Source organism: Paenibacillus sp. FSL H8-0282, assembly GCF_037963825.1.
Classification (GTDB): domain Bacteria; phylum Bacillota; class Bacilli; order Paenibacillales; family Paenibacillaceae; genus Paenibacillus_AQ; species Paenibacillus_AQ odorifer.
In genome coordinates this window covers 5248099-5709471 of sequence record NZ_CP150146.1, presented here as the reverse complement: position 1 = coordinate 5709471, position 461373 = coordinate 5248099, and the positions used below count along the sequence as shown (strand labels likewise).

Genomic DNA, 461373 nt, shown 5'->3' with positions numbered 1-461373 from the left:
ATCTCTTAAATACATAAATGGATTGTATTATACAGAAGACAAAGCCATGCCTGTGTATGTGAATAGAGGGTTTGGAGAGACATACATGCCTTTTCGGTTATTGTGTAGGCCAGAATTAACGGTTCTGACGCTGCATCGGTCCATGAGCTGATTAGGCTGGAATTTTAGCTGCACGGAAGGGGAGAGAAGATGAGCACCTATGGAGCAGTGTTGTTAGAGACACAACATGGTTTAGCGGTAGATCTGAGGCTGATCATGCCTGAGGATGTTTTAGCTTTGCGGCAGCTGCTCTCCCATCCAGATGTGCAGCGCCATATTCTAGTACGCTCCGGCCCTGGATCAGTATCTGCCCAGGTGGAGAAGCTGGTAAACCGGATGTTATTTGCCTTCGATCCTTGTGCGCTGCATGCCGGGATCTATTTAAAGGGGCAGCAGCGGTTGATCGGTATAGTGGCTTTGCAGAATTGGAACCGCCGTGAGGGCACAGCTACCTTAGGATATATGCTGGACCCGGCATGGTGGGGATGCGGGCTGGCGACGGAGGCCGTGGGTTTGTTTTTGAACTATAGTGTTCATACCCTTGGGATAACAAGGATCGAAGGACGCTGCACAGGAGATAATATTAGATCGGAACGTGTGATGCTCAAGAACGGTATGAAGCTGGAGCGGGTGATGCCCAAAGTCGGCTCCTTGGACGATGTAATGAAAGTATTCACATTGTTACACAAATGAAATAATGCCGTTATCAAACTCTAACAGTGTGCGGTTAAACTAAGTACATGACCCCCTTTTAAAAATATACTGCTTTGGGACCCGATGATTCGGGTCCATTTTTTTGTTTGAAAAGAGTAGCGTAAGTGATTGGCAGTACCGAATCCGATCGTTTATGATTAACATACTATGGAGTGGAATGACCAAGGAGGCGTAACATTTTGAATGAAGTGGTACAAACATTAAAAAATCATCGTTCTTTCCGGCAATATTCAGACCAGCCTGTGGAGCCAGAGAAGCTACAATCAATGATTGAATCGGCTCAAGCCGCACCGTCATGGGTTCATGGACAGCAGGTATCGATAATCGCCATCAAAGATCCTGCGCGTAAGCAGCAGCTTTCAGTTTTGTGCGGAAATCAGAAGCATGTAGCGGCAGCACCGGTTTTTTTGGTGTTTTGCATGGATTTTTATAGAGCTAAAGTAGCTAGTGAGCTGGAAGGCAAGTCTTTTGAAGCCGTAAAAGATGTGGATGCGCTTTTGGTTGGAGCTACAGATGTGGGAATCTCATTGTCTAACGCGATTGCAGCGGCGGAATCCATGGGACTGGGCATCATTCCTATTGGGGGTGTGCGCCGCAACACAGCGGGTGTGATTGAACTGCTGAAGCTGCCGGAGTACGTATTCCCTGTCGTCGGTCTCTGCGTGGGATACCCAGCGGAGGAGGTTTCTCAGAAGCCGCGGCTGCCGCTGGAAGCTATATTTCATGAGGAGCAATACAATCCGGATGTACAAGGCCTCCTGGAGGCATATAATCAAACCCACCGTGAATACTTGCAGCAGCAGGGGATGACGGAGAGACACTGGACCAGTACGATTGCTCATTTTTATGAGATCAACCCGGAATATGGAGATGCGAAACGTACGCTGAAACAACAAGGTTTTAGCTGTGATAATCTGTAAATAAACAAAAAAATGCACCAAGCTGAGATTGGTTTAACGGAGGGTGAACCCTGCCCCTAAACCAATAACACTTGGTGCATTATTCAAATATAAGAGCATACAAGTTTCACACAATACTTTTATGTCTTATAGTCTCGCTTTAACGCTTACCGTCCTTATAGGGACGTTGAAGGCGTTTAGGCTTGATTACAGAGAAACTTTGACTTTTTGGCGCTGCTTGTAATAAACCCAGTGTGTAAAGCCTATTGCTTTGAGCTGTGCAGCTACCGCATCACGATCCTCAGCGACCCGGGACGGCTTATGTGCATCCGAACCGAAACTAACCTCTACGCCAAAATGTAGTGCCCGCTCCAGAATATCTTCAGAGGGATACCAGCCGCCGACCAGCTTAGTTCCGCCTGAGGTATTGATTTCGATGGCCACGTCACATTCACTAATTACACGCAGACAATCGTCAATCGGCTGAGGTGCAGGAATTTCGGAAAAAGCAGGATAATTCCCCTTCATCGCATCAATATGCCCGAGTATTTGGAACATACCACTGCGTGCGGAATCAGCAATCAACCGGTAATATTCAGACTTCACGCGGATCTTCTCATTTTTGCTAAGGTTTTTCCAGCGCCCTTTGTTAAAAATGCTGACTCCACCAACACTATGTACCGATCCAATCACATAATCAAAAGGGTAGGCGGATAATGTCTTGCGGTATATCTCAGCATGTTCGGGGAAGTAATCTGATTCGATGCCTAACAGGACGTCGATAACGCCTTCGTACTCTTTTTTGAGGGAGAGAACATCATCTACATAATTAGCAAATTCGGATTTAGCCATTGCGATTTTGGGAAAAGCCTGATCGGATGGATCTCCGAAATAGGGAGTATGATCGGAAATACCTATAACGCCCAATCCAGCGGCAATCCCAGCTTCGATATAATCTCTAATCGTTCCGTCAGCATGGCCACAGCGGAAATGATGGGTGTGTAAATCAAATTTCATCAAGAACATCTCCTTTAAACAAGGTTATGCAATCAGCTCAGAGGTAATCGGTTCCACTTTGTGGGTGGGATTTATTCAGACCCGATAAATTGGGTTTCTGGCATGCCTTTAAGATCGCTTAGGAACTGCCTCATAGCAGAGTTTACGTATTTTCCTGATTTCGTGATCACACCAACAGGATGCGTGACCTCCAACTCAATAATTGGCACAATTTTGAGAGTGCCGGCTCGAACCTCAGCGGTAACTGACTGCTTGGAAATAATGGCGGCGCCCAAATCGAGCTCGACCATCCGTTTCACTTCCTCGCTGCTGGTCAGCTCCATAATGACCTGAGGTTGAATGCCATGTTTGTTCAGAACCTCATCCGCAAATTTACGGCCCACTGTGTCTGGTGAGAGCAGAATCAGCGGGGTTTTGCTTAAGGCTTCTATCCCAGCGGTCTTCACTTGAGCGAGAGGGTGTCTGGGAGAGACCACCAGTTCGAAGGTATCATAATACAAAATGGAAGTAGACATGCCCGGGCTACGTCCAATTAAATAACCGATGCCGACATCAACAATGCCGTTTTCGACATGCTGATAAATTTGTGATGAGGACATAGAGGAAATTGATGTTTTGATATGGGGGAACTGGTCTTTAAAATAAGATAGAATACGCGGTAAAATTTGAATAGCGATTGAGGTAGTTGTGCCTAAAACTATATGACCTTGGGGATTTTCATCAAGATCTGCAAGCCGTTCCTTAAGTTCCTCGACAATCCTCACTATTTGTTCCGCATGCTCCAGAAAGACAGTCCCTCTATCCGTTAATGTAACAGGCTGGTTTCGGTCAACCAGCTGAGTCTTGAACTCTTCTTCAAGGCTCTTAATCTGTGCTGAAACCGCTGGTTGGGTCAGATTAAGCAGTTCTCCGGCCTTGCGAAAGCTCATCGTTTTGGAAATTGTTATTAGTGTCTCCAGCTGGCTGATGTTCATGGAATACCTCCTTTGGACCATCGAATTGGATGTGTAATTGCGTTAATATCTTACGTTCCACGTTGGCATTTGTTTAAATTATAGGAGATAATACCCGGCAGAGCAATGTTGCTGCGTAAACTATCTTGGGTTTGAATTCGACATATGCATTAATTTTTGCTGAATTGTGCCGATATATAAAGTATAATATATCCATATTGCTTGGGACTTTTGGTATATGACCAAAGCACGATAAAGGGGGAGACTAGACATTCATGAAAGCAGAAGTAATTAATCCGTTTCTAGAGTCTGCACGGACTGTTATAGAACAAGTAATTCAGGTCTCGCCTTCTACGGGGAGTTTAGGCATTAAAGAAATTGAACTGATCGATAATCATATATGGATTCAAGTAGGGATGACAGGCCAACTGAGCGGAAATATTATATTTGGTATTGCGGAGCAGGTAGCCTTGCGAATGGTATCGATTATGATGGGTGGCTTTGTGATCACCGAGATGGATGAGATGGGTCAAAGTGCAATTTCAGAGCTGAGCAATATGATCAGTGGGAATGCCAGTACCATTCTATATAATCAAGGTGTTTCGGTGGATATAAGTCCTCCTCAGATTATGAAGATGGAAAGCATGTCTTTTATGCCTCGTAAAGCGCTTAGTATTCCGTTGTTGATGGATGGGGTTGGAGAGATGGATATTCAGGTGATGATCTCTTAGGCAAGAGTTAGGAGCTGAAATACTTTTCATGGTACTCAAAGATAAGGTTGTTGTGATTACAGGAGCGTCCAGCGGCATTGGTGCATTAACGGCACAGATGCTTAGTAAAAAGGGGGCAATCCCTGTCCTGGTAGCACGTTCCGAAGCGAAGCTGAAAGAAACAGCGGCCGGTATCCCGGGCGTTTTTGGACTGTACACCTGTGACGTAACAGATGCTGAGGGTGTTCAGAAGACCTTCGCACAAATTTTGGAGGCATACGGCAGAATTGATATTTTGCTAAATAACGCAGGGTACGGCAAATTTGCTGCTTTTACAGAGATGGAGCCTCATGAATTTGACGATATGATGGATGTTAACTACATGGGGATTGTCCGGTGCACGAAGGCTGTTGTTCCACATATGCTGGAGCGGGGAAGCGGCCAGATTGTAAATGTGGCTTCCATGGCAGGGAAGATAGGCACAGCCAAGTCCGTAGCCTATACGGCTACCAAACATGCTGTACTCGGATTCACAAATGCGCTCCGTCAGGAGCTGCGGAAGAGTGGAATTATCGTCTCGGCTGTGAACCCGGGGCCGATCGCCACCGATTTTTTCAAAACGGCTGACCCCTCTGGCAATTATGAGAAGAGTGTAGCCCGGATGATGATGACCCCAGAGCACGTATCTTCTAAGATCGTTAAGGTTATGGAGACCGGCAAAGAAGAGCTCGATCTTCCGGGTCTGGCAGGGTTTGGCATACGGCTTTACGGGCTGTTTCCTCGCCTGGCGGACAAGCTTACTTATAATGCGATGAACAGAAAATAGACCCTGTTGTCAGCTTTATTGGCCTTCCATTTGGTGGAGAGGCCTTTTTGGCATATAATGAAGATATTATCTCAAGCGAAAAGGATGAATTACACTTATGAATAAAGCTTCTTTTGCGGCTATCGGCATTCAGGAAGACCTCATTGCCCGGTTGTCGGAATTCGGCATTAACGCTCCATCCCCGGTACAAGAGCAGACAATACCGCTTCTACTAGAGGGAAGAGATGTTATTGCAGCTTCCCAGACTGGAACGGGTAAGACGCTGGCCTATCTATTGCCGCTGCTTCAAGCGATTAATCCGGAGCAGAAGGTGGTCCAAAAGCTGGTGCTCGCCCCTACACAGGAGCTGGCGATGCAAATCTTACGCGAGGCGGAACGTTATGGTGAACAGCGCGGAATCCGAGTTATGGGTCTTATTGGCGGGGCCGCAATCAAACGCCAGATTGACAAGCTGCGTGAGCATCCACAGCTAGTTGTGGGAACACCTGGGCGGATCCGCGAGCTGATTGGACTTCGTAAATTGAAGATGCATGAAGTCAGTACTATTGTTCTGGATGAGGCGGACCAAATGTTCCAGCTTAGCGGAGCCGGCGAAGTCACAAAAATTGTCAGCAGTGCGCTGCGTTCACGCCAGCTTGTTATGCTGTCGGCAACGATCGGACCAGAGACGAAAGCGCTGGCTAATCGTGAAATGAAGAACCCGGCAGAGGTCGGGATTGCTCCAGGTGTAATGACTGCTGAAAGCTTGGAGCATCATTATGTTGTTGCTGAAGAGCGTAACAAAATGGACATGCTGCGCCGGGTGATTCGCCATTACAATCCCGATAAAGCGATTGTGTTCGTGAATGCTACAGATGATATTGCCGAGGTTGAGGCTAAGCTGAATCATCTTGGGCTTACTGCGGCAGCACTTTACGGAGATGCCGATAAGGTAACGCGCAGCAATGTATTAAAAGGTTTCCGGGAAGGCAAATTTCGTGTGCTTGTTGCCAGTGACGTAGCTGCCAGAGGACTGGATATTGAGAATCTTTCTTTGGTAGTTAGCTACGATCCGGCTTTTGATTCTGAACATTATGTACACCGTGCAGGCCGTACCGGACGGATGGGACGCCGCGGCTTATCTGTAACAATAGTTACAGAGCAACAGACCTTTATCATGCGGAAATTCGCCCGCGAATTGGATATTGCGCTTGAGGAGCGGGAGATGGTCGGTGGTAAGGTGCTTGCAGCAGATGAAGCACGCAGCGCTTTGCACAATGGACGGGGACGGAGTAATGAAGGCAGTGGGCAACGCCGTGATGGATCCGCTCCACGCAGCGGCAAGCCGCCTGTTAGCACATCTGGAGCCTCCAATGTTCAGTCGCCATCCGTTGGAGCAGGTACACCGCCTGCCAAAAGAATGGCTACGATTAACACAAGTGAAACAACAAGCGGAGAACAACAACGCGATTCACAGCGCAGCGCGAATCCTTCTGCGGGAGCACGCGGAGATGCGACTCCTGCACGGAGCAAACGCAGCAGCAATGCGGAACGTGAGAAGAACCGTAAAAATAAAGGAGCTCCAAAGTGGTTGAAAGACAAAACTCCGAGAGGTGACGGTCAATGAATAATGCTCCCGTATTGCAAATTACGGGTCTCAGTGGTGGGTACAGCCTGAATAAGCCAGTGCTGCATGATATTGCACTTCAGGTGCAGCCTGGCGAAATGGTTGGATTGATTGGTTTAAACGGAGCAGGAAAAAGTACGACGATGAAGCATATTCTAGGATTGATGTCGCCCCATAAGGGCGATATCACCGTACAGGGCAAGACGCGTGCTGAAGATCCCGTTGGATACAATAATGCGTTGTCTTTTGTACCGGAATCGCCGCTGCTGTATGACGAAATGACGGTTCGTGAGCATGTTGAATTTACTGCCAGAGCTTATGGGGTAGATCAAAAGGATTATGAATCCCGCACCTCGCATCTTGCCAAGCTGTTCCATATGGAGGATAAGATGGACACCCTGTCGACCCATCTATCCAAAGGGATGAAACAGAAGGTTATGATCATGTGCGCTTTCGTTGCACGACCTGCTTTATATGTCATCGACGAGCCCTTTTTAGGATTGGATCCGCTAGGGATCCGCTCCTTGCTTGATTTCATGATGGATCTGAAGAACTCTGGATCGTCGATTCTGTTAAGCTCTCATATTCTTTCCACAATAGAGAATTATTGCGACCGTTTTATTGTATTGCATAAAGGTAAGGTGATTGCACAGGGCACGTTGGCGGAAATAGCGGCAACTGCCGGGCATCAGGGGCTGACTTTGGAGCAGCTGTTCTACGAGCTGGTTCAGGGAGGGAAATAATATGGATTTGAAAGAGCTGCGGCGCACGCGGCGCGGTAGATTCATGGGAAGTATGCTTCCTTATGTGGGATATATCATTCAAAGCGGCGTAGCCATGGTCTTCCTGTTCGTGTTGATTGTCTTCTCTGCTTGGTATACATCGCTGCTACAAAATGTACCTGAAGGCATTCCCATTCGCTGGATTATGTTAGCATTACTGTTGCCTGCGACAGTGCATAGCGGCTTCCGAACCTATTTGCAGACCCCGGATACGATCTTTCTGCTGCCTCAGGGTCACCGCATGAAGGAATATTTTGCACCATCCTGGGTCAGTGGAAACGTGTGGAAGATCATTCGCTTGTTATTTGTACTGATCACCCTTTGGCCGTTGTACATACGTACAGATGATTCTCCCAAGCGACTTTTATTTACAGTGTTGATCCTGATTGCTGTGAAGCTGATCGCGAGTTATGGATTATGGAAAGAGATAGCTATGCTGTCACGTCCGATGGCAGGTGTGTATGCTTTCTTGCGCTGGGCAGTTGGAGGTTTGATTATTGCCGCTTGGTTGTGGCAGCCTGCCGGTCCGAGCCTGATATTTATGGTGTTATTGGCAGCAGCCTATCTTGCTGCACTGTCTGTGCCCGGACGTCACGCTGTGCCATGGGAAAGACTGATCGCCATGGAAAACAATCAAGGTGCACGTGCGCTGATGGTTCTGGGCTGGTTCGTGGATGTGCCGGGCCGTGAGCAACGGGTGTATTCCCGCCGTTATCTTTCCAAATGGGGCGCTAAGCTGCCTTGGCGCAAGGATACTGCTTATCGGTATCTGCTGACCAAAAGCTTTGCCCGGGGCGATATCTTTGGAATCATTATGCGGATATCGGTGCTGGCTCTGCTGCTGAATTGGTGGAACCGTGATAGTTACTTTGGCACCGGAATTTATTTGTTCTTCCTGTTTATCATTGGTGTTCAATTGTCGGCACTCCGCAAATTGCATAGCGAGTCTTTTTGGCTGACAGTATATCCTTTTCCTGAAGGCAGTAAGGCGGACAACACAACACAATTTGTATTCCGTGCGCATCTGGTTGTGGCATTGGTTCTTGGATTACCTTTCTTAGCTTCCATAGGTGACCGTCTGATGCCAGTGATCTTTACCTTAGCGGCAGGTATTGTGGTAGTCTTTCTGTTTAGAGGATACTTGTCCCGCAAAGCGGCACGATTGGATGACGACGATCTGTAAGGCAATTTCATATTCACAATAAAAAGGCTGTCTCACAGTAGAGAAATTCTACGAATGAGAGAGCCTTTTTTTGCTGGAAGCATAATTTGAGCGGGCAAGTCCTTAAATTTGCAAAAACGGAACAGAGTATTTAAAAAATGCTGTATGTCTTTTACCAGATGGCTCCAGCATAATAAGCCTGTATCTTACATCATGTATACGCTTCCATTCATAGGCGTAGTCATCCGTACCAACAAAACAGTATTGGGGGAGGATTCAGGCGTGAAAAGAAGATTATCAATATTCATGGTGGCGCTTTTACTATCATCCTTATTCTTGAATGTGCTTGAGGCGGGTATACCTCGGGCCGCAGCGGGTGCCTCAGGAGTTCCAGTATACTATGATCCCACAAAAAGTGTGGAGGAGCGCACTGCGGATCTATTATCCCGAATGACGCTGGAAGAGAAGATTGGGCAGATGGTTCAAGCAGAAAGAGCTGCCGTCACACCTGAGGAGGTACAGAAATATGCTCTTGGCTCTGTACTCAGCGGGGGAGGCTCATTCCCTAACGGAAAAGAAAGTGACAGCACTCGCGATAACTGGAGAAGTTTGATTGATAGTTATCAGGATGGTGCATTGTCTACCAGATTAGGCATTCCGCTGCTCTATGGGGTGGATGCGGTGCATGGACATAACAATGTCAAAGGCGCGACGCTTTTTCCGCATAATATTGGCCTAGGGGCTGCTAATGATCCCGCATTGACTGAGCTTATTGGTGCAGCTGCTGCTAAGGAAGTAGCCGCAACAGGAGCGAACTGGACGTTTGCCCCAACGATAGCCTCCCCTCATAATGCAAGATGGGGTAGAACCTATGAAGGTTTTAGTGATAATCAGGATATTTCAGCAGAACTAGGTGCGGCTTATGTGTTTGGTCTGCAAGGACGGACTGCTGCTGCATTGGCAGGGACAGATACAATCACGGCAACTGCAAAACATTATCTAGGTGAAGGTTATACGGATAATGGTGTAAATCAAGGCAACATCACTAAATATACCGAGCAAGAGATCATGGATAAGGATTTGAAAATTTATAAAGCAGCTGTAGACGCAGGGGTGCAGACGGTTATGGCCTCCTATCACAGCATCCAAGGTCTTAAAATGCATGCCCATAAACATTTGCTGACCGATGTTTTGAAGGGTGACAAGAAAAATGGCGGACTTGGCTTTACCGGTTTCGTTATTTCAGATTATAACGCTGTGCAGCAAATCACAGTGGATAGCGAGGGCAAAGCTGTTAGCGGGTTGAAGAACCAGCTGAATGTGTCCGTAAACGCCGGAGTCGATATGTTCATGATGCCGACCGTTTGGAAGGATACGATTAAGTACATCACAGAACTTGTAGGCGAAGGTAAAATCTCTACTGAGCGCATAGATGATGCGGCAGAACGTATCCTGCAGGTCAAAATCGCTTCAGGATTGTTCGAGCATCCCAAAAGCGAACCGGAGCTGTTGAGTGCTTTTGGCTCAGCAGAAAGCCGCAAATTAGCCCGCCAAGCTGTGGCGGAGTCGCTTGTTCTTTTGAAGAACGATGAGGTAAATGGAAGTCCAATTCTATCGCAATTAAGCGGGATGGATAAAATATTCGTAGCGGGTAAAAACGCTAATAATATCGGTAACCAAGCCGGCGGCTGGTCGATCACTTGGCAAGGGAAGTCGGGCAATATAACTGAAGGCACGACGATCCTCGAAGGGATAAAGGAGGCTGTTCCTGCTTCTACAACGGTCACATATAACCTTAATGGGCGCGGGGCTGCGGGTTATGATGCGGCGATCGCTGTTATCGGTGAGACACCTTACGCCGAGACCGATGGCGACCGGACCAGCTTGAATCTGGATGAGCAGGATCTGGCGACACTTGCGAATATACGTGCTGCTGATCCTAATATTCCGCTTATCGTTGTACTGGTGTCTGGACGTCCAATGACGATAGCCAGCCAATTGGAAGATTGGGATGGGCTTGTGGCAGCTTGGCTACCAGGCACAGAGGGTGCTGGAGTAGCTGATGTGTTATTTGGTACTAAGGATTTTGTAGGCAAAAATCCGATTCGTTGGCCATTCACTTTGAACAATTATCCGGCAGACAATAACAGTACAAATGTGTTGTTCAAAACGGGATATGGCTTGACCAAAAATGAGAAAACACCAAAGCTTCCAACCGCTCCTGTCGATCCGGAAGCTCCAGAGATTCCTTCTCTGCCGATTCCCGGCAAAAATGAAGCAGAGGATTTTTTGAACAAAAGCGCAGGACTGCAAACTGAAAATACGCAGGATATAGGTGGCGGTCTCAATGTCGGCTATACCTCGGCTGGCCAGTGGCTCGAATATAACGTGAATGTGGCGCAAGCAGGTACGTATCAAGCCGATTTCCGCTATTCCGTTAATAGTGGCACTACAGGCGTCAACATCAAATCAGCAGAGGGAACTAAGCTAGGAACATTAAGCGTGACCTCAACAGGTGGCTGGCAGAATTGGCAGACGAAAGCTGTAGAAAATGTTGTGTTTAAGAAGGCAGGGTTGCAAAAGATCCGTCTGGAATTTACCGGTGGGGATATCAACCTGAACTGGGTAAGTTTCACTCGAACAGGTGATGTGCCTGTAGATCCATCGAATCCCGGAGATGGCGGGGAAAGCACTAAACATGTTATTAAGTCAGATGTAGTTAGCTCTTGGGTATCGAGTGAGCGAGATCCTTCCGATCGGAAGTGGTATTATGCTGACCGTTATCAAGAGGGTGATTTGAAGCTGGAAGAGCAGGCGAAGCTGGATATTGTGGTTCCCGACGTGAAGGCAGGTACAGAGATCCATATTGATCCTGACCGGAAATATCAATCTATTCTAGGGATCGGTACCTCCATGGAGGAATCGACGGTCAATAATCTGGCGAAGATGTCTGCGGCGAAGCAGGAGGAATTGCTGCGGAAAATGATTGATCCTGTATCGGGGATCGGAATGAGTATGCTCCGGTTGACGATTGGGACGGCTGACTTTACAGATAAACAATTTTATACCTACGATGATATGCCTCCAGGACAAACCGACATTAATTTGGAGAATTTCTCCATCCAAAAGGACATTGACTACCATATCATCAGCACGGTTAAAAAAATTCAAAACATCAATCCGGATATTAAGTTTTTCGCCTCACCTTGGAGCCCGCCCGGTTGGATGAAGACTACAGACAGTATGATCAAAGGCCAAGTGAAGGATGAATATCTGCCTGTACTGGCCAAATATTATCTTAAATTCGTACAGGAGTACGAGAAGCTGGGAATTACCTTTGAAGGTCTGACCTTGCAGAATGAACCTTTGCTGGAAATTGAATATCCAAGCACCAAAATGCCGTGGGAGCAAGAAGCCCAGCTGGCTAAACTGCTGCGGAAGGAATTAGATGAAAATGGTTTCAAAGACGTGAAGCTGTGGACATTTGATCATAATCCTGGTGACACGATGGCCTATCCAGCACAAATCCTAGGCAATCCTGAATTAGGTGCCTACGATGCGGTGGACGGAACTGCTTTTCATGATTATGGCGGTGACCTTGGTCTGATGACCCAACTCCATAATCTCTATCCTGACAAAAATGTATATTTGACCGAACGCGCAGTCTGGGGTACCTCAGGCGCAGACCGCATTGCTCAATATTTCCGTAATTGGGCCCGCAGCTATAACTCCTGGGTAGCGATGCTGGACAGTGATATTGCCTCCCATCAGTGGACCGGAACGCCAGACCCAACCCCGATTGTGCAGGATTCGGGAGACCGTAACCATTACTGGCTGCTGCCAGAATATTATCTGATGGGCCAATATACAAAATTCGTTAAACCGGGGTACGTGCGGATTGATAGTGACTACGGCTCAAGCAGTACTGTAACGAACGTAGCTTTTGCTAGTCCAGATGGAAAAGAGATTGTGACGGTAGTAATCAACCAGACGTCGGATCCACAGCCGTTTAAATTGCTAGTGGACGGTGCGCAAATTAGTGCTGTGCTGCCGGCGAAATCAGTGGGCACTTATAGCTGGGAACGTCTGAATGGTATACAGGCGGTGCCGGGTGTAGTGAATGCTGTTGATTTTGAAGAAGCGCAAGGGGTTTACACTGTGAATGAGCAGGGTTATATTGGCGGGTTCTCGCCAGACGCATCGTCCACCTTCGACTATGTGATTGATGTTAAAGAGAGCGGTGAATATTCACTTCAATTTAAGCATGCCGCTCAATTCAGCGATGGCGCCGGAAAATCGGTGGAGATTAGTGAAGATGGTAAGGTCATTACTACGCTTCCAATTGTGCAGCAGACGGAGAGTCTGACCGATTTTGCAGATTATCAATCCTTGATCTCTCTGAACAAGGGCATTCACAAGCTCACCTTGAAGACGAACGGGAACGGTTATAATATCCGTTCATTAGCTTTACGCCAAGCGCCTTCCGGATCACATGAGCTTCCTGCTGTGCTTCAAGGGCAAGACTACACGACAGCTTCAGGTGTATTAGTAACGGGTGGTGCAGTGGGTTATACTGACCCCGGCGATTGGGTGAAGTACAAGATTAATGTACCTGCCAGCGGTACCTACCCACTCCTGATCTCCTATGCTACTAATCAGGATGATGCAGAGCTGGAACTGCTGACGGGAGAGGATGGAGTAACGGTAACGGCAGCTACTTATGCTTTGACGAAGACGGGGGGATGGTCCAATTGGCAAATAGCTAATGGAACGGTAACCTTGCCTGCCGGGGAGCAGACGCTGACCATGAAAGTAAATGGAGCAGGATTTCATCTGCAGTCGCTTACGATCGGCCCCGCGCTTCAATCGGAGACTGCTCTGGTAGAAGGAAATGAGGAGGGTGCAGAAGTTATCGTCAAGCTAGTAAATGACAAATATGCACCTGAACTGGACACCGCTTATTGGTCTATTGAAGGTTACGAAGGTACAGTTGTCGATAGCGTATACCGGGTGGATGATTATACAGCGAAGGTCGTATTAGCGGGTACGCGAATTATTGATTTCGACACGGATCGTATTCTTACGGTTACCGCTGATGTGTATCAGACAGAATCAAATCAGTCTTTTGGCAGCGTACGTGTTCTGAAATTGCCTCTTATAGTTACAGCAATCAACGACGAAGAGAGCATCAGTCTTTCTCCGAGTACTCTGCCTTATCAAGTGAACGGGAATGAATTGGTAGTCAGCCTTTCAGGAGGGACATTTAATCCTGATGCCATTCAGAGCATTTCTGTCTCGGGCCCAGGTAAGGATCAGGGGCATGTAAGTATTGGGGCAGCTGCCTTACTTGACCCTACCCATGTGAAGCTGACGCTGGCATGGAATGATCATACCCCGTATTATAGTGATTTGCAGCTTACTGTAAATGTGCCAGCAAATGCTTATGCCGATTCAAGTGGTGGCGGCGTGCTGCGTGCGGAGGTTAAGCTCTTAGGAACAACTAGTGCTACAGCACCTATAGAAGTCACAAGCTTGAACGCACTGGATCAATTCTACCAGCTGCAAGGGATCACAGTCAGCGGTCAAGGCAGCGGAGCGAAGCTGACCGGCATTGATGCTGGAGACAGCATCGATTACTGGGTAAATGTGCCGCAGGATGGAAACTATGCTTTTACGCTTACCGCGACTTCCGCGAATGGTGCTCCTAAGGGCATTATTTATAAAACGGAGGATGGGAAGACATTAAGAACCGTTGATGTGCCGAATCTTTACTCGCAAACCGTTGGCATACGCACCGTTCTTCAATTGAAGGCGGGTGAACAGAAGCTGCGCCTGCAAGCTGGATCAGCAGGATACGAGCTCAGTGGTATTCAAATAGAACCTTATACTGAAGAAATCATGGATGGCGCTGGTTCTTTAAAGGTGGAAGCCGAGAATTATTACGATGCTACACCCAATGGAATTCAGAGTACCATGACTGGCGGTGTGCTGGACTTTAGAAATGTAGGGTTTACCGTTGCAGGGGGTTCCATGGATTATGTCCTTGATATTACTGAAGCCGGATTTTATAAAATCGTATATCGGTATGCTACAGCACAAGGCGGGGTAAGCACTACGTTATCTGTAAAGGGTACAAAACTCTCAACAGTGCCTATGCCTACTACAGGTGGATGGTCGAATTACACGCTGGCGAGTGGTGTCGTACAACTTGCGCAAGGAAAACAGGTAGTACGGATGAGCTTCAATAATGACGGTGCCAATCTAGATTGGTTTACGCTGGAACGGACGGAAGAAGGAGAGCAGCCGATTCATTCAAAGGTTTCCTTACCCGTTTCTTCTTTGAAACCGGGAGCTTACAGCGGATTACAAACGATCAGCCTTACTACAGCGACATCAGGAGCAGAGATTCATTACACAACCGATGGGTCATTGCCTACAGCAGACAGTCCACTTTATACCGGAACTATTGACGCAGCAGGAGTCACAGTTCTTCGTACGATAGCGGTAAAAGAGGGCATGGAGAACAGTTTTGTAGCTCCATTCACGTATGTGATCAGCGGAGTGGTTGATATGAAAACGGTGTCTGCACCGCAGGCTGATCCTGCCGGGGGAACTTATACAGGGCAGGTTGCCGTGAAGTTAACTACAGCTACAGCTGGAGCGTCTATTCACTACACGTTGGATGGCACTGTACCTACAGCAGCCAGCGAACTGTATAGTGGAGTGATTTATGTAGGCAAGAGCAAGACGATTAAGGCGATTGCTGTAAAAGAGGGCTGGAAGCCAAGTGATATTTCCAGTTTTGAATATATTGTTTCTGCGGATAAACCTGATCCAACACCTACACCAACAGCAACGCCTGAACCAACCCCAAGTCCAACCATTGAACCGACTACTCGGCCAACGACAGCACCAACTTCCGGAAGCGGGGGTACCACAGGTGGTGGCAACAGCGGAACAACAGGGGGGAATTCAAGCGGAAATGCAGGCAGTGTAACCGGCAGCACCATCCTTACAGCAACACCAGTGCTGAACAGTAATACCGGTGCGGCGAGAGCAAGTGTAGACCTGGAGAGCTTGAAAAAGGCTGCTACAGCAGGCTTAAGTGGAGCAACTTCAGCGGTTACTGTTGATATACCAGCAGTAGCTACAGCTAAGGGTTATGAGCTGCAATTGCCAAACGGTATAATCTTTGCAGATGATAAGACTTCATTGGTCGTTCATACTGAATTTGGTGTGCTGGAGCTGCCAGGTAGTCTGCTGAAACAAGCGGCAAAAGAGGCAGGAACCCCTTGGGTAATTACGATAACCAAGGTGGATTCAGATTCTCGTCCAGAATTTAAACTGAGCGTAACTATCAATGGCAAGGAAGCCGTATGGAACAGTCCTGACATGCGGGTTAAGGTGTCCCTACCGTATATTCCACGATCAGAAGAACGTGGTAAAGAAGGACATATAACGATTCATAGTCTGAATCCGTTGGGGATTCTAACGGTTGTTCCAAGTGGCAGATATATCGCTGCTACAGCGATGGTTTCCTTTACAGGAATTCTCTCTGGTACGTACAGTATCACCTTTACGGAGAAGACATTCCGGGATATCGGTAAATTTGAGTGGGCCCGCAATGCGATTGAGGTGCTTGGCTCCAAAGGCATCATCAACGGAATGACAGAGGATCAATTTGTACCTCAAGCGGAAGTGAAGCGGGGAGATTTTGTGCTCCTGCTTATAAAAGCGCTTGGCTTGGAAGGCGTTAGTGCAGAAAGCTTCACAGATGTGCAGCCTGGCGATTACAGATATGAAGCGTTGGCTATAGCGAAGCAGTTGGGGATCGCCACTGGTCGTCCAGATGGAAGCTTTGATCCTAACGCTTCTGTTACGCGGCAGGAAATGATGACATTGGCTGCAAAAGCGATTGCAGCAGCCGGCAGACAGCTTCCAGCCGGCAACGGAGCTTCAATGACCCGTTTCACGGATAGCCAGCAAGTATCAGCGTTTGCACGTGACAGTGTGGCAGCACTAATACGTGCTGGCCTGATCAAGGGAGACGGCTTGCGGATTCATCCACAAGGTGTTACCACCCGTGCAGAGGCAGCGGTTTTGATCTACAACTTGTACAATCTGTAATACATCAGTTGTAAAGATACTTTAAGCTTTTGGGCTGTCGCAGCCGTAGATTTTCTACGTTTGCGACAGCCTTTTTTAGGTGTGGTTGTTGGATCTACATTAAGCCCGCACCTCCGCCGCCGATCATAATTATCCCCTGAGGCTTACGGACCCAGTTGACGTTATTTGCAAATATATAACCTTTATCGGGGAAGTTCAGACCCCAGTGGCGTTATTTCTGATGAAGAGGTTCATATTTGGGGTTTGGCATGCCAATAACGGCTTTGGTGAAGCTAGAATAAAAAGTGGACAGTAGTTAACAGACTGGCGATAATGAGTCCACGGAGGTGTGTTCACATGGGAGAACATCGACAACGGTATAACGAAGAATTTAAAAAACAGACAGTGCAGTTCATTCAAGAGCAAACAAAGACAGTGGGCGACTTGGCGGAAGAGCTCAACATCCCAAAAAGTACCCTGCATCAATGGATGAGCCAGTATCGAGAACTAAAGAATGAACCGGCGGCTAGCATGGATCGAGTACGGGAACTCGAGGCACAGTTGAAAGAAATGAGCCGTCAACTTCAAGAAAAAGATAACAAGATTGCCGATGTGGAAGAGGAATTAGCGATCGTAAAAAAAGCAGTGCACATCTTCAGCAAACCAAGGAACTGAGATTCCAGTTTATTGAAAAACATCGCTCCGAGTTTCTCTTGGAGAAGATGTGCATGACCCTACATGTGTCACGGAGCGGGTACTACAAGTGGCGGACAGAAAAAACCAGTACGCATATGCTTCGTAAGGCTGCGATAATGAAGCGAATTCAGTATCATTTTACAGACCATCAAAAGCGGTATGGGAGTCCGAAGATCACCCGCCTGTTACATCAAGAAGGTTATACCGTTACCGAACGCACGGTGAGTGTGTACATGCGACATATGAAACTTCGCTCCATTGTCTCCAAAACGTATCGGGTACAGACCACTGACTCCAATCATGACCATCCGATTGCCCCGAATACGCTGAACCAGCAATTTAAAATACGCAAACCCAATTCAGTATGGGTTACCGACATTACGTACATTCCTTGCCGGGGAGGGCGCTTGTACCTGGCTAGTGTGATGGACCTTTGCACGCGCGAAATCGTGGGGTGGCGTTTGGAGAACCATATGGAAACTAGCTTGATTTCGGGCGCTTTACAAGATGCCTACGAAGCTAAACAACCGGAAAAGGGTCTATTACATCACTCCGATAGAGGTTCTCAATATACTTCTCATGAATACACGAAGCAGTTGAAAGCGTATGGCATGGAGTCCAGCATGAGCCGCAGAGGTAACTGTTATGATAACGCCTGTATCGAGTCGTGGCACAGCATTTTGAAAAAGGAGCTCATTTATTGTAATCCGCGATTCAAAACTAAGGAGCAAGCCTACCAGACACTTTTTCAATATATTGAGTTTTACTATAACCGCAAGCGAATGCATGGCGCGCTGGGGTATCTTTCTCCAGTTCGTTTTGCTGAGCAATTGACTAGAATGTCTGTTGCGTGACTGTCCACTTTCTTGACAGAGGTCCATGGGGTCCGTAAGGAAACCAAATATGGGATTATACTGCCTTTAGGGTTTGCGGTGTCCGATAGCTGCTTTTGTGCGGGCAAATGTGATCTGAGGTAACGAAGGTTGGTGCGGTTGGTGCTAAGAACAAGGTGGAATTTTTAAAAAAAGACGCAGACGTCACAGCAGCCATTATCATGACCTACTGGACACCCACGTCTATTGTGAAAAAAAGGGATTGAAAATAGGAAAGAGCTTAGAGCTCTCTCCCGAGACTGTCATTAATGGTTAGACAAAAAGTGAACGGCTGATGATAACCAGCAAGATAAAGAGAACCAGGATGGCGCCAGTGCTAGTGAATGGGCCACCTCCACAACATCCATATCCGCCTCTAACTTCTTCGCTCATGTTCATTCCCCTTTCGGTGTGTGTGTTGTACTTGAGTACATCGTATTGTATGTGCGGAGAGAGGGGCGTGTATAGGCCAATGTCGGATTCGTGTACAAAAAAAATCAGCTCCATGAAAACGGAGCTGATTGTAAGCTATATAAAGTTCAGTTAGGCTTTTTCTAAATCGCGAACACCTGCGTATACAAGATCGAAAAGATCTTCGAGCTGTTCCTCTTCGATACATGAGAAAGCAATACGTAGGTCAGTTTCACCCAAAGCAATAGTGCCTAGTCCGTAATTATGAATCAGGTGAAGCCGGAGATCTTCAGCCGCAACTGTGTGCAGCTTCAGACACATAAAGTAACCGGAGTTAAAAGGATAATACGTCCACACATCCTCGCCGTATTTGCCGCTATCCAGCAGTGCTTTTACTTTATTCGCACGGCCTTTCATGATCTGGAACTTCTCTTCCTTCTGTGCTTCGAATTCCGGAGATTTCAAGGCGTCTAGTACGAAGGTCTGCGAAGGATGCGCACCGCTGGAAATGGTGGCACGGATGATGCCTAGTGTTTTTTGCTCCAATGCTGCCAGCAGGTCTTTGTCCTCCGAGGCATAAGTGATGAAACCCACACGGAAGCCCCAGACAAATTCTTCTTTGGTCGCACCGTCAATCTTGATTGGAAGCACACGAGGATGCAGATGAGCCAGTTTGCCAAACAGCGATTCTTTAAGTGAATCCTCAAAGAATAACCCGAAGTATGCATCATCACTTACAACAACAACGTTGATGCCTTCCTCAGCCGCACGAAGGATAGCTGCAACGATCTCATCGCCTTCCTTAATCCCTGGAGTATATCCGGTAGGATTGTTAGGGAAGTTCAGCAGCACAATCGCTTTGCCGCATTCTTTTTGAGCAAGCAGCGCGTCTTCCAGACCTGCACTGTTAAACGTCATTTCTTCTGTGAACAGCGGATAGTTAACGGTCTCCCCATGGCGGCGGATTCCGAAGGTTAATTCGTAGTTCTCCCAGTTCTTGTCCGGGTAGATAATCGCGTCACCTGGCTCTGCGAAGAGGTCAGCGACAATGCTAAGCCCGTGAGTCAGGGCATTGGTTACAACGGGATTGCTGATGGTTTTACCTTCTAGCGATGGATTTTCGCGCAGCATCTTTTCACGCCATACAGTACGCAGCTCTGGTTTACCTGCCGGAGGGGCGTAACTATAAAGATCCTTAGGACTGTAAGCGGAGAGTTTATCCTGAATGACGCCGAGGTGCATAGGTACGCCACCTTCAGTAGCAATACCGATGGTTGCGTTGTATTTCTTGGCGTGAGCTCCTGCTTCAGCGGATTGGCTCAGGATGCCCTCTTTTGGGAAGTAAATCTCTTTGCCAAGCGTAGAGAGCATATCATACACATGTTCATTTCCTGCTTTGATACTTTCGTTTAATTGTCCAGCTAGTGGATTCATCAGTTTCATCCTTCCAGGGTTCTTTGGGGATAACATACTGTTAACATTGCCTAACATTATATCACCGCCAATTGCAACCGTCACTTGGAAAGATACGATTTTTAAAAAATATCATTCGGCGTGGAAAGGGCAGTATTTTTTCATCATTTCTATCGTTTCTTCATCACGCGGATTATTTCTTTCAGACAGGCCGGAAATGATGCCGGAGCGCTCTTCTTCTTTTAGGTTTTGCCCAAACTTAAACTTCGCAGTGATCTCCTCGGGGGTAATGCGCACAACGGCAACACCCTTTAGACGGGGACGATATTTAGGGTCCTCTGCATCGATGGAATCATAACCCCCCTCGGGCTGGAGCTTTTTCATAAATAAGGAGAGTACACTGGCTTTTTCACTAATGTCTTCAACAGGTTCGGCTGTGCCGTAGGCGGTCACACTTTTAAAATAGGCGGTTGCTGGGCAGGCCAGCTCGGGATCGCTAAAATAAGACGGGATAAGGGCATACTCATCCGCTACCGTAAAGCAGACCTTCTGCTGATTGCGGATCGACTTCATTTTGCCACCAGCATGACTGCCATGGAAATAGAAACAACCATCTGTATATACAAAATTCAGCGGTGTCACCCGCGGTTGCCCCTGTTCATCGCTTGTACCGAGAAAACCAAAACTCATTCCGTTAAGAAAAGAGACCAATTCTTCCTCCCGATCTACTTTGAATTCTTTTCTGCGCATAGGGATCACGTCCTCTTTCTTTTTTAGTCTAGAGCGTCTGCTCCAATGTAAATGTTCTTTAAAGAATAGTAGAGTGGTTGACAATTAAAAAGGACCAATTAAGATAGTTTTTAATGGACCACTTGCTGGTCAAGGAGGATAACGATGAATATCACGCTGGCATACGATCAATATCTGGCGATACACCGTTACAAATATTTAGCGTTATATCACGCGCTCCGTGCAGGAATACTGGAAGGAACACTTCCGGGAGGCACTCCGCTGCCGTCTACACGAAGTCTTGCTAAGCACTATGAGCTGTCACGCGGATCGGTCTCGCAGGTATATGAAATGTTGCTCGCTGATGGTTATGTAAGGACTGAAACGGGGCGGGGGACATTCGTATCGGAAGATAGCTTTGCTTCAGCTGCCAGTCGCAGTGAGGGTGAGAATCGGGCTCTGAGTGAAGTCGCAGATGCTGCTGGAGGAGATTGTGCAAGCGAGACAACGATTCCAATCTCGGCATGGGGAAAGCGGCTGCTTGCGCGCCCGATACCCTTTTATGAAAAGAGTAACAAGAAAGTAGTGAGCTTCCAGAGTAGTGGTATGCGGATGGAACATTTTCCATACTCCGAATGGCGTAGTGCGCTCTCTTATGCCGGAGGGAAGGAAGGTGGATTGCTGCAAAGCACTTGTCCACCTCAAGGCGATGAAGGACTTCGGAAAGCTATCGCTGCACATCTGCGGATTACCCGCGGGATTCGCGCGGATGCAGAGCATATCGTATTGTTCAGCGGCTCGATGCAAGGCATCGTTATTTTGACGCAGCTGCTGCTGGATGCAGAAGGCTCAGCGGTCGTTGAGAACCCGGGCTTTCACGGGATTCGCCGAGCCGTAGAGATCACCGGAGGCCGATTGCTGGCAGGGGAGCTGGATGGCAACGGTCTTATTCCGGAGGATTGGGATGCCCGGCTGTTGTTTGTTACGCCGAGCCGTCAATTTCCTACGGGTGTGGTACTGCCTTTGGAACGACGCCGAACCTTGTTGGAATGGGCGCAGCGGCATCATGCAGTAATCATTGAAGATGATTATGACAGTGAGTTCCGTTGGGCTGGGCGTCCTATCGAGCCCTTAAAAGCACTGGATCGTGAAGAGCGGGTCGTATATGTGGGCTCCTTTTCAAACACGATGTTTTCAGGCCTGCGGCTCGGCTTTGCAGTGCTTCCGCCCCCTTTAGTAAAGCCGACTATCGCCGCCAAGGCACTATATGAGCCCTTGCCGGTAGGGCTGCTGGAGCAGCGAGCCTTGGCGCGGTTCATGAATACAGGCGGCTATGGCCGTCATCTGCGCCGGATGACACGCATCTATGGTGAACGCGGACGCATCCTCAGGACGCTGCTGTCGGAACGGCTTAAGGAGCTCTTCGAGCTGCTGCCTGGTGATGCGGGCTTGCATGTATATGCCCGCTGGCTGCGCAGCAGCGAAGAGTTTGTTGCTTTCCGAGCGGCAGCGCTTAGGCGCGGCACGGATTTTAGAGATGCCGCGTTATATCAGCTATCACCGGGAGCGCCGGCCGCTTGTTTTTCTTTTGCCCATCTGAATGCCGCGGAGCTGGAGGAAGGGATAACAAGCCTGCATCTGGCGTGGGAAGATGTACAAAATGCAACATGACAAGGTATGATAAAGAAGATGAAATGCAAAACTAAGCGAATGCTTACGAATTTTGACGAAGAAACTCGGAGTAGATTAAGCTAAACAAAACTATATAGACACTGCGAAGTCAGAAAGAGCAGATTTGCTGAGAATACTAAGCGGATGCTTACGAGGCGGGTTTTGCTAACAAAACAAAGCGGATGCTTACGAAGCAAGTTTTGCGAAGAGGTTTAAAGTAGGTTATGCTAACAAAACTTTTAGGAGGGAACGTTATGCTGCATGCATCGCCGTCCTCTTTTGTTATTTTGCCGGCTCTGGCTAAGATTGTATGCGAGCCGGGCTGGAAATGGCAAAAAAGAGAGAAGTCGCTGCAAAATTATGATTTATTTTATGTATGGAGCGGGGAAGGGACGGTTGTGCGTAACGATGAACCCTTTCAAGTAGGTAAGGGAAGCTGCTTCCTTTTTCGTCCGGGTGACCATACAAGTGCTACACATAATCCGCAAAAGCCACTTGTACTTACATATATTCATTTTGATGTCTCCGAAGAGGTGACGGATATTCCGCTGCCCTATCGTGAGCTTACAGAAACCGTTGAATTTGAACATCTGCTTGCTAGGTACGTTCGACTATTTCTGGTGGATACTTACGCCGCTGAGGAAGAAGGGCAGCTTGTACTGAAGCAGCTGATGATTCATCTGCTGAGGGAGGACCGTGTGAAGCCAGTAGAACGTTATGTTAGCAACCATTTGACAGAAATCATTCACGAAATAGCGAACTATGTGAGCCAGCATCCGGGGATTGCACATCGAGTAGAGGATCTTGCTGCTCGTGCGGGGCTTTCACCGCGGTATTTTTCAATTAAGTTCAAGGAGCTTACGGGTTCTTCTGTGCAGTCTTATGTCATCCGAGCCCGGATTGAGCGTGCTCAGCATTTACTGCTGTACGCGGGAATGAATGTTACTGAGGTAGCAGATGCGCTTGGATATCGTGACATTTTCTTTTTCAGCCGCCAGTTCAAGCAATATACCGGAAAAAGTCCATCTGAGATCCGCTGATTCACTTTTTTTGTTTCAGATTGATCAACCAAGGGTAAATACTTTGCAGTTTAGTTTACAGAGAATTTACATAACTTCTTGGAAGGAGACTCTTGGCATGATCATCAGACGCAGAATTTGCAACACGGATTGTAAGAGTGGAGGCGGAGGTATTTTTAGAAACCGCTTAAAACGGTTAAAGCAGGCGAATGCTTTTGTCGTGGATAGCTGGTTCTAATTGAACAAGCAAGCATAGAATCGCATGATATGACTAAAAATATAAATAGCCGGGGCCGTGAGGCATCCGGTTTTTTTGTGTTGTTAGAAAATGATATATATAATGAACTTAAGTCGAAGATTAGAGTAACTGATGGGCATTTCATCGTGCCTCACGTTGTATTTTGTACAATAGATTGACTCTAATAGCAGTCGAATTTGAATTCTGAAGCACATCTTACATTCAAATTCAGGAGAAACAGCCTTTCTAGAGATTATCACGATAATCTATTGCACGAAGTACAATGTAATGTATCTTCAAGTGAAAGTTAAGATTTTCTGTTGCACATTCTGCAATGAAGCATACGCTCATTTACCGCAATATCCACACACCATTCACGCTCCATGCACGCCTCATTCACGTACCTTTGAGGATGTTTAATTGGTCTAACTATGAGGTAGCGGTAGATATTTATTTCTACGATTGGGTTATTACTAAGGTGAGAGCTTTCTGCGATACGTTTCGCATAATGTTGTTCGTCGGTAGAATATATAAGGTTCATAGTTGGAAGGAGAGAGAGAAAATGTACGAAATCGTACTTATACGTCATGGTGAGAGCCAGTACAATGTACAGAATTTGTTCACAGGCTGGAGTGACCCGGATTTAACTGAGAAGGGTATCCAAGAGGCAAAGACTGCTGGTAAGCTGTTGAAGGACGCTGGGTATACATTTGATCTGGCTTTTGCTTCGGTACTCAAACGCTCGATTAAAACTCTTAACTATGTACTGGATGAGATGGATTTGCTGTGGATTCCCGTGCAAAAGTCTTGGAAATTGAATGAACGCCATTACGGGGCATTGCAGGGATTAAGTAAAAGCGAGACAGCGCTAAAATATGGAGATGAGCAGCTGCATATCTGGCGGCGGAGTTTATCGGTGAGACCCCCGTTGCTGGAGCTTGATGATCCTAGGTATGCCAGAAACGATATTCGCTACAGCAGTGTTCGTCCGGGAGATATCCCGCGTGGAGAGAGCCTGGAGGACACTGTACATCGTGTAGGCGATTTCTGGGGAAACCGGATCGTACCTCTTTTGCGTAAAAAAGAACGGGTGCTTATCTCAGCCCACGGCAATACGCTGCGTGCATTGATTAAATTTATGGAGGATATTGATGAAGCGGCATTACTGGAGCTCAATATCCCTACCGGAGTACCACTCGTGTACAAACTGGATGAGGACATGAATCCTATCAGTCGCTTTTATCTAGGCGATCCGGAACAGGTAGCGGCCAAGGCGCTTGATGTTGCTAAGCAGGGACATGTGTAATTGGCGTGTAATAAGCGTATAGGCGTACCAGGTGTATTGAGTATGACGGGTGTACAGTAATAAGCAAAACGGGGCGTAAAGGTTAAATAAGCGCAACAGGTGTAATAGGTTATATAAGCGTAACAGGCGTATTAGGTGTAATAAGCATATTAGGGCGTAGCAGGTTGAATAAGCATAACAGGTTTAATAGGTTAAATAGGCGCAAGAGGCGTAATAGGTGGGTTACATGAAAAGATAAAAGGACAGCCTTGGGGCTGTCCTTTTTGTTATTAGTGTGTTTGTGACCAATCAAATGTGCGAAAATGGCGCGTTTAAGGTCAGCTGGGTCCGATAGCGTTGAATGCTAACGTTCCACCAACTCTCCGTTGATTCTCGACCAATACTCTACCAGCTCTCCACTAATCCTCGACTAGTCCTTAACTAACGCTCGACTAGCCCTTAACTAACTTTCGACCAACCTCCACCAACGCTCTGCAAATGCTTACGGACTCAGCAGCCGCTATTTGCCCATTTATCGCCATTTGAGCGGAGTTTCGGACTCCAGCGTCGCTATTGCCCAAGAATCGACTCTAATAAGGCGTTTTTGATGCCAATAGTTGCGGTGGAGTCCGATAGAAGCGCAAATGTGTGAAAAAGCTGCGTATAAGGTCAGCTGGGTCCGATAGCTAACGATAGGTCCACGACGGCTAGACGATAGGTATACGATAGCTAACGATAGCTAACGATAGCTAACGATAGCTAACGATAGCTAGAGCGTTCGCGTCCGCAACTATGCTCCACACGAAGTCCCAAAAATTAGAGGGCACCCCAGCAGCCATTTCATGGCTTTTGAGGCACCCTCTAATTTTTTTTGAAATTCGCCTAAATCTCCCTACAAAGGTCGATGCAACATTCCCAGTAGTTCGCCCATTTTTACCTTTGAGTTGACCTCAAGCTTGGGTCTCGGGGTAAAGGTACCGCTTTCCGTGAGCAGTACTACGGTGGAGCCAAACTCAAAATAAGCCAGATCATCGCCTATTTGCCACTCGGCAGCCGTATCATCCGTATAACGGATACTGCTGACGTTCATTGCGCCTACCTTTACTACCGCGGTTTCCCCGTGACTCCCGGCAATATACGTAATGAGACGTTCGTTGCGGTTCAGGACACCCTTCATATGTCGCATTCCGAAATCGTTGACAGGATAGGCCCGTCCGCGAATATAATCGCTCTCCACCTTTTGTCCGGTAAGGGGAGAGTGAATCCGGTGATAATCGGTAGGACTCAAATAAAGAACGAAGAAAAAACCCTTCTTGTACAGCTCCAGATGCGGGGAGTGATTAAGGAGATCCTCGATCTTATAATCCTGCCCTTTTACATTCATAATCGTACCGGCGTTAATGTCACCCATAGCAGTAATCGTTGCGTCTACGGGACTAACCAAAGCGTCAGCGTCGGTTGCAATAGGCCGCATGCCCGGCTTCAGCCGGCGGCTGAAAAACTCATTAAGAGTGAGATATTCTCCAGGATTTTTCTCCGCTTGAGCGGAGGGGATTTGATAAGTCTTAATAAATGCCGGGATAAGAAAACGGCTGATTCTACTATGAGAAAAAGATCCCATTAACCGTGAAAGCCACCGGTGTGAGGATAGCTCGGTCATCAGCCGTAGCAATTGTTTTACCATGCCCATCTCCCTTCCATAATGCAGCAGTACGGTTGTATACGGGTCGTCTCTGCTCTGCATTATATTGACATAGAATAGGAGACAAATCAATAACTGTTATATACCGTACTGTTCGTTTCTATTAAAAAACGCGCGTATCCCATAGGTCTGCGATAGCTGTCTTTCCAAATTTCCGTAAGGCCGGCTTTATGAAATCCGTAGCGTTGGTCGCGACCGTTACATTCTATGAAGAAGAGTCGTCCGTCCTTAGTAATGCCTATATCCAGTCCGATATCGGCCAGTCCGGGAAGGTCTTGCTCCAGACACCGTGCGATTGCAAGGCTAAGTATTTCGACAGACATACGGATGTGGGCCGCTGTGGATCTTGAAAAGGCCTTTTCGAGCGCGAGGGAGGAGCTTAACGCTTCTCCTCCGCGGGCTATATTGGAGACAAAGCCCCCTGGGGCAGCCAGTTTGGCGAAGAGCCCAGTGACCTGCCAATCTCCTCCCCAGCCGCGCTGAACGGTGACGCGTAGATCAAAGGGACGTCCTCCAATCTCAGCAAGGGGAATACGTTCTTGTACAAGATAAGGCACGGAGGTTAGGCGTGCGCGGAGCGCTTGTGGCAACGCCGCCTGATTGACGGGAATACTTCTCCAGCGCTGCATCGAAGGGGAGAGGTAGCTCAAGGTCCAACGCTGAGCTCCCTTGCGGACCAGCCGCATGACCCCATTCCCTATACTTCCCCGGCAAGGTTTAAGAATGAGATCGGGATAAAGATTCATCATTTCTTTTAGGCCTGAGACTCTCGTTGTTACGGGTAAATATTCGCGAAGCTCCGTATTTTTTTCAAGCAGCTGATGGATCTCATCTTTGCCGTATCGATTACATGTATTGAAAATCAGGGGATAGTGCTTCAGCAGACGCTGCATCCCCGGGCTGTTTTTGCTGTATATTGCCCGGTTATGGATAACAGCAGGCGTAGGAACAACTACGCTTTTATATCCATTAACTCCCTTTATATAGGCGGCACTAAAGCCTGTGTCCGTATCGATGTCCGCGAGCTTCAGGAAGCAAGGGACTAAACCGTATGCCGCCGCGGCCTCTTCATAGTTGGATAGAGACTCCTGTCCTGTTTTTAGCCGGGGAACGCCCCGGTGCATATCGGCATTTAGTAATATTCCAACGAGCTTATGCCCCATGTTTGTTCCTCCTGTTTCATCGGTTACATGATCCCTGCTTTTTCTACTCTTGTCATAGTATGTTTGTACCCGCGTGTCAGGGTGGACGAATGCGCGAAGGCAGATGCCTTTTTTTATACATAATCTTATGAATGCCTCATCGCAAAAGGGTGTCATAAGCCCATACCGCTGCATATGATGCCTAGGAGAAACATTAGATGGAAGGAGGAGACTGCTTGTGAGGGGTTCCAAAAAAAAGCAGCCGCGCAGTCCACAGAAACGACTCTATTTTGTAGATAATCCCAATAAAGAGGAACTGAGTATGCTGGATACCAAAAGCAGCTCTAGAAGCTCGGGGAATAACAGTGACGGAGTCAGTGAAGCAGAGATCGCGGAAGTTCAGGTAAGTGGGGGAGCAATAGCTGAAGTCGTTCTAGAGGAGCCAACTTCTGCTCCAGTTCTACAATTGGAGCCGGAGCTTATAGAGGAAGCGCAGCTTCAGAAACAGGCGGATAATCTTCCTGAAACCGTATGGTTCGCTCCTCCAGAGAAAGAACGTTTTCAGCCCGTTTATACAGATGATCTTTCGGATGCAGCGGTGACCGGAGCCAAAATCGCTCCACGTACCATTGACGGTTCTAAGCTAAAGTTCGGCATTATTGGTACACCTTGGCTGCAAGATTACGCTGTACAGAGTATCAATATCGCGGACAAGGCAGTCACTTCTGCAAAAATCGCACCAGAATCGATAGTGGGCGAGCATTTAGCAGAAGGAAGCGTTAGTGGCGGTAAGCTGCTGGATCATTCGATCAGTGGAGAGAAGCTGAAAAATGGCAGTATTAGTCCAGAGAAGCTGGCTGATCGGATTATAGGCGGCGGTCAAATTGCAGATAAAGCTATTGAGAGCCGCCATTTAAGCGATTTGATTATTACTGCGGATTTACTGGAAGATGGAGCCGTTACTAGTGACAAAATAGGAAGCAGCAGCATCACAAGCCGCCACCTGGCAAACGGCAGTGTTGACCGTTCCAAGCTGGCCGATGCAGCGGTATCTGGCGATAAAATAGCTGATGGTGAAATCAGCAGCTCAAAGCTAGCGGATGCTGTCATTGAAGGCCGCCATCTTAGCGACGCTTTGATAACCGCCAGACATCTGGCCCCGGGAGCGATTGGTTCTGATCAGCTTGCCAGCAAATTGATCGGTAAGGAACAGCTGCAGTCGGGTATTATCGAAGGCGGGCATTTAGCTGATGGAGCTATAGGTTCTAAGCAACTTGGTGCAGATGTCGTAAGAAGCGTACATTTAAGCCCAGAAAGTGTGAATGGTAATCATATCGGTGATGGCGAAATATCAAGTCGGCATTTGGCTGACCGCAGCATCTCTTTTTTAAAGCTGGCTGAGGGTGCAGTAGGGACTGCGCAGCTAGTGGAGCAAGCGGTAACCTCGTCCAAAATTGCTGACCAAAGCATTCTCCCACATAAGCTGGCAGACGAAGCAGTGACCACAAGACATATTGCTAAATCCGCCATTCGCGGACCGCAAATTGCTATGCAAGCCATAACTTCTATTCATCTGGAACGCGAAGCAGTGAATCATTCGCATATAGCTGCGGAAGCGGTCGGCTCGGAGCAGCTCAAGGAAGAAGCTATTCAGACTCAACATTTATCTTCCGGTGCTGTGACTGGAGAACAGCTGGCTTCAGAATCTGTGGGTGGGGAGCATCTTCGTGCACAGAGCGTTACTTCAGCCAAGTTGGCAGATGGAAGTGTAAATGCAGCTAAGCTGGCAGCGGGTGCAGTGATTGGCAGCACGATTGCGCGTGAAGTAGTCAGTGGTGAACATATCGCTTTTTGTACAGTGGAGGAAAAACATCTGGCGGATGCCAGTGTGAGCGGCCGTGTATTGCAGGATGCTGTGGTAAATAAGGATCATTTGGCCACGGGAGCCGTGGAACGAAGACATCTTGGTGAAAATAGTGTGACTTCCGCTGCGATTCAATCGGGCTCAGTTTCAGGAGATAAGCTGGCTTCCGCTGCGGTGAGAGAAATTCACCTGGCAGCAGGAGCCGTGCAGCCTCATCATCTGGCCGATCATGCAGTAACCTCGTTGAAGCTTTCACCGGAAAGTGTCTCAACGGATAAAATCAGTGATTTAGCAGTCACTTCGGCTAAGCTTGCAGACGGCAGCATAGAATCCAGTAAACTGGCGGCGTCAGCAGTTCAAGCTGAGCATTTGTCGGTAAATGCTGTAAGTTCGAAAACCATAAGCGAAAGTGCTGTTCAAAGTAGACATTTGAATCCTGGCAGTGTCAGTGGGGCGCATATCCGGCCGTTGTCTATCGGGAATGGTCATATCCTTCCGAATTCTATTTCTGCGGTTCAAATCCAAGAGGGCAGTATTAATAGCTCTAAGCTGGTAAAAGGTGCCGTGGATTCTCAGCATCTTTCACCTGGCAGTGTAGACGGCAGTCATCTGTGTATCGATACGATTGAAGGCCGTCATATCCTACCGGGGGAGATCACGCTGGCTCATCTGGCGGAAGAGGTACGTAGCTCTGAGTTGCTGCCAGACGGTTGCATAACTGGGGAGAAGCTGGCAGAAGGATCGGTAGATTCCAATCATCTCCTGCCTGGAAGTGTGAACGGAAGCCATTTGAATTCGGGTTCTGTCGAAGGTCGACATATCCTACCGGGTGAGGTCACGCTGGCTCATCTGGCTGCAGATGCATATACCTCCGACTTGCTGCCTGAAGGTAGTATTACCGGGAAGAAGCTGGCGGGAGCATCCGTGGATTCTATTCATCTAGTGTTAGGAAGTGTGGAGGGTGGACATCTGAGTTCAGGTTCCGTCGAAGGACGTCATATTGGAAATGGTGAGATTACCCTGGCTCATCTCGCCGATGAAACCCGAAGCGCTGATCTGCTGCCAGATGGTAGTATTACTAGAGAGAAGTTGGCGGAAGAATCCGTAAGTTCTATACATCTAGTGCCTGGCAGTGTGGATGGCAGCCATTTAGGCCCAGACACAGTTGAAGGACGTCATATCCGATACGGTGAGATTACGCTGGCTCATTTGGCAAAAGAAACACGCAGCTCCAAATTGCTGCCAGACGGTAGTATTTCTGGAGTAAAGCTGGCACATGCTTCCGTAAATTCAAATCATCTAGTACCTGGAAGTGTGGAAGGCGTTCATCTAAGTTCAGGTTCTGTCGAAGGGCGCCATATTGGAAAAGGTGAGATTACGTTAGCTCATCTGGCCGAAGAAACACGTAGCGCTGACTTGCTGCCAGACGGTAGCATCACTCGGGAGAAGTTGGCGGAAGAATCCGTAAATTCTAATCATCTGGTGCCTGGAAGCGTAGATGGCAGTCATTTGAGTCCGGACACAATAGAAGGACGTCATATCCGATATGGTGAGATCACGCTGGCTCATTTGGCCGAAGAAACACGCAGCTCCAATTTGCTGCCAGACGGTAGCATTACTGGGGAGAAACTGGCGGAAGCATCCATAAATTCAAATCACCTTGTACCTGAAAGCGTGGAGGGAACTCATCTGAGTCCGTCTGCAATAGAAGGACGCCATATTGGAAAAGGTGAGATCAAGCTAGCGCATCTGGCGGATGAGGTACGCAGCTCCGAACTGCTGCCAGACGGAAGCATTACTGGGGAGAAGCTGGCGGAAGCCTCCGTAGAAGCAATTCATCTAGTGCCTGGAAGTGTGGATAGAACTCATCTGAGTCCGTCTGCAGTAGAAGGTCTCCATATTGGAAAAGGTGAGATCAAGCTAGCACATCTAGCGGATGAGGTACGCAGCACCGAGTTACTGCCGGATGGCAGCATTACCGGTAAAAAGTTGGAGGGTGGATCTATTACTGCCTACCACTTGGCTCCTGGCAGTGTCTATGGGGGACACTTAGGGGGGAATGCGGTAGATAGCCGCCATATCCGTGCTGGAAGCATTACTCTGAATCATTTGGCAGAAGAAGTGCGCAGCGCTGATTTATTACCGGAAGGCAGTATTACAGGCGAGAAGATTGAAGTCGCGACGATTCAGTCTTTCCATTTAGCCCAAGGCAGCGTCTCTGGAGGTCATTTGGCCGGGGATGCGGTGGATGGCCGCCATATTCGATCGGACAGCATCACGCTGAAGCATTTGGCAGAAGAGGTACGCAGTGCGGATTTGTTGCCGGATGGCAGCATTACGGAAGAAAAACTCGCTGAAGGCTCCGTGAGTTCTTCACATTTACAACCATGGAGTGTTTACGGAGAGCATCTTGCTGATAAGATCGTGGCAGATCGGCATTTGCAGCCTGGCATCATCAAATTAGAACATCTTGCGGATGAAACACGCAGCTCAGCCCTGCTCCCGGATGGCAGTATCAACGGAGCTAAGCTGAAGGAAGGCAGTATCGAGTCTGCTCATCTGACAGAAGGTGCAGTAGGGACAACAGAGCTTCAGGATGAAGCGGTAGTAGCATCCAAAATCTCTTCGTTTGCGATTCAAGCCCGCCATCTGGAAGAAGAGAGTGTTCAGGAATATCATATTTCCCCAGGTGCAGTAAACGGGACTCATCTGGCACCGAACTCTGTAAATACAGATCATCTGTCCTTCAGTCCGATTCAGACAGCTGGGAAGCGAGAAGCACTACAGCAGTTTGGAATGACAGCATTTATGTTCAATGGGGATGCTGAGAGTGTAGAGGTGACCGTATCGTTTGATGAGAGCTTTGGGCATACGGGTTATGTGCTTGTTGCCATGACCAATCAGCCTTACTTCTATGCTTCCTTAAAGAGCAGAGCCAATGGAGAAGCAGTGATTCAAGTGGTGCGGTTGCGCGAAACTCCGCATTTCTATGGGGTCATCTCTTGGATTGCTATAGGCGCTCCTTTAGCTAAACCGGCAGCGGATGATCGCGTATTTGATTGAACCTTAAGCAATTCCTCTTAAAAACAGCAGAGCAGCGAATCTCCTTATTGGAGATCGCTGCTCTGTTTTTTTGGTGGGGAACGGTACTTGTCAGCATCGCCGGGTTCTAATTATTCGCTGTGGCTGCGGATCTGTCCGATAGCCTGGTAGTCTAACATCCGCTGCCACTACGGACCCAGATGGCGTTATTTGCAGATTTATCGTTTTTTGAGGCTGGTTTCGGACTCTAGTGACGCTATTGTATAGAAAAAGAGCCTTATTGGGTTCTTTTCATGCCAATAGCTGCTATGGAGTCCGTTAATAACCTAAAAGTGTGATAATGCGGCGAATAGGAGCAACTGTGTCCGATAGCGCTGAAGTATAATCATCCGCTGTGGATTCGGTTGTGCCCGATAGTGCAAAAGTATAATCATCCGCTGCAGATTCGGTTGTGTCCGATAGTGCAAAAGTATAATCATCCGTTGTGGATTCGGTTGTGTCCGATAGCGCTAAAGTACAATTACCTGATGCGGATTCGGCTGTGTCCGATAGCGTCCTAACCTAATCCCCCTGCTGCGTTACTGCGTTCGTTACCGCCGCAGGTTGTGTCCGCGGCAGCTGGCTATGCGCAATGTATCTAAGCCGAAGTTTGGTGGGGAGTACATTTGTCCTGTTTTCAGAACGACAGGAGACAATTGCCGTTACCCTGTGCGTTGTAGTACATAAACTGTGATGTAACCCTCAGCCTGAAGAATTGGCTCTGTAAGGAAGGTGGATGAGCATGAAGCCCAAACGAACTTCTGCCCGCCGCACAGGGCGGCGGGTCTCTCGGATGAAGCGGCGGACTTCACGCCCAGTGCGGCAAGTCGCTGTAGTCCCTATAGTTAACCATCCTAATCCCTATGTTTCGGTTATTATTCCAGCCATGAATGAAGCTCAGACCATTGCGGGAGTGATATCTGGAGCCAGAGGGGTCCATCCGCGCTGCGAGGTAATTGTGGTCGTGAATGGATCCACTGATCAAACGGCAGGGATTGCACAATCGCTAGGTGCGCGTGTTATTTCCTATGAGTTGCCGCTTGGACACGACGCTGGCCGTAGTGTGGGAGCTGAGGCAGCCAAGGGAGAAATCCTATTGTTTACAGATGGAGATTTGGTGATACCTGCTTCGGGGCTGCGTCCTTACGTCACTGCTGTTAGTGGTGGAGTGGACATAGCGCTTAATGATTATTCCGGTCCGGTCCGGAAGCTGTCCCCCCATCCGGTGGTGCTGTCTAAACATGCACTGAATATTCTGCTTGGCCGTCCAGATCTGAAGGGATGTTCGATGACGGCAGTTCCGCACGCAATCAGCCGCAGAGCACTTGATATTTTAGGGAGCGATTCATTATCACGTCCTCCACTGGCGCATGCCCAGGCAATTCTTAGTGGACTGCAAGTGGTAGCCGCTCACAAAGTACCTGTAGGGAAGTTAAATGCGGTGAGACGCAAGGAAGACGGCATAGATCCATTGCAGCAGTTGATTACAGCGGATCATATGGAGGCTGTATCCCTCTTGCTGGAACATCGGGGGAACAGAGCGGGCTTTGGCGACGGAGCCCGGCGCAGAGAGATGGTGAGATGATGGTTGCAACTTTACGAGGCACAGCAGCTCGAACGGCAAAGAAACGCCCAATCCGTCACAGGTCAGCCAATCGCTCTGTAAAAGCCAACGCTGCTGCTCGCCCGCTTCTGTCTCGGCAATCGAAGGCAGGCAAGGAGACTCTGAAATTACCGAAGTTACGTGGGACTTTGTCAGTCATTATCTCCGCGCGTAATGAGGAGCAGACCTTGTCCCGTCTGCTGCATCAGGTTGCACGGCTTGAACCTGCAGAAATTATCGTCGTACTTAATGGCTGCAGTGATAACTCTTTTCCTATTTCTAGACAACATCGTCAAGCCATTGTAGTACACTGCCCAGAGTCTGTCGGACATGATGTGGGCCGGGCTATCGGTGCAAAGCTGAGTCGCGGGGATATATTGCTTTTTCTGGATGGAGATATGGTCATTCCGGCCTCTCAGCTCGTTTCATTCACGGCGGCTGTAGATCGCGGAATTGATGTAGCTCTTAATGATTTAGACTCACTGATGCCTTCCTTTGGATTATGTGATGATGTCACCCGCAGCAAACTGTTTCTGAATTATGCTCTGGATAGGTACGATCTCGGGGTTAGCTCTATGACAGCTGTTCCTCATGCGCTTTCGCGGCATGCGCTTGAGACCATAGGCTACCGTGAATTAATGGTTCCACCTAAAGCCCAAGCTCGCTCTGTATTAGAAAAGTTACGGGTGGAGAAGGTAGGAACGGTAAATGTTATTAAACATAATCGGCTGCGCAAGGCAAATACAGGGGTTGGAAATGCTGTGGAAAAACTGATCATAGGAGATCATGCTGAGGCTCTACATGAGGTTCTTTCCCGGCGAAAAGCTGGCGGTCTGCTAAGTAGTGAAACACAGCGTGAGTACCGCAGACAGGTAGCCGCTTGGAGGAATCGGATATGACGCTGACGAGTATTATTATTCCAACCTACAATGCGCTGCCCTTGCTGCGGGCCTGTGTGGAATCTATTCGTGCCTACACTCCGCCGCCTTATGAGATTATCGTAGTGGACAATGCTTCAACGGACGGAACAGACACCTATTGCCGTGCGAATCATATAACGTTTATTTCATTGCCAGACAATCGCGGCTTTCCAACTGCATGCAATTTGGGGCTACAGCTAGCGTCAGGTGATGAAGTCCTGCTGCTGAATAACGATGTAGTGGTGTCTCAAGGATGGTTAACTAATCTGAAGAGGGCTCTATATAGTGCTCCTGATGTAGGTATTGTTGGACCAGTCACAAACTATGCCAGTGGACGTCAACAGGTGAAGACCGATTATGAAGGTCTGATAGGTTTTCATCAGGCTGCTGAGAGGGCGAACCTTCCAAATCCCCAGAAATGGCTGGAGACGAGACGGCTGGTAGGATTATGTTTTTTATTCAAAAGAGAGCTGCTAACTTCCGTAGGTCTACTGGATGAGAGATTCTCACCTGGACATTACGAAGATGATGATTATTGTTATCGCGCCAGGATAAAGGGATATCGGCTGCTTATCGCCGGGGATTGCTTGGTGCACCATGAAGGAAGTGCAAGTTTCAAGCAAGTTTACAATACCGGACTGCAAGAACTGGTGGAACGAAATCGCAAGATCTTTATAGATAAATGGAATGTAGATCCTATTAATTTTATATGAAGTGCAGATCCGAAGGCAAAGGACGTAGATAAAGAGGAGGAAAGTAAGTGAAAGGAGTCATACTGGCGGGCGGAACAGGATCTAGACTTCAACCGCTGACCCGGCTTATGAACAAACATTTGCTTCCGGTCGGCAAATATCCTATGGTCTGTTACGGCATAGACCGGCTTCGCCGGGGAGGAATTACCGACATTCTTCTGGTCATAAGCAAGCAGTCTGCTGGCCTGTACACGGATTTTTTAGGCAGCGGTGCTGCATTTGGTGTATCTCTGACCTATAAAATTCAGGAAGCTGCCGGAGGCATTGCCGAGGCGCTTGATTTAGCAGAAGGGTTCATTTTCCCAGGGGAACGATTTGTTGTATTGCTCGGGGATAATCTTTTTATGGATGATCTGAAGCCTTATGTGGAGAGTTATCTTCGTCAGCCGGCGGGCACTGCAAAGGTGTTGCTGAAGCCGGTGGAGGACGCGCGCAGATACGGTGTACCTGTATTTGATAGTCAAGATGCGGCATGGATTGCTTATATCGAAGAAAAGCCTGAGCATCCGAAGACCAATTATTGTGTAACTGGTATTTATATGTACGATGAAGCTGTATTTGATATCATCCGGCGGGTATCGCCTTCCAAGAGGGGGGAGCTGGAGATTACCGATGTAAATAATATATACGCCGCTGATCGCAGACTTAGTTATGATGTGCTTAAGGATTGGTGGAGTGATGCGGGGACGTTCCAGTCTTTACACGAGGCGGGGGAAAAGTTAAAAGATGCACTGCCATAAGGCAGTGCTTTTTTTGTTGTAATCCTGCTATAGATAGCCGCAAGGGCTTTGAAATCACACGTTACTCAGAGAGCTCGGGGGTTAGAAATCCTCCACCAGATTAAATCCTCAGTTTCTTTGTATCTCTCAGAGCCTAGACGCTCCAATACTTTGTGGGAGGCTGTATTATCTTTTTCAGTGTCAGCGATTACATAGACAGCTTGGGGATGGGAGAAGATCCATGCATTAATTGTGTGTAGTGCCTCTGTTGCATACCCTTTTCTTCTATATTTCTCATCAATCCCATACCCTAGAATAACCTCGCCTTTCTCATTCGGGTAACCTTTAAGGATAATGAATCCTATAATACATTGATCTTCCCGATGGATGATGGCCCAGTTCGTTAACCATAGGTAATGGTCGGGGTCCTGCTGCACCTTTTTTAGCCTGATCTGCATAGCATATTGCATTTCATCATCAAGCGCCGCACTGATGGCAGCTAAGCCTAATTGTTGCTGTAGCTCCGAATAGTTATCTATTGCTAGCGAGAGCTCTGGGGCAGTTAAAGGTATTAGATCGATACGCTTGCTTTCAAGCTTCATATATTCCCCACCAACCTTTGGTAAACTCAGGATTGCGCATTTCACATTTTAATCCTTTTAAATGTACTTAGCAATAACGTAATTTTTATGTCATTCCAGTCACGAATAGAGCCTTAACTTGTCGAGGATCCCGGCACCGTCCCGGCTCCTGCCGCATATGCTGTAGCAGGGCGTTTGAGCAAAGGAGACATGAAGGTGCAGAGTAAAATAACTAAAGTCCTGCAGCACATGGCCCATACGCACGAACAGATGGCGCGGATATTAGACGCTGAGCGCCATGTGGCTGTCCGTATGTCGCAAATTGTCCACGATCTGCCAGATGCGGAGCCTGATTTTGATGGGATCAGCGGGATGATCGAAAGCTCAACTCAGGTAAACAAGAATATTATTGCTTACTTGAATGCACTTGCAGATCTGGAAGAAGCGATGGCTGATGGGGTAGGCAGAGTGATTAAGGAATTGAACGGTCAAGAAGAAGAGTAACGCTATAGGAGCAGGAGGCGGAAGATGAGCAGAGAAAAGGCTTATCTGCAAATGCTGGAGTCCACCGCCGCCATCCAGTGGAACGTTGCGTTGATTCTGGAAGCTAAGGCGGTTGAAGCTGAAAAGGTAAAGCAGTGGGCACAGCATCATATCCACGCTAGAGCCTTTGATTCCCACAGTGAGCAACTGAAGGAGTCCCTCTCTATACACGAGGTCATCGTGGAGATGGTCGAAGGGCTGACCAAACTGGAGAACGGACTCTACAGCAATTTAAAAGCAGTGCTGGGCAGTGGTGAAGACGATGGTGGCGGGGAAGGTTTTGGAGACATGTCAGGTGATGGCTTTAGTTTTGGAGAAGACAGCAAATGAGCGGGGACCGTCTCTCTGAACATGCCGTCAAGCTGGAGATGATTCGCTCCATTTCGCGCAGTCAGGCTGCTTTGGCGGCCATCTTGGAGAGCATCGCCGAATTGACGGAGCAATCTGAGTTGACGGCCCGCAAATTGAGCGACAATATCAGGATTTTAAGTGGGTATCAGAGTGCGATGTGCCGGATGATGTCCGGGATTTCACTACATCGTCCTAAACGGGGAATTCCTGCTGCGCCATGGCTGAGCAAGGCATACGCCGTAGGAACCTCCAGAGAACATGGAGCACAGGAGGAATAGAAGCATGAAGAAAAAAAGCCGCAGAACGCTAAGTTCAGGCAGAACCCGTAGACGCACATTGCTGCTCTCGCGGAAAGCAAAAGTTCGTAAAGGGCTAGCCCGTAAATCCCGCAGAGTTCTTGCCCGGAAAACTGCTCGTTATGGGAAGTCGAAAAAAGGCCTATTGCTACGCAAGAAAAGAAGACTTCGTCGTAAGCTTGTTCGTAAAGTAAGGGTTGCGCAGCCACCGGTGATTGTGGTACCCGTGAGCGAGGCTCCGCCTGCTCCACAGGTAATTCCGCTCCCCCCGGAGCTGGGCGTTTCGCCGGAAACGCCTCCGGCAGACGCCTTTCAACAGGGCTACACCGAAGCATACAACGTGGGGTTCGACGCCGGTTTCGCCAAGGGCTTCGAGGACGGGCATAAGCTGGAATTCAGCTAGGAGACACAGATGACAAGATCCGCTCCGTCCGTGAGCGGGTCTTGGGGTTTTCGTGCGGACTGGTTTGCTGCGCTGCCGATGTGATAAACTTCATAATGAAAGTGAAAATAATATGAGGTTAAGATGAAGGCAGGGATGATTCATGGGTACTGAGATTCGCAGAGCACGCAAAGATGAGATTGATGAAATTATGGAGCTGATTGCCAAATGCGTACAGGTGATGCAAGCAGGTGGCAGCGATCAGTGGGACGAGCATTATCCGAACCGGGAGATCATCTCCCTTGACATTGAACGTGGCAATCTATGGGTATGTGAGGAGAACAATGCGGTGGCCGGCATTCTAGTGTTGGACGAGCACCAATCCGAGCAGTATGGGAAGATTGACTGGACAGAAACGCAAGGGCCTCATTTAATTATGCATAGATTGGCTGTGCATCCCGAAGTTCAAGGGAAGGGAATTGCACGCCGTCTTAGCACTTATGCAGAAGAATATGCTCGCCAGAATGGTTATTCCAGTATCCGTCTGGACACATATGCTAAGAACACTGGGGCACTCGCCCTATATCCCAAGTTAGGTTATGATCGCAGGGGTGAAGTAACTTTTCCGGGGCGCACCGCTAATTTTCCGGTGTTCGAGAAGGTTCTAGAAAAGCACGGAAATTCGAAAGCTTAACAAAGCAAGAGAACCAGAGGATATCTCAGAGCCACCAAATGGCTGCTGGGATATCCTTTTTTTGTGGAAATAACACCTTTCTCTAAACAAAAAAATTGTTTGATTAGGTAGCATTTGCGCTTACGGAAACCCTGCTCAAAAGGTGATGAATTTGCAAAAAAGCGTCATTGGAGTCCGAAACCCTGCTCAATAAGCGAAAATGTGCAAATAGCGTCATTGGAGTCCGAAACCCTGCTCAAAAGGCGATAAGTGTGCAAATAGCGTCATTGGAGTCCGAAATACTGATCAATAAGCGAAAATGTGTAAATAGCGTCAGCTGGGTCCGAAAGCATCAGTGGCAGAGTATGACTCGACACTATCGGACCCAGATGACCTTAAACGTGGAATTTTCCCACATTTGGGATGCTATCGGACTCCAGCGCAGCTAATGGTATAAAACACATTGCATATGGACCTGTTTCGAGAGAATAGCGTCACTGGAGTCCGAAACCCTGATCAATAAGCGAAAATATGCAAATAGCGTCATCTGGGTCCATAAGCATCAGCAGTTGAGTATGACTCGATAGTAACGGACCCAGATGACCTTAAACGTGGAATTTTCCCACATTTGGGATGCTATCGGACTCCAGCGCAGCTATTGGTATAAAACACATTGCATATGGGACTGTAACGAGGAAATAGCGTCACTGGAGTCCGAGATCTTGCTCAAAAGGCGATAAATGTGCAATAACGTCATCTGGGTCCGAAAGCATCAGTGGCAGAGTATGACTCGACACTATCGGACCCAGATGACCTTAAACGCGGAATTTCCCCACATTTGGAATGCTATCGGACTCCAGCGCAGCTATTGGTACAAAACACACTGCATATGGACCTGTTTCGAGGGAATAGCGTCACTGTAGTCCGAAAACTTACTCAAAAGGCGATAAATGTGCAAATAGTGTCATCTGGGTCCGAAAGCATGGAGGATTATGACTCACCAGTGGTGTGGACGTAGCGAGAGCAGTAGAAGCAGAAGCAGAAGTAGATGTAGATGTAGACGTAGCAGTGCAGAAATAAGAGTAGTGTAGGGGCAGTAGTAGAAACAGAAGTAGACGTAGCAGTGTAATAGTCGCAAGGGGAACATAGATGTGCAGAAGTAGAAGTAGTGTAGGGACAGTAGTAGCAGAAGCAGTAGAAGTAGCAGTGGAGTAGGCGCAGGGAGAAAGTAAAAGTGCAGAAGTAGGAGTAGAGTAGGAGCTGTAGTTGTAGTTGTTGTAGCAGTAGACGTAGCAGAAGCAGTAGACGTAGCAGTGTAATAGGCGCAAGGGGAACGTAGAAGTGCAGAAATAAGAGTAGTGTAGGGGCAGTAGTAGAAGCAGTATCAGTAGACGTAGCAGTGGAGTGGGCGCAAGGAGAATGTAGGAGTGCAGAAGCAGTGGAGTAGGCGTAGGGGAGAAATACAAGAAGCCGAAGCAGTGCAGAAGTAGCAGTTGAGTAGCAGTAGGGTCGGCATAGGTCAGTTAGATGAATAGAGCTAGACGTGCACTAGCGGGCTCTGACCAGTTTACCATATTGCGCTATATGCACAGCGGTTTAGCACAACGCGTTAGAGTAAGCAGAGATACTGTCCGAAATGGCCGACCTAATCGAACGAAACGGCTGTCTCTTAAGCCATGAAATAGCTCTCGGATAGCTTATTTTCTATGTTTTCCTGACAGTAAATCTGACGCAAAGTACAGGGTGTCGTGATCGAAATTTTCTTCAAACAGAATAATCGTGATCATAAATCGAATTATGTTATTTAACATAACATAAAATACTAAATCACTTTTATGAAACAGTATTAATAAAACGAAATCAATTTTATATGTCATGTATATTGACATATAACCTGTCTTTAGATTATTATTGGACTATTCAAATTACAACTGAATAGTCTTTTTTTCGTATATCCTTAATAATTGGTTTAAGGGTCTCTACCGGGAACCGTAAATTTCTGGCTACGAAAATATGCTCAGGCATATTTTTGTGGCCTTTTTGTGTTACAAGCGTGAAGTTGTGCTGGAATTAACTCAATGAGGGGGAGAAGGGCTATGGGGAATATTTTGATCAAAAATGCCGAAATCATTACGATGAACAAGCAAGAGGAAATTATACACGGGGATGTCCGGATTAAGGATGATCTCATTGTTGAAATCGGCACTGGCCTGATCCCGCAGGGCGACGAGCAGATCATTGATGCTACGAACCGTACATTGATTCCGGGTTTTATCCAGACTCATATTCATTTATGCCAGACGTTATTCCGAGGTAAAGGGGACGATCTGGAGCTGATGGATTGGCTGCGCAAACGAATCTGGCCATTAGAGGCCGCGCATGATGAAGAATCCCTTTATTATTCGGCTATGCTTGGCATCGGCGAACTGATCACCAGCGGCACGACGACGATTGTGGATATGGAGACTGTCCATCATACGGATTTTGCGTTTCAGGCTATAGCTAAAAGTGGAATCCGGGCCTTGTCCGGCAAGGTGATGATGGATCAAAAAGGGGGAGATGTGCCTGAGGCGCTGCAGGAGGATACCGCATCTTCTTTGCAGGAAAGTGTCGATCTACTGGAAAAATGGAATGGTTATGGAAACGGCCGGATTCAGTATGCATTTTCTCCACGTTTTGTGATTTCCTGTACAGAGCCTTTATTAACCGAGGTGCGAGATCTGTCCGCAAGATACCATGTGAAGGTGCATACTCATGCGTCTGAGAATTTAGGGGAAATTGAGATTGTGCAGGCCATGACTGGCATGCGTAACATCGTCTATCTGGACCATCTAGGATTAGCCAATGAACGGCTTATACTGGCGCATTGCGTGTGGCTGGATGCTGAGGAGCGGCGGATTTTGCGGGATCGAGGAGTGCATGTAAGTCATTGCCCGGGTTCCAATCTGAAATTGGCCTCCGGAATTGCCGACACACCAGGGATGCTTCATGAGCATGTTTCTCTTAGTCTGGGAGCGGATGGCGCTCCATGCAATAACAATCTGGATATGTTTAATGAGATGCGATTGGCGGCGATTATTCAAAAGCCTCATCACGGACCCACAACCATGGATGCCCGCAGTGTATTCCGTATGGCTACTATCGGTGGGGCGAAGGCCGTAGGGATGGAGGATAAGATCGGGAGTATCGAGGTAGGCAAAAAAGCAGATCTAGTGCTCCTTAATCTCTACAATTTTCATACCTTCCCCTCTTACGACGTAGATCCCATCTCTAGAATTGTATATTCCGCTACGCGGGCAGATGTGGAGACAACGATAATCGACGGGGAGATCGTGATGGAAAGAGGTTTGCTAAAGACTGTGGATAAAGAAATTGTACTAAATGAAGCTAACCGTTCTATTAAAAGATTACTCACGCATACCTCGATCGTTTGAGGGGAGAGGTCGATTCGGATTCGGATATCTTATCATTCGCAGGGGATCATCACTGGACCCCCTGTTTTTTTATGAGAAAATATGAACATAAGGGAACTAAAGTGCCTTTTGTGAGGTCGTATTAAGTGAGGTGAAGCTAATTGGAACTGGAAGGTCTTCAGCATAGCGAGACGATGAATGAACAGCAACTAAGAGAAATCATGAGCCGTTACGGAGAGGATATATGGAATTATATCTATTATCTTACCAAAAATTCTGAACAAGCCGATGATCTGGCTCAAGAAGTATTCATTAAATGTTATTACCGGATTGGAACGTACCGGGGGAATTCTTCATTTAAAGCATGGTTGCTTACGATTGCCAGGAATACTGTTTTTTCGCACCGGAAATCGCGCTTTTTTCGTTCGGGCTTATGGGGTGGTGTACAGCCATTGTCCACGGTTGATGTGAAGCAGCGGGAAAAAACTGTCGAACCTCTTGGCGTAGCCCGATCTGCGGAGATGGAGTATTTGGGTAATCAGTCCATTGGTGAGATATGGGATCTAATTATGGCATTGTCTCCAAAGCTGCGCGAAATATTGGTCCTGGATTTGAAATATGAGCTCTCTATAAAAGAAATAGCTGAACTGATGAACTTGAGTCACGGAACGGTAAAATCAAGATTGCACCGAGCGCGGCAAAAAATTCAGAACAAATTAAAGGGGGTAGAATGATGGAGGATCATAAACCGGAATGGTATGCTCAGGCCCGAAAAGGACCTTTTGGAAATGAAAAGTTTACTATGAGGCATGCAGACAACGTCATTCGCCGAATTCAAGAAGATCAACAGGGAGCGAAATCTTACTCAGGAAAAAGACTGCCTGTGCAATTGTTGGCTGTGGCGAGTTTTATTGTATTGTTGGGCTTAGGTGTATTCTTTCTGAACGGAAGGTTCCTCGGTAATGAATCAAGCAACCCTGCGCAAACTGAGGTTTCGTCGCATTTCACGGAGGCTGAGCTACAGCGGAACGCAGATCAGGTGATGCAGAGTTTACTTGGAAAGACTTATCCGCTAGATCACCGGGAATGGCTTAAGGAGCAACAGCAGATATTTTACTCTTACCAGAAAGGTGAGGACTCCGCATATATCTGGATCAATTATGAGACAGGAGAACTGGTGCAAACGAAGATGAGTAGGATTCTGACAGCTGCGGAGATCGACGCTGAAATGAATACCCGTGCGGAAGAGATCAAGGGCAAACTGGGTTATGCGAATGATTCAGCTTATGAAGTGCTCAGATACGTTGAATATGATGTTACACAACATTCTGGCGTGAAAATTGAGAATAACTTTAGGGCGGAGAAATGGCGTATCGGATTTGTAAATGGTGAATTCGATTACGCATCAGCCACGCTTGAGGCCTCGGCGGTATCAGAAGAGATGCGTCAAGCTGGGGAACAGGCCTTGAAGGTGTTGAGAGGTAACGGAGGTGAAGAGCTTAGTTTAGTATTTCGGGCTATGGACAAGGATCAGGATACGCTTACGCTGCAATACGGATCAAAGGTTTCGGTTACGTTCGATACTGTTACTAGAAGGATTGAGCAGATTAGTGATACAAATCCTCGTGCTAGTGATAAAACAGATCCCAAACAACTAACGGTATTAGACCGGGAGCTGTCTCTAATTGATGGGGATCGCCTACGTGAGAAGGCAGCACCTCTGCTGACTAAGATATTTAGCGTTGCTGATGTGAGCGAATATAGCTTGCTTAAAAGAGATCAGGAGCCCGGGAATCTCACCTTTCATAAGCTTGGCAGTCCTGAGATCACTGTATATTATGATAGTGATTTAACGATCTGGAAGGTAAAAGAGGATTTGCCAGCAAGCCAGTCTTAGATTGAAAGGCATAACATAATAGGCTTAAATAGGGAGATTCCACAGCCGAAAAGGCGTGGGATTTCCCTATTTGTAGTGGGAGCGAAAGGTGCACATTTTTGATAAAAAAAGTAAGTATTGTTATACTAGAACAATCTGATATTTTACAGAAAAGATGAATAGAGTTCATAATCAGAACAAATGAAAAGGTAAGAGGGGATTAAAACGTGAAAAAGCACGGGCCGAATCGAGCTCAGTTCTATATTGTTGTCCTGCTGCTATGGTTGAAGCTGCTCCTGCTGAGAGTGCTGTTCTTTGATAGAATTGCTTGGGAGTGGATTGCAGCAGATGTTGCTCCAGTCCTCTTCATCATGGGGATACTGACAGTCATTACTCCTTCGCGGGTGAGAACAGCTGTCTATTGGACATTTAACGGGATATTATCGCTGCTGCTGTTCGCAGCCAGTGTATATTTCAATCACTTTGGTTCTGTTCCTACGTATCTGGCTTTATATGAACTGAATCAGGTGTTTCAAGTGAAGGCAAGCGTAGAATCAACGATACAGACTATTGATTATTTATTTTTCGCTGATTTTGTGATCATGGCAATCTATGTCTTGATCCGCAGATGGAAGCATGGAAAAGCCTATCCGCGTGAGCGTGAGCGATTCAGCTCCCGGAACACACGATTGGCACATATGATGGTGATTCTGGTGGCTATTCTTGGAGGTTTTGCTTTATCGGCCAATTCTGTCAATTCTGCGCGGGGAATTACAAATGAGCTTGTGCAGGCAGAAAGTGCCGGATTCCTGAATTATGAGGTCGTTGCCGCAATTAAGGTCAAGGAAGATAACAATCTCATTGGAACCGGAGATATTAAGGATACCATCGCGAAGATTGATGAACTGCAAGCTTCCTATCCTTATAGTAGTAAGGCCGCGGGCACAGCACCTGATTATTTTGGCTCGCAAAAGGGCAAAAATGTAATTGTCATCCAAATGGAAGCTTTCCAAAACTTCCCGCTGCATCAATCCCTGAAGGGTCAAGAGCTGACTCCAGTGTTGAACAAGTTGGCAGATGAGGGATTTTACTTCCCCCATGTCTACCAGCAGATTGGTCCGGGCAATACTTCTGACGCTGAATTTATGAGCAACACGTCGATTTATCCAATCGGGACCTTGGCAATGTCCACTGGATTCGGGGACAGAGAACTGCCGAGCCTACCACGTCTGCTGAGAGATAAAGGATATGAGGCGTACACCTTTCACGTGAATCAAGTGGGCTTTTGGAATCGGAATGAGCTATATCCTGCACTTGGATTTAACGGCTATTATGATAAAGATTATTTTACCAATGATCATTTTAATGCGTTTGGTGCTTCCGATGAACAGCTTTATATTACGGGTGTCGAGAAATTGGCAGAGCTGCAGAAGAAAGGAACTCCTTTCTACGCACAAATGGTGACGGCGTCCAGCCATCATCCCTTCCAAATTCCGGACTCTTTTAAGAAGATATCAGTGCCTGATGAGTTAAAAAACACGATGCTTGGCGATTATTTGACTGCTATTAACTATACTGATTATGCCATTGGAACTTTAATAGAGGGTTTGAAGAAAAATGGAATGTGGGATAACACTGTGCTGGTGATGTATGGCGATCATTTTGGCTTGCAGCCGCAGGATGTGCCACCGGAGCAAGTAGAAAGTGCGTTGGGGATTCCATACGATTCCCGGATCAGTCGCTTTAATATTCCATTGATTATACATGTACCAGGAATGGAGCAAGGGAAGGTAGTAGAGAGAACCGGTGGACAGTTGGATATTCTCCCAACAATAGCTAACCTATTGGGGGTTTCTTTAAAAGAAGAAGGTTATACAGCATTTGGTCATGATCTCTTGAACATTGATCGTAATGTGTTAGGGATGCGGTATTATTTGCCTTCTGGTTCTTTCTTTAATGATGATATTCTCTATGTGCCTGGTAAAGATTTTGCTGATGGTAAAGCTGTGTCGTTGGATACGCTTAAGCCAGTATCGGATTTCACAAAATATCAGACTGATTATGAGTATATTTTGAAGCTAATGAATTTGTCCGACGAATATGTGAAGCTGTTACCACAGAGATAGGGGGAATCATGAAAAAGTTCTGGAAACCGGAGTATCTCGTAGGCCTTGCCGGCTGCGGTATCATTATTTATTTGCTATTCGTAGGGCCATTTATTGGTGTTGCCGATAACGGAGATTTTCTGCGTATGATGAATACCATCGGTCTGAACTACTATGATACTGGAGCATCGTATGCCGACCAGTTTTTCAATTTTAGTCATTCCAGTTTTGCGTATGAAAATTTATTTAGAGGTTTTTATCCATCCTCACAGATTTTTATAGTACTTGTGCCGAGATTGATCGGCGGGCTCATCCATGGCAGCTTTTTTGATGTTCGTTTGCTGGGTGCAGTTTATGGGCTTCTTTTACTGGCGGCAACTTGGCTGCTGGTGAAGTATAATGCTCGTGGCTCTTATGTTACAGGGCTGCTGTTGGGAGCAGCTATCTTATTTGTATTTTACGATATCGGGTATGTGGCCTATTTCAACTCCTTGTTTGGAGAACCAGTGTCGATGGTGTTTATGCTGCTGACATTTGCATTAGGATTAAGATTAACCAGCCAAGAGAAGCCAACCACTAAAGGATTAACCTTATTTTTTATCGCGATTCTGTTTCTGGTCACCTCCAAAATCCAGAATGCACCGATTGGGATTGCCTTTGCACTGATTTTCTTGCGGTTTATGATGCTTGACGGAGAGGGCAAATGGAGGAAGCTGGCGTTACGTTTTTCGATTGCCATCTTTCTTGTATCCATCGTTTTGTATGTGGCAGCGCCAAAAGATCTGAAGCATATTAATCTGTATCAAACGGTGTTTTTTGGGATTCTAAACGAATCGCCGGATGTGAAGGGAGACTTGCAGGATCTCGGATTGCCGGAGCGGCTGGAGGTACTGGCGGGTACAAATTATTTTCAGACCGATACAGTGATTAAGCAGGATGATCCTTCGCTGGTTCCGGACTTCTATGACCGTGTATCTCATAAAGATGTATTGTTCTTCTATCTGAAGCATCCGGACCGGTTGATAGATAATATGAAATATGCTGCGAGTAACAGCATGGCGATTCGCCCGTATTATCTAGGAAACTATGAGAAAAGCGAGAATAAACCAGCAGGTGCATTATCCTATACTTACAGTGCATGGAGCCAATTCAAAAACAAACATATTCCGCACACGCTCGGATTTCTCTCCATATTCTATCTGGTGTATTTTGCGGGAGCCTTGTTCCAGTATTTCCGCAGCAGAGATATTCGTGGCAAAGTTGCCGGCGAGCTGCTGATGCTGCTAGGGCTAATAGGGATTTTCTCCTTCTTGGTTCCGATTCTTGGGGACGGAAGGGCTGACATCGGTAAGCATTTATTCTTGTTTAATGTGTGCTTCGATATGATGGTTGTAGTCATGTTTGGATGGATTGTTCACAAGCTGACGGGGATTGCGAGACGCTAATTTCAAGAACCTATCAAACACAAAATAACACAAAGCAAACAGCAAGTTTCCGATTTGGAGACCTGCTGTTTTTTTAAAAATATGGCTATGTTAAACTTTGTTGTTGATATTCCATAATTACGAACAAACGTTCTATAATAAGGGCGATATAACTGTTCGGAGATGATTTGCCCATGGATTTAAAGGAACTGAAAAAGCTTGCTGATACGTTGGACGATAATGGTAAGCGAGAACTTATCTACTTTTTGCAGTCCCGAACCAAGGGAGTGGCACTTCCAGTTCGAGCGATTGATGAAATTCAAGAGCAGAAGCATAAAGATGGACTTGTTTGCCCGCATTGCAAAAACCATTCTGTTGTTCGATTTGGAAAGTAGGCTGTAAGAACACGCACTGGAGAGGTTAAACGTCAACGTTACCGTTGTAAGTCCTGTCGCCAAACATTCAATGACCTTACGAACACCCCTCTGCAACGAATGAGGCGACCTCATATGTGGGTTCGTTTTATCGAATGCATGATTGAGGGCTTTTCTCTGAGAAAATGTGCAGAGCAGTTAAACGATGAAGTCACGCATGTCACCTTGTTTTACTGGCGGCATAAGATTCTTTCCGCTCTGAAGCAGATTCCAACCGAAGCATTTCAAGATATTGTTGAAATGGACGAGACCTACTTTCTTTACTCGGAAAAGGGCAAGCGGAATATTACCGAACGCAAGCCACGTAAACGTGGCGGCAAAGCGAAATATCGTGGTATAAGCCACGATCAAGTGTGCGTGCTGGTTGCCCGTGACCGTCAGAAAATGACTTACTCTGGCGTACTTGGGCGTGGACGTATTCGGATTACAAAATTAGACGAAGCGATTGGTGGTCATCTATCTGACTCAAACGTGTTATGCACTGATTCATGGAGGGCATTTAGCTCCTATGCGAATTCAAAAGGCATGACTCATTACCGATTCAAGACCGACGGAAAACAACGTGTGAAAGGCGTGTACCATATCCAAAACGTAAACAGCACCCACAGCCGCTTGAAGAAATGGATGGATCGCTTCAATGGTGTTGCAACAAAGTATTTGCAGAATTACTTGGCGTGGTTTCGTTACATAGACAGCAAGGAATATGAGAATACCGCATCGAATAAGAAAAATATGTTGGTCAAATCGTGCCTGTTTACTGTGACCGACACGAACACCAAACTTCGGCTTTCTGCTTATTCTTGTTAAGCTAACGGGCAGTTATGCGTAACTTTTAGGGAATGTAAACATCTAAATAACGTAAGGAACGAGGAGGCAGACAATTCATGGGAGGAACGAATGTATGGGATGCGGAGTGGGAGGTTAACGAAGAGCAGGCGCGGACGCTGATCGGCAGACAATTCCCTCAGCTGTCATCGAAGCAAGTGAAGCGATTGGGCTGGGGCTGGGACAATACGGTTTTTCTCATCGGTGACGAGTACGTGTTCCAGTTTCCAAGAAGAACGATTGCAGTTGGCTCGATTCGTATGGAAGGGAAGCTGCTGCCAAAGCTGGAGGCATATATAACCATCCCCTATCCGAAACCGTTGTTTTATGGCGAAGCAAGTGACGAATACCCGGCACCATTTCTTGGCTATGCCTACGTGCTAGGAGATTTCCCAATCGGTTTGACGGAAGAACGCCGGGCTTTATCGGCAGAGACGCTGGCGAAATTTTTGCGGAGATTGCATGAGTTTCCGGTGCAGGCGGCGCTGAAGTGCGGAGTTCAGCAAGATCATCGAAACTTGACGGACATAGCATCGCGCAAAGTGAAATTGGAGGGCTTTCTATCGAAGGTGGTTGAACACTTGTCGCCGGAGGAGTCCGGTGTGATCGAAGCGTATATTAGCGGGCTGCAAAAGGACCGTGTCGAGGCGGTGAATGCACTGCTACATGGCGATCTTCATTTCAAAAATATGCTTGTGAATGAGAACGGGATCGTTTCCGGCATCATTGATTGGGGCGATCTGAGCGTAGGCCATCCGGCTTGCGATTTGAGCGTTGCTTATAGCTTTTTACCACCTTACGCTCGCGGCGTGTTTTTCGAAACGTACGGAGGAGCGGACGAGGAAACGAAGCTGCTGGCGCGGCTAATCGCGGTATACATCCCCATACTGATCTTAATGCAAGCGGTCGATGACGGGAATGAAGCAATTGCGGCAGAGGCGAAATCCAACATCATGCGGGCACTGTCGGATTAGGCTTATTATTTCGTTGCGGCTATGGGGCTATGGCTATCGGCACCATTTTGTCGTTTAAAGGCCGCGATAAGGTACGATCCGCCTTCTCTGATGCCGCTTTATGTTGAGGAACACGAAATTCAACAGAGTAAGTCGTTGCGCTAACGGGACACGGCTAGCAATAAACCGCCTTTTCAACGAAGGCGGTTTTCTTATGGTCAAATATCAAACATAGACAAAAATATAAGAATTTATATGTTCCATGTTGTAAATATCCTTATATTTCTCGCTTAAACGCTTACCGTCCTTATAGGGACGTCGAAGGCGGTTATGCTTGTTCATCTTCAAATAACTCACGCAGCATCCCTTGACGATCGTTCATAAACGCTTTGGTCACGGTATAATGTTCAGTTTCCTCTAAGGCAACGGATCGTATTCCCTCTCCCTCCAAGAGAAAAATTTCAGCACCGGGATAGGACATCAGAATGGGGGAATGCGTTGCGATAATGAACTGTGAATCCTGCCCGACCAGCTCATGCATACGCACCAGCAGAGACATTTGACGTAAGGGGGAAAGCGCTGCTTCAGGCTCGTCGAGGATATAAAGACCGCGGCCGCCGAAACGGTGAACGAATGTAGCTAAAAAAGACTCTCCGTGGGATTGCTCATGCAGAGATTTGCCTCCGTAGGAGTCTTTGATCGGTGGGCCACCGGGTTGTTCATCCAACTCATCAATATAAGAAGCCACATTATAGTAACTCTCCGCACGTAGAAAAAAGCCGTCCTTCGGCCGTCTAACCCCTCTAGCAATTCTAAAATACTCATAAAGATTCGAATGCGAGGAACGAGTGTTAAAAGAAAAGTTTAGCGTTCCACCCTCAGGGTTAAAGCCCCAAGCAGCAGCAATTCCCTCTAACAAGGTTGATTTGCCTGTGCCGTTCTCTCCAACAAGAAAGGTCACTGGTTTTTGAAAAGTCAGGCGATCCAGCGTTCGAACAGCAGGCAGATGAAATGGATAGGTTTGAAAGGATGGCACCAGATCACGCAGCAGCTCCGCGTGTCGCAAATACAACGTGGTGTTATTCATAGTTCCCCCCTTGTGAATTTCAAAAAGTAATCATCTTCGGACAGATTGGACAGAGATGACAAGTTTAGTGCCTCTAGCTAGACCTTTATAGTATAACAGCATCCAGCGAGTGGATGAAATCTGACGGGGTTCGGGCAAGCCGGGCAAAAGACAGGGTACATCTGCCAATTTAGTTCTAGTAATGACAGATGTCCATGAGGCGAGTGCTGACTCCGCATATAGTTATACTGTCTTGAGAATACAACGGGGCAGGGTGAAGGCCGTGAAAGCGAAAAGGAGAAAACACAAGCGTCCGCGAGATTATCGCGACGGTTATCACGAAGGATATCGTCTTGGCATGTGTGAGGCTGTGCAGCGTCGGAGTACTGTAGAGGTCGAAGCCTGTCGGCCATTTAAGCTAATGTATGTTCCTCAAGGGTTCCATGCAATCGATACTGGGGTAATTGAGGCGCTTCAGCAGCTTGTAAGTGAGCTTGTGATAAGCACTCCAGAAACTATGCTGGAGACCGCAGCTCGGGAGATGCCCGGGGCAGTGCTGGTTATGAATGGACTGCATGTTTTTCCGGAAAATCATTTAGAACAGATTACAGAAATCAGAAAGCTGGGCATTCGGACTGCGATCTGGTTTGTGGATGATCCTTATTTTACAGAGGATACTTCAGTGATTTGCCGGCATTATGATCACGTCTTTACGCATGAGCTCGGTTGTGTGGAGTTTTATCAATCCTTTGGAGTTCCATCCGTTCATTATTTACCGCTTTGCGTCAATCCAAAGATGTTCTATCCGCGCCGTACGGCACCGCAGTATAAGTACGACATTGTGTTTATTGGCAATGCATTTCATAATCGGACAGCGCTGTTTGATGAACTTGCCCCCTATTTAAAGGATAAGAAGGTGCTGATCGCTGGCGGCTTCTGGGAACGGCTTGCGACTTATGACCAGCTTGCCCCTTTTATTAGCAATGGCTTTATCCCACCTGAGGAAACTGCGAACTATTACAGTGGTGCAAAGCTAGTCATTAATATTCACCGTCCGTGGGAGGAGGGGCAGGATAACCGGAATAGCTTCCGTTTACCATCACGCTCTATCAACCCACGTACTTATGAGATCAGTGCCTGCGGTACTATGCAGCTTACGGATGTTCGTGAGGATCTGGGCAATTATTATCGGCCAGGTTATGACTTGGATACTTTTGGCTCTGCTAAGGAATTGCAGGAGAAGATTGAGTACTATCTGAAGCATGAAAAAGAGCGCCGAATTTACGCTTTACGGGGACTACAGACAACCATGCGGAACCATACATTCACTGCGCGTTTGCCTCATTTGCTGAATGTGATTGCTTCAAGTGTATGAAATCTATAACGGGATAAAGGAGCGAGGATGATGATAAACAACAATGAATTTATTATGCCTGCACCACCGCTACCACTGACACCTCCAGAGGAAGAAAAGCTTCGTGGTCGTCTGAGTGGTTTTAAGGGCGGATATGATGAGGGATATTTACGGGGACGGCTTGCGATTTTAGATGGTCGGCCAGAAGAAGTATTTCCTGTACGGAATATTCATGTAATGTATGTGGCTTCTGGTAAAGGATATCCCTACTCTCCATTAGACGATGCAGTCCTCTACGCGCTGCAAAAATTAACCACACAAGTCACGATAACAGATGTGCGTCAAAACTTAGTGGAGTTAGCCGCCGCTCAAAGACCGGATCTGGTACTTGTGCTGGATGGTATGGATTTACCGCTTGAGCAGATCTCCGTTCTTCGGGCTAGCGGGATTAAGACAGCCATTTGGCTTACAGATGATCCTTATTACACTGATTTTACAGTTAAAATTGTGGCGCATTACGATTTTGTGTTCACGCTTGAGCGTAATTGTATTGATTTTTATAAGGGACTTGGCTGCCCTGAAGTTCATTATCTTCCTTTTGCCGCTCACCGCGAGCATTACCGTCCAACTACAACACGTTCACCATTGAATCGCGAAGTTAGTTTTATTGGCTCTGCCTATTGGAACCGGGTTAATTTCTTCCGTGAGATTCTTCCGGATTTGATGAACTATAACACGGTGATTAACGGCATCTGGTGGGACCGTCTGCCTGAGGCGGCACTCTATGGAGATCGAATTGAGATTGGTAAGTGGATGTCACCACAGGAAACAGCGGTAGCTTACAGCGGATCCAAAATCGTCATTAACCTCCACCGCTCGCACATTGATGAAGTAGTGAATAACAATACGCTTTCGATTCCGGCGGTATCTCCTAATCCGCGTACTTTTGAAATCGCGGCTACGGGTACGCTGCAATTAGTAGATGCCAGAGATGATATGGGATCTTTCTACAAACCTGGCGAAGAAATTGAGACTTTTGCAAGCCCTCAAGAAATGATGGATAAAATCCGTTTTTACCTGACTCATGAGGAAGAACGCCGTGCGATTGCCCTGCGCGCTTTTGAACGGACGCTTAAAGATCACACCTACACCAAACGTATACACCAGCTGTTAACAGTAATTTATGGCTAGGTCATATGCCCGGAAATGGAACGGAAATGTGCGCTTACCAGGGGACAGGTGTCGTGCCGGCATCTGTTTTTCCTCGATATACTGTAGAACCGAACCTCAGCTTATGCCTGTGGCCTGATGAAAAGAAGCAACGTCTGGAGCGGGCTTGTATAGCGGAGCGGAAGCAACTGGCTAGATTCGAGAGCAGAGTGGAAGTGAAGGGGCGAAGCTCGGGAGCGAAGTGAAATTGACTGACGAGATTCTAGAGCTAAGCGGAAGCGATGTTGCGAGTCACAGGAGCGACCATTTTCAAAGAGAGTTTTACTGCGAAGGATAGAACTTAGCGCAAAGTTTGTAAATTTTTTAAGGAGGTGAATGGCTGCTCCAGGCCCCTCGTTAGGGAGCGCCGAAACGCCATGGCTGACAAAGCTACAATCGTCCTCTTTTCACATGTATCCAATACACGCAGTATTACGGGAGCGGAGAAGCTATTGTTGTTTTTCGCTCAGGAGCTTTCTCCGTACTTTAATTGTATTCTCGTTGCGCCTCAGGACGGCAAGCTGACTTCTCAGGCTCGAAGCTGTGGAATAAGTGTACAGTTGCTTTCGATTCCTCTTTTATATGGAATGTACACTCCTTATGCAGGGTTGGAGGCAGATGCTCGGAAATTCCAGGAAAGCAGGGAGTATCACGAATTAACAGACTGGCTGAATTCCCTGCGCCCGGCGTTTGTTATTACAAGTACCTGTGTGCATGCTCTGCCAGCAATGGCTGCAAAGTCACTGGGCATTCCGGTGATATGGAAAATATCAGAGACGATAACAGACAATGAATATACAGCTATTAGTGTAGGGCTGATTCATCGGAATAGTGATGAGATACTAGCTATTTCACAAACAGCTGCAGCTTGCTTTCCAGAGGACGTGAGAGCGGAAAAAGTGATCCAGCTGCCTCCCTCTTGGAATGATAAAGAGATGATGATTGAGGCTTGGAGTAAGCTTCGGAGCGAACGGCGGCGGGAATTGCGGGTTAAACCGCATGAACAGCTGATCGGTTATATTTCTTCTTTTATCAACAAAGAAAAAGGTCTAGAACATTTTGTGAAAATGGCTGTGCTTGTGCACGCGGTTCATCCAAGCTCGAAATTTGTTGTCATTGGGTCAGCTGGCGATAAAAGCTATTATGAGCGTTGTGTCCGCAAGGTAAAGCTTGAGGGACTGTACACCCGGTTTAAATTTGTTGGTTATGCTGAATGTCTTCCATCTGCCTATTGTGCCATGGATGTGCTAGTGGTTCCTAGTCTGATCCGCGAAGGCTTCGGCATGACTGCTCTGGAAGGAATGGCTTTTGGAAAGCCCGTGGTCGCTTACGACTCTGGGGGCTTGCGGGAAATTCTGCACGCAGCGGGCTGTGGCGAAAATCTCGTGCCAGCATCGGACATTTCCGCGCTGGCAGAAAGAGTCAACGTCATGCTGGCGCAGCCGGGACTGGCGTTAACTCTAGGCAGTCAAGCGCGGGAGCGCGTCGACGCCGTCTATGGTCCGGCGGCTTATCGGAGCCGCCTGCAGGGTCTTGCGGAGATGTGGAACCTCCGCTATTGCAGCGCACCTGCGGTGCGCGAGGCTGACAGCGTGGTGGTGGTGGAACCACCTGCTGTCCAGCCTGATTTACCCGCAGCGTCGCCGGCTTTGCCGGCGCGAAGCAAGGGCCTGCCAAGCCGCGTCGCCCGCAAGCGGCGCGGCAAAGCCCGGGCGCGCCGGCGAAGCGGGCGCCCGTTGGTTTTGCGCCGCGTTGCTCGCAAGCGGCGTAAAGGTTCTGCCCGGCGGCGCAGCACTGCCGGGGGCAAGCGCCGCCGGGCCCGCCGCGGTGGGCGGCGGCGCGCGGCGTAAATGCCTCGATTGCAGCGAAGCGGCAAGCTGATTAAAAAGAGAGGCATATCTGCCCTCGACTGCGTGGAATTCGGCTAGCCGAGTGCAAAGAGAGGCATATTTGCCCTAGATTGCGGCGAAAGTGGCCAGCTGAGCAAAAAGAGAGGCATATTTGCCCTAGATTGCGGCGAAAGTGGTCAGCTGAGCAAAAAGAGAGGCATAAATGCCCTCGAATGGGTCGAATTCGGCTAACTGAGCACAAAGAGAGGCAAAAATGCCCTTCATTGAGCTCATTCCAGCAACCGGAGCCCAATGAGCGGTATAATTCCCGCTTATTGATCTCAATCCAGCAACCAGAGCCCAATGAACGGTACATTTCCCGCTCAATGAGCTCAATCCAGCAACCAGAGCACAGTCCGCTGACTGAGCCAAGTCAGACCATAATTAAACAGGCAGGGGAGTGAACTCATGAAGATCATGACGATTTTAGGCACGAGGCCTGAAATCATTCGCCTCAGTGTAATCATTCCGCTTCTCGACGAACATGCTGAGCGGCACATCCTGGTGCATACAGGCCAGAACTTCACCGCCAGTCTCAGCGGCATTTTCTTTGCTGAGCTGGGACTGCGCGCACCGGATTATGTGCTGCAGGATAAACAAGCAGGACTAGGCGGCCAGCTTGCCGCCATGTTCGGAGGGTTAGAAAGCATTTTACTAAAAGAACAGCCAGATCGCGTCTTGCTTCTGGGCGATACGAACAGCGCGTTATGTGCGATTTTGGCTGAACGTATGGGAATTCCGGTGGTGCATATGGAAGCGGGCAACCGCTGCTATGACCTCCAAGTACCAGAAGAGAAAAACCGCCGTGTCATCGACGCCGTTTCGACCATTAATATGCCTTATACGCAGCAGAGCAAAAGACATCTAATCAGCGAAGGTTTCCCCAGCAGGCGTATCGTGTTAACAGGAAATCCGATCCATGAGGTCATGACCCATTTTGAGCACAAAATCCAGACCAGCGACATTCTGGAGCAGCTGAAGCTTACCTCAGGACAGTATTTCCTAGTCACGGCCCACCGTGCTGAGAATGTAGATGATCCAGAGTCCCTTGTACAAATTATGTCGGGTCTTAACGCAGTGGCTGAGCATTTTGGAATTCGTTTAATATGCAGCATTCATCCTCGCACTCGCTCCAAACTTACCGAGCAATTTTCCCTTCCAATGAACCCACTAGTTGAATTTCATGAACCTTTCGGATTTTTTGATTTTGTCTATTTGGAACAGCACGCCTTATGTGCCATCACCGACAGCGGGACTGTACAGGAGGAATGCTGCTTGATGAAAGTGCCAACAGTTACGATTCGCAGAACGACGGAACGTCCAGAAACAGTGGATTGTGGCAGTAATGTAGTCTCAGGTGTAGATCAGAAAAGTATTCTGCGCAGCGTCAAGCTGATGACGGCGCTCAATCGGGATTGGGAGGCACCGGAAGGATACATGACTCCGGATGTTTCGGTCAAGGTAGTTAAATTCTTGCTTGGAGGGAACCTGCATGTTCAATAATAAAAGGATTGTGGTCACAGGCGGAACTGGTTCCTGGGGGCATGAGCTGATTAGGCAACTTCTGCCACAAAATCCTAAGGAAATCATCGTATTCTCCCGCAGTGAATCCGCTCAAGTGGCGATGAGCCGGGAGTTTGAAGATCAACGTCTCAGCTTTATCATTGGCGATATCCGTGACAAGGATGCGCTGATTGCAGCCTGCCGTGGCGTTGATTATATCTTTCATCTGGCGGCGCTCAAACATGTTCCAGTCTGTGAAGATCAGCCTTATGAAGCACTCAAAACCAATGTAGTGGGAACTCAAAATGTGATCGAAGCTGCCATTGTAAATGGCGTTGAGAAAGCAATTTACATCTCTACCGATAAGGCTGCGAACCCATCCAACTTCTATGGAATGACCAAAGCGATCGGGGAAAAATTGTTCGTTTATGCCAATCTGATTGGCTCAAACACCCGGTTCGTTACTGTACGCGGAGGTAATGTGCTCGGAACGAACGGCAGCGTAGTGCATTTGTTCATGAAGCAGATTAAGGATAAGGGTCAGGTACGCATTACGGATATGAAAATGACCCGCTTCTTTTTTACCCTACGCGATGCTATTACGTTATTATTTAAAGCTTCTGAGGTTAGCTTGGGTGGAGAAATCTTCGTCATGACTATGCCTACCTGCCGAATTATCGATCTTGCTGAGGTGCTGATTGAGGCTTCCGGAGAGTCCAATGTGAGTATTGTTGAGACCGGGATTCGTCCGGGGGAGAAAATCCACGAGATTCTGATGAGCGATTTCGAAAGCTTAACTACCGTTGTCTACGATGAACAGTATCTAGTAATTCTCCCTACGCTGAACATGCCGGAATTAAAGGCACATTATAGCGCTTATCCTCATGTCTCTTTCAATAGCTTCAGTTCAGAGACGAATCTGATGGATCGGGAAGAGATCAAAAGCATCTTGATCCGGGGAGGGTTCCTGCAATGAAGCTGCTTATCCTAGGTGGAAACGGTATGGCGGGGCATATGCTGGCGGATTATTTTCGCCGCCAGGGCAAGCATCACGTCTTCCATACAACCCGGGATAAGAGCGATCTTGGCGGGCTGTATGTAGATGCGAACGATATAGCCGGAGTTGAGAAGCTGGTCGATATCGTTTCCCCTCATTGCATTATCAATGCAATGGGGGTTCTCAATCAATTCGCGGAGCGTGACAAAATTGGGGCTTACCACGTGAATGGCTTTCTCCCTCATCACTTGTGGCGAAAGGCGGAGGATGTTCAGGCAAGGCTCATCCATATCAGTACCGACTGCGTGTTCGAAGGAACACGCGGAGGGTACACCGAAGAGGATGCTCCTGATGGAACCTCTGTATATGCAATTTCGAAAAGTCTCGGTGAGGTGCAAAAACCCGGGCATCTTACGATTCGCACTTCCATTATTGGTCCCGAAATCCGCTCAGGCGGTATTGGTCTGATGGATTGGTTCCTGGCGCAGAGTGGTAAAGTTTCAGGATACCGGCGGGTGATGTGGAACGGGGTCACAACGCTCCAATTAGCCAAAGCAGTGGATGTAATGCTGGATTCCCCTGTATCGGGGCTGATCCATTTAGCGCATCCAGAGCCGGTAAGTAAATATGAGCTGCTTCAGTATATTCAGGCGGCTTTTCATAAAGAAAATGTGGAGATCATCCCTGAGGATGAACATATTCAGGATCGTACACTAGTGAATACAAGAGCGGATGTCCTCTTGCCGCTGCCTTCATATCCTTTAATGCTGCAGGAACTGGCTGACTGGATGAAACAGTCAGAGATGTATTTATGACAGGTCAAAGACTTCTGATTACCGGAGCCGGTGGATTTACCGGGCAACATGCGGTTCGATTATTTTCGGCAGGAGGGGCTGAGGTTATCGCTGTATTGCGGCCGCAATCGACAGCTGCCTCCACTCTTTTTCCAGAAGGAGTAAAGATTTATGTTTGTGATTTAAGTGACCGGAAAGCAGTAGCTGAGATGATCAAGCAAACTGCACCGGACGCTGTCCTTCATTTGGCTGGGAAGAACTCCGTACCCGAGTCATGGCTTAATCCCTTGCTTTATATGGAGACCAATGTGATGGCCACCTTATATTTACTGGAGGCCATGCGAAGCCTGCCGAGCAGTCGGATTCTAGTGGCAGGCTCCAGACTTAAGTTCAAACCGGGTGTGGTGGCTGGGCCACCACACCCGTACAGTCTTAGCAAAACAATAGAAGAGCTGGTGTCCCTCGCTTGGGGCACCTTATTTAAACAGCCGGTTCTGCTGGCTGAGCCCTGTAATCTGATTGGTCCCGGTCCTTCCACCGGCTTCTGCTCTTTATTAGCACAGCACATTGTCCGAAGTGAAGGCCAGCCAGAAGAGGAAATACCTCCATTTAAGCTCTCTTCTCGTTATGCGCTGCGTGATTTTTTAGATGTAAGAGATGCCGTTAGAGCTTATGATTACATTTTGCGTAAAGGTACAAATGGAACCATCTATCGCATCGATTCGGGGAAGCAGCGGGAACTCGGGGAGATCGCGGAGCAGCTGCTCAGTCATTCTGTAGGTCCAGTGCCAATGGACTGGGGACCTGCAGATGCTGAACGGGCTATTTCAGAGATCGCAGCCACAGCGGATAAGCAGGTTCATTCAGAAGCATCAACCCCTGAGGCTGATGTGACTTCACTGGGCTGGCTTCCGGAAATTGGGCTTAACCAATCGTTAATGGATATTTTGAATTATTACCGAGTTAGCGGGGAGGGGAGGTTGTTATGAGACCGAAGGTTTCGGTAGTGATTCCTTTTTATAATTGTCCTTATATTGAGCACGCCCTGCAAAGTGCGTTCTCCCAGTCTTGGGAACCTTACGAAATCATTGTTGTTGATGACGGCTCGCATGCCCATAGCAATCTAATTACACCGTATCTTTCCCGAATTCATTATTTGGGCAAAGGCAATGGGGGAACCGCCTCCGCACTGAATCACGGCATATTGAATGCAACGGGGGACTATGTGGTCTGGCTTAGCTCGGATGATTTATTTTATCGGGATAAGATCAACAATCAGGTTCTGTTCATGGAGCAGAACCACTTGTTAATCTCCTATACCAACTTTAATTATATTAACGCTCAATCGCAGCTGGTTCAGCTGAATGCTGCGCCATTGTTTCCTAGTCACCTGGATTACTTACGTTGTTTTTTACACGGTAATCCCATTAATGGCTGTACGGTGATGTTTAAACGAGAGGTGTTTGGAGCCATCGGACTTTTTGATGAATCACTTCCTTACACCCATGATTATGACTTATGGTTCCGCGCCATTCTGAACGGATATCCACCGGTGATGTTGAATCAATCCCTCACAGCTTACCGGACGCATGAGGGCATGGGAACGATCAAATATTTTGATGTAATTATGGCAGAGGCAGCTGCGACCAATGCCCGCTACAAGAATTCGCTGCAGCACTTGATTTCTTCTATGGGGGGCTGAAGGTAATGTACCGGGAAATTGAAGTGAATGACTTTCTGCCAGTCTTACTGGAACAGTTGAAATTCTGCCAGAGTATTCTGGATATCGGCAGCGGCACCGGTACCCTGCTTGAACGATATGAAGCCGCAGTAGTGCTTGGATTAGAAATTCACAGGCCGTACCTGCTGCATCGTCAATATAAGTCACCTCATATTATTCCGGTACATGCAGATGCCAGTCATATGGATAAATTATTCCTCCCCAAAACATTTTCAGCGGTTACCTTTATTGATTCAATAGAGCACTTTAATAAAAATGAAGCGAAGACTCTGCTAGGGATGGCCGAAAGAATCGCCAATAACCGAGTAGTTGTATTTACCCCTCGGGGCTTTTTTCCACAGGAGGGTATGGATCATTATCATTTGCAGGGAGAGTATTTTCAAAAGCATCGGAGCGGATGGGAGCCGGAGGATTTTATTGCACTTGGGTATGAGGTAACGGTACTTAAAGGTTTCCATCATGCCCAAAACCCATCGTTTCGTGAAGCATTCGGGGAGGGCCATGCACCAGTAGATGCCCTGCTTGCTTGTAAAACAGTATAAAAGTTGAGCTCCGGGTGAAGGAGGTGAGCGCGTATGAGTGAAGAACCTAAAGTATCGGTGATCATCCCATTTTATAACTGTTCGTATGTGGATCTCGCCATCCAAAGTGTCTTGGATCAAAGCTATCCGAATATAGAACTTATTGTAGTCGATGACGGTTCTACCCTATGGCTGGAGAAGTTGGCCCCCTTCCGTGACAGAATCATTTATATACAAAAGAGTAATGGAGGGACGGCTTCTGCTTTGAACAAAGGGATAGAAGTGGCTACCGGAACGTATTTTGCCTGGCTCAGTGCAGATGATCAATTTCACCCGGATAAAATCAAAAACCAAATAGAAAAGCTCAAAAGTACGGGTACTTTGTTTAACTATACAGCCTATTATTATATAAATGAGCAGGGAGAACGGATCTCAGATACGGTAAGTATGCTTTTTAGCAGCAGAGCCCATTTTATTGAGACTATGATGTTGGGGTGTCCGGTGAATGGGAGTACAGTTCTTCTTCATATGGATATATTTCGTGCCGTAGGAACGTTTGATGAGATGTTGTTATATACTCAAGATTATGATTTATGGCTACGTATTTTACCGCATTTTAGCTGGTCTTATATTGAGCATCCGCAGCTTGATTATCGAGTGCATCAAGAGATGGGTTCAGTGATTCATAGTGAGGCGCAGAAAAGAGAGATAGAACTGGTACAAGCAAAACATCACGGGGTTCTATCGCATCTGCTGCTAAAGGAGAGAGGGGAATGAAGTTAATATTTCCTGTTCTAACTCTATCTAGGGGCGGAGCACAACGGATGCTGGCAGAACTGGCTAATCGTCTGTCAGAAATCGGTCATGAAATTACGATTCTCCTACCCAGCGATGGTGTCGTTGAATACGAGATGAATTGTGAATTGCGTTATGCGGCAGATGGTGAATTAACGGCCCATGATTTTCCAGTGGGGGACGTGATTGTCTCCAACTTTTATACCACAGTCGAGGTATCGCAGCAGGCAAGTAATGAGGGGAAAGGGATTCATATTCGCTTAGCACTTTGCTACGAGCCCACTTTTTTACCTGACAATAGCCGCTCTTTTGCATCTTATAGTTTAACTAGCAATCTGCTCGTACTTTCCCGCTGGCAGCAAGAAATCGTCCAGAAGAATCATGGCATTAAGGGGACAATCGTACCCATTGGTGTGAATCCTGTTTTTAGAAACCTGAACATTCGTGAACCTGAAAATAAGCTTGTAGTTTCCGCGGTTATGCGAAAGCCAGAGGGTGGATTCTCAGGCCATCGTGAACAAGACTATTTGCTTGAACAGTTAAATCGGGTCAGAAGAATGCATCCAGAAGTTGAACTTTATTTGATTATTCCACCTGGTGAATTTGCTGAATCGACTACACTGCAAACTTTACTAACGGATGAACGATATCATATAAGAACCCCAGCAAATGATACTGAGCTTTGTTACCATTATAGTGAGAGCGATATTTTTGTAAGCTCAAGTACGTATGATACGGGATCGCTACCAGGCATCGAGGCTATGCGTTGTGGAGCAGCACTCGTTACTGTTTACTCCGGTGGGAATATGGAATATGGCAGGCATGGCCACAACTGCTTAATGTCCTACCGGTTTGAGAATCGGCTTGCGGATGATATCATAACCTTGATTAAAGACCCTGATTTGCGCCAGCGGCTTGCTCGTAGGGGGGAACAGGATTCACAACGTTTCACTTGGGAAAAAAGCACACAATTGTTTCAGAATGCGTTGTTTGAGATCGTATCACGGAACTCTTTATAATATACCTCTAAAATATAAAAAACCTTCAATACCACGTGAGAAGTGGCTTGAAGGTTTTTTTGCATGATTTCGGTTAGAAGATGGCATAGGAATTCATCATTTCACGAAAAGACTGCGCATACTTCTCAGTTCCGAAGCGTGAGACCATATATCCTCTTCCTTGCTGGCGGAGACCCTCTCGCAGAGGAATATTGTTCATAAGCTCCAGTCCTTCGTTGACGGCAGTTGGAATATTGCCAAGCGGGTAAAATTTACCCGTGACATTATGAACAATAAAGGATCTGACACCATCGGAATCTGTACTAAGTACTGGACAAGTGCAGCAAATCGCTTCGGCAACAGCATATCCAAATCCTTCTGTAATGGAGGTGGCTAACAGGAATCCACCAGAATTAGCGATCGAGGAATAATAAATCGGCATTACATGATTAGGAATATTGGTAAAAGTACTTAGACGATCATTCAGCCCTAGGGCGTGTAGCTCCTCCTGAAAGGATTGTTTCTGATCCTCTGCGGCTAAATTAGGATCATGGAACATCCACAAATGAATATCTGGTTTATAAAGGCGAATATCATGGGCGATTCTCAAATATTCCCGCCAATTTTTATTGCTCTCTAGCCGGCCTACCCAAGCGATAACCGGATTAGCGGGAGGTTCAGCAGGGATATGCTGAAAGGACTGGACATCAACAATATTCGGAATTACATAACGATGCAGCCAGGGACAGATTTCAATAAACAGCTCCAATAAATGATCGGTTGGCGGGATTAGTACCGCATTACAATAAGAACGTAAATAAGGGACGGCATCTCTGATCAGAGTTTCCGCATGACTGCGTTTTCCAAGGCCTTGAGATTCGTATATCATAATACCGCGGTAACCGAGTTCACGCAGACGTTTCAGTAATAAATAATCAGATGTAACAATAATGGCATCGTAATTATGGGTCTCCAGCAAATTTTTAATTTCTTCATCTGAAGATGAGACAAATACCGGAAAATTCGTCGTATTCTGGCCTGAACCCGGCATTAGATATAAAACATGGCATTCGATCCCACTTCGCTGGAGACTTTCACATCGCAGCTTATTTAATGTCTCCACCCCGCCACTCGGTACATAAAACGTAAATAGAACTTTCATGCACAAGCCTCCTGACTTTTGCGGAGTAATACCGACTTGTTGAGATATGGCTTACTGTTTATAAGATACGCCGATCTGCACTCGCGGGTGACGGTCAAAGCGGCATAGTTCCAAATCCTTTCAGGATAGCTTGTTCTTCAGAAGGTCATCCTAACGATCGTACACTGCACACATACAACATTAGAGATGGAGGATGAATTCATGTTGCGATCCAAGATCAGTATGTCAGTCTCAGCTGCATTGCTTCTCGGCTTGGTGAGTATTACGGGGTGTGGAACCAATACGGCAGAAAAATCGAATGTGCAAACCAATAGTGTCCGGGGAGTAAATGATGGGCGTATTGGTGTGAATTCCGTACGCGGTGGCACACATAACATCACTAAGATGGAAGTTAGTCAGGAGCTTGCAGACCGGATTGCTGCAATGCCTGAAGTCCGCTCAGCGAATGTAATGCTTGCAGGAAAAAGCGCGTATGTAGCAGTAACTTTAAATGATGCAACTGCTGGCCTGCGTGCCAAAGGGACTCCATCGTATCGGGCAAAATCCTCAACCACTCCTCACAATTATGGACCGACTGGCGTAATGTCTGGTACAGGAAGAGTGAAAATTGGCCGTGATGGAATGAATGATACTGGAGCCGTAACCAATGGTATGAACGGAGCCTTAAAAGGTACTGTAAATACAATTCCTGGTACAACAAGTACTGGACCGGCAACCAGAAATGGAATCAATGGCATGGGTAATTTGGGAGCGGGTATGTTGGGAACAGGAACAGGAACAGGAACAGGTACAGGTACTATGGGAACAGGTACGACAAGAAACCATACTTATAATAATGGTCCTCTGCTGAACAGCAATGGCTCGAAACATGATGTAGATATGGGGATGGGAAAAGGTATGGGAACTGGAATGGGAATGGGCATGCGCAGTACCACTCCTAGTACCCATGATGCGAATTACAGAAGTAATTCGACGCATATGTACAACACCAATAGCACGAATAACACAAATAACACCATAAATACAAGAGAAACAGAAACAGTTACCAAAGCAATTAAAGATAAAATTGCTGCGGAAGTTAAAAAACATGATGCGAGAATTAAGGATGTATACGTATCAGCAAATCCTGACTTCGTGGAACGCGCCAATGTTTATGCTGAAGAGGCTCGTGCCGGTCATCCGATAAAAGGATTTGTGGATGAATTCCGTACCATGGTTGAACGAATTTTCCCAACACGTAATTATTAATGATTTTGTGATCTAAATAAAAAAGCAACAATCTCACCATCTGGAGAGAATTGTTGCTTTTTTGTTTGGAGCTAATTTTATTAAGTGGTGATTGGACGTCCGCCGATCCATACGCCGCGAATATTAAATTCAGCATCAAGGCGTAGGATATCGCCGCGTTTTCCAGCCTCCAAGGAGCCAATGCTTCGTTCCATTCCAATGGACGCCGCTGGCGTAAGGCTTGCAGCGCGGGAGGCTTCTTCCAAGGTGAGTCCTACCTCTTGGATCAGATAACGGAAGCCGCGAATCATCGTTAGTGTGCTTCCAGCTAGAGCAGCAGGATTATCTTTAAGGGTGGCGATGCCATCTTGAACGAGTACAGGTAAATCACCGATTGTATATTCACCATCACTAAGTCCAGTTGCAGACATGGCGTCAGTAATCAGTAATAAATTGTTCTCTTTCTTGAGACGGGTCAATATAGAAATGGCTGCGGGATGAACATGAATCCCGTCGGCTATAATCTCTGCGCGAATGCGTTTATCGAACAAAATAGCTCCAGCCGCTCCAGGTTTACGGTGATGTAGGGGTGTCATCGCATTGAACATATGCACAGCTTGGTTAAGTCCAGCATCTGCTGCGGCAATAACCTCTTCAAAGGAGGCATCCGTATGCCCGAGCGCTGCAGTTATACCGTGCTTGCGCAGCCAGAGAATAGCTTCGAGGGCACCTTCACGTTCCGGAGCAAGCGTGACTTGCCGGATCATTCCTGGATAATCGTTCTCCCATTGTGCTAGCCACTCAATATTGGCAGGAACAATATGCTCTGGATTTTGTGCGCCGGACCATTTCGGGCTGATGAAAGGTCCTTCCAAATGCATGCCTGCGATTTGTGTGTAAGGCATTTCAGCAGCGCGATAAGCGCTGACTTCGGAGAATACTTGGTCAATAGCAGACTTGGAAGCGGTCATGGTTGTAGCCAGCATTGTTGTTGTTCCTTGGGAACTATGGAACTTAGTGATGGCATTCAGCGATTCAGTATCACTGTACATAAAGTCGTGGCCAGCTCCACCATGAACATGTACATCTACAAATCCGGGGATCAGGAGATCCGTTGCTTGACCACTGGCAGGCCAATGCGTGTAACGCTCTGGAAGCCAAGCCGCATCGCCAGCATAGTGGATCTGCTCTCCAGATACGGCAATCACACCGTGCTCAATTATACCTTGGGGAGTCAGTACCTTACCGAACAGCAACTGTTCTAGTTCTTTATTTATTTCAGCCATTTGCCTGCTCCTTCATCTACGAGAACGATTACATTTGGATGACTCTGCAGCAAGGATGCAGGGCATTGGGTTGTAATCGGGCCTTCCACAGCATTGCGGATAGCTTCAGCTTTGCCGGCACCACGAACCAATAAGAGGATTTGGCGTGCTTTTAGGATGCCTCCAATGCCCATTGTGATCGCTTGCCGAGGGACCTCATCCAAACTGTCAAAGAATCTAGCATTTGCTTCCCGGGTATCTTCAAGCAGGTCGACGACATGGGTTTTGCTGCTGAGGTTAGCATCGGGTTCGTTGAATCCAATGTGGCCGTTGCTGCCAATACCGAGAATCTGCAAGTCAACGGGTCCGTTTTCTTCCAGCATTTTATCGTATGCAAGGCATTCTGCTTCCATATCCGCTGCGTTTCCGTTAGGGATATGTGTCTGTCCTGGATCAATATCTATATGGTTAAATAATTGCTCGTTCATGAAACTGCGATAGCTTTGTGGATGGTCGACAGGCAAGCCGATATACTCATCCAGATTAAAGGAAGTTGCTTTAGAGAAACTCACAAGTCCTTTTTGGTGCATTTCAACCAATTTGGCATAAACCCCAACTGGGGAGCTTCCGGTCGCAAGACCGAGCACGGCTTTAGGATTGCTTTGCAACAGGCTGGCAATAAGATTCGCACCCGTTTGTACGAAATCTTCATCACTATGGAACTTTAGAATATTCATTAGGATTGTCCTCCTCGTTTGTTTCGGTATTGTTGGACATTGAGATAAGATTGCTCCAGTCTAGGAATAAAATCCCCAAAACGGGTGCTGACCATTCCAGTGAACAAAATATCAATGATGTGAAGCTGAGCTATGCGTGAGGCCATGTCTCCCCGTCGCATGCCTTTCTCCAAAGATGAGGAGAATAGGGGGATATCCGCCAGAGTAGCCAAGGTGCTGCTGCCATAAGAGGTTAGTGCGATAGTGCTTGCTCCGCTAGCCTTCGCACACATCAAGGCATCAATGGTCTCGGGAGTCTCTCCCGAATAGGATACTGCGAACACGACATCACCTTCGGAGAGTGATGAAGCAGAGGTAATCTGCATATGGGAATCAGCAAAAGCAGTACAATTTACGCCTATGCGGATTAGCTTCTGATAGAAATCCTGAGCGACAATGGAAGAGGTCGCCATCCCGTACAGATCAACGCGGCGTGCTTGGCACAATAAATTAACTGCTGCCTGCAATCGCTCCAGATCTAACAGTGAGGTAGTATCCCGGATGGAGGTCAGATGGTTCGTCTGCATCGCTTCCACAATCACGGAGAGTGGGTTGCCGGCTACAATATCTTGATAAGAAGAGCCACCATCCTGCGGCGCGGCATCACTATGAGCAATTTCTGCTGCCAGCTTCACCTTGAAATCCGGAAAGCCTTTAAAATGAAGCACCTTACAGAAACGTGTGATCGTTGCCGGGCTTATTCCGCATTGTTCTGCTAATTCTGTAATGCCCATATGAACGATTTCGCCTGGTGAGGAGAGAATTCGTTCAGCCAGCTTTCGTTCCATTTGAGAGAGCTTGGCCTTCTCATGCTCGAGTGCATGCAGTATTGGGGACATCCATTCATCCACCTCGTTTCAATGGGGTATTGAAATTATTTTTATGATTATTAACTAAATGCAGAAAATTATTTTCATATTTAGGATAAAACAAATTCCATTCGGAAGCAAGGGATAAAAATGAATACTAAAGGGGAATATGCAAAAATAAAAAACGGTCTACTCGCAGAAGGCTGCAAAGTGGACCGTTAAAATGATGTAATTACTGAGATATAAGATGAAAAGGATACTATACTGTATTGCGTTCTATAATACGGTACTCAAGCTTGCGATGAACGGGTTGTCCATCATTTCGCTGGATCTGATCATAGATAATCCGAAAAGCGGATATGCCCATTTCAGTTAACTGATTATCTACAGTGGTCAGACCTAACGTTCGGCCGATAGGCTGATCATCAAATCCGATGACGGCCAGATTCTCAGGAATGCGGATACCCTTTTTCCAAGCTTCGATGATTAAACCAGCCGCTATATGATCGCCTGCTGAAATAATCAGGGCATCAGGACGATTCTTCATCTGCAGCAGTTGGTGAAGTACGCGGGCACCGTCCTCTTCGGTCAGACAGTTATAGATTATCCATTCATCATTGTAAGGCTGATCTGTAGCTTCTAGAAAGTCTCTAAAGGCAATTTGGCGGATAGAGCTGCTGCTGCCGTGTGGTCTTCCTTCACAGTAGCCAATATGGCGGTAACCTTTATCATTCAAATATTGAAGGCCACTGCGAAAAGCAGAATAATGCTCAATATATACAGAAGAAAATTGGCGTTCTCCCCTATCCTGACATACCACAATAGGACCATAAGCTGTATATTCTTCAATAGCTTCTGAGCTCATTGTTGAAGAGACCATAACTACACCGTCAATTTCTTTGTTCCGCAGCATCTCAAGCACCTTAATTTCTTCTTCCGTACGATAATCGGTTTGGCAGAGAACGAGCCGGTATTGAGCCAGCAGTGCTTCTTGAGCCAAGCCTGCAATAATGACTGAGAAATAAAATAAGTTGGTATACGGAATAATAACAGCTATAGCTTGAGTCCGCCCAGTGATCAGATGCACGGCGTTCATATTACGCGTGTAGTTTAATTTTTCAATAGTATTTAGGACTGCGGTTCGTTTGACTTCACTTACATAAGGGTGATTATTGAGCACCCGCGAGACTGTTGTCACAGAAACACCAGCCATACGGGCAATTTCTTTAATATTAGCCATTAGAGTACAACAGCCTCCCTTTTGTGCTTGTGTATAGTCATTTTATTTTATCATATTGTCCGCAAATTACCTCCCAAATAAAAAGCTTGCTATGGAATCCATTTCATAAATTAGACTGTAAATGCAAGAGATTACCGGACTAAACCGGCGTAACCACAAGGGCGTGACGGACCGGTATATCTATTGTATTAATAAAACTAAGCTGTTCGTGAAGCCTTTGGCGATCTGTTCCGAAACAGCTCCCACACAATAAACAGCAGGACAAGCAGCTGTGGAAGCAAGGTTTCCCAAGTGGGATACATGCCAAGCCAGTTAATTGAAGGCAAGCCCTCTTGTACATGTGCAGGAAGTTTGCCGGCGACCTGAAGCGAGTGAATGCTCTCCCCAAGAAAGCGGAATACTAGGTAATAAATCAGAATTGTAGCTGTACGGAAGAAGGCGGCAATCGGCAATTTTGCACTCAAGGCAATAATTGCATAACCTACAATACCAAGAATAATCAGAGCACATCCAATCCCAAGCAGTAATTGAGACAGCTTGATGGATGGAGCCATGCCCACATAAAAGATTGTAGTCTCTGCACCTTCACGTAAAATCGCAAGCGCTGCAACGGAGGACAGTGACCAAAGATTTCCTTTGGCCAGCGCGCCATCAACTTGCCTACCCACGTAGTTGTTCCAATTCGCAGTGTTTGATTTGCTATGCAACCAGCGTCCGATTGTGAGCATCATAACTACCGCGACAAGACCAGTAATCCCTTCAATCATCTCCCGTGCTCCCCCGGAAGCTGCCCGAGAAATGGTATAAGTGAGCACAACAGCCAATCCGATACTTGCGATGAGGCCGACAGCTGCACCGGACCAGATCCATTTTTGCGCTTTGGCGTTGCCATCACGTTTCAGGTAAGCAAGAAGAGCTGACAAGACGAGAATAGCCTCAAGTCCTTCGCGCAACAGAATCAAAGCGGCATCCCAAGCATTATAAGTGGTTTCACCAGCCAAAGGCGTTAGTTCGCTAAGCATATTGTCCATGATGGTTAAAGCTTGATCCAGTTTAGGCGGATTTGAGAGCAGGTAACCTGTGACAGCCGCACTCTCATTTTCGATATTGTTGTAGACTGTTGGTGAGGCGATCTGGACTTGCCCTTCGGCAGAAGGCCAGGCTACGATGAATTGCTCCATGATGTTAGCGGCCTCTGTGCTGTTATTGTCTTTGGCAGCGGAGGATGCTTTGTTCAGGTAGCTGATTAATCCCTCTATAGAAGCTGGTTCACTGGAAGTATCCCCAGCGTCAATGGTTTTGCCTTCACTGTAATCAGCCAGCAGTTGATACAGAGCTTCTGCTTCCGATTTCGCCGATGCCTCGCGAAGCGGTTCAGCCTGCAGCGCAATCCGCAGCAGGCTTATTCGCGTCTCCAGCAGGCTGTAAACGGCGGAATCGTCCGCCCGGATGTTGCGCTCCGCCGGCTTCCATCCGCTGACGATGTCGCGGTACGCTGCCGCTGCCGCGCTCCAGTCGGCGCTGCGCGCCGCATCCCGCGTGCGTTCCGCCGCGGGCAAAAGCTTCGCCGCCGTCTCGCGTCCGGCGGCTCCAGTGTCACCGCCGACCGTGCCGGAGGCGGCGGTGACGTACGCGTCCACGCTTCTCGCGAGCGTGGACAGTGCGGTTTTGGCGGGATCGCCGCCGCCCGCCGCAAGGGCTTTCGCCGCGTCTGCAAGCGCGGCGTCAACGGCAGCAGCCGGACCGGTGAGTGCCGGGTCCGGCGTGCCTGTGTTCGCGGTGCGCCACAGCGCAGCGAACACTTCTACATCGGCCGCGGCCGCGTCCCAGCGGCTCTGGCCGGCTTCGACGAGCGCGCTGCCGACCGGCGGCAGGAGCTCGTCGACCGTGCCATCGCCCTCCGCCCCCGCGGGGCTGGAGAGCAAAAGCATACACAAAAAGCCAAACAGAATCAGCAAGGCAACCTTTGGCATTTGCCGTTTAGGATGCGTAAGAGATAACATCGGGATAATCCCCCTTCAATAATGGACAGCCATAAATTTAGCTTAGTAGTGATTCCCCGATAAAGCCGCCACTGCGGACACCGGGGAAGCAGGCAAATACCGCGCTGCCGGTGTGAGTCATATATTCGTTCAGGAGATCAGTCTTAGAGAGGCGCTGCTGAATGGCAACGAATTGTTTCATTAAATCACGTTGAAAGCTAATGAATAACAAACCTGCATCAAGCTGTCCCGTGGTGACGTCCAAACCGCTGGAAAAAGAATAGGAGCGGCGCAGCATTTTGACTGTACCGTCACCATGCGCCAATGCGGAATGTGAATTCACCGGAATGACAGGTTTCCCGGAAGCGTCCGCAGCTGAAAGATCCAGATCATCGAATTCATCCTTAGCTCCGAGTGGAGCTCCGGTGTGACGATAACGCCCGAAGGTAGCCTCCTGATCACTTAGCGACGACCGATCCCAGACTTCAATACGCAGACGTACCCGGCGTACCGCCATATAAGTGCCACCGCTCATCCAAGAAGGACCGTCACTGCTGCTGTTCCAGACCACTTTGTTCATTTCAGAGTTATCAGTTGTAGCGGGATTGCCCGTGCCGTCTTTGAAACCCAAAAGATTGCGTGGCGTAGCCCCCTTGGGATCCGCTGCTCCAGTGCGTTGAAAACCTTCCTGTGTCCAGCGCAGTACAGCAGTCCCCCGGGCGATACGCGCCAGATTGCGGATCGCATGGAATGCGACCTGCAGATCATCCGCACAGGCTTGCACACAAATATCCCCGCCACACCATTTCGGATCAAGATTGTCACCCGCAAATGCCGGAAGATCGGTCAATAGGGCTGGGCGTTTCGAAGCTAAGCCGAATCTTTCATCAAAAAAGGAAGGACCAACACCAAAGGTCAGCGTACACCGTGCAGGGTTTAGCCCGTCCGCTTCCCCGGTGTCTGAGGGTGGAAGATTGGGGTTGTCATTTACGTCACCAATAAGCTCGCCAGTAGTAAGAGCGGCAGCGGCAGTGGTCCATGCTTGCATTATTTTTTTCACATCGGCCAGTTTGGTTGTGGTGAAATCAAAGGCAGCAAAATAAATAAAGTTCTGTGCAGGTGTCAAAATCCCCGCCTGATGGCTCCCATAAAAAGGAATGGAACTGGAATCACCTTCTGCGGATTTCGTTGGCTCAGCTACAGCATTACGCGCAGCCATAATTCCACCGACACCTCCGCCCCCTAACAAAAGACCAAGGCCAGTGGCGCCAGTAAGCCGCAGCATATCGCGGCGGCTTAATTTTTTACCAAATATAGGCTCATTCTTCGATTGATCATTAAGAGGGGGACTTTCAGGATTACCTGGTACTCCAGTGAACTTGTTATGTTTATTCATGAGGGTCACACTCCTAGAATAGTTCCCATATTGGACAATGGCTCAGCCAAGGCGTCCAAATTCTGACTCAGTTTACGTACTTCATCTTCTTTCAGCTCTTCATAGGAAACATATCCATCTCCAGATTTGAAAGGGGCAAGCTCAGCTTGCAAGGCAGCGAATCGTTCACCAATGTTTTTTTCAAGATCGGCATCTTTTTTTGCTAGTTCTGGTTTTAACAGCTCGTATATCTTTTGCGCACCCTCAACGTTTGCGACGAAATCATACAGGTCTGTGTGCGAGTAACGTTCTTCCTCTCCGGTTACTTTTGAGGAGGAGACCTCATTTAAAAGCTCAACAGCACCAGTTACGAGCAGATTCGCGTCGATCTCAACGGTCTCCACTTTCGCACGCAGCAGCTGTGCATCCTTCAGCAATTGGTCAGCAACTTCTGTCATGTCTTTAGTTGTATTATCCTGCCAGAGTGCTTTCTCAAGCTTGTGGAAACCGCGCCAATCTGCCGCATCTACATCATTTTCCCGGGCATCGATGTTTGGGTCCAAGTCACCAAGTGCTTCTGCAATAGGCTCAATCCGTTCGTAGTACATGCGGGCAGGAGCGTAGAGCGCCTTAGCCTCATCAATCTTGTCCTCTTTTATAGCGTTGGTGAAACTCTCTGTTTGCTTTACAAATTCATCACATTGCTGGATGACGTATGTGCGATATTGATCTATAGCTGACGTGAAGTCAGCGGTAGCAGTCTCCCGTGTGTTGGTAGCCGCAGCAGTCGTCGGTGCGTTGGTGGCTGTAGTGCTGTTGGCAACAGTATTTGTAGAATTGTTGTTATTGGCACATCCAGTGAACAGTATGGAGGCCGCAAGTAGACTTGCAGGCACAGCATAAGTAAATTTCATTAAAAAAACACCCCTTTTTTTATATCTAAATGATAATCGTTATCAATTATGCTGGACTTATCATAAGTCCGTATACAATTACTGTCAATATAAAAATGTGATGTATCTCATTGTAATAATTGCACGACAAAAAACTCCCAGGGTTGGGAGTATAGTTTGTAGCAATGTATCCGATTACAATTGAAAAAGCAGAATAATAACCGCCCTCGCGAACTTTTGCGCATAAGCAGTAACTAAAGGACCCAGAAGACACTACATGCAGCATTATTCGATATTTGAGTCGCTATCGGACCGCATAGTCGCTATTGGCTTAGAAAGTACCCTATATGAGCCTGTTTCTAAGGAATAGCGTCACTGGAGTCCGAAACTTCGCTCAAAAGGCGATAAATTTGTTAATAACGCCATCTGGGTCCGAAAGCCTCAGTAGGGGCGGTGAATACACTATTGAAGCGGGTAGCCGACCTGGCGAACCATTGCGTGCACGCAGTAGTAACCGCCCCAGCAAACTTTTGCGCATACGCAGTAACTAAAGGACTCAGATGACACTACATGCAGCATTATGCGATATTTGAGTCGCTATCGGACCGCATAGTCGCTATTGGTTTGAAAAGTACCCTATATGAGCCTGTTTCTAAGGAATAGCGTCACTGGAGTCCGAAACTTCGCTCAAAAGGCGATAAATTTGTTAATAACGCCATCTGGGTCCGAAAGCCTCAGTTGGGGCTGGTGAATACACTATTGGAGCGGGCAGCCAACAGCCTACAACATAAAGCAGCGATTCCCATTAATGGCGAATCGCTGTTCTAAGTCGTTTACGATGTTTAAATGAAGGGAACCGTCTCATTTATAGTTAATTAAGCTGTTAAAGTGACAGTTCCATTCTTTGAAGGTTTGATCTGCTTAAGAATAAGATCAAGGCGTCATCCGCTTTTTATCGTTCATTATGGGATTCATGATCTGCAGAGGGTTGGTTTTCGAACACTTCTGCAGCTTCCTCTGCAGAAAATTCAGGTTCGAATTTACCTACGAGTGGTAATTTGTTTAATTTCGTTGTTTGTACTTCTGCTTTGGTAGGTTGATTGTTTTTTGAATGGCTCATACATACACCTCCTTTAATAAGGAACAACAAACCGTAGTTTGCCCTGAAAAAAGATGTTCTTATTCATGAAAATTTCAGACTTTTGCATTTGAATGAACTAAGCCCATTTTATAATTGTGACAGCACCATTAACATCAACACTACATAATATGTTTTGACTGTATCCCTTTACCTTGTTATACCAAACAAACCCAGGGCAAGGAGGGGTGACACCATTGAAGGGGAACGAACACCACAGCAAATTTCTGTTGACTCATCGTGAGCGCGAAGTTTTTGAGCTTCTCGTGCAGGACAAAACGACTCGTGATATCGCTGGCTTATTATTTATCAGCGAAAAAACAGTTCGAAACCACATTTCCAATGTAATGCAAAAACTAAACGTTAAAGGCCGTTCACAAGCGGTTGTCGAGCTGATCAAGCTTGGGGAGCTGAAAATATAGCTGGCCATGTCTTCGGAAGTGACGCGTTTAAGCCTTCTTTTGCCCTTCGGGGCAAAGGGAGGTTTTTTGTTTACTCACCAAAACAACTGAAGAGTGAGTTAGATCACCGTATGATTTTTATGACATGATAAATTAGAGCTATTAAGGTAGTTCAGGAGGATCTGTTATGACCAGATATGAACAACAAAGAAATTTTCTGAAATCCAATTTTCATGAATTCAAACATATCAAAACAGATAAGATCAAGGGAATTGCACAACCGCCAATTGTTAAGCCATTTGATTCAGATTCACTAATTATTGATTTGCCCAAGGTCAGCAAAGACGTTGTGAGTAAAGAAAATATTTTTGATTGTATAGATCAAAGAAGAAGTACACGGTTCTATTCTGAGGATACTGTGAGTCTGGAGGAGTTATCCTATTTATTATGGGCTACCCAAGGGATTAGCGGTATGAATAAGAACGGACTTACGCTGCGGACTGTACCCTGCAGTGGGGCGACGCACACCTTTGAAACCTATTTAATGATTATGCGTGTAGAGGGCATTGGACAAGGGATCTACAGATACCTGCCTGTGGAACATAAGCTCTTTTTTATGTTTGAATTAGATCAACTTGAACAAAAGATTGATGCTATTACTTTGGATCAGCCCTTTGTCCCTAACTTTGCCAAAAAGGCTTCTGTATTGTTTGCCTGGAGTACCACACCCTACCGCTCCGAATGGAAGTATGATATTTCTGCTCACAAAAAAATCCTCATCGATGTTGGACATGTCTGCCAGAACCTTTATTTAGCCAGCGAATCCATCGGTGCAGGTGCTTGTGCAATTGGAATCTATGATCAAAAGTTGATAGATGAGATTTTAGAATTAGACGGTGATGAAGAGTTTGTTATCTATCTTGGGGCAGTTGGGAAGAAACGAGAGTAGCTATGAAGGCTAGATGCAGCTTCAGAAGTGAGACATATAAGCCTTTTTCACCCTTCTGGGTGGGGAAGGTTTTTTTGATTATAATCCAGTGTATTTGCCCAACTGCTCAGTCTGAACGAAGAGGAAATCGTAATGTTTAATTGATAATCATTCTCATTGCATATATAATTAACCCAAAGTAAGAGGAAGCAGGGATGTGCATGGAGCGAAGCAATGGACTGAAAGAAGCAGAAACGATTGATGCCCATAAGACGCTTACATGTGAAGGGGTAGATTATAATTATCGTTTTGATGGGGCTCATTTTGAGATTAAACCTCCAGTCGAAATAGGGGAAGGCAGTTGCCGCAGCCTGCTTAGCCATGGGTATATCCAGATGACAGATTTTAATCTCTGTTTTAATCGGGATATCGAAGCGAAGGGCAATTTTAGCACTCCGCGTACAGAGCTGGCATTCTGCATGGGGCATGGCATTGAGTGGGGGACCTCGCTGAAATCGGACTATTTTGTTATAGATACAGGAGAAATCGCGCTGTTTCATGGCGGAGTAAGAAGTGAAAACTGCACATACCTGAGTGGAGCGGGGTACCGATTCATCAGCATAGATATGAGCCCTGCACAATTTGAGCGGATGACCAGTGGTCTGACTGAGGATACACGGCTTCGCATCGGAGCTGGTGCGGGTTTGTTTTTTGGAAAAAATAACATCACACCATCCATCCGCTTCATTTTATCGCAGATTGCGGATTGTTCCTATAGCCATGGCATGCGTGAACTTTATCTGGAGGGCAAAATGCTGGAGCTTATGGCGGTCTATCTCAATGAATCTTTATATGAAGCAGACCGGATTCCACGCTCGGTCAAGCTGTCCAGAGAGGATATGGAGAGCCTGCGGCTCGCTAAGGAGATTTTACAGCGTGATTATTTGCACCCGCCGACGCTTGCAGGCCTTTCTCGCATTATATGCCTCAATGAGTTTAAGCTGAAAAAGGGCTTTAAGGAAATGTTTGGTTATACCGTGCATGCCTACGTTATCGAACAACGGATGCAGAGAGCGCAGCAGCTGCTGGAACAAGGGAGTATGACTGTAAGTGAAGCAGCTTCAAGGGTTGGATACGGTAATGTGAGTCATTTCTCGGCAGCCTTCCGCAAAAAGTTCGGTGTGCGTCCAGGAGAATATCTGATCAGCGGCAGGCAGCGTCTCTTCGGTATTAAGATGTAAGTCCGTATCCTGCACAGATGCTCCTGATTTGGTTAATTATAATCCCTTAAACGGTAGCAATCGTGAACAACGTTCCTATACACTAGTGCACAGAGAATCATTCTCAGTGCACTTTTTTTGCGTGTAATTACCAAGAGTGGGGGAACGGCTGTGAGTAAAACCAAAACCGGCATGCCAAGGCTGCTGGAGATCGCCGGAGAGAAGCGAGGTTTGCTGCTCTTGTCCGGAATATTGTCATCTGTCAGCGCTGTATTAATGCTGATTCCGTTTTTGTCTGTTTATTTCATTTTGGCAGAGCTGCTGCGCCATGCTTCATCGCCTGGACAGGTCGACGGTGCGTATATGATCCGCTGGGGGTGGATTGCACTTGGAGGGTTAATCGGAGGGCTGGTGACTTCGTATTGTGGTATTATGTGCTCGCATATTGCGGCTTTTCGTATTCAATATAATTTGCGTGTGCGAATGACCGAGCATTTGGGCAGATTGCCGCTTGGTTTCCTGAACGGGACTTCAACTGGCGTGGTCAAGAAGACGCTAGAGCAGAATGTCGACAAAGTGGAAAATTTCGTAGCGCATCAGCTTCCCGATTTAGTCAGCGTACTGGCTTCTACGGTGCTGATGATCGTGGCGATGTTTTGGCTTAGTCCGCCGTTGGCGGTAGCTTGCCTGCTACCGATAATTATAGGATTAGGTGTGCAGTCAGCACTTATGATGAGCAGCAGAGGCAAGGCCAGTGTGAAGCAGTATCATGATTCGTTGGAGCAGATCAATACTTCGGCGGTGCAGTATGTACGGGGGATGCCCGCGGTTAAGGTGTTCGGGCAGACAGTGCATTCTTTCAGAAAGTTCTACAGTGATATGACCAGCTACCGCGATTATTGTCTGGAGTATACGGACCGTTATCAAACAGGTTATATCTTATTCAAAACATTGCTGGCGTCACCATTTACCTTTATTTTGCCGGTGGGCGTCTTCATGCTAAGCGGTCGGCCGGATTCCATGTCCTTTGCGCTTGTGCTGTTGTTCTTTCTGATTATGGCACCCGGTGTTTCATCTCCGCTCTACAAGCTACTTCTGCTGGCTTCAAGCACTCGGGATATTGGCGAAGGCGTGGAGCGGATGGACCGTCTCTTGGCACAGCAGCCTGTACCGGAAATAGCAGAACCGCTATCCCCGCATACTTTTGACGTTGAATTTGTGGATGTAACCTTCTCCTACATTGAAGATGCAGGGACTGCAGCGGCGCTCAACGAAGTCTCATTCCGTGCGGAACAAGGGAAGGTTACAGCACTGGTAGGCCCGTCAGGTTCGGGAAAATCGACGGTGGCCAGCTTGGTGCCGCGGTTCTGGGACCCGCAAGTGGGTGCAATCCGCATCGGTGGAGTCGATATTCGCCATATGGCAATCCATGAATTAATGAATACAGTTGCTTTTGTATTTCAGGAAACCTTCCTGTTCTATGACACTTTGTATGAGAATATTGCTGTCGGCAAACCGGGAGCGACTTTGGAGGAAGTCCAGGCTGCAGCCAGAGCGGCACAATGCGACGAGTTCATTACTCGGCTCCCGCAGGGATACGATACGTTAATTGGTGAGGGCGGTGTCTATCTCTCGGGTGGTGAGGAGCAGCGCATTGCAGTAGCTCGGGCTATTCTCAAAAATGCACCAGTGCTCGTGCTCGACGAAGCGACTGCTTTTGCCGACCCAGAAAATGAGTTTCATATGCAGTTAGCACTTACGGAGCTTATGCGCGGCAAGACGGTTATTGTCATTGCTCACCGACTCTCCTCTATACGTGAAGCTGCACAAATTCTGGTGCTGCGGGATGGAGAAATCGTGGAACGTGGAGAGCACGCAGGTTTGATTGAGGCGAAGGGGCTTTACGCAAAAATGTGGTATGCCTACAGTGACGCCGGAGATTGGCATATGGAAAAAGGAGGGGATCAGCTATGAAGGTATTGCATAATATTACTGCCGGTAAACCGCAGCAGTTGCTGAAGCCTGTACTTTTTTCTTTGCTGGCTAATCTAGTTAGTGTGCTGCCGTTCGCGCTTGTAATTGAGGCGGTGCGGTTGATTTTTGCTCCTTATATTACTGTAGGCGCAGAACTTCAGACAGAACGCCTTTGGTGGATCTGCGCAGGGCTTGTCGCCGTCATGGTGCTGATGTTCCTGAGTGAGATTCCCGCCTATCGCACCGCTTACCGCGGGGCATACAATGTTGCTGCACAGGGACGTGCGGAATTAGCAGAACATCTGCGGAAGCTTCCGCTGGGTTACCTGACTCGCCGGGACCCAGGGGATTTAGCCAATATGATGATGGGCGATTTCACGCTCGTTGAGACGGGCATATCACATCTGCTGCCACAGCTTGCGGGAGCTTTTGTACTGCCGATATTTGCACTTGCTGGTTTACTGTTTCTGGACTGGCGGATGGCGCTTTCTATGTTCGTAGCGCTGCCGGTTGCTCTCCTGATCATGTATCTATCGGGCAAGCTGCGGCGGAGACTCGGAGCGGATCATATGAAGGCCAAGCTGAACGCTGCGAACCGCTTGCAAGAATACTTGAACGGTATACGGGTGATGAAGGCCTATAACCTGACGGGAGAACGATTTGTCCGTCTGGATAACTCTTTTAAAACTTTGATGAAGGAAAGTGTGAAGCTGGAAGGGATGTTCGGTCCGGTTATTCTAACCGCTATGGCTCTTCTTCGTGCGGGACTGACCTTAATGGTATACGTAGGTGTTCATCTATTATTAGGCGGGGAGCTCGGTATTTTGCAGTTGGCAGTATTCCTTATTGTCGGCACACGTATTTATGATCCATTGACTACAGCGCTAGCCAATTATGCCGAATTCCGCTACAACGAACAAGCGGGTGAACGTATAGTAGATCTGCTCCGTCAGCCGGTAATGACAGGTGCTACGAGTCCTCTTCCTAAAAGCAGCACCATTCGGTTTGACAATGTAACCTTCAGCTATGGAGGAGAGCCTGTTCTCAAAAATTTAAGTCTGGAAATGCCGCAAGGTTCACTGACTGCAATTGTGGGCCCTTCAGGCAGCGGCAAGAGTACAGTGCTGCGCCTGATCTCACGTTTCTATGATCCTGAAGAAGGGAGCGTTCTGCTAGGTGGGCGCAACATCAAGGATATTGATCCAGAACATCTGCTAGGATCCGTATCGGTGGTGTTTCAGGATGTGTACCTGTTCCAAGATACCATCGGGAACAACATTGCTTTTGGGCGGCCGGGGGCGTCGCGTCGGGATATTCAGCAGGCAGCGCAAATGGCTCACTGCCATGATTTCATCATGAAATTACCGCTTGGTTATGATACGCCGGTAGGCGAAGGCGGCAGTACGCTGTCCGGAGGGGAGAAGCAGCGAATTTCCATTGCCCGTGCGATTCTCAAGAACGCTCCAATTGTGCTGTTGGATGAAGCTACTGCATCGCTTGACCCGCAGAATGAGGCCGAAATCCAGAAAGGAATTGATGCGTTGATTACGGGCAGAACCGTCATTGTTATCGCCCACCGGTTGAAAACCATACGCGGTGCGGACAACATTATCGTACTGGAAGACGGTCGGCTGGTCGAGCAGGGACGACATGAAGCCTTACTGTTGCGCGGCGGACTGTACGACCGGCTCTGGAAGCTGCAACAGCAATCCGTTGGATTCCGCATCACATCTTAGGCAATGCTCGGCACATTTTAGGAGGGAAACGTATGGCTATAACAAAGGATGAATCCGCTTGGCCGATCATAAGCCTTAGTTTGGGGGAGGCGTTTGATCAGGAGACAGTAGAAGAATATATCGCTTATTGGGAAGAACTGCTCGCGCGCCAATCTGCCTTCGGCCTGCTGATGGTGCATTCTGCTGAGAAAAACACACGTCCAGAGCGTGCGGTCACACAGCTGTATATGAACTGGTGCAAGATGAACAAGCGGGAAATCGCCCAATATTGTTCAGGCATCGCGGTCGTAATGCAGAATGCAAAGTTGCTTGCTGTCTACAAGCCAGTTACAGCGTTGTCCACTAAAAGAACCTACGGCTGCCCCGGAGGCGCCTTCTCTGGAGAGGCTGAGGCGATAAGGTGGCTGGAGGAGCAATTGACTAAGACACCCTCAGGTACGAAAACCTAATATAGCTGCCCATATTTTGGGGATACACATTTAAGCTTTCTTCACCTTTTTGGGTGGGGAAGGCTTTTTTTATCTAGAAAGATAAGAATCCGCCAACCCCTCACAACCAACGTGTCAGAGTAAGCTTTTTGAAATATAAATGGGGTGTGTTGGATGAAGATAAATAATAATTATTTGAAAGAAGAATTAAACCAAGAAGTTTGTAGAGGAATTAGGTTTTCAAACATTAGAGGACGATCTCTAGCCAATGGTTATTTCAAGTGGTCGAAGAGATGATGGAATTCTTTATTATTGACTTGCTGAAGTTACCTGATGACCAACCAATCCTAATAGATTTAGGAATAATGCCTGAATTTATATTACCGTTTATCCCGGAAGAGAGAATGCACTAAGCTGGGCATCAAAACCATAGAAAGAACACCAAACATGAGCGTAGAAGAACAATTTAGGTTAGTTCGTGAACATTTTAAAAATGTAGGGATGACCGAAAGGTATACCTACTCAAAGAAACCATTTCTTTGTCAGGGATGGTTTCTTCATAACTAGAAAAGTACACAGGTATGCCCGTATAATAAATAGGAGCAAGTAATTGGAAGTAGATTGATGATGAGGGGAGAGAAGACATGTTTTTCTTTAAAAAAAATAAAGGCATCACAAAAGAGGAGCTACAGGCCTTGGTTGAAGGCTTGGAGCAGGCTTATATGGATAAGGATGAAGAAGGTTTGAGCAAAAGATTTCATCCAGATAAAAGGGGAATGTCCTTTTTAAATCACTTTCAATTAATGATGACATTTCAAATCTATAATATAAAATCTGAAATTCTCGAATTTGAATTGCTGTCAATGGATGCCACTAAAGCAGTCTTTACATACACTCGGAAGCACATTCATACCTGTATCAACCCCGCCGATGAACGTGAGGAAAAAAGAAATCAAATTATCAGTTATTACGTTGAGGCTGTGAAGGAGAATGGTTCAATTTGGATTACGAGGTACAGCTCTTATAGCACGATTTTTGTAGATAAGAAGGGTGATTTCCTTAGTGGTGTGGATGCGGTCATTCCTCCTGGAGAAGAGATCAATTCAGGCATTGCGCGATTCATCCCGTATTTTCAGCTTGATAGCTATGTACCTGCAACCTTCCATGTCTACAGTAACAGTCAATTTATCGGATATTATCCGTTAGGAGAATACCATCGGTACGAACCTTCGCATACGTTCACGATTAATTATTTTGATAAGATAGAGGCATCTTCTGTAGAGAAGCATACAGCGGATTATATCTCCCAAGAAACCTTGTTGACTGCTCAAGTACTGCATCAGACTGTTAATAGCTCTATAGTGGAGACGCAGTTGATGAACAATAATGTATTAGAACATGAACTTGTTACCAGCCTGCTTACGAAGGATGGGTTCTATATGATTAGATTTCTGTATGACAAAGGGGAGCCGATCCCGCCAGAGGAGCGAGAAAAGTGGAAGCGTGAGATGGTCACTTTAATAGAAAAAGAGCACAGCAGTTAACACAGAAACTTGCCGTTACAGACAATACGCGAACCGTATCCTAAGTAACGATAAGTTTTTTTGGTAATAATGAGAGAAAAGGAGAGATGAAAATGTCCTATATCGTTGATTTTAAAAATGTGTCTACGGTTGGGTTAGAATCTTCACCTGTAGTAGATGCACTTGCTGGTCTGCGTGCTAATGAGGCCCGTTACTTTATGAACAAATACAAACATGAGTTTACGGTTGTACGAGCCAGCGAAAGTCAGGAGACCCTTGATTATGTGAACCGAATTTTAAAAGAAGAACGCGATATTGAGTTTGCGGCCAAACCTTTAGAAACATCGCGTTTTCAAGTGGAAAATATTAAATTCGCTTATGTCTTTTATGAGGATGGTCTTGCGGTGAACGTTATGTATACGGTGGATGACCCTAAGAAGCGGGCTGTTGGTTTTAAGCTTTCTGAGGGGATGGAGATCCCAAAGGAGCTAGAAGAGAAGTTTAAGTTTGCTAGGCAGAAGTCCAAGCTAGCCGGAACAATTCGGGGTTCGTTTTTTGTAATTAAAGGAGAGTATTAAGGTTAGCAAAATTGCAACTTAATCAATGAGAGGGCCATCCTGTAAAAGGATGGCCCTAAATCTTGCCGATATAGATAATTTGCGTAGGTTATCTATGGGAATGGACTCTCATTCAAGAGGCCGAATTTATTATATAGGGCAACGAAAACTGGAGTTGCGAGCGTACTTCATAATTATTTTGCATGAATAGCTGAAACGGTAGAATGTACGGTATAAATCCCGTAGATAAGAGCTGGAGTAGCTGAAACGGTGGAATGTACGGTATAAATCCCGTAGAAAAGAGCTGAGGTGGCTGGAACGGTAGAATGTACGGTATAAATCCCGTAGAAAAGAGCTGAGGTGGCTGGAACGGTGAAATGTACGGGATAAATCCCGCAGATAAGAGCTGAGGTGGCTGGAACGGTAGAATGTACGGGATAAATCCCGTAGAAAAGAGCTGAGGTGGCTGGAACGGTGGAATGTGCGGTATAAATCCCGCAAATAAGAGCTGAAGTAGCTGAAACGGTGGAATGTACGGGATAAATCCCGTAGAAAAGAGCTGAGGTGGCTTGGCTATATCGACTTGGTTGGAGACTCTCCGGGGGCATCAGATTTGATCCATTCAAATGTGTTCGACAAGTCACCTATCATTTGACAATGATAATGGTTATCGTTTACGATTTTGGTTTGTATAGGGATTTGCAGCTGCAAAGGGTTAGCATGCTTTTGGACTTGGGAGGTTTAACAGTGAATTGGGAAGAATACATCCAGGTATGGGACGCTTCATGGATTCAACTGGTGGATATTCGCCAACATGTGATACGTAGACAGAGTAAACAGCAACATATACTCCCAGCTAGTTGTTTTATATTTGTCGTGTCGGGGCAAGGTGCGATCTGGTTGGATGGTAATAGGCATTCCTTAGAACGATTCTTTGTTTTACATGCGGGAAAAGGAAGTAACATCAAGTTCGAGGTTGGACATGAGGATGTCACATACTATTACATTTTATATAGAGGTAGTATTTCTACTAAAGCTAGTAAAACAATATTGAAATCCTATCATATAAATAACCCTTTTCATCTGCAATATGCATGTAAACCAAATTCTCCGGTTGTTTTATACCGTCATGCGGAATCGATGTATGAGGAATGGAATCGCAGACCGGCTATGGAACGGTTCCAGGCGAAAATCCAGTTTTATCAGTTTGTATATACACTTGTCCAGCAGTTACAGCTTCAAGGAGTTGCCCCCAAAGAAATAGATTTAGTGGAACAGATCATTCAATACATTCACAAACATTATTATGAACCTATTTCACTTGAATCTATGGCAGAAGTATGGAATTATAGCATTCAATACTTATCGAGGCAGTTCAAACGCCGTACAGGGAGAAGTCCCATTGAATATGTAATTCAGACCAGGATGGCTAAAGCGAAGGAGTTACTGATTCAAACCGATGCCACCGTACAGGAGATTGCTGTAAGCGTAGGTTATAGTGATGTCTTTTATTTTACCCGTCTGTTTAAGAAGCAGGTTGGGACAACGCCAGTTCAATACAAAAATAAGGTGAAGTCAGGTTTGATCGTTTCAGATAGTCCATGGCAAGAGTTCTTATCCTCCATGGGCAAATATTCTTCTGCTTGTTATATTGATGATGATAATCATTATCAATTAAAACTTGAAGGGGATAAACAGATGTTAAAGGGGATCGAAACGAAAAAAGGATTAATGCTAATGCTTGTGCTTACACTGTTACTTACAGCTTGCGGAAATGGGAACACTAGCCGTAATAGCAATGCGGGAGCAGAACCAACACAAAGTAAACCTTCCAATCAGGCCATTGAAAATACGGGTTTACGGAAAATAACAACGGTCATGGGGGATGTTAATGTTCCAGCCAATCCACAACGTGTTGTAGTTGATTGGGATTTGGGACCAGTCTTAGCAGTTGGGGTAGTACCGGTTGGAGCATCAAATACCCAACTGGAGTATTCTCAGTTTCTCAAACCTTTCTTAGATGAGACGGTACAAGATATAGGGGCGGAAGGAAGTATTTCTTTTGAAAAAGTATTAGAGCTAGCGCCAGACGTCATCATAACCTGGAATAAAGATGCTTATAGTAACTATTCTAAGATCGCACCGACCGTATTATTTGATACAAGTAAATACGCAACGATTCAAGAAGAGATTACAGCTATGGGAGAAATTCTGGATCGAGAAGAAGAGGCTAAACAGTTTGTGGCAGATTTCGAAAAACGTAAAATAGCTGCCCGCGAAAAAATTAATAATGTACTTGCAAAAGATGCAACTATTTCTATCGTAGATTATATCACCGTAGAGAAATTTTTAATGGTCATTGGTAATCAGGGTGAGAGAGGCGGCAGAGCTACTTACGATATTTTGGGTCTGAATCCCGCTCCAAAAGTTCAAAGTGAAATCATTGATAAGGAAATGAGCCGGGTTGAAGTTTCTTGGGAAACGGTAAATGATTATGTAGGTGACTACGTTATTGTCCTTACCGTAAAGGACAAAGAACCGCCTAAGTTGCCAGCAACATGGAAGATGTTGGATGCAGTCAAAAACAATCGAATGATTGAGATTGATATGGAAAAATATTTTGCAGCAGATTCATACTCCTCCTTATTACAAGCCGAAGATATTGCCGACAAATTATCGAAGCTGGCTTCATCAAAATAACCTTATTGGATTGAACCTACCTGAAGCCATCTAAATATAAAGACGAAGCCTATTATGGCTTCGTCTTTTGTAGTTTTGCATACCCTTTTACAAATGAACTATTGCACCGAAAGTACAGTCTCCAGCTCAGGGATATATTCCTTGACCATATTGTTGTCTTCCCACAGTCCTTTAGTCCCAGCTGGGGCTTGACCTTCGGAAACGACTAAGTACGGTTTGACGGTTACGGTATTCGGTATAGTCTTGAAGGGTTCAAAACGAACATTATAAGATTCGCTTAAGGGGTGAGCACCGATGGGCTTCAGTTGAACGCCACGTTCATCCACAATGTCAAATTGAAGAGCGATGACGCCCCCGTTAGCACCCTTATATTTCGAAGGGATAGAAGCGAGCATTTCTTCTACGCTCTGGCCCGGTTTGGTTTTGTACTCAATGGATACCTGCGTTGTGATTGGGGTGATTTCCACCTTACTGATCTGCAAGTTAATGTTATCGTGATGCTTGGTCTCCTCTGAAGTTAGTGCGGTAACAGGCGTTGATTTGGTAACAGGCAGAACGAATTCGAACGGGACATCGTAACCCTTTAACGTTACATTTACAGTCAAGTCAAACTGATCAGGGAACTGGACAGTCTGTGTTGTTGTGCTCGGATCATAATAAGTGTTCAAAACCTGAACCATTATGCTGGAAGCAGTCTCACCATCCATGTGTTCGTAACTCCAGAGCAGAGGTTGACCTTTATAGAGAACCTCAAACTTATCCACCGCGCCTTTATTGGCATCTGAAGGCGGCGAATTGGGCTCCGAAGCCAAACGGTTTCCAGGAGTGGTTAGGTTCATAAGAATTCGGGTTCCGTCAAATAACAACGTTGGGATATTCATGGTCACCTCGCTATGGGTCACGCTTTGGTTTACGTTTGTGATGAAATCCCCGGCTTGTTGAACACCGGGATCTAAGTTTTTTTCGCCCCATAATGAATAGATTTGTCCCAAAACCGGAATTTGCTTGAGTGCACCAGCCATTGCGGGCGATACAAAGCCGGAAGCAAGGACTGTAACTCCAAGAATTGCAGCGGCTGCAGTGGAAATCAACCACTTATTAAAAGTTCTAGATGCATCCATCTTTCTCTGAATGGGGGAAGTGGAATTATCGGTCTCCCTGATGATTTGGTAAGTCTCATTCACTTTGGAGCGGGCAATATCCGATAACTGAGCGGGAAGTAGGCTTTGGCAGTTCTTTAACTGTTCTTCTAACTTAGTGTTTACCATGTCGCAACTCCATTTCTTGATTGAATTGAGATGAATGCTTTAGCTTTTTGCGGGCGCGATGCAGCCGGGTCTTCACAGCAACCGTAGAAATTTCGAGAATGTCGGAAATTTGACGGATCGGCATGTCCTGTAGGTAATGAAGGTGAATGACAATCCGGAGGTTCTCCTCAAGATGTTGAACGGCATCCCATAATTCGATTTTCTCATAATCCTTGGAAGTGGAAGGAACTTCGGGAAGCTCTCCATAAGGGAGGGCTCTTGAGTTGTTTTTGAGCATTTTATTGCATTCATTAATCAGAATCCGGAAGATCCACGTTTTGAAAAAAGCGGGCTCTCTGAGTGTATGGATGTTCTTAAAGGCTTTAAGCATCGTCTCCTGCAGGGCATCTGCACAATCTTCTTCTTTGTTGACGATGGACCTTGCAGTTCTGTATAAAGGTAACTCTATCTCCTGCATCAACTGCACGAATGCTTCAGGGTCTCCAGCTTTGGCTTTGACGACAATAGGATCTATATGCAAAGATTTACCTGCTTTCTTGACTAGAAGTCTTAGGATGTTCGTAACGTTACTTAAATATTAGATCGGGTAGGTAGCTAGAAGGTTACCACAAACATGATTCCATTCTCCGCATCTCGCAATGCTAGCAAGGGGAGGAATTGGTTTTTTTTTCACAAAAAAATCGCCGTTCAAATTCCCTGTCAGGAATCGGACGACGATTTTCAAAAGCTAGTCAGTTAGTCAATCAATCAATCAATCAATCAATGATATAAATGACCCATTCCCCTTGATCGTTTGGCCGAATAGCGTATAGCATTTTTACATTTTCAACGGTCTCTTCTGCCATATCCAAGCGTTGTCCGATTACCGTTATATTCACCTGATGTTCGTTGGGTAACATGGAATCGATGTTTTCGATGTCTGTGAATTTGTACTGATATTGTTCGTCATAATAAGGTTCCATAGCATCTGCTAGTTTTTTGTTTACGAACCCGGATTGATAAAGTGTGTGGTCATGCTCAACCAAAGCAGTTAGGTTTTTTTCCAGCACTTCAAGTGCGGGGAGATCATACTCTGTCAATTGATCTGAATATGATTTCAGATTTATCGACAATTCTGCCTTAAAGCTGGTTTCATTTGGCTGCTTGGGTTCTGTGTTTTGCGGCTTCTGCGTATTCATCGCTGGACTATGAGTTGGCGTATTTGCTCCTGTGCTCGGCTCCTCGATGGGTTTAACGTCCCCTGCACATGCTGCCAGAAAGATTAAAGACATCAACATGAGCATTCTTGTAATAGTTTTTAACATCTAACCCCACCTTTTCAAGGATATGTTAGTTAGTCGCGTGAAAATATGGAGAAGTTTCAAGGGTTGAATGAAGCCCGAAAAAGCGGATTAAATCGCTAGTTTTTGTGGATCATCTACAGAGTAACGTCCGCTTACCGCAAGCATGATTGTAGAAATAATGACGAGTATGAAACAGAGCACAAATGAGTACCGGTACCCAACAACACTAGCTAATAACCCGCCAACAAGACTGCCAATCAGTCTGCCGATCGTGGATGAATTAGAGTAGAGCGTGGATGCATACCCAGGCATGTTTGGAAGCAGATCCTGAATGTAGCTAATGCCAATCGCTGAAATAACGGCAACAAAAAAGGCAAGCAAAATTTGGGCTGCAAGCATTTGCCACATCGCGCCTGAGGTAATGACAACAAGATAATAAGCTCCTCCTAGAATGGCCCCGCACATCATCAGGATGCGGTTACTGTATTTCGCACTAAGTAGTCCCAGCATGATCATAAAAGGAATTTCCAGCGCAGCACAAATACTGCTGACTAAACCGACATCGCTTGTTGTTCCCCCTAGATTGTTAGTAATAAAGAGGGCAGTATTGATGCTACTCGTCCAGTGGGCTACATACATGAGTATCATAATCAGAAAAGGAAGCAGAACATTACGGTTCTGACCCAACCGGAAACTTTTTACTTTTACTTCTGCAGTACTGCTTTTCACTTCTGTATTTGATTTCAGGAATAGCGAAATAAGTAAGGCAACCAGCAGGAATACTCCGATGGTGCCCGAGAAGATCCCCTTAAACCCAACAGCAGCAATTAGCAGAGTACCGATTAAAGGACCTGTAATAAAGCCGAGAGAGAAAGCAGAACGCAAGGTAGAATTTGCAAACGCAGTATCCGTAAAATCGCTCTTATTCACTGCTTCTCTAGCTATGGCGAACAATTGAGGCATCCCTGGTGCACCGAGGGCGGTGAACACAATCATGTAGATGAATAAGATCGTAAAATCCCCAATGAGCAAGTATCCGCTATAAGCCAGAGCATTACAGAGCGTGGAGACAAGGTAAATGTTTCTTCGATTTAAGCCGAGGTCAGAGCGTCTTCCGATTAGTGTACTGATCCATATCCCGGCAATTAACGTGGTGGCCAGAAAAACACCAAACAGCCCGACAGATACTCCAAGCTGTTCCGTAAAATAAATGGATAAAAAGGGTGCGCTGAGTGAAATCCCCATCCCCTGCAGTAACATACATAAAAAGAGTAAGCCATAAGAGGGAATCGAAAATAGTGCAGTTAGTCGTTTGAACATGTTGTGAAAGTACTCCTCTATATTTGTTTAGATATTTCATAAAAAAAAGCCGTTGAAATTGATTCCAACGGCTTTTTGTATGCTTGTTTTTTTCAAGACCTTATTCAACATCATAATTGATCAGAAAGAATAAGTCTATACTTTCGGCTGGATTTTATTTACTATTGTGAAGCCGGCAAAACCTAATAAATGGAGTGTTGTTAATGGACGCTGCTTGTCATCTCGATAAGGCTGACTTACAGGATTATATTAGTAGGGTTTTTGGCAGCAGTTATTTCGTTGCTCGTGTTTCGCGCATGCATGGCGGCGCACAAAAGGTGGTCTACAAGATTGAGTGCAGTAATGGATTTTCCTGCGTTTTGTATGTGTGGGATCTTTCTATGAATTATTTTAAAGAAGAAAAAGCGAATGAAGATATAAATGAACAATCCTATGGAAGTCATTTATTCGAATTAAATAACAGGTACTTAACACAACATGGAATTCAGACCCCTGCTCTTTATGATCTGAATAAGGCAAGAGATCGTTACTCTTTCGATTATGCTCTGGTTGAATATATAGATGGAAGAATGGCAGAAACCTATTTTCATCATCCCGAGTTACGTGTTCAAGATAAAGTTTTTCAGCGTGTGGGGGAAATGCTTACTGCTATGCATACCCACGAGAGGCATGTTTTTGGGAAAGCAAATGCTAACGAGAGCAGCATGGGGCAATGTCATTTATTACAAATGGAAAATGCGAAAGTGCAGCTAGCCTATGCCTCCCAACATATTGAGAAGATCAGGTCTAATCAAAGCAAACTGCTCGATAAGTTGTACGAGCTTGAATCAAAAATTCAACCCAGACAGCAATATGGGTTTATTCACGGGGAACTGGGTCCTGACCATGTTATGGTTAATGATAAACTGGAGCCCTTTTTGATCGATATCGAAGGGGCAATGTACTATGATATTGAGCATGAACATAGTTTTTTGCAGATGAGATTTGGGGATTTCTACCGGTACTTAAAGAACGATGCTCTGGATCATGATAGGTTGTTATTTTATCAATTCCACCATCATGTCTCCTTAACTTCAGGTGGATTAAAGCTGCTGCATAGAGGATTTCCTGATCAACAATTCGCCCAAGGCCTAGCTGATTATCAATCGGAACGCGCGCTGAGGTTTATCGAAGGATGAACTAAACAAGGTGTTTGGATTGATAACCTACTGCATGTCCTCGAAAGTAACCTATTAGCCTTCTTCACCCTTTAGGGTGGAGGAGGTTTTTTCGTTATACAACTACAAGGCATAATAAAAGACCGCATCCACTGAAATTACTTCCAGAACTGGCGGTCTGATATCTTCGTTATGAATCAATCTTTATCTGAAAGGGTTAATTAATGAAATTTAACGGTCTTGATGCGAGCCTCTTCTTCATAGCTAAGTGGTTTCGGAGATTGCGGAGTGTGCAGATGGCGCTCCACGGAGTACTCCATTTTCCGGTAGTCCTCATTACCTGTATTCAATGTTGGATTCCAGTTTTCTGTCACCCAATTTTTAAGTTCCTTAAGTCCTGCTAGCATTTCCTCCAGCCTCCTTTGGCGAAGAAACAAAATAGATTTTGTTGTTCTTTGTTTACGCTTTCATTATAATCCTAAACTCCATTTTTTAAAAGGTGTGTCCGTCTGAAAAACACAGATTATTCAGTGAACATTGTGTGTTATTTAGGTTTTGTGCTTCATCTGGAGAGAAGTGTCTCCCTGTAGGAGACATTTTTAACGAAGCTGAAAGGATACTCATTAGTACCACTTTTTTAAATTATTTTACATCCGTATATCCAACAAATACTGCCCTGAAGAAATAAATTTAGGGTGGAGAATTTACAGGATTATTTTCTAATGAATATGGAAAAATAAATGATTATTAGCTGCGAGTTGCACTGAAAACCATTATTTTGCTAATCATAAATAAGATTGGTGGAAATAAATTTTATTTTTCAAAAAATAGAGAAAATAATTTACAAAAGCAAAATATAATGATATTTTGTTTATGTAGAAAAGAAACCGCTCACAACTTAAGGGGGATTAACAATGACACTCACAAAGTTCCACGGAATTATACCTGCCTTTTATGCCTGCTATGACGATCAAGGAAATATTTCGGAATCCCGGACGCATGCTTTATGTGATTACTTATTTGAAAAAGGAGTTCAAGGTGTATATGTGGGAGGCAGCTCAGGAGAATGTATTTACCAGAGTCTCGACGAACGCAAAGCGGTACTAAGCTACGTAGCTAGTAACCTGAAAGGTAAAATGACACTGATTGCCCACGTGGGTGCCCCTTCCACTAGAGATAGTATTGAGTTAGCGAAACATGCTGCAACCTTAGGATACGATGCATTATCCGCAATCCCGCCTATATATTTCAAGTTACCTGATAGTGCAGTCTATAAATATTGGAGCGAGATTATGGAGGCAACCCCTCTAAGCTTCATCATCTACAACATTCCTCAGACTACTGGATATACACTGACTCCGTCCCTATTTGAGAAGCTGCTTGCGAACAAAAAGGTGATTGGTGTGAAGAACTCCTCCATGCCGACTATGGATATTGAAAGATTCAAAAGAGTGGGTGGAAAAGATGTAGTGGTATTTAATGGACCGGATGAACAATATGTTGCGGGAAGAATCATGGGAGCGGATGCGGGAATCGGTGGAACCTATGCGGTTATGCCTGAGCTGTTCCTGCAAGCTAATGAATTTGTTAAGGCTGGTAAGTTCGAAGAAGCTGGACAAATTCAAAGCGATATCAACGATATTATCATCGCCCTTTGTTCGCTGAAAGGTGCCATGTATGCCGGAATAAAAGAGATTCTAAAATTAAGAGGCGTAAACATTGGTAGCGTAAGAGCACCGCTTGAGGCAGTAGCCGCTGAAGATGCTGGTCCGATCGCAGACATTATGAAATTGATTGATCAAGCTATTGAAAGATATTGCGGTTAAGACAAATGAAGAAATCCATCGTATGCTTTGGCGATTCTAATACTTGGGGCTACGACGCAGAGACAGACCGCAGATTTAAGGATGATATTCGTTGGACGGGAATTCTTCATACAGAATTGGGTGACGCCTACCGTATGATCGAAGAAGGGCTTCCCGGCAGAACAAGTGTCAGTGAGGACCCTCTATTTGAAGGACTTTCTGGAATTTCCTATATCTATCCCTGCCTGATGTCACATTCGCCATTAGACTTGGTTGTGATCATGCTTGGGACCAATGATACAAAAGAAAGGTTCGGACTAACTTCTTATAACATCGCACAAGGTATTGTTAGGCTGGCTCTTAAAGCTAAAGGTAGCGGTGCAGGACCTGAGGGGAAGACTCCAGAGGTTCTAGTAATCGCGCCCCCTCCGATTGGAGCAGAGTATATTCATACCCCTATTGGCAAACCAATGGGTAGCGGATGTAGTGAGAAGTCTATGGAGCTCGCTGAGCATCTTGCAGCTTTGCTAACGGGAACTGGTATCCACTTTGTAGATTCCAGAGACCATGTATCGATGAATGAAATTGATTATATGCATCTTGATCCGCAAGGACATCGCAGCTTGGCCGATTTAGTGCAATACCATGCCAAACGGATTTTAAATTAAAAGTTCTATGCTTTCGAAGCGAGTTTTGTACGAAGAGATTCAGAGAAGATAATGCTCACAAAACTTTAAGCGTATGCTTTCGATGCGAGTTTTGTACGTAGCGATTCAGAGAAGGTAATGCTCACAAAACTTTTAGGGAGGTTTATAAATGAAGAAAAAACGTTTACTCTCGGCAATGCTTGCGCTAATGGTGATTATTTCTTTAATTTCAGGTTGCTCAGGTAACAATGCTGCGAGTTCTAATACATCCGATAATTCTTCTGCGTCTGGGAAGGAAAAAGTGGCGATCAGAGTATGGCTGACTCCACAGTGGAAGGGTGTTGTGGATGCCACGGAGGCAGGCGCGGACTATGATAGCTTCCTAAAGCACGCCGCTGAGAAATTCAAAGCACAATATGATAAATACGATGCAGATATTCAAATAGAGGTCATTGCTGGAGATCAGCGCGATCAATTGCTTAACGTTAACTTAAGCGGAGGAACACCTCCAGATGTGTTCTTTGAGAGTGTATTCCCGATGGGGGATTACGTTCACCGGGGAGCATTGGTTCCTTTGACCGACATCATTGATGAAGACGCGAAAAGCGATATTGCTCAAAACTACTGGGACGCTGTAACGTTCGGAGAAGATATTTATTTCTATCCATTCCAGCACAACCCAGGCACCTTGGTTTACAACGCGGACATGTTTAAAGCAGCAGGCTTAGAAAAGTTTGTAGGTGAAGAATCCGAAATCAAAACTTGGAACTTGGATGAATATCAACAAATTCTTGAGGGTCTCAAAAACAATCTGCCGAAGGATAAGTATTCCAATGCATATCCAATGGCATTATTCGCTGTAAATAATCAGGGCGATACATGGAACCTTGCCTATATGAGAATGTTCGGCAATAAGTTCTTTGATGATCAAGGCAACATTGTCCTGAATGATGAGAACGGAGTTAAAGCTGCAACTTGGCTGAAAAACCTATATGACGGCGGATATACAAATCCAGGCGCAGAATCTGTTTCTTCTAATGATGCCAATGCTATGTTCCAAAATCAGCAATTAGCGATCAGTTTCACTAACCCAATTCTGTTTAATGGTACGAAAGCAAATATGGCGGACGGTACGGCAGCGAAATTCGATATGAGACTTGCTAATATTCCGTCGGAAAGCGGAGATCCTCTATCCTTTACTTATGTAGTAGGCGCTAGTGTATTCAAGTCCAAAGATGCTAAGAAGACTGAAGTAGCTAAGGATTTCGTGAAGTTCTTCTCAAGCGATCCTGAGTTAGTTAAATCCTCTAAGAATGGTATTCCTGTAAGAAGTTCTGTAGCCGAAGCGCTTAAAGCGGAGAATCCACTGTTTGCAGCTTACGATGCCAACTCTAAATATTTGTTCAACTTCACAGGCAACGTTCCAGGATACAGCCAATTAAGAGAGGTCTTATATCCAGAGCTACAAGCACTTTACATGGGAGCTAAGACACCGGAACAGTTTGTGCAAGATTATCAGGCAAGTGGCAACAAGGTGATTGAGACCAATAAAGCTGGCTCTGTAATTTTCCAATAATCTAAGACCAGATAAACAATACACGATTGACAGCCTTTAGGGTCTGAAGAGACTCTAGGGCTGTTAATTAGAAAGGTAAACGATATGAAACTACGTAGTAATTACCTAAAAGAGAATATTACAGGTTATCTGTTTATTTTACCTCAGATGATAGTATTCTTAGCCTTTCTTGTCTATCCGATCTTAGAAGGGATGCGGCTGAGTCTATACCAGATTAATTATGACAGCGAGAAGTTTGTGGGTTTTGCCAATTACACCACATTGTTTAATGATCCGGTATTTTTTAAGGCTACCATCAACACCGTTGTGTTCGTAATATTTATCGTTCTACTTACAGTGGGGTTTGCATTGTTCGTAGCCTCTGCGGTATTTGATAAGAATGCTAAGTACGTTTCCTTTATTAGAGGAAGTTATTATATCCCGGTAATGGTGTCCATGGTGGTTATGAGTATGGTCTGGAGCTTTTTGCTGAATCCGGCTAACGGACTTATCTCTTATCTATATAAAGACATGGGACTAGGGACGATTAATCTGCTGGGAAATCCAAAGACGGTTCTGCCAGTCGTGATATTTGTAACCTTCGCAACTAACGTGGGCCAGGCAATTATTCTGTATATAGCTGCGATGATTGGTGTCTCGAAAGAGCTTTTTGAAGCAGCAGAAATCGATGGTGCTAGCAGATGGCAAGTGATTACAAAGATCCTGATTCCTTCGGTAGGACCTACAACAACTTATATTACGATTATCAATATTATTGCCGTATTAAAAATCTTTGTAGTTATTCAGTTATTGACCGGTGGCGGACCGAACAATTCCTCCGTAACGCTGATGTACTACCTTTATAATAGTGCCTTTAAATATAACCAACTCGGTGTAGCTTCTGCGGTAGGGGTTATCATGTTCGTGATTACATTGATATTGTCTGTGCCACAGCTACGAAGCATGATTAAGGTGAAGTGAGGGGGAATACAACATGTCGAAGATTAAAAACAAGAAAAAGAGAGAGAAGTTTGATGTGATATCGAATGTGATCATTATCCTCTTCGCACTCCTTAATCTTTTTCCACTATATTGGTTATTCACAAGTTCACTCAAGAACAGCTCGGATGTTGTGAAGATGCCTCCAGACTGGTGGCCCAAATCGATTACATTCTCCAACTATGTGGATGTATTTCAGAACCAGCCGGCTTTAAGATGGACGTTTAATAGTATTTATGTATCTGGTATTTCTACTATTTTGGTTATTGTTGTAGGCTCTATGGCCGCCTATGCGTTCTCAAAGATTAATTTTAAAGGTAAAAATATAATCTTCATTATCTTTATATCAAGTTTGATGATTCCTAAAGAAATTATGATAGTACCCTTATTCCGGATCACCCAACAATTTGGAATGGTAAATAGTTATAACGGTATGATTTGGCCGAACGTGGCGGGTGCATTTGGAGTGTTCCTATTAAAGGGATTCTTCGATTTAACCCCTAATGCCTTAAGAGAAGCCGGGAGAATAGATGGTGCAAATGAATGGAGAATCTTCACGCGCATCATGTTGCCTATTGTCAAACCTGGTATTGGAGCCTTATTTATTCTGAATTTCGTGCAAGTCTGGAATGATTATTTGTGGCAGCTGGTTATAGGCCAAGAGAACAAAATGAAAACATTAATGGTTGGTACTGCGACCTTAATGCAGGATTTGAATCCTAATTTCGCTTATAAAATGGCCGGAGCTACCATCGCTGCAATTCCGATGTTGCTAGTGTTCATGTTATTCCAACGGTTCTTCACCAATGGGATTACGGCAGGAGCAGTTAAAGAATAAATAAAAATGTGGAGTGGGTTACTGATGAATACTGAAAATAATGTACTTAAAAAAATAAAACATAAACTAGTCGTCTCCAGTCAAGCCTTACCAGAAGAACCGCTGCATAGCCCGTTTATTATGGGGAGAATGGCTTATGCTGCTTACTTAGGCGGGGCTTCTGGAATTCGGGCAAACAGCGTAGCGGATATTCAAGAAATCAAAAAGCAAGTGAATCTGCCGATCATTGGGATAATCAAAAAGGTGTATGAAGGCTCTGAAGTCTTTATTACACCCACTCAAAAGGAAGTCGATGAGCTGTACCGCGAAGGGGTAGATATCATTGCTATGGATGCTACAGACCGTATTCGCCCGGACGGATCTACTATTTCTGAACTTTTTCCACTTTTAAAAGAGACCTATAAAGATCAACTGTTTATGGCGGATTGTTCTACATTTGCGGAAGCTGCGAAGGCTGTTGAGCTGGGATTTGATCTGATAGGAACTACCTTGAGCGGTTATACAGAGGCTACTAAAGGCCGCAACTTGCCAGATTTTGAATTGGTTCAGCAAATCGTCAACAACTTCTCTGTTCCCGTTATAGCTGAAGGTGGGGTTTCCACTCCTGAAGAATTAAAGACCATGTTTGATTTAGGTGTGTATTCAGCAGTGGTTGGCTCTGCGATCACGAGACCGATGGAGATTACGAAACGGTTTGTGAACGCTATTCAGTAGAACGCCAGAGAGGGTAGATGGGAATGAGAATTGTAGCCGTAGATATTGGCGGTACCAATACCAAGATGTGTATATGCGATAAACAGGGGAATGTACATGACTTCAAGGAGTATGCAACAGAAAGCTACTTGGGGGGACCCCATGTAATCTCAAGAATGCTGGAAAAGATTGCAGAATACGATCATTTTGATGCCATTGCCATAAGCACCGCGGGCCAAGTTAATGCAGAAGAAGGATTTATTGTCTATGCTAACGAAAATATACCTAGATATACTGGAATGAAAATTAAGGATATTGTCACCCATCATTTTCATAAACCTGTTATGGTAGAGAACGATGTGAATTCAGCAGCATTAGGCGAAGCTTATTATGGAGCTGCTCAGAGCTTTAACAATTTCTTATGTCTAACCTTTGGCACAGGCATTGGCGGTGCGATCGTCATTAATCGCCAAATCTATAAAGGGGCTAATGGGGTAGCGGCTGAATTTGGCCATATCTTTACTCACCCATTGTCGGCCCCATCCGGAGTAGAAGGACTGCCGTATTATGAAAAATACGCTTCAACTACAGTTTTAGTGAAGATGGCTCAGCTGGCAGATCCCGAATGCACGGACGGAAAAGCTTTATTTGATAAAATACAGAGCGGAAATGAGCAGCTTGATCGTATTCTAGATCTATGGATTACTGAGGTGGCTGTGGGTTTAGCTTCTATCACACATATCTTCAATCCATCCGCGATTATTATTGGTGGCGGCGTAATGGAACAAGAAGATTTGGTTCGAAGGGTAGAAGAACGCACGAAGTCTTTGATTATGGAAAGCTTTGCGGGAGTGAGAATTGTTAAAGCCTCATTAGGGAATAAGGCAGGTCTGCTGGGAGCTTCCTCCTTATTCGTACATTAATTTATTGAAAAGGAGGGGCTTTTTTGCGGACAATCAGTATTTTTTCTTCAATTCATTCTAAATACAATAATTTGACAAATACGGAGAAGAAGGTAGCGGACTACGTACTGGAGAATACGAGAAGTGTAGTCTACATGTCGATTACTGATCTTGCAGATGCATGTGATGTTGGGGAATCAAGTATATTTCGATTTTGCAAATCTTTAAGTTATAAAGGGTATCAAGAGTTCAAGATCGCATTGGCACATAGCATCACTGTGGAGAATGAGATCCCGCAGCTTACCGATCAAATTCTGATGGATGATACGATTGAAGCTGTTGCTTCTAAAGTGCTGACCACGAATGTAAGTGCACTCAACGAGACCTATAATTTAATTGATATACAGAAGATCAGTGAGGCCATTGAGTATTTGATTAATGCAGAACGTGTATTGTTTTTCGGTGTGGGCTCTTCTCTAGTCACAGCTATGGAAGCCAAGATTAAATTTATGCGCATTACGAACAAAACGGAATGTTTAATGGATTCACATCTGCAGATGATGTCGGCAGCGTTGATGTCTAACCGGGATGTCGCTGTTGTGATTTCTTATTCCGGCTCGACCAAGGATAGCATTGAGGTTGCGAGAAAAGCAAAGGAACGAGGAGCCAAAGTAATATCCATTACCAGGTTTGAAAAGTCACCGTTAACCTCGTACTCCGATCTGACCCTGCTATGTGGTGCTAATGAAGGACCGCTGCAAGGGGGTTCATTATCTGCAAAGATATCGCAGCTCTATCTGCTTGATATTTTATATGTAGAATATTTCAAGAAGACTAGTGAGCAATCCATAATCAATAAAGAAACTACAGCTTCAGCAGTCAGTGAGAAACTGGTTTAGTACATTAAGATGTGAGGGGAATGGGAAGTTATGATCTTAGGTTCTTTGTCATCTTGGGAAGAGCATATCAAGTATGAGAATCCTGTCATTGTTGAGGCTATTGAGGAATTGAAAGTAATCTTACAACATGATCCTGATCTTGGGCGAATCGAAATCCGCGGGAACGAAATGTATGCTTCGATTATGGCTTTGGAGGCAAAATCGCTGGAGGAACAAGCCGCAGAGAAGCATGAGACTTATATTGATGTGCATTATCTGATCGAAGGTGAAGAAACGATTGGCTGGGCACCCCTGCAAGAAGGGATCGAGCCCATTAAGCCTTACGATGCCGAAGGAGAATATGCGCTTTATCCCCCATCAGCAGATGAAATATTGTTATCTTTGAAGCCTGGAATGTTCGCGGTCTTTTTCCCTCATGATGTTCACAGACCGGGTATGGGTCAACCGGGGCAGCAGATTAAAAAAGCTGTCATTAAAATCCACACAAATCTACTAACTCCATAACATAGAGATTGAGGCTGGTAGTGGAACCATTCCGCTGTCAGCTTTTTTTGCGTCGCTTCTATTTACTTATATCTAAATTTATAAATATACAAAATATAAAGATTGGTGGTAAACTTAACATGCCTAAAGCTTTTTTTGTAGAGCTTAAGGATTTTTTTGCATGCACATTTATGAGTGAGCAAAGAATATTACAGAGAATTACACTATAGAAAGAATAATGGAGGCAGGAGAGTTAAATGAAGAATAAAGGTCTAAAGAGAATGTTGTTGTTATCTATGATGGTTGTTGTCATCGCTGCACTTGCAGTCGGTTGTGGTTCGAAAAATAATACAAATACAGAATCGTCAGAGGGAGCTGCTCCAGAGGCTGCAAAAGAAGTTACCTCATTGTCGCTCGGTTTATTACCCTCGATTGATGCTATTCCTTTTATCATCGCACATGAACAAGGTTTCGATAAAAAACACGGTGTGGATCTGGACATCCAGACGTTTAAAAGCGCCAAAGATCGGGATGTAGCTTTTCAAGCAGGCAAGCTGGATGGTCTAAGTGCTGACCTGGTTGCGATCTCCATTTACAATGAGGCTGGACTGGATGTGAAGATCACCAGTACAACTTTTGGGGAATTTGATTTACTGACTGGAAATGAATCGATCCAGGATGTGAAGGATTTGAAGGGGAAAACCGTGATTTTGTCCAAAAATACCTCCACACAATATACAGTGGCCATGATGCTGAAACAAGCAGGTCTGACCGAAGCTGATATTACAGTGACAGAGGTTCCACAGATTCCGACCCGTTTAGAATTGCTTAAGAATAATAAGGCGGATGCGGCAATTTTGCCAGAACCTTTTGTAACGATGGGCAAAACCTCAGGCCTGCGTGTACTGAGCTCAACGCTAACTGCGGGAGTAAATCCGTTCGTATTAGCTTTCCCGCAAACTGCAATTGATGCCAAAGCAGAAGCTATCCGCAGTATGTATGCTGCTTATGATGAAGCAGTAGCTTATATGAAATCCCATGAACAATCTGAATATATCGATCTTGTAATCAAAGAAGTAGGATATCCAGAAACATTAAAAGATGAGATCAAGGTACCGGATTATGTACCAGCTTATCAAGTGGATGTGAAGGAAGTAGAGGCTGCATTTGCTTGGGCACGGGAAAAAGGTTTGCTTAGCAAAAATATCTCGGCTGAAGATGTGATTTCTGATGTCCAATTCAAGAAATAAAGGACTCGCCATAAAGGATCTGAAAGTAGAATATAAGAGCGGACAATTAGCCTTAGGTCAGGTGGATTTATCTTTGCCGGAACATGGGATCTACACCATTATCGGACCCTCTGGCAGCGGAAAATCAACCTTATTACGGGCGATTGCGGGCTTGCTGCCTAGCTATCAGGGACAAATTCTTTTTAATGAGAAATCTGTACATGAGAAAGAAACGTTAATCGGGCTGGTGCCGCAGAACTACGGGCTTCTTCCTTGGAAGACTGTACATGATAATATTCAGATAGCGATGAAGATTACGCATACGGCAAGTTCATCCAAGCAAGAACGGGAGACGCAGATTAAGCAGTGGCTTTCGTCGATGGGGATCTCTGATTTAGCAGAACGTTATCCCTTATCCCTCAGTGGAGGCCAACAGCAAAGAGTAGCGATTGCCAGAGCTTTTGCCATTTTGCCTACTATTCTGTTGCTGGACGAGCCATTCTCTGCACTCGATGCGATAACAAGGGAAACGCTGCAGGTCCTCTTTTTAGAGAACTGGATGGCTAACCCGACGACTACATTATTTGTCACTCATGATGTGGAAGAAGCGATTCTGCTGGGGCAAAAGATTATCGTCATGCCGTCCAACAAAGAAACTACACCTGAAATTATTGATAATCATTTGGTGTTTCATATGAAGCATGAGGATAAGCGGGACAGTGTGGATTTCTTTGAGCAGACTAAGCGGATTAGAAAGGTAATGCAGGAGATATGGTAAACAAACGTCGACTTCATCATCTAGTAAGGCTGCTATTTGTATTTGTCTGTATGAATGTAGTCTGGTATATCGCATTTTTACTTATGAACCATTCGATTTTGCCAAGTCCCTTTGCTGTATATAAGGCGATGTTTCAGTTAGGAGCGCAGGATATTGCTATAAATGTAGGGTATAGCTTGTTCAGAATTTTTGCAGGTGTGGTACTGGCGTTAATTATTGGACTGCTTGTAGGTCTTCTAATGGGACGTTCGTTGACCTGGAACAAACTGCTGGACCCTGTGGTTTACTTGACCTATCCTGTTCCCAAAATTGCCCTGCTTCCAGTAGTGATGCTGTTCTTCGGGCTTGGGGAGACGTCCAAAATCCTAATGATCATGCTGATTCTATTGTTTCAGATCATCATTTCGGTAAGGGATGGGGTTAAGGCTATTCCGGACAATACCTATGATGTCTTAACTAGTATAGGTGCCAGCGCTGTGAAGAAGTTCTGGCATGTGACACTGCCGGGGGCATTGTCAGTAATTCTGAGTACGATTCGTATTTCGCTTGGAACGGCGATATCTGTACTGTTTTTTACGGAGATCTATGGAACAGAGCACGGTATGGGCTTTTTCATCATGGATGCGTGGTTAAGATTAGATTATCCGGAGATGTATGCTGGAATTATGTTGTTCAGCTTGGTCGGTTTTATTCTCTTCTTGCTTGTTGATTTTCTTGATTACAAGTTTATGAAGTGGCGGAACTAAATTTAGTTGGAGATTGAACTATAGCTTTCCTTTGCCTGAGTTTAGGCAAGGGGGAGCTTTTTTTATATGATTTTTTGGGGGCAATACAATTAATTTTAGTTTCATTATTATATGAATGGAAAAATAAAACAGTAAAATAAATGAAGAAAAAAATGAAAATTAAACTTACTTAGGGCTGTAAACCCCCGTTTATTTTAGAAAAATATAAAGATGGTGAGATGAAAAGAGGGAATTTGTTTTAAAAAAACTAATAAATCTCTTAATTTCTTGCAAAACTATTGGAAATTATATTCATAAAAGTATAAAAAGGTTTAGTTTAATTTATTTACAACCCGATTTTAGTATGGTATTTTATCAATGGAAACGGATTCATTTAGGTTTTGTGAAATGATTTTAAGTTATTACGAATGGAAGGATCTGTTCACTTCATAAAAATGAAAACGCTAATAAAAAGTTGGAGGGAATTATCTTTGAATAAATATGGACGGAAGCTATGGCTTACGGTGCTGATTTTCGTGATTGTGATTGGCGGGCTGACGTATTATTGGGCTTCTAAGGACGAAAACCCAGCAACACTGTCTCAGGAGTCTGCCAAAGAAGCAACGGGTGAAGCGGGAAAGGAAACTCTTCCAACGGCGACAGCAGCTAACATAAGTAGTGGAACCGCATATACGTTGACTGTGGATACGGCGAATCCGGGAGCTAAGATCAGCCCGATGTTGTACGGAGCCTTTTTCGAAGAGATTAATCATGCGGGAGATGGAGGGCTATATGCAGAGCTGATTTCCAATCGTTCCTTTGAGGATAGTTCGGTCACACTGTTCAATTGGTGGATGGATGAAAAAGGAGGGAGTAAAGGGAAGCTTGCTCTGACCAGCAGTAAGCTTTTGAACGATGCTCAGACCCAGGCAATGGCTTTAACAGTATCATCAGCTGCCGAGGGTGGTTCGGTATCTGCTGTGAATAATGGTTACTGGGGGATTGCTTTGACGAAGGATGCCAGTTACAAGTTGTCTTTCTATGCGCGGCCAGAGCCAGGGGACAATATGCCACTGCGTATAACGTTAGAGAGCCCAGATGGCAAAGAGCTATATGCAGAACAGACCGTTGATAAGTTAAAAGAAGGATGGCATCCATATACATACACACTGACTTCTACAGGTACTGTAGCAAACGCACGAATTGTAATCTCTGCTGCCAATGTAGGGACTGTTTATCTCGATATGGTGTCTTTGTTTCCTGAGACTTGGAACAACAGGGAGAATGGGCTTCGCATCGATTTGGCTGAAAAGGTAGCTGCGATGAAACCCGCATTCGTTCGTTTTCCGGGGGGATGTTTTGTGGAAGGGAAAACGCCAACTGATGCTTATCAATGGAAGAACACCATTGGTCCGATTGAAACGCGTCCCGGTCATAAGGGATATTGGGATTACCGCTCCTCAGACGGGCTGGGCTTCCACGAATATCTGCAATGGGCCGAAGATCTGAAAGCGGAACCATTATATGTAGCTTATATCGGTATTTCACATAACGGAGATCCTATAGCCAAGCAGAATACCGTTCCAGTCAGTGAAATTCAGCCATGGATACAAGATGCGCTGGACGCCATTGAATATGCAAACGGATCGGTTACTAGCAAATGGGGGGCACAAAGAGCCGCCAATGGTCATCCGGAGCCTTTTAATATGAAATATGTAGAGATTGGTAACGAAAACAATTTCCAGATGAGTGAATATATTAAGCGTTATGGCTTGTTTTATAAAGCAATTAAAGAGAAGTATCCAGAGATTCATCTCATTGCCAATGCGGCAGTTGAAGGTGAGCCTATCGAGATGGTTGATGAGCATTACTATGAAACCTCTGAATGGTTCCTCAGCAACTCGAACAGATACGATACTTATGACCGGAGTGGTCCTGAGATTTATGTTGGTGAGTATGCGGTAACCAAGGGTGCCGGAGAAGGCAATCTGAACGCTGCAATCGGCGAGGCCGCTTTTATGATGGGCATGGAACGGAATTCTGATATCGTAAAAATGTCCTCTTATGCCCCGTTGTTTGTGAATACGAAGGATCGTACTTGGAACCCGGACGCTATTGTGTTTGATTCATCGACTAGCTACGGAACACCTTCTTATCATGTGCAGCAGATGTTCGGAAGCAATAAGGGGGATGTAGTTCTTCCAACCTCACTTGTGGCTCTAGGTCAAGAAGAAACCTCCGGTAAGCAATCCATTCAAGGTGGAATTGGTTTGGGGACTTGGGCCACCCAGGTAGAGTACAGCGATGTACGAGTAGCGAAAGGTGATGACGTTCTTTTTGAAGATCATTTCAAGAAGGATTCCGGAGCCTGGACTCTAAACAATGGGGACTGGGAACAATCCAAGGGTACTTTTAAGCAGACTTCTAATGATATTGATATTCGTGCAGTTGCCGGTGAGACTTCATGGAGTGATTATACACTTTCTCTTAAGGCGAAAAAGACTGGCGGAGCAGAAGGCATGCTCATTATGTTCGGCTCTAAAGATGAAGGTAACTTCTATTGGTGGAATCTTGGCGGCTGGGGAAATACGCAGAGCGCGATTGAAAAATCAGTAGGTGGAACAAGAGCAGTCATCGGAAGAACGGTTCCTGTAAGGATTGAGACTGGGAAATTGTACGATATTCGCATTGAATTATCAGGTGCTAATATCCGGCTCTATCTCGACGATGAGCTTATACAAGAGGTGAACGATGAAAGTCCAGCAGGGCCGCTGTTCCAAACTGCGAGCCGTGATCTTGCCACAGGTGAGCTGATCGTTAAAGTCGTTAATGCGGGTGACACTGCTCAGCGCACGGATGTTTCTTTTGCCGGACTTGCCACATCAAGCCTGGAAGGAACAGCTACCGTACTTCAGTCGGACGATTTAAATGCTGAGAATAGCTTCGCTGAACCTGACAAGGTGGCACCTGTAACTCAAAAGGTAAGTGTAGACAAAGGTAGTCTGGAGTTTGAATTCCCGAAATATTCCGTGACCGTGTTAAGACTAAAGGAAGGGGGGAAATAGCCGGTCACGGAGGGAGGTTCACTCCTTCACTATAAACAAGCATTTATTTGTTCAATTTAAGAGGGAGGTTAGGTTATGAGTTCGAAAAGAAAAACGAGCAGTTTAGTCGTATGTATGTTAATGGTTTTTGTGCTTATTCTGTCAGCCTGTAGCAGCGCTGGAAGCTCAACGACGAATAAAAATGCATCTAACAACGGTAAAACGAACACTGAAAAAACTAATAATGCTAGTGAACCAACCAATGCAACAGCTACTGAGGGCACGGAAGCAGTAGATCCTGCCAACGACCTGCCAAGCAAAGATATTCAAGGTGAGGTTACCGTTTGGGCCTTTAATGAAAAAGTGTTCGAGGAAGTCGGCGCTGCATTTATGGCTGAATATCCTGGAATCAAGTTGAAGACGGTAGTTATGCCCTTTGGCGACCTGCATGACAAGCTGCAAACGACAATCGCCGCAGGTAGCGGGGCACCGGACGTAGCAGAAGTAGAAATGTACCAGTTGAACCGTTATATGGCGGGCAATGTGCTGGAGAATCTTTTGGAAGAGCCTTATAACGCTGGAAAATATAAAGATCTGGTTGTTCCATATAACTGGGAGCGTTGGATGACACCAGACAGCTCACAGCTGCTTGGTATGCCTTGGGATATGACACCGGGGGTTTATTACTACCGTGCAGACATTTTTGAAGAGCTTGGATTGCCAAGTGATCCTGCTGAGCTTGGCGAATACATGCAAGATGAAGAGAATCTCTTGAACCTGGCTCAAATTTTGAAAGCTAACGGTAAATATTTCATGGAGTGGAGCGATGGCCCGATCGTATGGGCAGGAGATGAAGTCGGCTACTTTGATAAGGATATGAACTGGACACGTAATACGGACAAAATGGTGAAGGTTCTTGATATTACAAAACGTGGACAACAGCTGGGCTGGGCACCTCATATCGGTTATGGCTCAGACGAAGGTAAACAGCTAGTTCTAAAAGGTGATTTGGTTGGTGTCGTATCGGGTTCATTCGGAGCACGCGGACTTCAAGAAACATTCCCTGAGCTTGCCGGAAAATGGAAGGTAACCCGGTTGCCAATAGGAATTAACGTGGGAATGGGCGGATCAAGCTTTGTTATCCCTTCGCAAAGCAAAAATAAAGAAGCGGCATGGGCTTACATTCAGTGGAGCATGAGAAGTGAAAATGCTTGGAAAATTTGGACAAAACATTCCATTCAGCCGGGTTACAAGGATATTTCCAGTCTTGATTGGTACGCAAACACTAAAAATGAATATCTGGGTGGGCAAGAGGAATTTAAACTATATGAGCAATTAAGCAACGATATTCCAGTCAAACACCTTACACCAGTAGATAACAAGGGCTGGGAAATCTTTATAGCCGCGATCGGTGATGCACTGGCTAAGAACACAGATTCCAAGACGGCTATTCAAAAAATTGGTGATGATGTCTTGAAGCAAGCTTCCAAAGAAATTGCTGCCTTTAAAAAGGCAATGGGAATGCAGCCGTAAGGAAATCTAATAACAGGAGGGGCAGCCTGCAATTGCCAGAGCTGCCCTGCTTGTATTCACTTAAGTCCGAGAGGCCCGTAAAGATGGGAGGAGACCGATGCGTGTTACGCATACTGCGAAAATATAAGATTAGTTTGTTGTTACTGGTACTTTTAGGAGTCTCCCTAGTGTGGTGGAATCAATCACGAGGGTTTGATAATTCAGCGATGGATGGCATCCCCGTTTATGCGGATGTTGATGAAAGCTCTATTTTAGAAAGCGATAGTGTGAATTCAAAACTCGAAGCCTCTTACTTAAGCTATTACGAGGAAAAACAACAGGATGGAGCAAAGGACTCATCGGATTTTACGCTTGCTATTCCTTCGGCGGATTATAAGGCCATTAGTTCTGAAGGTACAGAGGTAATGACGGATCTTGGTGGAAAACCCGGCAAGGTACTAGCGCTTAAAGCAGAGGATAGCTGGGTGGAATATACATTTACGGTTCCGGCAGATGGGTTGTATCAGATGGGGATGGAGTATTATGCCCTTCCTGGTAAACGATCCTCGATCATTCGAAGCGTAAAGATTGATGGGGAGTATTTATTCTCTCAAGTAAAAAAAATGGAATTCCAGCGGATGTGGAAGGAAAGTGCAGAGCCATGGCTGGACAATCAAGGGAATGAATTTAATCCCAAGCGGGAAGAGGTAACAGGCTGGCAATATCGGGAGTTTCGAGATGCCGAGGCCAGAACTGCGGATCCCTTTCGCTTTTATCTGACCAAAGGGGAGCATACGGTGAAGCTGGAAGCCATCCGAGAGCCGGCCGCACTTAGTGAACTGAGAATATTTTCTCCAGAACCGCTCCCGACTTATGCGGAAGTGAAGCAGGAGTATGAGAATAAGGGTTACAAGCCTGTTCAGAATCAAGTGATCAAAATTCAGGCAGAAGAATCCTCCCTTCGTTCAGATCCAACGCTGAAGCGGATCGAGGACCGGGAGCCACTCACCGAACCTTTTAACAAAGATGCTATTGTGCTTAATAGTTTTGGGGGTGTCGGGTGGCGTACGGGTGGACAATGGGCGGAATGGGATTTCGAGATTCCTGAGTCAGGGCTCTACAATATCGCAATTCGTTACGGCCAGTGGTTCCTAAACGGGATACCGGTGGAACGCCGGATTATGATTGATGGCGAGGTACCGTTCCAAGAGCTGAATGCCTTGAAATTCCCTTACAAAGCGGAATGGCAAGTAAACAAGCTGGGAAATGAGGACGGAGAATACTTCTTTTATCTCGAACAAGGCAAGCATACGTTGCGGATGGAAGTTCAAGTATCGGGTGTAGGCGGAATGATTGAAGCTGTGCTGAACACTACACATAAAATGTCTCTTTTGGGACGTGAAATCACGCAGGTAACGGGAACGAACCCTGATCCAAACGGGGATTGGCAGCTGGAGCAGAACATTCCTAATCTTGTGCCACGTTTACATTTGATGGCGCGGACGTTGGATGATGCTGTGCAGGATATGTATGCTTTTGGCGTTGCTGATGGAAGCTCTGAGCTGAGTACGCTTTATGAAGCACGTGATCGGTTCCTGGAAATGGCGAAGGATACCTCAAGTATTCCAGGTCGTCTTCAGCAATTTACGGATCTGCAGTCATCGCTTGGCTTATGGGTCAACGGATTAATGAAGCAGAGTATTGTAATGGACTATATTGAAGTGAAGTCGGAAGATCAGCCATGGCCTAAAGACGCGGCTCCTTGGTATACCCGTGTAGGGACGATGACGTATGACTTCTTTAGTTCTTTTACAAAGGATTACAGCGGCATAGGAAATACGTACAAAAATGAAAAGGTGCTGGATGTCTGGATCTCTCGTGGACGTGATTGGGCGGAGATCATTAAGCAAATGGTGGATGAGGACTTTACACCAAACACGGGCATCAAGGTGAACGTCAATATTATTCCTACACTTGCAGCGGATCAGAAGCAGATTCTGTTATTAGCCAATACTGCCGGACTTGCTCCCGATGTGGCACTGGGGGTTGAGGGTGAAGTGCCGATTGACTTCGCGGTGCGGAATTCACTCGTGAATCTGAATGAATTCTCGGATTATCAAGAGGTTGCTGAACGTTTCAGAGCGGGCGCACTGATTCCTTATAAGTATGATAACGGAGACTTCGCATTGCCGGAGAATCAGAACTTCACGATGCTCTTTTACCGGAAAGATATTATGGCACAGCTGGGCATTAGCGAGAAGGATATTCCGAATACGTGGCAAGAGGTTATGGAACTGATTCCTGTGCTGCAACAAAACGGGATGGACTTCTATTATCCACATGCCCCGAACAATCCGAGTCTAGCCATTAATGAGTTTGCGCCGTTCTTATTCCAGTATGGTGGAGATTTCTATAAGAATAATGGGATGTTGTCTGATCTGGATTCACCAGAAGCTCTGACAGCTATGAAAATGTGGACGGGACTCTTTACGAACTACAAGCTGCAGAAACAAGCGGATTTCTATAACCGTTTCCGTTCTGGAGAGATGCCAATCGGCGTTGCTGATTATTCCACATACATCCTGTTATCTACTGCCGCACCTGAATTGACAGGCTGGTGGGGCATGAAACCAATGCCGGGTATTGAACAAGCCGATGGACAGATTAACCGTTCTACAGGCGGGCTTGCACAGACAGGAATTATTTTTAAGGATACGGATATGAAAGAAGAGTCTTGGGAGTTCTTGAAATGGTGGACCAGTGCGGATGCACAGGAGAACTTCGGCTCAGAGCTTGAGTCTTTGCTGGGTGTTGAAGCTCGTTGGAATACAGCCAATGTTGAAGCGCTCAAACGTCTGCCGTGGCAGCAAGATGATATCGACGCCATTATGGAACAGTGGGAGTGGTTTAAAGAGCGCGAAGTGGTGCTTGGAGGATATTACACGACCCGGCATATCGCCAACATCTGGAATGAAATTGTGCTCAACGGTAAATTCCCGCGGGAGGCGATGGAGCAAGGTGTGCGTGAAATCAATAAAGAGCTTAGTAAGAAACGCGAAGAGTTTGGAATTGAAACTTCCCAGACTTCAAGCGCTAAAGAGGAAGGAGGTCAGAAATGAGTAGTGAAATAATCACACCGGCACAGAACGAAGCCGTACAGATGCAGCCGACGAAAACTCCCGGGAAATGGGCGCAGCTTTGGTTGGATATCAAGAAAAATAAAGTTTCCTATTATTTCTTGGCCCCTTTCCTGATTCTATTCACCGTTTTTACTATTGTTCCTATTATCATGTCCGTCGTTTTAAGCTTCAGCTATTACAACATTATTGAGACACCGAGATTCATTGGCTTCTCTAACTATAAGCTGTTGTTTGTAGACGATGATATCTTTCTTAAAGCTGTTGGGATTACGCTAAAATTTGCCATTATTACAGGTCCGATAGGTTATATTATGGCCTTCTTGCTGGCCTGGCTGATTAGCCAGATTCCGCAGAAGTTCCGCTTTTTCTATACCCTATGCTACTATGTGCCATCGATTACAAGTGCAGTAGCAATGTCCGTGGTTTGGTTGTATTTGTTCGCCGGCGACCGCAAGGGGTTGCTCAATCACTGGCTCATTCAGCTGGGGATTATCAATGAACCTTATTTATTTCTACAAAATGTAGATTCGATCGTACCGGTGATCATCATAGTTTCCTTATGGATGAGTATGGGGGTAGGTTTCCTTGCTTTTCTGGCCGGACTTCAAAATGTACCGACAGATTTATATGAAGCTGGCTCAATTGATGGGGTCAAGTACCGCTGGCAGGAGCTTTGGTACATTACGATTCCATGCGTCAAACCGCAGCTATTATTCGGTGCGGTGATGCAGGTGGTCGGTTCGCTTACCGTATTTGACGTCAGTATGCGGCTTGTTGGATTTCCGAGTCCCCTTTATGCAGGCCATACGATTATGGCGCATCTGTTCGACTACGCATTTATCCGCTTTGAGATGGGATATGCGTCAGCGATTGCTGTATTACTGTTCGCTTTGATGCTTGGGCTCAACCGTCTCATCTTCAAAGTGCTGGGGAGGGATTAGGATGCACAAAATAAATTTACGGCGTATTGACTATGGCGGCATCTTTTTATATCTGTTCTTAACGGTGTTTGGCCTAATTATGCTGCTGCCACTTGTCTATATGGCAGTGACTGCTTTAAAACCAACAAGCGAACTATTCCTGTTCCCCCCGCGGTTTTTCGTAGTGAATCCGACGTTGGTGAACTTTCGTGATTTGCTGTTAATTACCGGAACTTCGGCGGTGCCGTTCTCACGGTTTATTTTCAATAGCGTGGTCGTTACATCGGGGATTGTGGTCGGGGGTGTCTTAATTTCAGCAATGGCGGCTTATCCGCTTGCCAAGCACAATATGCCATTTAAAAGCGCTATCTTTAGTATGATTGTGGCGGCGCTGATGTTTTCACCCTTAGTATTGCAAATACCGCAATATCTGCTGATTAGCCGCAGCGGATTAATGAATTCGTATTTTGCAATGATCTTACCTTATCTGGCTGCACCGATGGGAATGTTTCTTATGACCCAGTTCCTGCGGCAGCTTCCAGATGCTTTATTAGAGGCGGCCCGCATAGACGGGGCTTCAGAATGGAAGGTATTCTGGGTGGTTGTGATGCCAATGCTTAAGCCGGCGATTTCGACTTTTGCTTTATTTAGCTTTATTTCTGCTTGGAATGATCCGTATCCTTCAATGGTGTATACGACTGTTCAGGAAATGAAGACATTGCCGCTTGCCATCCAAACCATCAGTGGTGGAGCCGGAGTCGTTGCTAGGGTAGGTACTTTGGCAGCAGCAAGCTTCTTGATGATTCTCCCGACTATTCTTGTCTTTATATTAACGCAGCGGATGGTGCTTCAGACAATGGCCCATTCGGGGCTGAAGGAATAGGGGGAGTAATGATGATAGGACGCAATATGAAAAAAATGCTGCTAACAGGGCTACTGGTGACGCTGACACTGCCAGTGCTGCTGCTTCCAGGGCAGGCGCTAGCTGGCGAAGCCCCGTATGAGGGGTATACGTGGAATCAGTCCGGCAATGAGGTCCGCTCGATTAATGGTTATCTCTACGATTCTTCTATCGATCCAACAGGAACAGATACGGGGTCCTTCAAAAATCCGGAATCTCTCTTTATTAGTGATGACGATTCACTCTACGTAGTAGACACGGGCAATAGCCGGATTGTTCATATGGATAAGGACGGTCGTCTGCTAAATTTGATCGGTGATACGGAAGGCAGCGGCAAGCTGCAGGAGCCGAAGGGTGTATTCGTGAAAGAGGATGGAACGGTATATGTAGCAGATACAAAAAACGCGCGTATTGCTATTTTTGATAAAAATGGCAAGTTTGTAAAAGAGTTTCTAAAACCGGATAGCCCATTACTGGGTGCTAATTTCTCTTATTCTCCTTCTAAATTAGTTGTAGATAAGCGTGATTATATGTATGTGGTGAGCGATGGTAACACGCAGGGGTTGCTGCAAATTGACTCGGGCGGTAAGTTCAAGGGGTTCTATGGAGCGAACCATGTAGGCTTCTCCTGGACACGACTCTTAATTAAGCTGGTGGCCACCAAAGAGCAGCAGAACCAGCTGGCGACCGTTAAACCTTCTGAGTTCTCCAACGTGGATCTGGATGAAGAAGGATTTATCTACAGCACGACCCTGGGCGAAGAGTATAACCAGATCAAACGGTTATCTCCGGTAGGCGTAGATACGCTGAACATTGGTAAACACTGGTACGGTGATTATTACTCCGAGGGTCCATTCAGTATGGCTTCTTTTATGGGCATCAGTATTGATAAGAACGGGTTTATAACCGCGCTGGATTTGCAGTCCAGTAAAGTCTTCCAATATGACAAGCTGGGGAATTTGTTATTCAGCTTCGGCGGGATCGGGGATCAGAATGGACTATTCGTGACTCCTTCCGCCGTAGATCAAACCGCTGATGGTCTGATCTATGTAGTGGATAAAGGACGGGGCAGAATCGATCGCTTCCGGACCACGCCGTTTGCGGATTTGGTTCATCAGGCATCTTTGCTATATGTAGATGGCAGCTATGACGAAGCGCAATCCTTATGGCAAGAGGTGCTGCGATTAAACGCCAATTATGATATGGCTTATCAGGCTATCGGCAAAGCGCTTTATAAAGCAGAGCAATATAAGGAATCTATGAGCTATTTCAAGCTTTCAAATTCCAAAGCTGACTATTCATCCGCTTTCCGCGAATATCGTAAATTGTATATCCGGGAGCACTTTACTTATTTCTTCGCCGGCGGAATTGGACTGTTCTTAGTACTGTTCTGGAGTGCACCGAGATTATACCGGAGATTCCATGCCTGGCTGTATAGAGGAAACAAGGCAGTTTTGGAACCGGCAAAGGGGGAGATTGGATGAACACTTTGCGAATGATTCATCAGGTTGTAGTTCATCCTTATCAGTTCTATAACGATATTCAAGGAAAGCAGCGTATCCGCTGGATACAGGGGATTGCCATCGTTCTACTGACCTTTGTGGCACGAATGATCTCGATTCTGATTACAGGGTATGCTTTTCAAACTAGAGAGCCGCATGAAATCTCTATGTTTCATGAGTTTATTTGGCTTATCGTTCCTTGGTTGACCTGGTGTGTCTCGAACTGGGGTGTCAGTACGATTATGGATGGTGAGGGGAAATTTAAAGAGATTTTTGTGGGCAGTGCCTTTGCGCTTGTTCCATACATGCTCTTTATCATCCCAGTCACACTGCTAACGTTGGTCCTTTCGCTGGATGAGGCTTCAACCTTCAATCTGCTGCACAAGTTTGTGATTCTTTGGGTGGCTTGGTTGATTTTAATGAAGGTGAAGATCCTGCATGATTTTGAGATTCGCAAGGTTATTTTTATCACCATAATCAGTGTAATAGGGATCGCCATTATCTGGTTTGTAGGCATTTTGCTGTTTGGTATTTCCAATCAATTTGTTTCATTTATTGTCGATCTGCTCAAAGAGTTGAGATTGCGCGCGTAAGGAGGGAAAGGTAACACGATGAGAAAAAAAGTTAAAGTGCGGGGCATTCTCTGTATTGTTGTGATGATGCTGTTCGCAGTGATAAATGTTCAACCCCTACACAGTTCCGCCGATCCGTCTACCGCTGCGCAGTCTGTTCAGACTGAAGAAAGCAAAGAGGTTGGGCAAGAGGAAACATCGGTGGTGACTGAACCAGCTGAAGGGCAGGCCACTGCTGTGCAAGAAAAGGAGACCACGGCTCCGGCAGAAGAGCAGGCTCCAGCAGCTGTAGCAGCACTTGTTCAGAAGGTTGAGCTGCAGCCGGTCACGCTTGGAACAAAAGCACTGGAGAACGAACGCTATATTTTATATGTAGATGAGAAATCGGGAAATCTTCGCATCACAGACAAAATCACAAACAAGGAGTGGCTTGGATCTCCACAGCTGGAGCGAACAGCCATGCCAAATATTAAGAAATATACGACCGCGCCAATTTATGCCAGATACACACAGGGGGCTGACATTACACAGGTCTACCCACTTAAAGATGAAGACTCGACGGTTACCGTAACGATTGAGCAAGATGTCGTCCGCGCGGAGTTTGCTTTTATTAGCCTGAAGCTTTCTTTTGCTCTGGAGTACAGACTGACTGCTAATGGATTTGAGGCTTCCATTCCACAGGAGTATTTGAAGGAAGAGGGGAATGCGAAATTCACGAGTCTGGAGGTGCTGCCATTTTTTCATGCGGCTAGAGAAGATGCAGAGGGGGCAATGATGCTTCCAGATGGTTCAGGGGCATTGCTGGAGTTTCGGAAAGATCATCCCGCTTATTTGAAAGGTTATTCTGAATACATTTACGGCGGGGACGAAACCTTCGTGAAACAAAATCATGAAATTACGGATAACTCTTGGCAAAAGGCGGCACCTCTTAAAAAAGCTATCGCTTTGCCAGTGTTTGGGATCTATCAGGGAGACACAGGATATTTAGCAATTGTTACTAAGGGAGATACCGACGCTAAAATCAACGGTGTTCCATCAGGCATTCGCGCTATTTCGCTTTATAGAGCATCAAGTGAATTTACCCTGCGCAAGGATGATGTTATTTTTGTCGGCAATTCCGGCCAAATTCCTTATTATCAGGGTGAGATGATCAAAACCGATCGTAGCGTACGTTATGTTCTGCTCCAAGGCGAGGAAGCCAACTACGTTGGGATGGCGAAGGAATACCGTAATTACTTAATGGAAGAGAAAAAGGTCAAGGAAGTAGTTCTTGAGAACACGCCATTGTATCTTCAAGTGCTCGGTGGGATTTCACGTGATGAAGTCATCGGTTCAACTTTTATAGAAGCAGCTACGTTTAAACAAATCAAGGACATGATTGATCAATATCAGGCAGAGGGTGTTACTCAGCTAGAGATTACGATCGAGGGATGGTCCAAAAATGGTTTATACGGAAACCAGCCAGAACAATTCCCTGTTGAGAAGAAGCTGGGAGGCAATAAGGGACTAAAAGAGCTTCAGGAATATGCCGCAGGCAAGGGCGTAAATCTTTATTTGAAAGCTAACTACGTGAAACCTTACCAAGATAGCAACGGCGTGAAGGCAAGCAGAGATGCTGTGCGCGGTATTAATCGTGAAGTCTTGAAGCAGTACGTCTATTATCTCTCTACCCGGTGGAATACGGATGACTATTTTTATTTAATGAAACCTAGTGTTATCGCAAAACGCAGTAATGCTGAGTTAAGCAAGTTTCAGGATCTGGGTGTGAAGGGTGTGCAGTTTGAACACTTTGGAAGCTTGCTATACTCCGATGAGGATAATAAATCCAATACGGACCGCCAGCTTACAGAAGATACTTATGTTAATGCATTGGATAACTTCCGTAAGGGTGAGCTTAACACGGCAGTAGATTATGGTTTTGCCTATACATTAGGACATGTGAACCGGATTGATCAGGTGCCGCTCGACTCCAGTCAATTTGTCTATACAGATCGGGCGATTCCTTTTTATCAACTGGTGTTACACGGCTTAGTGCCTTATACAGCAAGCCCGGTTAATCTGTACGATGATTCCCGTAACCAAACCTTACGGGCGCTGGAATATGGAGCCCTTCCAAGTTATGAATTAACCTATGCTCCGACTAGCGATCTTCAGAGAACCATGGCAGACCGGCTGTTCAGCTCTAGTCTTGAGAACTGGCTGGCACCTTCTGTGCAGAATTATCTCACATTGAAAGAGGTCTATGACAGCATTAGCAACCAGCAAATGACGAATCATGAGCAGCTGCAAAGTAAGGTCTTTCGGACGACTTATGCAAACGGTGTGAGCATTATAGTCAACTATAATGAGCAGTCCGTTGACGTGTCTGGTCAGACCGTCGAGGCATTCAGCTATGCGGTAACAGGAGGATGATGAAGTGAAAAAATCAAAGCTATCGATGCGAGCGCGTTATTTCGTTGAAGGATATTCCTTCATCGGCCTGTGGCTGGTCGGATTTCTGGTGTTTATGGCTGTTCCGCTGGGCCGTTCCTTGTATTATTCCTTTCAGGATCTCCAAGTGAGCAAAGGCGGTTTACTGGCCACTTTTGTTGGGATGGAGCATTATCGCGCCGCTTTTACTACAGATGTTAATTTCTTGCCTCTGCTGAAATCGACGATGGTGTCGACGGTGACTCAGGTTCCGTTAATTCTTATCTTTTCGCTCTTTTGTGCGATTCTGCTAAATCGCGGACTCGTAGGAAAAACCTTTTTTCGTGGCGTGTTCTTTTTGCCGGTCATCATTGCTTCAGGGGCGATTCTGGGCAAATTGATGGATCAGGGTGCCGCAAATTTACCAATTTTTTATAATCAGGATTTATATGATAAGCTCCATAACTTTATCCCCGGCGACATTTTGAAGTCATTGCTGAAATATGCAGAATCTTTAACGCTGGTGATGTGGGATTCTGGCGTGCAAATTCTGATTTTTCTAGCGGGGTTACAGACGATTTCTGTTTCACTGTATGAAGCGGCCAAATGTGATGGAGCAACCGCGTGGGAGAGTTTTTGGAAAATCACCTTCCCGATGATTATGCCGATGATGCTCGTAAACACGTTGTTTAGTATCGTCAGCTCATTCACGAAGGCAGATAATCAAATCATGAGTCATATTTTGAATGTCGTCTTTAAGAATAATGATTTTGGATATGGCTCAGCGATGGGCTGGATTTATTTTGTGTTTATTTTCTTGGTTCTGGGTTTGGTCTTCCTGTTATTCAGCAAGTCGCTCGGTGCCACCGAAGGGAGGAAGTAGAAGATGTTGAAGGAATCCGTAAAGCAGGTTCGGACAACGAACATGGAACATCTGACAACTCGTCTAAAAGCAAGCGGCAAGCTGGACAGGGTCGTGAAACGTTCGCTTCAGGTGCTGAATATCGCTTTTTATTACTTGGTTATTCTCAGCTTAACGTTCGTATTCCTATATCCCTTGTTATACATGGTATCCAAATCCATGATGCAAGTAACAGACGTAGCTGATGCCACAGTGCAATGGCTTCCGAAAAAGATAAGTTTTGGCAACTATTTTCTGGCATGGGATTCGCTTAAATTCTGGGCCGGGTTCGCAAATAGTGCGATTATTTCCTTCGGGAGTGCGGTTCTGCAAATCTTAAGCTGTTCCTTAATCGGTTATGGTTTTGCCAGATACCGTTTTCCAGGCTACGCAGTGTGTTTCGTTCTGCTGCTGTTTACTTTTCTAGTTCCACCGCAGACGATTGTTGTGCCACTGTATTTGTTCTTTAGTGACTTGGGGTGGATTAATACACATTTGCCGTTTGTGGTTCCTTCTATGTTTGGGCACGGGTTGAAGGGGGCATTATTCGTACTGATCTTTATTCAGTTCTACCGCGGAATGCCTAAAGTGTTGGAGGAAGCAGCATGTATCGACGGTGCAGGCGCATTCAGAACGTACTGGAAAATCATGTTTCCTATCGCCAAGCCGGCAATGCTGATCGTATTCTTGTTCTCTGTGGTATGGCACTGGAATGACAGCTTTGAACCGAATACGTATTTAACAACACCGGATTTCTATAATCTGTCGCAGCGATTAGCGATGTTTTATGGTTCCAATAATCAGGCAGCGGAGACGATGTCGCAAATGACTTCGGGTTCTATTGGGATGGCCCCAACTGGACTGAATCAGGTTATGGCGGCGTGTATTCTAACCATTCTGCCAATTCTGATTCTGTATTTGTTCGTACAGCGTCATTTTGTAGAAAGTGTGGAACGCTCCGGTATTGCCGGGGAATAACTTTATTTACTAAAAACCAGCAAGCTCCCTGTGTGGAGACTTGCTGGTTTTATTTTTAGGTAAAGGGTCTTCAAATTAGTATATCAATTCGGTTAAGATGGATAAGTATTCGATAAACTGTATTAGAAATACACATCCAAACCAAGGGAGTCAGACGATGAATAAACGCACATCGGGATTTGAGCACAGTACAGTATCCATTGCTGAGAAGAAAGTTACTTGGCTGGAGCTATTTTATGATCTGCTTTTTGTAGCAGCAGTTTCAAAAGCGAGCCATGTCCTATTGCATGTAGAGGCGGGTACAATTCCACTTGAATACTTATCCAAATTTATCTTAATATTTATTCCGATCTGGTGGGCTTGGGTAGGGCAATCTCTTTTTGTGAATCGGTTTGGGCAAGATATCTTTTCACATCGGATATTCTTGATTCTACAATTATTTTTTGTATTAATAATGACGGCGAGTTTATCGGTTAATTTTGATCAATATTATATGCCATTCTTAATAGGTTATGTTGGTTTAAGAGCTATGACAGCCATTCAATATCTTACGATAAATAAGAATGAAGCGGCTGATAGAAAGGGCACTGCCCGGTATTTGGGAAGCAGATTTTGGATTGGATTAGTGATCTCTTCTTTATCACTTTTCTTTGACTCTTGGATGCGTTATGTAGTTTTGTATGCGGGAATTACTGTAGACATTCTGCTTCCATTAGTAGGCAGGAAATACTTGGTAAAAAGTCCGATCAATACTCATCATTTATTGGAACGCTTTTCGTTGTTTACGCTTATTCTGCTTGGGGAATCAGTGGTCAGTATCCTTGCGGTTTTACAGTCTAGCCACTGGACGTGGCATTCTATTGTATTTGCATTATTAACTTTTCTATTAATTATAGCTATGTGGTGGCAATATTTTGATAATGTTGAAAAGAAAGTGGATAAGACTATAGAGACTGCCGGGCAAACCATAATTTACGGGCATTTATTTATTTATGTATCCTTGAGTATGATTGCAGCGTCGATCCAACTGCTATTTTTAGATCAATTAAATTATACATTTATGGTGTGTTTTATTTTTGGATCGGTCCTGCTCTACTTCTTCTCTACCTCACTGGTCTTCCATAAATATAGACGTATACAGCAACGGTTAGGGATATTCCATTTGACGTTATTATTAGGTTTACTTGGTGTTTTTTTCGCAGTAGATTTGTTGTTCCTTATACCTAATTACCTGATCATTGGTGAAATGATGTTATTTTTTGTGGTATATGCAAAATTAACGACGTAAGCTTGTTGTGCTGAAGCTGAATAAGAAAACAAGAAGGAAGCTGATCCGTGTGATCGGCTTCCTTCTTGTTTTAGATCCCATGAAATATAATCTATCTAGTTACGATCGAACGGGGAGGCTTATTTCATAATATGTATAAGATTGTATTTTTTGATGTGGACGGTACTCTAGTGAGTGAAATTGATAGAAGTATCCCAAGATTTCCTGAATTATGGTTCGAACGTTTTCACGGATACGTTATGAATGTGCTTGAAGAAACAAAAGTTTCTAAATCAACGGCGATTAAACAAGTGCTGGATTATCTGAATATTTGCAAGTCAGAGGCTATCGCGTTTGGTGACGGTGGGAATGATATCGACATGTTGGAGTATGTGGGATTGGGCATTGCGATGGGAAACGGTGCGGAACAGTTAAAACAAAAAGCCGATTTTGTTACAAAAAAAGCAAGTGAAGGCGGGATAGCCTACGCATTAAAGAAATTTGGTGTCATTTAAGCTTGCAGCAAACGAGTTGAAGAAAAATTAATAGCGATCATTTGTACAAAACTAACAGCGACAGCCCAAGACTTTATCAGTCTATGGCTGCGGCTGCTTTATGGATTGTGTGGTATCCACACATAGAACTGCATGTGATTCCTGGTTCTTACTGCCCTAGAAGAGCCGGCACAATAAATCGGCCGAAAACATTTGCAGGAGAGCCTTTTTTGTACTTATCCGCGGTGATAACGGCAACCAGCTCGTATGCAGGAACTACAATGATATGCTGCCCTTTAAAGCCGAGTGCAAAATAATAAGGGATCTCGTTCGGCTGTTGCTCTGAACCTACATTGAATTGGGATACCCACCAATGCCAGCCGTAGAATCCTTTTTGCGGATGATTGGCTTCAACGTAAGGGCGAGTAGATTGCTGAATTGTATCTGGAAAAAGGATCTGCTGATCCTTCCAGCGTCCCTCTTGCAAATAAAGTAAGCCGAATTTCAGCATATCCTCCGGCTTCAGATGAAGTCCGAACCCACCGGTATGTATGCCTTGCGGATCGCTCTCCCAGTGATAGCTTTGAATGCCAAGTGGTTGAAACAGCTGGTCTTCGGCAAATTCTGCAACCGCCTGTCCAGCACAATCACGCAGGATTGCGGACAAGAGCTGAGAGGAGCCTGAGTTATAAGTCATCACGGTTCCTGGTGTATGAGCTAATGGCTGTGCAAGCACAAATTTTATCCAGTCTGCGGTTTTAGTCATGGCCGGAAAAGAATTCTGCCCACCAAACTCTGTCCAGTTAAAGCCTCCGGTCATCGTTAATAAATGTTCGATAGTGATCTCTCTTTTACGTGGGTCACGATCTTCTTTTAATGAAGGAAAAAATAAAGAAATAGGTGTGTCTGGAGGTGGAATCATTTGTTTATCTATGGCTATGCAAACTAAGGCGGAGAGTATGCTTTTGGTGCACGAGTTGATTTTGCCAAGCTCTTCAGCGATTTGTGGATCGCGGTAATGCTCCAGTATGGGTTCTCCATGTTGAATGATCAAACAACTGCGAATGTCTAGGTTAGTAATACCGTCAATAAGCGGCTGAAGGTTCCAGTCAGTAATGTCGGTGACCCCCTTTCTAGATGAATTATAGCTGCAACTGTTTACCATTATAGCTCACATCACAAAAATGTCGTAATTTCCTGTCGTTAAATAATTATGGAAAATACAAGAAAATATCTGTATAATAATATGAATCACGTGTTAGAGGAGGATGAATTCTTTTGAAAAGCAATAGTACTCTTTTTGTTCATCAAACAGCTAAAACGGTATTAATCACTTCCGTTGCACTCGCGTTACTCTTACCCCCTGGCTTAGCCGCAGCCGATTCTATATCTGTTAGCAGCAACACTTCCGTAACGCAGGTTAGTACGCAATCAGCGGCTCCAGCTACGACTACGAAATCTGAGGCTGATCCTGCAAAAGTGAAATTCACGCAGGAGCAAGCCATTGCAAAGTTAAAAGAACTATTCCCATCTCTAAAAGATGCAACTGTAAACAATGTTCAACTGGGATCTAACCAAAGCTACCCAGCTCCAGCAAATCAAATGATCTGGCATATTCAGTGGCAGGTTCAAGAAGGGAATATAGGATATGGTTTTAGCAGTGAGGTAGACGCCATTAATGGTGATATCATCAACACCTATCTCTCATTCTCCCAGGAGAAGAACGAATCCTATTATCCACCGAAAGTATCGCAGACTCAGGCATTGGAGATCGCCAAGACTTTTGTGGCTAAGGCAGCCTCATCGGTTAAGAGCAGTGAGCTGCAATTAAATGAGAATGTTGGTTATAGTTATTTTTCGGAATCATTATTCGGTCCTGTTCAATATGGATATAACTTCAGTATTCTGAAAAATGGTATTCCTTCTGGATCGGACAGCATTAACATAGTTGTGGATGGTAACGGAACTGTAACGCAATTCTCTAAGTCTTCTCAAGGGCTTGAGTACCCGTCTGCACAGCCCAAGATTACCTTGGAACAAGCACAGAAGCAATTTGCGGAACAGTTTGATGTGGGCCTATTTTACATTCCTATTTATAAGAACGGAAAACCTAACAACTGGATCCTAGGCTGGCGTCCAATAGATCAGTCTCTATATCCTATCGATGCATTAACGGGCAAGCGGATAGATTATGAAGGAAAAGAATCCGTATCCACCTCAGTCGTGTATTCAGAAGTAGCGAAGAGCAAGGATGTTTTTCAGGCAAGAAGTTCTAGTACAGAGCTTTCTGCAAAAGAAGCAGCACAGCTTGTAGAGAAGGTTGCTTATATCCCGGCAGATCGTAAATTGATCTCGCAAACCTTGAGAAATGACTATCAGGATTCAGATCGAAAAATCTGGCAGCTATACTGGGGCAGTAATGGAAATGATCGTTACATTGGTGCTGGCTTTCCAGAACAATCCTCTGCTGAGATCGATGCAAAGACCGGTGAAGTATTGCAGTACCAGGTTCAAGCTTATGGTGCTATTCAGGATAAGAAGAAGGAAGAGCCGGCACCTGCTGGAGGTAAGAAGCTTAGTGAGGCTGAAGCGAAGGTGAAAGCGCTTAGTATAATTAATAGTCTATATCCTCAGGCGAGCCAGAAGCTAAAGCTGGTAGAATACGGGGATAATTCGAGTTTGACTTCAGACGGATCAGGATATGGATACCAGTTTATTAGATATCATCAAGGAATTCCTGTGAGTGACAGCACCATTACGGTAAGTTTGGATCTTTACGGCAGACTGACTTCTTACATGGGGAATCGGATAAGCGGTATCGATGGAATCACATTATCGCCTGATGCAACAATTTCCAAGAAAGAAGCGCTCGAAAGTTATAAGCCTAAATATCAGACTAAGCTGAAATATACTCAGGTTGGTGGATACAATACTTATAGTAACTATGTCGCACCGAAGGTGAAGCTGGTATATGATACAACCTTTGATGAATCTAACGGATTGAATCAGGTTTTGGATGCAGCCACTGGAAAATGGGTTGCGGTGTATGATTACCTCGGTCAGCAGGATGCTCAACTATCTGCAACGGACATCAAAGGTCATACAGCAGAGCGGGAATTATCAGAATTGGTAAACCACCATGTGATTACACCGGATGCCGATGGCAAAGTGAACCCGGATCAAGAAATAACTGTCGGTGATTGGTTATCCTATCTTGCCAAAGCTTCTAGTCCGAATTTCACCAATTATTATAATAATAATGAACGAAAAACTGTGGCAGGCGTGAAGCCAGAGAATTCATATTATGATGCAGTTATTTTTGCAGCAGATCGTAAATGGATCAATAAGGATGAAAGCCTGCAAGTAGAGAGTAAGTTAACCCGGGAACAGCTTGCTGTTCATCTGGCTAATTTCTTGAAATACAATAAACTCACAGCTTATCTTGATAAAGATGTGACTGTAAGTCAGTTTAGTGATAGCTCAGCTATAAACAATAAGGGGGCCGTGGCTCTTGTTGTGAAATTGGGACTCTTAAAGGATGACAACGGCAAGTTTAATCCGCAGCAGAATGTAACAAAAGCGCTGGCGGCTTCGGTGATCATGAAGCTAGTTGAGCTGCAAGGAAAGACTGATCAGATCATTGGTCAATAAGTGTTAAAAAGACAGCCAGGCAGCGATTCTCCGACGATTGGAGAATCGCTGCCTGGTTTTTTAGTTTGCAGCGCGGCGGATTGACTAAAGCATCTCTATCTGGCAAATGCAGTTTCCAGTATTCTCTTAGCATTTTTTGTGCGCCGATTCTTGCTGGAATCCGCAAAATAACTGCATTCTATACAGCTATTTCTTATGCAAAAGGTGAATGTGTATCTTTAATTGCATTCTCTGCAACTAAAAACTAGAGAATTCACCTATTGGCGAGAAAAGCAAGAATATAAGTGTACGAAATACACTTATATCCTTTGGCCGAGTGATTTGATGCATTATAAGTGTACTAAATACAATTAAACGCGTAATGCCGCGTAATCCTCAGCGCAATCCTCCGCGCAATCCTCCGCGTAATCCTCCGCGTAATCCTCCGCGTAATCCTCCGCGTAATCCTCCGCGTAATCCTCAGCGCAATCCTCAACGCAATTCTCAGCGCAATTCTCAGCGTAATCCTCAACGCAATCCTCAGTCCATTCCGCCTACACTATGCACCGCCGGCTCACTATATAGGTAATCTTGATGGCTAAGATTCTTAAGGGATAGCATAAGGATCAGCCTCTTTTTTGTGTAATTAATTACCAATACATAGACACTTACAAACTCACAGTATTATGATAATCAGAGTGACCCTAAAGCGGAGCTTTGTTAGGCGAACATGAATAGGTAAAGAAAAGATACCGAATGTAAACGGTTCACACTCGCTGTGTTAACGCTTTCTTCTTACAATTAGGATATAGAAAATAAGGGAGGTTCAATAGATGAAAAGAAAGATTAAAGGCTTGCCTTTAATGGCATCGGCCATTGTTTTATCATTAGTTTTCGGTGGTTGCTCCAGCAATAATAGTGGAAACAGTAGTGGAAACAGTAGTAGTTCCGCAGAGGGAAACACTAGTGTGCAAACGGAAATGGAAGGCGGCCCTTTAACCAAATATGATCCGCCGATCAAACTTCGCTCCACGATGAACGAAACAGGCAAAGAGACGTTGGCGCAGGGCGATACACATTCCAATAACATCTGGACCAGAGGATACGAGGAAGAGCTTGGGATTAAAGTGTCCTATGACTGGATTGTGGCTGATGCCAACTATAACGATAAAATGAACGTTACCTTGGCGAGCGGGGATTTGCCTGATTTGTTAAAGGTGTCCACGGTGCAATTCGAGCAGCTTTATGAAGCTGGCATGTTGGAGGATTTGACCGGGGTATTTGATAAATATGCTTCGGATCTTGTCAAAGAATATTACGCAGAAGAGGACGGAGCAGGGCTAAAGCCGGTTACGAAAGATGGAAAACTGATGGCGATGGTAAGCTTCCCGGGTTCGCTGGATTCCTCTGATATGATATGGATTCGAAAAGACTGGATGGACAAGCTGAATCTGGCAGAGCCAACATCCATGCAGGATATTATTAAGATTGCAGAAGACTTTACATTTAAAGATCCAGACGGAAATGGCAAACAGGATACTTACGGCATTTCGTTGAACAAGGACTTGCCAATCAATGCGTTTCTACTCGGGTACCATGCTTACCTGGAAACTTGGATCAAAAACGCCGATGGCGAGGTTGTGAATGGTACGATTCAACCGGAGGTAAAGGCTGGACTTGCGGAGCTGCAAAGATTGTATAAGGAAGGAGTCATTGATCCAGAGTTTGGGGTAAAAGACTTTGCCAAAGCGATGGAGGATGTGAATGCTGGTAAATCCGGTATGTTATTTTTGCCGCAATGGGCCCCTTTCCAAGTAAAGGACATGATTAAAAAGGATCAAAATGTTAACTGGGTGCCTTATCCAGTACAATCTATTGATGACCAACCTGCCAAAACCCAAAACCATCTTACAATTGGTGGCGTATTCGCGGTCCGTAAGGGCTACGAACATCCGGAGGCATTGATCAAGCTGCTTAACTTCCAAGCAGAGAAAATGTTTGGGGAGTCCGCTAAAACAGAACGGGCAAAATATTTGAACGGGGACACAGGTCTGGGCTTCCAAAACGCGGTTGTATCCAACCTGCCACCGAACAAAAATGTAAAGGCACAGGATGAAGTGGAAAAAGCCCTTGAATCGGGAGATACCTCAAACATGGGCCTTGAAGCTAAATTATTCTATGATGATATTCAAAGCTACCGCGGTGGAGATCTTGATAAATGGCATATGGAACGGATCTTTGGGCCGCTTAGCTCACAATCGGTTATCAAACACTACCGCGACAATGACTTGGTGTTGATGAATGAGTTCATTTATGCCCCAACTAAAACGATGAACAGCAAAGCGGCTACCTTGGATAAACTGCGTGCAGAGACCTTTGTCAAAATCATTTACGGAAGTCTTCCTATCGATGAATTCGACAAATTCGTAGCCAACTGGAAAAAGCTCGGTGGAGATCAAATAACGAAAGAAGTAAATGATATCGTAAAAGCAAACTAGTAAAAACGACGCAGAAGAGGACTGCCCCTAGTCATGATAATGACAAACGGGCAGTTCTTTTTTTGGCTGAACAGCTATTCGGTTCGATAACCAGGTCAACAAAAGATACTTAAAGTCAATACGCTACACTATTAAGGCAATTTGGGGCTGCTCTATAATTGAGATACAAGGAGGAGAAAGCATATGCACTTTAATACTAAGCAATTTCTACGTAATATTCCGCTCCATTTAATGATTTTACCTGCCTTAATAGTGATCATTATTTTTAGTTATATTCCGATGGCTGGCCTTGTAATTGCCTTCCAGAATTTTTCCCCGATCTCAGGGTTTAAGAATATGAACTGGACAGGGCTCGAAAACTTTCGTTATTTGTTTGAGCTTCCCGGTTTTGGTCAGGTCGTATGGAATACTGTATTTATCTCCGTCATGAAAATTATTGCTGGCCTGACCGTGCCAGTTATAGCGGCTTTATTGCTTAATGAGGTTCGTGTAAACGGCTTCAAACGTTCGATTCAGACGATTATTTATATGCCGCACTTTTTCTCATGGGTTATCTTGGGCGGGATTATCGTAGATGTACTGTCTCCGAGCAGCGGGATTGTCAACATGCTTTTAAAAGCACTAGGCATGCAGCCTATTCAATTTCTAGCGGACAATAGCTGGTTCCCATACGTACTAGTGATCACAGATCAATGGAAGGAGTTTGGATTCGGGACGATCATTTATTTGGCGGCTTTAACCAGCATTGACTCCTCCCTTTATGAAGCTGCTGTAATCGATGGTGCCGGAAGATGGAAGCAGACCTGGCATATTACGCTTCCGGGCATTCGCCCGATTATGATCCTGATGCTTACACTCAGCCTTGGCAACGTCCTGAACGGGGGATTTGACCAAGTGTTCAACTTGTACAATCCGCTAGTGTATGAATCAGGTGATATTTTGGACACGATGATTTACCGAATTGGTCTACAGGATGCTCAGTACTCTGTATCGACCGCACTAGGATTGATAAAATCGGTAGTTTCCTTCGTATTTATCGGGCTGGGTTATTATCTGGCGTATCGTTTTGCTAAATATCGGATTTTTTAGAGAGAAAGGAGTGGACTAAATGCACCATACTTCAACTGCTTATCGTTGGTTTCTCCGCTGCAATTATGTATTTCTGACTTTGCTCGCGGTGCTTTGTCTTTTTCCAATCGTGAATATTCTGGCGATCTCTTTCAGCTCCAGCGCAGCTGTTAACGCGGGTAGCGTAACCTTCTGGCCTGTGGATTTCACACTTTCTTCCTATAAATATATCCTTCAGAACAACCAGTTCATTCACTCCTTCGGAACTAGTCTGCTCCGGGTAGTGCTTGGCGTATCCGTTAACTTGTTGTTTACGATTCTAGTAGCTTATCCGCTGTCTAAAGAGGCAAAGTCCTTCCGCTCACGGACCGTGTATGCCTGGATTTTTGTGTTCACGATGCTCTTCAGCGGGGGTCTGATTCCTGGCTATTTAATTGTAAAAGAAATGGGGCTGCTGGATAGCATCTGGTCGCTTGTTATACCGGGCGCGGTGCCGATCTTTAATGTTCTGCTTATGCTCAATTTCTTCAGAGGTTTGCCCAAAGAATTGGAGGAAGCCGCATGGATGGATGGCGCGGGACACTTACGCACGTTATGGAGTGTGTACCTGCCGGTATCTATGCCAAGTATTGCGACCATTACGTTGTTCGCTTTGGTAGGTCACTGGAATGCATGGTTCGATGGCATGATTTATATGAGAAGCCCGGAACATTATCCGCTGGCCACCTATTTACAATCCATACTTCAGCAGGTATCGATCCAGACCGAAAATATTACTTTTGAACAAGCTGCGTTATTAAACCAAATCTCAGACCGTACAACGCAAGCCTCCCAGATCTTCTTGTCTATCATTCCGATCCTGGCGATTTATCCGTTCCTGCAAAGATATTTTGTGCATGGACTAGTCGTGGGTAGTGTAAAGGGTTAAACTGGACTGGACCTAAAAATAAGAAGGAGCCTGAACATGGCTCCTTCTTTATTATTATTCGATAGAAGAGGGAGAACATTCCAATGAAATCATTCTCCATCGGGTGGAACCCCGATTCCATTGTGATCAAGCTGATCGGAGCTTTCCTATTGGTCATGCTTCCACTCTGCGCGCTGAGTATATCTATTACCTACTATAGCTCCAACCAAATGCAAGCTGAAGTGGAGAGGGCGAACGAATCGAAGGTTCATTTTTACTACAGCCATCTTGAATTTGAGCTGCAACGGATAACGGGCTTAGTCACGGAGTACTCTCAGGATGAAACGCTGGCTACTTTCAGTACCCGTATTCCAATTATGAGCCGGTACGAAGTGGATTCTAATCTGAACAATATATACACCAAGCTAAAACAAATCAAAGAAACCAGTCCTTATATTAGTGATGTTGTGTATTATGTACCGGAAATTAATAAGCGGGTTAGCGCTGCGGTGGGGGTTAGGGATGTAACCAACGAGGAATGGCAAAGTCTGCTGGCCACTATGGGCAATCTGAAGGGTGCTTTATCTAAATACGAAGATGACTTATATTTACTGCGTAGTAATCCTTATAACCTGGATCGCAATCTTTCACCTAATTTTTTGCTGGGAGTGAAGCTTTCCTCACCTGAGCTTGAGTTGCGTTTGAAAGAATTTGCGGTATCAGGGGGGAGCGATATTACGTTAGCCTTCGGCAATAACGATTATGTGATATCAACTTCTGACCAGAAGCCCAGGTTGTTTCCCATAGAGAAACCTCTAAATAGTGAAGAGACTGTAAGTGTGCAGCGGTATCGTTTTGATAATTCTTTTTACTATTCGCTCTACGATCACAGCAATAACTTTAGGCTGACCGCAAATATTCCCAACACGGTGCTCATGAAGCCGATTCAAGTCTACTCATTGCTGCTGTGGCTGTTGTTCGTTGTCTCGATAGTAATCATTATCTTGTTCTCTTTATGGACGTACAGGATGATTCATCGCCCGATGTCTATTCTTATCAGAGGGTTTAAGAAAGCGGAGCAGGGGCAGACGGGGATCTTTATTACTCACTCCCGCAGGGATGAGTTTGGGTATCTATATTCTCGTTTCAATGAGATGCTTAAGCATCTGAATACGTTAATCGATGAGAACTACGTGCAGCGTATCCGGACAGGGGAAGCGGAGCTTAAACATTTACAATCGCAGATCACCCCTCATTTTCTCTACAACAGTCTATTTAGCATAAAACAGATGGCTGAGGTGGAAAATGTAGAGCTGATCAAGGAATTCTCTGATTATTTAGGGCAATATTTTCGGTACATGACCCGGGATTCCGCCCAGGAGGTTACTTTGCAGCAAGAGCAGGAGCATGCTTTGGTCTATCTGGCTATACAGCGGATTCGTTTTGGAGCGAGAATTAGAGCTGAGGTAGATGAGATTGCAGCGGATTGCCGGGACATCAAAGTCCCACGGGTTCTCCTGCAGCCCATTATTGAAAATGTATTCGAGCATGGGCTTAAGCAAAAAAGCAGCAATGGCCTATTAAAAATGAGTTATGAAAAAGTTGAGCATACGCTGACTATTATAATAGAAGATAACGGTGACTCACTTAGTGAGGACAAGTTAAATCTCTTGCAGCGCCAGTTCTCCGAGCAGAATGCCATTCAGGGGGAGATCACGGGTTTATTAAATGTAAATCAGAGATTGAGGATCAAATTTGGTTCCCCTTATGGCTTGATGGCAGAGAGAAGCAGTTTGGGCGGACTTTGTGTAAGAGTCAATTTACCGCTTAAAGGGGACGTGCAGGATGCAACGAATGATGATAGTTGATGATGAGCCTAATATTTTGGATGGGCTGTACGAATTTTTTGTAAAGGCAGATTTTAAAGATTTGGAGATCATAAAGGTTCATTCAGCGGATCATGCCATAGACTGGCTTAATACCGTAAAAATAGATATTGTGCTTAGTGACATCTGTATGCCAGGTATGGATGGGATGGCGTTAATTCAGGAAATTGTCGACCGCTGGCCACGTTGTAAAGTAATTCTGCTGACAGGACATAATGAATTCGATTTTGCCCATCAGGCGATCCGAAATCCCTGTGTAGTTGACTATTTATTGAAGACAGAGGGGATGGATAAAATTCGTGCCGCTGTGGAGCTGACTTTGGAGAAAATATCTTCAGAAGAGGATTATTTCTATAAAAGCCAGTGGCTTCGCGACAAGCTCCCGCGCGCTCTGCCCCAGTTACAGCAGCAGTTATTACACGATATTCTAAGACGCACCGAACGGATAGACCGGCAGAGCTTGCAGGTTGAATTCGATGCCATTCAGCTCCCGTTCAACGCGGATGGATCCGTCCTGCCTATTATTCTGCGGATGGAGGCTTGGCGAAATTATGAAACGGCTTCAGACCGGAGTTTAATTCGTTATGCGGTAGCCAATATTGCGGAGGAGCTGCTCAGCGACAAGGTTGAAGTTAAGGCTGTGGATCTGGATCCGGGGACGATAGCTTGTTTTGTTCAGCCTAAAAGTGAAAGTGTATCCTCAATCAAGGAAGAAGAGCTCTGGTTAAAAACGCTGCGCTTCGTCCACGGAACAATGGAATCCGTTCAGCAAGCCTGTGGCAAATGTCTGCAACTATCTGTGTCTATCATCGCCAGTGATCAGGAAGTGCATTGGCATGAGCTGAACTATGCCTTGAACCGTTTACGATTAGCCATTTTTGATAGCCCCGGACTTGGGATGGAAAAGCTGCTGAGGATAAATACCAAGGAAGTGGGCCCAAGTCCAGGTTCTATGCATAATCGAAATGCAACAGCGGAACTACTGCTCGACTATTTAAAACAACGGCTGCTTGAAGGTGATCTCGATTGGGGCACATCTTTTCGCAAATGGGTGGAGCTCTCGGGGGAAGGTGGGCCGGAGGATCCTTTTTTGAGATTAAGATTAATGTCTGGGATCAGTAACACCCTGCTGCAGACTTTACAAGAGTTAGGTTTAACGGAAAAAGCACATAGCGGTATGAATTTATCACGCATGTTATATTTTAATATCAATACACACTGGTCGGATGTCATCTCTTTTTATCACACGTTTTTTGAATGGATTATCTCGAACAGAAGCGCTACCTATAAACATGATGAATCGAATATCCTGTCCATGATCCACCAATATATTAAATCCCATCTGGCTGATGATTTGTCCTTAACCCGGATTGCGCAGGAAGTCTCACTTAATCCGTCCTATCTGTCACGCTGGTATAAAAGAACGACAGGGAAGGGGATTTCTGATTATATTCTGGAGAAAAAAGTGGAGCTGAGTAAGGAGCTGCTGCTTGGAACTGCTCTAAAAATGCACGAGATCTCCGGCCAGCTCGGGTTTAGTGATCAGCACTATTTTTTTCGATTCTTCAAAAAAACCGTTGGCTGTACGCCGCAGGAATATCGAGAGCAAAAACGAGGATAAATAAAAATACCCCGAAAGACGGACACCTGTTCAGAAGGTGCATCTTTCGGGGTATGGTTTGTGGCTGTATTTTAACGATTATTTACCGAGTTGTTTGTCTACTTCTCGAACCGGATTCTCGCCAACATTCTCTTCAACCTTGTGGCTACTCATAAACCAGCCGATTACAGCGATGAGTACGAGCACAACGTAGAAGGTGGCTTTCCACCAGGTACTATGTGCGAAATCTTCGGACAGAACACCAAGTGAAGGGTGCGCCAATGTAATGACTGACAGCTTAACACCCACCCAACCTACGATAAAGAAGGCTGCAATTTCAAGTCCTGGACGGGAATGCAACAGCTTAACGAAGAAGGAAGCTGCGAAACGCATAATGACCAGACCGATAAATCCACCGGCAAAGATGACGAGGAATTGTCCGCCATCAAGGCCTCCGATTTTTGGAAGACCACTTGCAGGAAGAGCAACCGCGAGTGCAACTGCGGCTAGGATGGAATCGACCGCGAAGGCGATGTCAGCAACTTCTACCTTCAGAACAGTAAACCAAAAGCTGGATTTCTTTTTATTGACCGCACCGTCAGTGCCGCTTTCAGCAGCTTCATCTGTGACGGGCTTCTTAAACAACAGTTTTCGGAAAATATGATTACCCGCGATAAATAATAAATAAATCGCGCCGATGGCTTGTACTTGCCAGATATCGACCAGATAGGAGATGACAAATAGCGAACCGAATCGGAACACGAAGGCCCCCGCTAATCCGTAAAACAACGCTTTTTTTCTTTCCTCATCAGGAAGGTGCTTAACCATAATTGCCAATACCAATGCGTTATCTGCGGCGAGTAGTCCCTCTAGTGCTACCAGAACAAGCAATACCCAACCGTACTCTAATAATAATCCCCAATCCATTACTGTTGTCCTCCCTTTTTGAATGCAAATATCTACCAAAAGATATCTACCCTACCATTTTAACCAAATTTATATAAAAAAGACCTTTACCAAACAGATTAGCCTTTGGAATAAAGGTCTAACCTGATTGGTAAAGGTCTCGCTAACAATGTGAATTGCCAATAAAGCCGGAGAATATCCTCATATTCTCGTATTGACGACTTTATTTAACAGCTACTCCCCTTTACGGGATATATTAAATTTTTAAGATTATTCAATGTGTTCTTGCCTAAAGAGATCATATACGAGATGAAAGTCATTGTCAATAAAAGTTGCAGAAATAAATGGATTCTATCTTTTAAGATTCCTTAAAATGGCCAGAAACATGACATGATGACGGAGAATCAACAGAGATTGAATAAAATGGAAACGGAAACATGATAGATATAGGTTATATAAACTCACATTTAATATGACGAAACTGCAAACATAAGGAAAAACAGGACTTAAAAAGGGAAAACTCGATTGACGATGTAGGTTGATGAAAATATGATGAAACTAATCAAAGCAATCAAGCGAGAAAAGTGTTAACTAAAATTACATGAGTTGTTCTATCGGAGTGAGTTTTACTGCGAAGAAGTACTAGTAGTTCATGCTGCATAAAATTTTTAGGAGGTGGGGAAATGCCGCAGGCGTCATCGAGGTTATCCATTGAAGCAGAGGAGGAGCTCAGCCGCCATCCCTGCTACAGTGAGGAAGCTCATCGTTTTTTTGCTAGGATGCACATCCCGGTTGCTCCCGTCTGTAACATCCAATGTAATTACTGCAACCGAAAATTCGATTGTGTGAATGAAAGCAGGCCTGGTGTAGTTAGTGAAGTGCTAACTCCAGAGCAAGCTGAACGCAAAGTGAAAGGTGTAGCCGCACAGCTGATGCAACTGTCGGTAGTTGGGATTGCAGGTCCGGGTGATCCGCTGGCGAATCCAGAACGAACCTTTGACACGTTCGAACGAGTCAAGCGGCAGGTCCCTGATGTTACCCTTTGCCTGAGTACTAATGGATTGACCCTTTACAGGCATGTAGACGCCATACTAGCGCTAGGTATCCGTCATGTCACGATCACCATCAATGCCATTGATCCCAATGTGGGCCGTGAAATTTATCCATGGGTTGTTGACGAAGGGATCCGGTACGAAGGACAAGAAGCAGCGGAGCTGCTGATCAGCCGCCAGCTTCAAGGTTTGGAGCTACTGGCGCAGCAAGGTGTTCTTGTTAAAGTTAATTCCGTTATGATTCCAGGGGTCAATGATCATCATCTCCCTGAAGTATCGCGAACAGTTAAAGCGCTCGGGGCAACTCTGCATAATGTGACGCCTTTAATTATCGCACCGGGAAGTCAGTATGAACGGGATGGGCGCAAGGCGCCGCGTCCTAAAGAACTGCACAACCTGCAGGAAGTGCTTGGGCGCGAAGGGATGAAGGTCATGCGCCATTGTCGACAATGCCGTGCTGATGCCATTGGGCTGCTAGGTCAGGATCGTAATCAGGATTTTATATTAGAAAAGATGGATGAAAATCCAGTTATTAATGAGCAAGCTAGAGCGCTCTTTCAACGTGAACTCGATGCCAAAATCCGTCAGCGTGTCAAAGCCAAAGAGCTAAGGCAGAACTCTTTCCAGCAAGGGCAGCACACCACCAAAGTCGCTGTTGCTACACGTGGTGGGGATAAGGTCAATCAACATTTTGGCCACGCGACAGAGTTCATGGTTTATGAAACGGATGGAATAAACGTGAAACTGCTAGGTATCAGAAAGATTCAGGCCTATTGCCACGGTAAAGCGGATTGTAATGGGGATAAGAATGCCACGCTACAAGAAATTATTTCTATATTACAGGACTGTCAAATATTGCTCTGTTCTGGTATTGGCGATGTCCCTCGCGCCAGCTTAAATAAAGCCGGAGTATTGCCTCTGGTGCGTAAAGGTGAAATACAGGATGCGATTCTAGAAAGTGTGAAATTCAGCTCTTATTTTGAAAATATATCGATTTCGAAGGGATGATGAATGATGAGACAAATAGCTTTTTACGGTAAGGGCGGTATCGGTAAATCCACAACTTCGCAGAACACTTTGGCGCAGCTCGCCACTAAATTTGGTCAAAAAACAATGATCGTAGGCTGTGATCCTAAAGCGGACTCCACACGGCTGATTTTGAACACTAAAGCTCAGAATTCAGTGCTCCAATTGGCAGCAGAAAGAGGAACGGTTGAGGATTTGGAGCTTGAGGATGTAGTTCAGTTGGGATATGGCGACATTCTTAATGTGGAGTGTGGTGGACCTGAACCGGGTGTGGGTTGTGCCGGCCGCGGGATTATTACAGCTATTAATTTTTTGGAGCAGCAAGGGGCTTATGAAGGATTGGATTTTGTATCCTATGACGTACTTGGTGATGTGGTATGTGGTGGATTTGCAATGCCGATCCGTGAGAATAAAGCACAGGAAATTTATATCGTATGCTCCGGGGAAATGATGGCTATGTATGCGGCCAATAACATTGCGCGTGGAATTCTAAAGTATGCCAACAGCGGTGGCGTAAGATTGGGCGGTCTGATCTGCAACAGTCGTAATACGGACCGTGAGGATGAGCTCATTATGGAGCTGGCACGCCGTTTGAATACGCAAATGATCCATTTTGTCCCGCGGAATAATGTGGTTCAGCATGCAGAGCTGAGAAGAATGACCGTGGCCCAATATAATCCTCATCATCAGCAAGCGAGAGAATATGAGATTTTGGCAGAAAAGATCCTGAATAACAATATGATGACAATCCCGACCCCGATTTCTATGGAAGAGCTGGAGGATTTACTCATGGAATTTGGTGTGATTGAGGATGAAGAGACGGCGCTGAAAAAGCTGAAGGCATCTGGACAATAATTAGGTTCGTCCGGTGAACAGGAGTAGAGAGACGGCTGTTCACCGGATCACTCTAAGGGATGAGGAGGGTTCAGAATGGGGCTTAATATCGAAGATAACCAAAAGATGCTCGAAGAGATTCTTGAGGCTTACCCGGAAAAGGCACGGAAGGATCGTCAGAAGCATTTTGAAATCAATAATGAAGAGTTAATAAACTGTGGCAAATGCGCCATCAAATCGAATATGAAGTCCCGTCCGGGGGTTATGACCCAAAGAGGATGTGCTTATGCCGGTTCGAAAGGCGTGGTCTGGGGCCCGATCAAGGATATGGTGCATATCAGCCATGGTCCTGTAGGTTGTGGGCAATATAGCTGGGGAACAAGACGGAATTATGCCAACGGAACACTGGGCATTGATAATTTTACGGCTATGCAGGTGACGAGTGATTTTCAGGAGACAGATATTGTATTTGGCGGTGACAAGAAGCTTGAAGTCATTTGCCGTGAAATTAAAGAAATGTTCCCACTGGCTAAAGGAATTTCGATCCAATCAGAGTGTCCTGTGGGGCTAATCGGAGACGATATTGAAGCGGTGTCCAAAAAAATGTCTATCGAGCTAGGTATCCCGATCATTCCCGTTCGTTGTGAAGGGTTCCGTGGGGTTAGCCAATCCTTGGGTCATCATATTGCTAACGATGCGATCCGTGATTTTCTGATGGGGAAGAAGGAGCTTGCGGAATGTGGTCCTTACGATATTAATATTATCGGAGATTATAACATCGGTGGGGACGCTTGGGCTTCACGCATTTTACTGGAGGAAATGGGTCTGCGTGTTATTGCGCAGTGGTCTGGGGATGGAACCATCAATGAATTGGCGATCGCGCATAAGGCGAAGCTCAATTTGATTCACTGTCATCGCTCCATGAACTATATGGTAACGACGATGGAGAAAGCATATGGGATTCCTTGGCTGGAATACAACTTTTTCGGGCCGACCAAAACCGCTGAAAGCCTTCGAGCCATCGCCGCAAGGTTTGATGAGTATATTCAGGAAAACTGCGAGAAAGTCATCGCTAAATACACGCCACAAATGGAGGCGATTATCTCTAAATTCAAACCCCGGCTGGAAGGTAAAAAGGTCATGCTGCTGGTAGGCGGATTACGTGCCCGCCATACACTGGGGGCTTATGAGGATCTGGGGATGGAGGTGGTGGGCACAGGTTATGAGTTCGCTCACAAGGATGATTACGAGAAGACATTCCCTGAACTTCCGGAAGGCACTATTATCTACGATGATCCAACCGCTTACGAGCTGGAAGAGCTTGCGCAAAGACTTGATATTGATCTGATGGGCTCGGGTGTGAAGGAGAAATATGTGTATCACAAGATGGGTATTCCTTTCCGGCAAATGCACTCTTGGGATTATAGTGGTCCTTACCATGGCTATGATGGGTTTAAGATTTTTGCTAAGGACATGGACATGACCATTAACAGCCCAGTGTGGAGCTTGATTAATTCAGGGAAAACAGGATCACTCCCTAAAAAGGAGGCGGGCGTATGAAGGACAAACTGGAGATCCCAGATTACAATACATTATTTCAAACTGAACCCTATGTGAAGCAACGTGAAGGGAAAAAAGTATTCGAGGCACCCTGCAGTGAGCAAGAGACAGCAGAAGCATTAGCCTACTCGAAGTCGTCTGAATATAAGGATAAGAATTTTGCCCGCACCTCACTGGTAGTTAATCCTCATAAAGCATGCCAGCCCCTAGGAGCCTTGATGGCTGCGCTGGGATTCGAGAAAACTCTGCCGTTTATACATGGCTCTCAAGGCTGCACTGCGTATTTTCGTAGTCATTTAAGCCGTCATTTCAAGGAGCCGACCCCCGCAGTTTCTTCCTCTATGACAGAAGATGGTGCGGTGTTTGGAGGGATGAATAATCTTATTGATGGTCTTGAAAATAGTGTGGCGCTCTATAAGCCAGAGATGATAGCTGTATCCACTACATGTATGGCTGAGGTTATAGGGGATGATCTGCAGGCGTTTATATCCAATGCCCGCCAGAAGGGTGCAATTTCGAACGAAATTCCAGTGCCCTACGCCAACACTCCAAGCTTTTCCGGATCACATATTGCAGGTTACGACTCCATGTTAAAGTCTATCCTCAGTACCTTGTTCATCCGCTCTGGGATTGAAGCTACCCCTGGCAGTGGAGAGGGAACTGGAGAGAAGCTGAATGTCATTTTAGGGTTTGAGCCTTATACGGGGAATTTTGCGGAAATTCGAAAAATCCTTGCCGCGTTTGATACAGGCTACACCTTCCTTGGTGACCACAGCGGCAATTTTGATTCCCCGGCTACAGGTGAATATTCCTATTATTATGGGGGAACGAAGCTGGCGGATGTGCCGAAGGCAGCTAATGCGTTGGGAACTCTTTCACTTCAGAAATATTCTGTCAAAAAAACGTTGGAATACATCAGCGGCACATGGAAACAACAGACCGTTGCGATGTCGACTCCGCTGGGCATTCATGCCACAGATCGGCTAATAGAGTCTATCAGTGAATTAACGGGATTGCCCATTCCGCCTGAGCTTGTGGAAGAACGTGGCCGGGTAGTGGATGCTTTACTCGATAGCCACCCTTATCTGCATGGCAAACGAGTGGCTTTAGTTGGCGATCCGGATTTGCTGATCGGCCTGATTGAATTCTGTCTGGAAGTCGGTATAGAGCCTATTCATATTGTGTGCTCTAATGGGGAAAACGGATTTAAAGAAGAAGCGAAAGCTCTGCTTGCTGCCAGCCCCTACGGAGCAGAAACAACGGTTCATATCGGAAATGATTTGTGGCATATGCGCTCTCTGCTGATTGATGATCCTGTGGATCTGGCCATTGGAAGCTCTCATCTTAAATTTGCTGCCAAAGATGCCGACGTTCCTTTGATCCGTGTAGGCTTCCCTGTCTTTGACCGCCATCATCTGCATCGTTATCCGATTATCGGTTATCAAGGTGCCTTGAACTTGTTAACTACTATAGTAAATACAATCCTGCAGGGGTTGGATGAGGATTCATCTGGCTTCAACCACGATCTTGTTCGTTAGTAGGAGAACGTTAAGCCGAATCGTATACTTCCGATTCATTCCCTCGTCCTCATTTGGAGCCGAGCGTTGGGGAGCGGCCGGAAGTCCAATATTTATCGTAGTGACACTGAATAATTGAGCATTTTAAGCGTAAGGAGTATTCAGTTACGGGAGGTGGTACGATGGAGTCCATCAGAAACGATGTATTCGACGCGCAAGCTTGCGGGAGCTTAACTCCGAAATCGAAACCATGTCCACGCCCCAAGCCGGGCGAAGCGGCTGGGGGCTGCTCCTTTGACGGAGCCCAAATCACGCTGCTGCCGATCATGGATGCTGCGCATCTTGTCCATGGGCCGGCTGCTTGTGCCGGGAATAGCTGGGAAAGTAGAGGGGCTTTGTCAAGCGGGCCTTCGCTTTCACAATACGGATTCACTACAGATCTCAACGATAACGATATTATTTTTGGCGGAGAAAAGAAACTGAAAGATAGCATTGACTATATTGCCGGGCGCTTTATGCCTCCGGCAATATTTGTATATGCGACCTGTGTGACAGCATTGATTGGCGAGGATTTGGATGCGGTATGCAAGGAAGCGGCAGGCAGATTGGGGCTTCCTGTGATCCCCGTGAACAGCCCCGGATTCGTAGGCAGTAAGAATCTTGGAAATCGGCTGGCTGGTGAAGCGCTGCTACAATATGTAATTGGCACAGGTGAACCAGAGATTGAGATTCCTTTAGGTGTGAATTTGATTGGGGAGTACAATATCGCGGGTGAAATGTGGGATATCGAGAAATTAATGAAGAGTGTTGGAATTACGCTAATGTCCAGAATTACAGGGGATGCAAGATATAAGGAAATTACATGGGCACATCATGCAAAAGTGAATATGGTTGTGTGCAGCCGTGCATTGTTAGGTCTGGCAAAAGAAATGGAGGCAAGATACCACATTCCTTATTTCGAAGGCTCCTTCTATGGGGCCAAGGAGACAACTTATTCCTTACGTCAAATGGCTTATTTGCTGAATGACCGTGAGATGGAGCGGCGTGTGGATCGGTTGACGGAACGAGAGGAAAGCAGACTGATTCAGGAGCTGCGGCCCTACCGCAAGCTGCTTAAAGGAAAGAAAGCAGTTCTCTATACGGGTGGAGTAAAAAGCTGGTCGATTATTTCCGCACTGAAGGAGTTAGGCGTTCAGGTGGTAGGTGTAGGCACGAACAAAAGCACGGAAGATGATATACGGCGTATAGCGGATCGTGTTGGTGATGACACCGAATATATCCCGGAGGGCGGGGCAAGCCGAATTATCAAAACCGTCCGGGATCGTAAGGCAGATATTATGATTGCTGGCGGACGGAATATGTATGTGGCAATGAAAGAGCAAATTCCGTTTATCGATATTAATCAAGAAAGACACAAGGCCTATGCTGGTTACGAAGGTTTACTAAGGCTGGCTAAGGAGCTGACGTATTCTCTTGCTAATCCAATCTGGAAGCTGGCTGCCAGTGCCGCTCCCTGGGATAAGGAGGAACCTTCCTATGACCGTTAACAAAAGGAGTAAACCTACTTCAGTTAATCCAATCAAAATCGGTCAATCCCTTGGTTCCGTACTGGCATTTCAGGGTTGCTACAAGGCATTGCCTATTGTGCATGGCGCGCAAGGTTGTTCCGCATTTCCGAAGGCGCTGCTTACCCGGCATTTTCGCGAGCCTATAGCCGTACAGACCTCTGCTTTGCAGGAGATGGATGTAATCTTTGATGCGAATCGTAATTTAGAGGAAGCTCTAAATACCATACTCAGTAAACACCGACCAGACATTATAGGCATTATTGGGACTGAGCTGACGGATGTGGCTGGAGTGGATTATCAATCCATGCTCAAGACCTATAAAAGGGAGCGGAACATGCGGGGTGGGCTTGCTTTTTCCGTCACCTTACCTGACTTTCGTGGTTCATTGGAATCGGGGTTCAGTTCTACCGTGGAGGCGATGCTTGATGAGATGATTCAGCAGGTAGGCCATCGGGGTTCAAGGAGTGTGAATTCACGTCAGATTACCCTCTTGCCGGGATCGTTTCTGACGCCGGGTGATGTGATGGAGCTGAAAGAAATGATATCCTCCTTCGGTTTTGAGGTAATCGCTGTACCTGATATATCGACCTCTTTATCTGGGCATCTGCTGACAGGATTTTCACCGCTAACAAGAGGTGGGGTGCCTCTAGATTCGATGCTGCAAAGCTTGCATTCGGGTCTAACCCTTGCCATCGGCGGAAGTATGGAGCGTCCAGCTAGAAGACTGCATAATGCGCTGGGAACTCCCTACAAAGTATTCGAGAGTGCTATGGGGCTTAAAGCAACGGATGATATTTTGCAATTTCTGCATCAAATTAGCGGGCAGCCGGTACAGCTTCGTTATTGCTGGCAACGAGAGAATTTATTGGATAGCATGCTGGATGCTCATTTTCAATTTGCGGGAATGTCTGCACTTGTTGCGCTGGAGCCAGATCATTTGTATACCGTATCTTCTTGGCTCGAAGAGCTGGGGGTGGAGCAAAAGGCCCTGGTCACTTCCTATGAAACTCCTTTGGTGGTTGAGATGGAACGAGAGGTATGGGTCGGTGATCTGGATGATGTTGAGTTTTTGGGTAAAGGTGCAGATTTATGGATCGGTAACTCACATGGGATAAATGGAGCGGCGCGGTTAGATGCAGCATTTATGGCGGCTGGATTTCCCGTTTGGAATGAGCTTGGTGCTTATATGGCCACTTCTGTAGGGTATCGGGGAGCGATGGAGTGGACGAATAAAGCGGCGAATCTGTTAATGCGAAGGGAGGAGGAACATCGTGAAAGTAGCATTCGCTACAGAGGATGGAATTAGAGTGAATGCCCATTTTGGGCAGAGTCCGATGTTCGCAATTTATAAAGTTACCAAAGGTGGCGGGGAGCTTATAGGTCTTCGTAAACTGCCAACGATTCTCAATCAGGATGAAGCAGGCAAAATAGAGAGTCGTCTGGAGGTGGTAGAGGATTGCACGCTAATATTCATCATGCAGATTGGAGCCTCAGCAGCGGCAAGAGTCACACGTCATAAAATTATGCCGGTAAAGGTTCCACCAGGCAGTCCTATTGATGAGCAAGTGAAGCGGATTGTTGAAATGCTACAGGGCAAACCACCAATGTGGCTAGCCAAGGTATTACATGCTGAAAATGAAGCGGAAGGGGCGAGTGTAGATGGATCCCATAGCTAATGAGAGTGCTGCATTAATGGGCCGGGTTGCTCCGGAAGCATCAGCATTAAAACACCGTAGTCGAACCACGGAGAAAGAGCTGGATAAAGATATAGCAGAGATGTTCATACGGCGGTTGTGTCAATTGCTTGATACAGAAGACTTTTTTGGAAGACATGCTTCTCTTTCACCACAGAAGAAGATCGAACGATTGTTTCTCGCTTCCCCTGAAGATAAGAACAAATCTGATTTTAACTGCGCGGTTTCTCCAAAAGTCCGTTTGCAGGTTCCTCTCTTGTTTCAGGCGGTGGCGGGCGTGATCGAGGAGAAGAGTGGGGTTCTGGTTCAGAGTTCATCTGAAATAAACGGGGAAGGATTTGGGCGTGCTCTTTTATATAGTGATCGGATTATTCTTGTGTTAAAAAGCTTGAGAGCAGGTTTTCCGTTTCCTTTTACCTCTGAGGAGAAAGTAATTCGCTACGGCGTTGCTTGTGTAGAAGAAGGGTTAGCCTTTATGGATAAATTTAATGAAATGACAGCTCTTTATGGAACGGATGGTCTGGAGGGTTAGATTCCAATGATGCAGCTCAGCCACAGGGAGGGAGCAACATGGAGCAGCTTGTAGGCGGCACCGAACTGGAACGATACGCTCGCCAATTGAAGCTGCTTGGAGAAGGCGGGCAGAAAGCGCTAAAAGAAGCTACAGTGATGATTGCTGGAATTGGAGGGCTTGGAGGCACTGCCGCACTTTATTTAGCTGCTGCCGGAATCGGCAAGCTGATCTTGGCGCATGAAGGAAACATTGTGTCTCCAGATTTAAATCGACAGATTTTGATGGACAGTGATCAGTTGGGTATGGAAAGGATGAGCACAGCCATTCAGCAGCTAAAACGTCTGAATCCAAATGTTGAAATGGAAGGATTTAATTCGAAGATAGAATATAATATAGCAAAACCTTGGGTAGAACAAGCCGATATAGTGATTGATGCACGGTATGATTTTCCGGAAAGATATGCGTTGAACCGCCTATGTGTAGAAACCGGCACGCCAATGGTAGAGGCGGCGATGTATGGATTTGAGATTTCACTAACAACGGTTATACCTGGTGAAACCCCTTGCTTAGAGTGTCTTTATCCGGATGTGAATCCAGAATGGGAACCGTTTGGCTTTCCAGTATTGGGAGCAACCTCCGGAATTGCGGGTTGTCTGGCTGCGTTGGAAGCCGTAAAATGGGTTACAAGGGTAGGGACGACTTATGCGGGCGTAATGCATCGCTTCAATTCACTCGACTTCGCCTGTTACAGCGTCCATATTACCCGTAATCCGAATTGCACTTGCTGCGGAGAGGAAGGTAAACCGTGAAAAGTCTCAGGCTATGTGACACGACACTTAGGGATGGTGAACAGGCGGCTGGAGTTTCATTCACGAGGGAAGAAAAGCTGGAAATCGCAAGGTTGCTGTCGGAATGCGGAGTGGAGCAAGCAGAGGTAGGAATTCCTGCCATGGGCAAGCAAGAGCAAGAAGATATTGCGGCTATCGCTGATTTAGGTCTACCTATGAAGATGATGACTTGGAATCGGGCTTTGGAAAGTGATATCGACAAAGCTTGGGCGACGGGTGTGAACTGGAGTCATGTATCGATCCCTGTCTCGGAAATTCAATTACAAGGTAAGCTAGGTTTAACACCTGCCAAAGGTCTGACAAGATTACTGCATGCGACGGAATATGGTCAACGGCTAGGAATGACTGTGTCGGTGGGGATGGAGGACTCTTCAAGGGCAAGTATAGAGTACCTGGTTGAACTGGTAAATACATTATATAAAGAAGGCATTCGTTGGTTCCGTTATGCAGATACGGTATCTGCTCATCATCCGGGTCAAATGGCAGAGCGGGTAAGCACATTACTTAGTGCTGTTCCTGCAGATGTAGAGCTTGAGGTACACTGCCACAATGATTTTGGTCTTGCGGCTGCAAACACACTTAGCGGTATTGCCGCGGGTGCGGTCTGGGCAAGCACTACGGTAGCAGGGATTGGTGAACGTACCGGGAATGCAGCAATGGAAGAAGTAGTGATGGCTTGGCGTTATCTTTATGGCGGGGAGAGCAGCGTACGTCCGGAGTGTTTGAAGGGGCTGGCGGATAGGGTGATCACAGCCTCGGGCCGAAGTGTCGGCGATGCCAAACCAATCGTCGGATCACTCGCCTTCACACATGAATCTGGGATACATGTTGACGGTTTGTTGAAAGAAACAGCCACCTACCAGACCTTTGATCCCACAGAGGTGGGGAGAGCACATCGTTTTGTGTTAGGTAAACATTCCGGAAGTGGTGGAATCATACATGTACTGAACGCACATGGTTTAGAGGTTAGTGCTGGAACCGCGGGACGTTTGCTTGAACGGGTAAGAGACTATGCCGAAGTTAATAAAGTGAATGTGCCAGAGCTCCTCTTGGTTGAATGGCTGAGGGAGGATTGGCAACGACCGTAAGAGATATTAGTAAGAATGAATAAAGGCTGACAAGACGGGTACGAAACCTGTCTTGTCAGCCTTTTTATGTTGTTAGGATTAAGTTTATTGTGTTACCCCTTAACCGCTCCAGCGGTAATTCCCTTGGTCATCTGTTCTGTGAAGAGCAGGTAGATCAGGATGGTTGGGATAGCGATGATCGTCATAACCGCGAACTGTGCACCATAGTTGGATGAATACTCACCAGTGAATTTCATAATGGAGAAGGGAATCGTCTTAAGATCTTCCGAGGTGAGGAAGGTATTCGCCATAATGAATTCATTCCAAGTGCTGATGAAGTTGAGCACACAGATGGTTGCCAGCGCCGGTTTGGTGATGGGCAGGATGATACGGAAGATTAACCCGTAAATGCCACTGCCATCAATAACGGCGGACTCTTCAATGGCCCGTGGAATGGTCTCCAGGAACCCGGTCATAATCAGGACACTCATGGGGATGACAATGGCTGAGTAAGGCAAAATCAATGTGTACATATTGTTCAGCATCCCAAGCTTGTTAAACAGAATGAAGTTTGGCAGCAATGTGGCGTGAATCGGGATGATCATGCCTAACATGATTAGAGAGAGGACAATGCCACTTAGCTTCCATTTCATCCGGGTAAACGCATATCCCATCATCAGGGACACCAGCGCAGAGAGCATAACAGTTATCACTGTAATGATAAGACTGTTGGCGAAATAACGTGGCACACGCCCGTAGGTAAAAGCGTTTCGATAGTTCTCCCACTGGGGTGGAGAGGGCCATTTCAGAAATGAGCTTCCGAAGAACTCACCGCTCTTTAACAGGGAATAGTCGATCAACCAAATAAGCGGAAATAACTGAATCAACGCGATGATACATAGGAACACCATCATTAGGATTTTGCCGGTTGTAGGCTTTCTGCGTTCTTGTTTGTGAAGGTTTAGCTTAGGGGGTGAAGCGGCAGGCGATAAGGAATTATTCATAGGATATCCTCCGGTTACAGGGTTTCTTTAAAATTCTCCGATATCTTTCTTTAAAATCTTGTTGAGGATAACGGTTAGGATCAGGCAGAACACAATAAACAGAATCGAAATGGCATTACCATAGCCGTATAGCGATGATGAGAAGGCGGTTTTGTACAGATAGTTCCCTAGGAACTGTGTGCTATTTGCAGGGCCACCGTTGGTCATTAAGAATACGGTTTCCATTTGCTTAAGACAGGTGGTGACGGCAATGATGATGGCAACCCGCATCATCGGCGAAAGCAGCGGAATGATGATACGCGTGTAGAGGGTAAAGTTGTTGGCGCCATCGATTCTTGCGGCTTCGCTTAAATCTTCCGGAATGCCTTGCAGACCTGAATAATACAGCAGCAGTGCATACCCAAAGCCTTGCCACATAACAACAATGATGATGCACCAGATGGCTGTCTTCGGATCACCGAGCCAATCATGCGTAAGTGCGTCCAATCCAACTCCGCTTAGCAGCTTGTTGAGCAGTCCGTAGTTCGGATGGAAAATTCCGGTCCACAGCTTGGCTGTAACGACGACGGAAATTACAGCGGGGATAAAAAAGATCGTCCGGAATATTTTTTCGTATTTGCCGGAATTGGTTAGGAATATCCCCATGAGAATGGCAAAGGGATGTTGTAAAAATACAGTGGCGGCGGTCAGGAGCAGGGCATTGACCAGCGATCTCCAGAACACTTTGTCATGAAATAGAATTTCGCGGTAGTTATCAAAGCCGATGAAATTGTATTTGCCGATTCCGCCCCAATCCGTAGAACCGTAATAAGCGCTCATGAAGATAGGGATGCAGATCATAAAAGCAAATAGGAACAGTCCAGGTGCGATGAGTAAGAATATCGCTTTTTTGTCGCTTAACACTCTGTGCATGGAAATCTCCGTCCTTTTAAAGAGTAATCTATCTATTACCATCGTAACGGGAAGCCAGGCACCGGAACATGCCGTAAATTTCAGATCGGTGTATACATTTTTTCGAAAACAAAACCCCGGCCTCTGGGGGAAGCCGGGGTTTGCGCACTGCCATCTATAAGGTTACTTCAGGAGCGCTAAGGTTCATGTTTTTTGTAGTTCTCTGGTTTATTTACCAGCGAATTTATCGGATGCAGCATCCAGTGCTTTGGCGAATTCTTCAGGGGTAATCGCATCAGATAGCAGGCTTTGATGCGCCTCCATTACCTTTTGCTTGAACTCATCGTCACCCACATCCTGCAGTGGAGTACCGCTGGAAGAGGTCATGGAGCTGAACACTTCAATCAATTCTTTTTGCAGCTGGGTTTCGTTACCCGTTAGGAATTGATCGAATTGCTGCGCAGGTGTACCCGCGCCAGCTTGCCATAGCATTTTAGACCAATGCTCTGGAGCGAAGAAATATTTCAAGAAATCAACAGCGGCTTCAGCATGTTTGGAGTTTTTGCTGACTGCATATCCACCACCATACCAAGCGGCATCATCGGTTGCTTTACCTTTAGCTGAAGCTGGGAATGCGAAAGCACCTACGTTATTGCGGAATTCTTCAGAGAAGTTCTCGTCTGTTGCCAGACCCGACTCCCAAGCGCCCATAAAGAACATGGCAGCTTGCCCTTGTCCGAACAAGTTGCGTGCAGCACCGTAATCGGCAGTCAGCCAGCCATCGGCAAAACCTTTAGCATCGGCGAATTGCTGCATTTCAGTTGCAGCTGCAACCAGACTAGGATCTGTAAAGGATATTTTACGTGCAACAGCTTCATCCATTGTATTGAAATCGCCAGTCTGACGTTGGGCTACAAATTCATACCAGATAGGCAGTGTCCAAGCGTCCATACCATTCATAGCGATCGGGTTAATTTTCTTGGCACGAAGTGTTTTGACGGCGGCAAGCAAATCATCTGTTGTTTTTGGAACCTCGATGCCGTTGTCAGCAAATATTTTTTTGTTATAGTACATCACCATGTAGTCGGCACCACGCGGCAAGCCGTAAAGCTTACCGTCTTTACTGAAGCCGTCCATGGATCCGGACACAAACTGATTACCTTCGAAGTCAGCACTGTTCAGTTCAAGCAGTAGATCGTTATCCAGCAGCGGACTCAGGAAGGAGGGCTGACCCCAGGCTTGAATGATATCGGGAAGCTGATTGCTGGAGGCATACACTTTGATTTTTGATTTGTAAGGCTCATCTTGAAGCGCTTCCACTTCAATCTTGACGTTAGGGTTCTCTTTCATGTAAGCATCGATAATGTCTTGCTCTACCTTACCTGAACCATTGGCCCGATCCGCGAGCGCGGTGAAGAACTTCAGTGTGATTTTTTCGGCGGGTGTGTTTTCCCCTGCACTAGCTGTTGCTTCGGCAGTAGCTTCGGCCTTGTCATTTGTAGGTGCATTGGTAGCTTTCGCATTGTTATTTCCGCCACCGCAGCCTGCCAGCAGAGCTGGTAGCATTAGACTCATAAGTGCTAGCTTTATTCCTTTACCTTTCATCAAAAACCCACCTTTTTTATGAGATATATTTCCACGAGAACGGCTGTCATCAAACGAGGACGACAATGTCGTTTCTTCTTGCATCCCCATCTTAAGAGTTTATGACCGATAGAAACATGGTCCATATTTAAGAACTATGTAGGCATTTTTCAGTGATTGTAAAAAGCTGGTTCAGGGTTTAATGATTTCAGTTATACTTGGTTTACACATTTATTGATTATACATGAAGGTGGTTCTCATGAATCGAAACATCCGCTTATTAAGCCGTTATCGCCATCTTCCGCTCCAGTTTAAGCTGTTATTATGGTTTGTGCCGCTGCTTCTCGTGACTATATTTGCTATGGGGTGGAACTCCTATCAGATCTCTTCGCAGCAGGTGGTGGAGAAAATGAAACAGTCACAGGATCACCTGACCCGGAAAACAGCAGAGCAGATTGATGAGATGGTGAGGGGAATGATTTCTTTTTCCAATACACTCTTTCTGGATGAAAGTGTGCAGCGGCTCTTAGTGTCGTCAGAAGCACAAAAAGAACGTAATTCCGTATTTAAAACGGTCACCAACCTGATGGTCGCTGGCAATTCGATTCAATCCCTGATTCTATACTCTTTGGAAGACCAGAATAATGGGGCGGAGCCTTTTGCTGCGAACCAAGCCGGATTGACGACTGGCATGAAGTTCTCTAACTTTATCCAAACCTCGTACTACAAGGAAGCCGTTGAAGCCGCAGGCAGTCCAACCTTTGGATTGTCCAGACCCACGGATGGCATATTTGTTGGTGATCATTATCATAAGATTGTACTTTCCAGAATTATCAAGAATGTATATACTTTAAAACCCGCAGGGCTAGCGGTGATCGGGGTCGATGCTGGAAAGATCGGAAGCCAATATCTAGACAACTCTGAAGATGATGTAGATATGTTTGTGGTAGATCGAGACGGACTCATCATTACGGCTTCTAACCGGAGCTGGATCGGCAAAAGAGATCTTGATCTTCCGTATTTTGCGGACAGCGACCCTAAGTTGAACCTAGAGGAGAGACTGGAGTCTACAGCGGATCACAAACAGTGGATTGTCTCGCATCTGCAGTCAGAAACGACGGGTTGGTATGTAGTGGTGGTGCATTCCAAACGGCAGCTTGTCAAAGAGCTGGGGCAGATTTCACAGGTCACGGTGACGATCGCTTTTCTGTGCTTAGCAGTTAGCTTAATGGTTACCTGGCTCGCCGCCGCCTCAATAACGAAACCGCTGAAAAAACTTTCCCGCTCCATGCGCAGATTCCAGACAGGGGATTTCACGCAGCGCGTATTTTTTGAAGGGAATGATGAGATTGGTCTCTTGGGCCATGGTTATAATCTAATGGTGCAGCGGATCAAATCGCTCATCAATGATGTATATGCCTCCAAACTGAAGCAGCAGGAAGCAGAATTGAAAACGCTTCAGGCGCAGATCAGGCCGCACTTTTTATATAACACGCTGAATACGATTTGTTGGGAAGCTGAGAAGAAGGGCGACAAAGAAATAGCGGATATGGTCTATTCGCTTTCTCAAGTATTCCGGCTGAGCTTAAATGATGGGCGGGATACGTTTACATTGGAACAGGAAGTAGAGCTTGTGACGAATTATTTGTTCCTGCAAAAAAATCGGTTTAGAGAACGTTTTGAGTTCGAAATTGCCTTGGATGAGAGTATCAAGGATTTCACAGTTCCGAAGCTGCTGCTCCAGCCACTGGCGGAAAATGCAGTGATTCATGGGATCGAGCCACTGGCTGGAAGTGGACTCATCTCGATTCGCGCCTTTCGCAAAGATAGAACTATTGTACTCGAGGTTCAAGATAACGGGGTGGGAATCACGCCGGAAAGACTTCAGGAGCTACATCAGCGTTTAGCGAGAGGAAGCTCTATTTCGGAGGAAGAGGAGAATGCTGGACGTTCGGGGTTTGCACTCTCGAATGTACAGGAACGTTTAGCTTTGTTTTTTGCCGGAGCCTCATTGCAAGTAGAGAGTGTAGAAGGAGCAGGCACACGTATTATCATTCATATCACTGTGGAGGGTCCCTAAATGATGAAGCTGAAGCTGCTGATTGCTGAAGACGAAGACACCATCCGTGAGGGTATCGTCAATATGATTGACTGGAATTCGCATCAGATTGAGGTAATGGGCGAGGCGGGGAACGGAAGTGAAGCGCTGGCTCTGATGGAGTCTGAACAGCCGGATTTATTGTTAACGGATATCCGCATGCCGCAGATGAATGGTCTGGAGCTAATCGAAGCTGGACGGCGTCGCGGTTACGACTTTCGCTCGATTATTTTATCTGGCTACAATGAGTTCTCTTATGCGAAACAAGCGATTGCGCTGGGGGTTGTCGATTATGTGCTGAAGCCGTGCCGGCCGGAGGAAATTCTGAAGACGGTACTCAAGGCTAAGGAGCTAATTGAAAGGCAGCGTTGTCAGGAGAATGAGCAGCTAAAAAGAGATCGTTCCTGGCATAAAAATGCACCGCTTGTCAAAAGCCAAGTGCTGTCCCAATGGATTCATCATCCTCCGGTTCCGCTGGAGCGGCGGCAGGAGCTGATCGGTGAGTTAGCTATGGCTATTAGTCACGAAGGTCCGCAGATTGGGCTGGTCAGCTTTGATTTTGATCCTCCCTCTGCTGGTGGGTCTGGACAGGATTTTGTACTTTTACGTTACGCGGCCCTAAATATTATTAGTGAGACCTTGTCTCCTATCTATAAAGGAAAAATCGAGACCTTTCATGATGGCAATCTCCTGCTCTGGATCGGCAGTGGTTTAGCTGGAACGGATTCTCGCAAGTCTTACCGAACCCCCATCTATTTAAAAGAGCAGATCGGGATGCTGCAAAGCAATCTGGAGAAATACCTCAAGCTGTCAATCAGTATTGCTGTAGGCTCCTGTCGTGCGGATATTTCGGAAGCTCACCTGTCTTATAAAGAAGCGCTTCAGGCTATGGAATCCCGCTTTCTGAACGGGAAAGGCGGCGTTTATTTTTTTACAGAAGGTTCGGGAGTTATTGGGGGTGGCGCACAGGAGATCGGGATTTTAGATGATCCTGAATTAAATGTGCTGGAGGATGAGATGCTTGTGGCAGTCGGTGCAGGAAGTAATGAGCTTGCCCTCGATCTGCTGGAGCAGTGGCTGGAACGTTTTCGCGGAAACCCCGGATGCCTCAAGCAGGAGGTGAATATTCGGGCAACAGCTTTTGTCGTTCGCCTTAAGAGGCTTGCGCAGGAAAAACAAGTAGCTGGATTCGAATGGAAGCAGCATTTGGTCAATTGGATGGAGCAGGCACCACAGATCGAGACGCTGGAAGAATTATCTACGATCCTGAATAAGATCATGCAGAATGTGGTGGAGGCTTTTTCTAAACATCGCCCTCTGCATCGAACAGTAGTTACAGCGCTTGAGATCATCCGTAACAAATATAATACCAATCTATCTCTGGAGTATGTTGCGAAGGAAGCTTATGTATCTAATACTTATTTAAGTTCACTGTTCCGCCAGGAGCTGGGTGTGAATTTTCTCGATTACTTGCATCAATACCGGGTAGAAGAGGCAAAAAAGCTGCTCCGCCAAAACTTAAAAATGTACGCCGTTGCAAAGTTAGTGGGCTATGGGGAAGAACGCCACTTCAGTGCTACTTTTAAGAAATGGACCGGACTTACGCCCTCACAATATCAAAAGGGACTAGGGAAGTAGGAGTAAATTGTTATCTACTAGGCTTTGTGTGGTTAAACTCTACATATAGCTAAATAGGAGGTAACCGAGAAATGAACCCGAAATGGTGGAAAGAGAGTGTCGTGTACCAAATTTATCCGATTAGCTTCATGGATAGTAACGGAGATGGGATTGGAGACTTGCAAGGAATCATATCCAGACTGGATTATCTGCAGGATTTAGGTGTAGACGTGATTTGGGTCTGCCCTATTTATAAATCACCAAACCATGATAACGGTTATGATATCAGTGATTACTGTGACATTATGAAGGAATTTGGCACGATGGATGATTTTGACCATTTGCTGAGGGAGATGCACGCACGTGGGATGAAGCTGATGATGGATTTGGTTCTGAACCATACGTCACATGAGCACCCATGGTTTGTTGAATCTAGATCGTCGAAAGATAATCCGAAACGGGATTACTATATTTGGCGAAAAGGAAAAAATGGGGGACCCCCGAATAACTGGGAGTCTTATTTCAGTGGCTCGGTGTGGGAGCTTGATCCGCGGACGGATGAATATTACCTTCACCTTTACTCCAAATATCAGCCTGATCTGAACTGGGAGAATCCGGTGGTCATTGATAAGCTGCATGAGATGGTGGAATGGTGGCTGAAGAAGGGTGTGGACGGATTCCGCTTTGATGCCATTGCACATATCGTGAAGACGAAAGGGTACCCGGATGCGGATAATCCAGGTGGAACACCTACCGTAAGGGCTTATGGAATGTTCTCCAATCTGGCAGATGTGCATACCCTGCTACAGAATTTATATGATAAAGTGCTTTATTTCTACGATATTATGACGGTAGGAGAGACCTCAGGACTTGGACCGGAGCAGGCGCTAGATTATGTAGGGGACGGGCGTAGAGAGCTGAATATGACTTTTCAGTTTGAGCATATGTTTCTGGATGCCGCTTCGGCAGGTAGTGGAAAATGGGATGTCGTCCCATGGAGTCTACTGGAGCTGAAAAAGATTATGAGTAATTGGCAGACGGTTCTGCATGACAAAGGCTGGAATGCGAATTATCTCTGCAACCATGACCAGCCGCGCGCAGTGTCCCGGTTTGGGAACGACCTTTTTTACCGGATTCCTTCGGCTAAAATGCTGGCGACCTTCATTCACATGCTGGAAGGCACACCTTATATTTATCAAGGCGAAGAAATTGGTATGACGAATGTCTGTTTCGAATCCATTGATGAGTACCGGGATGTAGAGACGCTTAATTATTATGAAGAAAAGCGAAAAAACGGCGTTCCAGAAGAGCAGATTATGTCTGCCATTCATCATAAAAGCCGGGATAATGCCCGCACCCCGATGCAGTGGGACGATGGTCACGCAGGTGGTTTTACGACGGGGACTCCTTGGATTGAAGTAAATTCCAACTATATGGAGATCAACGCTGGCAATGCGATTAAAGATCCCGATTCCATCTACAACTACTATAAACAGCTGATCGCCCTGAGAAAAAAACACAAAGTCATCGTTTATGGAGCCTACGGGCTGCTGCTCGCAGAGCATACAGAGATATATGCGTATACTCGGACATTAGAAGATCAGCGGCTGCTGGTTATTCTGAATTTTTATGATGGAGAGCCTGTATTCGAATGGCCAGCGGAGTTCCAACCAGACAATATTGAGCTGTTAATTTCTAATTATTCCGTAGAAAAAGATGAGCAGATCCAACCGCTTAAACTTCGTCCTTATGAAGCGCGAGTATATTTGCAGCAGCTTGTGTAAGGGAAGCTACAGGAATGAGTTGTCATGAAGGGGCTGAGCGCTCCACTGTGACAACTCTTCTTTGAGTTTGTGAGTAAAAGACTGTACAATGGCGATACATTAACATACATAGAGTGGAGTTACAGGAAGACGCCTGTGGGAGGAGAGACAACATGACTGAATGGTATGAAAAGAGCTTCGGAGAGGATTATCTGGTCGTATACAAACATCGAGACTTTGGTGGAGCTCGTAAAGAAGTTGAACGAATGATCTCGTGGCTGGGACTACCGCCAGGCTCCAAAGTGCTGGATTTATGTTGTGGGATGGGACGTCATTCACTGGCGCTTGCGGAAGCAGGGTACGAGGTAACTGGAGTAGATTTATCAGAGGTACTGCTGCGTGAGGCAAGATCTCAAAAAGGAGCGGAGCAGGTAACTTGGCTGCGTTCTGACATGCGGGACCTACCGTTAACTGGAGGTTTCGATGCTGTGGTTAATCTGTTCACTTCCTTTGGTTATTTTGAAGAGGATGAGGAGCAGGTAAAGGTTTTGCGTGAAATCTATCGGATGTTGAAGCCGGGTGGCAAGTTTGTTATTGATTATCTGAACCCTGCGTATGTGATTCGTCATCTGGTGCCGCATTCTACCCGTGAGGATGGAAAGAATCTGATTGATGAGTCGCGGCGGATCGAGGATGGGTATGTGAAGAAGGACATCATTTTAACCTCTAAGAATGATTCTACATCTCGTCAATATCATGAACGTGTGAAGCTGTATTCCTTGGAGAAATTCAGCGGAATGATCGAGGAAGCAGGTTTACAGCTCGAAGCTGTGCATGGCAGCTATGAAGATGAGGTTTATAATGCAGAAAGCTCCACGCGGATGATTTTTAGTGGAATTCGATCGTAATGGTATCAGGAAAAAGATTCAAAGGCGGTGATCGCACCATGTCTAAGGCGGATATCACTTCATGGGACAAGAACATTCTTCAGGTCTCGGTGCCCATGGACTCGCCGCTTCGTCAAGTGAACAGCTATATTCTGCCTGATGAGGATGGCAGAATTACTATTATCGATCCCGGTCCGCGTAGCCCGGAGACAGAAAAATGCTGGCAGGCGATCCTGCAGGAGCTGGGATTGTCGTGGAAGGACGTGCGGGATATCGTCGTAACGCATCATCATCCCGATCATTATGGATTGGCGGGATGGTTGCAGTCGCAGACCGGATGTAAAGTATGGATGACTGAACGTGCTCATGCCGAAGCGATGTTGATGTGGGGCGGTAACACGGATATCAATGAAGTTTTGCCGTTATATTTCATCAGACACGGAATGTCGGAAGAATGGTCGAGTGGAATTAAAGCGCATTTGGAGAGCTTTGACGCTCAAGTAGAGCCACAGCCGGTTGTAACTTATCTGAATGAGGTAGAGCCTTTCGGGATGGGTGGCCGTGAATGGAAATTGATTGTAACTGGCGGACATGCACCGGGACATGTGAGTTTCTATCATGCGGGCAGCGGGCAAATGATCTGCGGCGATGCTGTGCTGCCGCAGATTTCGCCCAATGTCAGCCTGCTTCCAGGCAGCGATCCACAGCCGCTGCAGACGTTTGTTCAGGGGCTGTGGGAGCTGGGGAGCTACCCGGTCAGCATGGCGTTCCCGGGTCATCGGGAACCGTTCACGGGCTTCGCGCACCGGGTCAGCAGCCTGCTCGCTCATCATGAGGAGCGGCTGGATGCCGCGGCAGCCTTGCTCGCAAACGGCCCGCTGAGCGGCTTCGCCGTCTGCGAAATTCTGTTTCGCAGCCGGGTAACCACCGTTCACCAGATGCGCTTTGCAATGAGTGAGACACTGGCGCATCTGGCGGAGCTGATGCGCCGGGAGCGGGCAGTGATGATAGAGGCGGACGGTGCTATATTGTTTGCAGCATCTGAAAGTGCTGGTGACCATGTTAGTTAGAGTTTCTAGCGCGATCGAAGAGTGATGAATGATGAAATGAATTGAGATATGAATGTTATGATCGAGTAGAGGTACAGAGCAGTCTTGTGTTATTGGGACTGCTCTTTTTTGGGTTTTGGTTTTAGTGACTAGGTAGAGAGTATATTTCGGTGCTATTTATATGAATATTGAGCTCCTTAGTCCGACCACATACCAAACTAACATTTGATACATACTCATGCGTCACGCTGATCATTTGGACTAACATTTGATTACTTTACTCATGCGTCATGCTGATCATTCGGGCTCAGATTTGATTACTTACTGATGCGTTACACAGATCATTCGGACTAACATTTGATTACTTTACTCATGCGTCACGCTGATCATTCTTGCTCAGATTTGATTACTTACTCATGCACACAGATCATTCGGACTCAGATGCCGCTATTCGTGGATTTTGGGACTTTTGAGGTGAGTATCGGACCGGAGAGGCGTTATTGCTAGAGTAATGGGTTGTTATTGGTCATTTTTGAGTGAATAGTGACTCTGGAGTCCGAAAGTGACTAAATCAAGGGTGATTTATGGAAATAGGGTCACCTGAGTCCGACCGCATTACCAAACTACCATTTGATTACTTAACGCATGCGTCATGCTGATCATTCGGATTTAGATTTGATTACTTTACTCATGCGTTACACAGGTTATTCGGACTCAGACGCCGCTATTCGTGGGTTTTGGGACTTTTGAGGTGAGTATCGGACCGGAGAGGCGTTATTGCTAGTGCAGAGGGTTGTTATTGGTCATTTTTGAGTGAATAGCGACTCTGGAGTCCGAAAGTGTCCAAATCAAAGAGGATATGTGAGTATAGTGTCACCTGAGTCCGATCGCATTACCCAACTAACATTTGATTACTTTTCTCATGCGTCATGCTGATCATTCGGGCTCAGATTTGATTACTTACTCATGTGTCACACAGATCATTCGGACTCAGATGCCGCTATTCGTGGGTAGAAACACATCTTGCCGAGTAACTAAGTGTTGGTATTGACTAATTGGGGAATTTCTCCCTGTTTTTTGAGGTTTGTTAGGGTGTAGAGCGGATATTAGGGAATATCTCCCTAATAATCTACGAATGTAGCTATAAATTAAGGTTTTCGTAGAGTTATTAGGGAAGAATTCCCTAATAACTTAGGTTTTGAACGATTTTCGGTATTTTTTAGGGAGTTTTTCCCTAAAACTGTCCCAACCCAACCTTAAAAAAAGCGATTGTCTCATAACCCGCAAGGGTTACGAAACAATCGCTTTTTAATTCTCAGAGTGTACCCAAAACACCGGTTACTCCGGTTGTTTTTCATGTTCTGCAAGTTTCCTTGCAGCTTCTTCGCGATCCTCAGGCGAATGCGGAAGTTCGAGGTCTATCTCACGCTCCGCTTGCTTACGGTGTGCGATTCGGCTACTAGCTGCAGCGGCTACCGCGCCGACGATATCGTCGAGGAAGGTGTGGATCTGCCCGGTGTTTTTGTCGTTCAACCGTTCAAGAACGCCTGGCTTAAGCTTGTCCACATAACCATAGTTGGTGAAGCCAATGCTGCCATATACATTTACGATGGAGAAAGCCAGAATCTCATCCACTCCGTATAATCCCTCATCATTTTCGATCATATCCTGAAGCGGTGGAAACAACTTCCCCTCCTCCGCGAGCATGTCCAATTGAATGCCCGTAAGTACCGCATTTTGCACTTCTCGTTTGCTGAGTACCATCTCAACGTTATGGACACATTCTTCCATCGTTAAGTTTGGATAATATTTTTTTTGCAGAAACATAACGAGCTCTGCGATTTCCTGCAGGTTTACTCCACGCTTATTCAACCACATTTTGGTCGCATCTGCGACTGCCTTGCTGTTCAGACTGTAAGGTATTTTTGCGATTGGTTCATCAGCCATGATTAGTCACCTCGTAAGTTAAGTCTTTGCATTACAACGTTCGTTAGCATGATGTTAAGCGCTGGTGTTATCTCAGATTGTACGTTTAGAAAAAGTATTTGTCCAGAAAACGGAGTCTATGTGAATTAATATCTAGATCCAACCTAACCTGAAAATAAAGCGCACAGGCTTTTCCAACAATTTAGGATAAGCAGTTGTTATTTTTTGGACAAAGGTCTCGTATACATAGCAGTACAAATGCTATCTAACCTTGAAAGGGGTAATAAATGATGAAAACAATGCAACAAATCCGCGGGATTTCCGCAGTCTGCCTACTCGCAGTTCCACTGGCACTGTCCGGTTGCGGCTTGTTCGGTTCGGAATCAGCATCGATTGATGCTCCGCCACCTGAGGTTGAAGCGCAGATGTTACAGACAGAGGGAAATAATACTTTGGATTCAGGTGTATTTGGTCCAGTGGCTCAGGATGATGCACAAGCAGTTGTGAAGGACAGCACCAAAACCGCTAAAGCAACGGATAAAGCAACGGCTTCCGGTGACCGGACGACCGTATATTTGGAAGATGGAAATGGCTTACTCGCTCCAGTGTCGCTAAATCTGCCAAAAAGCAAAGATTCCAGCACGCTCAAGAACTCTTTAATGGCATTAGTGAATAAGGGAGAATATGCGTCCTCATTGCCAGAAGGCTTCCAAGGTATTCTACCAGCTGGAACTGAGGTGCAAAGCATTACGGTAGACAAGTCGAATCTGGCAGTTGTTGAGTTCAATTCGGAATTTAACAACTACGATGCTGCGGATGAACGCAAAATCCTTGAAGCGATCACTTGGACACTTACCGGTCAAGATGACATTAAAGGTGTACAGTTCTGGGTAGATGGTAAAAAGCTTACGGAAATGCCGCTTCAAGGTACTCCGCTGGATCGCCCGCTGTCCCGTACAATGGGCATTAACCTGCCTAAACAAGGTCCATCTTTGATGAACTCTAGTGCGGTTACTGTTTATTTTTCCACAACATCTCCTGACGGTATCCAATATTATGTTCCGGTTACGCGCTTTGTACCCGCAGGGCAAGAGCAGCTGACTGCTGCTATCAATGAACTGATTGCGGGACCTGAATCCGGAGACGGTCTGGAAATGGTTATGACACAGGGCACATCACTTGATTCGGTTGAAGCCGGACAAAACGGTGTTGTTACTGTATCCTTGACTGACGATATGTTCGCAGATGGGAAGGAAGTTCCTGCCGAATTACTGGAATCGGTTGTTCTGACTGTTGCGCAAAATACGGAAGATGCTCTGGTTCAAATTCGTTTGAACGGCAAACAATCGATTACTGACACTGACAATGTGGACTATAGCAAACCTGTTTCTGCACCTGAATTTTTGAACGAGCTCCCGTTATAGAATGACCTTCTAAGGTTTAAAAGATGCTTTTGTGCCTCCTCTTTGGTAGAATAAAAGTTGCTCAAAAAGACGTAACGTCCCGAACGGTGAACTGCTGCAATGAACAACAGGGAAACGGGACTCACACTAAACTATTAGCTATACGATGTAGGAGGCAGAAAAGATGAGATCAAACGGGCGAACTGACGACCAATTACGGCCGCTGACAATAACGACCCAAACGAATAAATATGCTGAGGGCTCCGTGATCATTGAGATGGGAGACACCAAAGTTATTTGTACGGCTACTGTAGAGGAAAAAGTGCCTCCGTTTCTTAAAGGACAAGGAAAAGGCTGGGTAACTGCCGAATATTCGATGCTTCCTCGGGCCACCCAGTCCCGTAATCAACGTGAAGCTGCACGCGGTAAACTTACCGGACGTACAATGGAAATCCAGCGGCTGATCGGCCGTGCGCTTCGCTCCGTGGTGAATTTACAAGCGTTAGGTGAACGCAGTATTACGCTGGATTGTGATGTGATTCAGGCGGATGGGGGAACTCGGACGGCTTCGATAACAGGCGCTTTTGTTGCCATGGCATTTGCTATTAATAAAATTGCACTACAGCACAAGCTGGCTGTTTTTCCTATAACAGACTTTTTGGGAGCAATTAGTGTAGGTGTTGTAGGGGATAAAACATTGCTCGATCTGAATTATGAAGAGGATTCCAAAGCCAAAGTGGATATGAATGTAGTCATGACCGGCGGCGGTGCTTTTGTTGAGGTACAAGGGACTGGCGAAGAAAGACCATTCTCGCGTCAAGAGCTGGACCTATTATTAGGTCTAGGTGAGAAGGGAATTTATGAACTGATTGCGGCGCAAAAAGAAGCGCTCGGAGCGATTGCTCTGAAAATCCCTTCCTGCCAACCGGGCCAAGAGGTGTAACATGAATTCCACGGGCAATATTCTCATTGTCGCAACGAAGAATAAGGGGAAGGTGCGCGAGTTCGAGCACGCTTTTGCCCCGCTGGGCCTGACAGTTAAGAGTATGTATGACTATCCGCATCTGCCCGATGTGGTGGAAGACGGGGCTACTTTTGCAGAGAATGCGTTTAAAAAATCCAAAGCCGTAGGTGATGCACTTGGAATTCCGGTACTCGCTGATGATTCGGGTCTTTGTGTAGATGCTTTGGATGGCAGACCGGGTGTGTACTCTGCACGTTTTGCCGGTGAAGACGCTACGGATGGGGAAAATAACCTGAAGCTGCTTAGCGAGCTAGAGAGATTGAAACAGGGGGAAGACACAGATCAGCCTTTGCTGAGCACAGCTAGGTTCGTCTGTACTTTATCGCTGTACGATCCAGTTTCCAAGCAGGAGCTAACCGCAGAAGGTGCGGTCGAAGGTTGGATTACTTCAGAACCATCAGGTGCTGGCGGTTTCGGTTACGACCCGCTATTTTATCTGTCGGAACATGAAAAAACTATGGCCGAGCTTACGCTGGAAGAGAAGCAGCAGATTAGCCATCGAGGAACTGCACTGCGACTGCTGACGGCGAAGCTGGAGAAAAAACTGGCAGCCGAAGGCGGCCTATCGCAGGAATAGATTTTTATATAAAAGTGGGGGTGTCCAAAAGCCGCGAAATGGCTGCTGGGCACCCCCGTTTTTTATTCCTTCCCCTTAAACAAAGCATCAAACTTCGTTCGATTCTAGCACATTCACCCGTATGAAGCGGCTACCCGGACACAGCTGACCTTAAACGCAGCTATATCCGATAATTGAGATTCTACTGGACCCCAAAGTCGCTATGGGCACGAAAAACACCCCAATAGAAGCATTTCATAAGGAATAGCAGCACTGGAGTCCGAAACACAGCTCCAAAGGCTTGAAATTTGTAAATAACGTCAACTGGGTCCTTAACGTAAGCCCCAGAGAATGAGTATGACTCTGCACTAATAATGGGATGTTCTCCTTGTTGGAATCAAGGAGAGCACCGGATTATATCAGCTTCCAAAGAGCAGGTGTGGAAGCTGGCTCCCACCCCTGAAGTGAAGTGTGAGGCTGCAAGCAGGTATACGTTTTTCCACTGTAGGCAACAACATCACCTACTTTATAAGCAACTCCTGTTACCCAGCTAGACCCTCCCGAAGTAGGTGTAGCAGTCGGTAATGGAGTTTGCGTGGGTGTTACGGTTGCGGTGGGCGTTGGTGCCACCGTAGGCGCTGGAGTAACGGTTGCAGTAGGCGTCGGTGCCACCGTAGGTGTCAAAGTCGGTGTTACTGTTGGAGCTACAGTTGCCGTTGGTGTAGAAGTTGCTGTTCCACACACGCTGATGTATTTCCAGACACCGTCCGGTCCGCTAAGATCGGGACGATCGCCTTGTGTCCACCACTTGGCTTCATAGAGTGAGCCGTTGTAGGAAACGCGTTGTCCGCCAGTATATGCGGTTGCCGCATTCCAGGTCGCTGCCGAACATTGTCCCGGCGTAGGAGTAGGTGTTGGCGCTACAGTTGGCGTTGGCGTCACGGTTGCCGTCGGAGTCGGTGTTGTTGTAGGTGTTGGTGTTGGTGTAGTCGTCGGAGTCGGTGTCGGTGATGCAGACGGTGTTGGCGTAGGTGTAATGCCTCCGTACAGTTTATCGTATTCCTGTTGGGACGAGTTTCCGTTCAGGGTGATTCGCTGTGGACCGCCTGAAAAGTTCAGCTTCATCATACCCGGAATTTCAAGTGAAGCTCCATTCGCAATAGTTTGAGTAGCTGTACCTGTAATACGGTAGCGGTTGAAATCCCAGGCCGTGGAGATTTGCTCAACGCTACCGGCTCCCCATGCCGAGGTTAGGGTTGTAGTTGTTGGCAGGTCGAACTCCAGCTTCCAGCCACCGGAAATATCTGTGCCGGTATTGTTCGTTATTTTTAATGAATAGGTATAGTTCGGATGATCATAGGCGCCGCTGAAGCTGAGGTTGAAGTTTTTAGGTTCAGGCAACTGCGGCTTAGGAGCTCCGCCCGGCGGCGAGGCTGTCTTCAGCTGATCATAGGCAAAATCGGTCAGAGAATTGCCATACGTATAAGTGCCATCGCTCTGCTCAGAGTAATCGCCCGTTAGTTCCCAGAACATCATACCTCCCAAGCCTTTTTGCTTGATGTAATCCAGCTTGTAGCCAAGAGATTCCTTATCTTCATACGTAAGAAAAATCTTCTTGTCTGCATTGAATAAGTACGGTGTTTTGGTAACAGGATCGAAGTAACGCTTATTCGCTGGATCTTTGAGCAGATTTAGCACATGCCAGATCGGATTTGCACCAGCAGGCTGCTCTGGTGCGGGATCATTCCAGATCCCGTATTGGCCATCTGCTCCCCCACCGGTTGTCGGAGCTGTGCCGTAAAGGCCGGTATTGTTGATGCCTCCATTCACATTTTTCCAGCCTCGTGAATAATAAGGAACTCCGATCACGATTTTTTCCGGAGGAAGCGTTCCAAGATAGTATCGGACCGCCCAGTCGGTATTCAGAACCGGAGTGCCCAGCGCAGCAGTTTCAGTATCGCGGGAATCCGGGTACAATGCAGAATGCGGCCCTACATATCCATTCCAAGCCCCATGGAAATCATAGGTCATAAGGTTCGCCCAGTCTAAATACTGATTGGCTTCCCCAAGCTTCATGCCCCCAAGAATCCAGGAAGAGGCGGTGGCCGCAATGGTCAGGTCATATTTCTGATTGTCTTGAGCACCTGCCAGATCGAGCTTTTCGCGGAGTTTTTTCATAAGAAGAACGTAGTTGTTGTAATTAACTGTACGCAGCGGTTCTGCCACGGCAAAATCGTTAGGATTACCGGACTGCCCAGTGCCAGAAGGGTACTCCCAATCGATGTCTACTCCGTTGAACTGATAGGTACGCAGAAAATCCACAACACTATTGGCAAAAGCTTCTCGCCCGGCTTCTGAATTCGCCATGTTGAAGAACCCTCCGGAACCCGACCAGCCGCCAACAGAAATCAGGGTGCGGACATCAGGATAGAGCTGTTTGTACTTAACCAGTTGGTTAAAATGCCCCTTAAAAGGCAGGGTGGTCAGCTGACCGGGATAGTCTTTTTCGATTGCAGCTGTACGGTCCATGAGATCAATCTTGTTCGTTTGAGGATTTACCTTGGCGAAGGCGTAGTTAATATGGGTAATTTTATCCCACGGAATCTTGTCTACGGTGTAAAATCCTTTGTTCTCCTGATCGCCCCACTCTGGGAAGTAAGCAACGATTTTACGAGGGTGATCAGCTGCTGGAGCGGGAGCGGAAGGTGTTGTTTCCGCGGCATGGGCCACTGGTAAGGATGCACCTGTCCCGGTGTAAAGTGGAACCAGAACGATTAGGCTCATTAGCGCAGCAAGGTAACTTATGGATATTTTGCGCTTAGCACGTGCTTTTGCAATCATATTTAATATACCTCCAAAGGGGGATAATGTTATTTCAGGAACGATGCTTCCAGCAAGTCTTTAATTGAGCTTCCATAGCGCAGGTGTGGTGGCTGGCTCCCAGCCCTGAAGTGAAGTGTGGGGCTGCAAGCAGGTATATGTTTTTCCGTTATAAGCGACGACATCACCTGTTTTGTACGCAACGCCTGTTCCCCAGCTAGACCCTTCCGAAGTAGGCGTAGCGGTAGGTAAAGGAGTTTGTGTAGGTGCAACGGTTGCAGTTGGTGTTGGCGCTAAAGTAGGCGTAGGTGCAACGGTTGCGGTAGGCGTTGGTGCTACCGTAGGTGTTAAAGTTGGGGCCACAGTTGCAGTTGGTGTTGGTGTCGCTGTTCCGCATACGCTGATGAATTTCCAGACCCCATCAGTTCCGCTAAGATCAGGACGATCCCCTTGCGTCCACCACTTGGCTTCATAGACTGAGCCATTGTAGGAGACACGCTGTCCGCCAGTGTATACGGTTGTTGCACCCCAGGTCGCTGCTGAACATTGTCCCGGTGTAGGCGTTGGGGTTGGCGTTGGTGTTGGTGTTGCAGTTGGAGTTGCAGTAGGTGTAGCGGTTGCAGTTGGTGTAGGTGTTGGTGATGTGGATGGTGTCGGTGTCGGCTGCACCACTCCGCCACCAAGATCGGCGTTTAGTTTATTGGTTAGTGTTTTGTTCCGGTCACCACTTGTTTCCCAGAACATAGCACCTGCAAGACCTTTGGACTTCAGGTAGCTGATCTTGTGGCCAAAGGATTCTACGTCGTCATAGCTGATAAAGGTTTGATTTGTTGGATTATAGAGATAAGGCGCTTTGGATGTATCATTCCAATAGCGGGTATAACCGTTTTTGTTGATATAATTGGCTTCGAGATCATAGAAATCATAGCTGCCTTTTTCCCATGTACCCGTTGGTGAGATGCCAGCGGACACCTGATATTGGCCGTTTCCTGAAGCAGGAGCTCCGCCCCAACCACGACCGTAAAAAGCCATGCCAAGTACAAGCTTGTTCGCAGGTACACCATTCGCAAGATAGGAGGTTACCGCTTTATCGATGTTAAAATTGTGCGGTTCGGTTAAGCCCGAAGCGGAAGCTGCGGGATCATAGTACAACGGAGCATTATGTCCGGTGGTGGTGTTCCAGCTCCCATTAAAGTCATAGGTCATAATATTGATCCAGTCGACAACGGAAGCAATGCCGGCCAGATTATTATTGTTGATATACGTTGGGCCTGCCCCGGAAGCAATGGTCAGCAGATAGGTTTTTCCATCCGCCGCGCCGGCTGTATTCAGCTTTTCGCGAACTTTTTGCAGCAGCAGTACATAGTTTTCTTTATCTTCAGGACGGTAGCTATTGCCTGCGAGTCCACCACTTACTGGATATTCCCAGTCGAGATCCACGCCGTCCATCTTGTATTTTCGAATAAAATCAACCGCGGAATTGGCAAAAACCTCACGGGTCGCAGCTGTCGCAGCTACATCCGAGAAACGGTTCGACCAGGTCCAGCCTCCAACGGAGATTAGGGTCTTCAGGTTCGGGTTCTTTTCCTTCAGCTTCCATAGCTGCTTCAGGTTACCTTTGATGGGATCATCCCATTTGTCATCCCCGAAGCTTTTTCCAGTGTCAATCCACGGGTCACCAAGAACAATCGTACCGTTCGGAACGCTGATGGCTTGGCCTTGCTCATTCTGGCAAGACCAGGTCACCGGATTAGGGCCGGTGGGGTCGGGATTGCCATGGATTCCATTCCAACAAATATCCGCAAAAGCGTAGTTAATGACATTCATTTTGGTAGGATCGATATCAGTTACATTGTAAGAACGCCCGTAAGCGGCCCATGAAGCGTAATAACCAACCAGTTTGTAATCCTGTGCGGCGTTGGCTATTTTGGGACTGCCGCCCAGGGTGGAAAAGAGTGTCAGAACAAGCGCGGCGATCATCGCAATTGCAAAGGTTTTGCGTGAAGCTTTTTTCGTGAAGATCATTGAATTTCTACCTCCTAGATTCAAAGTGTAGTTCGAAATTCTTTTCGGCAAGATGTCCTGACCTTCACCTCCCGTCGGTTGTAGTGCACCATCACCCTTGGCGTTTCTATCATTCTATTGAAGATCAATTCGTAGATTCAGCAGCAAAAAAGCAGCGGTCCAAATCAAGCCTTACCCAATCAGTAAGCGCTTTCTTTTATGCTTTTTGTGTGCTGCTGTTTCATGGATTTTTAAAGATGTAACATGCTGTGTATGGTTTGAATGAATAGAGGAGGATGTTTGGAAGTTGGATAATTAGGATGAATTAGATATAAATGGGTGATGGTAACTCTTATTCTCAAGCATAGCTTGCAATTGCGCTAGGGATAAAATCAGGTGATATAGGGGGACAATTTTCTAATTTATAGTGACTCTTCAAAAAGTGAACCCTTTTGGATTTGTATACTCGCCTTTTATCAAGAAACTCATGAAGAAACACATAACCACCGATGTAATGAATATAAATCATATACATGCCTGAAATATTTATTTATGGAACTATGCAACGCATCGATGTTTCTTTTCGTTATAGTAGTATCATACGGAAGGTGGTGGGCTCACCGATGGTTGTGTGGGTGTTTTGGCTGATCGCAGCCGGTGTCCTGTTTGTTGTTGAGATGATGACGCTTACTTTTTATTTATTGTGGCTTAGTATTGGTGCTTTGGCCGCAGGTTTGGTGTCGCTGATTGTTCCCGAAGCCATTTTGTTTCAGGTGGTCCTTGGATCACTGGTCGCACTTGGTCTGACTATATTCTCGAAACCACTGGTTTCTAGATTTCGCCATTCACGTGGGTTCAAGGATACAGGTACAGAAATCATCGGTAGGCAAGGAGTAGTTGTTGAGCCGATAGAGCAGGGACGTTACGGGCAAGTGAAGGTAGGCGGAGATACGTGGAGCGCGAGCTCTGATCAGAATCTGGGCAAGGATGAGGTTGTAAGAGTAGTGAAAAGAGGCACGACGATTATCGAAGTAGAACGATGGGGGGAAATGAACTAATGCAATGGGCAATTATCGCAATTATTATTGTAGTGGTCGTAGTTTTTGTGGCATTAACAGTCAAAATCGTACCACAGCAACGGGTAGGCGTAGTGGAAAGGCTCGGTAAATTTAATCGTCTGCTGACACCGGGGTTGAACATTCTGATTCCTGTAATTGATCAGGTGCGCACGTACCATGATTTACGGATTCAACAAGCGAATGTACCTCCGCAAACGGTAATTACAAAGGATAACGTGCAGGTGCAGATTGATACGATTATTTTCTACCAGGTGGTTGGACCAGAGGAAGCTACTTATGGTATTTCTGATTATGTGTATGGGGTAAGAAACATTTCGACGGCAACAATGCGGCAAATCATCGGTAAGCTGGAATTGGATGAGACCTTGTCTGGACGGGAAAAGATTTCGACGGATATCCGTCTTGCTCTCGATGAAGCTACTGAGAAGTGGGGCGTGCGGATCGAGCGTGTGGAAGTTATCGATATCAAACCGCCGTTGGATATTCAGGAAGCGATGGATAAGCAGATGAAAGCAGAGCGGAGCAAACGTGCCATTGTTTTGGAGGCGGAAGCTGCCAAGCAGGATATGATCCTACGCGCTGAAGGGGATAAACAGAGCAAGATTCTAAAAGCAGAAGGCGATAAAGAAGCGCGTATCCGTCAAGCAGAGGGTTCACGCCAGGCGCAGGAGCTGGAAGCACACGGTGAGGCTAAAGCGATTCAAGCCGTGGCAGAAGCAGAAAAATCACGCATTGAGCTGATTCGTTCGGCAGGTCTGGATGAGCATGTTCTGGCTTATCGTTCCTTCGAGGCTCTGGCTGAGATTGCCAAAGGTCCTGCTAATAAAGTGTTCTTGCCAACTAGCGCTGTTGAAACACTGGGAAGTCTTGGAGCGATTGCGGAAGTCTTCAAAGCGAGCAAGGACAGTAAATAGATTTTACAATTCGAGCTTATTCCGTTAAAGTAAAAAGCAAAAACAACCTTATGCATATGAAGCTATTGTTGTTCATGCTAACTTTGAAGGAGAGAAGCTACTGTGACGCAAAAAGAAATTTCACCGCTAGTTGAACTGCTTGGATTACAGCCTCACGTTGAGGGTGGTTGGTACAAAAGACTTTGGAATTCGGAATTTGAAATTTCGCAGGAAGTGTTAGGCGATAGCTATTCTGGATCACGTCATTCGGCATCTTCAATTTATTTTTTACTTCACGAAGGCGAACAATCTGATTGGCATACTGTATTGTCCGATGAAGTTTGGTTGTGGCATTCCGGTAGTCCAATCGTGCTAAGTCTCGGAGGTAATGGAGATAAGCCTGAGGATGTGCAGGAAGTTATTCTGGGTCTCGATATTGCTGCAGGCCAGCAGCCACAAGTGGTTGTTCCAGCGGGAGTATGGCAGGCCGCGCGCTCGTTAGGCAAAGAACCGACGCTGGTATCCTGTATTGTTTCTCCTGAATTCCATTTTGATGATTTCAAACTAATTGAGAAATAAAGAAGAGCGGGGGCGCTTACGCCTCCGTTTTTTTATAAGGATTTGGGGAATGATGAAGCCATCTGCTATACTTTTTATGGTAGCGTTTGCTTCTTAAGTGGATAAATAGGTTAAGTATGTTTAACGAAATAACAATAAGCTTGGAGGGTTAAGCGATGAGTGAATTAAATGCACCGTTCTCGGGTGGTCCTACTTTAAATGACGGGGTGACCATGCCGTGGCTGGGTCTTGGCGTGTATAAGACTAAAGATGGCGAAGAGGTTATTCATGCGGTCAAAACCGCAGTGGAATTAGGATATCGCAGTATTGATACGGCAGCCGGATACAATAACGAAGAAGGCGTAGGACAAGCTATTCGTGATTGTGGAGTGGCCCGTGATGAGTTGTTTATTACGACTAAAGTACGAAATCCTGATCAAGGTTATGAGTCTACGCTAAAAGCGTTCGAGGATAGCCGGCGCAAGCTAGGTCTGGACTATCTAGATCTGTATCTCATACACTGGCCGGTGGCAGGAAAATATCGTGAGACATGGAAGGCCTTAATTCATCTGCAAAAAGAAGGCCTCATCAAATCTATCGGCGTGAGCAATTTTCAGGTTCATCATCTGAAAGATATCATCGAGGATACCGGAGTGGTGCCTGTGGTGAATCAGGTGGAATTCCATCCGCTGTTGACTCAGCGCGAGCTGCTGAAATATGCCAATGAACAGGGCATTCAGCTTGAAGCATGGAGTCCATTAATGCAGGGGAATCTTGATCTACCGCTCTTAAAAGAGTTGGCTGAGAAGTATGGCAAGACCCCTGCTCAAATTGTACTTCGCTGGGATTTGCAGCAAGGTGTCATTACGATACCTAAATCCGTACATGCGGATCGAATCAAGGAGAATGCGGGATTCTTTGACTTTACGCTTAGTGATGAGGATGTCAAAGCTATCGAGGGCTTGAACAAAGACCATCGATTTGGCCCGGACCCGGACAACTTTAACTTTTAAAGATCGTAGAGTAATTATTGCAAATACAAGCCAAACAGCAAGCCACCGGATACGGGGACTTGCTGTTTGGCTTGTCGGTTACCTCAGTTCTCTACGCGCTTATTGGATGGAGACGTTATATTTACGCAGCCAGAGATCCACTTGGGCGAGGTAAGCAAACAGCTGAGGACCGGACATGAGCTGGCCGAACCAAGGCAGATTGGTTGAGGATTCCGGGGAAGCGGCGATCTCACGGATTTTGGCAGCATCAATTAGCGGAAGTAGGGGTGAAGTGGAGTCATCCAGAATGTTTAATACCTGAGTTCGTACCGCATTTAAATAGGCAGGATTATGAGTTTTGGGGTAAGGGCTTTTTTTGCGGTAGAGCACATCGTCTGGAAGAATGCCTTCAAGAGATTTACGTAAAATCCCTTTTTCACGGCCCCCCAGATTCTTGATTTCCCACGGAATATTAAATACATATTGAACGAGTCGGTGATCACAATAAGGAACACGTACCTCTAGCCCTGCGCCCATGCTCATTCGGTCTTTACGGTCTAGCAGAGTAGGCATGAAGCGGGTGATATTCAGATAGGACATGACGCGCATTTGTGCTTGTTTTCCTGTTTCTCCATCCAACTTCGGAACTTCAGCCACCGCATCACTATATCTGTCACCCAAATATTCCAGTGGACGAATCCACTCGTTAATTTCTGGGGAAAGTAGACTTGCACGCATTTTCGGAGCAACTGACCAAGGAAAAGTGCCTGAGGAGAGCATTTCCTCACGGTGGAACCAAGGGTATCCCCCAAAAATCTCATCCGCCGCTTCACCGGAAATAGCTACTGTCGCGTTCTTTTTAATCTCCCGGCAAAATAAGTACAAAGAAGAGTCCACATCGGTCATCCCTGGTAAATCCCTAGTGTACAATGCATTATCCAGCGCTTCTACAAGCTCCGGGGTATCGAACGAGATGTAGTGGTGGTTTGTATTCAATTCATCGACCATTCGTTTAATCCACGGCCCATCTGCTCCCGGCTGGAAAGTATGACTTTTGAAATGTTTGTCGTTATCTACATAGTCTACGGAATAAGTATCCACTTGTCCCTGACCATTCCGGTTGTAGTAATCCACTGCAAGTGCCGTCAGCGCACTGGAATCCAGCCCTCCCGACAAAAGAGAGCAAACAGGGACGTCCGAGACCAGTTGGCGTTCGAGTGTATCTTGGAGCAGTTCACGCACCTTAGCGGCTGTCTCTGCTTCATTGTCAGTATGCTTTGCGCTCTCCAGCTTCCAATAGGCATAACTGCGCAGACCTTCACGGCTATAGATCATAGCATGACCTGGACGAAGCTCTTGCATATCCTTATAAACACCATGACCCGGTGTACGCGCTGGACCGATGATGAAGATTTCTGCGAGACCTTCAGGACCCACGATTGGTTGTACCTTGGGATGCTGCAGCAACGCCTTAGGCTCTGAGCCAAAAACCAGGACATCATCAACCTTGCTGTAGAACAGGGGTTTCACACCTAAACGGTCACGTGCAAAAAAGACTTGGTCCCGAAGACCGTCCCATACTGCAAAAGCAAAGATTCCATTGAGCTTCTCTGCGCAATCCGGCCCCCATTCGATATAGGAATGCAGCAGCACTTCTGTATCGCACTGGGTGCGGAATTGATGCCCTCGCTGCTTAAGTTCCTGTTTGAGTTCGAGGGCGTTATATAATTCGCCGTTGTAAACAATCGCGTATACCTGTTCCTCATGGCGGGTGATCATGGGCTGGGCACCGTTCTCCGGATCGATAACGCTAAGTCTGCGGTGACCGAAAGCACAGGGGCCTGAGATCCAGGTTCCGGCTGCATCGGGGCCGCGGTTTGCTAAAGTTTCAGTCATTTTGACCAGCAGCTGCGAGTGCTGAGTGAGATCTCCGCGCCACTGGATAAATCCGGTTATTCCGCACATGATGGTTCATCCTCTCTTTTGTGCGATTGTTGTCCTTACTTTTTTGCCAAGTAATACAGATATATGCCGAAGGAAGGCATAAAATGTATGTCCTTATCCGAACACTAGGGGAGAGGGGAATTTGCCAGGAGGGAAGGATGACAGGTGTATTATATTAAAGACGCCAAAATTCGCAGAATGATGGAGTACGATGGTGCGCCTTGTGCAGAAGTGGGTGTTTTGCCGGGTGCTGTTAGTGATCCTGCGCTTTTGGTGTATATCGTTGAGGATCGGCGTGAAGAAGGATATGAGATTGTCCGTATTCTGACTAATGATGCTGATACCTCTACCGATTGGTTTGATAACAATATGCATGACGCTTTTCAAGATGTGACCTCGAGTGCATTTACAGGCAGCAACTTTATGTCGCCAGAAGATGAGCATTCCAAATTTCAACGAGAATTACTCACTTTTGGGGATTTAAAAAAGCAGCTGGAGAAGCGTTTTCGTAAGCTGGAGTAAATAGCGAAGGTTTGTAAAATGCACACTGGAATGGATGAAAAGGACGGCAGAAATGCCGTTTTTTTCATTTCCTGTGGTTACGCTGATGTGTGAAAAAGCTGCACCGGAAACACTTTTATTATTTTTCTAAGTTGTTTTGACTTGAAAAATCCGCTGAATAAGGTATAATAAATATCGTTGCGTCAATACATAGTATTTATTTCTTATATGTCCCGGTAGCTCAGCTGGATAGAGCATGCGCCTTCTAAGCGCACGGTCAGGGGTTCGAATCCCTTCCGGGACGTCAATTAACAGCCTTCCTTCGGGAAGGCTGTTTTTGCGTGCGCGAGTTTTAGTTCGAGGTCACACACGGGGTGCTTTGTCTTCCTTCTTGATCTAAACGTCGAAATTCGATTCACCGTTGAACATCAAACTTCGAGCCTCTAGACCACATTTACACCTACGCAGCAGCTATCGGACCCAGAGGACCTTAAATGCTGAAAAGTGCGGATTTGCGATGTTATCGGACTCCATCGTCACTATTGATGCCAAACGTGCCCCAAAAGAGCTACTTTCTCAGCAATAGCTGCACTGGAGTCCGAAACGTTGCTCAAAAGGCGATAAAAGAGTAAATAACGTCATCTGAGTCCGCGAGCCTCCTCGGTCTGAGTAATGCTGGTTACTTGGTGTGTTGAGCTGCTAACCATCATTGAACATCAAACTTCCAGCCTCTAGCCCACATTTGTACATACGCAGCAACTATCGGACCCAGATGTCCTTAAATGCTGAAAAGTGCCACATTTGCGATGTCATCGGACTCCATCGTCACTATTGATGCCAAACGTGCCCCAAATGAGCTACTTTCTCAGCAATAGCTGCACTGGAGTCCGAAACGTTGTTCAAAAGGCGATAAAAGAGTAAATAACGTCATCTGAGTCCGCGAGCTTCCTCGGCCTCAGAAAGTGCTGGTTACTTGGTGTGATGAGTTACTTATTGTGCACATACGCAGCAACTATCGGACCCAGATGACCTTAAAAGCTGAAAAGTGCCACATTTGCGATGTCATCGGACTCTATCGTCGCTATTTGTGCCAAACGTGCCCCAAATGAGCTACTTTCTCAAGAATAGCTGCACTGGAGTCCGAAACGTTGCTCAAAAGGCGATAAAGAGTAAATAACGTCATCTGAGTCCGCAAGCCTCCTCAGTCTAAGTATTGCTGGTTACTTGGTGTGATGAGCTACTTCTTTTGCACATACGCAGCAGCTATCGGACCCAGAGGACCTTAAATGCTGAAAAGTGCGGGATTTGCGATGTCATCGGAGTCCATCGTCGCTATTGGTGCCAAACGTGCCCCAAATGAGCTACTTTCTCAGGAATAGCTGCGCTGGAGTCCGAAACGTTGCTCAAAAGGCGATAAAAGAGTAAATAACATCATCTGAGTCCGCAAGCATCCTCGGTCTGAGTAATGCTGGTTACTTGGTGTGATGAGTTACTTATATTGTACATACGCAGCAGCTATCGGACCCAGAGGACCTTAAATGCTGAAAAGTGCGGGATTTGCGATGTCATCGGAATCGTCGCTATTGGTGCCAAACGTGCCCCAAATGAGCTACTTTCTCAGGAATAGCTGCGCTGGAGTCCGAAACGTTGCTCAAAAGGCGATAAAAGAGTAAATAACGTCATCTGAGTCCGCAAGCCTCCTCAGCCTCAAACAGCGCTGGTTACTTGGCGGTGTTAAGTACTAATCGCGGAAGAATGTAAATTACCCATTATGCGCACGCTAACCTCAAGCCATAAAAAAAGACCGCTCCTAAAGAAGCGGCCAGATTTCCTCCCAGACGGTATCCAGGATTCCCTGCATGTTATCTTCCATGCTGTTAATTGCAATGACTGCTTGAGCGTCCGGCACCACAAGACAGAATTGTCCATGAGCGCCATCGGCACGGTAAGCGTCGTGGGAGCAGAGCCAGAATTGACAGCCGTATCCTTCTCCCCAGTCGCCGTTTCCATCATTGTCGATCTGTTTTTGTGTAACAAAATCGATCCATGCTGCGGGGATCAGTTGCTGGCCCTGCCACTTTCCTTGCTGTAAAAGCAGCTGTCCAAACCGGCTTAACTCTTCCGTGTTAATCTGAAGTCCGGCACAGCCAAGGGTTACCCCTTGAGGTGTTGTTTCCCAATCGACATTGTTTATGCCCAGAGGTGCAAACAAACGAGGTACCAGATAATCCTTTACGGTTTGCCCGACGCGGGCTTGCACCATTGCAGAGATCATAATGGTATCTCCGCTGCTGTATGTAAATTTCTCTCCTGGAGCTCTGTCTAAAGTCAGAGCCAAATAATGCTGCACCCAATTTTTATCCTTCAAGGCTAATCTCTCTTCAGCCCAAAATGGAGGGGAGTCGTGCCCTGTACTCATTCGCAGCAAATCGAACAAAGTTATATCTCCGGGCTGCATGGATGGAGGTGTTGGTTTAAGAGGAGAGGCATACTCCGGAAAAACATCTTTAAGCGTTGTTTCCAGTGTCAGCTTCCCTTCATCAATGGCAAGACCTACTGCCATACAAGTAAAAGACTTGCTGACGGAATGCTGCAAGCGCCGAATATCCTCCGTGAGATCCAGTTTTCCCACAAGGTTTCCGTTTTGAAGCACACGAACATTGAAAATATTCAGGTTTCGTTCACGAGCCTTAGCTGCGAATGGAGCCATGTTCAACATAAAAAGAGTCCTTCTTTCTCTTGATATTCTTAGCTAGGATAGCGAAGTGACAAAAAGAAAAACTAGAAAAATGAGTGGAAACGTTTTCTGTTATTGCGATGAAAATCACTAAATTGATGGTATTCCATTCTTATTTTAAAGTCAATAAAACAAAGAAAACTATTGTTTGATATATAAATACCAATTATTTCTAATTTATAGATTGAATAACTATAGACTTGTTGTAATTTTAACCAAATAAAAAGTGATGAATCACAATTTTTTTTGTGTTTTTAGTTGACTTATAAAAATTACCTGTTCATAATGGACGAAGTAAGCGGAAAAAACGCGCTAAGGACTCAAAATGATGTCGTGGGAAACGTTTCCCATCATTTCATGCGTTTCCACAACCTGATTTTCATCGGGTGAAGGGGGGACTCATCATAGGAGTGGAGCAAGGTAAATATGAATATCAAAGATATTGCAAGGCTATCAGGCGTGGGTATCGCCACAGTCTCCAGAGTAATCAATAATAGCGGTGTTGTAAGCGATACAACTAGAGCTAAAGTGATGGCGGTTGTTAGAGAACATAACTATATTCCAAACGGTAATGCGAGCAACTTGAAAAAAACGCGATCTAATACCATAGCGCTAATGGTAAAAGGGATCTCAAACCCGTTTTTTGCCGACATGATCAAAGAAGTTGAACGCCAGGTGAACCTGCGGGGATGTCCGCTAATGATCCAGCATGTAGAAGATGGAGTAGACGAGATCGATATCGCTCTACAGCTTGTAAAAGAAAAAAATCTATATGGCGTAATTTTTATGGGCGGAACGTATGATCATTCCGAAGATAAATTCAAACAATTAAAAATTCCATTTGTTCTGACTACCATCACGACTACAAAAGAAGTCGATCCTGCTGTTTTTTCAAGCGTGATCATTGATGATCTTCAGGAATCTTATAAGGCTGTCAGCTATTTAATCTCATTAGGACATCGCAATATCTGCTTTTTGGCCAGATTTCCTCTGGTGCAAAATACAACAGGTAACCGGCGGCTTATGGGTTATATCAAGGCGCTTGAGGAGCATGGAATTGAGTACGACCCTTCAATGGTAGAGGACTGTGAATATAGTCCAAGCTCAGGCTTTACAGCTACCAAACGTCTGCTCAATAAGAAAAAAGATATCACTGCTGTTTTTGCTGCATCAGATACGATTGCCATTGGGGCGGCTAAGGCGTTATTGTCCTTGGGCTTATCAATTCCAAATGATGTTTCGATCATCGGATTCGACGGGATTGAAATGGCAGAATATTATCATCCATCTCTGGATACGATCAGCCAACCCGGAGTGGATATGGCGAAGGCCAGTGTTGAAATTTTGTTTGACCTGATCACAGGTGATTCGCAAAACAAACATATGGTATTCGAATCCGTACTGGTTAAGCGGGGATCTTGCAAGAAAATAAACAAATGAATAAGAACGAAAAGGAGATAACTCATGGCATTATTAACAGTTGAGACAGGCTCTCCTACCTTGAGAATGACAACGACCATCAGTATTATCTCCCCCGTCGATTCAGGCAACATGTCTGGAGGAACGCTCTACCTGCTGCATGGTGCTGGTGATAACGCCAGTACTTGGCACAGGATGACTACTATTGAGCAGTATGCAAGTCAATATGGTTGTACAGTCATAATGCCCCAAGTAAACAGGAGCTATTATACAGACATGGAGTACGGACTGGATTACTTCCACTATGTGACCCATGAGCTTCCCGAGCTTTGTGGCCGAATGATGAGGTTGGATGATAATCCGCAGATGACGTATATCGCTGGTTTATCGATGGGCGGGTATGGCGCTCTGAAATGTGGACTTACCTATCCCGAGCGTTACAGCAAAGTGGTTTCGTTATCAGGAGTTACCGATCTCCAGAAACGATTAAACGATCCGCAAATGTCCAAGGACATGGCGAGGGAGATGGCGGGTACTTTTGGAAAACGCTTACAAATTAAGCCGGATCAGGATCTGTACGCTTTAGCCGCTAAATTGGTCGACGATAAACGTAACCTGCCTTCGATTCTGACTTGCTGTGGTTCGGAAGATCCGTTTGTGGAGATGAATCGGGAATTCGCTGCTTATCTGGAGACGACCCCTTATGAATTTCAGTATGTTGAGACCCCTGGAACTCATGAATGGCGATTCTGGGAGGAACATCTGAAGACAACCTTTGATTTCTTGTACAACTAAAAGACATAAGCAGAGTGAGGAGATGCAAATTGAAATCCGAAGTTGCAATACCGGCTAAAAAAATGAACGACAGCAGATTCCAACTGTTCCTAAGAGAAGTCTGGAAGAACAGAATGGTCTATACTCTGGTGCTTCCTGGACTAGTGTGGCTTTTCCTATTCGCTTATCTGCCGATGGGTGGTCTATCTCTGGCTTTTAAAGATTTTAAAGCGAATTTAGGAATTTGGGGCAGCCCATGGAGCGGATTCGAGAATTTCACCTATGTGTTCCGTGACCCGGCTTTTATTGACGCCGTATGGAGAACGTTAACCATTAACATCGGTAAGCTGATTATTCAGTTCCCTTTTCCAATCATATTGGCATTGCTGCTGAATGAACTGCGCATGAATCGTTACAAAAAAGCTTTACAGACGGTGTTTACATTTCCGAACTTCCTGTCATGGATCGTAGTATCCGGGGTTGTTATCAATGTGCTTTCCTATGATGGTCTGGTCAACAGCCTCATTCAAATGTTTGGCGGGACAGGCATTAACTTCCTGGGTTCTGAAAAAATGTTCGTTCCGATGTTGTATCTTACGGATATCTGGAAATCAGCAGGTTGGGGAGCCATTATCTTTATGGCCGCTATCTCTGGTATTGATACAGACCAATATGAATCCGCACAGATTGATGGTGCTACACGCTTGCAGCAAATGTTCCGCATTACTCTGCCTAACATTCTTCCGACGATTACGATTATGTTTATCCTTTCTGTCGGTGGCCTGATGTCATCTGGATTTGACCAAATCTTTAACTTGAGCAACGCTGCAACGAAAAACGTCTCGGAAGTACTAGATGTGTATATCTACCGAATCACGTTCCAGTCCTCAACAGACTTTTCATTCTCCACTGCAGTCAGTTTGTTCCGTTCACTTGTTAATATGATTCTGCTGATTCTGGCAGACAGAGCTGCCAAACTTATGGGCGGAGACGGTTTATTCCGGTAAGAAAGGAGTGCAAATATATGAGTAAAAAAAAGCTGACCATTATGCAAGACCATAAAAAAATGACCGCTATGGATTATGTGATTTTCGTAATTCTGAGTGTAGGCGCTTTGGCCATTCTTATTCCATTCTGGAATGTCATTATGATTTCTTTTTCTACGCAAAAAGAATACGCTGATAACCCTATGATGTTATTTCCGAAGAACCCAACACTGGAATCCTATCGGGCACTCTTTGCTGATGGGCGGATCGGGACAGGGTATTGGAATACCTTTAAGATCTTAATCTTAGGACTCCCGCTTAGCTTGTTCTTGACGACAAGTATGGCTTACGGCCTTAGCCGCAATAAATTCCCGGGTAAAAAGCTGATTTTTATGCTTGTCCTGTTCACAATGATTTTTAATGGCGGGATTGTACCTTTGTACCTGGTGATGAAGGATCTGCATCTGACAGGCAACCTTTGGTCAGTTATTCTGGCTGGAAGCTTCAGTGCGTTTAACCTGATTCTGATGTCGAACTATTTTAGCAGTCTGCCTGAGTCCCTGATGGAATCTGCGCGACTTGATGGTGCTGGGGAATGGAGAATCCTGTTCTCTGTAGTCCTGCCATTATCTGCTCCAATCGTAGCTACCATCACATTGTTCTACGGAGTAGCCTTCTGGAATGGATGGTATGACGCCATGATCTTCCTGCGGAAAGCGGATCAGATGCCACTGCAGAACGTGTTGCGATCTATCATTATGGAAGCCCAAGTGAATGCATCGAATGCCACAAGTGTTGACGCAGTGGGTAAGCAATCATTCTCTATGGGTATGAAAATGGCGGCAGTATTCGTTACCATGGTTCCTATTATGTGTTTCTTCCCAATGCTCCAAAAGCACTTTGCCAAAGGGGTACTTACAGGGGCTATCAAGACCTAGTGGTTTATGATTTATCCATATAAAAGAGGGTCAGTCACACAATTTAAGGAGGACAAAATGAATATTTTAAAAAGAAAATCTGTAAAGTCAATCCTTGCCGGTGTTTTATGTCTTACTCCAATCATGTTGGCAGCATGCTCAAGCTCAGACAACAATGCTAATAGCGGAAATTCAGGCAATCCAACAGATGGATATAAAGATGAGTTGAAGATTTCGTTAGCCAGTACCATTAAGACAACAGAATCTGATTTTGATAACGTGTATCATAAATATTTTACGGATAAGTTCAATATTAAATGGGATTACAACTATATTGAATGGGATTCATGGGCTGAGAAGCTTCGCCTATGGATTAACTCTGGTGATCTTCCTGACGTAGCAAGCTGGAACTATGTTCACGGTGATGCGCTTAATTACATTGATCAAGGGCTGCTGTACAAGCTGCCAGATGACTGGAAAGAACGCTGGCCGAATGTGGCAGCCGCTTATAAGCTGACAGGACTTGGCGATGAATTGGAGAAAGCGGTAGGTGGCACTTATGTTCTGCCAAGACCGGTATACTTTGAGAACAAGCCGGCAGATCCGCTCATTAACCAAATCGGAGTAATTGCTCTGCGTTCTGACTGGGCTAAAGCCGTTGGTTTTGAATTGAAGGATGCCTACACTACTACAGAACTGATGGAATTTGCTAGATTGCTTAAAGAGAAAGACCCTGGCAAGGTAGGAGATAAACTCATTCCTATTTCTTATGACATCAACGATGCTTTGACTAATATTGTAATGGCTAATAGCGTGCATTCCAGAGTAGAGTCAGCATTCTATAAAGATGCAGATGGCAAATACCAATGGGGTCCAGCCAACGATGAAACGTTAGCGGCACTGAAAGAACTTCAAACTACTTATAAAGAAGGATTACTGCACCCTGAGTTTTATACTTGGAAAAATGGTGAATCTGGCCAAAAGTTCACAGTTAACGGTGTTTCCGGTATTACGAGTCTAGGTGGTTTGGCTTCTTACAGAAAAGACATGGACGTTAAAATGAAAGATAACCTAGGTGTAAATAGTGATGACCTAGTACACACAGCTATTGTACTTGGCGATGACGGTAAATATCGTAACCTCGATCAAGTTAACTTCTGGTCTGCTGTAATCTTCTCGCCAGATATTAGCAAAGAGAAATTTGAACGGATTATGGACTTCATGGAATATACAACAAGTAAAGAAGGTCAATTGACCGTTAACTTGGGCTTTGAAGGAACAGACTGGAAAAAAGGCGAAAATGGCGAATTAATCAGCCTACTCCCTGAAGGAACAACATTGGATAAGAAATATCCGAACCGTTTTGAAGGACTGTATGTCTTGGCGGATGACTTTAGTGTCGTGAACCCTGCGATCAAAAAAGAATATCGCGATCGTTCTGTAGAACTGTTCAAGGAAAAAGCTGAGCTTGCGTTAAAAGACAAAGCAACGGCTGAATATGACTGGGACTACCAGTTGTATGATTCCAAGGCTAAAAATCAGGCTTCCTTTGACTATGCTACAGAATACACTAACCTGATTTTGAAACCAGGCGATCTAGAGGCGAACTGGAAAGAATGGGTTAAGAGCAAACAATCCCTCGTTCAGCCGGTTCTAGATGAACTAAACAATCTAAAAAAATAGCTTTCGCCCTATGCATGTAGGAATGAACCTACAGGACCCGCGTGCAATTCTTGCACACGGGTTTTTCCATTCATAGGCATCGGCAGAATTGAACAATGGAGGATTTGAAATGAATGAGCAGCAACTGACTACCTTGTTGAACCAGATGACGCTTGAAGAAAAGATTGCACAATTGCAGCAGCTAGCCGCTAATTTCTATGAAGGGGCAGAGGATGGAGGACAAATCACTGGCCCTATGGCATCCATGGGAATTACGGACCACATGATCGAGAGCAGCGGCTCTGTACTTGGTCTATCAGGTGCAGCGCAAGTCATTGCGGTTCAGGAAGCCCATTTACGCAAAAATAGATTGGGCATTCCCTTGCTGATGATGGCGGATATTGTGCATGGCTTCAAGACGATTTTTCCGGTCCCGCTGGCAATTGGCTGCTCTTGGGATATGGATCGCGCAGAGCTGAGCGCCGAGATTGCGGCTAAAGAAGCGGCAGTCTCCGGTGTGCACGTTACTTATGCGCCAATGGCGGATCTTGTACGGGACCCACGTTGGGGAAGAGTAATGGAATCTACAGGAGAAGATCCATATTTGAATGGTAGGTTTGCCCGTGCGTTTGTGCGCGGATTTCAAGGAAGCGACTTGACTGGTGATGTAGATCGTCTGGCGGCTTGTATTAAGCACTTTGCTGCCTATGGTCTATCCGAAGGCGGTCGTGATTATAATACGGTGGATTTATCGGAACGGCAGCTGCGTGAATATTATCTGCCGGCCTATCGTGCAGCACTGGATGAAGGTGCAGAGATGGTCATGACTTCATTTAATACGATTGATGGGATTCCGATAAGCGGCAACGTCAAGCTGCTTCGCCAGCTGCTTCGTGAAGAATGGGGATTTGATGGCGTATTGATTTCGGATTGGGGTGCAGTGAAGGAACTGATCCCACATGGTGTCGCTGAGGATGAGGCTGAGGCAGCACTTAAAGCCATCAAAGCTGGTGTAGACATCGAGATGATGACGGCTTGTTACGTTCATCAGCTTCCGGCACTTGTTGCAGATGGACAAGTAGATGAGAAGATTATTGATGAAGCTGTGCTTCGTATTTTGAAATTGAAGCAAAGATTGGGCTTGTTCGAGCATCCGTTCCGCGGAGCTGACGTCGAGAAAGAGCGTGAGGTAATCTTCTGTGAAGATCATCGAAATGCGGCGCGTGAGTTGGCGGCTAAATCCTGCGTACTGCTCAAGAATGATCAGGTTCTACCGCTTGCTGCAGAGCAACGGATTGCGCTAATTGGACCGTTTGCTACTAGCGGAGATATTCTTGGACCGTGGTCGTGGTTGGGTTCAACGGAAGAGGCAAGCCGTCTTGCACCAGCACTTCAAGCTCGTGCAGGTGCGGGTAAGATTACTGTTGCAGAAGGTTCTGGAGTCGATAGCTTTACAGAGGAACAGTGGCTGGAGGCGGAAGCGGCTGCTAAGCAAGCTGATGTGATTGTACTGGCGCTTGGTGAACATTCAGAGATGAGTGGAGAAGCGGGCAGCCGTTCAGATATCCGTTTGCCGGAAGCGCAGCTTGAGCTTTTACAACGTCTGAAACAGCTGAATAAGCCTATCGTGGTGGTGTTGTTTAATGGACGTCCACTAGACTTGGCCGGTGTGTACGAGCATGCAGATGCTATTCTGGAAGCTTGGTTCCCGGGCAGTGAAGGCGGAGCGGCAATTGCCAGTCTACTTTATGGAGATGAGAATCCTTCAGGAAGATTAACGATGTCTTTCCCGGTATCCGTTGGGCAGATTCCAGTCTATTACAATCATTTCAACACTGGACGCCCACTTCATGCTCCGGGTGCCGACAAACGTTATGTCTCGCAATATCTGGACATTCCTAATGAACCGCTTTTGCCATTTGGTTTTGGACTGAGCTATACGACATTTAGCTATAGTGAACCAATTCTGTCCGGTGATATCATGACGGAAAATCAGCCTATTGAAATAAAAGTTACGGTGACCAATACTGGAGAAGTGGATGGGGAAGAGGTAGTGCAGCTGTATATCCGAGACATTTCCGGAGAGGTCGTCAGACCAATGAAGGAACTGAAGGATTTTGCCAAAATCAACCTCTCACCAGGGGAAAGTCGTGAAGTGACCTTTACACTTACCGAACAGCAGCTTCGTTACTATCATAGCGATCTAAGCTTTAGCAGCGATCCGGGACGATTTAAATTATTCGTCGGTTCGAACAGCAATGAGGTTAAAGAACGGGATTTTTGCTTAACATTAGCATAAGTAGAATATATACGGCAGTAACGCCGTAATGGAGGAAGTGTATAATATGACTACTAATTTGAATACTAACATCCGTTTAAACGCCGGGGATCTATCCTTCACTTTTACAAACAGCGGGGACTTGTTCCAAGTCCTCTACGAACGGACAATGATCAATCAATTGCTGCCAAGCATTGTGGATGGTTCATTATCCAATCTATATTTGCGAGTGCACAATGATGGAAACATTCAAGCCATTCCTTTGCTGGGCATTCATTCTTCAAGCACTGTACGTAAGGCTGGAAACCGTTTGGTTTGGGAAGGTACTGCGGAAAATATTGAATATCAAGTTATTTTCACCCCTACTGCAGGAGGAGCTTGGTTCTGGGATGTGAAGCTTACTGGACAAAATGCAGAGGTAGATCTTGTGTACGGACAGGATGTAGGGATTGCTGATATCGCCGCTGTCCGCAGTAATGAAGCTTACCTGTCACAGTATATCGATCATGCGGTATTTGAGGATCAATCCAACGGGTACGTTGTTTGCTCTAGACAGAATCAGCCGCAGGGCGGGAAATTCCCATATCTGCAACAGGGTTCACTTACCAAGGCAACAAGCTTCTCAACAGACGGTTTTCAATTCTTTGGACTGTCCTATAAAGAAACCAACCAACCAGAGAGCTTGGGTCGTGAGCAATTAAGTAATGAGATCTATCAATATGAATTTGCATATACTGCGCTGCAATCGGAACGGGTGAAGCTGAGCGGGGAAACACGGTTTGTGTTCTACGGATTGTTTAAGCAAGATCATCCAGAAGCGATCACTGCGCTAGAATTTGCTAATGATATTGCTGCGGCTTGGGATGCTGTTAAAGATTTACCTTTAGAAGCTGAAGCAGCACTTGAACGTTCTTTCTTCTCGAAGGAGCTGGGAGCACCGCTGGCTGCAGATTCGCTGACAGAGAAAGAGATCGGGGTCTTGTTTCCGGTTCGTTATCAGGAGGAGAGAGAAGGAGACACACTACTTTCCTTTTTCACGGAGAATTATGAGCACGTAGTATTAAAAGAGAAAGAAATGCGCGTAGAACGGCCACACGGCCATATCCTGATGAGTGGGGATAACGCTCGACTTAATGATAAGGTCATCACAACAACTTCTTATATGTACGGGATCTTTAACTCCCAAGTGGTAATTGGAAATACCAATTTCAACAAGCTAATGTCCAATCCAAGAAATGCGCTTAACATTCCAAAAGCTTCAGGACAACGCATTTATGTAGAGTGGAACGGTGAATATCGTTTGCTGACCATGCCTTCTCTATTTGAGGTTGGTTTCAACTATGCTCGTTGGTATTACAGAACAGATGGTGAATGCTTCATTATTACGAACTACACCACCGAAGATTCGCCGGAGATATTCCTGAATGTGCGTTCGGAAAGCGGACGAGCTTATCGTTATTTAGTCACTAATCAAATCACCATGAACGTTAATGAATACGAGCTTCCATATCAATCTAAGCAAGAAGGTGGAGCAGTAATCTTCTCGGCTGACAGAAGCGCACTAAGTGCTGGTGAATATCCCGACTTACAGTATAAATTACAGGTACAGGGTGCGGAGTTAACTCTGCAGGATGAAGGTAGACTTGTCTCTCCTGTTCAACCAACTGAAGCACCGTTAGCAGTACTGGAGCTGTCTGCCAGCAGTGAATGGACCTTGAATATTCAAGGCCTTCTGGATGGTAAGTCACTTGCTCCAAGAAATCGTTCAGCTGAGGAAGAGATTTCTGCTTATCGCGCGTTTTATGCTGGTGTGATGAATGGCTTCCGCCTGACGCTTGGGGACGGAACAGAAGGTGAACTGTTTAAGGTTAACGCTCTGACTTGGTGGTACACACATAACATGCTGGTTCACTATTCGGTTCCACATGGTTTAGAGCAATATGGTGGCGCTGCTTGGGGAACCCGGGATGTATGTCAGGGACCTGTGGAATATTTCATGGCTACGCAAAAATACGAACAGGTTCGTGAAATTTTGCTGACGCTGTATAGTCATCAATATGAAGAGGATGGCAACTGGCCACAGTGGTTCATGTTTGATAAATACACGAAGATACAACAAGAAGAAAGTCATGGAGATATTATTGTATGGCCGCTTAAGGTGCTTGGAGACTACTTGGCAGTAACTCAGGATTACAGCATCTTGGGAGCAACAGTACCGTATACCCGTAAGCACAGCTTTGACTTTACAGAAGAAAAAGCGACGTTGCTGGATCACGCACGGAAGGAAATTGCTTATATTAAGGATCATTTCCTGCATGACACACATCTGTCTTCTTACGGTGATGGAGACTGGGATGATACGCTCCAGCCTGCAAATCCACAGCTGAAGCAGTATATGGTTAGCAGCTGGACAGTGGCGCTTACCTATCAGACACTTAATCAGTTCTCAGAGGTACTTCGTTCAGTTGATCAAGCTGAGGCAGAGGAACTGAAGGCGATGGTGGAAGGAATCCGTAAGGATTTCCATACTCATATGCTTCAATCCGAAGTGATTCCTGGCTTCCTGTATATGGAGGACCCTGAGCAAATTAAACTTATGGTGCACCCAAGTGACACAGAAACAGGTATTCAGTACCGTCTGCTGCCTATGACGCGCAGTATGATCAGTGAGCTGCTTACTCCGGAACAGGCCGAAGCACACTATGATGTCATTCAGGATAAACTATTCTGCCCTGACGGTGTGCGTCTGATGAATCGTCCAGCTCAATATGTTGGCGGGGTCAGCACTCATTTCAAACGTGCGGAGCAAGCGGCTAACTTTGGCCGGGAAATTGGACTTCAGTATGTGCATGCACATATCCGTTATGTAGAGGCTATGGCCAAGCTCGGTAAAACCGATCAGGTCTGGAAGGGTCTGGCAGCGATTAATCCGATCGGAATCCGCGATGTGGTGCCAAACGCTGAACTACGTCAAGCTAACTCCTATTTCAGTAGCTCGGATGGTAAATTTAACACCCGTTATGAGGCACAGGAGAATTTCGATAAACTGCGCAATGGTGACGTAGCTGTTAAAGGTGGCTGGAGAATCTATTCCAGCGGTCCTGGGATCTATATGAACCAGTTAATCTCGAATGCACTGGGGATCCGTACGGAAGGTGGAGACTTAATTGTTGACCCTATTCTGCCGGAATCGCTGGATGGAATGCACTTTAGCTTTGAATATGCAGGCACTAAGGTAGACTTTATCTATCACCTTACAGGTCGTGAGATTAGTCAAATTACTATCAACGGTACGGAAGTGCAAACAGAAGGTACACCTAACCGCTATCGTAGTGGTGGTGTTCGCATCAAACGTGCGGACTTTGATCGTCTCAGCACGGAAGCTGGAAATGTGATAGAGATTTATAAGTAACATTATATATAGAAGGGCAATCTCCGCGTTAAGCGCGGAAATTGCCCTTTTTTTGTGTTTTTTACATTCGGCTCGGTGTCGGTAACCCAAGCACTTCGAGCACATCTCCCAAGATGTCCTTGAATCTTGAAGTGAGCCAGAGGCGGAATTCGATCGTAGCTGGATCTCCTTTTAGAATCGGACATCCAGAATAGAAGTTGTTGAACAGTGTAGCTAAGGTATGTGCGTAAGTGCAGAGCGTATTTGGCGTTAACTCTATACTTGCTGAATGTAATATCTCCGGCCAGAGGCTTAGCTGTCTTAGCAGGGCAAGCTCTGCTTTTTCCAATTCGGAAGGGAACTGAAGCTGTGCGGCAGCTGTAAGGATTGGGATCGTAGCTTTACTCAAAACGCTTGTCGCACGCGCAAAAGTATACATCAGATAAACTCCGGTATTGCCGGATATTTCGGTAGCCTGTTTGAAATCAAACACGATTTCCGTTCCTAAATTAAACCGCAGCAGATAGTAGCGAATCGCAGCAGTGGCAATCAATCGGCTGGAGAGGCCGTCTTTATCGGAACGTGAGTGCTCAATGTTCTGTTCCATAAGCTCCACCAGATCGCTTACCTTAATCCCGATTCCCTGGCGTCCGGACATAGCATAAGAAGATTTACCTTCTGAAATATCTATACCCAGCTCGGCCGCCGAAGCGGGACTAAGAGATACAACACCATAGCTCACATGATGGAGTTTGTCTGCTTGCTCGTTATAACCTAGTGCCCCTAAGGCTTGCTTAACCATCTGTTGTGGATATTCCTGTCTGTAATCGATCACATTGATGACTCTGTCCGCCTGCCCATAAGATTCTTGGGTTCCAGTTAATCCAGTTGTCCATAAACCGGACGAGAATTCGCTATAGGAGAAATCTTTGGTCAAAAGACCAAATTTCCAGAGATGATAGGCAATATCTTTGGCTGTATACGTTAAAATCCCATTCGAACGCACCAGCACCTTATCGAGCTGATGCTCCTCTGAATCCGCTCCAATGTTAGCCTCTGTTCCTTGCTTCAGCACCCAGCAGCCTGCGAGTTTACCTTCAGTCTCTTGTACAAAAACGGCTGTCTGCTTCAGTAGCTCAGCTGCGGCTGCCCAAAATCCCTCTTTTAAAATACTGCTCTCCCATACCAGCAAATCATAATAAATCCCAAAATGTTTCATTTCCTCTACATGCTCTCTAACGATGCGTTCAGCTACAAGGTTGCCTAGCCAGGCTTCGTTACCGCCCCCTTGTTCAAGGGAGTGCAGTATATCTGTGCGCTTGTGTGTCATCTCCGGGTTCAGCGCATATTCTTTGTTCACTTTGGCATAAAGATCCCAGCAAAAATCACCGAAACGTTGGTGTTCCCCTTCTAAAGATATATTTAATAATCCAACAACTGTATCCGCCAGCTGATTGCCGAGATCATCAATGTAGTTATGGACCTCTACGTTATACCCAGTTCTTTTCATAATTCTGACTAGAGTATCGCCGATACAGGCGTTTCTTAGATGACCTACGTGAGCGGCTTTGTTGGGGTTGATAGAAGTGTGCTCGATGATGACTTTTTCGCCAGTGCTGGCAGGCAGTTCAAAGGAATGTTCAGCCCAGCTTTGCCAATTCATATACAAATTGATAAATCCGGGAGCAGCGACTTCAACTTTTTGTAAAAGACCGGCGAAGCGCCCTTGGAATTGAAGCTCTGCTTTCACTAATTCTGCTATGACCATTGGGGATTTACGTAGAGTTTTGGCTAGCTGCATAGCGATATTGCATGAATAATCACCATGTTCTAGATTTGCTGGCTGTTCGATCAGAATGGCAATGTCCTCTGGATAGTCAGCTCCTAAGGTATTGAATACACGTTGTACACTGTGCTCGATTCCGTCTTTGATGATTTGATTTAACATGGTATACCCTCCTTTGAAAATACAAAAAAGCCCTCGTCTCAAAAGAGACGAGGGCTTTAGCGCTCGCGGTACCACTCTCGTTGCTGAACAAGTTGTTCAGCCACCTTACGGGATAACGGCCTTCAGCCGGGACTTCCTACTAAGGTTCAGAAGTCCATCTCACGGGTGCGCTTCATTAAAGGGATCTGTACCGGCTTACACTCTCCCGGCTCGCTGAGGACTAGATCTCGTTAATTACTCTCCCGCTCATCGATGCTTAATTAATTTTTACCAGTATACCTAATATTTCATAAAAAGCAATAGTGGTTAGCTTCTTAACAATCTTGGTTGCTCTTTGTTGTTAGATTATCAGTTTAGTAGATTATAAATTTGAAAAAAGAAGGCTGTCTTGTTATAGGACCAGCTGTTCCTTTACACAACAGTCCACACGCTAACTCAAGCCAAGGAATATTACTATACGGAGCCACTAATCTTTCAAATTGTAGTGGAAGGGAGGAGTGAATAAAACATGGCTATTTTTTCTACTGGACCTATAGATAACAGCCCGATCCTAGGGGTCAGACCGTCGCAACTGGTAACCGTAAAAGTAGTTAATCGGGATTCTCTTAATCCTTATAATCTAGTTATTCAAGGTTTCCTTCTTAACGGATCAAGAACGATGTATGTGAATGAAACAGTAAATCTAGCACCTAATCAAGTTTTAACTAAGAACTATTTTGCCGATTTGGACGCATTTGAATTTGTGTTTACAACAGTAGAAGCAGTTGAAGCAGAGGTTGGGATTTCAGTCTGGGGAAAACAGAACTCGGGGGCATTGGTAGATCCTCATCGCATAGTTGCGTGGGAGAAGCAGGCAGTATTAATTTAATAATTATTTTTGTGACACAGTTAACGTTAAAGGAGTGATGAGAAATTGAGTTATTTATCTACCGGACCGATAGACAATAGTATGGTAGGGGGTGTAAGACCTACTCAGCATGTTACTGTCAAAATTGATAACCGAAGTGACATTGATTCATCAATGGCTCTTGTTCAAGGATACTATATGGATGGGACAAGAACTTTATATGTAAGCGAGCTGATAAATGTAGCACCTAATGAAGTTATAACACGTGATTATTATGGCGATTTTGATGCGTTCGAATTTATTTTTACAACTACAAGTCTGGTAGATGATCCGATTCAAATCTCAGTATGGGGAAAAAATAGCGTTGGCCAGATTGTGACTGCCCATCGACTTGTACATGCAGAATTGCTTGGTGTAACGCAAGGAATAACTGGCGCGACCGGGGCGACTGGTGCAACGGGAGCGGATGGAGCAACAGGAGCAACGGGAGCGACCGGCGCAGGAGAGACTGGTGCGACAGGTGCAACAGGGGCAGATGGAGTGACTGGTGCAACCGGGGTGACTGGAGCGGATGGAGCCACTGGAGTGACTGGGGCAGGAGAGACAGGGGCAACAGGTGCCGATGGAGCTACAGGTGCAACTGGTGCAACCGGAGCGGATGGAGTAACTGGAGCGACCGGAGCAGGAGAGACTGGAGCTACAGGAGCAGACGGAGTAACTGGTGCGACTGGAGCAACGGGGGCCGATGGAGCAACGGGTGCCACAGGAGCGACCGGAGCAGGAGAGACTGGGGCAACAGGAGCAGATGGAGTGACTGGTGCGACTGGTGCAACGGGAGCAACTGGAGCGGATGGAGCAACGGGAGCAACGGGAGCAGACGGAGCAACTGGAGCGACCGGAGCAGGAGAGACTGGGGCAACAGGAGCAGATGGAGCTACAGGTGCAACAGGAGCAACGGGAGCAGACGGAGCAACGGGAGCGACTGGAGCAGGAGAGACTGGGGCAACAGGAGCAGATGGAGCTACAGGTGCAACAGGAGCAACGGGAGCCGATGGAGCAACGGGTGCCACAGGAGCGACCGGAGCAGGAGAGACAGGGGCGACAGGAGCAGACGGAGTAACTGGGGCGACTGGAGCAACGGGGGCCGATGGAGCAACGGGTGCCACAGGAGCGACCGGGGCAGGAGAGACTGGGGCAACAGGAGCCGATGGAGTGACTGGTGCGACTGGTGCAACGGGAGCAGACGGAGCAACCGGGGCGACCGGAGCAGGAGAGACTGGGGCAACAGGAGCAGATGGAGCTACAGGTGCAACAGGAGCAACGGGAGCAGACGGAGCAACGGGAGCGACTGGAGCAGGAGAGACTGGGGCAACAGGAGCAGATGGAGCTACAGGTGAAACAGGAGCAACGGGTGCTACCGGAGCGACCGGAGCGACCGGAGCAGGAGAGACTGGGGCGACTGGAGTCGATGGAGCAACTGGGGCGACTGGTGCAACGGGAGCTGACGGAGCAACGGGAGCGACCGGAGCAGGAGAGACTGGAGCTACAGGAGCAAACGGAGTAACTGGTGCAACGGGGGCGACTGGTGCAACGGGAGCGGATGGAGCAACAGGAGCAACGGGAGCGACCGGAGCAGGAGAGACAGGGGCAACAGGAGCAGACGGAGTAACTGGGGCGACTGGTGCAACGGGAGCGGATGGAGCAACGGGTGCTACCGGCGCGACCGGAGCAGGAGAGACTGGGGCAACAGGAGCAGATGGAGCTACAGGTGCAACAGGAGCAACCGGAGCAGATGGAGCAACGGGAGCAGGAGAGACTGGTGCTACGGGTGCAACGGGAGCAACGGGAGCAACGGGAGCAGACGGAGTAACTGGAGCGACCGGAGCGGATGGAGCAACAGGAGTAACTGGAGCGACTGGCGTAGCAGGAGCAACGGGAGCAACGGGAGCAACCGGAGTAGCTGGTGTAACCGGAGCAACGGGTGAAACAGGAGTGACCGGAGCGACTGGAGTAGCAGGAGCAACGGGAGCAACCGGAGTAGCTGGTGTAACCGGAGCAACGGGTGAAACAGGAGTGACCGGAGCGACTGGAGTAGCAGGAGCAACGGGAGCAACCGGAGTAGCTGGTGTAACCGGAGCAACGGGTGAAACAGGAGTGACCGGAGCGACTGGAGTAGCAGGAGCAACGGGGGCAACAGGAGTAGCTGGTGTAACCGGAGCAACGGGTGAAACAGGAGTGACCGGAGCAACAGGAGTAGCTGGAGCAACGGGAGCAACAGGAGTAGCTGGTGTAACCGGAGCAACGGGTGAAACAGGGGTGACCGGAGCAACGGGAGTAGCTGGAGCAACGGGAGCAACAGGAGTAGCTGGTGTAACCGGAGCAACGGGTGAAACAGGGGTGACCGGAGCAACGGGAGTAGCTGGAGCAACGGGAGCGACTGGAGTAGCTGGTGTAACCGGAGCAACGGGAGCAACAGGAGTGACCGGAGTGACTGGAGTAGCTGGTGTAACCGGAGCAACGGGTGAAGCTGGAGTGACCGGAGCGACTGGAGTAGCAGGAGCAACGGGGGCAACAGGAGTAGCTGGAGTAACGGGAACAACGGGAGTAACAGGAGCGACTGGAATAGCTGGTGTAACCGGAGCAACAGGAGTAGCTGGTGTAACTGGAGCAACAGGAGTTGGAGTGGCCGGAGCTACCGGAGCAACTGGGCTCACTGGTGCAACAGGTGCAACCGGAGTAACTGGAGCTACAGGTCCGAACATTCAACAAGAAGGGTTTTCTGCTTTCAAGCCCTCATTGGCAATTTCCACATCTACACAATTAACTGGCTGGACTGTGACAACACCTTTTTATGATAGCCCGTCTTTCGACGAAGTTGGCGGAAATTATACCATTCCGACAACTGGTAGATATTCGATTGAAGCGACTATCAATTATTCTACAACTGCCTCACTTTCTATCAGTCTTGGTGCTGGAGTTAATCCGGCTTTCGTAGTTCAGAGAACTTCTCCTACTGCAACAAATCTGGTAAGTGGGTTGTTCCCAGTACTTGATGTGAATGTTGCACTTATATTAGATTTGAGAGCAATTTTGGGAAGTGGTACTGTGACGCTGGCTGGAGAATTTGCATTAACCGCAGGTGATGTGATTGGCTTGTTCTATGTGGCAAATGGTTTGACGGTTCCTTTGAATTTGGGTGGAGCGAACTCAGCAGGTATCGTCTGGTCTGTTCATGAATTAACTTAAGCTTATTTATCTTCAAGTTCAGTGTTTATAACAGGGGTAATTCGGTAGCCGTTAGTGTGGCTCTCGGGTTACCCCCTGTTTTGTTGGCATATGTTATAAGTCGACTGGAATGTTGCTTATTAGATTCTTATTCTATTAAACCAGTACGGATTTTCAGCTTATTTTAATAAATCAAATATGTGTAATAGTAGTTTTTAAATGGATGTCCACACCTTAATTCAAAACAAGAATAGTACTATAAAGAGCCAAAAAATATGAACTAATTTTCTAGGCTCATAGATTATCAACTTAGAGTAGGTGGGAGGAATGATTATAGATAAAAACACATTTTATACAAAGCTATTGAGGAGAATCTTGTTCGATTGATTTGATTTTTGAAATTCAAATAATACGAGTATTTTAAAATCTATACAAAATGAGGTGTTGAAAATTGAGTCAACTATCTACTGGTCCCATAGAAAATAATCTGGTAGGGGGTGTAAGACCTACTCAGCTTGTTACTCTTAAAATTGTCAATCAGAGCGATGACACTCCGTCAACAGTTCAAGTCGAAGGTTATTATATGAATGGGACAAGAACTTTATATGTAAGTGAGCTGGTTAATGTAGCTCCTAATCAAGTAATTACTAATGATTATTATGCAAACTTTGATTCATTTGAATTTTTATTCACAACACCAATTATGATTGATGATCCCATTCAAATTTCAGTTTGGGGGAAAAGCAGCACAGGTCAATTAGTGACTGCTCACCGCCTTGTCTACTCTGAATTATATGGAGAAAATATAGGAATTACAGGTGCTACTGGAGCTACTGGAGCTACAGGAAGCGTTGGTGCAACGGGAGCGACAGGTGCTGGCGTAACCGGAGCCACAGGTGCTGGAGTAACGGGAGCGACAGGAAGTGCAGGGGCAACGGGAGCGACAGGAACTGCTGGAGCAACGGGAGCCACAGGTGCTGGAGCTACTGGAGCTACAGGAAGCGTCGGAGCAACGGGAGCAACAGGAAGCACTGGAGCAACGGGAGCGACAGGTGCTGGCGTAACCGGAGCAACAGGAACTGCTGGAGCAACGGGAGCAACAGGAAGCACTGGAGCAACGGGAGCGACAGGTGCTGGCGTAACCGGAGCAACAGGAACTGCTGGAGCCACGGGAGCGACAGGAACTGCTGGTGTAACGGGAGCGACAGGAAGTGCTGGTGTAACGGGAGCAACGGGAACTGCTGGAGCAACGGGAGCGACAGGTGCTGGCGTAACCGGAGCAACAGGAACTGCTGGAGCCACGGGAGCGACAGGAACTGCTGGTGTAACGGGAGCGACAGGAACTGCTGGAGCCACGGGAGCGACAGGAACTGCTGGAGCAACGGGAGCGACAGGAACTGCTGGAGCAACGGGAGCGACAGGAACTGCTGGAGCCACGGGAGCGACAGGAACTGCTGGCGTAACGGGAGCGACAGGAACTGCTGGCGTAACGGGAGCGACAGGAAGTGCTGGAGCCACGGGAGCGACAGGAACTGCTGGCGTAACGGGAGCGACAGGAACTGCTGGTGTAACTGGAGCGACAGGAACTGCAGGAGCAACGGGAGCAACAGGAACTGCAGGAGCAACGGGAGCGACAGGAACTGCTGGTGTAACTGGAGCGACAGGTGCTGGCGTAACTGGAGCAACAGGAACTGCTGGTGTAACTGGAGCAACAGGTGCTACTGGTTCAGGTGCAATTATTCCATATTCTTCTGGTCTTCCAGTAGCAATGACCACTGTATTAGGGGGGCTTTTGAATACTTCAAGTGCAGTTGGTTTTGGTAGCAGTGCAACCAATATCAGTATTACAGGCGGTACTATAGATCTCACCGGAGCGGCTGGAACCTTGCTGAACTTTGCGTTCTCGGTTCCTAGAACTGGAACGCTTACGTCTATGGCAGCCTATTTTAGTGCGACAGCTTCCGTTAGTTTAGTGGGGTCTACGGTAACAATCACGGCTCAATTATACAGATCTACTACACCTAACAATACCTTCACAGCAGTACCTGGGGCTTTAGTTACGTTAAGTCCTCCGCTTACAGGATTAATTGCTCTTGGAACTATTAGCAGTGGTAATACCACAGGTTTGAGCATCCCTGTAACTGTGGGAGAACGCTTGTTGTTGGTCTTCACTTCGACGGTCACGGCTGGCATTGACGTTGCAACAACTGTTGCTGGCTATGCTAGTGCAGGAGTTACAATCGCATAATCTGAAGAAAAAGGGATATCCCGATAGCCCTATGGGCTGCAGGATATCCTGATTTTTTCTCCAATATTGTTATTTAGATCATCAGAATCTCCCGGATATCTTGCTCTGTAAGGGTAGACAGGCTTTCTTGACCTGGCTGGATGACCTCATCAATCAAGTTCTTTTTCTTCTGCTGCAGCTCATACATCTTGTCCTCTACGGTGCCTTGGGTGACGAGACGAATTACTTGCACTACATTTTTCTGCCCAATCCGGTGAGCCCGATCCGCAGCTTGCTGCTCGACGGCAGGGTTCCACCAAAGATCGTAAAGGATTACAGTGTCTGCCCCAGTTAGGTTGAGCCCAGTCCCGCCGGCCTTTAAGGAGATTAAGAAAATATCACGCTCTCCTTCATTAAATTTATTACATAAATCTACTCGTTGAGAAACAGGCGTTTGACCATCTAAATAAAAGTATGGAATGCCCTGATATCCTAGTTCACGTCCAATCAGGCCGAGCATCTCTGTGAATTGTGAGAATACTAACATACGTTTACCCGAACTGCGACATTCTTCTATAATTTCGAGCAGCTGCTCGAATTTAGCAGAGCTTCCTTCATATCCATCGACAAAAAGAGCAGGGTGGCAGCACAACTGGCGCAGACGAGTTAGTCCCGCCAGAACTTTGATCCGATTATTATTGCCGAAGCTATCTTGGGTCAAATGCTTAAGCGCCTCTTTTTTCAAACGGGCGAGATAAGCTACATATAACTTTTTTTGCTCCGGCAGCAGTTCACATGCTTGTACGGATTCGATTTTGTCCGGAAGTTCCTTTAACACATCACTCTTTAAGCGCCGCAGCAAAAAGGGACGCGCCCGCTTCGCAACCGTTTCTCTTGGTAAATCATGAAAAGCTTTTTTGCCTGGAAACAACCCAGGGAACACGGTGCCGAAAATGGACCATAAATCTTCCAACGCATTCTCCACGGGAGTACCCGTAAGTGCAAAACGGTGCCGGGCTTGAAGCGCCATTACAGCTTGGGATGTCTGTGTAGTATGGTTTTTTATAGTTTGTGCTTCATCGAGAATCAGGGTATGAAAAGACTTTTTAGCATACAGCTGAACATCTCTGCGAAGCAACGGATAAGAAGTGATGATTACATCAGCTTTTGCTGTATTTTTTAAAATCCGCCCGCGCTCAATTAGATTACCGTCTGCAATGACAGCTTTGATCTCTGGCGTGAATTTTTTAAGCTCATTAAGCCAGTTATAAGTGAGAGACGCAGGAGCGACAATTAGGGCAGGCAGTCCATTCTGGCGGATCTCTGGAAGTTCTGACAGGAGAAAAGCGATACTTTGCAGCGTTTTGCCTAACCCCATATCATCCGCCAAAATACCACCAAAACGGTAATGGGCCAACGTCTTCAACCACTGAAATCCATATTGTTGATAATCCCTTAGCACAGGAACCAGACTGTCAGGTATAGGAAAATCAAGATTCTCAGGATTCCGCATGTTCGCAAGTAACCTTTTAAAGGATCTGCCCAGCTTAATGGAGTCACTCTTAGCATCCGTGGAGGTCAAATGTAGCCCGCGAACAACGGGCAGAGAAAATTCCACCCCTTTGATCTCACCTTCCCGGATGCCTATATCATTCATAAAGGTAATGATTTCTTGAAGCTCCTCGCTCTCCAGTGGTAGCAGGGCCCCATCAGGCAAGCGGTAGTATCTGCGTTTTTCCTGCAGGGATTTCAGAACCATAACAATCTCAGCTTCTGGAATCCCCCCCATATCGAATTTAAAATCAAGCCAGTCCGTCTTTTCATTCCAACTAATGCTCACCTTAGGGGGTGTAGTGCTCGTAAACAGTCTTGCTTTGACTGCGGAGGTCGCATAGACCGAAAGCAGCGGTTCCAGCAGCGGAATGGTATGGTACAAAAAATCGTACTCGCCCTCTTCGTCTGTCATAATATATCCGCCCTCAGTTTTAGCGAAGGATTCGTGTTCCATCAGCTCCAGAATGCGAGCTTCTCCCTCCCCGTCTCGCAAAAGAATCAAATTCGTCCCGCGAACATGGGCTTTTTCATCTAAAGGGTTGATCACAATGTCACCATATTGGAACTCTAGTCCGGCGAGCAGCCGATCTCTCACACGGTCCAGATAAAGCCTCGCGATAAGCCTATGTTGAACAATTCGATCCGCAATGGAGTCGGCGATATGGACGTTGCCCAGCTTTTTCAGACCAGGAATAACCTTGTCCATAAAAGACTCCATTTGCTCGGGGGCAATATCGATACCATTTCGGCGGGAGGAATCCAGCATTTTTTTCATTTCAGCAAGGCGTATGCATTCTTGAGGGGATAGCTTCAGCAACTTACCTTCCGACAGTACTATCCCGTAATCTTCTAAGACCGAAATCTGCTCAAGTCCTTGAATATCCAGATGATATCCATCCTCTTCTGCCTGTTCAAATTCAAAGCTGAGTGGAGGCGCCTCATTGGACACGTGGATGCCTTCGTATAGCACCTCTTCTTGTTGCAAAAATACCGACGAGACCTCTGAAAGCGCAGGTTGAAGCGACTCCCAGAAAAAAGGAGGGACGGCCAGCAACCGATCTCCCCCAATACTCCCCCCATAAGGTGAGTAAGGAGTGACGTTATCGCGGTACATTTTTTCATTTAATACAATATCAATCAGCTTCTGTAGAACAACATTATCTTCCTTCCGGAAGCTGTAAATGGCAGGATCATAAATAAAATGTTTCGTGAACTCAAAGGATTCTCCGCGGTGTACACTTTCTAGAAATCCCCTTATTTTCTGAACAATATATAGACGTTTTGGACCGACTTTCATTTCTATACCCAGCATGGTGTGGCTGTAACTATAAGTGAACGGCTTGCATGTAAACTCTATATTTAGAGGAAGTCTGTTATCTACAAAAGCCCCCGTACCGCTAGGACGCGGTGTATGGTTGCTGAACATCCCCAGTAGGCTGCTCACGAGCTGTTGATCTTTGGACTTTCCCCCCTTGTCTTGCGCAGTATCTGTAAAAATACGTGGGGTTAGAATCTCAGTATCTTCTATAGAAGACAGGTGCGAAGTATCGGTAAGCTCTGAACGATCTCGGCCAGTTTTAAGGGCGTCAACGTTGATCATTACAGCCGCGATATGTTTACAGAATGGCCCCCCATGGGAGTAGGCTGGACAATTACACTCTGCCTGGACATCCCCATCAATATCAATGACCACCATAACTTCATAGTCGATCGCCCCCTGAACAATGGCTTCATATCGAGAGCGGGGTAAATCTGGAATGGAGTCATTGTATTCTTCAACTTCAATTATATCGACACTTTCAGTTTGGTAATAAGCTAATCCTTTTTCAAAAATAGACTTGCCGCACAGCAGTTTGATTACCCGTTCTGATACACTAAAGCCCATAACATAATTCCTTCCTCATAACTTGATCTCGAAAAGTCCGAATTTAATATAGTACTTATGATAACAGAACGGGCGTGCGCATCAAATAGGGGGTGTTGCTTTACTTATTCCATGCATGATAAAAGCGATCGTCAGGTTGATTTCTTCCTCGTCGTTCCAGTCCTTATCTGGCTGCAGCAGCAAGCGATTCATCAAATAACCTACGACAGATGAGAGTGTGAAGCGTATAAGTGTGGGTGTAGGCACCTCTATGATTTCACCCTTTTCCTTAAAATGTTCAACAATATCAATCACGCGCTCCAGTATTTTGCTAAGAATATTCTCTACAAACTGCGCTCTAACTGTTGGCTGAAAAGGAATCTCCTGAATAAGAATCTTAAGAATTTTAAAATTCTTGCGGGCGAAATCCAGCCGATTGATCATAAATGCCCGCAGGAACTCCTCGAAGCTGTCGTAGGGCATATCGAGCACGCCGTTGAAATTCCGCAGCACAAAAGGCGCAAGCATGCGACTCATGGTAGGACCTACTATGGCAAGCAGCAGATCATTTTTAGTCTTGTAATAGCGAAAAATCGTTCCCTCGGCCACGCCCGCCTTCTGAGAAATTTCACTCGTTGAAGTCGCAGAGTATCCTTTTTCGGAGAATACCTCAATCGCCGCTTGTAGAATAGAAATCTGCTTCGGTGTCAGTTTCTCGTCTTTGCTAAGGGTCAGCAGCTCTTCTATCCACTGCTCTTCTATATTTTGTTCCGTAGAAACTTCCTCTTTCATTACAATAATCCTCCATGCTTAATTCATTTTGTTTCAATGATAATAGCTTTTGTGAAGTTACATTTTGCGATGTTTGCGCAGTGCCAATACATTCAGCAGCATAAATAGCAGCGAAAATCCTATAAGTACATAGACATCCAGTGCAATTGCGCTCCATCCTTTGCCACGGACCATAATGTCCATCAGAGCTTCTGATCCGTAATAGATCGGTGTAGCGAGGCCAACGCGCTGGAGCCACAGTGGGAGGGTATCGAGCGGGAATAATCCACTGAGGAAGATTTGTGGCACTATAATGAGCGGAATGAACTGAATCATCTGCAACTCATTGGCTGCAAAAGCCGACAGCAGTGTGCCCAACGTCAGCGCTGTCATCGATAGGAGTAATGTGATCAGCAACACGTAACCAAAGCTGCCTGTCATCATAATGCCAAGAATCTGTATGGAATACCATGAGATCAATAGCGCCTGAAAAACGGTAAATATGCCGAAACCACATACATACCCGAGCACAATCTCCCATCTTTTTAATGGAGTCGAAAGTAGGCGTTCAAGCGTGCCTGTGGTTCGTTCCCTTAAGAAGGATACACCTGCAATCAAGAATACGAAAAAGAAAACAAATACGCCAATCATAATGGGACCGAAACGGTCGATCGTCTTCATATTCTCAGAACCGTAAAGATAGCTGATCTGCGGCTGTAATTGTTCCTTTGTACTTGGAAGAAGTTTTTGGGAGATTTGTTGCAGCGTCATGATTACTGCCTTATTGGCTGTAGGGTTGCTACCTTCTAACAGCACTTGAGGCGTAACTTGCGAATCTCCGGCGGTTCCGTTCAAAGTGATCAAAGCGTCAATTTTTCCTTCTACTAAAGCGCCTTTTCCCAGCTCTGCGCTGGCATATTCTTTGATGGTGGCATTTTGTTCTTTTAACGCAGCTGACATATTTAGAGGTACACCGGACACACCGATTTTGGGTTCATAGGCGTCACCGTTGAAGACCAAGCTCATTAAGCTTAGAACGAGGAGTGGTGCAATGAACATTAATGCCATTGTTCTTTTATCATGAATGAATTGTCGCAAAATCCTTAAGGTGATCGCTCGGATTCTCATGAACGCACACCTCCATAATATAAAAAGGCTTCTTCAATAGAAGCTGAACCGGTGGCTTGCAGCAGTCCGGCAGGCGTGTCGGCAGCAAGCAGCTTGCCATCACGGATCATTCCGAGCCGGTCACATTTTTCAGCTTCATCCATGACATGCGTGGTCAGCACAATAGTGGTGCCTTTCTGGTTCAGCGCTTTTAGTTCCTTCCAGATGGATAGCCGCAATACCGGATCTATGCCAACTGTAGGCTCATCAAGAATAAGCAACGGCGGTTCATGCAGCAGCGCGATCGCCAATGATAAGCGGCGTTTCATCCCGCCGGAGTATTGGTCTACTCTTTTTCTTAAATGATCTTGTAAATTAACGATCTCCATTACGGCTGTGATGCGTTTGGAGCGTTGCTCCCCCTTTAGTCCATATAGCGCTGCAAAAAACTCCAGATTCTCCTTCGCGCTAAGCTCCGTGTACAAGGCATCAGACTGGGCCATATACCCAATCTGTTGCAGCATAGTCAGCTTCGGCATCGTCACGCCAAGTATTTTCACCTCGCCGGAGGTTACCTCATCGATACCTGTAAGCAGCTTCACTAATGTTGTTTTTCCTGAGCCCGATGGCCCTAGTATGCCAAAGGTTTCCGCACGTTCCACTTGAAGCGAAATATCCTCGAGCACCTGTTTCTCTCCAAACGCTTTCCCGACATGGCTCACTGAAATAACTGGAACCTCTGAACCCATGTTTATCTCCTCGATTCTGAATGTTCTGGGATACTTGCTTGAGTTGAAGATGAAGATGGTGTAGATGGTGTAGATGGTGTAGATGGTGGTGATGGTGATGGTGATGGTGATGGTGATGGTGATGGTGATGGTGATGGTGATGGTGATGGTGATGGTGTTGAACTGCATTGCGTTAAACACTCTAAGTACATAATGAGTGAGTACTCACTCATTACTCTGCATCAAAAGTTAGGAATTGTAAACCATATATTTTATACAAATGTATCCCACAGTATAAGCTTAATCCCGATTGAGGTTTGTTAATTCAACTTGTCCTTTTACTATGTATATAGAGATGATTTGAATGAAAGGCAAAAGTGCCACTAAATAGTGTCAGTCCGCCTAAACTAGGTAATAGAAAGACATAAATGCCCTTAAATGGCGTCGATCCACTTAAATCAGCTAAAAGAAAGGCATAATTGCCTCAAAATAGCACGGGTTTACCTAAACCAGACAAAAGAAGGGCATAAATGCCACTAAATAGGCATGATTTAGATAAATCAAGCTAAAGAACGGTATAAATCCCGCACAATGAGCTCAATCCGACTGAAGTCAGTAAAAGAACGGTATAAATCCCGCACAATGAGCCCGATCCTACTAAAGTTAGCAAAAGAACGGTATAAATCCCGCACAATGAGCCCAATCCCGCTAAAGTTAGCAAAAGAACGGTATAAATCCCTCACAAAGAGCTCAATCCGACTGAAGTCAGTAAAAGAACGGTATAAATCCCGCACAATGAGCCCAATCCTACTAAATTCAGTAAAAGAACGGTATAAATCCCGTACAATCAGCCGAATCTCCTACGATGACCCTTACGCAGAACGCACCTCAACAGACCAGTTAGTTTTTAAATCGTAAGCAGCAGTCACATAATTGATAGCAGACTCTCGCCAGTAACAAGCTTCCCCACGCGCCAAGCGATCTCCGTAATACGCTCCCCACCCGCCCAAGCGACCTCCGCAATATACTCCAAGTGCCCATCGACCTTAGCAACAAGCTTCTCCACGCACCCAAGCGAACTCCACATATACTCCACCCGCCCACCTCGGCAACAAGCTTCCCCCACCCGCCTGCAATCTCAAATTAGTCCCTACGTCTCACCAAATCCCAAACAATTCTCCAACTAAATAAGCTAGCCACACCAAGCACCTTTTTACGAAAAGAGGCTGTTTTTGCTCTTTAGTTCATTTGGTTTAGAGCAAGAAAATTGTTAAATGAGCTAATATACCTGATTTTTTAAAAAAAAGAATACTAGTTAATATTTCCATTACATTCCTCTGCAACAGAATTGACAATTGTAGACGAAAATGACATTAGCAGTTACCTATACGAAAAGGGTGAATCTAATTGAAAAACAGTAAATGGATTAGCGCAACGTTGGCTTCAGCACTTCTTGCAACAGTAGGCGTTGGAAGTGTATCTGCAGCTAGCACCGGCAGTAATGTAAAATCTGTAGCTACCAATCAAGTCGCTGCTGTTACAGCAGTTAAAGAAGGTACAACTACTTGGAATGTAAACGGAACGCCGATTGTGTTTAACACCATTAACAGCAGTGGTTACAAGCTTTACTCGCTGACTCAGGTAGCTGGTGAAATTGGGGCTAAGGTAGTACTGGGAACAAGCGGGTTTGAACTTAACGACAGCAAAGGACTACATAATGTGCAACTCAAAACAGGCTCAAAGAGCTATCAAGTAGATGGTAATTCCGAATCGTTCACAGTGGCTCCAGTGTTTTATAACGGTAAAACTTATGTAGAGCTGACTAAGTTAGTTATTGCATTAGGTGGAGAGCTGGACGCTGATGCTAGCACGATTTTGAGCTTTGCACGTCCGGAAGGATTGTTTGATACTTTGCACTGGACGGCAGCTGGTAACCTGATTGCGAACAAAAGTGATGCTGAAACTACTCAGCTTATCAAATTCAGTACAGAACCAGGTAACTATGAAGTGTTTTCGTCAAATGACAGTGCGGTGGACTTTGCAGTATCGCCGGATCAACAGTGGGGAGCTTTTAATGATGAGAAAGGTTTGCTGAATCTGATTAACTTGTCTAGCGGAGCTGTTAAAACACTAGGCACCGACAATAGCGTGAAGACAGATCTGGTTTGGTCCAAAGATGGGAAAAGCATTTATTTCATCCAAGGAGACAAGCAAGAAAAAATCGCTAAAATCTCAGTAGAGACTGGTGATGTTAAATCCGTTTTGGCTGACAAGGTTGAGAATAAATCCGAACTGCGCATTTCTGCTGACGAAAAAAGCGCCGTTTATATCGTTAATTTGACGGGTGTTGCTAAAAATGATGCAGACAGCACAGAAGATTCTCTTACGGTAGACTTCAGCTCGGCAGGAGAGCAGCTTTACAAGCTTGATCTGGCTACAAAAGATGCTAAACCAGCTGCATTAACAACTACAGCGGATAACAAGCTTTACCCAGAGATTTTGGCTGATGGAAATGTGGCATACCTGAGCGCAGATGCAGACGGCAATGCGAAGAATACCCTGAAGCTTGTAAAAGCGGACGCAACCAGCACTAATATTGCACTTGATATCGAAGTGAATTGGTCCACTGGCGTTAGCAATGGTTTGGTAGTGGCAGGTACTACGGCAGACGGAAGCACAGTGATCTATTCTATCGATGGTAGTGGTGCAAAGACCGAACTGTTCCGTACGGCTGAAGATGTATCTGAAGTATCTGTATCTAAAGACGGAAGCAAGCTTGCGATTGTGAGCGGCGACAGCGTATGGGTTATCCAAGGCGGTAAAGGGCTGCAACTGACTAAATAATGATTATCCCAAACATATTTTAACGGCCTAGAGCCGAGAGGAGAAAATAGTACAATGAAAATCTTCAAGAAATTAACAGTAACGGCTTTAACAGCCGTAATCGCGGTAACCGCATCTTTTGCAGGGATTGCAGCAGCAGCAGATTCACTTAGTGGCAAAATCACCGTTAACGGTTCAACCGCACTTCTTCCATTGACCTTGCAAGCGGCAAAAGAATTCCAAAAGCTGCACCCTAAAGTAAAAATCGCAGCATCTGGTAAAGGTTCTGTAACTGGACCACAAGCTGTGAAAAAAGGCATCGCTGATATCGGCGCTTGCGACTGGGATGCTAGCATCGACGTACCAGGCTTCAAAGCTTTTGACGGACAGGTAGCGAACAAAGTGGCTGTCATTCCTTTTGCAACGATTGTAAACAAAAATGTGGGTGTAGATAACCTCACAACAGAACAACTTAAAGGCATTTTCGCTGGCAAAATCACCAACTGGAAAGAAGTAGGCGGCGCAGATGCAGATATCGTTGTCATCACTCGCTCTTTCGGTTCTGGTACCCGCGTTAACTATCAAGCTAAAGCCTTGGATGGCGGAGATATCGTTAAAAAAGCTAAGAACTACAAAGAAACAGGTTCATCCGGCGACATGAAAACAGCAGTAGGAACTACTCCTAACTCCATCGGTTATATCGACCTTGTTTATGTAAGTGGCGACGTAAAAGCAGTGAAACACAACGGTATCGCAGCTACTACAGACAACGTAATTAACGGTTCTTATAAGATTTGGGCTTATGGTTACTACATGACTAAAGGCCAACCTACTGGCGCAACTAAAGAATTTATCGAATACGTACAAAGCAAAAAGTTCCAACAAGGTTCTCTGAAAAAGCTTAAATTCATTCCGATCGCAGCAATGAAGGGTTAATAACATCTGAAGATCATATTGAACGGTAACAGCGGCCAGCCCCGATTTTGATACGGGGTTGGCCGCTTACAGGAGGGAAAGTATGGGGGCACCAGTCCACAACCTGGCAACTAAGGTTAAGGAGGGCGTTACAGAAGTTAGCGCCAACTCCAAACGTCACAGTAGACATATGTTTAGCAACCGATTATTCCGCTTTTATTTCTTATTCAGCATTCTTGCACTTTGCTTCGTGCTTGGACTTGTAATTCTATTTATCGGCAAAACGGCGCTGCTTCTGTTTGGTCATCTCTCGCCTGCGGACTTTTTCTTTTCTTTTAACTGGACGCCTGAAGAGGACTCCTTTGGGGCTGCTGCCTTCATTGTAAATACACTTTCACTGACGGCTTTGACCCTGCTGATCGCAGTACCTATTTCTGTGGGTATGGCCGTGCTCTGTGCGGAGATTGCTCCAAAGTGGATGAAGACCTTCATTCGCCCGGTGCTCGATTTGCTCGTTGGTATTCCTTCTATAGTATATGGTTATTTAGGCTTAACGGTATTACTTCCTTTTCTGCGTAGAGTTAGTGGGGAGAGCTTGGGCGATGGATTACTGGCTGCGGCCCTCGTGCTCGCATTAATGGTCCTGCCAACAATTTGCCGAATCAGTGATGATGCTATTGTCGCTGTTCCACGCAAATATCGGGATGCTGCGTACGCTCTTGGATCTACCCGTTTGCAAGTTATTATGCGTGTTGTTTTGCCTGCTGCTAGCAGAGGAATTATCTCCGCGGTCATTCTCGGGATGACTCGTGCTGTGGGGGAGACAATGGCTGTAGTTATGGTTATCGGAAACACACCACAGTTGGCGAAAACCTTATTTACACCTGCCTCGGTCTTGACTAGTAACATCGTTATGCAAATCTCGAATGTAGAGTTTGAGTCAACCTGGAATTATGCCCTACATATGATGGCCTTTCTTCTGCTGGTGATTTCATTTGTACTGATTCTGATCATCCGCGTGCTGGGTAGAAAAAGGAGGGATGCAGCGTGAACGGATTCGCAAGTACAAAGCATACAGCGCGTGCTCAGAGACGCAATAAGCTCGCGACTATTGGGTTTTATACGCTTGGGGCTTTAGTCATGCTGCTAATCTTCTGGCTGCTCTTCACGATTCTTAGTAAAGGTCTGCCAGCGCTGCGGCCTGACTTCCTGATTAAACAGCCTGAAGAGATTGACGTAGGTGGCGGGATCGGTCCTGTACTTTTCAACTCTTTTTATATTTTGTTCATCTCGCTGCTTATTTCCGTCCCTATCGGTTTAGGTGCGGGGATTTATATGGCGGAGTATGCTCCGGATAATGCTTTTACAGGCGGCCTGCGTATATGTGTAGAAGCTCTCTCTTCGGTTCCTTCAATTGTATTTGGTATGCTTGGACTTGCGATATTTGCTGAATATTTTGGGATCGGCCTGACGATTCTTGGCGGTGGGGTAAGCTTGGCCCTTTTGAATCTGCCTATGCTTGCACGTGTGACGGAGGAAGCGGTTCGTGCTGTTCCTGGGGAGATGCGTGAAGCTGGATATGCACTGGGCATGACTAAATTCCACGTGATCCGCACAGTAGTTCTACCCGTTGCAATGTCAGCCATTGTTACTGGGATTTGTCTCGTTGCTGGGCGCGCCTTCGGGGAGTCTGCGGTTATTATCCTTACCGCTGGCCTCAGTACCTCGGGCCAAATGTGGGACTTTAATCTGTTCTCGCCGGGAGAAACCCTGGCAGTGCATCTATGGTATGTACAATCTGAAGCAATTGTAGAAGATGCGCGGCAAATCGCTGACAAATCAGCGGCAGTACTCGTATTTGTAGTTCTGTTTATTAACTTTGCCTTCCGTTTTCCGCTCTGGCTCGGAAATCGTCGCAAAGGGCGCTGATTCCGCTAATATAGGAAGACATGCATAAAAAAACTGTCTCTCGGCGAGAAATCGCCGTGAACAGTTTTTTTATTCCCGATTAAATAAGCAAAGGTACTCCATCCATCGATAAAATTGCTAATACGCGTGTCCTATGAGTAATTGGATTGGCCACGCTTAGCTTATAAAAAACTGAAAAAATTCCCATATTTAAAAATCAGAAATGGGAATGTGAAAAGTAATAGTCGATGAGTAGTGAGCGATGAGTGATGAGTGTGAGTGGTGAGTGGTGAGTGGTGAGTGGTGAGTACTGGTGATTAGAGTGGTTTTTAATTGCACTTTATACACTTATTTTTGATGGGGATAGGTTTGTTTGGGTTTAATTGTACTTTGTGCAGTTAAAAATGGTGAAAAGGACATTCTAGGAGTAAATCTGAGAATATAAGTGTATGAAATGCAATTAAAGCGAGTTTTGGAGGTAAAAGGGTACTTTTAGTTGCAGAAAATGCAATTAGATAGCATGTAGCGGCGTTTCTCCGGAAAAGCAGCCGTGATGTTCTAATGCGGCGGGGTATGATGTGGTATTGACTCATAGAAACTGATCATCGATTGCTAAGCTTCACAGAACCCTGAGCCCCAATGAGTTCTAAGTGTGACCAAGTCCGAGCGAGCATCAAAGGTTAAGCTCCATCGACTCATAGCCCGACGAGGCATGGGTTTTCACTGAATTCTAAGTTTCGAATGCTAAGCTCTATCGGATCCTGAGCTCCGACAAGGCTAAAGTTTTCATCAAGTTCTGAGCTTCGAATCCAAGCTCCATTAATCTCTGAAACTCAACTAATCCAGAGCGGCGAATTTTAAGCTCAGTCGTTCAGTCGTCTATTCGTCCCAGTGACTCCCTGAGCTCCGCCTATTCCTTCTCCTGAGCTCCGCCCAACCTCTCCCCTGAACACAGAAACAGCCTTCCCGAAGGAAGGCTGTTTCTATATGACGTCCCGGAAGGGATTCGAACCCCCGACCGTGCGCTTAGAAGGCGCATGCTCTATCCAGCTGAGCTACCGGGACATGGTTGCTGGCAGAAAAGCAAGCAGGAATTATCATATCATATGGGGTGTTTTTTTTCAAGCTGTTTTTTAAAAAGAGTACGGGGTATGCTATAATCTACAATTATTAAGTTTCGGAAGAAGCTTAAGGTATTAATAACTTTTATAATGGTTAGGATTCCATTCACATAAGTAGACATAAGGAGGTGCCCTCATTAAACATTCGGATTCCCCCGCCACCAAAGAGAATATCGTCCTGTTCCCCAAGACACTGGACTATTATCAAATCCAGCTGACGGTGATGCTGGAAAGTGAACGCTACGGGGAAGCGATGGAGCTGCTTCGTTTTTTGCTGCAGTGTCAAGGACAGGAAGAGCGAAATTACGAGGAATGGCGGTCCCTGCTGGAATGGCTCGAAACGGCATTTCCTTACGCGTCCCAGAATGGAGATGCGGAGGGAGCTGTTCACCCCGAAGACGAAGATTTAAGGGAAGAGGATATGGCCCGCTTTTTGGCCAAATCTAAAATGAACGAGGATACGGGGTATCCCAAAAAGCTGCTGCAGCGGGTGATGAACGAGCCTCTGTCTGAGGCGACAATACTTGCACTTGAGCAGCTATCCTATCTGGAAGGTGGCGGCGTTGACGAGGAGCTGACCACTTGGCTACAGGGGGATAATGTTCATCCACTGCTGCAATTTCGGACCTTGCAGACGCTTAAGCGGCGTGGGATGCAGGGAACAGTGAAGCTGATTCGCGGACATGAAAAGGTACTTGTAGAGATCGAGAGCGTGCCACTGCAGACGGAGGATTTTCCTCCGCAGGTGAGTCATGTGCTGGAGCGGGTAGCCGGGCAGGCTGAGGTGCATGAGCCTACGCTGTATTATTTTGCACAAGAGCTCTGGGGCCAGTTCATCATGTCGATTTATGGGTCGGATGAATATCGGAAATTGCTGGAAGGCGAAGACGTTTTGCTGGATATTTGGGCAGGAGCGTTGCACCAATTTGTTTCTGAGAGTTTAAACGGCTCCCGACAAGAGGAAGAGACACGTGGAATGTATGGCATCACAGACGGCATGCGCTTTCAATTTGAGGGAGCTTATCGGGCTCTCAAGGGTTTTGTAAAGACTTCTCTACTTGATAAATAAAGTAATGTTGTATATAATATAATGGTTATTCTGTGCGTGGATTGTATCATTATTTGAAGTAAACTTGTGAACCTATATTTTGGAGGGAAAAGTATAATATGAAAGCAACATGGGAAAAAATAGAGAAGAACCTTGGAGTTCTTGAAGTAGAAGTAGACGCAGAACGCGTAACAGCAGCACTTGATAAAGCTTTTAACAAAGTCGTTAAAAAAGCTAACGTACCAGGCTTCCGTAAAGGTAAAGTACCTCGGCCGATCTTTGAATCCCGTTTTGGTGTAGAAAGCTTGTACCAAGATGCAATCGACATTCTTCTTCCTGAAGCTTACGGTGAAGCAGTTGAACAAACTGACATCTTCCCTGTAGACCGTCCTGAAGTTGATATTGAGCAATTTGCTAAAGGCCAATCCTTTATCTTCAAAGCGAAGATCACGGTTAAACCTGAAGTGAAGCTCGGCGATTACAAAGGTCTGGAAGTTCCAGTACAAAAAGCTGAAGTGACTGAAGAAGAGTTGAGTGCTGAACTTGCTCGTCTGCAAGAACGTCATGCTGAGCTTGTAGTAGTTGAAGAAGAAGCAGCAGCTAACGGCGACATCGCTGTAATCGATTTTGACGGATATGTTGATGATGTACCGTTTGAAGGCGGAAAAGCTGAACGTCACTCTCTTGAGCTTGGCAGCAACTCCTTCATTCCAGGATTCGAAGAGCAAGTGGTAGGAATGGCTACTGGAGATTTCAAAGATGTTGAAGTTACTTTCCCTGATGAATACCATGCAGAGAACCTTGCGGGTAAAAAAGCAGTATTCAAAGTGAAGCTGCACGAAATCAAACGCAAACAACTTCCTGCATTGGATGATGAGTTCGCTAAAGATGTAAGTGAATTCGAAACTTTGGATGAGTACAAAGCAGATTTGAAGGCTCAACTCGAATCCCGTAAAGAGGAAGAACTGAAAGGCCTTCGTGAGAATGCAGTTGTTGATAAAGCAGCAGCTAACGCTGAAGTTGAAATCCCTGAAGCTATGATCAACAGTGAAGTTGAGAATATGGTTCGTGACTTCGACACTCGTCTTCGTCAACAAGGTATGAACATGGATATGTTCCTTAGCTTCTCCGGCCAAACTCGTGAAGACTTGCAGAACCAAATGAAAGGCGATGCTGAAAAACGCGTTCGCAACAACCTGGTATTGGAAGTTATCGCAAAACAAGAGAACATTGAAGTTTCCGAAGAAGAAGTTAACGAAGAGTTGGCTACTATGGCTGAAGCTTACAAACGTACTCCAGAAGAAATCCGCAGCATCTTGGCAGCTAACGGTTCACTGGGCAGCTTGAGCGAAGAGCTTTCGTTGCGTAAAACCATTGATTTCCTTGTTAGCAATAGTGTAGAAGTTGAAGCAGCAGAAGAAGCACCAGCTGCTGAAGACACTAAAGCTGAGTAGGATATTTTAAAATTATAAGAAGGTATAAGTTTCACTTTATACTTTATTCTTATAATTCTCGCATAAACGCTTACCGTCCTTAAAAGGACGCCGAAGGCGTTTTAGCTTGACACTACCTAGAACGGCCAAGTTACACGGCCTCCATACAGATATGATAAGGCACGTAAGTTTCGTTACGTGCCTTATTTTTATCCTCGGCCGCAAATATATGTGACTACATAGGTATCCGTATGAACGTATGGCAATAAGGTAATAGGGGCGGTAACGTCACAATTCACAAGCAGCGGACTGTCCACTGTAGTGAAAAAATGACATCGCGCCGTGAACGTGTTAAAATATTTCTGAAACGATAAGACTAATCTGTACAGAGAAAAGAGGTTGGTGGCATGAGTCTGGTACCAATGGTTGTGGAATCAACAAGTCGTGGAGAACGTTCGTACGATATCTATTCCAGATTGCTCAAGGATCGCATCATTTTCTTAAGCAGTGCGATTGACGATGATGTCGCCAATCTGGTTATTGCTCAATTGCTGTTTTTGGCAGCAGATGATCCCGAGAAGGACATTCACTTGTACCTCAACTCACCCGGTGGTTCAGTAACAGCCGGCATGGGTATATACGATACGATGCAATATATCAAACCGGATGTTTCAACCATTTGTGTAGGGATGGCAGCAAGCATGGGATCGCTCCTTCTAACAGCTGGGGCGCCGGGCAAAAGATATGCGCTGACCAACAGCGAAGTTATGATTCATCAACCGCTCGGCGGTGTTCAAGGTCAAGCGTCTGATATTTGGATTCACACTGACTGGATCCTCAAGACGAGACAGAAGCTGAATCAAATTTATGTAGATCGCACAGGTCAGCCCCTTGAAAAAATCGAACGGGACACAGACCGCGATAACTTCATGAGCGCGGAAGAAGCCAAGGAATATGGGCTTATTGACCAGGTTCTTTCTTCACCGATGAAATCTTAAAGGGGTGGTTAGATGTTTAAATTTAATGATGAAAAAGGGCAATTGAAATGTTCTTTTTGCGGTAAATCACAAGAGCAGGTTCGTAAGCTTGTAGCAGGACCGGGCGTTTATATATGTGACGAATGTATCGAGCTTTGCACGGAAATTGTGGAAGAAGAGCTCGGTCATGAGGAAGAGCTTGATCTGAAGGATATTCCAAAACCAAAGGAAATTCGTGATATTTTGGATCAATATGTAATCGGTCAAGAGCAAGCGAAGAAATCTCTTTCTGTAGCGGTTTATAACCACTACAAGCGCGTGAACAGCCAAAGCAAGATCGAAGATGTTGAGCTGACGAAGAGTAATATCCTTTTGCTCGGTCCAACAGGTTCTGGTAAAACCTTGTTAGCACAAACGATGGCGAAGATTATCAACGTTCCTTTTGCTATTGCAGACGCTACTTCCTTAACGGAAGCTGGTTATGTTGGCGAGGATGTTGAGAACATTCTGCTCAAACTCATTCAAGCTGCAGATTACGATGTGGAGAAAGCCGAACGCGGCATTATCTATATTGATGAAATTGATAAAGTAGCACGTAAATCCGAGAATCCGTCCATTACTCGTGACGTTTCCGGCGAAGGTGTACAGCAAGCGCTTCTGAAGATTCTGGAAGGAACTGTTGCTTCTGTGCCTCCGCAGGGCGGACGTAAGCATCCTCACCAGGAGTTTATTCAGATCGACACGACGAACATCCTGTTCATCGTTGGCGGTGCCTTTGACGGTCTGGAGCAAATGATTAAACGCCGTATCGGTAAAAAAATCATTGGCTTCAACGCAGCAGTTGAAGGACAAAAGGATCTTAAGCCTGGCGAATATTTGTCGATGGTATTGCCTGAAGATTTGCTCAAATTCGGTCTTATTCCTGAATTTGTAGGCCGTCTGCCAGTCATCTCGACTTTGGAGCCGCTTGATGAGAATACGCTTGTACGTATCCTTTCCGAGCCTAAAAATGCACTCACTAAACAATATATCAAGCTGCTGGAAATGGACAACGTAGCGTTGAAGTTCGAACCATTGGCACTCGAAGCAATTGCCAAGGAAGCGATCAAACGTAATACGGGAGCCCGTGGACTGCGCGCGATTATTGAGAGCATCATGCTCGATGTGATGTATGAAGTTCCTTCACGCGATGATATTAAGGATTGTGTGATCACGGAACAGGTCGTTCAGGAGAAAGCTTTGCCTGAGCTCAACCTTAAGAAAGACAAGAAGAAAGAGGAAAGCGCGTAAGCCGCTTTTCCTTAACAATACATGTCACAGTCTCCACCTTTCTTCCGCTTATCCCGCTTCACATTAGCGGGAGCGAAGGGGTGGAGCTTTGGCGTTATGGGGGAGAAAAATCATGTTCTTGAGACACCAAACCCGTCCTGTCAATGTTGGCGGGCTCATTATTGGGGGAAACAACGAGGTTGCGATTCAAAGCATGTGTACAACCAAAACCGCTGATGTGGAGGCTACTGTAGCTGAAATATTGCGGCTTGAGGAAGCAGGCTGCCAGCTAGTACGCGTAACTGTCAACAATGAAGAGGCGGCTGCCGCAATCAAGGAGATCAAGAAACAGATTCATATCCCACTCGTAGCGGATATTCATTTCAACTATAAGCTAGCGTTGATGGCTATCGAGAACGGCATCGATAAGGTACGGATTAATCCGGGGAACATTGGTCGTCGCGAAAAGGTAGAAGCGGTAGTTAAAGCATGTAAAGAAAAAGGAATTCCGATTCGGATTGGTGTAAACGCCGGTTCTTTGGAGAATCACCTTTTGGAAAAATACGGATACCCAACCCCAGAAGCTATGGTAGAAAGTGCGTTATACCATATTGGGATTCTGGAGGAACTGGATTTCCACGACATTATCGTTTCTCTAAAAGCATCCGATGTGCCAATGGCCATCGAAGCTTACCGTCAGGCTGCGGAAGTCATCCCTTATCCACTGCACTTGGGGATTACAGAATCTGGCACATTGTTTGCTGGTACAGTGAAGAGCTCCGCAGGTATTGGTGCACTGCTCTCTATGGGCATCGGCAGCACACTGCGTATCTCGCTTAGTGCCGATCCAGTTGAAGAGGTTAAGGTGGCGCGTGAGCTGCTGAAGACGTTTGGTCTGATCTCTAACGCGGCGACGCTGATCTCATGTCCAACTTGCGGCCGACTGGATATCGATCTTTTCTCCATCGCTAATGAGGTGGAAGAATACATTTCGAAGCTTAAGGTGCCTATTAAAGTTTCTGTCCTTGGCTGTGCTGTTAACGGTCCTGGTGAAGCACGTGAAGCAGATATCGGTATTGCTGGCGCTCGTGGGGAAGGTTTGCTTTTCCGCTACGGACAAATGATCCGTAAAGTGCCTGAAGCTGAACTCGTGAACGAGCTGAAGAAGGAAATTGATGCGATCGTGGTGGCTTACGAGGCAACGGGCGAAATCCCAGGCCGCGCCCACGCTAACCTTGCACCTCGGGTGCAATCGAAGTAACTTGGTTTGAATGGTATTTATAAAGAAATTTTCAATCTCATAATATTATAAACACTTCTTAGCATCGTATAGTAATTTTGGGCGACGTTAGGTAAGTAGTGATCTAAGTGGCGAAGAACGTCCTGTGCAGTTCCGGTGTATCCGGGGCTCATGGGGCGTTTTTTTTTTGCGTTTATTTCCTATTTTGGAGGAAGGAATGAGTAAACATGAACTATGAACAAGCCCATGAAAAATTTATTGCGCATCATCTTGCAAGCAGAACGGGCGAACGGCGGGGAAGGCTGGAGAGAGGTCATGGCCACGCCGAGAAATTATTTTTGCAGAATGTCTGGTGGCCGCTTCGTGGTGATTTCAATAATCTTCATCCGGAGTATGAGGTGCTGGATTTACAAAGACGAGCTTATTTTGCTGATTTTGATTTTTTGCCGGGGCCGATCAAGCTCTTGTTTGAGATCAAAGGGTATGCAGCTCATGTAAGAGACATGGATAGGCTGAAGTATTGTAATGAGCTAAATCGTGAAACTTTTCTGTACGGAATGGGTTATCAAGTACTTTCATTTGCCTATGATGATGTTGAACAGCGCCTTGAGTTATGTGTTACACTGCTGCGTTTGGCGCTAAGCCGCTACCAAATTGTAGATGCACCGCGTGGCAGACTGCTAATCGCTGAGAAGGAAATCATGCGTTTAGTGGTGCGTCAAGCTGGGGTGATACGCCCTAAAGAAGTCGCTGATTATTTCACGCTAGATCCCAAAACAGTACGCATGATGCTAAAGAATCTCTGTGAAAAAGGCTGGCTTACTCCTGTGAAGAGGGGAATCGGCGTCAAAAATGTTGAGTATAACTCCGCACTCCTCCGCATTCCTTCCTCTCCAACCTCCCCTCTAACCTCCTCAACAATCTCCTTTTTTAAAAAAATTACCTAAGCCACATTCGCAATTTCCCACACTCATTAATAACCTTAAAGTTAATTATCGGAGTCTATCCTACTGCAACAATTCAACAAATCCTTAAATTCGCGTTTACTAATTACCGAAACGGCTATACTACCTAATAGTAGCCAAGGGTGGAAAGGTAGACTGAACGAAACAGGAGGATGACCTATGGAATTAAGTATAGTTGTGATGATCGTGCAGCTCTTTTTCGCGCTGGTTATCGGCGTATACTTTTGGAATCTGCTGCGGGGTCAGAAGACAAATAAGACAGCGGTAGAACGAGAGTCGCGCAAGGAACTGGACAAGTTACGGAAAATGCGGATGATTACATTAACTAAACCATTGTCGGAGAAAACACGTCCGGCTTCTATTGGAGATATTGTCGGGCAAAAAGATGGGCTGCGCGCCCTGAAAGCCGCACTTTGCAGCGCTAATCCGCAGCATGTGATTATTTATGGTCCGCCGGGAGTGGGCAAGACTGCGGCAGCGCGTGTTGTCATGGAAGAGGCGAAAAAGAATGTGCTTTCTCCTTTTAAAAGTGACGCCAAATTCACAGAGATTGACGCCACTACCGCTCGTTTTGATGAGCGTGGTATTGCTGACCCGTTGATCGGCTCTGTGCATGATCCTATTTACCAGGGTGCAGGGGCCATGGGTGTGGCGGGTGTGCCACAGCCGAAACCGGGCGCGGTCACTAAGGCGCATGGCGGGATTCTTTTTCTGGATGAGATAGGAGAGCTTCACCCTATTCAGATGAATAAGCTGCTTAAAGTGCTTGAAGACCGGAAGGTCCTGCTAGAGAGCGCTTATTATAATTCGGAGGATAATAATACTCCGGCTTATATTCATGATATTTTTCAAAATGGATTGCCTGCTGATTTCCGGCTAGTTGGCGCTACTACGCGCTCTCCGGATGAGATTTCACCTGCGCTGCGTTCGCGCTGCATGGAGATTTATTTCCGCCCGCTGCTGCCGGATGAGATTGCCGTCATCGCGCGTGACGCGATACAGAAAATCGGGCTTAAACCAAGTCCGGAAGCAGTCACTGTGGTGCAACAGTATGCAACCAACGGCCGGGAGGCAGTTAATATGATTCAGTTGGCTGCCGGATTAGCTTTAACTGAGCAGAGAGATACACTAAATGCTGCTGATGTGGAATGGGTAGCAGGCAGCAGCCAGCTTCCGCTGCGTACGGAACGCAAGATTCCTTCGGCACCGCAGATTGGATTAGTCAATGGTCTTGCCGTGTATGGGCCAGGGATGGGTACTCTGCTCGAAATCGAAGTTTCCGCAGCGCCTGCTGTGAACGGCCAAGGCAGATTGAACGTGACAGGTGTGGTGGATGAAGAAGAGATCGGTGGAGGCTCCCGCACAATTCGGCGAAAAAGTATGGCAAAGGGCTCAGTTGAGAATGTATTGACCGTACTGCGTACGATGAATCTGGAGCCCGATCGTTATGATCTACATGTGAATTTCCCAGGGGGTACACCGATTGACGGACCTTCTGCTGGAGTAGCGATGGCAGTAGCAATTGTCTCTGCTATTCGTGGACTTCCCGTGGATAACACGGTAGCGATCACAGGCGAGATAGGCATTCATGGTCGAGTTAAGCCAGTGGGTGGAGTAATTGCCAAAGTAGAAGCTGCTTTTCAAGCTGGAGCCACTACAGTGCTTATTCCAAAAGAAAACTGGCAGTCGCTCTTCGCTGACCTCGCACCATTACGCGTAATTCCAATGGAAACAGTAGAAGAGGTGTTCCGTCATCTGTTCGGTGCCGATACAGCTGATGTAAGGCTGCCTGCAGTTGCTGGAGAGCTGTTCTCCGCTGCACCTTCACTCCTAAAGGCCGATGCGGCTGGTGAATCTGCAAAGGGTTAAACTAAATTGATCCCTAATTCGAAGAATAAGGTGAGATTTGTCGCTGTAAAATAAAGGAGGCTGCAGGCAATTCTGCTGCTTCCTTTTTAAATGCTACAAGAAACGTTGTATCTATTTATGGAAAAGCAAGTCGGTTCTTCTTGAAATCTAAGGACTCTGTTGGTGTTTTGGGGCTGCTTTTGTTAGAATGAATGCATATGAGATTAATTGAGAGCCATGGGAGGTGCGAAAGCGATGATGACAAATAAAACAAAAGGTCGTCGTTTTCCTTTATTGCCGCTAAGAGGGCTTCTTGTGTACCCAAGCATGGTTCTTCACTTGGATGTGGGCCGTGAGAAGTCAGTTCGGGCGCTAGAGAAAGCTATGGTTGAAGATAATTTGATTCTTCTTTGTTCCCAGTCGGAAGTGAATATTGAAGAGCCAGGTCAGGACGATATTTTTCGGGTCGGTACTGTCGCCAATGTGCGGCAAATGCTGAAGCTTCCAAACGGTACGATACGTGTACTGGTTGAAGGTGTAGAACGGGCCGAAATTATTAATTATATCGATAATGATGAGTACTATGAGGTTATGGCGCGTGAGCTGCCGGAAGATGAAGATAGCGATCAAGAATGTGACGCGCTGATGCGTACAGTACTCAATCAGTTCGAACACTATATTACGTTATCCAAAAAAGTGACCCCAGAGACCCTCGCTGCTGTATCCGATATAGAAGAGCCTGGTCGACTTGCGGATGTCATTACGAGTCATTTATCGCTAAAAATTAAGGATAAGCAAGAAATTCTCGAGACGATTGATGTTAGTAAACGGCTGGAGAAGCTTCTTGATATTCTTAATAATGAGCGTGAAGTGCTGGAGCTTGAACGTAAGATCAATCAACGTGTCAAAAAGCAGATGGAAAAGACGCAGAAGGAATATTATTTGCGTGAGCAAATGAAAGCGATCCAGAAAGAACTCGGCGAGAAGGAAGGCCGGGTAGGAGAAGCGGAAGAGCTGCGGACGCTAATGGAAGAGAAAAATGTTCCAGAACGTGTGAAAGAAAAGATGGAGAAAGAAATCGATCGGCTGGAAAAAATGCCAGTCAGCTCTGCGGAAGGCGGCGTCATTCGCAACTATGTAGATTGGCTGCTTAGTCTCCCTTGGAGTGAACAGACAGAGGATGATCTTGACATCAAAAAGGCCGAGCAGGTACTTGATGAGGATCACTACGGTTTGGAAAAACCAAAGGAACGGGTATTGGAATATTTGGCTGTTCAGCAGCTGGTTAAGAAGCTTAAGGGTCCGATTTTATGTCTTGTAGGTCCTCCGGGGGTGGGGAAAACCTCACTGGCTCGTTCCATCGCCCGTTCGCTCAACCGCAAGTTCGTCCGTATCTCGTTAGGCGGTGTACGTGATGAGGCGGAGATTCGAGGTCATCGCCGGACTTATGTAGGTGCGATGCCGGGCCGGATTATCCAAGGCATGAAGACGGCGGGTACGATTAATCCGGTTATCCTATTGGATGAAATCGATAAGATGGCTGCGGATTTCCGTGGAGATCCATCTTCAGCGCTGCTTGAGGTGTTGGATCCAGAACAAAACAACACGTTTAGTGATCATTTTGTAGAGTTGCCGTTCGACTTGTCGAACGTAATGTTTGTAACAACAGCGAACGTAGTGCATAATATTCCGCGTCCTTTGCTGGATCGGATGGAAATGCTGTTCATTCCAGGTTATACGGAACTGGAGAAACTGCAAATCGGCAGCCGTTATCTATTGCCTAAGCAGAAGAAAAACCACGGTCTTGCAGAAGATCAACTGATTATCGAAGACGATAGCTTATTACGCATTGTCCGCGAATATACCCGTGAATCCGGTGTTCGTAATTTGGAACAGCAGATTGCAGCATTATGCCGCAAAGCTGCGAAACAAATCGTGTCTGAGGAAAAAGAGAAAGTGGTCATTCTTCCTGACGACATCAAGGATTATCTTGGGGCTTCTAAATATCGTTACGGTATGGCTGAGCTTGAAGATCAGATCGGTACGGTCACTGGGCTAGCTTGGACTGAGGTCGGTGGAGATACACTGCTGATCGAAGTTACGGTTGTGCAGGGAACAGGTAAACTAACCCTTACCGGACAGCTTGGCGATGTAATGAAGGAGTCGGCACAGGCAGCATTCAGCTATACTCGTTCGAAGGCGGAGGAGCTGGGGCTCCAGCCCGATTTTTATGAGAAGATTGATATTCATATCCATATCCCGGAAGGTGCAATTCCGAAGGATGGCCCGTCTGCAGGGATTACGATTGCAACCGCATTGATCTCCGCGCTCACGAAACGTTATGTTTCGAAGGATGTGGCGATGACAGGTGAAATCACCTTGCGGGGACGTGTACTGCCAATTGGTGGATTGAAAGAGAAATCTCTTGCGGCTCACCGAGCTGGATATAAAAAGATCCTTCTTCCCAAAGACAATGAACGGGATTTGAAAGATATTCCTGAGAGCGTACGTAATGATGTTGAGTTCGTACCTGTATCTAATATGGATCAGGTCTTGCATCATGCGTTAGTTGAGCATCATAATGAAATTAGCAGTGAGCCACCGAGTAGTGTGCATTAGAAAGGAAGTCCTATGAAAGTTAATATTGCCGAATTTATTATCAGTGCCGTTGGCCCTGATCAGTACCCTGATGATTCCTTGCCAGAGGTTGCTCTGGCAGGGCGTTCCAATGTGGGGAAGTCTTCCCTCATTAACCGAATGATTAACCGTAAGAATCTGGCTCGGACAAGCTCCACGCCTGGTAAGACACAACACATGAACTATTACCGTATCAATGAAGACAGCATGTATTTTGTTGACTTTCCAGGTTACGGGTATGCCAAAGTCTCCAAGACACAACGCGCGGTGTGGGGTAAAATGGTTGAGAAATACCTCTCTGAGCGCGATACGTTGAAGCTTGTTCTGCTTATTGTGGACCTGCGGCATTCGCCTACCAGCAATGATAAGATGATGTTCGACTGGTTGAAGCATTATGATCTTCCTATGTGTGTTGTAGCGACCAAAGCGGATAAAATTCCTAAGACACGCTGGCAAAAGCATATCAAGACCATGAAGCAGGAGCTGGGCGTGCTGCCAGGGGATAATTTTATTCCATTCTCCTCGGAAATTGGTCTCGGCAAAGACGAGCTTTGGGGCTTAATCGATGGGTATATTCGCCCTTCTGAGAATGAATCTCCGGATTCAGAGGATGCTGAAATGATAGCAAATGAATCTCAGCAAGAGGAGTCAACCGAAGCGTAAGATATGAACTCATTTACAATCAAGCAACCATTCCTGGAGGGAATGGTTGTATTTTTTTGTTGATAAAACTAAAATTTCTATGGAAAAGGACCGATAGATAACATATGATAGATATTCACTGCCACATCTTACCCTTTTTGGATGACGGAGCCTCTGATTGGGAAGCTGCTCTTGCCATGGCGCAAGACGCCCACAGAGAAGGGATTACTTCAGTCATCGCCACGCCACATCATGCCAACGGTCAATATATGAATAACGCCCCCAAGATTAAAGAAGCTGTGGAGCTGATGAATGAAAGACTTCGTCAGGCTGGTAATCCACTGCTTGTTCTTTCAGGTCAAGAGATCCGTATCTACGGTGATCTGCTGAATGATCTGGAGCGGGGGGAACTGCTGAGTCTTGCAGATTCGCGGTATATTTTACTGGAAATGCCTTCTTCACGAGTACCACGTAACATGGAAGAAATCTGCCACGAGCTGATCATTCAAGGGTTCGTTCCGGTCATCGCCCATCCGGAGCGCAATGCTGAAATAGCTGCTGATCCTTCTAAACTAGAGAGATTGATAGAGCTAGGATCACTTGGACAGGTAACCGCACAGAGTCTTGCAGGCGTTTTCGGGAATAAGCTACAGAGATTGTCGCTGGAGCTATGCCGTAGAAATGCAGTACATGTGTTGGCCTCTGATGCACATGACAGTGTTCATCGTCCTTTTGGATTAAACGCTGCTTATGTGGTTATGGAGAAAGAATTAGGCCCTGAGATGCGTGACTATGTTCGCGGCAATGCTCAGCAAATTATGACCAATGGCGAGGTTATTCATGGAAAACACGTACAAACAAGGGGAAACCGACAAAAATTGTTTGGATTTTTTTTCCGAAAGGGCTGACTAATCTACCTAATAGTGGTAGAATGGGTTTTATTGGGTGATTTAATGCTATACGTAATAGCGTAGCATTTGGGCGAATTGTTCTAGGTCTATGGTAGTACAGTATTTTAATACATAAGAAGAGGTGGATATTTAGTGACTTTGAAAAAGAAACTAGTAGTATCAACATTAGCAGCAAGTATGGTAGCAGCATCCGTAGCGGGTCTTCCGTTGGGAAGCCTTGGAGCAGTAGGCACAGCATCTGCGGCTACAGTTAGTAGCAGTGCAGCAGTTAAGGATAAGGTTCTTGCTGTTTACAAACAATTGACCGCAACAGATGCAGTTTATCTCTACAATTTGAAGACTGAGGTTGCAGCACTGAGTGAGAAAGAATTTACAGAAATTTTTGCTCCAGTACTGAACAAGCTTTCACTGGATGGAGAAGAAACAAAAACATCACTTAAATTGTTCCAAAGCGTTACTAGTGTAGTCTACGATGTCTATGGAAATGACTTCTCCGGAATCCAAGTGATCCGTAACGATGACAAAAACATTGCTTTGGTAAGCAAAATTGCAGCTAAAGCGGGTGTGTCTGGACTTACTGTTGATAGTGTTGCTGAATTTTTGAGCAGTATTGAAACAGAACTTCGTGATCTGGTAAGCAGCAAGTCAACTGCAGATTTGTTGGCAATCCTTACTTCTGAATCTGGTTACGATACTTTGCTGAATGAAGCTATTGCGAAAGTATTGAGCCATACAACAGGAACAGGAGCACTCACAGTAAGTCAAGCGTTGGACAAGCTTGGAGTTACTGCTAGTGATGTGAAAGAAACACTGAAAAACCTGAACAATAATATTAAATCCGCGAAACCTGCGGCGAAATCACTTGCATTTGCTTATATTAAAGCCTACGGATTAGGCGATAATGGCAACGGTAATGGCAACGGCAACGGTAATGGTAGTAGTGGAAGCGGAAATGGAAGTGTTACAACGCCTGTAGCTCCTGTGCAAACTCCAGGAATCTATGACGTATCTAAGCTCGTAAGCATTGTTGACGGTAAAGCAACCTTGAAATTGGTTGATGCTGATGTAATTAAAGAATTTGATAAACTGGTTGCAGCGAACCCTGGTAAAACTGGTCTTACTTTGACCCTGAATCTGGGAACAGTAAACGCTACTACAGTTGAAGTTCCACTTTCCCAAGCCATTATTGAAGCTGCAAAAGCTAAAGGTATTGCGAATATCGCCGTTACTTTCAACGGTGTAACTGTAACGATTCCTGTAAGCCAATTCAGCACAGCGATTTCATTGACAGTAACTACAGCTAAACCAGAAGTTGTAACTTCCGTTACCAAGCTGAAATTGGCTTCGGATGTGTACGAATTCACACTTAGTGTGAACGGTGTAGTACAAAGCACATTTAAACAACCAATTACTATCAAACTGCCACTTAAGAATACTGATGGTCTTGATAAAGAATTGCTTTCCGTTGGTAAGCTTGTATACGGCGACCTGCAATTCCAAGGTGGAGTTCTTGATGGAGATTTCATCGTAGAACCACGTGATACATTCTCTTCTTACGCAGTACTTGAGAATAAAGTCTCCTTTAATGATATTGCTGCTGTACAAGCATGGGCTGGCAGACAAATTCAAGTCGTAGCTGCTAAAGGTGCAATTGAAGGAGTCGGAGCAGGTAAATTTGCACCGAAGAGCAACGTAACTCGTGCTGAGTTCTCCAAAATGTTGATTCGTGCGCTTAACCTGGAAAACAACTCTGCTGTACAAAGCTTTAGCGATGTAAGTTCAACTGCTTGGTATGCACCATATGTAGCAGTTGCAGCAGAAAAAGGGATTATTACTGGACGCAGTGCGGCCAAATTTGATCCTAATGCAACTATTACACGTGCAGAAATGGCAACAATGATCTCCCGTGCGTTGAAATCTATCAATCCTGATGCAAAAACAGATTCTACTGCAATCAGTAAATTCTCTGATGCTGCTAAGATCAGCGCATCCCTAAGAGATGGCGTAGCATTTGCAGCAAGCCACAACCTGGTTATCGGAAATGCTGGTAAGTTCAACCCGAACGATACAGCTACCCGTGCTGAAGCAGCAGTAATTATCTACCGTACTATTAACTTCAAGTAAATAAAACTTATAGTATACAGCCTCCTCTCATGTAGGTGAGAGGAGGCGATTTTTTTGCAAATAGGGAAGATTTGAACAGGCATCGAAATATTTCAGAAATAGCTTGGGGGTAATTTCACTTGTCATCACAAGAATTGGATCTTCGCGATTATTTTCAGATCGTCAGGAAGAGACTATGGCTCATTTTCAGCATAGTTGTATTGGTGTGCGGTATTGCTGGTGTATATAGTCTGTATATTAAAAACCCGGTATATGAGGCATCCACGAAGATTATCGTTAACCAAACACCGACGCAGTCAGCGGTGGGGCAGCTTGATTTAAACCAGATTAATACCAATATTCAATTAATTAATACGTATAAGGAAATTATTAAGACTCCGGCCATCCTTGATATTGTTACAAAGGATTATCCGCAATTCAATATTACTGCGGAAGAGCTATTAAAAAAGGTTAATGTGAGTTCCGTAAATAATACGCAGGTGATGACACTTGTCGTTCGAGATAATTCTTATCAGCGGGCTGCTGAAATCGTGAATGCCATTTCACTTGTGTTCAAGGAAGAAATTCCAAGTCTATTTAATGTGGAAAATGTATCGATTCTGAATGAAGCTAAAGTGAATCCAACTGTTGAGCCACGGCCGGTAGAACCAAATGTTTTACTGAACATGGCTATTGCTTTTATCGTCTCTTTGATGATTGGATTAGGGATTGCCTTCCTGCTGGAATATATGGATGACACCCTGAAGACAGAAGCTGATATTGAGAAGTATCTTGGTTTGCCTACCATAGCTATGATTACAAGATTGGGTCAAGATGAAAGCAAGCAAGGTGCCGCACAAACTCAGAAACAATCATCCAGAAAGGCGGGGGACCTCGAACATGTCACAGCTTCCAAATAAACAACGCCATCTGATCACCGTTACGAACCCACGCTCTCCTGTCTCTGAAGCGTTTCGCGCATTGCGCACGAATATTGATTTTTCTTCTGTAGATCAGACTATTCAAGTGATTATGGTCACTTCATCCGGACCGGAAGAAGGTAAATCTACGGTATCTGCTAACCTGGCGGCAGCTTACGCACAAGCAGATAAAAGAGTATTGTTGATTGACGCCGATTTGCGGAAGCCGACGGCACATAAGACTTTTACACTAAGCAACCGTTTTGGTTTATCCTCCCTACTGTCTCAACAGGCAGTTCTTGAGGACACTGTCCAAGACTCCGGTGTTAATAATCTTTCAATTATGACCTCTGGACCAATCCCGCCCAACCCGGCGGAAATGATGGCATCTAATCGGATGAGCACTCTTTTACAGGATTTGCGTCAGCGGTATGATGTCATTCTTATTGATACTCCACCATTATTAGCGGTTACGGATGCACAAATTGTGGCCTCGAAGAGTGATGGCGTTATTATGGTTGTCAGTTATGGTAAGGTGAAACGCGATATCGCAGTAAAAGCTAAAGCTAATCTAGATCGTGTAGGTGCAAAAATGCTCGGCGTTGTTCTCAATAATGTAAAACGTAAAGCTAGTGAAGGGTACTATTACTACTACTATGGAAATTGATTTATTCATAATTAAAAATGTTATTTTTGGAGGCACTGAAAATGACAGCGAAATCTAGAGTGATTCTTTTATTCTTCATTGATCTTGCGATCATTTGGTTCAGTATTGTGACATCTTATTTGTTTCGGTACCCTAACCATGCTCTTCAGGAATACGTTGTACAGATGCTGCAATTTGGTTTGATTGCAACATTTGCATTTGGTGGAAGCCTGATATACTTCGGTCTTTACCGAAGAATGTGGCAATATGCCAGCATCGGTGAAATTATATCGGTTTCTAAAGCTATTGTAGTAGGGTCTTTATTTTCATTTGCACTGGCATATCTAATTTTGCCGGATAGAGTACCTCTTGCCATAGAAGTTCGGTCGATGGAGACTATTCTTTTATTAGTAGGTGGAGTCCGATTTTTGTGGAGAGTACTTCATAATGACCGAATCAATTACAAAGACACTAAGACCCATACACTAATTGTAGGTGCTGGTGATTGTGGGATATTAATTGCTCGGGAAATGATGGGATCCTCTTTTGCGCATACCAAATTAGTCGGTTTCATTGATGATAATGCGAATAAATACCATATGTACATTATGGGTGTTCCTGTAATTGGAAATCGTTACGCAATCCCAGCTATTGTGAAAGAAAGAGAAATTCATGAGATAATTATCGCCATGCCCTCTGTTTCACGTACTGAGATTTCTGAAATTATTAATCTTGCCAAAAAGACTGGAGCAAAGCTGAAGATTATACCGGCTCTTAATGATCTGATCGCTGGAAAAATATCAGTTAAGAAACTTCGGGATGTTAGCGTAGAGGATTTATTAGGTCGTGAACCGATCGTAGCTGATTTGAACAGTATTTTAGGTTATGTACATCATAAGACGGTGTTAGTTACGGGGGCTGGCGGCTCTATTGGTTCAGAGTTATGCCGGCAGATTGCTCCTTTTGGTCCGGACAAGCTGATGTTACTTGGACACGGTGAGAACAGTATTTACACGATTGAAATGGAGCTTCGTAAGAGTTTTCCGGAGTTGAACATTGTAACCGTGATAGCAGATGTGCAGGATCGTAGTCGGATGATGGATGTATTCAGTGGCCATAGACCGCATGTAGTCTTTCACGCAGCAGCACATAAACACGTTCCTTTAATGGAGCGTAATCCTTCGGAAGCCATTAAAAATAATGTTTTTGGCACCAAAAATGTTGCGGATTGTGCAGATAAATATGGTGCCGAGAGATTCGTAATGATCTCTTCGGATAAGGCGGTTAACCCAACCAGTGTAATGGGTGCTACTAAACGGATTGCAGAAATGTATGTGCAGAGCCTGCACACTACAAGTCAAACGAAGTTTTCTGCTGTGCGTTTTGGGAATGTTCTTGGCAGTCGTGGTAGTGTAATTCCAGCCTTTAAGCAGCAGATCGCTGCCGGAGGTCCAGTCACTGTCACTCATCCAGAAATGGTGCGTTATTTCATGACGATTCCGGAAGCTGTTCAGCTTGTCATCCAATCTGGTTCTTTCGCCAAAGGCGGAGAAGTGTTCATTCTGGATATGGGAGAGCCGGTTAAGATTCTAACGTTGGCGGAAGACTTAATTACGCTCTCTGGATATGAACCTTATAAGGACATTGATATTCATTTCTCCGGTATTCGTGAGGGTGAGAAGTTATATGAAGAGTTGCTTACAGATGAAGAAAATCTAGGTTCTACAGATCATGGAAGAATTTTCATTGGTAGACCTAATGTAATAAGTCTGAATCAGTTAGAGTTGGAGTTTAAACGATTGGAACGTGTTCTCGCTGAGGAACCAGAAGTTATCCGCGAAATAATCAATCAGATTGTACCGATGCAGCCCGTTGCCCAAGTCGCTATTAGCTAAGTAATTCATAAAGGAGGATATAAAGTGTTCAACAAACGATGGAAAAAGATCCTTTTATGGACGCTGTCAGTAATTGTAGTACTGGGTGTTGGCGGCTTGTTCGCCGCGAATTATGCTGTCGATAAGCTGATGAATTCAATGGCAGATGGTTTTGATCTGGAGTCTGAGGATAATGTTGGTGGTCAAGATCAAGGAACAGCACCAACTGATACAGTTGATGATAGCAATGTCGAACCTGTAGAGTCTGCGGTACCTTCTACCCCACCAGTAAATGATGAGGGAAGTAGTAATCAAGGAAACAATGATAAATCTGTTGAACCGTCAAAAGCTCCATCATCAGGACAAAAAGATGCTCCTTCAGATGGTTATACAGCACAGGTCTCCACGGATAAGGCTAAGCAAATTCAAGAAAATGTAACGATTAAAGATAAAGCAGATGTGGCTTCTATTGTACTTGGTCAACTTAGCGTATCAGATATTAACCGCCTAAAAGAATTAGCCAAAGGTGGCTTAACCGTAGAAGAAAAGCGAGAAGCACGCAGTATCATTCTCGGTAAAGTATCTGATGAGCAATACAATGAGTTATCTCAAATTGCTAAAAAGTACGGAGTTAGTCAAGGAAAAACACGTGACCAAATTATTGCTGAAGAAGAACGACTAAAAGCGAAAGAAAAGGGAAGTGAATAAATATGTCTAAAGCAACACTATCAGTCGTGGCTTTATCATTAATTGCTTCAATTGGTTTAGCACCATTAACAGCATCCGCACCTATATCTGTATCGGCAGCAGCGGCAGTACCAAGTGCAACGACTAAGGCTGCAAATAATACGATTAAAGTGCAAAGTATGAACGTGAATTTGATTTTTGACGGCGTGAATATTCAGCCACCCGCAGGTCAGTACGTATTCATGTACAACAATACAACTTATGTTCCATTGCGCTTTATGTCATATGCCTTGCAGAAGAGTGTAGCTTGGGATGCTAAAAACATTAAAGTTACAGTTGCAGAGCCAAGCAGCTCAGAGTTAGTTGTGATTAAAGAATACCTAATGAATGCAACGAACGGGAATAGTTCTTCAGCAGCAGCGAAGAATATTGTCCTCAATCAAGTTAAGGCAAGTTATGTATTTAACAGTGCAACCAAGGCTTTGCCTACAGGCCAATCTAGCTTCATCCTGAATGGTTCATTATATGTGCCTCTACGTTTTTTATCGGAATCTGTAGGTCATAACATTAGCTGGGATCAGAAGACGAAGACCATTACTGCAGCTTCCAAGGCTTATCAGGAACAAACCACTAATGGATCGACAAACAATGACAATGTTAAGGACCCATCTCCAGTAGCGACACCAGCGCCAACGGATACAACAGGTGCACCAGGTGGTAGTTCTGCAGGAACTGGAAAGGTTTCTTATGAAACTATCACTAGTGACACAGAAGCTAAGCTTACGGCGCTTAAAAATCAGAGTCAATCTACATTAATGAGTATTGCGTTTGAGTATGTTGGAGCAACAGATGAGGCGAGTAAGAAAAGTATTAAAGCTAAAGGTGTACAACAACTAGCCTCATTTACTGCTAGCTTCAATAGTATAGTTGCTGATGCTGAACAAAAACTGAACAGCAATGGCTACAGTACTGAAATTATTAGTCAATATAAAAGTGAATTTGAATCACAGCTTCAGTTGGGAAAAGATCTGGCTGCGAAAATGGCGGATTAAGAGAGTAGTAAAATATCATCTCTATGCTCATTTGGCATAGAGATGATCTACATATATGAAGAAATAGTAACTTAAAGGATCAGGTGAATTTATGAGACCTTATGTTTACGTGAAACAAACCATTGATTTTCTATTAGCTTTAATTGGGATGCTAGTGTTATGGCCAGTCTTTTTAATCATTGCGATCGCAATTAAGACAACTTCCAAGGGCCCTATATTATTTAAACAAAAACGTTTAGGTAAAAATAAATCGGAATTCTACATACTAAAATTTAGAACAATGCGTACAGACACACCACAAGACATGCCGACGCATCTACTGGAAGATCCTGATTTCTTCATTACTAAAGTAGGTAAGTTCCTAAGAAAAACAAGCTTGGATGAATTACCTCAGATTATCAATATCCTAAAAGGTGAAATGAGTATCGTGGGACCTCGCCCTGCATTATGGAATCAATATGATTTGATTGCTGAACGTGATAAATATGGAGCTAATGATATCAAACCTGGGTTGACTGGATGGGCTCAGATTAATGGTAGAGATGAGTTACCTATTGAGAAGAAGGCGAGTCTTGATGGGGAGTATGTTGCAAGTCTTTCTTTTAAGTTTGATATAAAGGTATTTTTTATGACGATACTAAGTGTTTTGAAGTCTGATGGTGTAAAAGAAGGAACAACAAAACAGGAAGTGTCTTCTACTAAAGGAGTAACTTTATAAGATGAGTAAACGAAAGATATTAATAACTGGTAAAGGTAGTTATGTGGGTACAAATTTTATGAAGTGGCTGGAACAATGGCCAGATCAACACGAAGTTGTGGAGCTATCGGTTAGAGGTACGGAATGGAAGGAACATGATTTTTCAATTTATGATGTAGTACTCCATGTTGCTGGAATTGCTCATGTATCTACGGATCCAAGTATGGAGCAACAATATTATAAAGTTAATCGTGATTTGGCGATTGAAGTTCCAACGAAAGCTAGCGAAGAGAAGGTAAAAACAGGCTATTTTTATGAGTAGCATTATTGTGTATGGGAAAGACGGAAAGATTGCTGAAGAGAAATTCATCACTTTAGATACTCTACCTGAACCTTCTGTTTTTTATGGAAAAGAGCAAGCATGAAGCAAACAATGCTAAGCAAATGTTAAGGGACGAGTTATTTAAGACAGTAATTATTAGAAGGCCAATGGTTTACGGATCTAATTGCAAAGGGAATTTCTCGAGATTAAAGAAGTTGGTATAAAAAGCACCGCTGCTGACTTATATTCATAATAAGAGAAGCATGATTTATGTAGATAATTTATCACAATTCATAAATCTTATTATTGACCATTAAGAATCTGGGGGATTCTACCCGCAAAATGACATATACGCAAGTACTCTAGATATCATTATGATCATGGCCCGTTCATTTAATAGAGAAATAAGCTTAACAAGCTTTTTCAAACCAACGCTAAGACTGTTGCCAAATAATGTAGATATCGTCAACAAAACATTCGGAATAAAGCTTATGGTGATACGATAAGGCCGTCATTTGAATATATCGCTGTAGAATATGATGAATCAATAATAAAAAGTAACAGATAAGGTGACATCCATGAAAAAGAAAAAAGTTATTTTGTTAGGTAATCATGGCTTTGCGATTTATAACTTCCGAAAGGAACTTATACAAGATCTACTTCAACAAAATTATGAAGTATACATCTCTCTGCCCAAAGATGAAAAAGTAGATATAATGATTGAGTGGGGATGTAAGTTTATTGAAACTAAAGTGGATCGTAGAGGTACCAATCCAATAACGGATCTGAAACTAATTGGACATTATTTAAAGATACTTAAATCTATTAAACCCGATGTGGTTCTTTCTTACACCATCAAACCTAACCTTTATGGAGGACTGGCTTGCCGATTGCTTGGCATTCCTTGCATTAACAATATCACCGGGCTAGGCAGTGGATTTGGTCATAACCCTATACTCAAGAGCTTTCTAACCATGCTATATAAAGTGAGCTTAAAGAAATCTCATTGTGTATTCTTCCAAAACACAGAAGATCAAGCGACTCTGTTAAAGAAGGGAATAATTAACGGCAATCATGAACTCATTCCAGGTTCGGGTGTGAATCTGCAAGAATTCTCGTTAAAATCTTTTCCTGAAGAAGATCAACCCATATCATTTCTATTTATCGGAAGAATCATGCAGGATAAGGGAATTGATCAGTTCTTAGAAGCAGCCAAGATCATTAAGGAGAAATATCCGGAAACTGTGTTTAATGTAATAGGTTTTATAGAATCGACTCATCAACAATATGCGGATTTAATCAGTGATTATGAAGAGAGAGGATACATAAAGTATTTGGGTTATCAAACTGATGTTAAGCCCTTTATTCAGCAATCTCATTGTCTTATTCAAGCCTCACATGGTGGTGAAGGGCTGTCTAATGTGCTGTTAGAGACAGCTGCTACTGGACGAGTGTTGATAGCCTCGGACATTGCTGGTTGTCGTGAGACAATAGATATAGGGGAGAATGGGCACGTCTTTGTTCCTGGAAATACAGGTTCATTGGTGAATATAATAGAGGATTTCCTAGGACTTTCCTATGTAAATAAAAAGATTATGGGTGAGAAATCAAGGTTGAAAGTGGAAAGAGAGTTTGATCGATATATTGTAATAGAAGCTTATAAAAGAAAAATAGAAGATGCGATGTAAGATAGTGTTTATTTCAAAAAAATAGGTTTGGTGAATATGAAAAAATACTTTAGGGCAATAATTTGTGTTGTGTATTCATTTATCAAATTTAATATTATTCGGATAATTCATCTGAGAGAGTTTAAATTTCCCCCTCTTAATATCATATCTCCATTCACAGAGATAGAGATAGGAAAGAGAGGTTTATTATCAATAGGTAAAAGAGTTCGAATTAGAAGTGGCGTGAAATTAAGAGTACGAAAATATGCGCAACTCACTATTGGAAACAATACATTTATCAATCATCGGTGCATGATTACCGCTCATCAAAGTATTAAGATTGGATCTAATGTGCAGATTGGTCCGAATGTATTAATTTATGACCATGATCATGATTATAAAAGTAAAAACTCTAAACTGTATAAATCATCGGAAGTAGATATAGGTGATAATGTTTGGATTGCAGCAAACGTCGTGATTTTAAGAGGGACTAAGATTGGTAATGATTGCGTGGTCGGTGCTGGAGCAATTCTAAGAGGCAACTATCCCGATAATACTACAATTGTTCAAAAGAGAGAGCTCACCACATACCTTCATGAATAGGTGATAAATATGATAAGGATTTTACAGGTGATTGGAAGTTTAAATAATGGTGGTTCTCAAGCCATGATAATGAATCTATATCGCAATATTGATAGGACAAAGATACAGTTTGATTTTATCATCGATAGAGAAGATGAGATCTTTTTCGCAGATGAAATTAAAAGTATGGGAGGGAGAATCTATATCCTTCCAATTTTCAAAGGAATAAATTTTTTTGAATTTACCACATCTTGGAGGGAATTCTTCGAGAATCATACGGAGTATAAAATAATCCATGGTCATGTAAGGAGCACGGCTTCAATTTATCTATCTATAGCTAAGAAATTTGGATTGAAAACAATAGCTCATAGTCATAATATATCATCTGGTAAAGGTTTTAGTGCTTTGGTTAAAAATGTTTTACAATTCCCAATAAGATTCAAAGTAGATCAATTGTTTGCGTGCTCTTTAGAAGCCGGGGAATGGTTATTTGGGAAAAAGGCTGTAAAAAGTAGTAAGTTTAAAATTATCAAAAATGCTATCGATTCAAAAAAATATAAATTTGATCTAGAAAAAAGAAAAATCGTAAGAGATTATTATCAGTTAAGTGATAAATATATAATTGGACATGTAGGTAGATTTCATAATCAGAAAAACCATGAGTTTTTAATTGATATGTTTAATATAGTATCAAAAGTGAGACAAGATGCAGTTCTTATGTTGGTTGGTGACGGTGAACTTCGAGATAGTATAACTACTAAAATTAATAAGTTGAACTTAGAAGATAAGGTCCTTTTTACAGGTGCAAGGAATGATGTGCATGATCTTATGCAAGCGATGGATATTTTTGTTTTTCCGTCTCTCTTTGAAGGACTTGGTATGGTAGTTATTGAAGCTCAAGCGTCTGGACTAAGATGTATTGTCTCAGATAATGTTCCTAATGAAGCCAGTATTACAAAATTAGTGGAAAGAATACCTTTAAAGCAAGATATTTGGAGTCAGGTAATTATAGGATGTTCAGAGGAAGATAGAACCATTGATTATTCAGAACAAGTAAGGGCAAAAGGTTATGATATTGATAGTAATGCTAAAGAAATAGAAGATTACTACTTTAAGCTGTATTCATAAAACTTGAATGATTTTGTTGTGAAAAATTGATAATGTGAAGGGTTTGGAGATCATGATCAAAGTATTGCATTATGGAATTGATTCAAAGTTAGGTGGCATAGAGACCTACTTATATAAATTATATAACAACATTGATTCAGATGAATTTCATTTTGATTTTTTGTATGCAGGTAGTGGGGAACCATATTATTACAAGGAGTTTTCTGAAAGAGGAAGTGAGTTTTACCGCATTACTCCAAGAAGTAAGAACCCTGTCAAAAACAGAAGAGAATTAATGCAATTGTTTAAAGAAAAAAAATTTGATGTTATCCATTGTCACATGAACACATTAAGTTATGTGACTCCAATTTTTTGTGCAGTGAAAAATAACATTCCGGTAGTAGTTCACAGTAGGAATGCTGGAGCTTCCAAATCAAAAATCACTAATATGTTACATAAAATCAATTCGTTATTCTTGCCTAGTAACAAAATTAGAATGATTTCAGTGTCAGGATTAGCAGGAAATTGGCTCTTTGGTAAAAATTCTGATTTTACGGTAATAAACAATGGACTTGATATTGATAAGTATATGTATAATGAGCACTCAAGACTAAATATTAGACAAGAATTTCATCTTTATAATGAAGAATTAATTATACATTTAGGGGCGATGCGAGAGCAAAAAAATCATTTATTCTTGCTGGATATTTTTAGTGAATATTTAAAGCTTGAACCAACTTCGAAATTATTGTTAGTTGGTGATGGGGAACTAAAGAGAGAAATTCTAGAAAAAATTAATTATTTGAACATAGAAAAGAATGTTATCGTTGCTGGGTTAAGGCGAGATGTTTCTAACATGTTATCAGCAGCTGATTTATTTCTATTTCCTTCATTTTTCGAAGGATTTCCAAATGCAGTCTTAGAAGCACAAACAAGTGGATTACCCTGTTTAATATCAAATGAGATAACAAATGAGGTAATAATAACAGAAGACTGCTATTCAATGTCCTTAAGTGCGGATTCAAAAGCTTGGGCCAATAAATTGTACACTATGAAAAAAAATAGTGATTTTGATCGCAAGAGGAATGCAAAAGTTATTATAGATCACGGTTTTTCAGTACAAGAGGAAATGAAGAAAATTTCAGATTTATATCGGGATATTGTAAGAAATAAAGTTTCTTCGCTACTGTGAAAGTTCAATATATGATAAGAAAGTACATCAGCTTACTATTTGATATACAAAGCAACGCTTTATTTTAGAATATTAATAAACTTTTTTACAAACATTTGGAAAAAATTACAGTTGTCTAAGATCTGAACATTTTTAAATCAAGTTGCAAACTAAAAAATAATGAAATATCGAAAATCTCACTATTTATCTAGATGAGATTATTAAGGGGTGGTCCAGCACAAGTGGTTTATCAATAATTGAGTTTTAAAAAAGCTGCTTTTCGAAAGGAATTGAATCTGTGAGTATAGCAACAAAGATCACTAATAGAGGATTAAGAAAGCTAAGATTATTGTGGTACAAAAAAAAATTAAACGCACGTGATAAAAATTTAATGATTTTTGGAAAAGTAATCATTAAGGACACAGCTAATATACGCATTGGAAATAACTGCAGATTTAATGATTATGTTTTTTTACATGGTGGAGGAGGTCTAGTTATAGACGATGATGTAACTATATCTGCATTCTCGAAAATATTAACATTAAGTTATAATACTGATGATTGGGAATCAAATTATAAAAGTAAGGAACATATTGGAAAGAAAGTATACATTGGTCCAGGAGCATGGATCGGTGCGGATTGTACTATTCTTCCTGGTGTTGAATTAAATGGCAAAGGAATAATAGTGGCCGCAGGCTCTGTAGTTAATAAAAGTTTTAACGAAGATTTTATATTAATTGGTGGAAATCCCGCAAAAATATTGAAACGATACTCGCAAGAGAGGTAAGAATGACTAATAATAGTGAAAGATTGATAAAAAAAACTGGAATTTATTTCATTGGAAATCTCTCCTCGAAAATTCTGTCGACTGTCCTGGTACCAATTTATGCGTTCTATATCAGCACCAATGATTTAGGGTATTTCGATTTCTCTCAAACAATAATGGGTATAATATCGCCTATCATTATGCTCGCAATTTGGGAAGCGATATTAAAGTATTTAATAGTAGAGAATAATGAAGAAGAGCAGAATAAAATTGTATCAACATCAGCAATTTTTAGTTTCTTTAGTATCTTTGTACTATTGGTATTGGCAGTTATTTATAAATTATTTTTTGGAAATTCTATTATGCATTTAGGGCATATATTATTCATGATATCAATACAAACTGTCGTAATTGTATGGCAGTATTATGCTCGTTCCTTTAAACACACAAAAGAATATGTATTAGCTGGGATTTTTTCTACTGTTGTGAATTTTTTGTTTGTTATTATTCTCGTGGTAACTTTTAAATTGGGCTTGTTGGGTTTGCTATTAGCGTATAATTTTGGTCAGATCGTAGCGTTCTTAATATTAGAACGGAAAATGCACATTTTAAAAAGGTTGAAATTAAATGAATTCAAAATAAAAACCTTGAAAAAAATGATAAAATATTCCTCACCGTTAGTGCTTAATCTAGTCTCACTGTGGGGCATAACGGGTTTCTCTAGGATGATTGTAACCCTCAAACTAGGGGCTGATTTCAATGGATTGTATTCATTTGCAAGTAAATTTTCCTCTATATTAGCTATGCTGGGATCAGTTCTAACAATGGCAATAATAGAGGAATCAATATTATTAATTAATAATAAAGACTTTTCTAGTCAATTTGAAAAAACGATAAATAAAACATTACATATATTCTTTGCGCTAGCAATCATGGTTATTCCAGTTCTTACTATATTTTATAATACAATTCAAGGTACTGATTACTTTACATCGAGAGATCTCACTCCATGGCTGTTAATGTATGCAATATTTACCATATTGTCCACTAGTGTAGGTTCAATATTTCAGGCACTTGATAAAACTAGACAATTATTTTATACCACGTTATTAGGTTGCGGATTATCTGTGTTATTAATTACTTTATTAATAAATGCCATGGGCTTACGGGGAGTAGTTATTGCTCAAACTTTAGGTGCTTTTATTATGTTACTTGCACGTTGTGTACTTGCTAATAAATTAATAGATCTGAAAGTTCATTGGTTTCAAATGCTTGGATTAATTTGTTTTTTTGTAATAACGACAATTATTTGTTTTATGAATGGAATAGCTATTAGCATAGTTATGTTTTCTATTATCTTGGGTCTATTTATATTTTTAAATAGAAGGCAAGCGGTGAGAATGTATACAATGCTAAAGAAAACTTTCAAATAAGATTATGAAAAGGTGGTAATTATGTACAAAATCGCCGTAGCCGGAACAGGTTATGTCGGCCTTGTTGCTGGCGTATGCTTTGCTGAAGTAGGTCATCAAGTCACTTGTGTGGATATTGACGAGAACAAAGTCCAGTTGATGAAGTCGGGTGTGTCTCCGATCTATGAAGCGGATTTGGAAGAGTTGATGCAGAAGAATTACGCTGCTGGAAGAATTGATTATACTACCAATTATTCTAAGGCTTATCGCGAAGCAGATGCCATCTTTATAGGTGTGGGTACGCCGGAGCAATCGGACGGATCAGCGAACCTTTCATACATAGCTACTGTAGCTAGACAGATCGCCGAAACGATTGAGCGAGATTGTCTGGTAGTTGTGAAATCCACAGTTCCTGTCGGAACGAATGATAAAGTGGAACAGTTCATCCATGATTTCTTGCCTCGTAATTCCGCAGGAGTTACAGGTAATGGTAACGGAAGTGGTCGAAAGATCAGGGTTGAGGTTGCGTCGAATCCAGAATTTCTGGCTCAGGGGACTGCAGTTAAGGACACTTTATACGCTGCGAGAATTATTATTGGCACAGAAAGCCAGTGGGCCGAAGATATTCTCAAGCAAATTTATGAGCCATTCAATATTCCAATTGTCTCCGTACGTAGAAGATCGGCAGAGATGATTAAGTATGCTTCCAATGATTTTTTGGCTCTCAAAATCTCTTATATGAATGATATTGCAAACCTCTGCGAGCTTGTAGGAGCGGATATTCAGGATGTTGCTCAAGGGATGTCGTTTGATGAACGGATTGGTGGCAAGTTCTTGAATGCGGGTATTGGTTATGGTGGCAGCTGTTTCCCTAAAGATACTAAGGCGCTGGATTATTTAGCCCGGCAGCATGGCTATGAATTGAAAACTGTTAAAGCCGCAATTGATGTAAATACCAGTCAGAAAAAGGTTCTTTACAAGAAGGCTTCTAAACGATTGATTACTTTCAACGGTCTAAAGGTGGCTGTACTTGGATTGACCTTTAAACCAGGTACAGATGATTTACGGGAAGCTGCGTCTTTGGAGAATATACCATTACTTTTGGAGCAAGGTGCTGATATCTATGCGTTTGATCCAGTCGGGCATAAGAATTTTTCCCGCCAATTTCCGGAAGGTAGCCATGGAAATGGTAGCATTCGGTATGTAGAAAATATCGAGGCTGCACTTGATGGAGCCAATGTGTGCTTTGTGTTTACAGAATGGGGAGAGATCAAAGCCATTGCACCTGAGCAATATAAGAAGTTAATGCGTACACCGCTGGTTTATGATGGACGGAATATTTATGATGTAGAAGAAATGCAGGCAGCAGGTATTGAATATTACTCGATCGGTAGATAACAGGGATAATCTATGATTGCTAGAAGGGGGACAACGTAGTGAATTATAACGCATTAGATATTGAGCACAAGATTCTAATTACAGGAGCAGCCGGATTTATCGGTGCGAATCTATCGAAACGGTTACTAGAGAAGGGCTATCAGGTCATTGGTATCGATAATATTAATGATTATTATGAAACGGACCTAAAGGAAGAACGACTTAAGCTGCTACGGCCATATGAGCGATTTACGTTTATCAAGGGCGATATTTCTGACAAAGAACTAATAATGGAACTTTTTCAGAAGCATAAGCCTTCAATAGTAGTAAACTTGGCTGCTCAAGCGGGAGTTCGCTATTCGATTGAAAATCCAGATGTGTATATCCAGAGCAATATCATCGGATTCTTTAACATCCTGGAAGCATGTCGTAACTATCCAATCGAGCATCTATTGTATGCTTCGTCTAGCTCGGTGTACGGATCGAATCAGAAGGTTCCATTTGAGGAAAGCGATCGTGTTGACCATCCGGAATCTTTATATGCTGCGACCAAGAAATCCAATGAATTGATGGCTCAAACCTATAGTCATCTTTATCAGATCCCAGCGACTGGCTTGCGTTTTTTTACGGTATACGGTCCAATGGGGCGGCCGGATATGGCATATTTCGGGTTTACTAAAAAGTATTTTAACGATGAGCCAATTCATATTTTTAATAATGGTGATTTCGAACATGATCTGTACCGTGATTTTACATACATTGATGATATAGTAGAGGGCATTGAGCGAATATTATGCAGTCCGCCGCAAATTCAGGTTCCACATAAAGTATATAACATCGGAAATAATAGTCCTGAGAAGCTAATGGTATTTATTGAAACTCTGGAAAAATGCTTAAGCAAGAGTACCGGAAACAAGGTTGTATTCAAGAAGGTATTTGAACCTATTAAGCCAGGGGATGTACCTGCAACATATGCTTCTACGGATTTATTGCAGGAAGCGGTGGGCTTTAAACCAAGCACTTCAATAGAAGAAGGGTTACAGCGTTTTACCGATTGGTATGTAAATTACTATAATGTGATCTAAAGTTATATTTTTACAGAAGAGTTATGTTATGAAGATAACTGTTTACGAACCTTGACTAAGCGATAGTAAAAGGAAATTATTGACTGTTTGTTCAGTGATAATTACTAATTTCTGTTTTATTTGTAATCTTTAGAGTTTCTATGAAAAGTTTTTGGCCATAGACTGTAGTCTTTATAATTCAGTTGTAGAGTGCCTTATACAACTTAAGCATGTTTAAAGTTTAAGCTATGAAAATTTATGAGGGAATATTCAACTATTCTAGTGAGATTCAAATCATCAATATATTACTATTCTGTTTACTCAAAAGTATCAAAGGATGGATTACTGTGCGCATCTTACTATTTTACTTGTCAGTCATATGTTTATGCAGTTCGTTGTTATTAACCAAACAATTCAATTTATACGGTAATTATCTAATAGCTGCTTCCATTATTGTCATTTTTCCTCTTATTCTTATTAGAAAAAATTCAATTTATAAGGTGAATGTACTAACAATCTCAATAATGTATGGGTTTGTAATTGTAAGTTGTATTTCAGCCTTGGTCAATCATGACATGATGTTAATGTTCACTTCAATCGTAATGTTTTTGCTTTGTATCTCTTCTCTTGTTATAGTGCCATCATTTGAATATATAAATATTAACAAATTGATAACAAAAGCGATTTTATTCACCCATGTACCTCTAGTAGTAATACCATTGTTGTTATATGGGCTCAATACTCTCCCTTACCGTGGTATATTTTACAACCCTAATTCTTTTGGTACGATATTGGCTACTCTGTTTGCCTTGTTCTTAGCTATATTCATTTACAGATTTGAAATATTATTGACGAAAAAAAAACAAGGTCTATTGGAGAGCATTGGATGGTTGGTTTTATTGATGGTATCCTTTTTTTTAATCGTTATTTCGGGAAGTCGTACAAGTGTTCTATCAGCATTGATTTCTGTGGTTGTTGGAGTGATTTTTCTGGTAGTCAGCTTAATAAAAGCAAAAAAAATCTTCTCCACTCTTATGAGATTATTCAGCTATTCTGTACTAGGCGCAATTATTATAGGAATAGTGTTTAAATTCACATCTTTTTACGATTACTTGTACAATAGAATTATATATAAATTTGAGATTAAATCAGGACGTGGGGATCTATTTGATCACCGTAGTGAAGTTTGGAAGCAAGCTTTACACGAAGCCGGTTTCTTTGGAAGAGGTAGCCACTATTTTGTGAATGAAACTACTGTAGCAGCCCATAATACATTCATTAGTATTTTAGGTGAGAATGGATGGATTTCAGTAATCCTTTTTCTCCTCTTGATTATCACATTTTTCTGGTCAACGGCAAGGTATGCAATAAGTCAAGTTGAAGATACGTATAAATATGTACCTTTATTGATGTTGATCTGTTTTTGTTCATTATCCATGGCAGAAATAATGAATTTCAAATTAAGTATGATCGCAATGTTTTTTACCACGGGCTCAATTATTAATTTGAGTGATAAAATTGAAAAGGTTAGTAAATGAAAACGGGCATGAAAGTGATTATGTTAGTGCCATTGTTTTTTACTATACTGAGCGTTTATTTTAATTTGTGATATTTTTGAGATTTCGAAAAATGTTCGAGCTTAAGTACCGAAAATAAAGTTAATTTAAAAAGGTATTTGAACCAATTAAGTCAAAGGATATACCTGAGACTTATGCATATACCAATCTATTGCAGAAAGCGGTGGGTTTTAAACCAAACACTTCAATAGAAGAAGGATTACAGCGTTTTACTGATTGGATGTGGAGTACTATAATGTGAGTTAATGACGATCAACCAAGGAGATTTATGAGAGGTTCAAATACGAAATACAAATCGGGCAAGAACAGGAAGCGACCGCTAATTCTATCCTTGCTTATCTTTTTGCTACTATTATTAATCCTATTCTCAGGAAGATTCCTCACTTACACTCAATCCCCAAATGCATCAGATACTATCATCATCCTCAGCGGTGGCGCGGGGCGGGTAGAGGAAGGGGCAGCACTGTACAACGAGGGTTATGCTTCCAGTATCCTCCTATCCAATGCTAAAGAGTCTAACAGCCGTTTCGGTGATATGCTCCAAACCGCTCTTACGCAAGGCATCCCAGCATCCATTATCCTTACTGAAAACGATGCTCTCAGCACTTACCAGAATGCACTCTACACCCTCTCAATCATGCAACTGCATGGCTTCAATTCTGCGATCGTTGTGTCTTCTGACTTTCACATGCGGCGGGTAAAACTTATTTTTGATCGTGTGTACAAAAAATCAGGAATTGAGCTTACTTATGTTGGATCTCCCTCAGGGTATAACGCTAAACGCTGGTGGAGTGACCGAAAAAGTAGGGAAACAACGTTCAACGAGTATGTTAAAATGATCGGCAACACCTTTGGATACAATGGTCCGGAGGCAAAAAGTACTCTTGATCAGATTAAGAACTGGTTTCGCTAATATTTTTGTCCAACTTCCGAGGTGATCTCATGAGTCAAGACAATTTAGTTTGTAAATCATGTGGGAATACTACATTCGCTAAAGGCGAAATGAGCAATGGATATGCTAACGTCATGCCTATTGGGAAAACCTTCTCTTTTGGCTCACCAGTTATCTTTACATTTTGTAAAAGGTGTGGAGAAGTAGCGTCGATAAAAGTTAAGAAAACTGAGAAGTTTTAAGTCACTGAGCAGTGACTTATTTTTTTGGAGAACGGAATTTTTGACGATTTTAAGAACTAGTAGGCCCTAATGTTTCCTTTTTGCTATCACAACCTTATAAATTAGCTAAAAATAACTCATCCTAACCGTAGCGAACCTACGGTTTTTTATTTATAATAATTATTATCTGGATTTCATAAAGCGTTCAAAAAATCTGTAAAAAGTCTTATTTTCGTGTGATATACTTAACACAGTGTTTTGAGATGTTGTGAAAGTGAACGGTATGTAAGATATTAATTTATATAATTGGATTTCAGCAACTTATAGAGACTAGGATGGTGAACTATCGATGCACATCGTCGTCGTTGGCCTGAATTATCGTACGGCTCCCGTGGAGGTTCGGGAACAGTTTGCTTTTGCGGAAAGTGATCTTCCGGCAGCGCTCCATCAACTGATGAAGACGAAGGGTGTGCTAGAAGGGGTCTTAGTAGCTACCTGCAACCGTACGGAAATTTATGTGGTGATGGACCGCCTTCATATGGCTGGTTATTTCATCCGCGGCTTTATGGAGCAATGGTTTGGTGTGAAAAGCGAGCAATTTGCTCAGCATATGTATATTTATGAAGACGAACAGGCGATTGCGCATTTGTTCCGCGTGACTTGCGGCCTGGATTCCATGGTGATTGGGGAGACGCAGATCCTGGGACAGGTGCGGAGTTCTTTTCTCACAGCTCAGGCTGAGGGTGTAACTGGAACTTGGTTCAATCGGTTGTTCAAGCAAGCGGTGACGCTGGGCAAAAGAGCACATAGTGAAACGTCAATCGGCGAGAGCGCAGTATCGGTCAGTTATGCGGCTGTGGAGCTGGGCAAGCGGATTTTTGGCATGTTCACTGGGAAAAAAGTGCTGATTCTCGGCGCCGGCAAAATGAGCGAGCTTACCGTGAAGCATCTATACAGTAGTGGTGCTGCAGAAGTGATTGTCGCTAACCGTACGCTGTCGCGTGCGATTGAATTGGCGGAGAAGTTCTCGGGTAAGCCAAGCACGATTGAAGATGCGTTAACAACTCTAAATGAAGTAGATATCGTGATCAGCTCAACAGGAGCAGACGGGTATGTGCTTACGGCTGATAAGGTAGCGCATGCTATGAAACGCCGCCCTTCGCGGCCGCTTTTTATGATTGATATTGCTGTACCACGTGATATTGATCCTGCGGCGGCAAGTGTGCCGGATGTTTTTTTGTATGATATTGACGATCTGGAGGGCATTGTGGAGAATAATCTGGAAATGCGCCGAAGTGAAGCTGCGAAGATTGAAGTGATGATCAGCGAAGAAATGGATGAGTTCCAACTGTGGCTCAAGACGCTTGGGGTAAGACCGGTGATCCGGGCGCTCCAGGATAAATCGAATACGATTCATGAAGAAACGATGGAGAGTCTGTTCAACAAGCTGCCCGAGCTGGACGAGCATCAGCGGAAAGTGATCCGCCGTCTGACTAAAAGTATCGTGAACCAGATGATGCATGATCCGATCAATGTAATTAAAGAGCTGTCCGGCGGTAAGCAAGGGAATGAAGCTCTTGATTATTTTTCCAAAATCTTTGCGTTGCAGGAACAGCTCAAATCCGATTCAGATGATGGAGACATTGCCCCGGTGAAGCAGTCTAATTCTGGAGAACGTACGGCTGGCAGCGCTGATTTCTCTGTGCCTAAAACGGCGCTTGCTCCGGCAGGCTTGCTGGGTGGGTGAATAATATGCAACTGCTGAACGGAATATATGATGCCGCTCTGCTGGTCTATGCCCTGAGCCTGCTGTTTGTTTTCTCGGATTGCCTTAAAAGGAGTCCGGGTGGGAAGCGGTTAGGCACGGGGCTTCTTGTTGTTGTGGGTCTTTTGCAAGTTGCAGGACTTGGAATTCGTTTCTCTCAGGAGAAAGGCCTGCCTATTTTTACTCCTTATGATTTCTTGTTTTGGTTTGCGTTTAGTATTGTGCTGACTTCGCTTGCGGTGGCTTTTACACGTGGAGGCGAGTTTACGATTTTGCTGCTCAGTATGGCTGGTTTTAGTGTTTTTCTGCTTAATCGGGTCTGGCTGACGGCGGGTGGGCATACGCTTGAGACTTGGAGTGCGGTGTATGGCTGGCTGACGATGCATGTGATTTTGGCAAATTTGAGTTTTGCAGCACTGACGTTAGGGACGGTTTTTGCAATATTGTACTTGTTCCTGCACACCAGACTCAAAAGCAAGAAATGGAGCGACCGGATCCGTCGTTTGCCGAACCTGGAGACTACAGATAAATACTCTTATACCGCTATTTTGGTGGGCACTCCTTTGCTGGGAATATCGCTGGTGGTGGCGGGTTTATCTATAGTTTCTGAGGGACGGACGCTTTTATTGAAGGATTTAAAAGTATTAACGACTCTTATCGGTCTTGGGATTTACATATTTTATATTATCTTTAAGAAGTCCGGGCGGAAAAGTGGAGTAAGTATGGCTCGCTGGGCGATTTTAGGATATGCTTTTATTATCTTAAATTTTCTGTTGAATTCTTGGTCTGATTTTCACGGTTGGAGCGGGGAGTGAAGGGCATGACGCGTTATTTACCCATAATGCTGGATTGTGAAGGGCAGCACTGTGTGGTTATTGGCGGTGGTGTCGTGGCTGAACGTAAGGTGAGCGGGCTGTTGGAAGCTGGAGCGGCGGTTAAGGTGATTAGTCCTTCTTTGACAGATCCGCTTGATTCTCTAGCTGAAAAAGGTCTTCTGATCTGGATGGACCGTACTTATGCTCCCGGAGATCTCCGTGGGGCCTTTCTCGTATATGCAGCCACTAACGATAGGGCGGTTAATGAAGAGGTTGCGCGGGAGTCTAGACGGCTTGGAATTCATGTGAATGTGGCCAGCCATGCGGAAGCGGGAAACTTTATCACGCCCGGAGTGGTTCGGAGGGGACGTTTGACGGTAGCTGTATCTACTTCAGGTGCTGGCCCGCTTGCGGCAACGAAGATCAAAAATGTGCTTGAAAAAGCGCTGGATGCGGCGTATGAGCCATATTTAGATTTTGTGCATGCCATGCGAACCCGGATTAAGGAAAAAGAACCTTCTGCTGAAGTTCGTGGAAGGCTTTTGCGGAAGCTAGGCGCGCTGGATGTGTTGAACGAGATGAGTAAGGGTACCTTCATAGCGTGGAGCCCGGAGGATATGGACGCTTGGATTGCTGAGCAACGGGTGGAGTAAAAGTGCGCGTGGACACTGTAAAGATTAGAAAATTGGGTTAGATTAAGATATGAAGTGATGAGCGGTTTTGAGTAATTATAATGAATGGCTGAGTTGGCTCGTAGTGGCTGGGATGGCGGAATGTACGGTATAAATACTGTTGAATTGAGCTTAAGTAGCTGAGATGGTGGAATGTACGGTATAAATCCCGTTGAATTGAGCTTAAGTATCTGAGATGGTGAAATGTACGGTATAAATCCCGTTGAATTGAGCTTAAGTAGCTTGGATGGCGGAATGTACGGTATAAATCCCGTTGAATGGAGCTTAAGTAGCTGAGATGGTGGAATGTATGGTAACAATGCCCTTAAAATAAGCAACAGTCGCCGAAGGAGCTAAAAGAAAGGCAAAAATGCCTTTAAATTGAGCAACAACAGCCAAATTAGCAAAAAGAGAGGCAAAAATGCCCTATAAATGAGCAACAATCGCCGAAGGAGCTAAATAAAAGGCAATAATGCCTCAAATTTGGTGGGCATCATCCGAAGTAGCGAATTCAAAGGCAATAATGCCTTTTTTAGAGTGAGAGTAGTTAATTGGTTAGTTTGGGTTTGGATTTCTAGTGCAAGGTTTTGCGGTGAAGAGTAAGAGGCGAACGTTACCAGGAGGAATGGACAAATGCGTAAGGTTATAGTGGGGAGTAGACAGAGCGCGCTTGCGTTGACGCAAACGGGACATGTGATTGCTGATCTGGAGCGACTTAGCGAGGAGCATGGTTTTGGATTTACTTTTGAAGTGAAAAAGATCGTCACCAAAGGTGACCGCATTCTTGACGTTACTTTATCCAAGGTAGGCGGCAAAGGGTTGTTCGTGAAAGAAATCGAGCAAGCGATGCTGGAAAAAGAAATCGACATGGCGGTGCACAGCATGAAGGATATGCCATCCGAGCTACCGGATGGGTTGATCAATGGTGCTGTGCCGAAGCGTGTCGATCCGCGTGATGTTTTGATCTCTAACGGAGGCGTCTCGCTAGACGAGCTGCCTCAGGGTGCACGCGTAGGCACAAGCAGCCTACGCCGATCCAGCCAGCTCGCTGCGCTGCGGCCTGATCTGGTCATTGAGCCCGTGCGCGGCAACATTGACTCGCGGCTGCGCAAGCTGGAGAGCGGCGAATACGACGCAATCCTGCTGGCAGCGGCGGGGCTGTCGCGCATGGGCTGGCAGGATCGCGTGAGCGCCTACCTGCCGCCGGAGGTTTGCCTGCCCGCTGTAGGGCAGGGCGCACTCGGCATCGAGTGCCGCGCAGATGACGCTGACCTGCGGAAGCTGCTGGCATTATACAACGACGCCGATACGGCATTAACGGTAGCGGCGGAGCGCACGTTCCTTGGCGTGCTGAATGGCGGCTGCCAAGTGCCGATTGGTGCTCATGCGGTGCTTGACACAGCCGCCAAAGCTGCTACCGCTGAGCACAAAGTAATCTCGTTAACGGGGATGGTGGGAACACCGGACGGTTCAACGATTTTGAAAGAAACTTGCACGGGGATTGACCCGGTACAGCTCGGCGAAGAAGTCGCTAAAAAGCTGATTGCAAGAGGAGCGGAGAAGATACTGTCAGACGTTAGGGGATGAGTGGATTGACGGGGAAGGTTTATTTGGTAGGTGCAGGTCCCGGGGACGCAAAGCTGATTACTGTGAAAGGCCTCGAGTGTATCCAAAAAAGCGACGTGCTGGTGTATGATCGCTTGGCAAGTCCTAGATTGCTGAAATGCATGAAACCCGGCGGGGAGAAGATTTATGTAGGTAAGCTGCCGGATCGCCACACGATGAAGCAGGAAGAGATTAATCAATTGTTAGTTGATTTGGCTTTACAGGGGAAAACAGTGGTGCGGCTTAAGGGTGGGGACCCTACGATTTTTGGCCGGGTGGGTGAAGAAGCGGAGCTGCTGCGCAAAAATGGGATCTATTACGAAATCGTACCGGGCATTACGTCAGCGATCAGTGTACCTGCCTATGCGGGTATACCTGTTACGCACCGCGATCATGCCTCTTCCCTGTCGATTATCACCGGGCATGAAAGTCCGGATAAACTGGATCATTCCATTCATTGGGATAAAGTAACGAACGCCACGGGAACGTTAGTGTTTCTAATGGGCGTAGCTAAAATAGGTTACATCAGCGCTCAGCTGATCAAGCACGGGCGGCCGCCAGAAACACCAGTGGCACTTGTGCGCTGGGGCACACGCGCGGATCAGGAGACGCTGACGGGAACCCTCGCCGATATTGAGGCGAAGGTGAAGGCGGCGGATTTTCAGCCGCCGGCAGTCATCGTCGTCGGTGACGTGGTGCTGCAGCGTGAGCAGCTGAAGTGGGTCGAGGCGATGCCGTTATTCGGCAAACGCATCGTGGTGACACGGGCTCGCAGCCAAGCAAGCGAGCTGGTGGATAGAATTGAAGAACTCGGCGGGGAACCCTACGAGTTCCCGGTGATCGAGACGATCATGCCGGAAGGGGCAGAGAAGAAGGAGAAGATTGCAGCGGCGTTTGGCGCGCTGGAATCGTACGACTGGGTATTCTTCACTAGCCCGAACGGCGTGGAGTTTTTTTGGCGCCACTTGGCGGAGCTGGGGGCGGACATTCGCGGGCTACACCGCGCGCGTATTGCAGCGGTGGGGCCAGGCACAGCCGCCGCGCTGGCGCAGCGCGGGGTGATTGCTGAGGAACTTCCGGCGAAGTTTCAGGCGGAAGGTCTGATTGAGACGTTCGGTCCCCAGCTGCTGCCGGGGCAGAACGTGCTATTGCCGCGCGGCGATCTGGCGCGGGACTGGCTGCCGGACAAGCTGAGAGAGCTTGGCCTTCAGGTGACGGACGTGGATACCTATGAGACGGTTGTCACGGGTGAGGATGACGACGAGCTGCTGAAGCTGCTAGAGGAAGGTCGCGTTCACGCGGTAACCTTCACCAGCTCGTCAACCGTGCGTAATTTCATACACATCCTGAAACGGTTGGGGCTTGAAGATCCGCTCCCGCTGCTTGCAAATGTGAAAATCGCCTGCATCGGTCCGTTAACGGAGCAGACTGCGGTAGACGCGGGACTGACACCGGGTCTCTTGTCTGAAGAGGCAACCATAGATGGTTTGGTGCAGGAGCTCTGCCGCTGGAATGCGGAGACTCAGCTGCAGTAGCGCTCGGATCGAGGATAGAACGAAGCAATAGTTTACAGGTGTGCTTAGCTTACGCAGCTTACTTTCTGGTGGGAAGGTAGAAGCTGATTACTCTGCGGGGAGAGTAGTAGCTGTTCAACGGAGAAAGGCAGTGCCTGCTTAGAAATATAGCGCTCAGCTTATAATTAGTTACATTACAGGCTAGAGTTTGTTCTTTGTTATTAAATAGTTCGTGGTTACTAAATAGTTCGTAGTTACATGTGAGTTCGTGGTTACTAAATAGTTCGTGGTTACATGTGAGTTGGTAGTTATTAATGAGTTCGCGGTTACTTTTACTAACTAACATTTGTTGGTTTACTCGCCGTTATATCTACGCTCAAAAGTGCCACATCGCTACCTTCAAGTAACATATAAATTGAACTCCGAACGTAGTGACTTATGGAGTCCGGAGGATAATATTTGGTTGTAAACTAACTGGTATGTAGAGAATATGCAGTAGGTTAATGTGAGCAGATCTGCTTGAGGTTTAGGTTTAGTTGTACTTTATACAATTAAATTTCCTATATATCAGCTAAAGCCGAGTTTAGTTGTAGTATGTGCAATTAAATATCCGCTAAATGAGGAATCTTCGCACTTTTGTAATAAATAACTGTAGAGAATGCAACTAAAGCTTACAATTAGGACAAAACATCGAGATAGTTGCACAAACTACAACTATACGTAGTTAGCCAGTGGTCGGCGGTTTGGTTGTAGCTAATTTAGACTTGGCTGCGGCTAGTTGTAGTTTGCTGCCAGACACATAATTTGGTTTTATATTTTATTTTTCAGGAGGATGAACAAATGAGCTTTCCAATTACACGTCACCGCCGTTTGCGCGGTTCTGCTGGAATTCGTGGCATGGTGCGGGAGACGATACTGAATGTGCTGGATATGGTACAGCCTATTTTTGTGACATATGGAACAGGTGTGAAGAATGAGATTAGCTCGATGCCGGGCGTGTATCATTTTTCGCTGGATACGTTAAAAGCAGAAGTGGACGAGATTGCCGCACTAGGCATCCCGGCTGTATTATTGTTCGGGATTCCTGAGACGAAGGATGCTATCGGTTCTTCCGGTTTTGCAGAGGATGGAATTGTGCAAGAGGCTACTCGCTTGATCAAGCAGTGGTACCCAGAGCTGTTGGTCGTTGCAGATACCTGCCTTTGTGAATTTACGGATCACGGACATTGTGGAATGGTGCATACGCATACGGTGAATGGTGTGGTCCATGGCGATGTTATCAACGATGCCTCGCTGGAGCTTTTGACTCGTACGGCGGTATCCCAAGCAAAAGCTGGAGCAGATATTATCGCCCCTTCCAACATGATGGATGGATTTGTTCACGCAATTCGTGCGGGACTTGATGAGAACGGCTTTGAGCATGTGCCGATTATGTCGTATTCGGTCAAATATGCTTCGGCATTTTATGGCCCTTTCCGCGAAGCAGCGGATTCAGCACCACAGTTCGGGAATCGCAAAACATATCAAATGGACCCTGCCAATCTGCGTGAAGCACTCCGTGAAGCAGAATCTGATGTGCTGGAAGGCGCGGATATGTTAATGGTGAAGCCAGCTCTGGCTTACCTAGATGTGATTCGTACGATTCGTGATCAGTTTGATCTTCCTTTGGTGGCTTACAATGTGAGTGGAGAATATTCCATGGTAAAAGCAGCGGCATTGCAAGGCTGGATCGACGAGCAAGCCGTTGTGCTGGAAATGCTGACGGGCATGAAACGTGCTGGTGCGGACATTATTATTACTTATTTTGCAAAAGATGCAGCCCGCTGGCTGCGCGGCTAATCTTCATCACACCGACATCGCGGCAGCTAATATATGTTTGTACAAGCTTGTGTAACCAAGAAGAGAATAGGAGTGAAGATACATGAGTAATGTGCCAATGGCGCGTAAAGAGGAAGCGTCCCGGAAGGCTTTTGATGAAGCAAAACAATATATTCCCGGCGGGGTGAACAGCCCTGTACGGGCGTTTAAATCCGTAGGTCTGACTCCGATTTATGTGGATCATGGGATAGGTTCGCGTATTTTTGATATCGACGGCAACAGCTTTATCGACTATGTGCTCTCATGGGGTCCGCTGATTATGGGTCATGCGCATCCCGAGGTTGTGAAGGCATTGCAGGAGACGGCGGTAAAAGGGACAAGCTTTGGCGCTCCAACGCTACTCGAAACGGAAATGGCAAAAACTGTTGTTGAACGAGTGGCATCTGTAGATATCGTACGCATGGTTAACTCTGGAACGGAAGCTACGATGAGCGCGATTCGTTTGGCACGTGGTTACACTGGACGCAGCAAAATCTTGAAATTTGAAGGCTCCTACCACGGTCACGCGGATAGTCTGCTTATTAAGGCTGGCTCTGGTGTAGCTACATTGGGCTTGCCGGATAGCCCGGGTGTCCCAGAAGGCGTTGCAATGAATACCATTACGGTTCCTTACAACGATTTGGAGTCCACTCAGATTGCTTTCGAACGATTTGGCAATGAGATTGCCGCAGTGATCGTAGAGCCGATTGCCGGCAACATGGGCGTGGTTCCACCGCTTCCAGGCTTCCTGGAAGGGCTTCGTAAATTAACTTCTGACAATGGTTCGCTGCTTATTTTTGATGAGGTTATGACAGGCTTCCGTGTTAATCGTGGCTGTGCTCAAGGCTTGTTCGGGATTACTCCGGATATTACTTGTTTTGGCAAAGTTATCGGCGGCGGACTTCCAGTGGGTGCTTATGGCGGCAAAAGAGAGATCATGGAGCAAATCGCTCCTACTGGACCGATTTATCAGGCGGGCACACTTAGTGGTAATCCATTGGCGATGGCAGCCGGATATACTACGCTCAAGCTGTTGACCCCGGAAGTATATGATCGTCTGGAACAATTGGGTGCACGTCTGGAAGCGGGTTTGAAAAAGAATTCAATTGAGACTGGCATTCCGCTCACTATCAACCGGGTGGGATCGATGGTTTGTCCGTTCTTTACTGAAGGACCTGTAATCAATTTTGAAACGGCTAAGTCCTGTGACACGGATCTTTTCCGTCGTTATTTTGGTCATATGGTAAACCAAGGCATCAGTGTGCCACCTTCACAGTTTGAGGGGATGTTTGTATCGGCTGCACATAGTGAGCAAGATATTGATGATACCATTGAGGGCCATTATAATGCCCTGAAGGCCCTTTGAGCATCGGAGCCGGAGAAAGAACCGGTGGTGGCGCTTGGACCCGGCGTGGAGAGTGGCTGGAGGTAACACCCGGCAAAATCATTACTGGAGCCGAGGATACGCAGGCAATGATTGACAAGTGGCTGCTAGAAACTGTAGGTATGCCGGAGAAACTTTATCTGCGGTTACGCCGCGAGGGAGGCATTCAGTGGAAGGGTGACCGGCTTCGGCTGGCGCTTTTTCCCGATCGTGAAGCGGGGCTTGAACCGATATGGGAAGAGCTTGAGGTGTTGTACGAGGATGATTTTTGCCTGGTAGCTCATAAACCAGCTGGGCTGGCGGTACATCCAGATGGCAGTGGAACAGGTGTAACTCTGGATCACCTCGTAGCTGCGCATTATATCACTTCCGGCGAAAATGTGGCTGTGCGCCATATTCACCGCTTGGACAAAGATACAACGGGTCCGGTAATGTATGCGAAAAATGAGTTCGCACAGTTAGTTCTGGACGAGAATATGCGTGAAAAAAGCATCTCGCGGCACTACGCCGCGATCGTTGAAGGTATCGTGCCGCCTGCGCTTAAGGTGATCGATGCCCCGATTGGGCGCGACCGGCATCACGCTGCGCGCAGACGGGTCTCGCCCGGCGGACAATCTGCCGTGACGCGAATCATCGAGCGCGAGGCACTGCATGGCGGAAGCCTAGTGCATGTGCAGCTGGAGACTGGACGGACGCATCAGATTCGCGTTCATCTCAGCCATATGGGTCATCCCTTGTATGGGGATGAACTATATGGAGGTCCGATCTGGGCTTCCAGCGCTGCCGGCCGCCATGCCCTGCATGGCGAGGCATTGTCCTTCCGCCATCCTTGGAGCGGAGAACAGCTGGAAGTTAGCGATCCGTGGCCGGAGGATATGCTGCAGCTGCGAGAGCTGCTGTCTGAAGCACCCTGACAGATACGTAAGTGGCTAAGGAACAGTAGAATCAGCAAAAGCTGGTTCTGCTGTTCTTTTTCTATTTTTTCAGAAAAAAAACATCTATCCATGTCTTATTAATAAAAGCAGCATATAATACTTTGTTCTTACGAAGTAGTGCATCTATCAGCAGGCTGAAGGTTTGGTGAGCTCTTAAATTCATGAAATTTATTAGCATCCTGTCCGGTTAGTACTACCAAAGTTGTCATGCCTCTCTGTTTGAAGCATATACATGTGGGGAGTAACATTTTGGGCTTATGCTCTGGGCCTGTCTCAGGGTTAGATTATGCCAAGAAGGAGGACATATCCCGTGTTTGATCAGTCCCACGGCTTGCGGTTTGATATTTACGAACGCATTCACCTTTCGGAAGAGCTTCCGGGAATAGCTGAGCTGGAGGAGGTTGAACTACTTCCGGAAATTCAGGTGATTCAGCGGGAGGATCGTGCCGAGTTATATGGTCAGCTGTTGCTTACCGGGCTTTACCGGAGTGAAGATGACCGAACACAACGTCTGGAGCATGCCATTCCCGTGGAAATCACTGTTCCGCTTACACGCGTCAGCTCGATTGAAGATATTGGGGTAGAGATTGAGAATTTTGATATCGATCTGCTCACGATGCGCACTGTGAATATAACAGGTGTGTTATCGCTGCGGGGGATCGGTGGTGCGGACCCTCAACCTCAACCAGCCTGGCAGCAAGAGGAGTATACAGTCGCCTATTCTCCTGTGAATGATGACAGGGTAGAAGCTATTGCGGAGCTACAAGAACAGGAAAATGATGCACTTTATGAAAATTCTCAGTGGACCTTCGGTGAGGATGCCTCACAGGTTGCTGTAGAAGAACATGAGCATGCCGAAGCGAATGAACAGGAAGCAGAAGAATCATTAGTCTCAAGTGGAGCCGCTCATACGTCCCCTGTAGTCAATTTCTCATCCGGTCAGGAGAAGGACAAGGGAGCTAAAGCACGGACACATAGTCTGGAGTCCCAAGTTGAGGATGCTAAAGCGGGTTTATCCGATTACTGGTTTAAAGCCGAGGCCCAGAACAAAGAGGTTGAGGTGTCTCAGCTGAATCAAGCAAGCTATGTGAGCGAAGAGAACCAACAGTCGGCAGAGGAATATTTTACTCCTAGAGAGACCGCTGTTCTAGCCGTTAGTGCAGATGCAATTCAGGATATCCCTGTGTTCGCTTCTGAAAATGAGGCTAATAATGAGCTTCCTAAGCAAGAAGAGAATACTGCGCCGATTAATGAGAATGCGAACGAAGTTTTTGTTTCACAAGAGAGTGTGGCTTCTCATGAGGAGAAACAAGATCTTAAGATCGCCTTGGGCAGTAAAAAAGAAGCAGAAATTCCGGAAAAAGAACATCTCACCTTCTCCTCTTTACTAAGCTCCAGTCGTGTCCGTAAAGAGCAGGAAGCTCTGCAGTCGGAAGGAAATACATCTGCAGCAGTGGACGTTCCAGAGGTTGGCAATAATACGGAATGGAAGAGCAGATTCATTGCCAGCGCGGATGGAGCTAACATGTTCCGCAAAGTTCGGCTGTGTATTGTGCAGCGTGAAGAAACACTGGATACCATAGCAGAGAAGTATCAGCTAAGTGCGCGGGAGCTGGTAATGTATAATCGCTTATCCGGGCAGAGTGTAGAGGAAGGCCAAGTGTTGTACATCCCGTAATCGAATCGTGATGCGTACACACATGAATAGGTGAATCCCGATCAGGTATTAGGATCGGGATTTTTGCTGTTTCATTGTTGGAAGGGATGCTTCAGAAGAAATAAGTCGAAATTCAGCCTAAAGTCCCGCTGCAAAGGCGTATCCAGGTTGACTAGGGGGGGCTCAAAATGTATTATGGAGTAAGCAATATCTAAGTAAAGACTGGGAACGGGAAGAGTAGGCGGTCAGCCCTTCAGAGAGCGGAATTGCAAGTGCTGTGACATTCCGTAGGAAACAGCCCCCGAAGTCGCCCCGGAGTCGCCCTTCTGAGCTTATCTTCATACCTGTGAAGGATAAGTTAGGTTGTGGCCGGTAGCAGCCGTTATCTGTACGAGTGTCGCGCTAAGCTTCTGAATCCGTAGGGTAAGAAGTGTAGTTTTATTTTTCATTGGCGCGAAACAAAGGTGGTACCGCGAAAGAATGACCTTTCGTCCTTTGAGACGAGGGGTCTTTTTGTTTTTTTCAGAGACCTGTGCGCTCTATACAGCAACTTTACTAACAACTATAAGCAACTACAAGTAAACTAGTGGAGGTATCAGAGAATGGCTGACCAAAACCATCTAACAGCGGCAGATGCTGCCGCTACGAATGAATCTAAAAACGAGATGCCAACAACGTATGATCCGAAGGCAGCAGAACAGAAATGGTATTCCTACTGGACAGAGGGCGGATATTTCCGTGCAGGCCAGCGTCCGGATGCTAAAGCCTATAGTATTGTGATCCCGCCGCCAAACGTAACAGGAATGCTGCACATCGGGCATGCGCTCGATTTCACATTACAGGATATCCTGATTCGTACTAAACGGATGCAGGGCTTCGATACGCTTTGGTTACCAGGTACGGACCACGCAGGTATTGCAACACAAACGAAGGTAGAGCAGAAGCTGCGCGAGCAGGGGATTTCCAGACATGACCTCGGACGTGAGAAGTTCCTGGAGCAGGTGTGGGATTGGAAAGATAAATACGCGAACACCATTCATGAGCAGTGGGCAAAAATGGGACTTTCCCTTGACTACTCCCGCGAGCGTTTTACCCTCGATGAGGGTTTGTCGAAGGGAGTTCGCGAGGTATTTGTTAAGCTTTATAATAAAGGCTTGATCTATCGCGGTAAACGTATCATCAACTGGGACCCGGCGGCTCGTACGGCGTTGTCGGATATCGAGGTTGAATATAAGGAAGTTAACGGTCATCTGTACCACCTGCGTTACCCCCTTAAAGATGGCAGCGGACATATCACTGTAGCGACCACACGTCCGGAGACGATGTTGGGTGATACGGCAGTTGCTGTTCATCCTGAGGATGATCGTTATAAAGATCTGATTGGTAAAACGCTGATCCTGCCGATTATCGGCCGGGAGATTCCAATTATCGCTGACGAGTATGTAGATAAAGAGTTTGGCAGCGGTGCGGTTAAGATCACGCCAGCTCATGATCCAAATGACTTCGAGGTAGGTCAACGGCACAATTTGCCGCAGATCAACGTAATGGATGAGAGCGGTACGATGAACGAAGAAGCAGGACCTTACCAAGGTCAAGACCGGAGTGAATGCCGTAAGGCCATCACGGCGGATCTGAAGGAGCAAGGCGTTCTGATCTCTATTGAAGATCATGTGCATCAAGTTGGACATAGTGAACGCTCAGGAGCGGTTGTTGAGCCGTACCTGTCCACACAATGGTTCGTGAAGATGCAGCCGCTCGCCGAAGCTGCCATCAATGCACAGAAGGATGGTAATGGGGTTAACTTTGTACCTGAACGGTTCGAGAGAACCTACCTGAACTGGATTGAAAACGTACGCGACTGGTGTATTTCCCGTCAGCTTTGGTGGGGACATCGTATTCCGGCTTGGTATTCTGAATCTACCGGTGAGCTGGTTGTGGCGAATGACGAGGAAGAAGCGCGCCGGATCAGCGGCTTAACCGACCTGAAACAGGACGAGGATGTGCTGGATACTTGGTTTAGCTCCAACCTCTGGCCGTTTGCAACCCTAGGCTGGCCGAATGAAGACAGTGCAGATTTCAAACGTTACTATCCGAACGATGTGCTCGTAACGGGCTACGATATTATTTATTTCTGGGTAGCGCGGATGATCTTCTCGGCACTGGAATTCACCGGAGAGAAACCATTCTCGGACGTATTGATGCATGGTTTGGTACGGGATGCTGAAGGACAAAAAATGTCCAAATCACTCGGAAACGGTGTAGATCCGCTTGAGGTTATCGAGAAGTATGGCGCAGATGCTATGCGTTATATGATTTCTACCGGCAGCACAGCGGGTCAGGATTTACGCTTCCGCTGGGAAAAGGTAGAGCAGGCGCGTAATTTCGCTAATAAGATCTGGAATGCGTCACGCTTCGCCCTCATGAATCTTGAAGGAGTTAGCTTCGAGAATATTGACATTACTGGTGAGCTAACTACGGCTGACCGTTGGATTTTACACCGCCTGAACGAAACTTCTCGTGAAATTACGCGTCTAATTGACTCGTACGAGTTCGGCGAGACCGGCCGCCAGCTGTACAACTTCATTTGGGACGATTTGTGTGACTGGTATATTGAGTTCGCGAAGCTGTCGCTTTACGGAACGGATGCCGCAGCCAAAGCGAAGACACAGTCCGTACTTGCTTATGTACTCGACCGCACGATGCGCTTGATCCATCCGTTTATGCCGTTTATTTCGGAGGAAATCTGGCAGCATCTGCCGCATGAAGGAGAGACAATCACTTTGGCTGCTTGGCCTGAGTATGATGCTGCTCTGGAGAACCCGCAAGCGGTAGCGGAAATGAACCTGCTGATGGATGTAATCCGGGCAGTTCGTAATATCCGTGCTGAAGTAAATGTACCGATGAGCAAAAAGGTTGATTTGATTATTAAAGCGAGCAATGAGGAAACACTGAGCATCATTACTCGTAACGACAACTACATCGGACGTTTCTGCAATACCTCTTCTTTCGAAGCTGGTCTGAATCCGGAAACGCCAGACAAGGTAATGTCCGCTGTAGTAACGGGAGCGGAACTGCTTCTGCCTTTGTCGGGGCTGATTGATATTGAACAAGAAATCGCTCGTCTGGAAAAAGAAGTGCAGACGCTGAACAGCGAAGTAGAACGCGTAGAGAAAAAATTGAGCAATCAGGGCTTCGTGGCCAAAGCTCCCGCAAAAGTTATCGAAGAGGAGCAGGCGAAGCAGGCGGATTATTCCGCCAAACGTGAGAAAGTACTTGCCCGCATAGCAGAGCTGAGAGGATAAGAGACATGGATGACCTAAATCGGGGCGGGAGCACCGCCCCTCTTGCGACATATACCGAAGCGGTTAACTGGATCAAGGGCCTGATTCCTTTTGGAATCCGGCCAGGTTTAGACAGAATTGAGATGTTGATGGACAAGCTGGGAAACCCGCACCGTCGGCTGAAATTTATTCATGTGGCGGGTACGAACGGCAAAGGCTCCACCTGTGCTTTTTTGACAAGCGCACTGTTGCAAAGCGGCTATTCCGTCGGCACCTTCACGTCTCCGTATATTACGAAGTTCACGAACAGGTTCCAATATAATAATACGGACATTCCTGAAGAAACTCTTCTTGAGCTAGTGAATACCCTTCGTCCTTTGGTAGATGAGATTGCAGAAACGGAATTTGGCTCACCAACGATGTTTGAGGTAACTACAGCTGTGGCCATTCTATTTTTTGCGGGTGTTTCTTGTCCGGATGTTGTCGTATGGGAGACTGGGCTTGGGGGAAGGCTGGATGTAACGAACATCGTTACTCCGATCGTGTCGGTGATTACAAATGTCGGCCATGACCATATGGATATTCTGGGAGATACGCTTGAGAAGGTTGCAATGGAGAAAGCCGGGATTATCAAACCCGGTGTACCTGTTGTTAGCTGCGTAAATCAACCGGAAGTCGTGGCTGTACTCAAGGAGAAAGCGGCGGCTTGCCGCTCTACTCTTTATCTTGCCGGAGAAGATTTTAGCTATGAAGCTACTGGAATCCATGGGGATGTGCAGACCTTTAACTTTAAGGGTCCCTTCCGTTCGCTTGAACTTGGGATTGTGATGAAAGGCGAACACCAGATTAGCAATGCGGCGGGAGCCATGATGGTTCTTGAAGTTTTGCGCCAGTATATGGCGTTCATGCTAGAGGATGAAGATGTTCTGGAAGGATTGCGTCATGCATTTTGGGCTGGAAGGCTGGAAGAGGTAAGTAAATCTCCGAGGATCGTACTGGATGGAGCACATAATCCGGAAGGCGCGGAGAGCCTTGCCAAAAGCCTGCCACAGCTCTATAAATACGGTAAATTAAATTTACTTATGGGAATGATGGCAAATAAGCATCATGAATCCTACTTTAAGCATATACTGCCTATAGTGGATACGCTCATCCTGACCGAACCGGATTTCCAGAACAAAATGGACGCGGAGCATCTGCAGGTTATCGCAGAAAGTCTGCGGGATAAATATGCCAAGGAAAACTTGGTAATCATAGTAGAACATAATTGGGGAAAAGCGCTGCAACAACTGAAGTCGATTACAGCGGAGGATGACCTTGCCGTCGTATCTGGTACGCTGTATTTGATTTCTGACGTGCGCGGTACACTTTTGCAGCAACCCGATACTGAAAAAGGCTGGTGACGACTGTTGGATACTACTGAACGTGTGCATTTTATAGGGATCGGCGGCTACGGTATGAGCGCGATTGCCCGAGTAATGCTAGAAATGGGATATACGGTTACGGGCTCCGATGTGGCTGCCCAAGAATTGACGGATAAATTGATTGCTAAAGGTGCCAAGATTTATATTGGGCATACAGCAGAACAAGTAAAAGGTGCGGATCTGGTCGTGTACTCTACGGCTTTGTCCAGCGATAATGTGGAATGGGTGGAAGCAGAGCGTCTTAAGATTCCAATTCTGCACCGCTCACAAATGTTAGCCCGTTTATTGAACGAACGTAAAGGGGTAGCTGTTGCCGGAGCGCATGGTAAAACAACTACATCCTCTATGATCGCACTTGTAATGGAAGAGTGTGAAGTTGATCCTACGTATATTATTGGCGGAGAGATTATGAACGTCGGTACGAATGCAAAGGCAGGACAAGGCGATTATGTAGTGGCGGAAGCGGATGAGAGCGATGGCTCTTTCTTGCACTATCACCCTTGGCTTGGAATTGTCACGAATGTGGAAGCAGATCACTTGGAGAATTATGGCGGAGATTTTAACCGTCTCAAGGCTGCTTATGTACAGTTTATGAACCAGACCCGTGAAGACGGCACTGCGATTGTGTGTGCAGATGACGAGAACGTGATTTCTTTATTGCCTGAAGTGTCAGGTAAGGTGATTACTTACGGCATCAAGTCGAAGACTGCAGATTATATTGCCACAGACATCGTTCTTGGCGACCGTCAGGTTTCGTATACGATGAACCATAATGGCGTAGTATTGGGACAAATTGAACTATCCGTGCCAGGCCAGTACAATCTGTATAATTCAATGGCTGCGGTTATCGCTTGTTTGAAGTCAGGAATCTCTTTTGAAAAAATCGCTGAAGCGATCGTGAAATTCCATGGTGCGAAGCGCCGGTTTCAAGTGCTCGGAGAAGTCGATGACATTCTGGTCATCGATGATTATGCGCATCACCCAACTGAAATTCAGGCGACAATCAGTGCTGCTAAGGCAACGGGGAAACGGATTATTGCCGTATTCCAGCCTCAGCGGTATACACGTACGTTCTTCCTGCTAGATGCTTTCAGCCGCGCCTTTAGCGAAGCAGATGAGGTGATCATCACCGACATCTACTCTCCGGCAGGTGAGAAGCAGATTGAGGGGGTTACATCTGCGAAGCTGGTTGAGCTTATTGTGCAGAACAGTAACGCTGGTGCAAGACATCTGCCAACCAAAGAAGATGTGCTTGCTGATCTGAAACCTCGTATTGCCCCAGGTGACCTAGTGATTACGATGGGCGCAGGCGATATCTGGAAGGTTGGATACGCATTGGCGGACGGCTTGAAGAAGCGTTAATACAAACACAGGCCTACACGAGAATATTCATATTCTCTTGACCATAGCACTTCCCCCCGAGCTCCGTGCAGGGGGAAGTGCTTTTTTGTATACTTAAGCGGTGTATGTACATTCTAAAAAATGAAATAAATAGGGTATTTGCTGAACCAGCCATTGAGTGCTATAGTGCTGTCAGTAGAGGATCAATTTTTCCGTGTAGGTGGTGACTCATGGACTCCCAGCTTGATATCAAAACGTTAGTGTATTTATTTATTTTTGGAAATCTATTTATATTGCTGCTGATAACCAATTACCGGAGGAGCGCTCCTAAAGACAGGGCATCCACCTTATTCATACGCTCAAAGGCGGTGCAGCTGCTCTTCTGGTGTTCATTATTATTATGGGGTCATATCCCCCGCGCTTTATCCATTCCACTTAGCAACGCTTTGATTCTTTTAGGCTGCTGTCTGGAGATTATTGCTTTATTGCTGATGATGGGAATCCTTGGTCAGCGGATAAAGTTGTATTACATAACGCTTTCCATACTTAGTTCGATTACTTTTAGTATTGTAGCGATCTTCTTTCATCATTCCAGCTGGCGCATAGCCTGTACCTCATTATGGTCGATACTGTTTATTGTCTATCCAGCTTACCACCTCACGGTGAACCCCAAAGGCACCCCTCTTCAGAAGATACTCGGAATATTGTTTTACGCTTTTGCAGGGATTATGCTGCTCCGCGCGATTGTTGCATTGATCTGGGAGCCAGAGATGAACGTGTTCACAACTAATCTTTCGCAGTATTTATATTACCTGGGGATGTATTTATTGTTGATTGTGGGAGCCGCAGGCTTTATTCTACTTTCTAACGAGCATTCCTTTGTAAAACTGAAACGAATCGCTAGCTACGATGATTTGACTGGAATCCTTAACCGTGGAGCATTTCTTGAGGAAGCTGAGGTACGGCTTGAGAAGGCAGTTGCTGAGCAAGAGTACTTCTCGTTTATGCTGCTGGATTTGGATCATTTCAAAGAAATCAATGATACATACGGCCATGATACCGGCGATGTTGTTCTGGAAGAATTCGCATTGACGATTAAGGACAACCTCGAAAACAGCGATTTATTTGGCAGGCTTGGCGGCGAGGAATTTGCAGTTATCCTTTGCGGGCTGGATGAAGCTAGCTGTGACCGGAAAGCTGAAGTGTTACGAAAGGCAGTAATGAAGACGCCTACACAAAAACTTTTACAAGGCTATACAGTTAGTATAGGTGTAATTACAATCATACCGGATCAGGAGATCTGGATAAATAAGCTGTACAAGCTGAGCGATAAAGCGTTATACCAAGCCAAACAAGAAGGAAGAAACCGAGTGGTCAGATACAATTATATTTATTGAGCATGGAGAATACAGGGGGTGAAATTCACTAACATGCATCTGGATCTCAAGACACTGCTGGTCTGCCTCTTTATGTGGCAATCCTTTACGGTATTGCTTATTGTCGTCTATCGTTTGCGTTACGCGCAGGAACGGACTTCTACCTTGTTTGTCACGGCAAAATATTTGCAGCTGGCAGCTTTAATTCTCCTTTTGCTGAATGATTTCACAGACTCACGACTTCCCATTCCAATCAGTATGCTGCTTGCTTTAGCTGGAGGTACGCTGGAAAGCTTAGCGCTTCTGATGCTTCTCAGAGTTTTTGGGAGTAGGATTGAACGATATTATACGATCCTGTTCGGAGTATCCATTGTCATCGTAGTGCTACTGCATATAATTATGCCAGATGAGCGGTTGGTTATGGCTGCAACTTGTCTATTTGGGATTATGATCATAGCGTTGCCAGCTTATATATTAGCTGTGAAGATTAGAGAGACCTCTCTCCAGCGAACCATAGGATTGTTGTACTTTGTTGTAATTTTAGCGCTGGTTAGCAAGGGACTTGAACCGTTTTATTCGATGTTAGGATGGAATGCACAGACCTCTCACTGGCTGCAGATATTTTTTTATCTGGGGATTTATTTGCTTATGTTCTTAGGAACTGCAGGAATCATGCTGCTTTATAGGGAGGATTCCTTTACAGAATTGGAACGGGTGGCCACTTATGATGTGTTGACAGGTATTTTGAATCGCAGATCCTTTGTACAGCGCGCCCGGCCTTTAATAGCTGCCTCAGCGATGAAGAAGCTGCCGTATTCTTTTTTACTGCTGGATGTGGATCACTTTAAACGCATAAACGATACCTACGGCCACAATACCGGCGACCACGTTCTAAAAGATCTGGCTCATAAAATAAAACAGCAGCTTGGCAATGGTGATCTGTTCGGAAGATTCGGTGGTGAGGAGTTCACTGTGCTGCTGCATAGAGCTGATGAACAAAACAGTGATATGATTGCAGAGCGGATGCGCACAGCCGTTACAGGGGCGGTCATTCATGGTGTACCCTTGCATTACACGATAAGTGTTGGCATCATCACGGTGGATTCAGGTGAACGATACGCATTGAACACTCTTTATAAACTTAGTGACACTGCATTGTATCAGGCTAAGAAAAAGGGCCGGAACTGTGTAGTTAGAAGCTACGACAACTAAAGTGTCTTCCTTTCGACATTAAGCGAGGGAGATGTTTTTTTGTATGCAAAGAGTCGTAGTACATATTACCTAACGATTACGAATTCTATCCATAGAGCAATTCATGATTATGTATGGCGTCAAAAAAGGGGTTTTAGTCTATATTTTAGAAAATGTGGCGTTTTATAAGGGTAAATCGTGATGAATTTCTGGAAACTCAGAAAAAAACTTAAAAAATTTTAGACTTCTCCTATAAATCGACAAAACTTTTAAGTGAAATGAGTTACTATTGAACTGCATCTAAAGTTTCAGTTAGTAGATGGGGGTTTTTATTACAAAATACAAGGAGCCAGAGTCATGCGAGAAAGAATGCTGTTCCTATCAGCCCAGAATCAAAGCGCAGAGGATCTAGAAGGAGAAATGAGAACAGGGAGTATTCTCGAGATTTTGCTTGGGAAATTTGATATAGATTTGCTGACGTACGGCAGTGCCAACCAAACCGTATCTATAAATGAGCGGACGGCACTTACGGTTCATAACATTAATGAAGATTATACGACCTGGAGGCCAATGCTGCGCCCCTTACATAAACTGCGGAATTTCTCGAACTTAAGTCATATAGATAAAGATATGAAGAACACTATTTTGGAGCTTTGCCGTTCCAATAATTATAAGCATGTATTTATATCGCATGTCCTACTGGGAAAATGCATTGATATGGTGCGGAACTTGCTTCCAGAAGCCAGTGTGATCACAGATACCTATAGTTTTGCAAACGGAAGCGGAGGATCTGCCGGAGAGACAGGAAAGTTAAGCAGGAAGAATCCATATAATAAACTCAATGCCGCTTGGGATCGTAGGAATAAACGGCGATTAATGAATAAAACGGGTCTACTTTTAGCAACCTCGGAATGGGATGCACTAGCGTTCAAATCTCTATCATTTGCGGATGCCCGTAAGGTTCATGTTGTCCCCCATTTCATTAAGATGAATGAGTATGAGACTTTTGCAGAGCCTGTAACTAAAGAAAATTCAATTGTGCTGCACTGGAATATGAATATGAGACTGGGAATAGATGCAGCCCGAGTATTCTTTAAAAAAACCTATCCCATGATTAAGGAGCAAGTGCCCGATATCAAAAGTTATATTATCAGCTCAGAGGTTCACCCGGAGGTCATGACTTTGATTAAGGAAGATGAATCGGTCATAGTCACTGGATCAGTAAATTCCTCTACTGAATACATACGACGGTCTAAAGCTGTTCTCGTGCCTATCCTTGAAGGCTGCGAAGTTTCTAGAAATATACTGGAATCCTGGGCGCTAAAAACCCCGGTGGTTACTAGCTCAATCATGTGTGAGAAGCTGAATTGTGAGCATAACCGAAATATTTTGCTGGCTAATACCTCAGTTGAGGTTGTTGGAAGTGTACTGAATTTACTGAAAAATCCTGAGCTTGGCGCCATTATTGCGGATCGTGCGCATGAGACTTTGTTGAAGAATTACGAAATGAATCATGTTAAGAGTAAGATTCTTAGTCTTGTATAGAGGGTTGTCAGACATGCTGCTTGCCGCTCTGGACAACAAATAACCCGCGAGGACCCTTAAAAGTCCTACGCGGGTTATTTGTTGACAGGATTTTAGAGTAAGTTGCGGCGCAGTTCTTCTGGTGATTTCGGAGACAACATCCCAAGTGGAATATCGAAAACAGTACGCGCTCCGCTTTGACCTTCTTGACTCATACGCTGAGCAGCTCTGGCATAAGCCACAAGCACACTAGCTGTAAATTCAGGATTGCTCTCCAGCTTCAGGCCGAATTCAACAATTTGTTTCGTGCCTTCTCCTGTTACCCCACTGCGAATAACAAACCCGCCGTGCGGAATACCGCTATGCTGAGCTGCCAGTTCTTCTTCAGTGATGAAAGTAACCGTAGTATCATAATCTGCAAAATAGTTCGGCATATTCACGATTTCTTCGCGAATGCGCTCTTGATCTGCACCAGCCTCAGCTACTACAAAACACTCTCTAAGATGTTTTTCACGAGTAGTGAGTTCTGGTGTTTCACCCGCACGGATGGCCTCGATAACCTCTTGTACTGGAACAGTATACTGTACGCCACCTTTAACGCCTTCTACTCTGCGAATGGCATCGGAGTGACCTTGGCTGACGCCTTTACCCCAGAAAGTATATTCTTTACCTTGTGGAAGAATAGCTTCAGCTAGCAGACGGTTCATGGAGAACAGGCCTGGATCCCAGCCCGTAGAAATTACGCTGAGTGTTCCGCCTTGTTTAGCTGCGGCATCAACGGTCGCAAAGAACTCAGGGATTTTGGCATGAGTGTCAAAGCTGTCCACGGTATTAAACATCCGGGCAATAGCTGGTGTCTGTTCTGGCAGATCGGTAGCCGATCCTCCGCACAGAATCATAACATCTACTTTTCCCTTATATTGTTCGACGGCAGAGATATGCTCGAATTTCACACCGGTTTCACCGGCTTCCAGTTGTCCAGGCTCTCTGCGCGTAAAGATCGCAACCAGCTCGATATCTTCACTTTGGTTAATAGCCTTACGTACACCTTTTCCTAAATTACCGTAGCCCACAATTGCTGCTTGAATTTTTTGTTTCAGAAAAAGCCCTCCTAAACTGTAATGAACTAAAATCCTATTTCTAGCTTAACTAGTATAGTGCACACTTTTAGCTCTTTTTATATAGTATATAAAAGTTACATGTAATGTAAACTGAATCCGTATAACTTTCATTATTCATTTGGCTATAAAAATAGCATATCTCTCTATTGTCTATCATATATTTCCATATAGATTAGATGAGGTGAGGTGTTACTGTTGAATAACGGAAGAATGACATTCCGATTTGACGTGAATAAGGACGAGCCTAAGCCAAAACCGCAGGTAGTGGAGCGCTGGTCCAGTGGCGGACTGGGTACAGCTGAAGAATATGCAGAGGAGTTGCGCAAGGAGGTCGGTCCAGCACAGCAGCATACTTGGGTGCAAGAACCTGATCTACGCTCTATGCGTGAGGCACCACCGGAGGATGCTTACGACTATTACTCAGGAACTGTAGATCCACGCCAGCAAGAATGGGACGAACAGGATAGAGATTTCAGAAATACGCAGCAATCGTATCTGCTCTCAGATTTGGTACTGGATGATAGAGATAAATCAGCAGAGGTTTATACGGGAGGTTATGGGGGCTCATATCATACTCGTCGCCCATCGTATTGGTGGAAATTATCCCTGTCTGTGGTGGGAGCCATCGGCACAGGTCTACTGCTTGGGTATGCGGCGCTTTCCTTTTTTTATGGAGGAAACATGGATAGTAGTTCAGGAACCGGGATAACAGATACATTGACTACTTCAGGGCAGACTTCCGGAGCTAATGATCCAGCAGGTGTAGGAACCTCGGGATTGCCGGTTACGGGCACAGATGATGCCGGCAAAAACAGTATTTCTGTTCAAGTGGCTGCGCAAAGCTACTACCTGCTGCAGTATGGCGTATTCAGTACGCCGGCAGGCGCGGAACAAGCTAGACAAGAGCTGTTGGACGCTGGCTTGGCTGCGGGCTTGGACCCTGCTGACGGAAATCGTGTATATGCCGGAATGTCCTCTGACCGTGAACAAGCTAAGCTGCTCAGCAGTGGACTGAAGAATCAAGGGATTGAGCTTTATGTAAGAGAGGTGGATCTTCCCGGAGTGGAACGATTAGGATTTGCCGGAAATGCGGAGGCTGTGAATAGTTATTTTGCGGTGAGCGGACAGTTGCTCAGTGAACTAAGCAGTCAATCCGCTTCTTTGCTTAGTGGCGGACAAACGGATGCGGCAGCTAATACCTCAGCTGTGAGTGATCTTCATCTCCAATGGAGTGAAGCTGTTAAAGCTCTGGAGCAAGGCATAACGCCTGAAGCCAAAAGCATTTGCGCAGCGCTAGAGAAATCTATGAGCCAAGGAATTTCAGCACTGAGTGAATATAACAAGAACAAGGCGCAAGCCCTGCTTTGGGAAGTGCAGGAATCCATGCTGAGCTTCTTGACCAGCCAAAAACAGCTGCTGTCTGCTATGAATTGAATGCTTGGATTGCGGATTCACAAAAACAACAAGTCTCCGGGGAATTGGGGGCTTGTTGTTTTTTTCGGAGAGGGGTATCGTTCCGCAACTTTTAGGGCAAAAGGTGGTAAACATTACCGTAGGGGATTTTACGTTTGTATTGATCACCGTTTCACCGTATAATAATTAGGGTGTCAAAAAATGGCGAGGGAAGACTGAGATGAAGAAGAAAAATGTAGGAACACTGCTGTTATTTCTAATTCTAGGCTGGCTGGCTGGAGCCTGGATCGCCAAGCTGCTGCAGCCCGTAAAGGCTCTGTCTTTTCTAACAACATCGACTGTGCTCAAATGGTCTCCGCGAGCCGATTTAGACATCATAACCTATGACATCACTATTCATTTGAAATTGTGCATGCTTAGTCTCGCCGGTATTATTACAGCTGTATGGCTGTACCGCAGACTGTAACTCTCGTTACTGAGCAAGAAGGGACGTTTACAACGTGGACAACTCACCACTCATTATTCTAGCCTCAGGTTCACCGCGTCGACGTGAGCTGTTATCCTTACTGGGTCTACCCTTTGAGGTCATTACCAGCGAAGCTGATGAGAGCACACCGCCGGATTGGACGCCGGAGAGAATCGTGCGCAGTCTAGCTTTGCGAAAAGCAGAAGCCGTAGTAGCTACAGCCGGAGAGCGTAACGCAGTCATTATAGGAAGCGACACAATTGTTGTACTAGATAATACTGTGCTAGGCAAACCGGTGGACAAGCTGGACAGCAAAGCGATGCTTACCAGACTTCAGGGCCGAACTCATAAGGTATACACGGGTGTAGCCTGCCTCGGACTCCCGAATGGGAAGACTATAGTGGAGCACCGTGTTACTTCCGTAACGATGAGGGCAATGACTGAAGAGGAAATTGCTGCTTATATAGCTACGGGAGAGCCCGCTGATAAGGCTGGCTCTTATGCGATACAAGGGCTTGGGTCCATTTTGGTGGAACGAATTGAAGGCTGTTATTTCAATGTAGTCGGATTGCCTTTGTCGCTTCTTGGCGAAATGCTATCCGAGTTCGGTATAACTGTATTGAGCCGGTAGGAAGCTTGGGGAAAGAGGGATAGGGATGGAGTCGCAACCAATTATGCTGCGGGACCTCCCCCATGAAGAACGACCTAGAGAGCGCATGATGCATTATGGGGCGGAATCATTAAGTCAAGCGGAGTTGTTAGCCATTCTGCTGCGTACGGGAACACGCCGCGAGTCGGCTATTCATATTGCACAGCAGATGCTGGGGAAGATCGGTGGCCTGCGTGGGCTAGTTGACCTTAGCATCGAAGAACTGACCAAAATCAACGGTATCGGTCCTGCCAAGGCCGTACAACTAAAAGCAGGCATCGAACTGGGAAGGCGCCTTGCGAATTCCAGGTTCAATATGCCGGTCATTATCCGCTGTCCTGGGGACGCTGCTGAGATTCTGACTGAGCAATTGCGTTATTTGCAAAAGGAGCATTTTGTCTGTCTGTTTCTGAACACGAAGAATCATGTGATTGGACAAGAAACATTGTCCATGGGCAGCCTGAATGCTTCGATCGTTCATCCTCGTGAGGTATTCAGAGCAGCTATAAAATGCAGTAGCGCCTCTATTATATGCGCGCACAATCATCCTAGTGGTGATCCAACACCTAGTCCAGAAGATATTTCCCTAACTGCTAGATTGCTTCAGGCAGGTGAGATTATCGGAATAGATGTGCTGGACCATCTAATTATCGGAGATAGCAGTTTCGTAAGCTTGAAAGAAAAAGGACATATGTAATATAAATGTAGATTTACTTAGGAAAAGGAGAAATTAGCATGTTGGGTGGTTTCACAAAAGATTTAGGAATTGACTTGGGGACAGCGAATACGCTTGTCTACGTACGCGGTAAGGGTGTTGTTGTAAGAGAGCCTTCCGTTGTAGCCATTAACACTGATACTAAGACGATTGAAGCTGTGGGTGAATCCGCCAAAAAAATGATCGGTCGTACACCTGGAAATATCCGTGCGATCCGTCCGATGAAAGATGGCGTTATCGCTGATTTTGATACAACGGCTACGATGATTAAATATTTTATTCGTCAAGCACAAAAACAGCGTTCTATGTTCCAGCGTCACCCTAATGTAATGGTCTGCGTGCCATCTGGCATTACTGCTGTAGAGCAACGTGCGGTAGAAGATGCTACCAAACAAGCTGGCGCTCGTGAAGCTTACATTATCGAAGAGCCTTTTGCTGCTGCTATCGGCGCGGATCTGCCAGTATGGGAGCCTACAGGTAGTATGGTTGTAGATATCGGTGGAGGTACAACTGAAGTTGCCGTAATCTCACTCGGCGGTATTGTTACTAGCCGTTCAGTGCGTGTTGCAGGTGATGAAGCGGATGAGTCCATCATTCAATACATCAAACGTCAATACAATCTGATGATCGGTGAACGTACTTCGGAGCAGCTCAAAATGGATGTTGGCTCTGCCCTTCCTCTTGAAAAGGCTGAAACCATGGAAATTCGCGGCCGTGATCTCGTAACAGGTCTGCCAAAAACACTTACAATTACTTCTGATGAAATCTGTGAAGCTTTGTCTGACACAGTGAATGCTATTATTGAAGCTGTTAAAGTAACGTTGGAAAAATGTCCGCCAGAGCTTGCAGCAGATATTATGGATCGTGGAATTGTTTTGACAGGTGGGGGAGCTTTGCTTCGCAACTTGGATAAGCTGCTTGCACGTGAGACGGGAATGCCGGTTATTGTTGCTGAGAATCCACTGGACTGTGTAGCTATTGGAACTGGTAAGGCACTTGAGAACATTCATTTGTTCAAGAGCCGCAGCGGATCCAGTCTTCGTTCGAAGAGATAAGATGATGTTCTACCACTTGTGTAAGTCAACCCCTGTTATGGGAGAAATACTGTTGTTAGAGGGTGTTGAAACTGTTTAAACTCTTAAGCAATAAACGTCTGTTTATTCTGTTGATTACACTGGTGCTGTTCATTGTGGTAATGGGCTTCAGCTTGGCAACAAGGAAAGGCTTGTCCTGGCCGGAGAACTTTCTCAGAGATTCGACTGGTTTCGTGCAAAAAATGTTCTACAAGCCCGCTGGATATGTAGCGGGCTTGTTTGAAGATATTGGAAATCTGAGTGATCTTGCTAAAGAAAATGAACAGCTTAAAATTATGGCTGCCCAGTATGCACGTGATAAAGCCCAGTATAATTTTATTAAAGCACAGAATGAAGACTTGGAAAAAAAATGGCAATTCACTAAAGAACAGAAGAATTTGTATAAGTATGAATATCGTATTGCGCAAGTAATTAGCCAGACTACAGAACCAAGCAACAGCACCATTGTAATTGATTTAGGCTCCAAAGATGGTGTCAGACCTAATATGTCTGTTATTTCAACCGATGGTCTGGTAGGTGTTATCAGTCAAGTTAGCAATTTCACTTCTACTGTGAAACTGATGACCATGATGGACACTAATGATCCTAATTCCCAGCCGCCTATTGCGGCAACTGCCTTTAATAAAGAGGGTAAGTCCTTTGGGATGATTGAGAGTTATAATCCAGAGACGAACAGACTGCTGATGACCAAGATTCCACCTGGTGATCCTATTGCAGCGGAGGATACTATTCTGTCTTCCGGTATTGGAGGCTTGTATCCAAGGGGGTTGACAATAGGTACAGTTGAAAGCGTCGATGTTGGTGAATTTGGATTAACCTCCACAGCAGTGATAAAGCCTTCAGCAGAATTTCAGGACTGGAAGCATTTGATTGTTGTGTTTACGGAGGAGCGTGCTGAATAGTGAATATGCGCAGATCAGTTCTTATTCTGATACTGTTCCTCTTATTTATTGTGGAGGGAACCATCTTACCTTGGCTGATTCCAGATGTGTGGCAGATGCGAATCATTCCGAATTTGGTTTTTGTAGTGTTATTGTTCGTGACTATATATCATCATCGGCATACAGCACTTATATTGGGATTATGTTTTGGAATGCTGCATGATGTCGTTTTTTACGGCAGAATTCTTGGAGCACACTCTTTTGCGATGGGATTGTCGGCTTATTTAATCGGCCTTTTATTTCAGATTCCACGTGCTCCGCTGCCCCTTATGATGACTGTGGTTCTGCTTGGAAGTCTACTTGGGGATAGTATACTATTTGGTATCTATAGTGTATTTAATCTTAATCAAGAACCTTATAGCTGGGCGATTTTGAATCACATGCTGCCGACGATGCTTTTTCATTTTGCCATCGGGCTACTCTTCTACATACCGGTTCGGCGCCAGCTTGAGCTAATCAAGAAAGAAACGAATAAGGAAGAAGCGGCTTAAAGAGCTTCTATTTTCTTTCTATACAAAGCAGGAATTTAAGGGGCCCGGCACGAATGAATGAGGATAGGGGGCCAGGCATATGACAGTAAAATCCAAGCATGTAAGGATTAAGGGCATCAAGGATGGCCTGATATTCCTGCTAGACGACAAATGTCCCTTTGAAGATCTTCTGAGCGAGCTTCGCTATAAGCTGGAGCACAGCCATCAAAATATTTTAACTGGACCGATTGTACATGTGGACATAAAGCTGGGCAATCGTACCGTAACTGAGGAAGACAAGGAAGCTGTGCTGGAGATTCTTAAGGGACAGGGAAATCTGTTGATTCGATCTATAGAGGCGCTTCCAGCGCCCGGCAGTGAGGATAATGACGCATTGTTTCTGATGAGCGGAATTCTACGTTCCGGTCAGGTGCTGCACCATAACGGAAATCTTCTATATCTGGGGGATGTGAACCCTGGGGGGACCATAACCTGTTCAGGCGATATTTATATACTAGGTTCGCTAAGAGGGATGGCGCATGCTGGAGTAGACGGGAATGAGGAAGCAATTATTGCTGCTTCTTTAATGTCTCCAACGCAGCTGCGAATTGCCGATATTATTAGTCGTCCGCCCGATGAATGGGAAACCCGAGAAAGCAGTATGGAATTTGCATATTTAACAAACGGAGCTATGCAGATCGATAAGATTCATAATTTGGTCAAATTACGTCAGGATTTAAATGTGTTTAAAGGGGTGTAGCCTCCATGGGAGAAGCGATAGTCGTAACCTCGGGCAAAGGCGGAGTTGGCAAAACAACCACAACAGCCAACATTGGAACCGCACTTGCACTGCAGGGCAAAAAAGTATGTCTCGTCGATACCGACATTGGACTGCGTAATCTGGATGTAGTTATGGGGCTTGAGAATCGTATTATTTATGATCTTGTGGATGTAGCGGAAGGACGTTGCCGCCTTAATCAAGCGCTCGTTAAAGACAAGCGCTTTGATGAATTGTATATGCTGCCTGCAGCTCAAACAAAGGATAAAACGGCTGTCTCTCCTGAACAAGTAAGAGATATCATTCTTGAACTAAAAAAGGAATATGAGTATGTTCTGATCGATTGTCCGGCAGGAATCGAGCACGGCTTCCGCAATGCGATTGCCGGTGCGGATAAAGCGATTGTGGTTACCACACCAGAGCATGCCGCTGTGCGGGATGCCGATCGTATTATCGGACTATTAGAACAGTCGAGTGTGGAATCGCCGAAATTGGTGGTAAACCGTATTCGCCCAGGTCTTGTGAAGTCTGGGGATATGCTTGATATTGAGGATATATTACAGGTGCTGAACATTGATCTTATCGGAATTGTTCCGGATGATGAATTAGTCATTAAAGCCGCAAATAACGGAGAACCTACAGTTATGAATCCCGATTCTTCAGCTGCTATTGCCTATCGCAATATTGCACGCCGAATTCTAGGTGATGCTGTACCCCTGATGCAGCTTGACCGGAAACCGGGAGCATTTAAGAAACTTAAGAAATTTTTCGGCATGGCTTAATTTTTACTAAGCAATCCTATGATAAGAAGCATACACGGGTCCCACCAGTAGAGAAATCTATGGTGGGGCTTATTTTTTTGAATAAATATGAATGTATGGCATTTCCGGGATTTAAATGGTCTGTCTTGGAGGGGCTTGTTCTAAAGAGACTTCCGTGCTTCATAAAATGGAAGTAAAACAAGCCCGTCCGGAGGGATAAATATGGATCAGAAATCAGATATCAAGAATCGCCGCAAGGAGCGTATTCGTAGTTTATTGGAGGAACTCCCGGAAGTCTCAGCAGTCTCAGGAGTTTCGGAAGTCCCGGAACTAGAAATAGCGGAGGCTCCCCCTTTATTTATTATGCCGGATAAGAGTACGAGCTTTAAGGAATGGGGAACAGGATTTAAGAATGCCGATCAATCCTCTGTAGAGCCCGATCCAGAGGTGATGTGGAAAAAGAGTCGTGGAGGCTGGGAGGATAACGGCGGTGGAGGCTCAAATTTTACTGCCGGTTTTATTCGGCGCTTTGTTGCTAGTGTTCTTGTGTTTGGAGCAGTGTGGGGGATTTTTGCGGTACATCAGCCATGGTCCTATAAGATGCAAGCTTTTATTAGTGATGCGTTAAGCAATGACATGGATTTCACGGCTGTGAGAGTCTGGTATGAGGAGAACTTTAACGGAGCTCCAGCGTTCATTCCGATATTTGGGGATAAAGATGAGCCTGCTCAAAAAGTGGCCGCTCATCATCAACTCACTGCCCCGATAGCTGGGAGCATTGTCCAGCCTTTTGCTTCTACGCTAAAAGGGGTGGAAATTATGCCTCAAATCGATTCAACCTTAAATGTGACGGTGAAAAGTATAGACATGGGACGTATTCTCTCCATCTCTAAAGAGCTGGAAGGGGGCATTCGAATTGCTGTTCAGCATTCAGGCGGTGTCACTGCAGAATACGGACATTTGAGCGGCACCAAGCTGGAGGTTGATGACTGGGTGCAGAGCGGGGATTCACTCGGTTGGATGATGGAGAAGGACGTATCCTCAGCTTCAACACTATTTTTCGCAGTGATGAAAGACAAGACTTATATTGATCCTACAGAAGTGGTATCGTTTGATTAGGATCTTTGGTATCGAACTGTCACTACATCCACTGTTCGTGATCATTATGTTATTCTCCGTGGTCACGGGACAATTTCTAGAGCTGCTCACCTTATTTACGATTGTCTTCATTCATGAAATGGGACATGTCGTTGCGGCTCTTTTGGCTGGTGTTACAGTTAAGTCGGTTCAGCTTCTTCCGTTTGGCGGAGTGGCTGTTATTGAAGATCATGGGCGGCTTACAGCCAGTCGTGAGATCGGAATTGCCCTTGCCGGTCCACTGCAAAATGGAATTATGATCGTAATTGCTTTGGGACTTCAACAAGCCGGTTATGGCAATCAGGAATTTCTGACCTATTTTATTCATGCCAATGCCATGATTGGACTTTTTAATCTAGTGCCAGTGCTGCCGCTTGACGGAGGTAAAGTGCTTCAGGCCACTATTAGTTTAGTGCTTCCTTATTACTACACTTTGTTATGGACTGGACGGGTGAGTGTAGTCGCAAGTGTCCTTGTGATTATATATGCGCTGCTGCCTCTTGGAGCGGGTGGAGGCCTTAGGCTGAATATGGTCATGATCGGAGCTTTTTTGCTGTATTCGAATTTTACCGACCATCGTAATTTACCGTACCGGTTTGTTGCTTTTTTGATGAATCGGGAGGCTGTTTATGAGTATCATTTGCGAACAGGAAGCGTAGCTCGTCCAATAGTTGCATTATCTGCGAAACCTTTAGATGATATATTGCGTCTATTTAAACGTAATCAATATCATTTTATCTATGTGTTAAACGGTAAAGGAAATGTTGTTGCTGTTGTGCCGGAACAGCGCTTAATATCAACCTACTTCGGAATATAGTGTATTTATGCAGAGAATGTGAAGGAATGAACGAACGAAACCAGAGGTGAAGCCATGAAACAGATGATCGTTCACTGCACGCAGCACATTACCCGAATGGCTCTTCTGGAAAACGGAAGGCTGGTGGAGTACGCGGCTGAACGCGATCAGCAGCAAGGGTTGGTCGGCAGTTATTACAAAGGCCGTGTGATTAACGTACTTCCAGGTATGCAGGCTGCTTTTGTTGATATCGGACAGAAGAAGAATGCTTTTTTATATGTTGATGATGTATTGCATCCTAATTTGGATAAACAGCCTGATGTGAAGCCCTCTATCGAGACGCTTTTGCAGCCGGGACAGGATATTGTTGTTCAAGTGCGGAAAGAGCCAAGCGGCGGAAAAGGCGCGCGTGTAACGACTCATTATACGTTGCCCGGGCGCTGGATGGTGTACATGCCCTTTGCAGAATACGTCGGTGTCTCCAAAAAAATAAGCCGGGAAGCAGAGCGCAGTCGTCTCAAAGGAATCGGAGAACGTCTGCGAATGAAAGAAGAAGGGCTTATCATGCGGACAGTTTCTCAGGACGAGCCACATGAAGCTGTGGAGGGCGATCTTTCTTTTCTGCGTGCCCAATGGGAGAATATTACACGTAAAGCTCAGACGGTAGAGGCTCCCGCTTTACTACATCGTGATCTTAGTATTGTCCAACGCTTTATAAGAGATGCCTTTAATCCGCAACGGGATCAGTTGATTATTGATTCATCTGCCGCAGCTAGAGAAGCAACAGCCTTTCTGGACGACATGGCTCCTGAAGGGTACAAGCCAGTCTGTCTTTATAATGGAGCGGAGTCTATTTTCGCTGCTTATGGTATTCAGGATCAATTGCTCAAGAGCTTCAGCCGCAAAATCACGCTGGAGGGCGGAGCAACAATGATCTGGGATGAGACAGAGGCGTTAACCGTAATTGATGTCAACACCGCTCAATACATTGGCGGAGCATCGCTTGAAGAAACGGTTACCAATACGAATTTGCTCGCAGCTGAGGAGATCGGTCGTTTGATCCGGTTACGCGATACTGGTGGAATCATTATTGTCGATTTTATTGATATGGAACAAGAGCTTCACCGCAAGATGGTCACAGAGCGATTAGAGAAAGTGATCTGCAAGGATCGCACCAAAACACATATTTTGGGGTGGACAAGACTCGGGCTGCTCGAGATGACTAGAAAGAAGGCAAGGCATGATTCAGCCAGCTTTGCGCCTGTGATTTGCCAGTGTTGCGGGGGAACCGGAAAAGTTGGAGAATGGCTGGAATGAGTTGACGATAAGTCATAAGTATGATACTATCTTCAAGTATGTGTTTGATGCAGTTGATCCTGCACATGCTGTAACCGCTCCGATCGGGTACATAAGCGCAGTTCCTACGGGAATTCTGCCACCTAGACTAGGCGAGTCTGAGACATGAGGAGGTGCAAGTAAAATGTATGCAATTATCGAAACTGGTGGTAAACAATACAAAGTCCAAGAGGGCGACGTTTTGTTCATTGAAAAGTTGGAAGCTGAAGACGGCGCAAGTGTAACTTTTGACCGTGTATTGGCTGTTTCTAATGATGGTGGTCTGACTGCAGGAACTCCGCTAGTAAGCGGCGCGTCTGTAACAGCTAAAGTCGAGAAACATGGTAAAGGCGCTAAGGTTGTAGTTTACAAATACAAACCTAAGAAGAACTACCACAAGAAACAAGGTCATCGTCAACCGTACACGAAAGTAACTATCGAGAAGATTCAAGCGTAAGAAGGTGCGTTAATGATTAGCGTGCGGATTACACGATTATCGGATCTAGGAACTATCGTTGGCTTTGAGGTTAAAGGGCATGCGGGTTATGCGAAGCGTGGCGAAGATATCGTATGTGCCGGGGTATCCGCTGTAACAGTTGGAACCGTCAATTCGATTGAGACCTTGACCGGAATCTCCATGGATACATCCATGAAGAACGGATTCTTAAGTGGAACATTAAGTTCTGTTGAAGATTTCGATACTTCCGCGAAGGTACAATTGCTGCTTGAATCCATGGTCGTAATGCTGAATGATATCGCAGAATCATACGGGAAGTATATTCAAATACAGCAAGTAAATATTTAAAGAAGGAGGTTGACAACATGTTGAAATTGAATCTTCAATTGTTCGCATCGAAAAAAGGTGTAGGTTCCACAAAAAACGGACGGGATTCCCATTCCAAACGTCTTGGCGTGAAACGTGCTGACGGTCAAGCAGTAACCGGCGGTAACATCTTGGTTCGTCAACGCGGAACAAAAATTCACCCAGGAACTAACGTAGGCATCGGTAAAGATGATACTTTGTTCGCAATGGTGGATGGCGTAGTGAAGTTCGAACGTTGGGGCCGCGATCGCAAAAAAGTGAGCGTGTACCCAGTTGATGTCGCTCCGGTAGCAGCGGCACTGGAAGCGTAAGCTTACGGACCATATGAGCAAGTAGAAGCCTCCGGCATGAGTGCCGGAGGCTTTTTTGTAGAATATTCATAATTATTTGTGTTGCAAAGTTGGAATGGTTAGATAGATGTGAAAATCTCGTTATTATCTCTGGTGAACTACAGTGAACGCGTGTGTTATACTAGGAAATGGTAAATGATACTAACAAAACAAATTATCTAAACGAAGTCATGAATTTTGCGAACTGAGGGACGGGGAGAAAGAATGAAATCCTGGAAAAGTGCAATCTGGGCAGTCATGTTATCCGTAATGCTTCCTTTAGGTCTTTTGTATTGGCATACTTCTCTTCTGACGTGTCTATTACTCGGAGTCTGGGTAGTGGCAATCGTTGCTTTCAGTTTTATCTGGAGCCAGCGTCATTATGAACGGGAGCTGCGTATACAAGAGAACACTCTGCAACAGGCGGCGATTCGGACACTGAATCATCATCGACATGATTGGATGAACGATTTGCAGATTCTATACGGATATATTCAGCTTGGAAAGCCTAATAAATCCGTGGAGTGTGTGGAAAGAATAAAGGAACGCATAGCACTTGATAGTCGTATCGCTAAGTTGGGCATTCCTTCATTGGTTTTCTATATCCAATCCTTCCGAACTAACAGGTCTAGTCTGGAATTGGAAGTTCAGGTGGAGGAAGGGTTGCAGCTAGAGGACAAGCTAAATCCAGAAGCAGGAGATGAGCTGACTTCAGTGATTATGCAGACCATACGGGCTTATCAGTACAACGGGCTGGCTCCTCAGGGGGAGACGCGCAAGCTGCGCCTTGGCTTTTTTCAGGATGGAGGAGACATTCTTATCTCCTTCGAAGGCGAGGGGGAGCATGGCAATCCCGAGCTGCTCAAAGGGCAAATTTATAATATAGTACAAGGAAAAATCATGAAAGCAGAGCAGTTTAAGCCTAGCAGGGCTTATGTAGAGCTGCGATTACCGCTTGAAATGTGAGGAAGGTGAACATTTATGTTCGTAGATAAAGCTAAGATTTATGTTAAAGGCGGTGACGGCGGGGATGGTCTCGTTGCGTTTCGCCGGGAGAAATATGTACCGGAGGGTGGTCCTGCCGGTGGTGACGGAGGCCGTGGAGGCGACGTTATTTTCCGTGTAGATGAGGGACTGCGCACGTTGATGGACTTCCGTTATCAGCGCCACTTCAAAGCTGACAAAGGGATTAAAGGACGGAACAAAAGCCAACATGGAGCGAATGCGGATCATATGATCGTTCGTATTCCGCCAGGAACCATTCTGATTGACGATGATACGCAAGAGATCATTGCCGATATGACGCGTCATGGACAACAGGTTGTAGTTGCACGTGGAGGCCGTGGAGGCCGGGGTAACACCCGTTTTGCCACAGCTAATAATACTGCACCAGAGCTTGCGGAGAACGGTGAAGAAGGCCAAGAGCGTTATGTTGTTATGGAACTTAAGGTAATGGCTGATGTAGGGCTTGTAGGCTTCCCGAGTGTGGGTAAATCTACGTTGCTGTCGGTTGTGTCCGCTGCTCAGCCCAAAATTGGAGCTTACCATTTCACAACAATTACACCGAATTTAGGGGTAGTGGATGTTGGGGATGGCCGAAGCTTTGTGATGGCGGATCTGCCTGGATTAATCGAGGGAGCTAGTGAAGGCATAGGTCTGGGTCACGAATTCCTGCGTCACGTTGAACGTACGCGTATCATCATTCATGTAGTTGATATGTCTGGCTCTGAGGGCCGTGATCCCTTCGAGGATTGGGTTCTAATTAATGATGAGCTGAAGCAGTACAATGCTAGTCTAATCGATCGTCCGCAGATTGTGGCGGCGAATAAGATGGATATGCCTGAATCAGAAGAGAATCTTATTTCTTTCCGCGAACGCGTAGCTGAGGTGCGGCCGGATTTAGAAATCATGCCAATTTCATCCCTTACCCGTCAGGGTGTTCAGGAGCTCCTATATCGTGCAACGGATATTCTCGACAGCATTCCGGTTGCGCCGGTGGTTGAGGAAGTTGCTGAAACTACTGAACGTAAGGTGTATAAGCTGGAAGCAGAAGAGGATAATTCGTTTACTATTACACGTGATAACGAGGCGTTTGTGGTCACAAGCCCACGTATCGAACGTATGCTGAAGCGCATGCAGCTTAGCACACATGATGCGATTCTCAAGCTGGCACGGACTTTGCGTCATATGGGTGTAGATGCAGAGCTTCGTAAACGTGGTGCTGTAGAAGGAACGATTGTCCGTATCGCTGATTTCGAATTCGAATTCGTTGAGAACAGCAGCTACTATTAATATTTAGCTGACTATGAAGCGCCAACTATGGTTTTCCTGTAAAGGGATAGCATAGTTGGCGCTTTTTTTGTGAGGAGATCAGTAATTTTTTTCAATAAAAGAACCCAAAACACGATATATATCGTATACAATAAATATCGAAATACACTAATTCCCATTTGGGAGCGTACACGTTATTTATATATAAGATAATGAAAGAAGGAATAGCAGATGGCAATTATAGAAGTGGTGAAGTATGACGGTCCTCCAGGTATATTTGCATGGAAATATCCTAACCAGGAGCTGGGGACATGGACACAACTAATCGTTAATGAATCCCAGGAAGCGATTCTATTCAAGGGCGGACAAGCGCTTGATTCTTTTACAGCTGGGCGGCACACGCTAAGCACCGCTAATATACCTATTTTATCCAATATCGTTAATCTTCCTTTTGGTGGAAAATCACCATTTACGGCTGAAGTATGGTATGTGAATAAGACGAATTCGATGAATGTCAAATGGGGAACGAGCTCACCTTTACAGCTTCAGGATCCCAAATACAAAATTATGATTTCTGTTCGTTCTTTTGGGCAGTTTGGTGTAAAAATCGATGATCCGCGAAAATTCTTGCTGAAGCTCGTAGGGACGCTCCCGCAGTTTGATCATGAAACGCTTATCAGTTATTTCCGCGGACTGCTGATGTCGAATATAAATGAACTTATTTCTTCTTACCTTGTGCACAAGCAAATCAGCATACTGGAGATTAATGCTTATGTTGCAGAGATCTCCAAACATATTCAGGGCCGACTAGCCTCGGCTTTCTTGGATAATGGCATTGAGCTGAATAATTTCTATATTGATTCGATCAATATTCCAGAGGATGATCCGGCAACGATTCGTTTGAAGGAAGCTTTGGCTAAAAAAGCGGAAATGGATATCATGGGCTTCACCTATCAGCAGGAACGTGGTTTTGACACGATGGAAGAAGCGGCAGGTAATCCTGGCAATCTTGGAGTGGGCATGATGAACACCGGGATGGGGCTTGGACTTGGAATGGGATTTGCTGGACCCGCTATGGATATGGTGAACCGTATGACTAGAGGGATGAACTTGGATTCAGGGACTACAGTTATACGTCAAGAGCAGCGTTCCTGCTCTAAGTGTGGAGTTATGAATCCAGTAGAGGGACGGTTCTGCAGCGGTTGTGGGCAGGCGCTTGGAGGCAACCCGCAAGGTTCTCCCTCTGCGAACAAGATCAAATGTTTTGAATGCGGGCATGAACTAAATGCGGGAGCAAAGTTCTGTCCAGGTTGCGGGAATCCTTATCGTGCTTGCCCATCCTGTAAAGCAGATAATCCTGAGGGAGCGGCTTCTTGTGTCTCCTGTGGAAAAGAAATGCCTAAAGCTTGCGGTAAATGTGGGACTATGGTAGCGCCAGGGGTGAAATTCTGTCCTCACTGTGGAGACAGCATGGTGATTAAATGCAGCGGCTGTGGACATGAGCTGAAAGCTGGACAAAAATTCTGTGCAGAGTGCGGAACAAAAGCAGGCTAAGGAGGACCTAATGAACAAAAGCAGGAGATATATATACATTATTACCATCATTTATGCGGTAGCTATAGTACTGACAGTGTTCTCGTTTATTGGATTAGGTTTCTCTGACTCACTGTTTCGGTTCATAATTTCTTTATCCGCGGTTCTGCTAGCAGAAAGTGTAATCTATGGCTATTGTATTTTTTGGCTCCGAACGGCAAGTAGCATTCAGCAGACTCCGCCTGTTCTTATCAGCGGCGCAATCATTACGGGAATCTATGCAGCCATCGTATTTGTATCGGCCTTACTCTTCGATTGGCTGCTGGAGTTACCCGCCTTGTGGTACGCAGCCGAACAATTGCTGATTCTTGTGTTAGGAGCGATCACTTTGGCCGCGATAGGGCTTTACGGGTGGAATGCTGGGGCAGGGGAACAGCAAGCCAAAAGGTCTTTACAAAAGTTTCGGCGGTATCAGAACGAATTAACTGAAATGAGTGAGCTGGCTAGTAGCTGGAAGAATTCCGGATCCGAGCAGCTAGTGAACGTGTTAGATATGTTGGAGGAAAAATTTAAGTACAGTGATCCGATATCAGAACCGTCTTTATATGCTACAGAGGATATTCTGCAGCAGCAGATTTCTCTGTTACATGATCACGTGAAGCTACTGCTGGCGACCCAAGAGCCACATGAGGGCTGGCAGGTAGAAGTAAATGAGATGTCAGAGAGTATAAAGTCTACACTTCAGCGGCGTAACCGTGAATTAGCGGCACTTAAATAGGAGGAGTTTACTACATGAACAGTTTGAACCTACAAGAGCCGTCACCGCTCCCGGGAGGAAATGCAGCCGTTCCCCGGCTTAAATACGAACGTACCGGGTTTGATTATGTTATTCTCGCGGCTGCTTATCTGCTGATGCCAGTTGGACTTGTGCTTGCCTTGTTACGTTTGATGACAACGCATTACAAAAATTACCGTAGACCGACTAACCTCAATCTGCTGATGCATGTATTTATTGGTGGGTTTGTTGAACTTTCTATTGCTATGTTTTCTAGTGCGCTCAATGGGGAATTTGGAACTTCTGAATTAGTATCAACGCTTATTTTAATTGCAATCATGTTTTTGACTCCAGCTTTTATACTGGCCAGTGTGACAGCGAAAGCTAAATATACCCTTTCTAAGCTTAACACTTCTTATATAGAGCTGATTCGAAATAAGAATATCCGGCATATTGGCAGTATATCTGAACGAATAGGCCAAAGTGAAAGTGATGTACGGAGAGATGTCCAGTATCTGAAGGATAAAGGGCTGCTTGATATTGATGTCGCATTATCCGAAGGGCGCCAGACGCCAGAACCATCAGCAGCTAATCAAGGTTACCCTGAAAGTACTTCGGGCTTTGGAGGAACGGGGAGAACCCAAGCATCGGGGCAGCAGATACCTGCGCAGCCTCAGTCTCCGCCGCAACTGCCTAAGTCTATCCGTTGTCCGGGGTGCGGAGCCCAGAATACTGTGTTCCCAAGCCAATCTAAAAGCTGTGATTACTGTGGAACGAAGATCCCGTACAATTAATGCCGTCAACCAACAGATTAGCTGCATCGCATATAGGATTACATAAATAAGGGGATTAAAGACAAAATGAGTGGATTGGATATACGCAGACAGCCGCCGACATCGGGAAAACCTGTGTACAAGCATGAATATGAGCGGACGGCGTTTGATTATACGACTATTGTGTTTGCGTATGTATTTGCTCCGGTTGGCTTTATATTGGCTGCCATTCGGTTATTATCTACACATTCCAAGAGACAGCGCAAAGCAAGCAATATTAACCTGTTTTATCATGCGTGTATGGGTGCCTTTGTAGAATTGGCGATCTATTTCATTATTAGCAAGCTACTCGGTCAAATCGATTATGTCGCACTCTTGATCAGGCTGGTGATTATCTACGCATTGTTTAGGATTCCCGCCATCAAATTGTCGGTTAGGGCCGTAGGATGGAGAGAGGGATTCACCTATCTTTGCAATGACTATATCGCATTGGTTCTTGTGGACGGCATAAGGCATATCGGCAGCCTATCCGATATTCGCGGATTCAGTGAAGAGAATGTCCGCGAGGTTTTGGAATATTTAAAAGATCAGGGAGTGCTTTCTCCAGATATTGTTTATTATGAAGGACGTGTAGACAATCCATTTGTAAAATTGCCGCCGAAGCTTATTTATTCCAAACGGGCACAAGCACTGGTGCGTGCGCCTGAGAATAACCTTCGCTACCGTAACAAGCGAGACCGGACAGTGTTTGATCGAATCATCATGGCGATTGCCTATTTGTTTGCTCCGCTTGGGTTTGTACTTGCGATGCTTCGTTTTGTAAGCACTCATTATAAGAATGAGCGGAAATCATTTAACTACAAATTGCTCTATCATGTATGTATGGGAGCTTTTATGGAACTTGCTGTCCTCTTCGCCGTGGGGACCTACAAAGGGGATTTTAAGTGGTACACTTTATTGATCATTCTGGTGGTCCTCTACGTGATCTTTATAATTCCGGCGGACAGCTTTGCAGGGAGGGCTACCTTTGCAACAGAAAACTTTGATTTTCTGTGCAAGAAGTATCTCATGCTGATCGTAGTGGATGATGTTAGGCATATTGGTAATTTAGCTGATATCACGAGACAAAGTGAAGATGATGTACGTAGAGACCTACGGTATTTGGTGAGATGGGGGTTACTTGCTTCTGATCTTGTCTATTATGAAGGACGTGTTAAGCTCTTAGATAAACAACCGCCCAATCTTGTACATCCTGACCGGGCACAGCCCTCCGCGGCATCAGAGAACCAGCCATCATCTGGGCGGCAGTCATTGCCGGAGAATAGGCCTAAGCCACCTGTCCAACTGCCGAAATCCATCGTTTGTCCGAGTTGCGGTGCTAAGAGTAGAGTACTTCCAGGGCAGGATAAAATCTGTGACTATTGCGGGACGACGATTCCATACAGTTAGTGTACATACGATTGCCTTCTGCCCCCGGGAATCCGGGGGTTTTACTACACCTAACTACCCGGCCTTGGAGCATCCAGATAAAGTTATTGCATTTTACAAGCCTTTTCCGATATAATGTCCACTAAGAAAACACAAAAGTCTTTGAGGTGAGGACGTTCGTGAGAGAACGCTATTATTTGGTCCGGGAGGACATATTGCCTGATGCTGTACTTAAGACTATGCAGGTTAAACAATTGCTTGAGGCCGGGGATGCGAAGACCGTAAATGAAGGTGTAGAGCAGGTGGGATTAAGCCGAAGCGCTTTTTATAAATACAAGGATGGAATTCACTTGATCCATCAGCTCGAACGAGAGCGGATCGTTACGATTTCCATGGATTTGGAGCACGAATCTGGAATGCTTTCCAAGGTACTAGGCTCTGTAGCGGGACATGGGGCTAATGTGTTGACGATTCACCAGAGTATTCCGCTGCAAGGGCGGGCAAATGTGGTGATCTCCGTAGAAATTTCACACTTAAATGAGGAACTCGGAGAGATGCTGGATAGTCTGAAAGAGATTCCAGGAGTGAAGCGTGCTTTAATCGTTGGACAGGGATAGGAACTATATTCGTAAACTTTTAGGAGGAGACAGATGAAGCCGGTTAAAGTGGGGTTGCTGGGCCTGGGAACAGTAGGCACAGGTGTAGTTCGTATCGTGGAAGGGAATCAAGAGGATTTAAGCAGCCAGGTAGGCTCTTCAATTGTCATTGAACGTATAGCTGTGAATAATTCTAATAAACCACGCGAAATCGAGGTTGATCCTGCTAAAATAACGACAGATCCATGGGATGTGATTCGTGATTCTGAAATTGATGTCATCGTTGAAGTTATGGGGGGAATCGCGGGAACCAAAGAATATATTCTTGAAGCTTTGGAACGCGGTAAACATGTCGTAACTGCGAACAAGGATTTGATGGCGCTGCACGGCTCGGAGATTCTTGCTAAGGCGCAGGAGAAGCAATGTGATGTCTTTTATGAGGCTAGCGTAGCAGGAGGCATTCCGATTATCCGCACACTTATCGAGGGCTTTTCCTCAGATAAGATTATGAAGATTATAGGTATCGTGAATGGAACGACTAATTACATACTAACCAAAATGAGCCAAGAAGGCGCATCCTATAATGATGTGTTAAAAGAAGCGCAGGATCTGGGATACGCAGAGTCTGATCCAACCTCGGATGTGGAAGGCCTGGACGCTGCCCGCAAAATGGCGATTCTCGGAACCTTAGGTTTCCGTACTAACGTGGAGCTGCATGATGTAAGTGTGAGTGGGATTTCTCAGGTGAGTAAGGCGGATATCGCCTTTGCGAAACGTCTCGGATATGAAATTAAGCTGTTAGGCATCGCTGAACGTCAGGATGAAGAATTCAGCATCAGTGTTCAGCCAACCTTGATTCGGGCTAGTCATCCCTTGGCTTCCGTCAATGGCGTGTTCAACGCAGTTTACGTATACGGGGAAGCAGTGGGAGAGACCATGTTCTACGGTGCGGGTGCGGGCGCAATGCCAACTGCAACCTCAGTGGTAGCTGATTTGGTAGCTGTCATTAAGAACCTTAAACTAGGTGTGAATGGATTGAAGCAAAAAGTACCTTACAAGCAGAAAAAGCTTAAGAGTGATGAAGCTATTTTTTATAAAAACTTTTTGCTTCTGCATGTTGATGATAAAGCAGGGGTATTGGCTAAGATTACTCAAGTGTTTGCCGAATATGATGTAAGTTTGGATTCAGTAGTTCAGCAAGCCAATCCCAATAATCCTGATGCGGAGATCATTATTGTCACTCATAACGCTAGTAAAGCAAGCATGAACAAAGTGCTGCGCCATTTCGAGGAGCTGAAAGTCATCCGCCGGATTAAGAGCCATTATCGTGTGGAAGGTTAACCAAGCCACTGAACTAATACTTTCATATTTCAAAACATAGTAAGGAGATTGTACCTGTTATGAGTATTTACGGAAGAGCTAGGATTAAAGTGCCTGCTAGTACTGCCAATCTTGGTCCGGGCTTCGATACTCTGGGTATGGCTTTGCCGCTATATGCCTGGATTGAGATGGAGGAAGCAGAGGAGACTGTTTTTCATCTATATGGTGATGAGATGAATGGAGTGGCTCAGGATAAGAGCAATTTACTCTATAAGGTCGCTCAAATGGTATTTGCAGAGGCAGGCGTTACGGTGCCTGAATTATCGATATCCATGTACTCGGAAATTCCGCTTACGCGTGGACTCGGCAGCAGTGCCTCAGCTATTATTGGCGGAATGGCCGCAGCGAACACAATGATTGGCTCTCCGCTGGATAATGCTAAGCTGTTTGATATGGCTACCCAGCTTGAGAAACATCCCGATAATGTGGGTGCCTCCTTGTTTGGCGGCATTATTACTGCGGTGTGGGATGGTGAACATGCGGATTATGTTCGGCTAGAACCACCACAAAATCTTGAGGTGCTGGTGGTTATTCCTGAATTCGAACTGGAAACCACAAAAGCGCGGGGATTGCTTCCAACAGAAATCTCAGTTAGTGATGCTGTGTACAACATCAGCAGAACCTCTCTATTGACGGCTTCGCTGGCATCAGGCCGGCTTGACCTGCTTAGCAGAGCGATGCAGGATCGCCTGCATCAGCCGTATCGTGCACCGCTTATACCGGGCATGGAGAAGCTGCTCGCAGAAGCTCCTGAACACGGTGCTTTAGGGATCGCACTTAGCGGTGCTGGACCGACTCTGCTATGTTTAGTGGATCGCCAAGAGACCCGTAAGAGTGAGCTTGAGGCCTTCTTGAAGAATACGATGCAGGAACATGGCATTTCCGCTCGGACATGTTGGTTAACACCTTGTGCTTCTGGAGTTACTACAGAGCTGCTCGAAATAAACGAGATGCAAAACGTATCATTTTTGGATATGATAAAAGGAGTACGGTCATGAAATCAATAGCGGTATTGCCGCAGGGCTCGGTATCCCACGAAGCGCTGCTGCATTTGTTTAACGGTGAACCTGTAAAGCTTGTGCATCACAAGTTAATTTCCGATGTATTTCTCTCTACGGCGAATGGTACCACCGATTACAGCGTGATTCCGATTGAAAATACCATTGAAGGCTCAGTTAGTCTTCACATCGATTGGCTCATCAATGAAGTGGATTTGCCAATGCAGACGGAATGGATTTTTCCGTCGATACAGAATCTTATCGGTAACCCAAGGGAATTCACAGATACAGACGGCAACAAGGATTTCACCAAGATGGTAAAAATCCTTTCGCATCCAGTAGCAATGGCACAATGCATGCAATTTGTTCGTAAGCATGCCCCTTGGGCTGAACTGGAGTCGGTCGGAAGTACCTCTGAAGCTGTGGAAATCGTCAAAAACAATCCCGGTAAGGGCTGGGCTGCTATCGGTACCGCTCTTGGCGCCGCTACTCATGGGCTGGAGATTGTAGATCGGCAAATTACAGATCACAACAACAACTACACACGGTTTGTCCTGGTTGGTCCACAGAAGATAGATCTTCCGCGGAGCAGCACAGGAGTAAAGACGAGTGTTCTTGTAACGCTGCCAGAGGATTTTCCAGGTGCCTTGCATCAGGTGCTTGCTGCTTTTTCCTGGCGGAAACTGAATTTATCGCGTATTGAATCACGACCAACGAAGAAGAAGCTGGGTACTTATTATTTTTATATTGATGTGCTGGAACCGATAGAATCTGTTCTGCTGCCAGGGGCTATTGAAGAAATTAGTGCTTTAGGCTGTCAGGTAAGGATTCTGGGCTCGTATCCCACATACACCTATGAGGAAGAGAAAGCGGAGGTGCAGTAAATTCATGGCTGAGCAATGGATCTATTTGGATGGACAACACGTAACGAAGGAAAATGCAAAGGTATCCGTTTTTGATCACGGTTTTTTGTATGGAGACGGCATTTTTGAAGGTATCCGTATCTATAACGGCAATATTTTTAAATGTAAAGAGCATTTGGACAGACTGTATGATTCGGCAAAATCGATCATGCTGGACATTCCGCTAACGTATGATGAGATGCTGGAGGCTATGGCTGAAACGATTCGTCTTAATGACATGCGGAACGGTTATATTCGACTGATCGTCTCCCGGGGACCAGGGAACTTAGGTCTTGATCCACGCCGTTGTCCAAAAGCTAGTGTAATTATTATCGTTGAGCAACTGGCTATTTACCCAGAACAAGCGTATTTGAACGGACTTCGTGCAGTTTCTGTGTCCCAACGCCGTAATATTCCGGATGCACTCAATCCAAAGATCAAATCGCTTAATTACCTAAACAATATCCTAGTAAAAATCCAATCCAACTTGGCAGAAGCCGACGAAGCCATCATGATGAACGCTCAAGGTTATGTTACTGAGGGATCGGGCGATAACATTTTCATCATCAAAAATGGTGTAGTTTTCACTCCTCCATGTTACTTGGGAGCCCTTGAAGGAATTACCCGTCTGGCGATCATTGAGCTCTGCGAGAAATTAGGTATTAAACTGAAAGAAGAACCGTTCACAATGCATGATGTTTATATAGCGGACGAGGTGTTCTTCACTGGCACAGCTGCTGAGGTTATTGCTGCACGTGAAATTGACGGCCGGATCATTGGTGAAGGACAAGCGGGTCCAATCACTTTGAAGCTGCTCGAAGAGTTCCGTAATGTGGTTGATAAAGATGGCTATAAGGTTTGGGAATAAAGACTAATCATACAACGTAAATAGCATTGAATACGCATCAGAAGTCCTTTTATGCATACATGCAGAAGAAAACGGGAGTCTCCGGTTAATCTTTTCATGGATCATGAAAGGATTTTTTTTATTTCGGGGATGTCATTCGCCCATGGGCTGCATAAGATGTAGTAACGAAGGAGGCGGCTGTACCGCATATAACTTTGTAAGAGAGCAATGTTCCATGAAAAGGGTGTTTGCTTTCGAAGTCAGTTTTGCTGTGTAGCTGTAAAGAAAGCAATACTCCACAAAACTTTTAGGAGGTTAATGCTACGTGAAAATACACATTGTCAAACAAGGCGATAGTTTGTATGCATTATCGCAAAAGTACGGAGTGCCGTTACAAAAAATTATTGAAGCAAACCCGCAGATCAGTAATCCGAATGTGTTAGCGGTTGGAGACAAAGTAAAAATACCTACGGCCCCTGTATCCGTACCGGAGAACAGTGAAGTTTACTACAAGCACACCGTTAAACAAGGAGATACCTTGTGGAAATTATCTAAAGCCTGGGGAATTCCTTTGAAGGATATGGTTGAGGCCAATCCCCAACTAAAGAATCCAAATGTACTTATGTTAGGGGAAGTAGTAAATATTCCAAAAAAAGTATCCAATACCTCACCGACACAGCCTGGGTATACACCGTCTAACGCGTCAGAGAAAACGCAGGTGGGTGGCAAGGAATATACAGGTCCCAAAGAACAGCCTGCTGCTGAGGTAGTGCCTACACCTAAACCGGAAACTAAACCAGAGACCAAACCAGAAATAAAGCCAGAAGCTAAACCAGCACCTAAACCAGTGACAAATATCTCACCTAAATCTAATTCTGCACCACACCCATCGCTAAACATCGCCCCTATTAATACACAAAACATTGCACCCAATCCTGCGCCTAATATGCAAATGGAAGTTGCTCCAGTGCAAGAAATTGAAATGCAGAGTTTATTTGTTCAGATTACGGTTCCAAATCAAGAACCGATTGCTCAACAAGAAGCACCTAAAGCTGAGAAGAAAGCAGACAATGATTGCTCATGGGACAATTCCAACGGATACCCGGGCCTGGGAGGAAATCCTTATCTCTATGATTCATATCAAAATAGCCCTAATATGAACATGAACTGGGCACCAAGTTATGTTCAGCCAATGGCTTATGCACCAGAATGTATTTCACCATGTTATTTTTCGGGCAATATGTATTCTAATATGAGTCCAGAACAATGGAATCCAAATGCCGCGCCAAACATAAGCCCAGAACAATGGAATCCAAATGCCGCGCCAAACATAAGCCCAGAACAATGGAATCCAATTGCCGCACCAAACATAAGCCCAGAGCAATGGAATCCCAATGCTGCCCCTAATATGAGTCCAGGACAGTGGAATCCGATGGAGGCTAATGTTGCTGGCATGAATGTTGGCGGGGATTTCTCCCCGTATGCTGTTCCTCAATATGGAGGACAGACGCCGAACCTTCCTTGGCCAACTTGTGGGTGCGGAGGCGTGCATATTCAACCAGTGCAAACTTATTCATATGACATGCCTGTATATAACACCTATCCTGAATATGGGAATCCAAACGCTTTTTCCGCATATGGAGCAGGAATGCCTAATCAGGGAATGGTACCTACTTCTACGCTTGGAGCATTTGGTGGACCGGATAACTCTAATATTCCATCCAATCCGCAGTATCCAGGGATAGGTAATTATTCGCAGCATAATCGGGTGCCGGAAATTCAAGAACCTGAAGCGTTCGTGCAGGAATCTCCCGAAACGGCTAGAACAGAGACTGATGAGTCAACTTCTAACGCTGCTCTCAAGAATAAGGGGAGTGTAGCAAAGGAAACAGCAACAGGCAAAAAAGCAAAGACTTCAGGTCAACCTAGCAGCAAGAAAAGCAAAGCTGCTACGAAATCTCAAGGTTCAGCAGCGAGTACTAAAAAACGTAGAAATCCTTGGATTTCAAACTAATAAATTTATATATTAAGCCGTTGTTTGACTTACGTGTAGATTCTGTATCCTAAGAATCTACACGTTTTTTTATAGGTAAATAGGGATAAAAGATGTTAAATAAAGTGGGGCAAAAGCACTTATTTATAAAATATAAATTTTTAAGTATTGTTTTTATATAGGGATATATGGTACATTATAAATCCAGTCGCAAAGAGGAACTATAAAGCTTTCGGTTGGTGAGTGTTAATCTGAATTAGATTGCAAAGAACTTTAAAAAAAAGAGTTGCAATAAATCAGAAAGCATGATATATTATAAGAGTTGCTGCTGAGACATTAAACGGCGCCAACGAGAACTTGATCTTTGAAAACTGAACAACGAGTGAGTAGGAAATCACGCAAGTGAAATCCAAAATTAGAGAATTAATTTTCTCGTCAGATGTTTCAAAATGAGCATATCGCTCTTTTCAATACTAATTGGAGAGTTTGATCCTGGCTCAGGACGAACGCTGGCGGCGTGCCTAATACATGCAAGTCGAGCGGAGTTATTTTGAAAGCTTGCTTTCAAAATAACTTAGCGGCGGACGGGTGAGTAACACGTAGGCAACCTGCCCTTCAGACTGGGATAACTACCGGAAACGGTAGCTAATACCGGATAATTTCTTTTTTCTCCTGAGAGAAGAATGAAAGACGGAGCAATCTGTCACTGAGGGATGGGCCTGCGGCGCATTAGCTAGTTGGTGGGGTAACGGCCCACCAAGGCGACGATGCGTAGCCGACCTGAGAGGGTGAACGGCCACACTGGGACTGAGACACGGCCCAGACTCCTACGGGAGGCAGCAGTAGGGAATCTTCCGCAATGGGCGAAAGCCTGACGGAGCAACGCCGCGTGAGTGATGAAGGTTTTCGGATCGTAAAGCTCTGTTGCCAGGGAAGAACGTCCGGTAGAGTAACTGCTACCGGAGTGACGGTACCTGAGAAGAAAGCCCCGGCTAACTACGTGCCAGCAGCCGCGGTAATACGTAGGGGGCAAGCGTTGTCCGGAATTATTGGGCGTAAAGCGCGCGCAGGCGGCTATTTAAGTCTGGTGTTTAAACCTTGGGCTCAACCTGAGGTCGCACTGGAAACTGGGTGGCTTGAGTACAGAAGAGGAAAGTGGAATTCCACGTGTAGCGGTGAAATGCGTAGATATGTGGAGGAACACCAGTGGCGAAGGCGACTTTCTGGGCTGTAACTGACGCTGAGGCGCGAAAGCGTGGGGAGCAAACAGGATTAGATACCCTGGTAGTCCACGCCGTAAACGATGAGTGCTAGGTGTTAGGGGTTTCGATACCCTTGGTGCCGAAGTTAACACAGTAAGCACTCCGCCTGGGGAGTACGGTCGCAAGACTGAAACTCAAAGGAATTGACGGGGACCCGCACAAGCAGTGGAGTATGTGGTTTAATTCGAAGCAACGCGAAGAACCTTACCAGGTCTTGACATCCCTCTGAATCTGCTAGAGATAGCAGCGGCCTTCGGGACAGAGGAGACAGGTGGTGCATGGTTGTCGTCAGCTCGTGTCGTGAGATGTTGGGTTAAGTCCCGCAACGAGCGCAACCCTTAACTTTAGTTGCCAGCAAGTAATGTTGGGCACTCTAGAGTGACTGCCGGTGACAAACCGGAGGAAGGTGGGGATGACGTCAAATCATCATGCCCCTTATGACCTGGGCTACACACGTACTACAATGGCCGGTACAACGGGAAGCGAAGCCGCGAGGTGGAGCCAATCCCATCAAAGCCGGTCTCAGTTCGGATTGCAGGCTGCAACTCGCCTGCATGAAGTCGGAATTGCTAGTAATCGCGGATCAGCATGCCGCGGTGAATACGTTCCCGGGTCTTGTACACACCGCCCGTCACACCACGAGAGTTTACAACACCCGAAGTCGGTGGGGTAACCCGCAAGGGAGCCAGCCGCCGAAGGTGGGGTAGATGATTGGGGTGAAGTCGTAACAAGGTAGCCGTATCGGAAGGTGCGGCTGGATCACCTCCTTTCTATGGAGAATCGTTCTCTGCAATGAGAACATTCAAATCGGAAGCTAAGCTTCCAAACTCAGGTTTAGGCCTGTTACTCACTCGTTGCTCAGTTTTGAGAGTTTAAGCTCTCAAGTAAGACTTGATCCTTGAAAACTGGATACCGAAACGAATTTGCGTTTTAGAACATCTTTTAGCAACTTGTGCAAACAAGTAAATGTTATTAGTGGGATGATTCCAAAGAGAATGTCATCGTATGATATTTTTCTGCGGAAAAATCAAGGTTAAGCTAATAAGAGCACACGGAGGATGCCTAGGCGCCAGGAGCCGACGAAGGACGTGGCGAACAACGAAACTGCCTCGGGGAGCTGTAAGCAAGCTTTGATCCGGGGGTGTCCGAATGGGGAAACCCAGCTGTGGTAATTCGCAGTTACTCATTTCTGAATACATAGGAAATGTAGAGGCAGACCAGGGGAACTGAAACATCTAAGTACCCTGAGGAAGAGAAAACAATAGTGATTCCGTCAGTAGCGGCGAGCGAACGCGGAACAGCCTAAACCTAAGAGCTTGCTCTTAGGGGTTGTGGGACGTCTCACATGGAGTTACAAAGGAATATGGTAGGCGAAGAGGTCTGGAAAGGCCCGCGATAGAGGTAAAAGCCCTGTAGCCTAAACTGTGTTCTCTCCGAGACGGATCCCGAGTAGTGCGGGGCACGTGAAACCCCGTATGAATCCAGCAGGACCATCTGCTAAGGCTAAATACTACCTGGCGACCGATAGTGAAACAGTACCGTGAGGGAAAGGTGAAAAGCACCCCGGAAGGGGAGTGAAATAGAACCTGAAACCGTGTGCTTACAAAAAGTCAGAGCCCTATTAATGGGTGATGGCGTGCCTTTTGTAGAATGAACCGGCGAGTTACGTTTAACATGCAAGGTTAAGCCGAGAAGGTGGAGCCGCAGCGAAAGCGAGTCTGAATAGGGCGAATTAGTATGTGGACGTAGACCCGAAACCGTGTGATCTACCCCTGTCCAGGGTGAAGGTGCGGTAACACGCACTGGAGGCCCGAACCCACGTACGTTGAAAAGTGCGGGGATGAGGTGGGGGTAGCGGAGAAATTCCAATCGAACTCGGAGATAGCTGGTTCTCCCCGAAATAGCTTTAGGGCTAGCCTCGGTATAAGAGTAGTGGAGGTAGAGCACTGATTGGGTGCGGGGTCCGCAAGGATTACCAAGCTCAGTCAAACTCCGAATGCCATATACTTATTGCCGGGAGTCAGACAGTGAGTGCTAAGATCCATTGTCAAAAGGGAAACAGCCCAGACCATCAGCTAAGGTCCCCAAGTGTGTGTTAAGTGGGAAAGGATGTGGAGTTGCACAGACAACCAGGATGTTGGCTTAGAAGCAGCCACCATTGAAAGAGTGCGTAATAGCTCACTGGTCGAGTGACTCTGCGCCGAAAATGTAACGGGGCTAAACACACCACCGAAGCTATGGCTAGATACTATGTATCTGGGGTAGGGGAGCGTTGTGTAGGGGTTGAAGGTGTACTGAAAAGAGCGCTGGACACTACACAAGTGAGAATGCCGGTATGAGTAACGAAAAGATCAGTGAGAATCTGATCCGCCGAAAGCCCAAGGTTTCCTGAGGAAGGCTCGTCCGCTCAGGGTAAGTCGGGACCTAAGGCGAGGCCGAAAGGCGTAGTCGAAGGACAACAGTTTGAAATTACTGTACCACCGTAATCCGCTATGAGCGATGGGGTGACGCAGGAGGGTAGTGACGCGGACTGATGGATGTCCGTCTAAGCAGTGAGGCTGATGTGTAGGCAAATCCGCACATCATTAAGGCTGGGCTGTGATGGGGAGCGAAAATTATAGTAGCGAAGGTCATGATCTCACACTGCCAAGAAAAGCCTCTAGCCAGGAGAAGGTGCCCGTACCGCAAACCGACACAGGTAGGCGAGAAGAGAATTCTAAGGCGCGCGGAAGAACTCTCGTTAAGGAACTCGGCAAAATGACCCCGTAACTTCGGGAGAAGGGGTGCCCCGGTAGTGTGAATAGCACGAGGGGGCCGCAGTGAAAAGGCCCAAGCGACTGTTTAGCAAAAACACAGGTCTGTGCGAAGCCGCAAGGCGAAGTATACGGGCTGACGCCTGCCCGGTGCTGGAAGGTTAAGGGGAGTGGTTAGGGGTAACCCGAAGCTATGAACCGAAGCCCCAGTAAACGGCGGCCGTAACTATAACGGTCCTAAGGTAGCGAAATTCCTTGTCAGGTAAATTCTGACCCGCACGAATGGCGTAACGACTTGGGCGCTGTCTCAACGAGAGATCCGGTGAAATTTTAATACCTGTGAAGATGCAGGTTACCCGCGACAAGACGGAAAGACCCCATGGAGCTTTACTGCAGCTTGATATTGAATTTGGGTACGATCTGTACAGGATAGGTGGGAGCCGTAGAAATCGGAGCGCAAGCTTCGGTGGAGGCGCCGTTGGGATACCACCCTGATCGTATCTAGGTTCTAACCTAGTACCCTTACCGGGTACGGGGACCGTGTCAGGCGGGCAGTTTGACTGGGGCGGTCGCCTCCTAAAGAGTAACGGAGGCGTTCCAAGGTTCCCTCAGAATGGTTGGAAATCATTCGCAGAGTGCAAAGGCATAAGGGAGCTTGACTGCGAGACCTACAAGTCGAGCAGGGACGAAAGTCGGACTTAGTGATCCGGTGGTACCGCATGGAAGGGCCATCGCTCAACGGATAAAAGCTACCCTGGGGATAACAGGCTTATCTCCCCCAAGAGTCCACATCGACGGGGAGGTTTGGCACCTCGATGTCGGCTCATCGCATCCTGGGGCTGAAGTAGGTCCCAAGGGTTGGGCTGTTCGCCCATTAAAGCGGTACGCGAGCTGGGTTCAGAACGTCGTGAGACAGTTCGGTCCCTATCTGTCGTGGGCGCAGGAAATTTGAGAGGAGCTGTCCTTAGTACGAGAGGACCGGGATGGACGTACCGCTGGTGCACCAGTTGTTCCGCCAGGAGCATGGCTGGGTAGCTACGTACGGACGGGATAAGCGCTGAAAGCATCTAAGCGTGAAGCCCCCCTCAAGATGAGATTTCCCAATTAGTAAGACCCCTTGAAGACGACGAGGTAGATAGGTTGGAGGTGGAAGTGCAGTAATGCATGGAGCTGACCAATACTAATCGGTCGAGGGCTTATCCTATACTTAGAATGCAGATTCGTTTCGGATTCAGTTTTCAGGAATCAAGCTCAGATTTATATAGTCCAAGTGACTGTATGATGATGAATTTGTTTTCAGCATTTGGCGATGCTGAGACCTGAATAATGCATTTGTACCGCAAATGCCCGTTTGGTGGCGATAGCGGAGGGGTTCCACGCGTACCCATCCCGAACACGACCGTTAAGCCCTCCAGCGCCGATGGTACTTGGACCGAAGGGTCCTGGGAGAGTAGGACGTTGCCAAGCACGCAAGACCACTGTTGAGTAATCGACAGTGGTCTTTTTGTTGTGCGATATTTAGCAGCTTATTATAAGGATAGGCAATCACTGTGAAGTGGTTTTTGAATGAAAATTAGTTCATGGAGGCAAATGATCATGATTATATGGATAAATGGTGCTTTTGGTTCAGGGAAGACACAAACCGCATATGAAATGTATCGAAGAAAAACATAGCTAGCGAATATGATGGAATAATTATCGTGCCTATGACCCTAATGAATCCGGATTATTGCAGGGAAATCATAGGCAAGTTAATTGATGGAGGTATAGAGCTTTATCATTTTAGTTTGTGTGCCTCCCGAGAGACCTTGCTTAAGAGATTAAGCGTTAGAGGTGAAGGAAAAGACTCTTGGGCTGCTCAGCAGATCGACAGGTGCATCACAGGGCTTGATCACGAGGTGTTTAAGCAGCATCTAGACACGAATGATAGAACTACGGGTGAAATCATTGAGATAATAGCTCAAAAGCTTCATATCAATCTATTACCTAGTGAAGAGTAAAAAGAAAAATAATCAATTTAGGTATTGCTATACTTAATAATACATGATATAATCTTTTTTGTTGTCAAAACAATTTGTTTTTAAAACGGCCCGTTGGTCAAGGGGTTAAGACACCTCCCTTTCACGGAGGTAACATGGGTTCGAATCCCATACGGGTCACCACTTCTTCTTGAAACAGCATCAGACTTCTAGAAAAAATGGTTGCATTACAGATTTGATTATGTTATGATAATTAAGTTGCTTCTTTACATGGAGGCTTAGCTCAGCTGGGAGAGCATCTGCCTTACAAGCAGAGGGTCGGGGGTTCGATCCCCTCAGCCTCCACCATAACACATCCCCAAAAGTGAAGTTAATGCTTCACTAAGGATTCCGGATACTTTCCGAGGAATCCAAGGGAATTAATACTTTTTTACTAACGCGGGGTGGAGCAGCCCGGTAGCTCGTCGGGCTCATAACCCGAAGGTCGCAGGTTCAAATCCTGCCCCCGCAACCAATTTTCATTAAGCAATTATTCTTCTGGAACCGTGGTGTAGTTGGCCTAACATGCCTGCCTGTCACGCAGGAGACCGCGGGTTCGAATCCCGTCGGTTCCGCCATTTTCTTGCTTTATGAGCCATTAGCTCAGTTGGTAGAGCACCTGACTTTTAATCAGGGTGTCGAAGGTTCGAGTCCTTCATGGCTCACTTCTTTAGTGAGTCGGACATCAATACATACCGTGTGCGGACGTGGCTCAGCGGTAGAGCATCGCCTTGCCAAGGCGAGGGTCGCGGGTTCGATTCCCGTCGTCCGCTCCATATAAATTTTGCGCCCTTAGCTCAGCTGGATAGAGCGTTTGACTACGAATCAAAAGGCCGGGAGTTCGAATCTCTCAGGGCGCGCCATATTTTAACTTAATACTTTGCCGGTGTGGCGGAATGGCAGACGCGCTCGACTCAAAATCGAGAGGGAAACCGTGGAGGTTCGAGTCCTCTCACCGGTACCAACTAAATCAACTCAAAGTTCATTAGATACTATATCTGATGAACTTTTTTGTTTGTTTTTTTACAATTCCGTTCATGCCTGTGCCGGAAAACTTTTGATACATCCTTCAAGTATGAATAAGAAATTGGACTTAGTTGTACCCAGAAAGATTAATGTAAGAGGATATGTGAATGAGATAGAGGCATTCCTGAGGAAGCTCCACTTCGAAAGCTATAAGCAATCATGATACTAAACAGCGATTGACAAAATAGAGGAACTACCTAATACTAATTGATAATCATTATCATTTATTGTGAAATATAATTAATTCAAATAGATTGTGGAGCAGATCGGAGTGTATTGCAAAGATGAGGCTGGAAGATCATATTTTCGCATGGAATTATGCCGCTGTTAAAGTACTTGATATTCGACATGCTGTGATGAAGCCTGGGGACAAGCTGCAAGGCTATGTATTACCAGCATGTGGATTTATCTACTGTGTGCGGGGTACGGCCAGCTTGAATCTCAACGGTATAGATTACGACGCAGACCGTCACTTTATTGTGCATGGTGGCAAGGGTATGAGACTAAGTATAGAGACAGGGAGGTTGTTTGAATACTATTTATTATTCTATAGAGCCTCCTTGCCAGGAAGAAAGGATTTAGCAAGACTTTTAGAACGCAGCAATCCATTTCGGATGCAGTATAGCTTCGAGTCTTTGGAGCCTTTACCACTGCACTATCAACTAATGGCAATGGAACAACTTTGGGCACAAGGAAGCCAATTGGAAAGAATTCAAGTTAAAGGCTTGTTCTATCAGTTTATACATGAGTTATTAAAGCAGTTCACAAAGGATGGAATTAACCTCAGGCAACCGGATGTCATTGGGCAGGTTGTCCGTTATATTGAGGAGCATTATCGTCATAATTTATCACTAGAATCTATAGCGGAGCAATTTAATTACAGCCCTCGTCATTTATCAACGCGTTTTAAAGGGGAGACGGGGTTCAGCTTGATTGAATACTTGATACGATTCCGGCTTAAACATGCAGAAGAGCTATTACGATGTACCGATGCTCCACTTCGCGAAATTGCAGAAGAAGTTGGATATAGCGATGTATATTACTTCAGTCGTGTGTTCAGTAAATACAATGGTCAATCTCCCATCCGGTTCCGCAAGGAAAGCAGGCAGGTGAGCTCATCGGACAATCGTCCATTTACCACCGCCAAATTCTCCATTGGCGAGCACATATCCTCCCGATATAATGTTATTGAGTATGATAATCATTATCATTACTATTATCAAAATGAAATAACCGGAGGGTCTTCACCTATGAGATTAACAAAGACGTCAAGTTTTATTGTAGCGATGTTGCTTAGCTTTACCTTGCTATTAAGTGCATGTGGATCTGCAAGTGTTGGTTCTAATGCCACAAATTCTAATGGATCCAAAGCTTCTGAAGTTACATCATCACCAGCAAATAATTCAACTGCAATTGACAATGCCAATAAGGAGGCTCAGACAAGAACTATCTCTACAATAAAGGGAGACATTGTTGTTCCAGCTAATCCAAAGAGGGTTGTCGTGTTATACCTTCAAGGGGATCTTGTGGCCCTCGGCATTAAGCCAGTAGGGACTTCGAGTGTCTTTGAAGGAGCGGCCTTTGCAGAAGAGCTGGGGGGGATTGAAGATCTAGGTTCATGGTATGAGCCTAATCCAGAGGCTATTATGGCAGTAAAGCCGGACTTGATCATAGCTGCTTCTGAAGAAACTTACGAAATCCTTAAGGATATTGCACCGACCGTTCCAATTCCTTATGAAAAAATGGCGACGGATGAACGTGTAATGAAGATTGGCGAGGTATTTGGCAAGGAGCAGGAGGCACAAGCTCTATTAGATAATTTCCACGAGAAGTTGGAGAAGAGCAAGCAGCAGCTTGATGAACTTGGAATTTTGGATAAGACAGTAACCATTATCGAAGGCGGCAAAAAAGAGATGGCGGTGATCGATAGCAAGCTTTATGGAAGGGGCTCTCAGATCATTTATGAATATTTAGGGCTAAAAGCACCAGAGATTCTTCAGAAAAAGATTGATGGCAGAGAGAAGGCTACTGGAGGGTTTGTTTCCTTAGAGGTGTTACCTGAGTATATAGGAGACTTCGTGTTCCGCTCTGTATGGGATGGGGCTGATGATTTGTCGGACAATCCAATTTGGAACAGCATTCCAGCAATCAAAGAAGGTAGATTGATCGAAATTGGGTTTGATTTTTCATATTATTCCGATATCTTCTCTCTTGATAAGCAGCTAGATTTTGTAGTTGAGAAGCTAGTGTCAGCGTATGAAAAAAAATAGAAAGCTAGATGATAGAACAACCGTTATCCCTGATTTAAGAGGGAAATCGTATTTCGGTCTGTTTCTACTCCTAGGGATACTGCTGCTGCTGCTTTCAGTAGCAGCTTCTATCTCATTTGGCTCTGCTTCTATGAGCCTGAAGATGGCATGGACAGCGATTTTTAATTTTGATCCTGAACTGACCGAGCATCAGATTATTCATGCCCTTCGTATTCCGCGTACAGCAGCTGATATTATTGCAGGTATGTGTCTCGCGGTAGCAGGAGCGGTTATGCAGGGCTATACGCGAAATCCCTTAGCAGATTCCGGATTAATGGGAGTAAATGCAGGAGCAGCACTTGCAATGGCCGTTACACTGGTTTTTCTTCCAGGACAACTGCAGACAACAACCTTGCTGGTTAGCTTTATTGGCGCAGGACTTGGAGCAGGATTAACGTATCTTGCCGCTTCATTGAATCGTTCAGGAATGACACCTCAACGACTGGTGCTAGCTGGAATATCAATTACAATGCTATTTGGAGCTGTGGGGTCATTTATCTCATTAAACTATGGAATTGGTCGTGCCCTTGCTTATTGGACTTCGGGTAGTGTGGCTGGAGCAACATGGGTGGAAATTAGGCTAGTTATACCTTGGTTCTTAGGTGGACTGGCTTTGTCACTATTCATTGCACGCTCTATCACTGTTTTAAACTTGGGGGAAGAGATTGCGAAAGGCTTCGGGCAACGGATCGTTCTCGTTAAGATGATAGCTACGCTTGCGGTCCTTTTACTAGCGGGTGTAGCTGTTGCACTTGTAGGGCCAATCGGCTTTGTAGGGTTGATTATTCCGCATATTATGCGTTTTTTTGTAGGTGTAGATTATCGTTATATTATTCCGGCATCAGCCATTTACGGCGGCGCACTTATGGTTGTAGCGGATATCGCAGGAAGGCTGATTAATCGTCCGGCAGAGACAGCACTGGGCATTATTTTTGCAATGATTGGTGTTCCTTTCTTCTTGCTAATTGCGAGCAAAGAGAGGAGAGCCTTCAAATGAATGTTGTTAAATCGCATAAGGCTACAATATGGATTCTATCTCTTTTAATACTGCTTATTGCAGGAGCTATTCTTAGTCTTAATATGGGAAAGGTGTCCCTCAATCCACTTGAAGTATTTCAAGTATTGCTTGGACAAGGTCCAGAGGAGCATAATCTCGTTGTTTATAAGTTTCGTCTTCCTCGGATCGTATTAGCGATACTTGTTGGATTTGGGATGGCACTGGCAGGTGCAGTTATGCAGGCTTTGCTGCGCAATGATCTGGCTGATCCCGGCATGCTTGGTATTAGCTCAGGTTCAGGTCTTATGGTGTTGCTGATTATCTCAACGGTAAGCATTCAAGGCGCCGCTATAACATTATTACTGCCGTCTATGGCATTCTTAGGTGGTCTGCTGGCAGCAGCTCTGATCTATGTTCTAGCCTATAGAAAACGTCGTATGATTTCTTCTACACGACTTATCTTGACTGGTGTTGCGATCAATATGGGGTTTAGTGCGCTGTCGCTATTCCTGACTTTAAAGCTTGATGACCAGAAGTATGAGTTTGCGCAGCGTTGGCAAGCAGGATATTTATGGGGGGACAAGTGGTCTTATATCAGCTTGTTGGCACCTTGGGTATTGCTGCTATTCGTATATATTCTTTCTAATTTCAGGACATTGAACGTCTTGGTGCTAGGCAACGAAATTTCGATAGGATTAGGAGTCGCTGTAAAGAAGAAATTTTTGCGCTTGGCAATTGCGGCTGTAGGCATAGCTTCTGGCTGTGTAGCGCTCGGGGGCTCGATCTTCTTTATTGGATTGATTAGTCCGCATGTGGCTCGCAAGCTGGTAGGTCACGACTACAAAGTGCTTCTACCTACTTCAGCGCTTATTGGTGCACTATTGCTGCTTGTAGCGGATACGATTGCTCGAACGGTCAGCTTTAAGTCAGATATTCCCGCAGGAATTATTGTAACAATGCTGAGTGTGCCTTACTTCCTATATCTATTGATGCGTTCAAAATAAATATCGATAGGTTCGAGCCTCTCACCGTATACTAAAAAGGTCTATAAGATTGCTTAATAAGCGATTTTATAGACCTTTTTCATTTTCAGAGCTTATTAAATTCCAGAAAAGTTTGATAAATATAAAAAAAATCCCCTTTCTCCTATCTTTAATAGAAAGGAAGGACTGTTCCCTATCTCGTTAATTGATCAAGATACCGGTGTGGCAGGAACTATATATCTTACCAGTAAAGATGAAGGAAACACTTGGGTTTATGATGAAGCTTATGATAAGCTTCTAAATCCTTTTTTTACAGGGGACCATAAAAAGAACAATTTCGACTTGAAATAGATTATTGTTATATGAAATATCTACTAAGCCATTACTATCCTCAACGACCTTCTGGATACTTTTTAAGCCTATACCATGACCGGATTTATTAGTTTTTGTGGAGCAGATGTCGCCAAAACGATTCGTATGAATTTCATTCACATAAGGATTCTGAATCCGGATGAACAAGCTTTCATTAAGATAATGCATATGTATGGTTATATAGCACTCTTCATTTCTTTTATCGCAACAAGCTTCAATGGCATTGTCCAGTGCATTTCCTAAAATCACACTGATAACTGTGGTGTCGAGCGTCAGTTGTGCAGGGATGTTCAAGTCTAACTTGAAGGGGATCTGATGCTTTTCAGCGACCTGCTGCTTGTAGTTGATAATGGAATCAATAATCGTATTCCCGCTATTGCTAACGCCTATTGGGTTGTCTATTTGCCCCAGTAAGTTGTCCAACTCATTCAGATTGGCATCTTCACCGGATTGTACCTTTGCGCGTAAACCTATGAGAATATTTTTAATATCATGCTGGAACTTAAAAGATTCTTCCTGTATTTCTTTTGTCAAAAGATATTGATTTACATAGTAAGCATTTTGTTGCTCAAGTAAATAACTTTGGTTCTGCGCAGATTGGATAACTAACATACGGTCACATAAGATAAATATCAATAAATTTATGATGAGTAGTCCTGTGGACAGGATTGGAACAAGGGTAGGGAAGGACTGCATATAAAGGCTGGATGCGAAGCTGTAGATCCCTAGTGTGCTTATAGAAGGGCAAATAAATAATAGAACCCAATACCATTTAGATAACCCGCCATTTCCAAAGGCTTTAGCTACGCGCACGGATACAAAAGCTAATATAAACATCAGCAGCTTGGAAAGAAACTGGTTCAGAATATATCCCTTTGTCGAGTAAAATAGGGGCAGTGATAACTCACTAAGCGTAATAAGCGCAACCAGAAAAAGAGCGGCAACGATCCGCCATTTGATATTTCCATTGTAAAAAAAAGATAAGAGAGCAATCAGGCCAATATTGAGTGTGAGTAGGATTGAGCCTGGCAGTGAGCTATAGTGCAGAAAGACAATACAGAGGAAATATAGAGAGTACAAGATAACAAGATTGGCTTTGGTGGTAAGTCGGCTAACGAAACAATGGCTGTAGAAGTAATGAATGATGATAGGTAAAAGTGGAAGCGTTACTAGATAGAATAACTCCTCCAGAAAGATATTATCCAACAAGACTCCCCCTGAATTTCAGATATTTTTTCTTAAAATCGGCACTGTATTTTGCACTAATGGGTAAGGCTTCACCATTTAGGAGAATTACTCCCTGGTTACTGATTTCTTTAATAAAGTAAAAGTTAACGATGTAGGATTGATGGATTCGGACAAAATCGCTCACAGGAAGCTTCTGCTCTTCCTCGTTTAGTGTACTGTAGTAGTCGAGTTGATCGTTGCAGGAATAAAGAATAATTCTCCGCCGGTTGCTTTCCAGATAGATGATATTTCGATAGGGGATTAGAATTTCTTTTCCTTTTTGCTGTAGTGATAAGAAGTTTTTTTTGCCTTGCTGCAGCTTGCGAATTACTTTTTCAATCGTAGAAATCAGTTTTTGCTTAAATATCTCTGAATCGATAGGTTTCTTGATAAATCCCGAGGGCTGAACATCGAAGAGTTGCAGATGATATTCATCATGACTAGAGACATAGATAAGCTGCACTAGATCATTTTCATCATTTCCCCGCAGTACATACCCAGCTTTTATTCCATCCATATCCGCCATTTCAATGTCCATAAAAATAATATCAAACGCGCAGGCCTCTTGAATGGCCTTAGTGAAGCTTTCTCCGGAATAAAAGATCGACACCTCTATTTTCCTTGTGAAATTCCTTTGAGTCTCCAGAATAAGTCTCTCTATTAATTCAGTAGTGGGAAAGTCATCATCACAGACAGCAATACGTATCACTTTATCATTCCTTTCGACAAGAATTGTCCAAAATATCCGGGAATTTGTCGACCATATAAGTCACATTATACAAATCCTTCTTAATAATTACATTAACTAACTTGATTGTTACAGTTTGAATGTAGAGTTCATGGCAACATGTTAGGATGTGGAAAAGTGAAAAGAGGAGTGTTTGATTTGACTCAAACGATCTTTGAGGCCAAAGGTTTAAGCAAACAATACGGAGAGTCTTTTGCTCTTCAGGATGTCTATATGACGATTGGGGTAGGAGATATTTATGGGTTTGTTGGCGAAAATGGGGCAGGTAAAACTACATTAATGAAAATAATAGGCGGATTGGTACATCCGACACATGGCGAAATCTCTCTTTTTGAAAAAAAGGACACAAAAGCTGTTCACGAGGCGAGGCGAAAGGTTGGATTTCTAATTGAAAGGCCAGCGCTTTATCCTAATCTAAATGCGAAGCAAAATCTTACGTTTTATTGCCGTGCGTTTGGGATTAAGGATAAGAGCAGAATTGCGGAAGTATTGCAGGCAGTTTCTCTGGCAGATGCCGGTTCTAAGCTAACCTCAGAATACTCCCTTGGGATGAAACAACGTTTAGGTCTGGCTATTGCTCTACTTAACGATCCCAAATTTCTGGTATTGGACGAGCCTATTAATGGTCTTGATCCGTCAGGCATTGTTGAAGTGCGAAAGATCCTGGAGAAGCTATCCAAAGAACAAGGAGTGACTATATTAATCTCCAGTCATATTTTAAGTGAGTTGCAGCTACTTGCGACCCAATACGGTTTTATTCATAAAGGAAGGTTAATCAAAGAAGCTTCTGCGGAGGAACTCTTACATACGGCGGAAACAAAAATCTGTATTCGAACGGCTGATCCCGCAGCGACACTTCAGATTTTGAAAAGTGAACTCCAACTAGAAACCATTACGATCAGCGAAGCTGGAGAAATTCAAATTCCTAAAGAGAGTACAAATCTGGAAGAGCTGATGTCTTTTTTTCTAAAGCGGGGCATCCATATTGAAGGGATTAACCTGTCGGCTCCAAATCTTGAGAACTATTATATGGATCTAATTGCTGGAGGTAACGAATGAGGAATTTTCTTAAGGCTGAAGCTTATTATGTAACCAAGGATCCCATGTTCAAGGGGATAAGTCTTCTTTTGCTGTTTGGAAGTGCCTTATTACTGGTTTGGATGGGGGTACAAGTAGGATTTGATATAGATGGTCCTTTAGAGCCTTTAATCACTAGCATTCAGTTATCTTTTTTTCTGTATTTTATCATCCCGATTTACGTTTGTTTTTTTGCTACCGAGGGATTTGAGTATGGGTCGGTTCAAACCATTATCGCTTCGGGTCAGAGCAGGTCATTATATTTACTGGGAAAATATCTGACCGAATTAAAAGTTGTATTATGGTGGGTAATTCAATTTTTTGGTCTTTTTTATGTATTGTATATGCTGGCAGCGCTTGTTACGGGTTCCCATATCGGAAATGAAAGCTTAGAGGGGAAGTTTATCGTTGCTATGGGGGCTATTGGATTCAATATTTTGTATCTCGCAGCTTATTCCGCTGTCGTGCTGTTGTTAGGAGTATTGATGAAAAAATCGGCTACCGCTGTTATTGCCACGTTTGTTTTTGTATTTGGCGATTTTCTGCTCAGTGGTTATCTGAAAGACTCTTCGTATGTATATCTGAGAGTGATTTCTGAAAATACGCTAACGACGCAAATTTTTAAATTCTCTGCTGTAAATTCACATGAAATATATACCCTAAACGAGGGTGTTCGTATGATCCTAATCCCTGTTGTAATCATAGGAGTTTGCTTGAGCGTTGCTTTAATTTCTTTTGAAAAGAGAGATGTGCATCTATAGAGAGGAAGGATGGATTATGAAAAAGGATAACAAAAGAATCACTATGATCTTAAGTATTTCGGTAGTAGTTATAATTTTTTGTGTTCTTTTTGTGAGTATACGAATATCTTGACGCTGTCTATCTAGTTTTACTAGAACGTGAGGATTGAATCGCTCTCTGGTAAAAAAGCCACGGCGTACGTTAATAACGTACCTCGTGGCTTTAGGTGTTTATGGAAGGACATTGCCGGCAGCACGGTAGATTTCATACCATTCTTGCCGAGTGAGAGTAATATTGGAAGCTTTGGCAATATCACGCAAGCGCTGCGTATTAGTTGTGCCAACGACAGGCTGCATATTTGCCGGATGTCTGAGAATCCATGCGATGGCAATCGCTGTATTGGTTACGTCTTTTTCAGCTGCTAAGCGGTTAATGACCTCGTTCAATTCAGGGAACTTATCGTTATCTAAGAATACGCCTTCAAAGAAGCCATATTGGAAAGGCGACCAAGGCTGAATGGTCATGTCATGCAGGCGACTGTACTCCAAAATCCCGCCATCATGAACAACTGAACCGGAGTTAGTCATATTCACATTGAAACCTGTATCAATCATGCCAGTGACCATAATGCTCAATTGCAGCTGGTTGAACAGCAGCGGTTGCTTTACATTTTTCTTAAGCAGCTCGATTTGCAACGGGTTCTGATTGCTGACACCAAAGTGTTTGACCATACCTTTGCTTTCCAGAATATCAAAAGCCTCAGCGACTTCTTCTGGCTCGAATAGCGTATCAGGACGGTGAAGCAGTAGGACGTCGATATAGTCTGTTTTCAAGCGCTTAAGGCTGCCTTCCACGGATTGCAGGATATGTTCCTTGGAGAAATCAAAAAAACCGTTGCGGATTCCGCATTTGGTTTGGATCATCATTTTATCACGCATACCCGGATTGTTCTCCAGTACACCTGCGAATACTTCCTCGGCTTTGCCAGCTGCGTAGATGTCGGCGTGGTCAAAAAAGTCTATTCCGAGCTCGAGGGCACTATGTACATGTGTATCTGCTTCTTTTGCAGATAAATCAGCAATCCGCATACAGCCAAGCGAAATTTGTGACACCTCAAGTGCGCCGTTTGCTACACTAATTTTTTTAACCAAAAGTGACTCACTCCTTCGAATGTTAGTAGAACATGCAGTATTCAATCAAACCATATCATAAAGAGGGGAGGTAAGCCAATGTCTATCTAAAAGAGAAAGAGGTTATCTCATCAGTAGAATTCACTACTTCAGAGATAACCTCATTTGTCTATAAATCAGTTATTAATACATATTTGGAATGTCGACATTAGGATCAATATCAGCTTCGTAGTCTACACCCTCTGTTCTAAAACCAAACAGGTTAAAGAAATCTTGGCGGTAGCCTTCAAGATCAGCAAGCTCACCTGCATTGTCGGTTGTCAGCTCGTCCCAACGTTTCATAACCTCAGTCTGAACATCCTCACGCATTTCCCAGTCATCAATTCGGATCAAGCAGCCTCCGTCAGCAGTAGCTTCGTCCCCACTGTAAAGATGCTCAGAGAATAAACGGTACATTTGTTCAATACAGTTCTCGTGCAGCCCTTTTTCCTTCATTACTTCATACAATGCAGAGATATAAAGAGGGACTACAGGAATCGCGGAGCTGGATTGGGTTACCAGAGCTTTGTTCACGGAAACAAAAGCACGTCCACCTTGAGTGGACAGGCGATCATTCAGTTGGATCGCTGTTTGTTCCAGATCATGTTTGGCTTGACCAATCGTTCCGTCGCGATAGATAGGGTGAGTGATTTCAGGCCCGATATAGGAGTAAGCAACGGTTGTAGCTCCATCGGCAAGCACGCCAGCTGCTTGAAGCTGATCGATCCACATTCTCCAGTCTTCGCCGCCCATAACTGCGATGGTCTGACGTACTTCCTCTTCTGAAGCAGGCTCAATAGTGGTCATGGAAACTTCACCTGTGTGGAAGTTCAAGGTTTTGTTCGAATAAGCGGTTCCCACCGGTTTAATGACGGAGGAGAAGGTTTCTCCTGTTACCGGATGAGTGCGGCGTGGTGAAGCGACACTATAGACAACTAAATCAACTGTGCCATATTCAGCTTTAATCAATTCAATGGTCTTCTCTTTGATAGCATCGGAGAAGGCATCGCCAACTATGCTGTGAGATTTAAGTCCAAGCTGCGCTGCTTGTTGTTCAAAAGCTGCGGAGTTGTACCAGCCAGCAGAAGCTGTACGTTGACCTTCAGCAGCTTTATCAAAGAAAACACCAATAGTGTTGGCGCCAGCACCGAAAGCGGCTGAAATTCTGGAAGCTAGTCCGTATCCGGTAGAAGCGCCAATGACTAGTACATTAGCAGGTCCCTCAATATTCTTTTGTGCTTTTACATATTCAATTTGTTGTTGTATTTGTTTGGCGCATCCCTCTGGATGGGCTGTTGTACATATAAATCCGCGAGTTTTAGGTTGAATAATCATCAAGGAATTCCCCTTTTTATAAAAATTAAAGTCCAATGTTACTTCAGAGAAAGTATAGCAAACAATATTTACTAATACAAAGAATTTAGGATATTGGAGAAGAATGACTGCTCTCCACTACGATCGACTGCCATCCGCTGCCGCTTACGGACCCAGATGACGTTATATGCAAATTTATCGCCTTTTCAGCAGGGTTTCGGACCCCAGAGACGTTATTGCTTAGAAAAAGGTTCATATTAGGTGTATTTTGTGCCAATAGAGGCTATGAGGTCCGTTGGAATTCCAAATGTGCAATAATGCTGCGTTACGGGTCAACTGTGTCCGATGGGGGCATTGTGCGGGGAGCTGTGATAGGTCGACCGAACGTACGAAGGAAATAAAACGAACGAATGACGAATCTTACGAATCGTGGCAATCGAACTATCTAACCCGAATCATCCGATGAACCCAAGCACAAAAGGGACTGCCCCAGCAGCCATTTCGTGGCCATGGGACAACCCCTTAATCTAATGAGGCTAGATTACGCCTTAAATATGGAATCTATAGTTTTGATCTCTTCTGGTGTCAGCTGCACCTTCAGCGTCTCTAAGTTGGAAACGATCTGCTCAGGACGTTTGGCGCCCGGAATAAGCGCATCTATGGAAGGTACGGTCAAATACCAGGCAAGTACGACATGTGCGACTTCGACACCTTTGGCATTGGCAATCTGACGAACCTTGTCCACCTTCTCCAGATTCTTGGCAAAGGTCTCCCCTTGAAATAGCGGGTCATTTTTTCTAATGTCGCTGAATGTATCGCCTTGCTTATATTTGCCGCCCAGCAGACCCGACGCAAGTGGGAAATAGGGCACGAAAGAAATGCCATGCTCCTGCGTATAAGGCAGCAAATCTTGTTCCGCATCACGATGCAGCAGATTGTAGTGGGATTGAAGAACATCCACATGACCGTCTTTGTTGGCTTCTTTCAGCTGATCAATGGAGAAGTTAGACACCCCGATGGCTCTAATCTTCCCTTCATCCTTCAGCTTCTTAAGTTCACCTACAGCTTCGTCCTTAGGTGTGCTTTCATCAGGGAAATGAATATAGTAAAGATCAATATAATCGGTCTGGAGGCGTTTCAAGCTGTCTTCTACAGACTGTCTTAGAAAGGCTGGAGAGTTGTCGAGTGTAATCTTGTCACCGGTAATCACGTGAGCGCCTTTAGTAGCAATGACCACATTGTCGCGGCCGCCTCTTTCCTTCAGCACTTCGCCAATCAGTTCCTCGGATCTTCCTGGTCCATAAATAAAGGCGGAATCAATAAAATTAATCCCATGATCCAGAGCGCTGCGCACAATATTTCTGCCGGTTTCATCATTTAAACCCGGAAATAAATTATGCCCGCCAACAGCATTGGCACCCAGACCCAGCGGGAGAACCTGCAGATTGGTTTTTCCTAAAGTTATTTTATTAGCCATAATCAATAGTCAGCTCCTTAAAATATAATACGTACTATATTAAGTATAGAGAATAACTCGGGTCAGGACAAATTTTGCCTTCCAGCTTTATACATGAATATTTAAACCGGATAAGTTATGATAGTAAGAAAAATTTTATATTCGCGTTCGTGCAATCATGATGAGGAGAAGGAGGTCCGTCTTATGCTAGTCATTAATCAAAATGAAGTGGCCGAACTGTTAGCTATGGAATCTTGCATCTCCGTTATGGAATCTGTTTTGAAGGCTCTTTCCGCTGGACAAGCGGTACAAAGCTTAAGACAAGTGCTTCCTTTACAAAAGAGCAATCTGCTCGGCTTAATGCCGGGTTATTTGCAGCATGAAGAGGTAGCTGGTGCCAAAATCATCAGTGTATTTCCCAGCAATCATGGTTCAGGCCTGCCTTCTCATCAAGGTCTTGTTACCCTATTCGATTCATCTACGGGTGTTCTGAAAGCTATAGTGGATGGACAAAAGATTACAGCCATTCGTACGGCGGCAGTCAGTGCAGCAGCAACCCGATATCTGGCCAGAGAGGATGCCGAAATCCTTGCTCTTCTTGGAACTGGGGAACAAGCAAAAAGTCATCTGGAAGCGATGTTGCGGGTTCGACCCATCCGTGAGGTAAAAGTATGGAGCAGGACACTCGCAAAGGCACAGGATTTTCAAATGGAGATGAGCCAAAAATATGATGTGCAGATCATTGTTGCCGAGACAGTTCAAGCGGCAGTCAGCGCAGCGGATATCATTTGTACCGTGACAGCATCCACCGAACCTGTGCTCAAGGGAGAATGGCTGAAACCGGGTGTACATATCAATGCTGTCGGCGCATGCAGACCAAATGACCGTGAGCTGGATTCGGAGACCGTCCAATTAGCTAAGTTATATGTAGATCGGCTGGAATCCGCTCAGAATGAATCTGGTGATTATTTAATCCCGCTGAACGAAGGCAAAATTACAGCAGATCATATTGTCGGGGAGATTGGTGAGCTGATCAGTGGCACTATCGAGGGCAGAAGGTCCGCAGCTGACATTACTCTTTTTAAAGGATTAGGGCTGGCCATTGAGGATTTAGCAGCAGCTAATTTTATATATAATGAAGCTGTTAGATTACATAAAGGCACTGAAATTGCATTCTAAGGAGCGACTACACGATGAGCACTTATGAAGGTCTGTATGATTTCAAGTTGACGGAGCAAGAGGAGGAGCGGGCTAAACGCTTGCATGAACAGAACATTATTATCGATCTGCTGTTTCAAGGCCCCTTATCTCCAAGCGCGATTCCAGACTCTATCTCTGACAGAATCAAAGAATTATGTGAGCCTTATAAAGATGAGCCAATGGTATACAGCAGTATGCCTGCAAAAATCATCACAAAGCTATCTGCGAGCGGAGAGATCCCTGAGTATAAGGAAGAGTGGTACAAGTCCGGAATTACAGCAGGGAACCGCGAACTTCATTTGGAATCCTTAGACAGCATCATTACAAGCATGGCAGAGGTACAGCTGCAATTCGATTCTGCAGATTGGTTAATCAAAGCCTTAACTGCCGAAGACATACGTGCTGCCAAGCGTAATGGTTATAAAGCGGGCATTATCACAGCACAAGAAACGGATGGTCTGGGCACGAATCTCGATCAATTAGATGTACTTTATAACTTCGGATTAAGAATTATACAATTGACCTACAACAATCAGAACCAGATTGGGGCGGGCTGCGCAGAACAATCGAACGCCGGGGTCACTAATTTTGGGAAAAGATTCATTGCACGCTTGAACAAGCTGGGGATCATTGTAGATACGGGGCATTGCGGGAAACAGACTACGTTAGATGCCTGCGCTTATTCCACAACTCCGGTGATTGCTTCACATACGGGTGTAGAGGCGATCTATCCGCATATGCGCTGTAAAAGTGATGAGGAGATTATCGCGATAGCCAAGACGGGTGGAGTTATTGGTATTTTTGCTATGCCTTGGTTTGTTCATGAAGATCCTAAACATACAACTATTGACCATGTGCTGGATCATATCGAATATGTAATCCGGCTTGTAGGCGTGGATCATGTCGGAATTGGAACGGATTGGCCGATGAGCGATGTGCTCTGGTCATTGGTTTATTTTAAAGAACATATCGCACCCAAGCTTGGATTCGCCAAAGGAGACGGACCTTCTACAGAAACCGTTGCTGGACTTGAGAAATATAGTTATTTTATTAACTTTACTAGAGGTTTGGTTGCCCGCGGTTATGCGGATGCAGATATTGCTAAGATCATGGGCGGCAACTGGCTGCGCGTATTTGAAGAAATTTGCGGATAGGGGATAAACAGATGACAACCTACTTACACACATCTACATTTAACGTCTACTTTTCTGGTGTTTATACAGGCAAAATTCATTTTACAGAGCAACAGATCATGCTAGCTAAGGTCGATCCGCGCAGAAGAACGCAAATGCAGGACAATGTGCTGGATGGACAGTTCAAGACCGTACTCCCGCTTCAAAAAATCCATAAACATTTGGATGCTTATGCTAATGCAGAATGGGCAGAAGACGAGGTAGTGCTGAGTAATGGCGATATCTATCAAAAGCATATCCAGTATCAGGCGCAGATTGAAGGCCGCGAACTGACCTCACAAGTATGGGCGCTGCGCAAAGAGACGGCTCTGGACATTGTGACTTTGGACGGGGAAATTATCGCTTTTTTAACGCCGAATCGGTATGGTATTGAGCTTATGGTTAAAGCAGGTTATGAGAAGCTGACTCCGTTAGTGGTCTACGACGATCCTCTTCTATCCAAGGCAGAATATGGTGTGAACGATTTGGGTACTGATCTGATTCCGATGCGCGATGGGGTGAAGTTGGCGACAGATGTTTTTTTACCAGAGGGCATTAAGCCGGGAACTAAGCTGCCGACAATTCTCGTAAGAACATGTTATGACCGCAACGGAAAAAAAGAGATTTTTATGAGATGGGCCAATAAAGGTTATGCAGTAGTATCGCAGGATGTTAGAGGTCGGGCAGATTCGGAAGGCGAACTGATTCCTTTTTATAATGAACGGGATGACGGTTATGATACGATTGACTGGATTATTGCTCAGGAATGGTCGGATGGCAACGTCGGCATGTGGGGCGCATCCTATCTAGGTTTTGTTGTTGTGGCGGCGGCCACCAGTGGGCACCCGAATCTGAAGGCGGTTGTGGATGAAGTGAACGTGGGCTCTCCATTTGTTGATACCGTTCGCAAAGGGGGAACCCTTTGTTCTTGGCCATTGCTCTCTTGGACTCTTGCTCAATCTGTGGGTACTCGGACGGATTTTGATATCTTTGGAGGCATTACGGTGAATCCGGAAGCAGCCGTTGATGCAAGACCGATTAAAGAGATCCCTCAGCAAATGATTGGCAAAACATCAGGTCCATGGGATCTGTGGAGCCAGCATCCGGAGTATGATGATTTCTGGAAAAACTGTACTTTTACCGAGCGCGGTGATCAGGTGCAGGTGCCTATGTATGTTATCTCAGGCTGGTATGACGGCGACAGCGCCGGCGTATCGGAAACATGGAGAATGCTAACAGAACATGATGTGCCAAATCGAAAAATCCGTCTGGGCGCTTGGGAGCACGGGCCGAACAGAGCTAGAGACTACGAAGGCGTGAGCTTCGGCAATGATGCCGTAGTCTATGATTACGATGTTTCTGTGCTGCGCTGGTTCGACCGCTTCCTCAAAGGCATTCCAAATGGAATAGATCAGGAGCCTAGAGCCTCTTATTATGTTGTTGGTGAAAATCAGTGGAGAACGTCCGCGGATTGGACACCTGCTGAAGCCACCACTTCTTCCTTCTACCTTTCCAGCGGCGGGCGAGCGAATTCAGGACAAGGGGATGGGCAACTGCTTGCAGCGCCTGAGGAACATTCTCCTGAAGATACTTATATCTATAATCCTCATGATCCTATGAATGATAGCGGTGAACGGGAGCCTGAGAATTTGCGAAAATACGAGCTGCGCAATGATATCCTTGTCTACACTAGTGATATTCTGACGGATGAGCTGACTGTGGCCGGAGAATTGTCTGCGGTTATCTATGCTGCCAGCACTGGCAAAGATACGGATTGGGTTGTTACGCTTAGTGACGTGAATGAACAAGGGGACTCTATCCGGTTATCCAATTATATTGTCAGAGCTAAATACCGTCATGGATTGGAAGCGCCTGAGCTGCTGATTCCCGGGCAGGTGGAGAAATATGATATTTTCATGCCGAATATTGCCCATAGATTTGCTGTGGGGCACCGAATTCGGTTCTCGATTACTTCGTCCAGTAAATTCGTTGCTTTCCCTAATACAAATACAGGCAGTAATCCGTATGAAGATTCAGAAGCGATTACTGTGCTGCAGACTGTTTACCATAATCGTGAGTATCCGAGCCATGTGAAGCTGCCGGTGGTTCCTAACGCTTAAATGTGACTTTAATACGAAGAAAGGGCTGAACAAAGGTAAAGGGAATTAACACTTGAAGCTGAAGCTGCATTTGATGACAAATGATGCTTCAAGTGACGTACCGAGAGAGTACTGAGTGAACACCGAGTGAACACCGAGTGAACACCGAGTGAGGCCTAGGTGAAACAAAAAGTGAAGAATGAGCTTATGCTTCAATTGAAGCGAAAAGTAAAACTCTTATAGAGCGATTAGGGAATTTCTCCCTGAAATTCTTAGGATTCTGGTCGTCAGGCATATAATTGAGGAAAAACTCCCTAATTTTATGTCTGATTCCCCGGAAATAAGGAAAACAGCCTATTTATTAGGGAGGAATTCCCTGGTTTCGTTCATTTAGAGCAAATTTCTCCTACTTTCAGGGAGTTTTTCCCTAATTAGTTTTAGATCCACTCCGCACAACGCGCAAACGCAGAACACATACTCCCAGCACCAGAACGCATTCCCCAGCACGCAAACGCAGAACGCCTACATCGCCACCATCCCAAACGCCATCGCCCAATCCAATGGCATAGCGCACTAAGAACTAATAGTCTATTGGCGAAGCAAAAGCTTTGGTGCAAGAAATGGTCGATCGTCATGAAATAGGTATCACCTAAGGCCGGTATGTGAAACCTCTCCCCAGAATCCCCCTTCCAGACTTATACCATAAATCTTGAACTATACTGCAAGGTCAACCTTGTATTTTTGGAGAAATGTCGATTATTCACAGAAAAGCGCATAAATGCTCCCTTCTTAGGTCACAATAGGGAAAAACCAGAATGAAGGGATTAACGTGAACGCGTTTCGCTTAAAAAAACAACTTTGGCGGCGATGGAGACGTTGGAAAAAGGCGCTTTGGGTAGGAGCTGCTTGTATAGCTTTTACTGTACTGGCTTGGCGCAGTATGCAGGTACCTGAGGAAATCAGTGGACTGCTGACGAATTCTAGCTGGGCGGATAGTGCCGATAGTGAGCTGGCCGCAGCTGTCTTTAAAGTAGGCGAGGACAGTGATGAGGCAAAAGAGAAGGGCACTTTAAATAATGAACAACTGCTGCAAACCATCACCCAAAGTGGGCTCAGCAGAACCGTTCATTTAAAAACAACCTATGTGTCCGGAGAAGAGATTCAGACGTTGCCGGGCGTAAAGAACCCGCTTCAGCTGAAGACTATAATCAATGAACACCCTGAATGGAGCGGTTGGATTAGTTCAGAAGGGGATTTGTGGCTGGAACAAAAAGTGAATGATTTATCGACAATGATAAAAAATGAAGCTTACATTGGTGTAGATGCGTTTGGGAATTTGACCTTGTTTAAAGGTCCGCCAGTTCAGGAGAAGGTACTGAAGACTTTTTTTCAAATGGATATGGGTTCCCTGAAATCCTCATTGCCGGAAAATATTTGGAAAGAGCTTCATGAGGGGATTCGTGTTCAGGATATTGAAGAGTACAACAGTGTGCTGTCTACCTTCAGTGATTATGCCCGCGAAGCTGCTGAGCATGTCATGCAGAACAAGCAATAGCTTTGATAAAGCTGTCCTAAAGTCATTATTAATGGCTGAGGGCAGCTTTTTTGTGTGAAATGAAACGGGGAAGAGTCTTAGCTGTAGGCCTAAAGTTGCCATTTCGCTGCAAACAGTAAACTTTTTTTCTCCCGCAAGGGCGATTTTTGCTATAATGGTTAGAAGGAATACATATGTTCGCTTCATGGCGGAGGAATGGATGAAAACGGTGGAATAATCTGCCTGTTATAGAGGAGAGATCGTGTTTGCGTATTTTGGGAATTGATCCGGGGCTGGCGATCGTCGGCTTTGGCTTTGTGGATAAGGAAGGACATAAACTGACCCCCGTCCAATATGGTTGTATTCAGACTGAGGCTCATACGCCTGAAGAAGAACGACTGCTGCATGTCTATGAAGGCATGGGTCAGCTCATTGATAAATATAAACCCGATGCTGTGGCGATAGAAAAGCTGTTTTTCGCTCGCAACGTTACTACAGCATTGCCAGTGGCGCAGGCCCGCGGTGTGACTATATTAGCTGCAGTACAGCGGGGTCTCCCCGTCTCGGAATATACACCTATGATGGTAAAGCAGGCTGTTGTGGGTTATGGTAAGGCTGAGAAACGGCAGGTCCAGGAAATGGTGAAGCTGCTGCTGAAGCTATCGGCGATTCCGAAACCCGATGATGTGGCGGATGCGCTGGCGGTAGCGGTATGCCATGCCCATTCGAGCAGTCTTAATTCTAAATTAAATGAGGTATTGCGAAAATGATAGATTTCTTAAGAGGACCCGTCGTTCATTTGGAGTCGGAATATGTGGTGCTGGATGTGCAGGGAGTAGGATACCGGGTATTCTGCCCGAATCCTTATGCTTTTGCTAAAGTAGAAGGACCTGTAACGATCTATATTCATTACCAAACACGTGAGGACGCTACGCTATTATTTGGGTTCCCGACTCGTGAGGAACAAAAATTGTTCCGCAAGCTGATAGAGGTATCTGGCATCGGTCCTAGGGTTGCGCTTGGAATCCTGACAGGTGGAACACCGGATCAGTTGATTTCAGCGATTTATCAAGAGAATATAACGTTCTTAACGAAATTACCGGGCATTGGCAAAAAGACGGCACAGCGTATGATCCTTGATTTGAAGGACAAGCTGGACGGACTCAGTATGGCTTCAATGCAAACGGGATTGTTTGCAGTGCCAACGGAAGAAGCAACGGATGGATTGGCCTGGCAAGAGGCGCGGGATGCGCTTAAGGGGCTGGGTTATACCGAAAGCGAATTGGACCGCGTGTGGCTCGCGTTGAAGAAAGAGGGAGCAGAGACAGGCACTGTAGATGTGCTGATGAAGAAAGCACTAGGGCTGCTATATATAGCTAAGTAAAGCCGTACACATCCTAAAGAAAGGGAGCGATAGGAAATGGATGACCGGATTATATCCGCGAATTTGATGATGGATGAGCAGGCGGTAGAACTAAGCTTGCGTCCTCGTTATCTGGGAGAATATATCGGCCAGACTCAGGTGAAAGAAAACCTGAAGGTATATATAGAAGCGGCCAAAATGAGAAGCGAAGCGCTGGATCATGTACTGCTGTACGGACCTCCGGGTCTGGGCAAAACAACGCTCGCTAATATTATCGCCAATGAGCTGGGTGTGAACCTGCGAACAACTTCCGGCCCTGCGATAGAGCGTCCAGGCGATCTTGCCGCTCTGCTGACGAATCTGCAGGAAGGCGATGTGCTTTTCATCGATGAGATTCACCGTTTGCACCGCACGGTCGAGGAGGTTATGTATCCTGCGATGGAGGATTTCGCGCTGGATATCATGATCGGCAAAGGGCCAAGTGCCCGTTCGGTACGATTGGATTTGCCGCCGTTCACACTGATAGGTGCCACAACCCGGGCAGGACTACTGTCTGCGCCACTGCGTGATCGTTTCGGAGTGGTCAGTCGCCTGGAATTCTATAACATAGATGAGCTGAGTTACATTGTTTCTCGAAATGCGGATCTTTTAGGCATTGAGATTGTTGGCGATGCAGCAGAAGAGATCGCGCTTCGTTCGCGGGGCACGCCGCGGATTGCTAACCGCTTATTGAAGCGGGTCCGTGATTTTGCTCAAGTGCGCGGAGATGGAATTATAACTCCTGAAATTTCTGGGGAAGCATTGAAGATGCTTCAGGTGGACCCACGTGGGCTGGACAGTATTGACCACAAGATGTTAAGTGCTATGATTTCAAGCTTTCGCGGCGGTCCTGTAGGACTGGATACGATTGCAGCTACGATTGGTGAGGAAAGTCAGACGATTGAGGACGTATATGAGCCGTACCTGCTGCAGATAGGTTTCTTGCAGCGGAGTCCGCGTGGAAGAATTGTAACCCCGGCCGCTTATCATCATTTAGGGCTTCCGCTCCCTCCGGAGCAGCACTAGTTCGTCACTACAATTATAAAGGAGGATGCTGGATGAAGCATACGAAGAGGAAATGGAGAGGGGTCGCCCCGCTAAGCAAAGGATTGCTTGCGGCTGCGCTTGCTGTAGGAAGTTTCCTGATCCCTGCGGGTGCCAGTCATGCCGATTCTAATAGCACGATACGAGTTGCTCTTTATGCTGATATTGGAAGTAAATATAAATCCACTGTGCCAGCAGTAACACTGCTATCAACGCAAAGCTTTACTTTGCTGTCGGATCAAGCAGGAAGTGCTCCTTTGGTGTCTGTCCCAGCACAGAAGCAAATTCGTGTAAGTCTGGACGGATATAGAGTTAAGGTGATGGAGGTTTCAAGCTGGCAGACAGCAGCGGATGCAGCTAAAAAGCTCCAATCCACCTCCGATAAACCGCAGATTTTTGCAATCTCCAGAAATGGAGCGACTGTGTATCAGTTGTACACGGGCGTCTATGCTAGTGAAGCAGCTGCCAAGGATGGGCTTACCCGTGTAGTCAAAGCAGGGTTGAGCATTCCTGCTGACCAAACCCCAGCAGTGAAAGGTAATAAACATTTATCAGCTGGCCGCTATTCTTCGGAGCAGGAAGCAGATGTGGCGCTTAATAGCCTCACCGCAGCTGGTTTGGATGCTTGGAAGGTGTTTCTGGCAGGAAACGATGGCAGTGCACAAGTAGAGGTATGGGTAGGCGAAGCTGCCAACGATAGTGATTTAACAGCTGTTCAGGCCGCTGTGTCTACGGCGGCACCACAATTTACGGTTTCGGTGGCGACCTCGCCCGGATTAATACTGCGTAAGGATGCCGGACTGGATTTTAGCAGTGAAACTCAAGCCGATCATTATCTGGTTTCTGGAAGCAATGCTAAATTTCTTGCTGCAGGCAGCGAGGCTGGGATTCAGTTAGTGGAAAGATCCAAGCGTACATATCGCGGAAATTTGGAACTGAGCAATTTGAGCGGATCGCTGGCTGTAATTAATGTAGTGCCGCTGGAGCAATATTTGTATGCCGTAGTTGGAGGAGAGGTTTCCTCCAGCTGGCCAGAAGAAGCGCTAAAAGCTCAGGCTGTCGCCGCCCGCAGCTATGCGCTGTCCCAAGGCAACCGTTTTGATGTAGCGAATGTAGTAGATACCACTCTTAGTCAGGTATATAACGGAATCGGGTCTGAAGCTCCCTCCATTATCAAAGCTGTAGATACTACTGCTGGTGAAGTGCTGATGAGTGGTGGTAAAGTTGTTGAGGCTGTATTTTCTTCCAATAGTGGAGGTATGACAGCTGACCCTTCAGAGGTTTGGGCGAATGGTGGCGATGTATTTGCTAGTGTTCCAAGCGTTGAAGATGTTTCGGCAGCTGCTGCTAAGAAGTGGTATTATGTTCTGCTTGCGAATGGTACCTCTGGTTATGCACGTGAAGATAATATTAAATTGACGGGCAGCAAAACCGCTGCCGGACTCGATATAGTTACCGCTACAACCAAAGATGTGAATATACGTCCTCTGCCAGTTATTGAGAGCAGTGTTAGTGCAGTCGGAAAGCTGAATCCGGGTGAGAACGCTGTGGCTCTGGATAAAGTATATGAGTCTGGCAGCTATAGCTGGATCAAAGGGCCGTATACCTCTGCTGAACTTCTAAAAAGCCTGCAGGGTAAAACAACAAGCACGCTCCCTTCCAGCATCTCTAACCTGCAGGTCACCCAGCGCGGTCCTTCTGGAAGAGCGATTCAGGTGAAAGCTAATGGTCAGGCTCTGAATGTGAAATATCCTGATATGTTCCGCTCCGCGTTTAATGGATTACCTAGTACATTGTTTGATATTGTGGCACCCGGAAGTTATACTGTATTAGGCGCTGACGGCGCTACCGCCACAATTAGCAGCTCGCAGAGTGCTGGCGTGCTTTCCGCATCGGGGAAGGTTAATGTGAATGGCAGTGGAACTGTAGTGATGGGCGGAGATTCTGCGGCCAGAGTGATCACTAACAGCTCGGGCTTTCTGTTCATTGGACAAGGCAACGGCCATGGTCTAGGCATGTCGCAGTGGGGCGTGAAAGGCATGGCGGACAGCGGGTATGATTACAAGCAAATATTGCAACACTATTATAAGAACGTTACTATAGTTAAGGAATGAAGACAGACCATGAATGTAGATGCTTATGATTTTCATTTGCCGGAAGAATTGATTGCCCAGACACCTCTCGCTGATCGCAGTGCTTCTAGACTGCTTCTAGTGAATAAGGAGGATGGAGAGCTGGCTCACCGGCATTTTACCAATATTATTGATTATTTTAATCCCGGAGACACGCTTGTTCTAAATGATACGAGAGTCATTCCAGCGAGATTGTTTGGAGTGAAAGAAGATACTGGTGCTAAGGCGGAAGTGCTTCTCCTGAAGAATCTTGGGGATGATCGCTGGGAAGCTCTTGTAAAGCCAGGGAAAAAGCTCAAGACAGGCGCGGTGATCATCTTTAGTGATGAGCTTCGTGCCGTTATCGAGGACGAAGCTGATATGGGCGGCCGTACGCTTCGTTTCATATATCAGGGTATTTTTCAGGAGATTCTGGACAGGCTGGGAACGATGCCGTTGCCACCTTATATTAAGGAAACACTGGATAATCGTGAACGATATCAGACTGTGTATGCTCGGCATGAGGGATCGGCCGCTGCGCCTACCGCAGGGCTTCATTTTACCCAAGAATTGCTGAAACAGATTGAGGCTAAGGGTGTAAATATCGCTTATATCACCCTTCATGTAGGTCTCGGTACTTTTCGTCCGATGTCTGTAGAGAAGGTTGAAGAGCATGTTATGCATTCTGAGTATTTCGTACTGTCTCAAGAAACGGCAGATACCATAAATGCTACTAAGGCACGAGGCGGCCGTATTATTGCAGTTGGCACAACGTCTTGTCGGACACTTGAAACGGTCGGAAGACAATGTGAAGGTGGTCCGCTTGTGGAATGCAGCGGCTGGACGGATATTTTTATCTATCCAGGGTATAAGTTCAGTGTAGTAAATGCGCTAATTACTAATTTCCACCTGCCAAAGTCTACTTTGGTTATGTTGGTTAGCGCTTTGGCAGGTCGGGAACATATTCTAGCTGCTTATGAAGAAGCGATAGAGCAGAAGTACCGATTCTTTAGCTTTGGAGATGCAATGTTTATTTATTAAGGTAAGAGGATGGGTTAACTTATGGCAGCAATTACTTATGAGCACATCAAAACGTGCAAACAATCCGGAGCCAGACTTGGAAGAGTCCACACTCCACATGGTGTGATTGAGACACCAGCATTTATGCCAGTCGGCACACAAGCTACAGTTAAGACCATGAGTCCTGAAGAGCTGAAAGAGATGGATGCCCATATTATTTTGAGCAATACTTACCATCTGTTTCTAAGACCAGGCCATGATATTGTTCGTGAAGCTGGTGGACTGCACAAGTTCATGAACTGGGATCGTCCGATTCTGACAGACAGCGGCGGGTTTCAAGTATTCTCGTTAAGCGACATGCGCAAGATTACGGAAGAAGGAGTTCATTTCCGTTCCCATTTAAATGGGGATAAGAAATTCCTGTCTCCGGAAGTAGCGATGGAGGTTCAGAACTCTCTGGGTTCAGATATAATGATGGCATTTGATGAATGTCCTCCATTCCCGGCTGAATATGATTATGTGAAAAAATCCCTAGAGCGCACCACGCGCTGGGCAGAACGTTGCCTGAAAAGTCATGCTCGTCCTAACGATCAGGGTCTTTTTGCTATCGTGCAAGGGGGCATGTATGAAGATCTGCGCCGTCAGAGCGCGGCTGATTTGACTTCCATGGATTTCCCGGGGTATGCTATTGGGGGGCTCAGCGTCGGAGAGTCCAAGCAGCTAATGTATGAAGTGCTGGATTATACAGTTCCCCTGCTGCCACAAGGCAAACCTCGCTATTTGATGGGCGTGGGTTCACCGGATGCGCTGCTGGAAGGATCAATCCGAGGAGTAGACATGTTCGATTGTGTCTTGCCTACTCGTATTGCCCGTAATGGAACAACGATGACCAGTCAGGGAAGACTCGTTGTACGCAACGCTAAGTATGCCCGTGATTTTGGGCCGCTTGATCCGGAGTGTAATTGCTATACATGCCGGAATTATTCCCGCGCTTATTTGCGCCATCTAATCAAAGCCGATGAAACCTTCGGACTTCGATTGACGACATACCACAATTTGCACTTCTTGTTGGATTTAATGCGTAAAGTGCGTGAAGCCATCAAAGAAGATCGGCTGCTTGATTTTCGCGATGAGTTTTTTGCCAAATACGGATTATATGATAATCTTAAAGGCTTTTAGGGTTTGATTTAAGAGTCATGCTTTAATGTACTTTGAAAGGGGGGAGAAATATGATTCAATCGTTTCAATATGCAGCTGGCGCAGGTGGTGGAGGTAGTATACTAGGCCTGGTAGGTCCCTTTGTCCTTATGTTTGTAGTATTCTACTTCTTGCTGATTCGTCCGCAACAAAAGAAGACCAAAACTCGTAACGCAATGTTGAAAGCTCTGAAAAAGGGCGATAAAATCGTTACTATTGGAGGACTTCACGGTACGATCATGGAGATTTCCGATGATATCGTGGTTCTGCGGGTCAACGATGTAACTAAGCTGACTTTTGATCGCGGTTCCATCAGCCACGCTGTGGCGACGGATGTCGAAGAGAAAGTATAGACTTGTTATTTAAGTACATAAAAAGCGGTGTCTTCTCATTGGAGAGGACACCGCTTTTTTGATCTTTAAGGTTATTAAGATTTAGCAGTTTAACTTTAACGTACATTTGTTACGCGGCTCGGAACGGTAAGCGACTCTTCACGTCCCCGCAAAGTTAATTTGGCGAGTTGAACGCCAACTGTAGAGGCTAGTACAGCTAGCAAGGTTCCACCAATCATATCTGTAAGCCAATGAATGCCCAGATAGAAAATTCCAAAGACGATTACAACTGCGGAAATACTAGTGATGGCCATCCAGCGGCGGTTCCCTGAACGGAAGGCCAGAAGTGCCATTGTAACAGATATGGACGTATGTAGACTCGGGAAGCAGTTATTGAGACCGGATAGCGGTCTATATTCCTGTTCGAATTTCGGAAATACATCCAGCATAGTAAATTTGACGCCCGCTGGCAGATAGGACCAAACCTCGTTTACCGGGAAGTAAAGATAGAATGGAATCGCCAAGGCATAGTTGATAATAATAGCATAGCAGGTGGCATATAACATCACCCGGTTTTTATCTAACAGATAGACCCCTAATGATGCTGCTAGAACAGACTGAAGCATGAAAATGTAGAAAAAGACGATGATCGGTGTTAACCATGGACTGTAGAATATATCCTGAACGGCTTGGACAAAATGACCCTCTAGACCAAATATAAACGGCGTATAATCAGAGGTAAGATGCATTTTTTGTTCAATTTGCAGTTCATATTTATTTATGGCTAATACGCCAAACATTCCTGCAATCAGCAACAAAAACTTATAGGATCGCAGCATCTCTTTCCCAATTTCAACCAATGCCATGAGTGGATTACGTTTAGCGCCAATCCATACTAATATCACTACTAATGCAACTGTGTACAAAACAATATGGTTCATTGATTGGTAAAACAAAGCAATCGAAGCCTCCTTGATCTCTTAATGAAGTCAGATGATCACAGTTTAACATATTTTCAAGGAATGTTTCGAATTTAATGGAATTATAATTTTAGCTTTTTTGTAAATTAACGCCAAACATTCCGCCGAGAGCGCCAATTGCAGCAGCTGCCAGAACCCATAGCAGATCCACACCAGAGGGTGCGCTGTCCAGTGCCAAAAAACCGATCAACAGAACGATAATTCCATAAAATGCGCCTGTAAGACTTCCTTGATACCAGCCTTTGCTCGTGGCTCTGCGACCGGCGGTTAGTCCTCCGAATGCTGCAGCTATGCCGTGTACAATGTATGTGTACATTGAGAGATCCTGCTCCTTCAGACTGCTGCCCCATAACAAAAGTGAGAGGACAAACGCACCCATCAGCATCCAAAGGAATGATCGACATAGGCCAGATAACACAGGATTGGCTATTCTCCACGAGAACATGCGCCGGATTAAATACATGGTACAACCTCCTAAAGTTTTTTTGAGGAAAAAGAATCAACATAGTTATTATTCATTGTATGGGATGGCTTGCCCCAATAGTACAAGAAAGGGCATTGCAGCCTTTTTACCATTAATTAATATGCCGGCTTCCGAATGTTCCCTGCACAGAGCGGTCAGAATAGGGTTACATTAATCCACCCGGGAAAACAAGTCTGCGGGTGAGAATGGAGGGGAGCGAAGCTATATGTTCCAGCATATCTCTACCCATATTTTCTTGACCGTGCTGATGTATTTCTTCATATTCCTGTGTATGCGCATCATGGGGAAGAGGGAAATAGGTAAGCTGTCTGTATTTGATTTAACGATCTCCATCATGATTGCCGAGATTGCTGTTTTTGTGCTTGAGGATATTAATCGGCCGATCTATGAAGGAGTCGTTCCGATGGCAACATTGGTGTTGATACAGGTAATTGTGGCTCAGCTCAGTCTTAAGAGCAGAAAGCTCAGACTTTTAATGGACGGCAAACCGAGCATACTCATTTCTGGCGGCAAGCTGCACCGGGGTGAAATGCGTAGGCAGAGATATAATATCGATGATCTGCTGCAGCAATTGCGTGGACAGAACATCGCCAGTCCTGCTGACGTGGAATTTGCAATCCTGGAGCCTAGTGGACAGCTAACGGTATTCGAGAAAGAGAAGGGGAGTTCATCCTCTAACCCATCAGGCAATAGCAGTGCAGCTGCTGAGCATAAAAAGAGTGACGATAATAAAGGAAATAAGAACCGTAAGATAGAGCTGCCGAAGAATAAGATCAGATATGAAGGACTTCCAATCCCTCTGATTATGGATGGCAAGGTGCAGGATCAGAATTTAGAGATGATTGGAAAAACCAGATTTTGGTTAAGAACTCAAATTCGTCAAAAAGGAGTATCTGATTTCAAAAATGTATTTCTATGCTCCATAGATCATAAGGGCAGAATTTATGTCGACCGTTTGGACAACAGATAGCTTTTTAGAGCCTGCGTTTGATAAACGGCAGACGGTCCAAATCACGAATTGAGATAAGGCCAGCTAACAGACTGATTCCGAAATACAGGACCATTCCTATCGCAGAGGCAAATATAAATTGAATCCATTGTACATCTGCAATGGGAATGGAAGTGTATACATAATGCACGCCCGCTCCCATAATGACCATTGCACATAAGGTTTTTATGGTTTCGGTTACTCTTAAAGATAATGAAATAAGACTGACCACACTGTATCCGTGAAGCATCGTAACCAGAATGCTGTTCACAATAATGGCTATGATGGCGCCGTAAATTCCATATTCAGGTTGCGATGCCAGTATTACGATCAGAATGATTTTGACTACTGCTCCAATTAAGGTATTGATGAGTGCCCTGCCCGGTCGATCCATAGCTTGCAGCGCAGCTTGTAAAGGAGCTTGAACATAAATGAACAAGGCGAATGGAGCCATGAGCTTCAGCATAGGAGCTGTATCCGCGTTACCATATAACAAATTGCATAGCGGAACCGCCAGGATATACATAAGAACAGCAAAAGGAGCCCCTGTTACCAGCGCAAGCCGCAACGCTTGATGCATACGCTTGTGAATGGTGGGCAAGTCCTTTCTTGCCGCAGCTTCTGATATGGAAGGAACCAGAGACACGGCAAGTGAAGAGGTTAATGCCCCGGGCAGCAGCAATAAAGGAACAACCATCCCTTGTAAAGACCCGTACTGAGCTGTAGCGGCAGCAGCGGCTATACCTGCCAAGGCGAGACTGCGCACAGTAATAATAGATTCCAGCAGATAAGAAAAAGAGCCTACAAGCCGACTTGCCGTAACGGGAATGGATATGCCTAGTAACCGCCGTAATATGGGGGAGTTGGCTTTCACACCTTGTGTATCAGATGGGATAACCTCCGGCTCGAGAGCGGGTTGCTCTGGAGTCGGATTTGTCTGCTTTTTATCTTTTTTAGTAATGACATAATATTGCCACAGAATCGCTAACATTCCGCCAATTTCTCCAACCGTCACACCTAACATCGCTCCAGCCGCCGCCATAGCAATACCCTTAGGAAGCAACAACCAGGAGAACCAGAGCATAAAGAATATTCGAACTAAAGATTCGAAGATGGAGGAGAGCGCCGATGGAATCATGTTCTGCTTGCCTTGGAAATAACCGCGGTAAATTGCAGATACGGCGACAATCCCAATCATTGGGATCATGGCAATAAACGTATAATAAACCCGATGGTCTGTTAAGATAACATTGGAGACCCATGAGGCACTTACCAAAGCAACCAATGTAAAGAAGATTGCAAGTCCAATACTAAGAGCAAGTCCAGTACGTAAAATCAGCCGTGATTTTTCAGGCCGATTCTCTCCTTCTGCTTCCGCTACCATCTTGGCTATCGCCAGTGGAATCCCGCCTGTAATGACAGTAACCAGCACAAGAAAAAAAGGATACGCGAGCTGATACAGACCCACACCTTCTGCTCCGATAATACGGGGTAAAGCAATCCGGGGAATAAATCCAAGCATCCGATTAATGATGCCGGCGGCTAGCAAGATTAAAGTTCCTTGTATAAAGCTCTGTTTCTTCAAAGGTCACGCCTTCTTCCCAAAATGAAATAAAACGCTGGCGAACTTGTCTATTCTTATGGATATGCTGTACCCCTATCTCGGCATGCCTTGTTTTAGTGGCATTAACTTTTTGTGACGGAAGAAGGAAAGCGAAGAACAAGAGTCGAATATCTATGGTGAGCATACGAACATGAGCGATCTTTGGAGGTGTCAACACGTGGAATCGGAACAGTGGAATCATGATCAACATAGTGAAGAAATCGAAGCCATGTGCCGCAGCAAAGCTGAAGAATTCCGGCTCCTCGGCTATGAGTATGTAACCAGCAAGGATATTTGGGATTGCATCAGCCGTAATTATGATAAGGAAGGCTTGCCTCCCCTACATAAGCTGGTAAACGACATTTATTCCTTGAAAGCCAATAGTTACATGAATTATTTGACTATTGCGGCCTATCGGGGGTTGAACTGAACAATAAACCACATATTTCTTTTTGCGAACTGCCTGATAAAGCAGTAAAGTAAGAGAATAATAACTCCACATCTCCTATTAAAACGGATGTCTTGCTGATTTAGGCAGGGGCGGCCGTTTCTTTGTGTGAGTATAGCTCTATCAATGCTGTGAATTGACGGTCATTTCGCGTGTAGCTATAATAGGAATATTGAGTTAATGAAAGGGGAACTAGCTAGAGCATGAAGAGACTAATGGGCTTTTTTATTACCGTGCTCGTTTTGACAGGCGTTATGGCATTTACTACTCCTGGACTGCTGGACAAGGTTAGACTTGGTCTTGACCTGAAAGGCGGATTTGAGATTTTGTATCATGCTGAGCCTATGGAAGCGGGAGCAGCATTGTCCCGAGCTTCTCTGCTGAAGACAGCGGAAAGCTTAGAAAAACGGGCGAATGCGCTCGGAACAAGTGAACCAGAGGTAACTACTGAAGGTACGGACCGTATCCGTTTGAAAATTGCGGGCGTAACGGATGAAGCCGAGGTTCGTAAAAAAATGAAGGAACCTGCAGTTCTGACTTTCCGTAGTGCTGCTGAAGGTGACGCTGAGGGAACTTACAGCAAAATCGAACTGGTAGGTAGTGATTTTGTTGAAGGTGCTGCAGAAGTTGGACGGGATAACCTGAATCAGCCAATCATCAGCATCAAGATTAAGGACAAGGACAAATTTGCAGAGATTACTAAACGTCTCTTGGGAAAGAATCTCGCAATTTACTTGGATGAGAACAAACTATCTGACCCTACGGTACAAGCAGTACTTACCGATGGCAGTGCTTCTATTTCTGGTAACTATACAATTAAGGAAGCGCGCGAACTTGCAGACACGATTAACCTAGGTGCATTGCCACTGAAGCTGACGGAGAAATATTCCCAAAGTGTGGGTGCTACCCTGGGTAAGCAATCGCTTGATCAAACGATTCGAGCAGGTCTGCTGGCTTCTGTGATTATCCTTATTTTCATGATCGGAATGTATCGTTTGCCAGGTCTTTTGGCTAGTTTTGCCTTGCTCTTGCATACATGGGCGCTAATTGCGGTCTTCGTCTTCGCGGACTTCACCTTGACGCTGCCTGGTATAGCCGCATTTATTCTGGGTATAGGTATGGCGGTCGATGCCAATATCATTACCAACGAACGGATAAGGGAAGAAATGCGCAGTGGAAAAAGTATACTGTCCTCCGTTAAGGCAGGGAATAAATCCTCTTTCCGGACAGTAATGGACTCCAATGTGACTACTATTATTGTGGCAGCAGTTATGTTTGCCTTCGGTACAGGTGCGGTCAAAGGCTTTGCATTGGTGCTGATTGTAGAAATCGTGCTGAGTATCGCCACGAATCTTTATTTCTCCCACTGGTTGCTTAGCCAGCTTGTCAAAGCGGGTAAGCTGAACAAACCGAAGAGCTTCGGTGTTAAGGAGAGTGAAATCCGTGCGCTTTAAGAAAGAGCTTGATTTCGTACATTTGAGTAAATATTTCTATATTTTCTCTATCGCATTGACAGTAGCAGGATTGATTTTCCTGGCGACATTTGGCCTGAATTACAGCGTTGACTTTAAAGCTGGATCTAATGTGGACATCTCCCTATCCAAGAATTTGAACTTGGATCAGGTTAAGACTGCAACTAGTGCAATCGATGTCGATCATGAACCGACGATTTCGTTTGGTGATCAGCGTGTGAATATTCGTTATGACGAAGTTCTTGATGAGGCTCAAGATGAAGCCCTAAAAGCTGAAATCCTTAAGCTGGATGACAAAGCATCATTTGAAATTAACACCGTGGACACTGAAATGGCTAAAGAATTGGCACGTAATGCTATTTATGCAGTTCTGATTTCTTGTCTGGGGATTATTATTTATGTAAGTATTCGTTTTGAATGGCGTTTCGCCGTGGCATCGATTGTGGCCTTGCTCCATGATGCCTTTATCGTAGTCGCGCTCTTCTCTATCTTCCGCTTGGAAGTGGATTTGACGTTCATTGTAGCGGTGCTTACGATCATCGGTTATTCCATCAATGATACGATCGTTATCTTTGACCGTATCCGTGAGAATTTACGTTTTGGTAAACAGAAAACTTATGAAGACTTGAAACACCTTGTGAACAAAAGTGTGGCTCAAACGCTCATGCGTTCTCTCTATACTGCATTTACCGTATTTATTGCGGCGTTCTTCCTGTTATTGTTCGGAGGCGAGTCGATTAAGATGTTCTCGCTTGCGATGGTAATCGGTTTGCTCTTCGGAGCTTACTCTTCCATCTTTATTGCAAGTCCACTCTGGTTAGTGCTTAAAAAGCGTGAGAAGGTTAAAGTGAAGAGCAGCCCGAATAAAGGTTAGAAGAAATTAGCATCGAAGTTCTACTTTTCTTATACGTTTAAGAAAGCCGCGTCAAATGCGACGCGGCTTTCGAAATCTTTAGGGTCATGTCATGTGTATTGAATCATCATGAGATTACTTGCTATTGGTAAGGAGGGCCTCGTATGAATAAAGAACGATCACCGCAAAGCGAGACGGTTGCTTGGACAGGGATCATTAGCGATGTTACTTTGGCAGTAGCTAAGGGGAGTTTTGGCTATATTTCAGGGAGCAAGGCATTAATGGGGGATGCTTTGTATTCCGGAGCAGATGCAGCAGCTAAACTGGCGGATATTCTTCCGTGGCGCTCTGAGCAAGGGAGAAAGAGTAAGCAACGGATCGAAGAACGGCGGGGCACTAAGGAGCCGCTGCTGGCTATACTTTTTTCGGTATTTATTCTTATGGGGGGACTGCAGATCGCATTCTCTGCAATCCGCGACTTAACAGATGGAAAATCATCTACACACGGACAGCTGGCGTTTGTAACCGTCTTAGTATCTATTGTGTTTAAAGAAGCTGTTTTTCAATATCAATATCGCTACTTTAAAAAAATAGGTGATGGCAGTCATGCTGCATATGTTAATAGTCATCGTTTCAGCTTATATACATCTATCACAGTATTAGTCGGAATTTCGTTATCCATGGGTGGTACCTATTGGCATCCTCTATCTTATATGGATCCTATTGCCGCACTCTTAACCGGAGTTTTAATTCTTCGTAAAGGCTATTCACTCATTGCTAGCTCTATTAACACTAAAAATGCGCAGGAGCTTCCTTCGGAGGAAGCCGCTAATTTTATTGAAACAGTGCAACGTGTTCATGGCGTCATTCGCGTAGAACATTTGAAGGCACTTGAGCAAGGGAATTATGTGAATCTTCAAGTGAAAATCAGTGTAAATCCGCGGATTACGGTGATGGAAGCACAGGATATTTCGGAATGCGCTAGGAAGCTGCTGCAGCACCGGTTTGTTCATGTCGGTGAGGTGCATATGGACGTTGTTCCTTATGATCCCGGCTATCCGTACAAAAGCAATTATGAATTGCCGGATAATGATATTCCTACGTTGCTTCAGTAGTTTGCAAGGTGAGAGAAAGGTGAGTTCTATTGCTTTATTCAAAAACAAGATGGCAATCTCCGGCAGCCAATCCCGACACAGTTAGGGATATGGCCCGGAGCCTTTCTATTTCTCCACTCTTATCCTCACTATTAGTAAATAGAGGAATGAACACGCCTCATGAAGCTCTAAGCTTCATGGATGGCAGTGAGGAAGAACAGCATGATCCGTTCCTACTCAAAGGAATGGCTGAAGCGGTTCCTAGAATTAGAAAGGCTTTAAAAGATGAAGAACATATTCTTATTTATGGCGATTATGATGCCGACGGGGTGTCCAGCACAGCACTTATGATTCATCTGCTGCGCTATTTAGGCGCTTCCTTTGATATTTATATCCCACACCGCTCTAATGAGGGTTATGGGCTGCATAATCATGCCCTGGATTGGGCTTTACAGCAAGGTGTCTCCTTAATCATTACAGTAGATACTGGCATTAGCGCTTATCATCAGGTTGCTTACGCTAATGAACTGGGGATCGATGTGATCGTTACGGATCACCATGAACCTCCTGAGCTTTTGCCAGAAGCCTATACGCTTATTAATCCCAAGCTGCCAGACTGCCCTTATCCGTTCAAAGGATTAGCGGGTGTAGGTGTGGCTTATAAGCTTGCTCAGGCTATTCTAGGGGAAGAGACTCCCACAGAATGGGCAGAGATTGCAGCGATAGGAACGGTTGCGGATTTAATGCCGCTACTTGGCGAGAACCGTGAGATTGTTAGAAATGGCTTGGAAAGTATGCGGCATTCAAGTTTCCCGGGGGTTCGTGCCTTACTCGCTGTCAGCGGTGTGAACATGAGCACTGTGAGTGCGGTCAATATCGCTTTTGGCATGGCGCCGCGCATCAATGCCAGTGGTCGCTTGGATCATGCTGGACGGGCTGTGTCACTCCTCACTACCGAGCATGCGGCTGAGGCAGAGCAGCTAGCTGGAGAGCTTGACCTGCTTAACAAAGAACGCCAATTGGTGGTAGAAAGAATTGTTGTTGAGGCCACTGCCAAGCTGGAGCAGATGACACAGGGTGGCGAAATCCCAGACATCATTGTTCTTGCTGATCATGGCTGGAATGTAGGTGTGGTAGGTATAGTGGCTTCCAAACTACTGGAGCGTTATTATCGGCCTGTGATCATTCTGGATATACATCCAGAGACCGGAATGTGCAAAGGTTCTGCTCGCTCCATACCTGGACTTGATATCTACGCTGCACTTTCTTCTTGTTCTGATTTAATGGATCATTTTGGAGGTCATCCAGCCGCTGCGGGAATGAGCCTGCATCGGGATGGATTAGAAGTCTTTGCTGCAGCATTAAATGAATATGCGTCCGGGGTGTTAACGTCAGAGCATTTCGTTCCTGTTGCTTCCGCTGATGCAGAGGTGTCAATCTCGGATTTATCACTGCAGACCGCGCTAGAATTGGAAAGGCTTGCACCTTTCGGAATGTCTAATCCGTTGCCGAAGTTTATTATTCGTGGGGCTACCGTGAAAGAGACACGTACAATGGGTCAAGATGGAAAACACCTGAAGATTGTATTGCAGCAGGGGAAAAACAGCATTGAAGCCTTGGCGTTTGGTAAAGGCGCTTTATCCAGGCTGCTACCGGCGGGTACTACGATCAACGTGTTAGCTGAGCTGTCGATCAATGAATGGAATGGCTCACGCAAATCACAGCTGATGCTGCAGGATTTATCTGTGCAGGATGCCCAGTTATTCGATCTTCGTGGTGCTGCTGACGCCGTACGGCAAGCCGCACATATTAGAGAACTACTTCTTCCTTATAGTGGTGCGGGTCCGTATCGAGCTGCTGCAGTGTTTCAGAACGGACGTAGTACGCCTGCAAGTGAATTGATAGGAATGTCTTTATGGGTATATGATAAAGAAGCTGGCATTAGCGCTGCTGTTAAGGATGAGCCCCTTCAGGAGTCAGGGCATGTCTCTCTGTTATGCATACTGGATATGCCGGAGACTCCTGAACAACTGGATGCGCTGCTCCAAACCTTCCCTAATGCTGATAATATTGCGTTATTGCATTCTATCAAGGATGGCCGAGAACGACTTATTACTCCGACACGGGATCATTTCAAAATACTATATAAACTGTTGGCTTCGATCACCTCAGTTGCAACGCCTGAGAACGAAGTTTTGCTGCGGTTAAGCCGCCAGTCCTCGTTAAGTATCCGCATGCTTAACAACATGCTTGATGTGTTTGAGGAGCTTGATTTTATTAAAAGAAGTCAGGGAAGTGTGGCGTTTATTACTCAGCCAGTAGCTAAAAGTCTGACAGCTTCGAGTCATTTTGTCCGACTGGGACAGATGGCGGAGATGGAGCAATACTTCATGGAGGGCAGCCTGTCAGAGTTACAGGACTGGATGTTATCGCGTCGTTTAGGCGTATCATAATCCATGTGAATATGAGATGCTGAGCGTACCCAATGGTGTATAAAAATGCAACGCTCATATAACAAAGCGAATGCTTACGAAGCAAGTTTTGCCGATCTGAAATCAAAGCAGCTATGCTAACAAAACAAAGCGAATGCTTACGAAGCAAGTTTTGCCGATCTGAAATCAATGCAGCTATGCTAACAAAACTTATAGGAGATGATAAATTTGGATTTTAAAGATAGTATTCGTGTGATTCCTGATTTCCCTAAAGAAGGTATTAGTTTTAAAGATATCACCACATTGCTTAAAGACGGTGAGGCTTACCGCCAAGCGATTGACGCGTTGAAAGCTCTCGTAGCGCACTTGGAAATCGACGTTATCGCTGGACCAGAAGCACGTGGCTTCGTAGTTGGAGCACCTCTTGCTTATGCGATGGGAGTAGGTTTTGTGCCGATTCGTAAAAGCGGCAAGCTTCCATATGAGACTATAGAGGTAGGTTATGATCTTGAGTATGGCAAGGACACCCTTGCTGTTCATACAGATGCCATCAAGCCTGGTCAAAAAGTATTGATCGCTGATGATTTATTGGCTACTGGTGGAACCATTGCTACTTCGGTTAACCTTGTAGAACAGCTTGGCGGTAAAGTGGTAGGTGCTGCTTTTCTGATTGAACTGGTTGAGCTTGCTGGGCGTAATAAGCTTTCTGGAGTTGAAGTTCTTTCCTTGGTGAATTACGAGGATTAATCTTGTAAAGTTTGTCTTTTCCCGGGAAATAAACGGGGATTCGGCTCTCGAATTATGCTGAAAAGTGCAAAGATTAGCGCGTGACGCAAAGTGTGGAAGTTAAACATTAATTGGAAAATGCAAGATAATAACAGCAGCTGTCTGCCTTGTGGCGGAGAGTTGCTGTTTTGTATCTGAGTCAATAAAAAAAGCTGCCCAAGTCCATAAATGGATGTTGGAGCAGCTTTTTTAAAATTCTATTTTTTATAACCGATTAATGGGCAGTTTTATCACTTTCTCCGCCATCATTAGACAGTCCAAGCACTTCAATGAGTTTGAAGAACAATGCCAATACGATACCAACAATTGTAGCCAGCGCCATACCACTTAGTTTAACGTTGCCCATAGTAAGGGTTGTACCACTGATTCCGACAACGAGTACCAACGTAGCCATGATCATGTTCGTAGCCTTGGAAAAATCAACTTTTTGCTCAACGAAAATACGTAATCCGGAAGCCGCAATTACACCAAACAGCAACAGGGATACACCACCCATTACAGGGGTTGGAATATTAGCGATGACGGAGGAGAAAGTACCAGAGAATGAAAGCAGAATAGCAATCACCGCTGCGCCGCCGATTACATATACCGAATATACTTTAGTCAACGCCATAACCCCGATATTTTCACCGTAGGTTGTATTTGGAGTAGAACCGATAAAACCGGAGATAATTGTAGATATCCCGTTCCCCATCAGAGAGCGGTCAAGTCCAGGATCTTTTGCCAAGTCTCTGCCGACAATATTGCTTGTAACAAGTAAATGTCCAATATGCTCAACAATAACAACTAATGATACCGGGATAATAGTGAATATTACATTCCAATCAAATGAAGGAGTAACAATGGAAGGATGCGCTAAAAATTTTGCATTAGAGATAGCAGCGGTATCCACCATTTTCAAAATATATGCTAAACCATAACCAGTGACGATACCAATAAGGATGTGAATGATTTTTGGAAAACCGCGGAAGAGTACAGCTCCAATTACAGTTACACCAAGTGTCACCATAGAAAGTGCGATTGTTTTGCCATCTGGAGTCCAGTCTGCAACTGCAACGCCTTCAGGAGCAATAAGTCCTGCCATTCGTGCGGCAACAGGTACAAGTTCAAGTCCGATCGTAGCTACGATCGCTCCCATTACTGCTGGAGGGAAAACAACATCAATCCATTTGGTTCCTGCATAACGAATGATCAATGCCACGAGCACGAATATTATACCAGTGACGATAAAAGCACCCAAAGCAAGCGAGTATCCTTTCATGTGATCATTTGGGTAACGACTGAGTACTGACAATACCGGTGCAATAAAGGCAAAGCTGGAACCAAGGTACGCAGGGATTTTACCGCGACAGATCCAAATGTACAGCAATGTACCGATACCATTCATAAGCAAAATCATTCCAGGGTCGACCCCGAACAAGTTAGGCACTAGCACTGTACTGCCAAACATGGCAAACAAATGCTGGAGACTTAATAGAAAGCCTGGGCCCCATGGAAGTTTTTCGTTAACTTGAATTTCGCGTTGCAATGGAGTTCACTCCTCTTTCTTATCTGATATTAGGTTGTCCGGCGAAAATCCGCCTTTACTAGATTAAATAGAACTTGGCTTTTTTACAACAACATTTTCACAAGTGTTATTAATTTGTCCGAATTTAATTACTTTTACTTCTGGAATACCATGAGATGGCAAGTGTTGACGTAATCCTCCTTAAGCCTCATAATTATAGACAACTTTGAATAAGGGCGTAAGTAAGCTTGGACAAATGAAATGATTGGAACCTGCAGATTTTTGAACAGTTGCGGGTTCATTTTATTATAGAAAGGAATCGGATACGACGAGAATGGGCATTGAGCGATTAATTGATAAGGCTGGCGCCTATATAAAAGATAAAGATCTTCTCCGCATCCGGGAAGCTTATGAATTTGCCGATCAGGCTCATCACGGGCAGATCCGCAAGTCGGGGGAGCCATACATTCTGCATCCGCTGGCGGTGGCAGATATTGTCGTCAATATGCAAATGGATGTTATATCTATTGTTGCAGCGCTTTTGCATGATGTGGTGGAAGATACGACGGTCTCACTGGAACAAATCCGCGCTAAATTTGGCGATACCTGCGCAATGCTTGTTGACGGCTTAACGAAGCTGGAACGCATTCGCTTTCGCTCAAAGGAAGAGCAGCAGAACGAGAATTACCGCAAAATGTTTATTGCTATGGCCCAGGATATCCGGGTCATTGTCATTAAACTGGCGGACCGTCTGCATAATATGCGAACGTTAAAATACCAATCTGAAGAGAGCCAGCGCCGTATTTCTTATGAGACGTTGGAGATCTTCTGTCCTGTAGCTGACCGGCTGGGGATTTCCGCGATTAAGTGGGAGATGGAGGATATTGCGCTTCGTTACTTGAACCCGCAGCAGTATTACCGTATTGCTAATCTGGTGCATAAGAAGCGGGCTGAACGTGAGCAATTTATCGACAGCGTAATTGGCCGTATTCGTGCCAAGCTGGATGAAATGGGCATTGAAGGTGATCTTTCCGGCCGCCCGAAGCATATTTACAGTGTTTATAACAAAATGAGCACAAAAAACAAGCAGTTTAATGAAATTTATGACCTCCTGGCCATTCGTATCATTGTGGATAATATTAAGGACTGTTATGCAACCCTTGGAATTATTCATACCTTATGGAAGCCAATGCCGGGGCGTTTTAAAGATTATATAGCTATGCCAAAAGCCAATATGTATCAATCTCTGCATACTACTGTGGTAGGACCAGGCGGAGAGCCTACTGAGGTGCAAATTCGCACCTGGGAAATGCACCGCACGGCAGAATACGGGATAGCCGCACACTGGGCATACAAAGAAGGCAGCAGTAATAATGCTAATCCGGAGAATCGGATGCCTTTCTTTCGCGAAATATTGGAGCTGCAGCATGAAGCTAAGGATGCCGAAGAGTTCGTAAAATCACTAAAAATGGATTTTTTCTCAGACCTCGTGTTTGTATTTACTCCTAAAGGTGAGGTTATCGAGCTTCCTGTCGGTTCTGTGCCTCTTGACTTCGCGTTCCGCATTCATACAGAAGTGGGCAATCGTACGATTGGTTCCAAGGTGAACGGGCGGATCGTGCCGCTTGATCACAAGCTGAAGACGGGCGATATTGTTGAGATTTTGACGTCTAAGCATTCTTACGGACCTAGCCGTGACTGGCTCAAAATTGCACAATCCTCTCACGCAAGAAGCAAAATTAAACAATGGTTCAAAAAAGAAAAACGTGAGGAAAATGTCGAAAAAGGTCGCGAAGCGATTGAACGTGAGCTGAAGCGCCTGAATGTCGAAGTTTCCGAGTGGATTTCTGATGAAAAACTGTTGGAAGCTGCGAAAAAATTTGCTTTTAATGATGTAGAGGATATGTTGTCTGCCGTTGGTTTTGGTGGGATTACCGCTTCGCAGATTGCCTCCCGTTTGACGGAGAAGCTGCGCAAGGAGCAGGAAGAAGCTGCTAACCACTTGGAGCTTACTTCAGAGATGAAGGAGATCAAGTCTTCCGGCGAAAGAAGAAATCAACCCACCAATGGCGTTAGTGTAAAAGGAATTGAAAACTTACTTGTTCGTTTTGCACGATGTTGCAACCCGGTTCCGGGTGACGACATTGTAGGTTATGTTACACGGGGCCGGGGCGTATCTGTACACCGCCAGGATTGTCCTAATATTCCGGGTGAAGGTGACGGAGAAGAAGCAGCTAGAGTGATTGAAGTGGAATGGGAAGGCACGATGGAAGCAAACTATAGTGTGGATATTGAGATTACAGGCCATGACCGCAATGGACTGCTCAATGAAGTACTGCAGGCTGTGTCCGAGAGCAAAACGAACATTTCAGCGGTCACTGGGCGCTCTGACAAGAATAAGATGGCAATGATTCATATGACCATCCTTATTCGTAATACGGAGCATCTACAATCCGTTGTAGATAAAGTGAAACGAGTCAAGGATGTATATACAGTGAATCGGATCATGCAATAAGGCAAGGAGCGAAGTAGTGCGATGAGAGTTGTAGTACAGCGTTGTAAGGACGCCAAAGTAACCGTGGATGAGACAGTGACCGGAGCGATTGGCAATGGCCTGATGCTGCTTGTCGGCGTTACCCATGAAGATACAGAGAAGGATGCCAAATATTTAGCGGATAAAATAGCTGGACTGCGTATTTTTGAAGATGATGCTGGCAAAATGAACTATAGTGTCACGGATACTAACGGAGCTATTCTTTCAGTGTCCCAGTTTACTTTATACGGAGATTGCCGTAAGGGAAGACGGCCGAATTTCATGGGAGCTGCAGCTCCTGCGGAGGCCGAGCGTCTTTATGATTACTTTAATCAAGAGCTTAGAGCTGGAGGTCTTCAGGTGGAGACGGGCATATTTGGAGCGATGATGGATGTGTCGCTGACCAATTGGGGCCCAGTTACTCTCATTCTGGATAGCCGCAGCTAACGAAATAGAGGATGTCGAAGATTGCTTCTGGCCGGAGCTAACTTTCGACATCTTTTTTTTATGCGGATAGAGCTTCTTTGGGCTGGATAAACTAAATGCAGGCAGATATCACGCATAAGGCAGGGAGTTTAAGAATGAGACAATCACAGAAGGCATGGGTATGGAGAAGTATCCCGGCACTACCGACTGGGAGTCCTATGGAAGCCTGTGCATTAGCCAAAAAGCTAGACGGCGAGACCGAACCACTAGTGATGAAAGGAAGAAGCCGCAATCTCTTGCCGCGTACCTGAAGCGGGTGGAAAATGCGGCTTTTTCGGTGTTGTGAAGGAAGCCTTTTTTCCGATTAAAGGTTAGAAAGCATCCTCATAAGGGTAATAGACCACAAGAAAGAATAATTAGAACATCATTAATTGCTAAAGACAGAGAGGAGAAACTATTACATGAGTAACGTTGCTTTCTTACTGGCTAATGATTTTGAAGATTCTGAAATGAAGGTTCCTTATGATGAAATTATAAAGGCAGGACATCAAGCTGACATTATTGGTTTGAAAAAAGGGGAGACCTTGCTAGGTAAAAAGAAAGAAGTCTCCTACGCAGCAGACAAGGCGATCGCCGATGTTCAAGCAAGTGATTATGACGCGATTGTAATCCCGGGTGGTTCTTCCCCCGAGAATTTACGGCAAAATGCCGATGTTTTGAAGTTTGTAAAAGAAGCAAATGAAGCAGGCAAGCCTATCGCCTCTATTTGCCACGGACCGCAAATTCTGATCAGTGCAGACTTGCTTAAGGGACGCACCATTACCTCTTATCCTCCGCTGAAGGATGATGTTGTGAATGCCGGCGCGGAGTTTAAGGATGAGGAAGTAGTGGTTGATCGCAATTACATTACTTCGCGTACACCAAAAGATGAGCCTGCATTTGTTCGTGAAATATTGAAGGTCCTGAAATAAATAAGCAATATTTAAATTAGAGTCTTATAATCCAAGGAGGTAATGGCAATGAGCAGAAAAATCCAAGCGTATTTCAGAACTGAAAATGAAGCAGAAGGCGCAAAAACAGCATTGATTAGCTATAAGGTGGATGGCTTGGAGGTTTGGCCACTCACAGACCCTATCGGCAATGATCGTAATATTCTGTTTCCAATCATTCCACTGGATAGTGCATCTGTAGTCGCAGGCACAACTGGAACGCTTGGAACGGCTAGTACACCTGCAGCTGGAGCTATGCTGGTTCCTGGCATTGCCGCTTCCGACACTCGGGCTGACCCTGAAACACATTATAGTGTGAATGAAGATCAGGTTAGTGCGAACGTGGCAGAAGGAGATCTCGAAGATGGGGATTTAAGTGAACTTCGTTATGTGATGGAGCTAAGTATAGCAGAAGAGAATTATAATGAAGTTGTGGAAATCCTCCGGGGTAAAGGGGCTTATGTTGAACAATTCGAATAGTATTCTATTAAAAATAAACCGCTTTCATGGAATGTAATATAATCGTAATATTACGTACATGATTCCTTAATATAGCGTGTTTATAATAAAGGCATGACCCCCTTTTTAATAATATATGATGATGGACCTGCAGCATTCGGCTGCAGGTCATTTTTTTATTACAATATAATTGCTGAATAAAAAACTCGGAAGCTGTCAAAATTTATACTAGGCATCCTTTTTACTACCTTGACTTTAATGCAGTAGTTCAGTAGAATGTTAACAATATACGATTTTATCATATGGTTTTGATGACGGGACCAAGTAATTCGAGAACCCACAACTCCAGAGAAGAATCCCTTGTCGATTCGGATGACATCTACTTAAGTGGATGATGAACCGGTATCGCTTGGCTGCAAGGATTCTGTTGATGAGCGAATGAATGACCTCCCCGAGAACGTACGGCGAAAGTGGGCAATGTTGATTGCCGCGATCAGTAGCCGTTTACGCGTAGGCGGGCGTTAACCGCTTTGAGCGGCTTCAGTATATTTTTACTGATCCGGAATGTGGGTGGTACCACGTGGTGTATTATTGGTTATGATAATCCCTCGTCCCTGTTTTTTTATAAAACAGGGCGAGGGATTTTTTGCTTTTTCTGCAATAGAAACAGATGAAGAGAACAGCTTTAGAGGGGTTATTTTTTAGGAGGGATAGACTGTGGCTAAAGAAAGATTCGAGAAACCAACAGGAACGCAGGACGTGCTTCCGGGTGCTGTGGAGAAATGGCAGTATATTGAGGGGAAGGCCAGAGATTTATGCCGCCGTTTTAACTACCGGGAAATTCGCACACCTATGTTTGAGCACACAGGGTTATTCGAACGTGGAGTAGGCGAAACAACGGATATCGTGGAAGGTGAAATGTATACGTTCAAGGACAAAGGCGACCGTGATTTGGCTCTTCGTCCAGAAGGAACGGCTGGTGTCGTGCGGGCTTACGTTCAGAACAAGCTATACGGTGAACCTGATGTAAGCAAGCTGTATTATATCGGACCTATGTTCCGTTATGAGCGTCCGCAGGCCGGAAGATATCGCCAGTTCCATCAGTTTGGGATTGAGGCGTTTGGGGCCGTGGATCCGGCTATTGATGCAGAAGTAATCTCTATGGGCTATCAATTCTATAAGGATCTAGGTCTTAAGGATGTAAGAGTGGAGCTTAATTCCGTGGGTAATGCACCAAGCCGTGCGGCTTACCGGGAGAAGCTGCTGGGATTCCTTAGACCGATGAAGGATAACCTCTGCAGTGACTGTCAGCGTCGAATCGAGCGTAATCCGCTTCGTGTGCTGGATTGCAAGGTGGATCAGGATAAATTTACAGATGCGCCTTCCATTTTGGACAGTTTGGATGATGAATGCATAACTCATTTTGAGAAGGTTAAGATGCATCTCGACATCATGGGTGTGGAGTTCACGATTAATCCTCGTCTTGTACGTGGTTTGGATTATTACACGCATACTGCGTTTGAATATAAAGCAGCTGGCATTGGCTCTATTGATACCGTAGGCGGCGGAGGCCGTTACAACGGTTTGGTTGAAGAAATCGGTGGACCGGATCAACCGGGTATTGGTTTTGGGATCGGGCTGGAGCGTATTCTTCTTATTCTGGAAGATCAGAAGGTAGAGCTGGAGACTGCGAAGCCACTGGATGTGTATTTTGTAGCTCTTGGCGAAGAGGCTGACATTGAAATCTCCAAGCAGCTATACTTTCTGCGTAGCCAAGGGTTCTCGGCAGAACGCGACTACCTCGGCCGGAAGATGAAGGCGCAGATGAAGTCAGCTGACCGTATGTCGGCACGTTATACTGCGATTCTTGGCGAAGACGAGCTGAAGAATGGTGTAATTGCGCTGAAGTCGATGAGCACAGGGGAACAGCAGACTGTGAAGCTCGAAGAGCTGGCTCAGGCGTTGGTATAGAAGAAGACTTTTTAAGTAGAAATGTATTTTTAAATAAAAAGGGGAATGGTGAATTATGCAAAGAAGTCATAACTGTGGGCAATTAACACCAGAACATATTGGACAAACGGTAACCTTGAACGGATGGGTCCAGACCCGCCGCGACCTTGGGGGCGTACTTTTTATTGACCTGCGTGACAGAAGCGGTATTGTGCAAGTTGTATTCAACCCGGACTACTCCGGCGAAGCACTGCAAATTGCGGATAAGGTTCGCAGTGAGTATGTTTTGGCTGTCAAAGGAAAAGTGGTTAAACGTGATGAAGAAACCATTAACCGCAATCTGCCAACAGGTGAGATTGAAGTTCAAATTACAGACATCGAAGTGCTGAACGCTGCTAAGACTCCTCCATTCTTCATCGAAGATGGAGTGGAAGTAGACGAATCTCTTCGCCTAAAATATCGTTACCTGGATCTGCGTCGTCCAGAAATGCAAAAAACGCTGTTGCTACGCTCGAAAGCTTCTAAGATTTTCCGCGATTTCCTTGACAGTGAAGGATTTATTGACGTAGAGACGCCAATCCTAACTAAGAGCTCACCGGAAGGTGCTCGTGATTATTTGGTGCCAAGCCGTGTGCATGAAGGCGAATTTTTCGCATTGCCACAATCTCCACAAATCTACAAGCAGCTATTGATGGTGGGTGGCGTTGAACGCTATTATCAAATTGCTCGTTGTTTCCGTGATGAAGATTTGCGTGCTGACCGTCAGCCGGAATTTACACAAGTGGACATCGAGACTTCATTCCTGTCTCAGGATGAGCTGCTTGGCATGATGGAGAACCTGATGCAACGTCTGTTTAAAGAAACTGTAGGAGCGGATATTCAGCTTCCATTCCAACGTTTGACTTATGCTGAGGCTATGGGCAAATACGGTTCAGACAAACCTGACCTGCGTTTTGGATTAGAGCTTGTAGAAATGAACGATATTGTTGCCACAAGTGGCGTAAAGGTATTCGCTTCCGTGATCGAAAAAGGCGGAGAAGTGAAATGTCTAAATGCTAAAGGCTGTGGGACTTGGACTCGTAAAGAAATCGATGATCTCGGACCTTATGCTGCGCGTTATGGAGCGAAAGGTTTGGCTTGGATTCAAGTGAAAGACGGCGAGTTCAAAGGGCCGATTGTCAAATTCTTCACTGAAGAAGAAATTGCCGCTGTGAAGGAGCGTACAGGCGCTGAAGAAGGCGACCTACTGTTGTTCTCCGCTGATACCAAAAAGGTTGTAGCGGACGTTCTAGGTGCCCTTCGTGTCAAAATCGGACGTCAGCTGGGTCTGATCGACGATAACGTGTTCAAGTTCGCTTGGGTGACTGACTTCCCATTGCTTGGTTATGATGAAGATCAGAAACGTTATGTAGCAGAACACCATCCGTTCACTCGTCCACGTGAAGAGGATCTTCATCTGTTCGACACAGATCCAGGTGCAATTCGTGCACAAGCCTACGATATCGTTCTGAACGGTTATGAAGTAGGCGGCGGCTCCATGCGGATTTACAAACGTGAAGTACAGGAAAAAATGTTCCAAGCTCTCGGCTTCTCAGATGAGGTTGCTTACGAGAAATTTGGTTACCTGATGGATGCGTTCGAATATGGTACACCTCCACATGGTGGTATTGCCTTCGGTTTAGATCGTCTAATTATGCTGCTGGCGGGTCGTACAAATCTACGCGAAACCATCGCATTCCCGAAAACGGCAAGTGCAACGGACCTGCTTATGGATGCACCTGCACCAGTAGACGGTTCACAATTGGAGCAACTGCATATTAAGCTGGCTCTTAAACCAAAGAAAGAAAAAGAAAAAGAATAATTAAATAAAGCGGGCGAGGCAGATTTCTGCTTCGCCATAGCTTTTGAAGGAGGCTGACCTCATGCTGCATCAGTTCTCACGTACGGAACTGGCGATCGGACCGGAAGGTCTGGAGATTATGAAGAACAGCACAGTAGCGGTACTTGGTATCGGCGGTGTTGGCGGTATGGCTGTTGAGGCATTGGCTCGTAGCGGGATCGGCAGACTGATTCTGATTGATAAGGATTCCGTCGACATTACCAATGTGAATCGGCAGATCCACGCACTTACTACAACGGTTGGGCAAAAGAAGGCCGAACTGATGGTAGACCGTGTGAAGCTGATTAATCCGGAATGTGAAGCGATTGCGCTGAACATGTTCTATACGGAAGAAACCTATGAGGAACTGTTCAAGCTGAAACCGGATTATGTGATTGATGCCTCGGATACGATTATCTACAAGGTCCATCTGATTAAAGAATGTCTGGCACGTGGAATTCCTATGATCTCAAGCATGGGCGCTGCCAACAAAATGGATCCTACAAGATTCCAGGTAGCGGACATTTCCAAAACAACGTATGATCCGATTGCCCGGGTCATTCGCCAGAAGCTGCGTAAGGATGGGATTAAGAAAGGCGTGAAGGTGGTTTTCTCTACGGAGCCGCCAATGAAGCCACGTCAGGATGTTACGGACAAGATTGTTCCGGAGAATGCGCCGGATCGACGTAAAGCGAAACAACCGCCAGCCAGCAATTCATTTGTTCCACCGGTAGCCGGCCTAATTATGGTCAGCGTTGCCGTGCGTGACTTGCTTGAGGCTGGAGGCGTCAGCTTGTAAGTGAATCGCTGAGCTGAGGCTGTTTCAATTATAGTTATAGGATTAGAGTAATGGACAAAAGGGCGAGTAGCTGGAATCCGGCTGCGTACGCCCTTTTGTTGTCGTTAAACAGGCGGGTTCTGCAAGAAGCAGGCCACAAATAGGCATAATAGCTGAACCGGGATGAACGGCTGATTATTAGATTTATAATCCGGGTAATATCCGCCTGCGGAACTTAATATCAGTGGAGGTTTTTGTACATGAAATCGAATTTTTGGCGAAATAGTGTGGGGCTTGCGCCTGAGAATGACTGGAAACGGGAATGGGCTGCAGGGATTCTCTCCTATTTTGCTTCAGTTTATATTGTTATGGTGAATGCGACGATTCTCCATGACGCGGGGATGCCGCTTAGACCGGCAATGGTGGCTACACTGTTGACCGCAATTACCGGCTGTCTGCTGATGGCTTTTGGCGGGAAGACGCCTATCATCGTGGTTCCCGGGATGGGGATTAACGCATTTTTCACTTATACGCTTGTTCATTCCATGAAACTGGACTGGAGAGAGGCGCTTACTGTAGTCGTTATAACAGGTGTGTTATTCGCTATCGTGGCCTTTACATCACTTTATCGTATTCTTAGTGAGGCAATTCCCCAAAACCTGCAGCATGCCATTACAGTCGGTATAGGGCTGTTTCTGACCTTTATAGGGCTGCAAAAGAGTGGGATAGTGATTGCCCATCAGACTACTTTTGTTGCCATAGGACATTTTAGTGATCCTGCAGTTATTACATCCTGTGTGACTTTATTGCTGGCTTTAGTGTTATTTATCCGGGGAACTAACGGAGGCCTGCTGATAAGTATGCTGGTTGGTACAGGACTAGCCTATCTGCTGGGAGCTGCACATGCACCGGAAAAACAGGCCTCAGGGCATGTATTCTCAGGTTATGGCGGCCTATTTTTCGGAATGGACTGGAGCGGCATTGTGAGCCTGGTGTTCTGGATTGCTGTATTCCTGTTATTGTTAATCGTTGTATTTGAAAATATCGGTCTTGTAGCCTCGCAGACGATGATGGCAGGCCGTCCAGAACGCTTCAAAAGCAGCCTGCGTGCGCTCTCGCTTGCTAATATCGCCGCGGGTCTTTTCGGAAGCAGTCCGGTCGTGGCCGCTGCAGAATCTAATGCAGGAATAGCTGCGGGCGGGCGTTCGGGTCTCACCTCGCTGGTAACAGGGCTTCTATTCGGGGCGACCTTCTTATTCCTACCGCTGTTATCCTATATTCCCGATAGTGCGATCGCACCGATCCTGATTGTGATTGGCGGGCTAATGGTACAGAATGTGCGTGAGATGGACTTAAGTGATTTGACCGAGCTGTTCCCGTCTTTTCTAATCATGGTTATGATTCCATTCACCTATAGCATCGTGGACGGTATGGCTTTTGGTTTTATTACCTACCCAATTGTGAAGCTGGCGCTGGGCAAAGGGAAGGAAGTGCCACCTGCGTTGTATGGAATTGCTGGTTTGTTTGTGGCTAACTTTATTTTGCAGGCTGTGCTATAGAGCGGCATCCAGTTTCTTTGATTGCGAGGGACCTGTTGCACACTAATCAGCTCTATTAGCCAGCGTTGAAATTAAAGAGGTAAATGCCGTTGTGCCGCTGATTGGAGCCAAATGTGCGTAGACGTCGAAAAGAAAGGGATAAATACCGTTGACTGGAGCTAAATGCGTGTAGACGACGAAATCTAAGGGATAAATACCGATGAATGGGGCTAAATGTGCGTAGACGTAGAAAACAAAGGTATAAATACCGTTGATTGGGGCTAAATGCGCGTAGACGACGAAAACAAAGGTATAAATACCGTTGATTGGGGCTAAATGCGTGGAAGCGCCGAAAACAGAGAGATAAATACCGTTGATTGGAGCTAAATGCGCGTAGACGACGAAAACAAAGGTATAAAAACCGTAGATGGAAGCTAAATGTGCCTGGACGTCGAAACCAAAGGCAAAAATGCCTCTGATTGGAGCCAAAAGTGTGCGAACGCCGAAACCAAAGGCAAAAATGCCTCTGATCGGAGCTAAATGCGTGTGAACGCCGAAACCAAAAGCAAAAAAGCCTCTGATCGGAGCTAAATGCGTGCGAACGCCGAAACCAAAGGCAAAATGACGTTGATTCGAGCCGAACGTGTGCGAACGCCGAAATCAAAGGCAAAAATGCCTCTGATCGGAGCTAAATGTGTGCGAACGCTGAAACCAAAGGCAAAAAAGCCTTTGGTTTGTCCCGAACATTCGGCGCTTGTGCATGCTAAGGTGCACCAAAGTGCTTTAGGTTGGAGAACAACTTATAAGTTTAGTCAAATCATTTGAAAGATTTGGTATTTAAGTGCTGATTGTGCTACAATGGGTATCCTTTTGCGTGAGAAATGGGCGTAGGAGCATGAAAATTTAAGCTCGATAAACTTTTAGGAGGTAACTGAAATTGGAAGACAACTTTCAAAGTGCCTATCAAGAGGAAGAAGACAGGCTGAATCAAGCGCTTACTGAAATTGACACTTTGCTGGAGAAGCTCCAGCAGACACCAGTGTACACGGGACATGACTATACGGAACAGGTGCTGGAAGCGAACCGTGATCAGGAGCGCAAAGATCTTGCTAAGCTTAGGCAGGAGCCTTATTTCGGACGGCTTGATTTTCAAGGCAATGATGAGAATGAACGGAAGGCACTCTATATAGGCAAAATCGGCGTAGACCGCGAGCAGGTAAGCGACCGTCCGCTAGTCATCGACTGGCGCGCACCGGTAGCAAGCCTGTTTTATTCGTTTACCGGCGGTACGGAGCCAGCCTCCTATGAAGCTCCTGAGGGATTAATAGAGGGGCTGGTATACCTCAAACGCAACGTGGTGATTCGGAAGCAAATTCTGGAGCGGGTCGCGGATACGTACAATCGGGAAAGCGATGCACCGATTGTATCAGATGAGTTTCTCGTCTATCGACTTGGGGAGAACAAGGATAATCGTCTACGGGATATCGTATCGACCATTCAAGAGGAGCAGGACAAGATTATCCGTGCTGCCAAAAATACAGCGCTAATCATTCAGGGCGTGGCAGGAAGCGGTAAAACAACCGTTGCACTGCACAGGCTTGCTTTTCTGCTGTATCAATACAAGGATCAGGTTTCTGCGGAAAAAATGATCATTTTTGCACCAAACCGGATGTTTTTGGATTACATCTCGGATGTATTGCCTGAGCTCGGGGTAGGTAATATTGCTCAAAGTACATTTCCGGATTGGGCGGCTAATGTACTAGGACTGGAATTGCCGGAACAGGATGCGACAGAGACGATGAACCGCTGGTTCGAAACCCCTGGCGGCATGCCGGTAATTACAGAAGAGACGCCGGGGCGCTTCAAGGGTTCCACGGTGCTGATGGGAATCATAGAGTCCAGCATCAAGCTATTGGAAAGCAGCTCTGTACCTGAGGGTGATTTTAGCCCGTGGGAGGGTGCGGTGCTACGCCGTTCTATGATTTTGCGCTGGCATAATGAGGAGTATGCTCCCTATCCTCCAGCCAAGCGCAAGGAACGGGTAATGGCGCGGATTCATCGCTGGATTGAGATGGAACTGAAGAAGAGTCCTTCAGCTGCTGCTATGAAGGATCGCAAGAAAAAAGGCGCGCAGCGAGAGAAGGCTTATAGTGCCAAATGGCCTAAATATGATCCATTAACGATCTATAAGCAAATTTTCCGAGCAGCTAAACTTCCTGAGGATTGGCCGGTTGAACCGCCAGAGGAAATTCCGGCAGCTGTGTTGAAGGAAACGGCAAAAGAGCTGAAAAAAGGCATCATACGTGAAGAGGATTTACCTCCGCTGCTGTATATCCATTATCTTTTGAATGGTGATGAGGGCGTTACTCGCTTTGACCATGTAGTAATCGATGAGGCTCAGGATTTTTCACCTTTCCAAATTGCCGTTCTGGATTTATATGTGCGAGGCCATTCCTTTACGATCCTGGGTGATCTCTCGCAGGGCATACATGCCTATAAAGGCGTACACGCGTGGGAAGAGATGCAGACGTTGTTTGCCCCTGAGAACACGGCTTATCACGCGCTGACACGCAGCTATCGTTCTACTATGGAAATTATAGACTTCGCTAATGGAATTCTATCTTCAGGTGTGGAGAGCTCATTGCTGGCTGTTCCTGTGTTTCGTAGTGGAGATCCCGTGCGTATGATCGCCTATGGCGAGGATGCCGGGGAACTGGTGGCTGATGAGCAAGCTCGCTTGCGGACAATAACCTCTGCACTGAAGTCTCTGTCAGGAAGGGAATACCGTACGGTGGCTGTCCTAACAAGAAATCTTCATGAGGCTGCAGAACTATATGCGGAGCTGGCACAGCATTTTGAAGATATTCATCTGATTGATGGCAGTATGACGCAATATCAGGGCGGGTTATCGGTGCTGCCTGTCTATTTATCAAAAGGTTTGGAGTTCGATGCGGTGATCTTAGCAGATGCCGATCAAGACCATTATGGAGCGACGGCTTGGGACGCGAAGCTGATGTATGTCGGCTGTACACGTGCTCTCCATGAGCTGTGGCTGCTCCATAATGGGGAAGTTCCTTCCTATGTGCAAACGGCGGCTGGAAGCGATTCTGAGGGAGAATAAGACTGGTGGAGAATGGTTATAACTGTTCTTGGTCTTGTAACTCCCCCATAGGTATGGCTTAATAATAAGTGTCCGGCCGGGCAAGAACACTTCTGGAAGGAGGCTGATTGAAATGATTTCAGTATACGAGGTGGTTTCCGTTTAAGACGGAAACCTGCTTAAAGCGAGGAGGCCTTACGGCCTCCTTATTACTAACATAAGAAGTACCACACTTATCCATAAGAACGAAATTTATGAAATCGAATGTAGACGCTACCAAAAGGTTTTTATATAATGAAATTACGGATTTTTCCAAATATGAGGAGAAGAAAGGAGGCAGGTGACGTGATTATAACTAAAAACTTAGTTGACCGACGCATAGGGACACACCTGTTGAAGGAGGAAATGCAAGTTGAGTTATGTAAATGGGAAGGATGTGCTCCCCCCTGGCTTGCTCGAAGAGCTTCAGGGATACATCCAAGGTGAACTGCTCTACATCCCAAAGAAGACGGAAGAGCGGGTTCGATGGGGCGAGAACAGCGGTTCGAGGAAAGAAATAGCGAACCGGAACAAGGAAATTTTCAGTTGTCATCGAAGCGGTGATTCCGTAGCGGAACTTCAGAAGAAGTACCATCTATCGGAAGAAAGCATTCGTAAAATCATATCAAAAATGCGGCTGGCAGTAAATTGCTAGCTTGCAATTCAAGCATAAACGCCTCTGGTGTCCTTAGAAGGACGGTAAGCGTTATGCGAGAAATCATAAGGATAAAGTGTAGTGTGAAACCTATACTTTCTTATATTTTGAAAAAAGAGCATGGCTCCCGCCTTTCTAAGACGAGATCATGCTCTTTTTATTTTGGCGTAAAATAAGTCTATGCTGATACTGTTACCTTGAACCGGCAGGACATCCTAATCCTTCCCTGTGATATGGTATGATAGAGAGGGATTTACATTGAGCTTTTACAAGAATATAGCAAGGAAGTGGAGTTATGGATTTATTTTCTTTCGGAGAGGACACCGGGGGCGGACGGCTGCTTGCGGACCGGATGAGACCGGAGAATCTTGATGAATATATTGGTCAAGAGCATATCATAGGTCGGGGGAAGCTGCTGCGAAGAGCGATTGAGGCGGATCAAGTCTCTTCGATTTTGCTCTATGGCCCCCCGGGATGCGGCAAGACGACACTCGCGCATATTATTTCTCATCACACGCAAGGAGAGTTCGTACGTCTGAATGCGGTGGAAGCTACCGTGAAGGATGTACGGGAGGTTATTGAGCGAGCTCAGAACAATCAAACATTGTACGGCACTAAGACGATCCTGTTCCTGGACGAGGTGCATCGATTTAATAGCTCACGCCAGGATGCGCTTTTGCCAGCAGTAGAAAAAGGGACTATTACCTTCATTGGAGCGACTACAGAGAACCCGTTCCATTATGTTAATGGGGCGCTTATGAGCCGATCCACCTTATTTCAGCTGGAGGCATTAACGAGTGAACACAGCTTGATCGCGATGCGCAGAGCCTTGGCGGACAAAGAGAAAGGTCTTGGATTTATGGAGCTTCAGGTTGATGAGGAGGCTTTGTTGCATATTGCAACAATGGCTAATGGAGACATCCGGCGGGCACTAAATGCGCTGGAGCTTGCAGCCCTGACTACCGCGCCGCAAGTTGATGGAAGTGTTCATATCACGCTGGAGGTGGCGGAAGAATCCATTCGGCGCCCCATTGTGAAGGCTGATGAATCTACGCAGTATGATGTGCTATCCGCTTTTCATAAAAGTATTCGCGGTTCCAGCGACGCCGCGTTGTTTTGGTTTCTGTATGCGGTAGAAAAGCTTGGAATGGACCCTATGACTTTTATTCGGCGCCTGATTGCAGCCAGCAGTGAGGATATCGGCTTGGCTAATCCCCAAGCTATGGTTCAAGCGGTGAGTGCGCTGGATGCGTATCGAAACAATGGTTGGCCAGAGGCGAAGCTGAACATTGCCCAAGCTATTCTTTTTGCAGTGGAAAGTCCGAAGTCTAATGCTGTGGTTATGGCTATTTCCAATGCAATGGCAAGTATGGATGAGATCAAATCAGCGGAGGTACCGCTGCATCTGCGTGATACGCACTATAAAGGTGCAACTGCGTTAGGGCATGAAGGATATCAATATCCGCACAATTTTCCGGGGCATTATGTGAAGCAAGAGTATTTACCTAAGGAGATTTCTCAGCGTGTTTTTTATCAAGCTACTGAGCAAGGAAATGAGATTAAGATTCGTCATAATCAAAAGCTTCGGCGGGAGCAGTAAGCAGCTAGCGACTATAATACCTTCCAATTTCATGCTGGAAAGCCAAAGATTTTAACTTTCAGTCGAACTAAATAATTCCCAAAAAAAGGCGGCCTAGAGCCGTTTTTTTGTTGCCTACGTTACTTTTAATCACATCGATTGAAAATTTTTTATAGGAAAAGATTGATAATTTACCATAAGTTAATTAAAATGAACTACAAAGTTACGAGATGTTCATTTTTATTTCCGATTGAACTACTGGTAGTATTCTTAACAGTGTTAATTATCATCACATTGGTTATTTCAAAATGTTTCATGAAAATCAACACTATTTATATCAAAATTTACATAATATTTTCATTGTGTTAATTTTGAAATCCTTGTCGTTAGGGTGATGAATATGGGCGAAGAACTACTAGAAATCAAAAATTTGTCGACATCGTTCAGAATTGCAGACGACTATTATGCTGCGGTTGATGATGTTACCCTGTCTGTTCGCAAAAATGAAATTCTGGCTATCGTTGGAGAATCTGGTTCAGGAAAAAGTGCGCTCGCCTTTTCCATTATGGGGCTGCATACCAGAGCCAGAATTGACGGACAAATCAAATACAAGGGCCAGGACATCGTTACTATGTCTCCTGCTGCACTAAACAAGCTGCGCGGGCAAGAAATGTCTATGATTTTTCAAGATCCTTTATCCGCTTTAAACCCGCTAATGATCATCGGTTCACAGATTGAAGAAGTACTTATCCTACATGATTCCAAGCTTTCTAAGAAACAGCGAAAAGAGAAGGTCATTGATCTTTTGACCAAGGTTGGAATTTCCCGTCCCGAGCATACATATCAGCAGTACCCCCACGAATTATCCGGTGGCATGAGGCAGCGGGTGGTTATCGCCATTGCGATAGCCAATGGACCCAAGCTTTTGATCGCCGACGAGCCTACCACAGCACTAGATGTGACTATCCAATTACAAATCCTTGAACTTATTAAAAAATTAAAAAACGATATGGAAGCAGGCATTATCTTAATCACTCATGACTTAGGGGTTGTAAGCGAAATGGCTGACCGTGTTGCGGTGATGTATGCCGGACAAATCGTCGAAATCGCAGATATTTTTACGTTGACGTCTAATCCGAAACATCCATATACGAGATCCTTATTAAACTCCATTCCAACGGCAAAAGAAGAAAAATCCAGGTTGCATGTGATTCAGGGGATTGTTCCACCACTGCAAAACCTTCCGCGTAAGGGCTGCCGTTTCTCGGCACGGACACCTTGGATTCCTGAATCGGAGCATGAGGAGAACCCACAGCTGCATGAAGTCGCACCCGGACATTTCGTTCGCTGCACCTGTTATAACAATTTCCATTTCCCTGATACTAACGAGGAGGCAATCCACAATGGGACTTCTTGAGGTTAAAAATTTAGCAGTACATTTTCCGATCCACGGCGGTGTTTTTCGAAGGGAAGTTGGCGTAGTTAAGGCTGTCGATAATGTTAATTTTACCATTGAAGCTGGGCAAACCTATGGTCTGGTTGGTGAATCTGGTTCCGGAAAGACGACAACGGGTCGCGCGATTATAGGTCTTAATTCTATTACTAGCGGCAGCGTGATTTTTGAAGGGCAAGATTTGGCCTTGAGGGGTGTACGAAAGCAAAGAAATGTCCGCAAAGACATTCAGATGATCTTTCAGGATCCGTACTCTTCCTTAAATCCTAAGAAGCGTGTACTCGATATTATTGCAGAACCGTTGCGTAATTTCGAAAAAATGTCTCCAGGGGAAGAAAAACGCCGGGTGCAGGAATTGCTTTTACAAGTAGGCTTAAGTCCTGAGAACATCCTGAAATATCCGCATGAATTTTCTGGCGGCCAGCGGCAGCGGATCGGAATTGCCAGAGCAATTGCACTCAAGCCAAAACTTATTATTGCTGACGAGCCGGTATCTGCGCTAGATGTCTCAGTACAGGCACAGGTGCTTAACTTCATGCAGGACATTCAAAAAGAGCTGAATCTTACTTTTCTATTTATCAGTCATGATCTCGGGATCATCAGGCATATGTGCGATCACATAGGGATTATGTATAAAGGACGACATGTGGAGCAAGGGACTGCTAAAGATATTTTTGACAATCCTCAGCATATTTATACCAAACGACTCATTGCCGCCATTCCTGATATTGATCCGAAACAGAGAGAAAAGCAGACGGAATTCAGAAAATCAGTAAGCAAGGAATATGAACAAGCGCACCGGAATTATTTTGATGAAGAAGGCATGGCTTATCCATTAAAATCAATTTCCGAGACTCATCTGGTAGCCTTGCCTGAGAAAGGTTGAGAATATGTGGAAGATTATCGTTCGTAGAATTCTTATAATGATCCCTCAAGTAGTTCTATTAAGTATTCTTGTTTTTCTTATGGCGAAGGCGATGCCTGGTGACGCACTCTCAGGAATGCTCGATCCGAATATTGATCCGGCGGCCATTGATGCGATGAGAGAAAAGCTCGGTCTAAATGATCCATGGTACATCCAGTACTGGGATTGGATCACTAAAGCGATACAAGGGGATTTCGGCCAGTCCTTCCGTTTCAAAATGCCGGTCTCAGAGCTAATCGGACAACGCCTGATGAATACCCTTTGGCTGGCGATTGTTACGCTGATTCTTACATACCTTATTGCTATCCCGCTTGGTATTACCAGCGGACGTTATAACGATTCGTGGCTGGATCGCTTGATAACTGGCTATACCTATATTGGATTTGCTGCACCGTTGTTTATTTTTGCACTTTTAATGGTATGGGTTTTCGGATTTCATTTTCATTGGTTTCCTACCAGCGGCAGTGTCAGTCCCGGGGAAGTTCCAGGTACACTAAGTCACTTCTGGAGTAAATTCTATCATCTGCTTCTGCCTGCGCTATCTATGGCGCTAATTGCAACGGTTGGGACCGTACAATATCTGAGAAATGAGATCATTGATACGAAGCAAAAAGATTTCATTCTCACTGCTAGAGCTAAAGGGGCTTCGGAGTCACGCGTATACAATCGTCATATTTTGAGAAACTCCTTGCTGCCGATCGCTGCATTTTTTGGATATGAGATCACTGGGTTAATCGGTGGTACGGTGTTCGTTGAAACGATTTTCAGCTATCCAGGAATGGGTTTGCTGTTTCTAAGTTCGATAACGATTCGGGATTTCAGCGTGGTAACAGCCCTCGTTCTTCTGTATGGGGTTGCTTCCATCGTCGGTGCGTTGTTATCAGACATTATTTTAAGTATCGTAGATCCTCGTATCCGGATTAAATAAGAAGATGAACACTTTGGGGTGAATGAAATGGCAAAGACGAGCGCAGAGATAGCTCTGCTGCAGGAAACTGATAAAAGTCCATCGGGCTTCAAAATTGTTTGGCGGGAGATGGTGCGGGATAAGCTGGCACTGGTCTCGTTGATTTTCCTATTTACGATTATTGCTGCTGTATATGGGATCTCCTTATTTTTAGATCAGAAAGAAATTGTCACGGTTGACTTGTTCGCCCTATATGAGAAGCCTTCGGCTGTGCATTGGCTGGGGACTGATTATGGAGGACGGGATGTATTCGGTCAATTAATTATAGGAACACGAAATTCCATGTCTATTGCCTTTATGGTTACATTTTTTACGGGAATTATCGGTATTCTGGTAGGTTTAGTCTCAGGTTACTTTGGGGGAACGGTAGATAATGTCGCGATGCGTATTGTGGATTTCTTCATGATTCTACCTTTTCTAATGATTGTTATAGCTTTTGTCAGCGCAGTTCCTAAATACAATACGTTGACCTTCTCCTTTATCATGACAGCATTTCTTTGGATGGGGATTGCCAGGCTAATTCGTTCCAAGACATTACAAGAGAAGGAATTGGATTATGTTCAGGCATCTAAGACCCTAGGCTCCTCCAATCTAAAAATTATGTTTACGCAAGTTCTGCCGAACTTAAGCTCAATCATTATCGTAACAATGACCTTGAATCTGGCAGCTAATATTGGATTGGAATCAGGCCTATCCTTTCTAGGTTTTGGTTTTCCAGAAAGTACACCCAGTCTGGGTACTCTAGTAAGCTATGCGAGAAATCCGCAGACTCTTGAGTTCAGATGGTGGATCTGGTTACCCGCATCATTGCTGATCCTGGTATTGATGTTGAGTATAAATAATGTGGGTCAAGCGCTAAAACGTGCGACCGACGCAAGACAAAGAAAAGGATAATAAGGGAGGAAATGATTAAATGAGAAAAGCCATTCGTTCAAAAGCTTTACTAGTTTCATTAATGTTTGTAATGTTGTTCGCTCTTGCGGCTTGCGGCTCCAAGAACAACAACGAAGCGGCTGAATCAACAGCAGCTCCTAACGCCAGCGCACCTGCGGCAACCGCAGAAGCAACGGCCGCGCCTGAGGCAGAAGACGGACTTTATAACATTAAAGATTTCAGTAACGTTAAGACTAACCAAGGTGAAGCTATTGACGGAGGGACAATTACATTTGGACTTGTTTCCGATAGTCCATTTGAAGGCACTTTGAACTGGAACTTCTATTCTGGAGATCCAGATGCTCAAGTTCTGAACTGGTTTGATGAAGGTTTGTTAACTTGGGATAAAGACTATGTTTATACTAATGATGGTGCGGCTACTTATGAAGTTGCAGAAGATGGACGTACCTTTACCTTTACGATTCGCGACAATGTAAACTGGCAGGATGGTAAGCCAGTAACGGCTGAAGACTGGTTGTTCGCCCATGAAGTTATTGGTAATCCTGCTTATGATGGTCCTCGTTACGGTTCTGACTTCACTAATATTGAAGGCATGGATGAGTACCATTCCGGTAAGGCCAAGACCATATCCGGGATTAAAGTGCTGGGTGATAAGAAACTGCAAATTACTTATAAGCAATCTACACCTTCCTTGTTAACGGGTAGCGTATGGATTTATCCATTAGCCAAACATATCTTTGGCGGCATGGATGTTGCCAAAATCTCCTCTTCCCCTGAAGTCCGCCAAAAGCCAATTGGCTTCGGAGCTTTTAAAGTAGAGAGTATCGTTCCTGGTGAGTCTGTAGTATTTGTTAAGAATGAAGATTACTGGCGTGGAGCCCCTAAACTGGATAAAGTAATTTTGAAGGTTATCAACCCAACAACGATTGTACAAGAACTGAAATCTGGTGGAGTTGACTTGGTGGATTCCTTCCCTATTGATCAATTCCCAGATAATGCGAAGCTATCAAATGTTGAGTATCTCGGGGCGGTTGACCGTGCGTATACGTATATTGGATTTAAGCTTGGCAAATGGGATGCAACGAAAAAAGAGGTTGTTACCGATCCTAAAGCTAAAATGGCGGATGTGAATCTTCGTAAAGCAATGTGGGCTGCGGTTGACAATGATACTGTTGGTAAAAAGTTCTATAATGGTCTGCGTTGGAATGCGACTACCTTGATTCCACCATCCCATCCAGAATTCCATGATACTACCAATCCGGGCGTAGCTTTTGATCCAGAAGCAGCTAAAAAGATCTTGGATGACGCTGGTTACAAATTAAACGGTGAATTTAGAACGAATCCAGATGGCAGCGAGCTGAAGATTAATTTCATTTCGATGACTGGTGGAGACATTGCTGAGCCGCTGGCTCAATATTATGTACAATCCTGGAAAGCGATTGGTCTGAATGTAACTTTGGAAATGGTAGAGTTTAATACCTTCTATGATCGCATAGGTCAAAATGGTGAGGATGATCCTACTGTTGATGTGTACCAAGGTGCTTGGGGGGTAGGGATTGACGTTGACCCATCAGGCCTGTACGGTAAAGATGCAATCTATAACTTCCCGCGTTACTCCAGTGCAGAGAACGATCGTTTGCTCGCCGAAGGGATCTCTGAGGCTGCATTTGATGTAGACAAACGTAAAGAAATCTATAAAGAGTGGCAACAATTTATGGTTGATGAGATTCCAGTATTCCCAACACTTTATCGTGCTGTGATTGTGCCGGTTAATAACCGTGTTCTAAACTTTGCAATTGGTGATGGAACCGGACTCTATTATAACGACATTGCGGTTTCTGCAGATAAAGCTGCGGTGGCTCAGTAAGAGGGGATTAATGAACAGCAGTTCAAGGAGAGATCCTGAGCTGCTGTTTTTTATTTTCCGTTAAATTAACAATTATTCCTATATTTTGTGCATTATTTACTGTAAAAATATAGTGTTTTAATGAAAGATATGGTATATTTTGGGTGAGAGCGAAACTTTCGCTTAAATATAGCTCTTAGAGTGAGGTGAGTGGATGATCGCAATGACAGGTACCTGATTCGAGTGAGGGAGGTGTTACGGGACTGAGGTGTAATCTTTCTTGTGGCATTCACTGAAGAGAGGGGCAGTAGAAATGATCAAGAGGTATAGGAAACAAGGACTGGTGTTCAGTTTGTTGTTTACGCTTACATTTTGTTCAAATGCTGCATTTCAACCGGCGATAGCAGAGGCAGCGGCCGGAGACTACAACTATGCGGAGGTTCTACAAAAATCTATTTATTTCTACGAAACCCAGCGGTCTGGTGAATTGCCAGATAACAATCGGGTGGAATGGCGGGGCGATTCCGGTCTTTTGGACGGGGCGGATGTGGGACATGATCTGACTGGTGGTTGGTACGATGCCGGTGATCACGTTAAATTCGGTTTGCCTATGGCTTATTCTACAACGATGCTGGCGTGGTCGGTTTATGAGTACAAGCAAGGATATGAGGGGTCTGGGCAGCTGGAGGAAATTTTAGACAATATTCGCTGGGCAACCGATTATTTTGTGAAAGCTCATACCGCTCCTAACGAGCTGTGGGGACAAGTTGGTAACGGAACAACCGATCATAATTGGTGGGGACCCGCAGAAGTCATGCAGATGCAGAGACCTTCCTACAAAATTGATGCCACTCATCCCGGATCAGATCTTGCCGCAGAAACAGCTGCAGCGTTAGCTTCAGCATCCATTATTTTCAGGGATACGGATGCCGTATACGCGGACAAGCTGCTGCTGCATGCTAAACAGCTTTACAATTTTGCAGACACTTATCGCGGCTCCTATTCCGACAGCATTACCGACGTCAAACAATATTATAATTCTTGGAGCGGTTACGCGGATGAATTGAGCTGGGGGGCTGTCTGGTTGTATTTGGCGACTAACGATCAGCAGTATCTCAATAAGGCTATTGCAGCAAGCGATCAATGGGGAACGAATCAGGCTGGAAACTGGGGGTATCAGTGGACACAGTCTTGGGACGACAAGCATTATGGCGCTCAATTACTGTTGGCACGAATCACCGGGCAGACCAAGTTCATTCAATCCACTGAACGGAATATGCAGTATTGGACGACTGGAGTGGGTGGAACAAGTGACCGTGTTGCCTATACACCTGGCGGACTAGCCCATCTCGATCAATGGGGCGCATTGCGTTATGCAGCCAATCAGGCTTTTATGGCCTTCGTTTACTCAGACTGGGTGAGCGATCCGGTGAAGAAAGATACGGCGCGCTCTTTCGCGGAGAGACAAATTACGTATATGCTTGGTGACAATCCACGAAACAGCAGTTATGTTATCGGTTTTGGTAACAATTCTCCTCAGCATCCCCATCATCGAACCTCACATGGATCATGGAATGATAGTCAGAGCGTTCCGGTAAATCATCGCCATGTCTTGTACGGAGCGCTAGTTGGAGGCCCGTCCAAAACAGACAGCTACACCGACTCCATTAACGATTATGTCTCGAATGAAGTTGCAACCGATTACAATGCAGCTTTTACAGGAGCTATTGCAAAAATGGTGCTGCTGCATGGACAAGGGCAACAGCCCCTTGCACAATTTCCACCTGCAGAGACACGTGAAGATGAGATGTTTGTCGAAGCCTCTGTGAATGCTAGTGGCAGCAACTTTGTAGAGATTCGAGCATTGCTGAATAACCGTACGGGCTGGCCGGCAAGGGCCAGTAAAGAGATGTCTTTTAACTATTATGTGGATCTTAGTGAAGCGATAGCGGCTGGTTATGGTCCTGAGGATATTACGGTTACAGCGGGAGGCTACAATCAGGGTGGAACGGTGTCTGCACTTCAGCCTTACGATGCAGCTAACCATATCTACTATACTGAGGTTGATTTTACAGGTACTTTGATTTATCCGGGTGGACAATCTGCTCATCGTAAGGAGATTCAATTCCGAATTGCAGCTCCGCTGAACACTAACTTCTGGAATAATGCTAATGATTTTTCATTCCAAGGGGTGGCAGCTCAAGGAGTAACTCCTGTAAAAACAGCGAACATTCCGGTGTTTGATGCAGGTGTACACATGTATGGAGAACTTCCAGCGGGTGGCGGACAACCTGGAGAACCTCAAGTCCCTGCACGTCCGACTAATGTTCAGGCTGTAGCAGGTAATGGGACTGTCCATTTGACTTGGAATGCGATTAGCGGGGTCAGTGAATATACCGTTAAACGCAGTGAAGTGAGTGGAGGCCCGTATACGGTGCTTGAGAATGTCACGGGAACGGATTACATGGATAGTGGACGGGTGAACGGAACCACTTATTATTATGTGATCACTGCCACGAATAGTGTAGGGGAGAGCTTGCCATCTATACAGGTTAGTGCTAAACCCCAAGAACCGACACAGCCCACAACGGGAAATTTAAAGGTGCAATATCGTACGAATGATACGAATGCCAGTGATGGACAGCTGCGCCCTCAGTTCCGAATTATGAATACAGGAACCGAGTCTGTGGCACTTAGCGGCTTGAAGCTGCGTTATTATTTCACTGTGGATGGGGATAAACCACAACAGTTTCATTGTGATTATGCTGTAGTGGGCAGTGGTAATTTAAGCGGCAGTTTTGTTAAGCTGAATCCCGCCAGTACGGGCGCGGATTATTATCTGGAGATTTCTTTTGGTGCAGGGGCTGGAAGTATAGCGCCTGGTGGAGATAGCGGCGAGATTCAGGCTCGCACCAATAAGACGGACTGGACGGCTTATAATGAAACGGATGATTATTCCTACAGCGCGGTTCAGCAGACATTTGCCGATTGGAATAAGGTTACACTTTATCAAGGTGAAACACTTGTATGGGGCTTAGAACCATAAATATATCCAAGAGAGGGAGCTTGCCTAAGATGATGAAATTGAGCTTAATAAAGAAGCCTGTTTCTGTAATAATGGCCGCAGTCCTGTTTCTCTCACTCATGACCGGTCTATTTAATTTTAGACCTCAGACTGCTCACGCTTCAACTACGGAGCAGACGCGATTTCTGCAATTATATGCGCAGCTAAAAGACCCCGCAAATGGTTATTTCTCTGCCGAAGGAGTACCTTATCATGCGGTAGAGACCTTGATGAGTGAAGCCCCTGATTACGGACATATGACGACCTCGGAGGCTTACAGTTATTGGATGTGGCTTGAGGTACTCTATGGTTATCACACAGGGGACTGGACTAAGCTGGAATCCGCTTGGGACAACATGGAGAAGTATATCATCCCTATTAACGAAGGTGATGGCAAGGAAGAGCAGCCAACCATGAGTTATTACAATCCGAACAGCCCGGCTACGTATGCAGCGGAGCATGCTCAGCCGGATCAGTATCCAAGTCAGCTAGGTGGCCAGTATACAGCAGGTAAAGATCCGCTAGATGCTGAATTGAAGGCGACGTATGGCAACAACCAGACCTACTTGATGCACTGGCTGGTAGACGTGGACAACTGGTACGGCTTCGGCAACTTGCTGAATCCTACGCATACAGCCGCTTATGTGAATACATTCCAACGGGGTGAACAAGAGTCCGTTTGGGAGGCGGTCCCTCACCCGTCTCAAGATGACAAAACGTTCGGAAAAGCAAACGAAGGCTTCATGAGTCTGTTCACAAAAGAAGCTAACGTGCCTTCCGCTCAATGGCGTTACACGAATGCTACAGATGCCGATGCACGGGCAGTACAAGCAATGTACTGGGCTAAAGAGCTCGGCTACAACAATACAGTGTATTTGAATAAAGCTAAGAAAATGGGCGATTTCCTGCGTTACGGTATGTATGATAAATACTTCCAAAAAGTAGGAAGTGCTGCTACTGACGGCACCCCTGATGCCGGGACTGGCAAAGACTCTAATCAATATCTTCTGGCTTGGTATACCGCATGGGGCGGTGGACTTGGAGCAACAGGAAACTGGGCTTGGAGAATCGGTGCGAGCCATGCCCACCAAGGGTATCAGAATGTCGTGGCTGCCTACGCACTTTCTGATTCGGATGGTGGTCTGATTCCGTCATCAGCTACAGCTGGGCAGGATTGGGAAAACTCTCTGAAACGTCAATTGGAATTTTATACTTGGCTGCAGTCCTCTGAAGGGGCAATTGCCGGTGGAGCGACCAATAGTTATCAAGGCGCTTACAAGGCTTATCCAGCTGGAACCAGTACTTTTTATGGCATGGCCTATGACGAAGCTCCAGTCTACCACGATCCTCCATCCAATAACTGGTTCGGAATGCAGGCATGGAGTGTGGAGCGGGTAGCGGAGCTGTACTATATCCTTGCTTCTAACGGAGACACTACATCTGAAAACTTCCAAATGGCAAAACAAGTTATAGAAAATTGGGTAGATTGGTCTAAAGATTATGCCTTTGCCAACAAACGTCCAGTTACGGATGCAGAAGGTTACTATCTGAACAGCCAAGGAAATCGAATTCTTGGAGGCGCCAATCCACAAGTGGCTACAGTCTCTGCACCAGGAGAATTCTGGATTCCAGGTAATGTGGAATGGACAGGACAACCTAATACGTGGAATGGCTTCAGTGGTTCTGCCGCAAACAGTAACCTGAAAGCCGTAACTAAGAGTCCAAGCCAAGATACAGGTGTACTGGGCAGCTATATTAAGGCACTTACCTTCTATGCGGCTGGCACCAAAGCTGAACATGGCAGCTACAGTACTCTGGGAGGAGAAGCTCAGGTACTGGCTAAATCTTTGTTAGACACGGCATGGGGTTATAACGATGGAATTGGTATTGCAACTACCGAAAGCCGTGCAGATTATTCTCGCTATTTCACTAAAGAAGTCTATTTCCCAAGCGGCTGGACAGGTACATTCGGCCAAGGAAATACAATCCCTGGTACATCAACAGTGCCTTCCGATCCTGCTAAAGGCGGAAATGGGGTATATGCAAGCTATACCGATATCCGTCCGAATATCGAAAATGACTCTAAGTGGCAATATCTGCTGGACAAATACAATACTTCTTTTAATAAAGTGACTAAAACATGGGACAATGGAGCCCCTGAATTTACCTACCATCGCTTCTGGTCGCAAGTAGATATGGCAACTGCTTATGCAGAATACGATCGATTGATCAACAGCAGCGTGCCTACGGAGCCAGTAGCTCCAAAAGCACCTTCCAAACCAAGTGCGGTCGCTGGTAACCAAGTTGTAGATCTTAGTTGGAACAACGTAACTGGAGCTACAAGCTATACTGTGAAAAGAGCTGCAACAACTGGTGGCCCTTACAGCGATGTGGCTGTTGTCACTCAAGCTACTTACAGTGACACTTCCGTGGTTAACGGTACGGATTATTACTATGTAGTTAGTGCTTCCAACGTGGTTGGAGAGAGCCCGAATTCGCCTGAGGTTCACGCCAAGCCTATGGATGTACCGATTCCGGCACAAGGAGATTTGGTGGTGAAGTACCGGACAAGTGATACCAATCCGGGAGATAATCAGTTCCGCCCGCAGCTGCAAATTGTTAACAATGGGGATACGGCTGTAGCGCTTAGCGATGTAAAGCTGCGGTATTATTACACGATTGATGGCGATAAACCTCAACAATTTAATGTTGACTATGCTAACATCGGTGGAAGTAATATACAGGGAACATTCGTGAAGGTAGACCCTGCCAAAACTGGAGCGGACTATTATTTAGAAATCTCCTTCGGCGCAGGTGCAGGCAGTCTTGCACCGGGAGCCAACACGGGTGATATCCAGATCCGGGTCAACAAAACGGACTGGAGCAATTACAACGAGGTTGGAGACTACTCTTATGATCCTACCAAAACATCGTACACGGAATGGAATCATGTGCCGTTGTACTTGAATGGTGCTCTAGCATGGGGACTTGAGCCTTAAAGTCTAAATGAGGGAAGCCCTAGCCATTTGGCTGGGGCTTTTTTTGTTATTGGCTGGTTAGCGACTGCACTTCGACTAATTGTGGCTTCATGTCCATTTTAATTGTATTTCCTACAACTAAAATAGGCTCTAGCCGCGTCAACGTAATTTAATTGCACTTCATACAACTATTTATCAGTATATGGATACTTATTGAGATATAAGCTCAGTTTAACTGTACAATGTGCAACTAAAACCCAAAAAGAAATAAAAAAGCACGAAATAGCTGTATTAAATACAACTATTTCGTGCTTTTGGTATGTTAGTTAGTTATTGTGAGTTACTACGAATACTTGTAGATCAAGCTTTTATAGAAGCTTGGTTTACATTCACACTTGTGCTGAAGGAACAACCTTCTCCGCGTATTCTATCGTTCCGCCGCCGAGACATTGCTCGCCGAGATAGAAGACAACGGCTTGACCAGGGGTGATCGCTTTTTGTGGAACATCAAAGGCTACATTTATTGTTCCATCTTCACGCGCTGTAAGGGTCACGCCTTGATCTGGCTGGCGATACCGGAATTTGGCGGTGCATTTCAGCGGCTCTTGCCCAAGCGCTTGACCCTCAATCCAGTTAACACCGGAAGCAATCAGGCTAGTGGAGTACAGGCTGTGGTGCTTGTCTCCTTGTACTACATAAAGAATGTTGCGGCTAAGATCTTTTTCAGCTACAAACCACGGTTCGCCGTTGCCAGAGCCACCAATACCAAGGCCTTGGCGTTGGCCTAACGTGTAATACATAAGTCCGTCATGGCGGCCTTTGATCTCTCCAGTTACTATGTCAACCATATCGCCAGCTTGTGCCGGGAGATATTGGCTGAGGAATTCGCGGAAGTTGCGCTCGCCGATAAAGCAGACGCCTGTGCTATCTTTTTTCTTGGCAGTGTAAAGTCCTGCTTCTTCAGCAATTCTCCGCACTTCAGGTTTCGGCAGATGTCCAATAGGGAACATTGTTTTAGAGAGTTGATGTTGCCCCAGTGCATTCAGGAAATAGGTTTGATCCTTATTGTTGTCTACGCCGCGGAGCAGCTTGTACACACCATCTTCTTCTATAACACGTGCGTAATGTCCAGTTGCGACATAATCGGCACCAAGCTGAAGAGCTTTGTTCAAAAATTCTCCAAACTTAATCTCGCGGTTGCACATGACGTCAGGATTTGGCGTCCGGCCGGCCTTATATTCATCGAGAAAATAAGAAAATACCTTATCAAAGTATTCCTTCTCGAAATTAACGGTATAGTAAGGAATATCAATCTGCTCGCATACGCGGCGAACATCCTCTGCATCGCTTTCGGCCGTACATACTCCGAATTCGTCGGTATCGTCCCAGTTCTTCATGAAGATGCCGATGACGTCATAGCCCTGCTGCTTGAGCAGAAGCGCCGTGACGGAGGAATCGACCCCTCCGGACATGCCGACGACGACACGGGTGTCTTGTTTTGCTTTTGTCATCGTAATCACCATTTCTGTACCCAAAATACCGGTCATTCATGGAACACCCGGCTCAAAATGTATTATAACATACCTGTCTACTCTAAACCTCTGAAATAAGAGACTGGAAACAACAAAATGTCCACCTGGGGTGAACATTCTCGTAAAATGTTTTGTTTTCCATTTCATTTGTGACTTCGGATATGATAACATAAACTGAGAGTAATTATCGGAATACCTTGATATGACAATCCAAATGACTTGCCGAATCAATAGTATACAATAATCAGACATTAAACTGAAAGAGGTGCCCCTTTGAAAATATCAACTAAAGGTCGTTACGGACTAACAATTATGATGGAGCTTGCACTGAAATTTGGTGAAGGACCAACTTCACTTAAGAGTATCGCTGAGAAAAATGGTCTTTCCGAGCATTATCTGGAGCAACTAATTGCTCCTCTGCGCAATGCAGGACTTGTAAAAAGTATTCGTGGAGCATATGGCGGATACATTTTGTCGCGTGAGGCGAATGCTATCACTGCCGGTGATATCATCCGTGTGCTGGAGGGTCCTATCTCTCCTGTAGACTTCACGGAAGAGGACGATGCAGCGAAACGGGATTTATGGTTGCGTATTCGCGACAGTATTGCCGATGTGCTGGATTCCACAACACTTTATGACTTGATTAACTACAAAGAAGAGAGTTTGGCTGACAATTACATGTTTTATATTTAGATCTCCAATGAAAGATAACTCAACAGTATTATGAATCAACCTTTAGGCTCCCATTTGGGAGTCTTTTTTTATCTTTTATTATCTGTGATTCTATTTGTTCTTACGTTTATTAAGGAGCGCAATCCAGCAGCAAAAGGCTCCGATGAACGCTGCGAGAATCGGTATCCATTGATTAGTAGTCAAGTTAGCACCTCTACAGTACTTATAATTCTTTCGTCATAAAAACACTATAGGGGTCTTCAATGTAATCTGCAAACGGACTACAGTATTCAAACCCATATTGTTCATATAGTTTTCTAGCTGCTTCGAACCCTTCAGTGGATCCGGTTTCCAAGCTCAGCCGCCGATAGCCTTGTTGCTTAGCTTCTTTAATAATATGGGCAAGCATTTTAGATGCAATGCCCTTCCTAAGATGCTTGGTAGAAGTACGCATGGATTTGATTTCACCATGATGGCTACCCAAGTCTTTAAGAGCACCGCAACCTAAGAGTTCGCCCTGCTCCCAGGCACTCCAGAAGGTGATTTCTGGTGTTTTTAATTTATCTAAATTTAACGCATGTACACTCTCTGGGGGAGATTGCTCAAACATGCTCTGAAGATGTTCACTGATCAATGCTATGATTTCGGTTCCGGTTAAGTTATCGATTCTAATCTCCAAATTATTCACTCCCAATGATAAGATTATGGTTTGTTGTATACATCAAGTTTCTTTAGCGGAGTTCGCTGTTATATGTTGTAGCAATCGGTCCAAGGCTTTCTGTGTAAGTGGCATAAAGTAATTAAGAATTAATCCGCCTAAACAAATGGTAAGTAAAGTGCCAATCCCAATAGGCCCATTGAAAATAATGGCGGCAAATAAGAAAACAAGATAAATGATTGTTCTAGTAAATAGTATACTAAGCCTAGTTATCGTTTGCAGTACTAATGTTAGCCGGTCCACTGGAATCGGTGCGGAATTTGCGTATAAATAAATGGATGTACCTAATCCAATTGCGATTAAGCCTAAACCATAAAAAGCAATTTTACTGATCCACAGATTAGGCTCGATCAGATGGTTAAACAAAAAAAGCCACATATCAATACCTAAGCCTGCTATGAATGCAGTTACCAACCCTAATAATTCCGGTCTTTGCTTGGATAAACATGAATTACATCCAATCAATAGGCATGCGATCAGCACTTCCCAACTGCCTACTGTAAGACCGACATTTTTGGATAGACCCACTAAAAGTGCATCAAAAGGTGACGCTCCAAGGTCAGAGATTATTGTTAGTGAAACGCCTAGGGTTAAGATGGAAATCCCGCAAGTGAAAATGGAAAACGTAGTTACACTAAACTTCTTCATTCTTTTGAAGCAGAAAGATCTTTAGTCATTAAAAGATGAGGGATGCCATCCTCCATAAATTCAGTAGATGAAGCCCGATAACCAAGTTTTTTATAGAAGCCCTCCGCCTGAGTTTGCCCGTGCAATTTAACTTTTTGATGTCCCTTTTCAACCACGATCTCTTCTAATGCAGAAATGATTTTTTTCCCAATTCCAAATTTACGATAAGGTTCTAGGATGCAAATACGCTCTAACTTACCTATACCATCAAGAACGCGGATCCTTCCTGTGGCAACTGGTTGCCCATCATAATAGGCCAGGACATGTTCACATTCTCCATTCAGTGTATCGAATTCATCAAATTCATCATTAAGGGGAACGCCTTGTTCCTCAACAAATACTTTTTTTCTGATTGAAAATGCAGCTTCAAGTTCCTCGATTAGTGTAATTCTTTTAAGATTCATTCTTGCTTACTCCATTCTGTATTTGTTTTTTTTAGGAAAAACGTCATAATGAATTAACGACAATTATAAGTATATATACAATCAATATTGTTGTAAATACAACATTATTGGAACTGGTAGGTGATTGAATGAAAGAGATCCTTCGTGAAGTTGGAATGATAGCGAGGGCATTAGATTCCATAAGTAATATAGAGTTCAAGGAATTAGAGCTTACAAAGGGGCAGTATTTATATCTGGTCCGGATATATGAGAATCCGGGCATTATTCAAGAAAAGCTGTCGGAAATGATAAAGGTGGACCGAACAACAGCAGCACGTGCGATTCAGAAGCTTGAAATCCAAGGTTTTATTGAAAAGAAAGACGATGAAACGAACAAAAAAATAAAAAGGTTATTCACAACTGAAAAAGGCAAACAAGCCTACTCTTTTCTGAAGAGAGAAGGGGACCATACCGACTTGGTTGCGTTAGCAGGATTATCTGAAAAAGAAACGGAAGTCTTGTTTCAACTTTTGCAAAGAGTTAGGAAAAATGTTGAGGTTGAGTGGGAATACGTAAAGAAGGGAAATAAAAGAGAGTACTAAAATCAGCAATTGTTATTGAACTAACCCAACACGATTGCATAAAAAAATGCCTTGCTAGTGATATACTGGCAGGGCATTTTAATAAGATGATTCATATATCAACGGAGCCGTGGAACGTACGGAGCGGAGAATAAAAAAAGAACACCCTAAAGTGTTCATTAAGGTTAATTAATGTTAATTATTGTGCTGCGGGGGTATTTCCCATTGCAATAGAAATTCTGTTCCAACTGTTGATTTGATTAATAATCAGCACAAGATCAACATATTGTTTCTCATCGTAATGTTCACGTACTTGCTTATATAGATCATCCGGAACTCTTTTGGAAGGGATCAGCGTAATATGCTCAGCTAGTTCGAGAGCAACCTTCTCTTCAGGTGTATAAAAACTACATTCCTCCCAAACATTTAAACAATAAATTCGTTGTTCAGTTTCACCCATTTTACGAGCTTCGGATGTATGCATATCTATACAGAAAGCACATCCGTTAATTTGAGAAACTCTGATTTTGATAAGTTCTCTTGTAGTCCGATTAATCGTAGATTTTTTGGTGTACATCTCCATATCCATCATGATTTTCATACCCTCAGGTGCAACTTCATTGTAAGCAACTCTTTGACTCATTAGGCAAGACTCCTTAGGCTTTAGTTTAGGAATAGTATAACTTTATTTTAACACTATTATTCTTTATATGCGAACATTTGTACTTATTTTTTTATTTATAAGAAGGCAGAAATCACCCGCCGACATATCCCCAAAGCGGAACGGAAATGATATCAATATAATCTTCTACCTGTCTAATTGGCTGTTATTCCACGAGTTTCCCCTTCCTCTTGCCTCACAACTATCGGCTTCCTGGTGAATAAGTTGATAGAAACCAAGAAGAGGAGTGAGGAAATGCCTTATACAACAGGTCTTATTACAAATACAAGAGCAACTGGTACTGCAGCAAGTAATGTAGTAGTCAGTGTTCGTAACACAAGTAATGCGAGTGCAATGATGATCGTCGAAGTTTTTGGTGTTCCATATTCGATGCCAGCTCTTACTCCGCTTTATGTCACAGGGTATTACGTTCCTGCAAAGAGTTCTGATATTAGAGAGTTTTTCATTGGGGGCAATTTGGCTTACGAGGTACAAATTAGTAGTCCTTTTCCTTTGGCAGAAGTAGTTACCTCCGTGTATGGGCTGGACGAGTTCGGAAATCTAGTTACTGATCAGCGAGTGCTTCAATCTGAATTGACGCAGATTACCGCATTATCTATCCCTATATAATAGTAACGTTTAGACCATTAAGCAGCAGTCGCTGAAAGAAATAGGGCGATTGCTGCTTTTTTAGGCGCAATAAAGTATTTTAGGGGCATTCACACAATCATATGAGAGGAATCAAAATATACTGATTTTATACTCCAATGTAGAGAGAGGTAAAAATCATGGCGGATGTAGGAGTAGTTATGCCTGTGTATACCCAAAAGCCGGAGTTTCTGCGGCAAGCTCTGCAGTCTGTTCTACACCAATCTTTTACCAATTTTCGGCTGGTTGTTGTGATCGATGGAGCACCAGATATGGAACCGCTCGTGAGATCCATTATTGTCGAAGATCCGAGGGTAACGGTTATTTCTTACGCACAGAACAGGGGTATAGCACATGCACTGAATACTGGCTTTGATCTTTTGTTTAGTGAGCCCAGTATTCAATATTTGAGTTGGGTTTCCAGCGACAATGTTTATGAACCCCGTTTCCTCGAAATCCTTCGGGGGGCGCTAGTTAGAGGTCCACAGGAGTTAGGCATTGTGTTCAGTTCTTTTCAAAGCATCGATAACGAGGGAAAGTTTCTTCACAACGAACATCAATTGGCTACGCAGCGTAATTATCAGTCACAGCCCAAAGAACGATTGCTGGATTATTCGCTCATTGGCGTATCTTTTATGTACAAAACACAGATTGCGAAGCTTGTTGGAGCTTATGGAATGGAACCGGTGGAAGATTATGATTACTGGCTGAGACTGGCTGAACATTGTGAGATTCGCTTTATACCGGTGGAACTGGTGAATTATCGTGTAGATTCTACCTTTAGTGTATCTGCCCAGTTACATTCGGTTGAAAATCATCGTAGATGGAGATATGCCTATCATTTGACCCGCCATCAGGCGCGGTTTCGCAGAGGGATTCCGGCGATGATTACCGTTTTATATCCTGTAGTGAATGCTTGTGCGGATGAAATAACGAGGATAGAGAATCTGTACGAACAAACGTATAGCAATTATGAATGCCGGGTGCTGGATTTATCAACTACACGTCAGCCATCAGCTCTATTGGAAACCATACCTCATCCTGCGACAGCGTTCGCTTGGCTGCCTGGGGCTGTGGAGTCACACGCGATTTGCAGTGCTATTGAGCAGCTATCCACCCCATTTACGATAGTTTTAGGTCCAAAGGTTTTTATAGGAGCGCTCGATATTGAGTACATGCTGGAAGCTTTGATTACTACGGGTGGCGATACGATCTCCAACTACTACACGGATGATCATAGCTTGATTGGATTTCGACACAGACATGTCCCCTCGACCAAAAGCCACTATTATAATGAGCTGTTTCGCAGCGCAGATTTGTATGATTTGTTGAAGACCTCTTTTACCTAAAATAATTTGTGAATGAGTGATCATGATGAAGATTTTGTTCACTTTTTATAACCCGAGTGGTGGTATGCAAACTCTGAACCGAGTTCGCTGCCAAGCGTTATATGCTCGCGGTGTAGAGTGCCATTTACTGTATACACACCATGGAAAAGGACAGCAGAATATCCGTAACATTCAAACGCATATTACCAATAGTGATGACGAGATCAGGGCAATGCTTGCTCGGGAAGCTTTTGACTTAATTGTAGTGTGTACGGATATTAACTTAGCAGAGCGGATTCGAGGGTTTGGGTATAAAGGGCCGCTTGTTTTTGAAGTGCAGGGTTTAGGTACCTTAGATGAAGCTGAGCAGGTCGTTAATAATTTTACAGAGCGCATTTACAGGCTCACCGATGCACTGCTGTATCCGGAAACAACCCATTTGCAGGCGCTTTTCAAAGGCGGATTTCCAACCATTCCACAATATTGTTTTGATGATCCGATCGATTGCGATCAGTTTGGATATACCAATTATCCCGCGAAAAGTTTCCCTATCCTCGGTTGGGTAGGGCGCATTCAAACGAATAAGAATTGGCGGGAATTTCTGCAAATCGGGCAAAGGCTGCTGACGATCCATCCCGAGCTTTATTTATGGATTTTTCAGGATGATACGTTGTTTGATCCAGAGCAAAAAGAAAGCTTTGATCAATTTGTAGCTGAGACAGGGATTTCTTCACGGTTAATTTCGTATTCCAATATTCCTCATGAGCAAATGGCAGATTATATGAGCATTATTGGTGATTCGGGAGGTTTGCTCCTTTCGACCTCGATTTTGGAAGGATTTGGATATGCGGTTGCTGAGGCGATGTTGTGCCGTTGTCCTGTACTTACTACAGATTCAGACGGCGTTCGAAGACTTGTCATTAACAATCACACTGGAAAAATATACACGAGAGGGCAGCTGGATGAAGCTGTGAATGCTGCTCTATCCTTAATGGATGATCCGGCACTGCGGGCCAGAATCAGGATGAATGGAGAATGGCATATCCGGACTAACCTGTCCTCCGAGCTGTATGCAGACAGATTTCTACAGATGTATCATCAATTGATGGGACGTAGAATTCAAATTGAGCGGCGCTGGTCTTAACTCTGCGGTTAATCTGCAGGGTTAAGATGTTTTTTCATGGATTAACAACGAGGTCAGAATTAGTATCAATAAAAGGGTGACAATCATTCCTACCATTTGAATAATATTGTTTTCTATATCTCATTGATTAATTCCTTCGTATTATTCCGGACATTTCCCACTGCAGTGGAAACCGGATAGGCTCTCATTTGATGCTGATCATAGGGTTTAAGAAGCTTTATTAACGAAGTTGCGTCCTGATTGCTCCGGCTTAGCCATTCAGGCTCATCCTCAGGCTTCAAAATAACTGGCATACGGTTGTGGATTTCAGCCATAAGTTCATTTGGGGTAGTCGTTATAATCGTGCAGGTACTTAATTTATTACCTTCAGGGTCCATCCAAATATCATACAATCCGGCCATTGAAAAAATACCCCCATCGCGCATCACGATTCGCATGGGTTGTTTGCTGCTGCCCTGTGCCTTCCATTCATAGAAACCATCAGAAGGGATGATGCAGCGGCGGGAGCTTACTAATCGCTTGAAAGAAGGCTTATCAAGGAGTGACTCTGCCCGGGCATTGATCATTTTACTGCCGATTTTATCATCTTTGGCCCAAGAAGGAACCAGACCCCAGCGCAGTTCCCCAAGTTTATTGCTGGACCCTGTGTTAATGACTGCCGGAATTTGCTGCATGGGTGCTGCGTTATATGTTGGAGCATAGTGGATAATGGTAGAATCATTGGCAAAATATCTGACCATTAGCTCTTCCATGGTGACTGTTATTGTATATCGTCCGCACATTTTATACACTTCCCATTCGGTCGTTTTTGAGGCTAGATTTGTTTACAGCTTGTAATCAGCATGTTATGCTCGAAATATTTCTTAGCTTGAACGGCTGTTGAGGGTTGTATCTTATTATAAACGAAGCACAATGAATGAAGAAAGCGGTGCATATAGGTGATTTTGGTAAGCTCTTGTTTAGCTGGCATGAAGGTAAGATATAATGGTACGGATTGTTTGGATGAGAAAATTCAGAAGCTTTTGAATGAGAATCAGGCTATTGCTGTGTGTCCGGAATTATTAGGGGGATTCTCTACGCCTAGAGAGCCAGCTGAAATTGTCGGCGGGGATGGTGAGGATGTGCTTGCAGGAACGGCAAAAGTAGTGGACCGGTCGGGAACAGATGTAACAGAACTATATTTAAAAGGGGCCTATATTACGCTTGAAAAAGCTCAAGAGGTTTCAGCCACGATGGTAGTCCTCAAGGAAAACAGTCCTTCTTGCGGCAGCACCATGATTTATAACGGAGAGTTCAAAGGGAAGAAGATCGCTGGCAACGGCGTGACTGCGGCTTTACTTAGAAAAAACGGCATAGAAGTTACTTCTGAAGAGAATTGGCTGTCATTATCCTAGCCTATACAGGGAATTGATTACAATATTGTGTTCTTTAGTTTGTGGAAAACTAACTTCTCGCGCGGTATAATTTAATAGTTCTTAAAAACGAACTATTGTCCTATACCCTAGAAGTGGAGAAATGAATGATGAAAAACATCTATTTGGACCACGCCGCATCAACTCCGGTTCATCCCGAGGTGGCCAAGGTCATGCTGAATATAATGACAGAACAATATGGAAATGCGTCCAGTGTACATCAGTTCGGACGTTCAGCCAAGAAAATATTAAATGGGGCGCGCGATACTATCGCCGCCTTTTTAGGCTGCTCGCCGGAAGAGTGGGTGTTCACTGGCGGCGGAACCGAAAGCGACAATCTAGCCCTCTATGGAGCTGTCGCTGCTGTTGCCCAGAAAGGCAATCATATTATCACCTCTGCGATAGAGCATCATGCAGTGCTACATACCTGCGAAGAGCTGGAGAAGGAAGGCTTTAAGGTTACTTATCTTCCTGTGGATTCTACAGGCCGAGTATCCGTTGCAGACGTAGAAGCAGCGGTGCAGGAAGACACGGTGCTAATCAGTGTAATGTATGCCAATAATGAGGTAGGAACCGTTCAGCCGATTCAGGAAATTGGCCAGCTTGCCAGAGAGCGGGGAATTCTGTTCCATGTTGATGCTGTACAAGCTCTTGGTGCCTTACCGATCACACTGCGGGAGCTTCCGGTAGATTACATGAGCTTTACAGCTCACAAAATCAATGGACCTGGGGGGATCGGTGGCCTTTATGTGCGGAGTGGAGCACCGCTGCATCCAAGACTCCACGGTGGCCTTCAGGAGCGCGGCAGACGAGCCGGAACAGAAAATCTAGCAGGTACTGCTGGATTTGCCAAGGCTGTTGAGATAGCAGTTACAGGTCTATCAGAACGTCGACAAAAAGTGCAGCTCCTGCGCAATAGACTACTTGAAGAGCTGGATACGCTGATTGGACGGGAAAGTTATTCGATTAACGGCAATACCGAGCATTTTTTGCCAAGTATACTGAATTTGAGCTTCCCGGGAGCTAGAACAGATGTTATGCTGATGAACCTGGATATGGACGGGATTGCGGCGGCAAGCGGTTCAGCCTGCACGTCAGGATCACTGGAAATATCCCATGTTCTGAGAGCAATGGAGCTTCCAAAAAATATTTTAGGGTCCGCGATTCGATTTAGCATGGGTTTGGGTAATACTACTGAAGAAATTGAGTACGTTGCTCGAAAAGTTGAAACCATTCTGAATCGGCTGCGTATCAGAGACTAGTTACTTCTAGGCTATGATAGGTATCCCGATCATTCGGGCTTTCACTTTTTGAGAACTCGTAATTACACTCAAAGTGAGGAGACCGAGCAGCCATGAAACTTCAAGATCTGATCGGCTTGGCTGTATATGAAGTTGAAGAGGGTAACGCAATCGGCAAAATTGTCGATATTTTGCTCGATTCAAACTGGAATATTACGGGTATTGAACTGGAAAGCAAATCTTTTTTTGGTGGCCATGTGAAATTTGTGGCATGGGAAGATATTGTGGCCTACGGCGAGGATGCTGTCATGATTCGTAGTAAAGAGTCGATTGATAAGATAGATGCCGATCATATACCTTGTACTTTTCTACTTGGAAAGAACAAACTTAAGGATTTAAAAGTGCTAACTACAACTGGAACTATACTCGGACGAATATCTGATGTTTATTTTGACCAAAAGTTGGGAAACACAATAGGAGCGCTGGAAATTAGTGACGGGCTTGTCACTGATTTGATCGAAGGCCGCAAATGGCTGCCTTGTTCTGACGAGATGTCCATTGGTGAGAATGCATTAATGGTTCCTGCGATGAGCGAAGAACGGCTACAAAAAGCCATTAATATTGTTAACGGATAGGTGGAATGTATTATATGAAGTGTCCAAACTGCAACTCCAAAGATATCGGAAAGATCGGTTCCCACCAGTTTTATTGCTGGGGCTGTTTCATCGAATTGACGGTAAATGGCGAGAAAATGTCGGTTTATCAAGTTGAAGAAGACGGCACACTAAGCTCACTGGACGACCTGTTCTCCGGGGATGATATGACTCAGGATTTCCCGCAAATTCATGCGTCGTCTTAACTATGAATCTTGCTTTGTAAGCAAGACTGCTCTATGTACTTAAGCGTCAATTTCCTTTCAGCTGAAATCAGTTGCAAGGTTATTGACGCTTTTTTGTGTGTTTGATGGTTATTTTGCTGCGGCCATACATATACTTATTTACGAAGCTAGTCCAGGCTCTACCGCAGGAGGGTACTCTCATGGAACAATGGTCCCAAAGTAAATGGTTCCGCTGGATGATCGGAGTGCTGCTATCCCTGATCATTTTGTATTTTGTTTGGTTGCTTCGTCCGATGCTGCAGGGGATTTTTGTATTCTTAAAGGCAATCCTCGCTCCATTTCTGGCAGCTATGATTATTTCCTATGTGCTGAATCCCGTGGTTAGTATGCTGGCCGGACGGAAGATGCCGCGTAGCGTAGCTGTTCTACTTATATATGCAGTGTTTCTAACGGCGATTACCGTGATCGCCATCAACCTTATCCCGATGTTTATTGAGCAGCTTGAAGAGTTAAATGAACATCTGCCTGAGATCACACTGCAAGCCCAAGGCCTGATGAGCCATATGAATACAAGGCTAATACCACCTGGGGTTGAAATGGGGATGAACAACTGGTTTTTTCAACTGGAGAATCGTCTGGCCGAAGGGATTTCTCATTTTCTCGATAACATAGGGACAACGATTAACTTGCTGTTCAATGCTTTTATCGTGCCGTTTCTGGTGTTCTATATTCTGAAGGATTTTGACGTATTTGAACGGACGGTGGTCTCTTGTCTGCCCCGCGCACGCCGCAAGTCTATTGTTACTTTGTTAAAAGATATTGATGCCGCGCTCGGCAATTACATTCGCGGACAATTTCTGGTCTGCATCATTATAGGTGTGCTCGCCTATATCGGCTATGCTATTGTCGGAATGCCTTATGCCTTACTGTTCGCCAGTGTGGTGGCAGTATTTAATATTGTTCCGTATATGGGTCCTTTTCTAGGGGCTGCACCTGCCATTGTGATGGCTTCGACCGTCTCTTTTCGATTAGTTCTACTGGTTGCTGTGGTAAACACTTTATGTCAAATTGTGGAGAGCAATATTATTTCTCCACAGGTAGTAGGCAGGACGCTACATTTGCATCCGCTGCTTATTATCTTTGCATTGCTGGTAGGTGGTGAGCTGGCAGGGATGATTGGACTGATCCTTGCTGTACCGTTCTTTGCAGCTGCAAAAGTCGTTATTCAACACTTTATGGCGTTTTTAATCAAACGAAAGCCTGTATAAAGGGATAATCATTGACTATTGACAACAGTTTTGTATATAATGTTGGGGAATATTACTGATGACTCAGTATATAGTTGTTCGATGATGAGGAGTATTAATTCTATACCGTTATTGCAGAGAGCCGGCACTAAGGTGCGAGTCGGTTAACGGAACAGAGTGAACTCACCTCGGAGTAACGGTGCAAGTTTACAGGATATCCATAAGAGATAATGGATGTCATGAATGAACCGCCGTCGCCTCACCCCCGCTAAAGGGTGCAAAGTGAGTGGCAGAATAAAGTATATTCAGCCGCTAACTAGGGTGGTACCACGGGAATTATAACCTCTCGTCCCTAGCGATAATACGCTAGGGATGGGAGGTTTTTTTGTAAATATAAGAGAGTATACGTTTCACGCAATACTTCATGTCTTATATTTCCCGCATAAATGCTTACCGTCCTTATAAGGACACCGAGGGCGTATATGCTTGGTTAAGGAATAAGAAATCTAAGAAGTAACACTCCAAGGAGGAGCAGACAATGAGCGACAATCAAACAAATAGCATACCCGCTACTGGTTACCGGGCGCAGGCTATTGAGCCGAAATGGCAAAAGTTCTGGGATGAGAACAAAAGCTTTAAGACAGGAGAAGATCCTGAAAAACCCAATTTTTATGCACTGGATATGTTTCCGTATCCTTCAGGTGCAGGACTGCACGTAGGTCATCCAGAGGGTTACACAGCGACGGATATCGTTTCTCGCTACAAACGGATGCGCGGTTTCAACGTATTGCATCCGATGGGCTGGGATGCTTTTGGACTTCCGGCAGAGCAGTATGCGATGGATACCGGCCAGCATCCACGTGATTTTACCGATAAGAACATCGATAATTTCCGTCGTCAGATCAAATCGCTGGGTTTCTCCTACGATTGGGACCGCGAGATCAGCACGACAGATCCGGATTATTATAAATGGACACAATGGATTTTTATCCAGTTGTATAACAAAGGCCTGGCTTATGTAGCAGAAGTACCTGTTAACTGGTGTGAGGCACTGGGTACGGTACTTGCCAACGAAGAGGTTATCGATGGTAAAAGTGAGCGCGGAGGTCACCCTGTCGTGCGCAAACCGATGCGTCAATGGATTCTGAGAATTACAGAGTACGCTGAGCGTTTGCTGGAGGATCTGGAAGAGCTGGATTGGTCCGAAAGCATCAAGGATATGCAGCGCAACTGGATCGGGAAATCAACAGGTGCAGAAGTGAACTTTAACATTGAAGGTCACGAAGCTAACCTGACCGTGTTTACTACACGTCCAGATACACTGTTCGGAGCAAGTTACTGCGTATTGGCACCAGAGCATGAGCTTGTTGATGTGATTACAACTGAAGCACAGCGTGCTGCTGTGGCAGAATATCGTGAAAAAGCTTCTCGTAAGAGCGATCTGGAGCGAACGGATTTGGCGAAAGAGAAGAGTGGTGTCTTCACAGGCGCATATGCAATTAATCCGGTGAATGGTGCGAAGGCGCCAATCTGGATTGCAGATTATGTGCTTGCTGGTTACGGAACGGGAGCAATTATGGCAGTTCCGGGTCACGATACTCGCGACTGGGAATTTGCTAAACAATTCGGCCTGAATATCGTGGAAGTCGTTCAAGGCGGCAACGTTGAAGAAGAGGCTTATTCCGGAGATGGCCCGCATGTCAATTCTGATTTCCTGAATGGACTCAAGAATGAAGAAGCGATTGCGAAGATGATTGCTTGGTTGGAAGAGAAGGGCGTAGGTAAAGGCAAAGTAACCTATCGTCTGCGTGACTGGCTGTTCAGCCGTCAACGCTACTGGGGGGAGCCCATTCCAATTCTGCATTTGGAAGACGGCACAATGAAGACTGTTCCGGTTGATCAGCTGCCGCTGGTACTGCCAGATGTAGAGGCAATCAAACCTTCGGGTACAGGGGAATCTCCACTTGCGAATGTAACAGAGTGGGTGGAAACTATCGATCCTGAGACTGGCATGAAGGCTCGCCGCGAGACGAACACCATGCCGCAATGGGCGGGCAGCTGCTGGTATTACCTGCGTTATATTGATCCGAAAAACGATCAAGAGCTTTGCTCCCCTGAGAAGCAAAAAGCATGGCTTCCAGTAGATCTGTATATTGGTGGAGCAGAGCATGCCGTGCTTCACTTGCTCTATGCACGTTTCTGGCACAAGGTGCTTTATGATCTCGGCGTAGTTGAAACAAAAGAACCTTTCCATAAGCTGGTTAACCAAGGTATGATTCTTGGGAATAATAATGAAAAAATGAGCAAATCACGCGGAAATGTCATCAATCCTGATGAGATTGTGGAAGCATTTGGTGCAGATACGCTGCGTGTGTATGAAATGTTTATGGGCCCTCTGGAAGCAACCAAACCTTGGAATGAAAAGGGTGTAGAAGGAGTTCACCGTTTCTTGTCCCGTGTATGGCGCCTGTTCGTGAGTGAAGATGGTAAGCTGAGCACCAAAATCACAGCAGACGGTGGCACTGATGAGTTCAAACGCACTTGGCACAAGACCATTAAGAAGGTTACTGATGATTTCGAGCATCTGCGTTTCAATACCTCAATTAGCCAGTTGATGATTTTTATTAACGATGCTTATAAGCAAGAAACTTTGTCCCAAGAAGCTGCTGAACACTTCGTACAAATGTTGTCACCACTGGCGCCTCACATCGCTGAAGAGCTGTGGCAGCTGCTCGGTCACGAAGGAAGTATCAGCTACGTGGCTTGGCCAACGTATGATGAAGCATGGACGGTGGATGCTGAGGTTGAAATCGTTATTCAGGTAAATGGAAAAATCGTACAACGCGCATTGATCCCGCAGGATATGGGTCAAGAAGAGATGCAAGCTCATGCGTTGTCACTCCCGAATGTGAGTGCTGCAGTAGAAGGTAAAACCGTACGCAAGATCATTGCGGTTCCTGGCAAGCTTGTAAATATCGTAGTGGGTTAAGCGAAGAACGCAATATTGCCCGCAGCAACGGAGAACTCCGTGCTGCGGGTTTTATTGTTTTTAACGGTCTACGGGACTTTGAATAATACCGTCATGCCCAAATAACGCATCCAGCTTGGTAACATCCTCATCGTATTTATCATGGGTAGTCATGATGAGACGTTCGAATACGCCCTCAAGGCTAATGCGAAGATGGTTCAGTGCTTCTGCGGTAATCCCACCACGGACAGCTACACGTTCTTGGAGCTCTTGCGGGGTGAATTCTCCTTCTGTTAGCAGCTTGCCTGTTCCAAGCAGCATTTCACCTGCAAGCCGGCTGATTAACGTCTCTTCAATCCCGGTAACTTCCACCGCAGCTTCAATCCAGCGTTCAATGAAATAGCTCAAGAACGCAGGTCCGCAGCTGGAGAAATCAGAAGCGATTCGGGTATGGGCCTCTTGAATTTCCAAAGGAACACCTATGAAAGACAACAGCTGCAGCAGCACGAGCCTGTCTTCTTTATTAAGCCTGCTGCCAAATATGCACAGTGATGTCCCACTTTTGACACAGTGTGTAATGCTGGGGATGATCTTGGCTATTTTGGACGGCAAAGCGGATTCCAGATGTTGCAATTGAACGGGACTTGTAATGGATACGACGATTTGATCGCTGCGGAGATAAGGGCCGATCTCATCTGTTAAGGTTTTGAATTCCAGCGGTTTTACACATAAAAAAACAATGTCACTTCCAGTCGCTGTTTCACTATTGCTTCCGCATAAGTTTATGCCGGGATGACGATCTTCTAGCTCCAGCAGTTTATTCAGACTGCGGTTGCTGGCGAGTACATCGCACGGATTCAGGGCTCCGGAAGAAAGAAAGGCGTCAATCAGCAGGCTGCCCATGCTGCCTGTTCCGATAAATCCAACTTTCACCTGTGGTTCCTCCTTTCTAGCGTTGCTTATTTACTAACTGACATGAATGCTCTTCGTTATATGTATGCAGGATAGACTTGGACAGATGACAGGTTTTGTATGAATTATTAAAGGAGTTTCCAGCCGCAGGAATGTATGAAGATTCACAAAAAGGCATAAGAAGAATTTTTGTGAGGAGGAAAGTAATATGAATAAAGGAAGTATCGTACTCGGAGTGGCTGCTGCTGTAATAGGAAGTGGGCTTTTATGGGCGGCAGGGAGCAAGGGCGATTCCGGGATTGCCGGGTGGGAGACTTTGAATGTTGGTATGGAGCAAGCGGTTGAAATCGCTGAGTCTGGTGGCGCTCCAGCTGCTGGGGGCAGTGAGGGAGGTCATCAGACGAAGGGAAATAAGCTACATTTAGAGAAAGATGCAGGGCAGGCTGAAGCTGCTGGGAATGCTGAAGAAGGTGAGAAGGTTAAGGAGGCTGCGCAAGCAGAACAAGCTGACCAAACTTCGGAAGCTGAAAAAGCTTCGACAGCAGTTGCGGGGGAGAGAGCAGAAGGAGCGGGCCAAACGCCAATGGCAGAAGGCCAAGCACCAGCAGGGGCAGAAGTTCAAACGCCAAACATTGCAGGGAAGCAAACGCCGGCAGGGGATAAAGTTGTTGCTGCTAAGGAGACGACTGAGCTTTCCATATCAGCAGCTTCACAGGAAGGTAAAGTAAATGTGAATACTGCGGGTGTTAAGGAGCTGATGGATCTTCCGGGCATCGGAGAAAAGAAGGCTCAGGCAATTATGGATTACCGCAACCGAGAAGGGACCTTTCGCAGCCTGTCTGATCTGGGGAAGGTAAAGGGGATAGGACCTAAAATGCTGGAGAAGTTAAAAGCTTTAGTAATATTTTGAAGATAAATAAGAAATGAAGATCGTTGGAAGTGCCACAACCGTTGTCCTAGTGAAAACTTGCGGGGATGTGCTACAATAGTTAACAACTATTTAGAAGGATATGGAGATTGATTATGACTACTGCCTATCGTAAAGACTGGGATACTTATTTCATGGACATTGCCTGTATGGTCTCAACTCGTTCACGCTGCTCACGACGACATGTAGGTGCTGTACTGGTGCAAGGCAAGAAGCTGCTTGGTACCGCGTACAACGGGGCGCCAATGGGCGTACCTGATTGCTCAGAGGCAGGTTGTATGCTCTCGGAGCAATATGAGATGGAGATCGTGGATGGCGTAGAGACTATGGTGAAGAAACAGCGCTGCATTCGCACGATTCATGCCGAACAGAATCTTTTGCTATTCACAGACCGGATTGACCGGGAAGGCAGTACCGTCTACGTGACGGATGAGCCTTGCTGGACCTGTGCAAATATGCTGGCTAACAGCGGTATTGTGGAGATTGTGTATTATCGTCCTTACCGTAAGGATATGGAAAAGGTAGAAGCAATGATGGCTGCCAAAGGCATCGTATTTCGCCAATTGGAGAATTATGAGCCGCCAAGTGAAACGATGATTAAAGTAGCGGAGTAGCTGTATTGTACAACCCTAATTGAATAAGATGGCTTGAGGAAGAACCTCTCGTGCGCTTTTATGGCGTATGCAGAGGTTCTTTTTTTTTATCTTGCGAAAGGAGGAGAATGGAGGCTTGAAGGAGAGACCCTTATTAGGTTTTACAGTGTGTTGGTTGGCTGGAAGTGCAGCAGCGTGTTTATTCTCAGGGATTAGCTTATGGTTGGCGTGGGCTGGATTACTATTTTTACTGGTTAGTATGAGAGTTTGGGTGAACATGAGCTGGAAACAGCTGGCGGTATTTTGTTTGGCGATTAGTTTATCCGCTGGATATTGGGAATGGAATGAAGGCCGCAATGTAAGTCACCTGCCTGAAGCGCTAGGGAGATTATTGTCGGAGTTGAATGAGACTGCCGTGGAGGCTAAGGGGACGATAGTTTCCGTTGTGGAACGGGACGGGGACCGGGTTGATTTCACGATGAAGCTCTCAGAGTTATCGTTGATTACTGAGGAAGATGCCGCTTCACCTGATCCGCGGGACGAACAAGATAAAAGAGTGCATGGGGAGTTAATTATGGTGCAGATCAAACTACTTGCCGAGCAAGAAATCGCTATTGCTGCGGAGTGGCGCAGAGGGGATCAGGTGTCGCTAAACGGTGTACTTGAAGAGCCAGCAACAGCGCGGAATTACGGAGGGTTTGATTATCGGGCCTATTTGCATACGCAGAAGATTCACTGGCTTCTAAAGAGTCAAGGTGCAGAAAATGTGCAAGCAACTGCTCCAGATTCATGGAATCCGTTAATGATCTTACGCTGGAATGATAAAGCGCGGGCAGTTCTTGGAGCGGAGACGGATCGGCTGTTTCAAGCGCGCCACTCTGGATATATGAAGGGTTTGGTGATTGGGATGCAGGATGATCTCGATCCGGATACCTTTAAGCAGTTCTCACAACTTGGTTTGACACATATCCTCGCCATTTCAGGTATGCATGTTGCGGTGTATGTTGGTGTTCTTTTATTTATATTCAGGCGCTTACGGATGACAAAAGAAACCACGCTAACAGTCACCTTAGTGCTCGTTCCTGTATACGTCCTGTTGACAGGTGCGGGTCCGTCTATCGTGCGTGCGGGATTAATGAGTATGATTGCATTGCTCGCTGCACGAGTTGGCATGCTGAAGGATGGACTGAATATTTTGGCTGCAGCGGCACTGGTTATGCTGATTTGGAATCCTTACATGCTGCTCAGTGTCAGTTTCCAGTTGTCGTTTCTGGTGACCTTAGGATTAATGGTCTACGTTCCGCTTATGGACCCTCTGCTGAGCGCACTGCCACGCTGGCTTAAAAGCGCCGTCTCTGTGACTCTAGTTGCCCAGTTAGTCTCATTTCCATTGACGATTTATTATTTTAATCAATTTTCTCTGCTGTCTTTAGTGGCTAATCTGGTTTTTGTGCCCTTTATTACTTTTATCGTATTGCCGTTAGGAACGCTTGCGCTACTGCTTGGACGATTGTGGGGAGATGCCGCGATTTTTTTGGCACATATTACGGAGCTGCTGAATAACGTTACTTTTTATGCGGTTGAATGGATTAATGGTTTTGCTGGTGGAGTTCTGATTTGGCGCTCGCCTTCACTGCTGTGGATCGGAGTGTATTATGTCTTATTGTATGGGCTGTTGTATGCTGCCAGGCTAAGAGTAGAAGCCCGCGCAACACCTCAGTATATGGAGGATGAGACGAGGCCGTTAGCTGAGATTGGTTTATCTGTGAACAAGCACGGCGGGTTTGGGGGAACGGGGAGCGCACAGTATTTTTTGGATGAACCTAAGATTGTACGTTGGAGCGGAGCGATTGTTCTACTATCTGCGGTTGGACTGGGCCTAATGCTGTACAAGGGTTATCAGTCAGAACGTCAGGCGGGTAAAGGGACGATTAGTTACCTGGATATCGGGCAAGGCGACAGTATCCTCATCACTACACCAAAAGGAGCTCATATTCTTGTAGATGGTGGAGGAACGTTAAATTTTGGGCAAAAAGAAGAATGGCGCATTCGCCGCAGCCCGTTCGAGGTAGGGGCTAAAGTGTTGGTGCCTTTGCTTAAAAAACGTGGGATCCACCGTCTGGACGCGATTATTTTGACTCATGGGGATCAGGATCATGCCGGGGGACTCCAAGCCGTTATGGAGGCGATTCCGGTTTCGGCACTGCTTTTTAATGGCACACTCGCTGACCGTGAATCTTATATGGAGATGATGCGGACTGCGCTGGAGAACAATGTTCAACTGTATGCCGTACATCAGGGAATGAGGCTTTCCCCGGATGATAAGACGGAGCTGTCCTTTTTATGGCCGGAAGAACAAGATAGAGAGGGAGCAGCGTCAGGTTCTTCTATGCTGAATAGCATCCCACTGTTGGAGGATCAGAACCACGATTCTGTAGTTTTTCGTCTAGAGATGAACGGAAGAAATTTTCTATTTACCGGAGATATGGATCTGGAAGCCGAGGAGGAGATTGTGCAGCAAGCCCTGCAAAAGCGCATTAACGCAGGACCTGTCATTGACGTTTTGAAAGTAGCTCACCATGGGAGCAAAACTTCAACAGGCGAGTCTTGGCTGCAGTTTTGGCAACCAGCCGCTGCGGTGATTTCTGCAGGAGTAAATAATCTATATGGTCATCCGAAAGCTGAGGTATTGGAACGTTTGGAAGCTAATCAAGCTGCTGTTTTTAGAACGGATCAGCAGGGAGAGATCCAGATGCGTGTGCGGGCCGACGGGATTATTGTGCGTCATAAGTTGGCGGAGGGAGCGGATTAGGGAGGTAGTCGAGTAATGTGATTGAGCGCTGGGTGGTGTATGTTAATTTTCGCAGACTCTATAAGCTCCTTTAAAAGCCCTTTAAAGCCCCTTTAAAGCCCCTTTAAAGCTCCTTTCGTGGTCTTTTACACCACTATAAAATCTAAAACCTTGTTTAGTTGCACTTTGTGCAATAGATCGCACCTTAAAGTAGCTGGATCTTCATTTAGTTGCACTTTGTACACTTAAAATCTGGAAAAACGCCTATTTTTCTAATTTTGAGCAGAAATAGTTGCATGAAGTGCAACTAAATCACTTTATGAGCTGGAAAGATCTTTTTTAGTTGCACAAAGTGCAACTAAACGCTCCATATGAACATATCAAAGCACCTCAGTTACATATTATCGTTGTAGTGATACTAACGTTCACATAAGTTCCTGTTACTTGCTGATGATCCCAGTCCATTTGTTCTAGCACCAGCTGCTCTAAGTATGTAACTGTTGTCCTGTTTAGCACCAGCTGCTCTAATACTGTAACTGTTGTCCTATCTAGCATCAGCTGCTCTAATGCTAGTAACTGTTGTCCTTTCTAGCACCAGCTGCTCTAATCCAGTAGCTACTTTCCCTATCTAGTGGCTGGTGCTCTAACACAGTAACTGCAGTCTCTGTCTAGTAACTGTTGTCACTGTAGCACCAGCTGCTCTAATCCAGTTGCCGTCGTCCTCCTCCAGTAATTATTACGCATGCACAATATATGTAAACGCTTTATAATAGAGATGAAAGATTCTGGTAAACTCTATGCTTACTTAAACTATGTTGCAAAGTGCGGTGGTGAGAAGTTTGTGTCCTCCGTGTTTTGTAGCGAATTAGGAGATGAAGCGATAGTGAATACATATGCAGAATTTAGAGTAACAGCGGAAAGTGTATATGATGTTCAAGTGGAACGCAGTAATCCAATTGGACACGCTTGGCGGATGATCGCCAGGGATCATGAGCAGGTGTTCGGAAAAGCTCCGAACCAAGGAGAAGCAGCTACTGTAATTATTCGTTATGCGACAGAGGATGATGGCTGCCCGGAATGGGCGGAGGGTTTTTGTTTGCGTTTTACAGGTAGTGAAGAGGATCGGATCCTGCATATTATCGGCCGCGATGAATTGGGCATTATTTATGGGATGCTTCATTATAGCCGCCACGTGCTTGGTGTCGATCCCTTCTGGTTCTGGGCGGAGCTTCCTCCTGTTAAGAAAGATGCGATCAATTTACCTATTTCTGATTACAACAGCATTCAGCCAAAGGTGCGTTACCGAGGTTGGTTCGTGAATGATGAAGTGTGTCTTATCGGCTGGAAGGAGGATTATCCTCCGACGGCGGAGGTATGGAAGCCTGTTTTTGAAGCGCTGCTGCGCTGTGGTGGAAATATGGTAATCCCGGGGACGGATTTGCCGAGAAACGGAATTCATCATCAGCTTGCGGTGGATATGGGACTGTGGATCACACATCATCATGCGGAACCGCTTGGCGCGCAAATGTTCCTGCGTGCTTTTCCGGGCAAGCAGGCTAGCTATAAAGAATATCCAGAATTGTTTGAACAGCTGTGGAGAGAAGCCATCGAGCGGCAAAAAGATGAAAAAACACTCTGGGTGCTCTCTTTCCGCGGACAGGGTGATAAACCTTTTTGGGAGAATGATCCCTCTTTTGATACTCCGGAGAAACGGGGCGATTTGATCTCATTTGTAGTTCGCAAGCAATACGATATGATCTGTGAATATGTGGACCAGCCTGTGTGCTGTATGGCGATGTACGGAGAAATTGCAGAGCTGTATAAACAAGGAAAGATCGAAGTGCCAGAAGGTGTTATTAAAATATGGGCGGATAACGGATACGGTAAAATGGTGTCGCGACGACATGGCCATCTGAATCTGCGCGTGCCTGCTCTACCCGAGGCAGGAGATCAAGGCAAAAACGGGGTATATTACCACGTCACCTTCCACGACTTGCAGGCCTCTAATCATCTAACACAATTCCCAACGGATCCGTCCTTTATAGTGGAGGAATTACAGGGGGCATTTGCGGCAGGGGCTAGTGAATATCTGCTAGTGAATTCAGGGAATATTTTGCCTCATCTCTATACATTAGATCTGACAGCAAAGTTGTGGATGGATGGAACAGCAGATGCTGATGAACAGCTTCAGACCTTCGTTAACCGTTTCTACACAGCGCAGCAGGGGCGAATTGCACAATTGTACAAAAGCTACTTCAAAAACACCATAGTATATGGTCCTAATGCTGACGACCGCGCAGGCGATGAATTCTATCATCATCCGGCAAGGCAGATTATAGGGCATTGGCTGCAAAATAAGACGGAGAGCGATGAGCGACTGCGCTGGGCCTCAGGGGATGTTCCTTTTGTAGAGCAGGTTCGATGGTTCAGGGATCGAGCTGAGCGAGTAATACTAGTCTGGTATCTGCTGCGAAAGCAGTGCCTAGAGGTGATGGAACTTTTACCCGAAAAAGAGCGAAACAGGCTGCATGTTCAACTGCTAGTTCAAATTGAGCTGCATTGGAGCGGGTGCAGAGGGTTATCCTCTCTTTGCCAGGCGTATATGTGTTACCAAGAAGAGCGATTTCCAGAGGCGTTTATCGAAGCTTCTCATGCGGTTTGGGATTATAAGGAGGGCCAGCAGGCTCTTTTACGGGCAGAGATCGGCCAGTGGAAGCATTTTTATCGGGCTGATTGGTTGACCAATATTGCCAACACTGTAGATCACGTAGAAACGGCCCGTAAATTTTTGCGGATTCAGGGGGATAGTCCGGATATGTTTTTATGGTATAAGGAATATTTGATGCCCGAGACCGAAAAGCATATCTATCTGGAAAATACGCATCGTAATCCGTTATCAGACGATGAGCTTGCACGGCGGCTACAGGAGAAATTCAGCTCTCTTTAAAAAATATCCACACACCACTAGTGAACGCTTAAACGTTCATCGGTGGTGTTTTTTAATAAATGACCTATTTTTTTATTTTAGAGGGAACTTTTTCAAGTTTGGAAAGTCTTATTAGGCAAGAGGTGAGGCGAAACATGCTAAGCGAAGATATACCATATACAGCAGCGTATGCGCCCGCAATGAGTTTGCGGGAAATGATGGAGGCGTATGGCTCGGATGTGTGGAATTATGCTTTTTTCTTAACTAGAAGTCGAGAGCAGGCAAATGATATCAGCCAAGAAGTGTTTTTGAAGGCGTACAAGAATGTTGGGAAATACCGGGGGCAATCTTCGATGAAAACCTGGCTGCTTACGATTACCAGAAATACGGCCTTCAGTTGGAGCAAAAATAGCTTTTGGCGCAGATTCATAGCTTTGGGTGATCAACCTACTGCTGTTAATGCACCTTCTGCGGAAAAAGAAGCCCTTGGCAATCAGTATGCGAACCGGATCTGGGAAATTATTATGACCCTTCCAGAGAAGAACAGAGAGGTGCTTGTGCTAGATATTCAACATGGATTATCCATTGCCGAAATGTCAGATTTGCTGAATGTAGCACAAGGAACCGTGAAATCTCGGCTCGCGCGGGCGAGAGAGAAGGTTAAAGAGGCTATCCAGAAGGAGGAGAGGGAATGAAACGCAACGCCGATGATAGTAATCCAGTGATGATCGGGCAGACGGATTGGTATGCGCAAGCAGGCAAAAATCCTTTCATTGAAGATGGTTTTACGCCTGAGTTAATGATGCGGATCGAACAGGCTGCTGCGAATAAAAGTTCAGCTTACAAACGTTATTGGATAAATAAAAATGTGGTGTTGACCAGTCTGGCTACGATTTTGTTGATAGGTGCGCTTACCTTCCCTATGGGCATATGGAAAAACACAGGGCCAATCCATTCGTCATCCGTTCAGTCACAAGGCGCAGGCATACTGCCTTCTTCTAGTCCTGCAACTAATGATAAAGCGATAGAGCCTCTGACAAGTCCAGTAGAATTTGAGATTAGCGGTAAGAAATACTACATGCCTTTGCCAATGAACAGAGATAAGAGTAAAGCGTTTGCCGTTGAGACAACAGCGGGAATCCTTTGGTCGCCGCCACCCCCGATGGTGGACTACAAGAAGCCAAAGTACACACATCCTACAGAACCGTTCACTCTTTACCTGAGCTCGAAGGACCAGACGGAATTATCGGCTTCTTCAGCTACTAGGATTTATACTTTACCTCTTTATGCAGGAGGGGCAAGTACTTATCAATATTTGAGTGGATTTTTTGGAGCGGGCGATTACGCTCTGCTATTTACCTATACGAAGACTATAGGTTCAGGCATTATGGAGAATGGTAGATTTTTTATTCTAAATGTTAAAAAAGCAGCGACAGGAGAATCAGTGGTACCGAAAGAGCTTACGTCCTTTGATTGGGAGCTATTAGAATATAAGTCAATAATCGCAGTGGATAAGGAGCATGACCAGATCGTATTTAGTTACCTAGAATACCCGGTAGATAAGACATACCAAGACAAAACAGTGCTTTATGATATGGAGACCTTAAGCATTCAAACACCTGCATCGACCATTGGATTTAGAGACATTAATGGACAATCGTTAACCATGGAATATGAGATGAATGGAGAACTTTATAAAGCTGATATTCTTACGAAAGGTGGACCAGGGTGGTTAGATGAAGATTGGGCATTTTTATCAGAAGAGCGACAAAATGAGCTGTATCAGGAATTTTACAGTCAGACTCCCTAGTAGATAAATCACTAAATAAAAGCTATACTTTTTGATAAAGTATTTTCTTTTGAGAAGAGTGGAGCCGAAGCGATGAAGAAGTTAACGATTGATGATGTGGCTCAAAAAGCGGGAGTTTCGAAAAGTACGGTCTCCCAATTTTTGAACAAACGTTTTAAATATATGAGCGAAGCGACGAAAAACCGGATTGAGGCCGTAATTGAGGAGCTTAATTATCAGCCAAATGGTCTGGCACGCAGTCTGAAGCAGAACCGGACGCATATGGTCGGGATCATCGTAGCTAATATTGACTACACGCTGTCAATCCAATGTATCCGGGCGATTGAGAATGAGCTGCAGCATCACGGAATCCAAGTGATCATATGCAACGCAGATGAGAATGCGGAGAAAGAAAGCAAATATGTAGAAACCTTAATCGCTCGTCAGGTGGATGGGCTGATTATTTTTCCTACAGGGAATAACCCGTCTGCCTATAGCAAGCTGGTAGAGGCTGATTTCCCGCTAGTCTTTATGGATCGTCTAGTAGATGGAATCACCACGCAGAGTCTATTGCTGGATAATGAAATGGCGGCAAAGATAGGCGTAGGGCAGCTAATTCAGCAAGGCCATGAGCGGATTGCTCTGGTGTCCCTCCCAATTGGGGAGCATGCGATTACTCCTCGCAAAGAGCGGATTAGTGGCTACAAAAAAGCGATGGAAGAAGCGGGCATAACGCTGCGTGAGGAGTATATTTGCAGTGTATCCAAAGAGGAATTAGCTTCGGGGCTGGAACACTTATTAGCACTGCCGGAGCCACCAACTGCACTGCTGGCTACGAACGACATCACACTAGCGGAAATTCTGAAATATGCGAATCGAAATGCCATCTCTATTCCAGAACAGTTGTCGGTCATCGGGATAGATGATGCGGAATTCGCGCAAATTTATAATCCGGTCATTACGACAATCCGTCAGCCTGCTTACGAGATGGGGATGCAGGCTGCCAAGATTATACTCTCTTGTATCGAGGATAAGGGAGCTTCTGTTCCAATTACATACCGTTTCCCGCCGACCTTGCAGCAAGGGCAGTCGGTGAAGTCTTACAAATAAGTTTGAACTATAAAAAGGGGAGTGCCCAGCAGCTATTTCTTAGCTTGCTGGGCACTCCCCTTTTATTGGACCTAACTTTATCTAAACACTAAACTTGGGTTTGATTGGTAATATTTTCGCGTAAGAAGTCGCTATCGGACTCAGCTGACCTTATATGCACTATAATCCCATATTTGGAGTGCTATCGGACCCCATCGCAGCTATCGGCATGGAAAACATGCTAAATGCTCTTTTTCATAAGGAATAGTGTCACTGGAGTCCGAAACTACGCCGCAAAGGTGAAAAAATTGCAAATAGCGTCTTCTGGGTCCGAAAGCCCTGAGGTACGTGATTACACTGCTGAAGCATAGCAATAGCAATAGCAATAGCAAATAGCATAGCCATAGCATAGCAATAGCAGCCAATCAGCGACCCAAAAAGACACAGAGCAGCGCTCCCCCAATAACAGGAGAATCGCTGCTCTGTGTCTTTTTGCAATTATTAGACTTCTTGTTGCATAAACTTCGCAAGTTCCTCACGGGTGGGAAGTCCGTCCATATCGCCTGGCGACATGACGGCTAACGCACCGATCGCATTGCCGCGTTTGACGGCCTCAGCAATCGGAAGCTTTTCCAGCATCGCACTGATTACGCCAACCGCAAATCCATCACCTGCACCCACCGTATCAACAACCTGCTCCACCTTGAATCCGTCCACGTAACCTTCCCCAGCAGAGGATTTATAGTAAGCGCCTTCAGGGCCAAGCTTGATGACGACTAAGCTTACGCCACGCTCCAGGTAATAGTCTGCAATCTCTTCGGGTGTGCTCAGTCCGGTAAGGATTTTACCTTCACCGAGTCCCGGCAGGAACCAGTCGCAGCGTGTAGCCAGATCATTGATGGTACTCACCATTGTTTCTGTATCCGGCCATAAGCTGGGACGCAGATTAGGATCCAGAGAGATCGTCTTTCCTTTACTCTTCATAAATTCCATAGCGTGAATAGAAAATTCATGACAGCTCTTGGACAAAGCGGCGGAGATACTTGTAACATGCAGATGTCCTGCGGAGTTGAAGTAAGCCTCGTCGAAATCCTCCAGACTAAGCGTGGAGGCCGCGGAGTTTTTGCGGAAGTATTCGACCTTTGGATCGCCGGTAACCACTTTCGATTTGATAAGCATACCTGTTGAATACTCTTTAGTAAAAGTAATATTGTCCGTATTAATGTTCTCGTTCTTCATCGCCTGTGCAATGAATGTGCCAAAGTTATCTTCGCCAAGCTTCGTAACATAACCTGTAGGATGATTCAAACGCGACAAGCCTGTAGCCACGTTGCTTTCTGCACCTGCTAATGCTTTGGAGAACGAAAATACTTCATGCAGAGGACCGGCCTCATTCGCATAAAACATCGCCATCGGCTCCCCGAAAGTGACGGCATCCAGCTGTTTACTCATTTTTAGTTCCTCCTAGGGTAATGATTTTATCCCAGTATAATGATTTGTAATTTGAAATTATCACATAAATCGGTTTTGTGCAATAAAAGAATAATTGTTAACCAAAAAACTTTTTTCGTAAAAAGAAAATAATGTTTCCATAAACCCTTGTTTTATAAAGGTTTTTCTTAGATTTTATTACTTATTTGCACCTGATGTAATAAAAATGTATTGACTGTTAATCGTATTGTTATTACTATTTCCTTATAGAACAAAACGCAATAATTAGTAAATTTAATAAAAAAGTTTATCTAAAAAAGTATTTCCTGTTTATCTATGATCGTACCAAGAGAAAGGGAGTCTACTGATGAAGAAAATGAAAGTATTGCAGAATGTGGCATCCGTCGGGGTTGTAGCGGTTATTCGAGCAGATAGTGCTGAGGAAGCTTTTAAGATGTCCGTTGCTTGTATAGAAGGCGGTCTAAATAATATTGAGGTAACTTTTACTACACCAGACGCGGATGTGGCGATTAAGAGATTGGTTGCTGAGTACGGAGGTCGTGCGGTGATTGGCGCCGGAACTGTCTTGGACCCCTTAACAGCTAGAATAGCCATTCTTGCAGGTTCAGAGTTTGTGGTTAGTCCCTCTTTTGAAGTGGAGACAGCTAAGATGTGTAATCTTTATGGCATTCCCTATATGCCTGGTTGCATGACATTAAATGAAATGAAGGAAGCGCTGAAGTACGGCGTGGATGTGCTTAAATTGTTCCCTGGCAGTGCTTTCGGGCCGGATTATGTAAAAGCGGTTAAAGGTCCTATGCCACATGTAAATATTATGCCGACCGGTGGCGTGGATTTGAACAATATGGAGAAGTGGATTGCAAACGGCTGCATGGCTGTGGGCATTGGGGGGAATTTGACTGCACCGGCGAAGAATGGCCGATACGATCAGATTACTGATCTTGCTGCCCAATATGTGGCGAAGTTTAAAGAGATAAAAGGGATTTAATGTATAGTTTGAACGGAGATTGAAATCCTGATTTGCGTTTTTATTTATAGGCTGTGTGGCTGACAGACGTTGGCCATGCAGCCTTTTTATGTTGATTTTCTTTGAGCTGTCAATATTCCTTTTATTCTATGCTTTTTAGAAAGTATAGAATCGGGATAAAGATAATAAACTATATAATAGAAGAGTAGTGATACATGGACTGAACGTCAGGATTTATTATCCAGCCGGGAGTGAGTATATGCCTGCTTATAATGATAAAAAGCTGTATCAAGCAGCGGATGAAGATGATGCTGAGTACGTAGAAATTGAGTCGGCATTCCATGGTTGTAAGGTGACGGAAGGGCAGATCTACAGATTAGAGCGCAATTACAATAACCCTCAATTATTTGAGAATGGAGAAGCCTATGTGGTGGATGATGAGACTAGGGAAAACTACGCGGTCTTCATGCTCTGCAAAATTGCGCTCTATAAATAGAGTTTCTTGCTCGATACCGGAGGGTAATATTTAAGACAGACGGCTTCATTTCCGACAAGGGGATAGGCCGTTTCTTTTGATGTCATTTTTGTTACTAAGATAGTGAAAAAGAGTATTTGAATGATTGTTGTTTCCCCTGTATGCTTAGTAGGAATTATTGGCTGTGCAATGCGGGATAGCGCGTTGTAACGGCTGGCTTAACATGACGTTCTAAGAAAAGTTTGGTATTCTAAAAATATTAATTACACGGTTGCAACAAATTCGCAGTCTTGCGCGTCAGTAAGATTGCATAGAGAGGGGGAACCTTCGTGGTGGAGCAGGGACTCATCAGAGCCGCTCAAGCGGGCGATCGCGACGCTCTAATCACCCTATTGCGAGAAATTGAAGGACATGTATATAAAACGGCCTTCTACATTTTGCATAATGAACAAGATGCGCTAGATGCATCTCAGGAAGCCTTGATCCGGGTTTATACAAAAATCGGCTCATATGAGGAGAAGGCCCAGTTCAAAACGTGGGTTCAGCGAATCGTCACTAACATTTGCATTGATAAATTCAGAAGAACTAAACCTACAGTTTCTATTGATGAACATGAAATGGTGTTTCAGGATAAACACAATGTGGAACGTGAGGTTCTATCCTCTTATTTAGCTGAGGATATACGCGAAGCGATTGATCAATTGCCCGAGCATCATCGGACAGTCATCGTCCTGCGCTATTTACAGGATTTTTCTTACAACGAGATTGCAGATTGTCTGGATTTGCCCTTGAATACAGTGAAATCATACTTATTTCGGGCTAGACAGCAACTGCAGAATAGACTTCAGGAGTACCAGAAAGGTGGTGTATCGGGATGAAATGCGCGGAGGTGATGGAATGGATGCACCGCTATTTAGACAAAGATTTGAGTCAAGATGAGATTGTTGAGATGTTCCGTCATATCGATAATTGTCCTTCCTGCGCGGAAGTCTTTGAGCGCCTGACACTTCTCTCCAATGAATTGGAGCAGTTGCCAGACGTGAAACCCCCGTTTAGTCTGGTTGACTCTATTTTACCTCAGCTTGCAGAATTGGATCGAAGCAGTCGTGAACAGAGTGTTGTGAGATCTGAGGAGCCGGTTGTTGTCCCATTTTCACGTGAAAGCTCCCGCGGTAAACCTTCCAAGGGAACCTCTATAGCAACACGGACAGGCATTGGAGCTATTGCAGCTGCCGTTCTATTAGGGATCGCAATATTTAATATGCCCGATAAAATGCCTGGGGCAGAAGTAGAACAAAGGATGCAGGATAGTGCTAAAACAGCCAGCGATGATACTAAGGATACAGCAATGGAATCACAAGCTTCTATTACTGCTAACTCTGATGGAGCTTCACCTGCCGCTGGTGGAGAGAACGAGGGCGCTGCGCAGTATAAGACGGATGTACCGGAGATGAACGAAGATAACGCCGCTTTAGATAGAGCGACGGGACCAGTGGACCCTACCTCGATGCCAAGTGCACCGGCGGATGCAGCTGATGCAGGAGCTGGAGCTGGAGGGCGTTCGATCACCGAACCGCCTCAAAGCGCAGATCCTAAGCCTACAGAGAAAATTGTTTCGCCAAAGCAGGATATCGCCACGAAATCTCATAATTCAGATTCTAGCAACGCCAGTAGCAATCAGCTAAAGGTGAATAATAAGGAGCAAACTGCTGATATGAATTCAGACAGCGCAGCTGATTCTGCTCCGCTGATGGAGGATTCTTTAAAGATTCCTTATGACTATGGACGGGAAGTTATGAGCTTAAGCAGTTCTGAAGATCCTAATGTGCAGACCTGGACTTCTCCTGATGGTCAGTATGCTATAGAATTTGTTGGGCTGCAGCTTGTGATTTATAAGAAGTCGCCAGAGGGCTCAGCGGAAGAACGGTTAGCCGTAAACTCTTATCCGCTAGAAGGAAATTGGATTTCTGGTGAATGGTCTGCGGACAGCTCGAAGTTTACGTACGTGACTGAAAAAGATGGTGTGAATGTAACCAAGGTGTACACTGTACAGGAAGCAGCTTCTTCAAGTCCGGCTGCATCCCCTGGGGCGACACCAACGAACACTCCAACCTCATCTTCAACAAATTAAAGTGGGGTTGGAACTTTTTTCGAAGTTTCTGAATATACTATATCAACAGGACAGGAACTAGAAAGTATAGGTTTTGCAGAACATCGGTATGACCGCCGGATGTGGAGTTTCTAGAGCTTCGCACTCCGTCGTTTATATAGATGCGCCGCTTAAACGGAGAGGCTTTGGCCATGGCTGCCAGAGTTTCTCCGTTTTTGCATGCATTTTTGTAGTTTTTTTTGCTACAATAGAACTCTGGACAAAATGGGCTAGATGAATGGAAAAGGAAGTGGCGGGATGGATGCCAAAACGGCGATAAAAGAAATCAAACAAGGGAAGATCTCACCGTTATATGTTTTATATGGCAGTGAGAAATTTCGAATGAATGAATTCACGGCACTGCTGGAAGAACAGCTGATTGCTAAAGAGGATCGTGATTTCGCAGTTATTCCCTTTGATCTCTCTGAGACGCCGGTGCAGGCTGTGGTAGAAGAAGCTGAGACTGTGCCATTTATGGTAGAACGTAAATTATTGCTGGTGCGGGATGCCTCGTTATTTACAGCGGGCAAAGAAAATGCCAAACTGGAGCATCGTATAGATCTTTTAAGTGACTATTTGCAGCATCCTGTAGACTTCAGTGTAATCGTCTTTATGGTGAATAATGATAAGCTGGATGAGCGTAAAAAAATTGTGAAGACTGTCAAATCAGTGGGCACAGTATTAGCCTTTAATCCGCTGGGAGCAGAAGAGCTGCTGCGCTGGGTGGAAAAAGGAATTCGTGAGCGGGGTTGTGTAATGGCACCTGGCACGGCAGAAATTCTTATAACGAATGCAGGCACAGGCTTGCAAGGTTTATCTGCAGAGATGGACAAGCTTTGTTTATTTGCTGGTAAGGGCGGCACAGTGGATGCGGGGGCCGTAGAGAGTCTGGTACACCGTGGTACAGAACAAAATGTGTTTACGCTTGTTGAGGATATCGCTAATCTGCGTCTTGATAAGGCGCTTGATACCTTATATGAGCTGCTGAAGCAGCGTGAGGAACCGATCAAGATCGCAGCGTTGGTTGCGCGGCAGTTCCGCATTATTTTGCAGGTTAAGGATTTATCAGCACATAGTTATTCGCAGGGACAGATTGCGTCACAGATCGGATTGCATCCATATGCGGTTAAGCTTGCTGGGGAGCAGGCCCATAAGTTCTCCAGTGAACGATTGCGGCAAATCTTAAGTGCATTGGCGGATCTGGATTATAAAATGAAAACAGGGGCTATAGACAAAGTGCTAGGGCTGGAGCTGTTCATGCTGCGTTTAGGTGTCTGAGCTAAGAAGGGGAAAAAGTATTGGAGATGATCTGACTATGAAAAGAATATTTCAATATTCGGCACTGCTGTTACTCGTTCTATTAATTAGTTCCTGTGGCAAAACGGATACTAATTCACCGTCAGGTTCAGCTTCTGAGTCGCCTGCGAATACGAATACCTCTGCAGATGCACCTTCTTATTTTGGGGAATGGAGTGTACAAGGTCTAGTAGGTTCTACACCTGTCTCGGCAGCGGAGGATGAAAAGCTTATTGGCATGCGGGTAACTTATTCGCAAGAAAAGGCATCTTTTGATAAAGATGAAATTATGAACCCTGAATATAAAGAAGAGAGCATTACAAAGGATGACTTTTTTAACGAATACAGAAATGAATTAAGCGACCTTGGCATCGAGACGGAATCGGTTAAGACGGTGTCTATAAATAATTGGACGAATCCCGGCAGCAGTTTTATTGTTAAAGACGATCAAACGATGATTTTTTTATGGGATGGTAACTATTATGAAATGAAAAAAGAGAATAAATAAATGAAAGAAGACCGCCTCTCTGAGGGGGTCTTCTTTCATTTAATAAACATCTCTTAAACACTACTTATTATTAATTAATAGACACAAAAAAACCTAACCGTATGAAGCATAGCGGTCAGGTTCTTCAATTGCTCATTATGAATGTCGTCTTAGGCTTGAGCCGTAAGAGCGTTCAATTTCTTCGCCAAGCGGGATTTTTTGCGGGCAGCCGCATTTTTATGAACCAGACCTTTACTTACGGCCTTGTCCAGCTTTTTGGAAGCAGCTAGGAAAGCAGCTTGAGCAGTTTCTACTTCCGTACCAGTCAGAGCTACATCAGCAGTTTTCACAGCTGTACGAAGCGCGGATTTTTGGGAAGCATTCAGTGCACGGCGTTTTTCGTTCGTGTTTACGCGTTTAACCGCGGATTTAATATTTGGCATTGCATTCACCTCCTGTAAGACATTCGAAATCATTATCAAATGATTCACAACTTAAAATAGTTTAGCATGACCGGTAGCAAAAAGCAATACTTAAAGCTTTCAAATTAAACCTCCGTATCCTGCATAAACATTGGCTTTCTCTCGCACACTATCGACAAAAGAGCATAGGCAGAAGCTTGCCAAATGAGGATGAACTCATGGAAGTGTATGCTTACAAAACTAAGCAGCCGCTTTCGAAGTGAGTTTTGTTCGAAGTAACTCATGGAAGTGTATGCTTACAAAACTTTTAGGAGGCTGGTACACAATGGAACCGGATCTGCAGCTATATTCTGTGCGCACCGATTTGGCATTAGAGGCAAAGGAAATGGCTCAAGGCCCACAACGAACGCCGATCCCTGGTGTGAACGAAGAAGTGGAAGAGTCTGATGGGATTAAAGTGACCCGTCTTGGTGTAGCTAATGCTGCCGGATCACAGGCAATAGGACGCGCAATTGGTAACTATGTAACCCTTGAGGTACCCGCTCTGCGTGGCGGAGATACAGGCTTGCAGCAAAAGGTGGCAGAAGTTTTTGCCCGCGAATTTGAGGACTTTTTGATCAGAATTGGGATTGGCAAGGATGCATCTGTGTTGATTGTTGGTCTTGGTAACTGGAATGTTACACCGGATTCACTGGGTCCGTTGGTGGTGGAGAACTCACTCATTACGCGGCAGTTCTATGAGCTGGTTCCGGATCAGATCTCCCCTGGTTATCGTAAGGTGAGCGCTATTGCTCCTGGAGTGCTTGGGCTGACTGGGATTGAGTCGAGTGAAGTCGTGCAGGGAATCGTGGATCGGACGAAACCTGAGCTTATTATTGCCATAGATGCGTTGGCATCCCGGTCACTGGAGCGTATCAATACGACGATTCAAATTGCCGACATTGGGATCCATCCCGGTTCGGGGATTGGCAACAAGCGACGTGGATTAACCCAAGAAATTCTGGGTGTTCCTTGTATCGCAATCGGAGTGCCCACTGTCTGCTATGCCTCAACTATTGTAAATAATGTGCTGGAGATGATGAAAAATCACTTCGGGCAAGGAGCAAACCATACGAAGGAAATCATGGGGATGCTGGACGATATCTCTGAGCAGGAACGCTTGTCATTAGTGAAGGAAGTGCTTGAACCTCTGGGGCACGATTTGATTGTCACTCCCAAGGAAATCGATGAATTTATTGAAGGGATCGCGAATATTGTGGCCAGTGGTCTGAATGCGGCTTTACATGATGCGGTTGATCCTGAGAATGTTGGCGCGTATACCCACTAACTGAATTATGGTTTGTTTAGCCCGGCGGGATGCTGAATTAAGGTATCCTGTACGGGCTTTATGTCTATTCTCTCATTTTCGGTTCTAGTATTGCTCTTGCGCTCATAGATTTGGAGTATAAGAGATTACAGAGGGCTGGAGGAGGACATAACTACAATGAATAAAAAATGGTTTCAGCTTTGGAACATCGGCCGTTTAAGGGGAAAAATGCTGGATGTTTTATCGCTGGGGAGAACGATGCTGCTGTTGGCCGGAGGTTCGCTAGTATTTTTTATGCTGCTTGGAGCCGGTGGATTGGCCGGGCAGAAGCTTAGCTCTTCACCCATTCCTTCAATGAAGGGGCTTGCTGCCTCTCTGTCTAGTGGTTTTTTCATGGAGCTGCTGGGGATGGAGGTGCCGCATTTACCTCAGGGTAAAGAGCCTTCCGCTTTTTCAGGTGAAAAGGTAACTTCTTTCGTATTTCAGTTGCTAACCAGTGTGAATCCAGGTGACCCTAAGAGTCTAGTCTCTCGTGAAGTGCCGGGGATGGCGGCGGATGATCCATTTCTTTTGCGGAAAGGTTCAGGTGGATCTACAGGAGCACCAGTGGATTATCATCCTGGGACTGATGAACTGGCTGAGGGTGGTGAAGATGCAGAAACTTCTGTTCCGGACGAAGGGGACAAGCATGGAGATACTACAACACAGCAGCCTGAAGCGACGGTTGCACCATCCCCTGAACCATCAGCGGAGGAAGGGACGGATAAGAGTGATCCGCAAAGCGGCACAGACAGCACTAAGGATACCTCGATCAAACGGATTCTAATCTATCATTCACATCCTAGAGAGGCCTACAACCCTCTGTTAGGGGCAGCAAATGAAAATCCCAGCTCCGGAGTTTCAACTAAAAATGTAATGCTGGTAGGATCATATATTACGAAAAGACTGGAACAGCTCGGGATTGGTACGGTTCATGCCAAAGAAGATTTTCCAACCAAAATCACCGACTATAACTGGAACTTTTCCTATAAATATTCCCGGATCTTGGTTAAATCAGCACTCAGCGCAAATGAGGAAATGGATAGTTTTATCGACATTCACCGCGATTCGCAGCGTCATAACAAAACAACAGCTGTTATTGACGGGAAAAGCTATGCACAGGTCTATTTTATCATTGGACATGCAAATAAAGACTGGAAGAAGAACGAAGAGTTTGCCAATAAGATTCATCAACAGCTTGAAAAGAATTACCCGGGAATATCTCGTGGGATATGGGGAAAAGCTGCGGGTAAAGGCAACAACGGAGAGTACAATCAGACCCTGTCTCCCAATAGTGTTTTGATTGAAGTGGGCGGAATTGATAACTCGGCTGAGGAATTAAAGCGTACGGCTGATATTTTGGCGGATGCTATCGCTGATGTTTACTGGAGCAGTCATGACGCTGAGAAGGTGAACGCACCTGAAAAAGTGGCGAATCCCACTACAACACCAAAGAAATCAAACGGAGCTTCTTAAAATAAATTACCAAGGATTAAAAAGGAGTGGTGTACATGTCGCGTTTCGGAAAAAAACTGGTTATGGTCGGGATTTGGGCAGGGATTGGCATCCTCTTAGGGATGCAGTTCGGCGGAAGTGGGGGGTCAACAGTCTCTAAGATTCTGCCCGGCTGGAATGCCAGCCCGACTACACCGACCAGTCAAGTAACAGGCATGCAGCCACAGCCACAATTGCAAAAGAATGGTGTGACACAGGGTGGGCAGACTTATGTATATGTGCCAATGGTGATCGATCCTGTCACAGGTGCTTATACGGCCGTCTCTCCTTTGCCTCAAAATAGCAATACAACGCCAGCCGCAGATCCTCCTCAACAAGTTGTGGATGATTATAGTACGAAATCTCCGGAGCAAATTCTAATTCCTGAGGAGCAAAAGCCTACAGTCGATGTTCTGGCAGATAAGACGGCAGGTCTCTTGCAGCAGGCTTCCCAGAAGGGAATCCGCTGGGTAGTTTCATTGTTCGCTTCGGCAGAAAATTAACAGCAAATTTAGAAGAAACGGTTATTTCACGGGATCGTGTATAGCTGTTTCTTTTGTTTTGGGCCAGCGCGGGATTGATGGAGTAAGCTTGTACTGTTATAATAAGTGGATTAATATCAGGCTGTCTGTGGGGGTAAGGAATGACTGACGTTCAGAAAAGACAACAACAAATTCGCAATTTCTCGATTATTGCACATATAGACCATGGTAAATCGACACTAGCTGACCGCATTTTGGAATACACGGGGGCACTAACCACGCGTGAAATGCAGGAACAGGTACTCGATCAGATGGATCTGGAGCGCGAACGTGGTATCACAATAAAGCTGCAAGCCGTGCGTTTAACCTATCGTGCAGACGATGGTGTAGAGTATTATCTCAACTTGATTGATACACCGGGGCACGTCGATTTCACCTATGAAGTTTCCCGCAGTCTTGCAGCATGTGAAGGTGCACTGCTGGTTGTGGATGCGGCTCAAGGAATTGAAGCACAGACACTGGCCAATGTGTATTTAGCACTGGATAACAACTTGGAAATCCTACCTGTGCTCAACAAAATTGATTTGCCAAACGCTGACCCTGACCGGGTAAAGCAGGAGATCGAGGATGTTATCGGGCTGGATACCAGCGAAGCGGTTATGGCATCTGCCAAAGCCGGTATCGGAATCAAGGAAATTCTGGAGCAGGTGGTGAAGCAGGTTCCTGCGCCATCCGGTAATTCAGAAGAGCCGCTTAAAGCATTGATCTTTGACTCTCACTACGATCCTTACAAAGGCGTTATCGTCTATGTGCGCGTAATGGACGGGAAGATCCGTGCGGGTTCGAAGATTAAGATGATGGCAACTGAGAAGACCTTCGAGGTCATTGAAGTTGGCGCATTTATGCCGCGTATGACCATTGTCGATGAATTGAACATCGGTGATGTTGGCTTTATCGTAGCTGGGATCAAGCATGTTGGAGATACCCGTGTCGGTGATACTGTCACTGACGCAAAGAATCCTACTGCTGAGCCGCTTCCGGGTTACCGTAAGATCAATCCGATGGTATATTGCGGGTTGTATCCGATTGAGACTTCCGATTATAACGATCTTCGTGAGGCACTGGAGAAGCTCCAGCTAAATGATGCTTCGCTAAGCTTTGAGCCGGAAAGCTCAAGCGCACTTGGATTTGGTTTCCGTTGCGGTTTCCTTGGACTCTTGCATATGGAGATTATTCAAGAGCGGATTGAGCGCGAGTTCAATTTGCCGCTAATCACAACAGCGCCGAGTGTTATTTACCGAATTATGCTGACCAATGGCGAAATGATCCAAATCGACAACCCGTCACATTATCCGGAGATCGGTACGATTGACTACATTGAAGAGCCGTATGTTAAAGCAGCGATCATTGTGCCTAACGACTTCGTGGGTACTGTAATGGAACTGTGCCAGAACAAACGCGGCGAGTTCGTAAATATGGAATATCTAGATACTAATCGTGTAACGATTACGTACGAGATTCCGCTGTCAGAGATCGTTTATGATTTCTTTGATCAGTTGAAATCCGGTACGAAAGGATATGCTTCTTACGACTATGAAATTTGCGGATACCGTCGTTCGAATCTGGTCAAGATGGATATCTTGCTTAACAATGAGCAGGTCGATGCCTTGTCCTTTATCGTTCACCGCGATCGTGCCTACAACCGCGGACGTATCATTTGTGAGAAGCTGCGGGGGATTATCCCACGTCAAATGTTCGAAGTGCCGATTCAAGCCTCTGTGGGTACGAAGGTGGTTGCGCGTGAAACCGTTAAGGCGATGCGCAAAAACGTACTTGCTAAATGTTACGGCGGCGATATTTCCCGTAAACGGAAGCTGCTGGAGAAGCAAAAAGAAGGTAAGAAACGCATGAAGCAAGTGGGTAGTGTAGAAGTACCACAAGAAGCGTTTATGGCAGTACTGAAGATCGACGAGTAGAAAATAGGTAGAGCCGGGAGAATATCCCGGCTCTATTTTTTTAAGCAGGAGCAGATTACAATAGGGGGAAGGATTGTAAGCACATACAAAGTGAGGGGAGTCCTCGTGAAGCGATTATATTTGAAACTTACGCCAAGTACCTTTAAGAATCGGATTTTGTTAGCTTTCTTGCTGTTGGTACTAACACCCATTGCCATACTCGTTCTATATAACTTTAAAGAGACAGAACAAATGCTGCAGGATAATGCGGAAACGAAGAACATAGAGCAGCTTATTGGTATTAAGAATGGTTTTGTTGATCTCATGAGTCTCGTGATGAAAACAGGGTCATTACTCGAACAAGATACGACGATTTTATCGATAATGAAGAATCCCGAGCAATCTGATGAAATCACGAGAAAAAAACTCGTTGAAAACAAGTTTGGAGCGATTGAAAATACATTCTTTATGAGTGGAGCGACGGTGTACTATACATTAATCGACCTTCATGGAAACGCATACACTTCCTTTATGCCAAAGGAAACCTTAAGCTACGACGAAATTCAATCGGAGGATTGGGTTCAAGCCTTGAAGCGAGAAGGAACGAATCGATATATATGGAATCCAAATGACAAGAATAATGTGGTCCGGGAGAGTACAACAAGTAAGAAAATGCTTAGTCTCTATGAGGTTATGCGTGATAATGGTTTGAATATTTATGCCTATGCAAGATTAAGTATCGATTATGAGGAGTGGTTTACTAGATCAACGTTAGGGAGTAAACAGGAAGGGGCTTTATTTCTACTCGATGCCTTGGGGGGTGTGATGCTTAATCCGCTTAATGATGAGACTTTTTCCCCTGATATTGCGCAGAGTATTGTGAAGAGCGCCAACCAGCGGCAGACGGGGCGTGCTGCATCCATTGTCGACCCGAAGGAGGAAAGTTTATACACATACAGCTACATCGAGGAGTTAAATGGCTATGTTGTTAAAAAGGTGCAGCTAGCACAGCTATTTCTTGAGGTAGACAAGCAGAAACGACGGTTTTTTGGTGGATTTGGAATCATTCTGCTGCTATTTGTTCTATTAACTTATTTCATATCATCGACGATTACAGTACCGCTTAAGAAGCTACAGAAGAAGATGGAAATGACCGCTAAGACGAATCTCAAAATGAAATTACCCGAGCAAGGGCGGGGAGAGATTCTTGCCCTGACTCAGAGTTTCAATATCATGATCCATGATTTAAATGAGCTGTTGCAGCGACTTCAGCTTGAAGAAAAACAGAAGCAATTCGTTCGATTTCAGGTATTACTTTCGCAGATGAACCCGCATTTTCTACTAAATACATTGAATACGATAAAGAGCATTGCCTTAGATAAAGATGATGATGAAATTTATGGAATTTGTGTTGCACTAGGAAAAATATTGGAGACAACCTTAAATACTGAAGTCGATTTGATCCTGTTAAAGGATGAAATCGTACTAATAGAATCTTACATGGAGATACAGCGGCAACGTTTTGGACATGGGATTGAAATTCAATATGATATCAACGAGGAACTGCAATACGCATTAATCCCTAAATTTTGTCTGCAGCCCTTAATTGAAAATAGCTTGATTCACGGCTTCGGTCAGTCTGTAAAACAAGGGAGAATTGATATCTCCGCTAAAGTGACTGAGCAACAGCTGTATCTGCAGGTTAGAGATAACGGCATGGGGATAGAAAGAGCACAGCTGAATAAGGCTACACGGAAACGTAAAGGAATCGGTGTTCAGAATATTAGGGAGAGCTTAGAGCTGTTGTTTAAGAATCAACGGACAGGTATGGACATTGTATCTTCGGATACAGGAACTGAAGTGATCATCCATTTTCCATTCCTTATTTCAAAACCTTACGATGGAGGTAAGCTCACATGTGGAGAACATTAATTGTGGATGATGAACAACCTGCGGTTAAAAGTATACGAAAGCTATTCTTAAAGGCTGGAATTCCGTTTGAAATTATAGGTGAGGCGGAGAATGGAGAAGTAGGCTTGCAAATGATTCGTGAGCTGCAGCCTGATGTGGTAGTGACGGATATCAATATGCCAGTGATGGATGGGGTGAAGCTTCTTCAAATTGCGCGAGAGGAAGGCTTCGACTGCCGGTTTGTAATGTTAACTGCATTGAGTGAATTTGAATACGCCCGGCAGGCGCTCGTATTTGGGGCTTCGGACTACATTTTGAAGTTATCTTTAGATCTCCAAGGTTTGAAGCAGACGATGGGTAAGGTTCAGGCCGAGCTGGAGCGAATGGTGAAGATGAAGAAAGCCGATAAATGGTTTCCTGAGAAGCAACAAACGGGACCGACAGATCATGTGGAGATGAACAAAATTATAGCTTATATTGAAGAACATTATGCTGAGGACATCTCGCTCAAATCCATGTCAGAGTTGATCCGGATGGATGCCAGCTATATAAGTGACTTATTCAAGAAAAAGACAGGGAAAACGTTGACCAATTATATTCAAGAGCGTCGGATTCAGGCTGGGAAAATGCTGCTTGCAGAAACGAAGCTAACAATTAGCGAGATTGGGCAGCAAGTAGGCTTTGAGAACGATAATTATTTTATAAAAATCTTCAAAAAGTGGTGTGGTGTCACGCCAAATGAATTCCGTAAAGAACCAAAAAACGTTCTATAAGTTCCCAAATGTAGTTCATCCCCCAGAATCCGCTCTGATGATAAAGTTATAGATGTAGAGCACAACACATAATCCTTCCAAGGGGGAAGCTATCTATGAAGAAAAAGTGGTATCCTGCAGTGCTTTCTGTCTTATTAGCAGGTACGATGCTGGCTGGTTGTGGGAGTGGTGGAAGTAATGAATCGCAGGGCAGTGCAAATGGAGAACCAGCAAAGGAGAAAATAAAGCTTACGATGTGGGGGGCAGTTCCTGCAGAAGCCGGGCCTCAAGCTGTAGTTGATAACTGGAATAAAGATCATCCAGATATTCAAGTCGAGTATATCCGTAATGTAAATGACGATGCAGGCAACTTAAAGCTGGACACTGCTTTGATGACCAATCAAAACATAGACCTTTTCATGAACTACGATCTTGCTCATTTACAGAAACGTATGGATGCAGGCGTTGCCTTGGATCTAAGCACGAAAACAGATTATGATATCGACAGCCAGATCGGCGAGGACGCAGCGATGTGGAAAATCAATGATAAATACTATGGGATTCCTACAAAGAAAAACATGGCGTTTGTATGGTTGAACAAAGATATGCTGGATGCAGCAGGATTACCGATTCCTGCGGTGGACTGGACTTGGTCAGATCTTGAGGAGTATGCGAAGAAGCTAACGAAACCTGGTGTGTACGGATTATTGCAGGCAGATTCCTCCTTCGCAACAACGATGGACGGTACGCTTGCTGGAATGGGTGTGAAACAGGCGGATGGTACTTCAAACTTTGGAAATGATCTCTGGAAACAGCAACTGGAAATATTGCATAACATGATGTTCGTGGACAAATCCACACCGGAATATGGGGAGCAGCTGACCAGTAAAATGCCGGTTGACACCATGTTCCTGCAAGGCAAAGCGGCAATGCTGGCAGCCGGTGAGTTTATTTTCCGCAATGCGAACAACTTGAAGGACTATCCGCATGATTTCAAAACCGCGTTCGCCGCTATTCCAAAAGTGAATAAAGATCAAAAGGATTATAAATATTCGGGCGGTGTGGGCGACATGCTTGCTCTTAATGCAAAGTCCAAGAACCTGGATGCGGCTTGGGAGTTCGCAAAATGGTATGCGGATGGCGGTATGCTGCCAATGGCAAGCGGGGGTCGTATTCCAGCCTCTAAGAGTGTGGACAGTAAGGAAGCGATGAGCCTTCTCTTGAATGGTGTAGAAGACAAATATGATACAGATTCAATGAATAATATTGTATTCGGCAAATTCCCATCCTTCCAGCTAAATGTACCTCAACAAGCCATTGATGCACGTAAAGAAGAGTATGAAAAATACTTCTTAAATAAGCAAGATATTGATACCACGATGAAAAATATGCAAACCCGTTCGCAAGAGTTAATGAAATAAAGAAATAGCTGGCACAAAAGAGAAGGAGGAAGAATTCTTCGTTCTTCTCTTTCGTGTACCCATTTTTCAGCATACGAAAGGCGGCGATACCGTGAAGCGGAGAAGCTGGATGGACAGACAAGGCTGGATCGGCATGACTTTTATTCTCCCGAATATGATTGGTATTCTCTTATTCTTTGTGATTCCTGCAATCTTTTCCTTTGTCCTGATGTTTACGAATTATCAATTTTCAAATCCGAATTGGCAATTTACCGGGCTGGATAATCTCAAACGGTTGTTCCATGACGATAATTTCTATGCCTCGATCAAATATACGGTGATATTCCTGATATCGGTTCCAGTATCGATGGTGCTCGCTTTTATTGTGGCGCTATTTCTAAACCGCAGTGTGTATCTTAAAGGATTATTGCGTGGAATGTTTTTCCTGCCGTATATCTCTAGTGGAGTAGCCGTTGCATTTGTCTGGATGCTGCTATTTCAGCCTTCACAGGGACCCATCAATGAACTGCTTCGCTGGATTGGCATAACATCGCCGCCAGGGTGGTTTGCGGATACGGAAACCGCAATGTATGCCATTGATATCGTACAGATCTGGCTGATGCTTGGCTACAATATGATCATATATTTAGCAGCACTACAGGAAATTTCGACAGAACAGCTAGAAGCTGCCCGGATCGATGGTGCAAGCACATTCAAAACAACATGGAAAATTGTATGGCCTCTTGTTAGTCCAACAACTTTTTTATTAATGATTACCGGATTAATTATGACGATGAAATCGTTCTCGATTATTCAAGCCATTACGGCTGGAGGACCTAGCGGAAGTACGACGGTCTTATCACTATTCGTTTATAAAACAGCATTCAGTTATTACGATATGGGATATGCTTCAGTCATTTCATGGTTCTTGTTCGCCGTCATTCTCGTCATTACAGTCATTCAGTGGATCGGCCAAAAGCGCTGGGTTCATTACTAATTAAACCCACAAAGTGGAGCTTTGCGGGAGGCCCCGAAACCATAAATTAAAGGAGCAGGCGGTATGAATGAAAAAGCAGGAAACATGAAGGTGAAGCTGCCAGTGACGATCATCATGTTTGTTCTAGGACTATTTATGATTGTGCCTTTTCTATGGATGCTCAGCACATCTTTTCAGACACCTGCCGAGGTGTTTAACGAATGGCTGCCTTCATCTCTCAACTGGAGCAATCATATTCGGGTGTGGACAGGAAGTTATGATTTTGTTCCGTATTATTTAAATTCACTTAAGATATCGATTATTGGGACTGCGGGAGCTGTGTTTCTATCTGCCCTTGCCGCTTACGGATTTTCACGTACTTCGTTTAAAGGGCGGGATGGCCTATTTGTCATATATCTATCCATGATGATGGTTCCACCGCAGGTGCTTTTTGTTCCTAAGTTTATCATGTTTAACTGGGTTGGGATTTACAATACGCATTTGGCCCTAATCCTTCCAGCCATGTTCTCGATCTTCGGTGTATTTATGCTTCGGCAGTTCTTCATGGGCATTCCTAAGGAAATCACGGAATCTGCTTTTCTGGATGGAGCCGGGCATTACAAAATATTTTTCCGCTTAATTCTGCCATTAGCGAAGCCGGCAATCGCTACGTTTGCTATTCTTGATTTCTCCTGGCAATGGAATGATTATGAGAATGCGCTTGTATTTTTGCAGAGCCCTAAGCTATATACCATTCCGCTTGGATTGCAGAATTTTATTCTTGAGAACAATGTGGATTACAACGGGATGATGGCCGCTTCGTCGGCTGCGATCATTCCAATGATTGTTATCTTCTTCATAGGTCAGAAATATATTATTCAAGGGATTTCTAGCTCGGCTGTGAAAGGCTAACTATAGGAGGGATACTGACATGAGAACAGAAACGGTTAAATCCGATGTGACAGTGGTCGGGGGTGGACTTGCAGGGATGAACGCGGCGATTGCTGCAGCACGTCTTGGGTTAAAGGTAGCACTGGTACAGAATCGTCCTGTACTTGGTGGTAACTCGAGTTCAGAGGTTCGGGTATGGGTATGTGGTGCAACAGGACATGGTGTAAATCGCTATGCACGGGAGACAGGCATTATGGGTGAGCTGTTCATCGAGAATCAATACCGGAACCCGGAAGGGAATCCATATCTATGGGATCTAACCTTGCTCGAAGCGGTGAAGGCAGAATCGAATATCAGCTTGTTCCTAAATACCGATGTACGTGAAGTGGAAGCGGAAGGTGAGGCAGAGGAGCGTACGATTCAGAGTGTGACCGGCTGGATGATGGGATCTGAGCGTTTAATCACGTTCGAGAGCGATGCTTTCATCGATTGTACGGGTGATGGTTTAGTGGGCTTCCTAGCAGGAGCGGATTTCCGATTAGGACGTGAAGCCCGTCATGAATTTAATGAGGAATGGGCACCAGAAGTGCCTGATAATATTACATTAGGCAGTACATTATTATTCTATACACAGGATACTGGAAAACCGGTACGTTATGTTGCACCCTCATTCGCGAAGGATATTACAACAACGTCTATCCCGATCCGCCGGGTCATTCGGAGTGGGGATTCAGGCTGTCACTATTGGTGGATTGAGTGGGGCGGCGAGATTGATACGGTGGATGAGAATGAACGTATACGTGATGAACTATCCTCTGTTATTTATGGGATTTGGGATTACATTAAAAACTCAGGTCATTTTGATGCCGAAAATATGACGCTGGAGTGGGTTGGCTCAATTCCGGGTAAACGTGAATACAGACGGTTTGTTGGCGATACGATCTTAACGCAAAATGATATTCTTGCGCAGCGTGAATTTGCAGACCGGATTGGATTCGGAGGATGGTCGATTGATCTGCATCCACCGCAAGGGATGTACGCAGAAGAGAGTGGCTCCAAGCATCTGCATGCGGACGGGATCTACCATATTCCATTTGGTTCGCTATATTCGAAGAATGTGCGGAATCTATTCTTCGCGGGTCGTAATATCAGTGCATCTCATGTGGCTTTTGGAACCACACGTGTTATGGCAACCTGTGCGATCATGGGTGAAGCAGCTGGAGCAGGTGCCGCTTTATCCGTCATCAAAGGTGTGACTCCACGTGTAATTCGCGAGCATCATATGCATGAATTACAACAGGTGATGTTGAAGCAAGATGCTTCGATTATTGGATTACGTAACGAAGATCCACTGGACCTCGCCAGAAAAAGCGAGATTCATGCATCCAGCACGTTGAATGGTATCCTGCTGGATCGTCCAGCCGAAGCTTATGAGCTTTCTCATGATGTAGGGATTTTGTTTCCGGTTGAAGGAAGTATCCGTGGGTTAAGGCTGCTTGTGTCAGCAACTATTCAGACGCAGCTGACCGTGGAGATCTGGACGACTGGACGCGCGGAAAATTACGTGCCGGCGGAGTGCAAACAGGTTGATTTTATAACAGTAAAGGCTGGAGAGCAGCAATGGATTGAAGTTCCGATACAAGAGGAGAAATGTAGTCTTATCGGCGAATGTAATATCTTCGCTATTATTCGAGCTAATGAACACCTTCAATTGCATATTTCAGAAACCCCAATCACAGGTGTCATTACATTTGAGCGCGGTGCTAAATCCGTTGTTGATTCAGCGCTGGAAGATCATCAGCCAGATCAGCCGGTGATAGAGTGGAGCATGAAACAACTTGTACGCAGGCATTTCTGCTTTGCAGTAGAAACATCGGCATATGCTGCATCTAAAGTCATTGATGGGTATGTTCGACCTTTCGCGGGACCGCATAGCTGGGTTTCTGAGCCGATGACCGCGGGTAGATCGGAGTGGGTAGAGGCGCGTCTCCCGGATGCTGTTCCAGTCTCCGAAATCCATTTCACCTTTAATGATGATGTCAATGAAGATCTCATCAACTTACATCACCATGAAACGCCATTTCTAGTGATTCCTGAACTGGTAAAGAACTATGATGTAGAGCTGCTCATTGATGGCGCGTGGCAAGTCATGCTCCGTGTCAAAGATAACCATCGCCGGAAAAATGTTCATCGATTAGAGAAGCCTGTCCTTACAGATGCTGTCCGGATCGTTATTCATGAAACTAACGGTGGAGTACATGCCGAACTTGTGGAAATGCGGATTTATCAAGAAGCAACGGCTTTGCCGTCCTTATAGGGACGGTATCCGTTTCTGCGGGAAATACAAAATATATAGGATAACGTAAAACTTATACTTTCTTATATTATAAAATAGAGTTCATTTATAAATGAACGCCCTCGGAGGGAAGCCGTCAGGCTTCCCTTTTCTTGTTTTTTAGATTACACTATTCAAACGATATTTTTATATAAAGGAGACAGCTAATGACAACGAAGACTAATGGCCGTCCCCCTGAGGCTGTATACATTCATATCCCTTTTTGTACCAATAAGTGCTTTTATTGTGATTTCAATTCCTATGTACTCAAGGATCAGCCAGTTATGGATTATCTCGAAGCTTTGGATCGAGAGATGGAGCAGACCGTCAAGAACACCCCTCCGGGTGTTATCAAAACGATCTTCGTCGGCGGAGGCACACCCACTGTTTTAAAACCTGATGAAATGGCTTATTTCTTAAAGTCTGTTCGCACGCATTTCCCCAACTGGGATAAAGATATTGAGTTTTCTATGGAAGCTAACCCTGGAACAACGGATCTGGACAAGCTGACGGTTATGAAAGAAGGCGGCGTGAACCGGGTGAGCTTTGGTGTTCAAGCATTTCAGAACGAGCTGCTCACAGGCATCGGCCGGATTCATAATGTAGATGATGTATACCGGAGCCTAGAGAATGCACGTGCAGTTGGACTAAATAATCTTTCGGTTGACCTGATGTTTGGGCTGCCTAATCAAACTGTTGAGATGTTGGGCGAAAGTATCCGCAAGGCGTTGGAGCTGGATCTACCCCACTATTCTATTTACAGCTTGAAGGTGGAGGAGAATACTCTTTTTCACACGCTGTTTAATAAGAACAAGCTTCCTCTTCCTAATGAAGAAGATGAATTGCAAATGTACCTCCTGTTGATGTCCTCTATGAAGGAAGCGGGTTACAATCAATACGAGATCAGTAACTTCGCGAAACCAGGAATGGAGAGCCGCCATAATATCACCTACTGGCGTAATGAAGATTATTATGGTCTAGGAGCAGGAGCGCATGGATATGTGGGACGTCAGCGGCATATTAATGTTAAGGGCGTAAATCCATATGTAGAAGCCACACGTAAAGGGCTGCCACGACTGGATGCATACCCAATCTCAGAAGCAGAAGCGATGGAAGACTTTATGATGGTCGGCTTGCGTATGCATGAGGGCGTCTCTAATGAAGCTTTTCAGGCGCAATTCGGGCGTTCAATAGAGGAAGTATTCGAAAAATCCTTGCATAAAATGCTGCATGCAGGGCTGTTGGAACAAGAAGCAGGGGTTTACCGACTCAGCAAGCAAGGAATCTTGTTTGGGAACGATGTTTTTGCTGAATTTGTAGGCGCCCTGACAGAAGTTTAATTTTAAAATACCCCTTGAATTGTAATTCACTCTGTTGTATATTTATTCATATTATCAACAGAGGGGTGAACCAAAGTGCTTGCCAAGACGGAAATGATTCGCCATTCGTCTCCAGCGGGAGACGCACAGGTGATTTGTAGAAATGCTGTGGTAGAAGATGTTGAGCCATTGTATCTAATGATAGAAGAGTATGCCCAGCGCGGCATCATGTTGCCCCGTTCCCGGCAGGCGCTGACACGCCAGATCGATCAATTCGTAGTTGCCGAAATCGAAGGCAGATTCGTAGGCTGTGGTTCACTTTTCAAGCTCGGGAATGATCTCGTAGAGATTCGTTCAATTGGATTGAATGATGAAGGTAAGGGTAAAGGCGTAGGCTCCATGATATTGGCGAAGCTGGTCGAGGAAGCTAGGAACCAGAAAATCCCAAAGGTTATGGCACTAACCTATGCTGTTGATTTTTTTCTTAGAAATGGATTTGAAGTCGTCCAGAAAGAGATTTTCCCTGAAAAAGTATGGACAGATTGCGTGAATTGTAAAAAGCAGCATGCCTGCGATGAAATAGCAGTGCTTAAGATACTGAACTGACTTGACAACGTCAATGTCAGTTTGGTATTTTTGTATTAGTGGTTAGCACTCATCTGAGTCGAGTGCTAACGAATCGGAGCCACAGCCGATAGGAGGGAATAACATGTTAACTGATCGCCAGAGAATGATACTAAATGCAATTGTGGATGATTATATTTCATCGGCAGAGCCAGTAGGATCTCGTAGCATTTCTAAACGGGGAGATGTAGGATACAGTCCGGCTACGATTCGAAATGAAATGGCTGACCTAGAGGATTTAGGTTATCTCGAGCAGCCTCATACATCGGCGGGAAGAATTCCTTCCCATAAAGGATACCGATATTATGTGGATCATTTGGTACCGTGGAATTCCGCCGAAACGGCAGAAATGGGCACGATCCGCGCTTTTTTTGCCGAGAAGCTAAATGCAATGGAGCAGGTAATCCAACATGCGGCGATGATTCTTTCCAATATGACGAATTATACTTCCATCCTGCTGGGACCGGAGGTTTTTCATACTTCATTGCGTCATTTTCAGTTGTTACCACTAGATGATACAACCGCTGTGGCCATTATCGTCACAAGTACGGGGCAAGTTGAGAATCGTACGGTGAACATTCCGCCGGAGATTTCTGTTTCCGAGATGGAGAAAGTGGTTAACCTACTGAATAGTAAACTGGTCAATGTACCACTCTATAAGCTGAAGACTCGGCTCTATTCCGAGCTTGGCGAAGAAATGCAGCGTCACATCTCACATTATGAAGAATTAATGCAGGTGCTGGACACCGCGCTGGAAAGCGATCAAGAGCAGCGCATCTATCTCAGCGGAGCAACGAATATGCTGACACAGCCTGAGTTCAAAGACGTAGACAAGGTGAAGAGTATTCTTGATCTGCTGGAAGAGACACCGACACTGCTCAAAATGCTGGCCCCTACAGTGGGTGGCACAGGTATTCAAGTACGAATAGGAACAGAAAACAATCACGAAGCGTTCGCTAACTGTAGTCTGATCACCGCCACTTATTCACTTGATGGGCAGGCACTAGGAAGCATTGGGATCCTTGGGCCGACCCGTATGGAATATGCAAGAGTGATGGGGATCTTGGGCATTTTATCCCGAGATTTGACAGCGATGCTGGCGCACTGGTATAAGTGAACAGAGTCAACATGATTTCGTGAATGATTTTAAGGAGGTGAAGACAACTTGAAAAAGGAACAAGTTCAAGATTCTAATGAATTCAAAGAGGAATTGATCAATGAGGAGCCTGTGGCTGAAGTAGTCTCAGATGCCGACTCATTTACAGCTGAAAACGTTAGTGAAGGTGCTTCAGATACAGGTGCTGAGGTGAAACGCCTACAGGATCTTGCTGATGAATATCAAGGTCGTGCACTGCGTGCACAAGCTGATTTTGATAACTTCCGTCGTCGTACCCAGAAGGAAAAAGAAGAGTTGGCTCAATATGCTACCTCCAAGCTCCTGACGGAATTGCTTTCCGTGCTGGACAATTTCGAGCGTGCGTTAGTCACTACTCCAGCTAATCCTGAATCCGAAGCTTTCGCGAAGGGCGTTAATATGATTTTCCGTCAGCTGGATGGGGTATTGAAGGCTGAGGGGCTTACAGCTATGGAAACAGTAGGACAGCCTTTTAATCCTGAATACCATCAGGCTATTATGCAGGTTGAGAGCGAGGAGTACGAAGAGGGTATCGTTACAGAAGAGGTTCAAAAGGGATATCTTCTGAAAGATAGAGTTCTTCGTCCGGCCATGGTCAAAGTCAGCATGTAGTCTGTCTATATAGGACGGGCAGTTTCTGCTCGCCATAAAGCAGCAGTGCTTTTGCCTACTATTTATCCGATTGCAGGCTGTTGCCCGGATAGTTTATTATCAATCGAATTTTTTTGATATTTTTATAAATTTATTGAGCTTAGGCTCCATATAACTTTAGAGGAGGCAAATTATTGTGAGTAAAGTTATCGGTATTGACTTAGGAACCACGAACTCTTGCGTTGCCGTTATGGAAGGCGGCGAAGCCGTAGTAATTCCAAACCCAGAAGGCGCGCGTACAACCCCTTCGGTTGTAGGCTTTAAGAAAGACGGCGAGCGTATCGTCGGTGAAACGGCTAAACGCCAAGCGATTACTAACCCTGATCGTACGATCAGCTCTGTTAAACGTCACATGGGTACTAACCACAAAGAAAGCATTGATGGTAAAGACTACTCCCCACAAGAAATTTCGGCAATGATTCTGCAAAAGCTGAAATCCGATGCAGAGGCTTATCTTGGCCAAACTGTTACTCAAGCAGTTATCACTGTTCCTGCTTATTTTAATGACAGCCAACGTCAAGCTACCAAAGATGCAGGTAAAATTGCAGGTTTGGAAGTTCTGCGTATTGTGAACGAGCCAACAGCAGCAGCTTTGGCATATGGTCTGGAGAAATCCGAAGATCAAACCATTCTAGTCTATGACCTTGGTGGCGGTACTTTTGACGTATCCATCCTTGAACTTGGTGATGGCTTCTTCGAAGTAAAAGCTACAAGCGGCGACAACAAGCTGGGTGGCGACGACTTTGACCAAGTGGTTATGGATTACCTGGTATCCGAATTCAAAAAAGAGCAAGGCATTGATCTGAGCAAAGATAAATCTGCTGTGCAACGTTTGAAAGATGCAGCTGAAAAAGCGAAAAAAGAATTGTCAGGCGTACTGACAACAACTGTATCGCTTCCGTTCATCACTGTGGTTGACGGCGTACCTCAGCACTTAGAGATCAACTTGACTCGTGCGAAATTTGATGAACTGACTGCTGGTCTGGTAGAACGTACTTTGGGACCAACTCGTCAAGCATTGTCTGATGCTGGCATGACCCCTGCAGACCTTACTAGAATCGTTCTGGTTGGTGGTTCTACACGTATCCCAGCTGTACAAGATGCTATCAAAAAGCTTACTGGCAAAGAACCACACAAAGGTGTGAATCCGGATGAAGTAGTAGCTCTTGGTGCTGCTGTTCAAGCGGGTGTATTGACTGGTGATGTTAAAGACGTTGTATTGCTTGACGTAACTCCGCTTTCCCTGGGTATTGAAACTGCAGGTGGCGTGTTCACGAAGATGATCGAGCGTAATACTACGATTCCTACAAGCAAATCCCAAGTATTCTCAACCTTTGCTGACAACCAACCTAGCGTAGAGATTCACGTGCTGCAAGGTGAGCGTCAAATGGCAAATGGCAACAAGACACTGGGACGCTTCATGCTGAACGAGATTCCACCAGCACCACGTGGCGTGCCACAAATCGAAGTTTCTTTCGATATTGATGCCAATGGTATCGTAAATGTATCTGCAACAGATAAAGGCACGAACAAGAGCCAAAAAATCACTATCACTTCTTCCAGCGGCCTGAGCGACGCAGAAGTAGAACAAATGATGAAGGATGCCGAGCTTCACGCTGAGGAAGACCGTAAGCGTAAAGAACTGGTGGAAGCGAAGAACGGTGCTGACCAACTCGTGTATTCTACTGAAAAAGTAATTAAAGACCTTGGCGATAAAGCTGATGCTTCTGATGTTGAAAAAGCAAATGAAGCTAAAGATAAAGTTAAAGCAGCACTTGTAACTGACAATCTTGAAGAAATCAATGCAGCTACAGAAGCATTGACTGAGATTGTACAACAGTTGTCCATGAAGCTGTACGAACAAGCTGCTCAAGCTGAGCAAGGTGCTGAAGGTGGCGCTGGAGCCGCTGAAGGCGCTCCTAAAAAAGATAATGTAGTTGACGCTGACTATGAGGTTGTTGACGAAGATAAGAATCAAGGGTAACCTTATACGATAAGTGTAATAGGAAACTGATAAATTCTTATATAGTTAAGAAGGGAAGGTCAAAACCGGGTCATCCCGTGTTTTGACTTTCCTTTTGTAATATCAGATTGCACACTCTTTGCGAATGCGCCTTCTGATATTGTAAGAATAAACATCGCTGAATCTGGATGGTCAGATCCTGAGGTTTTATCGTATAATGGTTTGTTTGACAGGTAATAAGGAATTTGAGTATGTATGCACGGAGGTGAAAGCAGTGGCAGATAAACGCGATTATTATGAAGTGCTTGGCCTTAGTAGAGATGCTTCAGACGATGAGGTGAAAAAAGCGTACCGGAAATTGGCGCGCCAATATCACCCAGACGTGAATAAAGCAGATGACGCTGAAGCTAAGTTTAAGGAAGTAAAAGAAGCTTATGATGTTCTTAGTGATGGACAACAGCGAGCTAGATATGACCAATATGGCCATATTGACCCTAACCAAGGTATGGGCGGCTTCGGAGGCGGCGGTGGTGGCGACTTCGGAGGGCTTGGCGATATCTTTGATATGTTCTTTGGAGGCGGCGGACGCCGTGATCCTAACGCACCGCAGCGCGGTGGGGATTTGCAGTATACCATGACCATTGAATTCAAGGAAGCGGTATTCGGCAAAGAAACCGATATTACTATTCCACGTACAGAAACTTGCGATACCTGCTACGGCTCCGGGGCTAAACCGGGCACTAAACCAGAGACTTGTTCCGTATGTCATGGTAGTGGACAACAGGAATTCGTACAGAATACACCGCTTGGACAGATGCGTAATCGTCGTCCTTGTTCACATTGCAGTGGTACAGGTAAGATTATTAAGGAAAAATGTACGACTTGCGCCGGACAGGGTAAGGTTAAAAAGCAACGCAAGATCCATGTGCGCATCCCGGCCGGTGTTGATGACGGTGCACAGCTGCGCATGACTGGCGAAGGCGAAGGCGGCTTACGCGGCGGTCCTGCTGGAGACTTGTATATTGTTATCCGTGTTAAATCGCATGATTTCTTCGTGCGTGAGAACGATGATATTATGTGCGAGGTTCCGCTTACGTTTGCACAGGCAGCACTTGGTGATGAGATTGAAATTCCAACCTTAACCGAAAAAGTGAAGCTGAAGATTCCTGCCGGAACGCAAACAGGCACTTTCTTCCGCCTCAAAGGTAAAGGTGTTCCACGTCTGCGTGGATCTGGCCAAGGTGATCAGCATGTACGGGTAATTGTTGTGACACCTAGCAAGCTCAATGAAGAGCAAAAAGAATTGCTACGCCAGTTCGCTTCTCTGAACGGAGAAAACACACATGAGCACGAGCAGTCCTTCTTTGATCGTGTGAAACGTGCGTTTCGCGGGGACTGATATCCTAACTCATTCATTCAGTAAATGAATAGAAAAAGACAGCAGAGCAGCGACCTCCCGTTATTGGGGGATCGCTGCTCTGCGTTTTTGTTTAGCATGAGATTATGGTAGGGCCATTAACTAACCTCATGCAATTCTTTGGATGAGCTGTGATGCTTGAACCTGCGAAATTCTGCGTGTTTGGCTAACTCGGCCAATCCCGTAACCTCGGTAAACCTGGTAACCCCGGTAAATTCGGCAACCCCGGCAACCCCGGCAACCCCGAACCGCGAACCGCGAACCGCGAACCGCGAACCGCGAACCGCGAACCGCGAACCCTGTAACCTTGAAACCCCCGACTGGTCTCCAGCTTTTTTTAACACACTATATGCTTTGAATTATCTATGTGGGAATACGGACCCAGATGACGCTATTTGCACATTTTTCTCCTTTTGAGCGAAGTTTCGGACTCCAGTGCAGCTATTGCCTAGAAAAGTGCCCATGATTGGTGTTTTTTGTGCTAATAGCGACTATGGGGTCCGTTGGCATGGCAAATAGCGCATAATCCAGTGTTTAAGTGCAACTGAGTCCGATAGCGCTGAGTCATCTGAGTGGATAGAACCCAGAAGACGCTGGAGGCTTACGGACCCAGCTGACGCTATTTGCACATTTTTCTCCTTTTGAGCCAAGTTTCGGACACCAGTGCAGCTATTGCCTAGAAAAGTGCTTATATTTGGTGTTTTTCGTGCTAATAGCGACTATGGGGTCCGTTGGCATGGCAAATAGCGCATAATCCAGTGTTTAAGTGCAACTGAGTCCGATAGCGCTGAGTCATCTGAGTGGATAGGACCCAGAAGAGGCTGGAGGCATACGGACCCAGTTGACGCTATTTGCAAATTTATCGCCTTTTGAGCGAAGTTTCGGACTTCAGTGCAGCTATTGCCTAGAAAAGTGCTCATGATTGGTGTTTTTCGTGCTAATAGCGACTATGGGGTCCGTTGGCATGGCAAAAGTCGCATAATTCAGCGTGTAAGTGCAACTGTGTCCGATAGCGCTGAGAATAATCATCTGAGTGGATAGGACCCAGAAGACGCTGGAGGCATACGGACCCAGCTGACGCTATTTGCAAATTTATCGCCTTTTGAGCGAAGTCGGACTCAGCTGATGCAATTAGCACATTTTTCTCCTTTTGGGCGAAGTTTCGGACTCCAGTGCAGCTATTGCCCAGAAACACGCTCATATTTGGTGTCTTTCGTGCCAATAGCGACTATGGGGTCCGTTGGCATGGCAAATGTCGCATAATTCAGTGTTTAAGTGCAACTGTGTCCGATAGTTGTCTCGTATGCGCCCAGATGTGACCTTAAGACGAGAAAGCCCCAGCAGCCAAATGGCTGCTGGGGCTTTCTTTGAGAGTTCAACTAGATACTGTTTAAGAACGTAGGTCCTCAAACACACGGCTCAGAATCGTTGCTGCTTGTGCACGAGTCAGAGTGCCTTGTGGATTGAAGTTGTCCGCACCAACGCCCTTGAGATAACCTTTGCTTACAGCATAGGCTACGGCGTTACGTGCTTCTGCAGCGATGTTGTCGGCATCCTTAAAGCTCAAAGGAGTCTTAGCTACTGTAAGATCAGCGCCTAGGGCCTCAGCTATGATAAGGGCTGCTTCTTCGCGAGTCAGCACATCGCGTGAACCACTTTGTTTGATACGAGTATTCCATGTGTCACCTTTTCCGAGTAGACGGTCGAAGAGCGTTAACAGTTCCGCTTGATTTAAGGTGTCAGCAGGTTTGAAGCTGCCATCGGTTCCTTTGCCGGCAATGATGCCATGAGCAGCAAGAACTTCGATATCGCCTTTAGCCCAGTGTGTGCCGATATCCTTGAAGCTTACATTACGGGATGCAACGCTATATGAGCCGTCGCCAGTAACTGTAAACTGTAGAATACCTTCTTTAGAGAAAGATCCAGGTTGCAGATAGGACCATTTATGATCCTTTGTTTCTGCATAGGCGGCAGTTTTTCGAGCATCACGTAGACTGCTGTCTTTTAGATTAAGCTGAAGGGTAACCGGCTTTCCGGTTGTCCAACCATTTTTGATGGTAAGAATGGAAGAACCAATATTGATCGCAGCTGAGCTTCCTGATAACACTGCTGCATCACTAGCATCAGCCAGACTTATCGTAAGCAACAAACCACTGCTGCTAATGAAATCCGGAAGGGTTGCCGCTGGAATAAGAACATTGAACCCATTACCGTTAAGGCTGAGTGCATTCTCCGATTTCTTCAACTGTTCAGCTTGCGCCGGGGTAAGCGTAATAACAACTTGGCTATACTTATTGAAATTCACATCGCTAAGATCAAGTACAGAAGTCTTATCTTTTGCATTCTGAATCGAATTTGTTAATGCAGTATCTAAGATATTAAACACCGCTGAAGCTTTACCACCAGCTGGATCGGCTGTCTCTACTAGCTTCCCGGATTTCGAAGAAGGTCCAGGAGTGGGAGTGCTGGTTGCTGTAGGTACATACGACTCAGAAGATGGAGGCGATGTAGGCGATGGTGTCGGTGTTGGTGTTTCTGTTGGATCTGGCGTTGCTGATGGTGTTGGTGTTGGCGTTGGTGTCGGCGTTGGTGTAGGTTTTTCAGGTGTGTTTACAGTTACACTTACTGTTCTCAAACCAGATGGGATAGTTGATGTTGTGGCATCATTCCAAATCTGGACATCATATAGCTCAAAGGAATAATCTCCTGCTGTTGCTGGTTCGAAGGTTATTTGGGCTAGTGAGCCAGAGCCGTGATAAGCACCTCCTGACAGATTGACACTATATTGTGTCAGTTTTTGGCCGTCTCCAAGATCATACGTTTGTGAATATTCTGTAAGTGGAACACTAGAGAAATGCTCCTCTTGATACGTAACCAGCTGTACGCTTGGCTGGATTACCGGTGTTTCAAGGGAATCATCGTATATGACACCGAATGAAGCCCCATAGACGCCATAAACCTCATCTGTCACGGAATAATCTAAATTAACGGTCACAGATTGTCCTACTTCAATGGTGGATGCAGAAAGAGCCGGAGTTACTGTGAAAGTACCGTCCCCTGTGCTATAAAGCAGCCGCTGAACGTAATCATCGTCGTCTGCACCATTGCCAACTTTATCGACCACATGGACTTTGTACTCATTTAGCCCCTCGTTAACAGGAACATCAATGGTAAAGGCACCGTTATTTGCAATCACACCGCCAAATTTATAAGCATTCCCATCATAATGTTTGCCTTCGGCATATACGGTAAACCAGTTTCCAATAGGGTTTGTATTAGAAATATAATAGGCCATTAGGTCATCATCAATGAAACCACTAATTTGTGCCACGCCAGGATCGGTTGGCGCTTCGCGTTCATACTCCTCAATGGTGATGCCGGAAACTAGCGGCTTCTCGGTATCAATTGTGAACTCGGCCTTTTGTTTCTCGAGCAGTTGCCCATTGGGAAGCACAGGAATGATGTAGTAGTGACCATCTGCTAAAGTAGACTTGGCGGAGGTCTCCAGGTCTGTTAATGTTCCATCCCAATTTGGAACTTCGTATACACCACGATAGATCTTCTCATCGATCGCATAAACTTCACCTAAAACTGTTGCGGGAGCATCTTTTGAAGAGGCAACGAAACTTATGCCTTCCAGCTCTTCATTGACAGAAAAGGTAAAGGTGGTGTCGTCTGAGCGACCATCACCATTAGGTGAAATTTGTGGACTTTCAAAAGAGAGCTGATTAATAGGTGCTACATTAAATTGGTCACCTACAACAACGTTAAATGGCAGACGAAGGGTTTCTGTATCAGAGGTAAGTAACAGGATGCCTTCATATGCGCCCTCTTTTGCTGTTTTAGATACATTGAGTGTAAATTGTGCATATTGATCTGCCCCTGAGGTAACGCTGTTTGGTGCAAAATCAATACTAATATCAGTAGGAGCTTCTGTCAGCCATTTGGTGGACAGGGTGTATGTTTCTCCGTTTCCTTTAAAGTCCTCTACATAGACAGCTTTCGTTACAGTAACACCCTTTGGCTGTAAGCCGAAGGATAAGGAACCTGTGTAATAAGGGATTTCAACAGTACCCGGAAGACCGCTGTTAAGGATCTCACCGACTTTAGCAATGGATTTAGCGTTTATCGACTTCTCCAGATTAATTAAACCTGCACCTTGTTGGTACAAGGAGTAAGAATTCCCATCACGGTTAAAAATAGGATCAGCATTGTTCATCAACAGAGCTTTAATTTCATTTGGCTTCAGATCAGAGTTTTTACTCAGTAACAAAGCCACAGCTCCTACAACATGTGGGGTTGCCATGCTAGTGCCATTTTTTAAGCCGAAAGCATGGTCATAGTTCCCATCCCAGCTAGGGATCGTCGAGTTGATATTGACTCCGGGCGCTACAACATCAGGTTTTATTAGATAATCGGGCATCCCTGGACCCATAGAACTGAAGTTTGCTAACTGATTTACTTCAAGCGCTATATAGTAACTGATTATATCTTTAGCAGCAGCCATCTGAGTTTTTATTTTTTTGCCATCGGCTTGACTGATTCCGTAGGTAGGAATGTAATCCCCAGGCGCACCAAGGGTGGGGCTGATTTCACCAGGCTCATTATTGGCAATCAGCAAAAGCTTCGCACCAGCAGCTTTGGCATTAAGAGATTTGTCTGAGAAGCTCAGCGAGCCCCGATCAACAAGCACTACCTTATCTTTGACATCCAGATTTTTGTAATCGGAAGGACTCCCAAGACCAGCGAAAACGATCTTACTGCCAGCAATATTATCGATTAAATCTGGGGAGTAACTGGCTAATGTCCCGGGAATCTTTTTAACATCACCAATATCAAAGAAAGGGGTATTTATCGGAGTAGTAGAAGCTCCAACACTAAGCGCGAGTTGGGCACCAGCGGGTTCGCCCAGTGTTCCTGCATCCGGTCCAGCGTTACCGGCGGCAATAATAACGTTCACGCCCGATTTTACGGTATTGTCTATCGCGATTGAACTCGCGGAATAGCTTTGGTTGACACTAGAGCCTAGAGATAGGTTAATAACATCTGCTCCGTCATCGACCGCTTTCTCAATACCCGCAATTACATCCGCTGTGGAACCAGATCCATAGGGACCAAGTACGCGATACGCATACAATTCTACCTCAGGTGCCACATCTAAAATTGTCCCGGCAACGTGTGTACCATGCGAGGTTTCGTAAGGAGTACCTGCTCTTGGAGGGAAGTTAGCATCAGGGGCTGTTTCAGCCGGATCGTCATCCTGATCATATACATCATAGCCGCCTTTATAATTATCTTTTAACAAAGGGTGATTCTTATCAATACCAGTATCGACAACAGCTACCTGTATATCTTTGCCTGTGTAACCTAAATCATGTAGTTTGTCCGCGCCTATTAGCTTACCGCTGTCTGAATAGGAACGTGTAACAGGTAATGTCGCCACTTCAACACTGTCTGCTAGTGCATGTACTTCTTCATTTGGATAGATAGCCGCAACGCCTGGAAGCTCTAACAGCTTGTTTACTTGATTGGCTGGCAGCGTAATGGAATACCCGTTAAAAATCTCACTGTATTCAAAACCGATATCGGCATCGATTTTCTGTGTTGAGGAAATAAAGCTTTTATGCTCTGTGATAATTTTACTGCGTTGTGAGGAGACTGAGGATCGTAAAGAATAAGTTTTTGCCTCATTTACATACACACTGACTGGTTTATTAGTCAATTCCACAATTACTGAAACTGGTGCTGAACCTTTGAGTACTCCAGCATAGTTATGAGGGGTCACACTTTGAGATTGTACATCAGTAACCAGGGTTGAAGATTCAAGGGATGAGTTCGCAAATGCAGCTGATGGAAAAAGAACAGACACAGCCAGTCCGAAGCTTGCCGCTCCAATACCAAATCTTTGAATAGAGTGTTTAAAGGTACGTTTCAAATAAGTTCATCCTCCCAAATGAATTTTTTTGTATTGCAATGTGTCTGTGGTTCTCCTCCTCAAAATAAAATGTAAAAAATTATGAAAATTAAATTTATTCTACAGCTATAACTTCAAATCGAATATACAACTTTAGTACCATATTGCAGCGAAGCGTTGAGGAAAATGTCGAATTCCCAGTAGATAAGTGGAATATAAGAAAATCAGAGCATAAAACAAGTGAAATTAAGACAATATAAATGAATGCAACAGATGTCTGAATTTCAAGCGAGAGCGGGGATAAGATGTCGGAAAGATATATTTTGGCATATTTTAAAAGTCCAGAGGAAGCCGAAGGGGTCGCGCGCAAGCTTCGTGCACTTCGGGCCATTGAAGTTTCCATTGATCGCTTCAGTAGATATGGAGGTACCAGCTTTAGCTCAGGGGTAAATCCGGTGACAGGCAATGTTGCCAGAATGGACTCCATGACTGCTGAGCATGCACACACAGGCATACTTGCAGCTGCGGACACCAGCTCTAGCGGGATGAGTCATGGTGGTAACGGTGGTCCAACGGGGAGAGATATTTTGCTTACGGTTATTGTGCATACGGAGTCCTACGATCAGGCTCTGCGCTTAATTGAAGAAGCAGGCGGGATGGTCTGATCAGGCACTCATTAATAAGAAGAAAGGAGACAAACAATGGATAGAGAGAACTCACAAATCTTCTCCAAGACGGAGAAATTGAAAATGTTATATGAAGCTAAAGCGGAGGATGTAGAATTCTCGGCGGCGGAAGCCGATCTTGATGATATTGAAGCTCAGGATCGCGCACAAGAAGCGGACAAACGTCAGCTGAATGAGATTATGAAGAAAGAATAGCAGCTAAAAAAGCTAAGGCGGATACCTCACTTTGTGGGGTATTTTTGCGTTTGGGCATGTATAATTAGGGCGAAGAGCTTAAGTGTGGGGGGAAAAGATGGATAACGTTATTTTGTGGACAGGATTAGCCTTATTGATCGCATTATTAACCTATTTGAACCAGAAGCAGTTGTACTCTCCAAAAGTAAAACGGGCCTATCGTGAGTTGCGGGAGCTGACAGAGAAGGTTCATATGGAGCGCTCTGAGGCGAGCGATTTGTATCGATGGGAAGCAGAATTAACCGAACTAGAGAATCATCCGAATGAACTGAATAAATTGGATGCTGAAATTAGGTTTCATCACGCATTTTTGTTATATCTTGAACGTCACTACCCTTCAGACCCAAGGATTATTGGTTTGAAGCAAGCTGACGCATATCAGAAGGATATGGTTTTGGGGATTAAAATAAAAGATTATAAATCCAATAAGTAAGATACTTTTGAATGTGTGTACAATGGGAGATGGAAAATATTCGCCCAGGTCGCAGCTAACTGCTTCATGAAGGCGAAGGTAGGCGTGGCTTGAACACAAATCGCAGCGCTTTATCACTAACTAGCAGATACACTTGCACTGAGCGATAGTCCTGTAGCCCAGCAGATCTGCCAAGAAATTAAGGAATTGCTGACACCTGAACGATTACGCGAACTATTACATACGGTTTATGGATTATCACAGTAGAAGAAATGGGTGTGAAGGACAAGTTGCTAGTTGCTGCGCCGCAGCCTGGCTGGAGTGCATTTGATTTGGATGAACTGCGAAATTTTGCTGCGTGCTCGTAATGAGGGAACGACTGAAGTAGTGGTAAAATAAAGTTACGGAATAATAAAGTTGCTTTGTGGTTGGAATTTGAAAATGAAATTGAGAGTTTGAACCCTAGCTGATATTTGCAGCTGGGGTTTTTGTTATTGGATCAGTAAAAATCAACTATGTCGGGGCAAGCTTTTAGCTTATAAGTAAGGCTACTGCTAAGAAGAATTTGGGGGTCTCATAGTCGACGTAGCTGTAGACACATTTCTGTTGGAGTCGGGTAACATTTTCGGCATGCTTGAGGTGGAAAATGATTAATTAGGGAAAACCTCCCTCGTTTTTTCTCTAAATGCTCGAAAAAATGAGTTTTTAGGGAAAACCTCCCTGAAAATCCCCTGAAAAGATAGAAAAAGACCTGATTTCATGAGTTTTTGGGGAGTATTTCCCAAAAAGATAGATGAACATTCGAATCTTGCACATAATTAGGGATGTTTTCCCTAATTATCATCATTTCGAGTATATTAACGTCTGCAGAAGTTATAAATATTTTAAGTAATATAGCTAATATCACACTACAGATTAAGGATGTATAATTGTTCGAATATACTAACTACGACCAATCAACTATTGAATTTTTTCAGGGGGAATTAGAATGGGGCTGGTACACTCTCAAGGAGTTACTGATGAGCTTGTTGTTAGATCTTTAGAAAGAAATTTAGCTATTATCCGGTTTGACCTTGATCGCCGAGTAGCTTATGTGAATGAAGTTTTTGCAAATTCCATGGGATATAAAAAAGATGAAATGTACGGAATGCACCATAAAGAGTTCTGTTTTCCACATTTTGCAGATAGCCCAGGTTACGAACGGTTTTGGCAGGATCTTTTTACAGGGAAGAGTTTTCAGGATAAGATCGAACGAATGGATTCGAAAGGAAATGCGGTTTGGCTTGAAGCCACCTACATGCCAGTGTTTGATGAAAGCAATGAACAAGTCATCGGAGTATCTAAAATAGCAACTAATATCACCCAAAGACAAAACAACCTGAGTAATGTTGTGCAACGGATGCAAGAGATGGCAGACAGCTTGAATCAAAGAGCAGATTTAGGTATTGAGCGCAGTCAAGAATTATTACGAAGCATCAACAAAATCGCCGAAGTATCGATAGAAAATACACATACTCTAGCTAATCTTGAAAAGCAAGCTGTATCGATTCATAGCATCGTGCAAACGATTCGCGATATTGCTTCGCAAACGCAATTATTAGCCCTAAATGCTGCTATTGAGGCAGCGCATGCCGGGGAGTATGGGCGAGGTTTTGACGTAGTGGCAAAAGAAGTAAGAAAATTATCTTCCATGGTACAAGATTCGATCATAAAGGTACGGGATAGTGTGGATGCGATCACGCTGGAAATTGGAAAGATCTCTATAGGAACAAATCAAGTGCAAGAAAATATAGAAGATAGTCAGCAGCAGGTTCTGGTAGCATTGGAGGATTTTTCGATGATTGCTTCTTCTGCACAAAATCTCGACACACAAGCGCGCGAAGTTATGGATATTCTCTAGTAGCAGTATGTATGTTGATAGATTGAATATCGGCAAAAAAGGGTCGGTCTCCTACTTGCGAGAGATAGACCCTTTTAAATGTTGGTACTATCCGATTTTGTTAACAATCAATGTAGGAATTCATATATCTATGATTTATGATGACTCCGTTAACTCCGGTGTTACCAGAAGCACCAGTCGCGCCCTAGCTCCCGTAACTCCAGTAACTCCCGTGTCCCCAATCGCCCCATCAGAGCCAGTCCCACCTTTAGCCCCTGTCACCCCAGTCGCTCCAGTTGCGCCAGTTGCGCCAGTTGCCCCATCATATCCAAGTAATTCTGCTGTAACTAATCGATGCGGGGCTACTAATCTTTCTGCACTGTCTTTACCCCAAAATGAGAGTTGGATTGGATGATTTGGCATCACATCTAGCAGATCGCATACATATTGAATTCTTTCTTCATTCATGTAGTAGCCTTCGATCAGAACTGTGGAAGCAATCTGACCGCTACCATTAGCAATTTTGACAGTGACCTGTTGTGTAAGTCTTGTGTTGTTTTCTGAGTTAACATTGTTTTCTATCGGACCAGTAGTTAAAAGAGTCATTGTCCTTCCTCCATTTGCTTCATTCAGATTATTAAGCCTGTTTGATTTTCTCTATGTCTTTAAGAGTAGCGATAGTTTATGCTCAGAAAAACGAACCTTTTCCAAGGATTGGTTGTCATATAGATATCTCAGTCAAGAAAGGAGGGCGTAAAATTTGGAGAGTAACCGGGAGTTATTTGAAACCTACAATAAAGATGTATACCGGACTTGCTACTATATGGTGCATGACGCGGCGGATGCAGAGGATTTGACTCAGGATGTCTTTATTACCGTATTTCGCAGTAATCGTGAGCACGTGGAGCATATCAAGGCTTGGATTATGAAAATAACGGTCAACCATTGCCTCAATCATTTGAAACGAAAACGGACTTTACAACAGAAGATTACGGACAACCTTCATTTCTTTAATAAAACGGCAGAAACAGCTGTGGAGCAGCAGATTGAGCAGCGTGAGACGGAGGTCGAGTGGGCGCAATATATGAGCAAGGTCCCTATCAAACTTAGGATGGTGCTCACACTTAGGTATATGCATGATTTCAGTCTGGCTGAAATTTCGGATCTGCTGTCCATTCCACTTGGAACGACCAAATCTAGGCTGCATAAAGGGCTAACGGTAATGAGGAGAATCCTGCAGGAGGCTGGGGTTCAACTTGAACTAAAGGAGGGCGAAGCTTTTGAAAAAGTTAGAAAATATGCTGGAGCATCGTTTAAATGAAGATAAAGGCGTGCCTTATCCAGATTTTGAACGCATGTGGGGACGTTTAGAGCAAGAAAACAGTACAATGACTCCCCTACAACTTCGTATGGCGAATGGTAGCGGGAACAGAGGGAGAAACTGGAGTAAAATAGCTGTGGTGGCTTCATTTTCAGTACTTATTGCAGCGGCACCCGTATATGCAGCAGTGCATTATGATTGGGATAATTTGCTCCATGGGAGAGGAGGCGTTCAAGCAGCGCTGGCCCAAAATCTCGGACAACAACTGAACCAGTCAGTGACGCAGGATGGAGTAACTCTGAAGCTACATACAGCGATTGTGGATGAGAATCGGACGGTTATCTTATTCACTTTGGATGTAGGAAAACGCTTGGAAAATGAAAATTGGAATGTTAATGGAATGACTTTGAAGGGCGCAGATGGGGCGAATGGTCCTAGTGAGTTCAGTTATGTGTTATGGGATGAGAAAAATCAACATTACAACGGATATTTCGAGAGTGATTGGACACCGAAAAAGGATACTGTGAATGTGCAACTAGTTGCAGATAATCTGCAAGCCTTTAGCACACAGGAGTTAGATTTACCGCTGGATATCCAATCGCAGGGGACACAAAATTTTCCTATTGGACAGGAAGGAATGCGCAGCATAGAGGTGAAACCTTTTACCCAAGGACAAGAAAAAATATTATTCTCTTCAGCGATCATTTTTGATCAGCCAGAAACAAAAGAATGGGCCTTTCCAAATATAGTCGCTTACAAAAACGGAACGCTCATAAATTCGCTGGCTGGAGGTGCTTTCGGTACACCGGGAGAAAACGGGGAATATACGTCCCAGCAATATTTTAAGGCGGCTGATATTTCCAGCGGAGAAGTGAATTACAAGCTGCAGTACATGAAACAAGAGAAAAAGGTTGAGGGGCCCCTAGCTTTTGATCTTCAATTAAGCAAAAAGCAGATGGAGAGCGGAACCATAAATACCTCATTGAATCTGCCGCTAGAAGAGGGCGAACCTAATTACACGCTGGAGAAAATGGTAGTGACGCCTACTCAAATTCGAATCGCTATTAGAAGTAAAGAGAAAGGCAATAATTTCCCGTATCAAAAGTCTACTCTTGAAGTAGCAGGCAAGACGCTGGAGGGCAATTTCTGGAGATCTCCAGAAGGTGAGCCGGAATTAACAGTGCTTCGTTTTGAGCGGCCAGTTGACCTTGAAATCACAGAAGAGACGCCAATTACCTTTGTTGCTAAATACAAGGTGACTCAGCACGGCAGCTATAAAATTAACAAGGACGAAAAAACACCACTTCTGTTGACGAATATATCTGATAAGAAACAGACGCTTATCCAGCAGCTTAGCGGATATCCGGTAAAATGGACGTACTATATGCAGGGTGCCGATCTTTATGTAGAGACTGAAAGTGAAGATGCTCGCTTCGGTGGAATTAACCAGACCCATATCGGACTGGGGAAAGAGCGTATTTTAGGTAAACCTCTGACCGTTAATTTCACTGGGGATGGAAACAATAAGGCCATTGATGTTTACAAGGGTTTCAAAGGTACAGAAGCTTCTATTTATATATTCTTCTATACGACTGACGATCCGGATAAAGAAACAAGAGTGCAGCTGCGGCCATAGAAAATCTTTTTTAGGGAGGAACCTTGTGTTCTTCCCTTTTTTTCGTTTACAGTGAGTAGATGCTGAGTGGACTCAGCGAGGATTAGCGTAAAGGAGAGAAAAGGATGGAAATCACTCGCTGTGCTTGGGTTAATGAGGATCCTTTATATATCGCATACCATGATGAAGAGTGGGGAAAACCTCTGTATGATGACCGGAAGCTGTTTGAATTACTTATGCTCGAAGGCATGCAGGCAGGGTTAAGCTGGTACACCGTCTTAAAAAAACGGGCACATTACAGAGAGGTATTTGATGGATTTGATCCGCAAAAGATTGTGCATTATGATGAGCCGAAAATCGCTGAGTTGATGAACGATCCCGGGATTATTAGAAATCGCTTAAAGATTGATTCTATCATTCGTAATGCAAAAGTATATTTGCAAATTAGTGCGGAAACAGGCAGCTTTTCAGATTATCTCTGGAGCTTTGTGGGGGGCGCGCCTACGCTTAACCATTGGAAGACACGTGCGGATGTCCCTGCTTTAACGGCTCAGTCTGACGCAATGAGTAAAGCATTAAAAAAGCGAGGCATGAAGTTTGTCGGCTCTACCATATGTTATGCTTTTATGCAGGCATCGGGGATGGTAGATGATCATTCGCTCGATTGCTTTTGCAGGAGCAGCACGGGCATGGCAGAGCGTTGATCTGTAGTTTGGCGTTACCCCAAGAAGAAATGTTATACTATGAAGCGAATGCTCACAAAACTAAGTCTATGCTTACGAAGCCAGTTTTGCACGAAGTCAATCAATGAAGCTAACGCTCACAAAACTAAGCCTATGCTTACGAAGCCAGTTTTGCACGAAGTCAATCAATGAAGCTAACGCTCACAAAACTTTAGGAGGATCACATAAAGATGTTATGGCATGAAGTGACGATACATACAACAGAAGATGCACAAGAAATGATTTCGAATTTTTTATATGAAGCAGGAGCGGGTGGGGTTTCTATTGAAGAATCCGGAACACTCAGTAAAGAGCGGAATACGCGTTACGGTGAATTATATGACCAACCCTTGAATGATATCCCAGAAGGGGAAGCGGTAATCAAAGGTTATTATGCCGATTCCACGGATATGGATGCTGTTATAGAAGAACTGACTCCACGGGTAGCAGAATTGCGTGAGTACGGTATTGATCCGGGCAAATCGCTGATTTCTTGGAAAACCGTAGATGAAGACGAATGGGCGCATGCTTGGAAGCAATATTTTAAACCACTCAGGGTATCGGAGCGTCTCACGATTAAACCAACTTGGGAGGAATATACGCCTGAGAGCCCCGATGAGGCAATCATTGAGCTGGACCCTGGTATGGCATTTGGTACAGGGACTCACCCTACAACAGCTTTGTGCCTGCGTGCGCTCGAGAAGAATATTAGCGGCGGCGAAGAAGTAATCGATGTTGGTACGGGTTCAGGAATATTGGCTGTAGGTGCAATGCTGCTCGGTGCGAAATCCGTGCTGGCGTTAGATTTGGACCCTGTAGCTGTTGAAAGTGCGCGGGAGAATGTAGCACTGAATAAACTTGAAAAGTTCATTACGGTAAAAGAAAGCGACCTGCTCTCCTTGCTAGGTGGTGAAGGTGTAGCTGACACGGCTGCTGGAGAAATGTGGCCATCCGCTAGACCGGGTCACACTCTTGAGGGAACACCTGCGGAGCAAGTAACAGAGGATAGCCTCGGCGTTACACTCCCGGTGAAGATTGTAGTTGCGAATATTTTGGCAGAAATCATCGTATTGTTTACGGATGATGTGTATCGTGCACTTCAGCCAGGAGGCTTGTATATTACCTCTGGTATTTATAAGGATAAAGAAGGACTTGTGGCTAACGCACTACAAGAGTCCGGCTTTGAGATTATGGAAGTATCCCGTGAAGAAGATTGGGTGGCATTTACAGCCGGAAAGAGGTAAAAATGGATATATTGCAAAGTATAATACGTGTAGATCTGGATCAGCTTCCTTTTCTGCTCATTACGATTTTAATTGCTTTTACAGTACATGAATTCAGTCATGCTTATTTCGCAAATAAGTTCGGTGACCCTACCGCTAGATTATTAGGACGCATGACGCTTAACCCTGCTGTACACTTCGATTTTTTTGGTATTTTACTGCTGCTGGTTGCTGGTTTCGGGTGGGCACGTCCAGTTCCTGTAAACCGTGATAACTTTAGCCGCCCCCGTCTGATGGGAGTCATTGTGTCTGCTGCGGGCCCAATCAGTAACCTGTTACTAGGGATTATTGGTGCTTTAATATATGGGGTGCTTGCGGCAACCGGTGTATTAGAGTCGATCTCCAATGATCGCGTTTTAGAAGCAGTGTATCTGTTCTTTGGCACCTTTATTCAATGGAACTTCTTTTTATTCTTGTTCAATCTGATTCCATTGCCTCCGCTGGATGGCTACCGGATTGTGGAGGATATTGCTCCTCGCTCCATTCGGGGCAGATTACAGCAATTTGAGCAATGGGCTGTATTTATCTTTTTATTAATTCTGTTTATTCCAGGGTTACGAACCTATACCATTGATCCTCTTGGCCACTGGGCTAGTGAAATGTCGAGAACATTTGTGCAGCTATTCCTAAGAATGTTTGGCAGCTAAGGTAGGGACTGAAGTCTGGTCAACCCTGCTTAAACATTGTATTATGTAATTTGTTGAAAAATAGGATAGTTAAATTTCGCCTGATCCATAGTTATATTTCTCTAAGAAACGGGTGACGTCTTTATTAAGGCGTCTTTACCGTTTCTTCTTACTGAATTCATGAACAGGATGATGAAGAGATGCAGCGATATTTTGTTACACCGGAGCAGTTTGGTGCAGATAACGTTAGAATTGACGGGGAAGATGCAAGGCATATTGCCAAAGTCATGCGCGGTAAGGTTGGGGACAAGCTTATTGTCAGCGATGGCGTCTCCCGTGAAGCGTTAGTTGAGATTGCTCAGATCGAAATAGGGGAAGTGACAGTGAATATCCTGGAAACCCTGGAGATGACGCATGAACCGCGGATAAAAATCACAGTGGCTCAGAGCTTACCCAAGGCCGATAAGATGGAAACTGTCATTCAAAAGTGTACAGAAATTGGAGCCGTTGGTTTTATTCCTTTTCTGTCGGAGCGCACGATTGTACAATACGATGAACGCAAGGAAAGTAAGCGGCTGGACCGCTGGCGTAAAATTTGTAAAGAAGCTGCCGAGCAGGCACACCGGAACATCGTTCCGGCTGTAGGCTCACCGTTATCCTGGAAGCAGCTGCTACAGACTTTTAGTGAGTATGATGCTGTTTATTTCTGTTATGAAAAAGAAGAAGGCTTGCAGCTTCGCAGCAGTGTTGCCCCTTGGTTATCCTCGCTTTCACCGCAGGCTGGTGGGAAGGTACTGATTGTGGTAGGTCCTGAAGGGGGTTTTACACCAGAGGAATGCCAAAAGGCAGAAGAAGCTGGTGCGGTTTCCGTAGGACTAGGACGGCGTATTCTGCGCTGTGAGACAGCGGGTATGGTTGCCGCTGCTTGTATTTTATATGAATCGGGAGAAATGGGAGGAGCTTAAGAGATGCCATCCGTAGCATTTTATACTTTAGGTTGTAAAGTGAATTTTTATGACACCGAAGCCATCTGGCAGCTATTCAAAAATGAAGGTTACGAGCAGGTCGATTTCGAGGGACCCGCCGATGTATATCTGATTAATACTTGTACTGTAACTAATACAGGTGACAAAAAAAGCCGTCAAATGATTCGTCGTGCCGTTCGCCGCAATCCGGAAGCTATCGTGGCGGTTACTGGCTGCTATGCGCAGACCTCTCCTGGTGAGATTCTTGATATTCCTGGTGTCGATCTTGTTATTGGTAACCAGGACCGCGATCAGATCATGACGCATGTGAAAAACATTGAAGCCTCACGTCAGCCGGTCAACGCTGTTCGTAATATTATGAAGACACGTGAATTCGAAGAGATGGATGTACCTGGCTTTGCGGATCGGACGCGTGCTTTTATGAAGATTCAGGATGGCTGCAACAACTTCTGCACATTCTGCATCATTCCATGGTCGCGTGGACTTTCCCGCAGCCGTGATCCCAAAAGTATCGCAACCCAGGCACATCAATTAGTAGAAGCAGGGTATAAGGAATTTGTGCTCACGGGTATTCATACCGGCGGTTACGGTGATGATCTTGATAATTACCGTCTAGCCGATTTGCTGTGGGATCTAGATAAGGTGGATGGACTGGAGCGGGTACGTATCAGTTCTATCGAAGCTAGCCAGATCGATGAGAAGCTGCTGGAGGTGCTGAACCGTTCCTCTAAAATGTGCCGTCATCTGCATATCCCGCTGCAAGCCGGACATAATGATGTGCTGAAAGCGATGCGCCGTAAATATACGACAGAAGAATATTACGCCAAAATGCAGCTGATCCGTCAGGCGATGCCGGATGTCGGGATTACTACGGATGTTATCGTTGGATTCCCGGGGGAGACCGATGAAATGTTCCGTGCCGGCTACGACTTCATGAAAGCTATTAATTACTCCGAGATGCACGTATTCCCTTACTCCAAGCGGACGGGCACTCCAGCAGCGCGGATGGAGAATCAGATCGACGAAGAAATCAAAAATGTACGCGTGCAGGAATTGATTGATCTTTCGGAAGAAATGCAAATAGCTTATGCTCGCAAATTTGTAGGTCAGACATTAAGTGTTATTCCGGAAAGAGCCGCAAAAGGGGCTCCGGGGCGCAATATCCAGCATGGATTTAGCGACAACTATTTGCAGGTGTTCTTTGATGGAGAAGATTCACTCCAAGGAGAACTTTGTCAGGTGAAGATAACGGAAGCTGGCGTGAACGAATGCCGCGGTGAGTTGGTCGGGGTTAGTCAGACTGGGCTTCAGCAGGCTGTCCGTTAAGCAATTGATATCCGTTAAGCAATAGATATTAGTAAAAGACAACAGAGCAGCCATTTTCCCGTTAGCGGGGAAGGGCTGCTCTGTTTTTAAGTTGTTGCTGTCTAGACCACCAATTCATAACAATCTCATGATGCTTTCGGACCCAGCTGGCGTTATTTGTATTTTTTTTGCCTTTTATGCTTAGTTTCGGACTCCAGTGCAGCTATTCCTCAGAAAGTAGTTCATAATAGGTGTTTTTCATGACTATAGCGACTATGGTGTCCGTTAGTGTTCCAAAAGTGGGATAATGCTGCGAATAAGGTCAGCTGTGTCCGATAGTGACTTCATACGCGTAGAAGTGGATCAAAAAAACATCCGTAGAATCATGATTGAAACAATCCCCGCCAGTACAGTGCCTAGCAAGCTCCGGGTTTTTATCGCAACCAAAAAAGTAGGCAATGTCGCAAAAAGCTCAATGTTATTAGCTAAAGACGAAAATTTCCCATCATTCAAAAATATCTCCTGACCTATTAATGCTGCCATAACAGAGATAGGAACATAGTTTAACCAGCGCATTCCCCATTCTGGCAATTCAAACCGGCTAAGGATCATGAGCGGAACCACCCTGGGAATAAAGGTCACAAAAGCTGCTCCTAGAATGATCAGAAATACATCCCATCTTACTTCCATTTTTCAAACACCATCCCTGTCGTTGAAGCAATGACTGTAGCGATAATCACTCCAACACTGCTGGAGAATAGGAAGGAGCTTCCTACTGCTATGATCACGGCAAGGATTGCGACAACCAAATCTAGTTTGATTTTATTACGGTCAATCATGGAAATTACAAGAATGCCAATAAACATCGCAGGTAAGGCAAACTGTAAACCGAATTGATCAGGGTCTGAGATCCACTGGGCTAAAAAAGCTCCCGCTACATTCGCAAGAAACCAATTTAAATAAGCGGTGAGATTTAGACCGTGCATCCATTTTTCACTGATTTGCTGCTTATTCAAAGCTTGATTGATGGCAACTCCGAAGGTCTCATCAGTCAATAAAGAACCAACCAGCATATTTCTCAGTGGGGAAAGATGGCGGAAATAAGGTGAAAGAGCTGCACTAAGCAAAATATGGCGAAGATTCACGATAAATATCGTAATAATAATGGCCGCAGGCGAGCTGCTAACAGCTATCATTCCAGCAGCTATAAACTGAGCTGAGCCCGCGTAAAGAATCAAGCTGATTAAGGCAATCTCAGCAATGCTGAGCCCGGCTGTCTTTTGAACAACACCTGCTGCGAGTCCGATGCTTAAGTAGCCTAGTAGTGTGGGAATACAATCTTTTACCCCTTTAAGGAAGCTATCTTCCTGTTTAGGAGACGGGATTGCTTCTAGTTGGACGTTCTCTGCACTCATCGTAGCCCCCTTGTTTCAAGAAAGAATTTAGTAGTTAGCATATTACTTCCTAATATTTTGATCAACCTTTACCGTATTATCTAGTCTGAAAGTCCCGAATTTCGCTTTATAGAGCCAGGGGGTAAACACTTAGGGTACAATTGTCGATATAAGTAAAAGAGTGTGGGGATAAACCACCGAACGACATTATAGCCTAAGGGAGAGAACAAATGACTGTGTACAGGAAAATGACGAAAATGCTCCTCATCATGATATTGTTAGCTACTGCGGTTTTTCCGGTAAGTGTCTTTGCAGCGACCGGCGATATCAACTCGATTGAATTCGAAAGCTCCGCTAAAGTAGAGCTTACGGTTGGACAAACGCCAAAGCAACTTAAGGTATATGCGAATGTGGAAGGGTCCTCATCTAAAAGAGATGTGACAGGTGCAGTTGTATGGAATTCTTCTAACACAAACGCTGTAAAGGTAGTAAATGGCCTATTGACTCCGATTGACAGTGGAAAAGCTATTATTACAGCGACTTATAATCATGCACTTGCTACCATCGAAGTTGAGGTAGCCCATCCTGTTAAAGAACTGAAGCTCGAATATAGTTCTGAAGGGAACTACAAATTGGGTGATGATGAGGATAAACTGCTGGTCAAAGCCAATGCGATTGGTGGAGAAACAGCGACTTCTGCTAAGGATGTAACGGCTGATACTACTTGGAGCAGCTCCAACACAAGCGTGTTGACCATTGCAGAAGGTAAGATCACTTTGGCTGGTGAAGGTACAGCAACGATCACTGCCAAATACAAGACCTTAACAGCAACCTTTAAGGCTGTAGTGAAATTGCCTTATTCTGAAATTGAGCTTAAACATGACGACAAAATCGTTAAAGAACTAGAGATGCTAGTCGGTGATGCACCTTTGAAGTTGGTTGCAGAGACTAAAGAAACTACAAAATCCAGCGCAAATGATATTTCAGAGAAAGCAGAATGGTCCTCTTCTAGTGCTAGTGTAGCTACAGTAGACAAAGGCGAGATCAAAGTGTTGTCTGCTGGTAAAGCTGTAATTACAGTATCCTATCTAGGGATTACACAAACAGTAGACGTATATGTACGTGCTCCTTATGAAGCGCTACTACTTACTCCTACAGGAGATCAATTCCTGTTTATGGGCGAAACCCTGAACGTTAAAGCTGAGGTTCGCGATGCTGCGAATTCTACTCCGAACATTTCAGGCAGCGCAGTATGGACTTCGGATAACCAATTGGCGGCAACCGTTACGCCTGGTAGCGATACTGCGGCAGTGACTGCTAAAGCAGTGGGAACTTCGGTTATTAAAGCAGAGTACAGAGGAATTAATAAAAGCTTTAAGCTGACAGTGTATCCTACGATCACAGAACTGGCAGCCGAAAAGACGGAATTGGAGCTTTACACAGATGACACCGTAAGCCTTCCAAAAGTAAATGGTACAAAGCTTGACGGTACAAAGCTAGATCTTAGCAGTGATATTGAGTGGACCTCTGCGGATGATGAGATTGCCACCATTAAAGACGGCAAGATTGTTGCTGAATCGGCAGGTATTGTGAAGGTTATCGGTAAAATAAAATCAGAAAACCCAACGACTTCAAAAACTGCTGTAAGAGAAAAAAGTGTTGAAGTAAAGGTTACAGTGAAAGATAAAGTCCTTGTCTTGCTTGGACCAGAAGAAAACCTGGTGATTGTTACTGGTGAAGAGAAGGCTGTTCCTGAAGTAAAAGCTGTGATGGAAAACGGCAGTGAACTTGATGCTACTGCAACTATGGAATGGGAGCTTACCGGTACGAATGCGATTATCAAGACAACAACTTCCGGTAAGGTAATCAAAGGACTGGTGAAGGGTTCTGCTACTTTAAAGGGAACTTACGCTAATAAAACCATCAGTATCCCAGTTACCATTGAACAAAAGGTTACTAAGCTAGTTGTAGAACCTACTGCTATCGAAATGAACATTAAAGGCTCTAAAGCGATAAAGGTAACGGCTTATTATTCTAATGGTAAGACAGGGAATGTCTCCAGCAGTATGAATTGGGAATCCTCAAACGAGGCGGTTGCTACAGTTAAAGCTACAACCGTTAAAGCAGTAACAGAAGGTACTGCTACGTTGACAGGATCTTACCAAGGGATTGCTGCTAGTGTCAAAATTACTGTAGTTCCTAAATTAACAAAGCTGACCGTTAATGAAAGCAGACTGAAAATGGCTCCGGGAGCCGTTCAGAATGTAGTCGTGACTGCACAGTATGATACTGGTAAGACTGCTGTTGTTACTGGAAGTGCGGTATGGACCAGCTCCAAGCCTTCTGTAGCGAGAGTATCTGCAAGTGGTCAGATTGTAGCTGTGAGTAAAGGAACGACATCCATTAAAGGAAAGCTAGGCGGCAAAACAGTTACAGTATCAGTGACAGTGAAGTAATAGAGAATAAGATCTGAATTATCAACTATGAATCTGCAAAGCCAACATTATGTTGCTTTGCAGATTTTTTTATTTGGATTCTATAGTAATTCCGACTATTCCGATGTATAATCACATAAAACATAATAGATGCGTTGGGGGAGATGAAAACATGGCAAAACAAAAGGTGTTGTCGATCAAGACGATAGTAGCGATTGGTATTGGTTCTGCTTTATTCGTTATATTGGGGAGATTCGGCTCGATTCCTTCGGGTATTCCAAACACTAACATCGAGACTACATACGCATTACTGGCATTGTTCTCCCTATTGTACGGCCCGTTTGCCGGATTATTTATAGGCCTGATCGGGCATACCCTGAAGGATACGATATCTTATGGATCGCCATGGTTCAGTTGGGTCATATCATCAGGAATTGTAGGGCTGGTTATTGGCTTGTTAGTAGCTAGAATCGCTATTCATGACGGGGAATTCGGACGGAAGGAAATAATACGCTTTAATCTGGCTCAGATTGCAGCGAATGCTGTAGCTTGGTTCCTTGTAGCCCCAGTGTTGGATATTCTGATCTATGCAGAACCCGCTAATAAAGTATTTACGCAAGGACTGACCGCAGGTGCATTAAATATAGCTTCGGTGGCAGTGATCGGATCTTTACTAGCCATTGCGTATGCTAAGACAAGAACGAAACAGGGCAGCTTGACTAGAGAAGCTTGAGTGGAATACATATCCAAGCTAAAAAGCCGGTGGAAATCACCGGCTTTTTTCTCTTCACATTAACCCAGAGGAAGGTCTCAGATGAAAAAAGTAATGATTGAATTTAAGGATTTCAGCTTTCAATATCGGGCGCAGCAGGAACCCACACTACAGGGGATTAACTTAACGATTGTTGAAGGGGAGAAGGTGCTTATCGTGGGACCCTCAGGTTCTGGGAAAAGTACACTGGCTCATTGCATTAATGGTCTCATCCCTTTTGCTTACAGAGGGGAAATATCAGGTTCATTACGGATTATAGGCCAGGAGCAGAAGGATCTGAGTATCGCAGAGCTGTCCAATCAGGTAGGTACCGTATTGCAGGACCCGGATGGACAATTTGTAGGTTTAACGGTTGGCGAGGATATCGCCTTCAGTCTAGAGAACCATGTGGTTCAGCAGACAGAAATGAATAGCAAAGTGGCGGCTGCCGCAAGAGCGGTGGATATCCACGAATTTCTGGCCTCTTCTCCTCAGGAGTTATCGGGTGGACAAAAGCAAAAAACGTCCTTGGCAGGTGTTCTGGTAGGTGATGTGGACATCCTGCTCTTTGATGAACCGCTGGCAAGCTTAGATCCTTATACCGGTACAAAAGCGATTGAGCTTATTGATCGAGTGCATAAAGAGACAGGTAAAACCGTTATTATGATAGAGCATCGTCTTGAAGAGGTGCTGCATCGGGCGGTGGACCGTATTATTGTGATCCATGAAGGACGTATTGCGGCGGATATGCCGGCTGCAGAACTGTTGAGCACAACGTTGCTTTCAGAAGTTGGCATTCGGGAACCTCTCTATTTAACGGCTTTGAAGTATGCCGGATGTTCGATTACAGCAAATATGAATCCGCAACATGTGAACGATATAGAGTTGGAGGCGTGTTCTAATAAACTTAAGATCTGGTATGAGTGCAATCAGTCGCGCCAGGATAAGCTGGAGAGCCCACCCATCCTTGAACTGCAAGATATTTCTTTTGGATACGAAAAAAATCAGCAGGTGCTGGATAAGCTCAATCTCTGTATTCATAAAGGAGAGATGGTCTGTATAGCGGGGCGAAATGGGGCTGGGAAATCTACAGTTTCTAAGCTGATTTGTGGCTTCTATAAACCTACTTCCGGATCAATACGGATGCATGGGCGTGATATTGCTCAGGACACGATTAAGGAGCGGGCAGAGCGGATTGGTTTTGTTATGCAAAATCCCAATCATATGATTTCAAAGACACTTTTATATGATGAGGTTGCCCTAGGACTAAGACTCCGAGGTTGCCCTGAGGAGCTCGTTCGTGAACGCGTCCATCAAGTCTTGAAGGTGTGCGGACTTTATGTTTTTCGCAGCTGGCCGATCTCGGCGCTCAGTTACGGCCAAAAGAAACGGGTCACGATTGCCGCCATTCTGGTACTGGAGCCGGAAGTGATCATTTTGGATGAACCGACTGCTGCTCAGGATTACAGGCATTATAACGAAATGATGGAGTTTCTCTTGACGCTGCGGGGGCAGGGGATGACGGTCATTATGATTACGCATGATATGCACTTGATGCTGGAATATGCCGATAGAGCTATAGTGTTAGCTGATGGCGTGAAGCTTGCGGATGATAGCCCTGAGCGAATATTAACGAATACTGATGTGGTGAAAAAAGCGAACTTGAAAGAAACCTCGCTTTTTGCCCTAGCTATAAAAGCTGGATTGAAACAACCGGAGGAGTTCGTTAGAAGGTTTATTGCGTATGATAGGAGGAGCCGAGGCGGATGAAGGCCAAAATGTTAACTTTTACGAAGCAGGATTCACCTATTCACCGTCTTACCGGCGCTACGAAGTTGATTTTATTTGTAGTGTGGTCTGTGACGGGGATGATTACATATGATACAAGATGTCTAATTGTGATGCTGTTATTTAGTTTGCTTGCCTTTAGAATTTCCAAAGTTCAATTTCAGGATTATGCTTTCGTATTATATTTTATTTTGATTTTCTTTTTGCTTAATCATATAGCTATCTTTATTTTTTCTCCTTTGGAGGGCGTACGTGTTTACGGGACACGTCATGATATTATGCATATTGCAGGCCGGTATACGGTAACTTGGGAGCAGCTATTTTATCAATTCAATATTGCCCTGAAATATGCGGTGGTCATTCCTATGGCATTATTATTTCTTCTAACGACCAATCCCAGTGAATTTGCAGCATCCTTAAATAGAGTTGGAGTGAACTATAAAATTGCATATTCTGTATCGCTGGCACTGCGGTACATTCCGGATATTCAACGAGATTATGAGAATATATCGTTTTCTGCTCAAGCAAGGGGAATAGATATTTCTAGAAAAGAAAAGCTGCCTAAGCGGCTAAAAAATATCATTTCGATTCTGATGCCCCTAATTCTGACTAGTATCGAGCGGATTGAAAATATCAGTACCGCTATGGAGCTGCGCGGCTTTGGCACTGAGACCAAACGAACTTGGTATAGCCGTCGCCCGTTCACGAGAGACGATTATTTTGCATTGGCTTTGTTTGCGCTGATTGGAATTTTCTCGACGGTGATCACTTTTTACGACGGTTCGCGGTTTTATAATATTTTCGATTGAAGTATAATAGTACAGTTGTGGAAAACTGGGATTATAATAAACGGCACCTTTTTGTTAAGACTGAAGATGTTTCTCCAGTTTTGACCATATAGGCAGGTAGCATAATGGCAGTGCTAGAAGTGAGCAGACTACGTTGAAAATGGTCTGGGCGTGGGCGATTTGTGAAGCAGGGCCTCCACCAATCCATGCAGCACTTGCTTGTAGCAGCCCGATCATGGGCAAGAATAATAGTGCACCACCTACATTAAGCGCAACATGGGACCAAGCGACGAAGACGCCGGATGGCGTGCCGCCGATGGAAGCGATGACCGCTGTAACACAGGTGCCCACGTTGGCGCCCAGCACAATGGCTATACCTAGCTCAGGCGGCATGGCACCCGAGGCGGCAATGCTCATAGCCATAGCTATGACAGCAGCGCTGCTATGGAGCATGGCTGTTAGGCACGCTCCAGCGGCGAGCCCCCATAAGGCACTAGTAGCGGCATGGTTTAGGAACCAGAGGAATAAGCCACTTTCCTGAAGTATTCCGCCGATAGACTGCATGACAGCGATGCCCCATAGGACGAGGGAGAAGCCTGATACAGCCAGACTGATAAATTGCAGCGGCGGGGATATTTTGTGGCAGAGCTCTGCCACTCGCGATGTAGGCGGCAGTTCGCCTGCAATAACTGCCGCTGCCCACAGACTGAGCGAGGCTGCCAGCAAGGGCGTGGCCATGGTATTGATCTGAAGTCCGATCAATTCTGTAGTTAATGTGGTGCCGATGTTGCTGCCCAGGATAATGCCAAGTGTGCGGGCATAGGTAAGCAGGCCGGCATTGACCATGCCGATAGTCAACACCGTTACAGCAGTACTGCTCTGGAGTAAGGCGGACAACAGGCTGCTGGCAATCATTCCTTTAATAGGTGTTGAGGTAGCTCTATTTAGGCTTGTAGTTAATAGAGGGCCTGCTAGCTTGGACAACGCCGTTTCCATCAGCTTCATGCCGGCTAGAAAGATAACAAGACCATATATGATAGGGAACAGCAAATCACTGAACATAGGGCATACTCCTTTGGACGAGGGTTGTACACCAATATATGAATGTATTGCATGGGACATGTATAAAAACATTTTTAGAAAAACAGGGAGTTGAAGTCATTGCCATCGGTTATTTTAGAACGCAATCGCAAAAAAAGACTGGAACAGGGCCATCCATGGGTCTATGCAGGTGAAGTCGCATCGGTAGAAGGGAATCCGGAAGCGGGGGGATTAGTAGATGTCCTTAATCATCAGGGCCGATTTTTGGCCGTGGGATATTACAATCCAGCGTCACAGATTCGGGTAAGAATTGTATCGCAGGGACCCCTTGCGATCATGGATACAGCCTTTTTTGCAGAACGGTTTGCGAATTGTCTGCAACACAGAAACCGGTTCCTTCCGGGTGCGGATGCTTATCGCTTGGTTTATGGTGAAGCGGACTTTTTGCCGGGGCTTATTGTAGATCGATTCGGAGATATTTTGGTTGTGCAGCTGCTTACCCTCGGAATGGACAAGCGGCGTGCAGAAATCGTCGAAGCATTGGTGCAGGTTATGGCACCGCGCGGAATCTATGAGCGCAGTGATGTTAGTGTGCGCGAGCTTGAAGGTATGGAGCAGACAACGGGTGTGCTGTACGGGGAATGTCCAAGGCATGTAACCGTGAGCGAGAATGGCCTGAAGCTGGTCGTTGATATTGAAGAGGGCCAGAAGACAGGTTACTTCTTTGACCAACGTGAGAATAGAGCTTCCATTGCTCCGCTCATGAAAGGGTGGGGAGGACGAAGCGGCATTACGCTACAGGAAATTGAAACTGAGGATGGTTCACTACAGACCTTACCAGTTAATAAGAGCGGCAAACATGTAACGTTCCCTTATTGGGACGGTGCGACAGTGCTGGAATGCTTCTCGCATACGGGCAGCTTCACGCTGCATGCCTGCAAGTATGGCGCGAAAAAAGTAACCTGCCTTGATGTTTCAGCACACGCCATTGAGAGTGCCAAAGTGAATGTGGAGCTGAACGGCTTTAGCGATCGTGTTGAATTCGTAGTGGATGATGCTTTTGCATATCTACGGAATCAGGTTAAAGGACTAGAGGAACGTTCTGAACGGGCGACAGTTGCAAGTGGAACAGAGACGGCAGCAGCTGCTGCAAATCCTAAAACCGGAGGCAAAACAGCCAAAACCGACACATCCAAGCCGATGACAGCAGGTGGAGGAAGAACTTGGGATGTAGTCATCCTGGACCCTCCGGCGTTTGCCAAAACCAAAAGTGCAGTAGCTGGCGCTTGTCGTGGTTACAAGGATATCAATCTGCACGGGATGAAGCTGGTGAACGAAGGCGGCTATTTGGTTACCGCAAGCTGTTCTTACCATATGCAGCCAGATCTGTTCCTCGAAACGATTGCCGATGCGGCTAAAGATGCTGGCAAGGTGCTGAGACTTGTGGAATGGCGGGCCGCAGGCAAAGACCACCCACAAATACTTGGCGTTAACGAAGGACACTATCTGAAGTTTGCGATTTTTGAAGTGCGGAGTAAAAAATAAGCCTGAAGGTCAAAAAGGTTTACAGTGCCAAGTAACAAGTAGGATAAACGGGCTGGACGTAGGGTGGCCGTGAGTCGACTGTAATGCAAGGAGTTGCTAACGGACTCAGATGACTCTATTTAGCGTAAACAGCCCATTATTGAATTCTTACGGACCCCAAAGACGCTATTGCCCTTAAAACACCCGTAATGCAGCACATTTTCGAAGAATAGCGTCAGTGGGGTCCGAAAAGTTGCCATAACAGCACTGAATCCACGAATAACGGCTCCTGGGTCCGTAAGTAATTAATGAAACAAGCCGAGCCGAAATGTTGAATGTTAAATTCGGAATACTAAATGGTAAACAACGAATGATGCTTATTGAATTATGATATGCGGAATGCGGATTACAAAACGATCGGCGTAGAGTGCTAATGTTGAGTATTGAACACTGAACGCCAACAGTCTAACATTGACCCTATGCTCCGACATTGGCAGCTCCTATCTAACGTTGCACAACTGGCATTAAAAACAAACTAAACACTCTAAAAAGCAAGCCGCCAAAATCCGGAGGTTTGCTTTTTTTATTTGTACTCATAGCTGTTTATCCTTTGTAAAACATTAGAAAATACTAGCAAACACATGTTCCGATTAGTGTGGTTATGATATACTGAGGGGACGAGGAATCACTGAACTTTTTTAATTGGAGTGTAATCAATGGGTGGATATTTCACCCTGTATTCTATATATTTTCTCCGCTACGGAAGGAGTCTATCATTTATGCCGGTAACCTTTTTACTAGGCCGCTCGGGCAGTGGCAAGACAACAAAAATATGGGAATCTATCTCTTCTTCCTTAGAAAAGGAACCGCTTGGTGCGCCGATTATTATTCTTGTGCCAGAGCAAGGTTCTTTTGGAGCAGAACGGGGGCTTCTGACCGTAGGGAATGTGAAGGGAAGCCTTCGGGCGCAGACACTGAGTTTTTCGCGGCTTGCCTATCGTGTGAAGCAGGAAACTGGTGGCAGTGCAAGTCTGCCAATCAGTGAAGAAGGTAAGAAAATGTTAATTTACAAAATCATCAGTCGCCGCAAAGAGGAACTGAAATTATTCGGTGCCTCAGCAGACAGACCGGGTTTTGTGGAACGTCTGAACCAACTGCACACGGAGATGAAGCGTTGCTGTTTGGGTTCCACTGATTTAGAGGAACAGTTGTCCGCTATGCGAGGAGCTATTGCAAGAAGTCCTATTCTTGAGGGTAAGCTGGATGATTTACAGCTGGTATTTAGCGATTTAGAGAAGGAAATGTCCCGTCTTTATATCGATGAAGAGGATCGTTTAGCAGAACTTGCTGAGCATATTCCAGATTCCTCCTACATTCGCGGGGCAGAGATTTGGGTAGATGGGTTCCATGGATTTACTCCGCAGGAATTCGTAGTGCTTCGAGAATTGATGCAGCAAGCTTCGAGGCTGACGGTTTCGCTTACAATTGATCGTCCTTACCCCTATGGAGATCAGTTGAATGAGCTTGAATTGTTTCACCCAACTGCGGTTACTTACATTAAACTGCGAGGAATTGCTGAAGAGCTGGGCATTGATGTATGGGACGAGCTGTTGGAGCCAACGGTTCTTCCGCGTTTTGAGGAAAGTCCAGTACTTGCTCACCTTGAACGGGGATATGATCGCCGGAAGGCTTGGATAGGTGCGGATGAACTGGCAAGAGAGGCTATATCCATAGGCGCCGCAGTTTCGCACAGAGCAGAGGTTGAGGGAGCCCTGCGCGAAATGACTAGACTGGCGCGAGATGAAGGTGCAAAATATGGCGAAATGGCCGTATTGATGCGCAATATTGGCGATTACGAGCAGCTGGTTCAGCCGTTGTTCCAAGATTATGGAGTGCCATTTTTTCTGGACCAGAAGGTGAATGAGCTGCATCATCCGCTAGTGGAGTTTATACGTTCCACATTGGATGTAGTGCGTCGTCGCTGGCGTTATGAGGATGTATTCCGTTGCGTAAAGACGGAGCTTCTGCTTCCGCTAGACGGTAGTATTACGCGTGAAGATATGGATGCTTTAGAAAACTATGTGCTGGCTTGTGGGATTCAGGGGTACCGCTGGACAGATGGCCGCTCCTGGAAAGGTATTCCTAGCTTGTCGCTGGAAGGCGGCAGACAGATGGATGATGAACTGCTTGCTACTATGGAACGATGCCGTGCTAGTATAACAGGTCCATTATTTGCTTTTGAGAAAAGAATCCAGAAAAGTCGTAGCGGTCTTGAACTTTGTACGGCATTGTACAAGCTGCTTGAAGAGACGGATGTTGCGCGAAAGCTGGAGAAACTCAGTGTTAAGTCTATGGAGAAGGGCCAACCCGAGAAGGCTAGGGAACATAGCCAGTTGTGGGGTGCGGTACTTGATCTTCTAGATCAGATAGTAGAAATGATGGGCAATGAAAGACTTGAGTTTGAAGTGTTCACTGGAGTTCTAGAGACAGGTCTTGCAGAACTTAAAATGGGACTAGTTCCGCCCGCACTGGATCAAGTATTGGTCGGCAATATGGATCGGACTCGCCCAACGGGGGTTAAATACGCTTTTTTACTTGGATTTAATGAAGGTGTTGTGCCTGCACAGTTTAAGGAAGATGGAATTCTCTCGGAAGGTGAACGCTCCGTACTAGAGAATGCTGGAATGGAGCTTGCTCCCGGCGCTTCTCGTAAACTGCTGGACGAGCGGTTTCTGATCTATAATGCACTAACGACAGGAAGCCGAAAGCTCTGGATTAGCTACGCTACAGCGGATGATGAGGGCAAAGCTCTCCTTCCCTCTGAGGTTATCCGGCATTTGCATAGAATGTTCCCAAGGGTTCATGAGCACAGCTTGTCAGCACTTCCCCCTTCGGGACTACCTATAGAAGTCGGAAATCCTATCCATCTCGGTTTCATTGGTGAACCAGAACAGAGTCTTCGCGCATTGATTATGCAGCTGCGGCAGTGGCGCCAAGGAACAGAAATTCCGGAGCTATGGTGGGATGTGTATAACTGGTTTACTAAGAACGAAGATCGTAAATTTCAACTGGAACGTTTGCTAAGTTCACTGTTCTATCGTAATGAGGGAACGAAGCTAAAGCGTGGCACAAGCCTCAGATTGTATGGTGGCTCAACACTGCGGGGCAGTGTGTCCCGGATGGAGAAATTTGTTGCGTGCTCATTTTCCCATTTTGCATCCTACGGACTAAGACTGAAAGAGCGCCAGTTATATAAGCTGCAAGCACCTGATATTGGACAGCTGTTCCATGCTGCGTTAAGTGATATGGCGATAAGACTGAAACAAGAGGGACGGGGCTGGGGCAGCTTATCTCCGGATGAATGTCGGCGTGAGGCCAGTGAGACAGTAGAACGGCTATCTCCGATGTTGCAGGGTGAAATTCTAATGAGCTCCAAACGTTACGGGTACATCTCCCGTAAGCTTAAGAATATTGTTGGACGTGCTTCTGTGATTCTGGGCGAGCACGCCCGCCGGGGCAGCTTTGAGCCAGTAGGGCTGGAGCTGGATTTTGGACCGGATAAGGAGTTGCCGCCTTTAAGAATTACGCTGCCGAATGGCTGTGTGATGGAGGTTGTTGGCCGGATTGACCGTGTAGACATGGCTCGTGGAGAGAACGGTATTCTTCTGCGGGTAATTGATTATAAATCGAGTCAAAAGGATCTCAAGCTGCATGAGGTGTATTATGGATTGTCGCTGCAAATGCTGACTTATCTGGATGTGCTGCTGACATATTCGGAGCAATGGCTGGGGCAGCCGGCACTTCCAGCAGGCACACTTTATTTCCATGTGCATGATCCGTTGTTAACCTCATCCAACGGGATGAACAAGGAACAGGCTGAGCAAGAGCTGTTGAAACGCTTCAAAATGAAAGGACTGCTTACAGCAGATCGTGAGGTTGTCTCCCTGATGGATACCACTTTAGACAAAGGGTATTCTTCTATCGTGCCTGTAGCAGTAAAAGCTGACGGCAGCTTTTATAGCAGTGCCTCAGTAGCTACACCAGAGCAGTGGGGCCATCTATTATCCTCCGTTAGAGGGACGATCTCGGATATCGGGACACGGATTACAGAGGGTGATGTGGCGATTGAGCCGTACCGAATTGGGCAGGAGACCGCCTGCACATTCTGTTCCTTTAGACCTGTCTGCCAGTTCGATGAAGCTGTGGAAGGTAACAGCTATAACAATCTGGGTAAGCCAGGGAAGGACGTTATATGGGATCTGCTGTCCCGCAAAGGAGGAACTACACCTTGAGTATGAAGGCTGAAATAGAAGCGAAACCGGAAGGAAGTATATGGAGTGATGACCAGTGGCGCGCCATTGCGGAGAGCGGTGATGACATCCTCGTTGCTGCGGCAGCAGGTTCCGGCAAGACGGCGGTGCTGGTAGAACGGATTATTCGAAAGATCAGTAAGGAAGAGAACGGCTTCAGTGTAGACAGGCTACTAGTAGCCACGTTTACCAAAGCTGCGGCTGCCGAAATGCGGCAGCGGATCAGGGAAGCCCTTGATCGGGAGCTGGAGGAGAACGGGGAGAACGACCATTTGCGCCGTCAGCTATCCCTGCTGGGCAAAGCTTCGATTACAACATTGCACTCCTTCTGTCTGGAAGTGATCCGGCGTTATTATCAAATGATTCCGATTGATCCGGGTTTCCGCATATTAAATGAGCATGAAGCGGAGATGATGCGGCAGGAGCTGCTCGAAGAGTTGCTGGAGGAAAAGTACGGTGAGGTAGGTGCGGATGGCGAGGATAGCATATTTGTGCAGCTCGCTGATTGGTTCAGTGGTGAACGCAGTGATGATGCAGTGCATGCGCTCATACAGCGATTGCATGATTACGCCCGCAGCCATCCTTGGCCAGCGCAATGGCTCCGTGATACTGCAGCTGATTTCTCATTGCCAGACACCGAAAGTCTGGGTGGAACGCCATGGGTGCTGAGCATTCTTGAAGAAGCGAAGCTGACACTTGCGGGTGCAGCCAGTCAGCTGATTCAAGGCCGGGAGATTGCACTACAACCGGGTGGTCCGGCACCCTATGCTGAGAATTTAACCACTGATCTTGAGATGGTAAATGCACTGCAGGATGCCGTAAACGAACGACCTTGGGCAGAATTATATGATATTTTTATGGAAGTATATTTTGGAAAATTAAAGGCTTGTAAGAAGGATTCGACAGATCCTGGACTGCAGGAGATGGTTAAGGAACTGCGCGACAGTGTGAAGAAGAGTATTTTAGATCTTCAGAAAGCATTGTTTGGCCGTCCGCCTGAGGTTTTTTTGAAAGAGCTGAACGAAGCGGCTCCACTGATGGCAGAGCTTGCAGAGACAGTGATAGCATTCGGTGAACGTTATAGAATTGAAAAAGCAGGAAGAGGTCTAGTCGACTTCAGTGATTTGGAGCATTATTGTCTGCAAATTCTACGCCATCCGGACTCTACGCCCGGTCATTCCCTGCCTTCTGATGCAGCTATGGAATACCGTGCTCAATTCGATGAGGTTCTGCTGGATGAGTATCAGGATACGAATAGTGTGCAAGAGGAGATTGTGCGGCTAATATCCCGTGAAACACCCGGTAACCGGTTTATGGTCGGAGATATGAAGCAAAGTATCTATCGATTCCGTCTGGCGGAGCCGGGGCTATTCCTGGATAAATACCGCAGCTTTGGCTCACACCCAATCGATGATCCATCTGAAATTACTAATGAATCGTCTAGCGGTTCGGTTATCGATCTGGCCCGTAATTTTCGCAGTCGCATGGAGGTTGTGAATGCCGTTAATATGATCTTCCGGCAGATTATGAATGAGACGGTAGCGGAGATTAATTATGACGAACGCGCTGAGCTTGTTTACGGAGCGAATTTCCCAGGTGCAGCAGAGAAGGGTCCCGATACCTTTTTTGCACCGGAGTTATTATTGATAGATCGTGGTTCAACAGCAGGGAAGTCAGAAGAGACTTCTGAAGACGGTGAGGCGCCACTTCAGGAGAGTGAAGCTATTGAGAGCGAGACGGCGCAGCTGGAAGCACGGGCAATTGCCCGGCGTATTTCACAAATGACGGGGATGACCGGTGGATCGCCGCTGCTTATCTACGATAAAGGACTCAAGATTATGCGCCCGGTTATTTACGGTGATATCGTAATCCTGCTTCGCTCGGCAAGAATCTGGACTCCTCTAATCATCGAAGAGCTTCGGATGGAAGGAATCCCTGCTTATGGTGATCTGAATAAAGGTTATTTTGAAGCTACAGAAGTGGAAATTGCACTTTCCCTCTTAAAAATAGTTGATAATCCTCAGCAGGATATTCCGCTGGCTGGCGTACTTCGTTCACCTGTGGTCGGATTAACGGAAGAAGAATTGGCTACGGTGCGTATGTGTAGTCAGGGTCCTTATTTTCAAGCAGTACAGATGGCGGTGGAGATGCAAGATGAAAAAGAGGCTGAAGAAGAGTATGACCTCTTCTCGGCTCCTGTGATTGAATCCGCAAGCACCGTCGAAAATAATGTTTTACCTGATAAAGATCTGCCGCAGATCAGTCCAGAACTGAAGCGCAAGCTTAGACATTTCCTAGAACAGCTGGAAAGCTGGAGAAATGCGGCTAGACAAGGTAGTCTCAGTGAGCTGATCTGGCGTATCTATGGGGAGAGCGGCTATCTGGAATGGGTTGGAGGACTGCCTGGAGGCTCGCAGCGCCAGAACAATCTTAAGGCTTTGTATGATCGGGCTGTGCAATTTGAGAATGATACCGCAGCGCGTGGATTGTTCCGTTTTCTGGTGTTCATTTCACGGCTTCGTGAGAATGGCGGAGATCTGGGTGTAGCTGGCGGTGGCGGTGAAGAAGGCAATGGCGTCAGAATCATGACCATCCATAAATCCAAAGGGCTGGAGTTCCCTGTTGTTTTTGTAGCCGGGATGGCAAAACAGTTCAATCGACAAGATTTGCATTCGCCATTTCTTATGCACAAAGAGCTTGGCTTTGGGCCGCGTTTTGTGGAACGGGAAACGCGAGTTAGCTACCCAACACTTCCTTATCTGGCTATTAACCGGCGTACACGGCTTGAATTATTAGCTGAGGAGATGCGTGTATTATATGTAGCGTTAACTCGTCCGAGAGATAAGATGATTCTAGTAGGCACTGTAAGAGATTTGCCGCGCAAAATCGCTAGCTGGAGCAGCGTACAGAACCGGGATGAGCTGCTGCTTGCAGATCATCTGCTGGCCCGAGGGCGCAGCTATTTGGACTGGGTTGGACCGGCATTGATCCGGCACCCTGCGGCGGCGGTTCTTCGTAAGCTGGGCGGTTCAGAAGGTACCGTCTCCACGGTGCTGCACAACGATGTCTCCAACTGGAGCATCAGTGTGCAAAATGCTTCCGAACTTAATTCTGGGGCGTTCCTGCCAACGGATCAGACTGAAGAGAAGGTAGAGGAACGGCAAGCTGTACTCGAAGCACTGCATAAGGGTGAAGCTGTAAATATATATGAAACAGAGACTAGCGATGAAATTGCTAGAAGACTGGAATGGAATTATCCGTATGCGGCAGCCTCAGGTATTCCGGCTAAAACTTCTGTTACGGAGTTAAAGGCGTTGTTGTCGTTGCAGGAGCAGCCCTCTTTTGATCTGCTGGAAGAAGGCAATTCTACAACCTCAATAGAAACCGATAAACGTCCAAGTGTTGCAGGTGCGGACAGTCTTCATTTGCGGCGTCCGAAATTTATGGAAAAACGCAGTCTAACCCCAGCGGAACGCGGGACAGCATACCATACAGTCATGCAGCATATTCCGCTGGAGGGTTCAGTTGATCCTATGGTTGTGGAAGAAACCTTAGCCCGACTCCAGAGAGTGGCTATTCTAACTGCTGAGCAGGTGGAGGCTGTAGCTCCCGATCAGATAGAAGCTTTTTATACTAATGAACTTGGACGTAGATTAATAGCTTCTTCTTGGAAGCTTAGAGAAATGCCGTTCAGTTATATGGTTCCCGCAGGTGAGGCTTATCGAGGGCTCGGTTATATGAATGAAGCCGTCTCGGAGCTTTCCCCTGAGAACAATAAGGAAGGCTTTAGTGAGGCTGTACTGATTCAAGGGGTCATTGACTGCCTGTTCCGAGAAGAGGACCGGATTATTCTGCTAGACTATAAGACGGACTCTGTATTAGAACATCAGGGCGGCTTAGAGGCACTTAAGGAAAAATATCGTTTTCAGCTAGAGTTATACAGCAAGGCATTACATGATATTTTGGGAGAGCCGATCAGCGAGATTTGGCTGTACTTTTTTGACGGCGATCATGCTGTGAAATTATAAATTATTCATTGCCGCATAGGAGCGGGGAAAGAGGACGAAGATGCGGATATTGCATACGGGGGATTGGCACTTGGGCCGTACGCTGGAGGGAAGAAGCCGCCAGAAGGAGCAAGAGCAGTTCATAGATGAATTGGTGGAGATCGCCGATTTTCATAAGGTGGATTTGATTATGATGGCGGGAGATGTGTACGATTCCGTTAATCCGCCAGCGGCTTCGGAGCAATTATTCTATGAGGCTGCTGCCAGGCTGACTTCAGGGGGCAGGCCCCTTGTGGTGATTGCCGGCAATCATGACCAACCGGAGCGCGTATCTTCAGTCTCCCCGCTTGTATTAAGGCAGGGGATTACCTTGGTAGGACTTCCAACCTCAGAGCCAGTGACAGTTCATGCTGCGCGGACAGGTGAGATTGCCAAAATCGCAGCCCTTCCCTATCCCTCTGAGGCACGTCTCGGTGAGTTGCTTGCTGGGGACAGCGGGGAAGAGGAGCTTCGACTAGCTTACAGCGCACGGGTAGGCAAACTTATGCAACTGTTGGGACGGGAATTTACGCCACAAACCGTGAATTTGGCGATGAGCCATATTTATGTGCTTGGAGGTGTAGAGAGTGATTCGGAACGCCCGATTCAGGTGGGCGGGGCTTACACTGTAGACCCTTCTGCTTTATCCTGTGGAGCGCAATATACTGCACTAGGCCATCTTCATCGCGCTCAGCGTGTAAAAGGGGAAGGGATGATCCGTTATAGCGGATCCCCGCTGGCATATAGCTTTTCGGAAGCAGGACAAGCCAAGTCGGTGACGCTGATTGATGTTGCGCCGGGCGGTGAGCCGACCTTCGAAGAAATCTATCTTCGCTGTGGGCGTCCACTTGTAAGATGGAGCTCTACGGGGGGATTGCAAGAGGTATATAACTGGTTGGATGAAGGTAGAGATGCTTCCGCTTTTATAGATTTGGAGATTCGGCTCAGTGAAGCTATGTCGATGAATGATATTCAGCGCCTGCGTAAATCACGTGAGGGGATCATTCATATTCGTCCGATTTATCCGCAAATGGAGCTGGAGCTCGAACAGATTTCCCGTTCACGTATGCCTGTACAAGAATTGTTCCGTAAATTCTATCAGCGCCAGACGGGCGGGGCGGAGCCGGAGGATCGTTTGATTGAGCTGTTCTTACAGCTAACCGAAGAAGAACGGCAGCAGCCGGAGGAAGGAGAGGAGAACTAAGGTGAAGCCTATTTTATTAAAAGTGGCAGGATTGCAGAGTTATAGAGAAATGCAGGAAATAGATTTTGAAAGTCTGTGTGAGACCGGGCTGTTTGGGATTTTTGGACCTACGGGCAGCGGCAAGTCCAGTTTGCTGGATGCTATTACTTTGGCGATGTACGGCAAAGTGGAGCGCGCCGTTAATGGAACACAGGGGATTATGAATCACTCTGAGGATTCACTCAGCGTGGCGTTTACCTTTGAGCTCACTTCTTCCGCTGGGGCACATCGTTATCGCGTTGAACGTAAGTTCAAGCGGACAGGTGAGCAAACAGTCAGTAACACCATTAGCCGTTTCATTGAAGTTACACCTGACGGGGATAACGTTATGGCGGATAAACTCGCAGATGTTACACGTTGTGTGGAAGAGCATATTGGGCTCAAAATGGATGACTTCACGCGAGCAGTTGTATTGCCGCAGGGGAAATTCGCCGAATTCTTATCGCTTCGGGGCGTAGACCGCCGGCAAATGCTGCAGCGCCTGTTCCATTTGGAACAGTATGGTGATCAGCTTGCGTTGAAGCTTAGCCGACGGGTGAAGGAGAATGAAGCTGCGCTCCGCGCGCTCGAAGCGGAGCAGCAGGGGCTTGGCAGCGCAGGCAAAGAGGATGTAGAGGCAGCGGCGGAGCGCCTCGAACAAGCAGCCCAACATGCTGCGGAATGCCGCCACAAGCTGGAGGCGGCGCTGCAGGTCGCGGAGCGTTTCACGCGCATTCGCGAGCTGCAAAAGGAACGGACCCGCCGCGAATTGCAGCGGCAGGGACTGCTCTCCAAGGAGGAGGAGATTCTCCTCCTTGAACGGAAGCTCGGCCAAGCTGACGAGGCCGAGGCTAGGCTTCCCGCGCTGAAAGCATGGCGAAGCGCGGAAGACGCCTTCAAGAGCCGATTGACCCGCGCGGAGGGCCAAGAGGTGCTGGCAGCCGCTGCCGAGCAGGAGGCGGCGCATGCCGCTGCGGCCACGGCTGCTGCGCAGGCCGCGCTTGCGGCGGAAGAGCCGGCCCTCCGGCAGGGGGCCGACACCTACCGCCGCGCGCTCGAGCTCGAGTCCGAGCTCGGCGCCCTGCGGCGCGAACTCGCGGCTCTGCGCGAGCGCCGCGAAGAGGCCTCCCGCAAGCTGGCGGAGCTGCGGGAGGGCATGGCCCGGGAGCGTGAGCTTTTGGCCAAGGGCCAAAAGCGCCAGCAAGAGCTGCAGCAGAGCTTGCAGCCGCTCGGTGTCCGCTCCCAGGAGCGGCAGTCTCTGCAAGAAGCGATGCAGAGACTGCAAGGGCTGCACTCCGCTGAATCCCAGTGGGATAAGGCGGAGAAGGAGCGCCGCGAGCGTGCCACTGCACTCGCGGCTGCGCAGGCGCGCCTCGCGGAGGCCGAGGGCCGTCGCGAGCAGCAGGAAGCTTCTCGCGGGCAGCTGATCCGCGAGGCGGCGCTGCATCAAGAGAAGCTGCTGGCGACAGAAGAAGCTGCGTGCACCGCAGCAGAAAGTCTGGAGCAACATATCAGTTCTTTGGAAGCAGCCCTCAAGGGGCATGAGTTGCACAGACTCTCGCTTGGATTGGCTAAAGAATTGGAAGCAGGACAACCTTGCCCTGTATGTGGCAGCGAACACCACCCGGCCCCTGCTGTATTGCAGGATAACGTAGAGCAACAGGAACTGGAGATAAAGCTTCAACAGGCTCGGGTGTTGTCCAGACGTGCTTTGGAAGCACGCCATATGTTCCGTGGTCTGCGGGAGCAGGACCTGGTTTGGCTGGAGCAGGTGTTTGGTGATGGAGCTTTTGATACGGTAAATCATCCTGCAGCGGCAGGCTCAGAAGTCAGCACTGCCGAGGTTTCCTCTACCGATATGTCCATCCCAGATGAAAAAGCTTTGGCAGAACTTGATGCTGCATTTTTAGCATTAAAAAGCCAGTCTGTAGAACTGCGCCGTACAGCGATACAGTGGCAGCAATCGATGCAGGAAGTTCAGCAGCTATGCCTCAAAGAAGCAGCGGGTGCCGAAGGTGAGCGAAGCTGGGTAGAAGGCCTAACCGCCAAAGCCGAGGAACTGAGTGGCCAACTAACCGCTTTGCGGCAGAACTGGGTACAGCAGTTCCCTGATTTGGCACCGGAAGAGGTAGAAAAAGCTTATCGTGAGCTGTTAGCCAAGGATGCTCAAGCTGAGGAAATTAGATCCCGACTGGAAATCAGTGTCAAGTTTCTGGATGAGAAAAGCGCTTCGGTGCAGAATCTTCAGGAGACCATCACCGGACTCGATAAAGAGCTTACTCAGTGGAATACACAGATGGAAGGCAAAGAAGAATTGCAGCGTGAAAAAGAACGGCGTCTTTTAGAGTGGACTAATGGCCGCGCTGCTGCCCCTCTTCTAGCAGAGTGTGAGCGTCGTCTGCAGGAATTGTTAGCAGCTGTGGAGACCAGCCAACGATTACATCTCACGGCAGCGGAAAAAGCGCAGCATGAGATCAAGGAGGCAGCGATAACCCGCCAGGCTGCAGAATCTGCTCGAGAGCATTATGTGACTTCAAGCCATCTGTGGGAGCAAAGCTTAACCTCTTCACCTTTTAGTTCCGCCGCTGAGGTTGAAGGAGCAGCTCTCGCACCTGAAGAGCGGGAAATTTCTTCTTCTCGGGTACGTGCCCATCGTGCGGAAGAAGCTGAACTTTCATTGCAGCTACGCAATATTGAAGAGAAGCTTGACGGAGCCAGCTTAAGTGAAGAGGAGTGGCAAGTTAGCCAGGAGAGCTTAAGCGTGTGTAAGTCAGAGGATGAAATGTCGCTGCAAGCAAGAGCGCGCGCAGAGCGAGATCTGGAGGATCTGCGGCATCGGCATATTCGCTGGATGGAGCTCGAAGCCCAGCGGCTAGAACATGCTTCTCTACAGGATCATTTGTCCAAATTGCAGACTGTTTTACGTGGAAATGCTTTTGTTGAGTATATTGCGGAGGAACAATTAATGCAGGTATGCCAGTCTGCTTCCCAGCGGCTTCGTTTCCTGAGCAAACAGCGTTATGCGCTGGAGGTTGATTCGGGTGGTGGCTTTGTAATTCGTGATGATGGAAACGGTGGTGTAAGAAGACCGGTCTCCACGCTTTCCGGCGGAGAGACGTTCTTAACTTCCTTGTCACTTGCACTTGCTCTTTCGGCACAGATTCAGCTGCGGGGACAGTATCCATTGCAATTTTTCTTTTTGGACGAAGGATTTGGTACGCTGGATCCGGAATTGCTTGATACGGTAATTACCTCACTGGAAAGACTGCATAACGACCAACTGTCTGTCGGCATTATCAGCCATGTTCCAGAGCTTCGGGCACGACTGCCACGCAAGCTGGTAGTAGTACCTGCTGAACAGGGTGGAGGGGGATCTCGGATCCTTTTGGAAAAAATGTGAAGATCTATAATGTGTGTGATTCTTATCACAGATACAGTATCAACGCGCTGTTATAATACAGCTAAGCCGACATTACTTTAGAAACACCTCGGCGGACGTATGGCAGGGAATGAACTCCTTTTCATACGTCCGCCGCCGAATCAGCTTTATAAGCTGTGAAGGGTGTTTCTCTTTTTTTTTGTCTTTTTTAGGCCTAACGGTGTTGATATTTTTATTTAATGGTTCATTCTGTAACAGATACAGTTTAGGGCAGATTATGCTGAGTTTGCTTGCTGCTTTCGTAATTGATGATTATCCTGTATGATTATCTTATGATGAAGTGGAATTTCACCAATTTTTAGGAGGCAAGCACTCTATGGAGACCGTGTTTAGCAAAATTATTGAGGGTACTATTCCTTCCAAAAAAGTATTTGAGAATGAACGTATTCTTGCATTTTACGACATCGAGCCGGCTGCACCGGTACATGTGTTGATCATTCCCAAGAAGTTCATTGCTTCAATGAATGATGTTACACCTGAGGATCTTCCGCTAATTGCTGAAATCCACAGTGTAGCCCAACAGATCGCCAAAGACCTTGGAATTGCTGAGTCTGGTTATCGTTTAATCAATAATTGCGGACCTGATAGTGGACAAGCTGTGCCTCATCTTCATTATCACCTGCTGGGTGGAGCCAAGCTGGGTGCGCTCACTGGAAACTCAGCTTCGCACGCATAGCATAATCATTTAATGTTGAAGAACTTGCCAGAAAAAAGAATAGCACGAAGGTTGACACGTTATTTCCGTTTGACCTATAATGGAGTTTGATAAACCGTGTTATGCTCTTGGACGGTATGGTCGGAGGGAGGGGAAACCTGTGTCTGAAACGAAAGTTCGCAAAAACGAGACAATTGATGCTGCACTTCGTCGCTTTAAACGTTCCATCGCAAAAGATGGTGTCTTGGCTGAGGTGAAGAAACGCAAACATTACGAAAAGCCGAGCGTTAAGAAAAAGCTGAAGTCTGAGGCTGCTCGTAAGAGAAAGTTTTAGGAGGATTACCCACGCATGAATCTTAGCGAGAGATTGAACGAAGATATGAAGCAAGCGATGAAGAGTAAGGACAAGTTCACGCTCTCCACGATTCGAATGGTTCGTTCTACAATAAAGTATCTTGAAATAGATCTGAAGAGAACATTGGACGACAACGAAGTGCTTGATATCCTTAGTCGTGAAATCAAACAGCGCAAAGATGCCCTCCAAGAATTTGAATCAGCGGGTCGCGACGAGCTTGCCGCGAGTACAAAAGCAGAAATCGAGATTATTATTAAATATCTTCCCGAGCAACTTTCCGAAGAAGAAATTAAAGTAATTGTACAGCAGACCATCCAGGAAACCGGTGCTTCTTCGAAGAGCGAAATGGGGAAGGTCATGAGCGCACTGATGCCTAAGGTCAAAGGTCGCGCTGATGGTAAACTCGTGAACCAGGCGGTTCTGCAATTTCTGCAATAATATAGCACTAGCACCCCTTGCAAAAGGGGTGCTTTTCTATGTTATGAAACGTAAATCCAATTTCAGCGTATTAAGGGTTATGAGTTCTGGGTCAAGCTAAAGAAGGGAGGTAAAATCATTGAGAAGATTACGGAAAATACTGTTAGCTAGCATTCCTGTGGTCCTGCTGTTACTCCTCCTGACACCCTTTGCAACGAATGTAAGCGCTGACGGGGCAGCCCCGAAAACACCGGGGGTTACGAACAGTGAGCTGAAAAAAGGTCCCGTGTTTATTATTCCGGTAGATCAAAAGATTGAACGGGGTTTGCAAAGCTTTTTGGAAAGAGGATTTGAAGAAGCCGCTAATTATGGAGCAGTCCTTATTCTACTAGAGGTCGATACACCTGGAGGGTTGGTGAAATCGGCAGAAGAGATTGGGACGATGGTAAGAGAGAGTGAAATACCAACAGCTGCCTATATTAAAGGTGATGCCGCTTCTGCAGGCAGTTACATAGCACTTAATGCAGGTGCAATAATCATGAAGCCGGGCAGTATGATCGGCTCCGCTTCCTTGGTAGACATGAATGGTCAAAAAGTCGATGATGCCAAAATGATATCCTACTGGAGATCTAAAATGATCGGCGCTGCTGCTCTGAATGATCGTGATCCAGACATTGCTGCTGGAATGGTGGATAGTAATTTGGTCGTGGATAAGCCAGAGCTTGGAGTGACTAAGACACAGGGAGAAATCATTGCCTTGTCTAGTGAAGAAGCTTTAAAAGCTGGTTACGCTGATCAAATTACAGATACCCCTGAAGAGGCAATTCAGTGGCTTGGATATACTACAGACGACATCTTTCGCGTAGAGCATACCGGTGCGGAAAAAATGTCGCAATTTCTGACCAATCCGATTATTATGACGATTCTGCTGTTCATTGGGATTACAGGCGTTGTCATTGAACTGATTGTTCCAGGCTTTGGTGCGCCAGGAATTATCGGGACGTTGGCTTTTGTGTTATATTTCTTCGGCAACTATGTTGCAGGATTCGCCGGAGCGGAAACTTGGCTCTTGTTTATCATTGGGCTTGTCATGCTTGTGCTGGAGCTCTTTGTGCCTAGCTTCGGAATATTGGGGCTCCTAGGTTCTGTCAGCCTTGTAGCGGGTGTTGTACGAGCTGCTTACAGCTATAAGCATGCACTGCTCAGTCTAGGTATCTCTTTCGTAGCTGCGACTATAGTTGTAGTAATTGTTGCGGTCATTTTTAAAGAACGAGGGATATGGAACAGATTTATTTTGAAGGAAAGCCTTACTAAAGATCAGGGATTTGTGCCTGTAGAAGAGAAGCTTAGCTTATTAGGCGCTACAGGAACCAGTATTACTCCACTTCGTCCCTCAGGAACAGCTATGATAGGCGGCGAACGAGTGGATGTTGTTACAGAAGGTAGTTTTATTAGTGCTAATGCACCGGTCTCTGTTATTAAAGTAGAGGGCGGACGGATTGTTGTGAAAGAAATCAAGGAATAAGGTAAACACTGGAACCAATAATAGTTCTACAATAAATTTACGGAGGTTATATAGTATGGGTGAAGCATCTTTGATTCCTATTCTGTTCATCGCGGTAGTGGTGATTATTGTATTGAGCGTGTTTTTAAGTTTCTTCCCGGTTATGCTCTGGATTTCAGCATTAGCATCGGGCGTTAGAATCAGTATTATTACGCTGGTGGCGATGAGACTGCGTCGTGTAACCCCAAGTCGTATCGTTAACCCAATGATTAAAGCGACTAAGGCAGGTCTTGGACTGAACATTAATCAACTGGAGAGTCACTATCTCGCAGGTGGTAACGTAGACCGTGTTGTTAATGCGCTTATTGCAGCACAACGTGCAGATATTCCTTTGGAATTTACTCGCGCAGCAGCCATTGATCTTGCAGGACGTGATGTGCTGCAGGCTGTGCAAATGAGCGTTAACCCTCGTGTAATTGAGACACCGGTTGTTGCGGCTGTTGCTAAGAACGGGATTGAAGTTAAGGTAAAAGCGCGCGTAACTGTTCGTGCCAATATCGATCGCCTCGTGGGTGGTGCGGGTGAAGAAACGATTATTGCCCGTGTTGGTGAAGGGATTGTAACGACAGTAGGTTCGAGTGATTCCCATAAAGATGTCCTTGAGAACCCGGATTTGATTTCGCGGACGGTATTGTCCAAAGGGCTTGACTCAGGTACTGCTTTTGAGATCCTCTCCATTGATATTGCGGATATCGATGTAGGCAAGAACATCGGTGCTTATCTACAAACCGAGCAAGCAGAAGCAGATAAACGCATTGCCCAAGCCAAAGCGGAAGAACGCAGAGCGATGGCTGTCGCTCACGAGCAAGAGATGAAGGCGCGCGTAGTAGAGATGAAGGCGCTTGTTGTGGAAGCTGAGTCTCAGGTGCCTATGGCAATGGCTGAGGCGCTCAGAAATGGCCAAATCGGCGTGATGGATTATATGAATATCAAAAACATCGAGGCAGATACCCAAATGCGGGGCTCTCTCGGCAAAATGAATGATCAGGACGACAATAACCGTCCTAACAATAATAAATAAAAGGGGATGTGAATCTCCATGAGCTGGATCTATATTATTGCGGTTATTATATTCGCGATCGTATCCAATGTGAATAAAGCAACTAAAAACAAGCCCAAAGGAGCTCCTCGCGGGGGAATGCCCACTTTTGGGGGCGGAGAGGATTCTCCGCTCCGCCGGGTAAAGCGCCCGGATATCGATGGAGGGGGCCAAGCGGAGTCTGGCAGTGGATTTCCTGCTCCTGTTAGCACCTCTTCCCGGCAGTCGAGGTCAGAGGATAACCGGGAGTATGATGCCTCTCCTGCCTTTCCAGAACCCGCGTATATACCAACTCCAGATTATTCTACTGGAGAAGGAATGTCTTTGGAGCATGCCGATGACGGAGTTGAATTACGCACACAAAGAATGCAAGAAGAGGTACGGCGCCTTCAATCTGCTTTTGACGGGATAGCGGGTGCAGATA

366 protein-coding genes, 10 tRNA genes, 3 rRNA genes, 3 pseudogenes, 1 riboswitch and 3 other annotated features (2 of these 386 cut by a window edge) are annotated in these 461373 nt (G+C 45.5%); of the genes and pseudogenes, 315 read left to right on the top strand and 67 right to left on the bottom strand.

All coding sequences use genetic code 11. The annotated features are described in order from the left end of the window. The 3 genes from NST94_RS24720 to NST94_RS24710 all read left to right on the top strand — a co-directional run. Nucleotides 1-151: the 3' end of a metallophosphoesterase gene (locus NST94_RS24720; RefSeq protein WP_081387889.1), read on the top strand. Its footprint begins 779 nt before the window's first position; only the last 151 of its 930 coding nucleotides appear in the window; the start codon falls outside the window, past its left edge; the stop codon is at nucleotides 149-151. Nucleotides 152-189: 38 nt separating this feature from the next. Further along, a complete protein-coding gene (locus NST94_RS24715) occupies nucleotides 190-732 on the top strand; it encodes a GNAT family N-acetyltransferase (RefSeq protein WP_076184756.1) in 543 nt (180 codons plus the stop codon). 209 nt (nucleotides 733-941) lie between these two features. Further along, nucleotides 942-1673 (top strand): NADPH-dependent oxidoreductase, encoded by a 732-nt coding sequence (locus tag NST94_RS24710; protein WP_280753740.1) that lies wholly within the window; start codon nucleotides 942-944, stop codon nucleotides 1671-1673. Nucleotides 1674-1859: 186 nt separating this feature from the next. On the opposite strand, the gene NST94_RS24705 is transcribed toward NST94_RS24710, so the two are convergent. Together NST94_RS24705 and NST94_RS24700 are read right to left on the bottom strand one after the other, a co-directional pair. Further along, a complete protein-coding gene (locus NST94_RS24705) occupies nucleotides 1860-2669 on the bottom strand; it encodes a histidinol-phosphatase (RefSeq protein WP_076193295.1) in 810 nt (269 codons plus the stop codon). A gap of 71 nt (nucleotides 2670-2740) precedes the next feature. Next, nucleotides 2741-3643 carry a LysR family transcriptional regulator gene (locus NST94_RS24700; protein ID WP_038573173.1) on the bottom strand — a complete coding sequence of 301 codons (903 nt, stop codon included), beginning with the start codon at nucleotides 3641-3643 and terminating at the stop codon, nucleotides 2741-2743. A 254-nt stretch (nucleotides 3644-3897) separates the two neighbouring features. Here NST94_RS24700 and NST94_RS24695 point away from each other — a divergent pair, with 254 nt between their 5' ends. From NST94_RS24695 to NST94_RS24660, 8 genes are all read left to right on the top strand, one after another. Then, on the top strand, nucleotides 3898-4353 hold the full coding sequence (locus NST94_RS24695; RefSeq protein ID WP_036679793.1) for a chemotaxis protein CheX: 456 nt from the start codon (nucleotides 3898-3900) through the stop codon (nucleotides 4351-4353). Between the two features lie 28 nt (nucleotides 4354-4381). After that, nucleotides 4382-5158, top strand: a complete 777-nt coding sequence (locus tag NST94_RS24690) for an SDR family oxidoreductase (RefSeq protein ID WP_076127922.1) — start codon at nucleotides 4382-4384, stop codon at nucleotides 5156-5158. A gap of 97 nt (nucleotides 5159-5255) precedes the next feature. Next, nucleotides 5256-6764: a DEAD/DEAH box helicase gene (locus NST94_RS24685; protein WP_076127920.1), complete on the top strand. Its 1509-nt coding sequence runs from the start codon at nucleotides 5256-5258 to the stop codon at nucleotides 6762-6764. Beyond that, nucleotides 6761-7507: an ABC transporter ATP-binding protein gene (locus NST94_RS24680; RefSeq protein ID WP_036679788.1), complete on the top strand. Its 747-nt coding sequence runs from the start codon at nucleotides 6761-6763 to the stop codon at nucleotides 7505-7507. Before NST94_RS24685 ends, NST94_RS24680 begins: the two co-directional genes overlap by 4 nt. 1 nt (nucleotide 7508) lies before the next feature. After that, nucleotides 7509-8729 carry an ABC transporter permease gene (locus tag NST94_RS24675; protein ID WP_076304899.1) on the top strand — a complete coding sequence of 407 codons (1221 nt, stop codon included), beginning with the start codon at nucleotides 7509-7511 and terminating at the stop codon, nucleotides 8727-8729. 261 nt (nucleotides 8730-8990) lie between these two features. Beyond that, nucleotides 8991-16835 (top strand): glycoside hydrolase family 3 N-terminal domain-containing protein, encoded by a 7845-nt coding sequence (locus tag NST94_RS24670; protein ID WP_280753735.1) that lies wholly within the window; start codon nucleotides 8991-8993, stop codon nucleotides 16833-16835. Nucleotides 16836-17171: 336 nt separating this feature from the next. After that, a complete protein-coding gene (locus NST94_RS24665; RefSeq protein ID WP_076301905.1) occupies nucleotides 17172-17489 on the top strand; it encodes a transposase in 318 nt (105 codons plus the stop codon). Next, a complete protein-coding gene (locus NST94_RS24660; RefSeq protein ID WP_143766422.1) occupies nucleotides 17438-18364 on the top strand; it encodes an IS3 family transposase in 927 nt (308 codons plus the stop codon). Before NST94_RS24665 ends, NST94_RS24660 begins: the two co-directional genes overlap by 52 nt. A 291-nt stretch (nucleotides 18365-18655) precedes the next feature. Here NST94_RS24660 and NST94_RS24655 read toward each other — a convergent pair whose 3' ends face one another. The 3 genes from NST94_RS24655 to NST94_RS24645 form a co-directional block, all read right to left on the bottom strand. Continuing rightward, nucleotides 18656-18775 carry a YjcZ family sporulation protein gene (locus tag NST94_RS24655; RefSeq protein WP_212592220.1) on the bottom strand — a complete coding sequence of 40 codons (120 nt, stop codon included), beginning with the start codon at nucleotides 18773-18775 and terminating at the stop codon, nucleotides 18656-18658. A gap of 150 nt (nucleotides 18776-18925) precedes the next feature. Further along, complete coding sequence (locus NST94_RS24650) at nucleotides 18926-20227, bottom strand: aminotransferase class I/II-fold pyridoxal phosphate-dependent enzyme (RefSeq protein WP_339281396.1); 1302 nt, start codon at nucleotides 20225-20227, stop codon at nucleotides 18926-18928. A 111-nt stretch (nucleotides 20228-20338) separates the two neighbouring features. Further along, a complete protein-coding gene (locus NST94_RS24645; protein ID WP_076184750.1) occupies nucleotides 20339-20956 on the bottom strand; it encodes a pyridoxamine 5'-phosphate oxidase family protein in 618 nt (205 codons plus the stop codon). A 144-nt stretch (nucleotides 20957-21100) separates the two neighbouring features. Between NST94_RS24645 and NST94_RS24640 the strand changes: the two genes are divergently transcribed. From NST94_RS24640 to gpmA, 3 genes are all read left to right on the top strand, one after another. After that, nucleotides 21101-22606 carry a PLP-dependent aminotransferase family protein gene (locus tag NST94_RS24640; RefSeq protein WP_339281395.1) on the top strand — a complete coding sequence of 502 codons (1506 nt, stop codon included), beginning with the start codon at nucleotides 21101-21103 and terminating at the stop codon, nucleotides 22604-22606. 254 nt (nucleotides 22607-22860) lie between these two features. Next, nucleotides 22861-23646, top strand: a complete 786-nt coding sequence (locus tag NST94_RS24635; RefSeq protein ID WP_036679782.1) for an AraC family transcriptional regulator — start codon at nucleotides 22861-22863, stop codon at nucleotides 23644-23646. 779 nt (nucleotides 23647-24425) lie between these two features. Continuing rightward, nucleotides 24426-25169 (top strand): 2,3-diphosphoglycerate-dependent phosphoglycerate mutase, encoded by a 744-nt coding sequence (gene gpmA, locus NST94_RS24630; protein WP_076127912.1) that lies wholly within the window; start codon nucleotides 24426-24428, stop codon nucleotides 25167-25169. A gap of 871 nt (nucleotides 25170-26040) precedes the next feature. On the opposite strand, the gene asd is transcribed toward gpmA, so the two are convergent. Together asd and NST94_RS24620 are read right to left on the bottom strand one after the other, a co-directional pair. After that, entirely contained in the window at nucleotides 26041-26832 is a 792-nt protein-coding gene (gene asd / locus NST94_RS24625; protein ID WP_076195251.1) for an archaetidylserine decarboxylase, read from the bottom strand. An 86-nt stretch (nucleotides 26833-26918) separates the two neighbouring features. Next, a complete protein-coding gene (locus NST94_RS24620) occupies nucleotides 26919-28013 on the bottom strand; it encodes a YheC/YheD family protein (protein WP_076280560.1) in 1095 nt (364 codons plus the stop codon). 217 nt (nucleotides 28014-28230) lie between these two features. On the opposite strand from NST94_RS24620, the gene NST94_RS24615 reads away from it, so the two are divergent. The 5 genes from NST94_RS24615 (at nucleotide 28231) to NST94_RS24595 (ending at nucleotide 36952) form a co-directional block, all read left to right on the top strand. Further along, a complete protein-coding gene (locus NST94_RS24615; RefSeq protein ID WP_076302426.1) occupies nucleotides 28231-32919 on the top strand; it encodes a WIAG-tail domain in 4689 nt (1562 codons plus the stop codon). A gap of 760 nt (nucleotides 32920-33679) precedes the next feature. Further along, nucleotides 33680-34522 (top strand): glycosyltransferase, encoded by an 843-nt coding sequence (locus tag NST94_RS24610; RefSeq protein ID WP_254848867.1) that lies wholly within the window; start codon nucleotides 33680-33682, stop codon nucleotides 34520-34522. Next, on the top strand, nucleotides 34519-35439 hold the full coding sequence (locus NST94_RS24605; RefSeq protein WP_111505479.1) for a glycosyltransferase: 921 nt from the start codon (nucleotides 34519-34521) through the stop codon (nucleotides 35437-35439). Before NST94_RS24610 ends, NST94_RS24605 begins: the two co-directional genes overlap by 4 nt. Beyond that, nucleotides 35436-36173, top strand: a complete 738-nt coding sequence (locus NST94_RS24600; protein WP_076142551.1) for a glycosyltransferase family 2 protein — start codon at nucleotides 35436-35438, stop codon at nucleotides 36171-36173. The genes NST94_RS24605 and NST94_RS24600 overlap by 4 nt, the downstream gene beginning before the upstream one ends. A gap of 47 nt (nucleotides 36174-36220) precedes the next feature. Continuing rightward, nucleotides 36221-36952 (top strand): sugar phosphate nucleotidyltransferase, encoded by a 732-nt coding sequence (locus NST94_RS24595; RefSeq protein WP_076130445.1) that lies wholly within the window; start codon nucleotides 36221-36223, stop codon nucleotides 36950-36952. 65 nt (nucleotides 36953-37017) lie between these two features. On the opposite strand, the gene NST94_RS24590 is transcribed toward NST94_RS24595, so the two are convergent. Further along, nucleotides 37018-37533: a GNAT family N-acetyltransferase gene (locus NST94_RS24590; RefSeq protein WP_076187147.1), complete on the bottom strand. Its 516-nt coding sequence runs from the start codon at nucleotides 37531-37533 to the stop codon at nucleotides 37018-37020. 195 nt (nucleotides 37534-37728) lie between these two features. On the opposite strand from NST94_RS24590, the gene NST94_RS24585 reads away from it, so the two are divergent. The 12 genes and pseudogenes from NST94_RS24585 to NST94_RS24530 all read left to right on the top strand — a co-directional run bounded on the left by NST94_RS24585 (nucleotide 37729) and on the right by NST94_RS24530 (nucleotide 50808). Then, nucleotides 37729-38016, top strand: a complete 288-nt coding sequence (locus NST94_RS24585) for a hypothetical protein (RefSeq protein ID WP_036679726.1) — start codon at nucleotides 37729-37731, stop codon at nucleotides 38014-38016. Nucleotides 38017-38040: 24 nt separating this feature from the next. Further along, nucleotides 38041-38385, top strand: a complete 345-nt coding sequence (locus NST94_RS24580; protein WP_036679724.1) for a hypothetical protein — start codon at nucleotides 38041-38043, stop codon at nucleotides 38383-38385. Beyond that, nucleotides 38382-38684, top strand: a complete 303-nt coding sequence (locus NST94_RS24575; protein WP_051491084.1) for a hypothetical protein — start codon at nucleotides 38382-38384, stop codon at nucleotides 38682-38684. The genes NST94_RS24580 and NST94_RS24575 overlap by 4 nt, the downstream gene beginning before the upstream one ends. A gap of 4 nt (nucleotides 38685-38688) precedes the next feature. Continuing rightward, nucleotides 38689-39105: a hypothetical protein gene (locus NST94_RS24570; protein WP_076187150.1), complete on the top strand. Its 417-nt coding sequence runs from the start codon at nucleotides 38689-38691 to the stop codon at nucleotides 39103-39105. A 142-nt stretch (nucleotides 39106-39247) separates the two neighbouring features. Then, nucleotides 39248-39778 (top strand): GNAT family N-acetyltransferase, encoded by a 531-nt coding sequence (locus NST94_RS24565; protein ID WP_076302427.1) that lies wholly within the window; start codon nucleotides 39248-39250, stop codon nucleotides 39776-39778. A gap of 1906 nt (nucleotides 39779-41684) precedes the next feature. Beyond that, a riboswitch (purine riboswitch) is annotated at nucleotides 41685-41783 on the top strand. A 70-nt stretch (nucleotides 41784-41853) separates the two neighbouring features. Next, nucleotides 41854-43191, top strand: a complete 1338-nt coding sequence (locus NST94_RS24560) for a 5'-deoxyadenosine deaminase (RefSeq protein WP_076302428.1) — start codon at nucleotides 41854-41856, stop codon at nucleotides 43189-43191. Nucleotides 43192-43364: 173 nt separating this feature from the next. After that, complete coding sequence (locus NST94_RS24555; protein WP_179088262.1) at nucleotides 43365-43904, top strand: RNA polymerase sigma factor; 540 nt, start codon at nucleotides 43365-43367, stop codon at nucleotides 43902-43904. Further along, nucleotides 43901-45067, top strand: coding sequence for a hypothetical protein (locus tag NST94_RS24550; RefSeq protein WP_175623585.1), 1167 nt, complete (start codon nucleotides 43901-43903; stop codon nucleotides 45065-45067). Before NST94_RS24555 ends, NST94_RS24550 begins: the two co-directional genes overlap by 4 nt. Nucleotides 45068-45273: 206 nt before the next feature. Further along, nucleotides 45274-47172 (top strand): LTA synthase family protein, encoded by a 1899-nt coding sequence (locus NST94_RS24545; protein ID WP_076302430.1) that lies wholly within the window; start codon nucleotides 45274-45276, stop codon nucleotides 47170-47172. 8 nt (nucleotides 47173-47180) lie between these two features. Then, nucleotides 47181-48596, top strand: coding sequence for a hypothetical protein (locus NST94_RS24540; RefSeq protein WP_076302431.1), 1416 nt, complete (start codon nucleotides 47181-47183; stop codon nucleotides 48594-48596). 287 nt (nucleotides 48597-48883) lie between these two features. Beyond that, nucleotides 48884-49816 (top strand): annotated as a pseudogene (locus NST94_RS24535) (IS1595 family transposase); the annotation flags it as partial. Nucleotides 49817-49893: 77 nt separating this feature from the next. Continuing rightward, nucleotides 49894-50808: a phosphotransferase gene (locus NST94_RS24530; protein WP_339281394.1), complete on the top strand. Its 915-nt coding sequence runs from the start codon at nucleotides 49894-49896 to the stop codon at nucleotides 50806-50808. Nucleotides 50809-51115: 307 nt separating this feature from the next. Here NST94_RS24530 and NST94_RS24525 read toward each other — a convergent pair whose 3' ends face one another. Next, entirely contained in the window at nucleotides 51116-51874 is a 759-nt protein-coding gene (locus NST94_RS24525) for an AAA family ATPase (RefSeq protein ID WP_038573143.1), read from the bottom strand. 253 nt (nucleotides 51875-52127) lie between these two features. On the opposite strand from NST94_RS24525, the gene NST94_RS24520 reads away from it, so the two are divergent. The 12 genes from NST94_RS24520 (at nucleotide 52128) to NST94_RS24465 (ending at nucleotide 63675) form a co-directional block, all read left to right on the top strand. Continuing rightward, complete coding sequence (locus tag NST94_RS24520) at nucleotides 52128-53228, top strand: DUF3880 domain-containing protein (RefSeq protein WP_076098583.1); 1101 nt, start codon at nucleotides 52128-52130, stop codon at nucleotides 53226-53228. 54 nt (nucleotides 53229-53282) lie between these two features. Beyond that, nucleotides 53283-54398: a glycosyltransferase gene (locus NST94_RS24515; protein WP_076187192.1), complete on the top strand. Its 1116-nt coding sequence runs from the start codon at nucleotides 53283-53285 to the stop codon at nucleotides 54396-54398. Nucleotides 54399-54451: 53 nt separating this feature from the next. Next, on the top strand, nucleotides 54452-54622 hold the full coding sequence (locus NST94_RS24510; protein WP_175617396.1) for a hypothetical protein: 171 nt from the start codon (nucleotides 54452-54454) through the stop codon (nucleotides 54620-54622). A gap of 171 nt (nucleotides 54623-54793) precedes the next feature. Continuing rightward, nucleotides 54794-56266 carry a glycosyltransferase family 4 protein gene (locus tag NST94_RS24505; RefSeq protein ID WP_076302432.1) on the top strand — a complete coding sequence of 491 codons (1473 nt, stop codon included), beginning with the start codon at nucleotides 54794-54796 and terminating at the stop codon, nucleotides 56264-56266. Nucleotides 56267-56713: 447 nt separating this feature from the next. Next, nucleotides 56714-57808, top strand: coding sequence for a UDP-N-acetylglucosamine 2-epimerase (non-hydrolyzing) (gene wecB / locus NST94_RS24500; RefSeq protein ID WP_076103696.1), 1095 nt, complete (start codon nucleotides 56714-56716; stop codon nucleotides 57806-57808). After that, a complete protein-coding gene (locus NST94_RS24495; RefSeq protein WP_036679704.1) occupies nucleotides 57798-58784 on the top strand; it encodes a polysaccharide biosynthesis protein in 987 nt (328 codons plus the stop codon). Before wecB ends, NST94_RS24495 begins: the two co-directional genes overlap by 11 nt. Further along, nucleotides 58781-59620 carry an SDR family oxidoreductase gene (locus tag NST94_RS24490; RefSeq protein WP_076305607.1) on the top strand — a complete coding sequence of 280 codons (840 nt, stop codon included), beginning with the start codon at nucleotides 58781-58783 and terminating at the stop codon, nucleotides 59618-59620. Before NST94_RS24495 ends, NST94_RS24490 begins: the two co-directional genes overlap by 4 nt. Beyond that, on the top strand, nucleotides 59617-60588 hold the full coding sequence (locus tag NST94_RS24485) for an NAD-dependent epimerase/dehydratase family protein (RefSeq protein WP_076305606.1): 972 nt from the start codon (nucleotides 59617-59619) through the stop codon (nucleotides 60586-60588). Before NST94_RS24490 ends, NST94_RS24485 begins: the two co-directional genes overlap by 4 nt. Continuing rightward, nucleotides 60585-61301, top strand: a complete 717-nt coding sequence (locus NST94_RS24480; protein ID WP_076130428.1) for a glycosyltransferase — start codon at nucleotides 60585-60587, stop codon at nucleotides 61299-61301. The genes NST94_RS24485 and NST94_RS24480 overlap by 4 nt, the downstream gene beginning before the upstream one ends. A 5-nt stretch (nucleotides 61302-61306) precedes the next feature. Further along, nucleotides 61307-61882: a class I SAM-dependent methyltransferase gene (locus tag NST94_RS24475; RefSeq protein ID WP_076141519.1), complete on the top strand. Its 576-nt coding sequence runs from the start codon at nucleotides 61307-61309 to the stop codon at nucleotides 61880-61882. A gap of 33 nt (nucleotides 61883-61915) precedes the next feature. Further along, on the top strand, nucleotides 61916-62638 hold the full coding sequence (locus NST94_RS24470) for a glycosyltransferase (protein ID WP_076130426.1): 723 nt from the start codon (nucleotides 61916-61918) through the stop codon (nucleotides 62636-62638). Then, nucleotides 62635-63675 carry a glycosyltransferase family 4 protein gene (locus tag NST94_RS24465; protein WP_339169615.1) on the top strand — a complete coding sequence of 347 codons (1041 nt, stop codon included), beginning with the start codon at nucleotides 62635-62637 and terminating at the stop codon, nucleotides 63673-63675. Before NST94_RS24470 ends, NST94_RS24465 begins: the two co-directional genes overlap by 4 nt. 73 nt (nucleotides 63676-63748) lie before the next feature. On the opposite strand, the gene NST94_RS24460 is transcribed toward NST94_RS24465, so the two are convergent. Next, complete coding sequence (locus tag NST94_RS24460; protein ID WP_339281393.1) at nucleotides 63749-64816, bottom strand: glycosyltransferase family 4 protein; 1068 nt, start codon at nucleotides 64814-64816, stop codon at nucleotides 63749-63751. A 201-nt stretch (nucleotides 64817-65017) separates the two neighbouring features. Here NST94_RS24460 and NST94_RS24455 point away from each other — a divergent pair, with 201 nt between their 5' ends. Continuing rightward, nucleotides 65018-66064, top strand: a complete 1047-nt coding sequence (locus NST94_RS24455; RefSeq protein WP_339281392.1) for a YhcN/YlaJ family sporulation lipoprotein — start codon at nucleotides 65018-65020, stop codon at nucleotides 66062-66064. Between the two features lie 80 nt (nucleotides 66065-66144). Here NST94_RS24455 and nagA read toward each other — a convergent pair whose 3' ends face one another. The 8 genes from nagA to NST94_RS24415 form a co-directional block, all read right to left on the bottom strand. Further along, entirely contained in the window at nucleotides 66145-67329 is a 1185-nt protein-coding gene (gene nagA, locus NST94_RS24450) for an N-acetylglucosamine-6-phosphate deacetylase (protein ID WP_339281391.1), read from the bottom strand. Next, entirely contained in the window at nucleotides 67317-68045 is a 729-nt protein-coding gene (gene nagB / locus NST94_RS24445) for a glucosamine-6-phosphate deaminase (RefSeq protein ID WP_076130421.1), read from the bottom strand. The genes nagA and nagB overlap by 13 nt, the downstream gene beginning before the upstream one ends. Continuing rightward, nucleotides 68045-68923, bottom strand: a complete 879-nt coding sequence (locus NST94_RS24440; RefSeq protein WP_036679688.1) for a MurR/RpiR family transcriptional regulator — start codon at nucleotides 68921-68923, stop codon at nucleotides 68045-68047. Before NST94_RS24440 ends, nagB begins: the two co-directional genes overlap by 1 nt. A 229-nt stretch (nucleotides 68924-69152) precedes the next feature. Further along, nucleotides 69153-70133, bottom strand: coding sequence for a LacI family DNA-binding transcriptional regulator (locus tag NST94_RS24435; protein WP_076302437.1), 981 nt, complete (start codon nucleotides 70131-70133; stop codon nucleotides 69153-69155). Nucleotides 70134-70330: 197 nt separating this feature from the next. Continuing rightward, nucleotides 70331-71935: an FTR1 family protein gene (locus tag NST94_RS24430; RefSeq protein WP_256721041.1), complete on the bottom strand. Its 1605-nt coding sequence runs from the start codon at nucleotides 71933-71935 to the stop codon at nucleotides 70331-70333. Between the two features lie 238 nt (nucleotides 71936-72173). Then, entirely contained in the window at nucleotides 72174-73511 is a 1338-nt protein-coding gene (gene efeB, locus NST94_RS24425; protein WP_076302438.1) for an iron uptake transporter deferrochelatase/peroxidase subunit, read from the bottom strand. Nucleotides 73512-73516: 5 nt separating this feature from the next. Then, nucleotides 73517-74404 (bottom strand): iron uptake system protein EfeO, encoded by an 888-nt coding sequence (gene efeO / locus NST94_RS24420; RefSeq protein ID WP_076302439.1) that lies wholly within the window; start codon nucleotides 74402-74404, stop codon nucleotides 73517-73519. A gap of 931 nt (nucleotides 74405-75335) precedes the next feature. After that, complete coding sequence (locus NST94_RS24415; protein WP_169744806.1) at nucleotides 75336-75503, bottom strand: hypothetical protein; 168 nt, start codon at nucleotides 75501-75503, stop codon at nucleotides 75336-75338. 215 nt (nucleotides 75504-75718) lie between these two features. Here NST94_RS24415 and NST94_RS24410 point away from each other — a divergent pair, with 215 nt between their 5' ends. From NST94_RS24410 to NST94_RS24375, 8 genes are all read left to right on the top strand, one after another. Next, nucleotides 75719-75943, top strand: a complete 225-nt coding sequence (locus tag NST94_RS24410; protein ID WP_019908812.1) for a LuxR C-terminal-related transcriptional regulator — start codon at nucleotides 75719-75721, stop codon at nucleotides 75941-75943. A gap of 166 nt (nucleotides 75944-76109) precedes the next feature. Then, nucleotides 76110-76871 (top strand): SagB/ThcOx family dehydrogenase, encoded by a 762-nt coding sequence (locus NST94_RS24405; protein ID WP_076303265.1) that lies wholly within the window; start codon nucleotides 76110-76112, stop codon nucleotides 76869-76871. 200 nt (nucleotides 76872-77071) lie between these two features. Beyond that, nucleotides 77072-78091: an AraC family transcriptional regulator gene (locus NST94_RS24400; RefSeq protein ID WP_175619010.1), complete on the top strand. Its 1020-nt coding sequence runs from the start codon at nucleotides 77072-77074 to the stop codon at nucleotides 78089-78091. A gap of 171 nt (nucleotides 78092-78262) precedes the next feature. Beyond that, a complete protein-coding gene (locus NST94_RS24395; protein ID WP_076303292.1) occupies nucleotides 78263-80044 on the top strand; it encodes an ABC transporter ATP-binding protein in 1782 nt (593 codons plus the stop codon). Next, a complete protein-coding gene (locus NST94_RS24390; RefSeq protein ID WP_076186415.1) occupies nucleotides 80041-81780 on the top strand; it encodes an ABC transporter ATP-binding protein in 1740 nt (579 codons plus the stop codon). The genes NST94_RS24395 and NST94_RS24390 overlap by 4 nt, the downstream gene beginning before the upstream one ends. A 32-nt stretch (nucleotides 81781-81812) precedes the next feature. Continuing rightward, nucleotides 81813-82229, top strand: coding sequence for a hypothetical protein (locus NST94_RS24385; protein ID WP_081383486.1), 417 nt, complete (start codon nucleotides 81813-81815; stop codon nucleotides 82227-82229). Nucleotides 82230-82852: 623 nt separating this feature from the next. Beyond that, nucleotides 82853-83752, top strand: a complete 900-nt coding sequence (locus NST94_RS24380; protein ID WP_076303267.1) for a hypothetical protein — start codon at nucleotides 82853-82855, stop codon at nucleotides 83750-83752. A 92-nt stretch (nucleotides 83753-83844) separates the two neighbouring features. Next, nucleotides 83845-84309: a phage tail protein gene (locus NST94_RS24375; RefSeq protein ID WP_076194578.1), complete on the top strand. Its 465-nt coding sequence runs from the start codon at nucleotides 83845-83847 to the stop codon at nucleotides 84307-84309. A gap of 173 nt (nucleotides 84310-84482) precedes the next feature. Here NST94_RS24375 and NST94_RS24370 read toward each other — a convergent pair whose 3' ends face one another. Further along, nucleotides 84483-84896, bottom strand: coding sequence for a hypothetical protein (locus NST94_RS24370; RefSeq protein WP_339281390.1), 414 nt, complete (start codon nucleotides 84894-84896; stop codon nucleotides 84483-84485). A 139-nt stretch (nucleotides 84897-85035) separates the two neighbouring features. Here NST94_RS24370 and NST94_RS24365 point away from each other — a divergent pair, with 139 nt between their 5' ends. Next, entirely contained in the window at nucleotides 85036-86988 is a 1953-nt protein-coding gene (locus tag NST94_RS24365) for an AraC family transcriptional regulator (RefSeq protein ID WP_339281389.1), read from the top strand. Nucleotides 86989-87086: 98 nt separating this feature from the next. Here the strand turns inward: NST94_RS24365 and NST94_RS24360 are convergent, their stop codons facing one another. The 4 genes from NST94_RS24360 to NST94_RS24345 form a co-directional block, all read right to left on the bottom strand. Beyond that, on the bottom strand, nucleotides 87087-88256 hold the full coding sequence (locus NST94_RS24360; RefSeq protein ID WP_339281388.1) for a DUF4179 domain-containing protein: 1170 nt from the start codon (nucleotides 88254-88256) through the stop codon (nucleotides 87087-87089). Continuing rightward, nucleotides 88243-88776 carry a sigma-70 family RNA polymerase sigma factor gene (locus NST94_RS24355; protein ID WP_076129163.1) on the bottom strand — a complete coding sequence of 178 codons (534 nt, stop codon included), beginning with the start codon at nucleotides 88774-88776 and terminating at the stop codon, nucleotides 88243-88245. The genes NST94_RS24360 and NST94_RS24355 overlap by 14 nt, the downstream gene beginning before the upstream one ends. A gap of 235 nt (nucleotides 88777-89011) precedes the next feature. Beyond that, nucleotides 89012-89560 (bottom strand): hypothetical protein, encoded by a 549-nt coding sequence (locus NST94_RS24350; protein ID WP_076303272.1) that lies wholly within the window; start codon nucleotides 89558-89560, stop codon nucleotides 89012-89014. Between the two features lie 87 nt (nucleotides 89561-89647). Next, nucleotides 89648-90859, bottom strand: a complete 1212-nt coding sequence (locus NST94_RS24345) for a sugar efflux transporter (RefSeq protein WP_076303273.1) — start codon at nucleotides 90857-90859, stop codon at nucleotides 89648-89650. Nucleotides 90860-91107: 248 nt separating this feature from the next. On the opposite strand from NST94_RS24345, the gene NST94_RS24340 reads away from it, so the two are divergent. After that, nucleotides 91108-92037 (top strand): aminoglycoside phosphotransferase family protein, encoded by a 930-nt coding sequence (locus NST94_RS24340; protein ID WP_339282161.1) that lies wholly within the window; start codon nucleotides 91108-91110, stop codon nucleotides 92035-92037. A 200-nt stretch (nucleotides 92038-92237) separates the two neighbouring features. Here the strand turns inward: NST94_RS24340 and NST94_RS24335 are convergent, their stop codons facing one another. Then, nucleotides 92238-92423: a hypothetical protein gene (locus NST94_RS24335; protein ID WP_036679656.1), complete on the bottom strand. Its 186-nt coding sequence runs from the start codon at nucleotides 92421-92423 to the stop codon at nucleotides 92238-92240. Between the two features lie 507 nt (nucleotides 92424-92930). Between NST94_RS24335 and NST94_RS24330 the strand changes: the two genes are divergently transcribed. The 24 genes and pseudogenes from NST94_RS24330 to NST94_RS24215 all read left to right on the top strand — a co-directional run. Beyond that, a complete protein-coding gene (locus NST94_RS24330) occupies nucleotides 92931-93842 on the top strand; it encodes a dihydrodipicolinate synthase family protein (RefSeq protein ID WP_038573110.1) in 912 nt (303 codons plus the stop codon). A 5-nt stretch (nucleotides 93843-93847) separates the two neighbouring features. Continuing rightward, nucleotides 93848-94489: an SGNH/GDSL hydrolase family protein gene (locus NST94_RS24325; protein WP_076308816.1), complete on the top strand. Its 642-nt coding sequence runs from the start codon at nucleotides 93848-93850 to the stop codon at nucleotides 94487-94489. Between the two features lie 148 nt (nucleotides 94490-94637). Then, complete coding sequence (locus tag NST94_RS24320) at nucleotides 94638-96044, top strand: extracellular solute-binding protein (protein WP_076129167.1); 1407 nt, start codon at nucleotides 94638-94640, stop codon at nucleotides 96042-96044. An 84-nt stretch (nucleotides 96045-96128) separates the two neighbouring features. Then, nucleotides 96129-97004 (top strand): sugar ABC transporter permease, encoded by an 876-nt coding sequence (locus NST94_RS24315; RefSeq protein WP_339281387.1) that lies wholly within the window; start codon nucleotides 96129-96131, stop codon nucleotides 97002-97004. Between the two features lie 13 nt (nucleotides 97005-97017). Continuing rightward, nucleotides 97018-97860 carry a carbohydrate ABC transporter permease gene (locus NST94_RS24310; RefSeq protein WP_081382492.1) on the top strand — a complete coding sequence of 281 codons (843 nt, stop codon included), beginning with the start codon at nucleotides 97018-97020 and terminating at the stop codon, nucleotides 97858-97860. A gap of 24 nt (nucleotides 97861-97884) precedes the next feature. Beyond that, nucleotides 97885-98574 carry an N-acetylmannosamine-6-phosphate 2-epimerase gene (locus NST94_RS24305; RefSeq protein WP_036679646.1) on the top strand — a complete coding sequence of 230 codons (690 nt, stop codon included), beginning with the start codon at nucleotides 97885-97887 and terminating at the stop codon, nucleotides 98572-98574. Between the two features lie 23 nt (nucleotides 98575-98597). Then, the gene (locus NST94_RS24300) at nucleotides 98598-99476 is read left to right on the top strand and encodes an ROK family protein (RefSeq protein WP_076129169.1); all 879 of its coding nucleotides are present in this window, start codon (nucleotides 98598-98600) and stop codon (nucleotides 99474-99476) included. Nucleotides 99477-99499: 23 nt separating this feature from the next. Next, nucleotides 99500-100354 (top strand): MurR/RpiR family transcriptional regulator, encoded by an 855-nt coding sequence (locus tag NST94_RS24295; RefSeq protein WP_051491079.1) that lies wholly within the window; start codon nucleotides 99500-99502, stop codon nucleotides 100352-100354. A 30-nt stretch (nucleotides 100355-100384) separates the two neighbouring features. Further along, entirely contained in the window at nucleotides 100385-100858 is a 474-nt protein-coding gene (locus NST94_RS24290) for a YhcH/YjgK/YiaL family protein (protein WP_076281915.1), read from the top strand. A gap of 236 nt (nucleotides 100859-101094) precedes the next feature. Beyond that, on the top strand, nucleotides 101095-102087 hold the full coding sequence (locus tag NST94_RS24285) for a MetQ/NlpA family ABC transporter substrate-binding protein (protein WP_339281386.1): 993 nt from the start codon (nucleotides 101095-101097) through the stop codon (nucleotides 102085-102087). Then, nucleotides 102068-102844, top strand: a complete 777-nt coding sequence (locus NST94_RS24280; RefSeq protein ID WP_076129171.1) for an ABC transporter ATP-binding protein — start codon at nucleotides 102068-102070, stop codon at nucleotides 102842-102844. The genes NST94_RS24285 and NST94_RS24280 overlap by 20 nt, the downstream gene beginning before the upstream one ends. After that, entirely contained in the window at nucleotides 102838-103590 is a 753-nt protein-coding gene (locus NST94_RS24275) for an ABC transporter permease (RefSeq protein ID WP_076186390.1), read from the top strand. Before NST94_RS24280 ends, NST94_RS24275 begins: the two co-directional genes overlap by 7 nt. Nucleotides 103591-104060: 470 nt before the next feature. Continuing rightward, the gene (locus NST94_RS24270) at nucleotides 104061-106634 is read left to right on the top strand and encodes an alpha-L-arabinofuranosidase C-terminal domain-containing protein (RefSeq protein WP_339281385.1); all 2574 of its coding nucleotides are present in this window, start codon (nucleotides 104061-104063) and stop codon (nucleotides 106632-106634) included. Nucleotides 106635-106709: 75 nt separating this feature from the next. After that, entirely contained in the window at nucleotides 106710-108146 is a 1437-nt protein-coding gene (locus NST94_RS24265; RefSeq protein WP_339281384.1) for an extracellular solute-binding protein, read from the top strand. Between the two features lie 167 nt (nucleotides 108147-108313). Beyond that, nucleotides 108314-111244 carry an extracellular solute-binding protein gene (locus NST94_RS24260; protein WP_280753685.1) on the top strand — a complete coding sequence of 977 codons (2931 nt, stop codon included), beginning with the start codon at nucleotides 108314-108316 and terminating at the stop codon, nucleotides 111242-111244. Continuing rightward, nucleotides 111241-112206 (top strand): sugar ABC transporter permease, encoded by a 966-nt coding sequence (locus NST94_RS24255; RefSeq protein ID WP_076129175.1) that lies wholly within the window; start codon nucleotides 111241-111243, stop codon nucleotides 112204-112206. Before NST94_RS24260 ends, NST94_RS24255 begins: the two co-directional genes overlap by 4 nt. A gap of 1 nt (nucleotide 112207) precedes the next feature. Continuing rightward, entirely contained in the window at nucleotides 112208-113068 is an 861-nt protein-coding gene (locus tag NST94_RS24250) for a carbohydrate ABC transporter permease (RefSeq protein WP_036679629.1), read from the top strand. 8 nt (nucleotides 113069-113076) lie between these two features. After that, a complete protein-coding gene (locus tag NST94_RS24245) occupies nucleotides 113077-114570 on the top strand; it encodes an NHL repeat-containing protein (RefSeq protein ID WP_139332089.1) in 1494 nt (497 codons plus the stop codon). After that, nucleotides 114567-115181, top strand: coding sequence for a YIP1 family protein (locus NST94_RS24240; protein ID WP_076129177.1), 615 nt, complete (start codon nucleotides 114567-114569; stop codon nucleotides 115179-115181). The genes NST94_RS24245 and NST94_RS24240 overlap by 4 nt, the downstream gene beginning before the upstream one ends. 18 nt (nucleotides 115182-115199) lie before the next feature. After that, entirely contained in the window at nucleotides 115200-117572 is a 2373-nt protein-coding gene (locus NST94_RS24235) for a DUF5696 domain-containing protein (RefSeq protein WP_339281383.1), read from the top strand. 4 nt (nucleotides 117573-117576) lie between these two features. Further along, nucleotides 117577-118452: a sugar ABC transporter permease gene (locus NST94_RS24230; protein ID WP_081382489.1), complete on the top strand. Its 876-nt coding sequence runs from the start codon at nucleotides 117577-117579 to the stop codon at nucleotides 118450-118452. Between the two features lie 3 nt (nucleotides 118453-118455). Further along, nucleotides 118456-119448 carry a carbohydrate ABC transporter permease gene (locus NST94_RS24225; RefSeq protein ID WP_339281382.1) on the top strand — a complete coding sequence of 331 codons (993 nt, stop codon included), beginning with the start codon at nucleotides 118456-118458 and terminating at the stop codon, nucleotides 119446-119448. A 199-nt stretch (nucleotides 119449-119647) separates the two neighbouring features. Next, complete coding sequence (locus NST94_RS24220) at nucleotides 119648-120736, top strand: low temperature requirement protein A (RefSeq protein ID WP_339282160.1); 1089 nt, start codon at nucleotides 119648-119650, stop codon at nucleotides 120734-120736. Between the two features lie 197 nt (nucleotides 120737-120933). Then, nucleotides 120934-121230: pseudogene (locus NST94_RS24215) on the top strand (HAD-IIB family hydrolase); the annotation flags it as partial. A gap of 148 nt (nucleotides 121231-121378) precedes the next feature. Here the strand turns inward: NST94_RS24215 and NST94_RS24210 are convergent. Next, the gene (locus NST94_RS24210; protein ID WP_339281381.1) at nucleotides 121379-122374 is read right to left on the bottom strand and encodes a serine hydrolase; all 996 of its coding nucleotides are present in this window, start codon (nucleotides 122372-122374) and stop codon (nucleotides 121379-121381) included. Nucleotides 122375-122487: 113 nt separating this feature from the next. Between NST94_RS24210 and NST94_RS24205 the strand changes: the two genes are divergently transcribed. From NST94_RS24205 to NST94_RS24180, 6 genes are all read left to right on the top strand, one after another. Continuing rightward, a complete protein-coding gene (locus NST94_RS24205; RefSeq protein ID WP_339281380.1) occupies nucleotides 122488-124860 on the top strand; it encodes a YcdB/YcdC domain-containing protein in 2373 nt (790 codons plus the stop codon). A gap of 812 nt (nucleotides 124861-125672) precedes the next feature. After that, nucleotides 125673-127337, top strand: a complete 1665-nt coding sequence (locus NST94_RS24200; protein ID WP_076303283.1) for an extracellular solute-binding protein — start codon at nucleotides 125673-125675, stop codon at nucleotides 127335-127337. A gap of 183 nt (nucleotides 127338-127520) precedes the next feature. Then, complete coding sequence (locus NST94_RS24195) at nucleotides 127521-128426, top strand: ABC transporter permease subunit (RefSeq protein WP_036679607.1); 906 nt, start codon at nucleotides 127521-127523, stop codon at nucleotides 128424-128426. 19 nt (nucleotides 128427-128445) lie between these two features. Continuing rightward, nucleotides 128446-129333: a carbohydrate ABC transporter permease gene (locus tag NST94_RS24190; RefSeq protein ID WP_038573097.1), complete on the top strand. Its 888-nt coding sequence runs from the start codon at nucleotides 128446-128448 to the stop codon at nucleotides 129331-129333. Nucleotides 129334-129416: 83 nt separating this feature from the next. Further along, entirely contained in the window at nucleotides 129417-131180 is a 1764-nt protein-coding gene (locus NST94_RS24185; RefSeq protein WP_076186373.1) for a histidine kinase, read from the top strand. Next, entirely contained in the window at nucleotides 131167-132819 is a 1653-nt protein-coding gene (locus tag NST94_RS24180; RefSeq protein ID WP_339281379.1) for a response regulator, read from the top strand. Before NST94_RS24185 ends, NST94_RS24180 begins: the two co-directional genes overlap by 14 nt. Before the next feature lie 78 nt (nucleotides 132820-132897). Here NST94_RS24180 and NST94_RS24175 read toward each other — a convergent pair whose 3' ends face one another. Then, nucleotides 132898-133725 (bottom strand): TerC family protein, encoded by an 828-nt coding sequence (locus NST94_RS24175; protein WP_036679597.1) that lies wholly within the window; start codon nucleotides 133723-133725, stop codon nucleotides 132898-132900. Between the two features lie 662 nt (nucleotides 133726-134387). Between NST94_RS24175 and nifB the strand changes: the two genes are divergently transcribed. From nifB to NST94_RS24125, 10 genes are all read left to right on the top strand, one after another. After that, nucleotides 134388-135764, top strand: coding sequence for a nitrogenase cofactor biosynthesis protein NifB (gene nifB, locus NST94_RS24170; protein ID WP_339281378.1), 1377 nt, complete (start codon nucleotides 134388-134390; stop codon nucleotides 135762-135764). A 3-nt stretch (nucleotides 135765-135767) separates the two neighbouring features. Continuing rightward, entirely contained in the window at nucleotides 135768-136637 is an 870-nt protein-coding gene (nifH, locus tag NST94_RS24165) for a nitrogenase iron protein (protein WP_235219430.1), read from the top strand. Between the two features lie 75 nt (nucleotides 136638-136712). Continuing rightward, nucleotides 136713-138176: a nitrogenase molybdenum-iron protein alpha chain gene (gene nifD, locus NST94_RS24160; RefSeq protein ID WP_076129186.1), complete on the top strand. Its 1464-nt coding sequence runs from the start codon at nucleotides 136713-136715 to the stop codon at nucleotides 138174-138176. After that, complete coding sequence (gene nifK, locus NST94_RS24155; protein ID WP_339281377.1) at nucleotides 138173-139714, top strand: nitrogenase molybdenum-iron protein subunit beta; 1542 nt, start codon at nucleotides 138173-138175, stop codon at nucleotides 139712-139714. Before nifD ends, nifK begins: the two co-directional genes overlap by 4 nt. 161 nt (nucleotides 139715-139875) lie before the next feature. Beyond that, a complete protein-coding gene (gene nifE / locus NST94_RS24150; RefSeq protein WP_076194618.1) occupies nucleotides 139876-141240 on the top strand; it encodes a nitrogenase iron-molybdenum cofactor biosynthesis protein NifE in 1365 nt (454 codons plus the stop codon). After that, nucleotides 141230-142567 carry a nitrogenase iron-molybdenum cofactor biosynthesis protein NifN gene (nifN, locus tag NST94_RS24145; protein WP_076218881.1) on the top strand — a complete coding sequence of 446 codons (1338 nt, stop codon included), beginning with the start codon at nucleotides 141230-141232 and terminating at the stop codon, nucleotides 142565-142567. The genes nifE and nifN overlap by 11 nt, the downstream gene beginning before the upstream one ends. Beyond that, nucleotides 142533-142937, top strand: a complete 405-nt coding sequence (locus NST94_RS24140) for a NifB/NifX family molybdenum-iron cluster-binding protein (RefSeq protein ID WP_339281376.1) — start codon at nucleotides 142533-142535, stop codon at nucleotides 142935-142937. Before nifN ends, NST94_RS24140 begins: the two co-directional genes overlap by 35 nt. Further along, nucleotides 142921-143487: a DUF269 domain-containing protein gene (locus NST94_RS24135; RefSeq protein WP_339281375.1), complete on the top strand. Its 567-nt coding sequence runs from the start codon at nucleotides 142921-142923 to the stop codon at nucleotides 143485-143487. Before NST94_RS24140 ends, NST94_RS24135 begins: the two co-directional genes overlap by 17 nt. A 38-nt stretch (nucleotides 143488-143525) precedes the next feature. Next, a complete protein-coding gene (locus NST94_RS24130; RefSeq protein ID WP_339281374.1) occupies nucleotides 143526-144278 on the top strand; it encodes a HesA/MoeB/ThiF family protein in 753 nt (250 codons plus the stop codon). After that, a complete protein-coding gene (locus tag NST94_RS24125) occupies nucleotides 144275-145405 on the top strand; it encodes a homocysteine methyltransferase (protein WP_339281373.1) in 1131 nt (376 codons plus the stop codon). The genes NST94_RS24130 and NST94_RS24125 overlap by 4 nt, the downstream gene beginning before the upstream one ends. Before the next feature lie 92 nt (nucleotides 145406-145497). On the opposite strand, the gene NST94_RS24120 is transcribed toward NST94_RS24125, so the two are convergent. From NST94_RS24120 to NST94_RS24110, 3 genes are all read right to left on the bottom strand, one after another. Beyond that, complete coding sequence (locus tag NST94_RS24120) at nucleotides 145498-146388, bottom strand: carbohydrate ABC transporter permease (protein ID WP_036679567.1); 891 nt, start codon at nucleotides 146386-146388, stop codon at nucleotides 145498-145500. Between the two features lie 27 nt (nucleotides 146389-146415). Then, the gene (locus NST94_RS24115) at nucleotides 146416-147300 is read right to left on the bottom strand and encodes a sugar ABC transporter permease (RefSeq protein WP_036679565.1); all 885 of its coding nucleotides are present in this window, start codon (nucleotides 147298-147300) and stop codon (nucleotides 146416-146418) included. 207 nt (nucleotides 147301-147507) lie between these two features. Beyond that, the gene (locus tag NST94_RS24110) at nucleotides 147508-148884 is read right to left on the bottom strand and encodes an extracellular solute-binding protein (protein ID WP_076129193.1); all 1377 of its coding nucleotides are present in this window, start codon (nucleotides 148882-148884) and stop codon (nucleotides 147508-147510) included. Nucleotides 148885-149122: 238 nt separating this feature from the next. Here NST94_RS24110 and NST94_RS24105 point away from each other — a divergent pair, with 238 nt between their 5' ends. From NST94_RS24105 to NST94_RS24085, 5 genes are all read left to right on the top strand, one after another. Continuing rightward, complete coding sequence (locus tag NST94_RS24105; protein ID WP_339244724.1) at nucleotides 149123-150943, top strand: sensor histidine kinase; 1821 nt, start codon at nucleotides 149123-149125, stop codon at nucleotides 150941-150943. Continuing rightward, nucleotides 150944-152599: a response regulator gene (locus NST94_RS24100; protein WP_076129195.1), complete on the top strand. Its 1656-nt coding sequence runs from the start codon at nucleotides 150944-150946 to the stop codon at nucleotides 152597-152599. A gap of 71 nt (nucleotides 152600-152670) precedes the next feature. Next, entirely contained in the window at nucleotides 152671-154362 is a 1692-nt protein-coding gene (locus tag NST94_RS24095) for an alpha-glucosidase (protein WP_076186343.1), read from the top strand. Between the two features lie 152 nt (nucleotides 154363-154514). Further along, nucleotides 154515-155249: a class I SAM-dependent methyltransferase gene (locus NST94_RS24090; RefSeq protein ID WP_076129197.1), complete on the top strand. Its 735-nt coding sequence runs from the start codon at nucleotides 154515-154517 to the stop codon at nucleotides 155247-155249. Nucleotides 155250-155287: 38 nt separating this feature from the next. Then, on the top strand, nucleotides 155288-156298 hold the full coding sequence (locus tag NST94_RS24085; protein ID WP_339281372.1) for an MBL fold metallo-hydrolase: 1011 nt from the start codon (nucleotides 155288-155290) through the stop codon (nucleotides 156296-156298). A 1317-nt stretch (nucleotides 156299-157615) separates the two neighbouring features. Here NST94_RS24085 and NST94_RS24080 read toward each other — a convergent pair. Then, the gene (locus NST94_RS24080; RefSeq protein ID WP_076129198.1) at nucleotides 157616-158224 is read right to left on the bottom strand and encodes a phosphatidylglycerophosphatase A; all 609 of its coding nucleotides are present in this window, start codon (nucleotides 158222-158224) and stop codon (nucleotides 157616-157618) included. A gap of 269 nt (nucleotides 158225-158493) precedes the next feature. Here NST94_RS24080 and NST94_RS24075 point away from each other — a divergent pair, with 269 nt between their 5' ends. The 3 genes from NST94_RS24075 (at nucleotide 158494) to NST94_RS24065 (ending at nucleotide 161207) form a co-directional block, all read left to right on the top strand. Further along, the gene (locus NST94_RS24075; protein WP_175617402.1) at nucleotides 158494-159627 is read left to right on the top strand and encodes a GerMN domain-containing protein; all 1134 of its coding nucleotides are present in this window, start codon (nucleotides 158494-158496) and stop codon (nucleotides 159625-159627) included. A 163-nt stretch (nucleotides 159628-159790) separates the two neighbouring features. After that, nucleotides 159791-160549, top strand: a complete 759-nt coding sequence (gene rph, locus NST94_RS24070; RefSeq protein WP_339281371.1) for a ribonuclease PH — start codon at nucleotides 159791-159793, stop codon at nucleotides 160547-160549. A gap of 1 nt (nucleotide 160550) precedes the next feature. Then, the gene (locus NST94_RS24065) at nucleotides 160551-161207 is read left to right on the top strand and encodes an XTP/dITP diphosphatase (RefSeq protein WP_076129200.1); all 657 of its coding nucleotides are present in this window, start codon (nucleotides 160551-160553) and stop codon (nucleotides 161205-161207) included. A gap of 393 nt (nucleotides 161208-161600) precedes the next feature. On the opposite strand, the gene NST94_RS24060 is transcribed toward NST94_RS24065, so the two are convergent. Both NST94_RS24060 and NST94_RS24055 read right to left on the bottom strand, forming a co-directional pair. Beyond that, complete coding sequence (locus tag NST94_RS24060) at nucleotides 161601-164027, bottom strand: glycosyl hydrolase family 18 protein (protein WP_339281370.1); 2427 nt, start codon at nucleotides 164025-164027, stop codon at nucleotides 161601-161603. A gap of 60 nt (nucleotides 164028-164087) precedes the next feature. Beyond that, on the bottom strand, nucleotides 164088-166031 hold the full coding sequence (locus NST94_RS24055; protein WP_339281369.1) for a glycosyl hydrolase family 18 protein: 1944 nt from the start codon (nucleotides 166029-166031) through the stop codon (nucleotides 164088-164090). Between the two features lie 539 nt (nucleotides 166032-166570). Between NST94_RS24055 and NST94_RS24050 the strand changes: the two genes are divergently transcribed. The 4 genes from NST94_RS24050 (at nucleotide 166571) to NST94_RS24035 (ending at nucleotide 169553) form a co-directional block, all read left to right on the top strand. After that, on the top strand, nucleotides 166571-167068 hold the full coding sequence (locus tag NST94_RS24050; RefSeq protein WP_254848827.1) for an NfeD family protein: 498 nt from the start codon (nucleotides 166571-166573) through the stop codon (nucleotides 167066-167068). Then, nucleotides 167068-168003, top strand: coding sequence for an SPFH domain-containing protein (locus NST94_RS24045; RefSeq protein ID WP_076129203.1), 936 nt, complete (start codon nucleotides 167068-167070; stop codon nucleotides 168001-168003). Before NST94_RS24050 ends, NST94_RS24045 begins: the two co-directional genes overlap by 1 nt. Nucleotides 168004-168105: 102 nt before the next feature. Continuing rightward, nucleotides 168106-168561, top strand: coding sequence for a cupin domain-containing protein (locus tag NST94_RS24040; protein WP_036686965.1), 456 nt, complete (start codon nucleotides 168106-168108; stop codon nucleotides 168559-168561). Nucleotides 168562-168716: 155 nt separating this feature from the next. Beyond that, nucleotides 168717-169553, top strand: coding sequence for an aldo/keto reductase (locus tag NST94_RS24035; RefSeq protein ID WP_036686969.1), 837 nt, complete (start codon nucleotides 168717-168719; stop codon nucleotides 169551-169553). Nucleotides 169554-169652: 99 nt separating this feature from the next. On the opposite strand, the gene asnB is transcribed toward NST94_RS24035, so the two are convergent. Beyond that, nucleotides 169653-171497 carry an asparagine synthase (glutamine-hydrolyzing) gene (asnB, locus tag NST94_RS24030; RefSeq protein ID WP_076129204.1) on the bottom strand — a complete coding sequence of 615 codons (1845 nt, stop codon included), beginning with the start codon at nucleotides 171495-171497 and terminating at the stop codon, nucleotides 169653-169655. 144 nt (nucleotides 171498-171641) lie between these two features. Here asnB and NST94_RS24025 point away from each other — a divergent pair, with 144 nt between their 5' ends. Both NST94_RS24025 and NST94_RS24020 read left to right on the top strand, forming a co-directional pair. Continuing rightward, nucleotides 171642-171998, top strand: a complete 357-nt coding sequence (locus NST94_RS24025) for a hypothetical protein (RefSeq protein WP_036686975.1) — start codon at nucleotides 171642-171644, stop codon at nucleotides 171996-171998. A 209-nt stretch (nucleotides 171999-172207) separates the two neighbouring features. After that, a tRNA-Arg gene (locus NST94_RS24020) sits at nucleotides 172208-172281 on the top strand. Between the two features lie 1506 nt (nucleotides 172282-173787). On the opposite strand, the gene NST94_RS24015 is transcribed toward NST94_RS24020, so the two are convergent. Beyond that, nucleotides 173788-174696 (bottom strand): serine hydrolase, encoded by a 909-nt coding sequence (locus NST94_RS24015; protein WP_076187561.1) that lies wholly within the window; start codon nucleotides 174694-174696, stop codon nucleotides 173788-173790. Between the two features lie 444 nt (nucleotides 174697-175140). On the opposite strand from NST94_RS24015, the gene NST94_RS24010 reads away from it, so the two are divergent. The 7 genes from NST94_RS24010 to NST94_RS23980 all read left to right on the top strand — a co-directional run bounded on the left by NST94_RS24010 (nucleotide 175141) and on the right by NST94_RS23980 (nucleotide 186162). After that, nucleotides 175141-176154: a LacI family DNA-binding transcriptional regulator gene (locus NST94_RS24010; RefSeq protein ID WP_076142395.1), complete on the top strand. Its 1014-nt coding sequence runs from the start codon at nucleotides 175141-175143 to the stop codon at nucleotides 176152-176154. A gap of 24 nt (nucleotides 176155-176178) precedes the next feature. Further along, nucleotides 176179-176928 carry an alpha/beta hydrolase-fold protein gene (locus tag NST94_RS24005; RefSeq protein WP_339281368.1) on the top strand — a complete coding sequence of 250 codons (750 nt, stop codon included), beginning with the start codon at nucleotides 176179-176181 and terminating at the stop codon, nucleotides 176926-176928. A 62-nt stretch (nucleotides 176929-176990) separates the two neighbouring features. Further along, nucleotides 176991-177914, top strand: coding sequence for an ABC transporter permease subunit (locus tag NST94_RS24000; protein ID WP_036687012.1), 924 nt, complete (start codon nucleotides 176991-176993; stop codon nucleotides 177912-177914). 17 nt (nucleotides 177915-177931) lie between these two features. Continuing rightward, nucleotides 177932-178831 (top strand): carbohydrate ABC transporter permease, encoded by a 900-nt coding sequence (locus NST94_RS23995; protein ID WP_036686985.1) that lies wholly within the window; start codon nucleotides 177932-177934, stop codon nucleotides 178829-178831. 57 nt (nucleotides 178832-178888) lie between these two features. Next, nucleotides 178889-180493 carry an extracellular solute-binding protein gene (locus NST94_RS23990; RefSeq protein ID WP_076129208.1) on the top strand — a complete coding sequence of 535 codons (1605 nt, stop codon included), beginning with the start codon at nucleotides 178889-178891 and terminating at the stop codon, nucleotides 180491-180493. A gap of 109 nt (nucleotides 180494-180602) precedes the next feature. Next, entirely contained in the window at nucleotides 180603-182771 is a 2169-nt protein-coding gene (bglX, locus tag NST94_RS23985) for a beta-glucosidase BglX (protein WP_076281897.1), read from the top strand. Nucleotides 182772-182817: 46 nt separating this feature from the next. Further along, entirely contained in the window at nucleotides 182818-186162 is a 3345-nt protein-coding gene (locus NST94_RS23980) for a cellobiose phosphorylase (protein WP_339281367.1), read from the top strand. A gap of 61 nt (nucleotides 186163-186223) precedes the next feature. Here NST94_RS23980 and argS read toward each other — a convergent pair whose 3' ends face one another. Further along, nucleotides 186224-188089, bottom strand: a complete 1866-nt coding sequence (gene argS / locus NST94_RS23975) for an arginine--tRNA ligase (RefSeq protein ID WP_339281366.1) — start codon at nucleotides 188087-188089, stop codon at nucleotides 186224-186226. Nucleotides 188090-188129: 40 nt separating this feature from the next. Continuing rightward, nucleotides 188130-188348, bottom strand: a binding site (T-box leader). Between the two features lie 249 nt (nucleotides 188349-188597). Between argS and NST94_RS23970 the strand changes: the two genes are divergently transcribed. The 3 genes from NST94_RS23970 (at nucleotide 188598) to NST94_RS23960 (ending at nucleotide 194409) form a co-directional block, all read left to right on the top strand. Continuing rightward, nucleotides 188598-188957, top strand: coding sequence for a hypothetical protein (locus tag NST94_RS23970; RefSeq protein ID WP_036687001.1), 360 nt, complete (start codon nucleotides 188598-188600; stop codon nucleotides 188955-188957). A 45-nt stretch (nucleotides 188958-189002) separates the two neighbouring features. After that, entirely contained in the window at nucleotides 189003-192182 is a 3180-nt protein-coding gene (locus NST94_RS23965) for a collagen-like protein (RefSeq protein WP_339281365.1), read from the top strand. Nucleotides 192183-192612: 430 nt separating this feature from the next. Continuing rightward, entirely contained in the window at nucleotides 192613-194409 is a 1797-nt protein-coding gene (locus tag NST94_RS23960) for an exosporium glycoprotein BclB-related protein (protein WP_339281364.1), read from the top strand. Between the two features lie 73 nt (nucleotides 194410-194482). Here NST94_RS23960 and NST94_RS23955 read toward each other — a convergent pair whose 3' ends face one another. The 5 genes from NST94_RS23955 to NST94_RS23935 all read right to left on the bottom strand — a co-directional run bounded on the left by NST94_RS23955 (nucleotide 194483) and on the right by NST94_RS23935 (nucleotide 201478). After that, nucleotides 194483-197827, bottom strand: coding sequence for an SNF2 helicase associated domain-containing protein (locus tag NST94_RS23955; RefSeq protein ID WP_339281363.1), 3345 nt, complete (start codon nucleotides 197825-197827; stop codon nucleotides 194483-194485). Between the two features lie 81 nt (nucleotides 197828-197908). Then, nucleotides 197909-198598, bottom strand: coding sequence for a TetR/AcrR family transcriptional regulator (locus NST94_RS23950; protein ID WP_076129439.1), 690 nt, complete (start codon nucleotides 198596-198598; stop codon nucleotides 197909-197911). 57 nt (nucleotides 198599-198655) lie between these two features. Next, nucleotides 198656-199705, bottom strand: coding sequence for an ABC transporter permease (locus tag NST94_RS23945; protein ID WP_036685018.1), 1050 nt, complete (start codon nucleotides 199703-199705; stop codon nucleotides 198656-198658). Continuing rightward, nucleotides 199702-200433 carry an ABC transporter ATP-binding protein gene (locus NST94_RS23940; RefSeq protein ID WP_076129437.1) on the bottom strand — a complete coding sequence of 244 codons (732 nt, stop codon included), beginning with the start codon at nucleotides 200431-200433 and terminating at the stop codon, nucleotides 199702-199704. The genes NST94_RS23945 and NST94_RS23940 overlap by 4 nt, the downstream gene beginning before the upstream one ends. Before the next feature lie 904 nt (nucleotides 200434-201337). Beyond that, the gene (locus tag NST94_RS23935; RefSeq protein WP_339281362.1) at nucleotides 201338-201478 is read right to left on the bottom strand and encodes a hypothetical protein; all 141 of its coding nucleotides are present in this window, start codon (nucleotides 201476-201478) and stop codon (nucleotides 201338-201340) included. A 341-nt stretch (nucleotides 201479-201819) separates the two neighbouring features. Between NST94_RS23935 and NST94_RS23930 the strand changes: the two genes are divergently transcribed. From NST94_RS23930 to pstA, 4 genes are all read left to right on the top strand, one after another. Next, complete coding sequence (locus tag NST94_RS23930) at nucleotides 201820-203256, top strand: stalk domain-containing protein (RefSeq protein WP_076220484.1); 1437 nt, start codon at nucleotides 201820-201822, stop codon at nucleotides 203254-203256. A gap of 54 nt (nucleotides 203257-203310) precedes the next feature. Beyond that, a complete protein-coding gene (locus NST94_RS23925) occupies nucleotides 203311-204171 on the top strand; it encodes a phosphate ABC transporter substrate-binding protein (RefSeq protein WP_038573065.1) in 861 nt (286 codons plus the stop codon). A gap of 82 nt (nucleotides 204172-204253) precedes the next feature. Then, nucleotides 204254-205201, top strand: coding sequence for a phosphate ABC transporter permease subunit PstC (pstC, locus tag NST94_RS23920; RefSeq protein WP_036685038.1), 948 nt, complete (start codon nucleotides 204254-204256; stop codon nucleotides 205199-205201). Beyond that, entirely contained in the window at nucleotides 205198-206079 is an 882-nt protein-coding gene (gene pstA / locus NST94_RS23915) for a phosphate ABC transporter permease PstA (RefSeq protein ID WP_339281361.1), read from the top strand. The genes pstC and pstA overlap by 4 nt, the downstream gene beginning before the upstream one ends. Nucleotides 206080-207049: 970 nt before the next feature. Here pstA and NST94_RS23910 read toward each other — a convergent pair. Further along, a tRNA-Arg gene (locus NST94_RS23910) sits at nucleotides 207050-207123 on the bottom strand. 279 nt (nucleotides 207124-207402) lie between these two features. Between NST94_RS23910 and NST94_RS23905 the strand changes: the two genes are divergently transcribed. The 44 genes and pseudogenes from NST94_RS23905 (at nucleotide 207403) to NST94_RS23690 (ending at nucleotide 262647) form a co-directional block, all read left to right on the top strand. Then, nucleotides 207403-208248: a hypothetical protein gene (locus tag NST94_RS23905; protein ID WP_036685042.1), complete on the top strand. Its 846-nt coding sequence runs from the start codon at nucleotides 207403-207405 to the stop codon at nucleotides 208246-208248. 98 nt (nucleotides 208249-208346) lie between these two features. Beyond that, the gene (gene tig, locus NST94_RS23900) at nucleotides 208347-209681 is read left to right on the top strand and encodes a trigger factor (RefSeq protein WP_076186119.1); all 1335 of its coding nucleotides are present in this window, start codon (nucleotides 208347-208349) and stop codon (nucleotides 209679-209681) included. 386 nt (nucleotides 209682-210067) lie between these two features. Beyond that, nucleotides 210068-210658 (top strand): ATP-dependent Clp endopeptidase proteolytic subunit ClpP, encoded by a 591-nt coding sequence (gene clpP, locus NST94_RS23895; RefSeq protein WP_076129430.1) that lies wholly within the window; start codon nucleotides 210068-210070, stop codon nucleotides 210656-210658. 12 nt (nucleotides 210659-210670) lie between these two features. Beyond that, the gene (clpX, locus tag NST94_RS23890) at nucleotides 210671-211927 is read left to right on the top strand and encodes an ATP-dependent protease ATP-binding subunit ClpX (protein WP_036685052.1); all 1257 of its coding nucleotides are present in this window, start codon (nucleotides 210671-210673) and stop codon (nucleotides 211925-211927) included. 112 nt (nucleotides 211928-212039) lie between these two features. Then, nucleotides 212040-213167 (top strand): flavodoxin-dependent (E)-4-hydroxy-3-methylbut-2-enyl-diphosphate synthase, encoded by a 1128-nt coding sequence (gene ispG, locus NST94_RS23885; RefSeq protein ID WP_339281360.1) that lies wholly within the window; start codon nucleotides 212040-212042, stop codon nucleotides 213165-213167. Between the two features lie 206 nt (nucleotides 213168-213373). Beyond that, the gene (locus NST94_RS23880; RefSeq protein WP_339281359.1) at nucleotides 213374-214093 is read left to right on the top strand and encodes a BlaI/MecI/CopY family transcriptional regulator; all 720 of its coding nucleotides are present in this window, start codon (nucleotides 213374-213376) and stop codon (nucleotides 214091-214093) included. 177 nt (nucleotides 214094-214270) lie between these two features. After that, complete coding sequence (lonB, locus tag NST94_RS23875; RefSeq protein ID WP_038573063.1) at nucleotides 214271-215980, top strand: ATP-dependent protease LonB; 1710 nt, start codon at nucleotides 214271-214273, stop codon at nucleotides 215978-215980. 234 nt (nucleotides 215981-216214) lie between these two features. After that, nucleotides 216215-218578, top strand: a complete 2364-nt coding sequence (gene lon, locus NST94_RS23870; protein WP_076129428.1) for an endopeptidase La — start codon at nucleotides 216215-216217, stop codon at nucleotides 218576-218578. A gap of 12 nt (nucleotides 218579-218590) precedes the next feature. Next, the gene (yihA, locus tag NST94_RS23865) at nucleotides 218591-219259 is read left to right on the top strand and encodes a ribosome biogenesis GTP-binding protein YihA/YsxC (protein ID WP_036685063.1); all 669 of its coding nucleotides are present in this window, start codon (nucleotides 218591-218593) and stop codon (nucleotides 219257-219259) included. A 104-nt stretch (nucleotides 219260-219363) separates the two neighbouring features. Beyond that, nucleotides 219364-220146, top strand: a complete 783-nt coding sequence (locus tag NST94_RS23860) for a CpsB/CapC family capsule biosynthesis tyrosine phosphatase (RefSeq protein ID WP_076274665.1) — start codon at nucleotides 219364-219366, stop codon at nucleotides 220144-220146. Between the two features lie 135 nt (nucleotides 220147-220281). Continuing rightward, nucleotides 220282-222273 (top strand): S-layer homology domain-containing protein, encoded by a 1992-nt coding sequence (locus tag NST94_RS23855; RefSeq protein ID WP_280753773.1) that lies wholly within the window; start codon nucleotides 220282-220284, stop codon nucleotides 222271-222273. 119 nt (nucleotides 222274-222392) lie between these two features. Next, nucleotides 222393-223172, top strand: coding sequence for a Wzz/FepE/Etk N-terminal domain-containing protein (locus tag NST94_RS23850; protein WP_036685072.1), 780 nt, complete (start codon nucleotides 222393-222395; stop codon nucleotides 223170-223172). Further along, entirely contained in the window at nucleotides 223153-223839 is a 687-nt protein-coding gene (locus NST94_RS23845) for a CpsD/CapB family tyrosine-protein kinase (protein ID WP_036685074.1), read from the top strand. The genes NST94_RS23850 and NST94_RS23845 overlap by 20 nt, the downstream gene beginning before the upstream one ends. A gap of 41 nt (nucleotides 223840-223880) precedes the next feature. Continuing rightward, entirely contained in the window at nucleotides 223881-225713 is a 1833-nt protein-coding gene (locus tag NST94_RS23840; protein WP_076305568.1) for a nucleoside-diphosphate sugar epimerase/dehydratase, read from the top strand. A gap of 24 nt (nucleotides 225714-225737) precedes the next feature. Then, the gene (locus NST94_RS23835) at nucleotides 225738-226400 is read left to right on the top strand and encodes a hypothetical protein (protein WP_339281358.1); all 663 of its coding nucleotides are present in this window, start codon (nucleotides 225738-225740) and stop codon (nucleotides 226398-226400) included. Between the two features lie 2 nt (nucleotides 226401-226402). Next, complete coding sequence (locus NST94_RS23830; protein ID WP_339281357.1) at nucleotides 226403-227431, top strand: copper amine oxidase N-terminal domain-containing protein; 1029 nt, start codon at nucleotides 226403-226405, stop codon at nucleotides 227429-227431. A gap of 91 nt (nucleotides 227432-227522) precedes the next feature. Next, nucleotides 227523-228149 (top strand): sugar transferase, encoded by a 627-nt coding sequence (locus tag NST94_RS23825; RefSeq protein WP_339281356.1) that lies wholly within the window; start codon nucleotides 227523-227525, stop codon nucleotides 228147-228149. A gap of 1 nt (nucleotide 228150) precedes the next feature. After that, nucleotides 228151-228450, top strand: a complete 300-nt coding sequence (locus NST94_RS23820) for a hypothetical protein (RefSeq protein WP_339281355.1) — start codon at nucleotides 228151-228153, stop codon at nucleotides 228448-228450. Between the two features lie 578 nt (nucleotides 228451-229028). After that, a complete protein-coding gene (locus NST94_RS23815; protein WP_339281354.1) occupies nucleotides 229029-230138 on the top strand; it encodes a glycosyltransferase family 4 protein in 1110 nt (369 codons plus the stop codon). 36 nt (nucleotides 230139-230174) lie between these two features. Further along, nucleotides 230175-230720, top strand: coding sequence for an acyltransferase (locus tag NST94_RS23810; protein ID WP_339281353.1), 546 nt, complete (start codon nucleotides 230175-230177; stop codon nucleotides 230718-230720). Between the two features lie 9 nt (nucleotides 230721-230729). Next, entirely contained in the window at nucleotides 230730-231827 is a 1098-nt protein-coding gene (locus tag NST94_RS23805; protein WP_339281352.1) for a glycosyltransferase family 1 protein, read from the top strand. Nucleotides 231828-231879: 52 nt separating this feature from the next. Beyond that, nucleotides 231880-232998, top strand: coding sequence for a glycosyltransferase (locus tag NST94_RS23800; RefSeq protein ID WP_339281351.1), 1119 nt, complete (start codon nucleotides 231880-231882; stop codon nucleotides 232996-232998). A 277-nt stretch (nucleotides 232999-233275) separates the two neighbouring features. Then, nucleotides 233276-233764, top strand: coding sequence for an acyltransferase (locus tag NST94_RS23795; protein ID WP_339281350.1), 489 nt, complete (start codon nucleotides 233276-233278; stop codon nucleotides 233762-233764). Between the two features lie 2 nt (nucleotides 233765-233766). Next, nucleotides 233767-235176: an oligosaccharide flippase family protein gene (locus NST94_RS23790; protein WP_339281349.1), complete on the top strand. Its 1410-nt coding sequence runs from the start codon at nucleotides 233767-233769 to the stop codon at nucleotides 235174-235176. 21 nt (nucleotides 235177-235197) lie between these two features. Beyond that, complete coding sequence (locus NST94_RS23785) at nucleotides 235198-236553, top strand: UDP-glucose/GDP-mannose dehydrogenase family protein (RefSeq protein WP_339281348.1); 1356 nt, start codon at nucleotides 235198-235200, stop codon at nucleotides 236551-236553. 38 nt (nucleotides 236554-236591) lie between these two features. Continuing rightward, a complete protein-coding gene (locus NST94_RS23780; protein WP_339281347.1) occupies nucleotides 236592-237617 on the top strand; it encodes an SDR family NAD(P)-dependent oxidoreductase in 1026 nt (341 codons plus the stop codon). Nucleotides 237618-238096: 479 nt separating this feature from the next. Then, nucleotides 238097-239134 (top strand): O-antigen ligase family protein, encoded by a 1038-nt coding sequence (locus NST94_RS23775; protein ID WP_339281346.1) that lies wholly within the window; start codon nucleotides 238097-238099, stop codon nucleotides 239132-239134. Nucleotides 239135-239258: 124 nt separating this feature from the next. Next, nucleotides 239259-239419 (top strand): annotated as a pseudogene (locus tag NST94_RS23770) (NAD-dependent epimerase); the annotation flags it as partial. A 97-nt stretch (nucleotides 239420-239516) separates the two neighbouring features. Next, the gene (locus NST94_RS23765) at nucleotides 239517-240086 is read left to right on the top strand and encodes a YdcF family protein (protein ID WP_339281345.1); all 570 of its coding nucleotides are present in this window, start codon (nucleotides 239517-239519) and stop codon (nucleotides 240084-240086) included. Nucleotides 240087-240635: 549 nt separating this feature from the next. Then, entirely contained in the window at nucleotides 240636-242033 is a 1398-nt protein-coding gene (gene hemA / locus NST94_RS23760; RefSeq protein ID WP_076306845.1) for a glutamyl-tRNA reductase, read from the top strand. A gap of 5 nt (nucleotides 242034-242038) precedes the next feature. Further along, nucleotides 242039-242866, top strand: a complete 828-nt coding sequence (ccsA, locus tag NST94_RS23755; protein WP_076129405.1) for a cytochrome c biogenesis protein CcsA — start codon at nucleotides 242039-242041, stop codon at nucleotides 242864-242866. A gap of 5 nt (nucleotides 242867-242871) precedes the next feature. Continuing rightward, nucleotides 242872-243519, top strand: coding sequence for an NAD(P)-dependent oxidoreductase (locus NST94_RS23750; RefSeq protein WP_339281344.1), 648 nt, complete (start codon nucleotides 242872-242874; stop codon nucleotides 243517-243519). 651 nt (nucleotides 243520-244170) lie between these two features. Then, on the top strand, nucleotides 244171-245124 hold the full coding sequence (hemC, locus tag NST94_RS23745; protein ID WP_076129403.1) for a hydroxymethylbilane synthase: 954 nt from the start codon (nucleotides 244171-244173) through the stop codon (nucleotides 245122-245124). Nucleotides 245125-245129: 5 nt separating this feature from the next. Further along, nucleotides 245130-246677, top strand: coding sequence for a uroporphyrinogen-III C-methyltransferase (cobA, locus tag NST94_RS23740; RefSeq protein ID WP_280753785.1), 1548 nt, complete (start codon nucleotides 245130-245132; stop codon nucleotides 246675-246677). Nucleotides 246678-247496: 819 nt separating this feature from the next. Continuing rightward, entirely contained in the window at nucleotides 247497-248495 is a 999-nt protein-coding gene (hemB, locus tag NST94_RS23735) for a porphobilinogen synthase (RefSeq protein ID WP_076129402.1), read from the top strand. Between the two features lie 97 nt (nucleotides 248496-248592). Continuing rightward, nucleotides 248593-249879, top strand: a complete 1287-nt coding sequence (hemL, locus tag NST94_RS23730; protein ID WP_076303262.1) for a glutamate-1-semialdehyde 2,1-aminomutase — start codon at nucleotides 248593-248595, stop codon at nucleotides 249877-249879. Next, entirely contained in the window at nucleotides 249876-250811 is a 936-nt protein-coding gene (locus NST94_RS23725) for an RluA family pseudouridine synthase (RefSeq protein ID WP_256721102.1), read from the top strand. Before hemL ends, NST94_RS23725 begins: the two co-directional genes overlap by 4 nt. Before the next feature lie 331 nt (nucleotides 250812-251142). After that, the gene (locus NST94_RS23720) at nucleotides 251143-252510 is read left to right on the top strand and encodes a LysM peptidoglycan-binding domain-containing protein (protein WP_076186083.1); all 1368 of its coding nucleotides are present in this window, start codon (nucleotides 251143-251145) and stop codon (nucleotides 252508-252510) included. Between the two features lie 194 nt (nucleotides 252511-252704). After that, nucleotides 252705-252988, top strand: a binding site (T-box leader). Nucleotides 252989-253091: 103 nt separating this feature from the next. After that, complete coding sequence (locus tag NST94_RS23715; RefSeq protein ID WP_076129400.1) at nucleotides 253092-255791, top strand: valine--tRNA ligase; 2700 nt, start codon at nucleotides 253092-253094, stop codon at nucleotides 255789-255791. A gap of 5 nt (nucleotides 255792-255796) precedes the next feature. Further along, complete coding sequence (locus NST94_RS23710; RefSeq protein ID WP_076129399.1) at nucleotides 255797-257173, top strand: folylpolyglutamate synthase/dihydrofolate synthase family protein; 1377 nt, start codon at nucleotides 255797-255799, stop codon at nucleotides 257171-257173. Between the two features lie 6 nt (nucleotides 257174-257179). Next, entirely contained in the window at nucleotides 257180-258556 is a 1377-nt protein-coding gene (gene murC / locus NST94_RS23705) for a UDP-N-acetylmuramate--L-alanine ligase (protein ID WP_036685137.1), read from the top strand. A 209-nt stretch (nucleotides 258557-258765) separates the two neighbouring features. Continuing rightward, on the top strand, nucleotides 258766-259932 hold the full coding sequence (locus tag NST94_RS23700) for a GGDEF domain-containing protein (protein WP_076129397.1): 1167 nt from the start codon (nucleotides 258766-258768) through the stop codon (nucleotides 259930-259932). Between the two features lie 18 nt (nucleotides 259933-259950). Further along, the gene (locus tag NST94_RS23695) at nucleotides 259951-261123 is read left to right on the top strand and encodes a GGDEF domain-containing protein (RefSeq protein ID WP_143765076.1); all 1173 of its coding nucleotides are present in this window, start codon (nucleotides 259951-259953) and stop codon (nucleotides 261121-261123) included. 336 nt (nucleotides 261124-261459) lie between these two features. Beyond that, entirely contained in the window at nucleotides 261460-262647 is a 1188-nt protein-coding gene (locus NST94_RS23690) for a glycosyltransferase (RefSeq protein WP_076129395.1), read from the top strand. Between the two features lie 92 nt (nucleotides 262648-262739). On the opposite strand, the gene NST94_RS23685 is transcribed toward NST94_RS23690, so the two are convergent. Continuing rightward, complete coding sequence (locus NST94_RS23685) at nucleotides 262740-263726, bottom strand: diaminopimelate dehydrogenase (protein WP_038573038.1); 987 nt, start codon at nucleotides 263724-263726, stop codon at nucleotides 262740-262742. A gap of 216 nt (nucleotides 263727-263942) precedes the next feature. On the opposite strand from NST94_RS23685, the gene NST94_RS23680 reads away from it, so the two are divergent. From NST94_RS23680 to NST94_RS23470, 43 genes are all read left to right on the top strand, one after another. Continuing rightward, a complete protein-coding gene (locus NST94_RS23680; RefSeq protein ID WP_280753787.1) occupies nucleotides 263943-265181 on the top strand; it encodes an SPOR domain-containing protein in 1239 nt (412 codons plus the stop codon). A gap of 199 nt (nucleotides 265182-265380) precedes the next feature. Further along, nucleotides 265381-265626: a DUF4321 domain-containing protein gene (locus tag NST94_RS23675; RefSeq protein ID WP_036685144.1), complete on the top strand. Its 246-nt coding sequence runs from the start codon at nucleotides 265381-265383 to the stop codon at nucleotides 265624-265626. Nucleotides 265627-265660: 34 nt separating this feature from the next. Beyond that, the gene (locus NST94_RS23670; RefSeq protein ID WP_076186081.1) at nucleotides 265661-266257 is read left to right on the top strand and encodes a Maf family protein; all 597 of its coding nucleotides are present in this window, start codon (nucleotides 265661-265663) and stop codon (nucleotides 266255-266257) included. A gap of 25 nt (nucleotides 266258-266282) precedes the next feature. Continuing rightward, nucleotides 266283-266972, top strand: coding sequence for a DNA repair protein RadC (gene radC / locus NST94_RS23665; RefSeq protein ID WP_036685147.1), 690 nt, complete (start codon nucleotides 266283-266285; stop codon nucleotides 266970-266972). Nucleotides 266973-267010: 38 nt separating this feature from the next. Then, nucleotides 267011-268045 carry a rod shape-determining protein gene (locus tag NST94_RS23660; RefSeq protein ID WP_036685150.1) on the top strand — a complete coding sequence of 345 codons (1035 nt, stop codon included), beginning with the start codon at nucleotides 267011-267013 and terminating at the stop codon, nucleotides 268043-268045. 62 nt (nucleotides 268046-268107) lie between these two features. Next, nucleotides 268108-268986, top strand: a complete 879-nt coding sequence (mreC, locus tag NST94_RS23655) for a rod shape-determining protein MreC (RefSeq protein WP_076129391.1) — start codon at nucleotides 268108-268110, stop codon at nucleotides 268984-268986. Beyond that, complete coding sequence (mreD, locus tag NST94_RS23650; RefSeq protein WP_081386380.1) at nucleotides 268986-269516, top strand: rod shape-determining protein MreD; 531 nt, start codon at nucleotides 268986-268988, stop codon at nucleotides 269514-269516. Before mreC ends, mreD begins: the two co-directional genes overlap by 1 nt. A gap of 79 nt (nucleotides 269517-269595) precedes the next feature. Next, on the top strand, nucleotides 269596-270255 hold the full coding sequence (minC, locus tag NST94_RS23645) for a septum site-determining protein MinC (RefSeq protein ID WP_036685154.1): 660 nt from the start codon (nucleotides 269596-269598) through the stop codon (nucleotides 270253-270255). Nucleotides 270256-270260: 5 nt separating this feature from the next. After that, a complete protein-coding gene (minD, locus tag NST94_RS23640) occupies nucleotides 270261-271055 on the top strand; it encodes a septum site-determining protein MinD (RefSeq protein WP_036685156.1) in 795 nt (264 codons plus the stop codon). A 201-nt stretch (nucleotides 271056-271256) separates the two neighbouring features. After that, complete coding sequence (locus tag NST94_RS23635; RefSeq protein ID WP_076218574.1) at nucleotides 271257-272153, top strand: M23 family metallopeptidase; 897 nt, start codon at nucleotides 271257-271259, stop codon at nucleotides 272151-272153. After that, complete coding sequence (locus NST94_RS23630; protein ID WP_076137768.1) at nucleotides 272146-272988, top strand: M50 family metallopeptidase; 843 nt, start codon at nucleotides 272146-272148, stop codon at nucleotides 272986-272988. Before NST94_RS23635 ends, NST94_RS23630 begins: the two co-directional genes overlap by 8 nt. A gap of 54 nt (nucleotides 272989-273042) precedes the next feature. After that, nucleotides 273043-274284, top strand: a complete 1242-nt coding sequence (locus tag NST94_RS23625; protein WP_038573035.1) for an Rne/Rng family ribonuclease — start codon at nucleotides 273043-273045, stop codon at nucleotides 274282-274284. Next, nucleotides 274265-274432, top strand: coding sequence for a hypothetical protein (locus tag NST94_RS23620; protein ID WP_155288184.1), 168 nt, complete (start codon nucleotides 274265-274267; stop codon nucleotides 274430-274432). Before NST94_RS23625 ends, NST94_RS23620 begins: the two co-directional genes overlap by 20 nt. Next, nucleotides 274347-274433, top strand: a sequence feature (ribosomal protein L21 leader region). Its footprint overlaps the gene before it by 86 nt. Before the next feature lie 14 nt (nucleotides 274434-274447). Further along, nucleotides 274448-274759 (top strand): 50S ribosomal protein L21, encoded by a 312-nt coding sequence (gene rplU / locus NST94_RS23615; protein WP_036685166.1) that lies wholly within the window; start codon nucleotides 274448-274450, stop codon nucleotides 274757-274759. A gap of 12 nt (nucleotides 274760-274771) precedes the next feature. Further along, the gene (locus NST94_RS23610; RefSeq protein WP_036685168.1) at nucleotides 274772-275107 is read left to right on the top strand and encodes a ribosomal-processing cysteine protease Prp; all 336 of its coding nucleotides are present in this window, start codon (nucleotides 274772-274774) and stop codon (nucleotides 275105-275107) included. 17 nt (nucleotides 275108-275124) lie between these two features. Further along, nucleotides 275125-275436: a 50S ribosomal protein L27 gene (gene rpmA, locus NST94_RS23605; RefSeq protein WP_036685171.1), complete on the top strand. Its 312-nt coding sequence runs from the start codon at nucleotides 275125-275127 to the stop codon at nucleotides 275434-275436. Between the two features lie 243 nt (nucleotides 275437-275679). Next, nucleotides 275680-276420: a Spo0B domain-containing protein gene (locus NST94_RS23600; RefSeq protein WP_076105522.1), complete on the top strand. Its 741-nt coding sequence runs from the start codon at nucleotides 275680-275682 to the stop codon at nucleotides 276418-276420. Nucleotides 276421-276435: 15 nt separating this feature from the next. Next, complete coding sequence (gene obgE / locus NST94_RS23595) at nucleotides 276436-277746, top strand: GTPase ObgE (RefSeq protein WP_036685174.1); 1311 nt, start codon at nucleotides 276436-276438, stop codon at nucleotides 277744-277746. A gap of 210 nt (nucleotides 277747-277956) precedes the next feature. Further along, on the top strand, nucleotides 277957-279279 hold the full coding sequence (locus NST94_RS23590) for an SPFH domain-containing protein (protein ID WP_076186073.1): 1323 nt from the start codon (nucleotides 277957-277959) through the stop codon (nucleotides 279277-279279). A 10-nt stretch (nucleotides 279280-279289) separates the two neighbouring features. Beyond that, complete coding sequence (locus NST94_RS23585) at nucleotides 279290-280036, top strand: hypothetical protein (RefSeq protein WP_339281343.1); 747 nt, start codon at nucleotides 279290-279292, stop codon at nucleotides 280034-280036. 14 nt (nucleotides 280037-280050) lie between these two features. Then, nucleotides 280051-280827 (top strand): hypothetical protein, encoded by a 777-nt coding sequence (locus NST94_RS23580; RefSeq protein WP_339281342.1) that lies wholly within the window; start codon nucleotides 280051-280053, stop codon nucleotides 280825-280827. A 66-nt stretch (nucleotides 280828-280893) separates the two neighbouring features. After that, entirely contained in the window at nucleotides 280894-282255 is a 1362-nt protein-coding gene (locus NST94_RS23575; protein ID WP_076129385.1) for a hypothetical protein, read from the top strand. Between the two features lie 158 nt (nucleotides 282256-282413). After that, nucleotides 282414-282851, top strand: a complete 438-nt coding sequence (locus NST94_RS23570) for an ACT domain-containing protein (protein WP_038573029.1) — start codon at nucleotides 282414-282416, stop codon at nucleotides 282849-282851. A 33-nt stretch (nucleotides 282852-282884) separates the two neighbouring features. After that, a complete protein-coding gene (locus tag NST94_RS23565) occupies nucleotides 282885-284171 on the top strand; it encodes a homoserine dehydrogenase (protein WP_339281341.1) in 1287 nt (428 codons plus the stop codon). Between the two features lie 59 nt (nucleotides 284172-284230). Further along, a complete protein-coding gene (thrB, locus tag NST94_RS23560; RefSeq protein WP_076129384.1) occupies nucleotides 284231-285208 on the top strand; it encodes a homoserine kinase in 978 nt (325 codons plus the stop codon). Then, the gene (gene pheA, locus NST94_RS23555) at nucleotides 285205-286092 is read left to right on the top strand and encodes a prephenate dehydratase (protein ID WP_036685188.1); all 888 of its coding nucleotides are present in this window, start codon (nucleotides 285205-285207) and stop codon (nucleotides 286090-286092) included. The genes thrB and pheA overlap by 4 nt, the downstream gene beginning before the upstream one ends. 4 nt (nucleotides 286093-286096) lie before the next feature. Next, nucleotides 286097-286978 (top strand): branched-chain-amino-acid transaminase, encoded by an 882-nt coding sequence (gene ilvE, locus NST94_RS23550; RefSeq protein ID WP_036685189.1) that lies wholly within the window; start codon nucleotides 286097-286099, stop codon nucleotides 286976-286978. Nucleotides 286979-287282: 304 nt separating this feature from the next. Continuing rightward, nucleotides 287283-288971, top strand: a complete 1689-nt coding sequence (locus NST94_RS23545; RefSeq protein ID WP_339281340.1) for a LysM peptidoglycan-binding domain-containing protein — start codon at nucleotides 287283-287285, stop codon at nucleotides 288969-288971. A gap of 453 nt (nucleotides 288972-289424) precedes the next feature. After that, a 16S ribosomal RNA gene (locus tag NST94_RS23540) occupies nucleotides 289425-290982 on the top strand. A gap of 261 nt (nucleotides 290983-291243) precedes the next feature. Then, a 23S ribosomal RNA gene (locus tag NST94_RS23535) occupies nucleotides 291244-294169 on the top strand. 146 nt (nucleotides 294170-294315) lie between these two features. Beyond that, a 5S ribosomal RNA gene (gene rrf / locus NST94_RS23530) occupies nucleotides 294316-294432 on the top strand. Together the 16S, 23S and 5S rRNA genes form the textbook arrangement of a ribosomal RNA operon. A 233-nt stretch (nucleotides 294433-294665) precedes the next feature. After that, the gene (locus tag NST94_RS23525; protein ID WP_280753791.1) at nucleotides 294666-294965 is read left to right on the top strand and encodes a hypothetical protein; all 300 of its coding nucleotides are present in this window, start codon (nucleotides 294666-294668) and stop codon (nucleotides 294963-294965) included. Between the two features lie 87 nt (nucleotides 294966-295052). Further along, nucleotides 295053-295127 (top strand) — tRNA-Glu (locus NST94_RS23520). Nucleotides 295128-295216: 89 nt separating this feature from the next. After that, a tRNA-Val gene (locus NST94_RS23515) sits at nucleotides 295217-295292 on the top strand. A gap of 89 nt (nucleotides 295293-295381) precedes the next feature. Beyond that, a tRNA-Met gene (locus NST94_RS23510) sits at nucleotides 295382-295458 on the top strand. Nucleotides 295459-295483: 25 nt separating this feature from the next. After that, nucleotides 295484-295561: transfer RNA gene (locus NST94_RS23505), tRNA-Asp, on the top strand. Between the two features lie 14 nt (nucleotides 295562-295575). After that, a tRNA-Lys gene (locus NST94_RS23500) sits at nucleotides 295576-295648 on the top strand. Nucleotides 295649-295684: 36 nt separating this feature from the next. After that, nucleotides 295685-295759: transfer RNA gene (locus tag NST94_RS23495), tRNA-Gly, on the top strand. A 10-nt stretch (nucleotides 295760-295769) separates the two neighbouring features. Then, nucleotides 295770-295846, top strand: a tRNA-Arg gene (locus NST94_RS23490). Nucleotides 295847-295865: 19 nt separating this feature from the next. After that, nucleotides 295866-295947, top strand: a tRNA-Leu gene (locus NST94_RS23485). Between the two features lie 346 nt (nucleotides 295948-296293). After that, a complete protein-coding gene (locus NST94_RS23480) occupies nucleotides 296294-298279 on the top strand; it encodes an AraC family transcriptional regulator (protein WP_339281339.1) in 1986 nt (661 codons plus the stop codon). Continuing rightward, complete coding sequence (locus tag NST94_RS23475) at nucleotides 298266-299315, top strand: iron ABC transporter permease (RefSeq protein WP_080742574.1); 1050 nt, start codon at nucleotides 298266-298268, stop codon at nucleotides 299313-299315. Before NST94_RS23480 ends, NST94_RS23475 begins: the two co-directional genes overlap by 14 nt. Further along, the gene (locus NST94_RS23470; RefSeq protein ID WP_248549472.1) at nucleotides 299312-300319 is read left to right on the top strand and encodes an iron ABC transporter permease; all 1008 of its coding nucleotides are present in this window, start codon (nucleotides 299312-299314) and stop codon (nucleotides 300317-300319) included. The genes NST94_RS23475 and NST94_RS23470 overlap by 4 nt, the downstream gene beginning before the upstream one ends. A gap of 276 nt (nucleotides 300320-300595) precedes the next feature. Here NST94_RS23470 and NST94_RS23465 read toward each other — a convergent pair whose 3' ends face one another. Beyond that, the gene (locus NST94_RS23465) at nucleotides 300596-301876 is read right to left on the bottom strand and encodes a GHKL domain-containing protein (RefSeq protein ID WP_339281338.1); all 1281 of its coding nucleotides are present in this window, start codon (nucleotides 301874-301876) and stop codon (nucleotides 300596-300598) included. After that, on the bottom strand, nucleotides 301869-302606 hold the full coding sequence (locus NST94_RS23460) for a LytTR family DNA-binding domain-containing protein (protein WP_076193193.1): 738 nt from the start codon (nucleotides 302604-302606) through the stop codon (nucleotides 301869-301871). Before NST94_RS23460 ends, NST94_RS23465 begins: the two co-directional genes overlap by 8 nt. Before the next feature lie 156 nt (nucleotides 302607-302762). Here NST94_RS23460 and NST94_RS23455 point away from each other — a divergent pair, with 156 nt between their 5' ends. Together NST94_RS23455 and NST94_RS23450 are read left to right on the top strand one after the other, a co-directional pair. Then, entirely contained in the window at nucleotides 302763-303704 is a 942-nt protein-coding gene (locus NST94_RS23455; protein ID WP_339169432.1) for an ABC transporter ATP-binding protein, read from the top strand. Further along, nucleotides 303701-304483 carry a hypothetical protein gene (locus NST94_RS23450; protein ID WP_076130409.1) on the top strand — a complete coding sequence of 261 codons (783 nt, stop codon included), beginning with the start codon at nucleotides 303701-303703 and terminating at the stop codon, nucleotides 304481-304483. The genes NST94_RS23455 and NST94_RS23450 overlap by 4 nt, the downstream gene beginning before the upstream one ends. A 210-nt stretch (nucleotides 304484-304693) precedes the next feature. Here NST94_RS23450 and NST94_RS23445 read toward each other — a convergent pair whose 3' ends face one another. The 3 genes from NST94_RS23445 to NST94_RS23435 form a co-directional block, all read right to left on the bottom strand. Next, nucleotides 304694-305614 carry an aldo/keto reductase gene (locus tag NST94_RS23445; protein WP_256719037.1) on the bottom strand — a complete coding sequence of 307 codons (921 nt, stop codon included), beginning with the start codon at nucleotides 305612-305614 and terminating at the stop codon, nucleotides 304694-304696. A gap of 162 nt (nucleotides 305615-305776) precedes the next feature. Continuing rightward, entirely contained in the window at nucleotides 305777-306967 is a 1191-nt protein-coding gene (gene fabV / locus NST94_RS23440) for an enoyl-ACP reductase FabV (RefSeq protein ID WP_339281337.1), read from the bottom strand. Nucleotides 306968-307487: 520 nt separating this feature from the next. Beyond that, nucleotides 307488-308423 carry an aldo/keto reductase gene (locus tag NST94_RS23435; RefSeq protein WP_076185518.1) on the bottom strand — a complete coding sequence of 312 codons (936 nt, stop codon included), beginning with the start codon at nucleotides 308421-308423 and terminating at the stop codon, nucleotides 307488-307490. Nucleotides 308424-308606: 183 nt separating this feature from the next. On the opposite strand from NST94_RS23435, the gene NST94_RS23430 reads away from it, so the two are divergent. From NST94_RS23430 to NST94_RS23420, 3 genes are read left to right on the top strand one after another with little or no spacing between them, the layout of a single operon-like run. Continuing rightward, entirely contained in the window at nucleotides 308607-309581 is a 975-nt protein-coding gene (locus NST94_RS23430) for an ornithine cyclodeaminase family protein (protein ID WP_076185517.1), read from the top strand. A gap of 14 nt (nucleotides 309582-309595) precedes the next feature. Beyond that, nucleotides 309596-310756, top strand: coding sequence for a membrane dipeptidase (locus tag NST94_RS23425; RefSeq protein WP_076278864.1), 1161 nt, complete (start codon nucleotides 309596-309598; stop codon nucleotides 310754-310756). A gap of 11 nt (nucleotides 310757-310767) precedes the next feature. Continuing rightward, the gene (locus NST94_RS23420) at nucleotides 310768-312894 is read left to right on the top strand and encodes a CocE/NonD family hydrolase (protein WP_248549478.1); all 2127 of its coding nucleotides are present in this window, start codon (nucleotides 310768-310770) and stop codon (nucleotides 312892-312894) included. Nucleotides 312895-313300: 406 nt separating this feature from the next. On the opposite strand, the gene NST94_RS23415 is transcribed toward NST94_RS23420, so the two are convergent. Then, on the bottom strand, nucleotides 313301-313447 hold the full coding sequence (locus NST94_RS23415) for a hypothetical protein (protein ID WP_280776032.1): 147 nt from the start codon (nucleotides 313445-313447) through the stop codon (nucleotides 313301-313303). Nucleotides 313448-313702: 255 nt separating this feature from the next. On the opposite strand from NST94_RS23415, the gene NST94_RS23410 reads away from it, so the two are divergent. The 8 genes from NST94_RS23410 to yajC all read left to right on the top strand — a co-directional run bounded on the left by NST94_RS23410 (nucleotide 313703) and on the right by yajC (nucleotide 321534). Then, entirely contained in the window at nucleotides 313703-314428 is a 726-nt protein-coding gene (locus NST94_RS23410; protein WP_076130403.1) for a BofC C-terminal domain-containing protein, read from the top strand. A gap of 245 nt (nucleotides 314429-314673) precedes the next feature. Further along, entirely contained in the window at nucleotides 314674-315177 is a 504-nt protein-coding gene (ruvC, locus tag NST94_RS23405; RefSeq protein WP_036677679.1) for a crossover junction endodeoxyribonuclease RuvC, read from the top strand. Then, nucleotides 315174-315791, top strand: a complete 618-nt coding sequence (gene ruvA, locus NST94_RS23400) for a Holliday junction branch migration protein RuvA (RefSeq protein ID WP_036677675.1) — start codon at nucleotides 315174-315176, stop codon at nucleotides 315789-315791. The genes ruvC and ruvA overlap by 4 nt, the downstream gene beginning before the upstream one ends. 36 nt (nucleotides 315792-315827) lie before the next feature. Further along, complete coding sequence (gene ruvB / locus NST94_RS23395) at nucleotides 315828-316835, top strand: Holliday junction branch migration DNA helicase RuvB (RefSeq protein WP_036677672.1); 1008 nt, start codon at nucleotides 315828-315830, stop codon at nucleotides 316833-316835. A 32-nt stretch (nucleotides 316836-316867) separates the two neighbouring features. Beyond that, a complete protein-coding gene (locus NST94_RS23390; protein WP_076130402.1) occupies nucleotides 316868-318967 on the top strand; it encodes a SpoIID/LytB domain-containing protein in 2100 nt (699 codons plus the stop codon). Between the two features lie 9 nt (nucleotides 318968-318976). Beyond that, the gene (gene queA / locus NST94_RS23385) at nucleotides 318977-320005 is read left to right on the top strand and encodes a tRNA preQ1(34) S-adenosylmethionine ribosyltransferase-isomerase QueA (protein ID WP_339281336.1); all 1029 of its coding nucleotides are present in this window, start codon (nucleotides 318977-318979) and stop codon (nucleotides 320003-320005) included. 21 nt (nucleotides 320006-320026) lie between these two features. Next, nucleotides 320027-321163: a tRNA guanosine(34) transglycosylase Tgt gene (tgt, locus tag NST94_RS23380; RefSeq protein WP_036677666.1), complete on the top strand. Its 1137-nt coding sequence runs from the start codon at nucleotides 320027-320029 to the stop codon at nucleotides 321161-321163. Nucleotides 321164-321213: 50 nt separating this feature from the next. Further along, on the top strand, nucleotides 321214-321534 hold the full coding sequence (yajC, locus tag NST94_RS23375) for a preprotein translocase subunit YajC (RefSeq protein WP_038572999.1): 321 nt from the start codon (nucleotides 321214-321216) through the stop codon (nucleotides 321532-321534). 95 nt (nucleotides 321535-321629) lie between these two features. Here the strand turns inward: yajC and NST94_RS23370 are convergent, their stop codons facing one another. Beyond that, the gene (locus NST94_RS23370; protein ID WP_248549480.1) at nucleotides 321630-322469 is read right to left on the bottom strand and encodes a phosphatase PAP2 family protein; all 840 of its coding nucleotides are present in this window, start codon (nucleotides 322467-322469) and stop codon (nucleotides 321630-321632) included. A 94-nt stretch (nucleotides 322470-322563) separates the two neighbouring features. Further along, on the bottom strand, nucleotides 322564-322956 hold the full coding sequence (locus NST94_RS23365; RefSeq protein WP_036677660.1) for a TIGR04086 family membrane protein: 393 nt from the start codon (nucleotides 322954-322956) through the stop codon (nucleotides 322564-322566). Between the two features lie 226 nt (nucleotides 322957-323182). Between NST94_RS23365 and NST94_RS23360 the strand changes: the two genes are divergently transcribed. Continuing rightward, a complete protein-coding gene (locus tag NST94_RS23360) occupies nucleotides 323183-323947 on the top strand; it encodes a DUF421 domain-containing protein (protein ID WP_076130399.1) in 765 nt (254 codons plus the stop codon). Nucleotides 323948-323951: 4 nt separating this feature from the next. On the opposite strand, the gene spoVB is transcribed toward NST94_RS23360, so the two are convergent. Then, nucleotides 323952-325550, bottom strand: coding sequence for a stage V sporulation protein B (gene spoVB / locus NST94_RS23355; RefSeq protein ID WP_076185511.1), 1599 nt, complete (start codon nucleotides 325548-325550; stop codon nucleotides 323952-323954). A 196-nt stretch (nucleotides 325551-325746) separates the two neighbouring features. Here spoVB and NST94_RS23350 point away from each other — a divergent pair, with 196 nt between their 5' ends. The 6 genes from NST94_RS23350 to NST94_RS23325 all read left to right on the top strand — a co-directional run bounded on the left by NST94_RS23350 (nucleotide 325747) and on the right by NST94_RS23325 (nucleotide 332614). After that, a complete protein-coding gene (locus NST94_RS23350) occupies nucleotides 325747-325998 on the top strand; it encodes a post-transcriptional regulator (RefSeq protein WP_036677655.1) in 252 nt (83 codons plus the stop codon). Nucleotides 325999-326219: 221 nt separating this feature from the next. After that, on the top strand, nucleotides 326220-327470 hold the full coding sequence (secD, locus tag NST94_RS23345; protein ID WP_036677653.1) for a protein translocase subunit SecD: 1251 nt from the start codon (nucleotides 326220-326222) through the stop codon (nucleotides 327468-327470). Beyond that, entirely contained in the window at nucleotides 327460-328362 is a 903-nt protein-coding gene (gene secF / locus NST94_RS23340; protein WP_052097271.1) for a protein translocase subunit SecF, read from the top strand. The genes secD and secF overlap by 11 nt, the downstream gene beginning before the upstream one ends. 143 nt (nucleotides 328363-328505) lie before the next feature. Beyond that, on the top strand, nucleotides 328506-329456 hold the full coding sequence (locus tag NST94_RS23335; RefSeq protein ID WP_036677651.1) for a cation diffusion facilitator family transporter: 951 nt from the start codon (nucleotides 328506-328508) through the stop codon (nucleotides 329454-329456). Nucleotides 329457-329485: 29 nt separating this feature from the next. Beyond that, nucleotides 329486-331888, top strand: a complete 2403-nt coding sequence (recJ, locus tag NST94_RS23330) for a single-stranded-DNA-specific exonuclease RecJ (RefSeq protein ID WP_339281335.1) — start codon at nucleotides 329486-329488, stop codon at nucleotides 331886-331888. 207 nt (nucleotides 331889-332095) lie between these two features. Further along, the gene (locus tag NST94_RS23325; RefSeq protein WP_036677647.1) at nucleotides 332096-332614 is read left to right on the top strand and encodes an adenine phosphoribosyltransferase; all 519 of its coding nucleotides are present in this window, start codon (nucleotides 332096-332098) and stop codon (nucleotides 332612-332614) included. Between the two features lie 253 nt (nucleotides 332615-332867). On the opposite strand, the gene uraA is transcribed toward NST94_RS23325, so the two are convergent. Next, nucleotides 332868-334181, bottom strand: a complete 1314-nt coding sequence (gene uraA, locus NST94_RS23320; RefSeq protein WP_038572987.1) for a uracil permease — start codon at nucleotides 334179-334181, stop codon at nucleotides 332868-332870. A gap of 313 nt (nucleotides 334182-334494) precedes the next feature. On the opposite strand from uraA, the gene NST94_RS23315 reads away from it, so the two are divergent. The 10 genes from NST94_RS23315 (at nucleotide 334495) to NST94_RS23270 (ending at nucleotide 344733) form a co-directional block, all read left to right on the top strand. Then, nucleotides 334495-336675 carry a bifunctional (p)ppGpp synthetase/guanosine-3',5'-bis(diphosphate) 3'-pyrophosphohydrolase gene (locus tag NST94_RS23315; RefSeq protein ID WP_339281334.1) on the top strand — a complete coding sequence of 727 codons (2181 nt, stop codon included), beginning with the start codon at nucleotides 334495-334497 and terminating at the stop codon, nucleotides 336673-336675. 21 nt (nucleotides 336676-336696) lie between these two features. After that, a complete protein-coding gene (dtd, locus tag NST94_RS23310) occupies nucleotides 336697-337140 on the top strand; it encodes a D-aminoacyl-tRNA deacylase (protein WP_036677641.1) in 444 nt (147 codons plus the stop codon). A gap of 134 nt (nucleotides 337141-337274) precedes the next feature. Then, the gene (locus NST94_RS23305; protein WP_175617366.1) at nucleotides 337275-337430 is read left to right on the top strand and encodes a hypothetical protein; all 156 of its coding nucleotides are present in this window, start codon (nucleotides 337275-337277) and stop codon (nucleotides 337428-337430) included. 150 nt (nucleotides 337431-337580) lie between these two features. After that, nucleotides 337581-338090, top strand: a complete 510-nt coding sequence (locus NST94_RS23300) for a type 1 glutamine amidotransferase domain-containing protein (RefSeq protein WP_339281333.1) — start codon at nucleotides 337581-337583, stop codon at nucleotides 338088-338090. Nucleotides 338091-338138: 48 nt separating this feature from the next. Continuing rightward, entirely contained in the window at nucleotides 338139-338588 is a 450-nt protein-coding gene (locus NST94_RS23295) for a hypothetical protein (protein WP_036677637.1), read from the top strand. A gap of 366 nt (nucleotides 338589-338954) precedes the next feature. Then, nucleotides 338955-339092, top strand: coding sequence for a hypothetical protein (locus tag NST94_RS23290; RefSeq protein WP_175617365.1), 138 nt, complete (start codon nucleotides 338955-338957; stop codon nucleotides 339090-339092). A 192-nt stretch (nucleotides 339093-339284) separates the two neighbouring features. Beyond that, a complete protein-coding gene (gene hisS / locus NST94_RS23285) occupies nucleotides 339285-340538 on the top strand; it encodes a histidine--tRNA ligase (protein WP_036677635.1) in 1254 nt (417 codons plus the stop codon). Nucleotides 340539-340593: 55 nt separating this feature from the next. Continuing rightward, entirely contained in the window at nucleotides 340594-342378 is a 1785-nt protein-coding gene (gene aspS, locus NST94_RS23280) for an aspartate--tRNA ligase (RefSeq protein WP_076193219.1), read from the top strand. Between the two features lie 61 nt (nucleotides 342379-342439). Further along, nucleotides 342440-343195, top strand: a complete 756-nt coding sequence (locus NST94_RS23275) for a tRNA threonylcarbamoyladenosine dehydratase (RefSeq protein ID WP_076130395.1) — start codon at nucleotides 342440-342442, stop codon at nucleotides 343193-343195. Between the two features lie 239 nt (nucleotides 343196-343434). Further along, on the top strand, nucleotides 343435-344733 hold the full coding sequence (locus NST94_RS23270) for an NCS2 family permease (protein WP_036677630.1): 1299 nt from the start codon (nucleotides 343435-343437) through the stop codon (nucleotides 344731-344733). Between the two features lie 42 nt (nucleotides 344734-344775). Here the strand turns inward: NST94_RS23270 and NST94_RS23265 are convergent, their stop codons facing one another. Continuing rightward, complete coding sequence (locus NST94_RS23265; RefSeq protein ID WP_076303074.1) at nucleotides 344776-345201, bottom strand: hypothetical protein; 426 nt, start codon at nucleotides 345199-345201, stop codon at nucleotides 344776-344778. Between the two features lie 448 nt (nucleotides 345202-345649). On the opposite strand from NST94_RS23265, the gene NST94_RS23260 reads away from it, so the two are divergent. The 10 genes from NST94_RS23260 to NST94_RS23215 all read left to right on the top strand — a co-directional run bounded on the left by NST94_RS23260 (nucleotide 345650) and on the right by NST94_RS23215 (nucleotide 362233). After that, on the top strand, nucleotides 345650-347833 hold the full coding sequence (locus NST94_RS23260) for a UvrD-helicase domain-containing protein (protein WP_339281332.1): 2184 nt from the start codon (nucleotides 345650-345652) through the stop codon (nucleotides 347831-347833). A 391-nt stretch (nucleotides 347834-348224) separates the two neighbouring features. Then, complete coding sequence (locus NST94_RS23255; protein ID WP_076129667.1) at nucleotides 348225-348506, top strand: CD3324 family protein; 282 nt, start codon at nucleotides 348225-348227, stop codon at nucleotides 348504-348506. Between the two features lie 295 nt (nucleotides 348507-348801). Continuing rightward, nucleotides 348802-350106, top strand: coding sequence for a replication-associated recombination protein A (locus NST94_RS23250; protein ID WP_076129668.1), 1305 nt, complete (start codon nucleotides 348802-348804; stop codon nucleotides 350104-350106). A gap of 379 nt (nucleotides 350107-350485) precedes the next feature. After that, complete coding sequence (locus tag NST94_RS23245) at nucleotides 350486-351502, top strand: ABC transporter ATP-binding protein (RefSeq protein WP_076129669.1); 1017 nt, start codon at nucleotides 350486-350488, stop codon at nucleotides 351500-351502. Next, the gene (locus NST94_RS23240) at nucleotides 351489-352424 is read left to right on the top strand and encodes an ATP-binding cassette domain-containing protein (protein ID WP_036677615.1); all 936 of its coding nucleotides are present in this window, start codon (nucleotides 351489-351491) and stop codon (nucleotides 352422-352424) included. The genes NST94_RS23245 and NST94_RS23240 overlap by 14 nt, the downstream gene beginning before the upstream one ends. Nucleotides 352425-352428: 4 nt before the next feature. Further along, nucleotides 352429-353391 (top strand): oligopeptide ABC transporter permease, encoded by a 963-nt coding sequence (opp4B, locus tag NST94_RS23235; RefSeq protein WP_036677612.1) that lies wholly within the window; start codon nucleotides 352429-352431, stop codon nucleotides 353389-353391. 27 nt (nucleotides 353392-353418) lie between these two features. Beyond that, the gene (locus NST94_RS23230) at nucleotides 353419-354324 is read left to right on the top strand and encodes an ABC transporter permease (protein ID WP_076129671.1); all 906 of its coding nucleotides are present in this window, start codon (nucleotides 353419-353421) and stop codon (nucleotides 354322-354324) included. A 19-nt stretch (nucleotides 354325-354343) separates the two neighbouring features. Further along, entirely contained in the window at nucleotides 354344-356191 is a 1848-nt protein-coding gene (locus NST94_RS23225) for an oligopeptide ABC transporter substrate-binding protein (protein ID WP_076218485.1), read from the top strand. A 292-nt stretch (nucleotides 356192-356483) separates the two neighbouring features. Beyond that, nucleotides 356484-359216 carry a glycoside hydrolase family 9 protein gene (locus tag NST94_RS23220; protein ID WP_339281331.1) on the top strand — a complete coding sequence of 911 codons (2733 nt, stop codon included), beginning with the start codon at nucleotides 356484-356486 and terminating at the stop codon, nucleotides 359214-359216. Nucleotides 359217-359248: 32 nt separating this feature from the next. Continuing rightward, nucleotides 359249-362233, top strand: a complete 2985-nt coding sequence (locus NST94_RS23215; protein ID WP_339282159.1) for a glycoside hydrolase family 48 protein — start codon at nucleotides 359249-359251, stop codon at nucleotides 362231-362233. A gap of 368 nt (nucleotides 362234-362601) precedes the next feature. On the opposite strand, the gene mnmA is transcribed toward NST94_RS23215, so the two are convergent. Further along, nucleotides 362602-363723: a tRNA 2-thiouridine(34) synthase MnmA gene (gene mnmA, locus NST94_RS23210; protein WP_339282158.1), complete on the bottom strand. Its 1122-nt coding sequence runs from the start codon at nucleotides 363721-363723 to the stop codon at nucleotides 362602-362604. Nucleotides 363724-364017: 294 nt separating this feature from the next. On the opposite strand from mnmA, the gene NST94_RS23205 reads away from it, so the two are divergent. Continuing rightward, nucleotides 364018-364437 (top strand): Rrf2 family transcriptional regulator, encoded by a 420-nt coding sequence (locus NST94_RS23205; protein ID WP_036677599.1) that lies wholly within the window; start codon nucleotides 364018-364020, stop codon nucleotides 364435-364437. Between the two features lie 202 nt (nucleotides 364438-364639). Here NST94_RS23205 and NST94_RS23200 read toward each other — a convergent pair whose 3' ends face one another. From NST94_RS23200 to NST94_RS23190, 3 genes are read right to left on the bottom strand one after another with little or no spacing between them, the layout of a single operon-like run. Further along, nucleotides 364640-365095 carry a GNAT family N-acetyltransferase gene (locus NST94_RS23200; protein WP_036677596.1) on the bottom strand — a complete coding sequence of 152 codons (456 nt, stop codon included), beginning with the start codon at nucleotides 365093-365095 and terminating at the stop codon, nucleotides 364640-364642. Between the two features lie 42 nt (nucleotides 365096-365137). Then, nucleotides 365138-365782: a YitT family protein gene (locus NST94_RS23195; protein ID WP_339281330.1), complete on the bottom strand. Its 645-nt coding sequence runs from the start codon at nucleotides 365780-365782 to the stop codon at nucleotides 365138-365140. After that, nucleotides 365779-366225 (bottom strand): GNAT family N-acetyltransferase, encoded by a 447-nt coding sequence (locus tag NST94_RS23190; RefSeq protein ID WP_076129675.1) that lies wholly within the window; start codon nucleotides 366223-366225, stop codon nucleotides 365779-365781. Before NST94_RS23190 ends, NST94_RS23195 begins: the two co-directional genes overlap by 4 nt. 128 nt (nucleotides 366226-366353) lie before the next feature. Between NST94_RS23190 and NST94_RS23185 the strand changes: the two genes are divergently transcribed. After that, nucleotides 366354-366806, top strand: coding sequence for a MarR family transcriptional regulator (locus NST94_RS23185; RefSeq protein WP_076105880.1), 453 nt, complete (start codon nucleotides 366354-366356; stop codon nucleotides 366804-366806). Between the two features lie 178 nt (nucleotides 366807-366984). Here NST94_RS23185 and NST94_RS23180 read toward each other — a convergent pair whose 3' ends face one another. Next, complete coding sequence (locus tag NST94_RS23180) at nucleotides 366985-367428, bottom strand: carboxymuconolactone decarboxylase family protein (RefSeq protein WP_280753809.1); 444 nt, start codon at nucleotides 367426-367428, stop codon at nucleotides 366985-366987. Between the two features lie 273 nt (nucleotides 367429-367701). Here NST94_RS23180 and NST94_RS23175 point away from each other — a divergent pair, with 273 nt between their 5' ends. From NST94_RS23175 to NST94_RS23165, 3 genes are all read left to right on the top strand, one after another. Next, nucleotides 367702-368076: a hypothetical protein gene (locus NST94_RS23175; RefSeq protein ID WP_076129677.1), complete on the top strand. Its 375-nt coding sequence runs from the start codon at nucleotides 367702-367704 to the stop codon at nucleotides 368074-368076. A gap of 158 nt (nucleotides 368077-368234) precedes the next feature. Continuing rightward, nucleotides 368235-369443 carry a glycosyltransferase gene (locus NST94_RS23170; RefSeq protein WP_076185497.1) on the top strand — a complete coding sequence of 403 codons (1209 nt, stop codon included), beginning with the start codon at nucleotides 368235-368237 and terminating at the stop codon, nucleotides 369441-369443. Nucleotides 369444-369507: 64 nt separating this feature from the next. Further along, on the top strand, nucleotides 369508-370566 hold the full coding sequence (locus tag NST94_RS23165; protein ID WP_254849017.1) for a glycosyltransferase family 4 protein: 1059 nt from the start codon (nucleotides 369508-369510) through the stop codon (nucleotides 370564-370566). A gap of 113 nt (nucleotides 370567-370679) precedes the next feature. Here NST94_RS23165 and NST94_RS23160 read toward each other — a convergent pair whose 3' ends face one another. After that, complete coding sequence (locus tag NST94_RS23160) at nucleotides 370680-371348, bottom strand: SOS response-associated peptidase (RefSeq protein WP_339281329.1); 669 nt, start codon at nucleotides 371346-371348, stop codon at nucleotides 370680-370682. A 156-nt stretch (nucleotides 371349-371504) separates the two neighbouring features. On the opposite strand from NST94_RS23160, the gene NST94_RS23155 reads away from it, so the two are divergent. The 6 genes from NST94_RS23155 (at nucleotide 371505) to leuS (ending at nucleotide 378293) form a co-directional block, all read left to right on the top strand. Beyond that, a complete protein-coding gene (locus NST94_RS23155; protein WP_076129681.1) occupies nucleotides 371505-371960 on the top strand; it encodes a DUF523 domain-containing protein in 456 nt (151 codons plus the stop codon). A 128-nt stretch (nucleotides 371961-372088) separates the two neighbouring features. Then, entirely contained in the window at nucleotides 372089-373240 is a 1152-nt protein-coding gene (locus NST94_RS23150; RefSeq protein WP_339282157.1) for a cysteine desulfurase family protein, read from the top strand. 92 nt (nucleotides 373241-373332) lie between these two features. After that, nucleotides 373333-373854: a PRC-barrel domain-containing protein gene (locus tag NST94_RS23145; protein ID WP_036677560.1), complete on the top strand. Its 522-nt coding sequence runs from the start codon at nucleotides 373333-373335 to the stop codon at nucleotides 373852-373854. A gap of 14 nt (nucleotides 373855-373868) precedes the next feature. Then, a complete protein-coding gene (locus NST94_RS23140) occupies nucleotides 373869-374078 on the top strand; it encodes a hypothetical protein (RefSeq protein ID WP_036677557.1) in 210 nt (69 codons plus the stop codon). A gap of 179 nt (nucleotides 374079-374257) precedes the next feature. Beyond that, a complete protein-coding gene (locus tag NST94_RS23135) occupies nucleotides 374258-375325 on the top strand; it encodes an AI-2E family transporter (protein WP_036677553.1) in 1068 nt (355 codons plus the stop codon). Between the two features lie 517 nt (nucleotides 375326-375842). After that, nucleotides 375843-378293, top strand: a complete 2451-nt coding sequence (gene leuS, locus NST94_RS23130; protein WP_076129683.1) for a leucine--tRNA ligase — start codon at nucleotides 375843-375845, stop codon at nucleotides 378291-378293. A gap of 60 nt (nucleotides 378294-378353) precedes the next feature. Here leuS and comER read toward each other — a convergent pair whose 3' ends face one another. Then, nucleotides 378354-379205, bottom strand: coding sequence for a late competence protein ComER (comER, locus tag NST94_RS23125; protein WP_036677548.1), 852 nt, complete (start codon nucleotides 379203-379205; stop codon nucleotides 378354-378356). A gap of 187 nt (nucleotides 379206-379392) precedes the next feature. Between comER and NST94_RS23120 the strand changes: the two genes are divergently transcribed. The 7 genes from NST94_RS23120 to NST94_RS23090 all read left to right on the top strand — a co-directional run bounded on the left by NST94_RS23120 (nucleotide 379393) and on the right by NST94_RS23090 (nucleotide 389321). Beyond that, nucleotides 379393-380094: a ComEA family DNA-binding protein gene (locus NST94_RS23120; protein ID WP_339281328.1), complete on the top strand. Its 702-nt coding sequence runs from the start codon at nucleotides 379393-379395 to the stop codon at nucleotides 380092-380094. 113 nt (nucleotides 380095-380207) lie between these two features. Continuing rightward, on the top strand, nucleotides 380208-380726 hold the full coding sequence (locus NST94_RS23115) for a dCMP deaminase family protein (RefSeq protein ID WP_076137388.1): 519 nt from the start codon (nucleotides 380208-380210) through the stop codon (nucleotides 380724-380726). Nucleotides 380727-380841: 115 nt separating this feature from the next. Then, entirely contained in the window at nucleotides 380842-383517 is a 2676-nt protein-coding gene (locus tag NST94_RS23110) for a ComEC/Rec2 family competence protein (RefSeq protein ID WP_339281327.1), read from the top strand. Between the two features lie 862 nt (nucleotides 383518-384379). Further along, complete coding sequence (locus NST94_RS23105; protein ID WP_339281326.1) at nucleotides 384380-386443, top strand: glycosyl hydrolase 115 family protein; 2064 nt, start codon at nucleotides 384380-384382, stop codon at nucleotides 386441-386443. Nucleotides 386444-386622: 179 nt separating this feature from the next. Continuing rightward, a complete protein-coding gene (locus NST94_RS23100; RefSeq protein WP_248549489.1) occupies nucleotides 386623-387117 on the top strand; it encodes an RNA polymerase sigma factor in 495 nt (164 codons plus the stop codon). Further along, on the top strand, nucleotides 387114-388232 hold the full coding sequence (locus NST94_RS23095) for a hypothetical protein (RefSeq protein ID WP_076179377.1): 1119 nt from the start codon (nucleotides 387114-387116) through the stop codon (nucleotides 388230-388232). The genes NST94_RS23100 and NST94_RS23095 overlap by 4 nt, the downstream gene beginning before the upstream one ends. Nucleotides 388233-388304: 72 nt before the next feature. Then, nucleotides 388305-389321, top strand: a complete 1017-nt coding sequence (locus NST94_RS23090) for a LacI family DNA-binding transcriptional regulator (protein WP_076179378.1) — start codon at nucleotides 388305-388307, stop codon at nucleotides 389319-389321. Nucleotides 389322-389801: 480 nt separating this feature from the next. Here the strand turns inward: NST94_RS23090 and NST94_RS23085 are convergent, their stop codons facing one another. After that, nucleotides 389802-390752 carry a sugar kinase gene (locus tag NST94_RS23085; RefSeq protein ID WP_076179379.1) on the bottom strand — a complete coding sequence of 317 codons (951 nt, stop codon included), beginning with the start codon at nucleotides 390750-390752 and terminating at the stop codon, nucleotides 389802-389804. Nucleotides 390753-391098: 346 nt separating this feature from the next. Between NST94_RS23085 and NST94_RS23080 the strand changes: the two genes are divergently transcribed. The 6 genes from NST94_RS23080 to NST94_RS23055 all read left to right on the top strand — a co-directional run bounded on the left by NST94_RS23080 (nucleotide 391099) and on the right by NST94_RS23055 (nucleotide 396147). Next, on the top strand, nucleotides 391099-391740 hold the full coding sequence (locus NST94_RS23080; RefSeq protein WP_339188183.1) for a bifunctional 2-keto-4-hydroxyglutarate aldolase/2-keto-3-deoxy-6-phosphogluconate aldolase: 642 nt from the start codon (nucleotides 391099-391101) through the stop codon (nucleotides 391738-391740). 238 nt (nucleotides 391741-391978) lie between these two features. Continuing rightward, nucleotides 391979-392215, top strand: coding sequence for a hypothetical protein (locus tag NST94_RS23075; protein ID WP_038572950.1), 237 nt, complete (start codon nucleotides 391979-391981; stop codon nucleotides 392213-392215). A gap of 308 nt (nucleotides 392216-392523) precedes the next feature. Next, nucleotides 392524-393072: a sigma-70 family RNA polymerase sigma factor gene (locus NST94_RS23070; protein ID WP_036677530.1), complete on the top strand. Its 549-nt coding sequence runs from the start codon at nucleotides 392524-392526 to the stop codon at nucleotides 393070-393072. Further along, nucleotides 393069-394325 carry a zf-HC2 domain-containing protein gene (locus NST94_RS23065; RefSeq protein WP_339188181.1) on the top strand — a complete coding sequence of 419 codons (1257 nt, stop codon included), beginning with the start codon at nucleotides 393069-393071 and terminating at the stop codon, nucleotides 394323-394325. Before NST94_RS23070 ends, NST94_RS23065 begins: the two co-directional genes overlap by 4 nt. Before the next feature lie 276 nt (nucleotides 394326-394601). Continuing rightward, on the top strand, nucleotides 394602-395621 hold the full coding sequence (gene holA, locus NST94_RS23060; RefSeq protein WP_036677525.1) for a DNA polymerase III subunit delta: 1020 nt from the start codon (nucleotides 394602-394604) through the stop codon (nucleotides 395619-395621). 37 nt (nucleotides 395622-395658) lie between these two features. Next, the gene (locus NST94_RS23055) at nucleotides 395659-396147 is read left to right on the top strand and encodes a hypothetical protein (RefSeq protein WP_076193273.1); all 489 of its coding nucleotides are present in this window, start codon (nucleotides 395659-395661) and stop codon (nucleotides 396145-396147) included. Between the two features lie 149 nt (nucleotides 396148-396296). On the opposite strand, the gene rpsT is transcribed toward NST94_RS23055, so the two are convergent. Beyond that, nucleotides 396297-396569 (bottom strand): 30S ribosomal protein S20, encoded by a 273-nt coding sequence (gene rpsT / locus NST94_RS23050; protein WP_036677521.1) that lies wholly within the window; start codon nucleotides 396567-396569, stop codon nucleotides 396297-396299. Nucleotides 396570-396873: 304 nt separating this feature from the next. On the opposite strand from rpsT, the gene gpr reads away from it, so the two are divergent. The 16 genes from gpr (at nucleotide 396874) to dnaJ (ending at nucleotide 417180) form a co-directional block, all read left to right on the top strand. Beyond that, nucleotides 396874-397875, top strand: coding sequence for a GPR endopeptidase (gene gpr, locus NST94_RS23045; protein ID WP_036677518.1), 1002 nt, complete (start codon nucleotides 396874-396876; stop codon nucleotides 397873-397875). Nucleotides 397876-398031: 156 nt separating this feature from the next. Next, nucleotides 398032-399369 carry a stage II sporulation protein P gene (locus NST94_RS23040; RefSeq protein ID WP_339281325.1) on the top strand — a complete coding sequence of 446 codons (1338 nt, stop codon included), beginning with the start codon at nucleotides 398032-398034 and terminating at the stop codon, nucleotides 399367-399369. Nucleotides 399370-399404: 35 nt separating this feature from the next. Next, nucleotides 399405-399890 carry a hypothetical protein gene (locus NST94_RS23035; protein ID WP_076185487.1) on the top strand — a complete coding sequence of 162 codons (486 nt, stop codon included), beginning with the start codon at nucleotides 399405-399407 and terminating at the stop codon, nucleotides 399888-399890. A 140-nt stretch (nucleotides 399891-400030) separates the two neighbouring features. Next, nucleotides 400031-401845, top strand: a complete 1815-nt coding sequence (gene lepA / locus NST94_RS23030; protein WP_036677511.1) for a translation elongation factor 4 — start codon at nucleotides 400031-400033, stop codon at nucleotides 401843-401845. Nucleotides 401846-401950: 105 nt separating this feature from the next. Further along, a complete protein-coding gene (locus NST94_RS23025; RefSeq protein ID WP_339281324.1) occupies nucleotides 401951-403756 on the top strand; it encodes a histidine kinase in 1806 nt (601 codons plus the stop codon). Then, the gene (locus NST94_RS23020) at nucleotides 403741-404508 is read left to right on the top strand and encodes a response regulator (protein WP_076141556.1); all 768 of its coding nucleotides are present in this window, start codon (nucleotides 403741-403743) and stop codon (nucleotides 404506-404508) included. Before NST94_RS23025 ends, NST94_RS23020 begins: the two co-directional genes overlap by 16 nt. Nucleotides 404509-404603: 95 nt before the next feature. Further along, nucleotides 404604-405908 (top strand): extracellular solute-binding protein, encoded by a 1305-nt coding sequence (locus tag NST94_RS23015; RefSeq protein ID WP_076141557.1) that lies wholly within the window; start codon nucleotides 404604-404606, stop codon nucleotides 405906-405908. Between the two features lie 91 nt (nucleotides 405909-405999). Further along, on the top strand, nucleotides 406000-406884 hold the full coding sequence (locus NST94_RS23010) for a sugar ABC transporter permease (RefSeq protein WP_249267723.1): 885 nt from the start codon (nucleotides 406000-406002) through the stop codon (nucleotides 406882-406884). A 63-nt stretch (nucleotides 406885-406947) separates the two neighbouring features. Continuing rightward, nucleotides 406948-407775: a carbohydrate ABC transporter permease gene (locus tag NST94_RS23005; protein ID WP_076129699.1), complete on the top strand. Its 828-nt coding sequence runs from the start codon at nucleotides 406948-406950 to the stop codon at nucleotides 407773-407775. A gap of 19 nt (nucleotides 407776-407794) precedes the next feature. Beyond that, complete coding sequence (locus NST94_RS23000) at nucleotides 407795-410071, top strand: FAD-dependent oxidoreductase (RefSeq protein ID WP_339281323.1); 2277 nt, start codon at nucleotides 407795-407797, stop codon at nucleotides 410069-410071. A gap of 185 nt (nucleotides 410072-410256) precedes the next feature. Beyond that, on the top strand, nucleotides 410257-411429 hold the full coding sequence (gene hemW / locus NST94_RS22995) for a radical SAM family heme chaperone HemW (protein ID WP_076105910.1): 1173 nt from the start codon (nucleotides 410257-410259) through the stop codon (nucleotides 411427-411429). A gap of 93 nt (nucleotides 411430-411522) precedes the next feature. Beyond that, nucleotides 411523-412014: an N-acetyltransferase gene (locus NST94_RS22990; RefSeq protein WP_051490987.1), complete on the top strand. Its 492-nt coding sequence runs from the start codon at nucleotides 411523-411525 to the stop codon at nucleotides 412012-412014. Nucleotides 412015-412117: 103 nt separating this feature from the next. After that, entirely contained in the window at nucleotides 412118-413149 is a 1032-nt protein-coding gene (gene hrcA / locus NST94_RS22985) for a heat-inducible transcriptional repressor HrcA (RefSeq protein ID WP_036677493.1), read from the top strand. A 48-nt stretch (nucleotides 413150-413197) separates the two neighbouring features. After that, nucleotides 413198-413779 carry a nucleotide exchange factor GrpE gene (grpE, locus tag NST94_RS22980; protein WP_036677491.1) on the top strand — a complete coding sequence of 194 codons (582 nt, stop codon included), beginning with the start codon at nucleotides 413198-413200 and terminating at the stop codon, nucleotides 413777-413779. Nucleotides 413780-413954: 175 nt separating this feature from the next. Next, nucleotides 413955-415802, top strand: a complete 1848-nt coding sequence (dnaK, locus tag NST94_RS22975; RefSeq protein ID WP_339281322.1) for a molecular chaperone DnaK — start codon at nucleotides 413955-413957, stop codon at nucleotides 415800-415802. 253 nt (nucleotides 415803-416055) lie between these two features. Then, nucleotides 416056-417180: a molecular chaperone DnaJ gene (dnaJ, locus tag NST94_RS22970; RefSeq protein ID WP_036677487.1), complete on the top strand. Its 1125-nt coding sequence runs from the start codon at nucleotides 416056-416058 to the stop codon at nucleotides 417178-417180. A 1408-nt stretch (nucleotides 417181-418588) separates the two neighbouring features. On the opposite strand, the gene NST94_RS22965 is transcribed toward dnaJ, so the two are convergent. After that, nucleotides 418589-423133 (bottom strand): S8 family serine peptidase, encoded by a 4545-nt coding sequence (locus NST94_RS22965; RefSeq protein WP_339281321.1) that lies wholly within the window; start codon nucleotides 423131-423133, stop codon nucleotides 418589-418591. Nucleotides 423134-423417: 284 nt separating this feature from the next. Here NST94_RS22965 and NST94_RS22960 point away from each other — a divergent pair, with 284 nt between their 5' ends. From NST94_RS22960 to NST94_RS22945, 4 genes are all read left to right on the top strand, one after another. Beyond that, nucleotides 423418-423777: a hypothetical protein gene (locus NST94_RS22960; RefSeq protein WP_036683926.1), complete on the top strand. Its 360-nt coding sequence runs from the start codon at nucleotides 423418-423420 to the stop codon at nucleotides 423775-423777. A 36-nt stretch (nucleotides 423778-423813) separates the two neighbouring features. Beyond that, nucleotides 423814-423993, top strand: a complete 180-nt coding sequence (locus tag NST94_RS22955; RefSeq protein ID WP_036683923.1) for a YfhD family protein — start codon at nucleotides 423814-423816, stop codon at nucleotides 423991-423993. Between the two features lie 97 nt (nucleotides 423994-424090). After that, the gene (locus tag NST94_RS22950; RefSeq protein WP_076281212.1) at nucleotides 424091-424465 is read left to right on the top strand and encodes a hypothetical protein; all 375 of its coding nucleotides are present in this window, start codon (nucleotides 424091-424093) and stop codon (nucleotides 424463-424465) included. A 967-nt stretch (nucleotides 424466-425432) separates the two neighbouring features. Continuing rightward, nucleotides 425433-426344 (top strand): methyl-accepting chemotaxis protein, encoded by a 912-nt coding sequence (locus NST94_RS22945; RefSeq protein ID WP_280753459.1) that lies wholly within the window; start codon nucleotides 425433-425435, stop codon nucleotides 426342-426344. A gap of 135 nt (nucleotides 426345-426479) precedes the next feature. On the opposite strand, the gene NST94_RS22940 is transcribed toward NST94_RS22945, so the two are convergent. Continuing rightward, the gene (locus NST94_RS22940) at nucleotides 426480-426929 is read right to left on the bottom strand and encodes a hypothetical protein (RefSeq protein ID WP_280753458.1); all 450 of its coding nucleotides are present in this window, start codon (nucleotides 426927-426929) and stop codon (nucleotides 426480-426482) included. A 154-nt stretch (nucleotides 426930-427083) separates the two neighbouring features. Here NST94_RS22940 and NST94_RS22935 point away from each other — a divergent pair, with 154 nt between their 5' ends. The 7 genes from NST94_RS22935 to mtaB all read left to right on the top strand — a co-directional run bounded on the left by NST94_RS22935 (nucleotide 427084) and on the right by mtaB (nucleotide 434202). Further along, complete coding sequence (locus NST94_RS22935; protein ID WP_076192119.1) at nucleotides 427084-427644, top strand: RNA polymerase sigma factor; 561 nt, start codon at nucleotides 427084-427086, stop codon at nucleotides 427642-427644. Beyond that, the gene (locus NST94_RS22930) at nucleotides 427604-429280 is read left to right on the top strand and encodes a DUF4179 domain-containing protein (protein ID WP_280753457.1); all 1677 of its coding nucleotides are present in this window, start codon (nucleotides 427604-427606) and stop codon (nucleotides 429278-429280) included. The genes NST94_RS22935 and NST94_RS22930 overlap by 41 nt, the downstream gene beginning before the upstream one ends. A 104-nt stretch (nucleotides 429281-429384) precedes the next feature. Next, entirely contained in the window at nucleotides 429385-429963 is a 579-nt protein-coding gene (locus NST94_RS22925) for a DNA-3-methyladenine glycosylase I (RefSeq protein WP_076128964.1), read from the top strand. Between the two features lie 209 nt (nucleotides 429964-430172). Next, nucleotides 430173-431225, top strand: a complete 1053-nt coding sequence (prmA, locus tag NST94_RS22920) for a 50S ribosomal protein L11 methyltransferase (protein ID WP_036683907.1) — start codon at nucleotides 430173-430175, stop codon at nucleotides 431223-431225. A 2-nt stretch (nucleotides 431226-431227) separates the two neighbouring features. Further along, nucleotides 431228-431911: a site-2 protease family protein gene (locus NST94_RS22915; protein ID WP_076128966.1), complete on the top strand. Its 684-nt coding sequence runs from the start codon at nucleotides 431228-431230 to the stop codon at nucleotides 431909-431911. A 179-nt stretch (nucleotides 431912-432090) separates the two neighbouring features. Then, a complete protein-coding gene (locus NST94_RS22910; RefSeq protein ID WP_076185272.1) occupies nucleotides 432091-432855 on the top strand; it encodes an RsmE family RNA methyltransferase in 765 nt (254 codons plus the stop codon). Between the two features lie 3 nt (nucleotides 432856-432858). Beyond that, on the top strand, nucleotides 432859-434202 hold the full coding sequence (gene mtaB, locus NST94_RS22905; RefSeq protein WP_280753456.1) for a tRNA (N(6)-L-threonylcarbamoyladenosine(37)-C(2))-methylthiotransferase MtaB: 1344 nt from the start codon (nucleotides 432859-432861) through the stop codon (nucleotides 434200-434202). Nucleotides 434203-434544: 342 nt separating this feature from the next. Here mtaB and NST94_RS22900 read toward each other — a convergent pair whose 3' ends face one another. Both NST94_RS22900 and NST94_RS22895 read right to left on the bottom strand, forming a co-directional pair. Beyond that, complete coding sequence (locus NST94_RS22900; RefSeq protein WP_280753455.1) at nucleotides 434545-434871, bottom strand: AzlD domain-containing protein; 327 nt, start codon at nucleotides 434869-434871, stop codon at nucleotides 434545-434547. Beyond that, nucleotides 434862-435596, bottom strand: coding sequence for an AzlC family ABC transporter permease (locus tag NST94_RS22895; protein WP_076281216.1), 735 nt, complete (start codon nucleotides 435594-435596; stop codon nucleotides 434862-434864). The genes NST94_RS22900 and NST94_RS22895 overlap by 10 nt, the downstream gene beginning before the upstream one ends. Before the next feature lie 209 nt (nucleotides 435597-435805). Between NST94_RS22895 and NST94_RS22890 the strand changes: the two genes are divergently transcribed. The 4 genes from NST94_RS22890 (at nucleotide 435806) to NST94_RS22875 (ending at nucleotide 441358) form a co-directional block, all read left to right on the top strand. Next, nucleotides 435806-438031, top strand: a complete 2226-nt coding sequence (locus NST94_RS22890) for a hypothetical protein (protein ID WP_280753454.1) — start codon at nucleotides 435806-435808, stop codon at nucleotides 438029-438031. A 151-nt stretch (nucleotides 438032-438182) separates the two neighbouring features. Continuing rightward, nucleotides 438183-438743, top strand: a complete 561-nt coding sequence (locus NST94_RS22885; RefSeq protein WP_076128974.1) for an ECF-type riboflavin transporter substrate-binding protein — start codon at nucleotides 438183-438185, stop codon at nucleotides 438741-438743. Nucleotides 438744-438824: 81 nt separating this feature from the next. Then, complete coding sequence (locus NST94_RS22880; RefSeq protein ID WP_280753453.1) at nucleotides 438825-440531, top strand: ABC transporter ATP-binding protein; 1707 nt, start codon at nucleotides 438825-438827, stop codon at nucleotides 440529-440531. Further along, a complete protein-coding gene (locus NST94_RS22875; protein ID WP_076128979.1) occupies nucleotides 440528-441358 on the top strand; it encodes an energy-coupling factor transporter transmembrane component T in 831 nt (276 codons plus the stop codon). The genes NST94_RS22880 and NST94_RS22875 overlap by 4 nt, the downstream gene beginning before the upstream one ends. A gap of 54 nt (nucleotides 441359-441412) precedes the next feature. On the opposite strand, the gene NST94_RS22870 is transcribed toward NST94_RS22875, so the two are convergent. Next, complete coding sequence (locus NST94_RS22870; protein ID WP_280753452.1) at nucleotides 441413-442399, bottom strand: Na/Pi symporter; 987 nt, start codon at nucleotides 442397-442399, stop codon at nucleotides 441413-441415. A gap of 99 nt (nucleotides 442400-442498) precedes the next feature. On the opposite strand from NST94_RS22870, the gene NST94_RS22865 reads away from it, so the two are divergent. From NST94_RS22865 to NST94_RS22815, 11 genes are all read left to right on the top strand, one after another. Beyond that, a complete protein-coding gene (locus tag NST94_RS22865; RefSeq protein WP_248549502.1) occupies nucleotides 442499-443923 on the top strand; it encodes a class I SAM-dependent rRNA methyltransferase in 1425 nt (474 codons plus the stop codon). A gap of 758 nt (nucleotides 443924-444681) precedes the next feature. Further along, nucleotides 444682-448194, top strand: coding sequence for a helicase-exonuclease AddAB subunit AddB (addB, locus tag NST94_RS22860; RefSeq protein ID WP_280753451.1), 3513 nt, complete (start codon nucleotides 444682-444684; stop codon nucleotides 448192-448194). A gap of 2 nt (nucleotides 448195-448196) precedes the next feature. Further along, nucleotides 448197-452240 carry a helicase-exonuclease AddAB subunit AddA gene (addA, locus tag NST94_RS22855; RefSeq protein ID WP_280753467.1) on the top strand — a complete coding sequence of 1348 codons (4044 nt, stop codon included), beginning with the start codon at nucleotides 448197-448199 and terminating at the stop codon, nucleotides 452238-452240. Nucleotides 452241-452280: 40 nt separating this feature from the next. Then, nucleotides 452281-453462: an exonuclease SbcCD subunit D gene (locus NST94_RS22850; RefSeq protein ID WP_076136581.1), complete on the top strand. Its 1182-nt coding sequence runs from the start codon at nucleotides 452281-452283 to the stop codon at nucleotides 453460-453462. 1 nt (nucleotide 453463) lies between these two features. Then, the gene (locus NST94_RS22845; RefSeq protein ID WP_339281320.1) at nucleotides 453464-456880 is read left to right on the top strand and encodes an AAA family ATPase; all 3417 of its coding nucleotides are present in this window, start codon (nucleotides 453464-453466) and stop codon (nucleotides 456878-456880) included. Between the two features lie 355 nt (nucleotides 456881-457235). After that, entirely contained in the window at nucleotides 457236-457595 is a 360-nt protein-coding gene (locus NST94_RS22840) for a histidine triad nucleotide-binding protein (protein ID WP_036683863.1), read from the top strand. A gap of 139 nt (nucleotides 457596-457734) precedes the next feature. Next, complete coding sequence (gene rpsU / locus NST94_RS22835) at nucleotides 457735-457908, top strand: 30S ribosomal protein S21 (protein WP_036657994.1); 174 nt, start codon at nucleotides 457735-457737, stop codon at nucleotides 457906-457908. A gap of 15 nt (nucleotides 457909-457923) precedes the next feature. Then, complete coding sequence (locus NST94_RS22830) at nucleotides 457924-458367, top strand: GatB/YqeY domain-containing protein (RefSeq protein WP_036683862.1); 444 nt, start codon at nucleotides 457924-457926, stop codon at nucleotides 458365-458367. Nucleotides 458368-458485: 118 nt separating this feature from the next. Beyond that, a complete protein-coding gene (locus NST94_RS22825; protein ID WP_248549505.1) occupies nucleotides 458486-459871 on the top strand; it encodes an NfeD family protein in 1386 nt (461 codons plus the stop codon). A 55-nt stretch (nucleotides 459872-459926) separates the two neighbouring features. Next, nucleotides 459927-460931, top strand: a complete 1005-nt coding sequence (floA, locus tag NST94_RS22820; protein ID WP_036683849.1) for a flotillin-like protein FloA — start codon at nucleotides 459927-459929, stop codon at nucleotides 460929-460931. An 18-nt stretch (nucleotides 460932-460949) separates the two neighbouring features. Beyond that, nucleotides 460950-461373, top strand: partial view of a hypothetical protein gene (locus NST94_RS22815; RefSeq protein WP_280753448.1) — the 5' portion only. The gene runs 155 nt beyond the window's last position; the window shows 424 of its 579 coding nt (coding positions 1-424); its start codon is at nucleotides 460950-460952; the stop codon falls past the right edge of the window.

What these genes read in the sequence shown, in the direction of transcription:
- NST94_RS24275 (WP_076186390.1), top strand. Translation starts at nt 102,838, where the DNA reads ATGGTAAACAAACGTCGACTTCATCATCTAGTAAGGCTGCTATTTGTA.
- NST94_RS24485 (WP_076305606.1), top strand. Translation starts at nt 59,617, where the DNA reads ATGACAGGTCAAAGACTTCTGATTACCGGAGCCGGTGGATTTACCGGG.
- NST94_RS24360 (WP_339281388.1), bottom strand. Translation starts at nt 88,256, where the DNA reads ATGGTAAACACTAAGTTAGAAGAACAGTTAAAGAACTGCCAAAGCCTA.
- NST94_RS24005 (WP_339281368.1), top strand. Translation starts at nt 176,179, where the DNA reads ATGGCATTATTAACAGTTGAGACAGGCTCTCCTACCTTGAGAATGACA.
- NST94_RS23945 (WP_036685018.1), bottom strand. Translation starts at nt 199,705, where the DNA reads ATGAGAATCCGAGCGATCACCTTAAGGATTTTGCGACAATTCATTCAT.
- NST94_RS24465 (WP_339169615.1), top strand. Translation starts at nt 62,635, where the DNA reads ATGAAGTTAATATTTCCTGTTCTAACTCTATCTAGGGGCGGAGCACAA.
- NST94_RS23925 (WP_038573065.1), top strand. Translation starts at nt 203,311, where the DNA reads ATGAAAATCTTCAAGAAATTAACAGTAACGGCTTTAACAGCCGTAATC.
- NST94_RS23080 (WP_339188183.1), top strand. Translation starts at nt 391,099, where the DNA reads ATGAAGAAAATGAAAGTATTGCAGAATGTGGCATCCGTCGGGGTTGTA.
- NST94_RS23575 (WP_076129385.1), top strand. Translation starts at nt 280,894, where the DNA reads ATGAGTGGATTGGATATACGCAGACAGCCGCCGACATCGGGAAAACCT.
- NST94_RS24700 (WP_038573173.1), bottom strand. Translation starts at nt 3,643, where the DNA reads ATGAACATCAGCCAGCTGGAGACACTAATAACAATTTCCAAAACGATG.
- NST94_RS24705 (WP_076193295.1), bottom strand. Translation starts at nt 2,669, where the DNA reads ATGAAATTTGATTTACACACCCATCATTTCCGCTGTGGCCATGCTGAC.
- hemW (WP_076105910.1), top strand. Translation starts at nt 410,257, where the DNA reads ATGACAACGAAGACTAATGGCCGTCCCCCTGAGGCTGTATACATTCAT.
- NST94_RS23120 (WP_339281328.1), top strand. Translation starts at nt 379,393, where the DNA reads ATGAATAAAGGAAGTATCGTACTCGGAGTGGCTGCTGCTGTAATAGGA.
- NST94_RS23810 (WP_339281353.1), top strand. Translation starts at nt 230,175, where the DNA reads ATGAAAAAATACTTTAGGGCAATAATTTGTGTTGTGTATTCATTTATC.
- NST94_RS24575 (WP_051491084.1), top strand. Translation starts at nt 38,382, where the DNA reads ATGAGCGGGGACCGTCTCTCTGAACATGCCGTCAAGCTGGAGATGATT.
- lonB (WP_038573063.1), top strand. Translation starts at nt 214,271, where the DNA reads ATGGAATTAAGTATAGTTGTGATGATCGTGCAGCTCTTTTTCGCGCTG.
- lon (WP_076129428.1), top strand. Translation starts at nt 216,215, where the DNA reads ATGATGACAAATAAAACAAAAGGTCGTCGTTTTCCTTTATTGCCGCTA.
- NST94_RS23055 (WP_076193273.1), top strand. Translation starts at nt 395,659, where the DNA reads ATGAAAAGAATATTTCAATATTCGGCACTGCTGTTACTCGTTCTATTA.
- NST94_RS23190 (WP_076129675.1), bottom strand. Translation starts at nt 366,225, where the DNA reads ATGAATCTTAAAAGAATTACACTAATCGAGGAACTTGAAGCTGCATTT.
- NST94_RS23860 (WP_076274665.1), top strand. Translation starts at nt 219,364, where the DNA reads ATGATAGATATTCACTGCCACATCTTACCCTTTTTGGATGACGGAGCC.
- NST94_RS24655 (WP_212592220.1), bottom strand. Translation starts at nt 18,775, where the DNA reads ATGAGCGAAGAAGTTAGAGGCGGATATGGATGTTGTGGAGGTGGCCCA.
- NST94_RS23165 (WP_254849017.1), top strand. Translation starts at nt 369,508, where the DNA reads ATGCAAACTCTGAACCGAGTTCGCTGCCAAGCGTTATATGCTCGCGGT.
- NST94_RS23880 (WP_339281359.1), top strand. Translation starts at nt 213,374, where the DNA reads ATGAACTATGAACAAGCCCATGAAAAATTTATTGCGCATCATCTTGCA.
- NST94_RS23845 (WP_036685074.1), top strand. Translation starts at nt 223,153, where the DNA reads ATGTCACAGCTTCCAAATAAACAACGCCATCTGATCACCGTTACGAAC.
- NST94_RS23095 (WP_076179377.1), top strand. Translation starts at nt 387,114, where the DNA reads ATGAAACGCAACGCCGATGATAGTAATCCAGTGATGATCGGGCAGACG.
- NST94_RS24480 (WP_076130428.1), top strand. Translation starts at nt 60,585, where the DNA reads ATGAGACCGAAGGTTTCGGTAGTGATTCCTTTTTATAATTGTCCTTAT.
- NST94_RS24680 (WP_036679788.1), top strand. Translation starts at nt 6,761, where the DNA reads ATGAATAATGCTCCCGTATTGCAAATTACGGGTCTCAGTGGTGGGTAC.
- NST94_RS24415 (WP_169744806.1), bottom strand. Translation starts at nt 75,503, where the DNA reads ATGAGCCATTCAAAAAACAATCAACCTACCAAAGCAGAAGTACAAACA.
- NST94_RS24330 (WP_038573110.1), top strand. Translation starts at nt 92,931, where the DNA reads ATGACACTCACAAAGTTCCACGGAATTATACCTGCCTTTTATGCCTGC.
- efeB (WP_076302438.1), bottom strand. Translation starts at nt 73,511, where the DNA reads ATGAATAAACATAACAAGTTCACTGGAGTACCAGGTAATCCTGAAAGT.
- NST94_RS23840 (WP_076305568.1), top strand. Translation starts at nt 223,881, where the DNA reads ATGACAGCGAAATCTAGAGTGATTCTTTTATTCTTCATTGATCTTGCG.
- NST94_RS24695 (WP_036679793.1), top strand. Translation starts at nt 3,898, where the DNA reads ATGAAAGCAGAAGTAATTAATCCGTTTCTAGAGTCTGCACGGACTGTT.
- NST94_RS24345 (WP_076303273.1), bottom strand. Translation starts at nt 90,859, where the DNA reads ATGTTCAAACGACTAACTGCACTATTTTCGATTCCCTCTTATGGCTTA.
- NST94_RS23565 (WP_339281341.1), top strand. Translation starts at nt 282,885, where the DNA reads ATGAAGCCGGTTAAAGTGGGGTTGCTGGGCCTGGGAACAGTAGGCACA.
- NST94_RS24245 (WP_139332089.1), top strand. Translation starts at nt 113,077, where the DNA reads ATGATGATAGGACGCAATATGAAAAAAATGCTGCTAACAGGGCTACTG.
- hemC (WP_076129403.1), top strand. Translation starts at nt 244,171, where the DNA reads ATGCGTAAGGTTATAGTGGGGAGTAGACAGAGCGCGCTTGCGTTGACG.
- NST94_RS24305 (WP_036679646.1), top strand. Translation starts at nt 97,885, where the DNA reads ATGAATACTGAAAATAATGTACTTAAAAAAATAAAACATAAACTAGTC.
- holA (WP_036677525.1), top strand. Translation starts at nt 394,602, where the DNA reads ATGGATGCCAAAACGGCGATAAAAGAAATCAAACAAGGGAAGATCTCA.
- NST94_RS24645 (WP_076184750.1), bottom strand. Translation starts at nt 20,956, where the DNA reads ATGCGCAGAAAAGAATTCAAAGTAGATCGGGAGGAAGAATTGGTCTCT.
- NST94_RS23300 (WP_339281333.1), top strand. Translation starts at nt 337,581, where the DNA reads ATGAGTAACGTTGCTTTCTTACTGGCTAATGATTTTGAAGATTCTGAA.
- NST94_RS23480 (WP_339281339.1), top strand. Translation starts at nt 296,294, where the DNA reads ATGAGGCTGGAAGATCATATTTTCGCATGGAATTATGCCGCTGTTAAA.
- asnB (WP_076129204.1), bottom strand. Translation starts at nt 171,497, where the DNA reads ATGTGCGGAATAACCGGATTTATCCAGTGGCGCGGAGATCTCACTCAG.
- NST94_RS24110 (WP_076129193.1), bottom strand. Translation starts at nt 148,884, where the DNA reads ATGAAAGGTAAAGGAATAAAGCTAGCACTTATGAGTCTAATGCTACCA.
- NST94_RS24675 (WP_076304899.1), top strand. Translation starts at nt 7,509, where the DNA reads ATGGATTTGAAAGAGCTGCGGCGCACGCGGCGCGGTAGATTCATGGGA.
- nifE (WP_076194618.1), top strand. Translation starts at nt 139,876, where the DNA reads ATGGAGTCCATCAGAAACGATGTATTCGACGCGCAAGCTTGCGGGAGC.
- NST94_RS24490 (WP_076305607.1), top strand. Translation starts at nt 58,781, where the DNA reads ATGAAGCTGCTTATCCTAGGTGGAAACGGTATGGCGGGGCATATGCTG.
- NST94_RS23175 (WP_076129677.1), top strand. Translation starts at nt 367,702, where the DNA reads ATGCCTTATACAACAGGTCTTATTACAAATACAAGAGCAACTGGTACT.
- NST94_RS22875 (WP_076128979.1), top strand. Translation starts at nt 440,528, where the DNA reads ATGAAGGCCAAAATGTTAACTTTTACGAAGCAGGATTCACCTATTCAC.
- NST94_RS23335 (WP_036677651.1), top strand. Translation starts at nt 328,506, where the DNA reads ATGAATAAAGAACGATCACCGCAAAGCGAGACGGTTGCTTGGACAGGG.
- NST94_RS24095 (WP_076186343.1), top strand. Translation starts at nt 152,671, where the DNA reads ATGAACCCGAAATGGTGGAAAGAGAGTGTCGTGTACCAAATTTATCCG.
- NST94_RS23590 (WP_076186073.1), top strand. Translation starts at nt 277,957, where the DNA reads ATGGCAATTATAGAAGTGGTGAAGTATGACGGTCCTCCAGGTATATTT.
- NST94_RS24075 (WP_175617402.1), top strand. Translation starts at nt 158,494, where the DNA reads ATGAAAACAATGCAACAAATCCGCGGGATTTCCGCAGTCTGCCTACTC.
- NST94_RS24105 (WP_339244724.1), top strand. Translation starts at nt 149,123, where the DNA reads ATGAATCGAAACATCCGCTTATTAAGCCGTTATCGCCATCTTCCGCTC.
- NST94_RS24050 (WP_254848827.1), top strand. Translation starts at nt 166,571, where the DNA reads ATGCAACGCATCGATGTTTCTTTTCGTTATAGTAGTATCATACGGAAG.
- NST94_RS24290 (WP_076281915.1), top strand. Translation starts at nt 100,385, where the DNA reads ATGATCTTAGGTTCTTTGTCATCTTGGGAAGAGCATATCAAGTATGAG.
- NST94_RS23185 (WP_076105880.1), top strand. Translation starts at nt 366,354, where the DNA reads ATGAAAGAGATCCTTCGTGAAGTTGGAATGATAGCGAGGGCATTAGAT.
- NST94_RS24010 (WP_076142395.1), top strand. Translation starts at nt 175,141, where the DNA reads ATGAATATCAAAGATATTGCAAGGCTATCAGGCGTGGGTATCGCCACA.
- NST94_RS23990 (WP_076129208.1), top strand. Translation starts at nt 178,889, where the DNA reads ATGAATATTTTAAAAAGAAAATCTGTAAAGTCAATCCTTGCCGGTGTT.
- NST94_RS24180 (WP_339281379.1), top strand. Translation starts at nt 131,167, where the DNA reads ATGATGATAGTTGATGATGAGCCTAATATTTTGGATGGGCTGTACGAA.
- NST94_RS24370 (WP_339281390.1), bottom strand. Translation starts at nt 84,896, where the DNA reads ATGCCCCCGGAGAGTCTCCAACCAAGTCGATATAGCCAAGCCACCTCA.
- NST94_RS24515 (WP_076187192.1), top strand. Translation starts at nt 53,283, where the DNA reads ATGCCTGCACCACCGCTACCACTGACACCTCCAGAGGAAGAAAAGCTT.
- NST94_RS23225 (WP_076218485.1), top strand. Translation starts at nt 354,344, where the DNA reads ATGAGAAAAGCCATTCGTTCAAAAGCTTTACTAGTTTCATTAATGTTT.
- NST94_RS23275 (WP_076130395.1), top strand. Translation starts at nt 342,440, where the DNA reads ATGCTGCATCAGTTCTCACGTACGGAACTGGCGATCGGACCGGAAGGT.
- NST94_RS23420 (WP_248549478.1), top strand. Translation starts at nt 310,768, where the DNA reads ATGACAACCTACTTACACACATCTACATTTAACGTCTACTTTTCTGGT.
- NST94_RS23245 (WP_076129669.1), top strand. Translation starts at nt 350,486, where the DNA reads ATGGGCGAAGAACTACTAGAAATCAAAAATTTGTCGACATCGTTCAGA.
- NST94_RS24620 (WP_076280560.1), bottom strand. Translation starts at nt 28,013, where the DNA reads ATGGGGCATAAGCTCGTTGGAATATTACTAAATGCCGATATGCACCGG.
- NST94_RS24200 (WP_076303283.1), top strand. Translation starts at nt 125,673, where the DNA reads ATGAAAAGAAAGATTAAAGGCTTGCCTTTAATGGCATCGGCCATTGTT.
- NST94_RS24530 (WP_339281394.1), top strand. Translation starts at nt 49,894, where the DNA reads ATGGGAGGAACGAATGTATGGGATGCGGAGTGGGAGGTTAACGAAGAG.
- NST94_RS24045 (WP_076129203.1), top strand. Translation starts at nt 167,068, where the DNA reads ATGCAATGGGCAATTATCGCAATTATTATTGTAGTGGTCGTAGTTTTT.
- thrB (WP_076129384.1), top strand. Translation starts at nt 284,231, where the DNA reads ATGAGTATTTACGGAAGAGCTAGGATTAAAGTGCCTGCTAGTACTGCC.
- NST94_RS22945 (WP_280753459.1), top strand. Translation starts at nt 425,433, where the DNA reads ATGGGGCTGGTACACTCTCAAGGAGTTACTGATGAGCTTGTTGTTAGA.
- NST94_RS24000 (WP_036687012.1), top strand. Translation starts at nt 176,991, where the DNA reads ATGAACGACAGCAGATTCCAACTGTTCCTAAGAGAAGTCTGGAAGAAC.
- NST94_RS23100 (WP_248549489.1), top strand. Translation starts at nt 386,623, where the DNA reads ATGAGTTTGCGGGAAATGATGGAGGCGTATGGCTCGGATGTGTGGAAT.
- NST94_RS22890 (WP_280753454.1), top strand. Translation starts at nt 435,806, where the DNA reads ATGACTGTGTACAGGAAAATGACGAAAATGCTCCTCATCATGATATTG.
- mnmA (WP_339282158.1), bottom strand. Translation starts at nt 363,723, where the DNA reads ATGACAAAAGCAAAACAAGACACCCGTGTCGTCGTCGGCATGTCCGGA.
- NST94_RS24395 (WP_076303292.1), top strand. Translation starts at nt 78,263, where the DNA reads ATGCCAAGGCTGCTGGAGATCGCCGGAGAGAAGCGAGGTTTGCTGCTC.
- nifN (WP_076218881.1), top strand. Translation starts at nt 141,230, where the DNA reads ATGACCGTTAACAAAAGGAGTAAACCTACTTCAGTTAATCCAATCAAA.
- NST94_RS24175 (WP_036679597.1), bottom strand. Translation starts at nt 133,725, where the DNA reads ATGGATTGGGGATTATTATTAGAGTACGGTTGGGTATTGCTTGTTCTG.
- nifB (WP_339281378.1), top strand. Translation starts at nt 134,388, where the DNA reads ATGCCGCAGGCGTCATCGAGGTTATCCATTGAAGCAGAGGAGGAGCTC.
- NST94_RS24135 (WP_339281375.1), top strand. Translation starts at nt 142,921, where the DNA reads ATGGATCCCATAGCTAATGAGAGTGCTGCATTAATGGGCCGGGTTGCT.
- NST94_RS24210 (WP_339281381.1), bottom strand. Translation starts at nt 122,374, where the DNA reads ATGGTAAACAGTTGCAGCTATAATTCATCTAGAAAGGGGGTCACCGAC.
- NST94_RS24665 (WP_076301905.1), top strand. Translation starts at nt 17,172, where the DNA reads ATGGGAGAACATCGACAACGGTATAACGAAGAATTTAAAAAACAGACA.
- NST94_RS24640 (WP_339281395.1), top strand. Translation starts at nt 21,101, where the DNA reads ATGAATATCACGCTGGCATACGATCAATATCTGGCGATACACCGTTAC.
- NST94_RS23715 (WP_076129400.1), top strand. Translation starts at nt 253,092, where the DNA reads ATGGCTGACCAAAACCATCTAACAGCGGCAGATGCTGCCGCTACGAAT.
- NST94_RS24320 (WP_076129167.1), top strand. Translation starts at nt 94,638, where the DNA reads ATGAAGAAAAAACGTTTACTCTCGGCAATGCTTGCGCTAATGGTGATT.
- NST94_RS22915 (WP_076128966.1), top strand. Translation starts at nt 431,228, where the DNA reads ATGGATATATTGCAAAGTATAATACGTGTAGATCTGGATCAGCTTCCT.
- NST94_RS22960 (WP_036683926.1), top strand. Translation starts at nt 423,418, where the DNA reads ATGTCGGAAAGATATATTTTGGCATATTTTAAAAGTCCAGAGGAAGCC.
- NST94_RS24350 (WP_076303272.1), bottom strand. Translation starts at nt 89,560, where the DNA reads ATGTTAAAAACTATTACAAGAATGCTCATGTTGATGTCTTTAATCTTT.
- NST94_RS23750 (WP_339281344.1), top strand. Translation starts at nt 242,872, where the DNA reads ATGACGCGTTATTTACCCATAATGCTGGATTGTGAAGGGCAGCACTGT.
- NST94_RS24475 (WP_076141519.1), top strand. Translation starts at nt 61,307, where the DNA reads ATGTACCGGGAAATTGAAGTGAATGACTTTCTGCCAGTCTTACTGGAA.
- NST94_RS23625 (WP_038573035.1), top strand. Translation starts at nt 273,043, where the DNA reads ATGAAACAGATGATCGTTCACTGCACGCAGCACATTACCCGAATGGCT.
- addA (WP_280753467.1), top strand. Translation starts at nt 448,197, where the DNA reads ATGAAGGCTGAAATAGAAGCGAAACCGGAAGGAAGTATATGGAGTGAT.
- NST94_RS24280 (WP_076129171.1), top strand. Translation starts at nt 102,068, where the DNA reads ATGTCCAATTCAAGAAATAAAGGACTCGCCATAAAGGATCTGAAAGTA.
- NST94_RS23785 (WP_339281348.1), top strand. Translation starts at nt 235,198, where the DNA reads ATGTACAAAATCGCCGTAGCCGGAACAGGTTATGTCGGCCTTGTTGCT.
- NST94_RS24335 (WP_036679656.1), bottom strand. Translation starts at nt 92,423, where the DNA reads ATGCTAGCAGGACTTAAGGAACTTAAAAATTGGGTGACAGAAAACTGG.
- NST94_RS23905 (WP_036685042.1), top strand. Translation starts at nt 207,403, where the DNA reads ATGCTGGAAAGTGAACGCTACGGGGAAGCGATGGAGCTGCTTCGTTTT.
- NST94_RS24015 (WP_076187561.1), bottom strand. Translation starts at nt 174,696, where the DNA reads ATGTTGAACATGGCTCCATTCGCAGCTAAGGCTCGTGAACGAAACCTG.
- NST94_RS24590 (WP_076187147.1), bottom strand. Translation starts at nt 37,533, where the DNA reads ATGAAGCTTGAAAGCAAGCGTATCGATCTAATACCTTTAACTGCCCCA.
- NST94_RS23435 (WP_076185518.1), bottom strand. Translation starts at nt 308,423, where the DNA reads ATGGCTAATAAAATAACTTTAGGAAAAACCAATCTGCAGGTTCTCCCG.
- NST94_RS24405 (WP_076303265.1), top strand. Translation starts at nt 76,110, where the DNA reads ATGACCAGATATGAACAACAAAGAAATTTTCTGAAATCCAATTTTCAT.
- nifH (WP_235219430.1), top strand. Translation starts at nt 135,768, where the DNA reads ATGATGAGACAAATAGCTTTTTACGGTAAGGGCGGTATCGGTAAATCC.
- asd (WP_076195251.1), bottom strand. Translation starts at nt 26,832, where the DNA reads ATGGTAAAACAATTGCTACGGCTGATGACCGAGCTATCCTCACACCGG.
- NST94_RS23230 (WP_076129671.1), top strand. Translation starts at nt 353,419, where the DNA reads ATGGCAAAGACGAGCGCAGAGATAGCTCTGCTGCAGGAAACTGATAAA.
- NST94_RS24525 (WP_038573143.1), bottom strand. Translation starts at nt 51,874, where the DNA reads ATGAATAACACCACGTTGTATTTGCGACACGCGGAGCTGCTGCGTGAT.
- NST94_RS24380 (WP_076303267.1), top strand. Translation starts at nt 82,853, where the DNA reads ATGTTTTTCTTTAAAAAAAATAAAGGCATCACAAAAGAGGAGCTACAG.
- NST94_RS22840 (WP_036683863.1), top strand. Translation starts at nt 457,236, where the DNA reads ATGGAGACCGTGTTTAGCAAAATTATTGAGGGTACTATTCCTTCCAAA.
- wecB (WP_076103696.1), top strand. Translation starts at nt 56,714, where the DNA reads ATGAAGATCATGACGATTTTAGGCACGAGGCCTGAAATCATTCGCCTC.
- NST94_RS23805 (WP_339281352.1), top strand. Translation starts at nt 230,730, where the DNA reads ATGATAAGGATTTTACAGGTGATTGGAAGTTTAAATAATGGTGGTTCT.
- NST94_RS24560 (WP_076302428.1), top strand. Translation starts at nt 41,854, where the DNA reads ATGGGGAATATTTTGATCAAAAATGCCGAAATCATTACGATGAACAAG.
- minC (WP_036685154.1), top strand. Translation starts at nt 269,596, where the DNA reads ATGACAGTAAAATCCAAGCATGTAAGGATTAAGGGCATCAAGGATGGC.
- NST94_RS24375 (WP_076194578.1), top strand. Translation starts at nt 83,845, where the DNA reads ATGTCCTATATCGTTGATTTTAAAAATGTGTCTACGGTTGGGTTAGAA.
- NST94_RS23940 (WP_076129437.1), bottom strand. Translation starts at nt 200,433, where the DNA reads ATGGGTTCAGAGGTTCCAGTTATTTCAGTGAGCCATGTCGGGAAAGCG.
- mtaB (WP_280753456.1), top strand. Translation starts at nt 432,859, where the DNA reads ATGCCATCCGTAGCATTTTATACTTTAGGTTGTAAAGTGAATTTTTAT.
- NST94_RS23980 (WP_339281367.1), top strand. Translation starts at nt 182,818, where the DNA reads ATGACTACTAATTTGAATACTAACATCCGTTTAAACGCCGGGGATCTA.
- NST94_RS24715 (WP_076184756.1), top strand. Translation starts at nt 190, where the DNA reads ATGAGCACCTATGGAGCAGTGTTGTTAGAGACACAACATGGTTTAGCG.
- NST94_RS23295 (WP_036677637.1), top strand. Translation starts at nt 338,139, where the DNA reads ATGAGCAGAAAAATCCAAGCGTATTTCAGAACTGAAAATGAAGCAGAA.
- fabV (WP_339281337.1), bottom strand. Translation starts at nt 306,967, where the DNA reads ATGATTATTCAACCTAAAACTCGCGGATTTATATGTACAACAGCCCAT.
- NST94_RS24285 (WP_339281386.1), top strand. Translation starts at nt 101,095, where the DNA reads ATGAAGAATAAAGGTCTAAAGAGAATGTTGTTGTTATCTATGATGGTT.
- NST94_RS22885 (WP_076128974.1), top strand. Translation starts at nt 438,183, where the DNA reads ATGGCAAAACAAAAGGTGTTGTCGATCAAGACGATAGTAGCGATTGGT.
- NST94_RS24635 (WP_036679782.1), top strand. Translation starts at nt 22,861, where the DNA reads ATGCTGCATGCATCGCCGTCCTCTTTTGTTATTTTGCCGGCTCTGGCT.
- NST94_RS24460 (WP_339281393.1), bottom strand. Translation starts at nt 64,816, where the DNA reads ATGAAAGTTCTATTTACGTTTTATGTACCGAGTGGCGGGGTGGAGACA.
- NST94_RS24505 (WP_076302432.1), top strand. Translation starts at nt 54,794, where the DNA reads ATGGCTGACAAAGCTACAATCGTCCTCTTTTCACATGTATCCAATACA.
- NST94_RS24240 (WP_076129177.1), top strand. Translation starts at nt 114,567, where the DNA reads ATGAACACTTTGCGAATGATTCATCAGGTTGTAGTTCATCCTTATCAG.
- NST94_RS23675 (WP_036685144.1), top strand. Translation starts at nt 265,381, where the DNA reads ATGAAGAAGAAAAATGTAGGAACACTGCTGTTATTTCTAATTCTAGGC.
- NST94_RS23580 (WP_339281342.1), top strand. Translation starts at nt 280,051, where the DNA reads ATGAACAGTTTGAACCTACAAGAGCCGTCACCGCTCCCGGGAGGAAAT.
- NST94_RS24120 (WP_036679567.1), bottom strand. Translation starts at nt 146,388, where the DNA reads ATGAATAATTCCTTATCGCCTGCCGCTTCACCCCCTAAGCTAAACCTT.
- hrcA (WP_036677493.1), top strand. Translation starts at nt 412,118, where the DNA reads ATGTTAACTGATCGCCAGAGAATGATACTAAATGCAATTGTGGATGAT.
- rpsT (WP_036677521.1), bottom strand. Translation starts at nt 396,569, where the DNA reads ATGCCAAATATTAAATCCGCGGTTAAACGCGTAAACACGAACGAAAAA.
- NST94_RS24310 (WP_081382492.1), top strand. Translation starts at nt 97,018, where the DNA reads ATGTCGAAGATTAAAAACAAGAAAAAGAGAGAGAAGTTTGATGTGATA.
- NST94_RS24255 (WP_076129175.1), top strand. Translation starts at nt 111,241, where the DNA reads ATGAGTAGTGAAATAATCACACCGGCACAGAACGAAGCCGTACAGATG.
- yihA (WP_036685063.1), top strand. Translation starts at nt 218,591, where the DNA reads ATGAAAGTTAATATTGCCGAATTTATTATCAGTGCCGTTGGCCCTGAT.
- NST94_RS23425 (WP_076278864.1), top strand. Translation starts at nt 309,596, where the DNA reads ATGAGCACTTATGAAGGTCTGTATGATTTCAAGTTGACGGAGCAAGAG.
- NST94_RS23690 (WP_076129395.1), top strand. Translation starts at nt 261,460, where the DNA reads ATGCGAGAAAGAATGCTGTTCCTATCAGCCCAGAATCAAAGCGCAGAG.
- hemA (WP_076306845.1), top strand. Translation starts at nt 240,636, where the DNA reads ATGCACATCGTCGTCGTTGGCCTGAATTATCGTACGGCTCCCGTGGAG.
- NST94_RS24570 (WP_076187150.1), top strand. Translation starts at nt 38,689, where the DNA reads ATGAAGAAAAAAAGCCGCAGAACGCTAAGTTCAGGCAGAACCCGTAGA.
- ilvE (WP_036685189.1), top strand. Translation starts at nt 286,097, where the DNA reads ATGGCTGAGCAATGGATCTATTTGGATGGACAACACGTAACGAAGGAA.
- NST94_RS23115 (WP_076137388.1), top strand. Translation starts at nt 380,208, where the DNA reads ATGACTACTGCCTATCGTAAAGACTGGGATACTTATTTCATGGACATT.
- NST94_RS24060 (WP_339281370.1), bottom strand. Translation starts at nt 164,027, where the DNA reads ATGATTGCAAAAGCACGTGCTAAGCGCAAAATATCCATAAGTTACCTT.
- NST94_RS23790 (WP_339281349.1), top strand. Translation starts at nt 233,767, where the DNA reads ATGACTAATAATAGTGAAAGATTGATAAAAAAAACTGGAATTTATTTC.
- NST94_RS24100 (WP_076129195.1), top strand. Translation starts at nt 150,944, where the DNA reads ATGATGAAGCTGAAGCTGCTGATTGCTGAAGACGAAGACACCATCCGT.
- NST94_RS24325 (WP_076308816.1), top strand. Translation starts at nt 93,848, where the DNA reads ATGAAGAAATCCATCGTATGCTTTGGCGATTCTAATACTTGGGGCTAC.
- NST94_RS24555 (WP_179088262.1), top strand. Translation starts at nt 43,365, where the DNA reads ATGAATGAACAGCAACTAAGAGAAATCATGAGCCGTTACGGAGAGGAT.
- NST94_RS23015 (WP_076141557.1), top strand. Translation starts at nt 404,604, where the DNA reads ATGAAGAAAAAGTGGTATCCTGCAGTGCTTTCTGTCTTATTAGCAGGT.
- NST94_RS23020 (WP_076141556.1), top strand. Translation starts at nt 403,741, where the DNA reads ATGTGGAGAACATTAATTGTGGATGATGAACAACCTGCGGTTAAAAGT.
- radC (WP_036685147.1), top strand. Translation starts at nt 266,283, where the DNA reads ATGGAGTCGCAACCAATTATGCTGCGGGACCTCCCCCATGAAGAACGA.
- NST94_RS23150 (WP_339282157.1), top strand. Translation starts at nt 372,089, where the DNA reads ATGAAAAACATCTATTTGGACCACGCCGCATCAACTCCGGTTCATCCC.
- ispG (WP_339281360.1), top strand. Translation starts at nt 212,040, where the DNA reads ATGTTCTTGAGACACCAAACCCGTCCTGTCAATGTTGGCGGGCTCATT.
- NST94_RS24540 (WP_076302431.1), top strand. Translation starts at nt 47,181, where the DNA reads ATGAAAAAGTTCTGGAAACCGGAGTATCTCGTAGGCCTTGCCGGCTGC.
- NST94_RS23830 (WP_339281357.1), top strand. Translation starts at nt 226,403, where the DNA reads ATGTCTAAAGCAACACTATCAGTCGTGGCTTTATCATTAATTGCTTCA.
- NST94_RS23075 (WP_038572950.1), top strand. Translation starts at nt 391,979, where the DNA reads ATGCCTGCTTATAATGATAAAAAGCTGTATCAAGCAGCGGATGAAGAT.
- NST94_RS24065 (WP_076129200.1), top strand. Translation starts at nt 160,551, where the DNA reads ATGAATTCCACGGGCAATATTCTCATTGTCGCAACGAAGAATAAGGGG.
- NST94_RS24115 (WP_036679565.1), bottom strand. Translation starts at nt 147,300, where the DNA reads ATGCACAGAGTGTTAAGCGACAAAAAAGCGATATTCTTACTCATCGCA.
- NST94_RS23660 (WP_036685150.1), top strand. Translation starts at nt 267,011, where the DNA reads ATGTTGGGTGGTTTCACAAAAGATTTAGGAATTGACTTGGGGACAGCG.
- NST94_RS24605 (WP_111505479.1), top strand. Translation starts at nt 34,519, where the DNA reads ATGATGGTTGCAACTTTACGAGGCACAGCAGCTCGAACGGCAAAGAAA.
- NST94_RS23710 (WP_076129399.1), top strand. Translation starts at nt 255,797, where the DNA reads ATGGATGACCTAAATCGGGGCGGGAGCACCGCCCCTCTTGCGACATAT.
- NST94_RS24250 (WP_036679629.1), top strand. Translation starts at nt 112,208, where the DNA reads ATGCACAAAATAAATTTACGGCGTATTGACTATGGCGGCATCTTTTTA.
- NST94_RS23305 (WP_175617366.1), top strand. Translation starts at nt 337,275, where the DNA reads ATGAGACAATCACAGAAGGCATGGGTATGGAGAAGTATCCCGGCACTA.
- NST94_RS24235 (WP_339281383.1), top strand. Translation starts at nt 115,200, where the DNA reads ATGAGAAAAAAAGTTAAAGTGCGGGGCATTCTCTGTATTGTTGTGATG.
- NST94_RS23170 (WP_076185497.1), top strand. Translation starts at nt 368,235, where the DNA reads ATGGCGGATGTAGGAGTAGTTATGCCTGTGTATACCCAAAAGCCGGAG.
- NST94_RS23240 (WP_036677615.1), top strand. Translation starts at nt 351,489, where the DNA reads ATGGGACTTCTTGAGGTTAAAAATTTAGCAGTACATTTTCCGATCCAC.
- NST94_RS23160 (WP_339281329.1), bottom strand. Translation starts at nt 371,348, where the DNA reads ATGTGCGGACGATATACAATAACAGTCACCATGGAAGAGCTAATGGTC.
- opp4B (WP_036677612.1), top strand. Translation starts at nt 352,429, where the DNA reads ATGTGGAAGATTATCGTTCGTAGAATTCTTATAATGATCCCTCAAGTA.
- NST94_RS23450 (WP_076130409.1), top strand. Translation starts at nt 303,701, where the DNA reads ATGAGGAATTTTCTTAAGGCTGAAGCTTATTATGTAACCAAGGATCCC.
- NST94_RS23815 (WP_339281354.1), top strand. Translation starts at nt 229,029, where the DNA reads ATGAAAAAGAAAAAAGTTATTTTGTTAGGTAATCATGGCTTTGCGATT.
- NST94_RS23195 (WP_339281330.1), bottom strand. Translation starts at nt 365,782, where the DNA reads ATGAAGAAGTTTAGTGTAACTACGTTTTCCATTTTCACTTGCGGGATT.
- dtd (WP_036677641.1), top strand. Translation starts at nt 336,697, where the DNA reads ATGAGAGTTGTAGTACAGCGTTGTAAGGACGCCAAAGTAACCGTGGAT.
- NST94_RS22910 (WP_076185272.1), top strand. Translation starts at nt 432,091, where the DNA reads ATGCAGCGATATTTTGTTACACCGGAGCAGTTTGGTGCAGATAACGTT.
- minD (WP_036685156.1), top strand. Translation starts at nt 270,261, where the DNA reads ATGGGAGAAGCGATAGTCGTAACCTCGGGCAAAGGCGGAGTTGGCAAA.
- NST94_RS22955 (WP_036683923.1), top strand. Translation starts at nt 423,814, where the DNA reads ATGGATAGAGAGAACTCACAAATCTTCTCCAAGACGGAGAAATTGAAA.
- rplU (WP_036685166.1), top strand. Translation starts at nt 274,448, where the DNA reads ATGTATGCAATTATCGAAACTGGTGGTAAACAATACAAAGTCCAAGAG.
- NST94_RS23220 (WP_339281331.1), top strand. Translation starts at nt 356,484, where the DNA reads ATGATCAAGAGGTATAGGAAACAAGGACTGGTGTTCAGTTTGTTGTTT.
- NST94_RS23700 (WP_076129397.1), top strand. Translation starts at nt 258,766, where the DNA reads ATGGACTCCCAGCTTGATATCAAAACGTTAGTGTATTTATTTATTTTT.
- NST94_RS24385 (WP_081383486.1), top strand. Translation starts at nt 81,813, where the DNA reads ATGGCTATAACAAAGGATGAATCCGCTTGGCCGATCATAAGCCTTAGT.
- NST94_RS22830 (WP_036683862.1), top strand. Translation starts at nt 457,924, where the DNA reads ATGAATCTTAGCGAGAGATTGAACGAAGATATGAAGCAAGCGATGAAG.
- NST94_RS24315 (WP_339281387.1), top strand. Translation starts at nt 96,129, where the DNA reads ATGAAACTACGTAGTAATTACCTAAAAGAGAATATTACAGGTTATCTG.
- NST94_RS23585 (WP_339281343.1), top strand. Translation starts at nt 279,290, where the DNA reads ATGAACAAAAGCAGGAGATATATATACATTATTACCATCATTTATGCG.
- NST94_RS24080 (WP_076129198.1), bottom strand. Translation starts at nt 158,224, where the DNA reads ATGGCTGATGAACCAATCGCAAAAATACCTTACAGTCTGAACAGCAAG.
- NST94_RS24185 (WP_076186373.1), top strand. Translation starts at nt 129,417, where the DNA reads ATGAAATCATTCTCCATCGGGTGGAACCCCGATTCCATTGTGATCAAG.
- NST94_RS23365 (WP_036677660.1), bottom strand. Translation starts at nt 322,956, where the DNA reads ATGTATTTAATCCGGCGCATGTTCTCGTGGAGAATAGCCAATCCTGTG.
- yajC (WP_038572999.1), top strand. Translation starts at nt 321,214, where the DNA reads ATGATTCAATCGTTTCAATATGCAGCTGGCGCAGGTGGTGGAGGTAGT.
- NST94_RS22895 (WP_076281216.1), bottom strand. Translation starts at nt 435,596, where the DNA reads ATGAGTGCAGAGAACGTCCAACTAGAAGCAATCCCGTCTCCTAAACAG.
- NST94_RS22950 (WP_076281212.1), top strand. Translation starts at nt 424,091, where the DNA reads ATGGATAACGTTATTTTGTGGACAGGATTAGCCTTATTGATCGCATTA.
- NST94_RS24085 (WP_339281372.1), top strand. Translation starts at nt 155,288, where the DNA reads ATGTCTAAGGCGGATATCACTTCATGGGACAAGAACATTCTTCAGGTC.
- argS (WP_339281366.1), bottom strand. Translation starts at nt 188,089, where the DNA reads ATGTTAAATCAAATCATCAAAGACGGAATCGAGCACAGTGTACAACGT.
- secD (WP_036677653.1), top strand. Translation starts at nt 326,220, where the DNA reads ATGAAGAGACTAATGGGCTTTTTTATTACCGTGCTCGTTTTGACAGGC.
- ruvA (WP_036677675.1), top strand. Translation starts at nt 315,174, where the DNA reads ATGATAGATTTCTTAAGAGGACCCGTCGTTCATTTGGAGTCGGAATAT.
- hemB (WP_076129402.1), top strand. Translation starts at nt 247,497, where the DNA reads ATGAGCTTTCCAATTACACGTCACCGCCGTTTGCGCGGTTCTGCTGGA.
- nagA (WP_339281391.1), bottom strand. Translation starts at nt 67,329, where the DNA reads ATGGCTGAAATAAATAAAGAACTAGAACAGTTGCTGTTCGGTAAGGTA.
- NST94_RS23315 (WP_339281334.1), top strand. Translation starts at nt 334,495, where the DNA reads ATGGGCATTGAGCGATTAATTGATAAGGCTGGCGCCTATATAAAAGAT.
- tgt (WP_036677666.1), top strand. Translation starts at nt 320,027, where the DNA reads ATGGCAGCAATTACTTATGAGCACATCAAAACGTGCAAACAATCCGGA.
- gpmA (WP_076127912.1), top strand. Translation starts at nt 24,426, where the DNA reads ATGTACGAAATCGTACTTATACGTCATGGTGAGAGCCAGTACAATGTA.
- NST94_RS23800 (WP_339281351.1), top strand. Translation starts at nt 231,880, where the DNA reads ATGATCAAAGTATTGCATTATGGAATTGATTCAAAGTTAGGTGGCATA.
- NST94_RS23610 (WP_036685168.1), top strand. Translation starts at nt 274,772, where the DNA reads ATGATTAGCGTGCGGATTACACGATTATCGGATCTAGGAACTATCGTT.
- NST94_RS23065 (WP_339188181.1), top strand. Translation starts at nt 393,069, where the DNA reads ATGAAATGCGCGGAGGTGATGGAATGGATGCACCGCTATTTAGACAAA.
- NST94_RS22870 (WP_280753452.1), bottom strand. Translation starts at nt 442,399, where the DNA reads ATGTTCAGTGATTTGCTGTTCCCTATCATATATGGTCTTGTTATCTTT.
- NST94_RS24690 (WP_076127922.1), top strand. Translation starts at nt 4,382, where the DNA reads ATGGTACTCAAAGATAAGGTTGTTGTGATTACAGGAGCGTCCAGCGGC.
- queA (WP_339281336.1), top strand. Translation starts at nt 318,977, where the DNA reads ATGAATGTAGATGCTTATGATTTTCATTTGCCGGAAGAATTGATTGCC.
- NST94_RS24190 (WP_038573097.1), top strand. Translation starts at nt 128,446, where the DNA reads ATGCACCATACTTCAACTGCTTATCGTTGGTTTCTCCGCTGCAATTAT.
- NST94_RS23950 (WP_076129439.1), bottom strand. Translation starts at nt 198,598, where the DNA reads ATGAAAGAGGAAGTTTCTACGGAACAAAATATAGAAGAGCAGTGGATA.
- NST94_RS23390 (WP_076130402.1), top strand. Translation starts at nt 316,868, where the DNA reads ATGAAGCATACGAAGAGGAAATGGAGAGGGGTCGCCCCGCTAAGCAAA.
- NST94_RS24580 (WP_036679724.1), top strand. Translation starts at nt 38,041, where the DNA reads ATGAGCAGAGAAAAGGCTTATCTGCAAATGCTGGAGTCCACCGCCGCC.
- NST94_RS23085 (WP_076179379.1), bottom strand. Translation starts at nt 390,752, where the DNA reads ATGAGTAAACAGCTGGATGCCGTCACTTTCGGGGAGCCGATGGCGATG.
- NST94_RS22925 (WP_076128964.1), top strand. Translation starts at nt 429,385, where the DNA reads ATGGAAATCACTCGCTGTGCTTGGGTTAATGAGGATCCTTTATATATC.
- NST94_RS22990 (WP_051490987.1), top strand. Translation starts at nt 411,523, where the DNA reads ATGATTCGCCATTCGTCTCCAGCGGGAGACGCACAGGTGATTTGTAGA.
- NST94_RS23140 (WP_036677557.1), top strand. Translation starts at nt 373,869, where the DNA reads ATGAAGTGTCCAAACTGCAACTCCAAAGATATCGGAAAGATCGGTTCC.
- obgE (WP_036685174.1), top strand. Translation starts at nt 276,436, where the DNA reads ATGTTCGTAGATAAAGCTAAGATTTATGTTAAAGGCGGTGACGGCGGG.
- clpX (WP_036685052.1), top strand. Translation starts at nt 210,671, where the DNA reads ATGTTTAAATTTAATGATGAAAAAGGGCAATTGAAATGTTCTTTTTGC.
- NST94_RS24650 (WP_339281396.1), bottom strand. Translation starts at nt 20,227, where the DNA reads ATGAATCCACTAGCTGGACAATTAAACGAAAGTATCAAAGCAGGAAAT.
- NST94_RS23360 (WP_076130399.1), top strand. Translation starts at nt 323,183, where the DNA reads ATGTTCCAGCATATCTCTACCCATATTTTCTTGACCGTGCTGATGTAT.
- NST94_RS23955 (WP_339281363.1), bottom strand. Translation starts at nt 197,827, where the DNA reads ATGGGCTTTAGTGTATCAGAACGGGTAATCAAACTGCTGTGCGGCAAG.
- pheA (WP_036685188.1), top strand. Translation starts at nt 285,205, where the DNA reads ATGAAATCAATAGCGGTATTGCCGCAGGGCTCGGTATCCCACGAAGCG.
- NST94_RS23470 (WP_248549472.1), top strand. Translation starts at nt 299,312, where the DNA reads ATGAATGTTGTTAAATCGCATAAGGCTACAATATGGATTCTATCTCTT.
- NST94_RS23180 (WP_280753809.1), bottom strand. Translation starts at nt 367,428, where the DNA reads ATGAGTCAAAGAGTTGCTTACAATGAAGTTGCACCTGAGGGTATGAAA.
- NST94_RS23825 (WP_339281356.1), top strand. Translation starts at nt 227,523, where the DNA reads ATGAGACCTTATGTTTACGTGAAACAAACCATTGATTTTCTATTAGCT.
- rpmA (WP_036685171.1), top strand. Translation starts at nt 275,125, where the DNA reads ATGTTGAAATTGAATCTTCAATTGTTCGCATCGAAAAAAGGTGTAGGT.
- NST94_RS24090 (WP_076129197.1), top strand. Translation starts at nt 154,515, where the DNA reads ATGACTGAATGGTATGAAAAGAGCTTCGGAGAGGATTATCTGGTCGTA.
- NST94_RS24400 (WP_175619010.1), top strand. Translation starts at nt 77,072, where the DNA reads ATGGAGCGAAGCAATGGACTGAAAGAAGCAGAAACGATTGATGCCCAT.
- NST94_RS24195 (WP_036679607.1), top strand. Translation starts at nt 127,521, where the DNA reads ATGCACTTTAATACTAAGCAATTTCTACGTAATATTCCGCTCCATTTA.
- NST94_RS23000 (WP_339281323.1), top strand. Translation starts at nt 407,795, where the DNA reads ATGAGAACAGAAACGGTTAAATCCGATGTGACAGTGGTCGGGGGTGGA.
- ccsA (WP_076129405.1), top strand. Translation starts at nt 242,039, where the DNA reads ATGCAACTGCTGAACGGAATATATGATGCCGCTCTGCTGGTCTATGCC.
- NST94_RS24550 (WP_175623585.1), top strand. Translation starts at nt 43,901, where the DNA reads ATGATGGAGGATCATAAACCGGAATGGTATGCTCAGGCCCGAAAAGGA.
- nifK (WP_339281377.1), top strand. Translation starts at nt 138,173, where the DNA reads ATGAAGGACAAACTGGAGATCCCAGATTACAATACATTATTTCAAACT.
- NST94_RS24300 (WP_076129169.1), top strand. Translation starts at nt 98,598, where the DNA reads ATGAGAATTGTAGCCGTAGATATTGGCGGTACCAATACCAAGATGTGT.
- NST94_RS23135 (WP_036677553.1), top strand. Translation starts at nt 374,258, where the DNA reads ATGGAACAATGGTCCCAAAGTAAATGGTTCCGCTGGATGATCGGAGTG.
- NST94_RS23250 (WP_076129668.1), top strand. Translation starts at nt 348,802, where the DNA reads ATGGATTTATTTTCTTTCGGAGAGGACACCGGGGGCGGACGGCTGCTT.
- NST94_RS24055 (WP_339281369.1), bottom strand. Translation starts at nt 166,031, where the DNA reads ATGATCTTCACGAAAAAAGCTTCACGCAAAACCTTTGCAATTGCGATG.
- NST94_RS23635 (WP_076218574.1), top strand. Translation starts at nt 271,257, where the DNA reads ATGGATCAGAAATCAGATATCAAGAATCGCCGCAAGGAGCGTATTCGT.
- tig (WP_076186119.1), top strand. Translation starts at nt 208,347, where the DNA reads ATGAAAGCAACATGGGAAAAAATAGAGAAGAACCTTGGAGTTCTTGAA.
- NST94_RS23475 (WP_080742574.1), top strand. Translation starts at nt 298,266, where the DNA reads ATGAAAAAAAATAGAAAGCTAGATGATAGAACAACCGTTATCCCTGAT.
- prmA (WP_036683907.1), top strand. Translation starts at nt 430,173, where the DNA reads ATGTTATGGCATGAAGTGACGATACATACAACAGAAGATGCACAAGAA.
- aspS (WP_076193219.1), top strand. Translation starts at nt 340,594, where the DNA reads ATGCAAAGAAGTCATAACTGTGGGCAATTAACACCAGAACATATTGGA.
- NST94_RS23970 (WP_036687001.1), top strand. Translation starts at nt 188,598, where the DNA reads ATGGCTATTTTTTCTACTGGACCTATAGATAACAGCCCGATCCTAGGG.
- NST94_RS24035 (WP_036686969.1), top strand. Translation starts at nt 168,717, where the DNA reads ATGAGTGAATTAAATGCACCGTTCTCGGGTGGTCCTACTTTAAATGAC.
- NST94_RS24565 (WP_076302427.1), top strand. Translation starts at nt 39,248, where the DNA reads ATGGGTACTGAGATTCGCAGAGCACGCAAAGATGAGATTGATGAAATT.
- NST94_RS24455 (WP_339281392.1), top strand. Translation starts at nt 65,018, where the DNA reads ATGTTGCGATCCAAGATCAGTATGTCAGTCTCAGCTGCATTGCTTCTC.
- NST94_RS24130 (WP_339281374.1), top strand. Translation starts at nt 143,526, where the DNA reads ATGGAGCAGCTTGTAGGCGGCACCGAACTGGAACGATACGCTCGCCAA.
- addB (WP_280753451.1), top strand. Translation starts at nt 444,682, where the DNA reads ATGCCGGTAACCTTTTTACTAGGCCGCTCGGGCAGTGGCAAGACAACA.
- lepA (WP_036677511.1), top strand. Translation starts at nt 400,031, where the DNA reads ATGACTGACGTTCAGAAAAGACAACAACAAATTCGCAATTTCTCGATT.
- NST94_RS24225 (WP_339281382.1), top strand. Translation starts at nt 118,456, where the DNA reads ATGTTGAAGGAATCCGTAAAGCAGGTTCGGACAACGAACATGGAACAT.
- NST94_RS23600 (WP_076105522.1), top strand. Translation starts at nt 275,680, where the DNA reads ATGAAATCCTGGAAAAGTGCAATCTGGGCAGTCATGTTATCCGTAATG.
- rph (WP_339281371.1), top strand. Translation starts at nt 159,791, where the DNA reads ATGAGATCAAACGGGCGAACTGACGACCAATTACGGCCGCTGACAATA.
- pstC (WP_036685038.1), top strand. Translation starts at nt 204,254, where the DNA reads ATGGGGGCACCAGTCCACAACCTGGCAACTAAGGTTAAGGAGGGCGTT.
- NST94_RS23270 (WP_036677630.1), top strand. Translation starts at nt 343,435, where the DNA reads ATGAAATCGAATTTTTGGCGAAATAGTGTGGGGCTTGCGCCTGAGAAT.
- floA (WP_036683849.1), top strand. Translation starts at nt 459,927, where the DNA reads ATGGGTGAAGCATCTTTGATTCCTATTCTGTTCATCGCGGTAGTGGTG.
- NST94_RS23090 (WP_076179378.1), top strand. Translation starts at nt 388,305, where the DNA reads ATGAAGAAGTTAACGATTGATGATGTGGCTCAAAAAGCGGGAGTTTCG.
- NST94_RS22850 (WP_076136581.1), top strand. Translation starts at nt 452,281, where the DNA reads ATGCGGATATTGCATACGGGGGATTGGCACTTGGGCCGTACGCTGGAG.
- NST94_RS23215 (WP_339282159.1), top strand. Translation starts at nt 359,249, where the DNA reads ATGAAATTGAGCTTAATAAAGAAGCCTGTTTCTGTAATAATGGCCGCA.
- NST94_RS24470 (WP_076130426.1), top strand. Translation starts at nt 61,916, where the DNA reads ATGAGTGAAGAACCTAAAGTATCGGTGATCATCCCATTTTATAACTGT.
- NST94_RS22940 (WP_280753458.1), bottom strand. Translation starts at nt 426,929, where the DNA reads ATGACTCTTTTAACTACTGGTCCGATAGAAAACAATGTTAACTCAGAA.
- NST94_RS24685 (WP_076127920.1), top strand. Translation starts at nt 5,256, where the DNA reads ATGAATAAAGCTTCTTTTGCGGCTATCGGCATTCAGGAAGACCTCATT.
- NST94_RS24435 (WP_076302437.1), bottom strand. Translation starts at nt 70,133, where the DNA reads ATGGCTAATATTAAAGAAATTGCCCGTATGGCTGGTGTTTCTGTGACA.
- NST94_RS22900 (WP_280753455.1), bottom strand. Translation starts at nt 434,871, where the DNA reads ATGGAAGTAAGATGGGATGTATTTCTGATCATTCTAGGAGCAGCTTTT.
- NST94_RS23430 (WP_076185517.1), top strand. Translation starts at nt 308,607, where the DNA reads ATGCTAGTCATTAATCAAAATGAAGTGGCCGAACTGTTAGCTATGGAA.
- leuS (WP_076129683.1), top strand. Translation starts at nt 375,843, where the DNA reads ATGAGCGACAATCAAACAAATAGCATACCCGCTACTGGTTACCGGGCG.
- hemL (WP_076303262.1), top strand. Translation starts at nt 248,593, where the DNA reads ATGGCGCGTAAAGAGGAAGCGTCCCGGAAGGCTTTTGATGAAGCAAAA.
- NST94_RS23005 (WP_076129699.1), top strand. Translation starts at nt 406,948, where the DNA reads ATGAATGAAAAAGCAGGAAACATGAAGGTGAAGCTGCCAGTGACGATC.
- NST94_RS24610 (WP_254848867.1), top strand. Translation starts at nt 33,680, where the DNA reads ATGAAGCCCAAACGAACTTCTGCCCGCCGCACAGGGCGGCGGGTCTCT.
- NST94_RS23040 (WP_339281325.1), top strand. Translation starts at nt 398,032, where the DNA reads ATGAATAAAAAATGGTTTCAGCTTTGGAACATCGGCCGTTTAAGGGGA.
- NST94_RS23035 (WP_076185487.1), top strand. Translation starts at nt 399,405, where the DNA reads ATGTCGCGTTTCGGAAAAAAACTGGTTATGGTCGGGATTTGGGCAGGG.
- clpP (WP_076129430.1), top strand. Translation starts at nt 210,068, where the DNA reads ATGAGTCTGGTACCAATGGTTGTGGAATCAACAAGTCGTGGAGAACGT.
- NST94_RS24495 (WP_036679704.1), top strand. Translation starts at nt 57,798, where the DNA reads ATGTTCAATAATAAAAGGATTGTGGTCACAGGCGGAACTGGTTCCTGG.
- nifD (WP_076129186.1), top strand. Translation starts at nt 136,713, where the DNA reads ATGGGGCTTAATATCGAAGATAACCAAAAGATGCTCGAAGAGATTCTT.
- NST94_RS23145 (WP_036677560.1), top strand. Translation starts at nt 373,333, where the DNA reads ATGAAACTTCAAGATCTGATCGGCTTGGCTGTATATGAAGTTGAAGAG.
- nagB (WP_076130421.1), bottom strand. Translation starts at nt 68,045, where the DNA reads ATGAATATTCTAAAGTTCCATAGTGATGAAGATTTCGTACAAACGGGT.
- NST94_RS23995 (WP_036686985.1), top strand. Translation starts at nt 177,932, where the DNA reads ATGAGTAAAAAAAAGCTGACCATTATGCAAGACCATAAAAAAATGACC.
- NST94_RS24440 (WP_036679688.1), bottom strand. Translation starts at nt 68,923, where the DNA reads ATGTCCCCAATACTGCATGCACTCGAGCATGAGAAGGCCAAGCTCTCT.
- NST94_RS24265 (WP_339281384.1), top strand. Translation starts at nt 106,710, where the DNA reads ATGAGTTCGAAAAGAAAAACGAGCAGTTTAGTCGTATGTATGTTAATG.
- NST94_RS24600 (WP_076142551.1), top strand. Translation starts at nt 35,436, where the DNA reads ATGACGCTGACGAGTATTATTATTCCAACCTACAATGCGCTGCCCTTG.
- ruvB (WP_036677672.1), top strand. Translation starts at nt 315,828, where the DNA reads ATGGATGACCGGATTATATCCGCGAATTTGATGATGGATGAGCAGGCG.
- NST94_RS24390 (WP_076186415.1), top strand. Translation starts at nt 80,041, where the DNA reads ATGAAGGTATTGCATAATATTACTGCCGGTAAACCGCAGCAGTTGCTG.
- NST94_RS23820 (WP_339281355.1), top strand. Translation starts at nt 228,151, where the DNA reads ATGAGTAAACGAAAGATATTAATAACTGGTAAAGGTAGTTATGTGGGT.
- bglX (WP_076281897.1), top strand. Translation starts at nt 180,603, where the DNA reads ATGAATGAGCAGCAACTGACTACCTTGTTGAACCAGATGACGCTTGAA.
- efeO (WP_076302439.1), bottom strand. Translation starts at nt 74,404, where the DNA reads ATGAAATTTACTTATGCTGTGCCTGCAAGTCTACTTGCGGCCTCCATA.
- NST94_RS22880 (WP_280753453.1), top strand. Translation starts at nt 438,825, where the DNA reads ATGAAAAAAGTAATGATTGAATTTAAGGATTTCAGCTTTCAATATCGG.
- gpr (WP_036677518.1), top strand. Translation starts at nt 396,874, where the DNA reads ATGGAACCGGATCTGCAGCTATATTCTGTGCGCACCGATTTGGCATTA.